At 40.5% G+C, this 461,373-nt stretch carries 393 protein-coding genes, 9 tRNA genes, 1 pseudogene, 2 CRISPR repeat arrays, 1 riboswitch and 1 other annotated feature (2 of these 407 cut by a window edge); of the genes and pseudogenes, 185 read left to right on the forward strand and 218 right to left on the reverse strand.

Annotated features, from left to right (window positions below; all coding sequences use genetic code 11):
- The 3 genes in view from AB6N04_RS08650 to AB6N04_RS08660 are tightly spaced (at most 16 nt apart) and all read right to left on the reverse strand, a layout consistent with a single transcriptional unit that may run on beyond the window.
- Positions 1–1,682 carry the start of an AAA domain-containing protein gene (locus AB6N04_RS08650; protein WP_369311470.1) on the reverse strand. Its footprint begins 4,603 nt before the window's first position, so the window shows 1,682 of its 6,285 coding nt (coding positions 1–1,682); it begins with the start codon at positions 1,680–1,682; its stop codon lies off the left edge, out of view.
- Between the two features lie 16 nt (positions 1,683–1,698).
- On the reverse strand, positions 1,699–2,328 hold the full coding sequence (locus AB6N04_RS08655) for a 4Fe-4S single cluster domain-containing protein (RefSeq protein ID WP_369311471.1): 630 nt from the start codon (positions 2,326–2,328) through the stop codon (positions 1,699–1,701).
- 4 nt (positions 2,329–2,332) lie between these two features.
- Positions 2,333–4,171: an AAA family ATPase gene (locus AB6N04_RS08660; RefSeq protein ID WP_369311472.1), complete on the reverse strand. Its 1,839-nt coding sequence runs from the start codon at positions 4,169–4,171 to the stop codon at positions 2,333–2,335.
- A 269-nt stretch (positions 4,172–4,440) separates the two neighbouring features.
- Here AB6N04_RS08660 and AB6N04_RS08665 point away from each other — a divergent pair, with 269 nt between their 5' ends.
- Positions 4,441–5,307: a fructosamine kinase family protein gene (locus AB6N04_RS08665; protein WP_369311473.1), complete on the forward strand. Its 867-nt coding sequence runs from the start codon at positions 4,441–4,443 to the stop codon at positions 5,305–5,307.
- Positions 5,308–5,627: 320 nt separating this feature from the next.
- Here the strand turns inward: AB6N04_RS08665 and AB6N04_RS08670 are convergent, their stop codons facing one another.
- The gene (locus AB6N04_RS08670) at positions 5,628–6,167 is read right to left on the reverse strand and encodes a YniB family protein (RefSeq protein ID WP_369311474.1); all 540 of its coding nucleotides are present in this window, start codon (positions 6,165–6,167) and stop codon (positions 5,628–5,630) included.
- 363 nt (positions 6,168–6,530) lie between these two features.
- On the opposite strand from AB6N04_RS08670, the gene hxpB reads away from it, so the two are divergent.
- From hxpB to AB6N04_RS08690, 4 genes are all read left to right on the forward strand, one after another.
- Positions 6,531–7,196, forward strand: a complete 666-nt coding sequence (gene hxpB, locus AB6N04_RS08675; protein WP_369311475.1) for a hexitol phosphatase HxpB — start codon at positions 6,531–6,533, stop codon at positions 7,194–7,196.
- A 192-nt stretch (positions 7,197–7,388) separates the two neighbouring features.
- Positions 7,389–7,964 (forward strand): metal-dependent hydrolase, encoded by a 576-nt coding sequence (locus tag AB6N04_RS08680; protein WP_369311476.1) that lies wholly within the window; start codon positions 7,389–7,391, stop codon positions 7,962–7,964.
- Positions 7,965–8,144: 180 nt separating this feature from the next.
- Positions 8,145–9,536, forward strand: coding sequence for an L-cystine transporter (locus AB6N04_RS08685; RefSeq protein WP_369311477.1), 1,392 nt, complete (start codon positions 8,145–8,147; stop codon positions 9,534–9,536).
- Positions 9,537–9,833: 297 nt separating this feature from the next.
- The gene (locus AB6N04_RS08690; RefSeq protein WP_369311478.1) at positions 9,834–10,220 is read left to right on the forward strand and encodes a YkgJ family cysteine cluster protein; all 387 of its coding nucleotides are present in this window, start codon (positions 9,834–9,836) and stop codon (positions 10,218–10,220) included.
- 92 nt (positions 10,221–10,312) lie between these two features.
- Here the strand turns inward: AB6N04_RS08690 and AB6N04_RS08695 are convergent, their stop codons facing one another.
- The gene (locus AB6N04_RS08695) at positions 10,313–11,317 is read right to left on the reverse strand and encodes a luciferase-like monooxygenase (RefSeq protein WP_369311479.1); all 1,005 of its coding nucleotides are present in this window, start codon (positions 11,315–11,317) and stop codon (positions 10,313–10,315) included.
- Positions 11,318–11,591: 274 nt separating this feature from the next.
- Here AB6N04_RS08695 and AB6N04_RS08700 point away from each other — a divergent pair, with 274 nt between their 5' ends.
- Together AB6N04_RS08700 and AB6N04_RS08705 are read left to right on the forward strand one after the other, a co-directional pair.
- The gene (locus AB6N04_RS08700; RefSeq protein WP_369311480.1) at positions 11,592–11,900 is read left to right on the forward strand and encodes a hypothetical protein; all 309 of its coding nucleotides are present in this window, start codon (positions 11,592–11,594) and stop codon (positions 11,898–11,900) included.
- A gap of 287 nt (positions 11,901–12,187) precedes the next feature.
- Positions 12,188–12,376 carry a YegP family protein gene (locus tag AB6N04_RS08705; RefSeq protein WP_206083985.1) on the forward strand — a complete coding sequence of 63 codons (189 nt, stop codon included), beginning with the start codon at positions 12,188–12,190 and terminating at the stop codon, positions 12,374–12,376.
- 29 nt (positions 12,377–12,405) lie between these two features.
- On the opposite strand, the gene AB6N04_RS08710 is transcribed toward AB6N04_RS08705, so the two are convergent.
- Both AB6N04_RS08710 and AB6N04_RS08715 read right to left on the reverse strand, forming a co-directional pair.
- Positions 12,406–12,723 (reverse strand): AzlD domain-containing protein, encoded by a 318-nt coding sequence (locus AB6N04_RS08710; RefSeq protein WP_369311481.1) that lies wholly within the window; start codon positions 12,721–12,723, stop codon positions 12,406–12,408.
- A 2-nt stretch (positions 12,724–12,725) separates the two neighbouring features.
- Positions 12,726–13,394, reverse strand: a complete 669-nt coding sequence (locus tag AB6N04_RS08715) for an AzlC family ABC transporter permease (RefSeq protein WP_369311482.1) — start codon at positions 13,392–13,394, stop codon at positions 12,726–12,728.
- Positions 13,395–13,475: 81 nt separating this feature from the next.
- Here AB6N04_RS08715 and AB6N04_RS08720 point away from each other — a divergent pair, with 81 nt between their 5' ends.
- Entirely contained in the window at positions 13,476–14,036 is a 561-nt protein-coding gene (locus AB6N04_RS08720; RefSeq protein ID WP_369311483.1) for a helix-turn-helix domain-containing protein, read from the forward strand.
- 79 nt (positions 14,037–14,115) lie between these two features.
- A complete protein-coding gene (locus AB6N04_RS08725) occupies positions 14,116–14,292 on the forward strand; it encodes a DUF2526 family protein (RefSeq protein WP_369311484.1) in 177 nt (58 codons plus the stop codon).
- 259 nt (positions 14,293–14,551) lie between these two features.
- On the opposite strand, the gene AB6N04_RS08730 is transcribed toward AB6N04_RS08725, so the two are convergent.
- The 6 genes from AB6N04_RS08730 to dalD all read right to left on the reverse strand — a co-directional run bounded on the left by AB6N04_RS08730 (position 14,552) and on the right by dalD (position 23,127).
- Positions 14,552–15,736 (reverse strand): amidohydrolase, encoded by a 1,185-nt coding sequence (locus AB6N04_RS08730; protein WP_369311485.1) that lies wholly within the window; start codon positions 15,734–15,736, stop codon positions 14,552–14,554.
- A gap of 51 nt (positions 15,737–15,787) precedes the next feature.
- Positions 15,788–17,023: a Zn-dependent hydrolase gene (locus AB6N04_RS08735; protein WP_369311486.1), complete on the reverse strand. Its 1,236-nt coding sequence runs from the start codon at positions 17,021–17,023 to the stop codon at positions 15,788–15,790.
- Positions 17,024–17,029: 6 nt separating this feature from the next.
- A complete protein-coding gene (locus AB6N04_RS08740; protein ID WP_369311487.1) occupies positions 17,030–18,265 on the reverse strand; it encodes a hypothetical protein in 1,236 nt (411 codons plus the stop codon).
- A gap of 614 nt (positions 18,266–18,879) precedes the next feature.
- Positions 18,880–20,169: an MFS transporter gene (locus AB6N04_RS08745; RefSeq protein WP_369311488.1), complete on the reverse strand. Its 1,290-nt coding sequence runs from the start codon at positions 20,167–20,169 to the stop codon at positions 18,880–18,882.
- Positions 20,170–20,257: 88 nt separating this feature from the next.
- Complete coding sequence (xylB, locus tag AB6N04_RS08750) at positions 20,258–21,727, reverse strand: xylulokinase (protein WP_369311489.1); 1,470 nt, start codon at positions 21,725–21,727, stop codon at positions 20,258–20,260.
- A gap of 11 nt (positions 21,728–21,738) precedes the next feature.
- Entirely contained in the window at positions 21,739–23,127 is a 1,389-nt protein-coding gene (dalD, locus tag AB6N04_RS08755; protein WP_369311490.1) for a D-arabinitol 4-dehydrogenase, read from the reverse strand.
- A 175-nt stretch (positions 23,128–23,302) separates the two neighbouring features.
- Here dalD and AB6N04_RS08760 point away from each other — a divergent pair, with 175 nt between their 5' ends.
- Entirely contained in the window at positions 23,303–24,253 is a 951-nt protein-coding gene (locus AB6N04_RS08760; protein WP_369311491.1) for a sugar-binding transcriptional regulator, read from the forward strand.
- A 38-nt stretch (positions 24,254–24,291) separates the two neighbouring features.
- On the opposite strand, the gene AB6N04_RS08765 is transcribed toward AB6N04_RS08760, so the two are convergent.
- The 8 genes from AB6N04_RS08765 to AB6N04_RS08800 form a co-directional block, all read right to left on the reverse strand.
- Positions 24,292–24,759 (reverse strand): hypothetical protein, encoded by a 468-nt coding sequence (locus AB6N04_RS08765; protein WP_369311492.1) that lies wholly within the window; start codon positions 24,757–24,759, stop codon positions 24,292–24,294.
- Positions 24,759–25,901, reverse strand: a complete 1,143-nt coding sequence (locus AB6N04_RS08770) for an AAA family ATPase (RefSeq protein WP_369311494.1) — start codon at positions 25,899–25,901, stop codon at positions 24,759–24,761. The genes AB6N04_RS08765 and AB6N04_RS08770 overlap by 1 nt, the downstream gene beginning before the upstream one ends.
- 100 nt (positions 25,902–26,001) lie before the next feature.
- The gene (gene crcB, locus AB6N04_RS08775; protein ID WP_369311496.1) at positions 26,002–26,382 is read right to left on the reverse strand and encodes a fluoride efflux transporter CrcB; all 381 of its coding nucleotides are present in this window, start codon (positions 26,380–26,382) and stop codon (positions 26,002–26,004) included.
- A 110-nt stretch (positions 26,383–26,492) separates the two neighbouring features.
- Positions 26,493–26,562: riboswitch (Fluoride riboswitch) on the reverse strand.
- Between the two features lie 265 nt (positions 26,563–26,827).
- Entirely contained in the window at positions 26,828–27,790 is a 963-nt protein-coding gene (locus tag AB6N04_RS08780) for a sugar-binding transcriptional regulator (protein WP_369311498.1), read from the reverse strand.
- Positions 27,791–27,947: 157 nt separating this feature from the next.
- On the reverse strand, positions 27,948–28,601 hold the full coding sequence (dhaL, locus tag AB6N04_RS08785; RefSeq protein WP_369311499.1) for a dihydroxyacetone kinase subunit DhaL: 654 nt from the start codon (positions 28,599–28,601) through the stop codon (positions 27,948–27,950).
- 11 nt (positions 28,602–28,612) lie between these two features.
- Positions 28,613–29,614, reverse strand: coding sequence for a dihydroxyacetone kinase subunit DhaK (locus AB6N04_RS08790; RefSeq protein ID WP_369311501.1), 1,002 nt, complete (start codon positions 29,612–29,614; stop codon positions 28,613–28,615).
- A gap of 11 nt (positions 29,615–29,625) precedes the next feature.
- Positions 29,626–30,891, reverse strand: coding sequence for an MFS transporter (locus AB6N04_RS08795; protein WP_369311503.1), 1,266 nt, complete (start codon positions 30,889–30,891; stop codon positions 29,626–29,628).
- 125 nt (positions 30,892–31,016) lie between these two features.
- A complete protein-coding gene (locus AB6N04_RS08800) occupies positions 31,017–32,129 on the reverse strand; it encodes an alcohol dehydrogenase catalytic domain-containing protein (protein ID WP_369311505.1) in 1,113 nt (370 codons plus the stop codon).
- A 324-nt stretch (positions 32,130–32,453) separates the two neighbouring features.
- Here AB6N04_RS08800 and rpiB point away from each other — a divergent pair, with 324 nt between their 5' ends.
- On the forward strand, positions 32,454–32,906 hold the full coding sequence (rpiB, locus tag AB6N04_RS08805) for a ribose 5-phosphate isomerase B (RefSeq protein WP_369311507.1): 453 nt from the start codon (positions 32,454–32,456) through the stop codon (positions 32,904–32,906).
- A gap of 31 nt (positions 32,907–32,937) precedes the next feature.
- On the forward strand, positions 32,938–34,947 hold the full coding sequence (gene tkt, locus AB6N04_RS08810) for a transketolase (RefSeq protein WP_369311509.1): 2,010 nt from the start codon (positions 32,938–32,940) through the stop codon (positions 34,945–34,947).
- A gap of 138 nt (positions 34,948–35,085) precedes the next feature.
- Here the strand turns inward: tkt and AB6N04_RS08815 are convergent, their stop codons facing one another.
- Complete coding sequence (locus tag AB6N04_RS08815) at positions 35,086–35,847, reverse strand: SDR family oxidoreductase (RefSeq protein WP_369311511.1); 762 nt, start codon at positions 35,845–35,847, stop codon at positions 35,086–35,088.
- A 490-nt stretch (positions 35,848–36,337) separates the two neighbouring features.
- On the opposite strand from AB6N04_RS08815, the gene fetA reads away from it, so the two are divergent.
- On the forward strand, positions 36,338–36,988 hold the full coding sequence (gene fetA / locus AB6N04_RS08820; protein ID WP_369311513.1) for an iron ABC transporter ATP-binding protein FetA: 651 nt from the start codon (positions 36,338–36,340) through the stop codon (positions 36,986–36,988).
- 12 nt (positions 36,989–37,000) lie between these two features.
- A complete protein-coding gene (fetB, locus tag AB6N04_RS08825; RefSeq protein ID WP_369311515.1) occupies positions 37,001–37,777 on the forward strand; it encodes an iron export ABC transporter permease subunit FetB in 777 nt (258 codons plus the stop codon).
- 59 nt (positions 37,778–37,836) lie between these two features.
- On the opposite strand, the gene AB6N04_RS08830 is transcribed toward fetB, so the two are convergent.
- Positions 37,837–38,865, reverse strand: coding sequence for a LacI family DNA-binding transcriptional regulator (locus AB6N04_RS08830; protein ID WP_369311517.1), 1,029 nt, complete (start codon positions 38,863–38,865; stop codon positions 37,837–37,839).
- A 234-nt stretch (positions 38,866–39,099) separates the two neighbouring features.
- Between AB6N04_RS08830 and AB6N04_RS08835 the strand changes: the two genes are divergently transcribed.
- The gene (locus AB6N04_RS08835) at positions 39,100–39,828 is read left to right on the forward strand and encodes an SDR family oxidoreductase (protein ID WP_369311519.1); all 729 of its coding nucleotides are present in this window, start codon (positions 39,100–39,102) and stop codon (positions 39,826–39,828) included.
- Between the two features lie 41 nt (positions 39,829–39,869).
- Positions 39,870–41,489, forward strand: a complete 1,620-nt coding sequence (locus AB6N04_RS08840; RefSeq protein ID WP_369311521.1) for an FGGY-family carbohydrate kinase — start codon at positions 39,870–39,872, stop codon at positions 41,487–41,489.
- Between the two features lie 99 nt (positions 41,490–41,588).
- Here the strand turns inward: AB6N04_RS08840 and AB6N04_RS08845 are convergent, their stop codons facing one another.
- Positions 41,589–41,912: a hypothetical protein gene (locus AB6N04_RS08845; RefSeq protein ID WP_369311523.1), complete on the reverse strand. Its 324-nt coding sequence runs from the start codon at positions 41,910–41,912 to the stop codon at positions 41,589–41,591.
- A 1,110-nt stretch (positions 41,913–43,022) separates the two neighbouring features.
- Here AB6N04_RS08845 and AB6N04_RS08850 point away from each other — a divergent pair.
- On the forward strand, positions 43,023–43,331 hold the full coding sequence (locus tag AB6N04_RS08850) for a hypothetical protein (protein WP_369311525.1): 309 nt from the start codon (positions 43,023–43,025) through the stop codon (positions 43,329–43,331).
- Positions 43,332–43,909: 578 nt separating this feature from the next.
- Here AB6N04_RS08850 and AB6N04_RS08855 read toward each other — a convergent pair.
- From AB6N04_RS08855 to AB6N04_RS08870, 4 genes are all read right to left on the reverse strand, one after another.
- Positions 43,910–45,205 carry an arsenic transporter gene (locus AB6N04_RS08855; protein WP_369311527.1) on the reverse strand — a complete coding sequence of 432 codons (1,296 nt, stop codon included), beginning with the start codon at positions 45,203–45,205 and terminating at the stop codon, positions 43,910–43,912.
- Positions 45,206–45,476: 271 nt separating this feature from the next.
- On the reverse strand, positions 45,477–45,812 hold the full coding sequence (locus AB6N04_RS08860; protein ID WP_369311529.1) for a metalloregulator ArsR/SmtB family transcription factor: 336 nt from the start codon (positions 45,810–45,812) through the stop codon (positions 45,477–45,479).
- A 405-nt stretch (positions 45,813–46,217) separates the two neighbouring features.
- Complete coding sequence (locus tag AB6N04_RS08865; RefSeq protein WP_369311531.1) at positions 46,218–47,111, reverse strand: endonuclease/exonuclease/phosphatase family protein; 894 nt, start codon at positions 47,109–47,111, stop codon at positions 46,218–46,220.
- A 248-nt stretch (positions 47,112–47,359) separates the two neighbouring features.
- Positions 47,360–48,394: a LacI family DNA-binding transcriptional regulator gene (locus AB6N04_RS08870; RefSeq protein WP_369311533.1), complete on the reverse strand. Its 1,035-nt coding sequence runs from the start codon at positions 48,392–48,394 to the stop codon at positions 47,360–47,362.
- Positions 48,395–48,623: 229 nt separating this feature from the next.
- Here AB6N04_RS08870 and AB6N04_RS08875 point away from each other — a divergent pair, with 229 nt between their 5' ends.
- From AB6N04_RS08875 to AB6N04_RS08885, 3 genes are read left to right on the forward strand one after another with little or no spacing between them, the layout of a single operon-like run.
- Complete coding sequence (locus AB6N04_RS08875) at positions 48,624–49,070, forward strand: PTS sugar transporter subunit IIA (protein WP_369311536.1); 447 nt, start codon at positions 48,624–48,626, stop codon at positions 49,068–49,070.
- Positions 49,071–49,091: 21 nt separating this feature from the next.
- Positions 49,092–49,379, forward strand: a complete 288-nt coding sequence (locus tag AB6N04_RS08880; protein ID WP_369311538.1) for a PTS sugar transporter subunit IIB — start codon at positions 49,092–49,094, stop codon at positions 49,377–49,379.
- An 11-nt stretch (positions 49,380–49,390) separates the two neighbouring features.
- Positions 49,391–50,647, forward strand: a complete 1,257-nt coding sequence (locus tag AB6N04_RS08885; RefSeq protein WP_369311540.1) for a PTS ascorbate transporter subunit IIC — start codon at positions 49,391–49,393, stop codon at positions 50,645–50,647.
- Between the two features lie 47 nt (positions 50,648–50,694).
- On the opposite strand, the gene AB6N04_RS08890 is transcribed toward AB6N04_RS08885, so the two are convergent.
- The 3 genes from AB6N04_RS08890 to AB6N04_RS08900 form a co-directional block, all read right to left on the reverse strand.
- A complete protein-coding gene (locus tag AB6N04_RS08890; RefSeq protein ID WP_369311542.1) occupies positions 50,695–51,501 on the reverse strand; it encodes a hypothetical protein in 807 nt (268 codons plus the stop codon).
- Between the two features lie 478 nt (positions 51,502–51,979).
- On the reverse strand, positions 51,980–52,924 hold the full coding sequence (locus tag AB6N04_RS08895) for an SPFH domain-containing protein (protein ID WP_369311544.1): 945 nt from the start codon (positions 52,922–52,924) through the stop codon (positions 51,980–51,982).
- A gap of 252 nt (positions 52,925–53,176) precedes the next feature.
- Positions 53,177–53,911, reverse strand: coding sequence for an aspartate/glutamate racemase family protein (locus tag AB6N04_RS08900; RefSeq protein WP_369311546.1), 735 nt, complete (start codon positions 53,909–53,911; stop codon positions 53,177–53,179).
- Between the two features lie 121 nt (positions 53,912–54,032).
- Here AB6N04_RS08900 and AB6N04_RS08905 point away from each other — a divergent pair, with 121 nt between their 5' ends.
- Positions 54,033–54,920, forward strand: coding sequence for a LysR substrate-binding domain-containing protein (locus AB6N04_RS08905; protein WP_369311548.1), 888 nt, complete (start codon positions 54,033–54,035; stop codon positions 54,918–54,920).
- A gap of 86 nt (positions 54,921–55,006) precedes the next feature.
- On the opposite strand, the gene AB6N04_RS08910 is transcribed toward AB6N04_RS08905, so the two are convergent.
- Positions 55,007–56,290: a dicarboxylate/amino acid:cation symporter gene (locus AB6N04_RS08910; RefSeq protein WP_369311550.1), complete on the reverse strand. Its 1,284-nt coding sequence runs from the start codon at positions 56,288–56,290 to the stop codon at positions 55,007–55,009.
- 331 nt (positions 56,291–56,621) lie between these two features.
- Complete coding sequence (locus AB6N04_RS08915; RefSeq protein WP_369311552.1) at positions 56,622–58,085, reverse strand: PLP-dependent aminotransferase family protein; 1,464 nt, start codon at positions 58,083–58,085, stop codon at positions 56,622–56,624.
- A gap of 400 nt (positions 58,086–58,485) precedes the next feature.
- Between AB6N04_RS08915 and AB6N04_RS08920 the strand changes: the two genes are divergently transcribed.
- Complete coding sequence (locus tag AB6N04_RS08920; RefSeq protein ID WP_369311554.1) at positions 58,486–58,917, forward strand: carboxymuconolactone decarboxylase family protein; 432 nt, start codon at positions 58,486–58,488, stop codon at positions 58,915–58,917.
- Between the two features lie 83 nt (positions 58,918–59,000).
- On the opposite strand, the gene map is transcribed toward AB6N04_RS08920, so the two are convergent.
- The gene (gene map, locus AB6N04_RS08925; RefSeq protein ID WP_369311556.1) at positions 59,001–59,771 is read right to left on the reverse strand and encodes a type I methionyl aminopeptidase; all 771 of its coding nucleotides are present in this window, start codon (positions 59,769–59,771) and stop codon (positions 59,001–59,003) included.
- Positions 59,764–59,970, reverse strand: coding sequence for a ParD-like family protein (locus AB6N04_RS08930; RefSeq protein ID WP_369312051.1), 207 nt, complete (start codon positions 59,968–59,970; stop codon positions 59,764–59,766). Before AB6N04_RS08930 ends, map begins: the two co-directional genes overlap by 8 nt.
- Before the next feature lie 321 nt (positions 59,971–60,291).
- On the opposite strand from AB6N04_RS08930, the gene AB6N04_RS08935 reads away from it, so the two are divergent.
- Complete coding sequence (locus AB6N04_RS08935) at positions 60,292–60,717, forward strand: universal stress protein (RefSeq protein WP_369311558.1); 426 nt, start codon at positions 60,292–60,294, stop codon at positions 60,715–60,717.
- 134 nt (positions 60,718–60,851) lie between these two features.
- Complete coding sequence (locus tag AB6N04_RS08940; RefSeq protein WP_369311560.1) at positions 60,852–61,283, forward strand: hypothetical protein; 432 nt, start codon at positions 60,852–60,854, stop codon at positions 61,281–61,283.
- Between the two features lie 4 nt (positions 61,284–61,287).
- Here AB6N04_RS08940 and AB6N04_RS08945 read toward each other — a convergent pair whose 3' ends face one another.
- Both AB6N04_RS08945 and AB6N04_RS08950 read right to left on the reverse strand, forming a co-directional pair.
- Positions 61,288–62,064 (reverse strand): nucleotidyltransferase domain-containing protein, encoded by a 777-nt coding sequence (locus tag AB6N04_RS08945; protein ID WP_369311562.1) that lies wholly within the window; start codon positions 62,062–62,064, stop codon positions 61,288–61,290.
- Between the two features lie 454 nt (positions 62,065–62,518).
- Positions 62,519–63,724, reverse strand: coding sequence for a nicotinamide mononucleotide deamidase-related protein YfaY (locus AB6N04_RS08950; protein ID WP_369311564.1), 1,206 nt, complete (start codon positions 63,722–63,724; stop codon positions 62,519–62,521).
- 375 nt (positions 63,725–64,099) lie between these two features.
- Between AB6N04_RS08950 and AB6N04_RS08955 the strand changes: the two genes are divergently transcribed.
- Entirely contained in the window at positions 64,100–64,621 is a 522-nt protein-coding gene (locus AB6N04_RS08955) for a YcxB family protein (RefSeq protein WP_369311566.1), read from the forward strand.
- A gap of 59 nt (positions 64,622–64,680) precedes the next feature.
- Here AB6N04_RS08955 and fabV read toward each other — a convergent pair whose 3' ends face one another.
- The 16 genes from fabV to AB6N04_RS09035 form a co-directional block, all read right to left on the reverse strand.
- Positions 64,681–65,880, reverse strand: a complete 1,200-nt coding sequence (gene fabV, locus AB6N04_RS08960; RefSeq protein ID WP_369311568.1) for an enoyl-ACP reductase FabV — start codon at positions 65,878–65,880, stop codon at positions 64,681–64,683.
- A 104-nt stretch (positions 65,881–65,984) separates the two neighbouring features.
- Entirely contained in the window at positions 65,985–66,299 is a 315-nt protein-coding gene (locus AB6N04_RS08965) for a DUF1090 family protein (protein ID WP_369311570.1), read from the reverse strand.
- 149 nt (positions 66,300–66,448) lie between these two features.
- A complete protein-coding gene (locus tag AB6N04_RS08970; protein WP_369311572.1) occupies positions 66,449–67,036 on the reverse strand; it encodes a hypothetical protein in 588 nt (195 codons plus the stop codon).
- Between the two features lie 115 nt (positions 67,037–67,151).
- Positions 67,152–67,316, reverse strand: coding sequence for an MbeCy (locus AB6N04_RS08975; protein WP_369311574.1), 165 nt, complete (start codon positions 67,314–67,316; stop codon positions 67,152–67,154).
- Positions 67,317–67,522: 206 nt separating this feature from the next.
- A tRNA-Leu gene (locus AB6N04_RS08980) sits at positions 67,523–67,609 on the reverse strand.
- A 130-nt stretch (positions 67,610–67,739) separates the two neighbouring features.
- Positions 67,740–67,826: transfer RNA gene (locus tag AB6N04_RS08985), tRNA-Leu, on the reverse strand.
- Positions 67,827–67,833: 7 nt separating this feature from the next.
- A tRNA-Cys gene (locus AB6N04_RS08990) sits at positions 67,834–67,907 on the reverse strand.
- Positions 67,908–67,930: 23 nt separating this feature from the next.
- Positions 67,931–68,006, reverse strand: a tRNA-Gly gene (locus AB6N04_RS08995).
- A 164-nt stretch (positions 68,007–68,170) separates the two neighbouring features.
- Positions 68,171–68,719: a CDP-diacylglycerol--glycerol-3-phosphate 3-phosphatidyltransferase gene (gene pgsA, locus AB6N04_RS09000; RefSeq protein WP_369311576.1), complete on the reverse strand. Its 549-nt coding sequence runs from the start codon at positions 68,717–68,719 to the stop codon at positions 68,171–68,173.
- A 57-nt stretch (positions 68,720–68,776) separates the two neighbouring features.
- Positions 68,777–70,609, reverse strand: a complete 1,833-nt coding sequence (uvrC, locus tag AB6N04_RS09005) for an excinuclease ABC subunit UvrC (RefSeq protein ID WP_369311578.1) — start codon at positions 70,607–70,609, stop codon at positions 68,777–68,779.
- Complete coding sequence (locus AB6N04_RS09010) at positions 70,576–71,259, reverse strand: LuxR C-terminal-related transcriptional regulator (protein ID WP_369311580.1); 684 nt, start codon at positions 71,257–71,259, stop codon at positions 70,576–70,578. The genes uvrC and AB6N04_RS09010 overlap by 34 nt, the downstream gene beginning before the upstream one ends.
- A 219-nt stretch (positions 71,260–71,478) precedes the next feature.
- Entirely contained in the window at positions 71,479–71,886 is a 408-nt protein-coding gene (psiE, locus tag AB6N04_RS09015) for a phosphate-starvation-inducible protein PsiE (protein ID WP_369312053.1), read from the reverse strand.
- 190 nt (positions 71,887–72,076) lie between these two features.
- Positions 72,077–72,484, reverse strand: a complete 408-nt coding sequence (locus tag AB6N04_RS09020; protein ID WP_369311582.1) for a GFA family protein — start codon at positions 72,482–72,484, stop codon at positions 72,077–72,079.
- A 65-nt stretch (positions 72,485–72,549) separates the two neighbouring features.
- Complete coding sequence (locus AB6N04_RS09025; protein WP_369311584.1) at positions 72,550–72,828, reverse strand: hypothetical protein; 279 nt, start codon at positions 72,826–72,828, stop codon at positions 72,550–72,552.
- Between the two features lie 177 nt (positions 72,829–73,005).
- Positions 73,006–74,484: a DUF3999 family protein gene (locus AB6N04_RS09030; protein ID WP_369311586.1), complete on the reverse strand. Its 1,479-nt coding sequence runs from the start codon at positions 74,482–74,484 to the stop codon at positions 73,006–73,008.
- The gene (locus AB6N04_RS09035; protein WP_369311588.1) at positions 74,481–77,333 is read right to left on the reverse strand and encodes a DUF2339 domain-containing protein; all 2,853 of its coding nucleotides are present in this window, start codon (positions 77,331–77,333) and stop codon (positions 74,481–74,483) included. The genes AB6N04_RS09030 and AB6N04_RS09035 overlap by 4 nt, the downstream gene beginning before the upstream one ends.
- Positions 77,334–78,197: 864 nt before the next feature.
- Between AB6N04_RS09035 and AB6N04_RS09040 the strand changes: the two genes are divergently transcribed.
- The gene (locus AB6N04_RS09040; protein WP_369311590.1) at positions 78,198–79,121 is read left to right on the forward strand and encodes an AEC family transporter; all 924 of its coding nucleotides are present in this window, start codon (positions 78,198–78,200) and stop codon (positions 79,119–79,121) included.
- Between the two features lie 158 nt (positions 79,122–79,279).
- Positions 79,280–80,257 (forward strand): class II fructose-bisphosphatase, encoded by a 978-nt coding sequence (gene glpX / locus AB6N04_RS09045; protein WP_369312055.1) that lies wholly within the window; start codon positions 79,280–79,282, stop codon positions 80,255–80,257.
- 207 nt (positions 80,258–80,464) lie between these two features.
- Here the strand turns inward: glpX and dtpA are convergent, their stop codons facing one another.
- Positions 80,465–81,937 (reverse strand): dipeptide/tripeptide permease DtpA, encoded by a 1,473-nt coding sequence (gene dtpA / locus AB6N04_RS09050; RefSeq protein ID WP_369311592.1) that lies wholly within the window; start codon positions 81,935–81,937, stop codon positions 80,465–80,467.
- A gap of 946 nt (positions 81,938–82,883) precedes the next feature.
- Between dtpA and AB6N04_RS09055 the strand changes: the two genes are divergently transcribed.
- The gene (locus tag AB6N04_RS09055; protein ID WP_369311594.1) at positions 82,884–83,921 is read left to right on the forward strand and encodes a hypothetical protein; all 1,038 of its coding nucleotides are present in this window, start codon (positions 82,884–82,886) and stop codon (positions 83,919–83,921) included.
- Between the two features lie 134 nt (positions 83,922–84,055).
- On the opposite strand, the gene dpiA is transcribed toward AB6N04_RS09055, so the two are convergent.
- A complete protein-coding gene (gene dpiA, locus AB6N04_RS09060; protein WP_369311596.1) occupies positions 84,056–84,736 on the reverse strand; it encodes a two-component response regulator DpiA in 681 nt (226 codons plus the stop codon).
- Between the two features lies 1 nt (position 84,737).
- Positions 84,738–86,366 carry a sensor histidine kinase DpiB gene (gene dpiB, locus AB6N04_RS09065; protein ID WP_369311598.1) on the reverse strand — a complete coding sequence of 543 codons (1,629 nt, stop codon included), beginning with the start codon at positions 86,364–86,366 and terminating at the stop codon, positions 84,738–84,740.
- Positions 86,367–86,734: 368 nt separating this feature from the next.
- Here dpiB and citC point away from each other — a divergent pair, with 368 nt between their 5' ends.
- From citC to AB6N04_RS09105, 8 genes are all read left to right on the forward strand, one after another.
- The gene (citC, locus tag AB6N04_RS09070) at positions 86,735–87,811 is read left to right on the forward strand and encodes a [citrate (pro-3S)-lyase] ligase (RefSeq protein ID WP_369311600.1); all 1,077 of its coding nucleotides are present in this window, start codon (positions 86,735–86,737) and stop codon (positions 87,809–87,811) included.
- A complete protein-coding gene (citD, locus tag AB6N04_RS09075) occupies positions 87,808–88,104 on the forward strand; it encodes a citrate lyase acyl carrier protein (RefSeq protein WP_369311602.1) in 297 nt (98 codons plus the stop codon). Before citC ends, citD begins: the two co-directional genes overlap by 4 nt.
- A complete protein-coding gene (gene citE / locus AB6N04_RS09080) occupies positions 88,104–89,000 on the forward strand; it encodes a citrate (pro-3S)-lyase subunit beta (protein WP_369311604.1) in 897 nt (298 codons plus the stop codon). The genes citD and citE overlap by 1 nt, the downstream gene beginning before the upstream one ends.
- A 10-nt stretch (positions 89,001–89,010) precedes the next feature.
- Complete coding sequence (gene citF, locus AB6N04_RS09085) at positions 89,011–90,537, forward strand: citrate lyase subunit alpha (protein WP_369311606.1); 1,527 nt, start codon at positions 89,011–89,013, stop codon at positions 90,535–90,537.
- Positions 90,538–90,539: 2 nt separating this feature from the next.
- Positions 90,540–91,079, forward strand: coding sequence for a citrate lyase holo-[acyl-carrier protein] synthase (citX, locus tag AB6N04_RS09090; protein WP_369311608.1), 540 nt, complete (start codon positions 90,540–90,542; stop codon positions 91,077–91,079).
- Positions 91,066–91,950: a triphosphoribosyl-dephospho-CoA synthase CitG gene (gene citG, locus AB6N04_RS09095; protein ID WP_369311610.1), complete on the forward strand. Its 885-nt coding sequence runs from the start codon at positions 91,066–91,068 to the stop codon at positions 91,948–91,950. Before citX ends, citG begins: the two co-directional genes overlap by 14 nt.
- A gap of 255 nt (positions 91,951–92,205) precedes the next feature.
- Positions 92,206–93,639, forward strand: coding sequence for an anion permease (locus AB6N04_RS09100; RefSeq protein ID WP_369311612.1), 1,434 nt, complete (start codon positions 92,206–92,208; stop codon positions 93,637–93,639).
- Between the two features lie 1,223 nt (positions 93,640–94,862).
- Positions 94,863–95,915, forward strand: coding sequence for a 4-oxalomesaconate tautomerase (locus tag AB6N04_RS09105; RefSeq protein WP_369311614.1), 1,053 nt, complete (start codon positions 94,863–94,865; stop codon positions 95,913–95,915).
- 45 nt (positions 95,916–95,960) lie between these two features.
- Here AB6N04_RS09105 and AB6N04_RS09110 read toward each other — a convergent pair whose 3' ends face one another.
- The 4 genes from AB6N04_RS09110 to AB6N04_RS09125 all read right to left on the reverse strand — a co-directional run bounded on the left by AB6N04_RS09110 (position 95,961) and on the right by AB6N04_RS09125 (position 100,634).
- Entirely contained in the window at positions 95,961–97,094 is a 1,134-nt protein-coding gene (locus AB6N04_RS09110) for an AAA family ATPase (RefSeq protein WP_369311616.1), read from the reverse strand.
- On the reverse strand, positions 97,091–97,801 hold the full coding sequence (locus AB6N04_RS09115; RefSeq protein ID WP_369312057.1) for an RNA ligase family protein: 711 nt from the start codon (positions 97,799–97,801) through the stop codon (positions 97,091–97,093). Before AB6N04_RS09115 ends, AB6N04_RS09110 begins: the two co-directional genes overlap by 4 nt.
- A gap of 227 nt (positions 97,802–98,028) precedes the next feature.
- Positions 98,029–98,847 carry a VanW family protein gene (locus AB6N04_RS09120; protein ID WP_369311618.1) on the reverse strand — a complete coding sequence of 273 codons (819 nt, stop codon included), beginning with the start codon at positions 98,845–98,847 and terminating at the stop codon, positions 98,029–98,031.
- Positions 98,848–99,317: 470 nt separating this feature from the next.
- Positions 99,318–100,634, reverse strand: a complete 1,317-nt coding sequence (locus AB6N04_RS09125; protein WP_369311620.1) for a CitMHS family transporter — start codon at positions 100,632–100,634, stop codon at positions 99,318–99,320.
- A gap of 564 nt (positions 100,635–101,198) precedes the next feature.
- On the opposite strand from AB6N04_RS09125, the gene AB6N04_RS09130 reads away from it, so the two are divergent.
- Complete coding sequence (locus AB6N04_RS09130) at positions 101,199–102,290, forward strand: NADH:flavin oxidoreductase/NADH oxidase (RefSeq protein ID WP_369311622.1); 1,092 nt, start codon at positions 101,199–101,201, stop codon at positions 102,288–102,290.
- A gap of 45 nt (positions 102,291–102,335) precedes the next feature.
- On the opposite strand, the gene AB6N04_RS09135 is transcribed toward AB6N04_RS09130, so the two are convergent.
- On the reverse strand, positions 102,336–102,656 hold the full coding sequence (locus AB6N04_RS09135; protein ID WP_369311624.1) for a hypothetical protein: 321 nt from the start codon (positions 102,654–102,656) through the stop codon (positions 102,336–102,338).
- Between the two features lie 236 nt (positions 102,657–102,892).
- Positions 102,893–103,765, reverse strand: coding sequence for a DMT family transporter (locus AB6N04_RS09140; protein WP_369311626.1), 873 nt, complete (start codon positions 103,763–103,765; stop codon positions 102,893–102,895).
- A 359-nt stretch (positions 103,766–104,124) separates the two neighbouring features.
- Between AB6N04_RS09140 and AB6N04_RS09145 the strand changes: the two genes are divergently transcribed.
- Positions 104,125–104,331, forward strand: coding sequence for a 3-oxoacyl-ACP synthase (locus AB6N04_RS09145; protein ID WP_369311630.1), 207 nt, complete (start codon positions 104,125–104,127; stop codon positions 104,329–104,331).
- A 109-nt stretch (positions 104,332–104,440) separates the two neighbouring features.
- Here AB6N04_RS09145 and AB6N04_RS09150 read toward each other — a convergent pair whose 3' ends face one another.
- Positions 104,441–105,913, reverse strand: coding sequence for an anion permease (locus AB6N04_RS09150; protein ID WP_369311632.1), 1,473 nt, complete (start codon positions 105,911–105,913; stop codon positions 104,441–104,443).
- 681 nt (positions 105,914–106,594) lie between these two features.
- On the opposite strand from AB6N04_RS09150, the gene cutA reads away from it, so the two are divergent.
- On the forward strand, positions 106,595–106,942 hold the full coding sequence (cutA, locus tag AB6N04_RS09155; RefSeq protein WP_369311634.1) for a divalent-cation tolerance protein CutA: 348 nt from the start codon (positions 106,595–106,597) through the stop codon (positions 106,940–106,942).
- Between the two features lie 342 nt (positions 106,943–107,284).
- Positions 107,285–107,626, forward strand: a complete 342-nt coding sequence (locus AB6N04_RS09160; RefSeq protein ID WP_369311636.1) for a carboxymuconolactone decarboxylase family protein — start codon at positions 107,285–107,287, stop codon at positions 107,624–107,626.
- Positions 107,627–107,689: 63 nt separating this feature from the next.
- Here AB6N04_RS09160 and AB6N04_RS09165 read toward each other — a convergent pair whose 3' ends face one another.
- From AB6N04_RS09165 to betI, 4 genes are all read right to left on the reverse strand, one after another.
- A complete protein-coding gene (locus tag AB6N04_RS09165) occupies positions 107,690–109,945 on the reverse strand; it encodes a TonB-dependent receptor (RefSeq protein WP_369311638.1) in 2,256 nt (751 codons plus the stop codon).
- A 401-nt stretch (positions 109,946–110,346) separates the two neighbouring features.
- Complete coding sequence (gene betA, locus AB6N04_RS09170) at positions 110,347–112,023, reverse strand: choline dehydrogenase (protein WP_369311640.1); 1,677 nt, start codon at positions 112,021–112,023, stop codon at positions 110,347–110,349.
- Between the two features lie 39 nt (positions 112,024–112,062).
- A complete protein-coding gene (gene betB, locus AB6N04_RS09175) occupies positions 112,063–113,541 on the reverse strand; it encodes a betaine-aldehyde dehydrogenase (RefSeq protein WP_369311642.1) in 1,479 nt (492 codons plus the stop codon).
- 21 nt (positions 113,542–113,562) lie between these two features.
- The gene (gene betI / locus AB6N04_RS09180) at positions 113,563–114,165 is read right to left on the reverse strand and encodes a transcriptional regulator BetI (RefSeq protein ID WP_369311644.1); all 603 of its coding nucleotides are present in this window, start codon (positions 114,163–114,165) and stop codon (positions 113,563–113,565) included.
- 209 nt (positions 114,166–114,374) lie between these two features.
- Between betI and AB6N04_RS09185 the strand changes: the two genes are divergently transcribed.
- On the forward strand, positions 114,375–116,417 hold the full coding sequence (locus AB6N04_RS09185; protein ID WP_369311646.1) for a choline transporter: 2,043 nt from the start codon (positions 114,375–114,377) through the stop codon (positions 116,415–116,417).
- Between the two features lie 217 nt (positions 116,418–116,634).
- Here AB6N04_RS09185 and AB6N04_RS09190 read toward each other — a convergent pair whose 3' ends face one another.
- Positions 116,635–116,994, reverse strand: a complete 360-nt coding sequence (locus AB6N04_RS09190) for a hypothetical protein (RefSeq protein WP_369311648.1) — start codon at positions 116,992–116,994, stop codon at positions 116,635–116,637.
- Between the two features lie 125 nt (positions 116,995–117,119).
- Complete coding sequence (locus AB6N04_RS09195; RefSeq protein ID WP_369312208.1) at positions 117,120–117,341, reverse strand: hypothetical protein; 222 nt, start codon at positions 117,339–117,341, stop codon at positions 117,120–117,122.
- Positions 117,342–117,402: 61 nt separating this feature from the next.
- Here AB6N04_RS09195 and AB6N04_RS09200 point away from each other — a divergent pair, with 61 nt between their 5' ends.
- Positions 117,403–118,323 carry a chitinase gene (locus tag AB6N04_RS09200; protein ID WP_369311650.1) on the forward strand — a complete coding sequence of 307 codons (921 nt, stop codon included), beginning with the start codon at positions 117,403–117,405 and terminating at the stop codon, positions 118,321–118,323.
- Positions 118,324–118,343: 20 nt separating this feature from the next.
- Here the strand turns inward: AB6N04_RS09200 and kdgR are convergent, their stop codons facing one another.
- Positions 118,344–119,123 carry a DNA-binding transcriptional regulator KdgR gene (gene kdgR, locus AB6N04_RS09205; RefSeq protein ID WP_369311652.1) on the reverse strand — a complete coding sequence of 260 codons (780 nt, stop codon included), beginning with the start codon at positions 119,121–119,123 and terminating at the stop codon, positions 118,344–118,346.
- 225 nt (positions 119,124–119,348) lie between these two features.
- Between kdgR and AB6N04_RS09210 the strand changes: the two genes are divergently transcribed.
- Positions 119,349–120,293, forward strand: coding sequence for a sugar kinase (locus tag AB6N04_RS09210; RefSeq protein ID WP_369311654.1), 945 nt, complete (start codon positions 119,349–119,351; stop codon positions 120,291–120,293).
- A 12-nt stretch (positions 120,294–120,305) separates the two neighbouring features.
- Complete coding sequence (locus tag AB6N04_RS09215; RefSeq protein ID WP_369311656.1) at positions 120,306–120,923, forward strand: bifunctional 4-hydroxy-2-oxoglutarate aldolase/2-dehydro-3-deoxy-phosphogluconate aldolase; 618 nt, start codon at positions 120,306–120,308, stop codon at positions 120,921–120,923.
- Positions 120,924–121,129: 206 nt separating this feature from the next.
- Here AB6N04_RS09215 and AB6N04_RS09220 read toward each other — a convergent pair whose 3' ends face one another.
- Together AB6N04_RS09220 and cbpA are read right to left on the reverse strand one after the other, a co-directional pair.
- Positions 121,130–121,423 carry a chaperone modulator CbpM gene (locus tag AB6N04_RS09220; protein ID WP_369311658.1) on the reverse strand — a complete coding sequence of 98 codons (294 nt, stop codon included), beginning with the start codon at positions 121,421–121,423 and terminating at the stop codon, positions 121,130–121,132.
- A complete protein-coding gene (gene cbpA, locus AB6N04_RS09225; protein WP_369311660.1) occupies positions 121,423–122,364 on the reverse strand; it encodes a curved DNA-binding protein in 942 nt (313 codons plus the stop codon). The genes AB6N04_RS09220 and cbpA overlap by 1 nt, the downstream gene beginning before the upstream one ends.
- Before the next feature lie 261 nt (positions 122,365–122,625).
- Here cbpA and AB6N04_RS09230 point away from each other — a divergent pair, with 261 nt between their 5' ends.
- Positions 122,626–123,072: a GNAT family N-acetyltransferase gene (locus AB6N04_RS09230; protein WP_369311662.1), complete on the forward strand. Its 447-nt coding sequence runs from the start codon at positions 122,626–122,628 to the stop codon at positions 123,070–123,072.
- A gap of 1,078 nt (positions 123,073–124,150) precedes the next feature.
- Here the strand turns inward: AB6N04_RS09230 and AB6N04_RS09235 are convergent.
- Together AB6N04_RS09235 and AB6N04_RS09240 are read right to left on the reverse strand one after the other, a co-directional pair.
- Positions 124,151–124,864 (reverse strand): RNA polymerase sigma factor FliA, encoded by a 714-nt coding sequence (locus tag AB6N04_RS09235; RefSeq protein ID WP_369311664.1) that lies wholly within the window; start codon positions 124,862–124,864, stop codon positions 124,151–124,153.
- Between the two features lie 589 nt (positions 124,865–125,453).
- Entirely contained in the window at positions 125,454–126,566 is a 1,113-nt protein-coding gene (locus tag AB6N04_RS09240) for a FliC/FljB family flagellin (RefSeq protein ID WP_369311666.1), read from the reverse strand.
- A gap of 491 nt (positions 126,567–127,057) precedes the next feature.
- Between AB6N04_RS09240 and fliD the strand changes: the two genes are divergently transcribed.
- The 3 genes from fliD to fliT are packed head-to-tail and all read left to right on the forward strand — an operon-like array spanning position 127,058 to position 129,296.
- Complete coding sequence (fliD, locus tag AB6N04_RS09245) at positions 127,058–128,500, forward strand: flagellar filament capping protein FliD (protein WP_369311668.1); 1,443 nt, start codon at positions 127,058–127,060, stop codon at positions 128,498–128,500.
- Positions 128,501–128,518: 18 nt separating this feature from the next.
- Positions 128,519–128,917 carry a flagellar export chaperone FliS gene (fliS, locus tag AB6N04_RS09250; RefSeq protein WP_272573697.1) on the forward strand — a complete coding sequence of 133 codons (399 nt, stop codon included), beginning with the start codon at positions 128,519–128,521 and terminating at the stop codon, positions 128,915–128,917.
- Positions 128,907–129,296 (forward strand): flagellar protein FliT, encoded by a 390-nt coding sequence (fliT, locus tag AB6N04_RS09255; RefSeq protein ID WP_369311670.1) that lies wholly within the window; start codon positions 128,907–128,909, stop codon positions 129,294–129,296. The genes fliS and fliT overlap by 11 nt, the downstream gene beginning before the upstream one ends.
- A gap of 41 nt (positions 129,297–129,337) precedes the next feature.
- Here the strand turns inward: fliT and def are convergent, their stop codons facing one another.
- Positions 129,338–129,847 carry a peptide deformylase gene (gene def / locus AB6N04_RS09260; RefSeq protein ID WP_369311672.1) on the reverse strand — a complete coding sequence of 170 codons (510 nt, stop codon included), beginning with the start codon at positions 129,845–129,847 and terminating at the stop codon, positions 129,338–129,340.
- 593 nt (positions 129,848–130,440) lie between these two features.
- On the opposite strand from def, the gene AB6N04_RS09265 reads away from it, so the two are divergent.
- The 5 genes from AB6N04_RS09265 to AB6N04_RS09285 all read left to right on the forward strand — a co-directional run bounded on the left by AB6N04_RS09265 (position 130,441) and on the right by AB6N04_RS09285 (position 137,003).
- Positions 130,441–131,247 carry a YadA-like family protein gene (locus AB6N04_RS09265; protein WP_369311674.1) on the forward strand — a complete coding sequence of 269 codons (807 nt, stop codon included), beginning with the start codon at positions 130,441–130,443 and terminating at the stop codon, positions 131,245–131,247.
- 554 nt (positions 131,248–131,801) lie between these two features.
- Positions 131,802–132,248 carry a DUF1097 domain-containing protein gene (locus AB6N04_RS09270; RefSeq protein WP_369311676.1) on the forward strand — a complete coding sequence of 149 codons (447 nt, stop codon included), beginning with the start codon at positions 131,802–131,804 and terminating at the stop codon, positions 132,246–132,248.
- A gap of 1,580 nt (positions 132,249–133,828) precedes the next feature.
- Positions 133,829–134,677: an efflux RND transporter periplasmic adaptor subunit gene (locus tag AB6N04_RS09275; RefSeq protein WP_369311678.1), complete on the forward strand. Its 849-nt coding sequence runs from the start codon at positions 133,829–133,831 to the stop codon at positions 134,675–134,677.
- A 14-nt stretch (positions 134,678–134,691) separates the two neighbouring features.
- Positions 134,692–136,326 (forward strand): FUSC family protein, encoded by a 1,635-nt coding sequence (locus AB6N04_RS09280; protein WP_369311680.1) that lies wholly within the window; start codon positions 134,692–134,694, stop codon positions 136,324–136,326.
- 17 nt (positions 136,327–136,343) lie between these two features.
- Entirely contained in the window at positions 136,344–137,003 is a 660-nt protein-coding gene (locus tag AB6N04_RS09285) for a MarC family NAAT transporter (RefSeq protein WP_369311682.1), read from the forward strand.
- A 411-nt stretch (positions 137,004–137,414) separates the two neighbouring features.
- Here AB6N04_RS09285 and fliE read toward each other — a convergent pair whose 3' ends face one another.
- Positions 137,415–137,726 (reverse strand): flagellar hook-basal body complex protein FliE, encoded by a 312-nt coding sequence (gene fliE / locus AB6N04_RS09290; protein WP_369311684.1) that lies wholly within the window; start codon positions 137,724–137,726, stop codon positions 137,415–137,417.
- Between the two features lie 243 nt (positions 137,727–137,969).
- Between fliE and fliF the strand changes: the two genes are divergently transcribed.
- The 13 genes from fliF to fliR all read left to right on the forward strand — a co-directional run bounded on the left by fliF (position 137,970) and on the right by fliR (position 149,188).
- Positions 137,970–139,652 (forward strand): flagellar basal-body MS-ring/collar protein FliF, encoded by a 1,683-nt coding sequence (gene fliF, locus AB6N04_RS09295; RefSeq protein ID WP_369311686.1) that lies wholly within the window; start codon positions 137,970–137,972, stop codon positions 139,650–139,652.
- Complete coding sequence (fliG, locus tag AB6N04_RS09300) at positions 139,652–140,644, forward strand: flagellar motor switch protein FliG (RefSeq protein ID WP_369311688.1); 993 nt, start codon at positions 139,652–139,654, stop codon at positions 140,642–140,644. Before fliF ends, fliG begins: the two co-directional genes overlap by 1 nt.
- On the forward strand, positions 140,637–141,368 hold the full coding sequence (fliH, locus tag AB6N04_RS09305; protein WP_369311690.1) for a flagellar assembly protein FliH: 732 nt from the start codon (positions 140,637–140,639) through the stop codon (positions 141,366–141,368). Before fliG ends, fliH begins: the two co-directional genes overlap by 8 nt.
- Positions 141,365–142,729 (forward strand): flagellar protein export ATPase FliI, encoded by a 1,365-nt coding sequence (fliI, locus tag AB6N04_RS09310; protein ID WP_369311692.1) that lies wholly within the window; start codon positions 141,365–141,367, stop codon positions 142,727–142,729. The genes fliH and fliI overlap by 4 nt, the downstream gene beginning before the upstream one ends.
- An 11-nt stretch (positions 142,730–142,740) precedes the next feature.
- Positions 142,741–143,184 (forward strand): flagellar export protein FliJ, encoded by a 444-nt coding sequence (gene fliJ, locus AB6N04_RS09315; RefSeq protein WP_369311694.1) that lies wholly within the window; start codon positions 142,741–142,743, stop codon positions 143,182–143,184.
- Positions 143,185–144,561: a flagellar hook-length control protein FliK gene (locus AB6N04_RS09320; RefSeq protein WP_369311696.1), complete on the forward strand. Its 1,377-nt coding sequence runs from the start codon at positions 143,185–143,187 to the stop codon at positions 144,559–144,561.
- Positions 144,562–144,724: 163 nt separating this feature from the next.
- On the forward strand, positions 144,725–145,201 hold the full coding sequence (gene fliL, locus AB6N04_RS09325; protein ID WP_369311698.1) for a flagellar basal body-associated protein FliL: 477 nt from the start codon (positions 144,725–144,727) through the stop codon (positions 145,199–145,201).
- A 5-nt stretch (positions 145,202–145,206) separates the two neighbouring features.
- Positions 145,207–146,214: a flagellar motor switch protein FliM gene (gene fliM, locus AB6N04_RS09330; protein WP_369311700.1), complete on the forward strand. Its 1,008-nt coding sequence runs from the start codon at positions 145,207–145,209 to the stop codon at positions 146,212–146,214.
- The gene (fliN, locus tag AB6N04_RS09335; RefSeq protein ID WP_369311702.1) at positions 146,207–146,623 is read left to right on the forward strand and encodes a flagellar motor switch protein FliN; all 417 of its coding nucleotides are present in this window, start codon (positions 146,207–146,209) and stop codon (positions 146,621–146,623) included. Before fliM ends, fliN begins: the two co-directional genes overlap by 8 nt.
- Positions 146,624–146,642: 19 nt before the next feature.
- Complete coding sequence (gene fliO, locus AB6N04_RS09340) at positions 146,643–147,107, forward strand: flagellar biosynthetic protein FliO (RefSeq protein ID WP_369311704.1); 465 nt, start codon at positions 146,643–146,645, stop codon at positions 147,105–147,107.
- A gap of 12 nt (positions 147,108–147,119) precedes the next feature.
- The gene (gene fliP, locus AB6N04_RS09345; protein ID WP_369311706.1) at positions 147,120–147,863 is read left to right on the forward strand and encodes a flagellar type III secretion system pore protein FliP; all 744 of its coding nucleotides are present in this window, start codon (positions 147,120–147,122) and stop codon (positions 147,861–147,863) included.
- A 273-nt stretch (positions 147,864–148,136) separates the two neighbouring features.
- Complete coding sequence (gene fliQ, locus AB6N04_RS09350; RefSeq protein WP_004255630.1) at positions 148,137–148,406, forward strand: flagellar biosynthesis protein FliQ; 270 nt, start codon at positions 148,137–148,139, stop codon at positions 148,404–148,406.
- 2 nt (positions 148,407–148,408) lie between these two features.
- Positions 148,409–149,188 carry a flagellar biosynthetic protein FliR gene (gene fliR / locus AB6N04_RS09355; protein WP_369311708.1) on the forward strand — a complete coding sequence of 260 codons (780 nt, stop codon included), beginning with the start codon at positions 148,409–148,411 and terminating at the stop codon, positions 149,186–149,188.
- Positions 149,189–149,568: 380 nt separating this feature from the next.
- A CRISPR array of direct repeats spans positions 149,569–151,217; the repeat unit is 28 nt; unit sequence TTTCTAAGCCGCCTGTGTGGCGGTGCAC.
- A 130-nt stretch (positions 151,218–151,347) separates the two neighbouring features.
- Here the strand turns inward: fliR and cas6f are convergent.
- The 17 genes from cas6f to flgB all read right to left on the reverse strand — a co-directional run bounded on the left by cas6f (position 151,348) and on the right by flgB (position 172,382).
- Complete coding sequence (gene cas6f, locus AB6N04_RS09360) at positions 151,348–151,983, reverse strand: type I-F CRISPR-associated endoribonuclease Cas6/Csy4 (protein WP_369311710.1); 636 nt, start codon at positions 151,981–151,983, stop codon at positions 151,348–151,350.
- 8 nt (positions 151,984–151,991) lie between these two features.
- Positions 151,992–153,014, reverse strand: a complete 1,023-nt coding sequence (gene csy3 / locus AB6N04_RS09365) for a type I-F CRISPR-associated protein Csy3 (protein ID WP_369311712.1) — start codon at positions 153,012–153,014, stop codon at positions 151,992–151,994.
- Between the two features lie 3 nt (positions 153,015–153,017).
- A complete protein-coding gene (gene csy2 / locus AB6N04_RS09370) occupies positions 153,018–153,944 on the reverse strand; it encodes a type I-F CRISPR-associated protein Csy2 (RefSeq protein WP_369311714.1) in 927 nt (308 codons plus the stop codon).
- Positions 153,941–155,224, reverse strand: a complete 1,284-nt coding sequence (locus AB6N04_RS09375; RefSeq protein ID WP_369311716.1) for a type I-F CRISPR-associated protein Csy1 — start codon at positions 155,222–155,224, stop codon at positions 153,941–153,943. The genes csy2 and AB6N04_RS09375 overlap by 4 nt, the downstream gene beginning before the upstream one ends.
- Positions 155,225–155,615: 391 nt before the next feature.
- On the reverse strand, positions 155,616–159,140 hold the full coding sequence (gene cas3f / locus AB6N04_RS09380; protein ID WP_369311718.1) for a type I-F CRISPR-associated helicase Cas3f: 3,525 nt from the start codon (positions 159,138–159,140) through the stop codon (positions 155,616–155,618).
- Positions 159,137–160,114 carry a type I-F CRISPR-associated endonuclease Cas1f gene (cas1f, locus tag AB6N04_RS09385; RefSeq protein WP_369311720.1) on the reverse strand — a complete coding sequence of 326 codons (978 nt, stop codon included), beginning with the start codon at positions 160,112–160,114 and terminating at the stop codon, positions 159,137–159,139. Before cas1f ends, cas3f begins: the two co-directional genes overlap by 4 nt.
- 218 nt (positions 160,115–160,332) lie before the next feature.
- A CRISPR array of direct repeats spans positions 160,333–161,863; the repeat unit is 28 nt; unit sequence TTTCTAAGCTGCCTATACGGCAGTGAAC.
- A gap of 291 nt (positions 161,864–162,154) precedes the next feature.
- Positions 162,155–163,090 (reverse strand): flagellar hook-associated protein FlgL, encoded by a 936-nt coding sequence (gene flgL / locus AB6N04_RS09390; protein WP_369311722.1) that lies wholly within the window; start codon positions 163,088–163,090, stop codon positions 162,155–162,157.
- Between the two features lie 28 nt (positions 163,091–163,118).
- Complete coding sequence (gene flgK / locus AB6N04_RS09395) at positions 163,119–164,762, reverse strand: flagellar hook-associated protein FlgK (RefSeq protein ID WP_369311724.1); 1,644 nt, start codon at positions 164,760–164,762, stop codon at positions 163,119–163,121.
- A 140-nt stretch (positions 164,763–164,902) separates the two neighbouring features.
- Positions 164,903–165,883 (reverse strand): flagellar assembly peptidoglycan hydrolase FlgJ, encoded by a 981-nt coding sequence (flgJ, locus tag AB6N04_RS09400; RefSeq protein WP_369311726.1) that lies wholly within the window; start codon positions 165,881–165,883, stop codon positions 164,903–164,905.
- Positions 165,883–166,986, reverse strand: a complete 1,104-nt coding sequence (locus tag AB6N04_RS09405) for a flagellar basal body P-ring protein FlgI (protein WP_369311728.1) — start codon at positions 166,984–166,986, stop codon at positions 165,883–165,885. The genes flgJ and AB6N04_RS09405 overlap by 1 nt, the downstream gene beginning before the upstream one ends.
- 34 nt (positions 166,987–167,020) lie before the next feature.
- Entirely contained in the window at positions 167,021–167,719 is a 699-nt protein-coding gene (locus AB6N04_RS09410; protein WP_369312059.1) for a flagellar basal body L-ring protein FlgH, read from the reverse strand.
- Between the two features lie 147 nt (positions 167,720–167,866).
- Positions 167,867–168,649, reverse strand: a complete 783-nt coding sequence (gene flgG / locus AB6N04_RS09415) for a flagellar basal-body rod protein FlgG (RefSeq protein WP_369311730.1) — start codon at positions 168,647–168,649, stop codon at positions 167,867–167,869.
- A gap of 18 nt (positions 168,650–168,667) precedes the next feature.
- Complete coding sequence (locus AB6N04_RS09420) at positions 168,668–169,423, reverse strand: flagellar basal body rod protein FlgF (protein WP_369311732.1); 756 nt, start codon at positions 169,421–169,423, stop codon at positions 168,668–168,670.
- Positions 169,424–169,438: 15 nt separating this feature from the next.
- Positions 169,439–170,659 (reverse strand): flagellar hook protein FlgE, encoded by a 1,221-nt coding sequence (gene flgE, locus AB6N04_RS09425; protein ID WP_369311734.1) that lies wholly within the window; start codon positions 170,657–170,659, stop codon positions 169,439–169,441.
- Between the two features lie 29 nt (positions 170,660–170,688).
- Positions 170,689–171,546, reverse strand: a complete 858-nt coding sequence (locus AB6N04_RS09430; protein ID WP_369311736.1) for a flagellar hook assembly protein FlgD — start codon at positions 171,544–171,546, stop codon at positions 170,689–170,691.
- A 12-nt stretch (positions 171,547–171,558) separates the two neighbouring features.
- A complete protein-coding gene (gene flgC, locus AB6N04_RS09435) occupies positions 171,559–171,963 on the reverse strand; it encodes a flagellar basal body rod protein FlgC (protein ID WP_369311738.1) in 405 nt (134 codons plus the stop codon).
- Between the two features lie 5 nt (positions 171,964–171,968).
- Positions 171,969–172,382, reverse strand: a complete 414-nt coding sequence (gene flgB / locus AB6N04_RS09440) for a flagellar basal body rod protein FlgB (protein WP_369311740.1) — start codon at positions 172,380–172,382, stop codon at positions 171,969–171,971.
- Positions 172,383–172,627: 245 nt separating this feature from the next.
- Between flgB and flgA the strand changes: the two genes are divergently transcribed.
- The 3 genes from flgA (at position 172,628) to AB6N04_RS09455 (ending at position 174,248) form a co-directional block, all read left to right on the forward strand.
- Positions 172,628–173,296 (forward strand): flagellar basal body P-ring formation chaperone FlgA, encoded by a 669-nt coding sequence (gene flgA, locus AB6N04_RS09445; RefSeq protein ID WP_369311742.1) that lies wholly within the window; start codon positions 172,628–172,630, stop codon positions 173,294–173,296.
- A gap of 199 nt (positions 173,297–173,495) precedes the next feature.
- Positions 173,496–173,798 carry a flagellar biosynthesis anti-sigma factor FlgM gene (gene flgM / locus AB6N04_RS09450; RefSeq protein WP_369311744.1) on the forward strand — a complete coding sequence of 101 codons (303 nt, stop codon included), beginning with the start codon at positions 173,496–173,498 and terminating at the stop codon, positions 173,796–173,798.
- 9 nt (positions 173,799–173,807) lie between these two features.
- On the forward strand, positions 173,808–174,248 hold the full coding sequence (locus AB6N04_RS09455; protein ID WP_369311746.1) for a flagella synthesis protein FlgN: 441 nt from the start codon (positions 173,808–173,810) through the stop codon (positions 174,246–174,248).
- A 621-nt stretch (positions 174,249–174,869) separates the two neighbouring features.
- Here the strand turns inward: AB6N04_RS09455 and flhA are convergent.
- Positions 174,870–176,969: a flagellar biosynthesis protein FlhA gene (flhA, locus tag AB6N04_RS09460; RefSeq protein WP_369311748.1), complete on the reverse strand. Its 2,100-nt coding sequence runs from the start codon at positions 176,967–176,969 to the stop codon at positions 174,870–174,872.
- Complete coding sequence (flhB, locus tag AB6N04_RS09465) at positions 176,962–178,113, reverse strand: flagellar biosynthesis protein FlhB (protein WP_369311750.1); 1,152 nt, start codon at positions 178,111–178,113, stop codon at positions 176,962–176,964. Before flhB ends, flhA begins: the two co-directional genes overlap by 8 nt.
- Before the next feature lie 106 nt (positions 178,114–178,219).
- On the opposite strand from flhB, the gene AB6N04_RS09470 reads away from it, so the two are divergent.
- The gene (locus tag AB6N04_RS09470; protein ID WP_369311752.1) at positions 178,220–179,113 is read left to right on the forward strand and encodes a CcdB family protein; all 894 of its coding nucleotides are present in this window, start codon (positions 178,220–178,222) and stop codon (positions 179,111–179,113) included.
- 7 nt (positions 179,114–179,120) lie between these two features.
- Here AB6N04_RS09470 and AB6N04_RS09475 read toward each other — a convergent pair whose 3' ends face one another.
- The 13 genes from AB6N04_RS09475 to flhD form a co-directional block, all read right to left on the reverse strand.
- A complete protein-coding gene (locus AB6N04_RS09475; RefSeq protein ID WP_369311754.1) occupies positions 179,121–179,420 on the reverse strand; it encodes a helix-turn-helix transcriptional regulator in 300 nt (99 codons plus the stop codon).
- Positions 179,421–179,533: 113 nt separating this feature from the next.
- Positions 179,534–180,172: a protein phosphatase CheZ gene (locus tag AB6N04_RS09480; protein WP_369311756.1), complete on the reverse strand. Its 639-nt coding sequence runs from the start codon at positions 180,170–180,172 to the stop codon at positions 179,534–179,536.
- A 24-nt stretch (positions 180,173–180,196) separates the two neighbouring features.
- A complete protein-coding gene (cheY, locus tag AB6N04_RS09485; protein WP_369311758.1) occupies positions 180,197–180,589 on the reverse strand; it encodes a chemotaxis response regulator CheY in 393 nt (130 codons plus the stop codon).
- Between the two features lie 39 nt (positions 180,590–180,628).
- Positions 180,629–181,696 (reverse strand): chemotaxis response regulator protein-glutamate methylesterase, encoded by a 1,068-nt coding sequence (locus AB6N04_RS09490; RefSeq protein ID WP_369311760.1) that lies wholly within the window; start codon positions 181,694–181,696, stop codon positions 180,629–180,631.
- The gene (locus AB6N04_RS09495) at positions 181,696–182,532 is read right to left on the reverse strand and encodes a CheR family methyltransferase (protein ID WP_369311762.1); all 837 of its coding nucleotides are present in this window, start codon (positions 182,530–182,532) and stop codon (positions 181,696–181,698) included. Before AB6N04_RS09495 ends, AB6N04_RS09490 begins: the two co-directional genes overlap by 1 nt.
- A 128-nt stretch (positions 182,533–182,660) precedes the next feature.
- Entirely contained in the window at positions 182,661–184,229 is a 1,569-nt protein-coding gene (locus AB6N04_RS09500; RefSeq protein WP_369311764.1) for a methyl-accepting chemotaxis protein, read from the reverse strand.
- A gap of 116 nt (positions 184,230–184,345) precedes the next feature.
- Positions 184,346–186,031 (reverse strand): methyl-accepting chemotaxis protein, encoded by a 1,686-nt coding sequence (locus tag AB6N04_RS09505; protein ID WP_369311766.1) that lies wholly within the window; start codon positions 186,029–186,031, stop codon positions 184,346–184,348.
- Positions 186,032–186,134: 103 nt separating this feature from the next.
- A complete protein-coding gene (cheW, locus tag AB6N04_RS09510) occupies positions 186,135–186,632 on the reverse strand; it encodes a chemotaxis protein CheW (protein ID WP_369311768.1) in 498 nt (165 codons plus the stop codon).
- Between the two features lie 16 nt (positions 186,633–186,648).
- Complete coding sequence (cheA, locus tag AB6N04_RS09515) at positions 186,649–188,703, reverse strand: chemotaxis protein CheA (RefSeq protein WP_369311770.1); 2,055 nt, start codon at positions 188,701–188,703, stop codon at positions 186,649–186,651.
- Positions 188,704–188,800: 97 nt separating this feature from the next.
- The gene (gene motB / locus AB6N04_RS09520; protein WP_369311772.1) at positions 188,801–189,724 is read right to left on the reverse strand and encodes a flagellar motor protein MotB; all 924 of its coding nucleotides are present in this window, start codon (positions 189,722–189,724) and stop codon (positions 188,801–188,803) included.
- A gap of 7 nt (positions 189,725–189,731) precedes the next feature.
- Complete coding sequence (motA, locus tag AB6N04_RS09525; RefSeq protein ID WP_369311774.1) at positions 189,732–190,619, reverse strand: flagellar motor stator protein MotA; 888 nt, start codon at positions 190,617–190,619, stop codon at positions 189,732–189,734.
- A gap of 95 nt (positions 190,620–190,714) precedes the next feature.
- Positions 190,715–191,305 (reverse strand): flagellar transcriptional regulator FlhC, encoded by a 591-nt coding sequence (gene flhC, locus AB6N04_RS09530; protein WP_369311776.1) that lies wholly within the window; start codon positions 191,303–191,305, stop codon positions 190,715–190,717.
- The gene (flhD, locus tag AB6N04_RS09535; protein ID WP_369311778.1) at positions 191,302–191,652 is read right to left on the reverse strand and encodes a flagellar transcriptional regulator FlhD; all 351 of its coding nucleotides are present in this window, start codon (positions 191,650–191,652) and stop codon (positions 191,302–191,304) included. The genes flhC and flhD overlap by 4 nt, the downstream gene beginning before the upstream one ends.
- 1,680 nt (positions 191,653–193,332) lie before the next feature.
- On the opposite strand from flhD, the gene AB6N04_RS09540 reads away from it, so the two are divergent.
- The gene (locus AB6N04_RS09540; RefSeq protein ID WP_369311780.1) at positions 193,333–193,764 is read left to right on the forward strand and encodes a hypothetical protein; all 432 of its coding nucleotides are present in this window, start codon (positions 193,333–193,335) and stop codon (positions 193,762–193,764) included.
- Between the two features lie 823 nt (positions 193,765–194,587).
- Positions 194,588–194,719 (forward strand): annotated as a pseudogene (locus AB6N04_RS09545) (integrase); the annotation flags it as partial.
- A 14-nt stretch (positions 194,720–194,733) separates the two neighbouring features.
- On the opposite strand, the gene AB6N04_RS09550 reads toward AB6N04_RS09545, so the two are convergent.
- A tRNA-Lys gene (locus tag AB6N04_RS09550) sits at positions 194,734–194,809 on the reverse strand.
- Positions 194,810–195,064: 255 nt separating this feature from the next.
- Between AB6N04_RS09550 and cycA the strand changes: the two genes are divergently transcribed.
- The gene (gene cycA, locus AB6N04_RS09555; protein WP_369311782.1) at positions 195,065–196,465 is read left to right on the forward strand and encodes a D-serine/D-alanine/glycine transporter; all 1,401 of its coding nucleotides are present in this window, start codon (positions 195,065–195,067) and stop codon (positions 196,463–196,465) included.
- An 87-nt stretch (positions 196,466–196,552) separates the two neighbouring features.
- On the opposite strand, the gene putP is transcribed toward cycA, so the two are convergent.
- Complete coding sequence (gene putP / locus AB6N04_RS09560) at positions 196,553–198,037, reverse strand: sodium/proline symporter PutP (protein ID WP_369311784.1); 1,485 nt, start codon at positions 198,035–198,037, stop codon at positions 196,553–196,555.
- 498 nt (positions 198,038–198,535) lie between these two features.
- Between putP and putA the strand changes: the two genes are divergently transcribed.
- Positions 198,536–202,519, forward strand: a complete 3,984-nt coding sequence (putA, locus tag AB6N04_RS09565) for a trifunctional transcriptional regulator/proline dehydrogenase/L-glutamate gamma-semialdehyde dehydrogenase (RefSeq protein ID WP_369311786.1) — start codon at positions 198,536–198,538, stop codon at positions 202,517–202,519.
- A gap of 188 nt (positions 202,520–202,707) precedes the next feature.
- Here the strand turns inward: putA and fliZ are convergent, their stop codons facing one another.
- Positions 202,708–203,226 (reverse strand): flagella biosynthesis regulatory protein FliZ, encoded by a 519-nt coding sequence (gene fliZ, locus AB6N04_RS09570; protein WP_369311788.1) that lies wholly within the window; start codon positions 203,224–203,226, stop codon positions 202,708–202,710.
- Positions 203,227–204,337: 1,111 nt separating this feature from the next.
- Between fliZ and AB6N04_RS09575 the strand changes: the two genes are divergently transcribed.
- Both AB6N04_RS09575 and AB6N04_RS09580 read left to right on the forward strand, forming a co-directional pair.
- Entirely contained in the window at positions 204,338–204,646 is a 309-nt protein-coding gene (locus AB6N04_RS09575) for a DUF5339 domain-containing protein (RefSeq protein WP_369311790.1), read from the forward strand.
- A 208-nt stretch (positions 204,647–204,854) separates the two neighbouring features.
- Positions 204,855–205,568, forward strand: a complete 714-nt coding sequence (locus AB6N04_RS09580) for a hypothetical protein (RefSeq protein WP_369311792.1) — start codon at positions 204,855–204,857, stop codon at positions 205,566–205,568.
- A 51-nt stretch (positions 205,569–205,619) separates the two neighbouring features.
- Here the strand turns inward: AB6N04_RS09580 and mgtA are convergent, their stop codons facing one another.
- The 4 genes from mgtA to cspE all read right to left on the reverse strand — a co-directional run bounded on the left by mgtA (position 205,620) and on the right by cspE (position 210,103).
- The gene (mgtA, locus tag AB6N04_RS09585; protein ID WP_369311794.1) at positions 205,620–208,322 is read right to left on the reverse strand and encodes a magnesium-translocating P-type ATPase; all 2,703 of its coding nucleotides are present in this window, start codon (positions 208,320–208,322) and stop codon (positions 205,620–205,622) included.
- 148 nt (positions 208,323–208,470) lie between these two features.
- Positions 208,471–209,169 (reverse strand): MgtC family protein, encoded by a 699-nt coding sequence (locus AB6N04_RS09590; protein ID WP_369311796.1) that lies wholly within the window; start codon positions 209,167–209,169, stop codon positions 208,471–208,473.
- A gap of 428 nt (positions 209,170–209,597) precedes the next feature.
- Positions 209,598–209,786 (reverse strand): protein DsrB, encoded by a 189-nt coding sequence (gene dsrB, locus AB6N04_RS09595; RefSeq protein ID WP_369311798.1) that lies wholly within the window; start codon positions 209,784–209,786, stop codon positions 209,598–209,600.
- Between the two features lie 104 nt (positions 209,787–209,890).
- Positions 209,891–210,103, reverse strand: a complete 213-nt coding sequence (gene cspE, locus AB6N04_RS09600; RefSeq protein WP_004909801.1) for a transcription antiterminator/RNA stability regulator CspE — start codon at positions 210,101–210,103, stop codon at positions 209,891–209,893.
- Between the two features lie 758 nt (positions 210,104–210,861).
- Here cspE and AB6N04_RS09605 point away from each other — a divergent pair.
- The 7 genes from AB6N04_RS09605 (at position 210,862) to AB6N04_RS09635 (ending at position 215,199) form a co-directional block, all read left to right on the forward strand.
- A complete protein-coding gene (locus AB6N04_RS09605; RefSeq protein ID WP_369311800.1) occupies positions 210,862–211,365 on the forward strand; it encodes a YlaC family protein in 504 nt (167 codons plus the stop codon).
- A 135-nt stretch (positions 211,366–211,500) separates the two neighbouring features.
- Positions 211,501–211,576, forward strand: a tRNA-Asn gene (locus tag AB6N04_RS09610).
- 256 nt (positions 211,577–211,832) lie between these two features.
- Positions 211,833–211,908, forward strand: a tRNA-Asn gene (locus AB6N04_RS09615).
- 680 nt (positions 211,909–212,588) lie between these two features.
- Positions 212,589–212,664, forward strand: a tRNA-Asn gene (locus AB6N04_RS09620).
- Between the two features lie 180 nt (positions 212,665–212,844).
- Positions 212,845–213,894, forward strand: a complete 1,050-nt coding sequence (gene pyrC / locus AB6N04_RS09625; RefSeq protein WP_369311802.1) for a dihydroorotase — start codon at positions 212,845–212,847, stop codon at positions 213,892–213,894.
- 238 nt (positions 213,895–214,132) lie between these two features.
- Complete coding sequence (gene bssS, locus AB6N04_RS09630; protein ID WP_369311804.1) at positions 214,133–214,387, forward strand: biofilm formation regulator BssS; 255 nt, start codon at positions 214,133–214,135, stop codon at positions 214,385–214,387.
- 218 nt (positions 214,388–214,605) lie between these two features.
- On the forward strand, positions 214,606–215,199 hold the full coding sequence (locus AB6N04_RS09635; RefSeq protein WP_369311806.1) for a LuxR C-terminal-related transcriptional regulator: 594 nt from the start codon (positions 214,606–214,608) through the stop codon (positions 215,197–215,199).
- Positions 215,200–215,387: 188 nt separating this feature from the next.
- Here the strand turns inward: AB6N04_RS09635 and AB6N04_RS09640 are convergent, their stop codons facing one another.
- A complete protein-coding gene (locus tag AB6N04_RS09640) occupies positions 215,388–216,434 on the reverse strand; it encodes a rhodanese-related sulfurtransferase (RefSeq protein ID WP_369311808.1) in 1,047 nt (348 codons plus the stop codon).
- A 277-nt stretch (positions 216,435–216,711) separates the two neighbouring features.
- Between AB6N04_RS09640 and AB6N04_RS09645 the strand changes: the two genes are divergently transcribed.
- Complete coding sequence (locus AB6N04_RS09645; RefSeq protein ID WP_369311810.1) at positions 216,712–217,344, forward strand: DUF1007 family protein; 633 nt, start codon at positions 216,712–216,714, stop codon at positions 217,342–217,344.
- Positions 217,335–218,342 carry a nickel/cobalt transporter gene (locus tag AB6N04_RS09650; protein ID WP_369311812.1) on the forward strand — a complete coding sequence of 336 codons (1,008 nt, stop codon included), beginning with the start codon at positions 217,335–217,337 and terminating at the stop codon, positions 218,340–218,342. The genes AB6N04_RS09645 and AB6N04_RS09650 overlap by 10 nt, the downstream gene beginning before the upstream one ends.
- Positions 218,343–218,502: 160 nt before the next feature.
- On the opposite strand, the gene ttrA is transcribed toward AB6N04_RS09650, so the two are convergent.
- Genes ttrA through ttrB form a run of 3 tightly spaced genes read right to left on the reverse strand, consistent with a single transcriptional unit; the run spans position 218,503 to position 223,335 of the window.
- On the reverse strand, positions 218,503–221,577 hold the full coding sequence (gene ttrA / locus AB6N04_RS09655) for a tetrathionate reductase subunit TtrA (RefSeq protein WP_369311814.1): 3,075 nt from the start codon (positions 221,575–221,577) through the stop codon (positions 218,503–218,505).
- Complete coding sequence (gene ttrC / locus AB6N04_RS09660) at positions 221,570–222,616, reverse strand: tetrathionate reductase subunit TtrC (protein WP_369311816.1); 1,047 nt, start codon at positions 222,614–222,616, stop codon at positions 221,570–221,572. The genes ttrA and ttrC overlap by 8 nt, the downstream gene beginning before the upstream one ends.
- A complete protein-coding gene (gene ttrB / locus AB6N04_RS09665; RefSeq protein ID WP_369311818.1) occupies positions 222,598–223,335 on the reverse strand; it encodes a tetrathionate reductase subunit TtrB in 738 nt (245 codons plus the stop codon). The genes ttrC and ttrB overlap by 19 nt, the downstream gene beginning before the upstream one ends.
- Before the next feature lie 254 nt (positions 223,336–223,589).
- Here ttrB and ttrS point away from each other — a divergent pair, with 254 nt between their 5' ends.
- The 11 genes from ttrS to AB6N04_RS09720 all read left to right on the forward strand — a co-directional run bounded on the left by ttrS (position 223,590) and on the right by AB6N04_RS09720 (position 236,064).
- On the forward strand, positions 223,590–225,347 hold the full coding sequence (gene ttrS, locus AB6N04_RS09670; protein WP_369311820.1) for a tetrathionate respiration histidine kinase TtrS: 1,758 nt from the start codon (positions 223,590–223,592) through the stop codon (positions 225,345–225,347).
- Between the two features lie 110 nt (positions 225,348–225,457).
- Positions 225,458–226,054, forward strand: coding sequence for a tetrathionate respiration response regulator TtrR (ttrR, locus tag AB6N04_RS09675; RefSeq protein WP_369311822.1), 597 nt, complete (start codon positions 225,458–225,460; stop codon positions 226,052–226,054).
- A gap of 72 nt (positions 226,055–226,126) precedes the next feature.
- Positions 226,127–227,071, forward strand: a complete 945-nt coding sequence (locus tag AB6N04_RS09680; protein ID WP_369311824.1) for a Kdo(2)-lipid IV(A) acyltransferase — start codon at positions 226,127–226,129, stop codon at positions 227,069–227,071.
- A gap of 165 nt (positions 227,072–227,236) precedes the next feature.
- A complete protein-coding gene (gene mdtG, locus AB6N04_RS09685) occupies positions 227,237–228,460 on the forward strand; it encodes a multidrug efflux MFS transporter MdtG (protein WP_369311826.1) in 1,224 nt (407 codons plus the stop codon).
- 385 nt (positions 228,461–228,845) lie between these two features.
- Positions 228,846–230,375 (forward strand): peptide MFS transporter, encoded by a 1,530-nt coding sequence (locus AB6N04_RS09690; protein WP_369311828.1) that lies wholly within the window; start codon positions 228,846–228,848, stop codon positions 230,373–230,375.
- A gap of 136 nt (positions 230,376–230,511) precedes the next feature.
- Positions 230,512–231,306: a PhzF family phenazine biosynthesis protein gene (locus AB6N04_RS09695; protein ID WP_369311830.1), complete on the forward strand. Its 795-nt coding sequence runs from the start codon at positions 230,512–230,514 to the stop codon at positions 231,304–231,306.
- A gap of 287 nt (positions 231,307–231,593) precedes the next feature.
- Positions 231,594–233,012 carry an NAD(P)/FAD-dependent oxidoreductase gene (locus AB6N04_RS09700; RefSeq protein WP_369311832.1) on the forward strand — a complete coding sequence of 473 codons (1,419 nt, stop codon included), beginning with the start codon at positions 231,594–231,596 and terminating at the stop codon, positions 233,010–233,012.
- Between the two features lie 267 nt (positions 233,013–233,279).
- Positions 233,280–233,636, forward strand: a complete 357-nt coding sequence (locus AB6N04_RS09705; protein ID WP_369311834.1) for a hypothetical protein — start codon at positions 233,280–233,282, stop codon at positions 233,634–233,636.
- 206 nt (positions 233,637–233,842) lie between these two features.
- Positions 233,843–234,250, forward strand: coding sequence for an acyl-CoA thioesterase (locus AB6N04_RS09710; protein WP_042847983.1), 408 nt, complete (start codon positions 233,843–233,845; stop codon positions 234,248–234,250).
- Between the two features lie 594 nt (positions 234,251–234,844).
- Entirely contained in the window at positions 234,845–235,414 is a 570-nt protein-coding gene (locus AB6N04_RS09715) for a tetratricopeptide repeat protein (protein WP_369311836.1), read from the forward strand.
- 212 nt (positions 235,415–235,626) lie between these two features.
- Positions 235,627–236,064, forward strand: a complete 438-nt coding sequence (locus tag AB6N04_RS09720; RefSeq protein ID WP_369311838.1) for a universal stress protein — start codon at positions 235,627–235,629, stop codon at positions 236,062–236,064.
- Positions 236,065–236,260: 196 nt separating this feature from the next.
- On the opposite strand, the gene AB6N04_RS09725 is transcribed toward AB6N04_RS09720, so the two are convergent.
- Both AB6N04_RS09725 and agp read right to left on the reverse strand, forming a co-directional pair.
- Positions 236,261–236,731, reverse strand: coding sequence for a GNAT family N-acetyltransferase (locus tag AB6N04_RS09725; protein ID WP_369311840.1), 471 nt, complete (start codon positions 236,729–236,731; stop codon positions 236,261–236,263).
- A gap of 114 nt (positions 236,732–236,845) precedes the next feature.
- Positions 236,846–238,099 (reverse strand): bifunctional glucose-1-phosphatase/inositol phosphatase, encoded by a 1,254-nt coding sequence (agp, locus tag AB6N04_RS09730; protein ID WP_369311842.1) that lies wholly within the window; start codon positions 238,097–238,099, stop codon positions 236,846–236,848.
- 196 nt (positions 238,100–238,295) lie between these two features.
- Here agp and AB6N04_RS09735 point away from each other — a divergent pair, with 196 nt between their 5' ends.
- Together AB6N04_RS09735 and AB6N04_RS09740 are read left to right on the forward strand one after the other, a co-directional pair.
- Positions 238,296–238,739 carry an acetyltransferase gene (locus AB6N04_RS09735; protein WP_369311844.1) on the forward strand — a complete coding sequence of 148 codons (444 nt, stop codon included), beginning with the start codon at positions 238,296–238,298 and terminating at the stop codon, positions 238,737–238,739.
- 2 nt (positions 238,740–238,741) lie between these two features.
- Positions 238,742–239,293: a GNAT family N-acetyltransferase gene (locus tag AB6N04_RS09740; RefSeq protein ID WP_369311846.1), complete on the forward strand. Its 552-nt coding sequence runs from the start codon at positions 238,742–238,744 to the stop codon at positions 239,291–239,293.
- On the opposite strand, the gene AB6N04_RS09745 is transcribed toward AB6N04_RS09740, so the two are convergent.
- The 3 genes from AB6N04_RS09745 to AB6N04_RS09755 all read right to left on the reverse strand — a co-directional run bounded on the left by AB6N04_RS09745 (position 239,288) and on the right by AB6N04_RS09755 (position 241,672).
- On the reverse strand, positions 239,288–239,746 hold the full coding sequence (locus AB6N04_RS09745) for a YbaK/EbsC family protein (protein WP_369311848.1): 459 nt from the start codon (positions 239,744–239,746) through the stop codon (positions 239,288–239,290). The two genes, AB6N04_RS09740 and AB6N04_RS09745, sit on opposite strands and share 6 nt — an antisense overlap.
- A gap of 717 nt (positions 239,747–240,463) precedes the next feature.
- A complete protein-coding gene (locus AB6N04_RS09750; RefSeq protein WP_369311850.1) occupies positions 240,464–240,640 on the reverse strand; it encodes a PAAR domain-containing protein in 177 nt (58 codons plus the stop codon).
- A 12-nt stretch (positions 240,641–240,652) separates the two neighbouring features.
- Positions 240,653–241,672, reverse strand: a complete 1,020-nt coding sequence (locus tag AB6N04_RS09755) for a hypothetical protein (RefSeq protein ID WP_369311852.1) — start codon at positions 241,670–241,672, stop codon at positions 240,653–240,655.
- Positions 241,673–241,827: 155 nt separating this feature from the next.
- Between AB6N04_RS09755 and AB6N04_RS09760 the strand changes: the two genes are divergently transcribed.
- Positions 241,828–242,301: a type VI secretion system baseplate subunit TssF gene (locus AB6N04_RS09760; RefSeq protein ID WP_369311854.1), complete on the forward strand. Its 474-nt coding sequence runs from the start codon at positions 241,828–241,830 to the stop codon at positions 242,299–242,301.
- 249 nt (positions 242,302–242,550) lie between these two features.
- On the opposite strand, the gene AB6N04_RS09765 is transcribed toward AB6N04_RS09760, so the two are convergent.
- The 6 genes from AB6N04_RS09765 to fdnG form a co-directional block, all read right to left on the reverse strand.
- A complete protein-coding gene (locus tag AB6N04_RS09765) occupies positions 242,551–242,820 on the reverse strand; it encodes a PAAR domain-containing protein (RefSeq protein WP_369311856.1) in 270 nt (89 codons plus the stop codon).
- A 12-nt stretch (positions 242,821–242,832) separates the two neighbouring features.
- A complete protein-coding gene (locus AB6N04_RS09770) occupies positions 242,833–243,831 on the reverse strand; it encodes a hypothetical protein (protein ID WP_369311858.1) in 999 nt (332 codons plus the stop codon).
- 156 nt (positions 243,832–243,987) lie between these two features.
- The gene (locus AB6N04_RS09775; protein WP_369311860.1) at positions 243,988–244,728 is read right to left on the reverse strand and encodes a hypothetical protein; all 741 of its coding nucleotides are present in this window, start codon (positions 244,726–244,728) and stop codon (positions 243,988–243,990) included.
- 246 nt (positions 244,729–244,974) lie between these two features.
- Positions 244,975–245,631 carry a formate dehydrogenase-N subunit gamma gene (gene fdnI / locus AB6N04_RS09780; RefSeq protein ID WP_369311862.1) on the reverse strand — a complete coding sequence of 219 codons (657 nt, stop codon included), beginning with the start codon at positions 245,629–245,631 and terminating at the stop codon, positions 244,975–244,977.
- Positions 245,624–246,511 (reverse strand): formate dehydrogenase subunit beta, encoded by an 888-nt coding sequence (gene fdxH / locus AB6N04_RS09785; protein WP_369311864.1) that lies wholly within the window; start codon positions 246,509–246,511, stop codon positions 245,624–245,626. Before fdxH ends, fdnI begins: the two co-directional genes overlap by 8 nt.
- A gap of 10 nt (positions 246,512–246,521) precedes the next feature.
- Complete coding sequence (fdnG, locus tag AB6N04_RS09790; RefSeq protein ID WP_369311866.1) at positions 246,522–249,569, reverse strand: formate dehydrogenase-N subunit alpha; 3,048 nt, start codon at positions 249,567–249,569, stop codon at positions 246,522–246,524.
- Positions 249,570–250,293: 724 nt separating this feature from the next.
- Between fdnG and AB6N04_RS09795 the strand changes: the two genes are divergently transcribed.
- From AB6N04_RS09795 to AB6N04_RS09805, 3 genes are read left to right on the forward strand one after another with little or no spacing between them, the layout of a single operon-like run.
- Positions 250,294–250,830 carry a dihydrofolate reductase family protein gene (locus AB6N04_RS09795; RefSeq protein WP_369311868.1) on the forward strand — a complete coding sequence of 179 codons (537 nt, stop codon included), beginning with the start codon at positions 250,294–250,296 and terminating at the stop codon, positions 250,828–250,830.
- Positions 250,827–251,408: a TetR/AcrR family transcriptional regulator gene (locus AB6N04_RS09800; protein ID WP_369311870.1), complete on the forward strand. Its 582-nt coding sequence runs from the start codon at positions 250,827–250,829 to the stop codon at positions 251,406–251,408. The genes AB6N04_RS09795 and AB6N04_RS09800 overlap by 4 nt, the downstream gene beginning before the upstream one ends.
- A 53-nt stretch (positions 251,409–251,461) precedes the next feature.
- Entirely contained in the window at positions 251,462–251,917 is a 456-nt protein-coding gene (locus AB6N04_RS09805) for a GNAT family N-acetyltransferase (protein WP_369311872.1), read from the forward strand.
- A 256-nt stretch (positions 251,918–252,173) separates the two neighbouring features.
- On the opposite strand, the gene dkgB is transcribed toward AB6N04_RS09805, so the two are convergent.
- Positions 252,174–252,977, reverse strand: coding sequence for a 2,5-didehydrogluconate reductase DkgB (gene dkgB / locus AB6N04_RS09810; protein WP_369311874.1), 804 nt, complete (start codon positions 252,975–252,977; stop codon positions 252,174–252,176).
- A 313-nt stretch (positions 252,978–253,290) separates the two neighbouring features.
- Here dkgB and AB6N04_RS09815 point away from each other — a divergent pair, with 313 nt between their 5' ends.
- Complete coding sequence (locus AB6N04_RS09815) at positions 253,291–253,962, forward strand: Crp/Fnr family transcriptional regulator (RefSeq protein WP_369311876.1); 672 nt, start codon at positions 253,291–253,293, stop codon at positions 253,960–253,962.
- Positions 253,963–254,012: 50 nt separating this feature from the next.
- Here AB6N04_RS09815 and AB6N04_RS09820 read toward each other — a convergent pair whose 3' ends face one another.
- Positions 254,013–254,441 (reverse strand): molybdopterin-binding protein, encoded by a 429-nt coding sequence (locus tag AB6N04_RS09820; RefSeq protein WP_369311878.1) that lies wholly within the window; start codon positions 254,439–254,441, stop codon positions 254,013–254,015.
- A gap of 263 nt (positions 254,442–254,704) precedes the next feature.
- On the reverse strand, positions 254,705–255,187 hold the full coding sequence (locus AB6N04_RS09825) for a hypothetical protein (protein WP_369311880.1): 483 nt from the start codon (positions 255,185–255,187) through the stop codon (positions 254,705–254,707).
- Between the two features lie 231 nt (positions 255,188–255,418).
- On the opposite strand from AB6N04_RS09825, the gene AB6N04_RS09830 reads away from it, so the two are divergent.
- Complete coding sequence (locus AB6N04_RS09830) at positions 255,419–256,138, forward strand: GNAT family N-acetyltransferase (RefSeq protein ID WP_369311882.1); 720 nt, start codon at positions 255,419–255,421, stop codon at positions 256,136–256,138.
- A 39-nt stretch (positions 256,139–256,177) separates the two neighbouring features.
- On the opposite strand, the gene ugpQ is transcribed toward AB6N04_RS09830, so the two are convergent.
- From ugpQ to AB6N04_RS09860, 6 genes are all read right to left on the reverse strand, one after another.
- On the reverse strand, positions 256,178–256,915 hold the full coding sequence (gene ugpQ, locus AB6N04_RS09835) for a glycerophosphodiester phosphodiesterase (RefSeq protein ID WP_369311884.1): 738 nt from the start codon (positions 256,913–256,915) through the stop codon (positions 256,178–256,180).
- Entirely contained in the window at positions 256,912–257,982 is a 1,071-nt protein-coding gene (locus AB6N04_RS09840) for a sn-glycerol-3-phosphate import ATP-binding protein UgpC (protein ID WP_369311886.1), read from the reverse strand. Before AB6N04_RS09840 ends, ugpQ begins: the two co-directional genes overlap by 4 nt.
- Before the next feature lie 3 nt (positions 257,983–257,985).
- A complete protein-coding gene (gene ugpE / locus AB6N04_RS09845; RefSeq protein WP_369311888.1) occupies positions 257,986–258,831 on the reverse strand; it encodes a sn-glycerol-3-phosphate ABC transporter permease UgpE in 846 nt (281 codons plus the stop codon).
- Positions 258,828–259,715, reverse strand: a complete 888-nt coding sequence (gene ugpA, locus AB6N04_RS09850) for a sn-glycerol-3-phosphate ABC transporter permease UgpA (RefSeq protein WP_369311890.1) — start codon at positions 259,713–259,715, stop codon at positions 258,828–258,830. The genes ugpE and ugpA overlap by 4 nt, the downstream gene beginning before the upstream one ends.
- Before the next feature lie 68 nt (positions 259,716–259,783).
- Complete coding sequence (gene ugpB / locus AB6N04_RS09855) at positions 259,784–261,097, reverse strand: sn-glycerol-3-phosphate ABC transporter substrate-binding protein UgpB (protein ID WP_369311892.1); 1,314 nt, start codon at positions 261,095–261,097, stop codon at positions 259,784–259,786.
- A 700-nt stretch (positions 261,098–261,797) separates the two neighbouring features.
- Positions 261,798–262,556, reverse strand: coding sequence for a YnfC family lipoprotein (locus AB6N04_RS09860; protein WP_369311894.1), 759 nt, complete (start codon positions 262,554–262,556; stop codon positions 261,798–261,800).
- 1,250 nt (positions 262,557–263,806) lie between these two features.
- On the opposite strand from AB6N04_RS09860, the gene AB6N04_RS09865 reads away from it, so the two are divergent.
- The 12 genes from AB6N04_RS09865 to AB6N04_RS09920 all read left to right on the forward strand — a co-directional run bounded on the left by AB6N04_RS09865 (position 263,807) and on the right by AB6N04_RS09920 (position 275,592).
- A complete protein-coding gene (locus AB6N04_RS09865) occupies positions 263,807–264,334 on the forward strand; it encodes a fimbrial protein (protein WP_369311896.1) in 528 nt (175 codons plus the stop codon).
- A 73-nt stretch (positions 264,335–264,407) separates the two neighbouring features.
- Positions 264,408–265,136, forward strand: coding sequence for a molecular chaperone (locus AB6N04_RS09870; protein WP_369311898.1), 729 nt, complete (start codon positions 264,408–264,410; stop codon positions 265,134–265,136).
- Positions 265,114–265,668 (forward strand): fimbrial protein, encoded by a 555-nt coding sequence (locus AB6N04_RS09875; RefSeq protein ID WP_369311900.1) that lies wholly within the window; start codon positions 265,114–265,116, stop codon positions 265,666–265,668. Before AB6N04_RS09870 ends, AB6N04_RS09875 begins: the two co-directional genes overlap by 23 nt.
- A 22-nt stretch (positions 265,669–265,690) precedes the next feature.
- The gene (locus AB6N04_RS09880; RefSeq protein ID WP_369311902.1) at positions 265,691–266,221 is read left to right on the forward strand and encodes a fimbrial protein; all 531 of its coding nucleotides are present in this window, start codon (positions 265,691–265,693) and stop codon (positions 266,219–266,221) included.
- A gap of 26 nt (positions 266,222–266,247) precedes the next feature.
- Complete coding sequence (locus tag AB6N04_RS09885) at positions 266,248–266,997, forward strand: molecular chaperone (protein ID WP_369311904.1); 750 nt, start codon at positions 266,248–266,250, stop codon at positions 266,995–266,997.
- Positions 266,988–267,755 (forward strand): molecular chaperone, encoded by a 768-nt coding sequence (locus tag AB6N04_RS09890; protein WP_369311906.1) that lies wholly within the window; start codon positions 266,988–266,990, stop codon positions 267,753–267,755. The genes AB6N04_RS09885 and AB6N04_RS09890 overlap by 10 nt, the downstream gene beginning before the upstream one ends.
- A complete protein-coding gene (locus tag AB6N04_RS09895) occupies positions 267,752–270,319 on the forward strand; it encodes a fimbria/pilus outer membrane usher protein (protein WP_369311908.1) in 2,568 nt (855 codons plus the stop codon). Before AB6N04_RS09890 ends, AB6N04_RS09895 begins: the two co-directional genes overlap by 4 nt.
- Before the next feature lie 17 nt (positions 270,320–270,336).
- The gene (locus AB6N04_RS09900; RefSeq protein WP_369311910.1) at positions 270,337–271,422 is read left to right on the forward strand and encodes a hypothetical protein; all 1,086 of its coding nucleotides are present in this window, start codon (positions 270,337–270,339) and stop codon (positions 271,420–271,422) included.
- A gap of 1,177 nt (positions 271,423–272,599) precedes the next feature.
- Positions 272,600–273,127, forward strand: a complete 528-nt coding sequence (locus AB6N04_RS09905; protein ID WP_369311912.1) for a fimbrial protein — start codon at positions 272,600–272,602, stop codon at positions 273,125–273,127.
- Positions 273,128–273,200: 73 nt separating this feature from the next.
- Positions 273,201–273,929 (forward strand): molecular chaperone, encoded by a 729-nt coding sequence (locus AB6N04_RS09910; RefSeq protein WP_369311914.1) that lies wholly within the window; start codon positions 273,201–273,203, stop codon positions 273,927–273,929.
- Between the two features lie 441 nt (positions 273,930–274,370).
- A complete protein-coding gene (locus tag AB6N04_RS09915) occupies positions 274,371–274,523 on the forward strand; it encodes a hypothetical protein (protein ID WP_369311916.1) in 153 nt (50 codons plus the stop codon).
- A 259-nt stretch (positions 274,524–274,782) separates the two neighbouring features.
- The gene (locus tag AB6N04_RS09920) at positions 274,783–275,592 is read left to right on the forward strand and encodes a hypothetical protein (RefSeq protein WP_369308136.1); all 810 of its coding nucleotides are present in this window, start codon (positions 274,783–274,785) and stop codon (positions 275,590–275,592) included.
- 94 nt (positions 275,593–275,686) lie between these two features.
- Here AB6N04_RS09920 and AB6N04_RS09925 read toward each other — a convergent pair whose 3' ends face one another.
- Positions 275,687–276,472 carry an SDR family NAD(P)-dependent oxidoreductase gene (locus tag AB6N04_RS09925; RefSeq protein WP_369308137.1) on the reverse strand — a complete coding sequence of 262 codons (786 nt, stop codon included), beginning with the start codon at positions 276,470–276,472 and terminating at the stop codon, positions 275,687–275,689.
- 78 nt (positions 276,473–276,550) lie between these two features.
- Between AB6N04_RS09925 and AB6N04_RS09930 the strand changes: the two genes are divergently transcribed.
- Positions 276,551–276,910, forward strand: coding sequence for a MerR family transcriptional regulator (locus AB6N04_RS09930; RefSeq protein ID WP_369308138.1), 360 nt, complete (start codon positions 276,551–276,553; stop codon positions 276,908–276,910).
- A 400-nt stretch (positions 276,911–277,310) separates the two neighbouring features.
- Here the strand turns inward: AB6N04_RS09930 and AB6N04_RS09935 are convergent, their stop codons facing one another.
- The 4 genes from AB6N04_RS09935 to AB6N04_RS09950 all read right to left on the reverse strand — a co-directional run bounded on the left by AB6N04_RS09935 (position 277,311) and on the right by AB6N04_RS09950 (position 279,290).
- The gene (locus AB6N04_RS09935) at positions 277,311–277,883 is read right to left on the reverse strand and encodes a DUF4225 domain-containing protein (RefSeq protein ID WP_369308139.1); all 573 of its coding nucleotides are present in this window, start codon (positions 277,881–277,883) and stop codon (positions 277,311–277,313) included.
- Positions 277,884–278,249: 366 nt separating this feature from the next.
- Positions 278,250–278,780, reverse strand: a complete 531-nt coding sequence (locus AB6N04_RS09940) for a GNAT family N-acetyltransferase (RefSeq protein WP_369308140.1) — start codon at positions 278,778–278,780, stop codon at positions 278,250–278,252.
- A gap of 2 nt (positions 278,781–278,782) precedes the next feature.
- Positions 278,783–279,121 carry a hypothetical protein gene (locus AB6N04_RS09945; protein ID WP_369308142.1) on the reverse strand — a complete coding sequence of 113 codons (339 nt, stop codon included), beginning with the start codon at positions 279,119–279,121 and terminating at the stop codon, positions 278,783–278,785.
- 4 nt (positions 279,122–279,125) lie between these two features.
- Entirely contained in the window at positions 279,126–279,290 is a 165-nt protein-coding gene (locus tag AB6N04_RS09950; RefSeq protein ID WP_369308143.1) for a hypothetical protein, read from the reverse strand.
- A 375-nt stretch (positions 279,291–279,665) separates the two neighbouring features.
- On the opposite strand from AB6N04_RS09950, the gene AB6N04_RS09955 reads away from it, so the two are divergent.
- Together AB6N04_RS09955 and AB6N04_RS09960 are read left to right on the forward strand one after the other, a co-directional pair.
- A complete protein-coding gene (locus tag AB6N04_RS09955) occupies positions 279,666–280,154 on the forward strand; it encodes an isochorismatase family protein (protein WP_369308144.1) in 489 nt (162 codons plus the stop codon).
- 238 nt (positions 280,155–280,392) lie between these two features.
- A complete protein-coding gene (locus tag AB6N04_RS09960) occupies positions 280,393–280,614 on the forward strand; it encodes a hypothetical protein (protein ID WP_369308145.1) in 222 nt (73 codons plus the stop codon).
- Between the two features lie 282 nt (positions 280,615–280,896).
- Here AB6N04_RS09960 and AB6N04_RS09965 read toward each other — a convergent pair.
- Positions 280,897–280,984 (reverse strand) — tRNA-Ser (locus tag AB6N04_RS09965).
- Positions 280,985–281,164: 180 nt separating this feature from the next.
- Here AB6N04_RS09965 and tusE point away from each other — a divergent pair.
- Entirely contained in the window at positions 281,165–281,494 is a 330-nt protein-coding gene (gene tusE, locus AB6N04_RS09970; protein WP_369308146.1) for a sulfurtransferase TusE, read from the forward strand.
- A gap of 8 nt (positions 281,495–281,502) precedes the next feature.
- Here tusE and AB6N04_RS09975 read toward each other — a convergent pair whose 3' ends face one another.
- A complete protein-coding gene (locus tag AB6N04_RS09975; RefSeq protein ID WP_369308147.1) occupies positions 281,503–281,781 on the reverse strand; it encodes an acylphosphatase in 279 nt (92 codons plus the stop codon).
- A 217-nt stretch (positions 281,782–281,998) separates the two neighbouring features.
- Between AB6N04_RS09975 and hspQ the strand changes: the two genes are divergently transcribed.
- Complete coding sequence (hspQ, locus tag AB6N04_RS09980) at positions 281,999–282,319, forward strand: heat shock protein HspQ (RefSeq protein WP_206086681.1); 321 nt, start codon at positions 281,999–282,001, stop codon at positions 282,317–282,319.
- Positions 282,320–282,392: 73 nt separating this feature from the next.
- On the opposite strand, the gene AB6N04_RS09985 is transcribed toward hspQ, so the two are convergent.
- Entirely contained in the window at positions 282,393–282,806 is a 414-nt protein-coding gene (locus AB6N04_RS09985) for a CoA-binding protein (protein ID WP_369308148.1), read from the reverse strand.
- A gap of 113 nt (positions 282,807–282,919) precedes the next feature.
- Between AB6N04_RS09985 and AB6N04_RS09990 the strand changes: the two genes are divergently transcribed.
- Positions 282,920–283,378, forward strand: coding sequence for a methylglyoxal synthase (locus tag AB6N04_RS09990; protein WP_369308149.1), 459 nt, complete (start codon positions 282,920–282,922; stop codon positions 283,376–283,378).
- A 47-nt stretch (positions 283,379–283,425) separates the two neighbouring features.
- Here AB6N04_RS09990 and helD read toward each other — a convergent pair whose 3' ends face one another.
- On the reverse strand, positions 283,426–285,480 hold the full coding sequence (gene helD, locus AB6N04_RS09995) for a DNA helicase IV (RefSeq protein ID WP_369308150.1): 2,055 nt from the start codon (positions 285,478–285,480) through the stop codon (positions 283,426–283,428).
- A gap of 123 nt (positions 285,481–285,603) precedes the next feature.
- On the opposite strand from helD, the gene yccS reads away from it, so the two are divergent.
- On the forward strand, positions 285,604–287,754 hold the full coding sequence (gene yccS, locus AB6N04_RS10000; protein ID WP_369308151.1) for a YccS family putative transporter: 2,151 nt from the start codon (positions 285,604–285,606) through the stop codon (positions 287,752–287,754).
- Between the two features lie 117 nt (positions 287,755–287,871).
- On the opposite strand, the gene AB6N04_RS10005 is transcribed toward yccS, so the two are convergent.
- Complete coding sequence (locus AB6N04_RS10005) at positions 287,872–288,486, reverse strand: TfoX/Sxy family DNA transformation protein (RefSeq protein ID WP_369308152.1); 615 nt, start codon at positions 288,484–288,486, stop codon at positions 287,872–287,874.
- Between the two features lie 233 nt (positions 288,487–288,719).
- On the opposite strand from AB6N04_RS10005, the gene sulA reads away from it, so the two are divergent.
- On the forward strand, positions 288,720–289,241 hold the full coding sequence (sulA, locus tag AB6N04_RS10010) for an SOS-induced cell division inhibitor SulA (protein WP_369308153.1): 522 nt from the start codon (positions 288,720–288,722) through the stop codon (positions 289,239–289,241).
- Positions 289,242–289,595: 354 nt separating this feature from the next.
- Positions 289,596–290,681, forward strand: coding sequence for a porin OmpA (ompA, locus tag AB6N04_RS10015; protein WP_369308154.1), 1,086 nt, complete (start codon positions 289,596–289,598; stop codon positions 290,679–290,681).
- Positions 290,682–290,849: 168 nt separating this feature from the next.
- Here ompA and matP read toward each other — a convergent pair whose 3' ends face one another.
- A complete protein-coding gene (matP, locus tag AB6N04_RS10020) occupies positions 290,850–291,317 on the reverse strand; it encodes a macrodomain Ter protein MatP (protein ID WP_369308155.1) in 468 nt (155 codons plus the stop codon).
- Between the two features lie 225 nt (positions 291,318–291,542).
- Here matP and AB6N04_RS10025 point away from each other — a divergent pair, with 225 nt between their 5' ends.
- The 3 genes from AB6N04_RS10025 to fabA all read left to right on the forward strand — a co-directional run bounded on the left by AB6N04_RS10025 (position 291,543) and on the right by fabA (position 294,221).
- Positions 291,543–291,665 carry a GhoT/OrtT family toxin gene (locus AB6N04_RS10025; RefSeq protein ID WP_369308156.1) on the forward strand — a complete coding sequence of 41 codons (123 nt, stop codon included), beginning with the start codon at positions 291,543–291,545 and terminating at the stop codon, positions 291,663–291,665.
- 204 nt (positions 291,666–291,869) lie between these two features.
- Entirely contained in the window at positions 291,870–293,606 is a 1,737-nt protein-coding gene (locus AB6N04_RS10030; RefSeq protein ID WP_369308157.1) for an AAA family ATPase, read from the forward strand.
- Positions 293,607–293,702: 96 nt separating this feature from the next.
- Positions 293,703–294,221: a bifunctional 3-hydroxydecanoyl-ACP dehydratase/trans-2-decenoyl-ACP isomerase gene (fabA, locus tag AB6N04_RS10035; RefSeq protein ID WP_369308158.1), complete on the forward strand. Its 519-nt coding sequence runs from the start codon at positions 293,703–293,705 to the stop codon at positions 294,219–294,221.
- Between the two features lie 129 nt (positions 294,222–294,350).
- On the opposite strand, the gene rmf is transcribed toward fabA, so the two are convergent.
- The 6 genes from rmf to rlmKL form a co-directional block, all read right to left on the reverse strand.
- The gene (rmf, locus tag AB6N04_RS10040) at positions 294,351–294,521 is read right to left on the reverse strand and encodes a ribosome modulation factor (protein ID WP_369308159.1); all 171 of its coding nucleotides are present in this window, start codon (positions 294,519–294,521) and stop codon (positions 294,351–294,353) included.
- 632 nt (positions 294,522–295,153) lie between these two features.
- A complete protein-coding gene (gene pqiC, locus AB6N04_RS10045) occupies positions 295,154–295,708 on the reverse strand; it encodes a membrane integrity-associated transporter subunit PqiC (protein WP_369308160.1) in 555 nt (184 codons plus the stop codon).
- A complete protein-coding gene (gene pqiB / locus AB6N04_RS10050; RefSeq protein ID WP_369308161.1) occupies positions 295,708–297,357 on the reverse strand; it encodes an intermembrane transport protein PqiB in 1,650 nt (549 codons plus the stop codon). The genes pqiC and pqiB overlap by 1 nt, the downstream gene beginning before the upstream one ends.
- The gene (gene pqiA, locus AB6N04_RS10055; protein WP_369308162.1) at positions 297,354–298,628 is read right to left on the reverse strand and encodes a membrane integrity-associated transporter subunit PqiA; all 1,275 of its coding nucleotides are present in this window, start codon (positions 298,626–298,628) and stop codon (positions 297,354–297,356) included. Before pqiA ends, pqiB begins: the two co-directional genes overlap by 4 nt.
- A 32-nt stretch (positions 298,629–298,660) precedes the next feature.
- Positions 298,661–300,568, reverse strand: a complete 1,908-nt coding sequence (locus tag AB6N04_RS10060) for an ABC transporter ATP-binding protein (RefSeq protein WP_369308163.1) — start codon at positions 300,566–300,568, stop codon at positions 298,661–298,663.
- Between the two features lie 12 nt (positions 300,569–300,580).
- On the reverse strand, positions 300,581–302,689 hold the full coding sequence (rlmKL, locus tag AB6N04_RS10065; protein WP_369308165.1) for a bifunctional 23S rRNA (guanine(2069)-N(7))-methyltransferase RlmK/23S rRNA (guanine(2445)-N(2))-methyltransferase RlmL: 2,109 nt from the start codon (positions 302,687–302,689) through the stop codon (positions 300,581–300,583).
- A gap of 98 nt (positions 302,690–302,787) precedes the next feature.
- Between rlmKL and AB6N04_RS10070 the strand changes: the two genes are divergently transcribed.
- Entirely contained in the window at positions 302,788–303,903 is a 1,116-nt protein-coding gene (locus AB6N04_RS10070; RefSeq protein ID WP_369308166.1) for a YcbX family protein, read from the forward strand.
- Positions 303,904–304,041: 138 nt separating this feature from the next.
- Here AB6N04_RS10070 and AB6N04_RS10075 read toward each other — a convergent pair whose 3' ends face one another.
- The 3 genes from AB6N04_RS10075 to pepN form a co-directional block, all read right to left on the reverse strand.
- Positions 304,042–304,587, reverse strand: coding sequence for a cell division protein ZapC (locus tag AB6N04_RS10075; RefSeq protein WP_369308167.1), 546 nt, complete (start codon positions 304,585–304,587; stop codon positions 304,042–304,044).
- A gap of 251 nt (positions 304,588–304,838) precedes the next feature.
- The gene (gene pyrD, locus AB6N04_RS10080; protein WP_369308168.1) at positions 304,839–305,849 is read right to left on the reverse strand and encodes a quinone-dependent dihydroorotate dehydrogenase; all 1,011 of its coding nucleotides are present in this window, start codon (positions 305,847–305,849) and stop codon (positions 304,839–304,841) included.
- 471 nt (positions 305,850–306,320) lie between these two features.
- The gene (gene pepN / locus AB6N04_RS10085) at positions 306,321–308,939 is read right to left on the reverse strand and encodes an aminopeptidase N (protein ID WP_369308169.1); all 2,619 of its coding nucleotides are present in this window, start codon (positions 308,937–308,939) and stop codon (positions 306,321–306,323) included.
- 467 nt (positions 308,940–309,406) lie between these two features.
- Here pepN and pncB point away from each other — a divergent pair, with 467 nt between their 5' ends.
- From pncB to AB6N04_RS10105, 4 genes are all read left to right on the forward strand, one after another.
- Positions 309,407–310,621 carry a nicotinate phosphoribosyltransferase gene (gene pncB, locus AB6N04_RS10090; protein WP_369308170.1) on the forward strand — a complete coding sequence of 405 codons (1,215 nt, stop codon included), beginning with the start codon at positions 309,407–309,409 and terminating at the stop codon, positions 310,619–310,621.
- 497 nt (positions 310,622–311,118) lie between these two features.
- Entirely contained in the window at positions 311,119–312,519 is a 1,401-nt protein-coding gene (gene asnS / locus AB6N04_RS10095) for an asparagine--tRNA ligase (RefSeq protein ID WP_369308171.1), read from the forward strand.
- 558 nt (positions 312,520–313,077) lie between these two features.
- Positions 313,078–314,202: a porin gene (locus AB6N04_RS10100; protein ID WP_369308172.1), complete on the forward strand. Its 1,125-nt coding sequence runs from the start codon at positions 313,078–313,080 to the stop codon at positions 314,200–314,202.
- A 433-nt stretch (positions 314,203–314,635) separates the two neighbouring features.
- Positions 314,636–315,826 (forward strand): amino acid aminotransferase, encoded by a 1,191-nt coding sequence (locus AB6N04_RS10105; protein WP_369308173.1) that lies wholly within the window; start codon positions 314,636–314,638, stop codon positions 315,824–315,826.
- Positions 315,827–316,053: 227 nt separating this feature from the next.
- Here the strand turns inward: AB6N04_RS10105 and AB6N04_RS10110 are convergent, their stop codons facing one another.
- The 8 genes from AB6N04_RS10110 to cmoM all read right to left on the reverse strand — a co-directional run bounded on the left by AB6N04_RS10110 (position 316,054) and on the right by cmoM (position 337,716).
- On the reverse strand, positions 316,054–326,280 hold the full coding sequence (locus AB6N04_RS10110) for an anthrax toxin-like adenylyl cyclase domain-containing protein (RefSeq protein ID WP_369308174.1): 10,227 nt from the start codon (positions 326,278–326,280) through the stop codon (positions 316,054–316,056).
- A 186-nt stretch (positions 326,281–326,466) separates the two neighbouring features.
- Positions 326,467–327,102, reverse strand: coding sequence for an MBL fold metallo-hydrolase (locus tag AB6N04_RS10115; RefSeq protein WP_369308175.1), 636 nt, complete (start codon positions 327,100–327,102; stop codon positions 326,467–326,469).
- A gap of 39 nt (positions 327,103–327,141) precedes the next feature.
- The gene (locus tag AB6N04_RS10120; protein WP_369308176.1) at positions 327,142–327,690 is read right to left on the reverse strand and encodes a DUF882 domain-containing protein; all 549 of its coding nucleotides are present in this window, start codon (positions 327,688–327,690) and stop codon (positions 327,142–327,144) included.
- A 531-nt stretch (positions 327,691–328,221) separates the two neighbouring features.
- Positions 328,222–330,006 carry a L,D-transpeptidase gene (ldtD, locus tag AB6N04_RS10125; protein WP_369308177.1) on the reverse strand — a complete coding sequence of 595 codons (1,785 nt, stop codon included), beginning with the start codon at positions 330,004–330,006 and terminating at the stop codon, positions 328,222–328,224.
- A gap of 451 nt (positions 330,007–330,457) precedes the next feature.
- On the reverse strand, positions 330,458–334,900 hold the full coding sequence (gene mukB, locus AB6N04_RS10130) for a chromosome partition protein MukB (RefSeq protein ID WP_369308178.1): 4,443 nt from the start codon (positions 334,898–334,900) through the stop codon (positions 330,458–330,460).
- Complete coding sequence (gene mukE / locus AB6N04_RS10135) at positions 334,900–335,625, reverse strand: chromosome partition protein MukE (RefSeq protein WP_369308179.1); 726 nt, start codon at positions 335,623–335,625, stop codon at positions 334,900–334,902. Before mukE ends, mukB begins: the two co-directional genes overlap by 1 nt.
- A complete protein-coding gene (gene mukF / locus AB6N04_RS10140) occupies positions 335,606–336,931 on the reverse strand; it encodes a chromosome partition protein MukF (protein WP_369308180.1) in 1,326 nt (441 codons plus the stop codon). The genes mukE and mukF overlap by 20 nt, the downstream gene beginning before the upstream one ends.
- Positions 336,928–337,716 carry a tRNA uridine 5-oxyacetic acid(34) methyltransferase CmoM gene (cmoM, locus tag AB6N04_RS10145; RefSeq protein WP_369308181.1) on the reverse strand — a complete coding sequence of 263 codons (789 nt, stop codon included), beginning with the start codon at positions 337,714–337,716 and terminating at the stop codon, positions 336,928–336,930. Before cmoM ends, mukF begins: the two co-directional genes overlap by 4 nt.
- Before the next feature lie 338 nt (positions 337,717–338,054).
- Here cmoM and elyC point away from each other — a divergent pair, with 338 nt between their 5' ends.
- The gene (gene elyC, locus AB6N04_RS10150; RefSeq protein ID WP_369308182.1) at positions 338,055–338,882 is read left to right on the forward strand and encodes an envelope biogenesis factor ElyC; all 828 of its coding nucleotides are present in this window, start codon (positions 338,055–338,057) and stop codon (positions 338,880–338,882) included.
- Positions 338,883–338,948: 66 nt separating this feature from the next.
- On the opposite strand, the gene kdsB is transcribed toward elyC, so the two are convergent.
- The 6 genes from kdsB to AB6N04_RS10180 form a co-directional block, all read right to left on the reverse strand.
- On the reverse strand, positions 338,949–339,695 hold the full coding sequence (gene kdsB, locus AB6N04_RS10155; RefSeq protein WP_369308183.1) for a 3-deoxy-manno-octulosonate cytidylyltransferase: 747 nt from the start codon (positions 339,693–339,695) through the stop codon (positions 338,949–338,951).
- Positions 339,696–339,700: 5 nt separating this feature from the next.
- On the reverse strand, positions 339,701–339,880 hold the full coding sequence (locus tag AB6N04_RS10160; RefSeq protein WP_369308184.1) for a Trm112 family protein: 180 nt from the start codon (positions 339,878–339,880) through the stop codon (positions 339,701–339,703).
- A gap of 135 nt (positions 339,881–340,015) precedes the next feature.
- Complete coding sequence (locus AB6N04_RS10165; RefSeq protein ID WP_206086645.1) at positions 340,016–340,231, reverse strand: cold-shock protein; 216 nt, start codon at positions 340,229–340,231, stop codon at positions 340,016–340,018.
- Positions 340,232–340,630: 399 nt separating this feature from the next.
- A complete protein-coding gene (gene lpxK, locus AB6N04_RS10170; RefSeq protein WP_369308185.1) occupies positions 340,631–341,629 on the reverse strand; it encodes a tetraacyldisaccharide 4'-kinase in 999 nt (332 codons plus the stop codon).
- Positions 341,626–343,371, reverse strand: a complete 1,746-nt coding sequence (msbA, locus tag AB6N04_RS10175; protein WP_369308186.1) for a lipid A ABC transporter ATP-binding protein/permease MsbA — start codon at positions 343,369–343,371, stop codon at positions 341,626–341,628. The genes lpxK and msbA overlap by 4 nt, the downstream gene beginning before the upstream one ends.
- 36 nt (positions 343,372–343,407) lie before the next feature.
- A complete protein-coding gene (locus tag AB6N04_RS10180) occupies positions 343,408–345,762 on the reverse strand; it encodes a DNA internalization-related competence protein ComEC/Rec2 (protein ID WP_369308188.1) in 2,355 nt (784 codons plus the stop codon).
- Between the two features lie 242 nt (positions 345,763–346,004).
- Here AB6N04_RS10180 and AB6N04_RS10185 point away from each other — a divergent pair, with 242 nt between their 5' ends.
- Entirely contained in the window at positions 346,005–346,226 is a 222-nt protein-coding gene (locus tag AB6N04_RS10185) for a hypothetical protein (protein ID WP_369308189.1), read from the forward strand.
- 43 nt (positions 346,227–346,269) lie between these two features.
- Here the strand turns inward: AB6N04_RS10185 and ihfB are convergent, their stop codons facing one another.
- From ihfB to seqA, 7 genes are all read right to left on the reverse strand, one after another.
- Entirely contained in the window at positions 346,270–346,557 is a 288-nt protein-coding gene (gene ihfB, locus AB6N04_RS10190; RefSeq protein ID WP_006813582.1) for an integration host factor subunit beta, read from the reverse strand.
- 54 nt (positions 346,558–346,611) lie between these two features.
- Positions 346,612–348,285, reverse strand: a complete 1,674-nt coding sequence (gene rpsA / locus AB6N04_RS10195) for a 30S ribosomal protein S1 (RefSeq protein ID WP_004909559.1) — start codon at positions 348,283–348,285, stop codon at positions 346,612–346,614.
- Between the two features lie 174 nt (positions 348,286–348,459).
- Positions 348,460–349,143, reverse strand: a complete 684-nt coding sequence (gene cmk / locus AB6N04_RS10200) for a (d)CMP kinase (RefSeq protein WP_369308190.1) — start codon at positions 349,141–349,143, stop codon at positions 348,460–348,462.
- A 190-nt stretch (positions 349,144–349,333) separates the two neighbouring features.
- On the reverse strand, positions 349,334–350,608 hold the full coding sequence (gene aroA, locus AB6N04_RS10205; RefSeq protein ID WP_369308192.1) for a 3-phosphoshikimate 1-carboxyvinyltransferase: 1,275 nt from the start codon (positions 350,606–350,608) through the stop codon (positions 349,334–349,336).
- 119 nt (positions 350,609–350,727) lie between these two features.
- Positions 350,728–351,819 carry a 3-phosphoserine/phosphohydroxythreonine transaminase gene (gene serC / locus AB6N04_RS10210; RefSeq protein ID WP_369308193.1) on the reverse strand — a complete coding sequence of 364 codons (1,092 nt, stop codon included), beginning with the start codon at positions 351,817–351,819 and terminating at the stop codon, positions 350,728–350,730.
- 266 nt (positions 351,820–352,085) lie between these two features.
- Positions 352,086–353,720: a phosphoglucomutase (alpha-D-glucose-1,6-bisphosphate-dependent) gene (gene pgm / locus AB6N04_RS10215; protein WP_369308194.1), complete on the reverse strand. Its 1,635-nt coding sequence runs from the start codon at positions 353,718–353,720 to the stop codon at positions 352,086–352,088.
- A gap of 55 nt (positions 353,721–353,775) precedes the next feature.
- Positions 353,776–354,321 (reverse strand): replication initiation negative regulator SeqA, encoded by a 546-nt coding sequence (gene seqA, locus AB6N04_RS10220; RefSeq protein WP_369308195.1) that lies wholly within the window; start codon positions 354,319–354,321, stop codon positions 353,776–353,778.
- 504 nt (positions 354,322–354,825) lie between these two features.
- On the opposite strand from seqA, the gene ybfF reads away from it, so the two are divergent.
- From ybfF to AB6N04_RS10260, 8 genes are all read left to right on the forward strand, one after another.
- Positions 354,826–355,602 carry an esterase gene (gene ybfF / locus AB6N04_RS10225; RefSeq protein WP_369308196.1) on the forward strand — a complete coding sequence of 259 codons (777 nt, stop codon included), beginning with the start codon at positions 354,826–354,828 and terminating at the stop codon, positions 355,600–355,602.
- A 236-nt stretch (positions 355,603–355,838) separates the two neighbouring features.
- Entirely contained in the window at positions 355,839–357,926 is a 2,088-nt protein-coding gene (locus AB6N04_RS10230; RefSeq protein WP_369308197.1) for a peptidase domain-containing ABC transporter, read from the forward strand.
- Positions 357,927–357,940: 14 nt separating this feature from the next.
- A complete protein-coding gene (locus AB6N04_RS10235; protein ID WP_369308198.1) occupies positions 357,941–359,269 on the forward strand; it encodes an HlyD family type I secretion periplasmic adaptor subunit in 1,329 nt (442 codons plus the stop codon).
- 3 nt (positions 359,270–359,272) lie between these two features.
- On the forward strand, positions 359,273–361,372 hold the full coding sequence (locus tag AB6N04_RS10240; RefSeq protein ID WP_369308199.1) for a type I secretion system permease/ATPase: 2,100 nt from the start codon (positions 359,273–359,275) through the stop codon (positions 361,370–361,372).
- 169 nt (positions 361,373–361,541) lie between these two features.
- Positions 361,542–361,835 (forward strand): LexA regulated protein, encoded by a 294-nt coding sequence (gene ybfE / locus AB6N04_RS10245; protein WP_369308200.1) that lies wholly within the window; start codon positions 361,542–361,544, stop codon positions 361,833–361,835.
- A 155-nt stretch (positions 361,836–361,990) separates the two neighbouring features.
- Complete coding sequence (fldA, locus tag AB6N04_RS10250; RefSeq protein WP_004256261.1) at positions 361,991–362,518, forward strand: flavodoxin FldA; 528 nt, start codon at positions 361,991–361,993, stop codon at positions 362,516–362,518.
- Between the two features lie 266 nt (positions 362,519–362,784).
- Positions 362,785–363,234 (forward strand): ferric iron uptake transcriptional regulator, encoded by a 450-nt coding sequence (gene fur / locus AB6N04_RS10255; RefSeq protein WP_004256285.1) that lies wholly within the window; start codon positions 362,785–362,787, stop codon positions 363,232–363,234.
- 669 nt (positions 363,235–363,903) lie between these two features.
- Positions 363,904–364,437 (forward strand): polymer-forming cytoskeletal protein, encoded by a 534-nt coding sequence (locus AB6N04_RS10260; RefSeq protein WP_369308201.1) that lies wholly within the window; start codon positions 363,904–363,906, stop codon positions 364,435–364,437.
- A gap of 223 nt (positions 364,438–364,660) precedes the next feature.
- Here AB6N04_RS10260 and AB6N04_RS10265 read toward each other — a convergent pair whose 3' ends face one another.
- On the reverse strand, positions 364,661–366,058 hold the full coding sequence (locus AB6N04_RS10265; RefSeq protein ID WP_369308202.1) for an OprD family outer membrane porin: 1,398 nt from the start codon (positions 366,056–366,058) through the stop codon (positions 364,661–364,663).
- Positions 366,059–366,589: 531 nt separating this feature from the next.
- On the reverse strand, positions 366,590–367,633 hold the full coding sequence (gene ansB / locus AB6N04_RS10270) for an L-asparaginase 2 (RefSeq protein WP_369308204.1): 1,044 nt from the start codon (positions 367,631–367,633) through the stop codon (positions 366,590–366,592).
- Between the two features lie 194 nt (positions 367,634–367,827).
- On the opposite strand from ansB, the gene ycaO reads away from it, so the two are divergent.
- On the forward strand, positions 367,828–369,582 hold the full coding sequence (gene ycaO / locus AB6N04_RS10275) for a 30S ribosomal protein S12 methylthiotransferase accessory factor YcaO (RefSeq protein ID WP_369308205.1): 1,755 nt from the start codon (positions 367,828–367,830) through the stop codon (positions 369,580–369,582).
- 66 nt (positions 369,583–369,648) lie between these two features.
- On the opposite strand, the gene AB6N04_RS10280 is transcribed toward ycaO, so the two are convergent.
- Genes AB6N04_RS10280 through AB6N04_RS10290 form a run of 3 tightly spaced genes read right to left on the reverse strand, consistent with a single transcriptional unit; the run spans position 369,649 to position 373,524 of the window.
- The gene (locus AB6N04_RS10280; protein ID WP_369308206.1) at positions 369,649–371,244 is read right to left on the reverse strand and encodes a UxaA family hydrolase; all 1,596 of its coding nucleotides are present in this window, start codon (positions 371,242–371,244) and stop codon (positions 369,649–369,651) included.
- A gap of 22 nt (positions 371,245–371,266) precedes the next feature.
- The gene (locus AB6N04_RS10285; protein ID WP_369308207.1) at positions 371,267–372,580 is read right to left on the reverse strand and encodes an MFS transporter; all 1,314 of its coding nucleotides are present in this window, start codon (positions 372,578–372,580) and stop codon (positions 371,267–371,269) included.
- A gap of 50 nt (positions 372,581–372,630) precedes the next feature.
- Positions 372,631–373,524 (reverse strand): dihydrodipicolinate synthase family protein, encoded by an 894-nt coding sequence (locus AB6N04_RS10290; protein WP_369312061.1) that lies wholly within the window; start codon positions 373,522–373,524, stop codon positions 372,631–372,633.
- A 341-nt stretch (positions 373,525–373,865) separates the two neighbouring features.
- Between AB6N04_RS10290 and AB6N04_RS10295 the strand changes: the two genes are divergently transcribed.
- The 4 genes from AB6N04_RS10295 (at position 373,866) to pflA (ending at position 379,295) form a co-directional block, all read left to right on the forward strand.
- Complete coding sequence (locus tag AB6N04_RS10295) at positions 373,866–374,639, forward strand: IclR family transcriptional regulator (RefSeq protein WP_369308208.1); 774 nt, start codon at positions 373,866–373,868, stop codon at positions 374,637–374,639.
- Between the two features lie 450 nt (positions 374,640–375,089).
- Positions 375,090–375,947 (forward strand): formate transporter FocA, encoded by an 858-nt coding sequence (gene focA, locus AB6N04_RS10300; RefSeq protein ID WP_369308209.1) that lies wholly within the window; start codon positions 375,090–375,092, stop codon positions 375,945–375,947.
- Positions 375,948–376,017: 70 nt separating this feature from the next.
- Positions 376,018–378,300, forward strand: coding sequence for a formate C-acetyltransferase (gene pflB, locus AB6N04_RS10305; protein ID WP_369308210.1), 2,283 nt, complete (start codon positions 376,018–376,020; stop codon positions 378,298–378,300).
- 206 nt (positions 378,301–378,506) lie between these two features.
- Positions 378,507–379,295 (forward strand): pyruvate formate lyase 1-activating protein, encoded by a 789-nt coding sequence (pflA, locus tag AB6N04_RS10310; RefSeq protein ID WP_369308211.1) that lies wholly within the window; start codon positions 378,507–378,509, stop codon positions 379,293–379,295.
- A 46-nt stretch (positions 379,296–379,341) separates the two neighbouring features.
- Here pflA and AB6N04_RS10315 read toward each other — a convergent pair whose 3' ends face one another.
- Positions 379,342–379,764: a DUF2000 domain-containing protein gene (locus AB6N04_RS10315; RefSeq protein ID WP_369308212.1), complete on the reverse strand. Its 423-nt coding sequence runs from the start codon at positions 379,762–379,764 to the stop codon at positions 379,342–379,344.
- Positions 379,765–379,913: 149 nt separating this feature from the next.
- On the opposite strand from AB6N04_RS10315, the gene AB6N04_RS10320 reads away from it, so the two are divergent.
- Positions 379,914–380,384 carry an Lrp/AsnC family transcriptional regulator gene (locus AB6N04_RS10320; RefSeq protein ID WP_369308213.1) on the forward strand — a complete coding sequence of 157 codons (471 nt, stop codon included), beginning with the start codon at positions 379,914–379,916 and terminating at the stop codon, positions 380,382–380,384.
- A gap of 359 nt (positions 380,385–380,743) precedes the next feature.
- The gene (locus tag AB6N04_RS10325; protein ID WP_369308214.1) at positions 380,744–381,550 is read left to right on the forward strand and encodes a BPSS1780 family membrane protein; all 807 of its coding nucleotides are present in this window, start codon (positions 380,744–380,746) and stop codon (positions 381,548–381,550) included.
- Between the two features lie 130 nt (positions 381,551–381,680).
- Here AB6N04_RS10325 and serS read toward each other — a convergent pair whose 3' ends face one another.
- The 5 genes from serS to lrp form a co-directional block, all read right to left on the reverse strand.
- Entirely contained in the window at positions 381,681–382,973 is a 1,293-nt protein-coding gene (gene serS, locus AB6N04_RS10330; protein ID WP_369308215.1) for a serine--tRNA ligase, read from the reverse strand.
- 107 nt (positions 382,974–383,080) lie between these two features.
- A complete protein-coding gene (locus AB6N04_RS10335) occupies positions 383,081–384,424 on the reverse strand; it encodes a replication-associated recombination protein A (RefSeq protein ID WP_369308216.1) in 1,344 nt (447 codons plus the stop codon).
- A 93-nt stretch (positions 384,425–384,517) separates the two neighbouring features.
- On the reverse strand, positions 384,518–385,138 hold the full coding sequence (gene lolA / locus AB6N04_RS10340; RefSeq protein WP_369308217.1) for an outer membrane lipoprotein chaperone LolA: 621 nt from the start codon (positions 385,136–385,138) through the stop codon (positions 384,518–384,520).
- Between the two features lie 106 nt (positions 385,139–385,244).
- Complete coding sequence (locus tag AB6N04_RS10345; protein WP_369308218.1) at positions 385,245–388,973, reverse strand: DNA translocase FtsK 4TM domain-containing protein; 3,729 nt, start codon at positions 388,971–388,973, stop codon at positions 385,245–385,247.
- A gap of 413 nt (positions 388,974–389,386) precedes the next feature.
- Complete coding sequence (gene lrp, locus AB6N04_RS10350; RefSeq protein WP_004918089.1) at positions 389,387–389,881, reverse strand: leucine-responsive transcriptional regulator Lrp; 495 nt, start codon at positions 389,879–389,881, stop codon at positions 389,387–389,389.
- 538 nt (positions 389,882–390,419) lie between these two features.
- On the opposite strand from lrp, the gene trxB reads away from it, so the two are divergent.
- The 6 genes from trxB to infA all read left to right on the forward strand — a co-directional run bounded on the left by trxB (position 390,420) and on the right by infA (position 398,388).
- Positions 390,420–391,379: a thioredoxin-disulfide reductase gene (gene trxB / locus AB6N04_RS10355; RefSeq protein WP_369308219.1), complete on the forward strand. Its 960-nt coding sequence runs from the start codon at positions 390,420–390,422 to the stop codon at positions 391,377–391,379.
- Positions 391,380–391,552: 173 nt separating this feature from the next.
- Complete coding sequence (locus tag AB6N04_RS10360; protein WP_369308220.1) at positions 391,553–393,232, forward strand: DUF4153 domain-containing protein; 1,680 nt, start codon at positions 391,553–391,555, stop codon at positions 393,230–393,232.
- Positions 393,233–393,803: 571 nt separating this feature from the next.
- Complete coding sequence (gene cydD, locus AB6N04_RS10365; protein WP_369308221.1) at positions 393,804–395,573, forward strand: cysteine/glutathione ABC transporter permease/ATP-binding protein CydD; 1,770 nt, start codon at positions 393,804–393,806, stop codon at positions 395,571–395,573.
- Between the two features lie 2 nt (positions 395,574–395,575).
- Entirely contained in the window at positions 395,576–397,318 is a 1,743-nt protein-coding gene (gene cydC, locus AB6N04_RS10370) for a cysteine/glutathione ABC transporter ATP-binding protein/permease CydC (RefSeq protein ID WP_369308222.1), read from the forward strand.
- 8 nt (positions 397,319–397,326) lie between these two features.
- Positions 397,327–398,028, forward strand: coding sequence for a leucyl/phenylalanyl-tRNA--protein transferase (aat, locus tag AB6N04_RS10375; RefSeq protein WP_369308224.1), 702 nt, complete (start codon positions 397,327–397,329; stop codon positions 398,026–398,028).
- A gap of 141 nt (positions 398,029–398,169) precedes the next feature.
- A complete protein-coding gene (gene infA / locus AB6N04_RS10380; RefSeq protein WP_004244560.1) occupies positions 398,170–398,388 on the forward strand; it encodes a translation initiation factor IF-1 in 219 nt (72 codons plus the stop codon).
- A gap of 68 nt (positions 398,389–398,456) precedes the next feature.
- Here infA and clpA read toward each other — a convergent pair whose 3' ends face one another.
- Together clpA and clpS are read right to left on the reverse strand one after the other, a co-directional pair.
- Entirely contained in the window at positions 398,457–400,742 is a 2,286-nt protein-coding gene (clpA, locus tag AB6N04_RS10385) for an ATP-dependent Clp protease ATP-binding subunit ClpA (RefSeq protein WP_369308225.1), read from the reverse strand.
- Positions 400,743–400,773: 31 nt separating this feature from the next.
- Positions 400,774–401,094, reverse strand: a complete 321-nt coding sequence (gene clpS, locus AB6N04_RS10390) for an ATP-dependent Clp protease adapter ClpS (protein ID WP_369308226.1) — start codon at positions 401,092–401,094, stop codon at positions 400,774–400,776.
- A 401-nt stretch (positions 401,095–401,495) separates the two neighbouring features.
- On the opposite strand from clpS, the gene cspD reads away from it, so the two are divergent.
- Positions 401,496–401,765, forward strand: coding sequence for a cold shock domain-containing protein CspD (cspD, locus tag AB6N04_RS10395; RefSeq protein WP_369308227.1), 270 nt, complete (start codon positions 401,496–401,498; stop codon positions 401,763–401,765).
- Positions 401,766–401,845: 80 nt separating this feature from the next.
- Here cspD and AB6N04_RS10400 read toward each other — a convergent pair whose 3' ends face one another.
- The 5 genes from AB6N04_RS10400 to AB6N04_RS10420 all read right to left on the reverse strand — a co-directional run bounded on the left by AB6N04_RS10400 (position 401,846) and on the right by AB6N04_RS10420 (position 407,012).
- Positions 401,846–402,778, reverse strand: coding sequence for a DUF1177 domain-containing protein (locus AB6N04_RS10400; RefSeq protein ID WP_369308229.1), 933 nt, complete (start codon positions 402,776–402,778; stop codon positions 401,846–401,848).
- Positions 402,779–403,008: 230 nt separating this feature from the next.
- Positions 403,009–403,758: an IclR family transcriptional regulator gene (locus AB6N04_RS10405; RefSeq protein WP_369308230.1), complete on the reverse strand. Its 750-nt coding sequence runs from the start codon at positions 403,756–403,758 to the stop codon at positions 403,009–403,011.
- Complete coding sequence (locus AB6N04_RS10410) at positions 403,755–404,588, reverse strand: nitrilase-related carbon-nitrogen hydrolase (protein ID WP_369308231.1); 834 nt, start codon at positions 404,586–404,588, stop codon at positions 403,755–403,757. Before AB6N04_RS10410 ends, AB6N04_RS10405 begins: the two co-directional genes overlap by 4 nt.
- A 10-nt stretch (positions 404,589–404,598) precedes the next feature.
- Positions 404,599–405,945 carry a cytosine permease gene (locus AB6N04_RS10415; RefSeq protein ID WP_369308232.1) on the reverse strand — a complete coding sequence of 449 codons (1,347 nt, stop codon included), beginning with the start codon at positions 405,943–405,945 and terminating at the stop codon, positions 404,599–404,601.
- 599 nt (positions 405,946–406,544) lie between these two features.
- The gene (locus AB6N04_RS10420) at positions 406,545–407,012 is read right to left on the reverse strand and encodes a DmsC/YnfH family molybdoenzyme membrane anchor subunit (protein WP_369308233.1); all 468 of its coding nucleotides are present in this window, start codon (positions 407,010–407,012) and stop codon (positions 406,545–406,547) included.
- Between AB6N04_RS10420 and AB6N04_RS10425 the strand changes: the two genes are divergently transcribed.
- Entirely contained in the window at positions 407,011–407,283 is a 273-nt protein-coding gene (locus AB6N04_RS10425) for a helix-turn-helix domain-containing protein (RefSeq protein ID WP_369308234.1), read from the forward strand. The two genes, AB6N04_RS10420 and AB6N04_RS10425, sit on opposite strands and share 2 nt — an antisense overlap.
- Before the next feature lie 103 nt (positions 407,284–407,386).
- Here the strand turns inward: AB6N04_RS10425 and macB are convergent, their stop codons facing one another.
- From macB to AB6N04_RS10440, 3 genes are all read right to left on the reverse strand, one after another.
- Complete coding sequence (gene macB / locus AB6N04_RS10430) at positions 407,387–409,330, reverse strand: macrolide ABC transporter ATP-binding protein/permease MacB (RefSeq protein WP_369308235.1); 1,944 nt, start codon at positions 409,328–409,330, stop codon at positions 407,387–407,389.
- Position 409,331: 1 nt separating this feature from the next.
- Positions 409,332–410,438: a macrolide transporter subunit MacA gene (gene macA / locus AB6N04_RS10435; RefSeq protein WP_369308236.1), complete on the reverse strand. Its 1,107-nt coding sequence runs from the start codon at positions 410,436–410,438 to the stop codon at positions 409,332–409,334.
- A 148-nt stretch (positions 410,439–410,586) separates the two neighbouring features.
- A complete protein-coding gene (locus AB6N04_RS10440) occupies positions 410,587–412,251 on the reverse strand; it encodes a DUF2813 domain-containing protein (RefSeq protein WP_369308237.1) in 1,665 nt (554 codons plus the stop codon).
- A 373-nt stretch (positions 412,252–412,624) separates the two neighbouring features.
- Here AB6N04_RS10440 and AB6N04_RS10445 point away from each other — a divergent pair, with 373 nt between their 5' ends.
- The 6 genes from AB6N04_RS10445 to artM all read left to right on the forward strand — a co-directional run bounded on the left by AB6N04_RS10445 (position 412,625) and on the right by artM (position 418,064).
- Positions 412,625–413,524, forward strand: a complete 900-nt coding sequence (locus tag AB6N04_RS10445) for a lysine exporter LysO family protein (RefSeq protein WP_369308238.1) — start codon at positions 412,625–412,627, stop codon at positions 413,522–413,524.
- Between the two features lie 51 nt (positions 413,525–413,575).
- Positions 413,576–415,057 (forward strand): DUF2867 domain-containing protein, encoded by a 1,482-nt coding sequence (locus AB6N04_RS10450; RefSeq protein WP_369308239.1) that lies wholly within the window; start codon positions 413,576–413,578, stop codon positions 415,055–415,057.
- Positions 415,058–415,155: 98 nt separating this feature from the next.
- Positions 415,156–415,884, forward strand: coding sequence for an arginine ABC transporter ATP-binding protein ArtP (gene artP / locus AB6N04_RS10455; RefSeq protein WP_369308240.1), 729 nt, complete (start codon positions 415,156–415,158; stop codon positions 415,882–415,884).
- 18 nt (positions 415,885–415,902) lie between these two features.
- Positions 415,903–416,646 carry an arginine ABC transporter substrate-binding protein gene (artJ, locus tag AB6N04_RS10460; protein WP_369308241.1) on the forward strand — a complete coding sequence of 248 codons (744 nt, stop codon included), beginning with the start codon at positions 415,903–415,905 and terminating at the stop codon, positions 416,644–416,646.
- 12 nt (positions 416,647–416,658) lie between these two features.
- Complete coding sequence (gene artQ / locus AB6N04_RS10465) at positions 416,659–417,399, forward strand: arginine ABC transporter permease ArtQ (protein WP_369308242.1); 741 nt, start codon at positions 416,659–416,661, stop codon at positions 417,397–417,399.
- On the forward strand, positions 417,396–418,064 hold the full coding sequence (artM, locus tag AB6N04_RS10470; RefSeq protein ID WP_369308243.1) for an arginine ABC transporter permease ArtM: 669 nt from the start codon (positions 417,396–417,398) through the stop codon (positions 418,062–418,064). Before artQ ends, artM begins: the two co-directional genes overlap by 4 nt.
- 214 nt (positions 418,065–418,278) lie before the next feature.
- Here the strand turns inward: artM and rlmC are convergent, their stop codons facing one another.
- The 3 genes from rlmC to AB6N04_RS10485 form a co-directional block, all read right to left on the reverse strand.
- Complete coding sequence (rlmC, locus tag AB6N04_RS10475; RefSeq protein ID WP_369308244.1) at positions 418,279–419,412, reverse strand: 23S rRNA (uracil(747)-C(5))-methyltransferase RlmC; 1,134 nt, start codon at positions 419,410–419,412, stop codon at positions 418,279–418,281.
- A gap of 9 nt (positions 419,413–419,421) precedes the next feature.
- A complete protein-coding gene (locus tag AB6N04_RS10480; protein WP_369308245.1) occupies positions 419,422–419,934 on the reverse strand; it encodes a YbjN domain-containing protein in 513 nt (170 codons plus the stop codon).
- Between the two features lie 125 nt (positions 419,935–420,059).
- Positions 420,060–420,395, reverse strand: coding sequence for a DUF1418 family protein (locus AB6N04_RS10485; RefSeq protein WP_369308246.1), 336 nt, complete (start codon positions 420,393–420,395; stop codon positions 420,060–420,062).
- A 159-nt stretch (positions 420,396–420,554) separates the two neighbouring features.
- On the opposite strand from AB6N04_RS10485, the gene AB6N04_RS10490 reads away from it, so the two are divergent.
- Positions 420,555–420,818 (forward strand): GrxA family glutaredoxin, encoded by a 264-nt coding sequence (locus AB6N04_RS10490; RefSeq protein ID WP_047756603.1) that lies wholly within the window; start codon positions 420,555–420,557, stop codon positions 420,816–420,818.
- Between the two features lie 240 nt (positions 420,819–421,058).
- Here the strand turns inward: AB6N04_RS10490 and AB6N04_RS10495 are convergent, their stop codons facing one another.
- Entirely contained in the window at positions 421,059–421,496 is a 438-nt protein-coding gene (locus tag AB6N04_RS10495) for a secondary thiamine-phosphate synthase enzyme YjbQ (RefSeq protein WP_369308247.1), read from the reverse strand.
- A 193-nt stretch (positions 421,497–421,689) separates the two neighbouring features.
- Here AB6N04_RS10495 and ybjG point away from each other — a divergent pair, with 193 nt between their 5' ends.
- The 3 genes from ybjG (at position 421,690) to AB6N04_RS10510 (ending at position 425,908) form a co-directional block, all read left to right on the forward strand.
- Positions 421,690–422,298, forward strand: coding sequence for an undecaprenyl-diphosphate phosphatase (gene ybjG, locus AB6N04_RS10500; RefSeq protein ID WP_369308248.1), 609 nt, complete (start codon positions 421,690–421,692; stop codon positions 422,296–422,298).
- Positions 422,299–423,149: 851 nt separating this feature from the next.
- Entirely contained in the window at positions 423,150–424,466 is a 1,317-nt protein-coding gene (locus AB6N04_RS10505; RefSeq protein WP_369308249.1) for a serine/threonine transporter, read from the forward strand.
- A gap of 74 nt (positions 424,467–424,540) precedes the next feature.
- Complete coding sequence (locus tag AB6N04_RS10510; RefSeq protein WP_369308250.1) at positions 424,541–425,908, forward strand: L-serine ammonia-lyase; 1,368 nt, start codon at positions 424,541–424,543, stop codon at positions 425,906–425,908.
- Between the two features lie 156 nt (positions 425,909–426,064).
- On the opposite strand, the gene AB6N04_RS10515 is transcribed toward AB6N04_RS10510, so the two are convergent.
- Together AB6N04_RS10515 and AB6N04_RS10520 are read right to left on the reverse strand one after the other, a co-directional pair.
- Positions 426,065–427,693, reverse strand: coding sequence for a hypothetical protein (locus AB6N04_RS10515; protein ID WP_369308251.1), 1,629 nt, complete (start codon positions 427,691–427,693; stop codon positions 426,065–426,067).
- Between the two features lie 264 nt (positions 427,694–427,957).
- Positions 427,958–429,163, reverse strand: coding sequence for a serine hydrolase (locus AB6N04_RS10520; protein ID WP_369308253.1), 1,206 nt, complete (start codon positions 429,161–429,163; stop codon positions 427,958–427,960).
- 218 nt (positions 429,164–429,381) lie between these two features.
- Between AB6N04_RS10520 and AB6N04_RS10525 the strand changes: the two genes are divergently transcribed.
- Entirely contained in the window at positions 429,382–430,005 is a 624-nt protein-coding gene (locus AB6N04_RS10525) for a glutathione S-transferase family protein (protein ID WP_369308254.1), read from the forward strand.
- Here AB6N04_RS10525 and AB6N04_RS10530 read toward each other — a convergent pair.
- Positions 429,998–430,825, reverse strand: coding sequence for an SDR family oxidoreductase (locus AB6N04_RS10530; protein WP_369308255.1), 828 nt, complete (start codon positions 430,823–430,825; stop codon positions 429,998–430,000). The genes AB6N04_RS10525 and AB6N04_RS10530 overlap by 8 nt on opposite strands.
- 268 nt (positions 430,826–431,093) lie before the next feature.
- Positions 431,094–431,220: a sequence feature (His leader region), on the forward strand.
- Positions 431,221–431,260: 40 nt separating this feature from the next.
- Between AB6N04_RS10530 and hisG the strand changes: the two genes are divergently transcribed.
- The 9 genes from hisG (at position 431,261) to AB6N04_RS10575 (ending at position 439,309) form a co-directional block, all read left to right on the forward strand.
- Positions 431,261–432,160, forward strand: a complete 900-nt coding sequence (gene hisG / locus AB6N04_RS10535; protein WP_369308256.1) for an ATP phosphoribosyltransferase — start codon at positions 431,261–431,263, stop codon at positions 432,158–432,160.
- Positions 432,161–432,166: 6 nt separating this feature from the next.
- Positions 432,167–433,483 carry a histidinol dehydrogenase gene (hisD, locus tag AB6N04_RS10540; RefSeq protein ID WP_369308257.1) on the forward strand — a complete coding sequence of 439 codons (1,317 nt, stop codon included), beginning with the start codon at positions 432,167–432,169 and terminating at the stop codon, positions 433,481–433,483.
- A gap of 3 nt (positions 433,484–433,486) precedes the next feature.
- Positions 433,487–434,557 (forward strand): histidinol-phosphate transaminase, encoded by a 1,071-nt coding sequence (hisC, locus tag AB6N04_RS10545; protein WP_369308258.1) that lies wholly within the window; start codon positions 433,487–433,489, stop codon positions 434,555–434,557.
- Between the two features lie 13 nt (positions 434,558–434,570).
- Entirely contained in the window at positions 434,571–435,638 is a 1,068-nt protein-coding gene (hisB, locus tag AB6N04_RS10550; RefSeq protein WP_369308259.1) for a bifunctional histidinol-phosphatase/imidazoleglycerol-phosphate dehydratase HisB, read from the forward strand.
- Positions 435,638–436,231: an imidazole glycerol phosphate synthase subunit HisH gene (gene hisH, locus AB6N04_RS10555; RefSeq protein ID WP_369308260.1), complete on the forward strand. Its 594-nt coding sequence runs from the start codon at positions 435,638–435,640 to the stop codon at positions 436,229–436,231. The genes hisB and hisH overlap by 1 nt, the downstream gene beginning before the upstream one ends.
- A 5-nt stretch (positions 436,232–436,236) precedes the next feature.
- Positions 436,237–436,974, forward strand: coding sequence for a 1-(5-phosphoribosyl)-5-[(5-phosphoribosylamino)methylideneamino]imidazole-4-carboxamide isomerase (gene hisA, locus AB6N04_RS10560; protein WP_369308261.1), 738 nt, complete (start codon positions 436,237–436,239; stop codon positions 436,972–436,974).
- Complete coding sequence (gene hisF, locus AB6N04_RS10565) at positions 436,956–437,732, forward strand: imidazole glycerol phosphate synthase subunit HisF (RefSeq protein WP_369308262.1); 777 nt, start codon at positions 436,956–436,958, stop codon at positions 437,730–437,732. Before hisA ends, hisF begins: the two co-directional genes overlap by 19 nt.
- Positions 437,726–438,337 (forward strand): bifunctional phosphoribosyl-AMP cyclohydrolase/phosphoribosyl-ATP diphosphatase HisIE, encoded by a 612-nt coding sequence (gene hisIE, locus AB6N04_RS10570; protein ID WP_369308263.1) that lies wholly within the window; start codon positions 437,726–437,728, stop codon positions 438,335–438,337. The genes hisF and hisIE overlap by 7 nt, the downstream gene beginning before the upstream one ends.
- A 450-nt stretch (positions 438,338–438,787) precedes the next feature.
- On the forward strand, positions 438,788–439,309 hold the full coding sequence (locus AB6N04_RS10575; RefSeq protein WP_369308264.1) for a YbaK/prolyl-tRNA synthetase associated domain-containing protein: 522 nt from the start codon (positions 438,788–438,790) through the stop codon (positions 439,307–439,309).
- Between the two features lie 53 nt (positions 439,310–439,362).
- Here AB6N04_RS10575 and AB6N04_RS10580 read toward each other — a convergent pair whose 3' ends face one another.
- Entirely contained in the window at positions 439,363–440,004 is a 642-nt protein-coding gene (locus tag AB6N04_RS10580; RefSeq protein ID WP_369308265.1) for a CatB-related O-acetyltransferase, read from the reverse strand.
- Between the two features lie 322 nt (positions 440,005–440,326).
- Here AB6N04_RS10580 and AB6N04_RS10585 point away from each other — a divergent pair, with 322 nt between their 5' ends.
- Positions 440,327–443,275, forward strand: coding sequence for a M66 family metalloprotease (locus AB6N04_RS10585; protein WP_369308266.1), 2,949 nt, complete (start codon positions 440,327–440,329; stop codon positions 443,273–443,275).
- Between the two features lie 43 nt (positions 443,276–443,318).
- Here AB6N04_RS10585 and AB6N04_RS10590 read toward each other — a convergent pair whose 3' ends face one another.
- Positions 443,319–444,500: a multidrug effflux MFS transporter gene (locus AB6N04_RS10590; protein ID WP_369308267.1), complete on the reverse strand. Its 1,182-nt coding sequence runs from the start codon at positions 444,498–444,500 to the stop codon at positions 443,319–443,321.
- Positions 444,501–444,868: 368 nt separating this feature from the next.
- A complete protein-coding gene (gndA, locus tag AB6N04_RS10595; RefSeq protein ID WP_369308268.1) occupies positions 444,869–446,275 on the reverse strand; it encodes an NADP-dependent phosphogluconate dehydrogenase in 1,407 nt (468 codons plus the stop codon).
- A gap of 366 nt (positions 446,276–446,641) precedes the next feature.
- Here gndA and AB6N04_RS10600 point away from each other — a divergent pair, with 366 nt between their 5' ends.
- Both AB6N04_RS10600 and AB6N04_RS10605 read left to right on the forward strand, forming a co-directional pair.
- Positions 446,642–448,225: a TerC family protein gene (locus AB6N04_RS10600; RefSeq protein ID WP_369308269.1), complete on the forward strand. Its 1,584-nt coding sequence runs from the start codon at positions 446,642–446,644 to the stop codon at positions 448,223–448,225.
- A 183-nt stretch (positions 448,226–448,408) separates the two neighbouring features.
- Positions 448,409–449,014 carry a hypothetical protein gene (locus AB6N04_RS10605; RefSeq protein WP_369308270.1) on the forward strand — a complete coding sequence of 202 codons (606 nt, stop codon included), beginning with the start codon at positions 448,409–448,411 and terminating at the stop codon, positions 449,012–449,014.
- A gap of 74 nt (positions 449,015–449,088) precedes the next feature.
- On the opposite strand, the gene asmA is transcribed toward AB6N04_RS10605, so the two are convergent.
- From asmA to apbC, 6 genes are all read right to left on the reverse strand, one after another.
- Positions 449,089–450,927 carry an outer membrane assembly protein AsmA gene (asmA, locus tag AB6N04_RS10610; RefSeq protein ID WP_369308271.1) on the reverse strand — a complete coding sequence of 613 codons (1,839 nt, stop codon included), beginning with the start codon at positions 450,925–450,927 and terminating at the stop codon, positions 449,089–449,091.
- Positions 450,928–451,058: 131 nt separating this feature from the next.
- Entirely contained in the window at positions 451,059–451,640 is a 582-nt protein-coding gene (gene dcd, locus AB6N04_RS10615) for a dCTP deaminase (protein WP_369312063.1), read from the reverse strand.
- A gap of 38 nt (positions 451,641–451,678) precedes the next feature.
- Positions 451,679–452,323 carry a uridine kinase gene (gene udk / locus AB6N04_RS10620; protein ID WP_369308272.1) on the reverse strand — a complete coding sequence of 215 codons (645 nt, stop codon included), beginning with the start codon at positions 452,321–452,323 and terminating at the stop codon, positions 451,679–451,681.
- A gap of 182 nt (positions 452,324–452,505) precedes the next feature.
- Positions 452,506–453,462 carry a zinc metalloprotease HtpX gene (htpX, locus tag AB6N04_RS10625; RefSeq protein WP_369308273.1) on the reverse strand — a complete coding sequence of 319 codons (957 nt, stop codon included), beginning with the start codon at positions 453,460–453,462 and terminating at the stop codon, positions 452,506–452,508.
- Between the two features lie 85 nt (positions 453,463–453,547).
- Complete coding sequence (locus AB6N04_RS10630) at positions 453,548–454,108, reverse strand: LemA family protein (protein WP_369308274.1); 561 nt, start codon at positions 454,106–454,108, stop codon at positions 453,548–453,550.
- Between the two features lie 369 nt (positions 454,109–454,477).
- Positions 454,478–455,590: an iron-sulfur cluster carrier protein ApbC gene (apbC, locus tag AB6N04_RS10635; RefSeq protein WP_369308275.1), complete on the reverse strand. Its 1,113-nt coding sequence runs from the start codon at positions 455,588–455,590 to the stop codon at positions 454,478–454,480.
- 472 nt (positions 455,591–456,062) lie between these two features.
- Between apbC and metG the strand changes: the two genes are divergently transcribed.
- From metG to cdd, 4 genes are all read left to right on the forward strand, one after another.
- Positions 456,063–458,090, forward strand: coding sequence for a methionine--tRNA ligase (gene metG, locus AB6N04_RS10640; RefSeq protein WP_369308277.1), 2,028 nt, complete (start codon positions 456,063–456,065; stop codon positions 458,088–458,090).
- 306 nt (positions 458,091–458,396) lie between these two features.
- A complete protein-coding gene (locus AB6N04_RS10645) occupies positions 458,397–458,864 on the forward strand; it encodes a CidA/LrgA family protein (RefSeq protein WP_369308278.1) in 468 nt (155 codons plus the stop codon).
- Complete coding sequence (locus tag AB6N04_RS10650) at positions 458,864–459,559, forward strand: CidB/LrgB family autolysis modulator (protein WP_369308279.1); 696 nt, start codon at positions 458,864–458,866, stop codon at positions 459,557–459,559. Before AB6N04_RS10645 ends, AB6N04_RS10650 begins: the two co-directional genes overlap by 1 nt.
- Before the next feature lie 202 nt (positions 459,560–459,761).
- On the forward strand, positions 459,762–460,649 hold the full coding sequence (gene cdd / locus AB6N04_RS10655; RefSeq protein ID WP_369308280.1) for a cytidine deaminase: 888 nt from the start codon (positions 459,762–459,764) through the stop codon (positions 460,647–460,649).
- A 111-nt stretch (positions 460,650–460,760) separates the two neighbouring features.
- Here the strand turns inward: cdd and AB6N04_RS10660 are convergent, their stop codons facing one another.
- Positions 460,761–461,373, reverse strand: the 3' portion of a protein-coding gene (locus AB6N04_RS10660; RefSeq protein WP_369308281.1) for a serine protease. It continues 488 nt past the right edge of the window; 613 of the gene's 1,101 nt are visible here — the last part of the coding sequence; the start codon falls outside the window, past its right edge; the stop codon is at positions 460,761–460,763.

Here is a 461,373-nt window from a genome sequence, read left to right on the forward strand (position 1 = left end):
CTTTCATTATGAGAATCCGGGAATTGCCCATGGAACAATGCCCATCTTGCTGACAATTGATTGATTGACGTAACGAGTAAATATAACCTGAGACTTTCTTCATTGAGGATAATATTGAGTTGATTTGCCCGTTCACGCACTAAGCATTGGCGATGATAAAGCTGTACTAACCAATGCTGTGGATCAATACGTTGAATATATTGGTTGATAGGTTCACTAATTAGCGCAAAGGCTAAATACGGATTTTCCAGCAACCATGCTGGGGTAATAATTTCACCGCGATAAATCAGCGGAATATTGTCATTCAGGATTTTTAAGGCGAGGGTTAGTTTAATATCATCAACGTTTTCTTGTTGAAAATCCCCCTCAAGCAGTGTTTGCAATTTCGCCAATTGCCCTTGGCTATTTTCAAATTGGGCTAACCAAGAACTCACATCGCCACGCAATAAAAGTGGTAGTGCCTCATCCCAATGAGCCGCTTGTGCCGCTATTAGTGCGAAAGCCTCAGGTTGTTGCAATTGCTGCCCAGCAAACGCCAATGTGTGTAAATTGTTTGGGATAAGGGTTACTTGGCGCTGTGGTGCTTGCTGTGGTTTTCCTTGTAGCCACGCACTAACTTGTGGCCATTGCCAACGTAAAAAACGATCGCGACACAATAGCCCACGTAGTAATAATTGAATATTCGGGTGTAACTCTTCAGGCAGCTCAACACCGTTAGTCATCACTTGAATAAGAAACGCATTATCTTGAACATGCGCGAAACACTGCCCTCGCGTCAACTGCTCTAAAAGGATGATCCCTAAACTCCACCAATCTGATGCGGCACTGACACCGCCAGCAAGGATTTCGGGGGCGGAGTAACGAGAAATATCGAGGGGTGTCACAATATCAAGGTCAAACTCGGATAAACAAGCTGAGCCGTATTCAATCACCGCAATATCAAGGGGGTGACGGCTACGAATTAGTAGATTAGCTGGACACAAATTACGGTGACGTAACCCATGCTCCGCAAACGCAGCGATCGCCCGCCCCATTTCTTCCACAAGTTTCGCAATTTCATCTGCCTGCCAAAATTCACCTTGTTGGATAAATTGACTTAATGAACCGCCCTCAAGCATTTCGGTGACATGCCATGCGCGATTTTCAAAGCGGCCAGTGTCATAAAACTCAGGAACATGATCCGTTGGGATGCGTTTAAGCGTTTGGTAGACTGCGGGATCAGGCTCTTCTCCTTTTAGGTACAAGGTCAATACGCCACTTTTTTCTTCTTGATTATGTGTAACAAAATAACGTTCTCGCGGGCTATCAACACTGTTAATCCGCCTTTCGATACGCCAAGGCCCAATATATTGAACAGGTGACGACGAAACAACAGCCGCTGGCTCTACCGCCGCATCGGCCCCGCACTCAAGGCAGATAAAATCATCCTCTGCCATAGGGTGACCATTTTCACAGTAGCGTGCAGGTGCGTTTTCGGTTTCCTTTTCACCACGGGTTGGTACTTCGATGGGACTAACTTGTCTTGTTTCGGGACGCCAACCTTCAGGATGGATAGGCTCAAGGGTAAGATCCCAGCCACAAAGTTGAAATTTTGCCTGTTCGGTTTGAATTTGCCCCGCACAAAATATTTCAGTTAGCGGTCGTTCTGTTAAGCAATGTGGGCAAAAACGTATCATCGTCATCCCTCTATCCCGTGAGTTATTTTTTAATTTGTTTTAGAGTACTGTCTTGTTGTGCAAGCAATTGGCTCAACCGCTGCATATCATCACGTTCGGGGATCCCCGCAATAAATAATCGTCCATGTTCATCAAAAGCCAAATCCAGTTTTTTATCTTCTGGCGTCCTAGTGCGTTGGTATTGTTTAAAAACTTCTTTTCCAAGTGGCGTGAAAAGATGCAGTTGTTGATTATCACTACCTCGCAGCACTAATGTTTGTGGTAGTTCAACTTTAAATGGCTCGCTAATTAATGCATCTATATATGGCGTCATTCGTTCAACACACGCTTTGATGGCTTCCCATTCATAACCGCTATATACCAAGATATCTCCATGAAACTGCTGTTTTATTTCACGAATCAATGTGTATAAGGCATCTGGCTGCTCAAACGGTTCTCCCCCTGAGATAGTGATACCATCCGCGAAGGGAAGCCACTGTTGAATGTGCTCAATCAACTGTGCCACCGTAAAATAACTTTCTTTCTCATGCCACGTATCAGGGGATAAACACCCCTTGCAGCGCAATGAACAGCCTTGAAACCAAATACCGACCCGCTTCCCTGGCCCTAAAGTCGTAATCGGGAAATGGAGCCGTGAGACACGAATATTCATTAGATTAATGACCTAGCTCAGTGAGCGTGAGTTGCGTATTTTCCCCCATTTGTATATGCGTAATTTGGTAAGCACGGGTTGCCGATATATCGTGATCAAAGATTGCCCTTGATAACGGGTTAATTAAATGCATTTCTAATTGATTACGTATGCCACGTCCACCGTTGGATAAATCCGCCAAACAACTCGCTTTTAATGCTTCTCTTACTTCCTGTGATATTGAAATGGTCAATGATTGTTTTTCTAAACCTGACAAGATGTTATTCACCATTTGATCAAAGATTTGCTGTGCAATATCTGGACGAATAAAGTCAAAAACAATAATGTTTTCACCAATGCGATTGAGTAACTCCGGACGGTTAAGAACCAATTTAAAGTGGCGCTCTATTTCATTTTTGACATTGCGCGTAACCGTTTCAAACGGTTCATGAGGTTGCACATTGGCCACTCTCTCCCCATTCGCATCTAAACGGTAAATACCGAGGTTTGAAGTAAAAATAATCAAAGCTTCCGAGAAATAAACCCGATCACCACGTCCTGATGTTAAAACACCATCATCGATAATCTGTAAAAATTTATCCATCAAATGCGGATGCGCTTTTTCAATTTCATCAAACAACACCACACTAAAGGGTTTTTCACGGATCGCGTTGGTTAATTCCCCTCCTGAATCATAGCCAACATAACCTGGAGGCGCGCCAATAAGTCGCTGATCAGCATGTTCAGCACTAAATTCAGACATATCAAAGCGGATATAGGCACTTTCGTCACCAAATAGTAACTGGGTAACTGTTTTAGCCAGTTCCGTTTTCCCTACGCCAGTTGGTCCAGCAAGGAACAACACACCACGGGGTCGCCCACCTTTATTGCTCCCCACCCCTGTCATTGCCCGTTTGATAATATCTAACAAATGTGTGACGGCATGCTGTTGACCTTTCACTCGTCGTGAAATCACCTCGGGGGCATTGTGAATTTTTTGCTTATCAATCTTTTTCCACGGATCTTCAGTGATCCCCACTTTGTATCGGCGAACGGCATCACTGATACAGCTTGCCGGCACCTGTTCAATGCGGGCTAACTGTACAATTGCGGTTAAATCTAATAAAAGTAGCCCTTCAGTTTCATCAACAAAATCATTAAATAGTGAGGCCTTATCAGCCTCTTCAATGCATTTAAAATCCGCGAGGGAGGCTAATAAACTGGGGGCTAACAGACGGCGCATTTGCCCATCCGGTTTAGCAACAGGAATGACTCGAATCCGTGGGTTATTTACCACAAACCAATCGGGTAAATCGGTCTCTTTTTCCACTATCCAAAAAATAGTATTAAAAAAGGGTTGGTTTTGTTCCCCCGCAGGTCTTGCTTTTCCTTGATGGGATGCCACTAGTGCACGGGTAAATAAACTGTGTTCTGCTGGAGTAAGGTTATCACGATGGGAGATCAAACAAGAGGCAAAATCAATACATAATGCCATCGGCTGCTGTTTATCTTGAATAAATTTATCAAGCAGATGGTTAAGCATATCAATACCACCAGCGGCTTTGCCCTGCGAAACATTTAATCCAAGCCGTTGCATCACCGCATCCGTTTCTTGGCAATTTAACGCAGGATCCGCAACACATTGAAAACCGACCAATGGCGTATAAGTTAATACATATGCATAACCCACTTTAAATAAGCTATTCAATAAGGATTGGTTAAATGGTAAAGGCGTTACAATCGAGGGAGCTAGTTCACTGGCTTGTAAATCCCGTACATTACCACATAACACAAACTGACTTTTCAGCGGAATAAATCGCAGTAAGTCCCTTAACCAACGTGGATTTTGAAAATCAGTATGCATGGTTTTCCCTTGTTATTTAACTTTTTTGCAGTTTACCTGAATATCTCATACAACGCGCTGGTATATCACGATAACAAGCAAATATCTGAACATTCTCAATCTGATAAAAAGCCGCTAGCTTTTAATTTACGATCATTTCTTTTTATACATAAAATGCCTAAATAACTATTTCGTGATAGGTGCTTCTTTTTAAACAATTATCACTGTTAATTCCTAAACTGTCGCTATAGTATTATGATAATGAAGACCAAAGCAGAGCGAGGTGAGTCATGTGGCAAGCAATGTGTCGTTTATTAAGTGAACACTTAGGTGAAGCGGAGCTGCGTAACAAAGTCATTCTCTCTGGTGGTGATATTCACCATACGTTAAGAATTGACTATGGTGAACATACCGTGTTTATCAAGCAAAATCGGCGAGAGTTTCTGCCGTTATTTAAGCAAGAAGCTGAACAGCTCGAAATGCTTGCCAAAAGCCAAACCATCACCGTTCCCAAGGTGTATGGTGTTGGCAGTAATAAACATCATAGTTTTCTTCTTCTCGAATATTTCCCGTTAAAGCCATTTGATACCACTAACGCTTGGCACTTTGGTCAGCAACTCGCCCGCTTACATCAATGGGAAGAGCAACCCAGCTATGGCTTTGATTTTGACACCATGCTCAATACCATTGTTCAACCAAATGGCTGGGAAAAACGCTGGAGTTCATTCTTTGCAGAAAAACGCATTGGTTTGCAATTACAGCTAGCGTCTGAAAAGGGTATGGTATTTGGCGATATCCAGCAGCTTGTTGATATTGTCAAAAGTAAATTAGCAGGTCACCAACCTCAACCCTCTTTATTACATGGCGATTTATGGCCCGCAAATTGTGCCATTACCCATCAAATTGATGGCGTTCTTTATGATCCAGCATGTTATTGGGGAGATAGGGAATGTGATATCGCGATGTTGCCTTTATATAAAGAAATTCCTATTCAAATTATTGATGGTTACCAAAGTGTTTGGCCATTACCACAGGGCTTTTTGGATAGACAACCTATTTACCAATTATATTATTTGCTCAACCAAGCTCATATTTTTGGTAATGAGCAGAGCTATTTGCAAGCCCAAAAAATCGTTGATTCGCTATTAAAGGAATAATTAAGCAAGGTACCCCAAGCTACCGAACAAAGCCAATATTAAGACAAGCTATAATATGGCAACACGTTAATTTTCTAAATAATTCGACCTGTAACAAGGCGGCGAATGAGGATAGCTTGGGGAGCATACACCAGTATGTGGCTAGCGTTAGCCAATCAAGATACCCCCCGCATAATGCAAAGTATGACGAAAACTTGTTTTCTAAATAATTCGACCTGTAGCAAGGCGGCGAATGAGGATAGCTTGGGGAGCATACACCAGTATGTGACCCAAGTAGCCGAATGAAGCCAACACCGCTACAGTTCGAAGTATGACGAAAACTACCAATTAAGGAACTTAAGGAGAAAAAACAACCCCACCAACAACACCACAGGCCAGAAATAAAGAATAAAGAACTGGGTAAAAATTGTGTGGCGTGGAATTGTGACATTTGCCTCTAGTTCTGCTTTTGAGAGTTCGATACCTTTGGCTCTTTCCAAAATCACGTGGTCTTCAAGGCTTTCACGAATAAATTTAATTTGTCGGTACATACGTAGCCCTGATGCACTGAGTGCTAATCCTACAAAAATAAAAATAAAAATGATAATAAAACCGAGATTGCTACCTGAAAAACCATTAGCAACTTGCGGCACAGGCGAATTATTCCAGAAGAAATTTAAAAATGGCGTTGTTTGGCGGATCATTTCTGCCATTAATTTAATAAAATCATTGGCAACGGCATTGATCCCCTCACCAGCCAATCCTTTCATCCCAGCGAGTTTAATTAAAGACGCCAACGTCGAAATTAATGCTACCAGAAAAACAACCCAACCCAGAATACGTTTGCCGATTGCGACATAATTAGCATTGTGGTAATTCATTACTGCTCTTCCTCAGAGTTATTATTCTCGATAAATTTTCAGGGTGACTTTTTTGGGATAATAATAGCTGAAATTATTAAATCCCTCCAAATTTACCTTGTAAAATGATGATGGGATATCGACTTTCAGAACTTTAAACATTTTTAAAAACACATCGATAAATAACTTTCACTGTCTGTGCCTATGCGCTTTTGCTTTGAATTGTTACAATCACCTACTTAATTAATACGACTACTTATCCCTTGCTGATATTATAGTCAGTCAGTGAATATTTACTGTCGTCGCTGGGCAAGTTCCCTCAATTCCTACTGCCAGATAGATAACACGCTGCGGCAATAGGGTTTACATGAATGGAGTTTTGACATGTACCATAACCTTCCCATCCAATCAGTTATTTTTGATATGGATGGTTTATTGATCGACTCGGAACCTTTTTGGGCGCAAGCTGAACTTGAGGTTTTTTCACAGTTGGGCGTTGACCTCGCGATCGCTGACACACTGCCTGATACTTTGGGTTTACGTATTGACCATGTGGTTGAACTTTGGTACCAAGCTTCGCCGTGGCATGGATGCAGCCAACAAGAAGCGAAACAACGGATCATTGACCGCGTTGTGGGCTTAGTTGAAGAAACCCGCCCTATTTTACCGGGCGTTCAACACGCAATGGAACTTTGTCGTTCAATGGACTTAAAAATCGCACTGGCATCGGCTTCTCCCCTGTACATGCTTGAGAAAGTACTAAATTTGCTGGATATTCGCGGCTATTTCTCTGCCGTCATTTCTGCCGCTGATTTACCCTTAAGTAAGCCGCATCCTGAAGTTTATCTAAAAGCGGCTTGTGCATTATCAACTCAGCCTATTCACTGCGTATCTTTAGAAGATTCATTTAATGGTATGATTTCAGCAAAAGCCGCCAGAATGCGCTCGATTGTTGTGCCTGATAGCAAACATTTTAATGACCCGCGCTTCGGTTTAGCCGATATTAAATTACGCTCTTTAAATGAATTAGAAGCAAAACATTTACGCTAGTTATCGCTAAATGTGTCATCTGTATTTTCCCCTATCTGACTTAGGTAGGGGAACTACCCCAAAAATATAAAATCCTTTCCTTATTTGCTAATAAATAAGAGTTTTTTTACCTTCCCCCCTCTATCATATTATTTTCAAACACTTTATACTGCCAATTAACTGTATAGATAAACAGATGGTATTTTATCCACCATGACCGCTGAAGGGCATCTGCTTTTTTCCGTCGCCTCTTTGATAATGGCCCATAAACTCCAAGTTACCCCTGAGCTTGCTCAAGGTGATTGGCTGCACTTGGTGCCTGGCGCGTTGTTAGGTGCTTTATTGCCTGATATTGATCATCCGTCTTCGTTGCCCGGTCGGCTGCTACGCATTTTTTCGCTGCCTATTTCTAAGTTATGTGGTCATCGCGGTTTTACCCATAGTTTACTCGCATGGTTACTATTAATGCTGTCATGTTATCAGTGGATACCCCCGCAATGGTCAATTCCGACTGATCTTATTCAGGCGTTTTTATTGGGTTATTTAAGCCATTTAATCGCGGATATGCTAACACCATCCGGTGTGCCTTTTTTATGGCCATTACCTCAACGTTTCTGTTTTCCGGTTATTCGTGGGAAAAATAGCAAACGTGGTGAACGTTTTATTGCGGTCGTTTTGACGGTTTGTGCCTGTCTGTTACCTACCGGGTATCAATTTGATTTTTATACCCAAATAGAAATCACAATAAAATATATTAAAAATCAGCTAGATACACACTTCCCTACATAATCTTCAGTTTTGTAATATAATGTAAGTATGAATAGCACTATCTTATTACTATTTGATATAAGAAATGTGTTTTTTCTATTGATACCATATAACCAGTTGTTAGAAACAGCTAAATCCTTATAACCAATAAGGATTAAAGGGCTAGTTACATACCATATAAAAAACAATTTGGAGTTCGGAATGAATATTCCTCTAATTATTAATGTGCTCGTTTTTGTAGCACTGCTGATACTGTTAGCAAAACTGGGAACGAAAGGCTGGAGCCTGTCAAAAAAAGTGTTAGTCGGTCTAGTCTTCGGTGTCGCTTATGGTGTCGTGCTGCACTTGGTTTATGGTAGTGGTCACCAGACAGTAAAAGACTCCATTCTGTGGTTTAACATTGTTGGTAATGGTTATGTGCAGCTATTACAAATGGTGATCATGCCATTAGTTTTCGCCTCCATTTTAAGTGCGGTTGCAAGACTGCATAAAGCCTCTTCACTCGGTAAAATTAGTTTCTTAACAATTGGCACATTACTGTTAACGACCGCAATTGCCGCTTTAGTCGGTATTTTAATTGCCAACTTATTTGGTCTGACCGCCGAAGGTCTCGTACAAGGTCAGTCGGAAACCGCGCGCTTAAATGCCATCGAAACCAACTACATTGGTAAAGTTTCTGACTTAACCGTGCCACAATTGATCTTATCGTTTATTCCTAAGAATCCATTTGCCGATTTAACGGGAGCAAACCCAACATCAATCATTAGTGTTGTTATTTTTGCCGCTTTCTTAGGAGTAGCTGCATTACAACTGTTTAAAGATGATAAAGAGCGCGGCGAAAAAGCATTAGCCGCAATTGATGTTATGCAAGCTTGGGCTATGAAATTAGTTCGGTTGGTAATGCGTTTAACGCCTTATGGCGTCATGGCGCTAATGATCAAAGTGGTCGCAAGCTCTAATCTTCACGATATTATTAACTTAGGCACATTTGTTATCGCATCTTACGTGGCTCTCGGTATCATGTTTATTGTCCACGGTATTTTTGTCGCAACAACCGGCTTAAACCCGATTAAATTCTTTAAAAAAGCAGGTCCGGTACTGACATTCGCCTTTACCAGCCGTTCAAGCGCTGCAAGTATTCCGCTGAATATTGAAACCCAAACACGCCGTTTCGGTATTCCTGAATCGATTGCCAGTTTCTCAGCATCATTTGGTGCAACTATTGGCCAAAATGGTTGTGCAGGTATTTACCCTGCAATGTTAGCCGTAATGGTGGCACCAACGATGGGAATTAATCCATTCGATCCACTGTGGATTGCAACATTAGTCGGTATTGTCACGGTGAGTTCAGCAGGTGTCGCAGGTGTCGGCGGTGGCGCAACATTTGCCGCGCTAATCGTACTGCCTGCCATGGGCTTACCTGTTACCTTGGTTGCTTTATTGATTTCAGTTGAGCCATTGATTGATATGGGTCGTACTGCCCTGAACGTAAGCGGTTCAATGACCGCAGGTACAGTCACTAGCCAATTGATGGGTGAAACAGATAAAGCTGTGTTTAATCAAGATGATGATGCTGAATTAAAACACGTTTAATCCCTTAAGTTGCCTTTTAGTTGAAAAACCTATCCAACCTGCCGCCAAACATGTTATGTTTGTCAGCAGTCTGAAACCTGCCTACATGGCAGGTTTTTTTATGACTAAAAATTGCCGTTTAATTTTATTTAAATTAGAAATAGAGATTTAAGCCAGTTTTTTCTGCTATAAGCTATTGCAATTCACTGGATTTACATCAGATAATAAAATCTGAGCAACGTTTTCTTGAGCTTCCTGCTTGTGTTGCGTCAACCCGAACTCTACGGGGTATTTCCAACATCAATATCTGGTTTTGTTATGTCAAATATTCATATTCTAAAAACCGATGCTTCCGATAATCCTTGTGTAAGCTGCGGTGCTTGTTGCGCCTATTTTCGTGTCTCCTTTTATTGGGCAGAAGCAGAAAATGGCGGCGGCGTTGTACCTGAGCATTTAACCGAGCAAATCACACCTTTTATGAGTTGTATGCACGGCACCAACCAAAAGCAAAATACGCGCTGTACTGCGCTAAAAGGCACGATAGGGCAATGTGTGTCTTGCTCAATTTACGCTCAAAGACCAACGCCTTGTCGTGAGTTTGAGCAGTCTTGGCAAAATGGTATCTATAATGAAGCCTGCGACCGCGCACGTGCCGCTCATGGATTGCCACCATTAGAACCACATCAACCGCAAATCGCTTGCTAACCCGTCAATGACCCAGAGCTTTTCTGGGTTATCTCTTTACTGTTTTATTAAATCCCCCTTGCTTCCTTGCAATTAGCTTTCTTTAAAATAATTTAGCTTAATTCATTCATAACCTGCATAGCCAGTTCAAATGAATGTAGCCGCGATAGATGATCAAAAATTTGCCCATTAACCATGATTTCATCCGCTTGCGTTTGACGTAAAATCGTTTCTAGTCCGTGACGAATTTTCGACTTATCCCCCACCAGCGACATCCCTAGCGCTTGCTGGACGCCATATTCTTCTGCTGGTGACCAAAGATTAGCCATGCTTTCAACAGGTGGCGGTAGCTGAGATGTTAGACCACGGCGCAACATCACAAACGCTTGTTGCATAGAGGTAAATAAAAACTCAGCTTCACGTTGCGTATCTGCGGCAATAATATTAATGCATACCATTGCATAAGGTTGGGAGAGTCTTTGCGATGGTTGGAAGTTGGTACGATAAACCTCAAGTGCTTGCAATAATAAATCCGGCGCAAAATGTGAGGCAAAAGCAAAAGGTAGGCCTAATTTTGCAGCAAGGGTGGCACTATAAAGGCTTGAGCCAAGTAACCAAACGGGAATTTTTTCACCAAATCCAGGAACCGGACGAACCGCCGGATCAGGGTTGGTTGCATCAAACCAGTTGACTATTTGGGCAACATCTTGTGGAAAATTGTCAATATCTGTGTTCATATGGCGGCGCAGTGCTTGCATGGTTTGTTGATTACTTCCCGGCGCACGCCCTATTCCCAAATCAATACGTTCTGGATAAAGCGTATTGAGTGTTCCAAATTGCTCTGCAATCACTAAAGGGGAATGGTTCGGTAACATCACCCCACCTGAACCAAGTCGCAATGATTGAGTATTCGCGGCCAAGTAGCCAATTAAGACTGATGTCGCCGCACTCGCAATCCCTATCATATTATGGTGCTCTGCAAGCCAATAACGGTGATAGCCTAGCTTTTCTGCCAATTTAGCAAGATCAAGAGAATGCGAAAAAGCCTCTTTTGCTGTTGACCCTTGAGTGATCGGGGCAAGATCAAGCAACGAAAGAGGGATTTTTTTATCTGACATACACGCTCACTTTGTTAGGATTTTGTGGATATACAACCTAATTATCCATCCTAGTCGATCGTGTACTAAGACGCCATAACTGAAATAATCATTAGCACATCTGGAATAAAATGTCAGTTTTCGTTTACTAACTTACTGTTTTACCTAGATTATGAATTAAGCGTGAATAAAAAGTGCAGTAATTATGAAGCTTCAGTCAAGGGAAGTAAAAGCGATTGAGCCGCCAAAAAATTTGATAAATGATAGCTTTATCAACCATACAGAGGAGATGAAAATGAAAAAATTACATGCCGGATTATTCGCTTTAGCGTTAATGTCAGTGGGATTTGCCGCTACCGCAGCCAATGTGGGGAATGGTCCTTTACCACGCCAACATATGGGTAATCATCATAATATGGTGTATAGCGTTGCAGAACAAACCACGACACCGAATGAAACAGTTAAAAAATTGGCGAATAATGCCCCTAAAATTGAAGAGGGTAAACGCTATGTCGTGAAAGTTGTAGTCATGGAAGTACCTGAATTTTCAAATAGTAATAATATGCCAGCACCAAAACCGGTTAATGCACCTGCCGCGCAATAAAAGGTAACACTGATTAGTGTTGGTGATGATATCGGTGAAACCTTTTTGATTGATAAGCAAAATCAAATAGCTTAATCAATTAGATACAGATATGTTGTATGGACAATAAAGAGTTCTATATATCCTACGATTGCCTCTGCTTATCAGAGGCTTTTTTTGTGGTTTCTCCTAAATGCTTTTCCTTCACTAGTCATAATCCCTAAAAGCAGCTAATCTTTATTTAAGTAGAATTTTCTACTGACTTCCTTCACTACTTATTCGGTTTGATTTGAAATCTGGAGCTTACCATGGGCTATTATGAATTGAAAAAATCCACGAAAGATGTGGCTCAGCCTTATTACTTCGTATTAAAAGCTGCAAATCATGAAATTATTGCTACCAGTGAGATGTATGCCTCTAAACAATCCGCACTAAAAGGGATTGCATCTGTGCAAAAAAACGGTTCGTCAGAGACCATTAAAGACTTAACCGTTTAGTTCATTGCCCCTATTGATAGGGGCAATTTTTAAATCAAGCGCAATAATGCCGTCACTACCGCAGCCGATAACACGATTAAGATAAACGGTTTTTTATACCAAGTCAGAATACCCGCAACCAATACACCAACTACCTTAGGCCAATCCGAAAACGTATCCCCTGAAAATAACGTCGATGTGGTCGCAACAGAAAATAAAATCACAATTGCCGCCGCCGAAAATAATGCTTTACTGTTTTCAGTAAGTTCCACCCGCCCTTTCAACAATGCCCCTGAGGCTCGCATAAGATAGGTACCAACCGCTAATATTACGATACCACTGAAAATCAGCCACGGATTATCCATCATGATTATTTCCTTATATAAAAAACTAAGCTCAATAATGCGAGCAAAACAGGGATCCCTGCGGGTAGATACGGTGTGGTTAACACCGCAATAATAGCCCCGATGATCGCGGTGATTCTCAATCGTTTGTCCGTTAACGCAGGTAATGAAAGCGCCAAAATAATAGCGGGGAACATCGCGTCCATACCAAGAATATGCGTGTCGCTGACAAAGCTTCCAAGCACCTCGCCAATTATCACGCCAGTCGGCCAACAAAGCAGGATCCCCACCCCACATAACCAGAATGCCGCACGTTTTTCTTTCTCTGTTTCTTGTGCAAGACCAAAAACGACACTTTCATCATTCATAATATGATAGCCCAGCACTGCTTTCGCTCCTTTGCCCGTCAGATCCCCTACCGCAAAGCTAAATGGGATATGACGGGAATTCACCAACAGCCCGGCAAGAGCAGCAGAAATAGGGCTTCCCCCGGTAAAGATCACACCGATAAATAAAAACTCCGAGGCACCTGCCAGCACTAAAATGGATAATGTTAAAGGCACCCAGAAATCAAAGCCCTGAGAATGCGCTAGCGCACCGTAAGAAATACCCACAATTAAGTCAGCAAGACACACGAGAGCAATATTTTTCACTGTGCTATTATTAAGAGTAGAAAAGATAGTTGAAGTTAGCATCCCTAAACCGTTCGATATATAATACGTTTGTTCATTATGTTGATCGCGATGGCAAAGTGCAATCTAAATAGGATATGAAAATTGAATTTACCCACGCCTCCCATTGAACTTATCTCAAAAGCGCTGGCTCGCGAACGGCAAAAAAGTGGGTTATCACTTTCTGAATTATCGCGTAAAGCAGGCATCGCCAAATCCACGCTTTCCCAATTAGAATCGGGTAGTGGTAACCCAAGTATTGAAACATTGTGGGCGATTTGTGTCGCCTTAGATATACCCTTTGCTCGTTTAATCGAAGAAAAACAAGATACTGTGACTGTTATTCGCCATGGTGAAGCCACCCCCGTCAGTGCCGAACATGCGAATTACTTAGCCTTTTTACTATCGTCCGCCCCTGATGATTCCCGCCGAGACATTTACACTGTGATTGCACAACCGGGACGTGATCGTATTTCCGAGCCTCACATGCGTGGTGTCAGTGAACATATTATTATTACCGCAGGTCGCGCCTTAGTTGGCCCATTGGATAACCCTGTTGAGTTAGCTGTTGGTGATTATATCCACTACCCCGGTGATGAACCCCATGTTATGCGAGCATTAGAGCCTAATACGATGGCAGTCATGATCATCGATAAACAGAACTAATGGCATAACCAGTCAAAGATATTTTGCGTTATGATTAAGCCAAGTAAATATTAAAGTAAAACCATTGGAGGTCGTGCCTATGTCCCACTATGATGAAATTATTAAAAAAGTCGATTTACTACTTGATGAAAATTCAGTTCATAATATGAATGAAATGCTTATGCAGCTTTCCCATGATGAGCAGCTTAATCAAGCGCAACGTTTCGAACAACAACAACGCTTAAGAGACGCTATTTTTACCCATCACAATGTTTAGGGGATGTTGATGGTTCCTGCTGATTATTTATCGCTCCCAAAGGCCAAAAAACAATCCTAAAAAAGGATAAATGTATCCGTCGTGCTGGCTGACGACGATTTGAATCAACTATTGTGCCTAAACGCTGCTCCACGGGTTCGATTAAAACACATCACTTATTTGATGCTACATTGCGTGGCGCTTGCCTAAAACAGTATTGATTAGATAAAAATACAACAAACTCTAGTGACTACAGTGTAGCCACTAGCATGAATTATTATTAAAAATCAGATTGTTGTAAGTAGGCCCATGCATATTGTGCATGTAACTCTGCCCCAGTCACCATGGTATCTTCATCAATGTTAAAGCATCCGTGGTGATGTGCCCACTGTGTGTCTTTTTCTGCATTTCCAGTGCCTAGCAACGCAAAACAACCGGGGATATTTTCAATATAGAAACTGAAATCTTCCCCGCCCGGAGTGGGTCGTTCAGTGATCAATGCTTGCTCACCAAAAGCTTCGGCAATGATGGATTGCGCCAGTAACGCACTTCGCTCTTCATTGATCACCGGCAGCGTACCATAGATATAGTCAACCTGCGCCGTCGCACCATAAATGGCAGCAGTATGCTCAGCATAACGGCGGATCGCAGCTTCAATACGGTCACGGGTCGCGATATCAAAGCAACGAACCGTACCATCCAGCACTGCATTTTCCGCGATCACATTAAAGCGTGTACCGACATCCATTTTACCAATTGTCACAACGGCAGAATCTAATGAAGAGGTTTCGCGGGAAACAATCGCTTGTAAATTCATCACAAAGGCAGACGCAACAACCGCCGCATCAATCGTTGCTTCTGGCATCGAACCATGCCCCCCACGCCCTTTGAAAGAGACTTTTAATAAATCGGCTGAAGCAAAGCTCCCTCCGACATTGCATGAAACTTTCCCTGAAGGTGTTGTCGTCCAAATATGCATGCCAAATACGTTATCAACATTTTCAATTGCCCCTTGCTTGATCATCGCCAATGCACCTTGGGCAATCTCTTCTGCGGGTTGGAAAATCAAGCGCACATTACCTGCCAATTCCTGTTTCACTTCAACCAACGCTTTTGCCGCCGTTAATAACATGGCGGTGTGCGCATCATGACCACAGGCATGCATTTTGCCTTCAACCGTTGACTTATACTCTAAAGAATCATTCAGTTCCAAAACAGGTAATGCGTCAATATCTGCACGTAATGCGACCGTTTTTCCCGGTTTTCCCCCTTTAATTTCAGCAATCACCCCCGTTGGTTCGGTGAGTCGATATTCCACACCGATTTTATCTAACTCTTCGGCAATACGCTGTGTTGTTCGCACTTCTTCAAATGGCAATTCAGGGTGAGCATGTAGATCACGACGAAAAGCAATCATCTCTGGTGTATATTTTTTGATTGCTGCTGTAATTGTTGAATTGATCATTTTTCTACCTTTACCCTTTTCAATACTGTACTTTGGTGTTTTTCTTAATCTTTAACATTCAATGAGTGACTTAACCGTAGCGAACATCACATCAGCTCCCCGAGCAATTTGCGCATAATCTGTCCATTCATCTGGGTGATGACTTAATCCATTACGGCTAGGCACAAAAATCAAGCCAGTCTGTGTGATCCCCGCAAAAATCATGGTGTCATGGCCTGCACCACTAACCATGGTTCTAAATTTTAACTTTTGCTCACTGGCATGTTGTTGCATTAACCCAATGATCTGATTGTCTAACTCTGTCGGCTGAACATAAAGCGGTTGAATAATATCGCTCGCAATCCCTGCGGGTTCACTGGTTTTTTCTGTCAGCTCAATGATTTGTGCGATAACCTTACGTAATGCAGCATCATTTTTTGAACGAATATCGACACTGAATATCACTTCACTCGGAATAACATTCGCGCCATTCGGTAAAACGTTTAGCCGCCCAACTGTTGCAACCGTATTATCCCCCGCCGCGTTCGCCAGCTCTGGAATTTGGCTGATAATATGTGATGCACACACTAAAGCATCTGCACGCATATTCATCGGTGTCGTACCTGCATGTCCCGCTTTGCCTGTTAATTTAATTTCTAACTGACTGATACCTACGATGGTTTCTACGATACCGACATCTTCATTAGCCTGCTCAAGCACTGGGCCTTGTTCAATATGCAACTCAAGGAAAGCTTTGACTTTTTTCGCATCTAAAACGGCATCAGCCGCTTTGTCCGCATTAAAACCAGCCGCCGCCATCCGCTGTGCTGCGCTAATACCTTGTCGGTCTTTAAGCTGATATAGCTCTTTGGTCCCGATCAACCCCGTAATCACACTAGATGCCATTAAACCACGACCAAAACTGGTGCCTTCCTCTTCGACTAACGCAATCACTTCCAGTGGATACTTTGGTGTTAGGTTTTGTTCACGAATACGAGCAACCACATCTAACCCAGTCACTATCCCCGCAGGGCCATCAAATGCTCCACCATGGGGCACTGAGTCAAAATGTGAACCAATAATCACCGCTGGCAAATCCGCTTGCTGGCCTTCTAGTCGACCATAAATATTACCTATCGTGTCTTCGCGAACCTGCAAACCGAGGGCGGTCATTTGCTGTTTTAAATATTGGCGCGCCTGTTTATCTTGTTCGCTATAACTCATACGCGTCGTCCCTTGGCCGGGTGTCGCGGTATATTCTGCCAATTGTTCTAAATGGCGTTGAATTCTTGATGCACTTGTTTCCATAATCATTTACCCTGCAACTGGCACAATATAAGCAACCATAATACCCGCGAGTACAACGGAAACCATGGTGACTGAAATAAAGCCACCGACTAACATTGGTCCTAACATATGGCTGGTTAAAATTTGACGCTCTTTTTCGTCTTTCGTCAGCGCGTTAATCGCTTCGTTAGTAATAATGTAATCTGCTGGAAAGCCATACAATGCGGTTAACGCCACCGCAAACGCCATCTCTTTAGTTACCCCCAACATTTTGCCAACTACCCATGATGCAAGGTACATCCCAAACACTGCCGCACTGATTAAGACCACCATGGGATAGACAAGGCGCAATAACATATCAGGCGTTGCATGATTGAGCGTATCAAAAATAAATAACATTAATGCCATAATCGCAAAACCAAACCCATTGGCTTTCTGTAATGGTTGTCTTTCCAAGAAACCTAACGATGACGCGATCACCCCAAACAATAAGCACAGAACAAACGGACTGATATTAACGTAAGGCGCAGCATAAGATGAGGCTAAGTACGCCAAATATCCCACAGCAGCTAAACGTAAGAATTTGAAATAACTCGTGTTATAATGGTTAGGAATTTTTTTAAACATCCGCGGCATTTCATCTTCTGATACCACTTTTTTCACGTCGACTTCTTTTGCACCTTCTTTTGGGTTGTCAACAGAGAGTGTTTCTTCCCACTGTCCATTGCGATATTTTTCAAGTACGCGACGCCCTTCTTTTTTCAGCATCACTGCCGTTAATGGATAACCCGCAAATCCTTGCATAACATAAATTAAGATGGCGAAAACAGAGAGATCTAGCAGTCCCGCCTCCGCAGCACCTTTTGACATAATTAATGAGGAAACAATACCGCCCACTAATGGAGGAACAGCAACTAATACGGTATTCATATCAAACAATGCAACACCGATAATAAAGGTGAGAAGAATGATGCCTAAAATACCAGCCAATGAAATAAGAATGGTTTTCCATTGGCGTAATAACTCTTTCAGGGATAACAAGGTCCCCATATTGGTAATTAATAAATACATTAAGGCAACGGCAACAACCTGTGGGATACCAGCAATACTGACGATATCTTTCGGGAAGATAGTCCAATACCCTAACAAAAATAATACCGCACACACAAAAACGGACGGGATCCAAGCTTTGGTTCGTACTGCAACGGCATCCCCGATATATAATATTCCGACTATCAAAAACAGAGCTAACATCTGCGACATAACTTTTTCCCCGCGTATATCTTTTTATTTGTTTATTTTTTTAGTATTAGAAGCTTTTAATATTAGTTAATCACTAATTTACAGCTTAATCATGAGTGATAAATCACCAATATAAAGAGTATTTCGCTACCAACATACAAAAGCGCAACAAAATTCATCATAACATTGAAAATACAGATGTATAGATAACTGAACAGGATTAAATCAGATAGGAATAAAGGCAGAGAACTTATTATGAAGTGAATTATTATGGAGTATATCAATTAGGCATAAGTATTCTTTTATTAACAACCCTCACAAACAATATAAAATAGCCTAATAGAGTAAAATAAAAGTTGGATTTACTTTAGCTTATTTTTTAATCTTTGAAATTATATTCTATTGCATAGGAAAACATTTTCAATAATTCACGCGAGCAGACACGAAAATACATGATAAATTTGGTCTATATTTATATTTAAATAAAATATTCTACTTAATTTTATTATTACCCTATTTTCCTACAATTAGAAAGAATAAAGGCAGATAGCCCTTTATTCATGTACAGAATTATTGACAGAAAAGTAAAAACCCATAAATCACGCAGTATTTATGGGTTTAATATAAACATAAGTCTAGTTATTGGTTTGCTGCTCACCAAGCATTTTAGCTGATCTCATTTTGCGGTTATTTTCAAAACCTGGCTGAGGTACTTTAATCAAAAACGTCAGTACCCCCGCAAAAATGTAGAGCCCAGTATACGCCCAAACAACGCCAACAATATCGAAAAACGGCAAGACCAAACTCGCCACCGCAGGGGCGGCGAAGTTACTTAACCCCGCAGATAAGTTATAAATCGAAACAGCGGCACCTTTATGGTGTGGCTCAATACTCGGGAATACCGCTGTCATTGGCACAAAAGCAGCAACAAAGATACCCAGTAAAATGGCAGGGATCAGGGCAATAGCGAAATTGTGGCCAAAATAAACCGGTAAGTAATAAAACAGCAGACTTGAAACAGCCATACCTAAACAACCAAACCATCTGACTTGGCGGATCCAGCCAATATGTTCCCCCACTATTCCCCAAAATATATTGGTAAAAATCGTCACAAAGAAGAACACTGCCCAGATTTGTAGCCACTCAGAAATCGTAAAGCCTAAACGATCAACAAATAACAGAGGCATAATAATCGCAAAACCAAATAATGAAATGGTATTGATAATGCGGATCAGACTTGCCATAAAGATATCTTTATTGGTAAATAAAATCGTCGCTGCACGTGATAGCTCCGCCATTTTATCTTTCATTGGCAAATCGACTTTCGAGCGATCAACTGGGATATGACGTAAGCTAAAGTAAGCTATTATACCGCCAATTGCCACCCAACCAATCGCCATCCAGAGTGTCCCCGTCTCCCCCATCATTGGGATAGAGAAACTCGGTAAATAGCTCCCTATGACGCCAATTCCCACAGAGTACATCGCCCAGAACCAGCCAGTGGCCGCCGCAAGGTGAGCTCTGGGAATAACCTGCACCAGCATCATCATAAAGGAATAAATAAACAGCGGGTAAGCTAAACCTCGGATACCATAAAACAGCAACATCATGCTGTAGCTTTTCATACCTAAGCCGAAAGCCATAAAGAATGTGTGCATCACAATCCATAAAACAAAACCGATCATCATGGCTTTTAATGGTGTAATAATTTCAGCGACAACACCTGAGGCCCAAGCCGCCACTGCGGCCATTAAACCATAAACCGTGAACACCATCGCGGATTGCGCTGGTGTAAAACCTAAATCCGTAATATGTTTCGATAAAAACGCCATTTCAAAGCCATCACCACTCATAAAAATAGCGATAGCAATAAACCCCCAGAACAAATGCTTAGGTAAACCTAGCCAATACTGCTGTTGTTCCATTGCAGTTTCCTCATTTTATATTGTTATTTTGATCGATTACCAAGAGAGAGCGATAAAGGCGGTAGGTAGGGAATACCGCCTTTTCGGCCTATTGCGGCATTAATTCTCTTGCTTGTTTTTGTTGCTGATACAGTAAACGGAATACCTCAAGCCGTTGATTGAGTATCGGTTGATGAGTAGGCTGAGGAAGATAAGTGTTCAGCGTGTCAGGTTTCTGGCACACCATATCCACATTGCCTCCATCAGCTAGCCATGCAAGGCGTGCTGCACCAAGTGCGCCAGAAGAGCTCGCGGGATGGGTTACAATCGGTACATTAATAACATCCGCAATTAATTGTGCCCAAATAGGGCTACGAGCACCGCCACCTGTTAGACTGCAACGTGGCATCTTGGTGCCTGTTTGTTGTAATACTTCCATGCCATCGGCTAAGGCAAAGGTGACGCCTTCAATGACGGCGTAACCCAATTCTGCGCGTGTCGTTTCATTACGCAGGGCAAAAAAAGAACCTGTCGCATATGGGTCATTATGCGGTGTTCTTTCTCCTGAAAGATAGGGTAAAAAAATAGGTGCACGTTTTTTCTGTTCGTCCGTGAGTTGCCCTACTTCATCCATCAGTTGGTTTTCAGTCGTCGACAATAGCTGGCAGACCCAACGCAAACAGTTTGCTGCACTGAGCATCACACTCATTTGATGCCAACGGTTGGGTAAGGCATGTGCAAAAGCATGCACACCATGTTGAGGGTCGGCTTGGAGCTGGTTATTCACCACAAAAATCACCCCAGAAGTACCCAACGAAATCAAAGCATCCCCTTCATAAATTGCCCCAACACCGACGGCTGAAGCCGCATTATCACCACCTCCACCTGCAATAATGACATCCGCACTTAATCCCCAATGTGAGGCTAAGTCTGCCCGTAATACACCACTGATTTCGGCACCTTCAACTAAAGAAGGCATTTGTTCACGCGTTAAATTTGTGGCTGATAACAATTCATCAGACCAATCACGTTTCGCCACATCAAGCCACAATGTCCCCGATGCGTCAGACATCTCACTGACAAACTGCCCCGTCATTTTCCAGCGTAAGTAATCCTTAGGTAACAGTACCTTGCCGATTTCACTAAAAATTTGAGGTTCATGCCTCGCGACCCACAATAACTTTGGTGCGGTGAAACCCGGCATTACCAAGTTAGCGCCAACCGTCAAAAATTCTTGATGCTGTTCCATCAACCATGCGCACTCTTTAGCGCTGCGGGTGTCATTCCACAAAATACAATCGCGCAACACTTGGTTTTGCTTATCCAACAAAACTGCACCATGCATTTGCCCCGATAGACCAATCCCTTTCACGGCAGCCCAAGCTTCAGGCGCTTTGTGCTTTAACGTTGCCACAGCCGCGTTAGTCGCTTCCCACCAGCTATCAGGGGATTGTTCCGCCCACTGAGGATGCGGTCGCTGCACCGTCAATGCCATATGGCTTGAAGCAATAATTTCCCCTTGCCCGTTAATCAAAACAGCTTTGAGCTCAGAGGTGCCAAGGTCAATTCCAAGGTACATTGCCTTTCTCCTTACAGCGATTGCTGCTTCGATTTCAGCCAATTTTCAATGTTGGCGACAGTTTTACACATTAATTGATGGAATTCTGGCGAATGGGCAAGCGAACCAAATAACATCTCGCTTGACACAAATTGTGTTAATGCATCCGATGAATTCAGCATATTTTGGTAATATTCCACATCTAACACACCATCTTGGTACTCATAAGGCAATTCGCCCTTCGCCCAGCGCTGCAAATAAACGAAAAACAGCGCGGGTAATACCGCCGTTGCCTCAGGCGCTTGATTGCGTTGATAGCACTCTTGCAGTGTCGGTGTGATAAATCCAGGGATTTTTGATAAACCATCTGCAGCAACACGTTGGTTCGTATCTTTAATGTAAGGGTTGCTAAAACGTTCGAGTACGACATCCCGATACTGTGCTAAATCCAACGGACTTGGTGACAATGAGGGGATCACATCTTGCGTCACATAATTCCATGCCATCTGTTTGATAGGTAGTTCACGGGTGCTGTCGTCGATATAATTCAAACCAATTAATGTCCCAGCCCAAGCAATACAACTGTGACTTGCATTCAAAATACGAATTTTCGCTTCTTCCCACGGCAGAACAGACTCCACCATTTCCACATCCACATTTTCCAATGCAGGACGCCCATTAATAAAGTCATCTTCAATCACCCACTGAATAAAAGCTTCCCCCATCACGGGCGCTTTATCGTCCCAACCTGTGTGTTGTTTTACCCGTTCTGCAACATCAGGTGTTGGACGAGGTGTGATTCTATCTACCATGGTATTCGGCGAACGCGTGTGTTCTTTCACCCATTGATAGAGTTCATTTTCACCTTTTCGCTGTAAAAAGGATAAAAAACCATGGCGAAAACGTTCACCGTTATGGCGCAAGTTGTCACAGTTTAATAAAGTGACGGCTTCCCCGTGAGCCGTGAGTCGCGCACGTAAGATAGCGGTTAATGCCCCATAAATAGTGGTCATTTTCCCTGATAAATCAGCTTTGATATCCGGTTGTTGGATATCGAGTTCATGCTGTGGCGTTAAGTAATATCCTGCTTCAGTGACCGTAAAAGCTATCACGCGCGTGGCTTTATCACACCCTTGTTCAATAAGTTGACTTAAATTTTCATCCCAATGCAAAATTTTACGCACAGAGGTCATTTTTTCGTATTGACGTTCACCCTCTGGTGAAACGGTTTCAAGGGTATATTCCCCATTTTGTTTCGCTAAGTTATCAAGCAATGCATTCGCATCAGCACGAATATTACCTAACGCAATAGACCAACTGTCATCGCCCTGTGCAATTAAGCGGTGTAAATACCAAGCTTGATGAGCACGATGGAATGATCCTGCACCAATGTGCATCCATACGGATTTCTGCTTTAGCATTGTGACTCCTTAACTTAAAATAAATATTTGCCATTTTTATGGGCATATGCCCGTTTGTTATATTTTAGTTTCAATCTCGCGAAAATTACTGCGATAATGGTCACAGTAATGACTTTTGCCCTTTTAATAAGCAATTGCCCAGAATTACAATGGTGAAAAAAGCAGGAGACCGTCCATGCAGAAAGAATTAAAAAAAATGGAACAAGCCGCGAGAGCGGCGTGGCTTTACTTTGTCGCGGGCAAAACACAGCAAGAAATTGCACAGGAACTGGGGTTATCACGCCAAGTCGCCCAGCGATTGATTTCGTTAGCCAAAGAGCAAGGCATGGTGCATGTACAAATCACCCACCCGATTACGGAATGCTTAAAGCTCGCTAATCAGATCCAACAAAAATACCAGCTCACCCATTGTTATGTTGTTCCTTCTGGGCAACTTGATACCGATGCGACTTTGGATATGATCGCCGTTGCTGGGGCTGAGTTAATGGAACAGTTGATTGAGCCAGAAAAGCCTCAGGTTATTGGTATCGGTTCAGGGAGAACATTACGCAGTATTATTGACACCCTGCCTTATCTTGAAATGCCACAGCACCAATGTGTTTCATTAATTGGGGCTATTGCACGAGATAGCTCTGCAACACGCTATGATATTCCCCTGCGTTTTGCGGAAAAACTGCAATGTCGCCACTATATTCTCCCCGCGCCACTGTATGCAGATAGTCCCGAAGATAAAGCGATGTGGTGCCAACATCGTGTCTATAAAGAAGTCACGGAAAAAGCCTTAAATGCGGATATCACTTTTATTGGCATTGGCGAAGTCGGGAAAGGCTGCCCGTTAAATTCGGAAGGGTTTGTCACTGATGAACAATTGGAAATGCTGCTGGATAAAGGTGTCGCAGGGGAATTGTTAGGTCATTTCATTAAGGCCAATGGGGAGCGTTTGACCACCAGCTTAGATGACACACACACCAGTGTTCCGTTATTTTCCCCACCGAAACACCCTGTCATTGCATTTGCAGGAGGAGCCCATAAAACCCAAGCTATCCAAGCGGTATTAAACGGTGGCTGGGTCACCGGCCTAGTGACCGATGAAGTAACAGCACATCAATTATTAGCAAATAATTAGCGACAATACTCAAGCGATCCAAGGTCGCTTGAGTGATTTTAGATATTAGCAACTAGGGAACAATACTGACTATGTAACTGCTTAATTTTACTAATATCAGTATCATTAGATTCCAGATCTAAGTTATTACAAGTGGCGCAGCAATAATGAAAAACATCGAATTTTCGCTTGTCAATATTCCGAGTACCTTGCCTTACAGAGGCAAGTTGATGGGTATCAAAACGGAATAAATTAGCCGATAACTCGGCAACATTGCGTGTGATATCCAACTCAGGGAAATCATTTAATACTCCACACATGGCAACATAGGACTCGGAGTTATCCCATTTAATACCACGCAAGACTTCATAGCGGATCAGCGGTGTGATAAATAATTTGGTTTCTGGATCAGATAACAGAGCGGTGAGTTTTTTAATTGCTTTATCTTTATCTTCTTTCGCTGCAGTTCCGCTATTATCAAAAGCACAAATTAATAAGTTGGTGTCGAGTAATACATTCCTTGTCATTACTGTCCCTCTTGGTTTCTTAGCAGATTCAGTAAGTTATTTTTCGCGTTTTGTTGCTCATCCACTGTACTGTTTTCTAACTTGATTTTATTCACATCGACCTGAAATACATCCCGTAGAATATCGGCAAAAGCCGCTTTATTCGGAGAAGGGATCAAGCGGCTTTTTACAGTACCATTGTGTTTATCACGCTGAAGTTCATAAGCTTCCCCTTGTTGAAGTTGCGATAACACCACTGATGAATGGGTGGTCACATAAAATGTCGTATTGGGAAATAAACGCTTCAGTAATGGAATGATATTCGCCTGCCAAGACAAATGAAGATGACTTTCAATTTCATCTATAAAAACAATGCCTTTGACATTCTGTAAGTGAGTTTCATTGGTAAAGTACCCGTACCCTGAAACAATTGATTGGATCAATTTGAGTATAGAGGAAAAACCGGAGCTTAATTGGCTGAGCTGAATTTTTTGCCCATCTATTTTTAAACTGACACGGTCATCGCCACTGATTTCTAAAAACTTGGGATTAATTCGTTCATCGATATCATGTAATAAATGCAAAACTGTTTTTATTTCTATCTCACGATTATCTTCTGTGCTTTGATATGCATTTGATGAGCGTGCAATTTGGATAAACCACTCTTGAATATTGGTTGTCATATTCATAGAACCAAATTCAGATTCCATCTGCTTAGATAACAAACTAAAGTAGCTGGCTTTTCGTTCATTAAAGCTCCCGAAAGAACCGATTCGAATATTAGTCGCTTCTTTAATCATGCCTCTAGCTTGAGCACCAAGAAAAATAACAGGTTGGGAATGCGTAAAAGCTGAAAATTGTTGTTTTATTGAATTACTGCTCCAAAACGTGGATTGATCCTTACCTTTTGCAACAACAACGGCTAGATCATCTGAAATGGTTTTTTTTGCTAAATTAAATTTAAGGTACAAATGATAACCATTATTTGCGTTTATAACCGCCTGATTACTAAAAAACATTAGCTGAAATAGTGCTTCCAATGTTTTCGTTTTCCCTACCCCATTGACGCCAATTAGAGTATATACCCGCTGGTTAGGCGCAAAATTAAGCTGAACCTTTCCGACACCAGTTAGCCCTTCAAACTCTAAATGTTTGTCTAACATCCTGTTTATCTCCATTAAAAGCAATGGTTTCAGTATAGCAGTAACCTAACCTTGAACAAGCGCCGCTGTTAGCAATTCAGATAAAATTAGGGTATCGGCTTCACCCTTGTGTCAACCAGTTATGACATAACATACCGAGCAAGGTAAAGATCAATGCGCCAATCACATGGATAGCAATGGTACTGATAGCAAAGCCCAGTTTGCCTTCTTGAATTAAAACGAGCACTTCGAGTGAGAAGGTTGAGAACGTAGTAAATGCACCGCAAAAACCAGTGACAATAAATAATTTATAGGCCGGGCTAATATTGGCACTGGCAAAATAGGAAATCGCAAAACCAATGACAAAGCCACCAATCAAGTTAACCGCAACCGTGCCGAGGGGGATGTTGGGATAAAGGTGATTAAGTTTGAGACTAACAAACCATCTAAGCCAACCACCGAGGACAGAGCCAATCGCAATTGCAAATAAAGAGACGTACATAGAAACTTCCTTTAATGTCTGGTGGGATAAATGAAAGGAACGTCTCCTGTGGGATCACTTATGCCCTAAATTAGGGCACATAATACCTACGTACCCCATCAAATGAAAAGGTTAACGTAGGCATCATCAGCCCTTGACGGGCGGTTTTACATAAGGAGGAATGCCATCTCCCAAAAGTTTACCCAAAAAATCATAAGGCAACTAATTAGGTGATGCAAACCTATTTCATAATAGATGCCATAAATAAGTCGCAAATACATAAGTCTGTGACTAATGCGAATGAACGCAGTCAACAACGCTGCGGCTTGAAGTATGACAAATAAATGCTCTAAATAATTCAAGCTGCAGCTAGGCGACAAGTGAATGAGTCGTTAGGAGCATACATAAGTATGTGACTAATGCGAATGAACGCAGTCAACAACGCTGCGACTTGAAGTATGACGAGCTATTGGGACATTTTTAAAATCGTCCGCACATTACTCGCACTCGTTGCAATAATATCAATCGCCCCAGTACGCAGAGCTCCCATAATCGCCATCGCCTTAGACGACTCTGAGGCGATGGCAATGACACAGGGAATTTTTCTTAGTTCGTCAATGCTCAAGCCAATCACCCGGTCATTCATGACGGTATCAACATGCTGCCCTTGGGCATTGAAGAAATCATACCCTGCGATATCCCCAATGACACCTTGGTTTAAACTGGCATCCACAATTTCACGGGGGGTAAACCAACCCAGTTTGACCATATAGCTATCTTCATTCATGTCGCCTATGCCTATTAAGGCAATATCTGCTTTGCGAGCACGATCAAGGGTTTCTTTTATGGTGCCATTTTTCATAAATGCTTGTTTCAGCTCGTTATTTTCAACGTAAGCTGGCGCATAGAGCGTTTCACTGGTACCGCCAAACTTTTTCGCTAGACGACGACTGATATGATCAGCGTTTATCGAATCTCCAGGGCGATGAGTCCCCCCAATTCCACAAATAAACCGGCAATTCTTTTCAGGCACAGCCCCACCGCTATCTGCAACAACTGCAACATTGCGCCCTTGCCCGACAGTGACAATCATATTGTCCCGCAGTGTCGTCGATAAATAATTGGCAACCAACATTCCCACCTGATTACGCTGTTGCTCTTCATCTGGGTGATCTAAGGCAATTAAAGCACGGGAAATAGGGAAACGAGAGAGTAATTGCTGCTCAAGTTGAGTACTAAAGATGGGGTGATAGCGAACATTAATTTCTACAATCCCCTCTTCTTTTGCGCGTTTCAATAAACGCCCCACCTTAATTCGCGATATTCCAAACTTATTGGCGATCTCTTCCTGCGTAATTTCATCGCGATAGTACGCAATCGCAATTTCAGTCAGTAGCTCGATATCGGAAGATGTTTGTGATCTATCCATAAGGTTGTGATTTCCTCTCAATTGGTGTTAATCGCGGCAAGGATCATAAAGTTTTAGTATAGCGTTTCTAGTGGCTATTAATAAGCGAGTTGTCAAAGACAGTGGATATATGGCGATGTTTTCAGCTATATATCCACAAAAAAATTAAAATAAACGGTTATGCACTGGCTAAAGCACCATGTTTTTCAACACTTTGTGCAAGCTGGCAAAGTAATAAACAGCAAGAGGTTGCTCCTGCATCTAAGACTCCCCGTGAACGTTCACCGAGTCGGCTAGCTCGACCAATTTTTGCCACTAAATCTAAGGTTGAATCGCGCCCAGCGATTGCCGCAGCTTGCATCGCATCCAGCGCTTGCTTGAAATCTTTGCCGGCATGAGTCGCGGTTTCAAAGCCATTAATCGCCGGGATCAGGGTGTCCATTAGGCATTTATCCCCTACCGTTGCGCTACTAATGTCCTGCAATTCTGATAAGCCATTTTGTAGCATCGCCAGAAAATCTTGCTGTGAAAGCTCACTTTTCCCCGAAATGCTGTCTGACATCCCCATAAAGAAGCTACCATAGAGCGGCCCCATCGAACCGCCAATCCCTTCCATTAGCGCATCAGAGATTTCTTCAAAGCCTTCACTTAATGATAATTCGCGGCCTTCAATCGCTTTGGCACACAGGTTGAAACCTTTCGCCATATTTATGCCGTGGTCACCGTCACCGATCGCACCATCAATTTCACTGAGATATTCACGGTTAGATACAATGATATGGACTAAATCCAGTGTGATTTCATTGCCACGTTCCGTAGAGATAACTTGCATCAGGGGCTCCTTTACTTAACCTGTGTTAAACCTAATGAATACGCAGGGACATCCATCAGAGTCTTTAATTCTTCATCCACTTTCATTAGTGTTAGTGTGACCCCCATCATTTCAAGGGAAGTAAAATAGTTGCCCACATAGTTACGCACAATGCGAACGCCTTTCTCTTTCAGTATTTTTTCGACCTCTGCGTAATAGATATACAGCTCCATCACTGGGGTCGCCCCCAAACCAGAAACAAGCACAACAACCTCATCGTCTTGTTTTGCCTGCATATCCGCTAAAATTGGCGTTAACATCGTTTGTGCCATTTGCGCTGCTGATTGAATTGGCATAATTTCAATGCCTGGCTCGCCGTGATGGCCAATGCCGAGTTCCATCATACCATCTTCAATATGGAAATTTGGGTGACCTACAGCGGGAATTGTGCAGGAGGTTAGACCAACACCAATAGAGTGGCAGTTATTAATGGCTTTTTGTGCCGCATTAATGACTCCCTCTAGATCATAACCTTTACTGGCTGCCGCCGAGCCGACTTTCCACATTAGGATTTCACCTGCAACACCGCGGCGATTCTCTTTTTCACTTGCAGGTGCCGAGGCCACATCATCTGTCGCCACGACGGTTTTTACCGTTATGCCCGCTTTTTCGGCTTTTTTTATCGCCATTTTCACGTTCATGTTGTCGCCTGCATAGTTACCATATAAGCATGCAACCCCCGCACCACTATTTGCAGCTTTGAACGCATCTAAAAAAGCGCCTGCGGTTGGCGAGGAGAAAATCTCACCAATTGCCACTGCATCTAGCATGTTTTCCCCTACATAGCCTAAAAATGCAGGCTCATGACCTGATCCCCCTCCGGTAACAATCCCCACTTTCCCTTGGATTGGCGCTTTCGGGTATTTTAAAACACGGGCGTTATCGGTTGGCGCAAAATAGTCAGGATGCGCCTTTAAGTAACCTTGGATAGCGTCTTCAACAACGAGATCAGGTTCATTAATGATTCTGTTCATAATTCCCTCTTTTACTTATTTTCTGGTGTTAGCTGCATTTTTGCTGACTGATCAAGAAGTTCTTGCGGTATCGTGATAAATTTCATCAATATCGCACTGAACAAATAAAGCCCTGAGAAAATCCAAATCACACCAAACGTTCCGACACTGCTAATAAAAAGTCCAACAAGTGCAGGTCCGACGAAAGTACTGAGCCCAGCGCCTAAATTCAGTACGGACATTGCCGCCCCTTTATTTTCAGGTGCAAGTGATGGCATGATGGCAGAGAGCGGTACGTAGCCTGCAAGGCACGCCCCAAATAATCCTGCCGCGATCATCATCAAGGTATAACTATGGCCGAAGTAATACGGCACGTAATAGAACATTAGGGTACAAAGCATACAACCGACACAACCGAACCAAATCACAATATTGCGCCAACCAATACGGTCACTCACAACACCAAAAATCAAGTTAAACGCAATATTCACAGTCCAAAGCGCGGCATAGATATGTAACCATTCCGTGCGGGAAAAGCCAAAGTCAGCAAGGAACATTGGCATAAAGATCACAAAACCGTAAGCCGCTGATGTGTTAATGGTTCTAACAATCCCACCTAAACCAATCTTGGGATTTTCAAATGCGATGGTGATCCCTTTAAATAGGTAGCTGAGTGATACTTTTTGTTTTGGTTGTTCGCCACCCGCGTGATTTCGGTTAAGTGCAATCGCGATAAAAGCCCCGATAGTGACAAAGATCAACCCGGTCCATAAGGTTGCCATCTCACCTAAAATCGGTAATGCATAACTTGAGTACATCACCCCTAATACACCCAGACCGCCACTGTAAACAAACCAGAACACCCCGACGGCAGAACCCAATTTTTTAATCGGTGCCTCATAAGCCACCCATACTAAGAAACCGTATGCAAACATTGGATAACCAAACCCACGCAATGCATAGGTTGGGACCATGATGGATAAGCTGTTACTTGGCAGACCAATCGATAAGAAAATAACAGAGCCAACCACAAACATCACAAACCCAAAAATCATAACGCGACGAGCAGTATAAATTTCTGCTAACACGCCAGACAGCCAGGCCGCAACTGCAGCAAAAAAACCATACACACTGAACAGTAATGAAGACTCCTCAATACTCATTCCGCGGCTAATAATAAAAGGTGAAAGCCACCCTTGTTCGAGCCCTTCCCCCATCATAAAGATAAGGACACCAAAATAGCCAAGGAGCAACTTTGGTGAAAAACCCGTTACTTTAGACAATTTATTGATTATCATATCGTTAACCTCAGTGCTTGTTCGCTGGGTTAGGACCTGAATAACAAGCCTTGGTAGGGTGACGCTCATTCAGGTCCAATTTTTCTCATTATTGTTTTTAATTTGCGTGTGAACCCACTACAGCATTACAGGTTCGGGTCAAGAACCACTTTGATATGCGGGTCGCCCTTCGCCATCATGGAAAAGCCTTCCGCAAATTTATCTAACGGTAAAATATCCGTAACTACACCTTTGGTTGGGAAATCACCATTGCCAATCCCCTCAATTACTAATGGGTAGCAATATGGGCCTAAGTGAGAACCTAATAAATCCAGTTCTTTACGGTCACTAATGATGCTCCAATCAACGGTAACCGGATCTTTAAACACAGAAAATTCAACGAATGTGCCGAGTTTGCGGATCATTTTTAACCCTTGCTCAACAGACTTCGGCGCACCTGTCGCTTCGATATAAATGTCGCACCCATACCCTTCTGTCATCCCTTTGATGATTTTGTCCACATCATCTCGTTTTGGGTTCAGAACCATGTCTGCGCCAAATTCTTTCGCAAGTTCTAAACGCTTATCGAATAAATCCAGAACCACTAATTTACCCGCACCAGATTTTTTGATTGCGCCAATCATCCCTAAACCAAGCGTTCCGGCACCGGAAAGCACCACAACATCACCCAGTTTTATATTTGCACGCTGCACGGCATGTAATGAACAGGCATAGGGTTCAATTAAAATAGCGTCTTCGATCGGCATATCCGCAGGCACGTGGTAGTTAATGGCTTCTTTGGTAAACTTCATATATTGAGCCATACCGCCATTAACGTTGTTTTGGAAACCATATAAGTCATGCTTTTCACACATCCAATACTCACCGCGTTTACAGAAGCGGCATTCCCAACAAGGCACGATTTGCTCAGAAATCACACGATCACCTAATGCAAAACCGTCTACTTTTGAGCCAAATCCAACAACATGACCGATAAATTCATGCCCTGGGATCATGGGAGCTTTAATATAGGCAGGTTGCTCAGCATCTCCCCAAAAGCTTGGAGCCCCCTCAAACGCTTTTACATCACCCGCACAAATTCCGCAGGCTTCAACACGAACTAGAATTTCTTCTTCACCAATTTTTGGAACATCGACAGTTTCTAAACGGTAATCTTTTGGTGCATAAGCCACTACCGCTTTCATTTTTTCTGGAATGCCTTCGCTCATCGTGGCTTTTGGATCACAGTGTTCACACATAGTTCTACCCTCGGCGGTTTGTTAAATGAACATAAGTTCAGTGAATAAACAAATTAACCATACCTTCTTTTAATCACTGATGCACATAGTCAGATCTTCAAATTGTGATTTAGAGCAAACATTCTTATAAAATCGGCATAAAATGGCTAAACCTTGCTTTTTTGGCAAAAATAAAACAAATTTAAGGTGGTAGATCACAAAATATAGCTGATTCAAACTAAAAACATATGTTCAGCTATTGATTATTTGTTCATAAGATCCTATTTTCTAAAAAGTACAATTGAAAAGCTAATGAACTTTTGTTCAACCATAAGGATCTCAATCATGCTATCTATTGCCATTGGTGCAGACGACGCCGCATTTGAAATGAAAGATTTGATCAAAAAACACCTTGAAGCACGCAATGTTGAAGTAACCGATTATTGTTTAAATACCGGAGTTAAAGATGAGATGTACCCAGATGTTGCTCACGCTGTAGCAACCGCTATCGCACAAGGTAAGCATCAGCGTGGCATATTAATTTGCGGAACTGGTATCGGAATGTCTATCGTTGCCAACAAAGTCACTGGCATTCGCGCCGCACTTTGCCACGATACTTACTCAGCAGAGCGCGCGCAAAAAAGCAACGATGCACAAATTATTACCTTTGGTGCTCGCGTCATTGGCCCTGAACTCGCGAAAACTATCGTAGATACTTGGCTAGCTTCACATTATGAGGGGGGACGTTCTGCTCCCAAAGTGGCACGTATCAGTGAGTATGAAAATGGGGAACGTTAGTTTTATATAGACAGTTTTCAGGAGTATTGTCATGTACACACAGACACAAAATCCGTTAGCCAATGCTATCCGTTTTCTTTCTATTGATGCCGTGCAAAAAGCCAATTCAGGCCACCCCGGCGCACCAATGGGGATGGCTGATATCGCCGAAGTACTTTGGCGAGACTATTTAAAGCATAATCCAACAGACCCCACTTGGCCGGATCGTGATCGCTTTGTCCTTTCAAATGGTCACGCCTCTATGTTGTTATATAGCCTATTACATTTAACGGGCTACGATGTTTCTATTGAAGACTTGAAGCAATTTCGACAATTGCATTCAAAAACACCTGGTCATCCGGAATTAAACGACACTCCCGGCGTTGAAACTACGACAGGACCACTTGGCCAAGGCCTTGCTAATGCTGTTGGAATGGCGATTGCAGAAAAAACGCTCGGTGCGACATTTAATCGTTCAGGTTTCCCTGTCGTTGACCATTTCACGTATGTTTTTTTAGGTGATGGTTGTTTAATGGAAGGGATCTCCCACGAAGTGTGCTCCCTTGCAGGCACATTAAAACTCAATAAACTCATCGCGTTTTATGATGATAACCAAATATCCATTGATGGTAACACCAAGGGATGGTTCACCGATAATACCGCGGAACGTTTTGAAGCTTATGGTTGGCATGTTATTCGCCGCATTGATGGGCACTCAAGGGCAGCTATCAAATCAGCCATTGAGCAAGCACGCCAACAGACGGACAAACCGACGCTGATCATTTGCCGTACAACCATCGGTTATGGCTCACCCAACAAAGCGGGAACAGCACATTCACATGGTGCTCCCCTTGGTGCGGAAGAAGTTGCACTAACACGTCAGAAGCTAGGATGGGATTATTCCCCCTTCGAAATTCCTGACGATATTTATCAATCCTGGAATGCGGTTGCACGTGGAGCGGAGCAGCAATTACAGTGGGAACAAGCAATTAGAGAATATGCAAAGCAATATCCAGAGCTTGCTAAACAGTTGTCTGAACGGTTATCCAACCAAACACCGAGCACATTTGCCGCTGCGATGTCAGCTTATATTCAGAAGTTAAATGATAATCCTGAAACAATCGCTACCCGTAAAGCATCACAAAATACGCTCAATGTGATTGGCCCGACTCTGCGTGCACTAATCGGAGGCTCTGCAGATTTAGCACCAAGTAATCTTACTTATTGGTCTGGTTCAGTGCCTATCAATGAGCAACCTGCGGGTAACTATATTCATTATGGTGTCAGAGAATTCGGCATGACCGCCATTGCTAACGGCATTGCATTACACGGTGGTTTTCGCCCTTATACCGCCACTTTTTTGATGTTCTATGAATATGCACAAAATGCTGTACGTATGGCAGCACTAATGAAATTACCACACGTTTTTGTTTATACACATGATTCTATTGGATTAGGGGAAGATGGACCAACGCATCAGCCCGTAGAACAACTCGCTTCTTTACGAGCAACACCCAATTTATCGGTTTGGCGCCCTTGCTGCCAAGTGGAAACCGCAGTGGCTTGGCAACAGGCGATCTTTAATCAGCAAACGCCAACAGCGTTGATCCTTTCACGGCAAAATTTGCAGCAGCATGCCCGCACACCTGAACAATTAGCTAATATCCAACGAGGAGGCTATATACTACGCAGTAATAGCAACACCCCTGAGTTATTGTTGATAGCAACGGGTTCCGAAGTCACTTTGGCTGTTGAAGCTTGGCAGTACCTTACCAATCAAGGCGTTAAAGTGAACGTGATTTCCATGCCATCAACGGATACCTTTGATAAACAATCTGCCGAATATCAAGAGCATGTATTGCCTAACCATGTCCGCAAGCGTATTGCTATCGAAGCTAGCACCAGCGATTACTGGCGAAAATATGTTGGTCTTGATGGATTAGTTATTGGAATAAATAGTTTTGGTCGTTCAGCGCCTGCAGAGCAGTTATTCGATTATTTTGGTTTTACTGTCGAAAAACTTATTCATCAATCTTTATCGTTATTAAAGCCTCAGGTTTAATTAATAACGACATTATCTAAATCTGTTATCCTACTTTGTAATTTATATTACAAGCCAAATAATAATGTTATTATTTGGCTTATTTTTAATTCATTATTAATAAGTAAATTAAATATGCTATTCACTTATTATCGTTAATTATTGGATACTATATCCACCATCAATCACTAAATTATGTCCGGTGATCATATCGGCTGCATCACTGGCTAAAAATAGTGCACATGCGGCAATTTCTGACGGTTCTGCAAAACGCCTTGCTGGGATTTTTCCTTTCATTTCATCACCTTTAGGTCCTTCCCACGCTTTTTTGCCCAATTCAGTTAACACAATAGTTGGTGAAATTGCATTGGTTTGAATACCTTTTGGACTCCACTCTAATGCTAAAACTTGGGTTAAACCAATGATCGCAGCCTTACTCGCACAATAAGCCACGTGCTGATCCAACGCAATGACTCCAGCTTGGGATGCCATGTTGATTATTTTCCCTTTTCCTTGCTTTATCATCACATTACCTGCCGCTTGGCATACTAGAAAAGTCCCTTTGAGATTGACATTCATCGTCAAGTCCCAATCCTGCTCGCTTAAATTTTCAGCAGGCGCCAATGCCACAATTCCGGCACTGTTAACGACAATATCTAATGCGCCAAAATGCTCCACTACCTGCTCAATCATGTGCGATACAGGACCTGATTTTGTGATATCACATTGAATACCAATAGTATTTTTCATATTATTGGCAATATCAATAACTTTATCAGACTTATCAACTAAGGCGACCTTAGCACCTTTTTCAATATAGAGATGGGCTATTGCCAAACCAATACCCGCAGCGCCTCCTGTGATTAATGCAACTTTACCATCAAGTGAAAATTCAGTGTTATAACCATTAAATGTTTTCATTTTCATTCCTTAATATCATGATGTGATATTTAGATTGGGAAATAGCGATTTTGGCGTTCTCTCAAAACCTAATAGACTATGCGTGTTTTATTATTTAATTAAGATAATATATTATTATTTAAATGCCATATCCATACTGTTTATTTAAAATAAAGCTCAACATCTCATTATTAAAAAAAATATAAAGAAAGTGAGAACATATGTTCAAAATAAAGATTAATTTGATTATTTGTTTATACGCATTATCTATTTTTAAATCACACAATAACTTTTAATGCATAGAATAACACCAAATACACATGAAACTGGTATTCCAGCTTAAAATTCCCTCTTCTACATAATGCAGTATAACTTTTACAATAACTGGCGCATAATATTAGTTATATCTAAATTGATATCAAACAAAACCAACGCACGGATATCAGATAACATAGAGTAATAGCTCTCATTCGCATTAGTCACAGGAATTGGTTACATAGGTCATAGAAAAATGGAAAAAAATCGCTCACTGTTGCAACTTAAGGATATTGGCTATTCCATTGAAGGAAAAACGATCCTTGATAACGTGCAGATCACCCTACATGCTGGCGAGTTTAAATTAATTACAGGGCCATCAGGTTGCGGAAAAAGTACATTATTAAAAATTATCGCATCCCTGATTTCTCCAACTCAAGGACGTATTCTCTTTAATGGACAAGACATTACTACAATGTCCCCAGAAATATACCGCCAGCAGGTGTCATATTGCACCCAGACCCCCACTTTATTTGGGACGACCGTTTATGACAACTTAGCTTTTCCTTACCAAATCAGAAAAAAGGCATTTGATAAAACAAAAGTTATCGACGACTTGCAGCATTTCTCATTGCCTGAAACCATCCTAGAAAAAGGAATTAATGAGCTTTCTGGCGGTGAAAAACAACGCATTTCATTAATTCGAAATTTGCAATTTCTTCCCCAAATTCTACTGTTAGATGAAATTACCAGCGCCCTTGATGAAGAAAATAAAGTTAAAGTGAATGAGTTAATTCATCGACTGACCATTGAAAAAAGTATTGCCGTTTTGTGGGTCACTCACGACCAAGATGAGATAGCTCATGCGAATGAAGTTATCACCCTTCCCGTTCATCTGGTCAAATAATAGGATATCATCGTGCATCAACCTACCATTTCTAATGAATCTCTCACCTTTTCTATCATGTTAGTCTTAGTGGCGATTTTTATTAGCCATAAAGAAAAGCTTTCTTTAGAAAAGGATATTATTTGGAGCACCTGCCGCGCCATTATTCAATTATTGATAGCAGGCTATATTTTAAAATATATTTTTAATGTTGATCACGCACTGCTTACTGTTGCTTTGGTGCTGTTTATTTGTGTTAATGCCGCGTGGAATGCCAAAAAACGCAGTAAGTATTTAGATAAAATTTACCTAACCGCTTTTGTGGCGATCACCTCTGGTACGTTTCTCACACTGCTGGTGTTAATTCTCACCAAAGCGATTGCTTTCACGCCGATGCAAGTTATTCCGATCACAGGGATGATTGCCGGAAATGCAATGATTGCGGTGGGGCTATGTTTTAATAACCTCGGTCAGCGCTTTGCCAGCCAACAACAGCAAATTCAAGAAATGTTAAGTCTTGGAGCAACACCAAAGACAGCTTCTGCATCCATCATTCGGGAAAGTATTCGCGCATCATTAATCCCCACCGTTGATTCCGCCAAAACTGTCGGGATTGTCAGCTTACCAGGGATGATGTCGGGGTTAATCTTTGCGGGGGTCGACCCGTTACAGGCTGTAAAATACCAAATTATGGTGACTTTCATGCTCTTAGCCACCGCCAGCCTATCGACGATATTAGCGGGCTATATGACTTATATTAAATTTTATAATCCTCGTCATCAGCTAATGGTTGAAACATTGAATAAATAATCGAGTTATTCTTCGTCGCCTGCGTTATTGCAGGCGACGCTTCGCTTATGTTCCGCACTTTATCTGATCCCCACGGGTAAAACTTCAATTAACTGTGCCTGACTATTTCCTTCATCAATCAATTTAAAAATATGATTGAGCATGGTAGGCACATCTTGTTTTACCATTTCAATATCATTTCCCAGTAAAGTAACAAACGGATCCCAGTCAAAACACCCCAAATTAGGTTGCTTTTCACCTAGATAACCTTGCACGCCTAGCCAGCGTATCACCCCTTCCAATGAAATCGTAGAATTGATAAATAAACCGCCTCGAACTATTTTTTGCAAATTATCACTGTGATTATCAATAAAGTGGGACAAGGCTTTTTCAGCCTTTTCGGGCGCATAACCACACGCTAAGATATTTTCATTTGGAACAGCAATCCCCTTTTCATTGTGCGCATCAATAAAACCACGAATACGTTCACGAGTATTATGGTCATGCTCACGCCCACCAATAAAAATTAAAGGCGTATTTAACGTTCGAAAATGGTCCTTTTTATTTAAAATCCGCTGAGTTAGATTTTTAGCACCAAGGTAGTTATCTGAAATCACTGATGGCGCTAAAGTACCGGGCAAATCTAAATTCAATGTGGGCACACCCGAAGCTTGGCAGGTTTGTGTGATTTTATCTGGGTTCGTTGCCCCTGTCGAAATCAGCCAATCCACTTGATAAGATAACATGGCTTGTGCAGCCTCTATCTCTAATTTCGGATCGCGCCTTGTACAGGTAATAATCGGAAATAGCCCTCTTTCCCGCGCCATTTCCTCAAAATGTTCGACGATAGAACCAAAGTAGCGGTTATCGTATTTTGGCACCAGCATGCCGATAATTTTCGATTTATTACTGCGCAGTAAGCTCGCTTGTTTATTCACTGAATAATTTTGCTCTTGCGCGATACGCATTACTTTTTCCGCTAACTGCGCACTAATACGCCGTTTTTGCCAATTTCCATTGAGGATCGCACTTACCGCACTTGGCGAAACCCCTGCAAGTTCAGCAAGGTCGTAGATCGTTGTTTTCTTATTTTGTCTGATCTTTGTCACAGATTCATATCTCCATTTTTTCCTAGCTTGACACCAAAGTCGAAAAGTCGCAATACTGCTACATCGATTGAGCTATATTGAAATTGATGAAGCATGAGTTGGTATAATGAAAAAAATTATTATCAATCCATCCTATGCAGCCACCTTTACCATTCCCGTGACTCATCGTCATCTCATTGATTTCATTATTTTTCATTTATTTTTTCCGCAAAAATCCGATTGGAGTAAATCATTATGGCTATTTCCATTGAAAACAAAGTCGCCGCAATTACAGGTGCAGCATCCGGTATTGGTCTTGAATGTGCACGTACATTGATCAAAGCAGGTGCTAAAGTTGTCCTGATTGACCGAGCTGAAGATCGGTTAAATCAACTTGTTGCAGAATTAGGCGAAAATGCAATTCCTCTAGTCATTGATTTAATGAATACGCAGCAAGTCGATAGCATGCTAGATGCTATTCTTGCCAAAGCGGGTCGTTTAGATATTTTCCATGCAAACGCCGGGGCTTATATTGGTGGTCCTGTAGCAGAAGGCAATCCCGATGTATGGGATAAGGTGCTCAATCTAAATATTAATGCCGCTTTTCGTAGCGTTCGCGCCGTATTACCTCACTTTATTGCACAAAAGTCGGGGGATGTATTATTCACCAGTTCAATTGCGGGTGTCGTCCCTGTTATTTGGGAGCCTATTTACACCGCCTCTAAATTTGCCGTTCAAGCCTTTGTTCACTCAACTCGTCGCCAAGTTTCTGAGCACGGTGTCCGTGTGGGTGCCGTTTTACCGGGCCCAGTAGTCACCGCATTGTTAGATGACTGGCCAAAAGAAAAAATGGAAGAAGCCCTCGCAAATGGTAGCTTAATGCAACCGATTGAAGTCGCTGAAGCCGTACTCTTTATGTTAACACGTCCAAAACATGTCACTGTTCGTGACCTTGTCATTGTGCCAAATAGTGTTGACTTATAACGCTTTTTTCAATTTTTAATGGTTAATTGTTTGGAGGTAAAATGCATCATTCAACCCCTCAAAATGATAAAGTGGTTATTGGTATCGATGTTGGGACAGGGAGTGCACGTGCGGGTGTGTTTGACATGTCTGGCAAAATGTTAGCTTCTGCTAAACAAGATATTACACTCTATCGTGATAGCGCACACTTTGCTGAGCAATCCAGTCATCAAATCTGGGAGGCGGTTTGCTATTGTGTTAAGCAAGCGGTCGTTTCTTCCCACGTATCTCCCCAACAAGTTGCCGGAATTGGCTTCGATGCGACTTGTTCACTTGTCGTTATCGGACACGATAAACAACCCGTATCTGTTAGCCCAAGTGATGATCCCAACCGCAATATTATCGTATGGATGGATCACCGTGCGACTGAACAAGCAGAGCGCATTAACCAGTTAAAACACCCTGTTTTAAATTATGTCGGTGGCAAAATTTCTCCAGAAATGGAAACCCCCAAAATTTTATGGCTAAAAGAAAACTTGCCTCAAACCTATGAAAAAGCGTGGCAATTCTTTGACCTCGCTGACTTTTTAACTTGGAAGTCAACAGATTCCCTCGCACGCTCAACCTGTACTGTCACCTGTAAATGGACCTATTTGGCCCATGAAAAACGTTGGGATGCCGATTACTTTCATCAAATTGGCTTGTCTGAGCTTGCTGATGAAAATTTTGCCCGCATTGGTCAGTTGATTGTTGAACCTGGCACCCCTTGTGGTTCAGGTTTAACCGAAGAAGCTGCAACACAAATGGGCTTATTAGCCGGTACTCCTGTCGCATCAGGTATGATTGATGCCCATGCCGGAGGGATTGGTACTGTCGGTGTCAATGGCGATGCAACCGCCAATATGGCCTATGTTTTCGGTACTTCATCCTGCACAATGACCACCACCAAAGAGCCTGTTTTCATACCCGGAGTTTGGGGACCGTACTATAGCGCGATGATACCGGGTATGTGGCTAAACGAAGGTGGTCAAAGTGCCGCCGGCGCGGCGATTGATCAACTACTTTCACTTCATCCGGCTTGTGCAGAGGCAAAAATTACCGCAAAAGCGCAAGGCAAACCCCTGCCAGTATATTTAGCTGATCTTGTGTTAGAAAAAGCCGAATCACCATCTCAATCCGTTGAGTTAGCAGAAAAAATTCATGTTGTCCCTGAGTTTTTAGGTAACCGAGCTCCCTTTGCAGATCCCCATGCAAGAGCTGTAATAGCAGGTCTCACTATGGACAATAGTTTAGACAATTTATTGTCCTTCTATATAGCAGGCGTTTGTGGCATTGGCTATGGATTGAGACAGATCATTGAAGCACAAGCAAAATCTGGTGCTGCAATTGAAAATATTGTTGTTAGTGGTGGGGCAGGACAACACCCATTAATTCGGCAATTATTAGCAGATGCCTGTGGTGTGCCAGTAATTTCTACGCAAGCGAGTGAACCTGTTTTACTGGGTTCCGCTATTTTAGGTGCCGTAGCAGGTAAGGTGTGTGAAGATGTTGCTCAAGCCATGGATCAATTGAGTAAAATTGATTTAACTTATCAAGCAAATGAGCACTATAGAACCCGCCACGATATGCGTTTTGCTTCTTTTTTACAGCTTCAACAATGCGCAAGAGAGCTAAAAGGCTAAATGAGTGTTCCTTCCTTTAAAGAAAGCCATAATTGGCTTTCTTTATTAAAATACTTTCCCGCTGATTTTTACAACTAAAAAAATACAAAGAACAACGCCCTAGAAGCAATACTTTTCCCATAATGCATTCATCATTTTCATTGGTAGTAGATCATAATCCCCTTCAACAAGAGGAATAGACATTGTCACTCGACCATCTTTATCATTATAAGCTTTCACGATAAATTTTTTATAACCTTCAAGGCGTGCATTTTTTACACGAAACACCTCACCACAAACATAACCTAAGTCCCCTTTATCCATTGTTTGGCGAATAAAGTTATATTTCACATTACGAAAAGATGCAGACTCTGGATATGACAAATAATCCTCGACACTGACCTGAGCCATTTTGACCAAATCAGGGGTTGGAGAATAATTCATCGTAACCCCCAAAATAAAAGAGCACCCAGTTAACAGTAGGATTGTGAGCAACTTTATTATGTTCATATATTTAAGCTCTCATAAACGCAGTAACACAACCAATTTGACCAAAATTGCTCACCCTATCTTGGCTTGAAAGATATGTAAGTCGATATATTTAGTTAATTGTAAGAAAGTAATAATAATTTTAATAATAGGTTTGACAATCCATATAAGATTAATTTATTAGAATCCTCAAGCTATCTAATGTTTATTTCTTCTGAAATTCTTTATTGGTAAAAATCAGTTTACTCTAACCAACGCGGTCTATTCCGTATTTATACTTTATTTTACCTATTACATGAGTAAGCATACCAGTATTAAACCTTGGATATAAATAGTACCTTAAAGATTAACTGTTGCAATTTGTATTTTTTATACAAAAAAGGTTTCATACTTATCGTAGTAGAAACAATAATTCACCTTAACAGTTCAATACTGTTTAATATTACTTATATTCGATATATTAATAAATAATACAGATTACATATTAATGTTGCTAATTGTAAATAAACGCCGATTATGAGTAAACACACACAATTGATGCGTAAACAAAATAAAAAACAATTTTTCGTTGTTTAAACCTATAAAATAGAAACATCAACAATAAAAAAATAATACAATAAATTCAAATAGATAAATTTAAACATCAGTTAACAATTTTAACTATCAAAATGTTTTTTAGCGCCTATCCTCGCCCCTTTTATTTTACAAAACCTATTAATAAAACAACAAAATCGCAAAAACAAATAACCACACAACACACTGATTATTATAGACAAAAATAAAACCAACGCATATTTTGAGTTATTTAATTTTTATAAAAAAAAAGATATATACAATGTATTAACATATCAAACATAAGATTATTTAACTTAATTTTAATTCAAAATCTATTGCATTTTAGAGATAAGTCATTAACCCTTACGTTGCAATATCATCAAGTTACTAAAAATACAGACTATTCTTATAAAACCTAACGCGTTAACCAAAACATAAAATTATCCGACGGATATTGACAAAATAAGATTGAAAATTCAGGTAACATCTGAGACCTAAAAAGGGGATCCCATGACCAATATCCAACTATTATTACTCGCAACAAACAATCTCATTAATAATACGGAGCTTAGCCATTCGCAAGAATCCTATGTCTACCAGTATTATTACACCCATGTAGCCAACCAATTCACCAGTATTACGGATTTTATGGCTGATTTTATACACAAAACGGCTGGAGCCTTGAATAATGATAGCTTAGCCTCGATATCCCATGATCAAATCTACCTGACTGTTGAACAGTATCTCGTTGTCGCTGAAAAGCGTTATATTGAAAGGCAAAAATTATTACAACAACACAGAGGAAAAAGGAGTGATTAAATTTACAACGATCTAAACAATTCATTTATCCCAAATGGGATATTTATTAGGCGCAATACAGAATAGGCATTTAATTCATTGAAACGAGTAGTTGACGCGTCTTTTCTAAAAAATGCCTTGCTATGTTTACATAGCGCCCTTCTCTATCTCAACTTTATAAACTCCTTTTTGAAAAGGAGTCTATCGTGATACCGCCACTGACTCGTGGCCTTTCCATTGCACTGTGCTGATAACATAACCAATGGAAATATTTTTAAATTATGTTATGTCACAATTTATGATCAAGCATTCTCACCAAAAGAAGCAACAAGCTTTATTTCTCGTGATATAAATGGCATCACCTTATAAGCAGCATCACTTGTACTACAACAATACTTGAACACACATTGATATATCAAAAAAAGACAATAGTTAGCAATTATTCTTGGCTTATAACAACCTGACCATCCTCCTTTATAAACGCACCTAATTGTTTATTTAATAGTCAATGTTTATTCGCATTAAAGCCATTTTAGGCAAGAGTATTACGTGTAGTACTACAGTTCGGATGATGATAAATGGTAACCTTATTCATGTACTCACCACCAATTTAACAGTGAAAGCCGAACTGCTAAAGCAATCAGTGTGACAGTCAGTACAGGGATCGTCATAATGATCCCTGTTTTAAAATAATATCCCCAAGTAATGGTCATATTTTTTTGGGATAAAACATGTAACCATAACAATGTCGCCAAACTCCCTATCGGTGTGATTTTAGGGCCTAAATCGGCACCAATCACATTGGCATAAACCATCGCCTGCTGAATTAAACCAGTCCCTTCACTCCCTTCAATGGATAAAGCACCGATTAATACCGTTGGCATGTTGTTCATTATTGATGATAAAAACGCGGTAATAAATCCCGTTCCGATAGTCGCTACCCATAACCCTTTGCCAGCAATGTAATTGAGCGTTTCAGACAGATAGTCAGTAAGCCCTGCATTTCTTAACCCATAAACAACTAAATACATACCTAAAGAGAAGATGACTATCTGCCATGGTGCGCCACGTAACACTTTTTTTGTATTAATTGTGTGACCTCTGGCCGCGATCCCCCAAAGAATTAAGGCACCAATTGCAGCGATCGCGCTAACGGGAATACCTAATGGCTCTAAAACAAAAAAACCAATGAGCAGCAACACCAAGACAAGCCAGCCCGCCTTAAATGTGGTCATATCCTTAATCGCTAAAGCGGGTTTACTCAGTTTGCTCACATCATATTGTTGAGGAATATCTTTACGGAAAAACCAATGCAGCATGATTAATGTTGCAATAATTGCCGCGATATCCACTGGCACCATAATTGACGCATATTCAGCAAAGCCGATATTGAAAAAATCCGCAGAAACAATATTGACGAGGTTAGAGACAATAAGCGGTAAGCTCGCCGTATCCGCGATAAACCCTGCGGCCATGACAAATGCAAGTGTCGTGCCTTTGTTAAAACCAAGTGCCAACAACATCGCAATCACAATGGGTGTTAATATCAATGCCGCGCCATCATTGGCAAATAGCGCCGCAACTGTCGCCCCTAATAACACAATATAACTAAATAGTAACTTTCCTTTGCCACCGCCCCACTTAGCGACATGCAGTGCTGCCCATTCAAAGAAACCACTTTCATCTAACAGCAAGCTAATAATAATCACAGCAACAAATGTCGCCGTGGCATTCCAAACAATGTTCCAAACAATCGGGATGTCTTGAAAACTGATCACACCAAAAATAAGTGCCAATATGGCCCCTGCCGTTGCACTCCAACCAATCCCTAATCCTTTGGGCTGCCAAATAACAAACGTAATCGTTAGAACAAAAATTAATGCGGCGATAAACATAATTTCCTCGTTTAAAAGGGGCTTTTGCCCTTTTATTTTTCAAAAAACGGATCTTGCGGGCTGACGTAATACGGCTCTCTCCATTGTTCTTTAAGCTAGATTAATACGCGCTATATTCATCCTCTGTATTTAGCTAATCCGCACCCACCGTTAAATCGACTAATATTTAACCGATAGTTTTTTATCAAACACCTGTGCAATAACCGTGGCATAACAGCACGACTTCCCCTCTAATATATATGAAATTTCATATATATTGGTTTAAAAAATTTTATTCCGTACAGTGATTAACTGGCTTTTTCTCCTCTATACGCTTGAGTAAATCCAATATTCTGTTTTTCTCTGTAGCATAGGTTACATCAATGATACTTTTTACCCACGGAAGTAATGCTGGAGATAATCGATAGTGAACCCATTTACCATGCTTTGAATCAAGCAAAAGAGCTGACTCCCTAAGCATTGCTAGATGCCGAGATGTTTTGGGTTGTGATAAATTTAAAGCGGTATAGATATCACAAACACATAACTCGCCGGATGCTTTCAACAACAACAGGATATCGAGCCGTGTTTGGTCACTTAAAATTTTAAACAGTTGCAATGGTGCCATATGTACCTCTTCAATCTTTTCGTTAAACTATACCCAAAAGACATATACGTCAATTCGGATATGAATAATTGACGAGCGAATACAAAACAGACAATAAAAATTGGATATCGCAACTCAAACAGCCATTACCCTACCATTCTAAAGCGACTTTCAGGTGCATAAAACCATTCTATGTCATCGGCACCGAGATGACGGTATGGCGCTAATATCACAACAGGTTTTTCATTGATGACTTATTTATAATGCTTTGTTTATCATGGCCTTAAACCCAGTTTTACCTTCTTTATTGCAAAGTATTTCGTCTTTGTCGTCATCACTGTTCCCCTGTTAATCGGTAGGCTCCTCTCTGACAAGTCCTGAAAGTTGTCAACCTATATCAGGACTCGTCATCCTTCGCAGATAATTTTATTGCTCTTGTAATTCTAACTCAGCAATAACTGGGAGATGATCACTCACACTTGACCATTGAAATTCTTCATTATCTGTTGGGATCTGCATTTTTTTCACATCCCACACTTGGCCTTTAAATGTAAAAATATGGTCAATATCAATGGCTGGGTTTACTGCTGGCCAACTGCGATAGTCGACCCCTTGCTTTTCAACAGGGTTCCACATATAACGGATTTCTTGAATTGGCTGCTCATTCGCCGTGGAGTTAAAATCTCCGGCTAATATTTTTATTGAAGCCGCAATATTGTCAAAACCAGTATCTGTATCACCAATACTTGCATCTAAAATATGACGAACTTGACCAATACGAATGGTTGGATCTTTTTGCCAATCGAGGTGGGTTCCCATCACAATAATGGGTGCATCAAAGCCTGGTTTAGTTATCTGTGAAAGCAAAACAACACGCTGTTCTGCATCACCCGAAGGCAAATTAATAACTTGGGATTTATCTATTTTATATTTTGATAAAATGCCTACACCATATTCACCGCCATCAAAATCTAAGGCTTTACCAAATGCAAAATCCATCTTATTAGCTTTCGCAATTTCCTCTAGTTGGTGAACCTTTTTACTCCGAGCGGTTTTATTGTCAACCTCCGTTAAAACAATAACATCTGCATCTATCTTGGCAATTGCCTTACTTAAATTATCTAAGTTGGCCACATCTTGCGCTAGTTCATTTTTACCAATATTGTAAGTGGCAACTTTAATTGTGGGTTTATTCGCTGTGTACACTTTATTCGGTGTACCACCGTTTTGTACTTTTAACACTTCAGAGCCTGTTGTTGCTGCGCTAACACTGCAAGAGACTAAAATAGCTGTAGAGATGGCCGTTTTAAGAAATTTCATGATGACTCCCCAGTAATGTTTCAATAACACATTGAAAAATATATTTGCTTTAATATACGGGCAATTAACTGCCCTTCTAATACATTAACAGGGAATAAATCGGATGCAGTGACTCAGCCGACACTCTTATTTCGAGATACAAAAAAACAATCCTGTTTTTCTTCAAACAGTGATTTATCACTCCGTTTTTTTGTCGAGTAAGTAATAAATTACACTATAAATGTGAATTTAAGCTGGTCAGTGACATGCTATGCACTTTGTCTTGCTTCAAACTTATAGGGAAAAATGATCTCTTCTTGGATCTCAGAAAAATCCGTTTCGGTATCCGCTAGCCACTTGTGTAATTTTTTGGCGGTTTCTCGCGCCATTTTGCTGTAATCAATACGGACAGATGTTAGTGATGGCTGAATATGATCACAATTTGATGACCCTTCAACACAGGCTAATGCCAGCATTTTGGGGACTTGAATTAACCGCCTTTGACACTCAAAAAGCACGCCAAGAGCTATCATTTCATGGCTACAAATGACAGCTTCTAATTCCGGTTGCCGCGTTAACATTTCACTAATAGCCTGACGCCCGAAGTCCATTGTGGCAACATACGGCGTTGTGATACTTTGATCAGCACTCTGGTTATACGCAAGCATCGCTTTATTCCAACCGCTTAACTGTTGGCTCTGCATTTTGCTGTCCATTTGTGCGCCAATATAACCGATTTTTTTATACCCCTTTTGCAGCAAGAAATGGGTTAAAAAATTAACCGCCTCACCAATATTACTTTTAATATTTAAGGTAACAGGATGGTTGGACTCCCCCGCGACATTAATAACAGGGATATCTATATTTTTAAGGTAATTAAAAACACCTTGTGAATTAACTGCACCAAATATAATCAGTGCGGCAGGATTACTTTGTAATAACGTCGATAAAACCTCTGATTCTTTTTTTTGCTGATAATCGTGGCTACCAATAACCACTTGATAATTATTTTTGTTTAGTACTTCTTGCAATGCTTGCAGAAAAACTGAGCTCGCATTGTCACGCAAAGAAGGAATTAACACTGCGACTGTTCGGCTTTGTCCAGAAGCCAGAATCCCCGCAGCAGAGTTTGGGATATAGCCGAGCTCTTCAACCGCAGCGTTAATTTTTTCACGCAGATTATCTGAAACGAGTTCAGGAGTACGTAAAGCTCGAGAGACCGTCATAGATCCAACGCCAGCGTATTTAGCAACATCCTGTAACGTCACTCGCCCAGTATTTTTTCTTTTTCGTGTTTTTTGCATGTAATACTTTTATTTAGCCTAAACTTATTATTCAACAACGTTAACTTAGCACAGGTTGAATTTGTTAATCAGCTTACAAGTCTATCCATTTAGCCTTTGTTCGCAATATTTATTCAAAATGATAGCGCTATCACGAAAATGAACAAATCAGCTAGATAGCGCTACCATAGATCACTACTATTCACTCAACCACTAAAAAGATAAAAATTTATTCAACCAGGAGCAACCAATGCTTACGACTTTATTGACCGCGAACGTGATTCAGGTCGTCGAAAGTGCCACAGATTGGCAAGATGCGATTAAAATCGCCTGCAACCCATTAATTAATCATAAGTTAATCGAACCGCAATATATTGATGCGATTATAAAATCACACGAAAAAATTGGTCCTTATTATGTCTTAGGTCCCGGTATTGCCATGCCTCACGCCCGTCCTGAAGATGGCGTAAATCAGTTATCCCTTGGTCTCACGGTTATAAAGCAAGGTGTTGAATTTGGTTCAGAGGGCAATGACCCAATCAAATTACTTATCGTCCTTGCCGCTACAGATAGCAATAGCCATATCGGCGCTATCGCAAAACTTGCTGAACTTTTTGATAATCAAGAAGATATTGACAGCATCATGCAATCAGAAAACGTCGATGACATTCTTAAAATCATCGCTAAATATGAATAATTGAATAGTAAGGTAAACATTATGAAAATCACCGTTGTTTGTGGAAATGGCTTAGGCACCAGTTTGATGATGGAAATGAGCATCAAAAATATTTTAAAAGATATGCAAGTGAGTGCTGACGTTGATCATGTTGATTTAGGATCAGCAAAAGGCACTGTCAGCGATATTTTTGTTGGCACAACTGATATCGCAGAGCAACTTATTGCTCAGCAAGTGGGAGGCGAAATCGTCGCGCTGGAAAACATGATTGATAAAGTTGCCATGAAAGAGCGCCTCACCGTTGCATTACAAAAACTGGGTGCGATGTAAGCGGAGGCACTATGTCATTTTTTCGTTTTCTGATGCAGGATGTCTTATCTGAACCTGCGATTTTAGTCGGTCTGATTGCCCTTATTGGTTTGATCGCACAGAAAAAGCCGGCAACTGAATGCATTAAAGGCACCATTAAAACCATTATGGGTTTTGTGATTTTAGGTGCAGGTGCAGGCTTAGTGGTGAGTTCATTAGGTGACTTCTCAGCCATTTTCCAACATGCATTTGGTATCAATGGTGTGGTACCAAACAACGAAGCGATTGTGTCTATTGCACAAAAAAGCTTTGGTCGTGAAATGGCGATGATTATGTTCTTTGCGATGTTAATCAATATATTGATTGCTCGCTTAACACCGTGGAAATTCATTTTCCTAACCGGTCATCACACATTATTTATGTCAATGATGATTGCCGTGATCTTGGCTACAGCTGGAATGGAAGGAACCCTGTTAGTCACTGTAGGCTCGTTAATCGTGGGCTTCTGTATGGTATTTTTCCCTGCCATCGCTCACCCATATATGAAAAAAGTCACAGGTTCTGATGACGTTGCCATTGGTCACTTCTCAACTATCTCTTATGTATTAGCTGGGTTTATTGGTAGCAAATTGGGTAATAAAGAGCATTCAACTGAAGACATGAATGTTCCTAAAAGCTTACTATTCCTACGTGATACCCCTGTCGCCATTTCATTCACTATGTTTATTATTTTTATCATTACCTGTTTATTTGCGGGCAGTGATTTTGTACGTGAAGTGAGTGGCGGCAAAAACTGGTTTATGTTCTCACTAATGCAATCTATCACCTTCGCTGCTGGGGTATACATTATCCTACAAGGTGTGCGTATGGTCATTGCTGAAATTGTCCCGGCATTTAAAGGGATCTCAGATAAATTAGTCCCCAACGCCAAGCCTGCATTAGACTGCCCAGTCGTATTCCCTTATGCCCCCAACGCGGTGTTAGTGGGCTTCTTGAGTAGCTTTGCTGCGGGTGTAATCGGCATGTTCTTATTATATGCCTTAAATATGACCGTCATTATTCCCGGTGTAGTCCCCCACTTCTTTGTCGGTGCCGCAGCAGGCGTATTCGGTAACGCAACTGGTGGTCGTCGTGGTGCTATTTTAGGCGCTTTTGCTCAAGGCTTGTTAATCACCTTCTTACCAGTATTCCTGTTACCTGTACTTGGGGATATTGGTATCGCAAACACCACATTCAGTGATGCAGACTTTGGTGCCATCGGCATTTTATTAGGCATTATTGTTCGCTAATTTAACAACTCCCCAAGTGCCCTTACTTGGGGAGTTTTATTGTTATTCTACTTTCCCAACCATGCACCATCTTTAAATAAAAATTCCTGCAATAAAACTAAGTCATCAGGAACAACATGGATCATCCCTTCCCCCGGTACATCAATTTCGGCAATCATGAATAACGCCAGTGTCGTTAATGATGGCAAAATTAAGATCAGCCAATTTTTTCCCTTAGTGCCACGAATATTGTAGCCAATCAGTACATTAGAGCAGATAGCAAAAAAGATAAGGAGGAACCAAGTTGCATTAGGAATTTGGTGTCGCCAACTTGCCATGGTTTTTTGTTGAGAAAGGTAAAGATCGCTAAATGCACTTAATACCGAGGCAACAATCGGGTTTGGCGATAAACTCGCTTCTTTAACCGCAATTTCCCAAAGCTGGTTTTGTTTCTCCAGTGACACCATACGCCATTGGTTATTTTCATCACTGACCCCTGATTTGAAAAATTCGATACGTGCTTCTAAATACTGTTGGATAAGATAAGAGGCTTTATTTCTATCTTCAGCATTCAGTAATTGTGCCCGTTGGTATGCCGTACCAATAGCAATCGCTTCATTTTCCTCTGTTTGTTGTCGGTTATTATAACCGTTAATGGAAATAGAAAGCACAAAGCCAATCAGCAAACCTAATAGTGATAAAATTGCCCCTAAAATAATTTTGGCTTCATCATCGGCGAGTTCTTCATGAGCTGATTTACGCTTAAAAATATACTTACCAATATAAGCAGCGACAATTAATAAAACAAACGTGATCACAAATAACAAAATGGAATCTATTGGCGAATCATTAATCAACTCGGAGATATTAAACATTATTCTAGCTCATCAGATTTATTTCCCGATGATATAGCACAATTACAAGATAACTATCTAGCAGATAAACATAGATATAGTATTTTTAGATAAAAACACCAAGAATGTATCAGATAATGAGCCTAAGAAAGATAGGTTGAATGAAAACAATTCTTAACTTAGCGTTATAATATGTTTATTTAACTTAGTGATAAAAAGAAAAACAATTTAACCGCTAACAGCGTAAATGCACTCACCATCCACAATCTCGTCCGTAAATTAACACTACTTTCTCTATAAACATGAGGTACAGCTATCACCTTAACCTCAACTTTGCTGTTTTTATTTCAGAACATTTGCATTTAATATCATAAATGGCGTTATTTAAATGCCATTTCATACTCCCCCTTCACGCCGATAATGCTTAATTTAAATAGCAAAAAACCAGCCTTACTTAATGTAAAGCTGGTTTTTATTCAATTTAAGTGTTTAAACTAGCTTATTGATTACTTCTCATATCCATAATCATTTTACCGTCGTAATCAGCGCCAACAACAATATTAGGCACCTCACCTTTATACTTATGTGCTTTAATCTGCTCAATCTCTAACTGTTTCCAATTAATCATTTCACGGGTGATTGTGCGCTGCAATATTGCGTTAGCCTCGGCTTCTTTTTGCGCTGCATACAATTTTGCATCAGCTTCTTGACGCATCGCAAATGAGCTTGCCTGTGCATTACGTTCTCTGGCAATCGCTTGTTGCTCAGCAGACTCACGTTCTGCTTCTGCAATGACAACTTTCTTCTGGGCTAATTCACGTTCTTTTTCGGCTTCTGCTTTCGCTTGGTTAATTTGTTCCTGACGCATTTTGGTATTAACCACTTGTTCTTGAACCACTTCCGGCAAAGTAATATCTTGGATCATAATTTCTTTAATGGTGTAACCGTAAGGTGATGCATAACTTTGAATTGCATCACGAATGGATTCTTGTAATTTTCTTTGCGTATCGGCGGTATACAGATCTTGTGCGTTTGCGACATCTTTACCAAATTCTAAAATTGTCGAAATAAGCTTTTGACGCACATATTTATCCAATGCCTCACTTTCTGTTCCCCCATTAATACGTAATACAGGTGCTTTCGCACCATCAAATTGCAGCATAACGGTAATATCAACAATGGATTTTAATTTATCTTGGGAAGGCACCCGAAGTTCCTTTAATGAAACACGAATATCTTTTGTTGAATATGTGTCGAACGTCATAAATGGGTTAATCGGAAAGTGTAGCCCCGCATCATAAGCTACAGGGTCAACTTTACCTAAAAATGTTCCAACTTTTACTGAACCGTCTTGTACAATGGTATATGAATTAATCCCAACAAGTCCAAGAACAAGCAGTACCACAGCACCAATAACCAATTTAACCATCGATTTAAATTGCATGAGTCAATCCCTATCTAACAATAGCTAATAATTATAATAGATCGTCTATTGTCACTACTTTGCGATTAACTACAAGTTACAAAAGTCCTAATTTTCAATTTAATCGAGAAATTTTATTAATTAATCCCTAATTATCCATAAGAAAATCAATACTTATTTAAATATTAAAAATCATAAAAAGCCTATAATATGCAATAACGAATTTTATAATATAAAAAACCTGGTGTTAGCTTTTCAAAATCACTATGCGCGTTATTGATATATTCCATTTATCATATCTTTTTCAACATAAGCATCACTAATATTATACCAATTTATTGCTTCTTTTATTAATGCCTCTGTAGCATCAATAAAATCCTCTGGCGTATCTTTAACGAGATCTTCTAAAATTAAGGGAATCTCCGTACATCCCATAACAAATTTATTTACTCCATCTAATTTCAGTTTATTAATATATGGGGAAATTAAATCTATTGCCTTTTTTATATCACCCGCCTTGTAGGAAATGATGCTTTGCATGATTTTATATTGATTAACTTCATCAGGGATAATGCATTCCACATGATTAACACTCAGTTTATTCTGATATAGTTTTGTTTGTATTGTTGCTGTGGTCGCCAATAAAGCCACTTTATCTATTTTATTATTAATAATGTTTTTGCATGCTGCATCAATAATACTAATAAAAGGAATTTGAGTTTCCTTTTTTAAGTCTTCGTACCAATAATGTGCTGTATTACAAGGCATTATGATACAAGAAACCCCCGCATTCTCAAGGATCCTCAGTGATTCTATCATTGCTGGCAATGGTGATAAACCATTATAAATGATGTTTTCTGTCCTATCTGGAATATCTGGTAGTGAAACAATGATAATAGGTATATGCTCCTGATCTTTAGATGCCTTTGTGTTATTAATTAATTTCGAAAACGCATCTGCTGTTGCACTTGGTCCCATTCCCCCTAACATACCTAATATTTTTTTCATAACCCCTCCCATAAAATTAATTATATAATCGCATAATAGCTACCTTTCGTAATTGCAGAGTTTCTATAAGTTATGCTAAATTTGCATAGCAAATAAATAACTATAACCATAAGAGGATACAATGATCAGTAATCTAGAAATTAAATGGTTGCACGATATTGTTGTTCTAGAAGAATGTCGTAGTTTTACTTTAGCCGCGGAAAAAAGAAATATATCTCAATCATCTTTTAGTCGCAGAATTCAATCCATCGAATCCTCCATTGGTTTTGAAATATTTGATAGAAATACCAATCCATTACAGCTGACTCCTCAAGGAAAAAGCTTTATTGTTTATGCAAGAAATTTACTTGATGATATCTATTTTCAAATAAATAGAATTAAAGGTGTCGATAACGACAAACAAAAAATTAATATTTCAGCCGCACATTCTCTCTCTGTTTTTCTTCTTCCTGACTTTATTTCTCAATTTTCACAAAATACTGCTCAAATATTCTTTGTAGAATCAATTAATGTTGATGAAGCAGTCCATAAGTTGAAAGAAGGACAAAGCGATTTTATCTTATCCTTTTATAACGAAGAATTGATGTCATCCCCGTTTCTACACACGAAAATTCTTGAAAGTCGTTTACACCTCGTTTCATTGTGCGATAAAAATAAAAAACCAATTTTTACATTAGAGAGTCCAACACTGCCTTTAATGAAATACACCGATGAAAGCTACATGGGAAGGCAAGTCAACCAACTAATGGATAAATCGACCAACTTACCATTTGAGTTATCGTTTGTATCATCCATGAGTGATGTCTTGAAGCGTATGATTTTAAATGGAAGCGGTGTCGGTTGGTTACCTGATTATTCAATAAAAAATGAACTTCAAAACAATGAACTCGCTATTTTAGATAACAAGCTTTCCATTACAATGGGAGTTTATATTTATCGAACAGAAGCAAGGCTCAATATTTCATCGGAACGTTTTTGGCAATTTATGCGTAACCAAACCAGTAAATAATATTTAGTTGTTAATCTGAGCAAACAAAAAACCCTTCGCTAGTGAGTCAACTAAGAAGGGTTTCTATTTTTAAACCAAGTTAAATTTTATGGTGTAGTTGTTATTTTTTTATTCAGCAATACGCCCGACTCCGCTTTTAAGCCACCCTTTCTTTCTTCCAATCTAGAAATAACTGCTGTGGATATACTGTTACCAACCACATTTGTTGCTGTTCTTCCCATATCAAGGAATTGGTCAATGGCGAGTAACAACAGTATTCCTGCTTCGGGTAAACTAAACATCGGTAGAGTTGCAGCAACGACTACAATAGAAGCTCGTGCAACACCCGCCATCCCTTTACTGGTTACCATCAACGTTAACAAAATAAGAATTTGTTCAGTAATACTCAAATCAATGCCATAAGCATTCGCGATAAATAATACCGCAAAAGACTGATACATCATCGAACCATCTAAGTTAAAGGAATATCCCAGTGGTAAAACAAAGCTGGTCACTTTTTTCGGAACACCATATTGGTTCAATGCTTCCATGGTTTTTGGATAAGCAGATTCACTGCTTGCTGTCGCGAATGCAAGGGCTACAGGTTCGCGGATTAATTTACCTAAACCGAATACGGATTTACCTAAGAACACATAACCTGCAAAGAAAAGTACAGCCCACAATACCGCTAAAGCTACATAGAAAAGACCAATTAATTTACCGTAATCATATAATAAGCCCAGCCCTTCAACTGTCACAGCGGATGCAATTGCAGCAAATACCGCAATCGGTGCAAAGCTCATCACATAGTCTGTAATACGGAACATGATACGTGATAAGTCTTCAATTAATGTTACGATTGGGCTTTTTTTATCTTTGCAGATAAACGCAAGGCCAGAACCAAAAAAGATAGAGAAAACTAATATTTGTAGAATTTCATTGTTTGCCATCGCTTCAGCAAAACTTTTTGGGAAAATATGGGTAATAAAGGCTTTCAATGTAAAGCCTGATGTATTTAATCCGCTATCAACAGCAACCGCTGGAACCGTTAAATTTAATCCCACACCTAATTGAAATACATTAACAAAAATCATACCAATTAATAAAGAAATAACAGCGGCTGAAATAAACCACACCATGGCTTTAATTGTGATGCTACCAACAGAAGATGATCCTCCCATTGAAACAATTCCAGACACAATCGTAGCAAAAACAAGTGGTGCAATAATCATTTTTATTAATCGTAAGAATACATCAGTAATAATATTCAGATATGATGCTATATCTTTAGCTTCTTCTACTGAAGCCGCATAATTATGACATCCCCAGCCTAATATAATACCAAGCACAATGGCTATCATAATTTGTTTCATGAGTTTGTGTCTGTTCATGCGTACCCCTATTGTATTTATGTAAATTATAGTCGGTGCTATAACCTTTTATTGGATGCGACTCTTGAGCCTGAATTGGATAGTTACATTTTTTTAACTTAAAGAGAAATGCAAATGGGCTTATTCTTATGCAAAAATTGCATAGCACGGAAAACAAAATCAACAACATGATTTTCTTGATAAAAAAAATAAAAAAACAGCACAAGAATTCAATTTAAAAACTAAAAATTAAATTTATTTTAAAAAAAAGCAGTAAGAAGTCATTTAGCGATATCACCTAAGTTAAATTAAGTCTTTTTAAAACAATAAAATCGCTTATTTTTAACTCATTTTATAGTAATAGTTGCTGGGTAATTATATTTAATTTTTCGCACAGTATTAATGCTTCATGCTTATCTTTTATATTAGTAAAACCTAATAATAAATAATCATTTTCTTTTTTATTAATCGACCAATCACTTAAAGATTCAATTTTAATTCCATTATGTTTTGCTAATTGAATAAATTGACTCGCCGGTATTCCATTTATAATTTTAACGATAATATGCATACCACCAGCCTGTAATTGTACCTCAAAAACCTGATTCAATTTTATTTTAATAGCTTCAATTAAAAAAGCTCGTCTTTGACGATATAGCTGGCGCATTTTACGTAAATGACGGGGAAAATGCCCCTCTTGAATAAATAAACTGGTTATTTCCTGCTGCCAGCTTGGGCATTGATTTCCTATTACCTTTGCCGTTGAATAAAAGTGATCGCAATACGAGGAAGGCACAACAATATAAGATAGTCGCAGTGCAGGATACAATACTTTGCTAAATGTCCCACAGTAAATAACTCGCTCTTGGGTATCTAAGCTTTTCAAGGCAGGTAATGGACGACCTTGGTAATGAAACTCACCATCATAATCGTCTTCTATAATCCAACTACCGCGCTCGTTTGCCCATTCAAGTAACGCTAACCGCCGTGCTAATGTTAATGTGACATTCATTGGGCTTTGGTGTGTTGGTGTCACAAGTGCAAATTTAACCTCTGGTGCGATTTCTATACCCTGTTCAACATTTATCCCCTGCTCATCGACATTTACAGGTATTAACTTTAATCCTATTTGTTGTAAAAAATCACGCGCAAAATGGTAGCCGGGCTCTTCAAACCAACCAACATCCCCTGCTGTAAACAAACTTTGCGCAATTAATTGCAAACTTGCACGATGACCAAAGCAGATAAATATTTGTTCAGGAGTACAATCAATCCCTCGTGATACCACTAGATAACGCGCTAGCCCTTCCCTTAGGGAATACACCCCCTGCGCACTAGGGTAATCTAGCAAATCAAAATGATTATCACGTAATATTTTTGCAGAAAGTCTGGCCCAGAGTTTATGAGGAAATGCATCTAAGGCAGGAATACCTAATTGGAATGGTGAAACAGAATGATCATTGACACGCAGAACTGAACAATCGTGTGTTTGCTGTAACTGCGGTGGAGCTTTCTTATGAATCAAGGTGTTTTTCTGTTCTTGGCACGTTTTAACACCATTTGCAGGATAGTTTTTTATCGTTTCGGCAATAAATGTGCCTTTAGCTCCTTTTGTTTCAAGTACCCCCTCACTCACTAATAGCTGATATGCTAATTCAATAGTACCGCGAGCGACATTTAACTCACTAGCTAACACTCTGACAGAAGGCAGCCGTTGTTCGGCAGTTAATTGCCCGCTTTTAATTCCATCGTGGATACGCTGGTAAATTTGCAGGTAAATTGGTGTGTTAATATTTGTATCAATCTTTAAAAACATACCATCTCCAAAACATTTCTACCTAAGGGCTGTTTATCTTTTCTGCTGATTTTTTACCGCTAAATAAGGTCAAAAAACAATCCCAAAAAATGGATAAATGTGTCTATCGTGCTGACTGACAACTTTTTACATCAAATATTGTCCCTAAACGCTGCTCACGGATTTAATTAAAGCGCGTTTCACTCATTTGATGCTAAGGGGCTCTTACCTTGTTTGAAATAGCTTTAAATCGAATCAACATTCACCATCAAAGGCAAATAGCCCTTAGCCAATTGTCATAGTTAAATCACTCATTCTTGACCCTTTAAGCTAGGACAAGATACGCCTAAAATTAAGCTATAACAAATTATTGTTACATTCTATGCAGTTTATCTGTTGATTTAATATATGAGGAAACACCATGAGCGCACTTAGACTCACGTACAGCACCTTATCACCTGAAGCCTATAAGGGCCTAATTGACTGCAAAAATGCGCTCAATAAAAGCGGACTCGGGAAAGAACTGATTGAACTAGTTAACCTCAGAGTTTCACAAATAAATGGCTGTGCGTTTTGCCTTGATATGCATGCGAGTTCCTTACGTCACTCTGGGGTAAGTAATAAAAAAATTGATACGTTAGCTGGCTGGCGAGTAAGCCACTATTTTAACGCTCAAGAACGCGCTGCATTAGCCTGGACTGAAGCTGTGGTTAATATTGCAGAAAGTGGCACATCTGACGACTTATTTGATGAATTAAAGCACCATTTTAGTGATGTGCAAATTTCTGATTTAACCATTGCTATTGGCTTAATGAGTGCATTTAATCGTATTGCTATTGCATTAAGACAGTAGTTAAGAGTTACTGCAAACAAAAATGAGTTTGTTCCATTTAAGGTAACAAACTCATTTAAATACGCTTAAACGCTTAATAAAAACTATTTTTCTTCATCACGTAAAGTCAGCACTTCATAACCTTCTTTTGTCACTAAAACGGTATGCTCAGATTGTGCTGATAACTTTTTATCCCTTGTAACAACCGTCCAGCCATCTTTTTTGGTTTTAATTTTCATGCCACCTTGGTTAATCATAGGTTCGATAGTAAATGTCATCCCTTCTTTTAGCTCTACACCTTTACCTTTCACGCCATAATGCAATACTTGTGGATCTTCGTGCATTTCACGACCAATACCATGCCCACAATACTCACGAACCACACTGTAGCCTTTAGATTCCGCATAATGTTGGATAGCTGAACCAATATCCCCTAGCGTTGCGCCAGGCTTAACTTGTTTGATCCCCTCCCACATCGCGGCATAGGTATCTTTAACAAGCTTACGTGCAAGTGGTGGCGCATCGGGCATGACATACATTTTACTTGAATCAGCAATAAAGCCATTTTTTTCTAATGTAATATCCACATTAATAATATCTTTACTTTTTAAGATCTCATCTGCTTTAGGTATACCATGGCACACTACTTCATTTAATGAGGTATTTAACACATATTGGTAGCCATATTGCCCTTTGCTCGCAGGGCGTGCTTGTAATTCATCGACAATATAACGTTCAACTTTGTCATTAATTTCCATGGTTGAAATACCTGGCACAATAACAGAATCAAGCATTTTGAATACACGGGCCAATAGCCGCCCTGATTCACGCATCAGTTCAATTTCTTCCGCTGTTTTAATTGTAATATTATTCATGAACCTTTCCTTTTGCCTCAGATAACTCTTTTTCTAACATCTCGTTGATTAACATTGTAAATGTCTTATCTGGGTTCAATTCAGCGTGCATTCCTATTTTTATCCAAAACTCGGCTTGCGAGTTGATAGAGCGCGACATAACTTGGCTTGCATGACGCAGATAATCATGCAGTTCATCTGAAATTTTTACGATACCCAAAACACCCTCGACGATACGAAATGTATATATTTTATAATGGATCATATAACAACGTGGTCATAATGCAAAGCCTAGACGCTCTGAATAGCACAAGCTGCATGAAAAATATCAGGTGTTTTTCTATTAACTTTCTTAAGATGAATCCGCCGTCAAAGTATTTATATTGTTAATCAGCTATGATCAATTTGCGAATTTTTGGTTGATTCGCGTGTTGTTCTTTTACATCCTTTATTTAGCAAAGGGCTAACATTAATTAGCATCTATTTATCATTCTAAATTCGATTACAGCATGGATTCATTAAATAAAAGCTGGAGAAAAACATGTATAATAAAATCTTGGTACCTATTGATATTACAGAGAAAAGCTTAGCACAACTCGTTATGTCGCATATCCAATATTTAGCTGAGTACGAAAATGCGCACATTCATTTTTTAGCCATTATTCCGACTGTTCCTTTTTACACCACAATGGGGTTTGGCTTTGCCGAAAAAGCGGATAGCGAACAAGAAAAAGTAACTAAGCAGCTTGCTGAGATTATCAAAGAATTTAATATTCCAGCCACTAAACATAGTGCTCAAGTTTTAATGGGAACACCAAGAGATGAAATCTTACGTGTCGCTGAAGAAATTTCAGCTGATTTAATCGTAATAGGTTCAAGAAGACCTGGAATGTCCACTTATTTCCTAGGTTCAACCGCTTCGATGGTTATCCAAAACTCAAAAATCTCTGTTTTAACAGTCCGTTAAATAATGACTAATCTTTGCTAATAATAAGGTGACTTACTGATTAGGGTCACCTTATTTTTCACTTTATTCCTAGTTACAAATAGCTGTATTACTATTAGCCTACTTAGCTGTTAATTTTTCAATCAAGGAATGTAATGAAAAAGTATTTTCTCGGGATCAGTATCACCATTAACATTATGCTGGTCATAGCACTTATTATTGCTATGGTCATGTTTTTTAATATGAAAAACAAAGTCTCTACTCTTATTGAACAGGTTAAATCCGGAGAGTACATTGAACTTATTAAACAAAATTCAGATCAACTGATATCAAATACCTTAAAAGACTTACAAGGGATAGAAACGAGTGACAAACCCTGCGAATATTTTTATCAAAAAGTCGATACTGCTGTTGATTATTTAAACAACAACCCTGATATTATCGGCGCGAAGATGTATGTAAACCAATTATCTGCGCTTAAAAGCAGCATTGATAAAACACCTTCCCTTTTAAAAGATAAAGCCTGTAAAAAAGGAATTTCTAGCTTTAATCATATTATTAAAGCAATACAACCTAATGAAGAATAGTCACTTATGATTTTACAGCATCACGTTTTTCTTGTGAGATCCAATTTATCAACTCATCGAGATTAATAATAAATTGCTGACTATCCGCAGAAGGTTCTATTGCTTGCGCTAAAAAATACTGCAATTTCTTTTTCTGTGCAGGATAACGCAGTATTATTTTTTGCACATAATCTTCAAGACTATCAGGCCAGTCGTTATCTTGCTCTTTACGTAATAGATCGGTAGAACGGATTAGCTTTCGAGCAGCAGCCCTTTGCAATAATTTTTGCCTAGCTAGCTCATCACAAGCTTTTATTTGACGAATATAACCATTTAATACATCAGCAAAATCACCGTTGATCGCATCAACAATTTTCTTTGAAGGCTTAAATAACATAAATTTTTTAGCCAAATCATCACCATAAATACAACGGCAATGGTGCTTTATCCAATAGCCCCAGCTATATAAGTTAGCTTCATCTATAACCTCAAAATAAGTACCAATGTCAAAATCAACCTTACTCACGATTTGATAAGCTGAAGCAAGCTCCTCTTGCAGCAGTGCTAAATGGCGTGTTTCTTTTTGGCTCATTGGTTGATTAACGATAATGCATAGATCAAGATCTGATTTATCTATAATCGCATGACCTTTCGCCACACTGCCATAAATATAAATACTGTGGAGATTTTCCTTTAACAGAGTATTGAGACGATTAATTGACGTGGTTATTATTTGCTGAAATTCTAGTTGAAAAGGCGGCTCTGCAAGAGTACGAATATAACCGTTTTTATCTAAAGCCATTAGGCATCCATTATTATTTACCAATATTCTTATAGCATAACCGTCACATGTTTAAATTTATAATTAAACAATCGCTCCACCACACTGGTACTAAATCAACCAATGAAATTCTAATGGCGATTCTAACTGTGTAGCGTTATCGAGAACCCCAGTTAATATTGCGATAATCGGTTAATCATCAATCGCATCATGGGTCTTCGCGTTTTGAATAATCAGGGAAACGGTAAACCGCTGCTTTCAACCTTCACCTTCCCATTCAGCATATTCAGCGGAAAACTAACGTCATATTGTAGTTTGTGCTCCGGCATGCTTCTGGCAAATATCATATGAACATGAGTGATCATTGTCTGGGGATTTTGCCTGAAAAACGAATAGCCCCCCAAAGGCATTCCCCCAGTAAACATTCTTCCATGAGCATTCTTAAGTTATTGGTAGGGTAAGCAAGCCATATAACTTAGCGATCCAAAACTAGCGTTTCAGTCTGCACTAACCATTCATAATACCCGATAACCTCTCGCCCATTTAACCACCGCGAAAGCATATCTAACATCAGCATCACACTAACTTCTTGCTTTTCTCTATTTGAATGGTTACTAGGCAAATAATGCACTCTTTGGGCATAACATTTTTCAGTCGTGCATAGTGCTAAATTTAAAAATTGCCCATCAAATTCACCAATGGCTAATCCAATTGGTGCAAATTGACTTTCAGCGATATTTTTTGCTCGTGATATTAATGTTGCGAGTGTTTGTTCGGGATCTTGTTCAATCACCTGGCTCATACTCTTCAAAGCATCAGCTGAACTCAAAGTCCAACTTAACAACCCCGCACTAAATTGCTCACTAACAGCAACCTTTAGTTGCTTTTCTTGCAATTGTTTGCTGATTTTCTTAATGAAACCTTCAGTACCTTCAAAAATAAGATTATCCCCAACCCCTTGTTTAATACTGTACCAGTGTTTTTCCATAAGGGCTTTTTGAGAAGCTGGCCCTGTCAATTTTAATTCAATGATCGGCATAGAAGAACGATAGCCTAAAACACAATCTTCAGGCAGAGCTATCTGGTCAAACTGCTTTGCTAAGCTGCTTTCGCTGCGACCAAAACTGGTTAAACGTAGGCAAATAGGCGGCTCAGGTAAGGTGTAACGCTCTCGCAGGCGCGGCACTATTTGATCCGTAACCATCACTTTAAATTCAGAGGGTACCCCAGGGGTAAAAAACAATAAGCAATCATTCAGTATCAGTGAAAATCCGCAAGCCGTGCCAACAGGGTTATCAATTAATTCAGCACTTGCAGGCAGTAATGCTTGTTTACGATTCGTTTCAGGCATCACGCGCCCACGACGAATAAAATAACGTTCCATCACTTCAATCCATTGTTTATGCTCAACCAATGGTACATTAGCGGCTTTTGCTGCCGCTAATGCGCTGAGATCGTCACTGGTTGGTCCAAGTCCACCATTGACGATAAGAATATCCGCATGTTGACTACGTTCCAAAAAAGCATTCACTAAACTGTCTAGGTTATCACCTACCGTGGTTCTTGTACTTAAAGGAAGGCCTTGTTGAAAAAAGTAATCTGCCAACCACGCTGCATTAGTATCAATTATTTGTCCATGCAAAACTTCATCGCCTGTACTTAGCATCTCAACAACTAACATCTGTAACTCCCTTTATCACAAAATCATATTCTAACGCTAAGTTACCCTATTATCAGAGCGACTAAAATCAGTATTTTAAAATTAGCCTGACTAGAGATAATACACCCAGTAATTCCCCTCTTATTATTGCTATCTTTAATAATGGTGAACTCATTGGCAAAATGAGTGAATTTTAGGAAAATAGTGAAGCTGCCACATAAGGCTATTTTCATCATGGTGAAATAGAGTTAGATCAATAGTGCCTCTTCCCCCAATTACGTTCGAGGAAACTAAGCTTACTGTTAATCTTATGTTTGGCGATTTACACTGATTACACTAACCGCTATTATTCCAGCACGCCTTATTCATTGATAAAAATAATTAAGATATTCATCTATGATAAATCCAATTTCAGTCACGCTTAACCGTACTGACTACATAAGATTTAGCCGCTACTGTTTTAAAAACCACTATTTCGCTCAAAAGAAATCAAGTAGCTTACCTATTACTCTGTTACTCCTTGTTTTTATTGCCGCTTGTGCCTTCGCATTTCGATATTTTCAAGCAACGTTACCGATTATTTTTATTTCTTTTTTATTAGCGGTGTTGTTGTTTATTACGTTTGCGCTGCGTATGGTACAAAGCTTTAACAAAGCAATCCCTGATGATGATGGTTTTCTATTTATTCAACGTGAATATCAGTTTGATGATGAAGGGATACATGAACGCAGTGCGCTTGGCTCTTCGTCTATAAAATGGAATGCAGTGCAGTTTATCAGAACAGATGGCGACTTATTGTATCTGTTTTTAGATAGAGTTTATGCAGTGATTATTCCAGCTCGTAGCTTTGATTCCGAGCAAGATAGCCAGCAGTTTATTTTATTTGTAAAAAGTAAAATACCCGTGCCGTTAAATTAGCCTAAAAAACCCGCATAATTATGCGGGTTTTCGTGACAACGTGAAGAAGATTAAGCTTATTATACTAATTCAATAACTTCAAAGTTAACTTCACCGCTTAAATCTGCATCATAATCAACGCCATTCAGGCCAAAGCCAAATAAACGTAGGAATTCGGCCTTATAACCTTGATAATCAGTCAACTCATTGATGTTATTGTCATTAAGTTGTTTCCAAATTTCGCGACAAGTGTTCTGTACATCATCGCGTAATTCCCAATCATCTAAACGCAGGCGATGTTTTTCATCTGTTTCTGGCGCAGCACCGCTGAACAGTTTAGTCGCAAATAAACGCTGAATTTGCTCAATACAACCTTCGTGGATCCCTTGCTCTTTCATGATTTTGAACACAATAGAGATGTACAGTGGCATAACTGGGATCGCAGAAGAGGCTTGTGTCACCACAGATTTAAGTACTGCCACGTAAGCAGAGCCACCTTTCGCTTGCAGTTTTTGGTTAATTGCATGGGCAGCACGGTCTAAATCTTCTTTGGCTTTTCCTAAGGTACCGTGCCAATAGATTGGCCATGTTAAATCTGTACCAATGTATGAGTAAGCCACTGACTGCACGTTATCAGCGAGAACACCTGCCTCATCTAACGCATTCATCCACAGTTCCCAATCCTGCCCGCCCATCACTTTAACGGTATCAGCGATTTCTTGTTCGTTCGCAGGTTCAACAACCGCTTCAATCAACACATCTTTGTTAGTGTCTAGCGCAACAGACTTGTACGGTTCGCCAATCGGTTTTAACGCAGAACGTACAATCTCACCCGTTTCAGGCATTTTACGCACTGGGGAAGCTAGTGAGTAGACCACTAAATCGATTTGGCCCAAATCTTGTTTAATTAAATCAATAACTGTTTGACGGCATTCGTCAGAGAAGGCATCACCATTAATACTTTTTGCATACAAGCCTGCTTCTTTAGCCGCTTTGTCAAAACCAGCTGAGTTATACCAACCGGCTGAACCTGTTTTGCTCTCACTACCCGGCTTTTCAAAAAATACGCCGATAGTCGCCGCACCACTGCCAAATGCAGCATTGATACGAGAAGCTAGACCGTAACCGGTGGATGCACCAATAACCAGAACCTTTTTAGGTCCATTTTTTAATTCGCCACGAGATTTAACATAGGCAATTTGCTCACGAACATTGGCTTCACAACCTGCTGGGTGAGCTGTAGTGCAGATAAAACCACGAATTTTAGGTTTGATAATCATAGTCATTCTTTCTTGGTAGCTAACAATCAGAGTCTAATATACCTGATATTCTCCATTTACTTAAGACTGGAGGAAAATAAACATAGTGAACAGACCAGTTTTATCTATTTTAAATCCTTTAATGCTTCAATCACACGCCTTAGTGATTCCAATTCTCTTTCCAATTCACTCGCGTTTCCTCGTGGGTAGTTATTATAAATACGTGTTGCACCTGAGCGACTGTCATAACATTTGTCTTCAATCTCATGGATTTTTTTCTTTATTTTGGCGATCTTATGCCTATTTTCATGATGAGATAAATGACGTAGCTGTTTCTCTAACTTTATGATTTTCTTTTCACAACGATAGTCATTAGCGCTTGCCTGTGACGATAAAGGAATTATCGTTAACAATAAGACTAATATCAGCGGCTTTTTCATATATCTTCCCGATGGTGATAAAAATAATAGTGACTAGTCCACCACTATTTTCTTATCGCAGCTACGAGAATCTTCTTAGTTAAGCCATATTGAAAATCGATTTATCACAAGACAAGAGAAGCAGACATTCTTATTCAAACTAAATAACCTTATTCCTGCGTATGTTGTGTGATAGCGCTTTGAGGTTTATTCGGAATTAAGTTATGAATGGTCATGACTGAGTAAATAATCTCTTTTTTATCATGGATCTTTTTGAAATGTGAATTGCTGACGATCCCCACCATAATTTGCATTCCATTTTGCTCATAGACGCGTTTAAATGGTGTTGTTTCATCATCAGATATCTTGTCTAAGAAGAAGGTATCGCGTTTATATCTTTCGACAGTTTGCTTTGGCAAGCCGTACTTTTCATACATTTTTTGATTAATTTCATCATACTCTGCCAGTATAGCCTCCTGATCTCGACTACTTTTTCCTTGAGCAGAGATAAGCATTAACGTGTTTTCCTCTCGTGAAAACATCAATAAAAACAGCCCGCCTTTCACTGTGGGTGTATTTGGCGTCGAGCACAGTGCCCCACTTTCTTGAAATTCAGTGCACTGTAGCCCAACCAAATTCAGCTGCTTCAAATCAGCCGTTGTCTGCCCCCATTTAAAGCCATAGGGGGCTTCCAGTGTATTTGTGCTACAACCCACAAATAAAAAAGCACATAACGTAATTAAAATTCCTTTTCTCATTACCTAACACATCCCAATTAACTCATCTAATTGGATACTATCAAAAACGGATGATTAATCAAAAAAACAACGACGCTTTTATCAAATTAAATGACCTGACTGAGTGATGTGTTGCTTATTCCACAGTTTCATTTTGTTTTTTTTCTTGCTCTTGCACCTCCGCCATTGCAATTTCTTTTAACCAGTCCGCTAATAACGGTTTTGTTTTTACTGCATCCAATAACGCGCGCTCATGTTTTGTTAAACGAACAACCACAACTTCTGTTTTCATGTGTGACATAGCCAGTTCCTCTTTAAAAACTCAATAATGGCATAAAAAACTGGCAGAACGCTCTGACTTACCGATTTTTACACTATTTTCGTGTTTATTTACATAGAAGATACTTTATTTGAAATCGATTGTTTGAATGCTAATGAGGGAAATGACAGATACAAAAAAACCACCTAGCGGTGGTTAATTGTCAAACTTAACAAAGTTAAGCGTTATGGTGCCCAGGGCGGGACTTGAACCCGCACAGCCTAAAGGCCGAGGGATTTTAAATCCCTTGTGTCTACCGATTTCACCACCTGGGCTAAATTGTATTTTCTCTTTCGAGAGGGATAAGCTAACTCACCCGTTAATCAATATACTGGAGTAGACGCTCGTATAATGACCTTATTTTTACCCAAAGTAAGATAAATTAAAAATTCACTCACTTTAAATTGGTGCCCAGGGCGGGACTTGAACCCGCACAGCCTAAAGGCCGAGGGATTTTAAATCCCTTGTGTCTACCGATTTCACCACCTGGGCTAAATTATGGAGGCGCGTCCCGGAGTCGAACCGAGCTACACGGATTTGCAATCCGGTGCATAACCGCTTTGCTAACGCGCCTTATCCGAATTTCTTACGAAATTTGGAGCGGGAAACGAGACTCGAACTCGCGACCCCGACCTTGGCAAGGTCGTGCTCTACCAACTGAGCTATTCCCGCGTTAAGCTTAACTTTCAGCTTATGCTATCAAACTGGCTGATTTACTTATTTATTTTCATAAACCATGTTGCCGTTCGATGCGTTGCATTCTACTGATTTCACCTATCGAGTCAATACAATTATTGAAATAATTGGATCGTTCGCTGTTTTTTCAATCATTTCGATCACGCTTCGCTCAAATCGCCCCATGCCGCCTTTAAATATTGAAACATTGACCAAAATGTTAAGATAGCAGCAACATACATTAACGCGATTGAAAGGTTTTCAATTAATGGTGTTGGACGCCACAACAACCCGACTAACGACATCATTTGCGCCGTTGTTTTAAACTTACCAATCCAAGAGACTGCGACGCTGCTACGTTTACCAATCTCCGCCATCCATTCACGTAGAGAAGAAATAATAATTTCACGTGCAATCATCGTCGCCGCAGGTAGTGTCACATACCAGACATCATAACTCTCCGTGACCAAAACAAGTGCCGTCGCCACCATGACTTTATCTGCGACAGGATCTAAAAACGCCCCAAACTTTGTGGTCTGTTTCCATAGCCGCGCTAAAAAACCATCAAACCAATCCGTTACCGCCGCAATGACAAAAATCAACGCGCAAACGAAAGGCCCCCAAGTGACAGGAAGGTAAAATGCCAATACAAAAAAAGGTATTAGGATGACGCGAAATAATGTCAGCCACGTTGGTATGTTTAATTTCATCACGCTCACTAACTTTTTGACCAAGTTGGATATTATGAATATGTTGCCCTAAGACTCTTACTGTTTCAATGCATTATAAATCTTTTCTGCCAGCGCGTATGAGATCGAGGGCACTTTTGCGATTTCTTCTATACTCGCATTGCGCAATGGTTGTAACCCCCCCATAAATTTTAATAACATCTGACGACGTTTAGGCCCAACGCCTTCAATCGACTCTAACGCACTGGTATTTTTCACTTTTGCTCTACGTTGACGATGCCCGGTGATCGCATGATTATGAGATTCATCACGAATATGTTGTATAACATGCAATGCAGGCGAATCAGGCGGCAAAGCAAAACCTTCACCTTCAGGTTTTAAAAACAGTGTTTCAAGCCCTGCTTTACGATCACTCCCCTTTGCCACGCCAATTAATAAAGGATGGTTTTTATCCCAATCCACTTCAAGAGAATCAAATACATCCCGTGCTTGCCCTAATTGCCCTTTACCACCATCAATAAAAATAATATCGGGAACTTTACTTGCATCAAGGTGTTTACCGTATCGACGCGTTAGCACTTGATGCATAGCAGCATAATCATCACCGGGGGTAATACCTGAAATGTTATAACGGCGATATTCAGATTTCACAGGACCTGTTTTATCAAACACAACACAAGAAGCGACCGTTTGTTCTCCCATCGTATGAGAAATATCGAAACACTCCATCCGAGAAATATCCTCTAAGTGAACGATTTTTGCCAACGCGGCCATGCGCTGTTGAACTGTTGTGTTCTGCGCCACTTTCGTGGACAGTGCAATTGAGGCATTTGTGCGCGCTAATTTCAAATAGCGAGCTCTCGCCCCACGAGGCTGGCTTTGAATATTAATTTTGCGCCCTGCCAATTCAGATAGTGACTGAGCGAGTAGCTCTTTTTCTGTCAGGGCAAAATCAAGCAGAATTTCGCCGGGTAATGTTCGGTTTTCGCTGCCCTGCAAATAAAATTGCCCTAAAAAGGTCTGAACCACTTCCTCAAGCTGCGTATCTGCTGGAATTTTAGGAAAATAGCTACGACTACCGAGCACTTTACCTTGCCGGATAAACAAAACATGAACACAAGCGAGGCCGGATTCAAAAGAGACGCCAATAACATCAAGATCGTCCCCCTCACCAGAAACGTATTGCTCCTCGGTCACTGTACGCACAGCTTGAATTTGGTCACGAAAACGTGCAGCATCTTCAAAACGAAGCTCTTGGCTAGCTTTCTCCATACGCTCAACCAGCCCTGCTAATACTTGTTTGTCTTTCCCTGTCAAAAATAACCGCACATACTCCACTTGCTGGTCATAATCTTCATCGGAAACTAGGCCTTTAACGCAAGGCCCCAAACAGCGGCCAATTTGATATTGCAAACAAGGCCTTGAGCGATTTCTGTACACACTATCCTCACATTGGCGGATAGGAAATAGCTTTTGCATTAAAATTAAAGTTTCTCTTACGGCATAAGAGCTTGGAAATGGCCCGAAATACTCACCTTTTGCATGTTTAGCACCACGATGCATTGAGATCCGCGGATGAGTTTCCTGACTCAAGAATAGGTATGGGTAGGACTTGTCATCACGCAGCAAAACGTTATAACGGGGCTGATACAATTTAATGTAATTGTGTTCCAGTAATAACGCTTCAGTTTCCGTGTGCGTTACCGTCACATCAATAGCGGCAATGTGCTTAACAAGCTGCTCTGTCTTTCGACTACTGACATTCTCACGAAAATAACTGGAAAGCCGTTTTTTTAGGTCTTTGGCTTTACCAACGTAAATCACTGTTCCGCCCGCATCGTACATTCGATATACACCAGGCTGATTTGTCACTGTTTTTAAGAAAGCTTTTGGTTCGAACTGTTCTGCCACTCGGATAAACCCTGTACTGTAATTAAACCATATCTAATGGCTATATGTGTTAATTCTACATCACTACAGATATTAAGTTTACCAAACATTCGATACCGATAGGTATTTACTGTCTTGGGACTAAGGCAGAGTGTCTGCGCGACCTGTTTAATTGGTATGCCTTGGGTGATCATTAGCATAATTTCCAGTTCACGCCCCGACAACAGTTCGCATAAATCTTGTTGGTTATTATGGATCACTCGCTGTAAAGCGAGCTCTTGGGCAATATCAGGGGAAATAATCCGTCTTTTTACATTGACTACCTTAATCGCCTCGATCAGTTCGTCTTCGGTAATGCGCACACTCAACACCCCAAAAATACCAATATCTAATGCTTTGAGATAAAAAGAATAATTACTTCGAACGTTATAAATAATAATCCCGACATCGGGCTGAGTACGCCGCAGAGTTTGAATGGTTTTTAACGAATCAAAATGGCAATGGTCACTATTGATTAAAATCACACTGGCACTTTGATGTCGGTTCCAAACCACCGCTTGATCAATCGAGGAAAATGAAGCGACCAATTTGCAGCGTGAATGGCGGCTAAATATAAGCTCGAATCCATTCAGAGTAATATTATTGTCATCAATAACGATAATGTTAATCAATTCGCCCCCAAATCATTCAGTTAAAATAATCGCGGACAAAATCATAGATTAAAAAAAGTCTGTTTTATAGCTTATTTTACAATTAGTTACGTGATAGAAACCGAAAAAACATTCACCAACTAAATACAACCAAAGTGAGGTCCAACTCACTTTTTCCCCAAATAAGCGTAAAAAAAAGGAAACAGCCTGTGTTCCCTTTCTTCTATTTAATAAAAATGCCTATTCACGCTTTAATTTTTCTGTGTTTGCAATATACAGCGCAATAACTAGGACTAAAATGGCCCCTGCATGCAATAAAGTTGTCATCGGGTTACTGTGATCAACAATAATTAAACGAATAATTGCTGTAATTCCAATGTAAATAAAGTACCTTAAGGGGAAGTGGTAACCTGACATAAAGTATTTAATAATTAACGCGATAAACTCAAAGTAGAGGAAATAAATAACAATTCCTTCTAAAAGTTCATAAGCCGTTGCCCCTTTTGAGCTATTGAACATTAAAGATGCTATCGTAAAGGTTTCTTTTGCTAAAAAGAACACCAAAACAGCAGCTAAAGAAATTAAACCAATGTTCAGTATCCATTGCAGTACCCATGCAATATTACTCGCATGACGCATTCCTTTCATACTATTCATTTGTTATTCCTCAATGAAAAACAAAACATGATCACAATAACAACTATTACGCATTTTTACCTATATTATTTATCGCATATTGTCTTAATTTTTTGTCTTGAGCATGACAAACAGAAAGGAAATTTACCGCTTAACTTTAGCATGGGCAACCTTGCAAATTGTATCACTCAAATTATGGCGCTCAGAGCCCCCCCATCATCTTCATGATATCTTGCTCAGTCAGCATCGCTGTTTGCTCAACAAAATGATAGTATTTGGGTTTGCTGTCAATATAGATTTGCATCGCTAATTGAGCTTGTTTGCTGTCTTCAAAGAGCGCTGCCGAGACATAATAGGTTGATGGCGTAATTAAACGATAGAAAAGATGCGTACCACATTGTTTGCAAAATGCACGCTCCCCCCACTGTGAAGAAGCAAAAATGGTGATCGAGTCTTGACCTTCTATGTGTAAGTCACTACCACAATCCACACTAAAACCTGGGCCACCATTCCACTTTTGGCACATATTACAATGACAAACACTTAATTTATCAACAGGTTTACTCGTTGACACCTTTACAGCGCCACATAAACATTGGCCTTTATGCATATCATTTTCCTTTACTATGCTGATTAATGCCCCTTATTAATCGCTAATTTGCTGCTGATGACAATCTATTTTTCTTTGGAACGCAGGTTAAATTGGCGACCGGTAAAACGTCGATCATTTGTGGTATCCCTCAACTCAAGAGTATCAAGTTCTTTCGTTTCGCGCTCAGACTCAATATCCGCTTCATCCTGCTGACTTTGATGTAACTGCACATATTTATGTGTAATTACATGAGGGGAGATCTCGGTTAATACCGTATTATCCGTAGCTTGGGCAAATATTGTTGCCCCCGTAAATAACGCAACACCTATAATTAAACGCGTAAATAATGCATTTTTCATCATGTCCTCCTATTGCTAGGAGAAGTTTTAACGCCTATAGGTGTCAAAAAAAACACATATTGCGTAATTGTTTTAATGATTCAGTAAAACCGTGTATATAATTGTTCGAAATGATTTTTTCGATATTTAAAATGAAAGAAAGGTAAGGCGTTGCCTCCCTTTCTTACAAAATAAGCACCTTTATAAGTCACCCTGATTTTGTTTATTACCTGAATTCACTTCTTTGAGTAAATACCAACAAAAGTAGAGTAAAACAACAATCCCAATAAATAATAAACCCCATAGTGAGATTGTCATCCAATTTGAATTTTCCTCAGCAGCATCGGTAGCCGTCAGTCTCTCAATTCCCCCTAAGTTGACTATTTCAGAGTCTAAATATGCGAGAGGATAACTCGACATTAGCTCGGTTGCGGTATAGGGCTTCCCAACTAATTGGCTATATGTGAGGTTTTCCTGAGATGCCTGTTTATCCCCCCACACAAGTAAGTATGGCGCAGCTCCTTGCACGTTAAATATGAGGTTATATGCATCTCGTTTACCCACAATACGTGGAGGAAGATCTTCCCAACTGCCTTTTAATGCAGAAATTCTTAATGCTCGTACCATTTTTCCATGGAGAATAATATTGGCATTACTCACCGTTTCACCATCAGTATGCTGATTATACGCGACTATATTTGCAAGCGGTGACCAACTTTCTCCTCTATCTGGCGAATACTCGATTTTGATAGGGATAACTCGATTAGACTGTTGTAACTGTATTTGTAACTCATCTAAAGGCTGCACAGACGGTAATTGATAAATTACGTGTTCACGAGAAACACCATCATTTGTCATTTCAAAATGGAATGATTCTTGGCGACGAGATGCTTTTGACACATCCGCATCTGCACTGGCTTTTAGTAAGTCAGGAGGAATAACATCAGGCGAACTCGCAATAATGGCCAAAAGGTAAGGTGCGCTCAAAGCTTGTGAGTTTCCATTTAATAACTCAACTTGGTTACTTGCAAGCGTTTGATCAGTTAATGTTAGATTCATGATCGGCTGATTTGTCGCCACATTTACCCAACTTGCTTTATCATCACTGGTAAAAATAAAAACCTTGGCTTGCCAATCTTTCTCATGTTTAGCCCAATCAAGCGTTAAACTTTTTATTGCCGTGTTTTTCTCTTGTTTATCATTTCGAGTCAACAAATAGGCCTGATAAGCCACTTTCTCCTTTGCGTGCATATTTGGTATTTCAAGGCGATTGACCTTACCGGGTATAGTTTCAATCAGAAGGTATTGCCTGTCTCGCCGTATATCCTCATGGGTATTTACATCGTCAATGCGTGCAACTAAATGCTGTGGTGTGAAAGAGACTTGCGTATTTGAGATGGATTTTTCTGCATCATAAAAAAGCGCAGAGGGCACTTCATCTCCCGTACCGTTGAATACACGAACATCTTGCAATGTGTTTGGATAAGCAGAATTAAAATAGGCATTAGTAGGCAGCTCTAACCAATAAAACGGCTCGCTCGTATCTGGAATATTGATTTGTGCTCCCTGATAAAAACTATAAAGGGACTTTTCTTTTACGTCTTCAGCATATATCTGGCTAGAAAATAACAAAGATAATGAGAAGACAGCAAATAGCCCTCTATATTTACTTAGTTTCATGATTGCGTCTCCTGTTCGACTTTCCCTTTCATCTCTTTTGGTGGTAAAGGAGAGAAATACCCCACAATTAATATTACTAATGCCACACCAATAAAGGAGACTGCACGTGTAATTCCACCTTGGCCATCAATATCAATTAAGAATAATTTAGCAATGACACAAGCAAAAATACCTGCGCCAAAGAACCAGCAGATCCGATTTTTCTTGATAGCCGCAATCACTGCACACAGTAACGCTGCAAGAGCCCAGCTAATAGATAGGACAGTTTGTACTAAGCGTGAGTCAAACAGTGTTTCATAGTGCCAATTGAGACCAGCAAAATCAGCCGTCGCACGAATAAGTATGCCATTAAACCAAAGCGCGGTGAGGGCAACAGCGGCAACAAACAATAAGCGGATAATCCACAGATCCCCTTCTGTCACTTTACGTATTTTTTGCATCAACCCTTTACGCATTAAAATAATTGTCGCAATGCTAAACAACCCCGCTTCATCTAATGGATTGATAAGAGGAATATAGTTCCAGAATGTTAATTTTCCGTCTTCTAAATTAGCATAGCCCGATAAAATGACTAACCCAACGATAACAGGCAGTAGGCTATACCAATAGATAAGCCCATTACGTTTCATTGGTGGCATTCTATTTTGTTGTAACCAATACAACACTAAGATCGTTAATGTTATCGCCATTACGGAAATAAAATAACCCATCTCATGTTGCATTCCCCAAGGAAGAATAGATACGAACCAATTAACTTGTGTTGCAATAAAAGCAAGAATTAACCATAGATTTGCTCCATGTAATACTCGCTGCATCCAACGGTTACGCAGCTTATAAGCATGGATGACAAACAATATCGAACTTCCTAACACCACCGGCCAAATTAAAGAGCCTTCCCCTCGCCCCATCGGATTTTCATCATTTAAGAAATCAATACCGAGGTAGTAATAGCCCGCAAGCCATAAAAAGGATTGGCAAATCAGCAATGGAATCCAATTAATACGAATGGCAAATAAGCGCCAGAGCCATACAGAAATAACGACTAATGCCAACGTTATGAAGGCTTCTGATTCACGGCTCCACGAAAGAATATCGGTAAATATTGGCAACCAGCAATACCATGCCACTATTCCCATGACTAAAAAACCATAACTTAATAGTGAATAGTGACTCTCTTCCTGACGGCGTATATGGAACAATCCGCCAGCACTAAAACAAGCGATAAGTAATACTGGCACCATATAAGTACTGCTGCGACTCCAATGTAAGAATGGGTAATCACTTAATAAAGTCACTACACTAACTAAAATCAGTAGAGATCCCACTGCGGCGAGTTTCTTTTGATTTTGTTGTAAACCAAACCAGAGCAACAATAACCCTTCCAATGACCAGACAATGGAAGTCCATTCAAAGGTCAATGCGAGTGGTATGGCTAGCGTTACAAACCCAGCACCAATGATAATATTACCAATGGCCATATTTTTACCAATATCTTTATAACGCTTATGAATTTGTAACCCCGCCATGAGGTACAATAAGCCTATCAATAACGAGATAAATGCAGGTAATAACCCAAGACCTTCAGCGATAAAGAATTGCAGTGCAATACTAATAAACGGTGGCACAAATAAAAGCGTATTATCAACAAGAAGCTGTTTAGTATAGTCAAAACGTAATGAAAATAACTGGGTTAATGCATTAAAGATAATTAGGTTGGCGATGATAAATAATTGGCAAGACCAGTAATAATCATATTGGTAATTATCGAGTCCCCATAAAATAGCCACCCCGTATGTCATTACCATCCCAACAAGGTTTAATGGACGCCATGCCTGCCACACGCTGATAATTAAAATACCGGTTGATAACATCAAATAGTAAGCAAAAAGAACAATGTGGTTACCACCGCCGGTAGATAATAAAATAGGCGCTAAATAACCGCCTAGTGAGGCTAAAATAGCTAAACTGATGGTTCTTTGTAGTAATGCAAGGGCAATGCTAGCTGCGCAAATTAACAACATAAATGCAAATGCCATTCCATATGGCAACATGGTATATAACTTAAAGGCGGCAAAAATAGTGATATATAAACAACCTATTCCCCCACCCTGCAAAATTAGACCAAAGAGCGCTTTTTTATTACGTAGCCACCAGCCCAAAACTAATAGTGCTAAGCAGCCAACTGCACTAAATATTAAACGCATTTCTGGTGAGATAATTTCGTTTTGTACGCTGTAGTTTAATAAATATGCAATGCCTAGAAAAAGTAATAAAACCCCAATTTTCGCAACGGGATTGCCTTTTAATAACCAAGTAAAAAAGTGATCAAATATAGATTTATCATTATTTGCGGTGTTTTGAATCGTCGCCTGATTTGGCGTGTTTTTTTCTTTTGTACTGTTAAACCGATTGGGATCGACTTGTGTACTTTTTACTTGTGTTAATGGCGGGTTTATCGTGAGGGCTGTATCTTTTACTGGCTCAATATTATTTATTACAGATTCAGATTGTTGATAAGCAACTGAACTTTCAATGTCTGTTTTTTGCGTGCTTTCTGTTGAAGATCCTACATTGCGCCATGTTGGCTGCTGTATTTCCTGTGTTATTTCTATTTGTTCTGTGGTCTGTTGTATTTCTTGATGTGTTTGAATGACATCAGGGGTTTCTACTGAGGCAGTTTGAGCCTGTTTTGACTGTGCAATTTGAGTTTCTAATGATAAAACCTTTTGATTTAGCTCAAAAATTTCAGATTGCATTCGCCCTGTACGACTCAGCGCAACTATGGCCAAAATCGGAGCTAGTACAACAAGAATCACTAATATGAACCCTACTAGTATCCATGTATCCACAAATAGGTTTCCTCGTAATAAAATTCACAGTTTTAGATATGTCAAAATAGCGTTTTGTGATTGTTGCTCTGGGCTGTTTATCTTTCCTGCTGATTTTTACCGCTAAATAAGATTAAAAAAACACCCCTAATAATGGATAAAAGTGTCAATCAAGCTAACTGACGATTATTTGGATTAACTAGTATCCTGAAATTATCCTGAAACGCTGTCCTACGGTTAGATTAAAGCATGTTCACTCATTTAATACTACATTGAAAAACGCTTACCAAGTTAACTCGGCGGTGAACCTCTCCCCTTGCCTAAAATGGCTTTAATTCGAATAAAAATCAACCATCAAAGATAAACACCCCTTAGTGTAGATATCATTGATCCTCTTGCCAACCAAATGTAATAAACTGTTACAAAATAATTCATAAGACTTGTTATAAAGGGTAAAAAATAGACTTAATGTAAAATAAGTTACCCACTACTGATACGCTTTTTAAAAAGAAATGTAACTAAGAAAACCCTTAATCATCTTTTAACGATAATCAAAATAAGTCATAAAACTAAATCTATTTATTTTTTCGATAATCTATTTTAGATAATAATTTTAATAATTAAAAAAGATAAATTTAATTAGTGTTTTTTTAATTATTTATGATATTTATATAGGTATATCCAATAATTAATAATCTAAAAAAAAATCATAAAGTTACTATCATTTAATGATGCTTTTAGATTTTTATCATGATGACGATGTGCATTAATAAATAAAGTTTTAAATCTCATCAAAATAAAAATACATTAACGATACAAAAACGCTTCATTAATATATTTGTAATGGTTATCGAAATAAGAAGAATTATATAAGGAGAATCCTTCATGCTACTCCATATCATCCTTGCTGCACTTGGTCCAATCGTTCTTGGTTTAGCTGTTGGTTGGCTTTCTGGGAAATATGGTTTTATTAAACGAGAGTATTCGCAGGCATTTGCAGACTTTGTTGTCAAAATTGCCTTACCATTTGCCTTGTTTCTTGCGGCAGCGCAAGCGCCACCGTCAGTATTACTGAATATCGATTATTTATTAGCCTTAGCCGTTGGGTTAATAGCAACTTATGTCATAGGGTTTATTTTTGGGAAATTTATTTTTCGCCACAATAAAAAAGATGCCGCGATGCAAGCGCTATCGGTATCATTCCCTGATATGGCTTACTGTGGGCCTCCTGTCTTACTGGCGACAGTTGGCTCATCGGGTTTGATTGCTATGGTGTTAGGTAACCTTATTTATACCGTTATTATTATTCCATTCACCTTATTGATGATTAGTGGCTCACAACAAGGTCACAGTGTTTTAAAATCTATTGGTAAAGCTATTGCACAACCTTTGGTATTTTTGCCTATTTTAGGGGCTTTACTGGCTATTTTCGGTGTAAAACTGCCTGAAATTCTACAAAATTCAGTTAATGAATTAGGAAAAACGGCGGGTGGTGTTGCTCTATTTTTCCTTGGTTTGTTACTTTCAGGCATTAAGTTAACCATTAATAAAGAAATTATCTTCAACGTATTTGTGAAGAACTTTGCCCAAGCCGCCTTAATTTTAGGAACGGGGCTCGCATTGGGTTTACAAGACGATCTCTTAAAAGCCGCCTTTATTATTGGCGTATTGCCCACTGCAACCGCCGTTCCCGCTTTAGCAATTAGCAACCAAGCTTATACAGAAACCTCCGCAGGAACTGTGTTACTCAGTACTCTCGCCGCACTAATTTCTATTATTGGTGGTATCACCATTGTAGAAATGCTCTAAACGCCACTGATTAAAGCAGGTCAAGTTTGACCTGCTATATCTTTAATTCTCCTCGCTGGTTTTATCACCTATTATTTGCCAGATAGATCACAAAAAACGTATCATAGGGTTAACTATTTTTTCTTTTTAAGCATCTGGGATATTAATAAATAATGAAAATTAGTGATGAGTTAGCCTCCGCTATCGCTTCCGTCACCGAAGTCGCTGCTATTGCTGCCTTCGACTGGGTAGGTAAACAAGATAAAAATGCAGCCGATAAAGCCGCTGTCGAAGCCATGAGAGATCGCCTCAATGAAATTGATTTTTACGGCAAAATTGTGATTGGTGAAGGTGAGATTGATGAAGCACCGATGCTTTATATCGGTGAGCAAGTGGGTAAAAAATCAGGCGTTCAAGGGCTTGATATTGCCGTTGACCCGATTGATGGTACCCGTATGGTTGCCTGTAATGAGCAAAATGCTATTACGGTTCTGGCTGCCGCACCAACAGGCTCATTACTTCAGGCTCCTGATATGTATATGGAGAAATTGGTTGTCGGTGCAGCCGCTAAAGGTGCCGTTCATTTAAGCCTCCCTCTCGAAAAAAACCTTGAGTTTCTTTCTTCTGCACTGAATAAACCTATTTCTCAGCTTTCTATCGCCGTTTTAGACAAACCGCGCCATCAACATATCATCAAAACGATCCGTAATTTTGGCGCTAATGTCATTACCATTCCTGATGGTGACGTCTTGACATCATTGTTGGCAATACTACCTGAGCATCCGATTGATATGATGTATGGTACAGGTGGGGCCCCCGAAGGCATTATCAGTGCAGCTATCGCACGTGCATTAGGTGGTGATATGCAAGCAAGGTTAATTCCCCGTGACAAAGCCAAAGGGGATAACGAAGAGAATAAGCTGCTTGCCGCACAAGAAGCCATACGTTGCCAACAAATGGGTATTGAGATTGGCGAAATCTTATCGTTAGAACAAATGGTGAATACTGATGATGTGATTTTTGCCGCTACGGCAATTACCCCAACGGCGCTAATGGGCGGAATTTCAACAGATGCTTATAGTCGAACCTCAAATACCCTTTTAATCACGGGTCGTGAGCGCTCATTAAAAATCATTAATAATCGCTTATTTAATTAGTCTTGCAATGATATTAAAAAAGGGCCTTTCGGCCCTTTCAGACTGCTGACAAACATAACATGTTTGGCGGCAGCTTGGATAGATTTTGAAAATAAACAAGGAAAATCAATATATTGATTTTCGCCTGATAACACAAAGTGGGAAAAACCACGCTTTTATCCCACTTTGTCAACAACCTCAAAGGGCCTTTCGGCCCTTTTTTAGTGATTACTCAGCGCGATCTAGCGTCATACGATTTAACAGTGGTGCAGTTAACACCATCACTATCGCGATAGCCCCCGTCACTAAACCAATCTTCAAGAATACATCGCTGTACACCGTGAGTGACTCAATTTTACTGGTCAATTCACCTTCTGGCGCAGCCGCCATAGAGGCCACATACCCTGCAATAAAAGCAGCAGCGGAGTTCGTTAAGAACCATGCCCCCATGATGAATCCCATTAAACGTTGTGGGACTAATTGCGCAACCATCGCTAAGCCCAGACCGGAAATCATCAGCTCACCAATACTTTGGAAGCCGTAACAGATCACCAACCACTGAACTGATACAATCCCCGCTTCGTTAGCAAATTTTGCGCCTAATGGCAGTACCAAAAATGCCGCAGAACACAGGATCATACCAATCGCAAATTTATGTGGCATTGGTAGGTTATCACCCATTTTATTATAGATTGCAGCTAAAATTGGGCTACCAATCATAATCCACAATGGATTGAGTGCTTGGTACTGTGCTGGCTCAATAGAGAAACCGAACACTTCGTGCTCAACATTGTGTAATGCAAAGAAGTTTAATGAGGTCGGCATCTGGCTGTATAAAACGAAAAAGACAATCGCTTCTAGCATCAAGATTAATGCCACAATCATACGACGGCGTGCAGCACCTTTTAGTGCAATGGTTTCTTTAATAAAGATAACCAATATACCGATAGAGATAATTGCTAACGCAGTACGCGCAATACCTAAGTTGTGCAGCAACCAAGTAGAAATGGCAATTAATGCTATCACACCAATCACAGTCGCCACTAAACGCGAGAGAACCACGGGAGAAAAGTCAGGCTTCGAACCGTGTTGAGAGACCCATTTCTTACACATATAGAAATTAATCAATGTAATGATAAGGCCAACCACACTAAGTGAGAATGCAACGTCCCAGCCATAATGTTTAGCTAACCAAGGGGTTGCAATCATAGAGAAGAATGAACCAATGTTGACGGACATATAGTACATGGTAAATGCACCGTCCAAACGTGGATCATCTTTTTCATAACAAGTTGATAATAAAGAGGACGGATTTGCTTTAAATAAACCGTTACCCACTGCGATCGTTGCTAAACCAATATACACCATTGATACATCGTGCCCCGAGAAGGCAACAAATGCATACCCTGCAATTAAGGTTAATGTTCCTAAGACAATAACGCGTTTTGTCCCTAAGATTTTATCCCCTAACCAGCCACCAATAGCGACAAAACCGTAAACTAATGCTGCAAATGCAGAGAATAAGGTGATGGATTCAGCTTCTGACATACCGAGAACTTGGCTAAGGTATATAGGTAAAATACCTTGTAAGCCGTAGTAACCAAAACGTTCCCAGAGTTCGATAGAAAAGATGAGATAGAACGAGCGAGGTTGCTTAAATGCATTAAGACTGACTTCCTCTTTATTATTTGTTGTGGACACAAGTTACCTCTAGTACAACCTGTACATATGCAAAAAAACCACGGAACGCTCTGTGCGCTCTCGCATTGTTATGATCTCAAGAATTAACGTTGGAAAGATTCACTACAGACTGGAAGAGCATCATTCCCTGACCTCAAAACAAACCAATGTACGTGTGTAGAACTGTTTTTAGATCTCAAACATAAAATTCAATGAGTTAAAGCATATTTGATTATTTATTCATCCAAGGCAGGCAGATAACCCGCTAAGAACACAATAATCAATTAAGCCATATACGCTATTTATGCACCAAAATTAAAGAATTAGCTAGTATTAATTACCGTATCAATTAAATTTGATCGTGATTTACTTCAATTTTTTACAAAATCCCAATATTATCATCGACCACTAATTAATCAGTTGTTTCCCTCTTGTTAAGAATATTGTTCCGTTTTGAAATAATGTTTATGAGGTATGTTACCTCAGCACAATCCCATGTCTCTGAGTTGATTTGCACGTGGTATTATTGAAAAAAGAGGATTGATAGCATGGAAAATCACTAGGCCAATATGGGAAAAGGTGTACGACATGAATTTTAGACAAAAAAAAGCCCAGTCTATAAACTGGGCATAATGCATTCTACTCAAGGATCTTTTTGCTAAATTCAAACTATCACTACGTAGGTGCATTATTACATTACTTCGTGTAAAGAAATGAATGATGAGGGTAAATATATGAATGTTTACGCAAGCAAACAGTAATATAGATACTACTAGGACAGGTGTATTTCAAAAAAAGTTCATCTTTTTTTTATTTTTTTGCATTTTTTTTATTTGTTATTCGATAGCAATAATTAACCATTTGATTTAACGATAATAATGTACAATTAGCGAAACAGCCCTCAGGCCATGCTGCAAAATAATTTACCTGCCGTTTTTTTAAAAGGACACTGCCGAAGGAATTCAATGTGAAAAGACAATTTTTATCCTTATTAGTCACGTTCTGTTTATGGACGCCATTCACTTTTGCAGACAAAGCAGCCACGTCACTGGATGAAAAATCACTGATTGAACTCGCTGCTCAGGGTCACGCTGAAGCACAATTTAATTTAGCCATGTTTTACCAATCACGAGGGCAACTTGAGGATGCCTTAAAATCGTATCAACTGTCAGCTAACCAAGGGTTTAGTAAAGCACAAATTAACTTAGCCTTGATGTACCAGCAAGGCTCGGGTGTACCTAAAAATGAAAAATTGATGCTACATTGGATGAAATTGGCCGCCGAAAATGGCGATCCTATAGGCCAAATGAATATGGCGGAATACACACTGCATGGTATTGATAATATATTAGAGAAAAACCCTGCAACAGCTGAACAATGGTTACAAAAAGCAGCGGAGCAACAGTTTCCCGCCGCCATGTTAACCCTTGCTTATTGGTATGAAGAAGGCAAAGCCGTAACAAAAGACCCGAAAAAAGCGCAGAAAATCTATCAGACGCTTGCCAAAGAAAACCATCCACAGGCACTCTATTTGCTGGGTTATCAAGCTGCAACAGGAATGTATGATAAAATCGATTATCCCCTTGCATTTGATTATTTCTCTCGAGCCGCTGAACTTGATTTCTCTCCAGCACAAAACAGCCTCGGCATGTTATACCTTACAGGCCAAGGGACGAAAAAGAATATTCCATTAGCCATCAAGTGGCTGACTCTCGCCGCGAAACAAGGAGAGGTTTCAGCACAATTTAACTTAGCATTAATTTATGCACGGGGTGATGGCATCAAGGCTGACCAAGCAAAAGCGTGTCACTGGTTTATTCAAGCCGCCCAACAAAACAGTGCTGATGCACAATACGCCACAGGAGCCTGCTACCAGTACGGAATGGGCGTTGAACAAGATGACGCCAAGGCTTTACGTTGGTACAAACTCGCAGCAGCAAAAGGCAATGAACGCGCCGAGAAGAAAGTACTGATTTTGGAAAACAATGTGAAGACAAAAAAATAACAATACATACTCTAAAGATATAAAGATATCCTCTAAATCGTTCAAGCTGTATGTCGGCGGCAAATGAGAAGACCTCGGGGAGCATACAAAAGTATGTGAGCCGCAGCCCCCCACCGCTTGAAATATGACAAGGGTTAGCGACGGCCGCGATAGATGCGTTGAGGTCGCCCTACCTTCCCATACTCGATTTCGGCTTCAATCTTATTTTTTGCCAAGCAAAATTCTAAATAGCGTCTTGCCGTTGTACGACTTAGCTTAATTGTCTCTGCGACACTTTCTGCGGTATATTCTGCTTCGAGATCCTCAAACAGCGCTAACACTTTTTCAAGTGTAATCATATCGATACCCGTAGGAAGTTCCTCTTTTGATTCACCTCGGGCATAGGTATTAAACATATCATCGATTTGGCTCTGGTTTGTTTTGCTATGAGTTTGCAACACAGACTTACGTTGGATATACCTGTCGAGTGTTTGCCCCAAGCGTTCATATGCGATTGGCTTAACCAGATAATCAAAAACACCGAGACGAATGGCTTCAGTCACGGTTTCCATATCGCTTGCCGCTGTCGTAAATACAATATCAGCGCTATTACGTTGTTGAATTAATTCATGGACCAGATCGATCCCTTTGCCATCTGGCAAATAGTTATCAAGCAAAATCAAATCTGGCTTCATATATTCAATCATTTTTCTGGCTTCAGCGAGGTTCCCCGCTAACCACACCTTATCACAAGCAGGATAAGCTTTAATGTATTCGCCGTGCATCTCGGCTAAAAGCAGCTCATCTTCCACAATGAGGATTTTTATCTTAATCATTTTATATCTTCACTTTCGGAATAAAAATTGAGAACACTGTACCATGCGGTTGATTTTCTTCAATAATCACCGCGCCATTACATCTATTTACGTATGAAGCAACCAAATAAAGCCCGATCCCGTGCCCATCGGTTGTGTCAGTTTTTGTTGTCACGCCCCGTTCAAACCATTTGTCTTGCATTTGGGGTGGAAAACCACACCCTTGATCGACAACTTCAATGACAATGTCCTGACCTTCATCAGAGAGATACAGTTCAACTTGCATGTTGCCCTGTGGATTTTTTAAGCTCGCTTCAAAGGCGTTATCTAATAAATTGCCTACGATGGCACAAAACTCTGTGCTATTTAGCGATTCAGGTAACGCATGAAGCTGGCTACCCGGTGTAAAAACCAATTGTAAGCCTAGCTCTTTTGCTCGGTGGAACTTACCAAACAATAACCCAGCAACTTGTTTATCGAAAAATTGTTCACGCAAAGAATCGATGAGCTGTTGCTGAGATTCAGATTCGCCTTTAATCAATGCAAGTGCTTGATCATATTCTTTCATTTGCAATAAACCACTTAACGTAGACATCCAATTAAGATGTTCATGCCGTAAAGTTCGCAGATTTTCTACGTATTGTCGCACTTGTGTCAATTGGGAATTTAATGATTCAATATCATTTTGGCTACGGAAACTAATTACCGCACCGATTAAATGATTGTCATCACGGATAGCGATCCGGTTCGCGATAACATTTAATCCATTAAACTCACACAACACATCATGTTGAGCAGTAGCAATATCGACAGTAAAAAAGTCTGCGGGCGAAATATACTCTGAAATCGGTTTGCCAATCAGTTGCCCTGTCGGATTGATCAACGACAACATTTTTCTTGCATTGGAATTAATATTAATAAATTGCCCATAGCGATTAACAGCAATAACACCTTCAAAAACAGCATCAAATATCCCTTTTTGTACTAACACTAGCTGCGCAATTTCATCGGGTTCCATACCCAGCATTTGCCGTTGAATTAACCGCGAAAACGCCCAAGAAAGAAATAATAAAATGACTAAGACCCCAAGAAATGTTGCGCCTGTTTGAACAAATAACTCGCTACGGGATGTATCAATTTTATTGGTTAAATAGCCAATGGAAACAACACCGATAATTTTTCCATCTTCATCAAATATGGGGGTTTTGGCTCGCATGGCATTGCCGATGGACCCTTCTCCACCGATAAAATAACTTTCACCATTTTCGAGTGCTCCTGGCTTATTCCATTGCATTTTATAACCGACTTTTTCACTATTTGGATGATAAAGCCGCATGGAGTTTTCGTCGCCTATCACCACATAGTCATAATCAGAATCTTGGTTCAGTTTATCTGCAATAATTTTCAGTTGATGAATATCTCGATGCTTAACTGATTGAATCACACCATCCATTGATGCAATCAGTTTTGCTTGGCTCATCGCTAACGAGCGAATATTCGCCATCATTCTATTTTCAGCGGTATCGGTAAAATACTTACCCAATCCTAACGTCAAAAATAACGAAACAACCAATAGAAGAAAGAAAACCCGCACAGAAAAAGAAGTAGTGTTTACTTTTGTTAATCTAGAGAATAGAGATTCTTTTTTCATATAGGTTCTCGTTACCAACTGAAAAGTAAAAAACTTGTTACAGTAAAAATCACAGAATAATAGATATTAGAAATATAAGCTAGAGGCATAACACACATATTATTAATTAAACACATTAAAACCAAGCAATAAAGTACATATCGAATAATTAAAAACTTTAAAACCATTAAACAAATACAAACTCATTTTAGAAACATGAAATAGGTCAAACATATTAAACACAAGACCTTTAATATTAATATTGAAAAAGCTAATTAAATAAGAATTTATATTCCCAGTAGAAACAAAAAACAAAAAATGCTTATTTAATTAACTTTAACATTAGCAACATTTTAAAAACATCTCTAAAAGAGATGCAGGATACTATTATGTTCGAAAACATAACGTTTAATCAGGTAAAACGTCATGAGAACAGGAAACTTGCTGAAATTACTCAATTTTTAAAGGAAAACGATTTAGAGCTTGATGCAAGCATTGACGTTTTCATTACTATAACCCGTAATGAAAAATTAATCGCATGCGGTGGGCTAGCAAAAAACGTTATTAAATGTGTCGCAATTAGCGATGATGCACGCGGCGAAGGTCTTGCATTAAAATTAGCAACAGAACTTGTTAATCTTGCTTACGAAAATAATACAACTCATTTATTTATTTATACCAAATTCCAAAATGAAAACTTATTCCAACAATGTGGTTTTCATACTATAGCAACCGTACCTGATGTGATGGTACTGATGGAAAATAGTTGCTGCTATCTAAAACGTTATATTCAAAGCTTAAAAGCACAACGTGTCGATGGTAAAAAAATTGGGGCAATCGTGATGAATGCCAACCCATTTACCCTTGGACATCGTTATTTAATTGAACAAGCAGCTAAAGCCTGTGATTGGCTACACTTATTTGTTGTCAAAGAGGATACTTCGCGCTTCCCTTATAAAGTTAGGCTTAACTTAATTGAAGCGGGTACAAAAGGTATTGAAAATCTCACAATCCATCGTGGTTCCGAATACATTATTTCTCGTGCAACTTTCCCTTGCTACTTTATTAAAGATAAAACAGTAGCCAATAACTGTTATACAGAAATCGATATTAAGATTTTTCGTCAATATATTGCCCCTGCATTGGGGATAACCCATAGATTCGTCGGATCAGAGCCATTTTGCCAAGTTACCAACCAATATAACCAAGACATGCGCTATTGGCTTGAAACAGATGAGATGAATTTCCCACCTATAGAACTCGTTGAATTCCCGCGAACAGTCATTAACGGCACGGCGGTATCCGCCTCACAAGTTAGAAGACTGCTCGCTAAAAAAGATCTTGCGGCTATTAAGGCGATTGTGCCTGACGCGACATTTCAATATTTACAACAGATGCTCGCTCATCAAGCAACATCAACGACAAACCGCATCGAAAGTTCTGAATTAGCTATAGGTGAAATATGAAGATTAAACACGCAGCCGTCGCTGGCACACTTGAATCAAGTGATGTCATGGTTCGCATAGAACCACTCGAAGACACGCAAGAAGTTTCCGTGCAAATAACCAGCAGTGTTGAAAAGCAATTTGGTGATGCCATCGCCAGTATCGTGCAGGAAATGATAACTCAGCATGATATTCAAGGTGCACAAATCATTGTGGATGATAAGGGAGCATTAGAGTGTGTACTCAGAGCGCGCCTTGAGGCACTGCTTGCTCGCGCTTGCGATATCGATTATTTGCCATGGGAGAATAAATAATGACACCCGAACAAAAATCCCGGACACGCAGAAGTATGCTTTTCGTCCCTGGCTCAAATGCGGCGATGTTAAGCAACTCATTTATTTATAAAGCGGATGCGTTGATGTTTGACTTAGAAGACTCGGTTACGCTGCGTGAAAAAGATACCGCTCGCCGCCTAGTTTACCATGCGTTACAGCACCCTTTGTATGCAGATATTGAAACCATTGTTCGTGTGAATGCTTTAGATTCTGCATTTGGTGTGGCCGATCTTGAAGCCGTTGTGCGTGGTGGTGCAAAAATCGTACGTTTACCAAAAACAGATACTGCACAAGATGTCACGGATATCGAAACCGAAATATTACGTATTGAAAAAAGCTGCGGCCGTGAAGAAGGTAGCACAGGCTTACTGGCAGCCATTGAATCACCGATGGGGATCACACAGGCTGTGAATATCGCCCACTCATCACCACGACTTATTGGCATCGCGTTAGGTGCCGAGGACTATGTCCGCAATTTGCGCACCGAGCGGTCTCCCGACGGCGTTGAACTCCTCTATGCACGGTGCGCCATTTTACAAGCCGCAAGATCAGCAGGTATCCAAGCTTTTGATACGGTTTATTCTGATGCGAATAATGAAGAAGGTTTTCTACGTGAAGCCGCTCATATTAAGCAACTCGGCTTTGATGGCAAATCATTAATTAACCCTAGACAAATTGAGTTACTCCATAACTTATACGCGCCAACTCAAAAAGAAGTCGACCATGCTCAACGTGTTGTTGATGCCGCTGATGCCGCAGCCCTTGAAGGTAAAGGTGTAGTGTCATTGAATGGAAAAATGGTTGATGGCCCAGTCATTGACAGAGCCCGCCTAGTATTATCTCGCGCGGCATTATCTGGAATTCGGGAAGAGTGAGGCAAAGAACATGACAACGAATACTCAGCGTCAAGCACGCGTAAGCGCTTATCTACAACCTAATCATAATGAAGCGTTACGTGAATTTAAAGATATTGGAAAAGTCCAACAACAAGTCCAAAAACCAAGAAACCGTAAACTCTGTGATGACTTGCAAGTCGCTATTCGCCGTTCAGGTTTACAAGATGGTATGACCATTTCATTCCACCATGCTTTTCGTGGCGGCGATCTTACCGTCAATATGGTGATGCAAGTAATCGCTGAAATGGGCTTTCGCAATCTGACATTAGCATCAAGCTCACTCAGTGCCTGCCATTCACCGCTGGTTGAACATATTCGCCACGGTGTTATTCGTAAAATTTATACCTCAGGTATTCGAGGCCCATTGGCTGAAGCAATTTCCCGTGGTGAACTTGATGAGCCCGTGCAAATTCATTCCCATGGCGGTCGTGCAAACCTTATACACAGTGGTGAACTGCGTATTGACGTAGCTTTTATCGGTGTACCATCTTGCGACGAATATGGTAATGCCAATGGATATACTGGTAGCGCCAGCTGCGGCTCGTTAGGTTATGCCAAAATTGATGCCGAAACAGCAAAAAAAGTGGTCATGCTAACCGAAGAGCTGCTGGATTATCCTCATAATCCATCCAGTATCAAGCAAGATGAAGTCGATTACATCGTTAAAGTTAAACGTGTTGGTGATGCCGATAAAATCGGTGCTGATGCCACCCGTATGACGTCAAACCCGAGAGAGTTGTTGATTGCCCGCACTGCCGCTGATGTTATTGAGAAATCTGGATTTTTTAAAGAAGGATTTTCATTACAAACCGGTACGGGTGGCGCATCCCTTGCGGTCACTCGCTTTCTAGAAGACAAAATGCGCCGCCACAATATTACCGCAGGCTTTGCCCTCGGTGGTATTACATCAACCATTGTTGATTTACATGAAAAAGGCTTAATTCGCAAATTATTAGATGTGCAAAGCTTTGACAAAGCGGCGGCTGAGTCACTCGCGCGCAATCCAAACCACATCGAAATCAGTGCAAATCAGTATGCTTGTTTTGATTCCAAAGGCGCATCGGTTGACATGTTAGATGTCGTCGTGCTCAGCGCGTTAGAAATCGATACGCGTTTTAATGTCAATGTATTAACAGGCTCAGATGGTGTTATTCGTGGTGCATCCGGTGGTCATAGTGATACTGCGGTAGCCGCAAAATTGTCCATTATTGTTGCACCACTAGTACGTGGTCGTATCCCAACATTAGTCGATGAGGTCCTGACTTGTGTTACACCAGGGTCAAGCGTCGATATTTTAGTGACTGACCATGGTATTGCCGTGAATCCGGCACGACCAGAACTGAAACAGCAATTAGAAAGCCAAGGCATTAAAACGGTTTCAATTGGCTGGTTAAGAGAACGTGCACAATTGCTCACAGGTACCCCTAACCCTATTGAATTTACAGACAAAGTGGTTGCTGTCGTACGCTATCGTGATGGCTCTGTGATTGATGTTGTGCATCAAGTGAAGGAGTAACTATGTTTTGCCCGCTGCCTGATACTCAAGAGCAATTTGAAATTTCCTTACCTGAACTGCTGGCGAGCCGTGATGCCCGTCAAGCACGCCAGCAGCAATGGATTGGTCTCCATCAGGTAACCTTGATTTCATTTACTGTCGTTTTCCCAGGTGCTGTCAAAGACAACACCCTTGTTAGACATGTGTTTAATCAGGGCCTAAATGCGCTTAAGCAAGTTGCTTTATGCAGGCAGTGGGTACTTTTATCTCAACAATCATGGGCATTAAAGACAGGACCTGAATGCTTAGTCGCCGTTGATGCTGATGCTGTTGACGTAAAAAAAGCGTTAATTGAAGCTGAAGAGCGCTCTCCTGTCGGGCGTTTATGGGATTTTGATGTCTTTGATGCGCAAGGAAAACAATATTCACGAGATCGATTAAATCTACCTGCAAGACGCTGTTTAATTTGTGAAAAAGAAGCCAAAGTCTGCGCTCGTCACCGCACACACTCCTTGGCAGATATTCTGGTTCGCATTGAGGAGCTAGCTCATGGAACTTGTTAACTATTCACAAGCCATTAGTGACCAACAAATTTGCTACTACAGTCAGTTAGCTTGGCAGGCCATGTTGGCCGAAGTGAATTTAACCCCAAAACCGGGTTTAGTGGATAAACACAATACAGGCGCTCATAAAGATATGGCGTTGAAGGATTTTCATTTCAGTGCAAATGCCATCGCCAAATTTTTTCCACATTTTTTACACGCAGGCGCACAACATAAAAATCTACCGATTAATCAGGTGTTGCACAAAATTAGAACGATTGGACTGGCATGTGAAACTGCCATGTTTCGTGCGACCCAAGGCGTAAATACTCATAAAGGAAGCATTTTTTCATTAGGTTTAATTTTAACCGCCATTGGTCGTTTAATAGCATTAAAACAAAGCGTTACGCCATCTGCGATTAGCCAATTAGTTGCAGGAATGTGTCAAGGAATTTGTCGTGAACTTATGCAACCAACGGATACCCCCACTGCTGGCCAGCGTTTATATCAACAATTTGGCTTTACGGGTGCTCGGGGAGAAGCCGAAAGTGGTTATTCATTGGTTATTCACCATGCCTTGCCCTTTTATTTGCAACAATTAGCGTCACAACCTAATGCTGAAATAGCGTTAATCAATACGTTAATTCTATTAATGAAAATTAATAATGATACCAATGTTGCAAATCGGGGAGGGTTAAATGGCCTTATCTGGATAAAACAATATGCCGCTAACTTATTGCAAGACGGTATTAATCACACTGATGATTTAATCAAAGTAAAACAGTTTGACCAACAATGTATTGAAAAGAATTTAAGCCCAGGTGGCAGTGCTGACTTATTAATTTTAACGTGGTTTTTTGCCCGTTTGCCTAGCTTAAACTTTGGTGTTTAGCATTGTAAATTAAAACAATTTAAATATTCACCAACACAGGAAATCTTTCAGTAATTTAATTAATAAAGATAAATAAAAATATATTTAATTAAGCAACAGTGATTGATTTAAAGAATTTATAACATATTGGAAATAGCTAAATAAAGATAATGGATATTAAAACCATTATTTCTATTTATGCCTTGCTATACCTCCAATATAACAAAAAACCGAATTCATAATATTCAAGTTTTAATTTCGTTAAGGATTAAGCCTATGCCAAAAGACAAAATCTGGAAACTGCTAATTCTAATAGCAATTCCAATCATTATCGCCTTAATACCGACCCCTGCGGGGTTACCGCATATCGCATGGTTATTATTTGGTCTTTACCTCGCAGCGATTGTCGGATTGGTATTAAAACCTTATTCAGAACCCGTTATTTTATTGGCCACTATCGCCGCCAGTGCCGTGATTATTGGTATGACCGGAACAAAAGATGTGAAAGCCAGTGAAGTATTAAGTGGTTATGCATCAGGAACAACTTGGCTGGTCTTTGCAGCATTTACGCTAAGTGCCGCGTTTGTTATCACCGGCCTCGGTAAACGCCTTTCGTATATTTTGATTGGTAAATTGGGGGGAACGACATTAGGCCTGGGTTATGTGACGGCAATCCTTGACCTCATTATTGCGCCTGCAACGCCATCCAATACGGCTCGCGCTGGGGGGATTGTTTTCCCGATCATTAACAGCGTGGCGGTCGCGTTAGGTTCTGATCCTGAGAAAAGCCCTCGTAAAGCAGGACACTATTTGTTAGTTAACGTGTATATGGTGACCAAAACCACTAGCTATATGTTCTTAACAGCAATGGCACCAAACGCATTAGCGTTAGCTATGATGAGTGACATTATGGGCATTCATTTAAGTTGGGGCGGATGGGCGCTTGCCGCATCCGTACCGGGCTTAATCATGCTGATTTTGACACCACTGATGATTTATAAACTGTATCCACCTGAGCTCAAAAAGGTGAATAACAAAGAGATCGCAGCAAAAGGCTTAGCCGATTTAGGCCCAATGACCATGCGTGAAAAGCTGTTAGCTATTATCTTTGTTATCGCGCTATGTGGTTGGATTTTCTCAGACTTTGTCGGAGTGAGTGCATCTAGTGTTGCTATTGCAGTTATGGCATTGACCTTAATTTTAGGTGTTGTTACATGGGATGACGTTCTGAAGAATAAAGGCGGCTGGAATACCCTGATTTGGTACGGCGGTATTATCAGTATGTCCGGCGTTCTCACTAAAGCAGGCTTCTTCAAATGGTTAGCTGACACCATGAGTCAGTACTTATCTTTCGGTGACCAAGCCATGTTAGCCTTCTTCGTGATCATGTTTATCAGTGTCGCGATCCGCTACCTGTTCGCCTCTGGCGGTGCTTATGTTGCCGCTATGGTACCTGTATTTGCCACTGTCGGTATGGTCGCAGGTGCTCCTCCAATGTTACTCGCACTCGGCTTACTGTTCTCGAACGCATACGGTGGAAGTGTGACCCACTACGGTGGTGCCGCAGCGCCAATCGTCTTCGGTGCTGGCTACAACGACATTCGTTCTTGGTGGATCATTGGTGGATTAGTGGCTTTCGTTAGCTTATTTGTCCACATGACTATCGGCTTAGGTTGGTGGGAGATCTTAATCAGTACTGGATTAATTTAAACACCAGCGAGGGCGTAACATAGGTTATGCCCTCTTTATTTATTCACATTATTTATTTCTCTATGTTCCAGCGTTATTTGCAGTCTTGGCTATAACATGAATTTTATTAGCGCAACCTTAATTTCTTTCTAGGTTTAACGAATAATATTAAGGCGAGTTTACCCTAAATAGTTCGCGTTGTAGCAAGGCGGCAAAACGAAGACATCCCAAGGAGCATACATCAGTATGTGACTTGGGGGGCTGAGTGCAGCCAACACAGCTACAGCGTGAACTATAATGGGTACAATCTCATTATGTTCTTGAGTTTATCTTAATATTCTCGAGTTTATCCTAATATTCTCGAGTTTACCCTAAATAGTTCGCGTTGTAGCAAGGCGGCAAAACGAAGACATCCCAAGGAGCATACATCAGTATGTGACTTGGGGGGCTGAGTGCAGCCAACACAGCTACAGCGTGAACTGTAATGGGTACAATCTCATTATGTTCTTGAGTTTATCTTAATATTCTCGAGTTTATCCTAATATTCTCGAGTTTATCCTAATATTCTCGAGTTTATCCTAATATTCTCGAGTTTACCCTAAATAGTTCGCGTTGTAGCAAGGCGGCAAAACGAAGACATCCCAAGGAGCATACATCAGTATGTGACTTGGGGGGCTGAGTGCAGCCAACACAGCTACAGCGTGAACTGTAATGGGTACAATCTCATTATGTTCTTGAGTTTATCTTAATATTCTCGAGTTTACCCTAAATAGTTCGCGTTGTAGCAAGGCGGCAAAACGAAGACATCCCAAGGAGCATACATCAGCGTGTGACTTGGGGGGCTGAGTGCAGCCAATACAGCTACAGCGTGAACTGTAATGGGTACAATCTCATTATGTTCTTGAGTTTATCTTAATATTCTCGAGTTTACCCTAAATAGTTCGCGTTGTAGCAAGGCGGCAAAACGAAGACATCCCAAGGAGCATACATCAGTATGTGACTTGGGGGGCTGAGTGCAGCCAACACAGCTACAGCGTGAACTGTAATGGGTACAATCTCATTATGTTCTTGAGTTTATCTTAATATTCTCGAGTTTATCCTAATATTCTCGAGTTTACCCTAAATAGTTCGCGTTGTAGCAAGGCGGCAAAACGAAGACATCCCAAGGAGCATACATCAGTATGTGACTTGGGGGGCTGAGTGCAGCCAACACAGCTACAGCGTGAAATATAACGGGTAAACAGATGAAAAAGATTCCTTGTACACTAATGCGTGGCGGCACCTCGAAAGGTGTATTCCTTTTAGCGGACTCCCTTCCTAAAGATATAAAACAACGGGATGAGTTAATCCTTGCCATTATGGGTTCTGGCCACGCGCTGCAAATTGATGGTATTGGTGGCGGTAGCCCTCAGACCAGCAAAGTTGCTATTATTAGTCCTTCGACTCACCCAGATGCTGACGTCGACTATTTATTTGCTCAAGTTTCCATTACCGAGCGTATTGTCGATACTTCACCGAATTGTGGCAATATTCTGTGTGCTGTCGGTTCCTTTGCTATCGAAAAAGGGTTAGTCCCTACGACAGGCGAAACAACGACAGTCAAAATACGCAATGTCAATACCAATACCTTTGTGAATGCAACGGTACAAACACCTAATGGGCAAGTCGAATATGATGGTGACACCACCATTGCCGGTGTTCCTGGGCACGCTGCCCCTGTTGCACTGACATTCTTAAATGCCTGTGGTACCAAAACAGGAAAATTAATGCCGACAGGGCATTCTATCGATACCATTGACGGGATCGATGTCAGTTGTATTGATATGGCAATGCCCGTGGTGTTAATTGATGCTTCTCAACTTAACAAAACAGGCTATGAAACAGCTGAGCAACTCGAAACCGACTCAGCATTTATGCAGAGACTTGAAGCAATTCGCATTAAAGCAGGTGCGGCAATGGGGTTAGGTGACGTTAGCAAAAAAGTGATACCTAAACCGATTTTGATTTCACCCGCTACCCATGGTGGCACGCTTAACGTGCGCTATTTTATGCCACATAAGTGCCATGGTGCACTCGCTGTAACAGGCGCGATCGCTATCGCCACGAGTATTATTCTTCCTAATAATGTGACACAGCGATATGTTCAGTCCGTAGATAAGCATAATATTGCTATTGAGCATTTAAGTGGCAAATTTGAAGTTGCATTAAACCAGAAAGGGGATTCACCCGAAAGTCTACAAGCGTCCATCATTCGAACGGCACGTAAACTGTTTGAAGGGGATGTGTTTGTACTGTAATGACATTAACCTGCCCTATTGATTCGGGCAGGTTATTCGATACTATCAATCGAGTAAATTGACAAATTCGCCATTAATATAATAAGACACTTGAAATGCCTCATCAGGGGTAGGCAACTCTAACTTACTCGCCATTCGTTCCATCACCGACTCTGGCACTGCAAATTTTCGCTGTTGATTTTGTTGTCGCCACTGCTTATAAGGCACTTCTAAATACACCAAATGCACTTTAGCTTGATAACGAGCAAACAAACTCACCATACTTTCTCGCAAAGAAGCACTGAGCGAAGTTGCATTCCAAATAAAGTCTGTTTTTGCACGCAGAAATTGCTTGGCCTGCTCTTTGCCTTGTTGTGCCACCCAACCTTGTGCGTTTCTATCCGCAGGGCTGATTTTATGTTCTCGACGAATTTCATCAAGGCACACCATGTGGGTTTGGGGATAAAACTGCTTCACAAAATGATCTTTTCCCATACCTGGTAAGCCACATAGCATAATCACCTCACTGCCTTCTTCTTCAAACGGTTGATAGTCTGGGGTTCCCCTTTGATGATGAAAGTAATGAAAGCGCCCTGCCAGTGAGGCAAACTGTTTCGGCTTATCCCAGCAACCCTGTTCACGGCAAAATAGCTCAAATAACTCAATGCGAGCTAACAAATCCGTTTTATCTTCACAAATACGACCAATAGCATCTGCCTTTGCTAGCATACACAACAACGACATTTTGACGCGTAATGAAGCCGCAAAGAGCGTACGCTCTGGATCGGGTTTTTCCATCAACCATAAAGGCAAACCATGAAACCGGACAAGTGCCGCAATTTTTTCACGCAGTAAAAATGGCGTATCCACTTGGCGAAATAAAATATTTCGTACGGATAATTCCCCTTTTTTAGCGTGACCAGGTGAATAAATTCGCCCCTGTTCATCTTCACGCGTAGTGCTGCGCTTTTCTACGTCATGCAGTAATGCCGCAGCCCAAACGATATTTTGTTCAAGCTCAGAAAGTTGCTGATACTCAGGCAAACTTTCTAATGCATCCAGTACCATTTGAGTATGGATAGCAACATTACCCTCCGCGTGGTGCAGTGCATCTTGCGGAACCTGTTGCATATCACGAACAAAATCAAACTGTGCTTCAAGTTGTGCCCAATCGCGGTTTTTGGTTAATTGCCAACTCATGACTGTTCCCCTTGTCGCTCAAATGCCAGCTTTGCTCTTTGCCAATGACGCTTCCAATGGATATCAGTTTTTACGTGATTTTTGCGCACATATTTAAATACGTGAGACATAAAATCATCCACATGAAAGCCTTGGCTGTCACGGCTAACAATCCCCTCCATGCTACAAGCTTGGCCTGTATGCGTATCACGGGCGATAAATTGGCTATCTAATGATGCCGCTGCAATTAATGAGCGCGCATATTCTTGTTCACTCATATGCTTATTTACAGGCAATGTGAGTTGTGGCACGGTGGGAAAATCAAATAGCGCGGCATAGAACTGCACTTCTTCCCAACTTAGCCAATACTCACCTTGGCGCACCGCAAACAGATAAAAATAATCCTCGATATGTTGATATTCAATGGAGTGCACCGCATAGAGGTTTTCACCGAATAACTCGATATCCCCTAAATCGTCTTTAATCAGTTGCCAGCGTTGGCGAATTTGCTGGCTCCATGCCGATTGCGTAGGGGCACCGTGAGATCGCGCAAACACGCCATGCCGGTTCAAACAATTGTTTTCACCATCGAGCTTTTCTGTGTGGATCAGGGTATCGATTTTTTGGATATGAGACCACCAATCACTGTTGATACGATCGTCGCTTGTCGTACCAGGTGAGAACGGATAATGATACGTTCTACCATACTTTCTTGATTGCATATTCATCATGCTTTCTCTAAAGAAATAGAAATCCTCACAAATCATTAGCTGATTTGTGTCTTTAAATGTTGAGAAATCAAGAGTTGGTATTACATATCTATTCCGAGTAACGGCCTCATTTATTGAGTACTAATGCACCAACATTAGCCAAGGAGAATTAGATTTAGAGGGATGATAATTTAATAGTCAAGATAAATACCATCAATATATTCCTAAATCGCCCAACATAGGCATTATTGTACCGTTATCTGGCTTTCATCAATAGCATATTTCACCACCACTTTATTGCGATATAAGCAACTATCCTGCAATGTAACGGGCTCTTGGCCTTTAGTGGTGATTTTCTGCCAAATTTCATTGTGACGATAAACGACGTTATTTTCACGGGTAAATTTGTGATTATTTTGGTAGATATGGTATTTCACATCACGAGGATCACTACATAACAACTCCCCTTCCAGTTGGTGCTCCGCAATATTAAATACCAATTGAAAGGCGCTTTGTGTTGGGTTGTAAAATACCAAGTCAATGTAGTTATAAAAGATGGCGGCCCCTGAACCAAACGGCAATACACGCCCTTCATCAGGGAAAGGGTCAAAACTATGATTCGCTCTCTCAATCACCCGTAGTGGCGAATGCAAAACCATCCAATGAATTAAGTTACTCAATTGGCAAATTCCCCCACCAATACCCGCGCGAGCCTCCCCAAAAGACAGTTCCATTCCTTCAACAAATCCGCGTCGAGCCGTCGGTTTTCCAACTAATCGACAAAAAGAAAAATACTCCCCCGGATAAATCGTAATACCATTCATGGCTTGTACCGCAATCCGTAAGTTAATCACTTTGTTATGTTGTAGACGCAAGTCAGAGTTGCCTAATTTACGTATCAGCTTAGAGGTATGTTTAATGTAGCGGTATTCAAGTCGTTCGCTGGATTTGACTTTCGAATAGTATTTAGAGGAAAAAGCCCAATGCATCCTTCGAGCAAGACGTTTTTGGGTGACGCGTAGCCAATAGAGAATAGGATGATAAGAAGAAAGTGGCCGACGCATGACAAACTCTTGTTGATTTCATTAACCAATAAATGATGTCATAGGCATCCGCTTTTAGACATAGTAACTATCTTAAATTAGCAATCAAACTGTTCAATAGATTTTGTGTCTGTCGCTAGGCGGCAAAGAAAGTCAATCCCGAGGAGCATACACCAGTATGTGACTCGGGTTGACTTTCGAAGCCAACAACGGGACACCATTAAGAGTGCGCTTTAACGAATACGCTCGGATTATTCAATAGATTTTGTGTCCCGAGGAGCATACATCAGTATGTGACTCGGGTTGACTTTCGAAGACAACAACGGGACACCATTAAGATCACGCTTTAACGAATACGCTCGGATTATTCAATAGATTTTGTGTCTGTCGCTAGGCGGCAAAGAAAGTCAATCCCGAGGAGCATACATCAGTATGTGACTCGGGTTGACTTTCGAAGCCAACAACGCGACAGACCAAAAGATGAAGAATAATCAGTAGAGACCGAGTACCGCCCCTACAGCAAGTAAAAAGAAACTAAACAACCAAATCCAACCAAATGAGTAACGTAAGTGACGCCCCATATCGATCCCCGCAAGCCCCATCGCTAACCATGCTGCTGGGGAGAATGGGCTAACAAATGTCCCGGCGTTGTTACCAATGGCCATTGAATAGACCACCGCTGATGGGTCAACTCCCACTGTACCCGCAATTTGTTGAATTATCGGCAGTAACGCAAAATAGTATGCGTCTGTACTCGTGAAAATATCCATTGGTACACCAATAATACCAACAAAAATATGGACTTTTGATACCCATTCCATGGGTAATACAGCGGTTAAATCCAGTGCAATGGATTTCAGCATGCCACCTTCGGATAAAATACCTAAGAACGCCCCTGCGGCTAAAATGATCGCTACCATGCCAAGAGCTTGTGGTGCATGTTGTGAAAGCACTTTCATTTGATCTTTCGGGTTTGGGAAGTTAACCATTAATGCAAGCGAAAGGGCAATCATAAAGACATAAGGTGCTGACAATAAACCAAATGCTAAACAGATAACCGATGCGATAATCAACCCGCCATTAATTAGCGGTTTTTTAGGTTGATGAATAGTATCCGTCACATCTGCGGTATCATCACTGACAGGCAACAGTGAATCCATTTCATATGGCGTAGTGCCGTTAAGTTTTGCAGCAGCAATACGACGTTTTTCACGCATACCCATAATAATGGCAAAGACCACTGCTCCGCCCATGCCAATTAATTGAACAGGGATCAAATGCTGCCATAACGTAGAGGCATCAATACCGGTTACTGCGGAAGCCCTGCCTAATGGCCCTCCCCACGGTACCATATTCATGATCCCCATGCTGGCACACATTAATAGCAACATTAAATATGGGCTCATCCCAAGTTGGCGATACAGCGGTAAGAGTGCTGGAATTATGATTAAGAATGTTGCGGCGCCAGAGCCATCTAAGTGTACAATTCCGGCAATAAGTGTTGTCATAATACAGACAACAATAATATTTCCGCGGGTCATTTTGACCATTAATCGAATTAAAGGGTCAAAAATATGTAAATCTTTCATTAGGCTAAAGAACAAAATGGCAAATAAGAACATGGCTGCCACTTTAGAAACTTTATTGATCCCGCTTTCAAAAAAAACAGATATTTCTGCAATTGAATACCCTGCGAGTAGCGCACCAATAAAGGGGATACATGACATTGCGATAATAGGGCTAACCTTCCCCATCATTAATAAAGTGACTATCGATACAATGATTAAAATACCAATAATTGTTAACACATTTCTTTCCTTCTTAGAATTATATTTTTTCAGGTGAATCCGTTTCTAATTTATTAGCTTTATGACATACAATTTTTCATATTAGCCATATCAGATAATGTGCTTATATAAATCCTTCAACATAACAGCAAGCCCCAATTTATATTTTTGCTGCCACAACAACTTATTCACACTTATTAAAATCACTATTTAAAATAAAAAAATAGTCAGACCTACTATTAACACCATTAAAACCATAACAGACCATTAGCTCCAAGAAATATTGGTTATTAATTATTTAATTAATAACTTGTGAAATTATCGATATCTATAATTACCCATTATTTTCCTATTTTATTTTTTACAGTTTTTTTTGAATGAAATTGTTATTTTTTATACAGGGTAAAAAGGAAAATATGCTTTTTGAAGATTTACTCAAATATGAATTAAATTACTTGATTTTTTTCTTTATAGCCTATCTAAAAAACACCATTTTCGAGTCAATACCACACCATCTCACAAAAAATGATTATTGATTTAGGTATAATTCTAAGATAACGAAAGATTACCAATAGGAATTCGCTAATGAGTCGCCTTTTTTCTTCTGCAACAATGGGTCAAGTTTCACTAAAAAACAGAATTATTGTTCCTCCTATGTGCCAATATTCAGCCAATGAAGGTTTACCAACGGCTTGGCATAGATCGCACTATATGAATCTCGCCTTATCTGGTGCGGCATTAGTCATTGTAGAAGCTAGCGCTATCTCCCCTGAAGGGCGGATCACCTATAAAGATCTTGGGTTATGGAATGACGAGCAAACACACGCAATGCAGCAGATGCTGAGTGATATTCGGCAATATTCCGATGCGCGTTTAGGCGTGCAAATAGCCCACGCAGGGAGAAAAGCATCATGTGATCTTCCTTGGTTAGGGGGCAAAAGCCTTCATGTAACCGATGCTCATGGCTGGCAAACTGTCGCCCCTTCTCCATTGGCGTTTGGTGATAATGCCCTTCCGCGGGAATTAACTATCGATGATATTGAGAAAATTAAACAACAATTTATTGATGCCGCTAAACGTGCAGAACAAGCTGGGTTTGATGTTATAGAGATCCACGCTGCCCATGGCTATTTATTGCATGAATTCCTGTCACCGGTGTCAAACCAACGCCAAGATGAGTATGGCGGAAGCTTTGAAAATCGCAGCCGTTTACTCGTTAATGTTTTCCATAAAGTACGTGAAGCTGTCAGCCCTAACATTGCCGTTGGTGTGCGTATTTCAGCAACTGACTGGGTCGACAATGGCTGGGATGTCCCTGAATCTATCGAACTGTGTGAACAATTAGAAGAGCTCGGGTGCGATTATATTCATGTTTCGTCTGGCGGGCTGTCACCAGAACAGCAAATTCCACTGAGTCCTAATTACCAAGTGCCTTTGGCACAAGCTATTCATGAACATAGCATGATGCCAGTTATTGCCGTCGGACTCATTACCGAGCCTCTACAAGCAGAAGCGATTGTTGCTACACATCAAGCAGATTTTGTGGCAATTGGACGCGGTATGTTATTTGAACCACGTTGGCCATGGCGCGCAGCGAGTGAATTAAATGAACAAATTGAGGTTGCACCACAATATTTACGCAGTGCTCCACATCAATTTAAACATTTATTTAAGTAAACAGAACCCGCAGTGTAATACTATTTTACTGCGGGTTATACAGCATTAACGTGCGTCTTGCGAACACTGTTGAACAAATTCAATCATTGTTTTCTGGAACTCAGGCTCAGCGTTGCCTGATTTTTCCAGCTCGCTGTCCATACGTTTAAATTCACTTAAACCATATTTTTCAATGGTTTTATCGTATGCACAGCCGCAAATTGCGCTAATTGCTTTTGCGGTTTCACCTTGTGGATTACCTGAAGCTACCACACAGGTATTCACAAAGTTTTCTTTGTATTCTGCAATTTCTGATTTTTCATCAGAACATGCTGATAACACAGAGACCACACCCACCATACCCAATATTAATGCTAATTTTTTCATTTTTCGCCTATATTCCCATTTTAGCTATAAATCACTAAACAAGTGGCAATGCATGTTCTTGCCCAGTATTTTGCTTTTTTGGGTGGTTATTTTCTATTTTTAACACTATTAATCTTAACTCACAAAATAAGAACTTCTTATTAAGATTAATATCCCCGTCAGTAAATCTTACTATTAATCATAGTCGTTTTCTTTAGAAAAATCCGCAATGATTAATGCTTTTTTATCTATTCATCTTATTTTGACAATGAGTTTGCACAACGCCAGCGATAATAAAATAAAGAAAACAAAATCAATACACAACCAACAATTTGAATAAATGGCATACGTTCGTGATACCAAATAGCGGCAACAAAAACCGTCATTACTGGCTCTAAGATCATAATAATCGCAGCATTCGCTGCTGTGGTATTTTTTTGACCAATAAGTTGCAACACAAAGCGTAAACTGGTGGCAATAACTACACTTGCGACTAACCACATCATGGTTGGCGCTGATAGGCTTGTTGGCCACTCTTCTAAAAACAATGAAAGACTTAATCCAACGATCCCTGTGGTTGCTAACTGTATAGTCGTTAAGGGTAAAAGAGGCACCATTCGGGTATATAAACTGGTATAACAAAAATAAATTGCCTGAACGATAGCCGCCCCTAAAAACCATAGTTGGCTCGCTTTAAACTCAAGTTGTGCTTTAAAAAGGGTTAAACAGGCTAGCCCGATAACCGCCACAGGTAAGGCTTCCCAAAAGTAGCGAGTGGGTCTATTTTTTAAGATAACCCATGCAACTAAGGGAACAAAGAGCATCGCGAGGCTCATAATAAACGCCCCTTCCCCAATAGAATCCGTAATAGAGACGGCATGGATCCACAAAACTAAATTTAACGCCATCCAAGTGCCTGTCATCAATATTTTGGGGAGCTGTTTCAGTGGAATTCTATTCTTTTTTCCTTTACAAAAAGGGAGCAATATAATGGCCGCGAGTAAAAAACGAGTCCCTAGAAAAGCAAAAACAGGCATACCTTGAACGGCTTCTCGGGAAAAAACCCACCCCCAAGCAGCAATCATCGTGGTTAAGACCAAGAAGAGTTCGGCTTTCCTTTGTGAGTACATGTTTCCCTCTGTATAAATTTGACGGTGATCTTATATATCATACTGGCTTTTAGCGCCAAACCAATCACATTTATGGCCTTTCGTTTCCTTCTTTTAAATTAAAAATATCCCGCCAAAAAATGTAAATATGACCTTTAAATTGCCCTGATTTCCTCTTAATTACATTGTTCTTATTCTTATCCATTATTTTAACAAACAAAAATTGTAAAAATAAATCCTGAAACCTCTAAATGGGGAAATAGAAGAAAAAACTCGACAATTTTTTATTCACTTTTTATCTGCGATAATTGAATTATCGTCACGGTATCTTCTATTACTCGGCTTATTGCAACTATTTATTACAACAAAGGTAAATTGCCATGATCATGAAAAATACTGTCTCAACAGATAAGGATATGATCAAAAAAGTTAAACTTGCCATTAAAACGCGAAAATATGCCCATCCAGATGAAATCAGTTTGTTATGGCAACATGCGCTAAATTTCAAATCCTTGATCAGTTGGAATAAAATAATGTTAATTTCTATTCTGGTCAGCGCCGTTATTATAATCATTCGTGTTCTTTGACATCCAATGGAATAAAAAAAGTCGAGCAATAATTGCTCGACTGTGGTTGTTAACAAAGTAGGATAAAAGCATAGCTTCTCCCACTTTGTGTTCATTTAACCCAATATGATTACCAGTAGCCTAAGAATTTCCACCAGATACTACCAATAAAGAACCAAATAGCCAGGTTTACAACACTCATAACAAAACCTGTTTTCCACCATTCTCCAAGTGTTGCATAACCTGATCCGAAGATGATGGGCGCGGTCCCTGTTCCATAATGGGTTAATGACATCATTAACGATGATGAAAATGCCAATGTTAGTGCTAATAGCATTGGAGGTGCTCCCAGCGCTAAACCTGCTGAGAAAAATGCCGCATACATGGCCGTGATATGCGCAGTCGTACTCGCAAAGAAGTAGTGGGAGTAAACATAAATTAAAACGAGAATAAGCATACCCCATACCCAGCTAATCCCCATGCTATCAATCGTACTGCCAACGGTTAAAGACATCCATTTGATCAAGCCTAATTTACCCAAGAAGCTTGCCATCATGACTAAGGCTGAGAACCAAACAACCGTATCCCAAGCTCCTTTATTTTTCAGCACATCATCCCAATTAATTACCCCGGTTGCCAATAGGATGCTGAGTCCAATAAAAGCGGCCGTTGTTGCATTAACACTATAAGCCGAGCCAAAAATCATTGCGGGGACGCCTGCCCACATTAATAACAGTAAAGCAAATACCCCCAAGGTGATTTTTTCTGGTAACGATACAGGACCTAATTGTTGCAAACGCTCTTTTGCAAAATTAGGTGCATCTGGCGTTGAAGTGATTTCTGGTTTGTACATAAAATAAATAACCAGAGGCATTAAAATAAGCGACACAATTGCAGGAACAAATGCCGCAATAGCCCACATTCCCCAAGTCAGTTCATTACTTTGACTGGTTTCGCTAATAATCAAACTGACGATTAATGGATTTGGCGCTGTTGCTGTAATAAACATCGCTGATGTGATCGGATTAATATTATAGTTTACTAAAGAAAGATAGCGCCCTATTTTACCCGCAGTCCCATCTTCTGCTTTTGAACCAAAACTATCTGAGATTGAACGCATAATCGGGTGGATAATTCCCCCACCGCGTGCTGTATTACTTGGTGTTACTGGCGCAAGTATTGTTTCAGCGATCGCAAGGGAATAGGCAATTCCAATGGTTTTTTTACCAAACAACGAAATAACATAATACCCAATTCTGGCGCCTAAGCCTGTTTTATTCAAGCTCATAGAGACCATAATTGAAATACCAATTAACCAAATTAAGTCATTTGAGAAGCCACTTAAGGCATCGGCAATCGCCCCTTTTGTCGATTCTGGATTGGTTACCCCTGTTGCTGCAACTAATGAAATAGCCACAATAGACACACCACCAATTGGTAATGCTTTACCAATAATAGCGGCTATCGTGCCCACAAATAATGCTAAGAGGTGCCACGCATTTGGATTCACCCCTTCAGGAACGGGGATCAAAAACCAGATGGTCAGCGTTATTGCAACTGCGATTAATGTTGGTACAGGTTTTAACGGTGTAAGTTTATTCATAAAGTTATCCATACATGCCTAAAGATGGAAATACTGGGTATATTTAGATAATTGTTCTGATTTACATCATCATGTTAACAATGTAAGACCCAAAAACTTTGATCGTTATCAGTGAGTTACTTTGTTTTATAAAAAAAGTAACTTTTTTTGTAACAATTCGTAATAACCAACTCACTAATGAATCTTGAACCATTATTTAATGCACAAAATCCCAAGTTTATTTTTAATAACAAAAAAACTAATTTACCCTCTGAATTAGTATTTCACACGTTTATAATGTATCTTTGCTCCGTAATATTTAATGCTTCAATTGACTATTTTCTTTTCTCAATATACTTACATTTCAAATTTTTTTATAATTCGACCTTATTTTTTGTAGGCTGAATCGAATTAACAATACAAAAATTAGAAAATATTATTTTTTTTAATATATGTAGATAATATTTCAACTGTATTTTATGGTTAAAAAAAGATAGCCGGATGGACACGTGGCGAAGTAGTACTTAGATGACTTCATTCATCTGGTATGAGGTTACTTATTAAAAAGAGCGGTTACTTGAAAATCATAATTGACATTTTTTGCTACTCGAAATTGTTTTCAAAAATGGATACTCGTTTCTTGTTATTGTCTTAATCACCATTAGCTATCCTACTCTTCTTAACGAGCCTTGAGGAAATAAAATGCTTACCAATCAATCAAACAGTACCAACTCACCACAATCTTGCATTATATTGTGTACAACCAATAGCCATGAAAATGCAATTAACATTGCACAACATCTTTTAGATAATCGCTTAGTCGCTTGCGTCTCGTTATTACCGGAAATAACGTCCTTATACCTTTGGCAAGAGCAGATCACAAAAGACAAGGAAGTATTACTCCTCATTAAAACAACGCAATCTAACCAATTAAATGTCTTTGATGCGATAAAAAAAATACATCCTTATGAAATACCTGAATTAATTAGGCTTGACCCAAGCCAAGTGGAAGATAATTATTTGCAATGGTTAATTAATTCCGTGAAATAACTCCCTATCCAAATGAATTAAAAAGAATTATTGCATCACTAGCCAACTTAAGAGGTGTATTTACAAAATAATTTATCTGGTCGGGTATGGTTTACGTTAAATTAATGGTATACAAATAGACTCGCTTTATATTTATTTTCCTCCTTATTTTTGGGAGGTTTTTTTTTGCTTTTTTACCCCCTCCTCAACCTCGCCAAACAAAATAAAAAATTACACTAACTTGATTTTTTATGTATTTATACTGTTGTTTACCCTCACTATAAATAACAGTTGATAATATACAAAATAACATTATATTAATTCATATATTATATATTCATTAAATAAGATAGAGGGAAAACAATGTCTAAATACCACGAAATTACCCAACACATCAGTAAAAACCTCCCAGAATTAAGTAAACATATCCCGGATGTTATGAAACACTTTTCGGGGCTTGTTAGCACAGGTGTTCAAGATGGTGCCCTTGATAAAAAAACAAAAGAGCTCATTGCGATTGGTATTGCAGTTGCAAACCGCTGTGATGGTTGTATTGGTTTTCATACCAAAACATTGGTGGAATTAGGTGTGACAGAACAAGAACTCGCAGAAGCCCTTGGTGTCGCTATTTTTATGGGTGGAGGCCCTTCCGTCATGTATGCAGCCGAAACAATCAGCGCTTATAAAGCGTTTTCGAACCAATAAACCTGATGACGATGTTTACCTTAGGCTATTCCCTTCAGCCTAAGGTAATGGAGAACTGTTTAATTAAAAGGTGGCTTCTAAGCCAAGCCTAAACGTCCTTCCCGGAATTGGCATATAGATAACAGTGCCAGGATCAAACGCATAGCGGTTAGTTAAGTTATCAATATTAAAATTCACATGAATATTTTTTTGAATTGAATACTTACCTAACAAATCAAATGTCGTCGTTGCATACAGTTTAGTGACTGGCGCCGCTGCGGTTCCTACTAACCATTTTTGCGGGTAATCTTTCCCTGAGTTATAGCGCACCCGTAAGCCTGTTTGTAATTTTTGATCAAACATTTTTGCCCCCACTATCCCTGTGATGACTTTTTTCGGTGGAATACGTGAGGGTGATAACCCCCACGCAAATCCAACGGAGTTACAAGCTGATGGTAGGTTACCTAACGCCATTTCATCTCGTGAACACAGTTCTGAATTATTGTAAAAAGTGGCATCAAAAGAACCAAAAGCATAATTAGAGTCATACTTAGCTTCAATTTCATAGCCTGAAAGTTTGAAACTATCGTAATTTTTCATCACTACATAAGGAGAATACACCCCTGTTGGGTTCACCCCCTGAGAAAGATAGCCTTTAATATTATTGTTAAAGTAAGCTACCCGCAAATGAGTGCTATCTTCAGCAGAAATAAGATTATTTTTCGCTAAGTTCATGCCGACTTCAAATGACTTAGCATGCTCAGGCTTCAATGGAACATCGGGAGTATAAGAATAGGTTTGCCCAGAAACGGTGGTTTCAAATAGGCTGGGCTCTCTATAACTATCTGAATATTTTGTATATACATCTAACTCATCAGTAACATGAAAACGTAGCTCACCCAGCAAATCATTTTTCGGACCATAGCTGATACTCTCACCAAGAACATGGTCTTTTACGTCAAAAGAGTGAATTCGCCACCCCACTAAAGTACTGACCCAGTCCCCCTTATAAGCCATATTAGTAAAGGCTGATGTATTGGTGCCTTTGGCATTACGCGTTACAGGAGTCAGTTCTTCCCCTGGGATCGTGCCTTCTGGTGTCCAGATCGGTTGATAGGTCTTGGTCAACGGTTTTGAGCGTTGCTGCATATATTCCACACCATAAGTGACATCAATCGGATAATCTGCAAATTCAGAGGTATTTTCTAAATTAAAACCCATTCGTTCATCGGTATATCGGTGCTGATACTGATCACCATAATGAGCAGTGACATCATCTGTAGTCCCATTACGTTGTTTAAATTTTCCTTTCGTCCACCACAGCCCTAAATTCATATCGACCCATAATGAGTCAGGCTTATAGGAATAATTCATTGACGCAGTATCAATATTCGCTGAACCTAATGTCCATTGCGGCATTTTTCCATCAGATTGATACCAATAAGCGGCTAATACTTCCCCTGCTTTTTGTTCATGTCGGCGATAATTTAATTCCAGACTGGAATACGGATTAATAAAAATATTCGTCTTCAGTAAAGTGGATTGGCTTTCGTAGCTCGTATTAACCACTTCTTGTCCCGGTTTTATCGGAGCATCAGTATTGGAATATTTATGATAGCCATTTTTCCCCGCAAAAAAGTTACCTTGTTTTCTATCACTATGAGCAATTAACACATCAAACGTGTCATTACGATAAGCAACCCCAGCCGTAACTGAGCCATTATTAAAATGGGTATTTTTAATACCATCAGATAGACGATATTGCGATTCACTCCGTTCTTCTGAAGCAATAGTAGGGCGACGGTTATTGTTATAAATATTCCCCTTAAATAAAAAGCCAAATTGATCCCCTTGAGGAATAATACTGCTTGCTGATAAGGTTTTTAATTTGACTGTGCCACCGATAGCACCGCCCGAGAACTTACTCATCGATGCTCCTTTTTCAATATTAATCGTATCGACTAAATCCATGTCAATATAGGTTCTATCTGTACTACCTTGATAGCCACGCCATGTATTGGTTGATTGCAAACTACCATCAATAATAATAGGCACTCGACCATTACCTTGTAGGCCTCGAATACCAATATCTAGCGCTCCAGCTTCATTTCTCGCATTATTTACTTGCAAAGAAGTTTCATTGGCAAAAATATCTGAATTTGTTGTGCCTCTAACCGTTGAAATATCTTTCGTGTTTATTTGCTTGCTATTTGACTTTATTTTGCTGGCTGTCACGAGGAGCTTATCTTTTTGAGGTGCTGTGTCGGTTCCATCCGCTAACGCTGTGCTTGAAGAGCATATGACAAGCAAGCTGATTATATTTTTATTTTGAAATATCATTTAAGTAACGCCTTCACTCATTAATAAAAAATTTATTAAGACGATGAAATACCGTACAGGCAGTTTTCAATACCACTACTGCTATACTGGAATTCGTGAATTTAATGGTGGGTTTATAGACTACGCCATAAACAAAATCAGCATAAAAACCTTATTTATTGAATGGTTACAAATCCATTCTCCCAACAAATATAAGTAGGTCTTGGAATATACACTAATGATAATAATGATCAAGATCATATTAAATATCATTCGCATTATCATTTAGTGATATTGCATTTATTAATACTTTATTTATTTAGCTCCCAAAAAAAACGACAATACTTAACGTATTGCCGCTTAAGAATAATCAGTAATCAAAGATGAAAATATAAAACGCAGCTAATTTAATTTATAGCGTGTTATTTCAGTGGTGGACGCCGTACTGGTGCCCCATCTGCGACATAATAATTCACTTCACTCCCTTGTAGTGGTGGGCGATTGCGAATTTTATCTGCGATTTTTTCCGCAATCATAATGGTCGTTGCGTTTAAATTTCCCGTAATAATAAGTGGCATAATCGACGCATCCACTACCCTTAAGCCTTTGAGTCCATGCACACGCCCCGCACCATCAACGACAGCCATATCATCATTGCCCATTTTACATGTTCCACATGGGTGGAACGCGGTTTCCGCTTTATCGCGAACAAAGGCATCCAGTTCTTCGTCAGTTTGGATATGCTTACCAGGGCTAATCTCTTCTCCTCGGTAAGGATCAAGTGCTGGCTGCGCCATAATCTCTCGTGTAATACGAATAGCGGCACGGAATTCTTCCCAGTCCTGCTCAGATGACATGTAGTTAAATAAGATACTCGGATGTTGGCGTGGATCCAGCGACGTTAAACGCACTCTGCCACGACTTGGCGAACGCATTGATCCGACATGAGCCTGAAAACCATGCATATTCACCGCATTACTGCCATTGTAATTGATGGCCACGGGCAAGAAATGAAACTGAATATTCGGCCAAGCAAATTTATCACTGGTGCGGATAAATCCCCCCGCTTCGAATTGATTGCTCGCTCCGACGCCTGTGCCTTTAAATAACCACTGTGCGCCAATCATTGGCTGGTTATACCATTTTAATGCCGGGTATAAAGAGACTGGCTGCTTACATTCATATTGTAAATACATCTCAAGGTGGTCTTGCAAATTTTGTCCAACACCTTCCAAAATATGCACTTTTTTAATATTAAATTCATTTAATATGTCTTCAGGACCAACGCCGGAACGTTGCAAAATTTGCGGGGAAGCAATAGCGCCTGCGCATAAGAGCACTTCCTTTTGTGCTTTCACTGTCGTTGCGCTGGTACTAGCACCTTGGTAATATTTGACACCTACCGCTTTTTTCCCCTCAAATTCAATAACATCTGTTATTGCATGCGTCACGATGGTCAGGTTTTTTCGCCCCTTGGCCTGATCTAAATAGCCTCGACCCGTGCTGGCACGTCGCCCTTGCGGTGTAACCGTACGATCCATTGGGCCAAAACCTTCCTGTTGGTAGCCATTGAGATCATCGGTTCTTGGGTAGCCGGCCTGTACGCCTGCATCTACCATCGCCTTAAACAAGATATTGTTATCTGTTTTCGGGGTAGTGACACTCACAGGTCCGTCTCCACCATGATAGTCATTGGGCCCAATATCGCGGCTTTCTGCTTTACGGAAATACGGCAAACAGTCAAGGTAACGCCAATCTTCAAGGCCCGGTGCTTGCGCCCACCCATCAAAATCCATGGCATTTCCACGGATATAACACATCCCATTGATTAGCGATGAACCACCGAGCCCCTTTCCGCGCCCACATTCCATGCGGCGATTGTTCATGTGTGGTTCAGGGTCAGTTTCATACGCCCAGTTATAACGACGCCCTTGCAGCGGATACGCTAATGCGGCTGGCATTTGTGTGCGAAAGTCGAGCCGATAGTCTGGCCCCCCTGCTTCAAGGAGCAGCACAGTAACTTCAGGATCTTCTGTCAGGCGTGTAGCAAGAACGTTACCGGCTGAACCAGCACCGATAATAATATAGTCATAGACCATTGTTATCTCCTCTGTTTCAGTCAAATTTAAATGATGTGATTAAAAAACGGATGTAAACTCCCCGAGTTCCACTTGAATTGATTTGATTTGGGTATAATTTTGCAGCGTAATGATGCCATTTTCACGCCCAATCCCCGAATGCTTATAGCCTCCCACTGGCATCTCTGCTGGGGATTCACCCCATGTGTTGATCCAACAAATGCCGGCTTCTAACTGATGAATAACCCGATGAGCACGCGTTAAGTCCTGCGTCACAATGCCCGCTGCCAGCCCATATATGGAATGGTTTGCACGTGCAATCACTTCATCTTCCGTTTGATAGCTTAAAATGCTCATCACTGGGCCAAAAATTTCTTCCTGCGTGATTTGCATGTCATCGTCGCAATCGGTAAAAACGGTGGGAGCCACATAGGCGCCATTGGCAAAATCTCCCTCAGTGATCCGTTCACCACCACACAATAATCGCGCCCCTTGCTGTTTCCCTAACTCAATGTAACGTAATACATTTTCCATATGGGGGAAGCTGACTAGTGGGCCAAAATTGGTGTCTTCTTCAATGGGGGAACCGATGTTAATCCGTGCCACACGCTCAATAATTTTCGCTTCAAACTGCGCTTTAAGTGATTGAGGAATAAATACCCGAGTTCCATTGGTGCAAACTTGGCCTGAGCTGTAAAAATTGGCCATCATGGCGATATCGGCGGCTTTATCTAAATCCGCATCAGCAAAAATAATTAACGGCGACTTGCCTCCCAGCTCCATAGTGACATCTTTTAGGGAAGAGACTGACGCATTTGCCATCACTGTTTTCCCTGTAGCTATCCCGCCAGTAAATGATACTTTGGCAATTTCAGGATGTTCGGTGAGCCATTGCCCGACTTCACCTCCCTTGCCCGTCACCACATTAAACACCCCTGCCGGGACGCCCGCTTGTGTATAAATTTCAGCAAGTTTAAGTGCGGTTAACGATGTCACTTCACTGGGTTTAAAGACCATAGCATTACCCGCAGCAAGAGCCGGTGCGGATTTCCATAAGGCAATTTGGATGGGGTAATTCCACGCGCCTATCCCCGCCACAACCCCCAAAGGTTCACGGCGGGTATACACAAATGCGCTTTCACGTAAGGGGATTTGTTGCCCTTCAAGGGCAGGAATTAAACCTGCGTAGTATTCGAGCACATCTGCCCCCGTCACAATGTCCACATAACGGGTTTCTGAAAGTGGCTTGCCCGTATCAAGGGTTTCAAGGTAAGCCAACTCATCATTACGTTCACGTAAAATATCCACCGCTCGACGTAAAATCCGAGAGCGTTCCATTGCGGTCATGGCGGCCCACACTTTCTGCCCTTGTTTGGCACTTTCAACCGCCCACTGAATATCTTCTTGACTGGCAGATTGCAGATTGGCAATCACCTCCCCATTGGCGGGATTGATTGCGGGGAATTGGTCACACTGCGGTTGCGAACTATCAACATAACCACCATGAATATAAAGCTGATGTAGTGGTGGGTTCTTCATATTATCTCCTTTTAAACTATTTTAGGTTTGAGATACTTGCGCCTCGCCGAGTTTCATTTCGATATACTCATTGGTTATCTTTAACGCATCTGAAACGGGGAAAACCTCGTTACTTAACGCACTGCGTAGCCACAATCCATCAATTAGCGCTGCAAGGCCTTTTGCCGCCATTCTCGCCTCCTGTTTTGCAAGCACACGACCAAACTCATAGCTTAAATTTGAATATAAACGCCGATCATTAACTTGCTGTAAGCGGTTTAAATTTGGCTGGTGCATACTGCTTGCCCAAAATGCGAGCCATGTTTTCATCGCCGCTTCACTGGTTTGCGTTGGGTCGAAATTTCCCTCTACTATGGCTTGAATGCGCGATTTTGCGTCTGCTCCTGTTAACATTCTCAAACGCATCGCAACGGCAAAGCCCAATTGATATTGAATATGGCGCATAGTGGCTTCGAGCAGGCCATTCTTGTCACGGAAATAATGACTAATAATCCCTGTGGAAACCCCTGCTTTGCGAGCGATTAATACAAAGCTGGCTTCTTGCATGCCAACCTCATTAATCACCGCTAACGTCGCCTGAATTAACTGCTGTTTACGTATCGATTGAATTCCTATTTTCGGCATGAGCTCTCAACCTAAAAACATATTGTCTCCAATTATTAAACGTTTTTTTAATTGAATGTTCAATCAATATTAACTACTATTTATCACAATTCATTTACAATTATGCGAAGAGGAATAGGATAAAACAAGGTTAACTTGCTTTAAATTCAAACAGTTAGCAAGGTTAATAACTTTTCACCTGTTAAATAAATAAAAATGTGGAACTGCCGATGACAACGCTTAATAGTTCAAAAAATCAGCAGAAAGACAAATTAAATTCTGTGGTTTTTTTCACTTCCGCTGGTCTAATTCTAGCGTTTTCTTTTTTCACCATCTTGATGACCGAAACAGCAAATCAATGGATCGTCGCCACCCTTGGCTGGGTATCAAAAACTTTTGGTTGGTATTACTTATTAGCCGCGACCTTATACATTGTCTTTGTGATTTTTGTTGCAACATCTCGCTTCGGTAATATCAAACTCGGGCCAGAGCAATCCAAACCAGAATTTAGCGTGCTAAGTTGGTCAGCCATGCTATTTGCTGCGGGGATTGGCATTGACTTAATGTTTTTCTCGGTAGCGGAACCCGTTACCCAATATATGCTGCCGCCAACGGGTGAAGGCGAAACATTAGAAGCAGCTCGTCAGGCGATGGTGTGGACCCTGTTCCACTATGGCCTGACGGGCTGGTCAATGTACGCGTTAATGGGCATTGCCTTAGGTTATTTTAGCTATCGCTACAATTTGCCTTTAACTATTCGTTCAGCCCTCTACCCTATTTTCGGTAAACGTATTGAAGGACCAATTGGTCATACTGTCGATATCGCTGCGGTGTTGGGGACTATTTTTGGTATTGCCACCACCCTTGGGATCGGTGTCGTGCAACTTAATTATGGGTTAAAAGTTCTGTTCGATTTGCCTCAAGGCTTATCGGTTCAAAGTGGCTTAATTTTCCTTTCTGTGGTGATGGCTGTCATTTCTGCCACGTCAGGCGTGAACAAAGGTATACGCGTCTTATCCGAACTTAATGTCTTGCTCGCCTTGGGGCTGATTTTATTTATCTTATTTATCGGCGATACCGAATTCCTACTCAATGCATTAGTGTTAAATGTGGGTGATTACGTTAACCGTTTTATGGGGATGACACTTAACAGCTTTGCATTTGACCGCCCTACTGAGTGGATGAACAGTTGGACACTGTTTTTCTGGGCGTGGTGGGTTGCATGGTCTCCCTTTGTCGGGTTATTCCTTGCGCGTATTTCACGGGGAAGAACGATCCGTCAGTTTGTCATTGGTACCTTAATTATTCCTTTTGTTTTCACACTATTATGGTTATCTATTTTTGGTAATAGTGCACTGTATGAAATTATTCATGGGAATAATGAGCTCGCAAAAACCGTGTTAGAAGCCCCTGAAAAAGGGTTCTACTCCCTCCTCGAACTCTATCCCGGATTTGGCTTAACCGCTTCGCTTGCCACGATCACAGGGTTACTTTTCTATGTGACGTCCGCCGACTCTGGCTCGCTGGTACTGGGTAATTTCACGTCAAAGTTAAGTGATATCAATAATGATGCCCCAAATTGGTTACGTATTTTTTGGTCTGTCACCATTGGCTTACTGACATTGGGTATGCTGATGACCGATGGCGTCGCTGCGTTACAAAATACGACAGTGATCATGGGACTTCCCTTTAGCTTTGTGATTTTCTTTATTATGGCAGGATTATATAAGTCATTAAAAGTAGAAGACTTTAGGCGAGTCAGTTCATTAAATACCAATGCACCTGCACCACTGTATGGCAATGGAACGCTAAACTGGAAGCAGCGTTTAGGTCGCGTGATGAACTTTCCCGGTACGCGCTATACGCAGCGTATGTTGGACTTAGTCTGCATCCCAGCAATGGAAGAAGTGGCAAAAGAATTAACCATCCGCGGGGCTAATGTCACATTTAATATCTTGCCGCCACAAGCCGATGAACGGCTAGATCACTTAGAGCTCACCGTTGACCTCGGTGAAGAGCAAAGCTTTATTTACCAAGTGTGGCCACAGCGTTATTCTGTTCCCGGCTTTACCTATCGTGCCCGTTCGGGTAAATCCCATTATTTCCGCTTGGAAACCTTCTTATGGGAGGGGTCGCAAGGCAATGATTTAATGGATTACACCAAAGAGCAGGTAATCAGTGACATTCTCGATCAGTACGAAAAACATATGAATTTCATTCATTTGAGTCGAGAATCTCCCGGGGCAACGCTCACCTTCCCTGAAACTGTTTAAGCCAATAAATAAGGGAGCCTAGCTCCCTTGAGGTTGTTGACAAAGTGGGAGAAAAGCGTGGTTTTTCCCACTTTGTGTTATCAGGCGAAAATCAATATATTGATTTTCCTTGTTTATTTTCAATAACCTATCCAACCTGCCGCCAAACATGTTATGTTTGTCAGCAGTCTGAAGGGAGCCTAGCTCCCTTATCATTTAAAAATCAATGATTAAAAAATTAATCATGTCCCCTAGCATACTCCAACATCTTTTTCATTTGCTGGCGATCGTTCATCCATGGCGTTGCTCTTGGGCATCCGGCTCCTGTTGGGTTAACATCACAAACATTAAAACGTCGAAACACGGCATTTTCGTCTGCATCACGCTGCTCAAGTAGAGCTTGATAACTTTGTTCTTCTGGCGGAAGTTTCTTTTGGGGATCAAAGACAAACTTTTGCTCTGACTGTAATTTTTCAATCCCTTGGTAGTTTTGATTAAACTGGCGATCAGCGGGTGATTTCTCTTTAAAGGTAAAGTCGTTGGCAAAGCCATAAGAAGTGAAACAAAAAAAGATAACAAAAATAACTCTATTAAACATATGGATATCCTACAATGTCGATAAGTTTACATTATACCCTCCTAAGTAGTAACACCCAGTAATGATTGAAACTTAATTCATAATATATTTAATATTCAAATAGATAATTAACTTTAGTTATTGAATCAATTGATTGATACATTTTCGACCGTTAATTGAGTGTGCATACTTGTAAGCTGATTAACATCTGCTTTAGTTTTAATTCCTTTTGCAAACTCAGCAGTGAATTCTCTCCGTTTTTTCTCATCCATAATCAGAATAGTGCTGTAACCTATTAGATTACTAACAATTTTTAATCTTGTTCCATCCGCTACTTTTGATAAAAGTAACCTTGCCCTACCAATCATTTGATTCACCTATGGGGTAAAAAACTCACTTTATATCACTTAATCGGCGGGAGGATAGACGATGAGTAAAACATATTTTGGACCTTATATTGATGTCAGTGTCGATGCAACTTGGAACGATTGGCAAAATTACCCGAATGGTCGACCTAATGCGAAATACAGCCAAGCAGCTATCAAATATGGGGTTGATATTCTTTACCTTGGTTTCTTAACCGCAACCCGTGATAAACAAGCGGCATGGGCCGCGCAACCGACGATGCCTATTAGCTGGGCAAAACCCTTAACTGATGAACTTATTGATGGTGGCGTTAAAGTGGCCGTTTCATTTGGCGGGGCGGCAAACCAAGATGTATCGTTAGTACAAACGCAAGAGCAGTTGATTGCAACATACCAAGAGGCCATTAATATACTAGGCGCATCGCATATCGATTTAGATTTTGAAAACGGTCTTTATGATGCAGATAATGCATTTTCTGCATTAAAAGTGATTATCAAAAATAACCCGCAAATCACCCTCAGTTTAACCTTACCCACCCTACCGACGGGGTTGACAAGTACAGGATTAGCATTGGTCAAAAAATCAGTGGATGCGGGTTTAGTGATGAAAGTAAATGGCATGGCGATGGATTATTATGACCCTAATATCAGTAGCCTAGGTGACGCTGCCATTAAAGCAGCGATCAGCATTAAGAACCAATTAAAGCCATTCTACCCAACAGTTGATGATAAACAACTGTATGATTATGTTCAAATTACACCGATGATTGGCTTAAATGATGATCTCGCCATGTTCAGTTTCCATGATGCCGATATTTTAAGTGAATTTGCTAAAAGAATCGGCTTGAACCTTGTTTCAATGTGGAGCCTAACACGCGATCGTCCAGGCAATAAACCTTACCCAGAGGCCACCAGTTCAGGCAACCCCGAGCAAACCCATGAATTTGAATACACGGCGTTATTTACCCAAAAACTGAACAGGTAAATCTCTCGATATCAACCATATTATGGATAATGATGATATCCCATTTTTTCTGAAATACGGCGGCCTGACGCTTTTAGCAGTTGCACATAATGGTCAAGTTGCTGCTCATCAAACCGAATGGTAGGGAACGAAATGGATAGCCCTGCCACAACATGCCCTAAACGGTCGTATACTGGCACCGCGATGCAACGTAAGCCTAACTCTTGTTCTTCTCTATCCTGTGCATAATGGCATTCACGTACCTCAGCTAGCTCCACCAGCAAATCATCAAGGTTTAAAATGGTGGTATCCGTTTTTTGGGTAAACGACTCATCTTTTAACGCCAAACGAATAGCTTCTTCATCTTGCCAAGCCAGTAAAATTTTACCTATCGCAGTGCAATACAACGGGTTACGGCGGCCGACTCGCGAATACATCCGCAAGTTATAGCTAGAATCAATTTTATGGATATAAATAATGGCATCTTCATCTAATGCCCCTAAATGCACCGCCTCATGGGTTATTTGCCCAATATGGCGCATTTCCTTATCCGCAATTTCAATGAGATCCACATATTCAAGGGACTTTGCACCTAGCTCAAAGAGTTTCAAAGTGAGTGAGTACTTATCAGCCTCTCCCTGTTGTTCCACATAGCCCAGTTGTTTCATGGTTTGCAAAAAACGAAAAGTGGTGGCTTTTGACATCAATAAGCGCTGGGATAGCTCGGAAACACCGATCTCTTTTTGTTCCCCTAACGCGCTGAGAATACTAAACACTTTCACCACTGCGGATACGGCATCAGTTTGAGTTGTCTTATCCATCTTGTTGTATTCATCCTAATAGATTGGCCTTGATAATATCACAAAGCCAATTAAAACCATGCGATAGGCCATAGCATAATTGGCGAACCTCACAAAAACAAGAATAGGGATTCATTATTTTTAAAACAGCGTTTCATTTTTATTGAAGTTCTGAATCAAATGCGTTTTAATAACCTTATTAAGTTAGTAATCGATAACTCAGCCCTAATCGTACAGGTGATAAATATGAGTACAGATCCGCAAGTTGCCGTCATTGGCGAATGCATGGTTGAATTGCAAAAGTCGGGGGAGCTGTATAAGCAAACCTTTGGTGGGGATACGCTTAATACCGCGCTATACCTGTCTCGCTTAACAAAAAACCAAGGTGTGACGACCCGTTATATCACCGGTTTAGGGAAAGACCCATTCAGCCAGCAAATGCTAACAAGTTGGCAGCAAGAAGGGATCAATACTGATGACGTGTTTATTTCTGATAAGCACTTACCAGGTATGTATTTAATTGAAACCTCCGCCGATGGCGAACGCCGTTTCTTTTATTGGCGTGATAACGCTGCCGCCAAATTTTGGTTGGATGAAAACAGTCAAGCACGTACACAGCAACTTCTTAATTCACAACAATTTATTTATCTAAGTGGTATCAGCTTAGCCATTTTACCTGACACTGCTCGCCAGCTTTTAATGGGCATTTTGCAACAGGCTAAACAGCATGGGGCGAAAATTGTGTTTGATAATAATTATCGTCCTGCACTTTGGCCGTCAAAAGAAGCCGCAAAACAAGCGTATCAACAAATCTTGCTGTTAACCGATATCGCTTTTCTCACCTTTGATGATGAGCAACAACTGTATGGGGATTGCCATGAAATCGAAGCCATCGCACGTACACAGCTGTATGGAGTGAATGAGATTGTGATCAAGCGCGGTGCTGAACCCTGCTATGTGATCATCAATAATGAACGTTATGAAGTACCAGCGAATAAAGTCAGCCATGTGGTTGATACCACTGCCGCAGGGGATTCGTTCAGTGCGGGTTACCTTGCCTGTCGTATTTTGGGCGGAACACCTTGTGACGCTGCCAAAACTGGCCACTTATTGGCGGGAACCGTTATCCAACACCGGGGAGCGATTATTCCGACCGAGGCCATGCCAACCACCGATTTAGGAAAATGTTAAGGGGCTTTAGCTATGAATCAATTAATTGAAAGAATTAAAAAACTGAACGTTGTTCCCGTGATCACTATCAATAATGCAGAACATGGCGCACCGCTTGCTAAAGCCTTGGTGGAAAATGGTCTGCCGTGTGCTGAAGTCACTTTCCGTACCCCTGCTGCTGTGCAGGCGATTAAAAATATGCGCGCCGCCTACCCTGAGTTATTGATTGCAGCAGGTACCGTGTTAACCACTGAACAAGTCGACCAAGCTATTGAAGCAGGTGTAGACTTTATTGTCAGCCCAGGTTTTAACCCCAAAATCGTCGCCTATTGCCAACAAAAACAGGTGATTATTATTCCGGGAGTGAATAACCCAAGTTTAGTGGAGCAAGCCCTTGAATTTAATCTGACCACCTTAAAATTTTTCCCAGCAGAAGCCTCTGGTGGCGTTGCGATGCTAAAAGCCCTCAGCGCAGTTTACCCCGTGAAATTTATGCCAACGGGCGGTATCGGCGTGAAAAATATTAAAGAATACACCACCTTACCTTCGGTGCTAGTCTGTGGCGGCTCTTGGATGGTACCAAATGAATTAATTGACAGTGAAAACTGGCAAGCGCTTGGCAAGTTAATCGCCGAAGCAGCAACACTTTAATTAACAATAAAAATCTCGTCGTCGTCATTATGCCCTTATCTTTTCGTAAGGGCTTTTTATTGAAGAACTATATAGAATAAATACTCGCTGATCTTATCCTTATCGAATAGTGAATGAATTAGCCTTATATTTTAATTCAACATATAAGGCTAAAACTGAACCAGTTTCTAGATCGGAAACTCAATAGGCATTAAATGATTGGCAAACTAACCAATAAAGCGGGTTAATTGTAACCGCAACATCTCATTTTCACGCCGTAGCATTTCATTTTGATCCATCAGGCTCATGGCCATTGCGATACCCGGCCAATCAATTTCTAGCTCATGGTAAAGACGCACCGCCTTTTTCACGATGATCACCGCTTGGTCGTCGAACAACCATTCGCGTGTTGTTTCAATGGGTTGAACTATTCCTAGCCCAACAATCTCCTGTAATTCGTCTTCGGCGATGCCTGTATGAATACAGAAATCAATAACGGTTAGTGTGGTTAACTGTTCCATTATTTTCCTCCCCAATTCTTGCGCGGGTCAAAGTTCTTCTGAGTTTCCGCTAATTTCTGCCACAGTACTTTCGATTCATCATCACTGCTTTGCGGCATCACAATTTTGATAATTGCGTATAAATCACCTGCAATACCCTTATGTTTCAGCCCCTTACCTTTAAATCGTAATTTTTGCCCTGCTTGGCTATTGGCTGGCACAGTGATCAGGATGGGGTCTTTTAAGGTAGGGATAGTAATTTTAGTCCCCAGTGCCGCTTCCCAAGGTGCTAATGGCACAACCACTTCTAAATCATGGCCTTTAATATCGAACAATGGGTGTGGTGCAATACGGATAGTTATCCATAGGTCACCATTTTCTCCTCCATTTTCCCCTGGGGTTCCTTGTCCTTTTAAGCGAATGCGTTGCCCATCAACTACACCAGCAGGTAGAGTCACATTGAGTGTTTTGGGAATTTCATTTTCGATAAAACCAAAAGCGTTATAGACCGGTAAGTGATAACTGATGGTGCGTTTATGTGACTCTTGGCTCTCTTCTAAAAAAATCGCCAGTTCAACTTCGAGGTCATGGCCACGATGGCGGCGAGCCTGCCTTGTCCCTGCGCCACCTGCACGTTGAGAAAACATTGAGGAAAAAATATCATCAAAATCCCCTGCACCAAAACCTTGCTGGGAGTACGAATAACCTTGCTGGCCTTGGGCTCCTTGGTTGAAATAGGGATCATTTCGATGCTCCCACATTTCATCGTATTCTGCACGCTTTTCCTTGTCACTGAGTACCGCCCACGCTTCTGCGATTTCCTTAAAGCGAGCCTCCGCATCAGGCTCTTTACTGACATCGGGGTGGTATTTACGTGCTAAACGACGATATGCCGTCTTAATCGTCTTCAAATCATCGGTGCGATTTACACCCATGATGCTGTAATAATCCTTTAGTTCCATAGTCATATCTCGTTCACTTGTCTGTTGAATAGAGTGCTTATGGTGTCTAACCGTACTGTTTATATAGGCTAAACATAACGACTTACCTTGGATTTAACTTAAGACATTTATATGCTAATTGGAATAGCATCACCATGATAAATATTAAATATATTGAGGAATCGTGACGAGGCGAATCGATAAAATGCCATAAAAACAGGAAATTTTCGCTATTTAGCGCTAAACCTATAAGAGAGTTCACTACTTACAAGAGAAAAACCTATGGATGCCATCGCCAGTCGCCTGAACTATAAAGTGAATTTTGCCATTTCTGTTGAGGATTTTATTCGGTTAATTCTTCAGTCACCGTTTAAAGAAATCGTATCAACCGATAACATAACTCAATTAGACGCAATGCTTAATAATGCAGATTTATTGATTAGTGTATGGGATGAAGATCAGGTGGTGGGATTTGTCCGCGCGGTCACCGATTTTAGTTCTTGCTGTTATCTCTGCGAACTTGCCATTGATACCAATTATCAAAAGCACGGTATCGACCGTTATTTGATACGCCTTGTCGCTGAAGAGCTCCCTGCCAACTGCCAGATTGTATTTTTTTCGACCGACAGCAACCTTACCGAATACCTAAAACTGGGGTTCACTCAATCTCCTCGAGCTTGGCACACCACCGCAGAGACCTATTTAGCGAAATCCGCCTATGGGGATTGATATTAATGAGTGAATGAAAAAAGCATTTTAAAGATCATTTGCCAATATGGTCTTTAAGGTGCTCATACAATAAATTCACGAAAATTCTTTTAACTCCCATGCGATGCTTTAAGCAATTTATACATAATAAACTCAAAAAAATTCTCTTAGCGCCGATGCGATGCTTTAAGCAATTCACACATAACAAATTCAGAAAAAATCTTTTAGTCCTGCACCAATGCCTAAAGAATAAATTCAAATAAATACCCTTAACTCCGATGCGATGCTCTAAATAATTTACACATAATAAATTCAAGAAAATTCTCTTAGCGCCGATGCGATGTTTTAAGTAATTCACACATAATAAATTCAGAAAAAATCTTTTAGCTCTGCACCGATGACTAAAGAATAAATTCAAATAAATACCCTTAACTCCGATGCGATGCTCTAAATAATTTACACATAATAAATTCAAGAAAATTCTCTTAGCGCCGATGCGATGTTTTAAGTAATTCACACATAATAAATTCAGAAAAAATCTTTTAGCTCTGCACCGATGACTAAAGAATAAATTCAAATAAATACCCTTAACTCCGATGCGATGCTCTAAATAATTTACACATAATAAATTCAAGAAAATTCTCTTAGCGCCGATGCGATGTTTTAAGTAATTCACACATAATAAATTCAGAAAAAATCTTTTAGCTCTGCACCGATGACTAAAGAATAAATTCAAATAAATACCCTTAACTCCGATGCGATGCTCTAAATAATTTACACATAATAAATTCAAGAAAATTCTCTTAGCGCCGATGCGATGTTTTAAGTAATTCACACATAATAAATTCAGAAAAAATCTTTTAGCTCTGCACCGATGACTAAAGAATAAATTCAAATAAATACCCTTAACTCCGATGCGATGCTCTAAATAATTCGTGCTACAGCTAGGCGGCGAATGAGTTTAGCCCTAGGAGCATACATAAGTATGTGACTAGGGTGAACTCATGAAGCCAACAACGCTGTGGTGCGAAGTATGACGAGCATCTTGTTTGAAGCGAAGTATGACGAGCATCTTGTTTGAAGCGAAGTATGACGAGCATCATTTGAGACGGCCACGGAGGCGCTTAATAGCCTGACTATGCAACTGACTCACCCTCGACTCCCCCACCTCCAGCACCGCACCGATCTCCTTCAGATTCAGCTCCTCTTGATAATACAGCGTCAGCACCATCTTCTCGCGCTCTGGCAATTGCTCTATCGCCGCCGCAATCTGGTCGCGTAAACTGGAATCTAACAACAAACTCAGTGGGTTGCCGCCATCGTTCTCATCCATTTGTGGCTCGCAGCTTTCCCCGTGAATTTCGTGCCACTCATCGTAGGAAAACAGTTGGCTATTATTGGTATCAAGCAGCGCTTGGCGATATTCCGCAAGGTCGATATCCAGCGCTTTAGCAATTTCTGGCTCCGTCGCACTGCGCCCTAACGATTGCTCCAGTGCGCCAATAGCTTTGGTCATTTCCCTTGCTTGGCGACGTACACTGCGCGGCACCCAGTCGCGGCTGCGCAATTCATCTAACATCGAACCACGAATTCGCTGTACCGCATAGGTGGCGAACGATGCCCCTTGGGTAATATCGAAACGTTCCAATGCATGCAGTAAACCAATCCCCCCTGCTTGAATTAGGTCATCAATATCAACACTGGCGGGTAGTCTAACTTGCAGTTTCAGGGCTTCGTGGCGTATTAGAGGGTAATAACGCTCCCATAGGCTATTTTTATTAATCACACCTTCGGCAGTATACAAATCACTCACAACCTGAATCACCCTTCAAGCTTTAAAAAGGTATTCATTATCTGTGTTGGTTTTGATTTCAATCCGTAGAGTAAGGCACTAAATATGGCTTTATTTGCCTTATCCTAAATAGATAAAATTTGAATGATTGCAATGTTAATGGTTGTTTTAACTTAATTTTTAGAGAATTTTATAGGTAATACAAGCGGGCGTGGTTGTTTTATTGAGATGCCATTTTTGATTTAAAGGAGATTATCTTTAGGGTTTGATTGTATTTTCCTTTTAGCATTAAAAAAACAAATTGAATCCCTTAAATAATTTAAGTTGTAGGTAGGCGGCAAGTGAAGATATCTCGATGAGCGTACATAAGTACGTGATTCGAGTAGCTGAACGCAGCCAACACCCCTACGGCTTAAAGGATGACAGGGATTTAAATAATTCGAGTTGTAGGAAGGCGGCAAATAAGTTTATACCGATGAGCGTACACAAGTACGTGATTCGGATGAACTTATGAAGCCAACAACGCTATGGTGCGAAATATGACGGATAATATGACGGGCAAAGAAAAGGCCAGCAATGCTGGCCTTTAATCTCAAAAACCAATCACGAATTAACGTAACAGGCTTAAAACACCTTGTGGAACTTGGTTAGCTTGCGCCAACACAGCAGTACCTGCTTGTTGCAGGATCTGGCCACGGCTCATGTTAGACACTTCAGTTGCGAAGTCAGCATCTTCGATACGGCTACGTGCTGCGCTCAGGTTATTAACAGAGTTGTTCAGGTTGTTGATGGTAGATTGTAGACGGTTTTGAATCGCACCTAAGTCTGAACGGAAGTTATCAACTTTAGCTAGAGCCTTGTCTAACGCATCCAAAGGCAAATCATTAATAGTCATTTTTACTTCATTAGTGGTATTTTTTACTTCAGCTTTTGGTGCAGCGCTTAAAGTTCCATCTGTAGTTTCAATCGTTGCTTCTGTATAAGTAGTTTTACCATCCTTAACAGTTTTGACAATATAATTACCTGTATCTTCTGTTCCATTGGAATTCATTTTTTGATAAATTGTTTGACCTTGAGTAAGTCCTTCTAATTCTACGTTTTTCTTAATATCAATTTCAGTTGTTCCATCCTTTGGATCTAACCCTTTACCTGCAACTTCCATTTTAGTGATTTGTTTACCAATTTGACTTCCTTTTGATAAATCAAAATCGCCTAATTCTAATGTATCTTTGTTAATAGCTTGTAAATCAATAGCTATAGTTTCGCTATCATTAGAACCTACTTGAATTTTCATTGAAGTATTTTTGCTCAGAACTTTTACGCCGTTAAATTGCGTTTGTTCAGAGATACGATTGATCTCATCCATACGTTGTTTAACTTCCGCTTGGATAGACTTAGTATCTGATTCTGAATTTGTTCCGTTTTGTGCTTGAACAGTTAATTCACGAATACGTTGTAAGTTATCGTTGATTTCGTTAACCGCGCCTTCCGCCGTTTGTGCGATAGAGATACCGTCGTTAGCATTACGTGCTGCTTGGGTTAACCCTTTTACGTTAGCCGTAAAACGGTTAGCGATGGCTTGGCCTGCGGCATCGTCTTTTGCGCTGTTGATACGTGAACCGGAAGATAAACGTTCAATCGCCGTACCTAATACGCCTTGTGAACGGTTTAAGTTGTTCTGAGTAGTCAGAGACAAAATGTTAGTGTTAATCACTTGTGCCATGGTAATGTCCTTGTTATTCAAATTAATATGTTAAGCCTATGGGCTTAACTGGGTGATTTTCGTCAGCAATATGTTTATCGGCTGTAACTAAATCCCCTTTAGGCTTTTTGCATAAAAATTTCATCAAAAATGGCAAAACCTGCACGGGAACTCGCTTTTAGCTTCACTATTTTGTTTTGAATTATTTTATTTTTATCAATTTTCTTATTATTTAATCCCAATAAGGATAATTACCTCGATTTACTTGGTCTCTTCTTGCCATCGTTGTTTTTCAGAATAGTCTAAAATTTTCCTCCCTTTTGCCGATAAGACTCTAAATAGACTCTATTTCAGAGTTAATGACACAGGCATAGACTCTAAATCATTCGGGTTGCAGGTAGGCGACAAGTGAAGATAGACCGATGAGCATACACAAGTATGTGATTCGGCTATCTGAACGCAGTCAACACCCCTGCAGCTTGAAGGATGACGAGAATAGCGTAGGAGAAAACATGGCAGGAATATCCACACTCGGTATCGGGTCAAACTTAGACTTAAATGTACAAATGGATCAGCTTGAAGCGATGGAGCGCCGTCGTTTGGAGCCATTAACCACCCAAAAAGCCAGTTATGACGCGCAAATTAGCGCCTATGGCAAAATGCAGTCATCCTTAGAGAAACTGAAAAAAGCCGCAGAAGACTTAAAAAAATATGGCGATATCAGCACGACTAAAGTGACTGGCGAATATAAAGCCTTTGATGTGAAAACGGATGGTAAAGCCGTAGCTGGGGTGCATGATGTGTTAGTTACCCAGTTGGCAAAGGCGCAAACTATCGCCACCAAAGGCACCCCAAACAATAGCAATAAAGAGTTGCTGGGCAATGGTGCGCCTGAAAGAACAATCACCATCACCCAACCGTCACAAAAAGAAGATAAAGATAAAATCGTTATCAAATTAGATAACGAGCACACCTCACTGATTGAAATTGCCGATGCCATTAATAAAACCGATAAAGGCGTTTCGGCATCAGTTATTAAAGACAAAGACAATATTTACCACCTTGTCGTGACCTCCAAAAAAGAAGGTACTGAAAACCGTATTAGCATCAATGTGGAAGGGGATGACAAACTTGCCGCTATTCTTAATGTTGAATCTGACGTTGATGCGGATGGTAAAGTTACCTTAAAAAATGCAGACAGCATTGGTATGGTGCAAAAAGTTGCCCCACAAACTGCCTTACTGGAAATTGATGGTTTCAAATTAGAATCACAAACCAATGAAGCCAAGGACTTATTTCCGGGCTTAACCCTCACCCTAAAAAAAGAAAGCGAAGACGGTAAAGCGGACCATTTAATCGTTTCTGAAGATATCGAACCCGCTAAAGCGAAAATTAAAGCGTGGGTGGATGCCTATAATGAATTCCAAACCTTAGCCAAAGAGCTCACCAAATACACCCCAACGGAAAAAGGCACCGCCCCCGATAAAACCAATGGCCCACTGATTGGTGACTCCACGCTGCGCATGATCCAAAGCACTTTGCGCACCCAAGTTCGTTCACCACAAGCTAGCGGTGAAATTGATTTACTGAATAAAATGGGGATCAAGCAAAAACTGGATGGTACTTTAGAAATAGAAGATAAAAAGCTGGATAAAGCGCTCAAAGAGAACCCATCCAGCGTCAAAGTATTTTTTGCCGGTGACGGCAAGGAAACCGGTTTTGCGACTGAAAACTTTAACTACCTAAAAGATACCTTAGACAGCAAAGAAGGCACACTACATAACGCCACTGATGGTATTCAAAAGAAAAAGAAAAGCTTAGACAAACGGATTGAGCAAACCAATAAGCAAATCGAAAACACCATGGATATGTACCGCCGTCAGTTCCAAAACTTGGACAAAATGATGACATCGCTCAACAGCACCAGTAACTCCTTAGGCCGACTTTTAGGTTAATACTTTAGGTTAAAAAATATGTATCAACGTCACGCACAGCAAGCCTATCAGCAAGTCGATTTGGAAAGTGAAATCACCAACGCGACCCCGTATCAGCTGATCCAAATCCTGTTTAAAGGGGCGCTAAGTGCCCTGAAACGCGGGGAGATTTTTATGCAGCAAGGTAAGGTGGCGGAAAAAGGTAAAGAAATCTCAAAAGCTATCGACATCATTGACACTGGGTTAAAGCAGTCGTTAAATTATGACGCTGGCGGCGAACTTGCGGAAAATTTAGCAAGTTTGTATGAGTATATGACAATGCAGCTACTCCGTGCCAACCTCGAAAACAACGTGGCTTATGTCCAAGAAGTTTACCAATTACTCTCCGATATCGCCTCTGCATGGCAACAAATCGGTGCAAATGTGGATGAAAGATAATCAGGTGGACAATAAAAATCCTATCGATTTACATGAAATATACCGTAATGTCTTAGTATTAAGTGAAAATTTAGTTGCCTTGGCGCAATCTGGGGAATGGGAGACGTTGGTCTCCCGCGAGACAGAGTATGTCCTTGCGGTGGAAAACCTCACCGCATTAACGCAAGCGTTCGAAGAACAGCAGCCAATCACTGAGGAATTTATTCAGTTATTGCATAAAATTATTGAAAATGAACGTGTGACTAAAGAATATTTACAGCAGCATTTAAATTTTTTAAGTAAAGAAATTAAGCAGTTAGACCAAAAACGGGTACTCAATAACAGCTATGGGCAATTTGATGAGCCTGATACCCCGTTAGTCATTCGCCCCATGGAATAGCTTTTGTGTGTCAGGCCAACTGACCTGACACGCCTTTCCCGCTACTGTTGCTGTTTTAAACGCTGCTGTTTTTTCAGCTTTTTGAGCAGCATATTACGTTTTAGCGGCGATAAGTGATCGAGGAATACTTTGCCCTGCAAGTGGTCGATTTCATGTTGCATCACAATGGCTAAAAACTCATCGCTATCCACCTCAAATGGCTTACCGTGTCGGTCAAAGGCTTTCACCTTCACACGCAAGAAACGGTCGACATCGGCGTATATCTCCGGCACTGATAAGCACCCTTCTTGGTAGCTGGTTTCCCCTTCGCTTTCCACAATTTCCGGATTGACAAACACCATTGGTGAATCACGATTTTCCGAGATATCAATCACCATTATCGATTTGGTTTCAGCAATTTGCGTTGCAGCAAGGCCAATGCCGTTATCGGTGCTGTACATAGTATCGAGCAGATCGTCGATAAGCGTTTGTACCGCGGCGAAATCCGTCACTGGACTGCATTTGATCCGCAGTCGCTCATCGGGAATTTCAATAATTTCTCTTACTGCCATAATTTAAATCCTATTAATTCAGTCTTTATTCTTAATAATTAAATCTATTGCTCAGCAAAATTAGTTATATAAACAAAGTTGCATAGGCAAGCGCCTCAACACCCCACGTTAAGGGAAAATGGGCTTGCGCACCTTTCTTTCTAATGAATAATCTAATCAACACGTAGGGAAAACATTATCGACTTTTTTATTTGCCAAAAATAGGCAAAAAATGACATTGTGCTTTAACCTTACTCGCACTTCGGTGTTTTTTTCGCCACAAAACCTGACCCTGCAAATTTAAAATTTCGTGTAAAAACAAGCTACAGTGAGACTTGGCAGAAAAATACCATGTTATTTAACAAACTTCATCTAAAATGTGCAAAAAGTGTCATTTAGCAAATTAATTATTTCACAATTATCTATTGCTATATGCTCACTAGCACTGGTGTAAATAACACTGCCGTTAAACTGTCCCACTGCGAATATCCCGAATAAACAGCTTTGTATAAGCGATTTTTCATTCTATAAGAACCCCCTAAAATGCTGGCGTCACGTAAAATATGACGAATAATCAAATGGAAAAACAATTTATTATTGATAAGGAATTCAATATGAAAATAAAACCGCTCATCACTCACTGTACGGTATTGCTACTGGTGAGCATGCCTAGTAGCGCATTTGCCAGCAATGTCGTGACTCCATCGACTGATCACGACAAAATCCATAAAAGTCTGAATGACTTAAATTATCTTTCACAACATCTCGGTGGCAGCATCGATGACCTTCAGTTGCGTGTTGATCATAATCGAGACGCTATTAATACAAATGCAGCGGCTATTGATATTCTCAGTCAATCCGCCCATCACATGGCTATGGATTTGGACGACAACAAAAAACAAATAGAAAATCGGCTGGAAAACGACACTAAAGCTACAGAAATAAAGCTTGAAGATGTGTATAACCGTAGCAAAACCGAAACAATATCCCGTGTTGATACCCTACGTTCACACCACGATGACTCATTAAACACCCTTCGTCACAATCTCTATAAAGAAATAGGCCAAACAAACAGCCAGTTAGACCAAAAAGTTCGCAATTTGCGTGACCAGTTTAGCGATGATATGACCCAACTCGATAACCGCCATAACCATCGTCTGGACCAACTAAAAAATAAAATTGCAGCAAATGCAAAACAAGCTAATTCAGGTATTGCCTCTGTTGCAGCAATGAGCAATATCCCTTATGCATTACATACCCGCTTTAGTGCTGGCGTTGGTATGGGGCATTATAAAAATGGCAAAGCGATTGCCGCTGGCGCACAATATCAAATCAGAAAGAATGTGAATCTGCGCAGTTCCATAGCATGGAACAATAGCAATAGTCCTGTCATTGGTGCTGGTGTTGCCGTTGGCTGGTAAAGCAACACAATTGTAACTGGTCCTTGCTTCTGCCAAGAATACAAAGAACCCTTAAAGTTATAACGGAAAAATAGAGGGGCAAACCTGAGTCAAGTCATTAAACTGACTTGCAGACCCTCTGTTTATTCCACTGGTGATTATATTCTGGCGATTTAGTAGCAAGACTAATACCTCATCGCCCCGTTAAATTTCGACATGCTAAATGGATGTGCTTTTGCCTTTTTCTTGCAAAAACAGAGGGAAACGATTGCCCTTGATCTGTATTGCCAATTCGGGCAAATAACCGCAGATACAAATTGCAACCTAGTGATCAGCTGGATACAATGCTCGCCTTTGTTTGCTCTTACCTTTGTTGCCAAGTGAAATATCAACGGTTTATTAATCGGTTAACGCAAATTTCAGTTAAACCATTCGCGTTATAACCTTTCATTACCGAGAAGCTGAATCGAGACAACAAATGCAAGTTGGTCGCTTGACATAACAAATACAGCGCAGAACCGTCAGCGTCAGCCCAAGGTTCTCCAATTGATTAACCTTTATTTGAAGTCGCTATTGTGAAATTACTTTTTTGTCTTTCGTTAACTACCGCAATTCTCTCAGGCATTTGGGCTTGGGTCGCCGATTTATTGGGCTTAATTGGCTGGGCGGGCTTTCTTGGTTGTACCGCTTACTTCGCCTATCCCAAAGATGGTATCAAAGGCCTTGGCATTACAGCATTAACCGTCAGCAGTGGCGTGCTGTGGGGATTAGTTATCTTACATAGCGGCAGCTATTTGCAAAATTTCCCCAGTTTTATCGGCTATTTTATTACCGCGCTTGTGGCCTTTTTCATGTGCATTCAAGCCAAAAAACAGTGGCTATCCTATATCCCGGGTACCTTTGTGGGAACCTGCACTATTTTTGCAGCCCAAGGCGCATGGCTTGTTACCATTCAATCGTTACTTATCGGCGTGTTATTTGGTTTTGCGATGAAAAAAAGCGGAATGTGGCTAGGGGCCTAGTTGACTAGGCGGCGAACCTTTCCCTTGCCTAACATGGTGTTAATTTGAAAAAAAAATTCACCATTAAAGGTAAACCCCCCGAGTAGACAAACGATAAAAAAAGCCGCCTTTCGGCGGCATAAAAGAATAAATAAAACCAAGGGAATTTCAAACAGGATTGATATTACCTTAAATTCTTATAACAACAATATATAACATAATGATTTAATTGATAATTAATTTGACTAACAACTAAGTAACCCTACATAGACAAGCGTAGAAAATGAAATGAATATTGTTAATGAAATGATAAAAAATTGATATGATATTCCTATTTCGATTAGATAAGATTATCTATCTGGTGAAAATTTAATTACAGATGAAATTATAATGATCATTGTGAGTTAAATTCAGATTTATCTGTACACTCCAGACGGGTTTTAAAAAAATATAGATTAACTTATCTTACTTTAAATAACATTATGTTCCAAAATGGAACGCAATTTATTTGGAGGGAGATCTGTCGCGTATCATCAATAAAAACCACAGCAATAAACAATTAATAAAAATAGCTTATACGCTAGGTATACCCACAACTTGCATTTTCAACCCAACGTGTTGACTGAGTTAATGGAGAGTCAAGATCCTGTTGCTATTGAGCTTATATTGATTCGCCCTACCTGCTGAGAATAATGCCGTATAGTCGAGGATATTCTGTTTATTATTCTATGTATGTTCTCTATTTAATCTATCACATGTTCAGCATAGCTAGATTTCATTGAGAAAATGAAAAATAAGACCATACCAAGAAAATATAACGGCTCTTTGATGATTGTTATTAAACACATCTTAACGCATACTCAACCTGGGTTATACAAATATGAGGTGTGAAAACACATTTAAAAATAAAATTATTTTCAATATTACCCTTTTATAAAGTTACTATTGAAAATATGACAAAATCATAGACAAAAACTATTATTATGTGTTTATTAGGTTGATATAAATTTAATTATCATACAAGCGCAACTAAAACAATCATTAAAAGAGAACTAAGATAGCGACTTAAAATACTAATTTAAATTGTTATTTAGATAGATAACAATTTAAAAATAAATAAAAACATCACCCAACACAGTGTATTAGATATTATCAATAACATATAAAATACAAATCCCTTGTAACCAATACAGTAAAGTCAATGCTAGGTAACCCCATGATATGGTATCTCAATCAATGAACGATTAATGCTATAAAGCTACACATTAGAATAATATAGTGTTATAACTCACCATATTAATTTAGTAAATAACAGATTGAAAACCATTACATATGCTACGTTTATAAATACCCGTAAAACGGAGCATAAAAAACATTATATGGCGGTGTAACCAATGAAAGATGTTATTTTAGGGGGGACGGTTTTTATACCTGGGATGAGCCTCGTCCTTTTCTTAGGTTTTTTTTCATGGTTAATCTGTAGGACCATTTATATACATTTAATGAGTAAATATAAATATGCTGGAAATCTTTTTGATATATCCATACTATTTTTATGTACTTTATGCATACATTTCATTATTAACTCATAGTGGGTAAAAATGAGTATCAAAAAATATTTAATTATTGTTCTATCTTTATTCATCATTATCTCCTCCATTTATTTACTATGGAACCATTATGCATTAAGTCCTTGGACACGTGATGGTAGAGTACGCGCTGAAATCAACCAAGTTACCGCTGAGGTATCAGGTAAAATTGATAACCTTTTAGTCATTGATAACCAAGAAGTTAAAAAAGGAGATTTATTATTAATTATAGACCCAACTGATTATGAAATTAAAGTTCGAGAATCTGAACTCGAACTCAACGAGCTAGTTATTCAGCATAACTTTGCGAAGAACCAGCTAGCTAGACGTACAAAGCTTAATCAAATCGCTATTTCAAAAGAAGAGCTTGAAGATGTTCAGTCGCGACTTGCTAGCCTGACTCAAAAGATCGAGTTAGCAAAAGTAAAGGTAAACAAAGCCAAACTAGATCTTTCAAGAACTCAAATAATTTCTCCCGTAAATGGCTTTATCACTAACTTAAGCCTCAGAGCGGGCAACTATATTAATGCAGGCTCACCTTTATTCGCCATAGTAGATAAAGATTCCTACTATATCATCGCCTATTTAGAAGAAACTAAAATGACAAGCGTTGCTATAGGGAACAATGCCAGAATAAAGCTCTATAGCAATAACAATGAACTAAATGGAAAAGTACAAAGTATCGGACGTGCAATCGATGATGATAATACCTCGACAGGTAACCAATTATTAGAAAATGTGCAACCCAACTACCCGTGGGTTAGACTCGCACAGCGTGTGCCAGTTAAAATATCGCTGCAAAATCTACAAAATATATCGTTGATCCCAGGAACAACTTGTACTGTATTTATTGGCGAGTAAGCGGCGAGTAAGCTATGAATTTAAACTGGTTATTTGCAATCAAATATACATTAGCTATTTTACTTGCTTGGTATCTATCGTCTTATTTCGGTTTTGATAAACCATATTGGTCGATGATGACTGTTGCTATTATCGGCTATCCTGATCCATCATTAAGCTTAGCTAAAATGGCTGCAAGGTTATCTGGCAGTGTTATTGGTGTCATTGCTGTCACTCTTATAGCCAATATCAGTATCAACGACCATTGGCTGTTTACTGCATTGATTATTATTTGGTTATCAATATGCCTTTTTATGACATTAATTTCACGCTATATGATGCCATATCTGTTTTCGTTGTCGGGCTACACCTCTGCAATTATTGCTTTCGGTACTTCAGCATTTCCAATGCCAATGACCATTTTTAATTTATCTCAAGAACGTTTAATAGAAGTGATAATAGGCATTATTGTATATACCTTTATAAGCTACTTATTTCCTAATCATACGAATATACCTCAAACAAAACTAATAGAGAAAAAAATAAAAATAGAAAAAAAACAATTATTATCAAACTTATTTAAGCATCAACATGATAAAGCTGAAAAAAACTTAAAAGACATTTTAGAAAATAGCATTAGTTATGATGAAACAAGCCAATATGAAAGTCATTTCTTATCTTTCAAAACTGCAAGGCATAAAGTAAAACATTTACCATTGCTTATCATATTTTCTATCATCAGTATGGCTGATAAGCAATTCTTAACATATGCCAGTTACAAACAATTTTTAGACTTAAAAAAAAGAGATAATCATTTATCCGATAGCACATTTTATTATTTTTTTGACTGGAAAGATGCCATCTTAAATACACTTAGGCTCGTAATAAGCCTTGTTATTAGCGTATTATTTTGGCTAAATACAGCTTGGGAATATGGTTACATTCTTCCGGTATTAGTAAGTATTTCATTTACGTTTGGAATAACTATTCCTAATGCAAATAAACTTGCCTTTATTATATTAATAGTTGCATTTCTCGTAATTTTAATCAGCTATATATTGAAGTTTTATTTTTTAATTCAAGCCACTAGTTATACACAAGCAGTTATGATCATAGCACCTATCTTTTTAATCCTAGGCGTTTTAAAACCCGTAGGAAAACTTGCCTTTATAATTTCACACATAGCCTGTATTTCATTGATATTTATGATTAATTTCACCAACCCAATGAGCTTTGACTTTTCTTATTTTGCGAACACCTCAATAGCTCTTATTTTTTCAATTATCATTGTGATATTAATGCTATATATTATTCCACTGAGTAGTGCTCAGCAAGTCGAGTCTCGTAAAATACATTTTATTTTACAAAAAATAAGTTGCATAGCACCAAATAATCTTAGCTCGGATAAATTAAAAAACACGATACTATTGAATATCAATGCTATTTCAAACCCAGTTAACATTAATAAGCTCTATATTTTACTGTCCTTAATCAGTCTTTATCAATTAGCTGAGTCTAAGGATACTAAAAATAAAATTTTTCAAATTATACATAGCATATCTTTAAATGATGACAAGACTAAAGTCCTTTCATTAATAAATTTTAATGACAACTCAATCGATGACATTAGTTTAAAATATAGCTATAAAATTATTAGTTTCTTACTCTAATCATATACGAGGTGGACATGTTTGAATTATTAACTGCAATCGGTATTGGACTCGCGGTATTATTACCTTTGTCTAACCCATTAACAACTGTTGCATTATTTCTTGGACTATCAGGTGGCATGACTATTGATGCACGAAAAAAAACCATAAATACAACGCCTATATATGTATTTTTTATTATGCTGGTTTCATGGTATTCAGGCCAAGCTATCATGAATACTTTCGGTGTCAGTATCCCAGGTTTAAGGATCGCTGGGGGTTTTATTGTTGCTTATATTGGCTTTAGAATGTTATTCCCAGTTGTTGAAATAAACAAAGATAATGATGACAAAGAGATTTTAGATAATACATCTAGTATTGCTTTCGTTCCTTTAGCTATGCCAAGTACTGCGGGTCCCGGCACAATTGCTATGATTATCAGCATGGCCTCATCTGTTATTTCTAATGAAAGTGAATATCCTCATTGGGTTATTTTAGTTGCACCACCATTAGTTTTTTGCTTATTTGCCATTATTCTTTGGATCTGTTTGAAGAGCTCAAATATGATTATGAAGTTTTTTGGAACAAGTGGTATTGATGCTATATCAAGAATAATGGGATTCCTATTAGTGTGCATGGGTGTACAATTTATTATTACAGGGATCGGCGAATTAACCCGCTCAGGTTTCTTTTACTAAATGTTCCTATATAATTTTATATAACCTATTATTTAATAAAATAATTAAATTCAACTTGTGGGTGTCGTTTTCTATAAAGATACTTCTATTTGGGATCATTTACCTTTAGGGGGATATTTTTATTCGAGTTAACACATGTTAGGCAAAGCGAGAGGTTCAACGTCTAGTAAAAACTAGGCTAGAACCTCTCAATAAAGCATCAAATGACTTTAATCGACTCCGTAAGCCGCATTTAAGTATAATGTTTCAGTTAAATAATCGTCAGTCCGCTTGATTAACGTACCCATCCATTTTCGGGTTGTATTTCAACCTTTTTTAGCTGTCAAAATGAGCAGAAAAGATATCTGCCCTAATATCCATTAGGGTACGAGTCATGTTAATTAATTCATAATATTCAAATAGATAAACCAATCACACCGGCATTGACATAATTTCTTGATACGCCGCCACCAGCTTGTTGCGGACTTGGATCCCCATTTGGAGGCTCAAGCTGGCTTTTTGCATATCCACCATCACATCATTAAGGGATATATCTTGCTTCCCTAAGGTGAAATCTTCAATTTGCTTCGCTGAATCATTGCGGGTTTTATTAATTTGATTAACGGATGCAACAAGGTGATCCGCAAAGCCTACGGGCTCAATAGCAGGCTTTATTGGGTTTGTGGCTTGTGTTGCCACCGCATTCAATTGTGAAATAACCCCTTCAATAGCTTGAACTGTCATGGTGCTCTCTTCTCTTTATAGTGAATATGTTCCACTAATTTATTCGTCGAGCTTACCCTACCACACCCTTTTCAACTTGAAGCCGATAAATAACACCAAATTTATAGGCTGATTCCGTCATTAGATTGCCCCAAGACAAGAAATAATAGCAGAGTGAAAAAGTGACGTTACAAAGAGGGAAATAACATTGTTTCACCAAAAGCATTTTCATCCGTCTAGTAGTCTGCCAAGCAGGGAATATTTATGAGTGCCGCATCTAAAGACACAGGAGAGGCTAAAAAAGGGTTTGCCTCAATGGTTGAGCGCATTAAAGCCGATCCAAAAATACCGTTAATGATTGCGGCAGCCGCTGCCATCGCAATTATTGTAGCCCTCCTTCTCTGGTTGCGCAGCCCCGACTATCGCGTTCTGCTAAGTAACCTGAGTGCTAAAGATGGTGGGGACATTGTCAGTCAGTTGACCCAGATGAATGTGCCTTATCAAATCGCAGATAACGGTAGCGCCATTTTAGTTCCCGCTGATAAAGTGCATGAATTACGCTTAAAACTTGCACAATCTGGCTTACCCAAAGGGGGGAACACCGGTTTCGAGCTGCTCGATAAAGAACAGTTCGGTATCAGCCAGTTTAGTGAGCAAATTAACTACCAACGTGCATTGGAGGGTGAATTATCTCGCACCATTGAATCATTAAGCCCGGTACAAAGTGCACGGGTGCATTTAGCCATACCTAAACCAACACTATTTGTGCGTGAACAAAAATTGCCAACCGCATCTGTCACCGTAGGGTTATTGCCCGGCAGAATGCTCGATGAAGGGCAAATTAGTGCCATCGTGCATATGGTATCAAGTAGTGTAACAGGGCTGACGGCCAGTAATGTCATTATTGTTGACCAAGCAGGTCGCTTACTCACCAATAACGATAACAGCCAACAATCTGCCAACAGTGCGCAAATTAAAATGACCAAAGAGATGGAATCCCATCTTAAACAGCGCATTGAAGATATTCTTTCACCATTAGTGGGTCGGGCAAATATTCATGCACAAGTTACCGCACAAATGGATTTCTCCAAGGTTGAACAAACCTCTGAAGAATATAAGCCGAATCAAACTCCAAACAGTGCTGCTATTCGTTCCCGCCAAAATAGCCAAAGTATGCAAAACAATAATGGCGGAACAGGTGGCGTGCCTGGGGCGTTATCAAATCAACCCGTTAGCGCACCGAATGCACCAATTGAAACGAATAAAGATAATAAAGATGCACAGCAAACAAATAACAACCGTAACAACACGACTAACACGCAAAGTGATGAAACCACGAATTACGAGGTAGATCGCAAAATTAGTCACACCCAACGGCAAATTGGCGTTGTAGATAGGCTCTCGGTCGCAGTTATCGTCAATTATCATTCACAAGAAGGTGAAAATGGCCCAGAAATGAAGCCGCTACCACCTGAAATGATGCAGCAAATTGAAGCATTAACCCGTGAAGCGATGGGCTATTCTGCGGCGCGTGGTGACTCGTTAAATATCACTAACTCTTTATTTACGGATGATACCCCTATTGAGGTTGAACCGTCGTTACTGGAAAGCCCGCAGTTTATTGCCCAGTTACTGGATTACGGCAAAATTCTGCTTATTGCGCTAATTGCCTGGTTTATGTGGCGTTTTGGTATCAAACCACAATGGGTTAAATACCGTAAAGCGCAGCAAGCCCAAGCCGATGCAGAAGTGTTTGTGGCAACTCAAATGAAAACGCCACTTGTGGTGGATGAAGAAATTAATGAAGACATGGATGAGCAAACTCGCCGCCGTCTGACTCGCCAGCGTGTTAGCGCTGAAATTCAAAGTCAACGCATTCGCGAAATGGCCGAAAAAGACCCACAAATCGTGGCAATGGTTATCCGTCAGTGGTTAGGAAAAGCGTAATGAGTTTAAGTGGAACAGAAAAAAGTGCCGTGATGTTGATGACACTCGGCGAAGATCAGGCCGCGGAAGTATTTAAGCACCTGAATCCAAAAGAAGTTCAGCAACTGAGTATGGCGGTGTCTAACATGCGTCAAATCTCCAACAACGAACTGGCGGAAGTGCTCACCGAGTTTGAAGAATCGGCAATCCAATTCGCTGCGCTGAATATTAATACCAATGACTACCTGCGCTCGGTGTTGATCAAAGCGCTGGGTGAAGAGCGTGCGGCAAGCCTACTTGAGGATATCTTTGAAAAACAAGAAACGACCTCAGGTATCGAAAGCCTCAACTATATGGAGCCACAAACTGTGGCTGATATTATCCGTGATGAGCATCCACAGATTATCGCCACCATTTTAGTTCACTTAAAACGCAACCTTGCAGCCGATGTATTGGAACTGTTCGAAGAGCGCCAACGCAACGACATTATGCTACGTATCGCCACTTTCGGTGGCGTACAACCTGCGGCACTCGCGGAACTCACCGAAGTGTTAAACAATTTGCTGGATGGCCAAAACCTCAAACGCAGCAAAATGGGTGGCATAAGAACGGCGGCAGAAATTATCAACCTAATGAAGAGCCAGCAAGAAGAAAGCGTTATCGATGCAATGCGTGATTACGACAGTGAACTGGCGCAACGTATCATTGATGAAATGTTCCTGTTCGAGAACCTTATCGAAGTGGATAACCGCAGCATTCAACGTATTTTGCAAGAAGTGTCTACCGACTCGCTGGTTATTGCCCTCAAAGGCAGCAATCAAGCTTTACGCGACCACTTCCTCAACAATATGGCAGTACGTGCAGCAGAAATCGTTCGCGACGACTTGGAATCTCGTTCTCCAGTTCGGATGTCCCAAGTGGAAAACGAACAGAAAGCCATTCTGCTTATCGTTCGCCGCTTAGTCGAGAAAGGCGAAATCGCCATCGGTGGTGGAGACGATGTATATGTCTAAAACAAAACCAACGCATGACCAATGGCAACCATGGAAATTACGTGAACTTAATCAATGGGATCTAAATTCATCAGCTATCCCATCATTAAGTGACGTTCCAGAACCAGATACGCCCAAAGTGCCGTGCCTTGAACCTAAAGAAGTGTTAGAGCAAATTAATTTGCTCGATAATATTAAAGAAGACGCCCAACGTACTGGGTATCAACAAGGTCATGAAAAAGGTCAAAAAGAGGGTTACCAAGCTGGGTTCGAACAGGGTTTGCGAGCGGGTGAAGAGCAAGGACGTGAGCAAGCACTCGCTATGCAACAACCGATTATTGAGACTTGGCAAAAACTCCTGTCGGAGTTTAATTACTCTCTTGATACCTTTGATACAGTGGTAACCACTAAATTATTGCAGATTGCCTTAACCGCTGCGAAGCAAGTGCTTGGGCAATCTACGGTTTGTGATGGTACCGCCCTCCTCGAAGAGATCAGCCATCTATTGCAGCAAAAACCCGTTTTTGCAGGGCAACCTGAGTTGCACGTCAACCCAAATCACGTTGAACTTATTGAACAGCACCTCGGTTCACTGTTAAACCTGCACGGTTGGCGCTTAGTGGCTGATCCAAAACTGCACATGGGGGGTTGCCGCGTTGTCGCAGAAGACGGAGAGATAGATATGACCGTTGCGACTCGTTGGCAAGAACTGTGCCGTTTATATGCACCGGAGAACGTTTCATGACCGCACGTTTGGGACGCTGGATTGCCTCGCTTGACGATTTAGAATCGCGGATGAAAGGGATCCCGATGGTGCGCCGCTATGGCCGTTTAACCAAAATCACTGGGCTGGTTATGGAGGCCGAGGGCATAAAAATGCCACTCGGTGCCACCTGTTTTATTGAACGTTCTATTAACGGTGGCTGTGATGAAGTGGTTTGTGAAGTGGTCGGGTTTAATGGTTCACGCATGCTACTAATGCCACTGGCTGATCTTGAAGGGATCGCCCCCGGCGCTCGCGTGTATGCACAATCAACAGGTGAGGATGGGCAAACCAGCCGTTTACTGCCTATTGGTAATGAATTGCTAGGTCGCGTATTGGATGCCCAAGGTACTCCCCTTGATGGTAAAGGCCCTTTGGAAGTAAAAACCCGAGCCCCACTCATCACACCACCTATCAACCCGTTAGAACGAACGCCCATTAGTAGCGTACTGGATGTTGGCGTTCGCGCAATTAATGCCTTATTGACCGTTGGCCGTGGGCAACGTATGGGGTTATTTGCGGGTTCTGGTGTAGGTAAAAGTGTACTGTTAGGCATGATGGCGCGGTTTACTCAGGCCGATATTATCGTTGTTGGCTTAATTGGTGAACGAGGACGTGAGGTCAAAGACTTTATCGAAAATATTTTAGGGGCTGAAGGTTTAAAACGTGCCGTTGTGGTTGCCGCCCCTGCCGATGTTTCACCGCTTTTACGCATGCAAGGTGCTTCTTACGCCACACGTATTGCTGAATATTTTCGCGATCAGGGCCTTAGCGTGCTGCTGATTATGGACTCGCTCACCCGTTATAGCATGGCACAGCGCGAAATTGCGCTTGCCGTGGGTGAGCCACCGGCAACGAAAGGCTACCCACCCTCTGTTTTTGCTAAATTGCCAGCGCTGGTTGAACGGGCAGGTAACGGCAAAAATGGCGGTTCAATCACCGCGTTCTACACGGTATTGACTGAAGGGGATGATCAGCAAGACCCTATTGCCGACTCTGCCCGCGCTATTCTGGATGGGCACATTGTACTTTCCCGTTCTTTAGCCGAATCAGGGCATTACCCTGCTATCGATATCGAAGCCTCGATTAGCCGTGCGATGACCGAATTAATCCCTAAAGAACACTATCGGAAAATTCAGCGTTTTAAACAGCTAACGTCTAGCTATCAGCGTAACCGCGATTTAATCAACGTGGGAGCGTATGCCGTGGGGAGCGATCCCATGTTGGATACCGCTATTCAGTATTACCCACGAATGTCGACATTTTTACAACAAGATATCGACGAGCGTTGTGACTACCAAACTGCTTGCGAACAGCTAATGCAAGTTGTGCCCAATGAGTAATGAGGGGATAAATGGCCAAAAACAATGCGTTGACAACTTTACTCAGCTTAGCTGAGGAAGCCTCTGAAGAGGCCGCAAAAGTGTTAGCTCAGGTGCGCCAAACACACACACAAATGGCGCAACAACTGAGCATGTTGGAGAACTACCAATCTGAATATCGACAAAAGCTAAACCAAACACTACACAGCGGAATGGCATCGGATAAGTGGCAAAATTATCAACAGTTTTTGGTCACTTTAGAACTGACCATTGAACAACAACAGCAGCAACTTAATTTATGGGAACAACGCGTTAACGATGCAAATCGCCATTGGCAAGAAAAACAACAACGGGTCAATGCATTCGATACCTTAATACAACGCGCTGAACAAACTGAATACCAACGTCAAAATCGCTTAGAGCAAAAACAAATGGATGAATTTGCTCAGCGCGCGACTTTACGGAGACCACAATAGATGGATATCAACGCCAACAGCGTGCCAACGCTGGCACCTGTTAAAAACAGCAATGTGCAACAAAATGGCTCACATACTGATGAAAACCAAGCGCCAGCCCTGCCTTTTCAGGCAGTGTTGGATAACCAACCACCAGCCCCTAGGGATGGCACGGTCACGCCATCTCTGGATGAAAACACTATCAATAAAGAGCTAGTTGACAGCAAATTGGTTGTGGCAGGTGAAAAAGCCGCTGAACCCGTCAGTGAGTTACAAAAAAATGCTGAAAATACCATCGAACAACTGAATTTCAGCCGTAATTTGCGCACAGATAGCGTACAAACCGCATTGAATGCCGATTTATTAACCAACCCAGCAGTGAATGAGCAATCTTGGCTCAATCACTTAAAGCAATCATTAAGCAATCAAGCTCAATTAACCACAAAGCCTTTATCCGCGCCAGAACCGCACCCTATCCTTGGCGCATTTAGCCAACGAATGCAACAGCTTAATCAAGGTACCCATGATGGAATAGCTGATGAGGGTAATGATCTTGAAGGCTCACAATTGCAATTAGCGGGCGAAGATGACGCCCCAGCGTTAGGGGCTTTTCTTAACAACGAAAAAGAAGAGCGCCGCGACCAACCCTTGTTTGCGCTTAATCAGCAGCGGGATGTCCGCGGGAAAAACCTGACTGAAGACTTTATGCCTTTAAATAAAAAAGTCAGCGATAAAGCTCCCCAGACGGATGTGCAAACACTAACAACACAACCCGTAAGCCAAACAGCGAAAGGCGCATTTACTCTGCAAACAGAAACGGGGGCGTTTACTACCAATGCTCCCTTACACACAAGCACGCAGCCAATCAGTATGATGCCAACGGCTTCAACAGCTCAAGCGGCGGCGATGGCGACCCCAAGTGCAACACCAACCATGCACTTAACCAGCCAACTAGGCAGTGAAGTATGGCAACAACAATTAAGCCAGCACATGTTGTTTTTCTCACGCCAAGGGGTTTCCCAAGCACAAATTCGTTTACACCCTGAAGAGTTGGGTTCATTAAACGTGCATTTACGCATTGAAGATAACCAAGCGGTGATGCACTTTGTATCCCCCCATAGCCATGTTCGCGCGGCGATGGAATCCATGATGCCAGTGCTGCGTAGTGCGTTACAAGAAAGTGGTATTCATCTTGCACAAGGCTCGGTTGGTCAGGAAAATTTAAACCACCAATCTGATGGCTCGCAACATGGTTCACAGCAAGGCTTGCAACAGCATGATGGACACATTCAAGTAACCCATCCTTCCGTCGGGGTGGTTGGCATCAGTGAAGCCAATGCCACTGTTTCCACAAAAACCCCCCAAGTTCGCCAAGGTGGTATCAGTACCTTTGCATAATTAATAAACAAAATGCGGTGATTTCACAACTAAAGCGCCGAGTTACCGCCTTTTTGTTTCGTTTTTCACTCCTTTAACTCTCAACAAGCAAGCCATAATGCTAGAGATCATAAAGTAAGAACCCATTTGGGTTTAGCATCCAAGAAACAGGAATTTAGCTAACATGTCGTCACGCAAAGAGTCTAAACGTTCAAATAAAGGGTTACTCGTTCTGTTCGCCCTTGTTGCCCTCGCGGGTGCTGGTTTTGGTGGGTATACCTGGTGGACGACACAGCAAAACGCTCAAACGGTAAGTGAGGAAGAAAAGCGTCCGAACATGCCTCAACCCATCTTTATGGAACTCGAGCCATTTACGGTGAATTTAGCCGGCGTTGAAGGCCCTGATCGCGTGCTTTATATCCACGTGACACTGCGCCTTGCGAATGAAAAATCTCGTAAGCAACTTCATGAATACCTTCCTGAGGTTCGTAGCCGCTTACTGCTACTTTTATCTGAGCAAAAATCCAAAAACATCGAAACCCATGATGGGAAGTTGCAGCTAATGAAAGAGATTAAGCAAACACTCACCCCCACCCTGATCCCAGGTGATACCGATCAGGATATTTCAGATGTGTTATTTACCACTTTTATTCTGCGGTAATATTCATGAGCGATAATATTTTATCTCAGGCTGAAATTGATGCGCTTCTTAATGATGATGCGCCATCAAGCAACACGCCAGTACCTGAACAGCAAGGGAAAGACAATGTTCGCCCTTATGACCCGAATACCCAACGTCGGGTTATTCGTGAGCGCATGCAATCCCTTGAAATTATTAATGAGCGTTTCGCTCGGCAGTTCCGTATGGGGCTGTTTAATATGTTGCGCCGTAGCCCCGACATCACTGTCGGCGGGATTAAAATCGAGCCCTACCACGAGTTTGCTCGCAACTTACCGGTACCAACAAACTTAAACCTTATCCATATGCCGCCATTGCGAGGTACCGCCCTATTTACCTTCGAACCTGCGTTAGTGTATATCGCAGTTGATAACCTATTTGGGGGAGATGGTCGTTTCCCAGTTCGCCAAGAAGGTAAAGAGTTCACCAATACCGAACAGCGCATTATTAACCGTATGTTGAAATTGGCACTCGCGGCTTACCGTGATGCATGGAAACCAATTGCTGATATCGAAGTGGAATATGTGCGCTCCGAAGTGCAAGTCAAATTTACCAATATCACCACGTCACCCAATGATATCGTCGTGACCACCCCATTTTTAGTGGAGATTGGCAATACAATTGGTGAATTCAGCATTTGTATCCCTATTGCCATGATTGAACCATTACGCGAACGTTTGATTAACCCGCCAATGGAACAAGGGCATCAGGAAAATGAAGCTTGGGTCTCTAACCTTGTCACTCAAGTTAAACGTTCTGAACTTGAGTTGGTTGCCAACTTTGTTGACATTCCAATGCGAATTTCTCGCTTACTGCAACTGCAAAAAGGGGATGTTATCCCGATTGAGAAGCCAGACCGCCTGATAGTAAATGTGGATGGCGTGCCAGTATTGACCAGTCAATATGGCACCCAAAATGGTCAATATGCGTTGCGAGTAGAACATTTGATTAACCCTGTTTTAAACACTCTAGATGAGGAAAGTACCAATGAGTGAGGCGAAGAACTCTCCTGATGCATCAACCAATCACGACAGTGAAGACCTGTGGGCTGAAGCGCTGGAACAGCAAAAAAAAGCGGGATCTGCCTCTGCTGGTGCACAGGCCTTTGAAAACTTTGATGGACAAAACCCATTAAACCAATTATCCGATATCGACATGATCATGGATATCCCGGTTCGCCTGTCGGTGGAACTGGGTCGCACAAAAATGACCATTAAAAAACTGCTGAGTTTATCCCAAGGTTCCGTGGTCTCTTTAGATGGTTTAGCGGGTGAGCCACTGGATATTTTAATCAACGGCTATTTAATTGCGCAGGGTGAAGTCGTCGTGGTTTCAGATAATTACGGTATTCGTATTACTGACATCATTACACCGTCAGAACGTATGCGCCGCTTGAGTCGCTAAAATATAAGGGCAATTGCCAATGACGATGTTATCGCAAATCGAGCCAGTGACGCCGCCACAAACGGCACCATTTTTATCCAATACGGTTTCGCACAGTGAGCCGAATGCACCCGCTATCAACCCAAACGATAGTTTAGTGCAAATTTCAGGTTCACTTGGCGGCATTATTTTACTGATCCTTGCCGGTGCTTGGTTGGTGAAAAAGCTCGGATTTGCGCCGAAGAAATTTGGTAAAGACACATTAGTCAAAGTCAAAAGCAGTTGCTCATTAGGGAATAAAGAGCGGGTTGTTGTGGTTGAAGTCAATAATGAATGTTTGGTTCTTGGCGTCACAACGCAGAGTATCAACGTGCTGCATCAATACCCTGCACAGACTGAACATTTGCCAGTTTCAACCAATGAGCCGCTGACTTTCCAGTCCATTTTCAAGAAAAAACAAGATGCGGCGAAACAAGCCGCGTCAATGACTCCTTTGTATAAGTAGCCGGAAGCTCGCATGTTATCTGTAAAAAACACGTTGTTGATTGCTGTGCTTTCGTTTGCGTTACCCAATTCAGCTTTTGCGGCGTTACCTGCGGTCGTCAGCCACAGCCTAGCAGATGGTGGGCAAACTTGGTCGCTGCCTGTCCAAACGTTACTGTTTTTAACGCTATTAGGCTTTATCCCTGCCTTGCTATTAATGATGACCAGTTTTACACGCATCATTATTGTGCTGGGATTATTGCGAAATGCCTTAGGTACGCCATCGGCTCCCCCTAACCAAGTCTTACTTGGCTTAGCCCTGTTTCTCACCTTTTTCGTTATGTCTCCTGTCGCTGACCAAGTCTATCGTGAAGCCTATCAACCCTTTAGCGAAGACAAAATCAGCCTTGAGACAGCATTAGAAAAAGGCTCTGCCCCGTTACGCACCTTTATGTTAGGGCAAACACGCGAGTCGGATCTTGCGTTATTTGCACGTATCGCCAAGGTCGGGGAGATCCAAGAAGCCAAAGATGTCCCTCTGCGCATTTTAGTCCCCGCGTTTATTACCAGTGAGCTAAAAACGGCGTTTCAGATTGGTTTTACGATTTTTATTCCATTTTTGATCATCGACTTAGTCGTCGCTAGCGTATTAATGGCCTTGGGGATGATGATGGTTCCTCCCGCGACCGTGTCATTGCCATTTAAGTTGATGTTGTTTGTTCTTGTTGATGGTTGGCAATTATTACTTGGCTCATTATCGCAAAGCTTTTTTAACTAAGGGGCTGTTTATCTTGGGTGGTGAATATTTAGTCACTTTTGGCACGTTGAGAGGTTCGCCACCGAGTGAACTCGACAAGCAACCCTCAACGTAGCATCAAATGCGTGAAAGGCGCTTTAATCGACCCCATAGGGCAGCGTTTAAGCATAATAGTTTGATGCAAATGCTAGCCAGTGAGCTTAATTGGCACATTTATTAATTTTTCCGGTTGTTTATTAACCTTTTTTCACTAAGAAAATCAGCAACAAAGATAAACAGACCTAAGGAGCAACGATGACACCTGAATCCGTAATGGCGATGGGAACAGAAGCGATGAAAATTGCGTTGATGCTAGCAGCGCCATTATTACTTGCTGCCCTTGCTGCGGGGTTAATTATCAGCTTATTGCAGGCTGCAACCCAAGTTAACGAAATGACACTGTCTTTTATTCCTAAAATTTTATCCGTAATTTCGGTGATTATTATTGCGGGTCCCTGGATGCTCAACTTACTGACGGATTATATGCGCAGCTTGCTCAGTAATTTACCTTTTATAATTGGCTAACAATGTTAACCATAACCAGTGAAACCCTGACCCTTTGGCTCAGTCAAGGCTTTTACCCCTTTATACGCCTCTTAGCGCTGCTGGGTACAGCGCCTTTTTTTAATGAAAAACAGGCAATTACCAAAGTTCGTGTTGTCCTCGCCTTTTTTGTCGTCTTAATTGTTTCCCCGCAACTTCCTGTGGTGAATATTCCGCTATTTTCTGCAATGGGTTTATGGGTGATCGTCCAGCAAATGGTGATTGGCGTGGCGATGGGTTTAACGATGCAAATGGCCTTTGCCGCAGTTCGCCATGCAGGGGAAGTGATTGGTTTACAAATGGGGTTATCGTTCGCCACCTTTTTTGACCCAACCGGTGGCCCGAATATGCCTATTTTAGGGCGTATTTTCAACGTAATAACGATTTTGTTATTTCTCGCTTTTGATGGTCATTTATGGCTGATTTATATTGTGGTGAATTCGTTTGAGCTGCTCCCTATTCACACTAATCCCCTTAACCGCGACGGTTTTTGGGTCTTCGCTCAATTTGCCAATACCGTCTTTATTAACGGGTTAATGCTAGCCCTGCCCTTTATTACACTGTTTTTAATTCTTAACCTCGCACTGGGGATCCTCAACCGCATGACCCCACAATTATCGGTTTTTGTGGTTGGTTTTCCACTCACACTGACTATCGGTATCAGCATGTTAGGATTGATTATTTCCATCCTTCCCCGCTATACCGAGCGCCTTATCCACCAAGCGTTCGAGCAACTTTCGCTGATGTTTAATTTATTCATTTAATCATCAATACTTGTGTAATTAATGCTTAGCTTTCAATTAAAACCATTTTTTAAATCGGATAATTAACGTAAACCAAAAAAAATTGATGATGATTTCCATATTTCCCTCTTTTGTTTAATCTATTACTTTATATCGGTGATATAACTTATGCATAGAACTACCTTTGTGGTAGTGAAATTATCTATTACTTAATATCTTTCTAAGCTATCTAATGATAGTTACACGTAAGTTAACAATAAATTTAACTTAAATTAAATTAAATTAAATTCAGGGAAATACGTAATTGGCTTGATATAGTCGTCAAAATTTAACCTCGGTTCTAGCCTTCTTCCAATATACTCGTTCTACACCATTCGCCGTTAATCCCCCTATATTGATGGGGTCTAAGCAGGCTATATGGCGGTGGACATTGTCGTCCCACTCTTTGCAATACGCCTCAATTTCTAAGCCGCCTATGTGGCGGTGCACGAGTTCTGTCAATAACTGTACGCAGGCACGGATTTCTAAGCCGCCTGTGTGGCGGTGCACATATTATGCGTAAGCGTGCTCTGAAAGAAGATTTTCTAAGCCGCCTGTGTGGCGGTGCACATATTGAGTATCAACACGATGATAGCAATCTTTTTCTAAGCCGCCTGTGTGGCGGTGCACTTACGCTTCAACTCAGTGTAAAAAACGTTATTTTTCTAAGCCGCCTGTGTGGCGGTGCACGGATAGTTCAACCATCTCATCGGTGATGTGGTTTTCTAAGCCGCCTGTGTGGCGGTGCACATATTATGCGTAAGCGTGCTCTGAAAGAAGATTTTCTAAGCCGCCTGTGTGGCGGTGCACATTTTGTTGTTCTTCGTCAGCATGCTTGCGCTTTTCTAAGCCGCCTGTGTGGCGGTGCACGTTTAGCGGGTTCGGCTACTCCCTCTTTATCATTTCTAAGCCGCCTGTGTGGCGGTGCACAGTAATTATCAATATCCATTCGACGCTTTGACTTTCTAAGCCGCCTGTGTGGCGGTGCACCGAATTCTCTTGTTGATACATTAACAATCTCTTTTCTAAGCCGCCTGTGTGGCGGTGCACAATCAATATTACCTTTTTCTAGCAATCCTACTTTTCTAAGCCGCCTATGTGGCGGTGCACGGTCAGTTGCGATTAAATCGATACAGTTGTCTTTTCTAAGCCGCCTATGTGGCGGTGCACAAATAGTTTCTGCTAATAAAAGCGAACTCGAATTTCTAAGCCGCCTATGTGGCGGTGCACAGTTATTTTAAGGAGGCTTCTTATGTGGTGGACTTTCTAAGCCGCCTGTGTGGCGGTGCACCTACAGCAAGCAAGACCGGATTCTTTAAAGCGTTTCTAAGCCGCCTGTGTGGCGGTGCACGTCCAAGGGTGGGGTTGATGTCACTTGCACTATTTCTAAGCCGCCTGTGTGGCGGTGCACGTTTGATAATAGCCATGTCACTAGCGCTTACCTTTCTAAGCCGCCTGTGTGGCGGTGCACGATTTAACAAAGAAATATCGCTTTACTCATATTTTCTAAGCCGCCTGTGTGGCGGTGCACTCTTGAACCAACATCAAAGCTATCTTTCAATCTTTCTAAGCCGCCTGTGTGGCGGTGCACTTTCTGGTCTATTTTCCGTTGGACTTCTGCGATTTCTAAGCCGCCTGTGTGGCGGTGCACTGGTGCCGGCTACTTTTTGAATTTCAACTATCTTTCTAAGCCGCCTGTGTGGCGGTGCACTAATCAGTCCTTTTATTTCTCTAAGCCTAGGATTTCTAAGCCGCCTGTGTGGCGGTGCACACCGATATTTAGCCACTCGGTTACAGTCTTGATTTCTAAGCCGCCTGTGTGGCGGTGCACAGAAACTGCTGAAACATGGCTACGGGCTGGTCTTTCTAAGCCGCCTGTGTGGCGGTGCACTTAAAGACATCAAAGAAGACTATGAGCTGAAATTTCTAAGCCGCCTGTGTGGCGGTGCACAAAGACCTTGGACAAGTGATCTTTTATGATAATTTCTAAGCCGCCTGTGTGGCGGTGCACTATAAAATTTATATTAAAAAATAAGTTACAACAAGTGGTTAGGGGTATTTTTGCAAAAATACCCTTTATTTTTCCACTTATCGTAACCTATTGATTTTTCATTCCATTATTAAAGAGCCAAAAAAGAAGGTTAAAAATGTGGCACAGTGGCGATTAATTGAGTATCTACCGAACCTTCACTAAGTCCATAACAATTAAAATCGCCAGCCTGTATTAATTTACCTTGTATACATTTAATAAATAATGGAAAGGGTCGATGTTGTTTACCACTTTCCTTACTGTGTAAACTTTCCATCCAAACAAAGGGGAGTCGACTGTGTTTGTCTGGCTTCGTTTTTTGCAAATCAGCCAGACACTGTTCAACTGATGCCCCTGATTTTCTCGCCCATAATTCAGCTTTTTGCTGCATATCCTTTAACACCCGTTTTTCCCCTTTAACATGCTGCCGTATATAACTTACCGGCACTGTATTTTCAGGGACTGCCTGGATTGATTTAATATGAACATAATCGGCAAGCCTGACTAACCAATTCGTTATATTCAATTGTTCAAGCTGAGATTTTTGTTCTGCAACCAATCGCAGTTTTTTACCTAACCGAAAACCTGCGCTGCCATATTCGGGGAAGGCAATCGCCACATAGCTCGTTCCTTTTGCGGATTTATTGTCCACCAGCGCAATATGAATTTGCTGATAAACCTTGTGCCACAAAAAATCGAGCGAAACCTCGGCGTCAGGCAGTAAGGTGACTTCCTGATAAAAATTCATAGTCCACCTTATTTATCACTTTCACCAAAGACACCGCCACGCACTAAAACTGCCATTACATAGTGTTCATCTTCAATACGTGCCAGTTTTTCGCCTCGCGCCCACTTATCAAAGTGCGTATAAAAGTCCTGATTTTCTTTTGGTGTTCGATAAGCCGTGCCTAGATTAGTCACTGCGCCATAGGGCTCAATGGCAATCGCCCCTGCGCCACTTTCGCTACCGTAAGCAGGATACCACGTGTCGATAGCGCGTAATGCATTACCAATTTTTTGTGAATGCATCGCAGCATGCCCATTGACGTGGTAAAGAATTTTACTTTTATCCCCTTTACCTTTATCCATCACCAGTTCTTCACTTGGATAGACTTCTTGCGCTTTACCTAATTGTGAAAATGTGGTTATTTCCAATAATAAAGCAGGCATTTTACCGGATAAGGCCGCTGCAATCCGCTCACCCAGTTTACTGATATTTTCATCTCGTTTATCGAAACTATGAATACTGTGTTGTGTCGCATCAAACACCCATTGCTCTTGATCTCCTGCATTTAACGCTTTCACAATAACTTCAATATTTTCTGCACCAACGCGGTTACGCCACAAAAAACGCCCATTAGCGATATTGTGTGCATACCGATAGCCTAATTCTTTAAAGCCTTCATTTTCAATATAATCCGTGGCAGCTTTGGCGTAACTTTGCTTAAAAAGCGCATTATTGCAAGCCGAGGGAGTTTCGACGCCGCCAAGCACTTTTAACGTAAACTGGTGCATTAAGGTATCTTGATCAATCCCCAAAGCGCAGGCATCCACCGTTTGTAAATTCGCTTTTTCAACCTCTGAATTTAATTTTAACGGGTCATTTTTTACCGTACCTTTTAAGCGGTTTGAAATCGTACCTCGCACTGATTTTTCTTGTAACGATAATGGCGCAAATTGCGATTTATTATCCCAACATGTTCCATAAAAATACCCATCGGATGGGACGAGTTTTTTTTCAAATGCTAAAACCGATGCAACATCATTATTCTTCGCCATTAGTTACTCTCCACTAGTAAAATGTTTAGGTTGGACTTGTTCGCATAAATAGAGGTTTTTTTCTAAATCCTGTGCATAACACCAAAGCATTTCATCAGGGGAATCTATTTTATTTACCATTAAAAATTGTCCTAATGTAACAATGCTTTCTGCAAATCGATGCGGGTATTGAATGTCTCGTTGATTTTTTGCTTCTCCAAGTGGAGATATTCCTTGAAACCCTGTAGCTATAGGAACAATCCAGCCTGATGTTTTACGCTGTGTTTTCCATTCAAACTTTTTGTTTTTTGATTCATCATTAGTTTCTATTTCAACACACTGGTTATTTACCGAAACATAATCTAATAGTGCATCCATAGCATCTTGCCCTTCTTGCATCGCCTCAATCATTAAATCACGACGTTCAATCAAAGCATAACCGGGCATTAGGCTATTAAATAATTTTATTTTTTCAGTATTATTATATCCATCGGGCAAAATATACCGCTGTGGCATCTCAACCGATAAAATATCTCCACCAGCAAGTTTCATGGTGGGAATGATTTCATAGATTTTATTTAATACTGAAATATCTATTAGTGAGTCTTCTTTATATTCTATTAGCAATGACACATCCAAATGGCATCTTGCTTCTTCAATAAATGAAGAACGCTTACCGTCTTTATCAAGAGGATTACCTGTACCAACAATTGAATTAACAAAATCACTGGGTCCTCGATAAGTTTGCAAATTACATTCATGGCTAATTACCGCAAGTGCATCAAACTGGATATTTAATTGACAGTTGTTATTCAATTTACGCTCTAAAGCATGCATAAATCCAAGCCATGCGGTCATCGCAGGAAAACCAATAGTCATCGGACTAGATAATGCGTTCGCATTTAGGACCTTAAGATGTGCTAACTTAATAAGATTGATTGGTTTACTCATCTTAGCAACTCCTTATTTTTAGCTACAACTTCAGCAATAGCGTTAAATTCTTCATTACCAAATGACAACGCCTTTTTGCCATTGACCTTGTTATAGTTCACAATAAATTGACGAGTAATTTCTGAGATTAACACTAATAGCCAGTCATCTAGGTCATCACGCTGTTGCTGTGAGTTTGGAAATAACCATGTCTGTTGGTACTTGGAAAGATTAGTTGGCAAACTAGCATCACTTTGTTCATATACACGACGAATTTTCCACATCATGATAATGATGTAATCCACATATTCTTGAATTCGATTATCACGATATTCAGAGAAACGACTTCCCCGTTTATCTTTCGGTAATGAAATTAACCCATGAAAAGCTTCAAACGTTTCTTTTATATGCCAAGGATTAATACAATCTGCAAAGAAATTTTTTGATGGAAGACGTGTTTCCCGCATATTTAATGCAGGAGGAAGTGAAGATAATAAATGTGCCTTGCCCGCATTTTGGCTATTTAATACAGATATATTTTGTGGTTGTGTACCACCGAAGCCGATAGTGGTAATACCATAAATTTCTTTAAAACCAATTTCGCTATATTCACCTTTTCGTTTTAAGTCACGTAATATTTTGGTTTGTTCCGAAAAGCGGATCTTGTCAATACGTCGACGCATTTCAAACAGTAATCCAGAAGGCGTTAATAATGAAAGCAAATGATAGTCTTCATTATCACTCCATACAGGGAAATAGACTTGTTTTATTCTTGTATTTGTTATTACTTCATTATGAGGCGTTTTGATAGATAAAAACTGACTTTTTAATTCGGCATAATTTAAATTCAAAAATAATAACTTTGCTTGTTCTGTTTCTTTCTCAATGTGCTCAAGTATTGTTTGCCCATCTGAAAGCACTATTCTCAAGAATTTATCAATCCCTAACTCAGCAGCATTTCCAATTGAATCTATTTCCTCTGTATGAACATTACCTGTACACAAAAAACCATTATTCTTTTTTGGACTTGTAAATAAAATAGGAGTTACAAATGTACCCTCCCTTTTATTTTTCATACCGATACCTGTGCTAGGGTGCGTAAATGTACTCGGATGTGATGTAAATGCTCTACTTTTAACGCGGGAAGCTGCATCAGGTAACCATTGTGATAATGCAAACATCTCCTCACATTTTTGTTTTAATTCATTTATCTCGTTTTCAGTCATTGATGCTTTTAATTTAGATTTCAGCCAATCTTCCTTACGCTCAGTAAAAAAGGCTTCTATTGCTGGATCAAGCATATTTAGAGGTCCTTGTGACTTAAGTTAGATGCTAATTTAGCTGACAATACAAACATGATCAACCATTATACTCTACAAAACTAAATTTAATTTATGCCTGAATGATGACGGCTATGTATCAACTTGATAAACTTCTAGCACTACTCTATAGGTAGCTTAGAAAATTATTCTCTATAACTACGTTCACTGCCACATAGGCAGCAGATAACAGACCTAATGCTGGTTATCTCAGGCTGCTGACAAACCAATTAGGTTTGCCCGCAAGCTGGGTAAGTTTTTTAAATAAACTTGGAAAATCAACTTGTTGATTTTCGTCTGATAACACAAAGTGGGAAAACTACGCTTTTATCCCACTTCGTCAACAACCTCCAGATAACTGGCCTAGCGCCAGTTATCTTTTCACCTTACGAATCCCCAGTTGGTCATCATAATGATAATCAACATCTTCACCATCAAACTTCAAGAAGCTAATTTCACCATACAGCCGTGAAATTGACGTTAGTTGACCTTCGTCTTGACTATGTTGATAAATCGATTGCGGATAATCTCTCACTAGCCATAGTCTTTTTTTCAACGATTCAGGAAAATCAACACACTGAATATTTGAGATATTATCTTTTTTGACCCATCCGCTAACTTTGTCATACTCCAAAAACTCGGGTTTACCTCTATCTGAAATCACTAATGAAAGTCGAATAGCTTGAGAGTTTTTACGAAAAGGCGCTAATTGCACTGGTATTGCAGTCATCCACCAGCAACCGTGAGTATATCCCCATAAATTAGCAGCCGTATTAATTCGAACACTAACAGGTGAAGCTGTGCGTGAATGCCTTCTTTGACTAGTTCTAATCATTTTTTCATCTTGTTCAGTTGAAAAAAGACATTTTGTTTTTAAGGTATAACTAATCGATGCATGCTCTAGGCTGGCGAAATCACTGTCTTTAGTAATATCAATGTCCGCTGTTTTTTTTATTCGAGGCAGAGCATTAACAGATGTTAGTAATTGTTGCTCATTAACAAGCTCACTTAAATTATGCGTCTTAAGCTTTATTACCCTATTTTCATAACCTGGATGAGAGAAAATTGTTCCTTTTATTTCCTGAAAACCTTTCAAATTGTATTGTAGTAATGCCACATTAGGTTGTTCAATTTCCCCTTCGCGATGTCGGCGTACCCGCCCCGCCATCTGAATAATAGAACGATATGATGAGGGTTCAATAACAGCCCAATCAAAGTCATGGTCACGCCCCACTTCTTCAACTGGTGTTGCTATAAGTATAAAAATCAGTTGATTAGCCTTATCTTGAACTTCAGTTAAATGTTGGCGAATGATAGGATCAGCAAGTGCTACGGGTTCTTCCCCAATTTTTTCTTTACGTTTAAGCACCTTATCTAAATGCTGTTCTTGTTCATGGCGTAGTAATAAAACCTGCTGACTATGATAAGCCATCGTGCGAATTTCAATATTTTCAGGCCATTCACATTCAAGTAAAAAGCTCGTTAACTCAACACAAGGCGAAATATTAGCTACCCGAACTACACCGAATGACACTTGAATGCCCGTTTGTTGGTCGACAAAATGATGATATGCATGTTGCGCCAAAATGGAACTTTGAATATGTTCAAAAAAACGTTGACGACTATTTTTACCTTTTTCAATTGGCATCGGTACAATTAATGCTTTACGGCGAGCAGGTAGTGACTGTAATACCTCAGCACGTTTATCAACAAATTGGTCATGATATTGTTGATATAAATAAATTGAGTTCACATCATTTGCCGTGATTGTTGCGATTTGTGTCGTCGACTGACACTGATCTTTCACTGGGTGATATTTGCCCTCATCCATCCATATACAACCAATTTGTAATGGCTGTTGACGGCTTTTGGCATGAATATACCAACCTGACTGATAAGCTTGGAAATAAGCTAACGCGATATCAGGAGGAATGGTTGCCGAAGATATCATGACTTTTCGCCCAAGCAAGCCGGCGAAGTGGATCAAGCGGCCTATTGCGATTAAATCATCATCACTAAAATCATCCACTTCATCTATAACGAGATCAGATGACATCAAACGTAAACTTGGCAAAATATAGCGGCCACCGCGAATGGTTTCTGTGGCACCCATGATATGGTCAATGGTGCAAGCCAGCACAGGTGCATAAAGTAATGCTCTATCTTTCGCCCTCGTTAATACTGTGGAAAGTGTTTCTTCAGGGAGACAACCTTGCCATTTATCTTCTTGCCATAAGAGTTCTTCTTCCTCATCAAATAGTGTTTCTTGTGATTCAGAGCCGCTATATTGTCTCTTTTCTCTACCTTTAGTATTGATATCGTCTTTGACGTAATTGTCAGATTGCGTCGCATGATCATGTAATTGAGTGACAGCTTTAGAACCAACTAAAACAGCTAACTCATATTCTTCCAGCCCTATGCTCTTTTTATATTCATCTCCTGTTTGTAATGTTAGTGTTCTCAGCCCCAATGCAAGTATAAAGCGTAAACTTTGCTTATCTTCTGATAATGCCTGCATAACTTTTGCATTAGCACGCGTTTTACCACAACCCGTACTGGCCATATTGACAATAAAATAGCCTTTTATATCATCTTGTTCTTCACGATATTTATGGATTGTGCTGACTACATCTTCCTGCCAACTAAATGGCCCACTGCTGTTTTTATGATGAATTAATGCTTTAACATCACCAGCTGTAGGCGGTTCATCTTCAAAGAATGGCAGTAGTTCCACCACCTCACAGGCAATTTCAGCTACATTAACCAAGTGCTCATCCAGTTTTTGTTTGAATTGAAACTGGTTATTGACTTTATGCGTATTAGCATAAAGTGGAATATCACTTTTCCATTGTGAGTCATTTTCTTTTGAAGAGTAATTATGATCCGCTAACATGAGGCAAAGACGTGCATAGTGAGCAATAATTTTCCAGCTACCATCCACCATAGCTTGTTGAAATAGAGGTAATTGTTGTTTTAGATGAATAGCAGCCTGTTTAATTGCTTGCGTCCATGTTGATGATGCACTTAATAAACCATTAGGGAATTCAAAACACTGTGCTAATCGCTGATTAAACTCTTGCTCATCGTGTTTGTTTTCATAGCCCCAATACTGTTCAATTAATTGCATCATATCTGCAAGTGAATTGGCCTCTCTATGTCCTATCTGGCTAAGAAGTATACGGTCGCCATTATTGGGATTGCCTTGCTGCTGTTTAGCATCTAGAAAAGGCAAACGATGATGAGATACGATTAACCATGTTAATAAGGATGCTGCATCGGGTAATCCTGATAATGGCAATAAGGCTTGTTGGTTTTGTTTAGCCCACTGTTGTAGCTGTAACTCATCCCATTGTTGTGTCACCAACGCATTAAGCCAACTTTCATCCCGTTGTGGATCAGTTTGGCTTTTTACAAGTGCGCTAAATAGCAATGAAGACACCCATTCATGGCGCAGCGGATCCCCTTTTAAACGCGTTTTAGTGTGTGGATTTAATTTGTCTTGAAAAAGTTGGGATGCCTTTCCCCAATCATGAAATAATGCAGCTAAGCGAACCAACCCATTAATAAGCGGAAGGTATTTCCAATCATTTTCTTGTTCACTGCCTAATAACGATTTTTCTGTTCGATTGACGGGAACAAAACCTTGTTGATTAAATTTATTTTTTTGCCCGACAACCCATAACAGTTGACTGCGTGAACGAGAACGGATCCAATGACAGCTTACCGCAGTGTTGCGACTAGCACTTTGTCGCAACATTTTCTGCACGGTTTTCAACCCGTCCTCAGTGATCAGGGTTTGCCATGTATTGTCGCCAATTCGGTTTGCAAATGCGTCCAATACTCGTCGAGTTCGTTTTAATGCATGTTTTTCGCACTGTGAAACAAAGGTCACCATCATAACGATATACCTTGCGAAAGTTGCTCTGTATGATCTTGTATAGCTATCGATTTGACCGTATCAAATAAAAAATCCAAGGCGTGATGTTCAACAAAAGACTGCAAAATTTGTTGACGAAATTCTTGCTCTGTCGCCTCTTCCTTGCCACAAATAAACGCCCACGGCAAAACAATGGCATCTTTAATTAAGTCCGCCACATCAAAAACTAGCGCCCCGCGCCGCGTTTTTCCATGCATCAGCGCAAAACCATGGGGAATACCTAATACCCATAAGCAACTGGCAGCCAAGCCATATGCCAAGTAGTTACCATGATTAAGAAAAGCATTCGCTTTATCCATCGCTTGATGTTGGCGTTTAAAGTTTTTTTGTCCCGTATTATTCGCCGCGTATTTATATAGCGCTTTGGTTAATTGCGCTTCGGTCAATAGTAATGCTTGAGTGTGTTCCGCAGACTCGGTGCGTTGATGAAAGGTTTCAAAGGCAGGTTGCAGCGTATTATCTTGATAAATAAAACCTTCATTTTGTAAATCACGTGAACTTTGCCAGACTTGGTGTAAATACCGAATTCGAGATTGTTGAAGTTTTTTTGCCGCAACTAAGCGTTTTTCATCATCAAACCAAAAACTTAACCAGCCCTGTAAGTATTCTGTTGGCCGGTATTCACCTTGTGGCGTCATCCACTCCACTTCGCTGGACATATATAGCGGAGTTCCGCCACCGCCACAAAACCCAACTAAAACGCCCGCTTGAGACAACATCCGCATTGCTGCTTGTGTAATGGATGTTCCCGTTCCGAGTAAGATAACGGTGGTATTCGCAATCGGGATATTAAAGTAAAGGTTTTCATTTTTCGCTTCAGTGAAATACAGCACTCTGCCGTCTTTTTGCATTACTCGGCAATGTTCCAAGTAATACATATTGGCGCGTTTCGAATGCAAAATGGTTTTTAAGTCACTTGGTGAGAAATCATCCATAAGAGCTGAGTTTCGTCCTTAAATAATAAATTTTTTGAATCAATTAATCCTATTAGAATAAGCTTTAGTTAACGAAACAAGCTTTAACCCATGACTAAAGTCCAATTTGCGAAGGGTTTCACAAAATGGTGAGCAAAAATACCTCTTTGATAACCTTTTTATTTTATGCTGTTTGCGAGGCTATAAACGTTTTAAATTATCTCGCTGTGCGTTTTTCATTTTCTAAGCTGCCTATACGGCAGTGAACCAGTGGATAGAGCAATAGCCTTCTAAGCTATTTTTCTAAGCTGCCTATACGGCAGTGTACTTATTACTGAAAGAACAGCATTTTCGCTAATTTTTCTAAGCTGCCTATACGGCAGTGAACAATTGAATATGAAATGTAAGGAATTTTACGATTTTCTAAGCTGCCTATACGGCAGTGAACATGTCGCAAGAAGACGCTGCAGCATGGATTATTTTCTAAGCTGCCTATACGGCAGTGAACTGGCGGGTGTTCAACCAATGAGTTTACCTACTTTTCTAAGCTGCCTATACGGCAGTGAACGAACGGAGAAATCTGGTTTGCGATACGTTTGGTTTCTAAGCTGCCTATACGGCAGTGAACGATTAAATGACGGGCGATATATTTACATGTCATTTTCTAAGCTGCCTATACGGCAGTGAACCAGTGCATACGGGCAGGCACGGCCATAGGTCATTTCTAAGCTGCCTATACGGCAGTGAACGAGTTTAGCCCCTATTTAAGAGGTGATATCATTTTCTAAGCTGCCTATACGGCAGTGAACGCACCAATCTTAAATAATTCTACTCGTTTGGTTTTCTAAGCTGCCTATACGGCAGTGAACATAAAGGTCACCAATATCGTGTAAGTTATAGATTTCTAAGCTGCCTATACGGCAGTGAACTAATCATCGATGGTAATGCATTTCATAGTCGCTTTCTAAGCTGCCTATACGGCAGTGAACACTCTCGGATCAGAAACATGTCCATCGAGATATTTCTAAGCTGCCTATACGGCAGTGAACTGGCTCAAGTTCAATATTCCATGTGGGTTACATTTCTAAGCTGCCTATACGGCAGTGAACCACTTGAAATAGAGCAGTTACGCTCGACTTATTTTCTAAGCTGCCTATACGGCAGTGAACCATCTGTTGCGGCAGTACTCAAGAAAATTGAATTTCTAAGCTGCCTATACGGCAGTGAACTTTACGTCAAATATTTTTTGGTTGGTTTCGTTTTTCTAAGCTGCCTATACGGCAGTGAACCGAGCGTCACCTGAAAAAGCTGGCGACATTGATTTCTAAGCTGCCTATACGGCAGTGAACGCAGTGGAAGAATGTCTTTGTGTCTGGTCACTTTTCTAAGCTGCCTATACGGCAGTGAACGAGATGCTTAAAAAGTTGCACCAAGACGATTTTTTCTAAGCTGCCTATACGGCAGTGAACGTTAGAGCATTTATATAATCACTTGATTGCTCTTTTCTAAGCTGCCTATACGGCAGTGAACTCTCGCCCTGGTCGCCGTAATGCACAATTTTGTTTCTAAGCTGCCTATACGGCAGTGAACCTGCTGATTCGGTAGTTTAGCTTTTGCATAAATTTCTAAGCTGCCTATACGGCAGTGAACATTCAGAATATCGCCAATAACGCCCTTTGGTTTTTCTAAGCTGCCTATACGGCAGTGAACGATTACCCTCGCGGTATGCCATTGCCGATTAGTTTCTAAGCTGCCTATACGGCAGTGAACTATAAACATAATCGAGTAAAGCCAATAAATACAATAAATTAATCAAAAAAACAGCAAAATACCTTTATTTTTAGATGAATCTATAACCTATTGTTTAGTCAATGGATTTTTAAAGAGCAAAAATAAAAGGTCAAATAAGGGTAAAACAAATACAAATTTATGCAATATAAAATCAGCAGAATAATGGCCGAAAATACCTTTAATTATTGTCTAAATCATCCCCATAAAAACAAAAAAACCGCGCGCCAATAATGGCAATGCGCGGTTGAGTAAAACTCAAGTATTCGATGATTAACGGTTGCCAAATAACGACATACTATTTAAATCTTTAAAAATACTTTGTGATGCTTCAAACATCGCTTTTTCTTTATAGTAATCCGAGGTGGTGCCTGTCCAGTTGGTTTCCAGTAACTCACTTTTACGGGCCGCATTTTGAATAGAACGAGTGTCCGCTAGAAAATCCAATTTATCGATTTCTTGCAATTGCAACCCTTGCTTCGCTTCAATATTGGAAATTTGGTCGAGTGCCGCTTTAATTGCACGATTCGCTTCATCCATTCCGGCTTGTGCTCGGTCTAAATCAGCTTGAGGGGCATCTTGCTGTGGGATTTTTAGTGCTTCAATGCCTGCATTCAGTGCTTTGAATACATTAACAACATTATTGCTGTCTGTATCAAATACCTGAGCCCCTGTAAAATACGTGGTCATTTCACGATCACTGGAAACATTTTGCATAACAGCTTTATCGCCACCGTGGTATAGCACATCACCGTCTGCATTAATTTCAAATGGAGGTTTATCCGATTTAAATCCCGCAAAAATATAACGCCCATTACCGTCGGTGGAGTTACCGAGTGCCACTAATTGTTCTTTTAAGCCTGTTAATTGCTCAGCCAATGTATTGCGATCTTTATCGCTTAAACTGCCTTGGTTAGAGGCTTGAATAATCGTGGTATCGATTTGCGTGGTGACATCAGTCATTTGAGTCAAAATGCTCATTTGTAATGTCATCCCCGTTTTGGCAAATCCACGGCTGGTAACATATTGCTGATTACGAGTTTCAGATTGGTTAATTCGCACCGCTTGCGATGACGCTTGCGGATCATCAGACGGTTTGCTCACGCGCTTACCTGATGCCAATTGGCTACCTGCTTGCATCCAACGCGCTTGGGAATTATTCATGTCTTGTAAGCGTTGGTGATAAATCATATTTGTGCTTAAACGCATCGCTAAATCCTTATTATGTCGCTAAAACTTAGAACGCACGCATCAGCGCATTAAACAGATCATCCACGGTTTTTAACACTTGCGCATTAGCGTTGAAAAACTGTTGGATCTTCTGCATTTGAATACTTTCTTCGTTCATATTGACACCAGAGATGGCTTGTTCTTGTGCATAGAAGCTCTCTGTCATTTTGTTCTGTGTTTCAGCGTCAATTTGCGCTTGTTTGGTTTTGCTACCCACATCATTGACTAATGTGGCGTAAAAATCAGAGAAGGTAGAACCGCCATCAATCAGTTTTTGGTCTTGTAATTTAACCAATTCTTTGATGTTTTCGTTATCACCAGGACCACTGTCTTTGCTACCCGCCCCCGCAAATTTTGCTGCATCGCTGATCAACGTTTGCATACCATTAATGACACCACTCACAGGCTTCGCAAGGAATGAGTCCCCTTTTTGTACGCTGCTGTTGCTAATATTGATTTCAATCCCATCAAATTTCAGTGTTGTTGCGGTTGAGTCGTTATCTAAAGCGACGTTGGTACCCTCAGGTAAACGCGTCACACTCCACCCATTATCACCAAAACGAATTTCATAGTTGCTGCCAGTGATCTTAGAGACATCGCTGTATTGCAGGTCAAAATCGGCTTTACCCGTGTTGTGGGTATTACTCACCACACTGCCTTTGCCGATTTCAAAGAAGTTTTCTCCAGTATTACCGCTGGCATCATAGCCTTTGCTATGCACTTCGTTGAATTTGGTGGCAAAAACTAACGCAAGCTTATTCAATTTTTGATAAGCCGGGTCAATCACTTCTTGGCGTGAACGCAAAATACCGCTAAGCTCACCACCACGGAATGACTCATCAGGGATTTCACGTGCTTGGCCATTTGCCCCTACAAAACCAATGCTAAAGCGGCTATCGTCTTTCGATGAGGGAACCGCTTCTAAACGGTTAGCTTTTTCACCTGTCACTAGCGGTAAGCCATTGGCAAACGTGACGTTATAGTTGCCGTTTTGCTCAATCACTTTGACGCCAATTAATGAATTGATTTCATTGACTAAACGATCACGCACATCCAGTAAATCATTAGGTTCAGAGCCACTTACAGAACGCACTCGGGAGATTTGTTGGTTTAAACCCGCAATTTTCTCAGCGTAGATATTGATGTCTTTTACCTTGTTTTCAATTTGCCGGTTAACATCACGTTCCATTTCTTGCAGGCGGCGATCCGCCTCTTTAAATTGGCTGACGAGTGCATTCGCGTTGCCAAGGAAAACATCAATCAGTGTTTTATCGCTGGCATCGCTGGTTGCAGCATCTAATGATGTAAAGAAGCTACCAATGTTGCTGGAGATATCTTCGATATCATTGGTGAGCAAGTCATCAACTTTATTACAGTTTTTAACGTACGCTTCGTAGTCGCCACTGCGTGCGCGAGCTTGGCTGTATTGTGCATTGATAAATTCATCAAACTCACGGCGAACATGGCTGAAATAAGTGCCGTTACCAAAATAGCCACTCGATGTCATCGTACCGGGATTCTCCCCGAAAACAGCACTTTGGCGGTGATAGTAACCCACACCTGCGTTAGCTAAGTTGTTAGAAATCACACTTAACCCGCCTTGTGCAGCGTTCACACCACTGAGCGCATTATTCATTACATTGTTCAGCATAAGCTTTCCTGTTCTGGGTGCTTATCGCCTTCATTGGCTGACACAATGTCGGCGATAGCAACTCAAATTATTTAGAGCATGTTTAGTTATCGGAAAATCGGCGTATTTATTTAGTCCTAACTCGTATAAATTCCGTGTTTTTAGAAAATATCGTTTAAGTCGATGGTATAGGCTTGCACGGCCCGTGATGCGGAAGTATTCACCACCGGTTGATGACCTCGGATCTGGTTAATTAACGTGATGAGTTTATCGGAATAGCCTGGGTCAGTGGCGTATCCGGCTTGATGTAAACGCCGTGCCGCAATTTCAGGGGTTGGTGCTTTTTTGACATCTTTATAGCGCGGGTTTTGTGTCAATAAGTTGATGTAATCCGCGATCGCCTCTTCATAAGAGCCGTAAACGCGAAAGTCATCACGCATTTTAACCGTTTGGCCGTTAATCACTTCCGTCGTCATAATGTTGGTCACGGGCCCCTGCCAACTTTTTCCTGCTTTGATACCAAATAAGTTATGGCTAGTTTTCCCATCCATTTTTAAAATTTCCCTTTGCCCCCAACCGCTTTCCAGTGCCGCTTGCGCTAATACCAGAAAATGGGAGATACCACTACCTTTAGTCGCTGCCTTGGCAGGTTCAAGCAAACGGCTGATAAAATTACTGCTGTTGAGTGATAAGGCTTTGATTTTTTGCAATGGCGCAGACAGGGCATCCCCCATCGGCGCAAAGTGACGCATCATCTGTTCCAAGTTAAATGGCGGCAGTGATTGCGCAGTTTTTTCATCAAATGGCAATAAGCGATGAGAATTTTCTACACTTGATGAGTGCTGGTCGCGGGTCAATTGCTGGTACATCATCTCCCCAAAACCTAACCCTTTTTGGGAAAGATCTTGGGCGATTTGCTGATCGTACATGCTGGTTAACATGCGAGTTTGGTCGTTAGAAAACAAACCATCCTGCGGAAGCGCATCACGCATGCTTTTTAGCATCATTTGCACGAATGTTGCTTCCAGTTGCTGCGTGACTTGGCGCAGCCCTTGCTCCGTGTTGTTATTCAACTCGCCCTTTAACTGGCTTAGTGACTGTAAATCGAACGCCGCACCTTGCAATAGCTGCATATCCCCCATTAGATAATCTCCAATTTCGCACGTAGGCAACCTGCGCTTTCCATCGCCTGTAAAATCGACATTAAGTCATTAGGTGTGGCCCCTAAGGTATTTAACGCTTGAATAACTTGGTTGAGCTGCACGCTAGCATTCACTTTTTGTAATGCACCGCCGCGATCTTGTATTCCCACATTGGTGTTGCGCGTTACCACGGTTTGACCGCCCGCAAATGGCGTGTCAGGTTGGCTGACTTGGGTTTGTCTTTCTACGGTGACCGCCAAGCTACCATGAGCCACAGCACAGCTTTCCAATGTTACGCTACGGTTGATCACCACCGATCCGGTTCGTGAGTTTAAAATGACTTTGGCCTGCGCCATTGGCGTGCGCACGTTGAGTTCTTGAACCCGCGCTAAAAAACGGACTTGGTCACGATTATTGGCTGGCACTAATAGTTGCACCGTGCGGGAATCTAACGCACTCGCGGTTCCCATTCCTCCCATGCGATTGACTGCATCAGCAATATCTTGCGCCAATGTGAAGCTATCTTCGTTTAATTGCAGGTTAATTGCGCCACTTTGGCCAAAACTGCTTGGTAATTCGCGCTCAATAGTCGCCCCACCAGTAATACGCCCACCATTGAGTTGGTTCACTTTGATGCTACTGCCACCACCGCTTGCTCCGGTTCCTCCGACTAAGATGTTACCTTGCGCCATGGCATAAATTTGCCCATCAACCCCTTTTAAGGGGGTCATCAATAATGTGCCGCCTCGTAAGCTTTTTGCGTTACCCATAGAAGACACCACGATATCTACCGATTGCCCTGTGCGAGCAAAAGGGGGTAATTTTGCCGTCACCATGACCGCAGCCACGTTCTTTAACTGCATATTGGTACCTGGAGGAACGGTGATCCCCATTTGAGATAGCATGTTATTTAAACTTTGTGTGGTAAACGGTGTTTGCATCGTTTGGTCACCTGTGCCATCCAAGCCGACGACTAAACCGTAACCAATCAAGGCGTTATCACGCACACCTTGAACCGTGGTTAAATCTTTAATACGTTCACTGTGTGCCGAAAAAGTAAAAAAGCAAAACAGTGATAGCAAAATTAATACGTTGTTTTTCATTGAATTCTCTCGGCCGTTACTCGCTAATGTTTAATTAATAAGGCGAAACATTTAAGAAAAAGCGTTGTAGCCAGCCCATATTTTGCGATTCGTTGATATAACCATCGCCAACATATTCAATGCGAGCATCTGCCACTTGTGTGGAGCTCACATGGTTATCTGATCCAATGGTTCTCGGGTTAACAACCCCCGAAAAACGAATGGATTCCGTGCCTTGGTTAATTGCGATGCGTTTTTCCCCCACCACATGCAAATTGCCGTTTGCCAATAGTTGGTCAACAGTGACGGTAATCGTTCCCTTAAAGGTGTTATTCGCATTTGCGCCGCCTTTACCGCTAAAGTCACTGTTCCCTTTGATATCCAGTTCGGTGTTATTACCGCCTATCCACCCTTGCATAAAGCCGGGTAATATCGCCGCAAGGAAACCTGTTTTACCGCTACGATTTGCGTTGGCAGACGAATTTTTGCTAGCACTGACGTTCTCTTGTAGGTTGATCGTCAAAATATCGCCAACGTTACGTGGTCGCCTGTCTTCAAAAAGGGGTTGATAACCGTAATAAGCTGGCTGCGCACTTTGGAATATTGAGCCGTTCGGTGAAGGCGCTGTGGGAGCAGAAGGAATAGCCGTCGTCTGTGTATCGACTAACGGACGTGATGGAATGTGAGCACAACCGCTGGTGGCTAAAACCAAAACGGCAACTAACCATACCTGTTTAGGTGCAGTCAAACGCATCTGCAACGCTGTTTTTTGCTGTTGGGAAATAAGGCCGCTTTCAATCATTATGCTACTCTTTTGCTGCTGTGTACGTTGTTTCATCCCAAGGAGATGTCTTTTATAACGCGCTCACAGGAACCCCAATGAGCGCCTATACAAAACCAATTACAGTTGCGTTAACCGCTGAAGCATTTGGTCAGATGCAGAAACCGCCTTACTGTTAATTTCGTAAGCACGCTGAGTTTGGATCATATTGACCAACTCTTCGGCCACGTTCACGTTGGAGGTTTCGAGCATATGTTGATAGAGCAGACCGGCACCGTTGGTTCCCGGCGCACTTTCATTCGGGGCACCTGAGCTGGCGGTTTCCATATAGAGGTTTTCGCCCATGCTTTCCAAGCCTGCATCGTTGATAAAGGTGGTCAGCGTGATTTGGCCGATTTGCTGGGGTTGGCTATCACCATAAACGGTGACAGACACCGTGCCATCACGTCCAATCGTTAAGCTGTTGGCATTATCTGGGATGGTGATCGCCGGGACGATTTGATAACCGCTGGATGTCACTAATTGGCCATCTTGGTTAGGTTGTAATGCGCCATCACGGGTGTATGCATCGGTGCCGTCAGGCATTTGCACATGCAAAAAACCTTGGCCTTTAATCGCAATATCCGTTGTGGTGCCCGTTTTATTTAACGCCCCTTGGGCATGGATGCGCATAGTCGCGACTGGGCGTGCCCCTGTTCCTAACTGTAGTCCTGATGGCAAAGAAGTTTGTTCCGAGCTCATTGCGCCCGGTTGGCGGATATTTTGGTACATTAAATCTTCAAAAACGGCACGTTGGCGTTTAAAACCATTGGTACTAACGTTAGCCAAGTTATTGGAAATAACGTCTAAGTTAGTTTGTTGAGCATCAAGCCCGGTTTTAGCAATCCATAATGAACGGATCATAATTATTCCTTACTCAATTTAGCTGACAGCAAGCAATTGGTTAGCACGTTGTGCATTTTCATCCGCACTGCGCACCACCTTCATTTGCATTTCAAAATGCCTTGCATTGGCTATCATCGAAACCATCGCTTCTGCGGCATTGACATTACTTCCCTCAATCACCCCTGAGGTGACAATCGCACGCTCACTTAGCGGTAATACGTTGCCATTTGCCGCTTGCCCTTGAGGGGATAAATGGAATAAGCCATCTTCCCCACGGATCAAGTCTTGTGGTTGTGCTTCAACCACTTTCAAACGACCAATTTGCCCCAGCATGGTTGGTGGATCCGTCGCCAGCAATGCCGTGATAGTGCCATCTGCACCGATGGTAATTTCCGCATTTTGTGGTACGTTGATTGGCCCACCATCACCTTGTAAGCGACGTTCACCAATGACCAGTTCGCCTTCGCTAGATATCTGAATGTTGCCGTTACGGGTATACGCTTCCGTACCATCTGCTAATTCAACAGCCAAAAAGTGCTTATCGTTTAACGCAACATCCGTGGGCTTGCCTGTGTAGTTCAGCGGTCCTTGGCTCATATCTGCACCGGGGGTTGAAGAAACCACCAAGGTTCTGGTTTGTACGCTATCACCGTTCACAGGTACCGCGCGCATGGCGGATAGTTGCGCTTTAAACCCTGCGGTCGACACATTGGCAATGTTGTTGGAAACCACCGCTTGGTTTTCAAGCGCATGGCGTGCCCCACCCATTGCGGTATAAATGACGTGATCCATGGCCACCCTCTAGGCTTATCGTAAGTTAACTAATGTTTGCAGCATTTGATCTTGCGTTTTGATGGTTTGCGCGTTTGACTGGTAATTACGCTGCATAACAATCATGCTGATAAGCTCTTGGCTCATATCCACGTTAGAAGATTCCAGAGCACCACTGGTTAATTTGCCGAATTGCCCGACACCCGGAACACCATCCATCGGATTACCCGATGCGTTAGAAGATGCCCAAACGTTGCCCCCTTGAGAAACCAAGCCATTAGGGTTAGCAAATGCCGAAAGCGCCACTTGCCCAACCACACGTTTTTGTTGGTTTGAGTAGTTCGCGACAATCAAGCCGTTATCTTCAATTTTGAAACTGGTGTATTCCCCAGCAGGGAAACCATCGACATCAATGGCACTGACGGAAGATTCACTGACTTTCTGTTGGCGGGTTTTCGATAAATCCACGTTTAGAACGCCGTTATCTGCGCCGTTTAAGCCGTTATAATTGAAGGCAAAAGTGGCTTTATCTGCCTCTTTTAGTTTTCCGTTGCCATCAAACTCTAATTTGCCAAGCTCTGTCGCAGATGCATCCCCCGCATCTTTCGCATAAGCAGTCCACTTGTTGTCCTCTGTTTTGACAAAATAAACCGAGATTTCATGGGTATTACCTTGGCTGTCGTAAGCCGTCATCGTAGTACTAAAGTTGTACGTTGATGAATCATCGGGGTTATTTACATCAAAGGCTTTATCTTTGATTTTGTCTTCAGAGTTCAAGTTAATGGTTAACTTAGCTAATTCCGATCTTTTCGCATCCATCATATCTGTTGGGATATTTAACCCTTCAGGCACGCCACCACTTTGAATAGTGACATTCCCTTTTTCATCAACACTTGCTGGGTAACCTGTGACCACCATGCCCTGGTTATTCACCAAATTACCGCTTTTATCCCGTAAGAATTGACCATCACGGCTGTAATAGATATCACCATTTTTATCTTGTACGCGGAAAAAGCCGCTGCCTGAAATCGCCACATCTGTCGGTCTGTCTGTTCGAGTGATCGGACCGTCTTTAAAATTTTGAGTGACGGCAGCCACGTTAACACCGAGGCCGACACCCGATCCTGCGAACATATCCGCAAATGATGTCGTCGCTCCTTTAAAGCCGTTTGTTGCGGAGTTGGCAATATTATTACCAATTGAATCGAGCCCCGCGGATGCTGCATTTAAGCCACTGACTGCTTGTGAAAAAGACATATTTTCTCCATGAGTATTGGGGGTAAAAATTAAGAAGAAGGGTAAACTTTGAAGATGCTGCTTAGGGGCACACTTTGCCCGATGCCTACATCTAATAATGGCGCGTCAGAACCAGGTGTAACACCGTTGACGCGGGTATAGCCCAGTTTCGTGACTTCAACTTCAGCCCCGTTTCTGATGGCTCTCACATCAAAGTAATATTTCCCTTGCGTATCGGTGACTAAGTTGCCGTTGTTGTCTAAACCATCCCATGCCATATCATAAATATCGGGTTTGACTTCAGAGTCATAGGTGATGGTGCGTACAACCATTTTGTTTTTGTCGCGAATGGTAATTTCAACGCTATCGGCCAATTTCGGTAAAAAGAAACCAAATGGCGATGAAATAAACTCAGATTTCGGCTCTTCGCTCCCCTCTTCCCCTTCAGATAGGTTTTGATTACTCAACGCTGCGTTAGACGGACTGTTCGGGCTAATGCCATCATCCGGTAACGGGTTCGATGGTTTGGTGATTGTGCTATTTTCCCCCGAACTCTCTTTTTTGAGCGGCGCTAAAATAATTTCATTGCGAGGAATAAGCACGCCTTTACCCACCAGCGCTGTCGCTTGGAGTGATTGCCCTGAGCCGATTTGTTGGGAAATACCACTCACGTTATCGCTGAGTTTGTTCATACTTTCCAGCGTGGCAATTTGTGCCAATTGGCTGGTTAAATCGGTATTTTCCATCGGCTTAGTTGGGTCTTGATTTTGCATTTGCGTGACAATCATTTTTAAGAAGGTGTCACGCATGTCGTCACTTTGACTTTTCTTTGGCACATTACTCGTCGCAGGTGCTGGCCCGGCAGTGGTGTTGTCCAATGAATCGTACATCGTGGCTGCAATCCCCATTTCGTCCCTCCGTTACTGGCCGATTGTCAGTGTTTTTTGCAGCAATGTTTTTGCTGTGTTCATCACTTCTAAGTTGGCTTGGTAGCTACGAGAAGCCGAGATGGTGTTGATCATTTCGCCAACCATATCCACGTTAGGCATCTGCACATACCCTTTTTCATCCGCTAAAGGATGACCGGGTTTGTATTCCATTCGTGGTGGCGCAGGATCTTCAATCAGTTCACTGACTTTTACGCCTCCGACTTGATGGCGACCTTGTGGTGCCATCTGGAAAACCACTTGTTTGGCACGATACGGCTGACCATCGGGGCCTGCGATACTTTCTGCATTAGCCATATTGCTGGCACTCACGTTTAAACGCTGAGACTGAGCCGTTAGCGCAGAAGCTGAAATGTCAAAAATACTCAGTAAGGCCATAATGATCACCCTTGCTGTAAAACAGCCAACATGCTTTTAACGCGGCTATTAATAAATGTAAGATCTGCCTGATATTTCAGGGTATTATCGGCGAATTGACTACGTTCAATATCCATATCTACCGTGTTACCATCCATTGACGTTTGGTAAGGAATACGGTATTTCAAATCCATATTAGGGGCTTTGACGCCTCGACCCTCAATATGACCTTTAGCGGTCACGGCCAGTGCGACTCCCTTACCATTTACCGCGCCTCTATCCATCGCTTGTTGGAGTTGACGATTAAAATCAATATCCCGCGCTTGATAACCCGGTGTATCCGCATTAGCAATATTGGAAGCCAGAACGGTTTGTCTAGCTTCACGTATTGACAACGCTTGCTGCTGGAAGGCAAACGTGGCATTTAATTTATCAATCATGATGATCCTTAATGGATGTAAAGCAATTTCTGAATACAAACGTTCGTTATATCCGTCACTCAAATGGAAAAGCTCACCAAGAAAGTGCGAAAATTAAAATTCGACGTGCATATCTTAGCGGTCTACTAAAAAATCTAATGGCGGGATAAAAGCAAAATAATTGACCTATTTGGCCCATTCATTATGAAAGAAGTGGGTAAACTGCCAGCGTGAAAAAGTGTGTTGAGAAAGGAGGAAGTCGCCAAATGGCTAATCTTAGAAAATTAATCTATTGTATGATAATCAGTGGATTAAGCTTAACTTCTGCCATATCGCAAGCGTCTTTACCGCAAGATATCAACCACTATTTTCGCCAAGTGCACGGTAAAAATAACCAGGTGTCTATTGAAATCAAAACCCCCATTGAAAAATGGCCAAACTGTGAAAAACCGCAAATTAGCCCGCCGATTGGTGGGCGCAATATGGGAAATGTGTCCGTCCCCGTGCAATGTGGGAAGAAAAAGCAGTTTCTGCAACTCACGGTGAATGTCACGGGGCAATATTATGTGGCAACACGTCACTTAAACCCCGGTGAAACGATTGAATTTGTTGATATAGGAACTAAAAAAGGCCTGTTACATAAATTACCTGCGGGAGCGAGCACCGATAAAATGGTATTACGGGGAGCCATCGTACTGCGCACAATTACTGCCGGTCAAACATTCACCAAATCAATGGTTAGGCAGCCTTGGGCCATTAAAGCTGGGCAAACCGTCTTGGTATTTGCCAACGGGGATAATTTCTCGGTGAAATATGAGGGACGTGCCATTAATAATGCCACCGTTGGGCAAAATATTCGTGTAAGATTGCTCAACGGTCAAGTGGTCAATGGGTTAGCACAAGAAAATGGTAGTGTTAATATCGCGTTAAAATAAACACCATCAAGACCGTGAATATTTATTCTAATTAATTCAAGCCCCATCAAGGCGATAAGCGAATGAGTGCAGTTAACACAGAGGCGACTTGAAGTATGACGAATAAAGGCAATATTTTGTAACACTATCGTGACTAAAGATCCCACAAAATACGCCGATAACTCACATAAGATAAAAATCGGGAATAGGAAAACACATTATGGCTATTGAGCAAACCCCTGCAATTTCTGCGCTGACTCAGGTAACAACCCGCGATCCTCAAGATGCGGCAGCCCCGATGCGTGATAAAAAAGTGTCTGCGGATGTCAGCGTCAAAGAGAGTACGTTTGTACCTAGCGAATTACAAAAAAAATTATTGCAGCCACAAGCCTCTGATATTGACATCGCAAAAGTTGAAAAAATTAAGCAAGCTATCAAAGATGGCACCCTCACCATGGACACTGAAAAAATTGCTGATGGCATTTTACGCGATGCCCATGAATGCATGTTATCAATGAAATAAATAACCGCTATGATTGATGAATTACTGATATTGTTAGAGCAGCAGCTTGCTCATTTGCAATCACTGCAAATTGTGATGAAAAATGAAGAAATTTTGTTAGGTTATCACCGTGTGCCGCCTTCACCTTTCCAAGAAACGACTGAACAAAAACGTTTTCTCGTTGCGGCGATAAGCCACGGTGAAACCAACCGCTTACAGCTCGAGGCACAGGCCGAAGTGACTGCCCCCTATGAAGGTAATGCGGCCTTAGCAGATTTATGGGAAGCGATAAAAACATTAACCACCGACCTAAAAGAGCTGAACTATCGTAATCATCAAATGCTGCAATTGCATATTGAGCTCAACGCCCAGCGCCTCAATTTCGTTAAAAAGCACAATAACCAGACTACCTATGGCGCTGATGGTTTAGAGTCTAAACGCCCTGTTTTAGGTAAGAAAATTTCGATTTAGTGTGCGAAGAGGTTTAGCTAAAACCGCTTAATCAGATAATAAACACACTCTCATCTATCGTGGCGAGACGCCTTAATGGCGCGCCATTCGGCTAAATCTCCCTGTGCTGCCTTTAGCTTAAGGTGCATGATACAAACGTTATTTAACATTTATCACGTTTGTTTAGGGAAGGCCGCCATTAAGCAAAAAAGCTAATATCAGATGAAATACAAAAAATGAAGCCACTATAATATAAGGGATCAAAATAACTAAAGCTAAACAAAACAATAAAATACGATATTTACGCAATTCAAGTTGTATCGCAATCCACAAAAAGGACGCGCTAAATAGTAAAGCAAAATACCAGTCTAATTTCCTGACAAGGTAAAATGATCCCCGTATTAACGTTAGCATATCCAAATTTAACGCTCCGTTTCGCCCCAACACTTCCCCTTATCCTTACATAATAAGAAGTCATTATTCCCTTAACCATTAGATAGTTCGTAATATCGTCTATGTTGGATATGACAAAACAATAAATGTAGCTAACGAATACTCTCTACTTACGCATAAAGTTTATAAATCATTCGATTGGGCACCCTATCGCATAAGAACCAGTACCCAATATACCTAAAAATATAATCAGCTACCGCTAATCATTGACGTCATTCTAATCTTGCGATGATCTGTCATTTCTAGATTGGACATAACTACCAACTGTGGCAAGCTGCGGCGCAAAAAGCGTGACAGAATTAGCCGTAACGCATGGTTCACTAATAAAACGTTAGGCGCGCCCATCGCTTCTTGGTGAGAAATGGCCTGCTCTGCTTGTGTTTGAATAAACTGCGCAAGGTTTGGCTCCAATCCACCACCATTTTTCGCAGCTTGCAGCAGAATTTGTTCCAGCCCTGCATCTAACCCAATTACTTGGATTTCTTCTGCATTACCAAACCATTGCTGAGTGATGGCACGCCCTAGCGCGATACGGACTTGTGAGGTGAGATAGTCTGTGTCTTTTTGCTCACCGTTTTCCCCTGCCATTTCCGCTAGCGTCTCAATGATGGTGCGCATATCGCGGATCACCACATCTTCCATTAATAAATTTTGCAAAACACGATGCAAAATAGTTAATGAAATGGTGTCTGGGATCAAGTCATCCGCCAGCTTCGGCATCTCTTTTTTCACGCGGTCATACAACATTTGCGCTTCTTGGCGACCAAACAGTGTGCTTGCGTTTTGCAGTAAGATTTGGTTGAAGTGCGTTGCGACTGCCGTACTCGCTGACACCACAGTATAACCTTGAATTTGCGCCTCTTCGCGTAAATCGTCATCAATCCAAACGGCGGGCAGACCAAAAGCAGGCTCTTTTGTCGCGTCACCTTGTAATGTTCCTACCGCATTACCCGGATCGATGGCTAAACTGCGCCCAGGCTGTGCTTCGCCACGTCCTACCTCTGCCCCTTTAATTAAAATTCGATACTCACAAGGGGAAAGGGCCAAGTTGTCACATATGTGGACAACCGGAGGTAAATAACCTATTTCTTGAGCAAATTTTTTACGTAAGCCACGTAAGCGACCTAATAATTCCCCTTGCTGGTCGTTATCCACCAGAGGGATCAATCGATACCCCACCTCCATGGCTAATAAATCTTCTAATTGCACATCATCCCATGTAGCTTCCACCACTTTATTGGCTTCTTGGAAATGTTGTGCTTGGCTACTATCCCCTTTCGCACTTTCAGGTTGTTGGGATTTACGTACTAAATACCAACCCAGTCCCGCCAGTGCCGCCGTAAATAATAGGAAGACAAAGTTTGGCATGCCAGGGATCAGACCAATCAACCCAAGGACACCGGCACTAAGCCACATTACACGCGGATTATTGAATAGTTGGTTGACCATCTGCTCACCAACGTCTTCATCGGTCGCAACACGGGTAACAATAACCCCCGCCGCAGTGGAGATAATCAATGCAGGAATTTGGGCAACCAAACCATCACCAATTGTCAGCAAGGTATAGGCGCTGGTGGCATCCCCCAGCGACATATTATGTTGACCGACACCGACAATTAAACCGCCTACCACGTTGATCACCATTATCATGATCCCCGCGATGGCATCTCCGCGCACAAATTTACTCGCACCATCCATCGAACCATAAAAGTCGGCTTCTTGAGTCACTTCGGCACGACGTTTTTTGGCTTCGTCATCATTGATGATCCCAGCGTTAAGATCCGCATCGATAGCCATTTGCTTACCTGGCATACCATCTAACACAAAGCGAGCACCCACTTCGGCGATACGTCCTGCCCCTTTGGTGATCACCATAAAGTTAATTAAAACAAGGATAATAAACACCACAATACCGATGGCAAAGTTACCACCGACTAAAAAGTGACCGAATGCCTCAACAACTCGCCCTGCCGCATCGGGTCCAGTATGTCCATCTAACAAAATAATTCGCGTCGATGCGATATTTAACGACAGACGCAATAACGTGGCGAACAGCAAAATAGTTGGAAATGCGGCAAAATCCAGTGTGCGCTTGGTGAACATGGCCACCAATAACACCATGATAGAAAGAGCAATATTAAAGGTAAAAAGTAAATCTAATAAAAATGCCGGTAATGGCAATACCATCATCGACAAAATCAATAAAATAAGCACTGGACCCGCGAGTATTTGCCACTGCGTTCCTTGTAAGTTTTTCGGCAATTTTAAAAGTGCAGCCAAATTAGCCATCGCGATTGTTCTCTCCAGCAAAGTCCAGCGTCGGTGGCACTGGTAAATTTTTCGGTTTTTTCGGTCTGAGCCCACCTTCACGCCGCCAACGACGTAATTGGTAAACCCATGCTAAAACTTCCGCAACCGCCGCATATAAGGCGACAGGAATACTTTGTCCTATCTCTGCATGACGATATAACGCCCTTGCAAGCGGCGGCGCTTCTAATTGTAATATTCGGTGCTCTTCACCAATTTCCTTTATGCGTTGCGCAATAACACCGGCACCTTTTGCTAACACTTTTGGTGCCCCCATTCGCTTATCATCATATTTCAAGGCTACTGCATAGTGAGTTGGGTTGGTGACTATCACATCCGCCAGTGGCACATCAGCCATCATCCGATTACGCGCTATCGCCCGTTGTTGTTGGCGAATTTTGGCTTTGATATGTGGGTCACCCTCTTGCTGTTTAAATTCATCTTTAATTTCTTGGCGACTCATACGCAATTTCTTTAAATGGGAACGAAATTGGTAAAACACATCAAACGCCACCATCGGGATCAGCAAGAACACAATCAAGTACCCCGCAAAAATCACCTTATGCAGCGCATTACTGAGTGCGGTGATGGGGGATTCCATCACTAGATGCAGTAATGAAGGCCAGCTTTGCCATAAAAAAATGAAGGCCCCTAGCCCAACAAACAGTGATTTTAAAATCGCCTTAAATAATTCCGATAACGCATTCATCGAAAAAATACGTTTTAACCCTTTAATTGGATTGAGTTTTTTTAAATCGAACTTAATCAGCTTACTGTTAAACACTAACCCGCCCACGAGTGATGATGCAGAGATCCCCACCAAAGCCAACCCGCCAATAACCGGCAGTAATGCAAATAATGCTTCACTAACCACTCGCCCTAAATAGCTGATCATTAAGCCGGTATTTTGCAAATAGTGGCCATCAAAAATAAAACCTTGGCGAGCGATTTGGCGAAGTTGTGTCGCAAGGTGTCCACCGCTTAGCCAAAGCAAGCTAATCCCCGCCAACATCATCATTAGCGAGCTCAGTTCTTTTGAACGAACGATTTGCCCATCATCCTTGGCTTTCTGCTTTTTATGGGGGGTGGGCTCTTCTGTTTTTTCTACATCACTCTCGTCGGACACCGTGGTTCCAATATTTAGCGAAAATACGAGTTATCGCTATAGCATGACAGAGTGTAAAAAAATCAATGGTGGAAAATAGACGCAGTTCGAGGGGGTTATTTGCCTATTGAGCAATAAGTCAGCAATCTTGCGAAGGGGTTCGCAAACCTGTGCACCTGCTGAAGGTAATCCTATAGTTAGCATTAATAATAGTATTGATATACTGAATACTCGCTTAGTTATCCCGTTATTCGATAGCAGGCTAGTTAAGAAGCCATTACCTGTTCACTTAAATGTAAAATTGTTGATCAACGGGCAGTTTTTTATTTTAATGACTCACCAAATGGCTTGCGACCCTTATTCATTATTAGGGAAAGAAATCGTTGACATGAACGGTCAACGAGACACCATTAAACACACGATCAACTTACTGATTGCTGGCTTTTCACAACACAAGGTTAGTATGGATATTTGTCATCTTGTTGCGCCTGATGTTTCCTTAGAAGATGCCCCTAAGGAGGCCTTACGTATGCTTAATTGGCTAAAACAACAAGGCATTATTGATCCTCTATTTCAACGCATTGAATATGGAGAAGTGATTTATCGCCCGATGCCTGCGTATAAAGAGCCAATTTTGTATGTTATCAATGATGAGATAGTGCCAACCCAATTACCCGAAGATACCTTGAAAAATTATTTATCGATCGTCACGGAACACACCGTATTCCATGCAGGCGGCAATGGTATTGGTATTTACTGCCCGCAATGCGGCGCAGAACAAACGGAACACAGCCATGCATGGAGCGATGCCATTTCCGATTGGTATGAGGGGAAAACCGAAAACTTAGCGTGTTTTCGATGCGATTTTCATTCACCCCTTTCTCATTGGCAATTTAACCCACAGTGGGCTTTTGGTAACTTAGGTTTTAGCTTTCATAATTGGGATATACGCGATGATTTTATTAGCCAATTTGAACTCACACTCGGCAGTAAAATTATTGCAGTCTACCAACATGACTAACAAAAAATCATTCGGAAGTCGGGTTTAAGGTAATTCGCATACCAACAGCTTGTGCATATTTAAGCAATGTGCCAAGTTTCGGATCAAATTGCCCTTTTTCTAAACGGGAAATATTTTGTTTTTGCGTTTGCATTTTCTCTGCAATCTCAAGTTGTGTGAAATTATTCGCAAGGCGAGCCTTTCGCAATTGATTGATTAACGCTTTACGCATTTCCAGTTCAAGACTTGCCGTTTCTTGCTCAGTAACCTCTTGCCTTTGCTGTTTTTCATCATTTACCAAAGTGGAAATCAAATCATTATTTATCATGTGAATACACTCAGATACAGTAAGCTAATTAATTGAAAATAGCGGATTTGAAGCTACGCTAACAAGAGTGAATTAGGTAGCCCCATGAAAAGCTTTCACGTTATCGTAATAAATTAAAAGCCCAGTTCATCAAGCAGATCATCCACTTGAGATTGTGATGCCATCACATTGACACCTTCTTTATTAATTTGCGGCCCATTGAGCAGACTTTCGCTTTGCGTTTTTACACGCATTTCAGGAGGTGTATTTTCCATAAGCAATGCGAGCAGTTGTTTCTCAGCTTCTTCAACCACTTCCATCATTTTTTTGATGACTTGCCCCGTTAAGTCCTGAAAATCTTGTGCCATCATGATCTCCAGCAACTCCGCTTTCGTGGTTTCACTGTTTTCGATCACTTGCCCTAAAAAGGCTTCGGTTGACTCACGTAATTGCTCAGGAACCCCATCACTCGTTGTTGCTTGCCATTGTTGTTGCAGCGCCTGTGCATTTTTATTCATATCCACTTGCAGTGGTTTAATGATATCAATCCCATTTAAGGTTTTTTCTGCCGCTTGTGCCGTCATTTGTGCGATATAACGCAGCCTGTCTTTGCCATCTGGAATGCTGGCGACCGCTTGTTGAACGCTCTTTTCTAGGCCCAATTCGCGCATACTTTCACGCAGGGTTCTCATTAGTGTACCAATGCGCGTAATGACTTGTTTTAAATCATCATTACCATTGCGAACACCTTCCATACCCACTTGTTCAGTCATGAAAATCTCCTTTGGTACGCACTGTTATTGCAGACCCATTTTTTCAAATACTTTGTTTAATTTTTCTTCTAAAATAGCGGCAGTGAACGGCTTAACCACATAACCACTCGCCCCTGCTTGCGCAGCAGCAATAATGTTTTCTTTTTTCGCTTCTGCCGTCACCATCAAAACAGGAATGTGCTTGAGTGCATCATCGCCGCGAATGGTTTTAAGCAGCTCTAAACCGTCCATATTTGGCATATTCCAGTCTGCAACCACAAAATCAATATTGCCCGCACGGATTTTTTCCAATGCATCAACACCATCTTCTGCTTCTTCTATTTTGATAAACCCGAGCTCTTTTAATAAGTTACGAACGATGCGACGCATGGTAGAAAAATCATCAACAACCAGAAAACTAAGATCTTTAGCGGCCATAACCACTCCTTCAAATACAATTGTGAATTTCCATCTCTGTTACACAGTGATGGAAGAAAGTCTTGCTAAAACACTTGGGGCCATTTTTCGAATATCTTGCACTTCGTCCACCGCATCCATTTCAATCGCGGCCCGTGGCATGCCAAACACAACGCAACTGCTTTCGTTCTGTGCGTAGGTGAAAGCCCCTTGCTTACGTAAATTCAATAGCCCTTTAGCGCCATCCATCCCCATGCCGGTCAATAACACACCAATACATTTACGTCCGACACATTGGGCAACTGAATCAAATAACACATCCACTGATGGACGATGACGATTTACTGGTTCGCTTTGCTGTAAAATCACTTGGAAACCTTTGCCTTTATCTGCGATCAACATGTGTGAATCGCCGGGGGCAATATAGGCATGGCCTTTTTGCAATAACTCGTTGTTTTCAGCTTCTTTTACCGTCAATACACATATTTTATTCAGTCTGTCAGCAAATGAACGTGTAAATCCTGCTGGCATGTGCTGCGTGATCACCACCGGTGGGCACTCACGTGGCAACATTTCTAAAAATTGTCGGATGGCTTCGGTGCCCCCTGTGGATGCCCCTACCGCAATCACTCGGCTGTTACACACATAAGGAGATAAGGCTTTTCCTTGGGAAATCGGTTCAGCGACCTTTTTCTCCGAACGGGCAAAACGACTACGCTGAGTCATTTTTGACATTGCCGCCGCACGGATTTTTTCACCAATAATATCGCGATAGCTCATCATGGTTTCGCGAATACCAATCTGCGGTTTAGTCACAAAATCTACCGCCCCAAGCTCCAACGCTTTTAGGGTCACTTCGGAACCTTTTGATGTTAATGTGGATACCATCACCACAGGCATGGGATGCAAACGCATTAATTTTTCTAAAAAATCGATACCATCCATGCGAGGCATTTCAACATCTAACGTGACTACATCAGGTTCCAACTGTTTTATTAAATCACGTGCAACGTAAGGATCAGGCGCGGTATCAACGACCTCCATGTCATCATGGCTATTAATGATTTCACGCATTAATTGACGCATCAGTGCTGAGTCATCCACACATAGCACTTTAATTTTTTTCATTACCCCCTCCTTTCAGCTTGTACGCTGTAGACGGTTTGTCCTTTAATCACAAAGCGTTGCGTTAATTGTGATAGGTTTTCTGAATGCCCAATAAATAACAAGCCATCTGGCTTAAGTAGCGGAGCAAAACGCTCAAGCATTTTTATTTGCATGTCTTTATCAAAGTAAATCATTACATTCCGGCAAAAAATCGCATCAAAGCGGTACTGGAGCTGCCAGTCATTGTCACTTAAGTTTAAGTAACGAAATTCAATCATCTGCCTTAACGCGGGTTTAACTCGTGCATAGCCTTCAAATTCCCCCACCCCTTTCATAAAGTAACGTTGGCGCTGAAGTGCACTCAGTGATTTCAATTCCTCTATGCGATAAACCCCTTGCTTTGCTTTTTCAAGCACTTCCGTATCAATATCACTGGCAATCACTTTGGCATTAACGGCATTCGGACCCAATACGTCACTTAAGGTCATCGCAATAGAATAAGGCTCTTCCCCCGTTGACGATGCAGCACACCAAATGGTGATTGGGCTATTTTTACGTGTGCGAATAAAATCCGTTAACGTGACAAAATGGTGCGGCTCACGAAAAAATGCCGTTAAGTTTGTCGTCAATGCATTCACAAAAGCTTGCCATTCCTCATGATGTGGCTCGCGTTCAAGCATTCGCAGGTAGTCTGAAAAATTGTCGAAATTACAGTCACGTAACCGTTTTAATAATCGGTTATAGACCATATTTTTTTTATTCATGGTTAGGACTATGCCTGATTTTTTATGAATAAATCGACAAACCCGACCAAACTCATCATCAGTCAGTGGTTCTATCTGTGGTACAAAAAGCATCGTACTTGTCGTCCTATTCAATAAAAATCCAGAAGCAGCCACCTAATGTGCTGCCTTTATTGGCAAAGGAAATGCCAGAAACTGCACATTTCCCTCGACCGAAAACGCCTAATAGGTTTCGTCAACGCTTAATATCGACTACGGCTTATGACGTTTTCAGGTAATTCAAAAAATGCCACGGTATCCACTAAATTATTCGCTTGGTCTTCAAGTGCTGCCGTTGCGCTGGTTGATTGCTCAACTAATGCGGCGTTTTGCTGCGTGACGAGATCCATTTGGCTAACGGCGGTGGCGACCTGTTCAATCCCGCGACTTTGCTCATTCGATGCAGATGCAATATTGCCCATTAATTCAGTTACTTGATTTACCGCTGCCACCAGTTCGTTCATGGTTGCCCCCGCTTCATTGACCAACTGGGAACCTTGACTAACACGACCTACGGATTCATCAATTAACGTTTTAATTTCTTTTGCAGCTTCAGCACTACGCTGTGCCAATGCTCTAACTTCCCCTGCAACCACAGAGAATCCACGACCTTGTTCTCCAGCACGGGCTGCTTCAACGGCGGCATTTAAGGCTAAGATGTTGGTTTGGAAGGCTATACCGTCAATGACACTGATAATCGCACTGATTTTTTGTGAGCTGTTAGAAATGGATGTCATGGTATCAATAACATCTTCCGTGATTTCGCCACCTTTCGTGGCTGTCTTTGATGCGCTCACTGCAAGCTCACTGGCTTGACGTGCGTTATCCGCATTTTGTTTAACGGTCGCAGTTAACTCTTCCATACTGGCTGCCGTTTCTTCAAGGGATGCTGCTTGTTGTTCAGTACGAGAAGATAAATTGTTATTACCTAAGGCAATTTCACGGATACCGGTATACATTTGATCCGTATTTGAACGCAATGCGGCGACAGAAGTTGCTAACGATCCTTGCATTTGTTTGAGTTTGCCAAACACTTCGCCAATTTCATCACGCGTGGTAATTTCAATAGGTTGGTTCAGTTTTCCATCTGCCACTAAAGCAAAGTGTTCTCCCATACTTTTCAGTGGGTTAATCACTTTACGTTTCATCCAATAATGAGCAAAAGCAACCACGAGGATAATGATCACTATCACTGAACAGAATGAGCTCCAGGCAAATGTGTTATACATGCGTGCCGCAGCGAGGGACTCATCGTTTTCAACATTCAACAATTCAAGATATTCATCAATAACTTGCGCTAGTTGGTCTTGATTTTCTTGTGCTGGCAGCTCAATATAAGCCGCGATATCTTTGTTATCTAAGTGTATTTTCAATGCTTTTAGCGTCGCGACAAATGCTTGATATTTCGCGTCAAGGGCTGCAAGATTTTCTTTTTCACTTAAAATCGGCTGGTTTTTAAAGGCAACGTAATCTTTTTGCGCTTCTTCTAATAATTTACCGAACGTCGCTTGTGTCTCTTCAATGAGCTGCTCGTGACCGCCCACTTTATTCAGTAATGCAATTTGCGTTAAGCTATTACGCGCTTGCATTAAATGTTTATTGGTTTCTTCAAGCAGTGCTCGTTTATCCGAACCTAAATCAATACGTTCTAATGCATTTAATTCGCTAACAACAATCCCAACAGAAACCCCGCTCGACACAATCTGCATTCCACAAAATAAAAACAAAAGCAGATATAAACTCACCGAAATTCGGATATTTTTACCAAACATAGATAATCCCCATTTGTGCCAGCTAAGAGAGCTGTTCGCTTAAAACATTGCTTGTTTTCTCATGCACAGAAACGCTGCAAAGCCAAAGCCTTGCAGCGTGAAACCATGCTTAATATTTAGAAAGTTTCCCAGTTATCATCATCTTTGTGTTCCTTCGATGATAATTTTTTCAAATCCGGTGTTTTCACGATATTGGATACCGTTCTTGCTGCTGGTTTGCTATTGCGCATTTCACTTTGTTTTAACGGTGGTAAACGGAAAATAGAGATAAGCTGCGACAATTTTGCCACTTGCTCTTCTAACACATTCGCCGCAACAGCCGATTGCTCCACTAATGACGCATTTTGCTGTGTCACTTTATCCATTTCTGCCACTGCAATACTGACCTGCGAAATACCTTTGCTTTGCTCATCAGAAGCCGTTGCGATATGAGTCATGATGTCAGTAACGCGTGTCACCGATTCCACAATTTTCGTCATTGTTTCGCCTGCGTCTTCTGCTTGGCGCGCGCCAGTTCCCGTACGAGAAACGGAATCTTCAATCAGCGTTTTGATCTCTTTAGCTGCATCCGCGCTGCGTTGTGCTAAGTTACGCACTTCATCTGCCACAACCGCAAAACCACGACCATGCTCACCTGCGCGGGCCGCTTCCACAGCCGCATTTAGTGCTAAGATATTGGTTTGGAAGGCAATGCTGTCAATCACTGCGGTAATATCAGAGATTTTTTGTGAGCTATCTGCAATGTTCAACATGGTACTGACCACATTAGAGACTACTTTCCCGCCCTCTTTTGCAATAGCAGAAGCTTGGTTTGCGTACTCACTGGCTTGATGGGCGTAATCGGTGTTTTGCTTAACCGTTGCAGTTAGTTCACTCATGCTGGCAGATGTTTCTTCCAAACACGCAACTTGTTGTTCTGTACGTGAAGAAAGATCGTTATTGCCTGCGGCAATTTCAGTAGTACCTTGGTATATAGTTTCACTGCCATCTAATACACCTCGAACGGTGTTAATCAGCTCTTGTTGCATATGCTGAACACCATTGGCTAATTCGCCAATTTCGTTATTCGCTGTTGTCGCAATTGAAGGCGTTAAATCACCGGAGGCAAAAACTTTAATTCGCTCGTTTAATAACCCTAACGGCTCAATAATCCCTTTACGCACATAGCGATAACTAAAGAAACCAATAAAGGCGAGTAAAATAGATAACGCCACCAACATATATAACGATTGGCGATAGTTATTATCTGCATTAACCACTTCCCCTTGGAAATCCGCAGAAATATCGGCGAAGTAGGCGTTAAATTGTTCCTCGAACTTTATTTGATGACCTGAGGTTCTGTGAGCGTAGAAGCCTTCTAAGTCCCCTTTTTCTGCATAATCACCGAGCTTAATTAATGCATTACGGTAAGTCTCATAAGTGCTAAACAGTTTTTCAAACTTGGCTTTATCATACTCCGAACTTTGCATCAGCTTGGTGTAACGACTGTAGGCATCGTCCGCCGCTTTAAAGTTACGTTTTGCCGCTTTAATCAGTTCTTCCTGTGTCGCGTCATCTTGAATTTTGCGACCATCTAAAAGATAGGCGTTGATTGACCGGTTTAAATTGGCACGAGCTTGTAAAAGATTCACCCAGCTTTCTGTTAATACTTGTCTTTGGCGTTGTAGTGAATTTAAATAATTAATACTGTCGCTGTTATCGCCAAGTTTGGTGAACATCAACCCACTGGATACCAGTTGCAGTAAAATAAAGATAAAAATGACGGACAAAAGCCCTGATACGATTTTAATTCGACTGTACATGACGTTTTACTAACATTATTTGTTGTATTTTGGATATCGGTCATCCAACCAAAAACTTTAGTTAATGACTTATTATTATTTGAGCAATTATTTAGGCTAAGAATTACTCAGCCATACTGTCAATAAGCGCCATTTCTTCACTGGTTAGTAACTTTTCGATGTCGACTAAAATCAACATACGATCATTGAGCGTCCCTAACCCCGTGAGATATTGGGTCGATAATGTCACTGCAAAATCCGGTGGTGGTGCAATTTGCTCTTCATTTAACACCAGTACATCAGAAACGCCGTCTACGACAATTCCCACTACACGATCTTTTAAATTCACCACAATGACGACGGTATTGTCGTTATACACCACGTTTTCATGGGAGAACTTCACGCGCAAATCGATGATTGGAATAATGACACCACGTAAGTTCGTGACACCCTTAATAAAATCAGGTGTGTTTGCAATACGTGTGACTTGTTCGTAACCCCGGATTTCTTGCACCTTTAAGATTTCAATACCGTACTCTTCTTCACCTAGGGTAAAAATAAGGTAACCTTCGCCGTTTTTTTCTTCTTCGTGTTTATTTAAATCATCATCTAACATAGACATGGTGTATGGCCTCTATTTAGTGCACGACAGGTTGGGAAACCTGCTGTTTCTTTTTGATCAAAATGCTGTTATTCATTTTTTGCAGTTCAGCCACATCTAAAATCAATGCAACAGAACCATCTCCCATAATCGTGGCGGCAGAAATCCCCGGGATTTTGCGGTAATTACTTTCGATATTTTTCACTACCACTTGTTGCTGCCCGACAAGTTTGTCTACCAGCAAGGCAAATCGATGCCCTGCATTTTGAATAATCAGCACGATACTGTTATCCAAATTAGGCTCTGCCCCTTCAATGGAAAATACCTGATGTAGTTCGACCAGTGGCAAGTACTCGCCACGAACTAAAAGCATTTTTTCTTCCCCCGCTAAGCGATAAATATCATCTTGGCGTGGTTGCAACGTACTGATAATGGCACTCAGAGGCACAATAAAGACGTCTTCTGCCACTTTAACTGACATGCCATCAAGGATGGCAAGGGTCAGCGGAAGCAAAATACGGATAATAGTACCTTTACCTTCGGTAAATCCGATTTGAATACGACCGCCCATATCCTGAATATTTCGCTTCACCACATCCATGCCCACACCGCGTCCCGACACATCAGTGACAACTTCTGCCGTAGAGAAGCCCGGTGCCATGATCAGCATCGCCACTTCATCGTTACTCATCCCATCGTGCACATTCATTCCTTGAGAACGCGCTTTGGCCAAAATACGCTCACGGTTTAGCCCTGCCCCATCATCGCGCACTTCAATACAAATATTGCCACTTTGATGTGCCGCCGCTAATGTCAAAGTTCCTGCCTCAGGTTTTCCGTTGGCCACACGAACATCTGGCTTTTCAATACCATGATCTAAACTGTTACGAACAAGGTGATTTAACGGATCGACAATGCGTTCAATCAGACTCTTATCAAGCTCCGTCGAACTTCCTTCCACTTTTAGCTCAATTTTTTTGCCGAGTTTAGAGGCAATATCTCGTACCATGCGAGGGAATCGGCTGAAAACATAGTCCATTGGCATCATACGAATAGACATAACAGACTCTTGCAGTGCCCGCGAATTACGTTCCAACTGAACAATGGAGCTGAGCAAGTCACTGTATTCATTTTGGTCAACGTGCTGGCTATGCTGTGTCAACATAGACTGGATAATCACGAGCTCACCCACAAGGTTGATAAGCTGATCGACCTTTTCCACTGCAACACGAATACTGCTGGAATCTCCTTTGGGTTTTGTCACCCCGGTTTTTTTCGCAGGGCTGGTGGTCGCGGCCGGCTTAACCACTTCTTTTGCTAATACCGTTGCCGTTTCCTTCTTCGTTTCTATTGTGTTTGTTTGTTCAGTTTGTTCCGTAAAGGCTTGGCAATCGGCAAAAGAGACAGCTTGCTGCGCGATTTGTGACTCATCCACCACAAAGCACAGCACCCCGCAGATATCCTCAATATCCGTATTTGTGCCTAACCATGCTTGAAGGCTGTTCGCTGTTTTTTCTACGTGATATAAATGACCAAACAGCGCTAGCTCGTCAGCAAGTAAGCCCACCTCTGTTTCTTTAAGTTCAGTTAATGTGATCTTAAAGTAATGTGAAAACTCGCCCTGAACGCCAGCCGCTTGCGAATTGGTTGTTGTTTCCTGTGGCTGTTCAACCGCTTCTACAACAGGCTTATTTTCAACGATTTCTTCTGCATGGCTCTCTACACGCCCAAGCACTTCACAAATTCGTTTAAATGACGCTTCATCAGGTAAAGCGTCATTTTTATACGCATCAAGCTGAGCAGCCATGACATCTTTGGTATCCAAAAATACATCAATGATGTCAGGTGTAAGCGTTAACTCATCGTGGCGCGCCTTATCGAGCAAGTTTTCCAAGGTGTGCGTGGTGTTTTGCAACTGTGTGAAACCAAAGGTTGCAGCACCTCCTTTTATTGAGTGCGCACTGCGGAAAATGGCATTTAGCTGCTCGCTATCCGGGTCAAAAGGATCAAGCTCAAGTAAGTGTTGTTCCATATCCCTGAGCAATTCGTCAGCTTCATCGAAAAATGTTTGATAAAACTCGGTAATATCCATGGTTTTTATCCAGTTTCGCTTAGATTTCACTTAACGCTGACTGCCGGAAAAACCGGCAGACAATAAAAAATCGCAATATTTTCATTCATCAACACCGCTATTGATCGGCATTTTTCTGTGTTTTTGCCGTCACAACATTTTCAGCCTTCGTTTGTGTTGACGGCTTATTTAATACGTCTGATATGGGTTTCGCTCCATCGTATTCCCGTAGAATTTGTTTGGTTTCTTCATCATTTAGCACGATGATGCTGATCCGTCGGTTAATTGGAGCAAGACCATTGTTTTTATCTAAATGGATCGCCGATGCCATCCCCACCACACGCAGCACTTTATTTTCATCCATTCCGCCACGGATCAACTCCCGTCGGGACGCGTTTGCACGATCAGAAGACAGCTCCCAGTTGCTATAATTGGCACCATTGGCATAAGGTAGGTCATCGGTATGCCCCGAAATACTGATGCGGTTGGGAACGTCATTAAGTAAAGGCGCAATAGCACGTAAAATATCGCGCATATAAGGCTCAACCATCGCTGAGCCCACTTTGAACATGGGTCGATTTTCACTGTCCACAATTTGAATACGCAATCCGTCATTGATCATGTCGATCAGTAAGTGCGGTTTTAATTCATTCAAACGTGGATCTTTTAAAATGGCCTGCTCAAGGGATCTTTTTAACTTTTCGAACCGATAGCTTGCATTCCCATCAATGATATTATTCGGTTCAGGCATCACATCACCTTCCCGGAAAATCGGATCTTTGCCCCCACCAGGGATTGGATTGGTTGCATCTCCACTCTTTGCTCCAGGATTGATTGCTGTACTTAGGGGGGTGCGAAAATACTCCGCAATTTGCGTCAGTTCTTGAGGACTTGAAATTGAAATCAGCCACATCACCAAAAAGAATGCCATCATCGCCGTCATAAAATCAGCATAAGCGATTTTCCACGAACCGCTATGACCACCACGATGATGAGAATTGCGTTTTTTGACTCGAATAACATGAGGGGTATTGGCTGCCATCTAAGTATTACTCCTCAGTGGTTTCTTGTGAACGGGCACCCACTTTCACCTCGCGAACGCGGTCTTCCAGTTCAACGAATGACGGCCTATCCGCACTGAATAACACTTTACGGCCAAATTCCACGGCTATTTGCGGTGCGTAGCCCTGCAACGCAGACAAGAATGTCACTTTGATGCATTCCATCATTTTTAATTGCTCACTACTGCGCAATCTAATCAGCGCAGCTAATGGCAAAATAAATCCATAAGCGACTAAAATCCCTAAAAATGTCCCGACCATCGCGTGGGCAATTAACGCACCGAGTTCACCCGCAGGTCTGTCCGCCGATCCCAGTGCATTTACGACACCTAGTACGGCCGCCACAATACCAAATGCGGGCATAGAATCGCCGACCATATTTAAACCCGAAGCAGGTACTTCATTTTCTTGACGAAAAGTTTCGAGTTCTTCATCCATTAAGGCTTCAATTTCATGGCTTTGTAAATTACTGCTCACCATTAAGCGTAGGTAATCCACAATAAACATCATGGTAGGCACATCTTTGAGAATACGGGGGTATTGAGAGAAAATTTCACTTTCTTTCGGATTCTCAATGTCTTTCTCTAACGCAAGTAGCCCTTGCTGACGAGATTTATTGAGTAGCTGAAATAACAATGCCATCAAATCCATTGACATTGCTTTATTGTATGAAGAACGGCGGAAAAGTTTCGGTAATACTTTACATAGGGCGATAATGGATTTACCGCTGTTACCAACGACAAAAGCCCCTAGACCAGCCCCTAATATAATGACGAATTCAGCGGGTTGATATAGCGCACCTAAATGGCCCCCGACCATGATATAACCGCCAATAACCGCTACTGTAACAATGAGATACCCGATGAGTATTAACACAATATTCCCTTTCACTCCGTTGGTTAACAGATGGCAGTCAAAGGGAATATTAGGAATAACAGGCAAAACCTTGCCTGCTGACCAAATCAATCCAATTACATTACCGCTTTAGTAATGCCATCCTGTCGATATAGCGTAATATCGGCGAGATGCTCGGAAAGTTTACGTTTTTTTATTGCTCTTGATGGTGGTTGGCACAAACTACAGGTAAAACTGTTTTCAGGAATGTGCGCATAAGTGATAAACGAACCTTGGCAGCAACTGCATTTTGAACTTTGCAACATGCCACTTTCAACAAAACGGACAAGTGTCCAAGCGCGCGTTAATGCTAATAAAGGTTCATCACCGGGCTCTGGAATACATTGTTCTAGATACAAACGGTAAGCTTTTAAGATGGCATCAACGCCTTGGCAATGGCCACTTTGCAGTAAAAACTGATAGGCATTATAAAACATGGATGAATGAATATTCTGCTCCCATGTCATAAACCAATCTGTCGAAAATGGCAGCATACCTTTTGGTGGTGGACAGCCTCTCAGTTCCTTATATAACCGAACTAAACGACCACGGCTAATTTGGGTTTCACTTTCTAACATTTGCAGGCGAGCGCCTAAAGAAATTAATTCCATGGCTAAGCGAATATCATTCGCTTCTTGGACAATACTTTTTTCAGCTACGGTACTCATCTTTTTCTCGCTATATCAGTGTCGTCTTGATTATGCGCTTGCAATAATCGGGTCGAAAGGAGGATACCTGTATGAATTTGTTGTAATTCATCAACCCTAGAATCACGGGTTAGCTTTTTAATTGTTTCGCTGTTCTCAAATCTAAACTGGCAGATTAGCTGGTTTGTTTCTGCCAATTTAACCAATTGAGGAAGCGTAAGGTCTGCTAAAGTTGTCGCCATTGCATCAGAGATACCTAAACGGAACATCGCAGAGGCTTTCTCTTGAGAGATGAGTTTTTGGGCTAATAGCAAATATGAGAGGTTAATATCGTATATATGCTTCAGAAAATCTGTCGTCGAGCTCATTTTTTTTCCTTTCCGAATATTTATCAACTTCTGTGTGCAAAAAGAACAAATATGAATTTGAAAATTTTGTGTGACTAAACATTTTTATTCGTAAAATTAATTAAGCTGGGTAAATGTATTCCATTACTTCCCATGTTATCCGTGGATGAATACCCAGTTTGGAGTATAAAAACACAAATTTTCAAACTTAAATTAAATACATTTCCTGAATACTTACAAACAATAAAGAATGACTAAAAAGTTAGCACTTTCAGTAAAAGTCAGAATTTGCCGATGTCATTATTAGTCGCCGATTATTATGCACCACTAAATTAACTATTCAAGGTACTTATGTTTCTTTTTGTACTGTTGGGATAATGATCCATTCATTCATAAAATAATCTTTATTATTTCCTTATCTTCTCTCTCCCTATCCCAAATATCCGCAATACTTTAATTCATCTTATGTCAAATGACAGGATTTTAATCAATACAATAACTCTTTACATGTGATTTGAAAGCAAAAAAGACCAATCACAACATCAAAATCAATACATTGATCCACGTCAACATTTAGTATTAAGAAACTCCCTTAGCTATTATCAGCATCCTGTGATATCGGCAATTTAGGAATAAAATTTAATCATTAATTTTCAATAAGTTTAATCACATCTTTCTCATCATTCAAAATTATTCAATCCTATTTTCCGTATCTAAGGTTATTATTTTGTCATACATATTATAGTTACCCTTATAGATTTCATTAGAATAATTAAACTATGGTTATAATACATGCAAATTACAATATTAATAAAATTAATAAACCTAATAAAACTTAATAGTAAAAAAGTAAATATTTAGCTTAAATATATGTGTTATATATTGTTGCTCATTTTATATTTTCAGTAATTTTCTTGTTATTATTTTTTTACGGAAGGCGTTTTCATTTAATTAATTTTTATTTTTTTCATTCAAACAACTAAAAAATAATTTTTTTAATAAAATGATCAACCTACAGTACCGTGCTACTCTAGAAAACCATTTGAAAAGTGAAAGTTTCAATTGAGAACATTCTGTTTTTTTTTACCATTTCAATTCGTTTTATAATGTCCAAAATATGAATAAAATAGCTTCTCAGCCTTATATTATAATTTGTATTTTTACTGGAATTTTTTAATCTCTGTAACGCTTACGTTAAGAATAATATAACCTAGTGTTATTATAACTAATGTTTACTATATACTTTTATTTTAACAAATCTTGCGATCCGCACATTTAACTTAAGTAATTTTGCTTATTCACCCGTATTAACGCTTAGAAATGAATTGAGTTTATTTAAAATAATTCAGTGTGCGTTTTGCGTCCAAATTCAGCAAAATAAACTGGTGTGAGGGCTACAAAAAAACGTACAAGAATTGGGAGGTTGTTCACATTTATTTTCTCGGTTTCCGAATAATTTCCGAAAAAACTGCTATCACTTTGGCTATTTTTATGAGTATGAGGTGATAAAATGTCCATTTCGCTCATTCAAGGGATCATTGCACTATCTCCCAAATTAACATCATTCCTATCATGTAAGGGCAAGAGGTAACAGGCATATCGGTCAAAACCCCTTAGCTTTTCGCCTTATGGTTAAACCTGAAACTTTTTTGCCTTTGTTTTATACTGCCAGATTGCCATACTATTTGCGGAGAGAGGACGATGTTTACTTATTTTGCCAATGTTGAATTTATCGAAGAAGAAGGCGTGTATGAAATTGGTTTTTACGATTTCCCAAACATTCAAGGTGTTACTTTTTGCAAAGAAGATGTTGAGCTGGAAGCCGAAGAGGTTTTATCGGCAACATTAGCTGACTTTATCACTATAAGAAAACCGATCCCTTTACCCCAGAAAAATAGTAAAAACGCATTTCCCGTTTATTTACCGATTACAACCTGTCTGAAAATCGCCCTGCATAATGCCATTTTAGAAACGAAAACCTTACGTGTTGATTTAGCAAGAAAAATGAACATTAATGCACAACAAATAGAACGATTGCTTGATATACACCACGCATCAAAAGTTGAGGTATTAGAGCAAGCATTATACTTACTGGGATATGATGCACACGTGACTGTTCAAAAAAGACCCTAGTTTTAGGTCGACCCGCGAATAAAAGCCATTTTTTGCGATTGTCATAGCATAAATATTCAGTTTTCTATTGCTATTAATCACTTTAATTTATCTTATATCTTGGTTTAATCGCTTATTTATAACTTTTTTATTTATTTACTTAAAATAAATAGTTATTCACTTACAAAAATAGGACTTAATTGATTTATCAATTCAATTTTATAATTTCAATTAATTTTCTTTTTATTTCTTAGTGATGTATTTGTTGAGCAAATAGCACGGTTACACAGGTTACATATACTCAGAATTACCTCGTTGATGTGCTCATTGACATACGGAATGAAGACTATATTGACATCGCACTATCTTAAGTCCGTTAGTTTGCAAAATAGAGGGTATTGTTTGATAGGAAAATTGGCGTTAACTGCACAGCATGATAGTGATAGCAAAACGACTCGATATCGAAGCGACGAGTCTGCTATCTTTGCATTGCTGTTAGTGGCTAGTTATATTTACTGATGATGTAGATATATCTAATAGCGCAGAATATGAAAAAATAGGGTCAACAGGCATAAAAACAACCAACGTTAACCATCTCATATGCAAAATTAATATACATAGAATCTCGTTGTGTTTAATCACTACATATCACTGCATTGAAGAAAATAAATCAATAAGAAACCACTTACTCATTCATATCGCTATTAATAGTGAGGAATACGCACATCCAGAGGTAAGCATGAATATTGGTAAAATACAGGATGTATTGAAAGAAAGGCTAATTCAATGAAAGAAGGAATTTATTACGATATTTCAAATGATGACTAGCGCACCCGATAGCTAAATGGTTCTTCGCTATGCTCATTTAGCACCCGACCATTTAGCTGAACACGCCAAACAAATTGATGCTGTTTTCAATGGCTGCGTCCCAAATACGTCCCATACAGTCAGTATAGGTTCCGCAGCACACTCATAACCCATTGAAAATATTGGTGGGTTGTGGGGGGCTCGAACCCCCGACCTAATGATTAAGAGTCACCTACTCTGCCAACTGAGCTAACAACCCAATACAAAATATTTAACGCCGATCAATTGCTATAGTCAATGCTATTCTGCTATTTTTATTGTGTAGGTTAATTTTTAGTAATAAATGTTAAATTGACGATAATAATAGATTGAATAAGCAGCACTTCGATTCTATCAAAGTAAGTTTTTCTTAATCTAATTGAGATTTATGTCACAATATTTCACGCAAACATAACCACACAAATAAAAAAATACTGTGGTCAATTATAACAAACTACTACGGACACTTTACAGTATGGAAGATCATGCAATTTCAAACCGGACTCAGCCCCGCGCTGATCGCAATCAGTTAAAACGAAGCCTTAGTAACCGCCACATTCAATTAATTGCAATTGGCGGCGCAATTGGAACAGGCCTATTTATGGGATCAGGGAAAACAATTTCCCTTGCAGGCCCCTCAATTATCTTCGTCTATATGATAATTGGTTTTGTGCTCTTTTTTGTTATGCGCGCAATGGGGGAGCTCCTACTTTCTAACCTCAACTATAAATCCTTCAGTGATTTTTCTGCTGATCTTATCGGACCATGGGCCGGTTTTTTTGTCGGTTGGACATACTGGTTCTGTTGGGTGATCACTGGGATCGCTGATATCATTGCGATTACCTCCTATGTCAGCTTCTGGGTACCCGATTTTCCTGAATGGGTTACTTCGTTTATTTGTGTCATTACCTTGCTTACCTTGAATTTAGTCTCAGTTAGGCTATTTGGTGAACTTGAGTTTTGGTTCGCGATGATTAAGATCGTTGCTATCATTGCCTTAATTGCCGTAGGCGGTACGCTGATTGCTATGAATTTTCAATCACCAGCGGGTCACACAGCCTCTTTAAGCAATATTTGGAATGATGGTGGAATGTTCCCGATGGGGATTAGCGGTTTCTTTGCTGGCTTTCAAATAGCTATCTTCGCATTTGTGGGAATTGAACTGGTCGGGACGGCTGCTGCTGAGACCCGTGATCCTGAAAAATCACTACCAAAAGCCATTAATGCCATCCCAATTCGTATTATTGCTTTTTATGTTTTATCGCTCATTGTAATTATGGCCGTAACACCTTGGCGTACTATTTTAGCGGATAAAAGCCCATTCGTAGAAATGTTTGTGCTCATCAGTTTACCCGCCGCTGCTAGTATCGTTAATTTCGTGGTACTGACTTCAGCAGCTTCATCCGCCAATAGCGGTGTGTTTTCCACCAGCCGAATGTTATTTGGCTTGTCTAAAGAAGGTGATGCACCAAAACAATTTAGCCAGCTATCGAAAAAAGCGGTGCCTGCAACAGGGTTAATCTTCACCTGTATCTGTCTGAGCTTTGGTATTGTGCTTATCTATTTTATCCCTGATATTATGCATGCCTTCACCTTAGTGACCACTGTATCCGCTATCTTATTCATGTTTATTTGGAGCATGATTTTATATAGTTACCTAAATTTTCGTCGTAAACGCCCTGAAATGCACAAGGCATCCCGTTATAAAATGCCCGCGGGTATTATTATGTCTTGGGTAAGTTTGGCATTCTTTGCCTTTATGATTGTATTACTTGCATTCCAACACGATACAAGACAAGCGCTAATCGCGACACCCGTCTGGTTTATCATGCTATTTATTGGCTATCAAATCGTTAAACGTCGTAAAGTCAATTAAACGCCAGAGGCATTAAGGTATAGAAAAGGCCGAACAGATTGAACTGTTCGGCCTTTTTTAGGGTGAATACTTAACAAGATACTCAGATTAATTTGCTTTATATTCCGCTTCCGCTTGTTCAAAGCGTTCTTGAGCTTGCGCACTCGGTGCTTTAGTGATTAAACTCACCAGCACAATCGCGATGGTTGCAAAGATAAAGCCTGGAATAATTTCATACAGCGCAAACCATTTATATTGCATCCAAACTAATACCGTTACCGCACCAACCAACATCCCCGCTAAAGCACCTGTTCGTGTCATACGTTTCCAAAGAACAGACATCAATACTACGGGACCAAATGCGGCACCAAAACCAGCCCATGCGTTACTCACTAAACCTAATACTTTGTTATTCGGGTCACGAGCAATATAGATTGCAATGGCAGCAACAAGTAACACCATCAAACGCCCTACCCAGACTAACTCTTTTTGACTGGCTTTTTTACGAATAAATGGCTTGTAGAGGTCTTCCGTCAATGCACTTGCGCACACTAATAATTGGCAACTTAACGTACTCATTACCGCCGCTAAAATCGCCGAAAGCAGCACGCCAGCTATCCATGGATTAAATAATATTGCAGCTAATTCCATGAAAATACGTTCATTGTTTTGTGTGACAGCCCCGGCTAAATCAGGGTTTGTTTCGAAATAACCGATCCCAAAGAAACCAACCGCTATCGTGCCACCTAAACACAAAATCATCCACGTCATACTAATACGTCTTGCTGAGTGGATAGTTTGGTGTGAATCTGCGGCCATAAAACGCGCTAAAATATGTGGTTGCCCAAAATAACCTAATCCCCAGCCAAGTAAAGATAAGATCGCGATAAAGTTCATGCCTTTAAACATATCAAGATATTCTGGGTTTTTCGCTTTAATCACTTCAACAGAAACATCTACACCACCCATTGAAAAAATGACAACAACTGGCGTCAAGATCAGGGCAAAAATCATTAACGATGCTTGAACGGTATCTGTCCAACTCACCGCTAAAAAGCCCCCTAAGAACGTATATGCAATCGTTGCTAACGCCCCTAACCACATCGCTTTTTCGTAGCTAATATGGAATGTACTTTCGAACAACAAACCGCCAGCAACAACCCCTGACGCACAATAAATAGTGAAGAAAACTAAAATAACAATTGCAGAAATAATACGTAAAATCTTACTACTATCTTCAAAACGGCTTGTGAAATAGTCTGGTAACGTCAATGCATTGTTATTTTTTTCTGTTTGCAAACGTAAACGCCCGGCCACAAACAACCAGTTAAAATATGCTCCTAACGTTAGTCCGATTGCAATCCAGCTTTCCGAAATACCCGCGATAAAAATCGCGCCCGGCAGCCCCATCAATAACCAACCGCTCATGTCTGATGCTCCCGCAGATAATGCGGTCACCACACTGCCTAAACTTCGCCCGCCAAGAATATAATCATCAAAGTTTTTTGTTGAGCGATAGGCTAAGTAGCCGATTAGTAGCATGCCTATAATGTATACGATGAACGTGATGATCATCGGTGTGCTTACAGTCATCTATATTCTCCATTGAGTAGCTTATTTATTTCGTTATCTTTATATAAATTACTGTTGATAACTTGTAACTCCATAGTGTTGCACTTTATTGCACATCTTGAATTTATCTTCGTGCACACCAGATAGGTTGTGATTGTTTATGTTGCACTAACTTAACATCTTTGCGATACCATCCTAGTCAGACTCAGATTAAATTAACAAGAAATTAACTATTTTTTATTCAATAAATAGAATCCATATCACAAATGTTAAATTTATAAGTCAAATAACCAAATAATTGATTAACTATTCCCTCGATAACAAAGTTTATGTAATTACATGATAAATATGAAATATTAATAATCATCACTTTTGCAAATACGATTCCCTTGGTAAAAGTTCGACATATTTCACATTTTGCCCAGAAATTTCGGTTAACAATGTTGCACAAAGTTGCAACATTAAGCTAATGTTGTTTAACTTTTCGATTATGACGACCTGTCAACTAGAGGAATTAAGATGAGTAGCACAACAACTATGGGTGTGAGACTTGATGAAGTAACTCGTGAACGCATTAAAAATGCCGCTCAACGTCTAGACCGCACATCACATTGGCTTATCAAACAAGCTATTTATAATTACCTAGAACAACTCGACAATAACCAAATCATTCCTGAGTTATCCGTCGGTATTGATGCAAAAGAAAACCAAGTTGCTGAAGAAGACACCACAGTTGAATGCAACTACCAGCCTTTCTTAGATTTTGCTGAGCACATTTTACCACAATCTGTAAAACGCTCTGCAATTACTTCCGCTTATCGAATTCCCGAAACACAAGCCGTGCCAATGTTATTACAACAGGCGCAACTACCTGCCGACCAAGCTGAAGCGGCGCATAAACTGGCCTACTCCATTGCAGAAAAATTACGTAACCAAAAAAATGGCATCGGACGTTCCGGGTTAGTCCAAGGGCTTTTGCAGGAGTTTTCACTTTCTTCCCAAGAAGGTGTCGCACTCATGTGTTTAGCAGAAGCATTATTGCGCATTCCAGATAAAGCCACACGCGACGCATTAATCCGTGACAAAATCAGTAATGGAAATTGGCAATCTCACCTCGGGCAAAGTAGCTCTATGTTTGTCAATGCAGCCACTTGGGGCTTATTATTTACTGGCAAATTGGTGTCTACACATAATGAAGCCAAACTGTCGACCTCGTTGAACCGTATCATCAGTAAAAGTGGTGAACCACTGGTACGTAAAGGGGTGGATATGGCAATGCGCCTAATGGGCGAGCAATTTGTCACTGGCGAAACAATTTCCCAAGCTTTAGCGAATGCGCGTAAGTTAGAAGATAAAGGCTTCCGCTATTCTTACGATATGCTTGGCGAAGCTGCGTTAACAGAAAAAGATGCCCAAGATTACATGGTGTCTTACCAGCAAGCGATCCATGCCATTGGTAAAGCCTCAAATGGCAGAGGGATTTATGAAGGTCCCGGCATTTCAATTAAATTATCCGCCCTGCATCCTCGCTACAGCCGAGCACAATATTCCCGTGTTATGGATGAGCTATACCCACGCTTGTTATCTCTTGTTTTACAAGCTCATCAATATGATATAGGTATTAACATTGATGCGGAAGAAGCTGATCGATTAGAAATTTCATTAGATTTACTGGAAAAACTGTGTTTCGAACCACAGCTTGCTGGGTGGAATGGTATTGGCTTTGTTATCCAAGCCTACCAAAAGCGCTGTCCATTTGTCATTGACTCAATTATCAATTTAGCCGAACGCAGCCAGCGCCGCTTAATGATCCGTTTGGTTAAAGGCGCTTATTGGGATAGCGAAATTAAACGCGCACAAATTGATGGCTTAGAGGGTTACCCAGTCTACACCCGTAAGGTATATACCGACGTTTCTTATATTGCATGTGCTCGCAAATTGTTGTCTGTTCCCAATTTAATTTATCCGCAATTTGCAACGCATAACGCTCATACACTTTCTGCTATCTACCACATTGCAGGTAAAAACTACTACCCGGGTCAGTATGAGTTCCAGTGCTTACACGGTATGGGTGAACCCTTATATGAACAAGTCGTCGGGAAAGTGGCGGATGGCAAACTGAACCGTCCATGCCGTATCTATGCCCCTGTCGGCACACATGAAACCTTATTGGCCTATTTAGTCCGTCGTTTATTAGAAAATGGCGCAAATACATCGTTTGTTAACCGCATTGCAGATGCCACTATCCCATTAGATGAATTAGTAGCTGATCCCGTTAAAGATGTACTTGAATTATCTAAAGCAGAAGGACAAATCGGTTTACCACATCCGAAGATCCCTCTTCCACGTGATTTATACGGTAATGAACGCGTTAATTCTATGGGTCTCGACCTGTCGAATGAACACCGTTTAGCCTCTTTATCAAGTGCGCTGCTCAGTGCGGCTATTCTGCCTAAACTTGCAGAGCCAATGTTAGGCGGCGAGTTTATTGCAAAAGATAAGCTTCCAGAAGCGCAAGCCATATTGAACCCTGCTTGCCATAAAGATATTGTTGGTCATGTTCGTGAAACAACGGAGCAAGAAGCTGATCACGCATTAAACGTTGCTAATGATGCTGGCACAATTTGGTTTGCAACCCCACCCTCTGAACGTGCCGCTATTTTATTACGCGCAGCCGATCTTATGGAACAACAACTGCAACCACTGCTTGATGTGTTAGTCCGCGAGGCAGGAAAAACCTATGCCAATGCCATTGCAGAAGTTCGTGAAGCTGTCGATTTCTTAAATTATTATGCAACACTGGTCAAAAATGACTTTGACAATAATACCCACCGTCCATTGGGACCTGTAGTTTGTATTAGCCCATGGAACTTTCCTCTCGCTATTTTTTCTGGACAGATTGCAGCTGCATTAGCCGCTGGGAATACTGTGATTGCAAAACCTGCGGAGCAAACCCCACTCGTAGGTGCTATCGCAGTCTCTATCCTCCATCAAGCCGGGATCCCTCGTGAGGTATTGCAGTTTTTACCGGGGAAAGGGGAAACTATCGGTGCCCAACTTGTCGCAGATAAACGCGTCCGTGGTGTGATGTTTACGGGTTCAACGGAAGTGGCTGGTTTATTACAGCGTAATATTGCTGGTCGCTTAGATGCACAAGGTCGCCCAACACCATTAATAGCCGAAACCGGCGGACTCAACGCGATGATCGTCGACTCTTCTGCATTAACGGAACAAGTGGTTACTGATGTCGTGGCGTCTGCTTTTGATAGTGCTGGCCAACGCTGCTCCGCCTTACGCATTCTCTGTATTCAAGAAGATGTTGCCGATAGAACCATTCGCATGTTAAAAGGCGCCATGGAAGAGTGCCGTATGGGTGATCCTCAGCACCTTTCCACTGACATTGGTCCAGTAATTGACCGTGAAGCGAAAGACAATATTGACCAGCATATTCAGCAGATGCGTAGCAAAGGTAAAACGATATTCCAAGCCGCATTTGATAACAGTGATGATATTAATGAGCAACATGAAGGAACTTATGTTAAGCCGACATTAATTGAATTAGATAATATCAACGAGCTGAAAAAAGAGATCTTTGGTCCTGTTCTTCATGTGGTGCGTTTCAAACGTGATGAACTTGATACACTGGTTGAGCAAATCAATGCAGCGGGTTATGGTCTAACGTTAGGTGTTCATACCCGTATTGATGAAACCATCAATCAAGTTGTCAGCAAAGCCAAAGTCGGAAACTTATATGTCAATCGTAATATGGTAGGTGCTGTTGTTGGTGTACAACCATTTGGTGGTGAGGGGCTATCAGGAACGGGACCAAAAGCGGGTGGACCTTTATACCTCTACCGTTTACTCAGTGAACGCCCAGCAAATGCAGTAACTAATACACTTGCTCGTCAAGATGAAAACTTACCAATGGATGCCAGCGCACGAGCCGAATTACTTGCGCCTCTTGACGCCTTTACCGCCTGGGTCGAAAAGCAACAAGCCCCCATTGCGCAATCCGTCATTGAACAATTTACTCGTTATACTCAAGTGGGCACGACGCGACTTTTACCCGGCCCTACAGGAGAGAAAAACACCTATACATTGTGCCCTCGCGGGTTAGTTTTATGTATTAGTGACAATGAGGAAGATTGTTTAATTCAGCTCGCAGGGGTTCTTGCTGCTGGTTGCCAATCCCTTTGGCCAGATAGTGAAATTCATCAGAAGCTATTTAAACAGCTTCCGGAGAAAGTACGAAAAACTATCTCAATAACCAAACAATGGCAAGAATCAAAAGAGCCTATTGAAAGTGTAATTTACCATGGTGATAGCGATCAGCTAAAAGAAGTTTGTGCAATTATCGCTGAACGTAAAGGACCGATTATTTCTGTTCAAGGGTTTGAGCGTGGTGAAACCAACTTATTGATAGAACGTCTTGTTCATGAACGTTCATTGAGTATCAATACGGCAGCCGCTGGTGGTAACGCAAGCTTGATGACAATCGGTTAAAATAGGATAAAAGACCTGGCTTTATTCCTTATTAAGTCAGGTCTTCCTAGCATTCTCTTCCATATTTAATCTAAACATTCCCACTAAACCCATTACCACCTATTTTAGAAACGATAAAAATGAAAAAGGTGCCCTAGGGCACCAATTATTAATAGATATAAAGTAACTAAAAAAGAAGTTACCTATTCTTATTGTTGCGCTTTTTCTGATTCCCAGAATAAATACTGTTCATATTTACGCAGTGCAATATTGTAATTGCTAAATGCTGAGTCAGTCATTTTTTCACTTAATTGTTCTTGAACTTTACTTGCAGTAAAATCTTTCATTGAAAAATTAGAGGAAGATAACAACTCATCTAAACGGCGTAAGCGAACAACATACTCACGGACGGTACTGTGGCTCATCTCTGTCTGTAAGAACAAATACTGTTTAAATGACATGATATCAAAATAATCAGTATTACTATTGCAGTAAATTTCACTACAAAAACGACAAAGTGCAGTAAATTTACCTTGCAGCTCTTCCCAAGTTTGCTCATCAACCAATTCAGTCATATCAGCGATAGCTTCTTTATTTAAGATGTCATCGTTGAAAACCAAAGAGATACGATCAAGCGTTTTGTGACAATGCGCACAATGAGTTTGGCTGTGTTTAAAATCTTTGATGTAACGACTCAGAGGCCGTTTCTTTACAATAGAAGCAGACATAATGGTAAAGCCCTGTGTGTAAGTCTAAAAATAAAATTGTAACAAGATCAACCGAGTTACATACTTGTTATGCCCATAGCATTAATAGAATGTCTGCTATGTTGCATTTGAATACGGGTAAACCCGTATGACATCTTCTTACTTTCCCTTTAGGAGAATAATCCTCCTGAGAATGTAGTGTAAGAAAAGTTATTGCCCTTTACAAAAAATATTTTAACTCGTCTATCGCTCTTTGGCGAATTTCTAAAGTGAGTCAATTTTGGTACGAATTTGATTTAGCGTCAACCTAATTAACTTAAATTTCGTTAACTCCATACACATACCGTTAACGAACATGATAAAGGAAACTACTCACTCAATCCGCCTAAGGGCACAAACTTTACCTGATTATCTCACCTACGTACAAAGAAAATTTGATTTAAAAATCAATCTTATAGCTATTCAAAGATTTAATTGGCAAATTTGTGAAGCATCTCACTTTTTTCATCTATTATTGCATCTTAAATGTACAGATATTAATACTTAAAATATCTCATAGTTTAGCAACTTTTCGCTTTTGTAAACTTTTCATTACAATTTGTGTGCATTTTTAAACACTAGACCCTATATACAAAAAAGTTATAAACACCATTAAAAGTGTTATATGGGTTTTAATTGATTTTATTACGTTCTAGTTCACACTTTTCAGGTCAAGTTATTTTTAAATGGAGAATAACTTGACCTTATTTGCCGATCCCAATTTAGCCCTTTCCCTCCTTGTTGTTCAGTTTGATTTCGCGATAAACTCAAGGGGAGTACAACCATAGGGGCGAGCCTCTTCCCTTGCCTAAAATGGCTGTAATTCGAATAAAAATTGACCATCAAAGATAAACAGCCCCTAGTAAACACATTCTTTTACGACCATAGTTAATCCTGTGATTTTTCATGAATTTTCTATAGAGAATAAATCATCCCGCTACTAGTAATTGATAGTGCAATATCATTCACTAATATAGTGAGTTTTATAATTACTAATTGAAACATTATTTTAGGATTAGTTACGTTTGATATTAAAAACTTCTCTTATATACTCCATTTGCTATATAAATAAATAATTTTAATAAGGTTGATTATGAAAAAGTTAATTTTAGCTTGTGGTATGGGGTTATTGGCACTGACTATCACTGCTTGCTCAGAAGAAGAGAAAAAAGGTGAAATTGCTGGCGCAACTGAAACTTGTAACGCTTATTTCGCTGAAGTTGATAGCTTAATTGCTAAAGCATCAGAAAACCCACAAGCCAAAGCTCAGTTAGATGCTATGAAAGGTCAACTGGAAGAAGGTAAAAAACAAGTTGCCGCATTACCTAAAGATCAGCAAGATAAAGCTTGCCAACAAGGTATTGATGCAATGAAACAAATGAAAACGGCTTTAGGTCTGTAATCTCTCCGATTATTTCAGATTGATGCAATTTTCTAAAAAGAGCCCATATTGTGGCTCTTTTTTTTATTCAGTTGACCCATCTTAAATAAGGTTGACACTTTTCCAATCGAAAATTGATTAATCTTATCTATCTTGCAATAGCTTTTTGCAAGCTCAATATTCCTCTCACTTATAGAATTAAAGCATTCTATATATTAAGGAGTAAATAATGAGCTTATATGTCACCCCTATTGTCAAAAAGAATTTACCATTTAGCCATATTATAAAAATATACAGTAAATTTAGCGAATCAATCAAAAGTACTAAAAATAACAATAGTAACTATATTGAACTTAGTTTTAACCGCAAACACGTAAAATTAAATAAAACAAAGTTAATCAATGATTTAACAAAAGAGATTTCAACGATCTGTGATAAGAAAACGTTTAAACAAAGTGAAAGAGAAATACAAATATCAAGCACAATTAATGCAACAATTGATGAAATTCAAGCCGCTTATTTCGCTTGTCCAAAGAAAAAACACATTGTTATAAACTCAAATAATAGAGATGCTATTTTTGAACACGTAAAAAAAGATTGTTCGCTCCAAGCATCGGATGTGAAAACTAATGCATCCCAACGATTTATTAAGCAACTTCTTCAGAATAATGCAAAAGTAAAAGACGCTATTCAAAATTTAAAAGCAACGACGAATAACCTTGATATCGAAAAAAATAATGCAGATAGCAAGGCAACCACAAAATATGTCATAGACACTCTTAACGATGCCGTGTGCAGCGATTTTTTTCCTGATATTAACTTTGATAAAATTAGAGAAAGTGCAACACAAAAAACCCGTGCAGAATTAAAAAATAAACACTACCGTGCCCTTTGCCAATCCATTGATTCCTACCGCATCATGGCAGAAGGCACCGCAGTTTAATACATAAAAGGAGAACCAGCAGGGTTCTCCTTTTCGCTTGTTAACAATACACTATAACCATGTACCAAAGCGTTTGATATAAAACTGTTTCATCAGTTGTGCCACAATACAATAGCTCACCAATGTCAGCACCAACCAAGGGAAATACTCAACAGGTAATGGCTGTAAACCAATCATATTCCCAAAGGGTGAAAAGGGGATATACAATCCTAACGCCATAATGAATCCCGTGGTTAACATCACTGGTAATGCCGCAGTACTTTGAATAAAGGGAATTTTTTGAGTTCTAAGCATATGAACTACCAAAGTTTGTGATAGCAACCCTTCCACAAACCAACCTGATTGGAACAACGCTTCATGAGCCACACTATTTGCTTGGAATATATACCACATTAAAGCAAACGTTGTGATATCAAAGATAGATGATGTTGGCCCAATCCAAATCATAAAGCGACCAATATTTTTTGCATCCCACTTACGAGGGCGTTTTAAAAACTCTTTATCCATTTTGTCCCAAGGTAATGCTAATTGGGAAATATCGTACAGCAAATTTTGTACTAGCAGGTGGATCGCTAACATAGGTAAGAATGGAATAAAGGCGCTAGCAATTAGTACAGAAAATACATTACCAAAGTTAGAACTCGCCGTCATATTCAGGTATTTGATGATATTACCAAACGTTTCTCTCCCTTTAATCACCCCTTGCTCTAACACCATTAGGTCTTTTTCAAGTAATATAATATCTGCGGACTCTTTTGCAATGTCAGTCCCTGTATCTACAGAGATCCCGACATCTGCATCACGAAGGGCTGGTGCATCATTGATCCCATCCCCTAAAAAGCCAACAGTATGCCCATTTGCTTGCAACCTTTTTAAAATGCGGGATTTTTGCAGCGGAGTTAGCTTACAAAAAACAGAAACTTGCTCGACTTTTTGGCTCAGTTCTTCATCCGAAAGCGCTTCTACTTCTAAGCCAGTCATGATTTCACTTATATTTAGCCCAACATCATGGCAGATTTTTTCTGTAATAATGGCATTATCCCCTGTCAATACTTTGACGGTGACACCATTTTCACGTAGTGCCGCTATTGCAGAAATTGCGCTCTCTTTTGCTGGATCAAGGAAAGTTAAAATACCTTGTAATTCAAGTTGTTGTTCTGCTTGAGCTGATAACGGTAGGCTGGCTTCTGAGCTATTCAATGCTCGAGTCGCTAATAGCAGTACACGAAATCCCTGGCGGTTATAATCACTGACTAACGCTGTGATTTTTGCTCTTGCTTGCTCATCCAAAATCAGTGACTCACCATTTTGATGATAGCGGTGACAAACGGCGAGCATTTCCTCTGCGGCACCTTTACAGATAAGTAGGGCCTCTCCCTCAGGTGTTCTTACCGTCACAGACAATTTACGGCGGATAAAATCGAACGGCAACTCATCGATTTTTTGGAACGCTTTTAGTTGCTCAACCTGATTATTTCCCCTTCCTCGGCGAATAATGGCCTGATCCATCATATTTTTTCCGCCACTTTGGTGAAAACTGTTTAACCAAGCAAGTTGGAGTATTTTGCCATTTTTCTCACCATTACTATCAAGATAGTGCTCTAAAATGATCCTATCTTGCGTCAACGTTCCCGTTTTATCCGTACAAAGGACATCCATAGCACCAAAATTTTGGATAGCGTTCAGCCTTTTAACAATCACTTTGTGCTTAGACATTGCAATTGCGCCTTTCGCCAAGTTTGAACTGACAATCATAGGAAGCATTTCTGGGGTTAACCCAACTGCCACTGCTAAAGAAAATAGTGTTGCTTCGAACCAATCGCCCTTTGTAAATCCATTAATTAACAAAACAATTGGAACCATGACTAACATAAAACGGATCAATAGCCAGCTAACGCTATTTACACCTCGATCAAAAGACGTTTGCGCCCGGCTACCGACAATGGATTTTGCCAATGAGCCTAAGTAAGTTTTCCCTCCTGTTGCCACCACAATACCACGAGCCGTGCCACTCGTCACATTGGTTCCCATTAAACAAATATTTGATATTTCTAATAATTCATTTTCTGTCGGTGAAACAGGATCAAGACTTTTCGCAGAAACATCCCCCAAAGTGTCATATTTTTCCACAGGGATGGACTCACCGGTTAAGATTGCTTGGCTGATAAATAAATCTCTCGACTCAACCAATTTTAAATCCGCAGGAACCATATCCCCCGCTGATAAAAGAACAATATCACCAGGAACGAGGCATTTGATTGGCACTTCTTTGCGAGTAGATCGCCCTGTTTTATTATCACGACGAAAGACAGTCGCCGTCGTACGCACTAAAGATTTCAGCGCTTCTGCGGCTTTGTTAGTGCGGTATTCCTGCCAAAATCGCAGTAAACCACTTAACAAAACCATCGTAATAATAATGATAACCCCAGTTAAATCAGTCTCTTCACCTTGACGTTCAGGGATCAGATAATCCGTAAAAAAACTGACCGCTGCCAAAACAATCAGAACAAAAATAAACGGGTTTTTAAATGATGAGAGTAACTGTTTCCAAGCGGGGGGCGCTTTTTCATGAGCAACTTCATTTTCGCCTTCAATCACTAAGCGATCCATCGCTTCATTTTCTGCTAGGCCTAATAAGTTAGTTTGATACTCATTTAATACTTGCTCAATATTTTTGCTCGCTTGCTCGCCAACAATAAATTTTTGGCGTGTCGGCGCTTTCACGCTTTTGCGTTGATGTCTTATTTCAGTCATAACGTTGTCTCTAATACAGCACTTGTGTATTTTTACGCTATCCAACTGAAAATAAGGCTATTATATCAGTTGGATAGCTCCAATTTTCGGCTCCATGACGGAGGGTGATCGTCCATTTTGGCTCCTATAGTGAGTTAATTTTTGGCATTCAAGCGGGGAGCTCTGATGCCACTTTCCAATTGATAGCACTTACGCTTTGCTCAAGGCTAATTCTGCAAACTAATGCTTCAATCTCTTTTTGTTCGGCGGGCGTTGCCAAAAATTCCGCACAAACCTCAAGTTGTTCGGTTTTCAATGTGTCAGCACTGCTTAGCGATTGCAGTCGAATATGTAGCCCATTAATGGCTTGTAAAATCAGAGTTCTAACTAAAATCTCATCTTCTTGGTGGCACATAACTCGGATTTTATAGCGTTGTTCAACATCCAAAGCTTGAGCCTGAGGTTGCCGATTAATGCGCGAAGCCGCTTCGCGTAATAAAATATTTGCGCATAAAATCAATAAGGTAGCCATCAATGCCAGTGAATATTGCCCTAAGCCACATAACACGCCAATGCCAGCTGAGCACCATAAGGTTGCTGCGGTATTCAGGCCTCGAATGTTCATGCCTTCACGCATAATGACGCCAGCACCAAGAAAACCGATCCCCGAAACGACTTGCGCTGCAATACGTCCGGGGCTATCAGGTGAGGTCGTGACTGAACTTAAAATAAAAACAGCCGCACCAGTTGCAACTAATGCATTCGTTCTCAGTCCTGCCATACGCTGACGCCATTGGCGCTCGGCACCAATTAAGGCACCAAGGCACATTGCCGAAACCAGATTTAAAATATCGGGAGTAAAAAGCATAATGATCCCTCCAAAAATAAAAATTTGGATAACCTTTTATATGCTTAATAAAAAGCACATAGCCATATTTTGAATCAATAAAGATCCAACAATAATTAGCTATTGCCCGGAGGAAATAGAGAATAAAAATAGAAAAGCATGATACACACTCAATACAATAGTAATAAGCTATTAATTAATATATAGAATACTACTTTGTTTATAAAATAAGGGTGTATGTATGATGAGGTACATCAGACACCGCCCGCCTTAGTGGCAAGCAGTGAAAAGAAAAGACGATTACTGGCTTGCCATTACATTAAGTTTTTATACCAACTCTGACTGTCCAAGTAATAATCTCCTAAATAATTGATGGGTGGAGTATAAGTGGGCTAATTGATGAAGTAAAGAACAAATTTTTAATAAATCCGAAATTAATTAAAAAACTATTATTCAATTAATGTGACAAACGTTCCTTCATCGCCTTCTTTTTCATTAAAAAACCAAATCCCTTCTGGATAATCAGGTAAGGCAATTAAGTACATAACACCTTCATTAAACGGTTCAATAAGTAAAATCGTCCCTTCTCTTCTTTCCTGTCCATCGGTCTTTACATAAACACGATCATTAATATTCATGACATCAATTTTCCAACCAAGTAATATTAATTATAAATGTAACGCATACGAAAAAGCCCGTCATTAAACATGACGGGCTTTAGAAAATCAGTTAAGCAATTAGCTTAGATAGCAGTTACGTTAGCAGCTGCTGGGCCTTTTGCACCGTTTTCAATGGTGAATTCAACTTGCTGGCCTTCTGCCAGAGTTTTGAAACCATTGCCCTGAATGGCAGAGAAGTGGACGAAAACGTCTTTGCTACCATCAGCTGGAGTGATGAAACCGAAGCCTTTAGACTCGTTGAACCACTTAACTTGACCTTTCATTTTGTCGGACATTTGACTTTTCCTATATAACATCAAAAAAACTTGCCTTTTTGGCATATACGGGCCAGAGTCAACTATTTAATCAGGGAAACACCAAGATGAAGCGTCACGGTCAAAGGCTATCTGTGATAACTTTCTTCTTTAGAACACACTAACTCAGTAATCATACATCAAATAGGACTGCTAAACAGGCCGATACTCATTAACTCATGACTTAAAGATAATAGCAACTATTTTATACATCTAATCTATAAAAAGATGCGGTTTTTTTCGAATACGTCACTTTTATCCGTCATAATGTTAATAAAAACACTGCATTTGGTTGATAGTTTAAAGAAAAGTTTAATTATAAAGACAACAAACCTGTTCATTGTCAGTCAGAATTATCTGATACGATGACAATCTGCAGCAATATTTTTTTTAACTGATATATAACAATCTCGCAGCCTCATGGTACTCTCCTAGAGGCTGTTTATCTTTGATGTTGAACTTTTATTCGAATTAATGCCATTTTGGGCAAAGGGAGAGGTTCGCCGTCTACTGAACTCGGTAAGTGCCTTTGAACGTCGCATCAAATGAGTGAAAAGCGCTTTAATCGAACCGTAAGGCAGCGTTTAAGCAGAATGCTTTATTCATATAACCGCCAGTCAACTTGATTGACACATTGATCCATTTTTCGGGTTGTTTTTTTAGCCTTTTCTAGCAATAAAACTCAGCAGAAAAGATAAACAGCCTTAGTATAGATTCAATATCTGACAGAGAGTTACCACATGGATATTATCAAACAAATACTTGTCGAAGATTTAGACGCCATCAATAAACGTGAAAAACGTGATGGAAAACCGTATTTCAACAGTCAGTTCCTCGCGAACCATCCTTACTTATGTATCGGTATGGTTGCCGCTTATATTCCGCTGGCTGTTATTCTTTGGTATGCGCCCTATTTTGGTCCCTATTGGACTCTAGGTATTACCCTGTTATTTATTATTTTAGCTAGCGTATTACTTTTTGATATTAAACCAGTCTATCACTTTGGTGATATTGGCGTATTAGATTTACGGGTTTGTTATAACGGAGAATGGTTTGTCACTGAGCCTGTATCAGAAAATGCCATTCGCAAGATCCTTGATTCCAATGACGTCAGCCAAGCAATTAAACAAGAAATAACCCGTTTAATTACATTAAAAGGGATGATTTCGTTTTACGATATTTATCATGTGGCTTATCCAGAAATTTCTCAGCCATTGCAAGGTAAATTCGCTACTCAAAATTGATGTAATATCAACTGGCTAGCATGAAATTCAACCACAATGAACAGCGAGTGAGCAGTTAGCAATTTTTTCTATTTTTATCGTTGACAGTCCGAGGGGATGTCGTTAATATTCGCCTCGTTCTCAGGAACAAGCAATTCCTCCATAGTTCAGTCGGTAGAACGGCGGACTGTTAATCCGTATGTCGCTGGTTCAAGTCCAGCTGGAGGAGCCAAATTTTAAAACCCGCCTAGTGCGGGTTTTTGCTTTTATGCCCCCACATTTTAACATCAATTCATTTTACCTTATCACTCCCTTTACTCCCCTTTAAAGCGCTTTTGTCTTTCTTCAGTTGTTTAACATCCGCTTTTAGGAACAGATAACCACCAATTTGTCTATTTAACACCCACTTGATTGTTTTTTTTATTTTTATGCTTTACAACAGGAAACAGGATCGGTAATATGCGCCTCGTTCTCAGGAACAAAGCAATTCCTCCATAGTTCAGTCGGTAGAACGGCGGACTGTTAATCCGTATGTCGCTGGTTCAAGTCCAGCTGGAGGAGCCAAATTTTAAAAGTCCGCCTAGTGCGGGCTTTTTGCTTTTTGACATTTCGCATAACCATCGATGCACCACGTTTCTGCCCAAACGACAATGCCACACCTGCCCCTCTGTATCGTACAATCATTGACGAAAAAATGCGGCGAATGCCTTTAACTCGCACTGATACCAACAATTTTTCAGATAATTTAATTGATTACACAACCATAGATTGAACCAAGGCGTTTTTCCTTTAAAAGCGCGCTAAGTGAGGATAAGTGTTAACAAAGGAATCATTAACTAGGTTTTCAAACATAAGAGCGTCTTACTGCGAGAATGCCTATCCTGCAAACTGAGGGTAAATCATCACTGCGGCTTACTTATTATTTCTTAACACCGCCTTTCTTCCTTTATTTAACCTCAGGCGGAATACTTGGTTCACTCGCAACCTGCTGAATAATAAATCATAGCTCTCTAAAAATTTTTATGCTCCACGTTACTCACTGGGAATAATCTATTTTGATGGACAAAAATCCCTCTATCTTTGATGCTTCCTTGCAATATTGACACCTCAGTTTCTCGTCAGCACACCATTTTCGATCAAACTTCCCGCAGTTCGCACAGATAACAGGCAAACGAACGTTTTTTCGATATTCTCCTTTGACAATCGCTTTAGAGGAAGCTAATATCCTCTGCGTACCAAGGAGTTCCTCCATAGTTCAGTCGGTAGAACGGCGGACTGTTAATCCGTATGTCGCTGGTTCAAGTCCAGCTGGAGGAGCCAATTATTTAGAAAAGCCTGCTTAAACAAATTTAAGCAGGCTTTTTGCTTTCTGGGCAGTTATCTTTTTACAAAAAATATTTAATCGCCAATTCCCGTAGCTATTTTCTCCCTTTCCCTTTATCATTCTTTCCCGGCCTGAGCATTCGCTCATCACTCACCTTCCCTTATGGAGCCGGTTTAATGACTACTGTAACTACCCTAACAATTCGCCGCCCTGATGATTGGCATGTTCATTTTCGCGATGATGATATGTTAAAAACGGTCGTTCCGTTCACCAGTGAGTTTTTTGGCCGCGCAATTGTGATGCCGAATTTAGTTCCGCCTGTCACCACCATTGAAGCCGCAAAAGCGTACCGTGACCGTATTATTCAAGCAGTTCCACAAGGTCATCAATTTACCCCATTAATGACTTGCTATCTAACCGATGGCACAGATCCTGTTGAGCTTATTCGTGGTTTTGAAGAAGGGGTTTTTACTGCCTGTAAATTATATCCAGCCAATGCAACCACAAACTCAAGCCATGGGGTTTCTGATGTTAAGAAAATCTACCCCGTTTTAGCCGCAATGGAAAAAGCAGGTATGCCTCTATTGATTCACGGTGAGGTCACCGCTAGCCATATTGATATTTTTGACCGTGAAGCGCTATTTATCGAACAGGTTATGCAGCCACTGCGCGCGCAATTTCCAAACTTAAAAGTGGTATTTGAACACATTACAACTAAAGAAGCCGCACAGTATGTTCTCGAGGCCAATCAATTTACCGCAGCGACGCTTACACCTCAGCATTTGATGTTTAACCGTAACCACATGTTAGTCGGTGGCGTAAGACCTCACCTATTCTGCTTGCCAATTTTAAAACGTAATATTCACCAAGAAGCTCTGCGCTCTGCTGTTGCATCTGGGTGTGATCGTTTCTTCCTTGGCACAGATACCGCACCTCATGTGCAGTCACGTAAAGAATCCTCTTGTGGTTGTGCAGGGGTATTTAATGCACCAACAGCGCTCGCTGCTTATGCAACCGTATTTGAAGAGTTGGGGGCTTTAGCACACTTTGAAGCATTTTGCTCATTGAATGGCCCTAAGTTTTATAATTTACCTGTTAATGAAAGCTATATCACCCTGACTAAGGCACAAAATGTCACTTGTGAATCGATCGATTGTTGCAATGATAAGTTGATCCCTTTCTTAGCGGGTGAAGATTCTGGTTGGACAATCACTATTGCAAAATAAGCACGAATAAACCGACTGTTAACACCATAAGGGAAGTGTGTATCACTTCCCTCTGGCGTTCAGGCTAGTCATATCCACTTCATTTATGCATTTATTGCCATTTATACAAAAAAAATTTTTATTTGCTTCCCTATTAGCAAAATCTCCTTATACTAAAAGAGGATTCAATCCAAGAACTTTGCTCTTAGTCAGTTATAGATATTTATTATTTATCACGCTGTTTGATTAGGAGGTTTTTATGAATAGAAAAGATGATGTTATTCAGACTCACCCAGTAGTTGGCTGGGACATCAGCACCGTAGATGCCTATGATGCCATGATGCTGCGTTTGCACTACCTCCCCGAACAAGATAAAAACTCCGGTGATGCTGTTGTGGATAAAACCATGTGGCTGACAACAGATGTCGCAAAACAATTGATTGATATTCTTCAAGCTGGCGTGGACAAAATAGAGTCTGGGGAATATATTGAATTTAATTTTAAAACACATTAATGTTTTATGTGGATAGTTAAACCATCAATATCCATTGTTTAAAGTTATAGTTCTCTGGTGAGGTAGTTATATTTTATATAACTACTTCTCCCCTACATTATTTTTATATCTCCATTAATTTAAAATAACGCCAACATTTTTCATTTTTATTATTCCTCAGTTGACTTCTCTAGCTATTCCACCTTATTGTAATACTCTTTCGAACAAGGATGTTCCCGATGAGAATATTAGTTATTGATGAGTGTTATTACACAAGACTTGGTATTACTGAATATTTATCAAAGAATAAAAAGTTAAATTTTATTAGTACAGGCTGTTTAAATGATGCAATTAAATCTATAAATAAAAACTCTCCAAGCATTGTTCTTGTTAATTTAACCTATTATTGCCACTATTCAAATTATTGCCCAACATTGCAGGGGTTATTAAGCTTATCGAAAAACATACGCTTTTACATCTATATAGATGCCCCCTACCCACAAACCGATAATCCGCTATTATTGAAAAATAATTTCTTTATTTTATCCAAAAAGATTATTATCAAAACATTAGATAAAGTCATTAATGATTATGAACAAATTGAAAAAGTAACTAAACTAACCAATAATACGGATTCATCTATTTTTACAGCAAAAGAACAAAATATAATTAATAATTGGATGAATGAGATACCTAATCATATTATCTCTAAAAAACTGGGGATCAGTAATAGCACGGTATATTCACAAAAACGTCATATCGCCAGTAAAGTTTTCGTTAAAAATAGAATAGAGTTGTTCTTTATTTACAATGTATTTAAATATTTATATTAAGTAAAACCACCAAAAAGGGCTTTAGACGCTGGCAAACATGTTATATTTGTCAGCGTCTGAATAGGTATTGACAACAGACTAAGAAAATCAACAAGGTGATCCTCACCTAATTACATAAAGTGGGCGAAACCCGCTTTTTATCTTACTTTGTCAACAACCTATAGCCCTAATTTTAATACCAGCCTAAATTAGTTATCGCTATTTAATAAGCCATCTGATAAGCGGTGGCGAGATTTATTAAATATTTTATTACTGACTTCACGACCCGCACGGCGAGCACGTTGCTCTTGCTCTGGCAATTTCATTTCTTCATTGCAAGCTGTACTGCAACAGCCTTCATATTTTTCAGCACAAGTTGGGCACTGGATAAATAATAGATGGCAGCCATCATTACGGCAGTTTGTATGTGAATCGCAAGATGCTCCACATTGGTGACAATGGGCTAATACGTCATCAGTAATACGTTCACCCATACGATTATCGAAAACAAAGTTTTTCCCTTTAAAGCGTAAAGGTAAACCTTGCTCTTTCGCTTTGCGCGCATACTCGATAATACCGCCTTCCACATGGTAGACGTTTTTAAAGCCGTTATGCAGCATGTAAGCACTCGCTTTTTCACAACGAATACCACCAGTACAGTACATTACAACATTCTTATCTTTTTGTTCTTGTAGCATTTCCACTGCCATCGGTAGTTGTTCCCTGAAGGTATCTGATGGAATTTCTACCGCATTTTCAAAGTGGCCAACCTCATATTCATAATGATTGCGCATATCTACAAACACAGTATTCGGGTCATCAATCATTGCGTTGACCTGTTCGGCTTTAAGATATTGCCCTGTATTAGCAGGATTAAATGTCTCATCATCAATACCATCAGCAACAACACGATCACGCACTTTCATGCGCAGAACCCAGAACGATTTCCCATCATCATCAATCGCAATATTTAGGCGTAAATTATCTAATGCAGGATCTGTGCGATAAATCAGTTCACGTAACGCATCAACATTGGATGCAGGCACGCTGATTTGTGCGTTAATGCCCTCTTTGGCAATATACACTCGACCAAATACGCTCAATGCTTTGAATTGCTGGTACCATTCATTGCGAAAAGCCGTTGGATCTTGAATATTAAAATATTTATAAAAAGAAATGGTGGTGCGCGGCTCAGTTTCAGCCAACATGCGCTGTTTGAGTATTTTATTTGAAACTTGGTTATGTAACACTGGCATGGTGTTCTCTTTCCCTTTGTAACTTGTTAATAATTAAAGCTTAAAATCGTATAGTGTCACGAAGTGTCCACACTCGACTATTATTAAATATTATCGCTGTTATTGTGTTAATAAAAAACCCTTTATTTTAAGTGGTTTTGTTATCGAAATATGATTAAAAGGTTTCCCTTTCTATTGTTCTATTTTAACAACGGGATGTTAATCACTTTTGAATATTCACGATTGCCACTCGTTATGTTATAACATTTGCACTTAAACTTGTTAAACAGTATAAATAATGCGATTACTACCATTCTTTTTTATTATGTTATCTATTGTCGCTCCGCAGGTAGTGGCTCACCCTCATAGTTTCATTGAGATGAAAATGGCCCTTGAGACTAAACAAAATGACTACTCAGGGATAAGCTATGCTTGGAAGATGGATCCGATGACCTCTGCTGATATTTTGTATGAACTCAAAGGCATAAAGCCAGATGATCCACGTTGGAAGCAACAAGAAGCGACCATAATGGCGAATGTATTAATGCAGGATTATTTTACTGATTTCTATTACCAAGGGGAGAAGGTACGTTTTAAGCGCATACCGGACAATTACCATCTTGAAAAAGACGGGTTTTCTTTAGTGTTTTACTTCACCACATCATTTATGCATCCACTCCCCATTAAACACGCCCATATTACTATTCAGACTTATGATCCTTCCTTTTATGTCAGCATGACCTATCAAAACCAACAGCAAATTACGCTACCTTTGGAAGTCGCGGCAACATGTCAATTGACATTAGAAGAAGCCAACATCACCGATTCTATGCGTGCCTATGCTTTTTCATTAGATAAAAGTGATACACCTGATGAAGACTTGGCACTGGGAAAACAATTTGCTCAGCGAGTTGATATCCAATGTCCATAACCTCATTACGTCTTAGAAAATGGCTCGTTACAGTCATTGTATTAGCGCTAATTAGCTATGTTACTTTACAGGTTTATTTCCATTGGGGATCATGGCTACAGATGAGTGTTAATTGGCAAAAGCAGCTAAACCAAGGACTCGCTGACCTACTACAAGAAACCGCGACTCGACCATTTTATGCCGGTGGATTGTTGGTCGTTGCCAGTTTCACCTATGGTTTTTTGCATGCGCTTGGGCCAGGTCATGGTAAATTAATCATGACAACGTATATCGCAACTCAGGCAACCCACTTAAAACAAAGTGTTCTACTGAGCTTATTTGCCGCTTTATTGCAGGGATTAGTCGCCATTTTGTTGGTTTCTTTCGTGTTAATTGTATTGCAACTCTCAACCAAGCACCTAAACCAAGTCAGTATCTATGCAGAGCAAATCAGCTATCTCTTTGTGATACTGCTGGGCGCATTTTTGTCTACCAATGCAATGCGTCGCCTTTGGCTAATCAATAAGTCAAAAAAGCCAATGCCTTTGACCTTACGGCGCATTCAACCACTGACTCAATCGCAATCAAAAAGTGTATACCGTGTGGTGCAAGCTCATTCGGCTAACTGCTATTGTGGTCATCAGCATGTCGTTCAATCCGATCGGTTACAGACTGGTTTCAAGGGAAAGCTTCTTATTATTCTTTCGATGGGGAGCCGCCCATGTTCAGGTGCCCTCTTGGTCTTGTTATTTTCGTATGTGATTGATATGTATTTATGGGGAATAATCGCTGCGTTGATGATGGCGCTCGGCACTGCACTGACGATCAGCTTGATTGCGGTGTTCGTTCATCTCATGCGTGATAATGCGCTACGTATTTCTCGCCTCAAAGGCATTCAGTTATCACCTTATTGGGGCATTTCACTGAGCCTTATTGCAGGTGTACTGTTTATATTGATAGGCGTTTTGCTATACCAAAGTGGTGCAACCGAGCAAGCGCTTTCGCCATTATTACATTAAAAAAGGGAGGGCTCCCCCTCCCTGGCACTTGCCGAAGTCACAGTGCGATAAACACACTGTTGATGCGCAATGTCAACTGCTTAAAAACAAAGACACTAACTTGCAAGGCTATGCAGAACCCTGCAAGCTAGCGATCCTTTACTACATTGTTAAAACCTAGCTAGCTGATTAACTCAATTTTCGCCGGTAAACCTTGACGAACAGAAGCACCGGATACCCAGTCAAGCCAAGTATTTGCTACTTCACGTGTTGGGTCAGCAAACCCGAGGTCGTTTAAATTAATACCTGAACCATTTGCCGCATTCATTGGCATAGGTTGACCATCCAAATAGTGCTGTTTAGCCCCCATTTCGCTATGACCATAACCATGCTCAATCGCTAATACACCTGGCATTACCCCAGCCAATACACTAACTTGCGTTTCTGCGCTGCCACCCGGTGTGGTAATGCGGATCCAATCACCGTGTTTTATTCCCATTTTCGCGGCATCATCAGGGTGAATCGCCACAAGGTTGGTAGGTTTCACATGGCGTAAGCGTTCAATAACCGTGGTTGAACTGCTCATCACGTGGGATTTAAATGACATCAGTTTGAGTGGCCACTCTTTTTCAGGGAACACTTTATTGACGTCTTCGCCATTCGCCATACGAGGTGGGTAGTAGGTTGGACAACCGCTGTAACGCTCACCGGTGATCGCATGGCGGTTAATCGCAACGGTTGGGTTCCAAATCTGTAACCCTTTTTTCCATTGTGGCCCTGTTGCTTCACCATCCCACGCTTTTTCATACGGTGCAAAGCGACCGCCCCGCGTGAAGATGTAAGCCACACGGCGCACTTCTTCGGGTTTCAGCGTGCGGGTGATCGCAGGTAAAATACGCTCGACACCACTGATTTGGATATCTTCAGTTGCCGCTTCTGGGACAGGTTTTTCCCCTAACCAAGCCATATTCGCAGCGACACGAAGGTAATAATCTTCCGCCGTATTGAGTGAATGCATATTGCCATCCATATCTTCAATCACATTGTCACCAAAGCCCGGTAGTTTCAGTTCTTTTGCCACGGCGATGCAGAAGCTTTCCATTGATATTGGCTGCCCGTCCGCCGTTTTTGCCGTACGTGGCTCAACAATCGGCCAACGTGCGGTACTGGCTTTAACTTGAACACCAGACCACGGCGCGCTGAATCCCCAACTTTCAAAGTTATGCGTATCTGGCACAATGTAGTCGGCCAACGCAGTGGTTTCGTTCATAAAGGCATCAATACCAATAATCAATGGAAGATGTTTCGGATCTTTCAGTTTTTCTTCCATCACTTGGCGAATACCGGCGATACCATATACCGGATTTGTCATATTGGTGATCCACGCTTTAAGAGCATATGGATAGCCCATTAACGCAGAGGCCAATTGCTCCGTTAATTGCCCTTTAGCAAACGGATACCAAGGGGCTTTGGCGGGATACGGTTTTTCGCCTGCGGCTAATCTCGCTTTAAATTCATCTGATTTTTCATAGACTTCATTACTGCGCGATAATACGACACCTTTTGGCTTCACTTTGCCTTTATAGCTCGCCATATTGTAACGAGGGCCATCGTTCTCCCCGTTAAATTTACCGCCGCCAACAGACACACCGCCTTTTAAGTTTAAATTACCTATCAATGCGTTAAGCATTATGACTGACCATGCTGTGTAGAAGCCGTTGCCTCCCATCATACCGCCATGGGAAATGACTGCCGCTTTTCTACCATAAGATGTTAAAGCTTTGCCCAGTGATTCAATTGTTTTCACTGGAACATGGCAGCGTTCGCTATATTCTTCAAGGGTCATGCGATTTGCTGCTTCTTTTAAGCATTGGAAGCTCGATTTAACTGTCACTTCGCTGCCATCATGTAATGTCACTGTGCGGGTCACAAAGAGTTCCGCAGCAGGCACTTCATCTGCCAATTTCAGCTCGCCAGAGGCATCTTGAACTAAGTAGGCTTTTTCATCCTCCCCTTCACCTGTAAGATAGGAGGAAATTAATAATTTGCCCGCTAACGGGTGCGAATCATCGGTAATAACCAGATGAGTTGCGTTAGTCCAACTCTTCTCTCCCATGCTTTCCATCGATTTTTCGCTTGGCACGCTAAGGTATTTGGCATTGTAGCGCTCATTTTCGATAATCCAGCGGATCATCCCCATCACTAACGCTGCATCCGTACCTGGTTGCACGGGTACCCAGTGACCATGGTCATTAGCTAAGGTTGTTGTAAGCGGTAATGCTGGTGACACAACCACATAGTTAAAGGAATCACGTAAACGCGCTGTCGCTAACTGGCGACCTTGGCGTTTAAATGGGTTTCCTGATTGCGCAGGCGAAGTCCCTAGGAATAATGCAAAACGCACATTATCCCAATCCGGTTTGACGTGGGCGTTTTTGTCCAAGTCATCCATTAAAGCCCCTGAACCTGCACGATAAGCGAGACCACAGTATGAGCCGTGAGCGCCGAAGTTTTTGCTACCAAAAGCATTTTGGGCAAATCGACGAATAAAACCATCACGACCATCGTCCCCTGCGTTAGTGACTAAAAGCTGGTTCGCTTTTGGGCCTAATTTAGGTTGTGATGGATCTAACGGCGTCTCAAGATCACGAATGGCTCTTAAACCATCAACATGACCTTCACCGAATAAATCGCCGCCTTCTACCACTTCTTTAATCAACTGTTCAAAACTGATGCGTTTCCACTTGCCTTCCCCACGCTTACCAACACGTTTCATCGGCTCCAAAATACGCAGTGGACTGGTTAACCCTTCCATTAAGGTAGCACCACGAGCGCAAGCGGTTGAACGATGTTCTAAACCTGATTCGCCGCTCATTTTATTAAAGGCCGTTTTTAATGGCATTCCATAAGGGAAATGCTCTTCATGAGATAACGGGTGGTAAGGGTTCCCAGCGATACGCAACACTTCATTTTTGGCTGTATCAACCCGAGCACGGATCCCACACTGAGTCCAGCAACCGAAACATTGGGTCATCGCAACCACTTGTTCGGGATTCTCCTGCCAACCTTTGAGTGCTTGTCCTTCAGGGCGCAGTGAGTTGCCATTAAGGCGGTCCAATGTCACTTTTCCAGAAGTTCCATTCACCAGACCATCGACTGCACGTTTGGCGACATCACGGTAGCTTGCCCCGAATAATGCAATACCGCCGACAACCAAACCACCTTTAAGCCATTGACGTCTTGAGAATTTAGCCATGTTGCACTCTCCCCGCAAACCAGCGAACACCTTCACGAACAATAATTGTTAATGCAATCCACAAACCGAATGTGCCTACAATAGCCATCAGGCCGTCAGTTCCCAGTGGGAAGTGGTATGGATTCACGATAATGTTATATTTTGGTACCGCTTGAACTTCCATCAGGAAAATCCAACGTAATGTCCAAGCAAAAGCCATTGAAACTAAGGCTAAAACAGTAATGTATGGCACCGAACGAATTGCTTTTACGTTACGCACGGACATCACAAATGTGATTAACCACAGCGCGCAAACTCCCATCAGCATCCACCAACCTGCACTTGCTGTATCTAATTGCTGACGTACCGCAATACCCGATGTGGTATCACCTGACAGCCACAGTGCGAAACATACCGCAAATAACAGCAAGGTAATCACTTGGAAGCGAGCTAAACGGGTTTGATATTGCGGCTCTTTGCGGGCACCTAGACCGATCAATGCAGGCAGAACTTGTAGCGCACTCAAGAACAGGAGTACCGGCATCCACCAGCTATACCAGATAGGACGGGCGTTTAAGATAGACGCTTCACGACCGGTATACAGTAATAAGCCCATCGCTGATAATGCAGCCAGCAAGGCAACCCAACGTGTTGCTTTAAACTCTTTTTTCCAAATCATTTTCACGATCAGGGCAACAAAATATAAACCGATAAAAGTCGTAAATAAGGGTAATAAAACAGAGCCCCACCACATCCAAGACCACAATGTTGGGTGTGCGTAGAAATGCCAAACCCTAGCGGTTTGGTGTAAATCTGCGGTTAACGCTAATGGCGCGGTGATCCCCATCGTGATCGCAATAAACACCGAAATCATTTCTAATCGGCCATTTTCGCTGTTATTTTGCCAATGCAAATAACAGGCATAGAGCACGGCACAAGAAGCAATTCCGATAAAGAAAAAGTACTGTACAGCCCAAGGTAACCAGAAAAATTCTTGTGGCTGAGCCATAATTTCAGAAATATATGTCACTTGACCGTCCATCAGAACACCTCCTGCCATAATGCGGGTTGCCCTTTGTCTTGTAGCGGCTCTACAAATGCATCATCCAAACCGAGATAGAAAACTTGCGGTAACGTGCCACTTTCAGGTTTTAGCACTTTGATTTCGGCTTCATGTTCAGTCAGCATTTTACGAATAGTGCTATTTGGATCTTTTAAGTCGCCAATGATACGCGCACCGCCAACACAGGACTCAACACAAGCAGGTAATAGACCGACTTCTAAGCGGTGTGCACAGAAAGTGCATTTATCTGCTGTTTGTGTGGAATGATTAATAAAACGGGCATCATACGGGCATGCTTGTACACAATATGCGCAGCCTACACAGCGTTCGTTATCAACCACGACAATACCGTCTTCCCGTTGAAAGGTCGCTTGAACGGGGCATACTGGCACGCAAGGTGGTGAATCACAGTGGTTACATAAGCGAGGAAGCAGCACGTTGGTAAAGCCTTCCTCCCCCTTGACGGTCACTTGATATTGGTTAACGGTGGTTCGGAATTGACCTTGTGGTGTTTGGTTTTCAACCGAGCAGCTCACAGTGCAAGATTGGCAACCAATACAACGACGTAAATCTATTAGCATCCCATAACGCTTTTCAGGGTTGCCTTCACGGCGTGTTGGAGAGAGGTTTAAGCCAGCTTCCGATATTGGAATTAACGACGCACCTGCCGTTACTGCCCCAATTTGTTGTAGAAATTTTCGTTTACTCAGATCCATAATTGGCTCCAGTATTGACATTGCTAATGCGAAAATAAAAGTTATTAATCAATATGTTATTTGTTCTACGAGCTTTATTGACAATTCAGTCTGTCCGGTTAAGATAACCGCAGAAATTCTTGTTTCTCTTTAAAACTGGTGTGTTATCTTGGTAAAGCTTGTAGCGCCATTGTAGGAAGAGAGGAGCCAGCCCCCTATTGTGGTTTACCACATACCCGAAGCTAAATTGATCTAACGCAACGAATAACTCAAATATGTTAAAAAAATCGTCTATACCGTTGTATCACATACTATTAACCATGATTTTGACATGGTCATTTCCTGCGATTTCCGCACAATGGACGATCGGTGTTTTAGCCTTGCGTGGCCCAAGCTCTACCCAATCTCACTGGCAACCCTTAGTCGATACCTTAAATGATTCCATACCTGGAGAACGTTTCACTCTTCACCCCCTAAACCTTGATGAAATGCGTGACGCCGTTTCGACTCAAAAGATCGATTTTTTACTCACCAATCCAGCGCAATTTATTCAGCTTGATAGCCGCTATCACCTACGCTGGTTACTTTCACTGCGCTCGGATGTTGAGCCCAATAGCACCACACGCAATGTCATCGGTAGCCTGATATTAGTGCGCAACGAAAGCCAGATTACTGAACCACAAAATTTGATTGGTAAAAAAGTTGGGGCAATTTCCCCGGATGCGTTTGGTGGGTATTTATTAGGCTATAAAGTACTGCGTGATTTAGGCTTTGACGCAGAAAAAGACTTTCAGATGCAATTTTTAGGCTTCCCGGCAGATGCCTTGTTATACGCATTGCGCGATGATTCGCTATCAGCAGTAATTGTTCCTGTCTGTTTGTTGGAAAACATGCACAGTGAAGGACTTATTGATAAAAACCAATTTCGCCCACTTATTCAACATCCTAGCTCATTATCCTGCCTTACTAGTACAGAACTCTATCCAAATTGGTCCTTTGCCGCATTGAGTGACGTACCGGATAACCTTGTCGATAAAGTGACCAAAACATTACTTTCGACAGATAAAAGCACCATGCGCTGGGGGGCTCCCGCCTCGGTTACCCAAGTGGAAACGCTGTTGCGGGATGTGAACCAACATCCGCAGCAACGACAAATTTGGCAAGATATTGTCAGTTGGACTATCCAAAACCAGCTTACCCTCGGTATTGTCGCGCTGTTTTTTATCTTGCTAGGGGTGAACCACGTCTGGATAGCCTTTTTAGTGAGGCGTCGTAGTCGTCAGTTAGAAGAGGCTCATAATCGGTTGCGCCAACAAGAAGCCAACCTACAAAAAGCTCAGCGACTGAATATTTTAGGGGAGATGGCATCTGGATTTGCTCATGAGCTCAACCAACCGTTATCCGCTATCCGCCACTATGCTCAAGGGTGTATTTTGCGGCTAAATAAAGAGTCGGAAAAGCATCCGCTCATTAATGCCTTAACAAAGATTGATGACCAAGCCCAACGGGGGGCTGATATTATACGTAATTTGCGCTTGTGGGCAGGCAAACCGGGGCAAGATCCAGCACTTAATTTAAGCCAACAGTCGGTTAAGCAAGCCATTAACCACATTTGGCAACTTTTACGGGTTGAACACCATTACCCTAATGCTAAATTGCTGCTGCCTGACACCCATGATGTGTCGTTGATGCTGCCTGAGACTTTATTGGAACAATTATTATCCAATTTAGTGAGCAATAGCCTACAAGCAGGTGCCACCAGATTAAGTTTTGGTTTTCATTTTGCACAAGGCCGGTTTCTTTTGGTATTACAAGATGATGCGGGGGGGATGCCAACAGAACAACTTGAACAAGGGATCACTCCATTTGCCACAACCAAAAAAGAAGGCTTGGGGCTAGGTCTTGTGATTTGCCAGCGCTTAATTCAAAGCCAAGGTGGGGATATTCGTGTTGAAAATAATCTCAGTGATGATGGGTTAAATGGCCTCAGAGTGACGTTAATTTTTAATTACCCCGACAATTTGCATGACTAAGCACAGTTTGCCACACAATTGATAACATTCAGATTAATTATATGTGACAATGCTTTAGTTATGCTAACTTAAGCTTTTTTGTCACCTTCTACACGACGAGGTATATATTTATGCCAGTTATTCATCTAGTGGATGATGACACCGATGTGACTGACGCTTGCCAGTTCTTACTTGAAACGCTGGGCTATACCGTCACTGTTTGGAATGACAGTGAACAGTTTATTCAACATGCTCCCCTTCACCAAGAAGGCGTAGTTTTACTTGATATGCGGATGCCAAAGCTAGATGGCAGGCAAGTCCACCAATTTTTACGCGAACAACATAGCACTTTAGCCGTGATCTTTTTATCCGGTCACGGTGATATCCCTATGGCGGTTGAGCAAGTGAAGCTCGGTGCGGTTGATTTTCTACAAAAACCCATAGATAGCCAGCAATTGGCGAAAACACTTGAACAAGCCCAATTACATACGACTAAAGCGACCAAAAACTATTTACATAAGCAGCGTTATGACACGCTGACGCCTCGAGAAAAAGAGATTTGTCACTATGTACTCCAAGGCCTGATTAACCGAGAAATCGCAGAAGCTGCCTGTGTTTCCGTGCGTACTGTTGAAGTACATCGCTCCCGCGTGATGGAGAAAATGGCAGTGAGAAACATCGCTGAGTTGATGAGCATTATGCAGTCAGTGAATTCATTAAAAGAATAATTTGATATAATTAGCTTCAATTAAGCCTAATTAATAAAGTTAACCATACAAACTAAAAATAATCGGAAACTAATGATACCAACTCCCACTTTTGAAAAACGCCTACTTCATCCACGTTACTGGTTAACATGGATGGGTATTTTCTTCCTTTATCTCCTTGTTTTATTACCTTATCCCGTTATTTATTGGCTAGGGACTCGCCTAGGATTATTTTCTAAGCGTTTTTTAAAAAAACGGGTACAAATTGCAGATCGCAATCTGCAACTGTGCTTTCCACAAATGAGCCAACAAGAAAGGCAGCGCTATATTGATAAAAACTTCGAATCTGTCGGGATGGGGTTATTTGAAACGGGTATAGCATGGTTTTGGCCTGATTGGCGGATTAAGCGTTGGGTCAAAGTTGAAGGTCGTGAAAATATGTTAGCGGCCCAAAAAACAGGGCGCGGTATCATTGTGCTTGGCGTACATTTTCTCACCTTGGAAGTGGGTGCCCGTGCATTTGGTATGTTAAACCCGGGTATTGGCGTGTACCGAGCTAATGATAATAAACTCATTGATTGGTTACAAACACGAGGTCGCCTGCGTTCTAACAAATATATGCTAGATCGTAAGGATGTCAAAGGGATGGTTAAAGCCCTCAAAGAAGGCGAGATTTTATGGTATGCCCCTGATCACGATTATGGTCCACGTAATAGCACCTTTGCACCGTTATTTGCCGTTGAAAAAGCGGCAACAACTAATGGTTCTCACATTTTACTTCGCTTAGCAAACCCCCTCGTCGTGCCATTTACCCCTCGCCGTTTGCCAAATGGTAAGGGGTATGAATTGGTTATTCAGCCTGCGGTAGATAGCTTTCCAGTTGAAGATAATGTGGCGACCGCAACGATGATGAACCAAGTGATTGAAAAGGAAATTTTACGCGCTCCTGAGCAATATATGTGGCTACATCGCCGTTTTAAAACACGCCCTGAAGGCGAAGTGTCGTTATATGGTGATTTAGATAAAATTCACCATTGATGTTTATATGATGGAAAATACACCTCAATCCCGCCTCATTTTCCCTAAATAGTCAGCACTACAGCTAGGCGGCGAAATGAGGCCATCCCAAGGAGCGTACATAAGTACGTAACTTGGGTGATGAATTGCAGCCAACGCTGTAGAGTTGAATATGACGGGAAAACCATGACAACAAAAACAGAGTATTGGAAAAAAAACCTATACATCGTCTGGTTCGGCTGTTTCTTAACGGGCGCAGCCTTTAGCTTGATCATGCCTTTTCTCCCACTGTATATTGAAGAACTCGGTGTTAAAGACCACGCTTCCTTGAACTTATGGACTGGGGCGGTTTTTAGCATTACTTTCCTATTTTCTGCTATTGCCGCCCCATTTTGGGGACGATTATCCGACCGTAAGGGTCGTAAATTAATGTTGCTTCGCTCCGCCCTCGGCATGGCGATAGTGATGGTTTTGATTGGCTTTGCACAAAATATCTGGCAGTTACTGATACTCAGAGCCTTACTCGGCTTGCTTGGTGGCTTTGTTCCCAATGCCAATGCATTAATCGCTACACAAGTCCCCGTGAAAAAAAGCGGCTGGGCGATGGGGGTTTTAGCGACAGGCGCTGTCAGCGGCGCACTGATTGGCCCGTTAATCGGTGGTTTTCTGGCAGATCAATATGGGTTACGCCCCGTATTTTTTATTACGGCAACCGTCCTATTTATTTGCTTTTTCGTCACACTCTTATATGTTCGCGAGCGCTTTACTCCGGTTTCCCGCAAAGATGCCTTATCGAGTAAAGAAGTTTTTTCTTCCTTACGTAATAAAAATTTGGTGATCAGTCTGTTTTTCACCACCATGATTATTCAAGCGGCAATGGGCTCCATTAATCCGGTGATCACCCTTTACGTTCGAGAATTATCAGATTCCTTAGAAAATTTAGCATTTGTCAGTGGTGTTATTGCGTCGATTCCTGGTATTGCCGCTTTAATTAGTGCACCAATGCTGGGTAAATTGAGTGATCGTATTGGTCCTGATAAAGTGTTATTGGCTGTGTTAGGCACTTCAATATTTGTGTTATTTCCGATGGGGCTCGTCAGTAGCTACTGGGAATTGGGCTTTCTACGCTTTTTATTAGGAGCACTGAATTCTGCTTTACTACCTGCGGTTCAAACGCTGATTATTTATAATATTTCACACCAAGTGACAGGACGTATTTTCAGTTATAACCAAGCCCTTCGTGATGTAGGTAATGTGACAGGACCATTAATGGGATCGTTTGTGGCGGCAACCTATGGATTTAGGGCGGTATTTTTCTTTACCGCTGCCCTTGTCCTTTTTAACCTTATCTATTCTTGGCTTATCATTCGACGTCAGTCTGATGGTTTGCGGGCATCTCCCTCTGAATAATAATTAACCTGATAGTTTTTAACCAAAAACCTGATGCTTTATAAGCTTTATTGTTTTTTTAACGAAAAAACAAAATTTAAAATGTATAACTAACTGTTTAATAACAATTTAATCGATTCAAAATTCTTTCTTTTATTGTCAATCAAAATCCTGTATCTTCCCCTACCTTATCGTGAAAAGTGAGAGTTATATCGACTTTTCACCTTAAAACAGCGCCTTTTACAATAAATTCATTCTGTTTATAGGCGATTCTATAATAATGTATGTTAAAAATATGTTTCCGAACTGAAGTTAACATATCAAATAATAATTGACACTCAGGCGCTCGGCTTGGTGTTTTATATCATGCACAACCTCTCAAGAGATGATTTATGGGAGTTCACAGATGAATAATTCTGCGACTAAAACAAAAACTTTTTTCGGGCATCCATACCCGCTAAGTTCACTTTTTCTCACTGAAATGTGGGAAAGGTTCTCTTTCTATGGCGTTCGCCCCCTGCTTATCCTATTTATGAGTGCCGCATTGCTACAAGGTGGCATGGAACTGCCTATTGAACAAGCTTCTGCTATCGTTGGGATCTTTGCTGGTGGCGTTTATATCACTTCGCTACCGGGTGGTTGGTTAGCCGATAACTGGTTGGGGCAACGTAGAGCAGTTTGGTACGGTTCATTGATCATTGCATTTGGCCACTTATCCATTGCCATGTCTGCATTCTTATCTAATACTTTCTTTTTTGTCGGTCTATTACTGATCGTACTGGGAACAGGCTTGTTTAAAACCTGTATCACAGTGATGGTCGGTACGCTGTATAAGAAAGAAGACACTCGTCGTGATGGAGGGTTCTCGTTATTTTATATGGGGATCAACATGGGCTCATTTATTGCTCCCTTAATCATTGGCCCATTACACGAAAAATACGGCTGGCATTTAGGCTTTGGCCTCGGTGGTTTAGGAATGTTAGTGGCTCTGTTAATCTTCCGCTTTTATGCTATTCCGCAAATGCGCCGTTATGACAAAGAAGTTGGCTTAGATTCCACATGGAATCACCCGACAGTTCAGCGTAAAAATGTCGGTAAATGGGTCACTTTTGCGATGGTATTGCTAGCGCTATTGGTTATCTTAATTGATAACGGCATAATCCCATTCAATGCATCAATGATTGCTAAGAGCTCCGCCTATGTCATTTCAAGCTGTGTGGGCATCTACTTCCTGTTTATGTTCTTTTTTGCAGGATTAAATCGCAGTGAGCGCTCACGTTTACTCGCCTGTTTGATTTTACTGGTTGCCGCCGCTTTCTTCTGGTCTGCTTTTGAACAGAAACCAACCTCGTTTAACATTTTCGCTCGTGATTACACCGATCGCCAAATGGGGAGTTTTGAAATCCCAACCATCTGGTTCCAATCGATTAATGCCCTATTCATTATTCTGTTAGCACCTGTGTTCAGTTGGTTCTGGCCATCCCTTGCGAAACGCAACATGAACCCAAGCAGCATGACAAAATTTGTGATTGGTATTTTATTTGCTGCTGGCGGTTTCGCGATCATGATGGTTGCAGCTAACCAAGTATTAGCGACTCAAAGTGGCGTATCACCGTTCTGGCTAGTTGGCAGTATTTTACTATTAACCTTAGGTGAACTGTGCTTAAGCCCGATTGGTTTAGCGACAATGACCTTGTTAGCACCACAAAAAATGCGTGGTCAAGTCATGGGGCTGTGGTTCTGTGCAAGTGCGCTAGGTAATCTAGCTGCGGGTATAATGGGAGGGAACATCCGTAAAGATCAATTGGATTCCATGCCTGAATTATTCTCGCACGTCTCAATCGCGTTAGTTATCTGCGCAGTGGTATTGGCTGCGCTGATTATTCCTGTAAGAAATATGCTGAAAAATGCGGATAAAAACGAAGCAAAAGCGTAATTATCCTCACTAACTTTAACGGCTCAATAGCCTATTTTTATTGAGCCGTTTTTCTTTTCTGCCCCTCATTTTCATTTTTTGTTTTTTTAAATCGAATTATACTGCCCCCTTACTCCCCTATGCCGGAATGTTAAATATGCCTCTTTCTTTGCCCATTTATTATGTGGATGCCTTTACAGAAACCGTATTTCAAGGTAACCCTGCTGCCATAGTATTATTGGATGATTGGCTGCCAGACGACTTGCTGATTGCCATCGCCGCTGAGATTAATTTATCAGAAACGGCGTTTTTAGTGGGGCACCATATCCGTTGGTTTACCCCTAAAATGGAAGTCGCCTTATGCGGTCATGCTACCTTAGCCACAGCACATGTGCTTCACAATGTGTTACAGCAATCCGATCAACTCTTCACCTTTCAATCACTTTCAGGAGAATTAGTCGTGACCTGCCATAAGCACGGGTTAACTCTGGATTTTCCAATTCTTGACGCCATTCTCAGTTCACCAAACCAATACCCTGAACTCGCGGGAATTTTGGGCGTGGATATTACTGAGATTTGGATCGCCAAAGACCGCTACCTGTGTTTTTTAGACAATCAACAACAAATCGAAAATTGCCAACCAGATATGCAACGCCTTGCACAGCTTCCACTACCAGGCCTCACAATTACAGCACAAAGTGCTGAAGGTGATTGTGACTTCGTCTCACGCTATTTTGCCCCCGCTAAAGGTGTGAATGAAGATCCTGTTACGGGTACCTCACACTGTGCCATTGCCCCAATTTGGGCAAAACGATTACAAAAAACAGCATTAGTCGGAAAACAGCTCTCGAAACGTGGCGGTATGATCCACTGTGAACTCGATGGCAACAGAATTAAGCTAACTGGTAAAGCAACCTTATTTCTTACGGGAAGCATTCTCATTAATCAATAAGATATATAACTTCATCCATAGAGTTCATATTTCAATCAATACCCACAATATCATTAATGACATTAAATGATATTCGGAATGTGATAAGTATGACTCTTCCCTCCCTTTTGTGTTCCTTATCTCAGTTCAAGCAATAACCCTCTTAACATCTACCTAAAAAATTTAAATTAACATTAAAATAATTTACAATTATAATTATATCTAAAAATATAATTACAATTATAAGCATTACTTATTAACGCTTTGATTAACTGTTAAAAACTCATTCAATATAAGGAACTCTATACATGGCTATTACTAGAAGAAAATTTCTTATTGGCGGTGCCGTTGTCGCTGTGGCCGCCGGTGCTGGAATTTTAACGCCAATGCTAACGCGTGAAGGTCGCTTTGTCCCTGGTAAGCCAAGACATGGCTTCGTTGCTGGGACTGAAGGAGCTCTTCCACAACAAGCGGACGTCGTTGTTATTGGTGCTGGAATTTTAGGGATTATGACTGCCATCGAACTAGTTGGTCGTGGCTTAGACGTTGTCATCGTAGAAAAAGGGAATATTGCTGGTGAACAATCTTCCCGATTCTACGGCCAAGTGATCACCTACAAAATGCCAGAGGAAACCTTCTTACTGCACCACCTTGGAAAACACCGCTGGAGAGAAATGAACGCCAAAGTAGGCGCTGACACTAGCTACCGTACACAAGGTCGCGTGGAAGTTCCGCTGGATGAAGAAGATTTAGTCAACGTAAGAGAGTGGATTGCCACCACCAGCAAAAATGTGGGTTCCGATATCCCATTCAAAACCCGTATCATTGAAGGAGAAGAGTTAAATCAACGCCTAAAAGGTGCGCAATCTAAATGGACTATCGCTGGTTTCGAAGAAGATTCTGGCAGTTTAGATGCTGAAATTGCCACTTTCGTGATGGCAGAGTACGCCAAAAAACTGGGTATCAAAATTTATACCAACTGCGCAGCTAGAGGGTTAGAAACACAAGGTGGCGCTATTTCCGATGTTGTCACTGAAAAAGGGGCTATCAAAACCTCTCGCGTGGTTGTTGCTGGGGGCGTTTGGTCTCGCCTATTTATGCAGAATTTAGGGGTAGATGTGCCAACATTACCCGCTTACCAGTCCCAACAGTTGATCACAGGTTCGCCAACTGCACCTGGGGGTAATGTGGCATTACCGGGTAATATTTTCTTCCGTGAACAAGCCGATGGGACATATGCGACTTCACCACGTGTTATTGTTGCGCCAGTGGTAAAAGATTCCTTTGTTTACGGTTATAAATATATCCCATTACTCTCTATGCCTGACTTTCCCGTACATATTTCATTAAATGAGCAGCTAATTAACTCATTCACTGAGCCAACCAGTTGGAAACTGGATGAAGTTTCACCATTTGAAAAATACCGAAATATGACCGCATTACCTGATCTGCCAGAGCTAAATGCATCATTTGAGAAATTAAAAACCGAATTCCCTGCGTTTAAAGACTCAAAACTGATTGATCAATGGAGTGGTGCAATGGCCATCGCACCGGATGAGCACCCAATTATTTCTCAAGTTAATGAATACCCTGGTCTGGTTATTAATACCGCTACGGGTTGGGGCATGACAGAAAGCCCAGTATCGTCTGAATTAACGGCCGATTTGCTCTTAGGCAAAGAACCACTGCTGAATGTCAAACCATTTAGCCTGTATAGATTCAGCTGATTTTTCTATCCACTGCGCTCACAAAAACCCTCCAATCAGGAGGGTTGAGGTTGTTGACAAAGCGGGAAAAAGCGTGGTTTTTCCCACTTTGTGTTATCGGGCGAAAATCAACATATTGATTTTCCTTGTTTATTTTCAATAACCTATCCAACCTGCCACCAAACATGTTAGTTTGTCAGCAGTCTGAACCCTCCAATCAGGAGGGTTTTCCTTGCTTGTTATTCATCAATCCTTTAGCATTCACGACTTAAATCAAATGGAGTGATTATGAAAAAATTATTATTAGGAATGATGATTTCGTTAGTGAGTTTCGGCGTAATGGCCCAGAAACAATACACGATAGAACAAGTTGAAAATATGATTGCTTCTGGGAAAAAACCTCAAATTGCAACGCCGATATTAGATGGTACGATAGCGAAAGAGGATTTTGATACCTGTAAATCTGGCTTAAAGGAATGGTTAGATGGCGTTGAAAATTACCCGATTACTATCGAACAAGACGTTGATGGGAAAGATTTTTCTGCCACTATTTGGGCGGAATCCAAAGCCTTTTTGGTATCTTGTGTAAAAAGTGGTGATAATGCAAAAGCCATTCGCATGAGTGCTGAGTATTTAGACAACTAACTCTCTAATTTTATTCATATTAATCCACATTTTATCAATGTGGATTAATACCATTTTGTCATCACCATAGCAAAATGTGCGCTATTACCAATAACCATCCCGACTGGAACGATTCACTTCTCATTTATTGCTGTAATTATTTATGATGAGTATTACACTTAGCTTTAACATTATTAATACACAAGTAATAACTGTAAGGCCAAACCATGAGTTCCATCGCTGATGATGTCATCGCACAAAAAATTGAACAATCCATTTCGCGCGTTTCTAAAGTCGTCTTCCCTACTACAACTAACCACCATAGCACCTTATTTGGTGGTACTGCTTTAGCATGGATGGATGAGGTCTCTTTTATCACTGCAACGCGCTTTAGCCGAAAACGTTTAGTGACCGTATCCACAGAAAAAATTAATTTTACCCACCCAATCCCGTCAGGCACGATTGTCGAACTCGTGGGGAAAGTGATCAGAGTGGGTCGAACAAGCTTAACGGTCAATGTCTCCATTTTTTTAGAGGATATGTATTCAGAAGGTCGCGAAGAAGTTATCCATGGGCAGTTTAACTTTGTAGCAATCGATGATAACGGAAAACCAACACCATTATTTGGCGAGTAGTATTTAAAAAATTTTAAAACAACCACCTTTTTGGTGTAAATAAAGTGTGGAGCGCTTTTTTATTCACACTTTATTTTATCTAAACAGCTTTCATTACTTATTTCTTTATTGTGTAAGCCCCCAAACCTTAGCAATAAATCTATTTTTCATTTGAATTTTGCGTATTTTTGGCATAATTCACCAAACGTGATTATAACAATAAACCAATTTTCATATGTTATTTATAAAATACATATAAATACAACCATCATAATTAGAAACACTTGATAAGAAAAATAAAAAAACATTAATACCTTGTTACAACAATCACATAGGAAATTTCACTTTCAGACTAAACCTCCTCACCAAAAAGGGGAATTACGAATAAATATTGTAATTTATTAATTATGGACGTACAGTATTTCACTGTACCAATTACCCTAAAGAGGTGTAAAGCCTTAGCAAAAATAGTTATTAATTCAAACGCTAAATCACCGTAATGGCATTATACCTATGCTTAAAGCCGTTAGGCAGGTACAATACTTAATGTGCAAAAATTAATTTTATGGCCTATAAATAATAGTAATAAACATTGATAACATAAGAAATACAACCATGCTTAGAATTCTTTCACTTATTTTTGTCTTTATTTTTTCTATCAACCTCAGTATTGCTGCGGTTCCCAAAGAAACTATCAAACGCATTGAGCAAGAAGCGCAAAAAGGCGATATTAAAGCTCAAGTGATGCTTGGAATAGGCTATTATCTGGGCAATGAGCTGAAACAAGACTATGGTAAAGCCAAAAAATGGCTTACGATGGCCGCCAACAAAGGTAACTCTGATGCTCAACTATTTTTAGGGGATATGTACCTAAATGGTAACGGTGTGGAGCAAAACCTCGAAACTGCCATGGAGTTATTTGAAAAATCAGCGAATAAAGGAAATGTTGAGGCGCAAAATTATATGGGGCAGTTTTATTACCAAGGCATTGGTGTGAAACAAAACTATATTACTGCGTTTGAATGGTTCAAAAAATCCGCAGATAAAAAATTTCCTCCCGCGCAATACCAGCTTGGAAAAATGCTTGAAAGCGGTGAAGGAACAGAAATCGATGATAAAGCCGCAGCGGATTACTTCGCGCAAGCCTGTAAAGCAGGCATCAAAGAAGCTTGTCCAAAGAAATAATATTCCCTCCCCCTACTCCATTGTTGATATGACGGGTATTTTCAAAACTGAAAAATGCCCGTCTAGTCATTTATTCTTTACTAAATATCCGATTGCGACTATCTGCTGATAACCTATTCCTAACCCATCGGCAGCTATCTAATATTAACAATCAATATCAAAATGTATGATAATGTTCTAAACTTATAATATAAAAGAAAAAAGGAGAAATTATGTACAATACAATTTTAGTTCCGATCGACGTAACCGAAGATGCACTAACCAATATGTTAGTTCCACATGTTAATTCTTTGCAAAAATTGAATAATGCAAATGTTCATTTCCTTGCTGTCGCCGCACCTATTTCTAATTACCTACGTTATGGTGGCACCATCCTACCAGGCGATTTTCCTGACAATGAAAAACAGGCGGAAATTATTCTTGAAGAGCTAAAAGAGAAAATTAAATTGTTCTCTATCCCTGCCGATAAAATTCATGTGAAAGCGAGTGTCGGTTCGGTTAAAGATGAAATTTTAGCCTCTGCTGAGGACATTAATGCCGATATAATCTTACTGGGTTCACGTCGCCCGAGTATGACAACCTATTTATTAGGTTCAAATGCGGCCTCCGTTGTACGTTATGCGAAAACCAGTGTATTAGTTGTGAGATAAGCTAACCTATTTGCAATTAGTAGTGGTCTTATCTTATTTTACTAATGAAACGTTTGAGCTTAATGATTGTTACAAAAAACAATAAAGCCATACACATTATAAGACTATTTCATACAGAATTGCGGTAGATTAGATACTCATAAACATTTTCGTGACTTTCACGCCCTGCTTTTATCGCAGGGTTTTTTTCATCTTTTTACTGGCTATTTTTTAGCCTAAAGCGTTTAAACAACACACCATCAAAATCGACTATCGCTTCTTCAACAAATCCATAGCGTCGTAATGCTGCCAACTTGCTCCTAGTTAATGGTAAATGAATGGTAAGGGAATCCACGTTCAATGTCTTAAATGCTTCTTGGATCATTTGTTTCGCAATCCGCTGACCTTTTCCCCAAAAATCTGGATGCAGAACAAGCGCTAAATCAGCATCCCCCTTTTCGTTTTGTACCCCTCCCCAACCGGCAAAGCTTCCGTCAATAACAAACGCCCAAACACCATAGCCGTATTGTTGCCAGTGCTGTTCTTTACCCGCAATCCAATTTTTGCAATAAACTTCATCAAATTGTGTATCACCAAGGGGCATATGTTTCAAAACCAACGGGTGAGTATTCAGGGCGATAATGTCTGTGGTCGATATTTGATATAATCTTAAAAATTGAATAGGCATATTAAAACTCAATAAAATATGATGAAGGAATTGTAGGTAGATGCTGTTAAATTTCAACAAAAAAAGCCCATTTAACGTTACCGTCAATGGGCCTGAAAAATGGCAATTAAATACTTATTGTTGTAGCGCTTTTTCCATCACTTTTTGGAAATCTTCCCATGAGCAATAGCCGTTTTTATCAATTGGGCAACCTTTTAGCTCTAAAGTGACATGTTTGGGTGGTGTCTCAAGGGATAAGTAGGCATTATCCCTTAGTTGATCTGCCGTTTGATAAACATATTCCACTTTCATGAAATCTTTCTTTGCCTGTTTGTCTGTCCAACGCTGGAATACCAGTTTTCCACCAATCGGTGTGTGCTCATACTGTTGCGCTAACTGATATGGTTTAAAATCCATCGCTGACATTAATGAGGCAATATTGGAATCATGCCCCACTAAAAAAATAAATTTGGCGCTCTCTCCTTTATCTACTGAAACAAAACCTTTATCAATATAATTGAGAATTGGATGAGCCACGTTTTTAGCGATAATTTTTGGTGTAAATAAAGTTTCTTGATACGCATTTTTTAGCGTATTTAATTTCTGCCATTTTTCTGGGGAATCCACCAGCCCCCATGCAACTTGATCAGCGGGAAAACCTTCATAATATTGCAGGTCGATAGCATCTACTGCGGAGTTGGCGATTTTTAATGGGCCACTGACACCCGGCTCCTTATTCGCTTCAATAATAAAGCTGTTTTTTTCGCTATCTAAATTACACAATTTATCTGTTTTGCATTTTTGAGAATCTTTAATATTCAACACCGTATCAAGCTCTTCATACCCCGCTTTTAGTGATAAACCATTAAGATACTCATCCATTGCCGCGAGGGCTTTTTGTTTAAACTCAGGGGAATCGTTGGTAATAATGGGGTTAAATACGGGATCCATTTTACCAATTTCAGGCTGATGATGAATATTCACTTTACAGCCAGGGAATGCCCCCGCCGCAAAAAATTGAGCAGTCGCGATCGTTCTTTGTAAGCTATTGGTATACAAATATATATCTTCATTGCTGGTTGGACACAACTCATCAGCAAGTAACTTATTTTGATCAATCCATTCTCTAAAATAATGCCCCATATACACTTCTAGCGCCCCACCTTTCGTCGTGAGATAACCGCTTTTTGCATCCCATGCAGGCCATTTTTTATCAGTCACTTCGGTCAGAATACCGGTATTAACAATCGGTGTTCGTAAATTGTGGCGGCTAAGGACTAAAACTTGGTCTAAGACCATATCACCTTGAGTGTCTGTACTTGCCATGGTTGGTGCGATCGGTGCGAACAATGCCGCAGATAAACATAGTGTTAACACTTTATATTTCATTAAGATACCCCTACCGAAAATGGAAAAGTGAAAAGACGTATACCGCCTCAATATTTGACTTATCTAATAATGACGAAGCTGACTTTTTTTTCTGAGATTAATATCTCAAAACTAACCTTAACTAAAACTAAAAACATCGATTGACATTACAAGGTGGCAATTTAAGATTGCAGCACTGTTTTTAGGAGACAATATAATGATAGTTCAAACCGCCACTCGTGCACATGACGATGAAATAATTCGCGTTTGGGAAGCATCTGTAAGAGCTACCCACGATTTTTTATCTGATGAAAAAATTGACGAACTTAAAGTGGCCATCAAGCAACTTTATTTGCCAAATTTAGCAGTTTTTGTCGCCTTTGATGACACAGGGAAAATGGTGGGTTTCCTTGGTTGTGCTGAAAATCGCCTTGAAATGCTATTTATCGCCCCAGAAAACCGCGGACAAGGTACAGGGAAAAAACTCCTCCAATATGCCATTGAGCAATTGGGTGTCACTGAACTTGATGTCAATGAACAAAACCCACAAGCCGTAGGTTTTTATCAACATATGGGTTTTGTTCAATACGGACGTTCTGAATTGGATGGTGAAGGAAACCCATTCCCTCTCTTGCATATGCGTTTAAGCACAGAACAATAACCGTGAACATTATTGAGATAGAAACCCCGCGATTGCGCCTTCGTGGGTGGCAAGCAGAAGATAACGACGCTTTTTATGCGCTAAATAGTGCTCCTAACGTGATGCGCTATTTTCCTGCCACATTGGATCAACAGCAAAGCCAACAATTTTTAGATACCATCATCAATAAATTTACCCAACAAGGTGGTTGGGGCTTATGGGCTGTAGATTTAAAAGATACCAAAGCATTCATTGGCTTTATTGGTTTAAATATCCCTGCCACTAACCTACCTTTTTCCCCTTGCGTTGAAATTGGCTGGCGCTTGCTTCCTGACTATTGGCACCAAGGCTTTGCCTCTGAAGGAGCTAACGCCGTTATCCAGTTGGCTTTTACACAATTAAAACTGAAAGAGATAGTCGCATTTACTGCCGTGCCCAATATTCCATCGGAATCAGTGATGAAGCGCATTGGAATGATAAAACAACCTAATACCTTTTATCACCCTGCACTCCCTGACGGTCATTGGTTACAAGAGCATGTGCTATATCGCATTAAAGCGAGTGACTATTTATAAACAAATATCAATCCACTGTGCATTTGTCAGTTCAGCCATACGGTTTGGTGAAATACGCACTGCACTATTTACTGATCCTGCTGCGGGAAGCACCTCCGTATATTGTTGCAACGATACATCACAATAAACCCTAAGCTCATGCGGTATACCAAATGGGCATACACCGCCAACGGGATGGCTTGTCCACGCCACCACTTCATCAGCACGTAGCATTCTTGCCTTAGAGCCTAATGCTTGTTTGACCTTTTGGTTATCGAGTCGCGCTTCCCCAGCGCAAACCACCAGAACAACCTCATTTTTCACTTTTAGTGACAATGTCTTGGCAATTTGATTGGGTTCAACATTATGGACAATCGCTGCCTGTTCAACGGTTGCCGTCGGACTATCGGTTTCAATAATTTGAATATCAGGGGCATGTTGTAAAAAATACGCTCTAACAGATTCAATACTCATTTTTTTCTCGTTATCGTTGTTTGCAAGTTAATTTTATTGCGTCATCTTTACCATTATATAGTTTGTAGGTGATGGCATTACATTTTCCTATCAACTAAAAATTTTATACGTGTTCACCCACAAAACGTTCGCTAATCATACGTAACTTTAGTATAAGCTGCATTAAGCACGGACGCTCACACTTATTCGAGTGATATATTCCTCTAACTACAACCCCTATCTCCAGAGTCTTATCCAACTAATCAGTACACTTAGTTCTATCATTTTTTGCATTAAGTAGGGATTAACCAACAAAAAATAATCATAATTTCACCATAACCTGTTAATAAGAAAGAAGGTTGCAATGATAGCAAAATAATAGGTGTTATTTGCATATTTGAACCTTTCCTATTCGTGATTCAACGGCGCAAATTAGCCAATATTTACTGTATGCTTTAATTATTTCTCTTAATAAGCCAACTAAATTAAAGCATACCAAAACCTAAACAAATAACTCGGCACGTAATCGCGTCTCTTGCTGATTACGTGGTACGTTTTAGTTGATCACTTGTATCTTGACGTTTTGGATGATTAACTATCACCAAGCTCTAAAATCAATGAAGATGTTTGACCACATAATGTTTAACATTGATATGTGGATTATCCCCTGATTTTACTTTCTCTAATACTACCTGGTATCCGTGCACTTAGTTATTCTGCATCAGAACATCGTATTTTCTAACCAATCTTTACCGATGAATTACCAATTAACACGCCACCACAGCTGACAGCATTCCCCGTTCGAGCTGCGGCCTTACCATCGACTTTTACTGTTGATAAACCTGTAATCACTTGGGTTGGGCCATGTTTTCCATGGCCTGTATCAGAGTCACCAATAAGAATAATTGTTGGCATAATGGTACCTGACTATATGACTGGAATGAATTTTCCATTTACTAAGGAAAAAATTGGGGAATGAACTCCAATAATTTTTCTATTTGCATCGTTAAAATAGCTATATGAAATAGGTGAGTAATCAAAATCTTCTTTATAAACCAACTTTACCATTTTCCCATCATTCATCACTAAAGGAACAAAATTATCCCAAGTAATTGGGATCATTGCGAATGCCTTCTGATTAAAATCAGTTGCTATTTCACGTGATTCGAATTGTTCGTCAATCGTTCCTCCTGTTGTTTCCGCCCAAGTTTTTAGTGAAGGAGCCAATATGTGTTTTATTTTCGATAAATCTTTTTGATTAAATGCAGTCCAGAGTTCTAAATATGCGGCTTGTAACAGTTTGCGTTGTTCTGGGGTATCTTGGTACCTTTCAGCGTTCACCCATTCCCATTCTGGTAATCCCGTTACACTTATCTTTTTATTAAATTGGAATACAGTCATATCATGAGGATATTCATTTGTTCGAATATTCTGGCGTATTCTATTCTGATGCACTTTTTCTGTATTGGGGGCTTTAATCACTTTTTTTTCTACTTGCCTATCCAGAGCATCACCTTGATACGCTTCTGGCTCACCTTTTTCATTAATTTTAACCAGTAGCGTTGTTAATGGAATAATCTCACCATTATCTGTTATTTTATTGATCGTAATTTCACATTTTGCATTCGGATTAAATTGATTGAGTTTATCTTTTGGTACCTCTTTAGTTGAAAACCAATTTGGTGATGCCATCTCAATGCTAATAGTATTCTCACCATTACGCATCATTATCATCGAGTTTGTGCTCGTCGTACCAAAGCCTAATCCGCCACTCACAAGCCCTGAACGATTATTCGTTCCACTTACCCCATTGGTTTTAACATCACAAAATGCGTATTTCATATCGACAGAAGTGCGAATAAGAAAGTCATTATCATCGGCATAACTTATAGGGATATTTCCTAACATTAAGATTGTCGTCATACACAGTAAGTTGCTTAGTTTCATTATTAACCTTTTTCAAAAGTATTTTTTATAGCCGCGCCTGCTATGGATGTCGGTACCGCATTGACTGCTGAAGTAAGTTTGGCTAGTTCCGGTCGTTGTCTTTCAGGTACTTTTCTAACTTGCCCCGCTAAATTAAAACAGGAAATATCACATTATTGTCACCTTGCTACCCTCCCATCGTTGATAACCACCGTTTTTGGCAATTACTATCCCATTACAGTGCTAATGCCCCAATGGTAATGTCGTTAAAAAGCGTAAAACACTTAATTGCTGATTATATTCTCTATCGAAATACTGATAGGCAAATGACACGAAGATGTGAGCGATTATTGTCAGGACTCATTGAGCTAAAAACATATTTATATGACCATAGATTAAAAGGGAAACCCTACCGATGTTTATCTCTATCTCTACTACTTGATAATGCTCAATATAAAAGTGAAGGTGAAACCTTTGTATTTACCACTCACCTCTATCACTTTTTTCCATTTTGCCTATCCGAAAATATGTTATTAGAGATAACTGTGACACTGAATGACGAGAAAAAACAATGTGGCATTTATCCCCTGCCCCTTAAAAGGACACAAATCGATGTTTTAATTATTCCTCTTAATAAGCCAACTAATTAAAGCATACCAAAACCTAAACAAATAACTCGGCACGCAATCGCGTCTCTTGCTGATTACGTGGTACGTTTTAGTTGATCACTTGTATCTTGACGTTTTGGATGATTAACTATCACCAAGCTCTAAAATCAATGAAGATGCTTGACCACATAATGTTTAACATTGATATGTGGATTATCTCCTGATTTTACTTTCTCTAATACTAGATGGTATCCGTGCGCTTAGTTATTCTGCATCAGAACATCGTATTTCCTAACCAATCTTTACCGATGAATTACCAATTAACACGCCACCACAGCTGACAGCATCCCCCATTCGAGCTGCGGCCTTACCATCAATAAATACACGACTTGAACCACCAACGATGGTTCTTGGATGTCCGCCGTGAGGCGCTAAAGCATCCCCTTGCCGAGCAACTGCCTTACCATCGACTTTTACCGTTGATGAACCTGTAATCACTTGGGTTGGGCCATGTCTTCCATGGCCTGTATCGGAATCACCAATAAGAATAATTGTTGGCATAATGGTACCTGACTATATGACTGGAATGAATTTTCCATTTACTAAGGAAAATATAGGAGAATAAAATCCGACAAACGTTCTATTGGTAGTACTATTAATATGACTATATGATATAGGTGAGTAATCAAAATCTTCTTTATAAACTAACCTCACCATTTTTCCATCATTCATAATTAAAGGCTCAAAGTTATCCCAATTAAGCGGGATCATTGTAAATTCTTTTTGCTTAAATTTTTCTGCGAATTCACGAGATTCAAATTGTTCATGAATTGTCCCTCCCGTTGTTTCTGCCCAAGTTTTTAGTGAAGGAGCCAATATGTGTTTTATTTTTGATAAATCTTTTTGATTAAATGCAGTCCAGAGTTCTAAATATGCGGCTTGTAACAGTTTGCGTTGTTCTGGGGTATCTTGGTACCTTTCAGCGTTCACCCATTCCCATTCTGGTAACCCCGCCATACTTATTTTTTTATTAAATTGGAATACAGTCATATCGCGTGGGTATTTATTTGGCCGAATATTTTGTCGTATTTTATTCTGATGCACTTTTTCTGTATTCGGGGCTTTAATCACTTTTTTTTCTACTTGCCTGTCCAGAGCATCACCTTGATACGCTTCTGGCTCACCTTTTTCATTAATTTTAACTAGTAAGGTTGTTAATGGAATAATCTCGCCATTATCCGTTATTTTATTGACCGTAATCTCACATTTTGCATTCGGATTAAATTGATTGATCTTATCTTTTGGTACCTCTTTAGTTGAAAACCAATTTGGTGATGCCATCTCAATGCTAATAGTATTCTCACCATTACGCATCATTATCATCGAGTTTGTGCTCGTCGTACCAAAGCCTAATCCGCCACTCACAAGCCCTGAGCGATTATTCGTTCCACTTACCCCATTGGTTTTAACATCACAAAATGCGTATTTCATATCGACAGAAGTGCGAATAAGAAAGTCATTATCATCGGCATAACTTATAGGGATATTTCCTAACATTAAGATTGTCGTCATACACAGTAAGTTGCTTAGTTTCATCATTAACCTTTTTCAAAAGTATTTTTTATAGCCGCGCCTGCTATGGATGTCGGTACGGCATTGACTGCTGAAGTAAGCGTGGCTAGTTCTGGCCGTTGTCTTTCAGGTACTTTTCTAGCTTGCCCTGTTAAATTAAAACGAATATCCGACTCGGTAAGTACTAGGGGGATCTGCAAACTGATAAATAGTCCATTCAGCTTCAAGAGGTGCACCTTCATAAACGGCATCATCATCTCCTCCTAAAATAGAAACATCCGCCGTAAATTGAAATTTCAGCACAATGCCATCATGGCAAAGTACTAAGTCTATTCCATCATCATGGGCATCTAAAGCAAGCGCGCCTTTTGTTTCGAATCGTAGATGAAATTCAAAACACGCCTCTAAAAAAAGGACATTGGCTTTGATATAAGCACCCGCATCTGCTTCAAAGCCTACCTCAAACTTATTATCGCCATCAATTGCAAACTCTTGTTGCTTGTCGGGAGTTTGAGCCATCCCCACAAAACAGTGAACAGCAAAAGAAAAAGTAATATCAATACCCGCACTGAATTTATCTTTACCTTTTTTCCTTTCTTCTAGCGCTTCACGTAACTTACTTATACCACTGCTTAAGGCTTTCCCGCCATAAAGCGCAAGTACCTGCAAAACATTAATTTTAAATGACCCGCCCCAAAAAGGCTTCCCTTCTAATGCGCAAACTAATCGAGCTGAATCACGCTGAGTCACATTTTCCATAAAGAAGGTTAATCCAATCTCGATATCTGAAAAATCAAAAGAGAAAATAGGATATTTATCGGCGAATGGGGTCAACTTGCCTTTTTGCTGATATAACAATTTTGTTTCGATATCATTAATAATTTGACTGACTTTCAATATGCCCGACAAGTCATCAAATGAGTGAAAGGTACTTTAATCGAACCCGGAGGACAGCGTTTAAAGACAATATTTGATTCAAATCGTCGTCAGTCAGTACGATGGATACATTTATCCATTTTGAGGATTATTTTTTGACCTTTTTTAGCTGTAAAAATCAGTTGCAAAGATAAACAGAATAAAAAAGCCACCACATATTCAATTCCCTATGTGGTGGCTTGATATTATTCGTTTATTCAGGAAAAGTTATTCTTTACTTTCCGCTTCCCCTTTGGCTTCTTTCGCTTCTACCTCACGATACCAACGCGGGTGATGTTTCTTCGCCCAGCGACGGCTGACTTTGCCTTCGATCATGCCTTTAATCGAGCCTTTAACCCAAAATGCCATGTACATATGGATTAAGATTGCATGAATTAAAATAATTGCAGCGGTTGCATGGATCAGCAGACTCCAGCGGATCATCCACATTGGGAACATATCAGCAAAGTAAGGACGCCAAATGATAATCCCAGTCACTAAGAGTACAAAAATCATACTCATAATGCTCCAGAACATCATTTTTTGACCTGCATTATATTTGCCCACATCCGCCACTTCGTGCTCGTTGCCTTTAAGGACTTCCACAATATTTTTGATCCAAGGTAAATCTTTTTTATCTGGAATATTATGTTTCACAAAGCGAACAAACATGAACATCAGCACGACGAAAATCAACACGCCAAAGAACGGGTGAAGAATACGTCCCATTTGTGGCGTACCAAAAGTTTCCGTCAACCATTTCAGTGTTGGGAAAAACAGTGCAATACCTGACAACGCTACCAAGAAGAAGCTGATGACCACAGTCCAGTGGCAAGCACGGTCAATAAATTTTGTCCGTACAATCATTTTGCTTTTTTTACTCATGGTTATCGCCCTCCTCCTCATCACTCACTTCTTTGTTCGGTCCAATTCCCACATAATGGAAAATTAACCCCGCAAAGGTTGCAATAAAGCCAATTGCAGAAAGTGGTTTCAGGACGCCTTTCCATAAACTAATTGGGGTATCAATTTGTGGATCTTTAGGTAGCCCGTGATAAAGCTGAGGTTTGTCAGCATGATGAAGCACATAAACCACGTGTGTTCCACCCACACCTTCAGGGTCGTAAATACCAGCTTGAGCATAACCGCGATTTTTCAGTTTCGTCACGCGCTCAGCACCGTACTCCAACATCTCTTTTTTAGTACCAAAACGAATTGCGCCTGTTGGGCAAGTTTTCACGCAGGCAGGTTCTTGACCGACACTGACCCTATCAACACATAGCGTACATTTATACACACGATTATCTTTCGGATTTAATCGAGGAATATTAAATGGGCACCCGGCAATACAGTAACCACAACCAATACAGTGCTCTGATTGAAAATCCACAATACCATTAGCGTACTGAATGATCGCACCCGCAGATGGGCAGGATTTTAAACAGCCCGGATCGGTACAGTGCATACAACCATCTTTACGGATCAGCCACTCTAGCTTACCCATTTCAGTAGTTTCGCTAAAACGCATCACCGTCCACGATTTTGCGCTTAAGTCCGTTGGGTTATCATAAACCCCAACGCAATGCCCGGCTTCGTCACGGATATCATTCCACTCAGAACACGCCACCTGACAAGCTTTACAGCCGATACAAGATGACACATCAATAAGCTTACACACTTCCAGCTTATCATCACGCACTTGCGGCGGAGGCGTAATGCTATTGGTCGCGGAACGTTTAATAATGTCTTGAGATTGCATGGACATGTTCCCTCCCTTACGCCTTCTCAATGTTAACTAAGAATGCCTTATACTCAGGAGTCTGAGAGTTAGCATCGCCCACCGATGGCGTTAACGTATTGGTAATGAAACCTTTTTGCGTTGCGCCTTCAAAGCCCCAGTGAATTGGTAGTCCTACCGTTTCAATCGGCTTACCATCAACCATCAGGGTTTGTAATCGTGGTGTTACCACTGCAACCGCTTTGATAAAGCCACGTTTACTACTGACTTTGACTTTATCTCCCAGCGCAATGCCCTTGGCTTTTGCTAAGGTTTCGCTGATTTCCACAAATTGCTCTGGCTGAGCAATGGCGTTTAAACGCGCGTGTTTTGTCCACGTATGGAAGTGCTCCGTTAAACGGTAAGTCGTTCCTACATAAGGGAAATCTTTATGATCGCCAAGACGTTTTTTGTCTTCATCAAAAATTCGCGCAGCAGGGTTAGATACCACATTTGGATGTAATGGGTTGGTGCCTAATGGTGTTTCAAACGGTTCATAATGCTCAGGGAATGGCCCTTCTGCCATCTTATCGATAGCAAATAAACGACCTAAACCTTCAGGTTGCATAATAAATGGACCTGTTCCTACTTCTGGCGCGGAGGCGTTAAAGTCAGGAATGTCATTACCGACCCATTTTTTACCGTTCCATTCGATCAGTACACGGTCTTTGTTCCAAGGTTTACCCTTGGTATCACAGGATGCTCGGTTATAAATCACTCGGCGGTTCAAAGGCCATGCCCATGCCCAACCTAATGTATTCCCGATACCGGATGGATCGCTGTTATCGCGGTTCGCCATCTGGTTACCTTTTTCAGTCCAGCAACCCGTATAAATCCAGCAAGACGAAGCCGTTGTACCATCATCACGCAGCAACGCAAAAGAGCTGAGTAATTCACCTTTTTTCGCTTGAAGATTACCATCCGCATCGTAGAGATCGGCCAGTGCGATACCGTTATTCTCTTTCGCCACTTCTTCAGATTCAGGGTGGAATTGCTGTTTGTAATTCCATTTCATCTGCATCAGTGGTTCTTGGCCTTGACCGCCTTCTTTTTCATACAGTTCGCGGATTTTATATAAAATACCCGTTAATATTTGACCGTCATTTCGCGCCTCACCGGGTGCATCAGCGGCTTGCCAGTGCCATTGCAACCAACGACCTGAATTAGCGATTGAACCGTCTTCTTCAGCAAAACACGTAGATGGGAGCCGGAATACTTCGGTTTGAATCGAAGCGGTATCCACATCATTCATCTCACCGTGATTTTGCCAAAAATTCGCGGTTTCTGTGACCAGTGGGTCAACAACCACTAAATATTTCAGCTTGCTCAAGCAGCTAACCACTTTATTTTTGTCTGGGAAAGAGGCTACGGGGTTAAAACCTTGGCAGATATAACCGGTTACTTCGTTACGGCTCATCATGTCAAAGTACTTCATCACATCATAAGCTTGATCCCACTTAGGTAACCAATCGAAACCCCACTGATTTTCTGCTTGCGCAGAATCACCGTAGAACGATTTCATCAAACTGACGAAAAATTTCGGGTAATTACTCCAATAGTTTACCTGATTTGGCAATGTCGCTTTTGGCGTATTCGCCGCCAGATAATTATCTATTGTGACGTGTTTTTCTGACGGTAGAGTCAGGTAACCAGGCAAGCTCGTGGATAACAGACCTAAGTCCGTCAAACCTTGTATATTGGAGTGACCACGTAATGCGTTAACACCACCACCGGCCACGCCCATATTACCAAGCAGTAATTGGATCATCGCCATGGTACGAATGTTTTGCGCACCAACCGTATGTTGTGTCCAGCCTAATGCATACAGGAATGTCCCTGCTTTATCCGAGGCACTGGTGGTTGCGAGGATCTCACACACTTTTAGGAAATCGGCTTGAGATGTACCACAAATTTTTTCAACCATCTCAGGCGTATAGCGTGAAACATGTTTACGCAGTAAATTCCACACACAACGAGGGTTTTGTAATGTGTCATCCCGCAATGCATGGCCATTTTCATCAAATTTATAGTTCCAGCTGGTTTTGTCGTAACTACGTTTATCAGCGTTATAACCACTAAATAGGCCATCTTCAAAGTCAAAATCATCTCTGACAATTAATGCCGCATTGGTGTAGTTCTGAACATATTCCGCATTGATTTTATTGTTTTCAATCAGATACAGTAAAACGCCCGATAAGAAAGTAATATCGGTACCCGAACGAATTGGCACATAATGATCTGCGACTGATGCGGTACGCGTAAAGCGAGGATCGATAACAATCAGTGTTGCATCATTATTATTTTTTGCTTCAAGCGCCCAGCGGAACCCAACAGGGTGAGCTTCCGCAGCGTTACCCCCCATTACGACGATAACATCCGCATTTTTAATATCAACCCAGTGGTTGGTCATCGCACCGCGACCAAATGTTGGAGCAAGACTTGCTACCGTTGGTCCGTGTCAGACACGCGCTTGGTTATCAACCGCCAGCATACCTAGCGATCGTGCGAATTTTTGAGTCAACATTCCCGTTTCGTTACTAGCAGCGGATGCACATAACATCCCTGTTGATAACCAACGGTTTACCGTCGTTCCTTGTTCATTTTTTTCAATGAAGTTTGCATCGCGGTCATCTTTCATTAATCGCGCAATACGCGTGAAAGCATCGTCCCAACTAATGCGTTCCCACTTATCGGAGCCTGGTGCTCTGTATTCAGGGTAACGTAAACGATTTTCACTGTGGATGTAATCCAGTAGGCCAGCCCCTTTTGGACATAACGCCCCACGGTTCACAGGATGGTCGGAGTCTCCTTCAACATGGAAGATCGCCGATTTGGCGTTCATAGCGCCATCGCCCATACTATATATTAATAATCCACAACCGACAGAACAGTAAGTACAAGTATTACGCGTCTCTTTGGAGCGTAGTAATTTATATTCACGTACATTAGCTATTGCCATTCCAGGCATAAAACCTAACGCAGCTACAGTTGTACCTGCCATCCCGCCAGCACAGATTTTAAAAAACTTTCTGCGACTAACGTTCATTGCTACCTCTTTATATTTTTTGTATAAATCGGTGAGAGAATAGCAGCCTAATATGATTAGATATTGCCTAAAATCAATTAAAGTGAAAATAAAAGTTTAATTAATATTAACTGAGTAGTTAAACAACAATTAAATTTACCCCCTATAGAGTATTTATTGTTAAATTGATTTGAATCAATTGTTACATTCTGAAAAATCAGCAATTTTTGACGTTTAAAAAAATAACAATTTAAGATAAAAATATAAAAATTTAACATTTAAGATAGGGTGAAATATATTTATTATCTAAAAAACAGCTCTCAAATATCACCAAAAACAATATACCCATAAACTTTTTTTACATTCTAAAAAATAAGATAATTAAGCAAAATACTCTTATCTTTTACTTTCATATTTTAGTTTAATTTACCGTAACCAACATTAATGATATTCATCTGGAAATGGGTAAAACAAATGAGGAAAATCACCGCTTAGACAGCAAAAATTAGGCGTAGCTAACATCGCGATATCACATAAAAACGTCTAAACACACACAAAAATATATAACTGTTTCTATAACCTACCATAAACGCTGATGAACCTTCTGCCCCATTCACGATAGTGGTATCGCATAAGAAAAGACCACCATTAACCTAATAAAACCATAACAACTTCACTATATTACCTTGCATTCTTTTACTTTTAAATTATTATACACTGTATAATTAAATGCAGAGGTATTACAGTGATCACGGGACACGTATTTATCGCAACCAGCTTAGACGGCTATATTGCACGCAAAAATGGCGATATTGAATGGCTTTTACAGCTAGATCTGCCTGATGAAAATCATGGCTATGATAGCTTCATCAATAATATTGATGTGATCATCATGGGACGAGGGACATTTGAAACGGTTTGTGACTTTACACCTTGGCCCTATCAACGACCCGTAGTCGTCCTTTCATCAACCCTCGCCGCACATACTGTTCCCGAACATCTCGTTGGCAAGGTGCGCTTTTCCAATCATGAACCCGAAAAAGTGATGGCGATGTTGGCAGCGCAGGGATATAAACGTGTTTACATTGATGGCGGGCAAGTCATTCAGTCCTTTTTAAAACGCGGGCTGATCCATGATCTTATCATTACACAAATTCCTATTTTATTAGGTGAAGGTCGCCCACTATTTGGTCCTGTGCCACAGGATATTTCACTCAAGCATTTGAATACAAAAAGTTTTCAATCCGGATTCATCCAATCTCATTACGAGATCATAAAATGATAAAGCGCAAACCTGGAAGACCTAAAGCACAGCAAAACAGCATTTCACCTGAAAATATTATTGCAAAAGCGATAGCAATATTAGATGAAAAAGGTATTGAGCAATTATCTATGCGGTTAATTGCGAAGGAAATGGCCATCACACCGATGGCTCTTTACCATTATTTTGCCGATAAAAATGCACTAATTAAAGCCATTGGTAATACCCTTTATCACGATATTCATGTATCTGATATAACGGGCATCCAGCCCAAAATAGAAAACCTTTTACTTCGCTATCGTGAAAAGGTGATCTATTACCCACAAATCACCTTAGCTATTTTTAGTGCTCCCTCATTGTTTCCCGAGCACGCCACTCGTATAACCGAAGAGTTAATCCATTTATTAAATAAGCTAGGGCTAACCAAAAACCAAGCAACTCAGTGGGCTCATATTTTGGTTGACTACACCCATGGTGAAGCTTTAGCGTCATCAAACTTACATCATAATGAGAGAAATATTGATAAGCCATCCAGCGAAAATTATATCAACGCATTAAAAATGCTCTTAAACAATGCAGTAAGTAGCCTTCAACCATAATTCTCGCTAACATTCTGAGGCTAAATTTAATCTACTCATAAACTATATTTATTATGCAAAAACATATTGAAGTAACAGCACTGACTCCTGCAATGGTAGAAGCTTGTGCACAACTCTACTGCACAACATATCGCTCAGCACCTTGGTATGAAACATGGGACTCCTCGATCTCCATTATTGCATTTCTAGAGAATCATTTAGCCAATAATTATTTTTTGGGCTATGTCATTAAATTGAATAACACCATTGTCGGTGCTTGCATAGGCTTTCAAAAGCCGTGGAACCAAGGGGTCGAATATTATATCGATGAATTTTTTATCCACCCTGATCACCAAGGTCAAGGTTTAGGCTCGACATTAATGCGCTATGCTCAAGAAGAATGCATAAAACGTAATTTGAATGCAATTATTCTGAATACCGAACGTGGCTTTCCATCAGAGAATTTCTATAAGCGGAATAATTTTACTGTGCATGAAGGGTTAATTATTATGTCGAAAAGTGTCAGTTAATAACATTTATACACTCTACGGCTAAAGGACATTTTGTGTCTTACCCCTTTTTTCTTTTAATTCTGCGACGATAATAGCCACCTTGACGATTATTTTGTTAACTGAAAAACATTATGAAAGCAACTTCTGAAGAAACCCGCATAATTGATTGAAGTGGCAGTACAGAAAAGTTTTAGTAAAACCGCTGATAAACACAATACCTAGCAGATATTCAGAAGCCATAACGAATATGGCTTCTACAAACAGGGTAAATCAATTAATCCCAGTTTGGTGCCAAACCTTCAGGGTTAACTAAACGGTCATTACAATCTAATTTTGCAATCGCGGTTTTATCGTCATTATCCAACTGTAATTGAGTTGCTTGTAGGTTACTTAATAAATTCTCACGTTTTGTGGAAGATGGAATAACTGAATACCCTTCCCCAATTGCCCACGCTAAAATAATCTGAGCAGGTGTTGCATTGTGTTTTTGAGCAATACGTGCAATGGTTTCATCTTTTAACGCTTTACCATAAGCTAAGGTCATATAAGATGTGATATGGATATTGTGTTGTTTTGCCCACTCAACCACTTTTTGATTTTGTAGGTAAGGTGATAATTCGATTTGGTTTGTCGCAATATTTTCTGCGCCGACTGCCGCAATCGCCTTTTCCATTAATGGGATCGTGAAATTAGAAACACCGATTTCACGTGTTAGCCCTTGTTCTTTTGCTTCTAATAACCCTTGCATAAATTCTTCAACGGCAACAGCATCATTTGGTGATGGCCAGTGGATCAGTGTTAAATCCACATAATCTGTTTGCAGATCGTTTAAACTTTTTTTCAAACTTGGAATGAGTTTATCTTTGCTTAAGTTATCAATCCAAATTTTTGTTGTGATATAAAGCTCATCGCGGGCAACACCACTTTGCGCAATAGCCTGCCCAATAGCAGCTTCATTTTCATAAATTTGTGCTGTATCGATGGCACGGTAACCGACATCTAACGCATTTTTAACGGAACCTATTACCACATCATCTTTTAAACGAAATGTACCAACACCAATCACAGGAATAGCCATTATCTTTCCCCTCTTTAATTTGATCACATTAAACTTCATTAATCATTATTGGGTTAACTTATATTCATTTACTGTAAACGAACCAATAATCACGTGATAGCATGAATACATAAGAGAATACTCGGTAATAATACTGAGAAAAACAGCAATAAGCTCAATAGACTTTTGCTAAAAAAACAATAATCCCTGCGGACATGATAAACCACATAAACTCGCTACGACACCACCATCTTAAAAAGGACATATGTCCTTTTTAAGATGGCATAATCTGAGTATGATTCAATCATTCTTTAAAGTACTCACGGTGATTGGAATGAAAATAATAAACTCTACTTCAAAACGGTCAGAATTTATTACCTATCATCAACTTGATGAAATTATTTCTGATGAAACTCTCGAAGACACAAAGCTTATCCATATAAAAGCGAAAGAATACTTAATCTTCCAAGATAGCAAAATCAGCTACCTTTATTTTCTGGTAAAAGGGAAAATACAAGCTGAACGCTATGAAACTAACGGTAACAAAGTCATTTTTTCATTTGAAAATGCATTTTCTATTATTGGTGATTTAGAGCTATTTCAAAGTAACGATGAACGTGACCGCATTTATAATAGCATCCAAGCTGTAACAGATGCGACTCTGCTGGCACTGCCTTTATCAATGATCCGGAAAAAAGAAATTCACTCTCCGATTTTTTTGCAATTTATCTGCCAGCACCTTAGTAAGAAGCTTTATAATGCATCGCAATTACATTCCAGTGCAGCCTATACCGTTGAATATAAATTAAGGCGCTATCTTGCCTTTGTTGAAAAACAAAACGGAGGAAGTTTTAAACTAGAAAACCGCGATGCTTTAGCTGCAATGTTAGGGGTATCTGTACGGCAGTTGAACAGAACATTATCTAAATTAGTCAGTGATAGATTGATTGAGCGAAAAGGTAAACAAATTAACATCATTAATGTTGAGCAGCTCTTAACCCCATGATAAACGTAAAAAAGGCCACCCATGGCAGCCTTGGCGAAGTAAGGGTTCAATTACTTTTTGGTAGCTAAAATAACCGCTGAGGCTTTGATAATTGCAGTGACTTTACTGTTTACGGCTAGCCCCATTTCAACAGTACTGTTATTTGTTACTACTGCTGATAACCGTGTTCCCCCATCCGTTTTTAAATTAACGACTGAGTTTACACTGCCTTTCTCGATAGATTCAATTTTACCACTGAATTGGTTACGAGCCGAAAACTGGTACTCTTGCGCATCAGATACAAGAACCACCCAAGGTGCTTTAATCACAGCTACAGCTTGTTTACCTTTTTCTAACCCCAGCTGTTTAGTACTATTTTTAGTAATAATCGCCGCAATGCTTTCGCCATTGCCCAAATCTAAAATAATCTCATCATTAACTGAGCCGACAACAATGGACTCAACAACCCCCATCAGTTGGTTTCTTGCAGAAATCGTCATATTACGCCCTTTTTGGTTATTAATTACTCATTATTTAAATCATCAGCTATAGCGCTATCTGTATCTGTTTCAGTCAGCACGTTAAAAGCTTACAATTAAAATACAGTCAATCATGAAAACACTTCTATGATATTAATACATTATTATAGATAATTAACTGAACAGTATGTCGAAATTCACTATTTTTATGCTAGTTAAAATCATTAGCTAATTTATCATTAATCATACGCTTTTAATCGCAGATAAGCATTTTTATTATCCTGTTAGTGACTATTATCAGAGTGCGAACTTCGATATTCAGGCAAAACAATATATTTTTTTTCACATTGAGTTAAAAACTGTACTGACTTCGTCATCCCTGTTTTATAGTTAAGCCAAAATAGCGTAATCGTTTTTCGCGAAGGGGAAACTATCTCAACAATCCGTGGGTCTTCATGGAAAAAATCACCTTTATTTAAAGTCACATCAAAATCTTTTATCGTTAATATTTTGCGTGTTACTTCGCTTTTTTCTAATTCATAACCTTTGTATTCACCATATTCAAAGTCAAAAATATTAATTGAATTATCAATCATGTAGACTCTTGCCTTTGGTGCTGCCGTTTCAAACGTTAAATAACCATTTCTATCTCTTGATATTTGATTAATTGACTGATCTATATTGCAGTCATACACTAATGTTGAGTTCGGTGCTTGGCACCCCACTAAAACCATTACTGCCGCTAATAATATTCCTGTTTTTTTCATTTCATTCCCTGATTTTAATAAGATATAAAATTTAACTTAGTATAAATATTGCCACATAAAATCCGAAATGTTAAGCGTAAGAAAATGTTATAATATGACTAAATTGTTAACCTTCCACATTATACTTTCGCTTTATAACTGGTACTTGCATATTCACAGAAAGTGGTACTTTTCGTAAACCATAGTTCACTTATACTTCTGTTATTGTGTTTTTATAAAGGTATCCCGTTTATGCAAATAGAAAATGAATTTGGTCAGCCTGTAGGTCGACTCGTTCCCAATTGGTCTCCTCGTCAATTTCCTCAAAAGATTCATTTGGCTGGCAAACACTGCCGAATCGAACCACTTTCCCTATCACATGCTGAAAGCTTGTATCAATCATTTTCTCAATCCCCTGACCTACGTAGTTGGACTTGGCTATCCGAGGATGCACCTCAAAATTTCGAACAATATCAAAATTGGGTTAAGGGTGTTTTACAAAAAAATGATCCATTATTTTTTACTATTTTTGATAAGCAAAATGACACCGCAATTGGTGTATTTTCATTAATGAGAATAGATGTAAATAATGGTGTTATAGAAGTCGGTCATGTGCATTTTTCCGCGCTACTTAGTGGAACAATCATGTCAACTGAAGCACATTGGCTACTCATGCAATATGTATTTAATACATTAGGCTACAGACGATATGAATGGAAGTGCAATAGTCTGAATAGCCCCTCTCATCGAGCGGCTTTGCGCTTAGGATTCCATTATGAGGGGCGGTTTAGAAATGCATTAGTTACAAAAGGCAGAAACCGAGACACAGATTGGTTTTCAATTATTGATAGTGAATGGCCACTGGTAGACAAGGCATTACAAGCTTGGCTATCAGACACAAACCATATCAATGGCCAGCAAGTTAAATCCCTTGCAACGATACGAAAAAGTTTATTATTGGTTGAAAATTAAATTTGATAGCCCCAAATTCGGGGCTATTTGATAATAGAATTACGCGAAATTTGGCCCAATCACATCAATGCAATCAGTGCAAATAGCGTCGACTCCCCATAGCAAAAGTTCTCGAGCTCGGGCAGGTTTATTGACAGTGTAAACGAGTATACGTAACCCAGCCTGTTTGAGCATTTTGACGCGTGCTTTATCTAAAAGTTGATGATTTAAATGAATAGAAATACAGTCTAGCTGTGTTGTTAACTGTTGCCAATCCTCCCGCCAATCGTCGAGTAACAAGCCCCTTGGTAGCTCAGGAACCGTTTTTTGTGCAGCTTCCAATGCCTCAATCGAAAATGACGATAATAAGGGAGCCACTTGCCCGTTCCACAGTTCCCGCGCAGCCAATGAAATCAATGTGCCTGTTTCAATCTCCAGCCCAGTTGTCGGTTTAATTTCAATATTGGCCATCATGGCATATTGTCGACAGCGCTCAGCAACTTGTTCAAGGGAAGGTAAGTGCTCACCCGCAAATTCTGTGCTGTACCAACTGCCCGCATCAAGGGTAAGCAGCGTTTCCCAACTTAGTTTCCCAGCAACTCCCACCCCGTTACTCGTTCTTTCTAACGTATCGTCATGCAACAGAAAAATTTGCCCATCAGCAGACAATTTTGCGTCAAACTCTATCATTGTGTGCCCAAAACGAGCGCCAACATCAATTGCCGCTAAGGTATTTTCTGGTGCAAGTTTGCCACCACCTCGGTGCGCAACAATATGTGGGTAAGGCCAATCACTCATAAACGGTATCCTTGTTTGCTGTCAAAAAAATGCAGGTAGTCGTTTGGAAAATGAATACCTAGAACCGTACCCACCTGTGGACGAAATTCATGGTTAATCCGAACAACTACTTTTTGCTCCCCCAAACGTCCATGTACTAAATTATCGGCGCCGAGTATTTCAAGATTTTCGACCACCAACGATGTTTGCCCGACAGTTTCTGATACCACTTGGACATGTTCAGGGCGTATGCCTAACGTTATCTCACTCCCTGCCCACTGTAAATATTGGTGCCCTAAAGGTATTTCTCCCCCTGAAGCGAAGAGAAAAGACGAGCCATTCTCACTGATTTTCCCTTCAAATAAGTTCATCGCCGGTGAGCCAATAAAACTGGCAACAAAGCGACTTGCAGGCTTTTCATACACCTCAACAGGGGTACCAATTTGCTCGACAATACCTTTATTCATCACCATTACTCGCTGAGCCAACGTCATCGCTTCAACTTGGTCATGTGTAACATACAAACTGGTTGTTTTCAGCCTTTGATGAAGATGTTGAAGCTCGAGACGCATTTGTACACGTAATTTAGCATCCAAGTTAGACAGCGGCTCATCGAACAAAAATACCGCAGGTGAGCGTACAATAGCACGCCCCATGGCTACACGCTGGCGCTGCCCACCCGATAATTCACGGGGGCGGCGTTGCAACAACCCATCCAACTCAAGGATATGAGCCACCTCTTCAACTTTTTTACGAATTTGCTGTTTACCTAATCCTCGGATCTTTAATCCCCAAGCCATATTTTCTTCAACAGTCATGTGTGGATACAATGCATAATTTTGAAAAACCATCGCAATCCCACGTTCTTTAGGCTCAAGATTTGTTACTCGTTGATGATCAATCCAAATGTCACCACTAGTGACTTGCTCTAACCCTGCCACCATACGCAATAATGTTGATTTTCCACAGCCTGACGGCCCAACCATCACAATAAATTCACCATCGGCAACATCGACAGTTAGCGGTTTTATCACTTGTGTTTTACCGTCCCAACTTTTGCTAACTGCTTGTAATTTTAACTCTGCCATAGATTATTTCTCACTATCGACTAAGCCACGCACAAACGCTCTTTGCATGACTAAAACAACAATTACAGGTGGAATGAGTGTCAATAACATTGCAGCCATGACTTGGTTCCATTGTGTCGAGCCTTCTCCCGAAGCAATCATGCCTTTAATACCCGCGACTGCCGTTCCTAAATCAAGATCAGTAATAATCAATAAAGGCCACAGATATTGGTTCCAACCATAAATAAAGGTGATCACAAATAAAGCGGCTAAATTTGTTTTTGACAGTGGTAACACAATATCGAAAAAAAAGCGCATCGGAGATGCACCATCAATACGAGCGGCTTCTATAAGTTCATTTGGTAGTGTCATAAAAAACTGGCGAAATAAAAACGTGGCTGTCGCCGATGCCATTAAAGGTAGTGTTAGACCTGAATAACTATTAAACATATCCAGGTTAGAAATCACTTCAATGGTCGGGAATATACGCACCTCAACAGGCAGCATTAAGGTAATAAAAATCATCCAAAAAAATAGATTCCGTAATGGAAAGCGAAACCAAACAATGGCAAAAGCAGACAATATTGAAACAGTGATTTTCCCAATAGTGATCACCAAAGCCATCAATGTGCTATTTGCTAATAGTTGCCAAAACGGTGCACTGTTTGCCCCCACTCCCTTTTCCCAGATATAACTTAGATTTTCCCATAAATGATGGCTAGGCATGAGGGGGATCGGCGTTTCAAATACCCCTTGATTATCCAAAGTTGCGGCAACAAAGGCCACATAAAGTGGAAATAAGATTACGATTGCCCCTAAAATAAGCATTGTATGGCTAAATATGATTAATCCTCTACGCTGTTCAATCATTGGTAGCGCACCTTACGTTCAATAAAACGGAATTGAATAATGGTCAAAATCACAACTAAGAACATTAAAATGACAGATTGCGCGGCAGAAGATGATAAATCTAAGCCTGCAAATCCCTCTCGATATATCTTATAAATTAATGTCGTTGTGGCTTGAATTGGTCCGCCACCTGTTGCGGCATCAATAATCGGAAACGTATCAAAAAAGGCATATACCAAATTCACCACAAATAGAAAGAAGCTTACTGGTGTAATTAAAGGCAATGAAATACGGAAAAAACGACGAATTGGCCCTGCACCATCAATAGCGGCGGCTTCCATTAAAGAACGAGGTATAGATTGTAAAGCGGCAAAGAAAAATAAAAAGTTATAGCTAATTTGCTTCCAGACAGATGCAAGAACGACCAAAAACATGGCTTGCCCACTGTTCTGTGCATGGTTCCATTCATACCCTATGGACTCTAGAGCATAAGTGATTAACCCTCGCCCCGGACTAAATAAAAACAGCCATAAAACTGCGGCAATTGCTGGTGCAACCGCATAGGGTAATAGCATTAATGTTTGGTAAAACCGACTCCCTCGTATAACATAATCAACCAACGCGGCAAAAAATAACGAAACCAGTAACCCACATCCGGTCACTAATCCACTAAACACCATCGTGGTATAAAAAGCATCAAGATAATAACTATTTTGAAATAATTGAATAAAGTTATCGACCCCAACAAATTCACTCGAAAGACCAAATGGGTCTATGCTTTGTAATGAATACCAGAGTGCTTGAGTCGCTGGCCAAATAAAGAAAACAATAGTGATCAATAACTGAGGAAAAACAAGGAAATAAGGCAACCATTTTGAACTAAAAACAGGACGTGAAAAAGACATAAACACACTCGGTTAAATTGTAAAATTGCCTCCCTTGTTTAAGAAAGAGGCAATAGCGTCAGAGGGGATTACTGCGTTGACTTTTCAAAACGGCGTAATAACTGATTACCACGATCAACAGCGGCATCTAAAGCTTGTTGAGCTGTTTTATTACCTGACCAAACCGATTCTAATTCCTCATCCACAATGGTACGAATTTGTGGCATATTTCCTAAACGCAAGCCTTTGGTATACGCTAAAGGTGGCTTATTTAACATCTGGCGAGTAGCAATATCTGCCCCTGGGTTTTTATCATAATAACCGGAGCCACGGCTTAAATTATAAGCAGCAGTTGTAATCGGTAAATAACCTGTTTTTTGGTGCCACTGGGCTGCATTTTCAGGTTTTGCTAAAAATTGCATAAATTCAGCGACCCCTCGATAAGTCGCTGGATCTTTTCCTGCCATCACCCATAAACTTGCCCCGCCGATAATGGCATTTTGTGGTGCGCCTTCAACTTCAGCATCATACGGCATCATGCCAACACCAAAATCAAATTTAGCGTGTTTACGAATAATCGCGAGTGACCCCGAAGAGGCTGTGATAATGGCACAATCCCCGTTATAAAACTTTTCAGTCGATTCATCTTTACGACCTAAGTAGCTAAAATCCCCTCTTTTATTCATTTCTTGCAATAAGGCGATATGTTTAACTTGTATTGGCTGATTGAATTCTAAAACGGCGTCTGTCCCATCAAATCCATTATTTTTTGAAGCGATAGGTTTACCATGCCATGCGCTAAAATTTTCAATTTGGATCCACCCTTGCCAGCCGCTAGCATAACCACATTTCATGCCTGACTGACGTAACTTAGCCGTGTAGGCAGCCATGTCTTGCCAAGTTTTCGGGGGTTCATCTGGGTTTAGACCCGCTTTTTTGAATGCGTCTTTGTTGTAGTACAAAACAGGGGTTGAGCTATTAAATGGTTGAGATAAAAGATGCCCGGTTTTCGCATCGCTATAATACCCCGCAACAGTTGGAACAAACTGGGACTCATCAAATGCGATACCTGAATCTTGGAACACTTGATAAACTGGCTTAATCGCCTTAGATGCCATCATTGTTGCTGTGCCAACTTCGTAAACTTGTAAAATTGCAGGGGCATTACCTGAACGAAAAGCCGCAATCCCCGCAGCAAGACTTTGCTCATAATTACCTTTATATACTGGCAAAATTGTATAATCTGGGTGTGTCTTATTAAACTCGGTCGCTAATATATTAACTTCTTCACCAAGCTCCCCTTCCATGGAATGCCAGAACGGAATTTCAGTAGAGCCAATGGCCTGGCTGGCGAATAATAAACCGAATACTGTTGCTAGAGTTGAATGTTGTAACGATGTCATTCTACTTATCTCACTTTCTAGTTAATTGCGCGAAGATGTACAGTAAATGTGCGAAGTCACGCAGTTTATAGTTGAGATAGAATGCTACCTGTAGGAAATGACAGAAATATAACTCGCGGATGACAAAATTATGACGGCAATATCACTTAGGCGTGATATATAAATCACAATCTATTGAACAATAAAAAACAGCCTATCTTCTATTACACTGCTTTAATCAATTGCATGGGGTTGTTTATCTTTGATGGTGAAATTTGATTTGAATTAAAACCATTTTAAGCAAGGCGTGAAGCTCGCACCTAATAAACCTAGGGCTATCAACACAGTATCAAATGAGTGAGAAGTGCTTTTTTCGAACCCGTAGGCTGCGTTTAAACATAATCGTTCATTCATATTAGCGTCAGTCAGATTGGTTCATCTATCAATTTTAGGGTGTTTTTATGCCATTTTAGCTATAAAAATCAGTAGGTAACCTCAATACCCCCTAAAAAGATTTGCATAAAGTGATCCATCATAATCTGTAATAACCCTATTGCTAACACTCACCTTAGTAGCGAATTGTAAGTTTAATATTATATACATTGACAAAATGACGCCGAACAAGAATACCCCCCGTAAAAACACTTATTTTTTATCAGCGACAATATGTTATAGAACCTTCTATTAACCGCTAGCCTATAGAGATAGGTTTATTTTTAGTTCAATAGAATGTGACATCTGTCTGACTATTTTTAGGCAGCTTGATCGTTTTGCCATTAGAATTCAAGGTAAGTACAAAATTACACTGGTAAGCAATGTTGCGCTTATCATAATCACATTTGGAGTCAACCAATAAAATAGTCTGCCCTAAAGCTCTTATATCCATAATATGGTCAAATGCTTTGGTTGGGTCCTTACCATACGTCAATCGAGTTTCCGAAATAACCGTATCGCCTTTATAGTACTTAATTTCAGTGGGTAACTTAAACTCATTGTAATTATTTTCACCGAATTTTTCTTTTGTATCTGCCAGCACTGACCCTGTAATAAACCCATCTTTGTTATATTTGTAGATTAATTCACCATTAGTATCTTTCCTTGAAATTATTGTACAATCTTTACCGATTGACATCTCTACGGGTCCATTAGCATCCACACCAATAAGTTTATTTTTAATCCGCTTAACAGAAAGGTAATTATGAACACTGCTTAGGTATTCATCTTTTTTCTGATTTAACTGAAAACTTTCAACACAACCATCGCGCCCCATTTTCAATAGGGATTCATAATTGATAGTTTTATCTTCGTTATAGACGATCGTCTTGAGCTCCTTAACATTGCCTCTTACAGGATTAAAGTCATAGAGCTGCGCCATGTTGAACACAACTGGATTATATTGCTGTTCGTCAAATGCCAATGACTCAAAAGAAACAGATAAAACAACAAGTTGAGTCATTAATAATACATATTTATGCTTCATTTTTATCTTATAACCTTAACACAAGTATTATGAATACTTGCTTTAGTGATTATTAGTTTTACTTAGTAGTTATACTATCAGATTTTTAATAAATGTCAGGTTTTGACGCCAATAAACTGACATAAAACGTGTTAATTTAGCTTTGCTATGAAGAGATAAACCAATACGCAGAACAGTACTAACATATTACTTATTAGAGAACAGAACTTCCCCTTAAAAATCACATCAATTTTTGAATATCCAAAAATGTCATTTTAATGACTTGCCTCTATATTTTTACTTTATTTCAACATTCAACCTATTTGTTAGAAATACACACTCGACACCTTGTAGTTTGACAATATTTTATTACGCATAGTTTTATTACGGAGGTTTATTAATGAATAACCTTATATGGGGATCAATAAATAAGACACATCTTATTTACTTACAACATTAAAAAACGTGTTTATGCTTATTATTGTTTATTCATAAATAATCACTTACTTGGAAGCCAACTAACAGACACATTATTCAATAATCGCTAGCGATAAGATCATTAATCCGATGATAATTAAATAGAGTGATATTTTAAGCCATACCACAAAAATGACTTAATCATTGAGTATTAGTAACTATTTGTGAATTTATATTTCATGGGTGAGAACTCAATAAAAATACGCAAAAACACACTTTTAATTTAATATTACAAATTTCTAGAGTTGTTCAAAAAAAACAAACAAACTGATAACTTATACACCACACCACAAAACAAAATTTTAATCCAAAAAAAATGCATTTATTGAAGTTTAATAAACTCAAATCTCATATACATGACATTTATCATCAATATGATTGAATTGGTAACCTTCAACGTTTATAAAAAAAATAAAACTCTTAATCACGTATTTATTTTTAGTTGTAAATTTAACTTCCATTAATTATTAGGAATATTCCTAATGAAATTAAAGTACTAGTTACATTTAGTTACTCACTACATGAGTTTTTATATGGAATTTATTTTTTTCTTAGCTAAGATTTACTCATTCCGCTAGTGAGACCATCCAAGTAAACAAAGCTAGCAAGATAAACAAGATAAATCTGACTATTTATCAAAGTTAAGTTTTATATTTTTATTTTTTTAAATAAAAATCGAAAGCATTTAATAATGAATTCACATTATTAAATACCTATTCTGCTACCAAGGTTTTATTTGGTTAGTAGGCAAATATTAAATGTCACACTCTATAACTTACTAATAAGGTTCTATTATGATCAGTCAAAAAAATCTTATCGCTTTATGTATCGCTGCCGGTTTAGGTTTCACTGGTGCGGCATCTGCTGCAACAAACGCACAAGTTACTGTATCGGGTCAAATCGCTTCTGCAACTTGTGATTTAAGCGTTAGCAACCCTAACATTGATTTAGGTACTTATATTTCTGCAGACATTCAAGCGGCTGGCGATATCACAAATAGCGCAAAAGATTTCTCTCTGCTATTAACTAACTGTAGCAAAGACCAATCAGCTGGTTCAGTGCAGCTATTTGCTAAAGGTACTGCGTTAGATGCAAATGGTGATTACTTCAACAATACGGCAAAAGCCACTGTTGGTGTGAAACTGAGTGCTGACGCTAAACCGGTTAAACCAAATACAAGCATTGATTTAAGCGGTGTCTCTGGCTTAAAGCAAGGTGGTTCAGCGTCGGTACCAATGAAAGTCGCATTATACTCAACTGTAGCAACACCTGATTCACAGCGTATTGATGCGCCAATCACATTCTCTGTAAGCTACGAATAATCACTACCTAGATGAAATAGCAACATATTGCTATTTCATCTTTACTAATAGTAATCACGATTGGAGATAAATAATGCGTTTGATGACAATCACAAAATATTCATTAATGAGTATGATGCTTTTTGTATCTGAAATAACCAGCTCCTCCGCAGCTGGCGTCGGTCTTAACAGCACTCGCGTTATTTTCCCACAAAATAGCCAATCTGTTCCTGTGACTATTCGTAATAGTACAGAGAAGGAAGAGTACCTCGTACAAGTCTATATCACGAAAACGGCAAGTGACTCTGCTCAAGAAACCGTATTTGATGTGCTTCCTCCTATGTTCTATTTAAAATCAGCAGAACAACGCGATGTCCGTATTGCAGAAACGACCAAATCATCTGCACTCCCGAAAGATCGTGAATCCGTTTACTATTTACACGCCCGCTCGATCCCACGCAGTGAGAAAGACGCTGAACTGGGGGCGAACAAAATGAAAGGTGATGTAAAAATAGCCCTAGAAAGTATCATTAAAGTGTTTTATCGACCAACGGGATTAACACAATCATCCGACCAAGCACAATCAGGGCTAACATTTTCACCCGTTCAAGGTGGGTTAAAAGTCACCAATAATTCACCGTATTTCGTTACATTGAGTTCATTAAAAATCGGCAATCAACAGATTGAAATTTCATCAGAAAAAAATAATACCATGCTGGCACCTTTTAGCGATATGACTTATCCAACATCCCTAAATAAAGGCAAAATTTCATGGTCAACTATTAATGATTTAGGAGGATATGTTGAACACTCAACGCAATAAGTTTCACTTATTCTTGGCCAGTTTGTTATTAACATCAACAATGCAGTCCTTCGCAGGAAATAAATTAGAAATTTTTGCGGATATAACAAGCGTTGGAGAATGTGAGATTACAGTTTCACCTTCTAACATTGAATTTACCCGCAAACCAGCCATTGCTGAGTTTAAACCAAATGATGCTGTTGATCTTACGCCTATAGAATTTGAATACCAATGCCGGGATTATGAAACAACAGTCATGCCAGAAATTAAGGTGACGGGTTCTGTATCTTCTGATCCAAATGTATTTTTAACACCTGACCCAACGGGCGCTAAAGGTGTCGGCTTTATGCTAAAAAATGGCAATTTGCCAAACAAATTAGGATTTTATACAGCGGGAACAACATTACGTAATAATGAAAGTTTTTATTTACCCGCAGGCAGTACATCTGGTTCGCAACCAATGACAATTGGGTTTGTGCGCCAATCAGGAAATAATGCTGTAACGGCAGGTTCCGTAAAAGCATCTATTTTATTCACGGTTGTCATGCCATAACTCAAGGAGAGAGGATATCAACATGTTTCGACTAATTCTATCTTTTGTCTTTATTGCATGGTGCAATCAGGCATTGGCAGCATCAAATAGCATTCGAGTTGAATTTGAAGCTACTTTCTACAAAAAAACATGCGATATTGATGTTTCTGAAGCTGTTATTAATTATAACAAAGTCTCCCCTTCAGACATCATAAACAGTGATGCAGGTCTTACAGACAAATTAAATCGTGATATCACATTAAAACTGGTCAACTGCACAAATGTTGGCAATTTAAGTAAAAGTAAGATTTATGTTTCAGGAAGAACCGAAACGATAAATGGTAAACGTTTATTTATAGAAAGCGGAACATCCCAAGGTGTCGGCGTTAAGTTACTTGCCAATAATATTGCAAAAACAGATGGTGATATTATATTTGATCTTAATGCAGGTACGACTGTAAATGACACATTTACAGTCACGACCGCATTATCCTGTGGTGATTGCAAAAAAACAGAAGAGATCAAAAAAGGCACTCTTAGAGCAGCATTATTATTTACAGTATTAACACATTAATAATTAAATAAAGGGGAATTTTTAATATGCGTAAAAACATATTTTCAGCATTTTATTTAACAAGTGCTTTTGCGCTATTAATGAGCATTCACCCTAAGGCTGAAGCTGGACTGATCTTAGAACAAACAAGAATTATTTGGGATAGTCGTTCAAAACAAGAAGACATTTCTCTAAAAAATAACAGTAACGATATTTATTTAATACAAACTGGGGTATTTGAATCTCCAACAGGACAGATTCAGTCAGATTATTTTATCGTGACTCCCCCACTGTATCGTTTAAATCCAAATAGCCAACAAACGATGAAAATTATTCCTCAAAATAAAATAGAGCAGTTACCTAAAGATCAAGAATCACTATTTTATTTTAGTGCCATCGGGATCCCAGGTGTTTCATCTGATGAGAATGAAAATTCAACAGCAAGACTTTCTATTGGAACACGTTTAGTGATCAAATTATTCTATCGTCCTGAAGGCCTACAACAATCAAGCGATGAGGCGATTAAAAGCCTGCGTTTTAATACACAAAATAAAAACTTGTGTATTGAAAATCCATCAGAATATTTTGTTACCTTGAGTTCAATTAATATTAATAACCAACAATATGACCAAGCCGCAGGAGTAATGATCGCCCCTAAAAGTAAATATTCATTAGCAGTACCTACCCAATTAGCTCAATCAACTAAAGTTAGTTGGACAGCGATTAATGATTATGGCGGCGACAGTGAAGCCTATTCTGCCGTTTTAGCATCTGGTAAGGATACTTTATGTCAATAACAAAAAAACTTAATTTTTTACTTTTTTTACTTTTTTCTTCTATTAATTTATCTTTTGCAAATACTGACCTAATGAGTGGTTTACTTTTTTCTCCTGAACGGATTGTTTATTTAGAGTCTGAAAATAAAGGAGCCATGACAACATTAGAGAATGCAAATAAAGAAGTGGCATTAGTGCAGGCAAGTGTAATTACTGCTGATAAGAAAACATTAAAACCTTCTTTTAATAAAGATAATAATAGTGCTTCAGAGATATTTTTGATTACCCCCCCACTACATCGTTTGGATAGTGGTGTTCGCCATAGTTGGCGAATTCAACGAATATCTGATGGCAATTTACCAAATGATAGGGAAAGTGTTTTTTTTGTTGTACTAAAAATCATTCCAGAGGGTTCAAGTAAAGATAAACCTGGCTCTGAGTTTATTGTGGCCCCTACACTTTATTTTAAAATGCTTTACCGACCTAAAGCCATTGAAAAGCTCTCGATAGATAAAGAGGTTGAGAACATTCGATTTTCAAAAAATAAAAATAAATTAATTATTAAAAATCCATCGGCTCTTTCAATGACTTTAACATCATTAAGTATCGGTGATTATAAAGTGCCTAGCGAATTAATAGATGACAGTATTTTGCCTTTTGGTGAAATGCATATTGATATACCTCAATCCGCATCAGGGCAAGTTACATGGCAAGTTCTAAATGAATACGGATTAATTACAAGACTGAGCATTGGCGTTTTAGATGAGAATATATCATGAAAAATAAAACATTTACCTTAAAGCCTCTCTCATTAGCACTGATGTTTTCTCTATTTGGTGGTGCGATCCAGGCTGAACCTTATTTTGACCCTGCATTATTAAATTTACCCGCAGGAACAGATATCAATAATATTGATTTATCCGCTTTTGCTCATTCTGATTCAGTGACGCCAGGGCGTTATATGGTCACGATGAAAATTAATAAAGAAGATATTGGTCAAAAAGAAATTTACTTTTCACAAAATAATCAAGGCACTATTGAGCCAGAACTAACCCCTGCAATGCTTGACGATTTTGGTGTCAATGTGCAAGGTATTCCAGCGCTAAAAAGTATGCCTGCAACTCAAAAAATTGAATCATTGTCTTCAATAATTCCTAATGCTCAAGTTCAATTTGATGTGGCCAAGTTGACTCTAAACCTTAACATTCCACAAATTGCGATGAAGCAAGCAAGACGGGGAGCTGTCCCCCTTGAGCTATTAGATCAGGGTATTCCAGGTCTGTTGCTAAATTATCAACTTAATGGTAGCCGACAAGAATTTACCGGGGGGATTGGTGGAAAAACCAAGAATAATTCTTTTTTTGCCAACCTCACTGGGGGACTCAATTTAGGTCCATGGCGCTTACGCACCCAATACTTTTACCTCGAAAACGAAAGTAAATTCGATGGTACATCGGCGCGTAACCGTCAAAATGAGTTTAACAATACCACTGTTTCACGTGACATTCAGCGTTTAGACTCTGAAATTGTTATGGGTGAAACAAGCTCACTGAATGACGTTTTAGATAGCGTTCCATTAAAAGGGGTGCGCTTATTATCTAACGAGCAAATGTTAGCCCGTGGCGATAGAGGCTTCGCACCACAAATTAGAGGGATAGCCAATTCCAACGCCCGTGTTTCAATCAGCCAAAATGGTAATACAATCTACCAAACCTATGTTGCACCCGGTCCGTTCGTCATTAATGACCTCTACCCAACAGGTACTGCGGGTGACTTGGAAGTCTCCATTCATGAAGAAAATGGTACTGTTCGCGTATTTACTCAAGCCTTCTCCTCATTACCGGTTATGCAGCGTGCTGGAACATTTAAATATGAAGTCGCGGCAGGGCAATATAACGGAGGTATTACTGAAGGAAATAAACGCAGTAATTTCTTGATGGGAACTTTAATTTATGGTTTGCCTAAAGCGATCACACTCTATTCCGGTTTTTTGGGTGCTGAACATTATTGGACTGGGATAGTGGGAACTGGTTTTTCATTAGGAACATTTGGTGCCATGTCCCTTGATGCGACACATGCGTCAGCCACAATAAATGGTGACAAAAAATATGGCCAATCTTTCCGTGTTCGTTATTCTAAAAACTTATCCGATTTTGGTACATCCATTGACTTAACTGCCCTGCGGTATTCAACAAAAGACTACTATAGCTTCGCCGACTTCAACCAAGCAGGCTATCGCTTGAAAGATAATGTTGCTCCTTGGTTAGGGGGACGTGAGCGCAGCAGTTTCCAGTCCTATATTAATCAGTCAATCGGGAAATGGGGCTCTATCTATTTTCGCGGTATGCGTAGTGATTATTGGGGTCGAAAAGATACGGTCACAACCTTGGGTGTGGGCTACAGTGGTTTATATAAAGGCGTATCTTATGGCCTTGACTACAGTATTAGTCGTACTCAAGGGGATGGAAACTGGCCTGAAAATCGACAAGTTAGCGTCAATATTGGTATTCCATTTAGCTTATTTTCAAATAAAAAAGATATTGAAAATATCAACAGTAACTTCCAGATAAGTCATGATAACCATGGACGAACATACCAACAAGTTGGGGTAAACGGACAACTGCTTGATAACAAATTCACGTATCAATTAAATGAAAGTGGCGATAATCGTGACCAAAAAACATCCAGCTCACTTAATGTTGGCTACCAAGGCAGTAAAGGTTACTTAGGTGGTGGCTACAGCTACAGCAGTGAAAGCCAATTAACTCATATTGGGGCATATGGCGGTGTTGTTATACACCCAGGTGGGGTGTCTTTTGGCCAATATATCGGTAATTCTGCTGCGGTTATTTATGCCCCTGATGCGGCTGGAACAAGTATTAATAATGGTTCCGCCATCGTCGACTCTCGTGGCTATGCTATTTTACCAAACATTATGGAGTACAGCCAAAATATAGTCAGCCTAGATGTCAACACGCTACCAGAAAACGTAGAAAGTAAAGAAACATCAACGAACTTATACCCAACTAAAGGTGCGTTAGTTAAGGCAAACTTTAAAACGTTAAAAGGGTATCAAGCAATGATCACACTGAACAGCATACAAACCATTCCGATGGGGTCAGTGGCCTCATTAAAACAGGATGATCAAGATGCATATAATGCGATCTCGGGCATTGTTGGTGACAATGGACGCGTTTATTTAAGTGGATTACCTGAAAAAGGTATCTTGACAGTTGTATGGGGCAAAGCAAGCGCTGAACAGTGTCAAGCGCCATTTGATATGACGCAGTCAAGCGAAAATACGTATTCATCATTACGTAATTTAACTATTACATGCCAATAAACCACGTGGATAACTTCATGAAAAAGTTTTTATTCAGCGTCATTGTATTCGCAATATCAAGCAGTGCATTCTCGGCAGATGTAAAAGTATTAGGTGGTCGAGGATTAGTGGGGGTTTATAATAACTATATTTACAAGGAAAATAGTGCGGTTACCTGGTCTGGTGCATTAATTGGCGGCAGATATGATCCCTATCCATACGTAACACTAACAAACTATATGAGCGGCTATCATGTATGTTCTAAACAATACACAATGGAAATCGATGGCGTTTGGGGAATTCCTATTAGCTCGGATCTAATGTTGGTACCTGATCTTACCTTTAGAGATAGAAGAACACTTAATCGCTATCTTCCTGAGTTAAATACTCCAATTGATGTCATTACAGGTTATTTTAATGGTTCAGGCTCTGGAACAAATGAGTACACAGGTAATCCTGAGCGAGACCTTTGTCCTTGGAGACCACAGCAATCAAGCCCAGTAAATGAAATGTTACACAATGTAACCGTACAAGGTCGTTTCTTAATATATGGAACAGGCAACCAAAAAAGTGGTCGATACAACTTACAATATAGTATTGGATTTGGCATTAAAGATCATCGATTTGAATCTGACTACAAAACATGGACTCCATTAATCAGTAGTGGTCCCATCAATGTTGTTGTTTCAGGGCTCACTTGTAGCCTACAAACAGATAGTAAAGTCAACTTTGAAACTCAAGATGGAAACGCTACTGCTAATACCAAATTAGCCACCATCAAAAAACCGATGTCAATTTACTGTAGCCAGTTAAAAAATGAAACAAACGCATCTATCGGGATTGCTGCTGAGGTCCCTACTCAGTATAAAGCAGGTTCGAACTATGATGTCAATTTACTTGACAGTTCAAATAGAGCAGCCGCCTATGTAAAAGTTTTTCTCCTTAATAATGGTAACAAACAAGCTATACCCCTAAATGGTAGCATGATTTCCCTCGCCTCTATTACGACTAGTCAAAAAGAACTGTATGTCAATACAACTCTTGAATATGAACTTTATTCAAGAGGCATTGGCTCCTCCGGTAAAGTTCGTGGTGCATACCAGCTTTCTGCTGTTATGCGCTAATTATCCCTAACAGCTAGCCTTAAATAGGGCTGGCTGTTAATTTCAACGTTCAATAACATCTCCCCCCTTTTCCATTAATTTCAACACATCAACCTAACATGTTTTAACATGCTTCCCCCCAACTCTCCCATTAATTGATATATATTAAATTACCGTTTTCAACCATGTTGGAATAGGTAGTGATTTAAATCCCTATAAGTCAAATTTTAATTATCATCCTGTTATTAAAAACACACTATTACTCATCCTTAAATTAGTGATTCAATCTATTTATTAAAAGACCGCTCGGCACTTTACCATTTACCCTTGCTAGATATAACATTATCAATGAGTTTATTAATAAAATTAACTATCAGAACACATAAAAAAAACATTAAATAAGACATGTCTTATTTTTCTGGTTTTTTAAGACATGTTAATGGTTTTTTATTGGCTATACCTATGAGTAACTACTCACTTAAAAATCAATTTCAGATATGTTATTGAATAAACCAGTCGAATAGTATGCCAAACTATACCTCGACAAATATCGGGATATTGAATATCAGTAACTATTTGTGAGTTTATATTTCACACATAAACCCCCAAAAAAGCACATAAAATCACTCTTTTAATCTAACACAACAACATTAAAGGGTTATGACAACAAATAAATAAAATGGCAATGTATATACCCCCTCCTTTAACCCAACATAAAAACCCAAAAATATAAATCAGATAGAAATTAAATATAGATAAAACGAATATTTTTGATAATTGTGATGCGATGGAAAAGTTTACAACATCTATGTTTCGAAAAACCATAAGGCTCATTAATCGCATATCTATTCTTATATATGAGTTTTAATCTCTATCAACAGTTAAAAAGACGCTTAATTCAATAAAAATGATGGTTACATTTGGTTACTCACCATAGGCGTTTTAATGTGGAAATTATTTTTTTCTGAGCTAGAATTTACCTATTCCGTTAGTGTGTCCACTTAAAAAACACAGTCAGCAAGATAAAACTATCGTTTTATCAAAGTTAATTTCTATATTTTTATTTTATAAATAAAAACCGAAAGTAATTTAATAATGAAAGCACATTATTAAATTTCTATTCTGCTGCCAAAAATCTATTAGGTTTGCAGACAAATATTAAACGTTACACTTTATAACTTACTAATAAGGTTCCATTATGATCAATCAAAAAAATCTTATCGCTTTATGTATCGCTGCCGGTTTAGGTTTCACTGGTGCGGCATCTGCTGCAACAAACGCACAAGTTACTGTATCGGGTCAAATCGCTTCTGCAACTTGTGATTTAAGCGTTAGCAACCCTAACATTGATTTAGGTACTTATATTTCTGCAGACATTCAAGCGGCTGGCGATATCACAAATAGCGCAAAAGATTTCTCTCTGCTATTAACTAACTGTAGCAAAGACCAATCAGCTGGTTCAGTGCAGCTATTTGCTAAAGGTACTGCGTTAGATGCAAATGGTGATTACTTCAACAATACGGCAAAAGCCACTGTTGGTGTGAAGCTGACTGCTGACGCTAAACCAGTTAAACCAAATACAAGCATTGATTTAAGCGGTGTCTCTGGCTTAACGCAAGGTGGTTCAGCGTCGGTACCAATGAAAGTCGCATTATACTCAACTGTAGCAACACCTGATTCACAGCGTATTGATGCGCCAATCACATTCTCTGTAAGCTACGAATAATCACTACCTAGATGAAATAGCAACATATTGCTATTTCATCTTTACTAATAGTAATCACGATTGGAGATAAATAATGCGTTTGATGACAATCACAAAATATTCATTAATGAGTATGATGCTTTTTGTATCTGAAATAACCAGCTCCTCCGCAGCTGGCGTTGGTCTTAACAGCACTCGCGTTATTTTCCCACAAAATAGCCAATCTGTTCCTGTGACTATTCGTAATAGTACAGAGAAGGAAGAGTATCTCGTACAAGTCTATATCACGAAAACGGCAAGTAACTCTGCTCAAGAAACCGTATTTGATGTGCTTCCTCCTATGTTCTATTTAAAATCAGCAGAACAACGCGATGTCCGTATTGCAGAAACGACCAAATCATCTGCACTCCCGAAAGATCGTGAATCCGTTTACTATTTACACGCCCGCTCGATCCCACGCAGTGAGAAAGACGCTGAACTGGGGGCGAACAAAATGAAAGGTGATGTAAAAATAGCCCTAGAAAGTATCATTAAAGTGTTTTATCGACCAACGGGATTAACACAATCATCCGACCAAGCACAATCAGGGCTAACATTTTCACCCGTTCAAGGTGGGTTAAAAGTCACCAATAATTCACCGTATTTCGTTACATTGAGTTCATTAAAAATCGGCAATCAACAGATTGAAATTTCATCAGAAAAAAATAATACCATGCTGGCACCTTTTAGCGATATGACTTATCCAACATCCCTAAATAAAGGCAAAATTTCATGGTCAACTATTAATGATTTAGGAGGATATGTTGAACACTCAACGCAATAAGTTTCACTTATTCTTGGCCAGTTTGTTATCCCTAGGGGAGCATAAACGTGACAGTTTCCAATCCGATATTAACCAGTCAATCGGAAAATAAGCTTCTAGCTATTTTCTGCGTTATGCGCAGTAACTGTTTGGAGTGAAAAGATGTTGTTACAACCTTGAGTACAAACTACAGTGGTATACATAGGTTATTCACGAAGTGGCTATGCCGTTTTATCAAACAGGATAGTTTATAGCCAACATAGTGTGCCCCTTGATACTCACACTCTCCCCCGAGAATGTAGAATACAAAGAAAAATCAACTGATTAATCCCCATAAAAGGGGCATTAATTAAGCTGAACTTTAAAATGCTAAAAACATACTGAGCTATAATAGTACAGAACTATGCACAAACTATTCTAATGAAGTTAGCTTTATCGAATTTGAAAAGTGGCAATGATTGCATGTATTTAACTGAATTACCTGAAAAAGAGATCCTGACTGACGTCTGGGGTATCGCCAATTCAGAACTGTACCCAGTGCCATTTGATATGACTCAGTCAACCGAAAACGCTTATTCATCATTAGGCAATTTAACCATTACAGCCAACAACTGACGTGGATAACATCATGAAAAAGTTTTTATTAGGGGTCATCTTATTCGCAATAGCAGCTTCTTCATTCTCAGCAGAGAATGTGAAGGTGTTTAATGGGCGAGGATTAGTGGGAGTATTTGGTAATTATTACAAAACAAACACAGGGAGGACATTGTCTGCCCGACTTGACTCTACTCCATACGTCTCATTAACCAACTATAAGACCACATATAGTGTGTGTACTCATCATGGCCTAGGTGAGATAGATGGCGTTACCGGGATGAGAATTAGCAATGATCTCATTTTAGTGCCCGAATTTACCTTCGTTGATAAGCGAAGCACCGACTACGCTGGTAATCATGTAATAGATTATGTGACTGGCCATTTTAATGGTTGGGGTTCGGCAACAAATCAGTTTCCAAATGCAAAATTATTTTGCATGTGGGCACCACTTCAAACCAGCCCAAAAACTGAAATGATACACCATGTTACCATGACAGGTCGTCTGTTAGTGTATGGAACAGGCAATCAAAAGAGTGGTCAATATAAGCTAAATTATGATATTGGCTTCTCCATTCATGATTTCCGAACTGAAAATGAGGGCGCTTGGGTGCAACTAGTTGCTCAATCGAACCCTATCAATGTTGTTGTATCTGGGCTTACTTGTAGTTTACAAACAGACTCTAAGGTCAACTTTGGTATCCAAGATGCAAACGCCGCCGCTAATACAAAATTGCTCACCGTTCAGAGGCCCGTGTCGATTTACTGTAGTCAGTTAGCAGATCAAACAAACGCATCTATCGGTATTGCTGCGGGGATCCCTCCGCAATATTATGCTGGTACGGAGTATGACGTCAATTTACTTGACAGCTCGAACCAAGCTGCCGCTTACGTTAAGGTCTTTGTCAACCATAATGGTAATAGACAACCTTTAGCATTAAACCGCGTTATGCACCCTCTTGAGTCTATTAAAGCCAACCAAAAAGAGATATACGTAAACAGCACTCTCGACTATGAACTTTATTCAAGAGGAGTTGGTGCCACGGGTAAAGTTACTGGTGCATACGAACTTTCTGTTGTTATGCGCTAATTAGCTTAACAGCCAGCCTTATTTAAGGTTGGCTGTTAGTTTTAACACGTAATAACGACCCTATAGTCTCCCTTTCCTATTGCCTTTAGATACACTACATTGGCACTTTTTGATTAAACTTATTATTATTCGCATATGGCATTTTGTTATCCATCAATTTGAAGCTGAAACTTTCCCTATCAACATAGCCAATCACACTCTCAGAATCATATAACTGCATAAAAAAATCGGCTAGCTCGTCACTAGAATGATAAGTCCCAAAAACTTTATCATAATCATACTCGTCCACCCCATTAGCAATTCGACCAAAATTTGTTTTCGTTGCTGCTGGTGCTAATAATTTGACCTTCACTTTAGCATCCGACCTCAATAATTCATGCGCTAAGCCTTCAGTAAAAGAACTCACAAAAAATTTTGATCCACAATAGGTAATTGCGGTAGGCACTATCGTATATCCCCCTGCGGAGCTCACATTAATTAACTGTGAATTATCAGAAAATTGATGATCACGAATATACATTAAAGAAAGCACAGCTAACGTATTGATATTTAAGTTTAATAGAGTCTTAACCTCTTTTATTGGTTGCTTGAATGCATCACCGTAATAGCCAATTCCAGCATTATTTACCCATACGCGAATATCAAAAGATTTAAGTTCCTCGTAGAGAGAAATGGCATTCTCCGTATTAGATAGGTCACATGATTTTGTGACGACTTCAATATTTGAATTTAGCTCCTCTAACACTTTTTTTAATTCATCCAATAATGAGTGTTGTCTTGCTATCGCTATAATATTGAACCCTCGTTCAGCTAACTTAATAGATATAGCACGTCCAATACCTGAACTTGCTCCTGTTACGACTGCATAATAATTATTCATGGTAATCCCTCTTTGACAAATGTTTGAAAAGGGTAAAAGATAGAGCTTACTCTAGGTCAAGACATTTATTGGAATTATATGAATTATTCAATCAGTCAATTTTCGAAATTAACGGGATTTACCCTATACACTCTCAGATATTATGAAAAAGAAGGATTGCTTAAACCATCAAGGCAAAGCAACAATCACAGGTTCTATTCAGATACTGATGTAGAATGGATACAATTTATCTCTCGCCTTAAAGATACGGGAATGCCATTAAAAAAAATAAAAGAATACGCAACATTGAGAGAAAGAGGAGAATCCACGGTATTTAATCGAATGAATATTCTTACAGAACATTCTACTAATCTTGAAAAGCAGATATCATCTTTAAATGAACACCTAAACCGTCTAAACTTGAAAATTCTTTATTATAAAGAACAGATAAAAAAATAATGAGTCATAAACGCCCTGAATGACGAAGACCAAAACAGCAGGATAATGGAGAACTACATTGGCATATTGCCGCCAATAATCCACCAGCGGCAGTATATGCACTAACGTTTGAATTTTTTCGGTGTCTCAAGAGCCCAGATAATAAAAAGGTATAGAAAAAAAATAATGATAGAAGAAATATAGATAATCCATCCTTGAACATCGTCTTCCTCCGAATTTACCGCTATATATAAACTCATAGTGCCGATGCAATAAAAATATATAATGGAAAAAATCCTTTTCCGATTTAGCTTTTTGTCTCGATTAAAACAAGACATTGTTTTATTTCGAAGATAGAAATAAAAAAACAACCCTATTATTACTAAGCAATAATAAACAAAATAAATCATATTCTTAACCTTTATTTATCCAAAGGATTTCCATCTAAGTCAGTTGTATATCTATTCCCATCCTGATCTGTACATATTTTTATGGTTGATGGACTATCCGAATTTGAACTACCATCAATCAATATTGCTAAATAACAATCCTCAACAATCTCTTTCACATTGGTGATTTCTTCTGGATCACTGATAATCATCGTTACATCGTTATTCTTTTGATCTAATACGAAAAGCTTTTTAACCTCTACAATAATTTTTGACAAAGCTACTGCGTCACTAAACAATTCGATAGCAAGTAACTTACTTGTCATTTGTTTATAGGCGCGTTCCAAATCTTGCCTACCGTATTTTTTCAAAAAAAGATTTTTTTCAGCTTCGCCAAAGTCATTCAGCTTAGGAACCAATTTTAATTTTCCATGTAAAGATAAACCAAAATCAACCAGATCATATGCCAAACTCCCGACAGACTCACTAAACCCCAACTCTTTCGCAGCTAATTTGTATCCACTCCTAAGAGGGCCATCCACGTTACTATTTCCCTCATAGAATCCAACTCCAGCTTCATATATTCCATTCGCTCCATGTGCCATCAGTGGAGCACCAAGCAAGCAACCTACACCAGTGGAACAGAGAGCTATTAGACGTTGGAATAATGGGATTTAGTTAGAATGCTTGATTTACTTGGAGGAAGAGAGAACCATACATAGCACCTATTATACTGATAAGAAATGATTATTTAAATTCTAACTTTCATTCTATACAAATTTCTATACAACCACGATCATCGCTAGGCTGTTTTTGATACCTGTTTTTTCTTCCCTCAGTGAAATATCTCAGTTGCATAAATATCATCGATTGGTAATTTTATTGCAGATAATGAAACTCCAACCAGAAATAACCCTCCCCGTATTTTTCTCGACTCCGTTTCAAACAGAATCGCTATTAATCATTCATGGTTATACTACGCTTTCTGGTTTAAGCTTGAACATGATAGTCGTTGACTCAAGAGCGCCATTAACCGATTGAGCGAACTCTGGGATTTCACCGCTAACCAGCCATCCAAGAGAACGATATAAGCTAACAGTTATACCCTTGGTGTTTGTATCTAATGTTAAAAGTGTTAACCCTAAGCTCCATGCTACTTGTTCAACCTCTGACATTAGTCTCCTCGCAATCCCTTTTCCCCTGTAATTAGGTAATACTAATAATTTACAGATTTCTGCTCGGTGCTGAGCATTTGGTTTAGTACATAGTTCAAGTCCGACAACACCAACAATTTTGTTATCTATTTCGACAGTAACAAGTTTAAAACTATTTCTTGATAATGAATAATTAACACTAGCCCAATAACTTCTCATGTCATCAATTTGTGTCTCTGCGTTAGTATACCCAACACTCGCACCACCGAGGACGCATTTATGAAGTAAACTAACAAGCTCATCTATTTTAATTTCGCTTATTTTGTCGCTATGGCAACGAATAATCATATTTACACCTCATATTGAATTAATATTTTCTGTGTCCAATCATCCCAGCATTCACAATCTAGATGCGATTCAATTGTTTTAGGATGTAATTCGCACCACCATTTTTTAACTATGTCATACTCTTGCATTGTGAGAATAAAAGGTTTCCATTCTCCCATTCTATAATCTTGGTCACAGGGATCGCTTCCATGAAATAAAAACTCATTCAAAAAATCACAAGGGGGAAAATAGCCTGAACTATCAATCATTCCAAAGATCCCATAAAGAACTTTAGAATTTTCATCAAGGATATTTATTGCTTTAACAATATTAGATTCGCACTCCATTTGTTCCACTTTCATTTGATTATATTGCCCCTGTTAGCTGATAGCCATTAAACCATTCATAGCGACCTGTAGCCGTGACTTTGTTTCCTTTCTGGCAGGCCATAAGCTCCAGCGCGTTAATATCGAATGCCACTAACTTTAATGGATATGGGCTACGTTTGTCATTCTCAGCCTGAATAATCATCTTGGCCACACGTTCATGACGTGATGACCTTGATTAAATTTACTTTTCTCATTTTAGTTTATTCATCTTGATACCATCACAATACATGCCATCAGTTAAAGTATAATGCTAAAAGGATTGTGGACACACAGACAATCAATCTAATTTCCTGAGGTGATCGAAACGTTAGTTTACCCATGATGATACGGGATTAATCCATATGTAAATCTTATAGTAACCTTATGGTTAATACCTAAGTATAATCTTAGCGTTATCAGCTTAATCCTCACCACAATCTCACCGATTATAATTAATTATATAACACTAAAAAATATTGTAATTTTTGTCGTCTTATTTCATATTCAAATAGAACTTAACCAAAATTAACGAGGCATTATGAGCAAGGCATTAATTGTCATAGACGCACAAAATGACTATCTTTCTGATGGTCGGTTTCCTTTATGGAATATTGATACTACTTTGGAGCATATATCCAATAAAATTTCAGAGTATGAAAAAAATGGCGGTATTGTGATTTTCATTCAGCATTTATCACCACAGGGAGCCGCTTTTTTTGACGAAACAACAGACGGTTGTGAACTGATCTCTAAACTTACTAGCTTATCTCCAAACCATTTTATTGTGACTAAAAAGCACGGCAATTCTTTTGATGAAACAAATCTTAATGACTTGCTTATAGCCCATGATATTAAACATATCGAATTATGTGGCATGATGACTCAGAACTGTGTCCTATTTACGGCTATTTCTGAACAAGCAAAAAAATATAAACTAACCGTATTAGGTAACTGCTGTACAAGCGTCTCACCTGTAATCCATGGGGTAGCACTGAGAGGCTTATCTAGAATAACGAATGTTATTTAAATTACTATAAGTACTCACCAAGGCTATGTACTCATAGCTTTTTTTATATTCTTTGCGGTTACTTATTGATATTTATTCTTAGGACAAATTTGTATCGTGGGCATCACAATGTTTATTTGCATTATGGTGACTTTTATCTCATGCCCATTACTAGAATATTGCCAGCCAGTGACGAGCCTCCGATCTCAGAGTCTCTAAATGCTACAATAACTCATACTCAATTTATTTGGATTATTTTATGTCTCACAATAGTTCTAGGGCGAAAGTGCTTAATACTGAATTACCTTTAAACCAAAGAGCTTCAAATGCTAGAAGCTGTGCTAATCATGTCGCCTTAAGACTAGGAATAACCAGAGTAGAACTGTTTGCCCTTATTAAAAACTCTACAAACGTCGATATGAATCAGCCCAAAAGTGAAGAAGAACTGATGAGAGCATTTCACTACTTTGAGCAACTATAATCTATCGTTTTAGTACTGGCTTAGTCCATAGGTTGCTCGGGGCTGTCATTCTCCGTCTGTGACGCTCTTTAGTCTGTATCGTTTGGGCTACACCAGTTCTAATTGCTAACCTATCGCGTCCATTGAGGGATTTCACTTACTGATGGGTTATCTCCATCATAAATCAACAACATTAGCTATAGGTGTAGAGAATTAGACAGACGTTAGAATAATGGAATTTAGTTGAAATGCTTGATTTACTTGGGATTGGAAGACTTTGGAAGACGTTGCTAGAAGTGAAGATGGCGGAGGAGGAGAGATTCGAACTCTCGGATGGTTTCCCATCGGCGGTTTTCAAGACCGCTGCCTTCAGCCGCTCGGCCACCCCTCCGCAATGACCAGCACTATAAACATCCTCTCTTTGGATGTAAACCCCTAATTTGTTCGTTCGTCTTAAAAATATACGCATTTCAGCCTGTTGGGTGAAAATATCAACATTTTAATTCAATCGCTTGGGTTATGTGCTGATTTTTGCTAAATTTGTGCTCTGTTTTTTTGGGATTTAAAAAGTATGTTGCTGTTTAACAATCAAGAAATTGAAACGGACCCACAAGGCTATCTACTTGATAGCCAACAATGGTCAGAAGAACTCATCCCTTTGCTTGCACAAGAAGAAGGTATTGAGCTGACCAATGAACACTTAGAAATTATTCGTTTCGTTCGTAATTTTTACTTAGAATTTAATACGTCCCCAGCTATCCGCATGTTAGTCAAAGCCGTTTCACAACAATTTGGGGAAGAAAAAGGCAATAGCCGTTATTTATACCGCCTCTTTCCGAAAGGACCAGCCAAGCAAGCGACTAAACTTGCTGGCTTACCTAAGCCTGTGAAATGCATTTAATTTTGTTCCTAATAGCGGACGCTAAAATCCGCTATTGGCGCTGTTTGCCAATTTTCACTAAAAAAGTGATCAATTTTAGCGCCTGGTGGTCCACCCGCTTTCAACCATTCATCGACAAATTCGATATCTTGCTCAGAACCATAAATCGCCAGCTTTACACTACCATCATCACGGTTACTCACGAAGCCTTTTAGGCCATTTTGATTCGCCCAGTGGTAGGTTTGGTAACGAAAACCAACCCCTTGAACTCGCCCATAAATATAAAAGTAACGGCCAGATGTTGTCATGTTTGCCCCCTTTTAAAACATAATCGAGTGTTCCTCTATTTTAGCTGTTGTTTTTTGTGCATTGAACAGATAATCTGCTATTGAGGCACTGCTTTTTCAACGTTGCGTATAAAGACAGTGTATTGCGTTATTGCTAATTGTCCATATATTAACTTGAAAACGCGCAACACTGCCCACATATAGATTGAAGTACAAGCAAGGCTTTTAGGAGGTCGCTATGATGATCACCAGTAAATATGGGATCGGGCAACAAGTCAGACACAAACTTCTTGGCTATTTAGGGGTCGTTGTTGATGTGGACGCTGAATATTCGCTCGAGCAACCACATGATGATGATATTGCCTCAAACAGTACGCTACGCGATCTGCCTTGGTATCATGTTGTTATGGAAGATGACAACGGGGATGCTGTTCATACTTATTTGGCTGAAGCACAAATTACTTATGAATCTGCGGATGACCATCCAGAACAACCTTCAATGGATGAGCTTGCAGAGTCAATAAGGTCTCAATTGCAGGCACCGCGTCTGCGTAACTAATTTTTGTCATTCATGAACGCAACCGTAAAGCAGCATCTTAGCTGCTTTACTTTTTACTGATTAGATAAAACCATTACTTTTCAAGCCCCAAAGCTGGAATTTCTTGTTTTGGGCACTTGTCCATTACAAATTTCAATCCCGCTTCTAACGCAATTTTTTGTGCTTCTTCGCTAATCACGCCTTTTTGTAGCCACAAAACTTTTGCTTTGGCGGCAACCGCCTCTTGTGCAATACCAACAGCAGCTTCAGCATGACGAAATACATCTACCATATCTATTGGTGTGCTGATATCACTCAGCTTTTCATATACCAACTGACCTAACAGCGTTTGTCCTGCCAATTTTGGACTGACAGGAATAACCTGATATCCCTGATGCAACAAATATTCCATGACCTCGTAACTGGGCCTATTGGCTTTATCACTCGCACCAACTAACGCAATAGTCTTCACGCTTTTTAAAATTTCAGCAATTTCTTGATCTTTCATCAAAATATCTCCCAAAACCAGTAAACTATTCCCTAGCATTATGATATATCTGGTACATCTTTACCCAATTAATTTTAACAATATTTAAAGTCCGTCAGACTTAAGGGATAGCCATGGAATTAACAACCCGTATCATAGGTACCTCAAAAAATATTGCTTTGGTTGCCCATGACCACTGTAAGCCGTCTTTGCTTTCTTGGTCTAAGAAAAACATGCAACGCCTACAAGGTCATAAATTGTATGCGACTGGGACAACGGGTAATTTGATTAACCAACACACCGGCCTACCTGTTACGAGCATGCTAAGTGGGCCAATGGGGGGCGACCAACAAATTGGTGCTATGATTGCTGAGCAAAAAATCGATTTGTTGATTTTCTTTTGGGATCCACTCAACGCAGTCCCTCATGATCCTGATGTCAAAGCTCTACTGCGCTTAGCAACAGTCTGGAATATCCCTGTTGCCACTAACCCCGCAACAGCCGATTTTCTTATCACTTCGCCATTTTTTGATGGGACAATTGATATTGTCATCCCTGATTACCAAAGCTACTTAACTAAACGCACCAAATAATGGGTGAATAGCCCTGTACCTAATAGCCTCGGTACAGGGTTATATTCTTACGGTTTTTTCTGCCTTGGCACACCTAATTGTTTGAGTTCTTCAACAAACTCAGATGGGTTTTCAGGGTTATACAGTAGCCAAACTTGCTGCCTTGCACGTGTTATCGCGACGTACAATAAACGCCGTTCTTCTGCATGTTCAAACGCTTCAGGTTGTGGCAGTAACGTTCGTTCAATAATTGACTCTCTTGCTGGCGCAGGGAAACCATCTTTTCCCCCATTTAGCCCACAAATAATCACATGATCAGCTTGTTGCCCTTTTGACGAATGGATCGTCATAAATTGAATATTTAGCTTCGGCCAGCGTGTTTGTGCTTTATTCAAAATTTCAGGTTTTAAATAATGATAACGTGCCAAAACTAATATTGTTTCATTATCAAGTACATAGCCACTCATTTTATCTAACAAACGTTCTAGTGCTTCTTCATACAAAAGGATAACTGATTTTTTATTACCTTTAACTAGACTATTCAATGGCTTATTTAGCTGGATAGGGTTCTGCAAAATAAACTGGTTAGCAATATCACCAATACGTTCATTAAACCGATACGTGGTGTCCAGCGCACAAATCTCCCCTTCACCAAAATTACGTTCAAATGACGTTGTCAAATCCAACTCTGCACCACTAAAGCGGTATATTGCTTGCCAATCATCACCCACCGCAAATAAGGTTGTTTGTTTATTTTGTTGGCGTAACGCTTGTAAAAGCTTGGCCCTTAACGGCGAAATATCTTGAAATTCATCCACTAAAATATGTTTCCACGGGCTAATAAAACGCCCTTTCTCAAGAATATTTACCGCTTGATGGATCAACCCAGAAAAATCGATAGCCCCCTCTTCTTTTAGCGCACTCTTCCAGGCTTTTAGCAATGGTGCCATTAATTTAATACGCTTTTGAAATAACTCTCGACACTCTTCTGGCGCATTATCAACCATCTCTTTTTGGCTGCCACCATGCATTCGCATCAAACTTAGCCAGCGTTCTAACCGAGCAATCACTCTATGGGTTATTTTTTCATTTTGCCAAAACTCACCCTCTGGAATGTCCCACGCCAGCTCATCACTCAACCACTCTCGCCATCCTTTCGCTTGCGCTTTTTTACTCGCACACTGTTCACGCCACTCTTTTAACAATAAGGCTTGGCGTTTTTTCGTATCTGTTTCTAGTTCACTCACTACTGGCGATTTTTTGCTGCCTTCGCGAATAATATGCAGCGCTAAGGCATGAAAGGTTTTTGCTTGAATATCGTCTTGCTGCAAACGCATCTGAATACGCTCATTCATTTCATCCGCAGCTTTGCGACCAAATGCCAACAATAAAATTTGCTCAGGCTTTGCCAAGCCTCGTAAAACTAACCACCCAGCACGAGCCACTAAAACTGACGTTTTACCGCTTCCCGCGCCCGCAAGCACCAGTACGTTGTCTTCACCATTAATAACCGATAAAGACTGCGAATGATTCAAAGGAGAGGATTCCACTTGCTGAAAGAAATCGTGGTAGCGGTTCAAGATAGATCCACACCATTTCTCATTGATTTGCTGGCGACACTGTTGGCTATGTTCCAGCCACTTTAGGCACAATTGATATTGCGGTGCGCAATTTTCAAATTGTGAAATTCTGGCTAATGGTAATGGCAATGATGAAAATTGTTGCTTGATATTATCTTTAATTGCTGTCAATTGGCGCAAGCTCAGCCATGTATCTTGCTGTGATATTTGCTCGATTTTATTTACCAACTGAGTAAGCACTTCGGCACTCACTTGGCTCATTTCACGGCTCCATTGCTGCCATTTTTCATTTAAATAGTGGAAAAAACGCTGAGTTTGCTTCCACTCTGTACCGTGCAAGCGAACCACTTGTTCGTTTAAAATTTCAAACTCCAACTCCCCCCAAACAATGCCCCGTTTGCAACGAAGGTCAACCAGTTCATTAAAAGGGATAAGATATTGGTGATTTTCACCGCTAACTTCAATACCGGCGTTGAGTAAGCGAACCCGATTGTAGGGATGCTGAGCCAGACGCTGTCCAATCTGTGTTGATTTCAGTTCCATACGTCCTGCACCTGAAAATATCAATGACTAAAATACGGTTGGCTGGATCCCAAACGGTTTTTTATTCCGACTAAACACGCTATCCTATAAGGAATAGGGATTTTCTGACCTTTGAGGTACTTTGTGCTAACGCTGATTACCAGTTATCGTCGTGTGCTATATAACAGCCATATTCTATATTATATCCGAATCTTTATAGCCCTGACAGGCACAACCTTATTGCCATGGATCTTAGGGCAAGAACCAAAGGTCACTATTCCTCTCACATTAGGTGTCGTTGCCGCCGCGTTAACTGACTTAGATGATAGGCTAACGGGCAGAATAAAAAACCTTATTATCACCCTTTTTTGCTTTTTTATTGCTTCCGTTTCTATTGAGCTTTTATTCCCTTATCCGCTGCTTTTCTTTTTTGGCTTGGCCTTTTCTACCTGCGGTTTTATTCTTTTAGGGGCACTCGGTCAACGTTACGCTACCATTGCCTTTGGTGCATTATTAATTGCAATCTACACCATGTTAGGCGTCCCAATTTTCGATACATGGTACCAGCAACCTGCGCTTCTCTTAACTGGAGCAATTTGGTATAATCTTTTAACGTTAATTGGTCATATTTTATTCCCTGTTCGACCATTACAAGATGCCATTACTCAGTGCTACCAACAGCTATCCGCTTATTTAGATGCAAAGGCGAGTTTATTTGACCCCGATCTCGAAGATGATTACCAGCAATCTGTCTATGATTTAGCGCTAGTTAACAGTAGCTTAGTTAATACAATGAACCAAGCAAAAAGCGCATTACTCAGTCGTTTAAAAGGTGATCGAGGGCAAAAAGGAACACGAAATACGCTGCATTATTATTTTGTTGCCCAAGATATTCATGAGCGCGCCAGTTCCTCTCACATTCAATATCAGCAGCTTAGTCGTACACTTCGCCATTATGATATTTTATTTCGTTTTCAACGTTTATTAACTATGCAGGCTCGCGCCTGCCAACAAGTCGCTCAGTCCGTGTTATGGCGAAAACCATACCAACACAACCCACGCTTCGAACGCACATTTACCTACCTTGAGAACTCCTTGCAATTGCTCAAGGAACAATCGCCAGCACTGCATGAAATCAAAGCATTACATAATTTGCTGAAGAATTTAAAAGGCATTGATGTTCAGCTTAAAGGATTGAGTCTTGAACAAAGCTCATGGCAACAAAATAATAAGCAAATTGAACAATTATCGGATGAGTCCCTTTCAGGGTTTAGCGATATTGTTTCACGCGTTAAACACCATTTAACACCAAAATCCTCTCTCTTTCGCCATGCTGTACGGATGTCGATTTTACTTTGCACAGGCTATGGTATTATTCAGCTGTTTGACATGGAAAGGGGTTACTGGATTTTACTGACCAGCTTGTTCGTCTGCCAACCTAACTACAGTGCAACCAAGCGGCGTCTAGCACTACGTATCATTGGCACCATTGTCGGTATTCTTATCGGTCTGCCACTGCTTAACCTGATCCCTTCAATCGAAGGGCAACTGACGCTTATCGTTATTTCAGGCTTGTTGTTCTTTATGTTTCGCAACAGCCAATATGCCCAAGCCACACTGTTTATTACCTTATTGGTTTTATTTTGCTTTAACTTACTGGGCGAAGGCTTTGATGTTGCGCTTCCACGTATTATCGACACATTGATCGGCTGTTTTATTGCCTTACTCGCAGTGAGTTTTATTTGGCCGGATTGGAAATTTCGCCAACTCCCTCAAGTGGTACAGAAAACCATGGATAGCAATTGCCGATATTTGGATGCTATTTTATTGCAGTACTCCCAAGGAAAAGACAACGGCCTAGAGTATCGTGTAGCACGGCGTGAGGCACATAATAATGATGCCGAATTCGCCTCGATTGTTTCAAATATGGCATCAGATCCTAAGTCATACCGGATCACTCAGGAACAGGCTTTCCGTTTATTGTGTTTGAACCACACGCTACTGAGTTATATTTCAGCCCTTGGAGCTCATCGTGAGCAAATACAAAATGAGGAAAATTTAGCGTTATTAAGCGATGCTATTTGTTATGTGGAGTCATCATTGCAAATTACCGCGCTCGACCCACATGTCATTGATGAAAAATCAGAAAAATTGCGTGATAGCCTTTTACGCCGCATTGATAGTATTTCAGCAAGTGATGATGAAAAAACGTTGTTAATCATGGAACAAACAAAACTATTACTTGAGCTTATTCCTGAAATTAAAAAAATGATCCGACAAATCAGTTCAGCATAAAAATAGTGATTAGCGGGTATTAGAATCTCAAATAAATTGTTAATACCCGCTTAACCTTCTGTTTTATACAATGTAATAGATTGAATAGATTAACTAAAAACGTTTATTGCAACACTATCACACTGCCGTTAATTCAAAGCTGTTATACCACGCAATAAGTTCCTGCTTAATTGTTTTTGGTAATACCGCACTGTGGCAACCTTCAATCGCAGCCGCTAACCCAATTAATAACTTAATACTTGGTTTATGCCTTCCATGGAGTTTTAGCTTCATAAAACAAGCTTTAGCGCCAACCATACGTAAATCATCAGCATGTAAGATCCCAATCTTCCCTAACGCCCTTTCAACGGACATATTCATATTTGGTAAATCTTTTATTCGGCGAGTAATAACCTGCTTTTGTTGCAGTTCCTCAATGGCAGAGCGGTAAGCTAATTCAATAAACTGAAGCAGTGTCTGCTCGTCATGCCACATTTGCTCAGGTAATTGGTAATAGCGCATTTCCAATGGGATCCCTTTCTTAGTATAAACTAATCTATCAAGCCCCGAGGCTTCAAAGTGGCTTCTGGCCAGCAAACACCCTCGAAGATAGAAATGCCCATCAAGTAATAACCCCACAATTGCGTCATTCACTAACAAACAGTACCCGCCAAAATGGTTTTTACGTTTAAGCTCACCCAACTGGCCTAATAAACGGTACAAATAAAAAATTTTTTCTTCCGATAATAGCATTTGCCTTAACTCCTTTTTGGGTCTGGTTAATTTTCATCCTTGATAAAATTAATTTTATTATCTCTTTCATTACAAGTAATTACCCATAACCAATTCTGAGAGTTTCAATAATAAATGCCAAGAAGAATGCACAGAAAAACAACAAAGTTGCGAAGCGCTTTGAAAAAATAGACTTGATATTGGATGGATATACAGTTACTGTATGTTCATACAGCATTGTAACGAGGTGAATTATGAGCATCTATTCTTGGAACAACACAACAGAACATTCTCTTAATAATTACGCGCAATCTTTCCAATCCGCAGGAGCAACTAATAGCTCTATGCAGCAAGGTATGGTGAGTGAACTTGTCTACGATGAAAAGCACCCTATTATGGATCTCATCTTGTTACCAATGCTCCGCCAGTTTGGCGTTCAATCACGTTGGTTATTATGGCTAAGCCCAAATAAAAAGCTCAGTAAACACTGGTTAGAACAAGCTGGCATTCCAACAGATAAAGTGATGCAGTTAAACCACATGGCGCCCATAACAACTATCGATGCTATGGAAAAAGCGTTAAAAAGTGGAAATTACAGTGTTGTTTTAGGCTGGCTCCCCGAATTAAATGAACAAGATTTTGTCCGTTTACAAGAGGCTGCACAAGTAGGTCATTCTATTGGCTTTATCATGCGCCCACAAAAAACATATAATATTGTAAGTATGCAATCTGGACAGCTAAACAACCTAAAAATTCATTCAACTCACTATCACTAGCCAAGATTAAGAATTTTCTTACTAAATTTAACCTTTGGATATATTTATCCCCAAAGTGAAATGAAAAGCATTGCAGATCAATCAGATAGATAAAAAAAAATCTTAATAACAAATATGCATATCTCTCTGATTTATACACTAAAAAAATACTTTTTTTAACGTTTATTGCTTACTCTACTTGTATCTTTTTAAGTTCGTTGTAGACTTTAGCTTGTTAAGCTTATGGCATTATTTTTTACTTTTATTAATTTTTTGTAGATAATGTCAGCGAAACCTAGCAAGTAAATTGAACCAATGGCGTATAATAAGGCTCATTGAAGCCATGCCAATATTGGATGATAACGAGGCGTAAAAATGAAAAAAACAGCTATCGCAGTAGCAGTGGCAGTAGCCGCTTTTGCAACCGTTGCACAAGCAGCTCCAAAAGATAACACTTGGTATACCGGTGCTAAATTAGGCTGGTCTCACTATGAAGATACTAGCTTCAACCCAGCTAAAGCAGGTGAAGACGGTTGGAATACAGTTGGTAAGACAACTGACCGTGACACATTCGGTGCTGGTGCTTACGCTGGTTACCAATATAACCAATACCTAGGCTTTGAACTGGGCTATGACTGGTTTGGTAAAATGAAATACAAAGGCGCTGGCAACAGCGGTGACCTGAAATCTATGGGTGTTTCATTAACAACCAAATTAAGCTATCCAATCATGGATGACTTAGACGTTTATACTCGTCTGGGTGGTATGGTTTACCGTACAGATGTTAAAGCTAAACAAGATGGTGAGCGTTACAAAGAAAACGACAGTGGCGTTGCACCTGTATACGCACTGGGTCTTGAGTACGCAATCACACCAGAGTGGGCTACTCGTTTAGATTACCAATGGGTTAGCAACTTAGGTGATAAAGACAATATCGGTACTCGTCCAGACAACGGCATGCTGAGTGTTGGTGTTGCTTACCGCTTTGGTCAAGAAGAAGCGCCAGTAGTTGCTCCAGCACCAGTTGTTGAGCCAGCTGCGCCAGTTGTTGAAAACAAACGTTTCACACTGCGTTCAGACGTTCTGTTTAACTTCAACAAAGCGTCTCTGAAACCAGAAGGTCAGCAAGCTCTGAATGAACTGTATAACGAACTGAGCAGCATCGACCCAACTCAAGGTCGCGTACTGGTAGTTGGTTTCACAGACCGTATCGGTTCACAAAACTACAACCTGCCACTGTCACAAAAACGTGCTCAGTCAGTTGTTGATTACTTAGTTGCTAAAGGCGTTCCAGCATCTGCTATCTCAGCAGAAGGTCGCGGTAAAGAAGATCCAGTAACTGGCAACAAATGTGACGCTGTTAAAGGCCGTGCTGCTCTGATCGAGTGCTTAGCGCCAGACCGTCGCGTTGAAATCGAAATTCAAGGTACAACTGAAGTTGTTACTCAACCAGGCGCTTAATTCTAAGTCCTAGTTTGAATTTTGAACTAAATACAAAAAACCCCAATTGATTACAATTGGGGTTTTTTTAACTTAATGCGATGAGTATTATTAGTTAACTCTGGCTCTAATGAGTGACTAGCTGTTCGATTTTCTTGACTCGCTAGGAACGCCCCCTAACATTCCCCACTACTCATCTCGACTTTTCGTCACCCCAAGTATTGCTTGCAGGTCGTGTTTCAGCGTACTCATTTGACTTTCATATTTATCTTTATGCTCAGCATCTTCAATCAGTTGAATAATCGTTTCAGATAATGTTTTATTCCGTTTTACCGCTAAATTGGATAAACGCTGCCAAACTGAAAAATTCAAGTCTATTGATTTTTTTCGCGTGTGTGGATGCTCGGCATTAAAATGACGTTTACGCCTAGCACGGATACTCTGCTTCATTCGGTTATCAAGATCAGGATTCATATGAGATGCAATCCATTTAAGCACCTCACTAGGCCTATTTTCTGTTTTTAACAGCAATTCGATCGCTTCTTTTTCTGCGCTTCTTTCGATATAACGGGTTATCGCCTCGCCAGCACGTGCTTTATTCACGAGATATTCCCATTTCCAGCCACATTCAAGATTTTCAAGCTGCTGATATTTCATAATTTTTCCTGAAGAAAATCGAACCTATCTTTATATTAGCAATATTATAAACAAAATGCTCAGACAGACATTCGATTTAATTAAATATTCGTTTTTCACTAAAGAAATTAACCGTTCCTTGCCTAAATAGTGTAGAATTCGCAGCCACCTGTTAACAAATTCATCATTAGCATGTCCACTTTTGAAAACATACTCGTCATCTATGGGGTTGTTGGCGTATGCGCAATGTTATTCACCCTATTCGTCACAAAAGATCCGAGCTGTATTATGCGCTTACTTAGCGCCTTATTAATTGGTGTTACTTGGCCAATGACACTGCCAATTGTGCTGATGTTTTCGTTATTCTAATCGATATTTCAACAATTATTGCTGCAAGATTGCCTATCAAAGGCTAATATAACTATCTTGCCCATTGGGTAATTTACTGGTGAAAATCGTTTATAAAACAAACAATGCGAACGGGTCATTTGACCAAATAAACACGCCAGTCACATGCGCCCAGCTAATAGGCAGGCATTTTATGTATAACTCCATTAATAGCAGATAATCATAGTGATCAGTCAAGAACTAACATGGCAAGGCCTAATTCCTAATTTATCGTCATTTCAGACACATTTTGTTTCTTCAAGCTCTCTGAACTGTGCAATATTTTCCGATATTCAACCGCGGTTGTTTGCTGGAATGCAGCATTTTGTTAAAGAACCAGCTTATACGCGTTTTATGTTTATAAAGTCTGATGATAATGAGGAATACCTTCGCACTTATGCAAGCGCAATTAACTCATTACTAGAAAACATATCAGCCATTGATGGTGATTATCAATTATCTGATGACAAACACGCATTTCAGTGGAAAGAAGGCAGTAAAAGCCGTTTTTCCTCGCAGCAACCCATTGCTTATCGTCATTGGATTGAGCCAGAACAATTATTCGGTTATGTTACCCCGTCCATGCACTTGGTACCGGGCTTAATTCACCAAATTAATGGTGGCGTACTGGTGATAGCGGCAAATGCATTAATTAGCCAGCCACTTATGTGGAATCGCCTTAAAAATATGGTTAACCGCCGTCAATTAGAGTGGCTACCCTACTCTGAAAATCAGCCCTTGCCGATTGATATTGAACCTCAACCACTTGAGTTAAAGGTTGTGATTGTTGGTGATAGGCTAGCGCTAGAAGAACTTGAATATAGCGCCCCTGAAATATTCGCTAGCGCCATTTATGGTGAATATGAACCGATTATGTTCTTTGAAAATGAAGAACAACTGTCACTTTGGATGCGTTATATAAAATCGATCATTAACGAAAATGCATTACCCAATATTGCCGCAGATGGCTGGGTTCCATTCATTCAGCAAGCAACCCGTTATTGTGAAGATAAATTCAATCTGCCGTTGGATACTCCTTGGTTAACACGCAGCTTGCTGGATGCATCCCATTACGCAATAGACGGTCAGCTAACACAACAGTCTTTTATCAAAGCACTGGAAAACCGCCTATGGCGTCATAGCTTTCTGGCTGAACGTGCACAAGACGATATTTTGCAAGAGCAAATCTTTGTTAAAACGCAAGGGGAAGTTATTGGTCAAATCAATGGATTGTCCGTCTTGCAATATCCTGGGTATCCAGAAGCAATTGGTGAACCGTCCCGGATTACCTGTGTTGCACACCTTGGCGATGGTGAATTTACTGATGTTGAGCGCAAAGCAGAACTTGGTGGCAATATTCATGCTAAAGGCATGATGATCATGCAAGCCTATTTAAACTATGAGCTAAAATTAGAGCAACCACAGCCATTCTCAGCATCGATTGTATTTGAACAATCCTACGGTGAGGTTGATGGCGATAGCGCTTCTCTGGCTGAGTTATGTGCGTTAATTAGCGCCTTGGCCTTACAACCTATCGATCAGCAAATTGCAGTAACTGGTGCTGTTGACCAGTTTGGTTATGTGCAGCCCATCGGTGGCATCAATGAGAAAATTGAAGGGTTCTTCGATATCTGCGAAAAACGTGGCTTAACAGGGGAACAAGGCGTAATTTTACCTATGGCCAACGTGCGCCATTTATCCACTAAAGCCGAGGTCGTTGAAGCGGTTAAAGCAGGTAAATTCCATATATGGCCTGTCGAACATGTTGCTCAAGCAATTACACTATTAACAAAGCAGCCTTACTTTGAGCAGCAAGCAGAGGGGGATAACGTACACTTGTTAGCTTTAATTCAAGAACGTATCAACCAAGCAAATGCCCCTGATAAAGCAAGACTTCCTTGGTTCTTAAAGTGGATAAGTTAAGTAAAGATTGCGTAAAAAATAGCAGATCGGAGTTGTTCAGCGTACAAGTGTAAGCTATCCTGTACCCCTACACATAATAAAGGCTATCTGAAGAACATGGTTGATAAACGCGAGTCCTACACAAAAGATGATTTAATTGCTTCTGGAAAAGGCGAGTTATTTGGGGAAAATGGCCCTCCACTGCCATCAGGAAACATGTTGATGATGGATCGCATCGTCAAGATGAGTGAAAATGGTGGTACCTTTGATAAAGGCTATGTCGAAGCTGAGCTCGATATTAATCCTGAACTTTGGTTCTTTGGCTGTCATTTTACCAATGACCCTGTTATGCCAGGTTGTTTAGGTCTCGATGCTATGTGGCAATTAGTCGGCTTCTACCTCGGTTGGCTTGGTGGTGAAGGCAAAGGCCGTGCTTTAGGTGTGGGCGAAGTCAAATTCACAGGTCAAGTTCTGCCTACAGCCAAAAAAGTCACCTACCGTATCAGTTTTAAACGAGTGATTAACCGTAAACTGATTATGGGCTTAGCGGATGGCGAAGTGTTAGTTGACGGTAAATTAATTTATACTGCGACTGACTTAAAAGTGGGTCTATTCAAAGATACCAGTGCCTTCTAAGCTATTGAAATGCAAACCTCCGCAATTGCGGAGGTTCTTAAACTGAGTGATTTCTTTAATTTAAAAACCCGCAAAAAGTTCACCAAAACAGGCAGGTTATTTAACCTAAAGGATCAGATAATCGTGGGATTAAACGATGGCTATAGTTCGATCCTCCATCGCTTTACGCCAACCACCTAGCCAGTGCGAACGAGCATCTACAGCCTGATACGGGCACAGTTCTTTGGAGCGCCCTGCTAAACCTGCTTGATAACCTCTTGATAAAGCTCTTTCTAAACGGTCTCGCTTCTGTCTTTTCATGCCTTACTTCCCTCATCATTTAAATGGAAAAGAAAACAGCACCTACCATTTCTTAATAGGTACACTATACAAATAACGCCCACAGAGCAGAAAATCAAGTAAAGATTTTCATATATTTGTCATAATTGGCATAATTGTGACTTGTGTAAACCATTTAACATAACCATTTGAATTTACTGCAATTTAACAATAATTCTTTAATAATCATCATTTTATAATGATTAAAAATAGCCACTTTTAATCCAACTCGAAAAGCGTGTTTAAACAATATTTCTAATGACTAAAAAAATGCACCTTAGGTCGCGGCAATCTTTACGCGGACCTAAAGTGCATTGAGCGAACTAGGGACTGTTTATCTTTGATGGTCAATTTTTATTCGAATTAAAGCCATTTCAGGCTAGGCGAGAGGTTCGCCGCCGAGTGTACTCGGCAACAGCCTCTCAACGCAGCATTAAATGAATGAAACGTGCTTTAATCGAACCCATAGGGCTGCGTAGGGACAATAGTGGATTCAAATCGTCGTCAGTCAGCCACAATGGATACATTTTTCACTTTTGGGATTGTTTTTTGACCTTTTTTAGCGGTAAAAATCATCAGTAAAGATAAACAGCCCCGAGTTAAATTATGATCACTTAGTATTTATTGATTTCGTCAGCAATTCCTTTTGCAACCTGCTGCCACCCTGTTGCTAATGTACGGACTAATTCAGGATAACCGTCTTCTTGTTGATCCAGTTGTACATCAAAGTTACGGCGGATCAGATTCTTACCCTGTGAGTACGTCCAGAAACCTTGAATAAGTACCTTACCATCATAACGACCATTAAATGCCGTCAAGGTGATATCTAAAGTATCTGGTGAATTTTGCAGTGGTTGTAAAGAAACCAACTTTTCAGGCAATGCTGCGGATAATTCACTCACCATTGATTGACCCAGTTGCTGCTCTAACGGACTTGCCCATAGATGCGTACTTGCATTGGTGTAGCTTACATCACTTGTTTGATAAGTGATGCCATTCGACGTTAATACATCCGATAGCATAATGCGTTGCAGCCAAATCTGGCCTTTATCCATCACCGCCGCAGATTGCGTTTCAGAAGCTTTGATTGGCAATTGGTAGTACATCTTTTCAGGTTTACTACTGCATGCTGCCAACAACAAAACAAATATCGATATCAGATATCTCATTATTTTCTAACTCCTTTCGGCTGTACATCCTTAGTCGGTTCGGCTTCAAAGACTAATGCATTGCTCTTATTGTTTAACGTTCTTAACAACGGCTGCACTTCTCTCAAGACTTGATCTAACCGCTGCATATTATCCACCATCTTATTGTAAGCAGGTGAACCAGGCTGGAAGCCTTGCATTGCACGATTCATTTCTTGTAATGTTTTTTGTAAATCATGTGGCAGGTTTTGGAACTCTTTACTCGCCATCACTTTATTCAGTTCAACCAACATTGCATTGGCTTCTTTCACCACTTTTTGCCCTTCCGCCAATGTTTGTGTGGTTTGGTTCAACATAGGTTCAATTGGCATATTGTTGATTTTATCCAGCACCGCAATCACTTTTTGCTGAATTTGGGCTAATCCACCGCTGGTTGTTGGGATGATTTTATACCCTGCAACCACAGTTGGGCCTTTATACGGCTCAGCATTTGGTACAAAGTCTAAATCCACAAATAGTGCACCCGTCAGTAAATTACCTGATTTCAATGACGCCCTTAGCCCATCTTTCATCGCTAATTTTAATTCATTTTTTAAATTAAAATTCGCCCCGACATCTTTAGAAAAACGTTCTGGTTCGATATGAATAAGAACAGGTATTCTAAAGTCATTGTCCAGTGATTGATCTAAGCCTGCGGTATAGAACGGAACCTGTGCAACTGTTCCTAAACGAATACCCCGGAACTCCACAGGGGCACCTGGCTGCAAACCACGCACGGAATCAGAGAAAAAGAGAACAAAATCTTGATACTCGGTATACAACGAATTTTGAATACTGCTTTGATTATCGAATAGCTCGAATTCCGTATTCTCCTTCACGCTAGTTCCCGGTACCCATCCTGTAGGAACATCAAAACTCACCCCGCCCGTCAATAATGTGGCAATCGACCCCATTTCAACGTGCACACCTTGGGATGACATATCAAACGCAATACCGCTGTCTTTCCAGAAACGAACGTTTGAGCTAATCAGTTTGTCATAAGGGGCATTGATAAACAGTTGATAACGCATATCGCGTTTATCCATGTCGAAATTACTGGTTTCAACAGAGCCCACACGGTAGCCTCGGAATAACACCGGATCGCCCGGGTTGAGCTGCCCCGCTTTATCACTCACTAGAATAACACGGATCCCCTTAGCATCTGGAGACGCTAAAGGCGGTGTATCTAACAAGGTAAATTCAAAATGTTCTTTTGCCGCCAGTCCCGGCTGGAGCTCAATATAAGCTCCTGAAAGTAACGTCCCTAGACCAGTAACGCCATCGCGCCCTATTGTCGGTTTTACAATCCAAAATGCCGAGTCAGTGCGAAGTAACTCTTTCATTTCATTATTTAAACGCGCTTTAATAATGACACGACTAAAATTGTCATCCAAGGTCACGCTTTCCACAACGCCGATATCGACACTGCGACTTTTAATTTTTGTTTTACCCGCTTCTATCCCTTCAGCATTATAAGTGATCAACGTCACTTCAGGGCCTTGGTTACTAAAGTGGTAAAATAAGATCCAAGCACCAAGTAAAACAGTGACTATTGGGATCACCCATACAGGTGACCAACTTTTTAGTTTACTGACTTTAGCATTGGCCTGTGGTGTTTCTTGTGAGGTCACCCGATGGCTCCTTCTTGTTCAGCAGTATTCACTGCATTTTTCGCATCACAACGATCCCAAGTCAATCGAGGGTCAAATGTCATCGCCGCAAACATCGTTAAAATGACGACAATACCAAAGAAAATAATCCCCATCGCAGGAACGATGCTCATTAACTGCCCCATTTGGACTAAAGAGGCCAAAATCGTAATCACAAATACATCAATCATTGACCAACGACCGACATATTCAACCAGTTCATAAATAAAATGCATACGATGTGGGTCGCGGTTGCCATATCCTTTTGAATCAAGACACAACCAAGCAATACCAATCATCTTCAACGTCGGAACCATAATACTGGCAATAAAGATAACCATAGCGACAGGATATGAACCATCCTCCCACAACAAAATAACCCCATCAATAATGGTGGAGTTTAAGTCGCTTCCGAGTGTATTAGTCGTCATCATCGGCAACACATTCGCAGGAATATACAACATAACGGATGTCACAAGCAGCGCCATTGTCCACTGCAGGCTTTGGTGTTTACGCACACTGCCATGGGAGTGGCAACGTGGACATTTGGATTGTTCCGCGGGTAAAATAGCAGTACAAACCAAACACAAGCGTACATTTTGGCTTATGCCTGTTTGCCCTACTTTTAGCGGATGCGCTAGTTTTGGCGGCTCCTCAATACGCCCCCATAACCAATGTCTGTCTAAACATTGGAATGCCCTCACTTGTAACATACAAAATGCACAATAAGGTAAAAAACTCAGCCCAATGCCAATATCCCCATAAGCAATTAATTTTACAAAGCTGACCAAAACACCCGCTAAGAAAATTTCTGCCATGCACCACGCTTTCATTTGAAATAAAATCCGCGTGATCACGACCTTAATCCCTTTAGGAACATGCACTTGTAACCCAAAGAGGATAATGGTGACCATACAAAAAGCAGGTATAATTAAAGAGAAAAACAGGAAAAAAAGTGCTAAGCCGCTATAACGTGTAGTTGCGATAATCTCGATAATTTGAAAAAGCGAAATTTCGTTTTCAATCCCCGCTGCACTCATTTTCACAAAAGGAAATAAGCAGGCAATGAATAGCATGATCAATGCACTAAACGCATAGGCAGCAGGCTGCCTATACGGATATCGCCATTTAGAAACCAATGTGGTCTCACAGCGCGGGCAAGTTGCTTTGCTACCTTGCTCCAACTCAGGAACCGCAACCAACATATCGCACTGAGGACAAAGCACATGTTCATGAGACTCATGAGTACACAAAGAATATTCGCTCCTCTGATTAATCAATCTACTCAACCGTTCTTAAGCAATTCAAGCTCTTGCCAGCGGTCAAATGCGTGTTCAAGTTCAGCTTCTTTTTCTGCTAACAGACTTAATGTTTTTTCTGTAACATCATGAGGTTGGCTAAAGAAATCCGCATCGCTAACTTTCGCTTGTAACGCTTCAATTTCCGTTTCCAGTTGCTCAAGTTTCGCAGGCAATTGTTCTAGCTCACGCAATAAATTATAACTGAGTTTATTTGGTCGCTTTGCCGCTTCTTTCGGTTTTGCCGCTTTTTCTTGTGCTGCTACTTTACTCGTTTGTTCGGCTCTCAAACTCACGGTTTGTGCTCTTTGTTTTTGCGCATCAAAATAGCCCCCAACAAAGCGGTTGATAACGCCATTACCTTCAAAGATCCAGCATTCAGTCACACTATTATCGACAAATTCACGGTCATGGCTTACCAGCAACACGGTTCCTTGGTAGCCATCCACTAATTCTTCAAGTAATTCTAACGTTTCGACATCAAGGTCGTTGGTCGGTTCATCAAGGATCAACAGATTACTTGGTTTTAAGAATAATCGAGCTAGCAATAGCCGGTTGCGCTCACCACCAGATAAAGCCCTAACGGGGGTCATAGCACGTTTGGGTGGGAACATGAAGTCTTGTAAATAGCCTAATACATGGCGTGGCTTGCCATTCACCATCACCTCTTGCTTACCTTCCGCTAAATTATCCATAACGGTTTTATCAGGGTCTAACGCTGCACGGTGCTGGTCAAAGTAAGCGACTTCAAGTTTTGTACCACAGTGCACGCGGCCGCTATCGGCTTGTAACTCTCCAAGCATCAAGCGCAATAATGTGGTTTTACCACAACCATTTGGCCCAACTAATGCGATTTTGTCCCCCCGCATTACCTGTGCAGAAAAATCCTTTACCAACACTTTATTATCGATTTGGTAATTCACATTTTCCATTTCAAACACAATTTTACCGGAGCGTGCCGCTTCCCCCACTTGCATTTTCGCCGTTCCCATCACTTCACGGCGCATTGAGCGTTCAACACGTAGTGCTTTCAGGGCACGAACACGTCCTTCATTACGAGTACGACGTGCTTTGATACCTTGGCGGATCCACGCTTCTTCTTGAGCCAGTTTTTTGTCGAATTCCGCATTCTGCATCTCTTCAACGCGTAACGCCTCTTCTTTGCTGACTAAATAATCATCATAAGTCCCCGGCCATGACGCGAGTTGTCCACGGTCTAAATCGACAATACGGGTTGCCATATTGCGAATAAATGAACGGTCATGGGAAATAAACACAATACTGCCTTGGAAATCTTTGAGGAAATTTTCCAACCACAAGATAGTTTCAATATCCAAGTGGTTCGTTGGCTCATCTAAAAATAACACCCGTGGATTACTGACTAATGCACGCCCTAGCGCAGCTTTACGTAACCATCCCCCAGAAAGAGAAGAAAGCTCAGCATCCGCCGGGAGGTCCAATTTTTTTAACACATCGCTAATACGAGAATCCAATAACCATAAATTGCGATTATCAAGTACTTCTTGTAATTCAGCCATTTTATTTAAGTTTTTCTCACTCGGATCTTCTTCCACCAATTTTGCGATGTGATGGTAATCCTTCAGGTATTGCGCTTGCTCCTCAACGCCTTCTGCCACAAAATCAAAAATAGTCCCTTCCACATTACGTGGAGGATCTTGCTGCAAGCGCGCAACCACTAAACCCTGTTCGTAAATAAGCTGACCATCATCCAACGGCTGTTCTTTCGTCAATACACGCATCAGGGTTGATTTACCCGCACCATTTCTACCGACTAAACAGACCCGTTCGTTATCTTCAATATGTATTTCAGTATTATCGAGTAATGGTGCATCACTGAAGGAAAGGTACGCACCTGATAAATTAATTAAAGCCATTGATTGTATCCTTTACTCTGCGTGGCGAATTAACCAGCAGTTATGAATTTGACGATTACGTGCAAAATCTTCAGAAAGCGTTTTCGCAGTGATTTCTTGTGCTTGTAGTCCTAGCGCTGCGATTGCGTCCATATCCATTTTGAAACCGCGTTTGTTGTTTGAGAACATAACTGTTCCGCCGCGGCGTAATAATCGTTTTAAATGTGTAATCAATTGCACATGGTCACGTTGCACATCAAATGTGCCATCCATGCGCTTAGAATTGGAAAATGTTGGCGGATCAATAAAGATCAGATCAAATTGCTCATTGCTGTTTGCCAACCAACTTAAACAATCGGCCTGAATTAAGCGATGTTGACGCCCTGTTAACCCATTCGCTTGTAAGTTTTTCTCAGCCCATTCAAGGTACGTTCGAGACATATCGACGGATGTCGTGCTTTTCGCCCCGCCTAAGCCTGCATGCACCGTTGCCGTACCGGTATAACAAAATAAGTTTAAAAAATCAGCACCTTTGCTCATTTCGCCTAACATGCGACGCGCGATGCGGTGATCTAAAAATAGCCCCGTATCGAGGTAGTCTGTTAGGTTTACCAACATTTTGGCATTGTATTCTTGCACTAAGAAAAAGTCGTTTTTTTGTGCCAACTTTTCGTATTGCTGTTTGCCTTTTTGGCGCTGACGTGTTTTTAACACTAACTGATTTGACGTCAGTTCTAACACATTCATGGTTGCGGTGATCACATCAAATAAACGCTGACGTGCTTTACGTTCATCCACAGTTTTTGGTGGTGCATATTCTTGGATCACCACCTTGTCGCCATAAATATCGACTGCAACATTATACTCAGGTAGATCAGCGTCATAAACACGATAGCTTTCAATACCCTGCTGCTTTGCCCACTTAGTTAGTTTTTTCAAGTTCTTACGTAAGCGGTTAGCAAAGTCTGGGGAAATTTCTGCAACAGTTTCAGAAGGGGTAGCGGCTAATTGGTAATTTTTTTGTACGCAATCTAATGGGCCGTTTTTCGCTTTAAACTCACGCTCTGAACGTAATTGTAAGCAGCTCAATAATTCAGGTGACGCGCTGAAAATCGACAAACGCCAGCCTGGAAAGCGCGTTTTAACCACGCGCCCTAATTGGCTATGCAGCGCAATTAATGCCGGTTCACTCTCTAAACGTTCACCATATGGCGGGTTACTGATAATAGTCCCTACCGTATCTGTTTTAACTGGGTTTTCCAACGCAGCCGCGTCACCTTGGCTAAATGTAATCACATCTTGTAGGCCTGCGCGACGCGCATTGGCACGAGCCATTTCCAACACACGTTTATCGATATCGAAACCATAAAACCGTGATGTGTTCTCTTTTAAGCCTTGGCGAAAACGCACTTGTGCCTCAGTGGTTAACTCTCGCCATAATTCAGCATTAAATTTCGACCATGCATAAAAGCCCCAATGGTTGCGATGTAACCCTGGCGCTTTATCTGTTGCCATCATAGCGGCTTCAATTAATAACGTCCCCGAACCACACATTGGGTCAACTAATGGGGTTCCTTGCTGCCAACCTGAACGGTTAATAATTGCAGCGGCTAACGTTTCTTTTAATGGCGCTTGCCCCGCTAAATCACGGTAGCCACGAATATGCAGCGGATCGCCACTTAAATCTAACGCAACACTGACTTTTTCTTTATTTAGGTACACATTGATGCGAATATCCGCCTGTTGACGTGCAACATTTGGGCGCTGATCTAATTTGCGCACAAAGCTGTCGACAATCGCGTCTTTCACTTTTAAGGCACCGTATTGGCTGTTACGAATTTCGTCATTGGTGCCTGTAAAATGCACAACAAACGTATCATTAACAGAAAAAATTTCAGACCAGTCAATTGCCTGTACACCAAGGTATAAGTCTAGGTCGCTGTACACATCAAAATCATTCAATGGCAATAAAATACGCGACGCCAGCCGACTCCACAGTAAACTTTGGTACATGACCCGTTCATCGGCCTGAAAATAGACGCCCCCTTGGGTCACTTTACACTGACTAGCACCAAGTGCTTCCAGTTCCGTTTTCAGTAGTTCTTCTAGGCCACGAGCTGTGCTGGCAAACAGAAAATTCATAGTATTTATTACCGATTTCGATGAAAAATTGTTGCGCATTATAGCTAATCTTATGCAGTTGTCATAAAGTTGCTGCGCACAATTATAAGGATTAAAAAATGATCACGCTTTCGCGCCTTTATACACACCCAGTAAAATCCATGAGAGGGGTGCGTTTATCTCATGCCTTCGCTGACATTAGCGGTTTGACTTTTGATCGTAATTTTATGGTAACCACGCTGGAAGGTAAATTTATTACGGCGAGAAAATACCCACAAATGTTATTATTTACACCGGTTATGCTCAATAACGGTCTTTACCTCAGAGCGCCCAATGGTGAAAGTGCAACAGTATTGTATCAGGACTTTGACGATAAGCAGAGCCCTACTGAAGTTTGGGGTAATCATTTTCATGCACTTATTGCACCAGATGCAATAAACCGTTGGTTAAGTACCTTTTTTGATGAGCCAGTTCAATTACGTTGGTTGAGTCCACAACTTTCTCGCCGCGTTAAAGGGCACCAGGATGTGCCGATGTCTTTCGCTGATGGTTACCCTTTTCTCTTAATTAATGAAGCTTCCGTTCAAGAACTGCAACGCCGTTGCCCTGCTGGTATTAAATTAGAGCAATTTCGTGGAAACTTAATTATTACGGGTGCAAAACCCTTTGAAGAAGACACATGGAAAACCATTCAAATTGGTGAGGTGATTTTTACTTTAGATAAGCCTTGTAGCCGCTGTATTCTTACAACGGTGAGCCCAGAAAAAGGCATTAAACATCCGAATAGCGAACCCTTAGCGACACTACAAACTTTTCGTTCAGATGAAAAAGGCGATGTCGATTTTGGGCAAAATATGATCATCCAAAACACGGGGATCGTTCGTGTTGGTGACATATTAACCGTGTTAGAAACGAAACCAGCCAAGCAATATTTAACTCAAGAAAGAGACAATGATCTTTCAGGGCAAAATGTACAATCTCAAATTAATAAAGTCAGCTTAGTTTTCGACGAAATCGAATACGAAGGCGATAACCAGAATGTGATCTTAGAGCAACTGGAATTACACGGTTTAAATATTCCCTATTCGTGTCGAGCAGGAATTTGTGGCCGATGTAAAATTAAATTAGTGTCTGGTGAAGTGACGCCATTAAAACAAAGTGCGGTTAGCGAAAATGGCTATATATTAGCTTGTAGCTGCATCCCTAAAACGGCGCTAAAATTGGCATTTAAGTAAAATTTAATTTTTGAACATTTAACACCATCAACAATGTTTTAATGATGATGGTGTTAACATTCTAATAACCGAATTAATCATTATACTGAGAAAGATAATTTTATTTATTCGTTTTTAGATATGATCATTGATGATCAATCAAACCACATTTCCATATAACTGCCGTTTGGCTTTAGATGAATATTCAAGCATACGATCATTCATGATCTTAATTGGATCGCAAAATCTTAAAATACGATCTGGTAATTCCAATACAGGTTCTGCCAATAAACACAAACTGGCACATGAACCCGCTTCTGCAATAATAAACGTAAAATAGTGATGACTATTCTCTAAACAAACTTGAATAATCTGCCCTTGTTTTGGCGTATTAATCGCATGGAATGTAGTGAAATACCAACTTTTAGGCATCTGCGGTTTTAAAAAACGATGAGCAACAAGGCAATTAAGCACTAATTCAGCCCTTTCCTCTTGCGTTATATTTAATCGTTTAGCTTGCTCATCAAATAAATAAAATTCCCCAGCATCCTCGATACTAAATGGCATTTCATTACGGGCAAATACCGTCAGCATTTTAGCTGGAAAACATGAACGAAATATCATGCCGTTGGCGAGATCTAGCATCACTCTGTCATGGTCATGATCAAAATACCAACGCCAATGATCATCTGGTTTAATATTCATAAACGGATCCTTCAGCGATTTACCGGTAAATATATATAAGAACGATCATCTATATGATCCTTCCTAAATTTACTCTAAAGCTGACTTTTATACCCCCAATTATTCGCCTTACAGATAACCGAATAATGCCATTATCAAATAACAAATTCGCTGAAGATTGAAATAAAATTGATATAAAAATAGCCACTATTAGCAATATAGTTTAAAAGGGGGCATAAAGAAACCCCCTTGTTAAGTAAATTTACAATTTACTAGATATGATTGACAATATCTTTAATTAATTTTGGGCCATGATAAATAAAACCAGAGTAAATTTGAATTAATGAAGCACCTGCTTGCATTTTTTCACGCGCTGCTGTTAATGAATCAATTCCACCCACACCAATAATCGGAAGCTTACCATTTAATTCGCGAGAAATAAGTTTAATCACTTGAGTACTTTTTAATTGAACAGGACGTCCACTGAGTCCGCCCATTTCATTGCAGTGATCTAACCCTTGAACCAGAGAGCGATCTAGTGTGGTATTCGTTGCGATAACACCATCGATATTATGTCTCACTAGGCTATCTGTCACTTGAATAATTTCTTCTTCAGATAAATCGGGCGCAACTTTAACAGCCACTGGAACATATTTATTGTGTAACGATTGTAGTTCTAATTGCTTTGCTTTTATACCACTTAATAAATCATCCAGTGCTTCACCATATTGCAATGAACGCAAACCCGGTGTATTTGGTGATGAGATATTAATGGCAATATAGCCTGCATGTGCATACACCTTATCCATGCAAATAAGGTAATCATCTTTACCATGCTCTACAGGGGTATCTTTATTTTTACCAATATTAATTCCAATGATACCGCCATAATTGGATTTTTTGACATTCTCAACAAGGTTATCGACACCCTTATTATTAAAACCCATGCGGTTAATGATCCCTTCCGCTGCAACTAAGCGAAAAAGTCTTGGCTTATCATTTCCTGGCTGAGGACGTGGTGTTACAGTACCAATTTCAACAAACCCAAACCCCATTGCACCAAACGCATCAATACATTCACCGTCTTTATCCAATCCCGCAGCTAACCCAAGTGGATTTTTAAAAGAAAGTCCCATACATTGGGTTGGTTTAATGGCGATAGATTGGCGAATAAGACATTGAAAAGGTGAATGGTTTAAACGTTGAAGCTGGCGAAAAGTGATTTCATGCGCTTTTTCGGGGTCGAACTGGAATAGTGCCTTGCGGGCAAGGTGATATAACATATCCAATAACCTATATTCTGCTAGTGCGTTTCAATAAAATAGACATTATGTCGCACGCCAAAACCCTCGCCAAAGACTGATTATCGAGTTTTCACGGTGCGGACTATTTTTCGTCGGATAAAACGCGCTATAGATTACCCTAATTAGGGGCAACTTTACTATGAAAAAAATCAAAAAATTAAAGGGGGAAGATAGTTAATCTTCCCCCTCAGACTGCTGACAAACATAACATGTTTGACAGCAAGTTGGATAGGTTTTGAAAATAAACAAGGAAAATCAATATATTGATTTTCGCCTGATAACACAAAGTGGGAAAAACCACGCTTTTTCCCACTTTGTCAACAACCTCAGGGGGAAGATAGTTAATCTTACCCCTTTAGATCTAAACTAAAATCGCTATTTTTACTTTCCTAAGAACTTTTGAGCGTTGTTGATTATCTCATCATATAAAAATAGCGTATGTCTTAGCGATTAGCTTTCTAATGCTTTAGTGATTTTTTCAAATAAATCACCCGAAAGGTTGTCTAACGCTTTCAATTGTTCAAGCACCTTACGCATCTGGGCTTGACGCTTTTCATCATAACGTTTTAAACGGATGAGTGGTTCAATTAAGCGAGAAGCGACCTGTGGATTGCGTGTATTCAGATCCACCAGAATTTCATACAGGAACTGATAACCGCTGCTGTCCTCTGCGTGGAAGTTAACTGGGTTGCCTGCGGTAAATGCTCCAACTAACGAGCGAACACGGTTCGGGTTACTCATACTGAATGAACGGTGATTTAACAACTGACGCACTTTCGATAACGTGCCTTTTGCAGGGCTTGAACCTTGCAATGTAAACCACTTATCCATCACCAAGCCATCATGGTGCCAACGTTCGTCAAAATCAGCCATCAATTGAGCATGGCAAGGTAATTGGGCCTCATTAGCTGCCGTTAATGCCGCCAGCGAATCGGTCATATTGTCTGCATTTTTATACTGCTCTTCGACCAGTTTATTCGCCATCGCAACATCATCATTCGACGCTAAATATTGCAAACAGACGTTACGTAACGACCGTTTCGCAATGTCTTGATGATCGACACGGTAACCGTCAATATTAATCGAACGGTATACAGCCAAGAATTCATCAGACATTTCATTGGCTAATCGATGATGAATAAAATTAACCACTTCATGGATGGCAACAGGATCGATTACTGTAAATAGTTCAGCAATTTCATTTTCTGATGGAAGCGTTAAGATCAATGCCGCTAACGCAGGATCGACTGACTCACTCAATAAAACTGCACGAAAAGCATCAATCACAGACTCGGGTAAAATAAGTGCTTCACCTTTTTGGTACTTAGTCACATTGATTTTTGCGTAGTTATTAATCAGTTGTTGCGCCGCATCCCAACGTGAAAATTCATTACTCGCATGCTGCATCAAGAACGCTAATTGTTCATCGGTATAGTGATAATCTAATTTAACCGGTGCTGAAAACTCGCGTAATAATGAGGGCACTGGCTGGCTTGGGACTTCATCAAATACAAAGGATTGCGTTTCTTGGGTAACATTAAGCACAGAATTCACTGCACTACCATCACGTTTTAATGGAATGACCGCCCCTTCCTCATCATATAGCTCAATATCCAGTGGAATATGCAGAGCATGTTTTTCGGTTTGATCTAACGTTGGGGGCGTCATTTGGCTAACATGCAGTGTATATTGCTGTTTCTCAGGCGAATATTCATCACGAACGGTTAATACTGGCGTCCCCGATTGGCTATACCAGCGACGGAATAAAGACAGATCGACATTTGAGGCATCTTCCATTGCTTGTACAAAATCATCACAAGTCGCTGCACTACCATCATGGCGATGAATATACAGTTGCATACCCGCTTGGAACATTTCTTCGCCCAGTAACGTGTGGATCATGCGAATAACTTCAGATCCTTTTTCGTAGACTGTTAATGTATAGAAATTGTTCATTTCTATCACTTTTTCAGGGCGGATTGGGTGCGCCATTGGGCTTGCATCTTCAGCAAACTGTGCCGCACGCATGACTTTAACGTTATTAATGCGGTTCACTGAACGGGAGCCTAAATCGGAGCTAAATTCTTGATCTCGGAAAACGGTTAGCCCCTCTTTTAAGCTTAATTGGAACCAGTCACGACAAGTAATACGGTTACCTGTCCAGTTATGGAAATATTCATGACCAATCACAGATTCGATATTTAGGTAGTCTTTATCTGTTGCCGTTTCACTTTTCGCTAAAACATACTTGGAGTTAAAAACGTTCAAACCTTTATTTTCCATTGCGCCCATATTAAAGAAATCAACGGCGACAATCATATATATATCAAGGTCATACTCTAAACCAAAGCGATCTTCATCCCATTTCATGGCGTTTTTAAGCGATTGCATCGCCCATGGGGCACGGTCTAAATTACCTTTATCAACAAACAGTTCTAATGCGACTTCACGACCACTGCGGGTGACAAAAGTATCTTTTAATACATCAAAATCACCTGCGACTAATGCAAATAAATAACTGGGTTTTGGGAATGGGTCTTCCCACTTAACCCAATGGCGACCATTTTCTAATTCGCCTTCTGCAATACGGTTACCATTTGATAAAAGATAAGGATAACGTGTTTTATCTGCTGTAATAGTTGTCGTATAACGTGCTAATACATCTGGGCGGTCTTGATAAAAGGTAATATGACGAAAGCCTTCAGCCTCACATTGCGTACATAACGCCTCTCCCGATACATACAAGCCTTCTAACGCGGTATTTTTTTCAGGGCTAATTTCATTCACAATACGCAGCGTAAAAGCTTCAGGTAATGATTTGATAATCAATTTACCTTCAGATTGTTGATAATCGCTCCACGCCTTACCCTCAATTTCAATACTCACCAATGATAAATCTTCACCATGCAGTTCAAGAGTGGAAGATTGTGGGTTAATACGCTTTACCTTACTCACTGCGGTTACCACTGTCTTAACAGGATCAAGGTTAAAATCGAGGTCAATCTCTGTAATCGTATAATCAGGTGCTTGATAATCCTGACGATATTTCGCTTGTCTTAACTGGGTCATAAGTAACCTTTTAATTCGTTATATTCGATATCGCACTACTTTGCTGCTTTATACAATACTATAAGACACCGTAATGTGAACGGATTTGAGAAACATTTTCATCAGAAGAAGTTATCTATTTCTTAGTCAATGTTACTTTCTTAAAGTTAATAGTGGCTATTTTGTTACAAAATCGTTTGTTTGTTGGTGCTATAGTACTATCAAATATTTCACGACATGTTAGTATCATTTCGTGATTAATCGTTTTGTATCTAAAACATTAGTCATTCTAGCTTCAAAATGGGTTTTCTTGGTATAACAGCTTTACGCAAAAGCAAATGAGCACATTAAGCTGAATATATCCCACCAATACAAACTGGTAGAATAACGCTTCTATCTTTCGTCAAAGTGGGTATACTTTTGCAACTTTAACGATTTAGCAAATTAGCTAATTAAGTAGATAAGCTCCGCGAGGATGTCTGCGCGCCATGAATTTAGACGCTACACCGATTATTACATCACTGCTCGATACCGATGCTTACAAGCTTCATATGCAGCAGGCAGTTTTCCACCGATACTACCAAGTACCGGTTGTTGCTGAGTTCCGCTGTCGTAGCAGTGAACTCCTAGGCGTCTACGCCGATAAAATTAGGCAACAAGTTCAGTTGATGGAACATTTGTCCCTCACCGACGATGAATTTACATTTCTACGCCGCTTGCCTTTTTTCCAAGAAGACTACCTCTCTTGGCTAAAAACATTCCGTTTTAAACCTGAACAAGTCACTGTTTCTTCTAATGAGGATGGACAACTTGCCATTCGCATTAGTGGCCCGTGGCGCGAAGTGATCATGTGGGAAGTCCCACTCCTCGCCCTTGTCAGTGAAATTGTCCAACGAGATAGACACCCCGAAATCACGCCAGATGACGCGGTTAGCCAACTCAAAAAACTGTTAACTATTTTCTATGCTCAAGCCAACGAGAACCAATTAGACTTGTCTGGCTTTAAATTAATGGATTTTGGTACTCGCCGCCGCTTCTCTTACACGGTGCAATCAGCCATTGTTTCCATGTTGAAAAAAGAGTTTCCTTATCTTATTGGCACCAGTAACTACAAACTGGCCCATGAGCTTGATTTAATCCCTGTAGGTACACAAGCACACGAATGGTTCCAAGCGCACCAACAAATTAGCCCTGAGTTAGCCAATAGCCAACGGGAGGCTCTGCAAAGCTGGTTAGATGAATATCCAAATCATCTGGGTATTGCGTTAACGGACTGTATCACCATGGATGCCTTCTTGCGCGACTTTGATATTGATTTTGCGAAGCGCTACCAAGGATTGCGCCACGATTCGGGCGATCCGATCGAATGGGGTGAAAAAGCCATTGCTCACTACCAAAAATTAGGTATTGATCCAATGAGCAAAACACTGGTGTTTTCCGATAGCTTAGACCTACAAAAAGCGCTCGACTTATACCGCTATTTCCATCAACGGATCAACCTTGTGTTTGGCATTGGCACACGGCTAACCTGCAATATTCCTCATGTTACGCCGCTGAATATTGTGATCAAACTGGTCGAATGCAACGGCAAACCTGTCGCTAAGCTCTCTGATAGCCCAGGCAAAACCATTTGTGAGGACGATGAGTTCGTTAACCAACTCAGAAAAGCCTTTGACCTCCCTAAAATGGAAAAAGCCAGCTAATCCCCACCCGATTTCCATCGCTCTGCAGAAGAATATGCACTTTTTTTGTGCAGAGCTTTAAAACCCTCTTTTTCTTTTATTCACTTACTATTACTATAGTTTTTAAGCTCTAGGATCATCGTTCGATTCCACTGAAATTATTTATCGCGATTTTTTACTTGTTTCCTAACAAATGGCAAGTAACATAGAGCGTTGGCCCCTGAAATATGGGATTTCGTAAGTATATCCCTACTTAACTATTTTTACCGTCATACACGCCTTGTTTTGCACCTCAATAATAAAGAAAGCTGCAATACAATGAACGAAATGGTTTTAATACAATTTGAATGGCATCCTAAATAATTCGAGTTTAGGAAGGCGGCAAGCAATTGAGCCCTAGGAGCATACACAAGTATGTGACTAGGGTCGGTTTGTGAAGCCAACGCATCTTCGGCTCGAAGTATGACGGATTGAGATAGTCAAAGTAGATATTGTTAAATTTGAAGAGAGTGAATTATATGATAGTAGCGCCTGTAGTCGACGTACTGCAAGGCCGTGTGGCGGTAGGCTCTGAAGTCACCGTTCAAGGCTGGGTACGTACAAGGAGAGATTCAAATGCGGGTTTTTCTTTCCTCGCCGTATATGACGGCTCATGCTTTAATCCGTTACAGGCTATCATTAATAATAATTTACAAAATTATAATGACGAAGTCCTGCATCTCACTACGGGTTGTTCCGTTGAAGTCACCGGGACGGTAAAAGAGTCTCCAGGTCAAGGTCAATCATTTGAATTAGAAGCCAGCGCAGTCAAAGTCGTTGGTTGGGTTGAAGATCCTGACACCTACCCAATGGCGGCAAAACGCCATAGCGTTGAATTTTTACGTGAAGCGGCCCACTTGCGCCCACGCACTAACTTAATTGGTGCTGTTGCCCGTGTTCGCCACACCTTAGCACAATCTATCCATCGCTTCTTTGATGAGCAAGGTTACTTCTGGGTTTCAACGCCAATCATTACTGCTTCCGATACCGAAGGCGCCGGAGAAATGTTCCGTGTCTCCACTCTGGATTACAACAACTTACCGCGTAATGATAAAGGGGAAGTGGATTTCAGCGAGGATTTCTTTGGTCGCGAAGCATTTTTAACCGTTTCAGGGCAGCTAAATGGTGAAGCCTACGCAACGGCACTGAGCAAAGTGTATACCTTTGGGCCAACATTCCGCGCTGAAAACTCTAACACCAGCCGTCACTTGGCGGAATTCTGGATGGTTGAGCCTGAAGTGGCGTTTGCAAACTTAGATGATGTGGCAGGCCTTGCCGAAAAAATGCTGAAATTTGCATTTAAAGCAGCACTGACGGAACGCCGTGATGATTTAGAGTTCTTTGCACAACGGGTTGATAAAGACGTTATCACCCGCTTAGAAAGCTTTATTAACTCTGATTTCGCGCAAGTTGACTATACGGATGCCATTAAAATCCTTGAAACTTGTGGTCAGAAATTCGAAAACCCGGTTTACTGGGGAGTCGATATGTCATCTGAACATGAGCGTTATTTAGCAGAGCAACACTTTAAAGCACCGGTCGTGGTGAAAAACTACCCGAAAGATATCAAAGCCTTCTATATGCGCCTCAATGAGGACGGTAAAACGGTTGCTGCAATGGATGTTCTCGCACCGGGTATTGGTGAAATCATCGGGGGCTCACAGCGTGAAGAGCGTCTGGATATGCTAGATGCTCGCCTTGAAGAAATGGGAATGAATAAAGAAGATTACTGGTGGTACCGTGATCTGCGCCGTTACGGCACTGTGCCTCACTCAGGTTTCGGCCTTGGTTTTGAGCGCCTAGTTGCCTATGTAACAGGTGTTAGTAACGTGCGTGAAGTGATACCATTCCCTCGTACACCAAGAAACGCAGCCTTCTAATTTCTGCGTGTTTATATTTATTCACGAGCCTGCGAATGTTGGCTCGTGATTTTTAGCCCTGAAATACTTTCACTTTATAACTATCCCATTTCGTTACATTAATTGCAGACATTTGATAAACAGATCACACTTTTTTACGTTATTGCCTTATAATTTCCCGTTATATTGCATCTACATTGATATTGTTAAGAATAATCTGCTTTTTTGCTTCGTTTTTGTTTTTTGCCATCCCAAAATCGTCAAACAAATTGATCTAAGTTGCTCAAAAAAAGCTCAAATTGCCTCTCAAAAAAGTTCCCTAAATTTTGTAATATTTTTTAAACTGGTACGATGAGTGTTTATTTTTTACTCTATTTTTTACATTTTGAAACATCTAGTTACCATTTGTTTCAGAATCTTTGATTTTGTAGCACTTTGAGGGTAGATAAATTTATTTAGCAATGGAACACTGGTCGCCGACATAGACGACACTAATCTCTCATAAATAGTTCCAATTATTTTTGCGAATTATTTTTGGCAGTGGCAGGTGTCCGAATAACACCAATGAGGGTAATAATAATGATGAAACGCAATATTCTTGCAATGGTTATCCCAGCTCTGTTAGCTGCTGGTGCAGCAAACGCAGCTGAAGTCTACAACAAAGACGGCAACAAGTTAGACGTTTACGGTAAAGTTGACGTTCGTCACTACTTTGCAGATGGCAAAGGTAGCAATGGTACTAAAAGTGAAGATGGCGACGATTCACGCGTTCGTTTAGGTCTGAAAGGTGATACGCAAATCACTGATCAACTGACTGGTTTTGGTCGTTTCGAGTGGGAAACAAAAACCAACAAAGGTGAAGACAACAACACCAATAAAAACCGTTTAGCATACGCGGGACTGAAATTTGCTGATTTCGGTTCAATCGACTACGGCCGTAACTACGGTGTGGTATATGATACGGCTGCGTGGACAGACGTTCTGCCTTTATGGGGCGGCGATTCTATGGCGCAGACTGATACATTTATGACTGGTCGTAACCGCAACCTGTTAACTTACCGTAACAACAACGCGTTCGGTTATGTTGATGGTCTGAGTTTTGCTCTGCAATATCAAGGTAAAAACACTGAAACTAACAAATCAGGTGTTAGTGATGTTTATAAAAACAACGGTGACGGTTACGGTTTCTCAGCAGCTTACGACTTAGGTTGGGGCGTAACTTTGGGTGGTGGTTATTCTAATTCTGCTCGTACTGAAAACCAAAAAACTAGCCAAGCTCGTGGTGACCGCGCTCAAGCGTGGAACGTGGGTGGTAAATTCGACGCTAACAACGTTTACTTAGCAGCGATGTATGGTGAGACTCTGAACATGACTCACTACGGTAGCAAAGATTTTATCGCTAACAAAACTCAAAACGTTGAGTTAGTGGCTCAGTACCTGTTCGATTTCGGTCTGAAACCATCTGTTGCTTACGTTCAGTCTAAAGGTAAAGACCTGCCAGGCTACGGTAACAAAGATATCCTGAAATATGTATCTGTTGGTTCTTACTACTACTTCAACAAAAACATGTCTGCAGTTGTTGATTACAAAATTAACCTGTTAAAAGACAATGACTTTACTAAAAACACAGCTAACGGTATCAACACTGATAACGGTATCAACACTGATAACGTAGTTGGTTTAGGTCTGATTTACCAATTCTAATTATCAGTTAACTGATAAACTAGAAAACGGTAACATGTTTTTGCAAGCAGCGCCTCGGCGCTGCTTTTTTATTGCCCCATTATGCCAATCTTTGTTTTACCTACCTTAAAACCCGTTCACCTTCCTATTTATCAACCCAAATCATCAATAAGACAGGTAAATACGCTGGCCTTATACATATTTCTGGTTGGATTACATGCAATTTCTACCTAGCTCACAAGATCTCGCCAATTTTTCGTAAAACGGTTGGCAAAAGCCCTTTCACACGTTAACCTGAGAACTCGACTCGTTCGACTAAACCCGTTTTCAGCTATACCCTGCATTAACCCGCTGTCAAGGCACCTGACAGGTAAGGTTGTCACAAGCTACCTTGCTTTGCCTTTACAACTCAGGTTTATGTTCGGTACCACAACAGAGCTTTGGAATCGACAACATGTTTGAGAAAATTATTTCTGCCCCCGCTGACCCCATTTTAGGTCTTGCTGATAGTTTCCGTGCTGATCCCCGCGAAAATAAAATTAACTTAGGTATTGGCGTCTACAAAGATGAATCAGGGAAAACCCCTGTACTTGATACCGTCAAAAAAGCAGAGAAATTCCTGCTAGATAACGAAAATACCAAAAACTATCTTGCGATTAGCGGAATGCCAGAATTTGGCCGTGTAACACAAGAATTGTTATTCGGTGCACAACATGAAATTGTCACCTCAAAACGTGCACGCACAGCACAAGCACCGGGCGGTACGGGCGCACTGCGTATCGCGGCGGATTTTATTGCTAAACAAACCAATGCAAAACGCGTTTGGATCAGCAACCCTACTTGGCCTAATCACAAAAATATTTTTGAAGCAGCAGGCTTAGACGTTTTAACGTATAACTACTATGATGCCGCCAATCACGGTATGGATTTTGACGGTATGCTCAATAGCCTGTCATCCGCCGTTGCCGGTGATGTGATTGTACTGCACGGTTGCTGCCATAACCCAACGGGTATTGACCCAACCGTAGAGCAATGGACAAAACTGGCCGCACTCTGTGCAGATAAAGGCTTATTACCTGTTTTTGACTTTGCTTACCAAGGCTTTGCAAAAGGCTTAGATGAAGACGCTGAAGGTCTGCGGATCTTCACCAAAAACAATCCTGAAATGATTGTGGCAAGTTCGTTCTCAAAAAACTTCGGTTTATATAACGAACGTGTTGGGGCCTGTACGATTATCGCAAAAGATAGCGATAACGCAGAGCGCGCATTTAGCCAAGCTAAAGCGGTTATCCGTGCAAACTACTCAAACCCACCTGCGCACGGTGCAGCAGTAGTGACCACCATCCTTTCTGATAATGCGTTAAAAGCAGAATGGATCCAAGAACTGACTGCAATGCGTGAACGTATTAAACGTATGCGTCAGCTATTAGTCAAAACATTGGAAGAAAAAGGCGCTAAACAGGACTTCAGCTTCATTATCAACCAAAATGGTATGTTCTCCTTCAGTGGGCTGACAAAAGAGCAGGTAGAGCGTCTACGTAGCGAATTTGGCATCTATGCAGTGAGTTCTGGGCGTATTAACGTAGCAGGCTTAACACTGGAAAACATGGTTCCACTGTGCGACGCCATTGTTAAAGTTTTATAAGCGTTAGAATCATTTCTCTGACCGTCAAAAGGCACTGTAAAGTGCCTTTTTTGGTTGTTGACAAAGTGGGATAAAAGCGTGGTTTTTCCCACTTTGTGTTATTAGGCGAAAATCACTATAGTGATTTTCCTAGTTTATTTTCAAAACCTATCCAACCTGCAGCCAAACATGTTATGTTTGGCTGCAGTCTGAAAAGGCACTGTAAAGTGCCTTTTGTTGTTTTAGCATCACAATGTATTCGTTAAAAATTGTTCAACATGCATCACTGGGTTCCATACCGTTTTATGAGTGTTAGGGCTATTAATCATACTTAATTCATCATCAACCCGTTGCTCAACAAGCGATTGAATTAACCTATCCACTGTTTGTTCCTGCTGCGCATTCCACGTCGCTTTGTCGCTTTGCTCAAATTGCATATCAATAACATTTGCCATGGAGGATAATTTTGTATCGTAGCGGATAGTGACTGTGCGCCCTGCATCAGACTGATAAACCGTTTCTCTAATACCTTCGGCATTTACGCTATCTTTTATCCAAGAACGTTGAAAATTGACTAATACAGCGCGGTTACGGCCATAACTGTCATCAATAGTCACATGGCCTTTCCCATAACCATTGACAAGGTAGTAATCGTTGCCTTGCCCACCCATAAGCAGATCATTACCATCCAATGAAATCATCACATCACGGGCATAGCCCCCAAATATTCTGTCATCCCCCTCCCCTGAATAGACGACATTATCTACTTCAGAGTCACCCAATGTGACTGCCAAAATGATATGATCATTGCCTTTTCCCCCCTTAATAATGCGGCCATGATGGCTATTATCGATGATTAAGTCATCACCATTCTTACCATCAATTAGCCAATGGGTTCGAGAGTGATTAGAACCAATGATGATCTTGTCTACTTTTTCTGTTGTTAGAATAGTCGAAGTAGGCAGCGCCCCTCGTAATTCACTCGAAATTTCATCAACAGGCTGCCAAATATCTTTTAGACCCTGCTTTTGTGCATGAGATAACTTACGTGCTAATTCATCAGTAAGCGCTCCCATCCCGTTTTGTGTTGTGGTTTGTAAATTAACTGGAAATTCATCATAGAGGTGTATCATGGGGGCAATTCCCATTTTCTCAGAGGATTGTTTTATTTTAACTATCTTTCCAGCTTCTGAAATATAATAAGAGAATACCGTGCCATCTGCTTGTTCTTCAATAATTGGCTTACCTTTAAAATGAAATAAATCAACCGTATTGGTACCTTCCCAGTCATCAATATACGCCATTCCTGAATGACGCCCATCGACAATATAATGATCATCACCTGCCCCGCCCATTAATGTATCAATACCTTTACTCGAAAGTAATACATCATTGCCGTTCCCCCCAGAAAGGTGATTTTTACCTTCTCCTCCGTATAAAACATTATTTCCATGGAATGTTTTAATTGTGTCATCACCTTCACCACCAATTAATATACGGCTATCGCGACTTTTATCTAATATTAAGTCATTGCCCGATTTACTATTTATCAGGTTGTTTTCAACATAATATCCGTCGGGCAAAATAATAGTATCATTTTTATCTGTACTTTCATTTGGCCTATTGACTAATGAAAGCGTGCATTCATCTCTTATTAAATTCACTGAAAACACATTGCTATCTTTATCTTGAATAACCACTGACTGACTCATGCTTTCATCATAGTTTTCAAAACGAATAGCAAACCGTTTATTATAGAACCTATCTTTAATAAATAATGTTTGGTTATCTTGTTGTAAATCGAAACCATTCAATGTGGGTAATAATAGAATAACTTTATCTTCATCTGTATATAATCCCCTCACCGTTGAAAAATCAAAAATGATTGCCGTAGGATCATCTTTTACCTGTTCAATACGATAAATATCTTTCCCTGTACTAATCTTGATATGATTACCTGAAGACACCTCCGTAATAATATCATTCCCACGAGTCCCTTCATAAGTTAAATTTTCTGCGAGCCCGGTCCATTTAAATTCTCCCCAGCTAGGGGAAACATAAACACGATTTCCATCTATGACAATGGCATTACTAGCGGATTCGATATACACTGATTTATCATTTTCCCTAACTGATTGATCTAATGTTTCGATGTAACTAATAGAAAAAATTTTATCCCTGAATATGCTTGGGGTGTCTTTATCCAAACTGGTTAATTTACTACTGAGTATAAAACCATCATGTGTTTTTAAAATATAATTGTGGTTAAGTTCTCTACCAGAATCAGTGTTTCTATAGAAATTATTTAGCTTAATTATCGGTTTACTTGAAACATTGGAAAATGAAATACCATCTATTATTTCTTCATTCAGTTTTATCTGCAAAAATAGGTCATTACCCTCTATATAGACATCTTCAATTTCCCTTAATGTATATTCTAAATTAACCATACTTGTTGATTGGCTATCTTCATCAATAATTACTTTTGGTTGATACACTAAACTCGTATTTTTATAGAATTTATTTATTACTTTTTTAATTTCTACTTTTTTATTAGTTTGGTTATATTTTTTTACATGTAAATATAAATTATCCACTTGATGATGCCATACGTAACGCCTAATCTGATAACTATCATTCCCTTTTCCACCTTTAGCATAGCCTTGCACTAAAATAAGTTTATCATTACCACTGTCACCATACAGCCAATCGTCTCCACTACCACCATCAAGAATATTATCTTTTTCGTCACCGAGAACTCGGTCATTTGTTTTATTACGCAAAACAATATTTTCTATGTTTTTTATATATGCAACATTAATAAACCCTCCAGATTGATTATTTTTATAAGATACATTATTTTTCGCCAGTTCAATATCAGCATAGTATTTATCCGGCATACTATCAATTATCAATGTATCTTGCCCTGATAAGCCATCTAAAAACTTAGTAATTTTCCCAATACCATATGGTTTCAAAGAATCTATACTGTTATCTCTTAAATAGAAATAATCACTTTTCTTTCCCCCCGCAAAATATTTTTCACCAGAGAGAATAAGAAATGCATTCATTTTGTTTTGATGACCAATAATAACATCATTACCACTTGCCGTATTGAAACTACTACCAGTGCTATCATTCGTATTTAAATACCAACTTATCCGTTTTCTATCATTTATAATATGTTCACTGAACCGTTGATAGGAGCCATGCAGTGTTTGACCAAATACACCAAATCTGGTTTTTAATGAAAAGAAACTCAGTTGCTCAGGTATTGAAAAAGCTAATTGTTCTTCAACTGATAACTTAAAATCACTCTCGTTGATATGATGACGCGATTTAAACTCCGTAAATAAGCTATCAGAGTATTCGGGATTAAAATTATAGCGTTCATGTGAAGGCTCTTTACCCGTTTGTTGTAAATCAAATAGTTCTTTCGCTTCTTTACTAAATTCATTGACAAAAGTGCCCCCATTGTTCCTTCGAGATGGCTTACCGACGCGACCATCTAACAGCATAATATAATTATTTAGCAAAAAATCTGCGTCATCTTCGGTGAAATAAGGAGCACCTTTCTTACTATAAACCTCTTTATAACTACCTGGCCCATATGAGATTTTCCCTAATGTTCCACCAAAATAGTTATTTTTATTATCCACTAAATAATAATATTGTTTTTTCTGGTAAATAGGTTTCTCTATGATACTTAAATGATGATCAAAACCTGATTTTGCGAGTGTTTGCTCATAATGAGCAAGATCACTTGCCCAAGCGTCATTTTTAAATGCATCAATATAACGTTTAATTGTCATTTCTTGCTGACTACGTAGTGTTGGCTCTAGCCCCACAGCCCCGCGTATGCCTTCTTCAAGTTCACGGCTCCAGCTAATATCAATCTCTGCTTTAATATTTTCAACAGCACGCCTTCCGTTATATACCCATCCACCGACAATCAACAATCCCCCGACAACTAAGCCAAGTACAGGAATAGTAGAAGAAGCAGCCAACACGCCAATCACGGTGACACCATTAACAACAAAGCTGGCAATTGAAAATGATGCATTAACAATCAAGTCTTGGCGCTGTTTAGGATCTGATACATGCTCTAATTTAGCTAAATTATCGTAAGCTTGGTAGGCATCTAAGCCCATCCCTACCAAATTAAAGACAATAACCGTTCCCGCAGCGAGTCGGCTACAAGCTAATGAAGAAGCCCCTGCTTTACTGGCAAAATTTAATAAAATAGGTTGCAATACCATATCGCCATAGTTAAAAAATGCAGTACCACAAGCAAGATAATACTGCTTTTCTAATTCGGCATATTCCGCTTCTGTTAAATCAGGATCATCCAGTTTTTTAAGAATAGCATAAATGCTAATCACCGTTTGTGTGATACCAGCCCCACCCATTCCTTGACCAAAACGATTTCCAATACGTTGAAAGCGTGGCAGTTTTAAACCTACTTTATGCAGCTTATTAATTAATTTCGCTTTAATCTCCGGGCTATCTATATCCATATCTTGAGATAAATATTTTAATTGTTTCCTTAATACTCCACTTTCCTTAAAATTAGCATTGTCATAGCCAATTGTTGTTATTTCCGGGTCATTGAGTTGTTGACGGATGATTTTTAACAGTGCTAAATCGCTATCATTGCCTTCTAACATAGCTAACTCAGCAGCTAATTTTTCGCTATGAAAACGTATTTTTTTATGCCAATTAAATTTTGTTGTGTCTGAAATTGCCAGTGGCTTCCCATCAATTTCGGCACCTAAATTCTGCAATTTAAAGAAAGGAATTTTTTCCCCATGTAAAACAACCCAACTATTTTTTTCATCACCATAGACTGGATGGTTGATGATTTTGGCTCTTTGTGTTTTCTGTTCTAGCGCAATATCACGGATCTCTTGGTCATCAAAATTAATCCATTGGATATCGCCTCTTATCCGCCCAAAATTATCGATATCAAAACCAGCCTGTTTTGCTCGAATAATCTGTTCACCATCTATATTCGTAATTTCCTCTGTTAAATAGTTTTTCACCAGCAAATGAAATTCATGCTTTGCTAATTGCTCATTTTTATTTGTGACACTTAGTTGTATTCCTATAGGGTCAAGTAAACTATATTGATATATCCCTTCATGATACGTATGGCTAATGGTAAAGGTTGCTAATTTTCCTTTAATAAGTAAAACACTATGTCTTTGGTGATGGTAATCAATATTCGATGCTGATAATGTATCTAATATTGATTGGTCAGCAATATGAATCCCTTTACGTTGTAGTGCAGTTTCAGCACCCGCAATATACTTTGATATTTTATTTAAAAGGTCATTTTGCTGTTCACTCAATTTACCTTGCAGTTGTATTTTTTCTAGCTCAACCTTACGTTCGATTAGCTTTCTCGCTGACTCAGCGTTACCTAACTGTGTCTCAAAACCATAAATAAGACCAATTTTATTGTCGATATCATTATGTTTACCTTGTTGGCGAATGATACCGTGGTTAAATAAAGTAACTTGGCTATCGAGTGTTCTATTTTGAGCTTGATTAAGTAATTGGTTAAACTGCTGTTGCCTATATTGGTAATTGGATTGATAATGTTGCAACACGTCATTCAGTGCTAAACCTTTATATGGCGCATTTTCGCCAATAAAATTATCATCATTTAGCTGACTGATTGCCATTAATTGGTCACATTTTAATATATAAGCATTGGGATCTGAAACTAATGCTAATACTTTACCACGATCAAAATCATTTATTGATGGGAATGCGGCTTTCAATTGATTAATCGATGAATCACTGAGATGATTAAGAATATCCGGATTATGATGAATCCCTTGCAAAATTGTCAGAAGATCTGCGGATTGTTGCTGTATTGAAGATGGTATTTTTAACTCAAACAATGTATTCCATTGGTTTATATCTTCAAGGTTCCCCCCCATAAGATATTTATTGATTTTACGGCTTAATAGCGGATCGTAAATGGCACTATTTAGCTTTTTACTATCTATATTCCCCGTCTTATCAGTAAAATATCTCAATAAATAATTATGTTCGACTTCATTTATATCTGATATTAAAATATTTTTTAATGCCAACTTTTCTAACAGGGTGCGTATTTTTGCATGATCTGAGTTCCCCATCGTACTATGGCTTTCTAGGGTTATCAGATTTTTCACATGGTATATATTCGCTGAAGAAGTGTAAGTCGTAGTCAATTTAGCCTCTATACCATGATCTTTTAGGCTATTAGCTAAGTTTTGATTGAATCGCATCAGTTCATGATTAGTAGAGGCACTCTCAGCACTGGTACTATGGTACCTAATGTTTTCAGGTTTCAAGTATGGGTATTGTTTTTTAACAGCAATAAACCCAGCAACAAGGTCGTTTGCTGGCCTTTTTGCTAGCTGCTCATCACCGATAACAACCCAATTAACTGATTTTTCAGATGGTAATACAGATGGAACTTCTGTTTTTCCGTATTCTATCCTCCACGTTTTAGCATCAACGTCCATCTGTAAAACAATCGTATTTTTTGGCGAAGTTGCCACTAATCTTTCAGCGATATTTTTTCCATTTTCATTACCAACCATTCGAATAACCACAGTGAATGATTTTTCATCATTCACTCGGCTTAAACCAGATTGTCCCTGAATAGTTTTACTATCTATCATTTTCCATATTGGAACCTCGATAAAACCTTGATCATTTATTTTTTTCGTGAAAACTGAATAAAAATCATCAGGTAAAATATTATTAAAATATCTTAGCTCCTCGGTAAATTGTTTATAAACAGCTGGGTTATAAGCTATCTTTTTTATTAACCCAATATCCAATTGCTTAGTCTCAGGATGTTTAAATACGGAGAAAGGATCTGGTGTATTTTTCGCAATCAGCTGTTCTATTGTCAGATTTTCTTTACTAAGTTCATCAATAAAATACAGTATGCTAGGATTATTATTTATTTTTATCGTTGAGGTTTTTAGATCATACTGATAGATATTTTTAAGATTTTTCTCTTGTGAAACAAATCTATTCTTTCTATCCACCGTAACAAATTTATTCCCACCTATATTTGCACCCACCAAGTATTTATAGCTACTCACTGGCATATACATTTTATTTTTCGCAAATTCATTTACTGCTAAATAGGTAAAATTCTCGTTAATTCCTCCTCTAGATAATTCACATCCAAATAAAACTATCTTATCGGGACTTTGACTTCTTAGGATTTTTTCTCTTAAATAGCAAATTGAGTCAACAAACTTAGCAGCTTTTTCTTTGGAAAACACTGTTTGTAAGTTATTACCATAATAATCTCCATGACCAACAATGATCCACCTGACTTTACCCGAATGAATTTTATTCAAGTCACCATGTAATATCTTGTATTGCCAATCCTGTAAATTATATTGAATTACCATGGATTTTTCAGGATGCTTTGAAAATACCCTAGCGACTGTTCCGCTGGTTGTTTCATCACCTTCTATTTGTATAATCACATTGTAATCATATTCACTTGGTAGCGTCTCTGAGGGATTTTTTGTTTTTTGTTTGTACAAGTTATTATATTTTTCAATTGCATTCCCCCATTGATCTATTATTGATGTATTACGTGAGTGCTCCCCACCTTGAGTATTTTTATGTACATGATAAATATCCCCCAAATCACTATCTAGCTGTGCAATTGGCTGACCAAGTTCTTTAATTAAATAATCATTTTTTAATTCTTTAGTACTTTTATAGTTTGTGTTACTCTCATTTTCTGATGAACTTATTTTCCGTTTTATCTCCTCAGCATTTTTTATATAACTATCAGATATCTTCCGTTTTGGGTTAAAATATTCACTTCCTTCACCCGTATTCCAGTTTTGATTAAATGGAACACGGTAATCTTGATTAATTAATAACTGTTGAAAATCAGATAACTGCTTAATATTATCAATTACAATTGCCCCATCACTATTCATTGGGAAGTAAGTATTAATGGGATGTTCTACTCCATATAGTGCACCTTTAGCTTTTAATTTCTCTGGCAAAAAAAATGTAATTGGGAAATTATCTTTCATGACGCTAGCTGGATTGGCATCATCAGCACCATGATGAATTAATTCATAACCAGCAACACACCCTAATTGACGATTAATTTCTTTTTTTATCTCCTTAATTCTTTTATTTATAATACCATTTTCTTTACCTTCCTGTTTATTATATTCTATTTCACTATTATAAAGTTTTTTTTGTTCAGCGTTTAGCTCTTCATATATAACCGTTTGCTTCCAATCCTCCCAACTTGGCATTTCACTAACTTTTACATAGTGTTCTAGTTCTGATATAGGGAAAATAATGCTAAAAATATCATAATCCGCTGTCATTCCTTTATTTGTTTTTTTATCACCCAGTATTTCAAAAGGTACTATTTCATCGCCTTCATCAAGATGAAATACCTGCCAGATAATGTTTTCATTCCGATGTGTTTTTTTTAATAAAAATATTTTTTCTTTGCCATCATATGTCGCTATCGTCGCACTATATTGCGTTTCACCCAATGCTTCTAGTGGAGTAATCGTTTTATAGCTCATTAATTCATCTACACGTTCCTGTGTAATTTCAAGCTGTACTGCAATTGCCTGTGTTTGATCAATGGATTGCTGTATATAACGATTATATTTTTCAAATTCATCTCTAGCTGACTTTTTGGCGAACTGTTGATGAATAGGGATAAAACCACTATGAGGCCCCCAATCTGAACTTTTACCTTTTATATTTAATCCTTTGCTACTATAAATTCCAGAGTTGATTAAGCTCATCGATTTAGGATCGACTGGGCGAATGCCGATTACGACATTATATTTTTCTGCAACCTTCGTAATCGCATGTTGATGACTTTCAGATATACCAATTGCGGGTGTAACTGTATTTTTTGCTAATGCTTTAATATGTAAATTAATGCTTTTATAATCTTTATCTTCAACACTTTTTTTGAAATTAGTTAAATCAAGAGTTCTGATGATTTCTTCATTGACAGGATAAATTTTATCATTCCCATCAGAAATGAATATATTGTCTTTTATATCGCCTAATATCCTTTGATTATCTTCAATTAGATCATATAGACTTAAATAGTCTAGAATATCTGTATATATATATTTCTCATTATTTTCGATCGTCAATTTTATTTTAGCAATATTATTTATTGTATTGAATTCCTCATGAACAACTTCTATATTATTATTTGTGTAGGCTATTTTTCGTTCGGAAAGAAGAACGTTCTCGGTTATTTTTACATCATTATTATTTAACCATTTTATTTCATTATAATTGTCATGGTTAATTTGTTTATCATTATAGACAAAAAGCAAAGAAACATCATAGCCACCTCGTTTATTTTTTATAAACTCTTGTTTTTTGCCATATTCATTTAAAAATTTAAAAAACCTTACTTTGTCATTCACTTGATATAACTTATGATTAGAATCGAAAAATCGATACCACCATTGATTTGTGGTTGGCTCGTAAATAGCAGATACCGCCATCTGATGATATTCAGAGCCAAACAGAAAATATGCAGACTGCTTTTCACTTTGCGTTATTTTAGAAAGTAGTTTATTGAATTGCTTTATGCTTAATGTAAACTCCATTCCACGTTCGTAATGAGTATAATTATGGTCAAGGTTACCGATAGTTAAAGAATTTAGCTTATAATATGATTCTAGTTTTAAATACTCTTCTCTTCTTAAATTCTGATAGACATAATGCATCACTATTCTAGCATCTTCTGTATTAAATTTATCATTAATATTATTCGCTCTACTTGAAAGTTCACTTTTAAGCTTTTTTAATAATGGATCTGAATTGATTCTTTTTCCTTCTTCTGTTAGAAAAAATTGTTCATCAGCTATCAGTGCGGAAATATATTCATTTAACACTATCTTTTGTTTTTCTATAATTGATTGAATGTAATCCGTATGATTTACATGCATTTCAGTCGAAACATTATTTAACTCTACTGCATTTTCTAAGTAATTAATTAATTTTGTATTTTCATTTACCTTGGGATAATAAAAATTATCTTTATATTTATAAAGTACATAGGATCTTTCTGTTATCATTTGAATACGAATAACTTCAAGCATATACTCATTGAGTAATGATCTTGCATGAATTTTAAGTGCATCATATCTTATCCTTTCTATTGGACTCAAATCCTCTATATCTTTATTTATGATATACAATAAATTATATAACTTATTAATATAATCTTTCCCTTGACCAAGGCTATCATATTTTAAAAATGCATTTGAGAAGCCATAACATAAGCCTCCAGCTTCATCACCATTGCCTACAACAGTATTTGAATAATCCCATCCATACTCTGTCATGAGTTTAGAAAAAAATGCTGTATTTTCAGGTAATTTAATATATTCAATAAAATCATTCTGGTTAAATTTAATTTCCATATAATTCATTTAACAATCCTTATTAATATATATATTTTCATATTAAAAATATCAGAATAAATCTTTTTATCAAAATTAAAAAAGAAAAATTAAGACAATCTTTTAGTGCGAATTTAAAAACACAAAACAATACGCCCCATAAATGGGGCGTAAATTAAAATAACAACTATAAATTATTAAAAGTTTATAACGTGATCAATCATTTTGTAAAAAAGGATTGGTCTTACGTTCAAAACCTAAATTTGACATAGGTCCGTGACCCGGAATGAACTGATAGTCATCACCTAATGGCAACACTTTATTTTTAATCGATGCGATTAGCTCCTGATGGTTACCCCGTGGGAAATCACTACGCCCGACTCCCCCTTTAAATAACACATCCCCCATTGAAATCAATTTATCATCATGATTGACGAAAATGATATGTCCAGGCGTATGCCCTGGGCAATGCAATACATCAAAGCTAATGCCACCACAAGTTACTTTATCCCCTTCTTCTAACCAATAGTCAGGCGTGAAATCAGGGCAATCTCCGATATAGAACATCGCATTTTGTTCAGCAAGGTTTTCAATCCAGAAAGCATCTTCTTTCTGAGGACCATAAATGGGGACTGAAAAATGTTTGGCAAGGGTAGCTGATGCACCAATATGATCTGAATGACCGTGGGTAAGCAGAATTTTCGTGAGGGTTAATCCACGGCTTTCGATAGCTGAAATCAGTTTTTCTGCTTCACCGCCGGGATCAACCACTACTGCATCTAATGTATTTTCATCCCAAATAACCTGACAGTTTTGCATAAACGGCGTTACTGGGATAATAGTGTATTTCATCGAACAATTACTCCGTAATCTGTGTCACCTATGCACAGATTACCACGTTCTTGCCGGTCCTGTATCGATATGTATAAAATTGCTGCGAGGATAATAACCAACACCACCCGCATTCATTTTGATTGCCGCTTTACGAATATGACTTAATTGTACACCTTCAATATGAAAATCCATCGCTTGTCCACGTGTGTGGTAGCTTTTTTTCGCAACCCCAGAGCTTTTACTGCGTAGTTTATTATTGGTTTCTAACGAACGATAACCCGAGATCAGTTGGACTGGCTTATTGGTTCCCATCATCATTTGTAATAAATATATTTGATCAAAGAGTTTTGGATCGATAGTTTTCACTTTGTCACAACGGTAATCACGGAAAAAGTGATTCAAACGTGCAAGTTCCGATTTATTGTAACGGTGACCATCAAAAAATTCTGTTTTTAAAAATTCGCCAGTATTAATATTTTGAAAACGTAAAATGCGAGGACGCGGTGTCGTCATTGCGGCAAATACATGACTTGGCAACAAACTGAGACCGACTGCTGCTGCGCCAATTCCCAGCCATTTTCTGCGGGTTTGATCAATAATATCCATAGGTGATAGCTCAGACTCTAATAATATAAATAAAAATTCAATGAATTTTAGACAACTTGTTGAGTCTAGCAAATCATTCTCAATTTTAATGTATAATTATGTAAAGATATGCATAATTTAAGGCAAATTTATTGCAATAATCGTCAAAAATCGCGTCATATCACTAAATTCTGTGCCTTGATAACATTATTACAGTAAATCTGTTATTGAGTCATCTTTGGAAATACATAACCCCAACAATGTAAGCTAAAGAATAATCATCCCTTGTGAGTTAACAACAGAATTGTTCTGAATTAAATGGAAATGAGCAAAAAGCAATAACAACCGAGAGGTTTTCTCCGCTGTTTGTGATTGTTGACAAAGTGAGATAACAATATGTGTTTTCCCACTTTATGCTATGGGACGAAAATCAGCACATTGATTTTTCTTGTTGATTTTTAAAACTTATCCAACTACCGCTAACCATTTCACGGTTTCGGCCACCTGAAATAGAGGGTCTTCTCCCTCTATTTCCTGATTAGTCAAAAAAGATCACAGCATAATTTTCTTTAACATCGGCAAATAGTCACCTACATTATCAATGCTATTATCATATTGATAAATATCGGCACGGTATTGAGGTTGCTGGTCTTTATCTACCCAAGCGGTTTGGTAATAAAGATAAACAGGAATTCTGTCAGGAATATTGACATAACGTGTTGAACCTTCTTTCAATGCCCCATCAATACGTTTTTGTTCCCACCCTGCATCACCAAGCAAAATACTGGCAAGCTCACTGGCTTTATTCACGCGTACACACCCTGAGCTTATCGCACGTGCATTACGGTTAAATAAGTTATGGTTTGGTGTGTCATGCAAATAAATCGCATCAGAACTTGGCATATTGAATTTATAGCGCCCTAACGAATTCGTTGGACCTGGTGCCTGCCTAATACGATATGGGAAGTTTGCTGGGGTAATATTATCCCAATCAATTGAATAAGGATTGATTTCATAAGCATCTGGCCCCCAACCCGAATAAACCGTGTAACCTTTGCGGCTAAAATAGCTAGGATCTTGCTTTCCTTTTGGGGCAATATCTTTACGTGCCATACTGGTTGGTACGCTCCAAGGCGGGTTAATTACCACATTATTTAATGCGCTGCTCATTATTGGCGTTTTACGATCCGCACGACCAACGATAACTTTTGAATCAAGAATAACTTCATCATTCAGATAAAAGTCTAATGAATAACCGGGGATATTAACCAAAATCCCGGTGCCACTACTTGCAGGAATAATACGTAAACGCTGAATATTCAGCGCCATCAAACCTGCTTTTTGTGCTGGCTTCATATTAAGCCAAACCCGAGTCCCTTTACCAATTACCCCATCAGCCTCTAAGCCGTACTGTAACTGGAATTTTTTGACTGCATCAACCAGTTTTTGGTCATAAATTTTTGACGCTGCATTAACGGGTTTCGCAGGTTCTGCAACAGCCGCTTCGTTCGCCTGCTCGCTGGCTTGTTCTGCCACTTGCGCTAACGTTTCTGGCACCTCAGTTTCAACCACGTCTTCAGTAGCACCTTCACTTAATAAACCTTCACGCTGTAAAATTTTACGTAACACAAGGACATCGTCACTGGATTGCCCCGGTTTTAATGTCTTTGTGCCTGTCAGTTCTAACGTATCTTCAGGTAGCGCCAACAATTTAAGCATTTCTTTGCGCATTGGCTGGTACATTGGATGATTAGGCGCTTGTTCTTTAATCCATTCAGTCAAGCGCTGTGCTTCCATAGCCTCTAACCAAGGTTTCATCTGCGCAGTGGTTGGTGCGATAATTTTGTATGGACGGTTAGTGTACAGCCAATATTGCCCACTCGCTTCTATGGAAGACAAATACTGAAGGTATCCAAGCATTGCATCAGATAAAATAACATCACGCCCCAGTTCACTGAGCTGGTTATTTTCCAATATAGACAGCCATTCACTAAATTGAGGTTGAATCCCAGAAAGTGATAGTTCTGCTAATTGTTGTTGGAATTGACTCACCGCCGTTTCATCTTGCCACAACAGTGCCATTTGCTTATCGGCATATAACTTGGCAAGTTGCGTTGCAAAAATAGGTTTCACATCCGAGGGAAGTGACGCCGTGATCTTTGCCATACTTTCTGTTGGTGTTACCGTCACTGTTTCTTTAACTTCAACAACTTGTGGTTGTTGCGCTTCGGTGACACTTTGCTGCGTATTTTCATCATTAGAAAAAGCGGGAAACTGGAATGCCATTAACCCACATATTACTGAGACTTGCAGAGCTTTCACTCTTCTCTTTGCCATACATCCACCTTAAGTTACTACATGGATAACAATAGTTTTTTTATTATAGTTGCTATTTTATTGTATTTTATTTTAACAATAATGTTATAGGAATAGACTAATTTTCGCTATTTTGAATGTTCAATCATCTGAAATAGTTAGAATTCAAATATACATTTGAGAAATAGAATTATTCCCATCTTTAACATTTTAGTGTTTTTTACCCGTTACTCCTTGTATTAAACAATGTCACAATACACATAGTTGAGTTTTATTTTTATGAAAAGTATTTACCCAACTTATTTAATTACTCAATAACCTTATTCTTAGTAATGAATTTACGATTAAAAAATAAAATCCAAACTAATCTAATAACAATATATTGATGACAATTGAAACTCTATAACTACTCAATATAAAAACGCCGACATTTATGACTAAATATCGGCGCTTAATTAAATGACATTACTCACTATTGTTGTAATGACTCTCCTGTAACAGGACTTTCTTGCCCAAAACCTTTCAGACCAACGACATGTACGTGTTCATTATTACCAAATACTTTACGTACCAATTTATAAGTTGTTCCTTTTTCTGGGCTGATATTTTCAGGCGCAGCAATAATTAACTGCATTTCTAACCTATCACACAGCTCAAATAATGTGGCGATCGATTTTGCATCCAACCGCGCAGCTTCATCTAAAAATAGTAATCGGCAAGGAATAATATCTTTTGCACGTAAACGACGCGACTCTTCTTCCCAGCTTTGAACAACCATGACTAAGATGGACATCCCCGTACCAATTGCTTCTCCGGTGGATAACGCGCCACTTTCTGCTTTTAACCAACCATCAGAGCCACGATTAACCTCTACATCTAACTCTAAATAGTTACGGTAATCTAATAACTCTTCCCCGATAGTTTGCGGTAAGCGTTGCCCAACATCCACTTGAGGATTCAAACGCTGATACAGTTTTGCCATCGCTTCAGAGAACGTTAAACGTTGGCTAGTAAACAAGTCTTGGTGCATTTCGCTTTCTTCGGATAGCACACTGAGTAACAACGCGTGGCTTTCACGAATATTCACGTTTAGACGTACCCCTTTAACCTGACCAAATGCCACCGCTTGTAACCCTTGGTTAAGCATACGGATGCGGTTTTGCTCACGTTGGATCGTTTTGCGAATAATATTTGCCACACTTTTCGAGCTAATCGCCAATTTTTGCTCACGCGCAGTTAATTCTTCTGTTAAACGCGCTAACTCGATTTCCATTTGCTCAATCGCATCAATAGGGTCATCAGTACGAATGATATCTTGGCGAATACGTTCACGTAGATGCTGATAAACGGCAATAAAGAACTGGATCTTACGCTCAGGGTGTTTTGGATCTTCCGATAAACGTAATACATCGCGTAAATGTTCGTTATCTGACACGGCCAGACGTAGTGCTCCCAAGGCCTTATCCGACATGGAACGCAGACTATCACCATCGGTGTATGCGAGTTCACGGCGATGTAAGCGGCGTTCAACACCGTTATCTTTCACCAAACGCATCACTGCACACCAACCTGCTTTCGCAGAAACCACTTGTTCACGTAACAAGTAGTAATCTTTCTCAAGTTTACGTAGACGTTTTTGTAAGTTATCCATTTCTGCTTCACATAAGGTGAGCTGTTTTTCTAACTGATTAATACGACTACGGTTTTCCATTACACGTTGGTGCAACTCATCACGACGAATACGAGCTCGTTCTTGGGCATCAGGATCCGCTTTAACCCCAATCTCCTGCATTTCGGCTTCTAACTCTTTTAGCATTTCTTGCTTCGTGTCAAAAGAACTGCGTAATGAAGCGAAAACTTGGTGATATTGCGCTGATTGAGATTGATGCTGACGTAATTGCTCGCGAGCATGGGTACGTTCCGCTTCCGCTTGCTCTAAACGTTGACGTAACTTCTCGTTGAGATCCGCATTTTCATTGACCATGCCCGTCGAATCACTGTAACTAAAGTGCGCACGGCGTTGAACAACCTCAACAATTGCAAAAGCTTGCTGCTTAGCATTTTGCTGTGCATGTTTTGCTATATCGTAATCTTTACGTAATTGGTCGTACTGCTCAGGATCGCTGAGTAAAACCGTCACTATTGGCTCTAGTTTTTCTAACGCATGACCATGTTTATTTAGAAAGTGTGCGGCTTCTTCTGCTTCAATCAACTCTTCGCTAATTTCTTCTGCTCTATCCGCTAAAGTTTCATCAAGCAATAACCCCATTTGAGGCAAAAGTCGATTAAGCGCGGCTAAGCTTTCTTTACCTTGCGCAAACTGCTGGCGTTGCTGTGAGGTTTGTTCTTCAAATTGACTTAATGAACGTTCCAGCTCGGTACGTTTTTGATTTAATACCCGAATTTCAGCTTCAGGATCATCCTCAAACGCCACAGAAATGTGCTGGCCAATAAAGCGGCTGAATGCTTGGTGTGCACGCTGAATTTTTTGTACATCAAAAGATAGTGTCGCATAACGTTCGGCAAGCTCATCACGTTCCGCTGTAAGCGATTCCAAATGGCTTTCACGTGCTGCACGACCAAACAATGGTAATTCCGGATAGCGCGAATAGCGCCACTGACGATCAGATGAACGTACTAATACTGCATTTTCGAACTCTTGCGCATCAAAAACGCTATCATCAAAAGAAGACGGATCCCCTTCGATAAAATACACATCATCAGGGCAGTCTTGTAATGAATCTAGCTGGTTACGAACCGCATCAAGGTCTTGTACCACAATACCGTGACGAGCTGGACCATACAGCGCTGAGAAATATGCAGCGTCTTCAATCGTGATATCATCATAAATTTCAGACAACAAAACACCATTAAAACGTTCAGCCAACGCTAACATGCGGCTATCTTCTGCACCACTTGGTTGACTTAAACGCTCAATTTGCTTTTCAAGGTCACGACGCTGAGCTGCAACATCATCACGCTCAACGGTAATTTCACGCTCTTGTTCTAGCAATTGCTGCATAAATTCCGTCACAGCAGTACTCGAATCGAATGTTTCGTTAGATTGCTCGTTCAGTTGCGTTAATGCTTCTTGGGCCACAATCCATGCTGGCGCTTTCGCTGAAAGTTGGCCGATACGCTGGCGAATTTGTTCTAGCTCTTGACGCATTTGCATGCGTCTCTCACCACTTTCATTCACCTCGATGCTTAATTCTTCTTGTTGAGCTTCAAGCTCTGCCATTAATGCATCGAGTTCATCCGGCTCATAACTTTGGCCTTGGCGTTTACAAAATTCTGCAAGTAGCCTTTCTGCATTTTGTTGACTACTTAAACGCTGTTGTAATTCAGAAAGTTGCATACGCAAAGGTTGAACACGCTCTGCCAAATGTTGCTGGGATGACCAATCGCGCAATAATGCACGCGCTTGTTGGTATGCATCACTACGGCTAACCTCACCAATTATGTTCTTAACCAGTTGATAAGCTTGTTCAAATTGGCTATGAGCTGCATCCGCCACACTCATTTTTTGTTCAAGTGCTAATAATGCTTCCGTAGCTTGCTGCTCCCGTGCTTCAAATGTATCTAGCCATTCATCTGCATTATCAATAGTTAATTCAGGCAGTTGGCACATCTCACGGGCACGGTTCAGTGCATGTAGCGCTTGTTGGTATTGGATTGCGCGAGTTTGTTGCACATCAAGAGCTTGCTGGTAGTCTGCTAATTGATTTTTTAATTCATCAACTTCAATTTCTGCCGCTTCTGCACGTGCTTCAAACTCTTCTTGTGACTCTGTTGCCTGTGCAACAACTTCACTTTGTTCTTCAAGGCGGTAGGTTAATTCTTCAATATCCGCTTGATAACGATCGATTTTTTCTTGTTGGCGCAGTGCCGCTTGCACTAAATTTAAGTGGTCACTTGCCGCTTGGTAATCCGCTTCTAATTCCGTCGATGAGCCATTTTGCTCATTCAATTCGCGTGCCATTTCAATGCTGCGAACTTGCTCCACACGTAATTGCTTACGGCTTGCATATAGCTCATTACGTGCCGCTAGTGCCGCATCAAGGTGGATACGCCGTTCATTTGAGTGACGCATATAATCCGCAGAAACATAGTCTGTGGCTTGGCTAATCAAATGTTTAAATAGATCACGATCTGATTGGGTAACTCGAATCGCTTCTAGTGTTAAACGATTTTCTCGTAGCGCAGCTTCCATATCTTGGAACGCTTTACGCACCCCACTGTTTTCTGGCAGTAAATAATCACGTAGTGAACGGGTGATTGCACTTGAGATCCCACCATACAGTGAGGCTTCAATAAGGCGATAATATTTGCTGCGATCTCCCGCAGAACGTAAGCGCTTCGGTAATACCCCTAATTCAAACAGAACTGAATGGTAGTCAGTAATGGAATTAAACTGTTTGAATAAAACTCCTTCTTGCTCTTCGAGTCTCTCTTTTAATTCGTTTAATGGAATGACTTTTGCCTGACGACCATCAATCACTTCCGTCAAAATTTCTGTCGGTACTGTGGCAAGTGGTACGCCTTGCACCATAAATGGCTTAATGTCGACTTTTTTATCACGCCCTGCCACTTGTTGCAGACGCACGCCCACCATGACACGTTGGTGTTTTGAGTTGAGTATATCCAAGATGGCATAACAGACGCCAGGGCGTAACTTACCGTGTAAACCTTTATCTCGGGAGCCAGACGTCGCCCCGGCTTCTGTGGTATTACGAAAGTGCAGCAAGGTTAAATCAGGGATCATGGCAGTAATAAAAGCCGCCATGGTGGTGGATTTACCCGCACCGTTACCCCCAGAGAGCGTGGTCACCAACTCATCAAGGTCAAAAGTACGCGCAAAAAAACCGTTCCAGTTCACCAGCGTTAGTGAGCGAAATTTACCGCGTTCAATCATTATTCTTCATCCTCATCACTTTCTGCTGGATCTTGGCTATCTTCAACGTCTTCTTCATCACTGTCTTTCAGTGAAAGTTCTCCGTCTAAGGAAATAGCTTCACCATCACGGATCATGCGTAATTGAGCCTCTTGCGGATTATCACCGCTACGTACATCTGCCCCAAAACGGAAAACCGATTCGCTAATAATGAATTTGCTCGGATCATTTTGCAGAAACTGTACCATACCTAAACGGCGTAAGCGGTTTAGGGAGGTTCTTAATTTTTCCTGCAATTTTTGTTTATCAAGATCAGACCCTGTCGAGCGTTGATTGACAAATTTCAATAATTTGCTTTCATCCGCCAGCGATAACAATTCCTCAAATAACTCTTGAGAGGTAAAAATACCTTGGTTGCTTAAGCGTTCTGGACTCAGGTAGAGGTAGCAAAGGATTTTCCCAACCATCATATCCAGTTCAGATAATACAGAACGAGGAATTAATGTGGTTGAACGCGGGCGTAAGTAGAAAAAGCCTTCCGGGGCACGAATTAGCTCGACGTTATAACGTGCGTAAAATTGTTCTAACGCTTCCTGAAAATCCATCAAAAATGCGTGATTATCAAGGTCATCAACACTAATGTGGCGACCTGAACGCAATTGGCTATCTAGCTCTGGAAAAATAGGATTAGCTAATGCTTGAGCCAGCTTTACTGGTATAAATTGTTCAATATTTGTCGATGACATGTGCCTGTACCTTGGCTCCGTGATCATTAATAGCTTGCCATTCTGCCGGTAATCCCGCCAAATCAGCCTCTGCGATACCTAATTTTACAGCTTGATCAATAATAATTCGCGCTACATCAAAATGACGTTTTTGCGGATACTGCTGCAAGTAATCATGCAATACACGACCAACATCTAATGGACGTTGCTCTGCTTTATAGAATGCGAGCTCGGCCTCCATCAATTCTGCAAGCCTATCATTTAATTCGCTAAATTCTTCAAACTCAAGTTCTGGTGGCAACTCCCCCGTCACCTCTTCGTCGTGCAAGGCCAGTTCTTCATCCCGCATATCAAATAATCTTTCAGCATTGGCATAAGTAAGTGCCCAAGGACTGTCGAAATAATGTTGAACAGAATGGCGCAAGCGCTGAGAAAATATGCGGTTTTTATCCATATCAATGGCGGTACGGATAAATTTATGCACATGACGATCGTAACCAATCCAAAGGTCGATGGATTGCTGCCCCCAGCTAACAATACGGTCTAATTTGTTTTGTAAATCAAATACCAACCTGTCAACCATATCTGAAAACGCAGGGGCATTCATGTTGGCTTCTTGGATGCGCAACAAGTTTGCTTGCAGTTTATCCCCCGCCGCTTCTAACGTGTCTTGTAATTCCCTTAGCGTTCCTGAGGTTTCAGAAAGTAATTGTTCACAGTTAGCAATAGCCGCTTGCCAGTCTTGATTTAATAGCGCAGCAATATCTTCTTTTACCGAATTTTGTTGTTCATCCATAATCCGTTGTGATAAATCGATGCTATCAAAAATTTCAGCTACAGAATATTTTAGGGGCGCGAAAACATAACGGTGCCAATAAAAGTCATCACCGCCCTCTTCAGCCGCTTCCGCAGCGCGTTGCAATTCGCCCGCGACAATAGACAATTGCATAGAAAGCCGTAATGTTGAAAATTCACGTTGGCGAATATAGTAATCGCTGATACCAATGCCTAACGGGGTTAAACGATAAATTGCATTGCCTTCAACAAGATCACTCGCAAAGCGGTTAAATATTTTTTGGCGCACCATATCATTAATGGCGTTATTTGCGCGTACTGCCAGTGATTCTGTGGTCTGTTCAAACCCTTTGCAAACTTCACGAAAGGCATCGACCAATTCCCCTTCACTCATTTCACCATTTACCCGTTCACTGTTGAGCACAGCAACGGCAAGCAAAAACGCTAAACGTTCAGCGGGAAGTGAAATCGCAAAGTCATTTTTTCGTGCCCAAGACACAAGTTCGGGGACGGTCTGGGAAAAATCACTCATAAATCGTCCTTTTGTATTTGTTTGCGTGCCATGACATGAATATAACGCCCCATGCTGATATACGGTTCTTCGCGACAATATTGTTGTTCTAATGCCAATAATGCAGGAAAATCTTTTTGCTGTAACTGCCGACTTTGCAAATAATCATGGAAAACCCGAACACCGCTTTTTCCTAAAATATCCATCTTACACTCAGCTAACCATTCATCAACTTGTTGAGGAAATAACGGTTTTTGCGGCGACAACGAGCGTTTACGACGACGCTGGATATGGGGCGTTGCGAGATGGAAATTCCCTAAAATCGCATTACGCATGACCAAGCCATTTGCATTATAGAACATGACAGAAAATACGCCTTCTGGTCTGATTATATCTGCCAGTTGCTCAATTGCATATTTTTGATCGCTAATCCATTCAAGTACCGCATGAAAAAGAACAAGATCAACAGGTTCATCCACATATTGTGCAATATCCTGTACCGCACAATGGATAAATTGCATGTTATCGCTAATACCTTCTTGTTGGGCTAGTTCGCGAGCTCGTTCAAGCATCTCTTCGGATAAATCGCAAAGTATGATTTGATGACCTAATGCCGCTAATTTGCGCGAAAAATGACCTTCCCCACCACCAGCATCAAGGATCCGCAGAGTTTTCCCCTTAAATTGATGATCTAATAGTTGAGTTAAGTCTTGCCAAACCACCGCTTCGCGTATTTTCCCTTTGGTGGTTCCGTAGATATTTTTTGCAAATTTATCAACAATATCATCAAAGTTGCGGTCTGCCATGTGCTATCCAGTTGCTTATCATTCGTTATTTACAGCATATTTATAGGTCAATTTGTCGCAAAAACATCCAAAATCAATCAATTTCATCCAGATATTGATGAAAATTTATCTGATCATGAATATTATCACTGAGTATTGTGCTTAACACACAAGATGTTGGCGACAACTGAAACGTAAATTATAACAGATAATAGCTATATTTTTGCATAGTAGTTTATTTTGCTCAGTGAATTTCATTTTGGCATTATTCGTGTGAATTTTCGTTGTTTTATGTAGCAAATTTGCCAAACTCATCAACAGTATTGGCTATCTGCCTCTCCCTGAATATAGGCTTGATTATGTTATTTTTCTTAAAGAAGTACATTGGTTCACTTTTAATGCCATTGCCATTATTGCTCATTATCGGGGCTATTGGGCTACTTTTACTATGGTTTACTCGCTGGCAAAAATGGGGAAAAAGCTTAACAACCATTAGCTTAATATTGATAGCACTACTTGGGCTGCAACCCGTTGCAGATAGTTTACTTGCGCCTATTGAGGGTAAATATAATAAACGCTATGAATTAATCACGCAGAACCCACCAAAAGATATCAAATATATCGTGGTATTAGGTGGTGGTTTTACCTATAACCCAGACTGGAGTCCGAGTGCTAACTTATTAAGCAATAGCTTACCAAGAGTCACCGAAGGTGTTCGGTTATATCTTAGTCACCCCGGCAGTAAGCTAATTTTTACCGGTGGAAAAGCGAGTAGCACGATAAGCAGTGCAGAGGTTGCCGCCAAAGTTGCACAATCATTAGGTGTTCCTGCAACCGATACCCTCCCTTTGACAGAGCCCAAAGATACGCAAGAAGAGGCTTACGAAGTTGAAAAAATCATTGGTAAAGCCCCTTTTTTACTCGTGACATCGGCGAATCATTTACCAAGAGCGATTACAATGTTTACAGATAGAGGCATGCAACCTTATCCTGCCCCAGCAAATCAACTCGCCATTAGCAGCGGTATTAATCCATGGGAAAAATACATCCCATCAGCCTATTACTTCGGTCATAGTGAGCGCGCTTGGTATGAGTTTATTGGCACAGTTTGGTGGCATATAAAGCCTGACAATACCCAAGCATTGGAAACGCCATTAACCCCACCTGAAATAACCGTTTCTGAATAAAAACAAAAAAGGCGTAACCTCGATATGTTACGCCTGTTTTATCGGTCATAAGTTGCGAATGAATATCTATGATAAGAATTGTTTTCTCACCAATGCTAAATCTTCTGGTGTGTCGACACCTGCCCCGGGGGTAGCTTTAGCAACATCCACATGGATTTTTTCACCATACCAGAGCACCCTAAGTTGCTCGAGCATTTCGATTTTCTCTAGAGGACTGGCTTCCCAGTGGATATAACGGCGAATAAAGCCGGCACGGTAAGCATAGATACCAATATGGCGTAAGAAAAAGTCGCCAATAGAATCATGGCTTTTGGCAAAATTGTCTCTATCCCACGGAATGGTTGCACGGGAAAAATACAATGCGTACCCTTCATGATCGGTAACCACTTTCACCGCATTTGGGTTGAATGCCTCATGTGCATCATGGATTGGCACAGCCAGTGTGCCCATATTTGCTTTGCTACCTTGCAGATTATGAGCGACTTGGCTAATAATTTCAGGTGGAATTAAAGGCTCATCGCCCTGCACATTAACAATGATTTCATCGTCAGAAAAGCCGTATATATCGATAACCTCAGCCAATCTTTCTGTACCAGATTGATGTTCTGGATCCGTCATACAAGCTTCACCGCCCGCGGCAATAACCGCATTCGCAACGTCTTGATGATCTGTCGCAACAATAACTCGGTTCGCCCCTGACTTAATGGCTTGCTCCATCACTCGGACAACCATTGGTTTGCCATGAATATCCGCCAGTGGCTTGCCTGGTAAACGCGTTGATGCATAACGAGCAGGAATAATAACCGTGAACATGGCGATTATTGTCCTTCATCTAATGAGACTTGGCGTGCTTCGTTTTCGAGTAAAACGGGAATGCCATCACGAATGGGATAGGCTAAATGGTCAAACTTACAAATAAGTTCGAGATTTTCTTTGTTGTAGCTTAATTTGCCATGACAAACAGGGCAGGCAATGATTTCAAGTAAACGGTGATCCATGTTTTCTCCCGAATGGATTTAACTCACTTGGAGTCAGGATATCACATGCAGATATCACCGTTAACTTTAATCTTTCTAAATAAGATCTCCTACCAAGATGAGAGGATGGAAGTAGGAGAAATTGTGCTGTTTTTTCTAGTAAGCAATAACGTCAGCAGCCGTTATGCCATCTGAACTACGAGTTAAAGAAAACTCGACGTTTTGACCTTCGAATAATGATTTGATTTTTTTATTAGCAATTGATTTTGTTGTCACAAATACATCATCTCCACCATTGAATGGTGAAATAAAACCGTAACCTTCTTTTGCGTCAAACCATTTAACTCGACCCATATGTAATTGAAAATTCATATTAAAACTCCTTTTGTTCTAAGAACAATATTTTTATTTTTGTATCATTACTCTTTCTTGCTTCCCATTTATAAATTGCCGATCTATTAATACATTAAAAGAGTAATTAAACTTTTACCAATTCATGCGCTAAATTGTTATGCATGTTTTATAACGCTCGCGAATGTAGATTTAAGGCACCACGCATCTGCTGTAAAATTAACAGTCTATTTTGACATTATGATGACAAAACTAAGTTACAACGATTTAACAACGTTGATGTGCGAGGATATGAAGACTAACTAAAGAACGGAGCGTGAAATTTAAGCTAGTATAAAATCCAATTATTACTGTATTGCATCTAGATACATAATAATTAGAACTATATCACAGTGACGATATTATTATCATAGTGAAGTGCTAATGGCAAGTTTTTTTGTTATTTGCGATAAGTTTTTTTATTTCACTTAGGATTTTTTGCTCGCCTGTGTGTGCCAATTGTGCTTTTACCGGTAGAAACCACCAGTTTGGCTGTGCGAATAAACGACATTTAACCGCATCTTTTTCTGTCATCAATAGGCTTTGGTTAGACTTAACAAGGGCTGAAAGTTGGTGTTGTTGATAATCTTGATGATCTGCAAAAGCATAGGTACTCACCAGATTAACTCCTTTTGTTTCTAAAGAGGCAAAAAAGCGTGGTGGATGCCCAATGCCTGCCATCGCAATCACAGATGGCAGTTGAGTAACAGGTTGCTCTTTTGAGGTCACAATATTGACAGCGGTATCCCCCTCAAGGGTCATTAATACTTCCCTTCCCTCAGGCTGCCCACCATTGACAATCAATGCATTTACGCTTTTTAAACGACTTGCTCGCTCACGCATAGGACCTGCGGGTAGCCACCATCCATTACCAAAACGACGTTGACCATCAATAACAACAATTTCATAGTCACGTTGTAAAGCGTAATGCTGTAAGCCATCATCAGTAATAATCACATCCAACTCATGTAAAGCGAGTAAAGCTTGAACTGCCTCACTACGTTTTGGTGCGACGGCAACCGGCGCTTTGGTACGGTGGTAAATCAGTACAGGTTCATCTCCAGCCGCTGTTGCGGTTGTCTTTTCATCAAGTACCAACGGGTAACTATGCGCTTTTCCACCATAACCTCGTGAAACAACACCAACTCGATAGCCTTGTTTTGCAAGTGATTCTAGTAACCAGATGACAACGGGGGTTTTACCATTCCCCCCAGCGGTCAAATTCCCCACCACAACAACAGGTATTGGTGATTTCCAAGAACGCTTTAACCCGACTTTATAAGCAGCACGACGTATTATCGCTATCAATCCATAAAGAAAAGATAACGGTAGTAGCAATATATAAAGCCACGATTTGCCAGACCAAATACGCTCTATCATTGTTTAAATTGAATACTATGAAGTTGGGAATAGGCACCATTTTGCGCTAATAATGACGTATGTGTTCCACGCTCAATGATACGGCCATCTTGCACCACTAAAATTTCATCCGCATTTTCAATTGTGGATAACCGATGAGCTATCACTAATGATGTTCTATTTTTCTGTAGCTCATCCAAAGCCGCTTGAATTGCTCGTTCAGACTCAGTATCAAGGGCAGATGTAGCCTCATCGAGGATCAGAATTGGCGCATCACGTAATAAAGCTCGTGCAATTGCAATACGCTGACGTTGGCCACCTGAAAGCATGACACCATTCTCACCAATAACGGTATCTAACCCTTTATCTAACTTAGCGATAAAGTCCATCGCGTAGGCCATTTCAGCCGCTTTTTCAATTTGTTCACGGCTATAACTACCGTCGGTCGCATAGGCAATGTTATTCGCGATCGTATCGTTAAACAGATAAACGTGTTGCGATACCAGTGCAACTTGGCTACGCAATGATGAAAGGGTGTAATCACGGATATCATTACCATCAATCTGAATAGAGCCTTTATCAATATCATAAAAACGTGTGATAAGATTCGCAATGGTCGATTTACCCGATCCTGACCGTCCAACTAGTGCAACTGATTTACCTGCCGGTAAGGTAAAAGAAACATCTTCTAATGCAGGGTGTTCTTTTGTCGCATAGGTGAAAGTGACATTTTCAAATTTGATATCACCTTTAACGTCTTTAAGTACTTTCGTACCGTCATCTTTTTCTTGGTCGGAATCTAAGATGGCAAATAATGTTTGGCAAGCCGCCATACCACGTTGGAATTGAGCATTAACGTTTGTCAATGATTTCAGAGGACGCATTAGCGCAAACATCGATGAGAAAACAACCGCAATAGTACCTGAAGTGAGTTCATCGCGAATATCAGGAAAACTTGCAGCATACAACACAAATGCGAGGGCGAATGAGGCGATTAATTGGATGATTGGGTCAGATATTGCCGATGCCGTCACCATTTTCATATTTTGACGACGCATATTGTTGCTGACTTTATAAAAACGTTCAGTTTCTACTTTTTGCCCACCAAAAATTAAGACTTCTTTATGACCTTTTAACATTTGCTCCGCACTTGCAGTAACATGCCCCATTCCTGTTTGCATATTTTTACTGATTTTACGAAAACGCTTCGAAACAATGCGGATAGTCACAGATACGATCGGCGCGATAACGATCAAAATAAGTGATAATTGCCAACTGTAATAAAACATCATCGTAAATAAACCGATGATATAAGCACCCTCACGAATAATTGTAATCAATGCCCCTGAAGATGAAGACGCAACTTGCTCTGAATCATAGGTAATTCGAGATAAAAGTGTACCTGTTGATTGTTGGTCAAAAAAACTGACAGGCATTCCCATCATATGACCAAAAAGCTTACGGCGCATATCCATCACGACCTTCCCTGCAACCCATGACACACAATAAGTTGAGACAAAGCTGGAGCCACCACGAACAACCATTAGACCTAATACCGCGAGGGGAAGCCATTTCAATACATCGTTATCGGCTTTATCGAAACCTTCGTCTAATAACGGTTTCAATAACGAAATCATAAACGCATCACCAGCAGCGTTTATAATAAGTGCTATTGCTGCAACAATTAAACCCGCTTTAAAAGGTGCAATAATCGGCCACAAGCGGCGAAAAGTTTGTTTTGTCGAAAGGTCTTTATCATTCATACTTTTAATTACCAGACTTAATGTAAGCGCACTATTCTACTCGGGAAATAGCGGTAAGCCAAACCACAGATGATACCAACGTGGGTAAATTTCATCACGATAGCTCTGAACATTGATATTTTCTTTGTTAAACCATAATGTTAACTGCCCTTTCTCCGCAGTATTTAACCATTGAATTTTGTTTTTTTTATACCTTTTATACACTTTTTCAGACGGAATTTTCCATGCGCTGTATCTCGCTGAGGAAACTAATACCATAGATGGTTGAACGTTTCTTAATAATAAGTTTGTTGAGGATGTTTGACTTCCGTGATGCGGTGCAAACAAAATCGCAGAACGGAGATTTTGTTTGTACATTTCAACGAGTTTTTCTTCACCTTTTTTTTCGATATCGCCCGTTAATAAAATTTTATGGTGTCCATCCGTAAACTGTATAACACATGAATCATTATTATGTGAAACTGCGGATAATTTCTCTGGCCATAAAACTTCAAATTTCAGTTTGTTCCACTGCCATTTTTGCCCTTTAACACAAGGAAGATGCATCATTCGCTTAAAATTATTAGACCTTTTTTTCTTAGATTTGGCCAAATGATTTCCAAAGCTACTACGAATATTCAACCAAGGATATTCTTTAATTAAATCACCAACCCCTCCTGTGTGATCCAAATGGTTGTGACTTAAGATGACTCCAATAGGTGTTATCTCTTTGTGTTTTAAAAAAGGGATAATTTGTCTTTTAGCGTTACTGTGCCCTTTCCAAGAGTTTCCTGTATCATATAAGTAAGCTAAATTATTTTGTTCAATAATTACAGCCAAGCCGTGCCCAACATCGAGTAGCGTCATACTCCAATCACTCTCTTGTTTTTTATCACCATTTCGCTCTATAAATAGCAAAATAACAATACATCCTATCAGGGAAAAATAGGTTTTATACCACTTAAATAAGAAAACCAATGCCATTAGCCAGCAAAGACATAATAGATAATAGGGAATATTAAAAAGATCTATCCAGTAACGACTTAAAAAGGGCAGCGGCTGTAACCCAAAATCAATAACTTTATCGATAAAACGAAAAATTAAATTTTGCATCTCAATACTGGGGACTAAAAAGATGCATAGTATTGCTGGTACCACCCCCCAAGATATTAATGGAACAAACCATAAATTTGCTATTAAGCTCATTATATTGATGCCATTAAATACAATTACCTGCATTGGTATTAATAACATCAACAATCCTATTTGCAAATGGAACAAAGCAATAACTTTACCAATAATTTTTCGTTGTATTAGATTTGTGGATAATGGAAAGACCATCAGCCAATACAAAATTGCTAAAACAGCAAAGCTCGATAGCCAAAAGCTATCGGATAAAATAGCAAGTGGATCGAACAATAAAATCCCGGCAATACTCCATAACGCCCACTGCCAAGAAAAATATAATGCGTGTCGACTTCGAATATAAACCCACAGAAGTAAGGCAAATAGTGCCCGTGTCGCTGGAATTGCAAAACCAGAGATCCATGCATACAAAAATGCTAATGTTACCCCCAACAGGATGGGAATAGCCTGATCCATAAAGCGAATGGGAAGCACATATTGTACCCCTCTGGCGATAATAACCCCTAAGCAATAGGCTAAGCCGATATGTAAGCCTGAAATCGCCATGAGGTGGGTTAACCCCGTTTGCTGCAATAGCAACGAGTGCTTTTCAGATAATAGTGTGCGTTCTCCAAACATTAACCCATAGATAATTCCTACATTTTTTAACTCACTCATTGCCCCCACAAAGTGATTAATTATGTTTTGTCTTTTAGCGCATTCTGGTTTCAATAGCGTATTTTGTTTACTTTTTAGTGAACCAATGATCCTTTGTGATAGTTGATACCGTTGTTGATTAAAACTTCCTTCATTCAAAGAAGCATGTAAGGGTTTTAATTTACTGTGAATTCGCCATGTTTGCCCAGCACATATGCTTTCTTTACTTTTCCAAATTGCATAAAGAGGTGGAAAAATATTTTTATTATTGACCTTATCGATTCGGACTTTCAGCTTTTGCTCTTTTTCTTCAACGGGTATGCTTACGACCGTTATATCTAGATAATGGTGCCTTTCTGATAACAAATTCATATTGTTAGTTATATTATTTCCGTGCCAATTACCCCATAAAAAAATAATTATTAGTAAAATAATAAATTTATTTATTTTATTACAAATACTCATAAACAAAATAAGGGTAGAAAAAAGCAGAGCAAATATAGCATTTTCAAGATATAAAAGTTTAGGCATAAATAATAAAGGTAATGTCCCACCAATGACAGCAAGTGATAACCAAGTCAGTGACAGTGGCTGTCCTTTATATTCCAATATCCTGCGTTTTAATTTCATTATTCCCATTTCAAAATTAACTTATTTATTCAACTTTTCCCTTGTAGCTAATTTACCCCCTATCGATTTAATTTTTAATTTATGAATATTGCTTTGGATAGCGCTTCCCAATTATTTTTCTAAAATAATACTCATTACACTTTTTTTGCGAAGCGCTTCGCACTGATAACCAAACTTAACTAAATGCTATTTTGTTTTAGTATTTTTAGTATATTCTGCAAATAGTGCTGATACTGGTGCTGATGCTGATGCTGATGCTGATGCTGATGCTGGTGCTGGTGCTGGTGCTGGTGCTGGTGCTGGTGCTGGTGCTGGTGCTGGTGCTGGTGCTGGTGCTGGTGCTGGTGCTGGTGCTGGTGCTGGTGCTGGTGCTGGTGCTGGTGCTGGTGCTGGTGCTGGTGCTGGTGCTGGTGCTGGTGCTGGTGCTGGTGCTGGTCAGGATATATAAAAACAGCGCTATGTGAAACACAAGCGCTGTTTGATGTAATAATTAAGATTTACAGCCTATTATTGACCGTAGATATTTACACGATCACGTAACTCTTTACCTGGTTTAAAGTGAGGAACGTATTTACCTTCCAGTTCCACTTTATCACCTGTTTTTGGGTTACGGCCAACGCGTGGTGCACGGTAGTGAAGAGAAAAACTGCCGAAACCACGGACTTCAATACGCTCACCGCTAGCTAGCGTATCAGCCATATGCTCAAGAATTTCCTTTACAGCTTCCTCAACGGTTTTTGCTGAAAGATGAGATTGCTGGCTAGCCAGTCTTTCAATTAATTCAGACTTGGTCATAGTACCTCCCTAAACTACCGCTACAAAGGGGCAACCTTCGTTGCCCCCACTTAATTATTCGCCTTTAGCTGCTTTGAAAGCTTCAGCCATAGCATTGTTGCCGAATGCTGTATCTTCTTGTTTGTTCACAGCTGCGACAGCGTCTTTCTCATCAGCTTCGTCTTTAGCGCGAACAGACAGGTTGATTACACGGTTTTTACGATCAACACCAGTGTATTTAGCTTCAACATCATCGCCAACGTTCAGAACCAGAGTTGCATCTTCAACACGGTCACGTGAAGCTTCTGATGCACGCAGGTAACCTTCAACGCCCAGTGTCAGCTCAACAGTTGCACCTTTTGCATCAACTGCGATTACTTTACCAGTTACGATTGCGCCTTTCTTAGTTGCTGCTAAGTAGTTATTGAATGGATCTTCAGCTAACTGTTTAACACCTAAAGAAATACGCTCACGCTCTGCGTCGACTTGCAGAACAACAGCTGCGATTTCGTCACCTTTTTTGTATTCACGAACTGCTTCTTCGCCTGCAACGTTCCAGGAGATGTCAGACAAGTGAACCAGGCCATCGATGCCGCCGTCCAGTCCGATGAAGATACCGAAGTCAGTGATTGACTTGATTTTACCTTCAACACGGTCGCCTTTGTTGTGAGTTTCTGCAAATTGCTGCCATGGGTTAGATTTGCATTGTTTCAGGCCCAGTGAGATACGACGACGTTCTTCATCGATATCCAGAACCATAACTTCAACAACATCACCAACGTTAACAACTTTAGATGGGTGGATGTTTTTGTTTGTCCAATCCATTTCTGAAACGTGAACCAGACCTTCAACGCCTTCTTCGATTTCAACGAAGCAACCATAGTCAGTCAGGTTAGTCACGCGACCAGTCAGTTTAGTACCTTCTGGGTAACGTTTAGCGATTGCGACCCAAGGATCTTCGCCCAGTTGTTTCAGACCCAGAGAAACACGCGTGCGCTCACGGTCGAATTTCAGAACTTTAACATTGATTTCATCACCAACGTTGACGATTTCGCTTGGGTGTTTAACACGTTTCCAAGCCATGTCAGTGATGTGCAGCAGGCCGTCAACACCGCCCAGATCAACGAATGCACCGTAGTCAGTAAGGTTCTTAACGATACCTTTAACTTCCATGCCTTCTTGCAGGTTTTCCAGCAGTTGATCGCGCTCAGCGCTGCTTTCAGATTCAATTACAGCACGACGAGAAACAACAACGTTGTTGCGTTTCTGATCCAGCTTGATTACTTTGAACTCAAGCTCTTTGCCTTCCAAGTGAGTCGTATCACGAACTGGGCGTACATCTACCAGAGAACCTGGTAAGAACGCACGAATACCGTTCAGCTCAACAGTGAAACCGCCTTTAACTTTACCGTTGATAACACCAGTTACAGTTTCAGCTTCTTCGTAAGCTTTTTCCAGCATCAGCCATGCTTCATGGCGTTTAGCTTTCTCACGAGACAGGATAGTTTCACCGAAACCATCTTCTACTGCATCCAGAGCTACATCGATTTCGTCGCCAACTTGGATTTCTAGCTCACCCTGAGCATTTTTGAACTGTTCTACTGGGATAGCAGATTCTGATTTAAGACCTGCGTCAACCAGGACTACGTCTTTATCGATGGCAACAACAGTACCACGAACAATAGAACCAGGACGAGTTTCAATATTCTGCAGGGATTCTTCAAAGAGTTGAGCAAAAGATTCAGTCATATTAATGATCTTCAAGAGTTTTAAATTAACGTCCACTTAGCTTCCCGCCAAATGGGGTTGTTTCACATACCCGACAACATTCCATGTCGCAAGGTTGATGTTATGCTAATAAAATAACCAACATAACAGTAAGTGCGTATATTATCTAATTATAAGCTAAAATAAAGCCTATTATCACGATAATTGTAGAATTTTTTTTGCGTAGGTGCGTGCTTTTTCAATAACTTCGTCAATAGACATACTTGTTGAATCCAGCACTAACGCGTCTTTTGCAGCAACAAGAGGGGCAACGGAACGGTTACGGTCTCGAAAATCACGCTCTTCAATTTCGCTCAAAAGACGTTCAAAATTAACATCAAAGCCCTTTTCTTGCAACTGCTTCATACGCCGATGTGCACGTTCTTCCGCTGAAGCATCAAGGAAAATTTTGACTGGCGCATCTGGAAATACCACCGTTCCCATATCACGACCGTCGGCAATTAACCCGGGCATTGTGCGAAATGCCCGCTGACGTCTTAATAGAGCTTCTCTGACACGTGGAAAAGTCGCAGTTTGGGAAGCGGTATTACCGACTGTTTCCGTTCTTATCTGATTGGAAACATCTTCCCCTTCTAAAATAACTTTTAATACATTATCTTCAGGGACAAAACGCACATCTAAATTCGCTGCCAGTGGCACTAATGCATCTTCTGATTGGATATCAACATGGTGATGCAATGCCGCTAATGCCAGCACTCGATATATTGCACCTGAGTCTAAAAGTTGCCATCCAAAATCATTTGCTAATGCTTGGCAAAGCGTACCTTTACCGGCTCCGCTAGGTCCATCCACCGTGATTACAGGGGCGATTGCCACCATAAAAAAATCTCCTTTCCTGCAAGTAACCTTAGCTACCTGCAATTGAATTCAGTGAAGCTATTATACCAACTCATCGATTTTGTGAAATAAGCAGGTTCTGATGTTCACCAGAAAATAGGAGATAATTTCTGTTTAGCAAGGTGAAAGGGTTGATATTACCCTCTTAATATCAACCCTTTTAATCGCATGATTAACTTAATCGAGCCAACTGCTCAAAGTAATCAGGGAAGGTTTTGGCAGTACAACCTGGGTCTAAAATAGTGACGGGCGTATCCGATAATGCAACTAACGAAAAGCACATAGCGATACGGTGATCATTATAGGTTTCAATTTCTGCATGTTTTAATTTTTTCGGTGGTACCACTCGAATATAATCATGCCCTTCTTCTACCTCTGCACCCACTTTACGTAGTTCAGTCGCCATCGCATATAACCGATCAGTTTCTTTTACTCGCCAGTTATAAATGTTACGAATTACGGTTTCGCCCTCTGCAAATAATGCAACAGTACCAATGGTCATCGCAGCATCAGGAATTGCATTCATATCCATATCAATCCCGTTGAGTGTTCCGCGCTCGCACTCCACAAAATCATCACCCCAGCGAATGGTTGCCCCCATTTTTTCTAGCACATTGGCAAACTTAGTATCACCTTGCAAACTGTTGCGACCAATGCCTGTGACTCGTACAGTCCCCCCTTTAATCGCCGCAGCAGCAAGGAAATAGGAGGCAGAAGAAGCATCCCCTTCAACTAAATATTCACCCGGTGATTGGTATTGCTGTTGCCCTTTAATGATAAAGGTCTGATATTGGTGGTTTTCCACCTCAACGCCAAAGGTTTTCATTAAGGCTAATGTGATATCAATGTACGGTTTAGAGACTAGCTCACCGATAATTGAAATAGTCGTATCTTGTTTGGCACGCGGTGCTGCCATTAATAATGCGGTTAAAAATTGGCTTGACACCGAGCCATCGACTGAAATTTGACCACCGATAAAGCCGCCTCTGAGGCGGATTGGTGGGTAATTTTCTTGCTCTAAGTAGTCAATGACTGCACCACCTTCTCTTAGTGCATCCACTAAGTGCCCAATTGGCCGCTCTTTCATACGAGGTTCACCTGTCAGTACAATGTCATTGTCACTCAATGACAAAGCCGCAGCCAGCGGACGCATTGCGGTTCCCGCATTGCCTAGAAATAATTCTAACGTATCTGGATGAGATAAATTCCCGCCCAAACCTTCGACACAACAACGTGTTTTATCTTCAGAGAGTTGGTAACTAACGCCTAACTGGCTTAATGCATTCAGCATATGGCGAATATCATCACTGTCTAATAAGTTAGTGAGTGTGGTCGTTCCTTTTGCCATCGCAGCTAATAACAGTGCGCGGTTTGAGACACTTTTTGACCCTGGCAAATTAATTGTGCCGTGAATTGAAGAGATAGGTTGTAATGTCAGGGATTGCATAAAAAGCTGTTTCTCCAGTGAAGTTTGCAAATAAATAAAATTTGGCTCTGGTTTCTTTTTGTCGAATATGCAGAGCGCAAATAACCGACTGAACATCCTATTTCAGTCGGTAAATCTGATTATTGAGCGTTATGACGTTCGAAATCAGCCATAAAATCAACCAATGCCTGTACACCTGCTAGCGGCATCGCATTGTAGATAGATGCACGCATTCCACCTGAGACTTTATGCCCTTTTAGTGAAAGCAAACCTTGCTCTTTCGCTTCTTCAATGAATTTAGCGTCTAGTGCAGGGTTTTGCATTTGAAATGGCACATTCATCCAAGAGCGGTTTTCCACGGCAACACGGTTAATATAAAATTGACTATCATCAATGGCATTGTAGAGTAATTGTGATTTTTCATAGTTGCGTTTTGCCATTTCTTGCAAACCACCCTGCTCTTTTAACCATTTGAAAACCATACCCGCTAAATACCATGCAAATGTTGGCGGGGTATTAAACATGGAATCATGTTTTGCTAACACGTTGTAATCAAACACGGAAGGAGTCTGTGGTGACGCTTTACCTAATAAATCTTCACGAATAATAACAATCGTTAACCCTGCTGGCCCGATATTCTTTTGAGCGCCCGCGTAAATTACGCCATAACGGCTGACATCGATAGGTTTAGACAAGATGGAAGAAGAGTAGTCAGCAACAATAATTTTATCTTCTGGGAAATCGGGGTCTTCGTGGATCGCTAAACCGCCAATAGTTTCATTAGGGCAGTAATGTACATAAGCCGCATCATCACTTAAAGGCCATTCGCTCATGGGTTTTAAACTCACAACACCATCTTTTTCTTCGGCAATTTGAATCACATTTGGCGTGCAATATTTTGCAGCTTCTTTCGCCGCAGATTCCGACCAATAGCCACTTACGATATAATCTGCGGTGGTTTTGTCCCCTAATAAATTCATTGGCAAAGTGGCAAAATGAGCGCGGGCACCACCGTGACAGAATAATACTTTATAGTTATCTGGAATATTTAATAAGTCACGTAAGTTCTGCTCTGCTTCCGACGCCACTTCAATAAAGTCTTTTCCGCGATGGCTAACTTCCATCACTGAAACACCTAAACCCTTCCAATTACAAAATTCTTGTTCAGCACGACGCATCACTTCAACAGGTAGCATTGCTGGACCTGCACTGAAATTATAAACCTGACTCATTGACCTCACCCTACCTTCAATTATTGTTAGCAAAATTCACTCAGAGACTTAGAGTTGTACCATTGTGAGCTTTTAGCTGCAACGGTTATTGTCGCTCAATAATGAAATGGGATAGGGGAATTTTGGGCAGAATAAAGAAAAGAATTTTGTTAATCTCGTCACACTCTCAACAACCCTAATTTTATGAAGAAATTAACGATAAAAAACAGATAATATCCCGAATTGCCCCGAGCGTTGCAATACGGGATATTCAAACGAAGGTAGGATTAGCTAATGACTTTGCTGACTATTTCGATCGCTTCCTTTTCGATTAAACGCAGATGCGCCTCACCGCGGAAGCTTTCGCAATAAATTTTATATGCCTCTTCTGTTCCTGAAGGCCTAGCCGCAAACCATCCATAATCGGTCATGATTTTGAGCCCGCCAATTGACGCACCGTTCCCCGGCGCTGCCGTTAGACGCTGGGTAATTTTATCTCCTGCGAGTGTATCGGCAGCGACCATTTCAGGCGATAGCTTGCTGAGTTTGGCTTTTTCTTCATGGGTCGCTTTAGCTTGGATCCGGTTATAAACTGGCGCACCAAATTTTTTAGCTAATTTGTTATAACGTTGCTGCGGGTTTTCTCCTGTAACTGCGGTAATTTCTGCTGCTAACAGACACAAAATAATACCATCTTTATCTGTAGACCAAGGTGTACCATCGAATTTAAGGAATGATGCACCAGCACTTTCTTCTCCGCCGAACCCCAGTTTTCCGCTAAACAAACCATCAACAAACCATTTAAACCCAACGGGTACTTCAATGAGTTCACGACCAATATCACTAACAACACGATCAATCATCGCGCTGGAAACCAATGTTTTACCCACAGCAACGTCTTTTCCCCATTGCGGGCGATGTTGAAATAGATAATCAATTGCAACAGCAAGATAATGGTTAGGGTTCATCAGGCCATCAGGTGTCACGACGCCATGTCTGTCATAGTCTGGGTCATTCGCAAAGGCTAAATCGAACTTTTCTTTCATGCCCAATAAGCCTGCCATCGCCCAACTTGATGAACAATCCATGCGGATCACGCCATCGTGATCAAGTGGCATAAAACGAAATGTTTGGTCTAATTGGTCATTAACAATTTCGATATCTAATTGATAATATTCTGCAATTTTCTTCCAGTATTCGATACCCGAGCCGCCGAGAGGGTCAACACCTATTTTTAACCCTGACTGTGCAATCGCAGCCATATCCACAACTTCGCCAAGCGCCGCCACATATGGCATGACCAGATCTTGGGCGATGACATATTCACTTGCCATCGCCTCATCAAAGTTGACACGTTTAACCCCCTCAAGGTTGTTTGCGAGTAATTGATTTGCATGCTTTTCAATCACTGAGGTCAGATCCGTATCCGCAGGACCACCGTTAGCAGGATTATATTTTATCCCACCATCTTCTGGTGGATTATGAGAGGGCGTAATAACAATACCATCTGCAATATCAGTATGGGATTGGTTATAGCTTAAAATGGCATGGGAGACCGCAGGTGTTGGAGTAAAGCCATTATTTTCCTGAACAATCACATGAACTTGATTAGCCGCGAGTACCTCAACCACAGTAATAAACGCTGCTTCAGATAATGCGTGCGTATCTTTACCTACGTAGCAAGGACCTGTTACGCCTTGCTGTTTACGTAAATCGGCAATGGCTTGTGCAATTGCTAATATATGGTTTTCATTGAAATTCTTACGTAACGAGCTACCTCGGTGACCCGAGGTACCGAATTTAACGGCGTGTGAAGCATTACCGGGCTGAGGCTGTTGCGTATAATATTGAGCGGTTAATTGAGCGACGTTGATCAAGTCACTTTGAAACGGAAGCTGCCCTGCACGTTCATGTATTGTCACTTGTTTTCTCCCAAAGCACTGATGCTTGGTTACCAACATCAGTGAAATATAGTTGTTAAATTGTATTACTCACTTTTTCAATCACATTCGCGGGGAATTGCATTTCCTGCATAATGGCATCAACCATACTACGTTTGCGATTAGTATTCGTGTTAGTAATCACCCAGTAAGGCGTACCAGGGATATGACGAGGCTTAGATTGCTTACCCGCAGCGAGGAGTGTTTGTTCATCACCGGCAAAATAAACACGTGTACGACCATGCATAAGTTCAGTTGCACTGGCGAAGCGTTTTGCATCTAAACTATACAGTGTCGACAAAATTAACATAAAACGATCGATGGCTTTGCTTTTTTCCGCATAAGCATCTGACAGTAATAATTCTCTAACCACTCTTACAGGGTTTTGTGCAGCCGCAGGTGTACTCACTGGGGCTTCTGCTTTAATTGCCGGTTGTGCCTGACTCATTTCTTTAACTGGTACTGGCTGCCCGGATTTGAAATTTAACATACGGCGCAAGATATCCGATGCACTTTCACCGATATGCTGTGTGTGACTCGCAATATAGCGGTAAAGCTCTTCATCAACTTCTATCGTTTTCATTTTTTCCCAGTACTTATTTAACTAAAATTTGCGGTGTGATTATAAGACAGTTTTAAAAAAAACAAAACAATTAAAATTTCAATAACTTAAAGTAAACATTCTTCTAAGTTCGATGATATTTCAGTATGTTATCGTCCTGTCGCTTTAACTGTTTTCGTTCTAAACTCTGTTTATCTTTGGTGGTCATTGTTTATTCAAATTAAAGCCATTTTAAGCAATGGCCTGTTAACGCAGCATCAAATAGCTGAAACGAACTTTAATCGACCTCGTAGGGCAGCGTTTAGGGACAATATTGCATTCAAGTCGTCGTCAGTCAGCATGACGGATACACTGATAAACAGCCCCTAGGTTAACACACAATTTTCTGGAACCCTGTTATAACGTATTTTCTTCACATTGCCCCAGCTAATTCAGCTTACTATTGCAGTTCAAATCCGAATATTTGGATTTTTTCGATAGCCATGACATGATAAGTGACTCACTTCTATAATTAATAAGATAAATATGACTCTATTACTCAACCATACTATCCATAAAGCAGAAAATCCACTGAGCAATAGCCCTGTCGTGCTTATTCATGGGTTATTTGGTGATCTCAATAATTTGGGCGTACTGGGTCGCGATCTCCAGCACTATTTTGATACTATTCAAATTGATGTTCGCAACCATGGTGAGTCTTTTCGTGATGAACAAATGACATACCGACAAATGGCACAAGATGTTATTACACTTATCAAATCATTAGGTTATGAAAGTGCGATTTTAATTGGCCATTCTATGGGCGGTAAAATTGCGATGGCAGCAACTGAAATTGCCCCTACTTTTATCGAAAAAATTGTCGCGATTGATATTGCCCCTGTCGCATACCATGTTCGTCGTCACGATAAAATTTTTGCAGCTCTAGATGCCGTTACCGCGGGGCAAGCGACCAACCGCCAAGATGCTGCGGTTATTATGCGAAATGACATTAACGAGGAAGGCGTTATTCAATTTTTGCTTAAATCGTTTAAGTCCGGTGAATGGAAATTTAACATCCCTGCGCTTAAAGCCAATTATGAAAATATCATCGGTTGGGAAACCGTTCCTACTTGGGATAAACCTGTATTATTGATCCCTGGCGGTAATTCACCTTACGTGCAGGCAGAATATAAAGATGAAATTGCGGCTCAATTTCCAAATGCAAAAGCATGGGTTGTCGCTGATACCGGGCACTGGGTACATGCAGAAAAACCGGATCATGTATTAAGAGCCATTCATCGCTTTTTATCTATACCTAATTAATTGGGGTTTACTAATAAGATATTGAGAAGATATTACTCTTTTCAATATCTATATTATTTCAATTCATCATATTAATTTCATTTCAAATTAAAGAATAGGATGAACTTCAATACACAGCGAATATTAAAGCCTGTATCATCCAAACTTTAAAGAAACCTAATTGAATATAGATTAAATTAATCATCTAATTCTATTTATACTTCATTATGTATTCAAAGGAATGATTAATACTAAACATGGAACAAACACAAGAAATTTCGACGTTATATTTTATTAATATTATTGCTAAATTATCAGGGCAAACCAATAATAATGAACTTGAGAAGTTAATAAACCAAACAATAAGTTATCATGAGAAAATTAAGCTAATCAAAAAAAAGCACGGCATTAGTTGCAAAAATAAACATCAAAAATCAAACGATATTTCGAAGCTCTCTTGCCCTGTTATTTTATATGATAAACAAGGTGAAGCATTTTTATTGGCCAATAAAAATGATCAACAAGTTCTAGTTCAAAAATTCGGTAATTCTCCACCCGAGATCTGGGATATAGCACAATTGCAACAGCATTGGTGTGGTGACTGGTTACATGTCAGCCTTAAACAAGGTCAATTTGATATAACATGGTTTCAAGTTGAGTTTATGAAATATAAATCCATTATTCTTTGGGTTTTATTTTTCTCATTTATTCTGCAAATATTAGCATTAGTCTCCCCGATTGTGATGCAAGTTATTATGGATAAGGTTTTGATCCATAATAGCTTAGTGACACTAGATGTGTTAATTTTTGGGTTAATTATTGCAGCGTTTATTGAAGTTATATTAAAAGGATTACGTGAGTATATTTATCATCATACCGTGAATCGTATCGATATGACTCTTGGACTAAGATTAGTTAACCATTTATTACATCTCCCTATTCCATTTTTTAAAAACCGGCAAATTGGTGCTATTGTTACACGAGTTAAAGAGTTAGAAACAATACGTGAGTTTTTAACTAGCAGCTTTTTCACATTATGTGTGGATGTACTATTTTTATTTGTATTTATTTATGTGATGAATTTAATCTCTACAACACTCACATTAATATTTTTGTGCTCTATCCCCCTCTACCTTTTATTAGCTTGGTGGCTAACCCCTAAAATTGAATCTGCTGCCCAGCAACAATTTACCAATATTGCCATTAATACCTCCTTCCTTACCGAAAGCATCAATGGTGTTGAAACGGCAAAAAGCTTATCGGTCGAACCTAATTTTGTCCGTCGTTGGGATAGCCAAACATCGGATATGAGTCAAACTAACTTTGTCTCTGGGCAAATTAGCTCCCGCTCTGAACATTTAGTCATGGTAATTGAGAAAGTCACAAGTGCCGTTGTTTTATGGGTTGGGGCTTCTGAAGTATTGGCTTTGCAAATGACAATTGGTCAGTTTATCGCTTTTCATATGATGGTCAGTCACGCTAATCAACCACTGGTAAAATTAGTGAAATTATGGGGAGACTACATTCGTACCAATGTTGCCATCGAAAAACTATCTCAAATCATAAACTTACCAATTGAACAAAATAAAGCAGAAAACATACAGTCCATCAAAGGGGATCTAACACTTAAGGATATCTCATTTCGTTACCAACCGAACATGCCTTATATCCTTCAAAACTTTAACTTAAATATTAAAGCAGGAGAAACCATCGGGATTGTAGGTACATCTGGCTCCGGAAAAAGTACCCTTGCTCGGCTACTATTAAGGCTTTATACACCAGAAAGTGGCACTATCTATATTGATAACACGCCTTTATCTGCCATCAATTTACATTCACTCAGGCAACAGATAGGCATTGTATTACAAGAAAACTTCCTATTTAGCCAATCTGTTTTTCACAACATTGCGCAAACCGTTCCGAACGCTTCAATGGATGAGGTGGTCCATGCAGCTAAAATGGCCGGGGCTCATGATTTCATTCTTAAGTTACCAATGGGCTACGATACGGTGCTATCCGAAGGCGGAACATCATTATCAGGAGGGCAAAGGCAGCGTATCGCAATTGCTCGCACCTTGCTTGCTAACCCGAAAGTCATCATTTTTGATGAAGCGACCAGTGCTTTAGATGATGAGTCCCAAGCTATTATTCAAGAAAACATGCATGTAATAGCCAAAGGAAGAACCGTGATTACCATCGCGCACCGTTTATCAACCATTCGTCATCACCAACGGATCATTGTCATGCAAGATGGGAAAATTATTGAGCAAGGTAACCACCAGCAGCTTATTGAGCAAGGTTCTTTTTATAACCATTTATGGACACTACAGCAGTCTCTAAAATAAGACATGGACGTAACATGAAACATCGATTAGAACGAAACCGTTATAACAGTTTTTTACCATCACATTTGGCTATTTTAAAAACCCCACCTTCTTACTTAGCTATGTATGTCGCAATATCAATTAGTATTGGTATTTTTATTGCCGTCGCTTGGTCATATTTCGGTAAGTTAGACATTCAAGCAACGACGCAGGGGAAATTAATCGTTTCTGGCCGGACACAATTGATTCAAGCGTTTGAATTAAGCCGTTTACAACAGATCCATGTCGAAGATGGTCAGAGTGTAAAACAAGGTGATCCGTTACTAACCGTCAATGTACTTGGTGTTGATCAAGATATTCTAAGCCTCAACTATCAGCATAATTTTCACGTGGCTGAAACGTTAATTTATCAGGCTTTGCTGTCTCAACAATCTATTGCTCAGTTACCTCGGTTTAAACAGTTAACAGATGCTGAACAAAAAAGTGCTTTGGCAAGTTATCAAACGCAACAAGCGGAATTTGAGTCACTTCTCAATGAAATTAGCAATGAAGTACAGCTTAATGTTGTTAGTCAGCAAGCAAGAAAAAACGAATTAAATTCAATTAACTCATTAATTAGTAATATTAAAAAACGTCTTGATGCACACCACTCATTGACACAAAAACAGCTGATCAGCCAAAAAGAATTTCTAGAGCAAGAACGGGAACTCTTAATCGCTAAAAAAGAGAAAACCGCAAAACAATCAGAGCTATCGACATTGGTTACCCAGCATCATGCATTAATTAAAAGGCAAGAAAGGATCAAGGCCCAAAAAAAACAAGAATGGGATGAAAAATATAAACAAGCGGCATTTAAACAAGTTTCTCTCGAACAAGAACTGTTAAAGAACCAAGAAAGAAATCAATTAGAAGTTATTCGTGCGCCTGTTGATGGCACGGTACAACAACTTACCACTTATACCCTAGGTGCCGTACTTCAACCTGCTCAGCAATTAATGGTGATTGTGCCAAACAGCCATGTCCAACTGGCTGAAATTAAAATTTTAAACAAAGATATCGGCTTTATTCATGAAGGATTAAAAGCCGATGTGAAAATAGATGCCTTCCCTTATACCCGTTATGGCACCATTGAAGGTGAAGTGATCTCTGTTTCACGTGATAGCATCCAAGACGAAAACCTTGGTCTGGTTTTCTTGGGTCAGATAGGGCTTAACAAAAAGCAACTCTTGGTTGATGGTGAAAACATCGAACTCACTCCAGGGCTTTCCATCGTAGCTGAAATAAAAACCGATAAGCGCCGAATTATCGATTACCTGCTTAGCCCAATTAATGAATATACCTCTAATGCAATGAGAGAGAAGTAATCGATGGAACAAATCAATAACCATGGCTTGGATGCTATCGTGTGGATGGCTAATTATTACCATAAAAATGTCACTTCAGACCAACTTAGGCATGCGATTGGTATGCAAACCCTTTCCCCTACAGATTGGGAGATGAGGGAATGCGCGCACATTTTAGGGTATGAAACAGAACTGATTGCTTTGTCATATTCCAAACTCGAGCAGATCCCCCTTCCTGCATTGGTGTATATAAATGGGATTTGGCAAGTTTTACATCAAGAAAAAGACCTTATTTTGATTAACCCCGTTACTCTTGAACAGCATTCGGCGCTAGAAGATGGGGTTGATCATCACACTGAGCTCGACATCTTGTTATTCAAAGAACAATTAGAGCCTGAGCAAAAAAAAGCGTTCGGCTTTAGCTGGTTCGTTCCGTCAATCATCAGGCAGTTGGCAAAATTACGAAATATTTTTATCCTTTCTGCTGTTATTCAGTTTTTTGCGTTAGTGAGCCCGCTATTATTCCAAAATCTCATCGACAAGGTTTTAGTGGGCCGAAGTCTCTCTAACCTACATATCATTGCATTAGCTATCTTTGCTATTGCGATTGCTGAGCCAATATATGGTTTTATCCGTAATAAAATTTTTAGCCATACGAGCAGCCAAATCAGTGCGGAACTCTCAGGAAAGATTTATCGACATTTAATGGCGCTACCACTCAATTATTTTAAATTGCGACCTACAGGGAAAATTATTGCCCGAGTGCGTGAACTCTCACATATCAGGCAATTTTTGACTGGCTCGACTTTAATGCTGTTTATCGATTTTATCTTTGTGATCTTATTTATCACCGTGTTATTTTCCTATAGCAGCTTAATGTCGTGGATTTTACTCGGCTCAATGGGCGTCTTTTTTATTTTATGGATGGCTTTAGGTCCTATGATCCGCCAGCAAACTGAAAAATCCTATCAAGCTGACGAAAATGGGCTGACGTTTCTCACCGAAAGTATTACGGGCATTGAAACCATTAAAACAACCGCCACCGAAAAATATTTTAATCAGCGCTGGGAAAAGGTATTCAGTAAGCAATTACAGCAAAACTTCAAAGTCTGTATGCGAAGTGAAATTGCGACACAGTTAATGACCCTTGTGAGTAAAATCACCACAGCAATCTTATTGTGGGTCGGGGTTAAAGAGGTTTTAAACGGTGGGATAACCCCCGGTGAGTTAGTGGCATTTAATATGTTAAGTGCACATGTTACTCAACCAGTCCTCAGGTTTGCACAAGTTTGGCAAGATTTTCAACATACGCTTATTTCCCTTCGTCGTGTTGGGGATATTCTTGATAAACCAGTCGAAAATGAACGAAAAGGTATTTCAAGCTCTTCTGCCATTCAGGGGCAGATTGAATTTCAAAATATTCGATTTCGTTATCAACCTGATACCCCTGAAGTTCTGAATAATCTTTCGCTCTCGGTGAAAGCGGGTGAGTTTATTGGTATAACGGGGCCTTCCGGTTCTGGAAAAAGTACATTAACGAAATTATTGCAGCGGCTTTATGTTCCACAGCATGGGCAAGTTATTGTTGACGGAATGGATTTAGCGGTAGCAGATACTGTATCACTACGCCGAAAAATGAGTGTGGTTTTACAAGAAAGTACGCTGTTTGTTGGAAGTATTGCGGATAATATTCGTTTAAGTGCGCCTCAAGCATCTGATGAAAAAGTTATCCAAGCAGCCAAGCTGGCTGGTGCCTACGATTTTATTATGTCTTTACCGGATAACTTCAATTCTCCATTAGCTGAAAAAGGGTTAAATCTTTCGGGGGGACAACGACAACGAATCGCCTTAGCACGTGCTTTACTGACTGAACCGGATATTTTAATTCTTGATGAGGCCACCTCGGCGCTCGATTACGAATCAGAAGCTGCAATTATGGCAAATATGCCTTTAATTACGAAAGGGAGAACGGTGATTAGTATCGCACACCGGCTAAACACCATTATGCATGCGGATAGAATATGTGTTATTCGCCAAGGGGAAGTGATTGAAATGGATACCCATAAAAACCTCCTTGCACTAAACGGGCTTTATGCCAGTTTATGGCATCAGCAAACGCAATAAAATGTCTAAAAAAGCATCACCCTTATAGCAAGTGGTGCTTTTTTTCTAAAAGCGCGCTTTTTTTAACCTATCAGGCTTATTCCCTTGCCTCCAAGCTATAGCACTGCGTGATTAGCTAGGGTATCATGGCGCGCTGAATTATTGGCACACCCTTTTAGCAATTATAGACATGGCAAAAGAACAAACTGATCGTACTACTCTGGATTTGTTCGCTGAGGAACGAAGGCCTGGGCGACCGAAGACAAGCCCGCTATCACGGGATGAACAATTGAGGATCAACAAACGCAATCAATTAAAACGCGATAAAGTGAAAGGGTTGCGCCGAGTTGAACTTAAACTAAATGAAGAAGCTGTTGCTGTACTCAATCAGTTAGCTGAAGAAAAAAATATAAGCCGTAGTGAATTGATAGAAGAAATTTTGATGTCTCAACTACAACAGGTGGATGAGACGTTATGCAAATAGTGTTCTCTTAATAAATCACACAAATTTGACAGACTTATAAAGGTTTTTTCGCCAGAATAAGGCGTAAAATTCTATTTTATTTTCGTTCTAAATGAGTTCTAGAAGTTGAGAAATTCCTTCTTTCTCTCTTAGAAAAACAAGAGGTTAATCAGTTTATGGCAGTCATCGGTATTTTCTTCGGAAGTGATACAGGTAACACAGAAAATATTGCCAAAATGATCCAAGAAAGATTAGGCAAAGACGTAGCAGAAGTTCATGATATTGCTAAGTGCAGTAAAGAAGATATTGAAGCTTTTGATATTCTACTTCTTGGTATTCCAACTTGGTATTACGGCGAAGCACAATGTGATTGGGATGACTTTTTCCCAACGTTAGAAGAAATTGATTTTGAAGGTAAGCTTGTCGCCCTATTTGGTTGCGGAGACCAAGAAGACTACGCAGAATATTTCTGTGATGCGATGGGCACCATTCGCGATATCATCGAACCTCGTGGTGCGGTGATTGTGGGTCACTGGCCAACTGAAGGCTACCACTTTGAAGTTTCAAAAGGTATGGCAGATGATAACCACTTTATCGGCTTAGCGATCGATGAAGACCGTCAACCCGAATTGACTGATGAACGTGTTGATGCATGGGTCAAACAAATCTCTGAAGAAATGTCATTAGCTGAAATTCTTGGTTAACCGATTAAAAACAGACTTGGCTCTTAAGCTGGGAGCTTTCCCAGGCAAAATGCATCCTAAAGGGGCATGAGGCAGTCTAGAATAATCGATTAACTATCCTAATTGGATAGACTTATAAGAGATTATCAAAATAATGAGACAATGCATGGTTTCTATTTTTATTTTCCATGCCTATAATTGTAAATCAGTTTAGAAGACAACTGGATCTATGTTAAAAATGTTTCGTTATTGTTAAATTTATGATTTAAGATACAGGACAAACCCGCATGACAGACAACAATAAAGCATTGAAAAATGCTGGACTCAAAGTCACTCTTCCAAGACTCAAGATTTTGGAAGTACTTCAGGAGCCTGAGTGCCACCACGTCAGTGCGGAAGATCTCTATAAAAAGCTGATTGATATGGGCGAAGAGATCGGGCTAGCGACTGTATACCGTGTATTGAACCAATTTGATGATGCAGGTATCGTTACGCGCCATAATTTCGAGGGTGGAAAATCCGTATTTGAATTAACTCAGCAGCATCACCATGACCACTTAATCTGCTTAGATTGTGGTAAAGTGATTGAGTTTACTGATGAATCGATTGAAACTCGCCAAAAAAATATCGCTGCTCGCCACGGTATTAAGTTGTCTAACCACAGCTTATACTTGTATGGTCACTGTGCTGATGGTGATTGCCGCGATAACGCTGACGCACACGAAGCAAAAGAGTAATGAATTAATCACCATCATATCGTCATGGTGAACTATTTTGCAAAAGCCTGATAGCAACTGTTATCAGGCTTTTTTATTATATTCAATCCACGGATAATCAATTTTTTCGTGATACTCAGCACATTTTTCTTATTCATTTTCTGTTTATCACTAAAATATGTTATTAATGTGAAACATTGAAGTGTTCCATAATAAGTTGCAATTCACTTCAAATCCTTTATATTATCGATTGATAAATATACCTTCTTAATTTGAGAACATTTACTGTGATATCATAGCAATACATAAAGTTAACGGAATATACTTTGTATCTATTTTTCATATAAATGCCATATAATTTATCTTATAGCGTCTAAAATAAGCTCAGTATACTAGTATCAAAATTTTTTATTTTTGAATCTAATAAACAAGAAAAGTGTAATAAAAAAGTAAAAATACATTTTTATTGTGTAATTACTGTATTTTTAACTAGACTTACTTGGTTCGCTCTCGTGTTTCGTAAGAGATTAACTGATGAAAAAAACATACTTCTTTATTAATACGAGTTTTTTCTTCTGGTTTCTTACTTTAATAGGATGGTTCTTTAGTCATACTGCCATCACCTTATTTTCATTTGTATTATCAATACTGTTTTTGATCTTATACTTCAATCAAAAAAAGGTAAGTAAAATGTTCACCAAAAGACAAAACAAACAAACCATTGAAGAAACCCCTGCAATTCCTGAACCTGAAGTTGTTTCTAAGGTAGAAGAACACGTTATGATATCAACACCAACCCTTAGTGAAGAAAAATCGAATACGATTATCTCAAGAGATGTGATATTTGAAGGTAATATTACATCCAATGAGCAAGTACATATTTATGGCAAGGTGATTGGTAATATCACTGGAAAAGAGAATACTGTGAAAGTCATGCTTAATGGACAAGTTACAGGTAACATTAGTTGTAAGGAATTGATTATTAATGGTCGAGTCGAAGGTGAGTGTGTTTCTGATTCCATTAGCATTGAAAATAATGGCGAAATCCATGGCACAATTCACTACAGCAGCTTATCGATTAAAAAAGGCGGTATTCTTTCAGGACAAGCGAATGTGAAAAATAGTGCCTCTCATACTGAGAAAATCACTCAATTAAAAGATAAAGCAAAGCTTGATGCCCCTTTCATCAAAAATAATGACGATAAAGGAATCGCTTCTTTATAAAAGCCCATCCATTTTCCTCTAAGAAACTCGAAGAAAGTTATTATGAAAATAAAAATAAGGTGAATACAATCCACCTTATTTTTAATTTTCAATCCTTTAATATACGTATATTTCCTTATTTTATTTAACGTTTGATATTATGTTTATATGCTATGTGTATTTGAGTTGGCTACCCTCGTAGTTATTACAAAGGTAACCACTACCTAGTTAACTATTCTATTAATTAAAAAACAGTAAATGGCATCATAACCATAAACTTGATATCTTTTTCATCTTGGAAGATATTGCCATAACCACCGCCATAGCTAGGAATATCGGTATGGTTATCATACTTGGTGAAATGTAATTTAAACAGTGTGTCTTTTGCTCGACCTGTTTGTACCGTATATAAAATATCAAAGTTCCACGCACTTTCTTTTAAACGCACATCTTGAGCATATTGGGAATTTGTACTTGGCTTAGCATCCCAACCATAAATATAGGATGTGCCCACTTTCCAACCAGCAAGATCCCAGTTTTTTAAGTCGTACATTACCCCTGCATACACTGCTTTTTCATTATTAGCATTCCAATCTGAGCGGCCATCCCACCAAATATCCATACGCCCATTCGATGTTGCCCAACCGGGTGTCATACGCTGCAAGAAATAACCTTGGTTACCTTCTGCTTTTACATAAGTTCCTTCAACTTTAAAATCAAACTCTTCATAGGTATAGCCAAATGTCATCGCTTGCAACCAAGCTAAGCCGTCATAAACATCATTGACTCCACCATCTGAAACTTTATCTTTTGCCCCATAGAATTGGTATGACAGGCGCAAATCCCGTTCTGCTACAGGTACCGCGTATGAAACCTTAGCAAAATACTGATCCATATAGTCTTTCGCTTGACCATAAGCCCCTTCTAACACCAAATTGTTTTTAAAATCGTATTTAAACCCAATGGAGTGCAAATAACTGATCCCTGTTTTGCCATCCGCTTCACGAAAATCATACATTGAACGGTACCACGGTGCTTTATAGCGATCTGTCCACATATAGGACATACTCAACTCACCGTTACGCTCAAAATCAAATACCCCACCAACTTCTAAACCGCGATAAGTCCCCGGCATATAGCTCCAATGTGAAGCTAACAAAGTCTGACCCGTTGGCTGAATATATCCCCCTCTTCCCCAGAAAGGGCCGTATTTCAGTTTCGCGGCAGCTTTGTAAAACGTCACACCACTGCGGTCACCCGTCCATTTTTCATCCCAACGGGATTTCGCATCACTAAAACCAATTTCATTGGGGGCCGCAGGGCCGCTATTTGATAATTCGATTGCGGTAAAACCCGCTAAATCTAGACCAACGACATCTTGAAAATAACCAGATGAAAAGTCTAGGCTAGCATTGAATGTAGAGTGTTTCAGATTGTCTGCATACTTTTTATATTTATCGCTATTAGGATCTAAATCCTTACGGGAACGATCCCTTTGCCAATAATAAAGCCCTCCCGTAAGTTTTGAATCTTCAAGGAATTGTTCAGCATATGTAATCGGCTGATATGCGATAGGCAACAACGCAATTGCGATTTTTAAGACGAGCAACTTCCTGCCAGTATTGACATATTTATTAACCATTCTTGTATTCCTCTAATATTTTTTATGTTTTATTATTCGGCCGAAATACGATTTAACGATCCATTTAAATCTAAATATTCACAGCAACTTATGTTACTTGTGATGCAATTAGCCTATTTTTTGCGACGCGAATTATCAACACAGATACTGGCTTTGTTGCCAAAATATGATCGGTGGCACATTAATTTTAATTAACTGTCACTGTCATAGATGATGACTTTGGAAGGGTGGCTGTTAACCAATTGATTTAATGCGAAAATAAAAACGAAATAACAGAATTTTCCATTCAGATTAAATTAAATAAATTGCTAACTAATGAGTAATTTTTTCGAATACGGCCATTTTTGAGGGAAGCCTATCACCACATTGACATTAAAAATTGAGTTCGCCCCGAAAATTCCCACTGACTTTCACAGACTCACTTCAATTTGTCTTTAAATATGTTTGTTTCTTATTTAGCCTCATTTGCCATAAAACTAACGGGGTACAGAAACCTGTACCCCGCGATCTAACTATCCATACTCATTGTATTTAATACTTCTCAAATAGGGCTTGGATTTTTTGTGGATCTTTAGTCTCAGTCAACGCTAACTGTAATAATACACGCGCTTTTTGCGGATTTAACCTTTCAGATGCCACAAAGCCATATAGGTTATCATCAACCTCGGCATTACGTGTGGTGTAGCCCGTTGGCACGCGGCTTGCACGTACTACCACCACATCTTCTTTGGCAGCTTTCGCTAGTGCATCAAATACCGTTTTATACATGTTGCCATTACCCACACCTGCACTGACAATCCCCTCTACCCCTTCCTCTCTTAACGCTTTAACAGGGGCGGCTGATGCATTGGCATAGTTATATACGATACCAACTGCTGGTAATTTATCTAATTGACTCACATCGAACACCGCTTTATCACCCCGGGGTTGAGGTGCTTGGAAATATGTCACTTTACCATCATGAATAAAGCCTTCTGCGCCTGCGTTAACCGCATCAAATGCCTGCACTTCTGTGGTACTCATCTTCATAACATTACGACCTTGAATGACTTTATCATTCATCGCCATTAGCACGCCGCGATCACCCGCTGATTTATCTGTGGCTAGCACCACTGCATTATACAAATTAAGCGGACCATCTGCCCCCAGTGCAGTGGATGGACGCATTGCGCCAACTAATACAATCGGCTTCTTACAATAGGTCGTTAAATCAAGGAAATAGGCAGTCTCTTCTAGCGTATCTGTTCCGTGGGTGATCACAAATCCATCCGTTTTATCGCAATTTTGGTTAATTTTTTTCGCTAACGTCAACCAAACTTGGTCATTCATATCTTGCGAACCGATATTCACTAATTGCTCACCAGTTAAGTTGGCGATTTTTTTGGTTTCTGGCACGGCATTAATCAAAGCATCAATACCCACTTTACCGGATTGGTAACTGGAAGAAGTCGCAGAGTCTCCGCCTCCAGCGATCGTTCCTCCCGTCGCGAGTACCGTAATATTTGGCTGAGCAATCGCTGATACGGCAAACAGTGAAACCAGTGTCGCGAGCAGCGCTTTATTTCTGTTTTTCATCTTATTTTCCTTTCATTAATAAACTTCAGTTATTATGTGTATTTATGCTGACTTTTGTGTGATCTATATAATTATTTTAGGATAAATAATGGATTTTAAGATGATTTATCTATGAGTGAATAAAAAGCGTGAGGCTTTTGGCAAAAATCCGTATTATAGCCCGTTTGAAACACGCTATTCACAAGTGACTGACAATGAGCCAAACATTTATTCCCGGCAAAGATGCCGCTCTTGAAGATTCCATCGAAGCATTCCAAACCAAATTAAAAAAATTGGGGTTTGATATTGAAGAAGCGTCATGGTTAAACCCTGTACCAAACGTTTGGTCAGTACATATTCGCGATAAAGAGTGCCCTCTTTGTTTTACCAATGGTAAAGGGGCGAGCAAAAAAGCAGCTTTAGCCTCTGCCCTTGGTGAATATTTTGAACGTTTATCAACTAACTACTTCTTTGCTGACTTCTACTTGGGTAAATCCATTTCACAGGGTGATTTTGTTCATTATCCAAATGAAAAATGGTTCCCACTGACAGAGGATGACAGCTTACCTGAAGGTTTGCTAGACAGTCGTTTGATTAAATTTTATGACCCTGATAATGCCTTGGCAGCAAGCCAACTGATCGATCTGCAATCAGGCAACGAAGAACGCGGTATTTGCGCACTACCATTTACCCGCCAATCCGATGGCAAAACAGTATATATTCCAATGAATATTGTTGGGAACTTATACGTTTCTAACGGAATGTCTGCGGGTAACACAGCAAATGAAGCTCGGGTACAAGGGCTTTCTGAAGTGTTCGAACGCTTTGTAAAAAATAAAATCATTGCACAAAGCATTAGCTTGCCAACCATCCCTGTTGAGGTGATGGCACGTTATCCAAGCGTTGTTGAAGCGATTGATACCCTTGAAAAAGAAGGTTTTCCAATTTTCTGCTACGATGCCTCATTAGGTGGGAAATACCCAGTGATTTGCGTGGTGTTATTTAACCCACAAAATGGAACCTGTTTCGCCTCATTTGGTGCACATCCTGACTTTGGCGTAGCACTGGAGCGAACCGTCACAGAATTATTGCAAGGACGCGGCTTAAAAGACTTAGACGTGTTTAACGCACCGACATTCGATGATGAAGAAGTGGCTGAGCATACCAACCTTGAAACACATTTTATTGATTCAAGTGGTTTAATTAGCTGGGATCTGTTCAAAGACGATGCTGACTATGCCTTTGCAGATTGGAGCTTCAAGGGGACGACACAAGAAGAGTTTGCAACGCTTATCCAGATCTTCAATACGTTGGATGCCGAAGTTTATATTGCGGATTACAATCATTTAGGTGTGTACGCATGTCGTATTTTAGTGCCTGGCATGTCAGATATCTATCCTGTTGAAGATTTGCATATTGCCAATAACGCAATGGGGGCTTACTTACGCGATACCATTATCGGTTTACCTGATAGTCAATGGGAAAAACAGGACTATCTTGCTCTGATCGAGCAGTTCGATGATGACGGTTTAGACGATTTCACTCGTGTGCGTGAGCTACTCGGCTTAGCGGTCGGCAAAGATAATGGTTGGAGCAACTTGCGTATTGGTGAACTAAAATCGATGTTAGCCCTTGCAGGGGGGGATCTTGAACAAGCTCTTGCATGGGTTGAATGGACACAGGACTTTAACAGTTCGGTCTTCACTCCAGAACGTGCAAACTATTACCGCTGCTTACAAACGCTACTGTTATTATCGCAAGAAGAAGAAAGAGATCCTGCGCAATACTACAATGCTTTTGTCCGTATGTATGGGCAAGAAGCGGTGGATGCAGCCTCTGCGGCAATTGCTGGTGAGTCATGCTTCTATGGTTTATGGTCCATTGATGATGAACTCAAAGCATTACCTGCCCACCAAGCACTGCTTGCAGCTTACGAAAAACTGCAAAAAGCCAAACGCGCTAGCGTGTAATTGAGTAACACGGTTGACGGGAAGTCTTTCCCGTCAACATTTATAAACTTATCTGGTCATAAAAAATCAGAGATCCAATGACCGCTTCCACAATAAGAAATCAAATTGTTCTAAGCGATCTGCTTTTACTTGATACTCCCCACTTGCTGTCTCAATCACGCGTTCAAAAAGCCCTTGACTGATTGTGGGTAGAGGCACACCATCAATAATTGGGCCGCAATCATAGTCAATCATGTCAGACAAACGTTCCGCAATTGCACTGTTGGTGGAAATTTTTAATACGGGGACGATCGGATTTCCTGTTGGGGTACCTAACCCAGTAGAGAAAATAACCACATTACAGCCTGCTGCAACAAGACCTGTCACAGCATCCACATCATTACCCGGTGTGCAAACAAGGGATAACCCACTATCAGGCATCGGTTCTGCATAATCACATACTGCACTAATTGGTGAAGTACCGCCTTTTTTCGCTGCGCCCGTAGATTTAATCGCATCGGTAATTAAACCATCAGCAATATTACCGGGACTCGGGTTATCCGCGATGGTAGTGTTAAAAAAATTCGCCGTTTTTTCATAGCGCTCCATCAATTCGAGGAATTTCTTTTTGTCATCGAAAGACACACAGCGTTTTACCATGTCACCTTCTGCACCACACAACTCAGGAAATTCAGCCAAACCCGATGCGCCCCCTAATGTAACCAACCAATCGGAAACAAGCCCCATAGCAGGATTACCAGAGATGCCTGAAAATCCATCAGATGCACCACATTTCACACCGAGCTTTAAATGAGATAACGGAACATCGACTCGCGATTGAGGCTTAACCGCTTTCATACACTCATAAGTTTGTCTGAGTGCCGTTTGCATCATTTCTTCTTCATTACTCCACTCTTGCTGGCGAAAATACAGGGCTGGTTTATCAAAATTAGGGTTACGGGCTGCTAATGACTCTTTAAACATTTTACGCTGCGCTTTTTCACAGCCTAAGCTAAACACAGTAATACCAATTACATTGGGGTGATCGGCATAAGCCGCCAGCACATCACACATGGTTTTGCTGTCTGAGGTTGCTCCGCCGCAACCACTGGTTACGGTAATACACCGCACTCCCTCTATATGTGGTAATAATTTCGCTTTTGCTACTGGTGCTGATGTTCCTGTGGTTAAATCTAATGCAAAGCTTTTTAAACTGTTGTTGGTATAACCCAGGGCATCATTTAAAGCATCCGTTAATTTCGTCACATTGCGGTTTTCGCAAAAAACCAAAGGAAAAATTAACCAGTAATTAGCCGTCCCCACCCGCCCGTCATCACGCACATACCCTTGAAAAGTCCGCGTTTCATAAGCGGAAACATCTGGCGGAGTCCATTGATACGGTGCATCACTTTCTAATGAAACAGGAGCCGCATAATGGCGAATATTGTCCACTGTAATGGCTTCACCTTTGGCAATGGGTTGCGTCGCTTTACCCACTGCGGTGCCATACATCGACACGACACCATCGACGGGAACAGCTTCTAGTGCAAATTTGTGCTTGGCTTTCACATCGGTAACTAAGGTGATTTCTTCACTTCCCCAATGGTAAACCTCTCCAGCATGCAAATCTTTCAAGGCAACAATTAGATTGTCACTTTCATCAATTCGTAAAATCTTTTGCATAACTCACCTTCCAATTGTTGCATTAGTTTGATGACAAAACTTTATGGCCATTTTTATGAGAGTTCTTTTTAAGTAGCGCAATTAATACGGCACAACCTACTGTTATTAAAGATAATGTTACGATCCCCGCCGTATTACTGTTCATGACTTTATCAACTTCAACACGAATGATTGGGGCAAGGAATGAACAAAATGCTCCCATGGTGGTACAAAAGCCGATCCCTGCCGCTAATGCAGGACCGCTGAGTAATTGGGGTGGGAACGTCCAAAAAACAGGTTGAACCGATAAGAATCCCACAGCACTCAAGCATAATGCCGCGATCGCAAACACTGGGCTGGTAAATGCAGATAATGCTAAGCCCAGTGCGGCTGCTAACATACATATCACAGAGATTTCAACTCGGCGCGTTGGATGACGGTCAGCAAAACGCGGAATATAATAAACCCCAAAGGCTGAGCAAGCCCACGGAATAGCTGCCACTAACGATTGTTTGAATCCTAGACTCTCCCCCATGAGTGAGGCCACTTGGGAAGGTAAAAAGAACATTAAGCCATAGACTGAAATTTGGATGGTGCCGTAAATCAACGCTAGATGCCACACTTTGGCGTTTTTGAGTGCAGAAAGTACTGAGGTCGTTTCTGTTTTTGCGTTTTCTTTCGTAAGTTGTTCCGTTAAGGCTTTTTTCTCTTCCTCGGTTAAAAAACGTGCTTTTTCAGGGCTATCATCCAGATAAAAGAAGGCAAAAATACCAATAACCACAGCGGGGAGGCCCTCGATAACAAACATCCAGAACCAACCTGGACGACCTAACCAACCGTGTAACTCTAATAATGCGCCTGAAAGTGGGGAGCCTAATGTCAAGGCCAATGGTACTCCTAAAACAAAGATACCAATCACGGAGCCGCGGACATTATTTGGAAAATAAATTGAAGCTAATAATAAAATTCCTGGATAGAACCCCGCTTCCCCTAAGCCCAGTAAGAAACGCAAAATAATAAATTGCGTTTCATTGGTGACAAGTCCTGTCATTGCAGACAGTACCCCCCAAATAATTGTCGTAATACTCAACCACTTTTGGGCACCAATTTTATTTAAGATTAGGTTTGCTGGAATGCCAAATAATGCATATGCGGCAAAGAAAATCCCTGCTCCAAATGCAAATGCGGAGTCAGATAACCCAATGTCTAACTGCATAGCATCTTTGGCAAAGCCAACATTCACTCGGTCAATAAATGCAACGAAATACAAAATAAACATCAGGGGTACTAAACGCTTCCACGACTTTTTAATCGCCGAGTTTAAAACAGGATTGTTATAAGCTTGTGTTGTCGCCATGATATTTTTCCCTGTCGGTAAGATGTTCTATTGTGTTGTTCTAGGAAAGATCAGAGCGGTAACTCAGCCAACGCTAATAATTGCTGAAGTTGCTCTGTCTGTATACTGTTCAATCCAATAAATGGTGCGGTACAGCAGTCTGAATGAATCACTTTTTTCAATTGCAATGCTTTTTTAAAGGTTGGAATAAACGGCGAATGAATACCGTAAATCGCCATCAGTTGGTCAACACGCTGTTGGTGTTTAGCGACTAGCGCTAAATCGCCTTTTGCAAAGGCTTGCATCCATGAAGTAAAAAATTGAGGAATGATATTAGAAAGCCCACCAATACAACCATTTCCACCCGATAGCACCACATGGGCAAAGTTGTTGTCATAACCGGCATAAACTTCGAAGTGAGGAATACGGGATTTCACCACATTAATCACTTGTGCTGTATGAGTTGTATCTGGAATGGTATCTTTCAACCCAATGATATGAGGGTATTTATCCGCCAAGCGCAAGCACACTTCAGGGGATACGGAATAACCTGTACGCTCAGGGAAGTTATAAATAAAAATATTTGCTGAGGTTTTTTCCGCTATAGTGCTATAAAAACGAAATACATCCTCATCATTTAACGGGAAATAGTATGGGCTTATAATCATCACACCATCTACCCCTTGTTCATATGCGTAATTAGCAAGTTCAATAGATTCATTGACATCTAACCGACTCGCTCCGGCATACACCTTCATATTCCCTTTAGAGTAATTACCGCAAAGGTTAATCAAGGCTTTTGAACGGTTCATATCTAGTGCAAAAAATTCCCCCGTACTGCCCATAGTGACGAAGCCAGATACTTTTTCTTTTATTGAATCATATACCTGCAAATTTTGTTCAGTATCAATTCGACCTTTATCATCAAAAATAGTCACAACAGGAGTGATGTAACGACTTTCCATGCCTGATGCCTCTTCCACCTTATTGTTCATATATACAAACCTTATTAATAAATAAAAACAATAATAACTAACCATGAAACTCCCATTGAGTCAAATTTAAACAACTATAAAATAAAAAATCATAACAAATTGATTTGAAGGGATTTAATTTCAATTTCTCGCATTTACTAAAATAATGGGACTATTTTTTTATTGATAAATTTTGAACACGGTCACGACTTTTCCATCCAATGGCTTTATGCATCAGATAGATTTAGAAAAAGAATGGGTTTTTAGCAGTGATTTACATAGTGCAATTTTGCACCTAGAATAGCGGCACTATTAATCAGGGAGATGGTTCAATGTCTACGGGGCACATGCCGACAATTCGTGTTTTAGAGGTACTTCAAGTATTAGCAGCTGAAAATACGGGCCTGTCCTTGACACAACTTTCTGATAAAACAGGCATTCTAAAGGGGACTATTTACCCTATTCTAAAAACGTTGGTTGAACATCGTTATATTAATTACGATGATAACAGCCAGCTATACTACCTTGGTATCGCCTGCTCGATTCTTTCTCGCGTTTTCTTTGAAAAATCTTATTGGCTGAAAATGATCCACCGCGAGATGAGGCTGATTGTCGAGCAGTGTAATGAAGTGTGCCAAATGGGCATTTTAGATGGTGCCGATGTACTGTATATCGATAAAGTACAATCTGCGCAAAAAGTCCAATTAGTGTCTAGTATCGGCACTCGCCTGCCTGCTATTTATTCTGCATTAGGTAAGGCAATGATTTCTAACTACAGTGATGAACGAATTTCCCAGCTTTACCCCTCTGGTTTCACACCACTGACGCAATATAGCGTGCAAACCTTGTCACAGTTACGTAAGCAATTAAATGCCGTAAAAGAAAATGGCTATGCCGTTGATAATAAAGAAATCAATGAAGAAACCATTTGTTATGCTGTTGCACTGCGGCAACGAAATAAAATTATTGCTGCTATTAGTGTGTCTATTCCAACCTTCCGTGGCAATGATGAAAAAATTGCTCAAGTCATCGAAACCTTGTTAACCAGCCGCGAACGCATTGAACAAGAACTCAACACACTCGATAATATTGAATTTTATAAATAATAAAATTCAATATTAAAAAATATAGTCTAAAATGATCTAGAACAATGGTTTCTGTATACTGTGTTGTTTTGTTGATTGTTAGCAAAATATGACAATTTAGCGTGGGTGTTACAGCAGGTTTCTTCGGTTTATATCAAGAAAGCCAGTACTAAATTTAAACATAAGTTAAATACCGTAGCAAAGGGATCATATTGCACTTAAATAATTAACATTTATATGCATATTTTCACTTTTTATGTCGCTAAAAATGCTCTTTATAAAAATTTTTAATAAACTTTAAAAAATATTTATTTCTTATTTTTCAAATTGTTATATTAACTTTTAACAATTTATTAACCTTTTTAGCAGTGTTCTTGTGAGTGTTCATGATCCATATCAAATTTCTCACTTATCCCCTTTGTTACTATTATTGCGTGCTATAATTAATCAACTTTGTAAGAGAGTGTTGGTATGAAAGCTGACAACCCTTTTAATTTATTGCCACCTGCTGTAATGGCGCAAGTCGCAGATGATGCTGGCTTTTATAAAGCGAACAAACATCCTGCAATTACTTACTTGTCAGCATTCACTGCCGGTATTTTTATCTCTATTGCTTTTGTTTTCTATATTACTGCAACAACTGGGGCTGTTGACGCACCGTATGGCTTTACTAAACTGATTGGCGGGATCTGTTTTTCACTCGGTTTAATGTTAGTCGTTGTTTGTGGTGCAGACCTTTTCACTTCCACTGTCTTAACTATTGTTTCTAAAGCCACAGGTAAAATTACTTGGGGACAAATGTTCCGCAACTGGTTCAATGTTTATATTGGCAACTTAATTGGTGCACTGTTCTTTGTCGCTATCATTTGGTTTGCTGGGCAATACACTGCCGCTAATGGCCAATGGGGCTTAAATGTTTTACAAACAACCAGTCATAAATTGCACCATACATTTGTTGAAGCGGTTGCACTCGGAATTTTAGCAAACTTAATGGTTTGTCTGGCCGTTTGGATGAGCTACGCAGGTCGCAGTTTAACCGATAAACTGGTTGTTTTAATTCTGCCTGTTGCGATGTTTGTTGCTAGTGGGTTTGAGCATAGCATCGCAAACATGTTTATGATCCCACTAGGAATTATGATTAAAGAATTCGCTCCAGCTGAATATTGGGCACAAATCAATATGGCACCTGAGCAGTTTTCACACTTAACGATTGGAAATTTTATGACAGATAACTTAATTCCAGTCACTATCGGAAATATTATTGGCGGCGCTCTTTTAGTCGGCCTCGTCTATTGGTTTATGCATTTACGCAGTGGCAAAACACACTAGTCGCCACTGATACACACGAAAAGATTTATTAAGATCCCTAAAAGATCCACTGTTAAAAGGTAAAAGTATCATGTCCGAATTAAATGAAAAATTCGCTTTAGCATGGCAAGGTTTTAACCAAGGAGACTGGCAGAAAAACGTCAACGTACGTGACTTCATCCAGAAAAACTACACTCCATATGAAGGTGATGAATCTTTCTTAGCAGGCTCTACTCCAGCAACTGATAAGCTGTGGGAAAAAGTCATGGAAGGGATCAAAATCGAAAACCGCACTCACGCGCCAGTTGATTTTGATACAGACGTTGCGTCAACAATCACTTCCCATGATGCTGGCTACATTAACAAAGAATTAGAAACTATCGTTGGTTTACAAACTGACGCACCTCTGAAACGTGGTCTTATCCCGTTCGGTGGTATCAAAATGGTTGAAGGTTCATGTAAAGCTTACGATCGTACTTTAGATCCAAGCCTGAAAAAAATCTTCACAGACTACCGTAAAACTCACAACCAAGGTGTTTTCGATGTTTATACTCCAGACATCTTAAAATGCCGTAAATCAGGTATCTTAACCGGTTTACCAGATGCTTATGGTCGTGGTCGTATCATCGGTGACTACCGTCGCGTTGCGCTGTACGGTATTGATTTCCTGATGAAAGATAAATTCAACCAATTCACCTCTCTGCAAGAAAGATTAGAGAAAGGTGAAGACTTGCAAATGACTATCCAACTGCGCGAAGAAATTGCTGAACAGCACCGTGCACTGGGTCAAATGAAAGAGATGGCAGCTAAATATGGCTACGACATCTCTGGTCCTGCAACTAACGCGCAAGAAGCTGTTCAATGGACTTACTTCGGTTACTTAGCCGCAGTTAAATCTCAAAACGGTGCAGCGATGTCATTTGGTCGTGTATCTACGTTCTTAGACGTGTACATCCAACGTGACTTAGACGCAGGTAAAATCACAGAAGAACAAGCGCAAGAACTGATTGACCACTTAGTCATGAAACTGCGTATGGTTCGTTTCTTACGTACGCCTGAATACGATGAGCTGTTCTCTGGTGACCCAATCTGGGCAACAGAATCACTGGCAGGTATGGGTCTTGATGGCCGTACTATGGTGACTAAAAACACCTTCCGTTTCCTGAACACACTGTATACCATGGGCCCATCTCCAGAGCCTAACATGACTATCCTGTGGTCAGAAAAACTGCCAATGAATTTCAAAAAATTCGCAGCGAAAGTCTCTATCGATACTTCATCAGTTCAGTATGAAAATGACGACTTGATGCGTCCTGACTTCAACAATGATGACTATGCAATCGCTTGTTGCGTTAGCCCAATGATTGTTGGTAAACAAATGCAGTTCTTCGGTGCTCGTGCTAACTTAGCGAAAACGATGCTGTATACCATCAACGGTGGTGTAGACGAAAAACTGAAAATGCAAGTCGGTCCTAAACACGCGCCAATCATGGACGAAGTGCTTGATTTCGATACCGTGATGGAGAAAATGGACCACTTTATGGATTGGTTAGCGACTCAATATGTCACTGCGCTGAACATCATCCACTATATGCACGACAAATACAGCTATGAAGCATCGCTGATGGCTCTGCATGACCGTGATGTTTACCGTACAATGGCATGTGGTATTGCAGGTCTATCTGTTGCTGCTGACTCACTGTCTGCTATCAAATATGCAAAAGTTAAACCTATCCGTGACGAAGATGGCATTGCTATCGACTTCGAAATCGAAGGTGAATACCCACAATTTGGTAACAACGACTCCCGTGTTGATGACATCGCTTGCGACTTAGTTGAACGTTTTATGAAGAAAATTCAGAAACTGCACACTTACCGTAACGCGGTGCCAACACAGTCAATTCTGACCATCACATCAAACGTAGTGTATGGTAAGAAAACAGGTAACACACCAGATGGTCGTCGTGCTGGTGCACCATTCGGACCAGGTGCAAACCCAATGCATGGTCGTGACCAAAAAGGTGCCGTGGCATCTCTGACATCTGTTGCTAAACTGCCATTTGCTTACGCAAAAGACGGTATTTCTTATACCTTCTCTATCGTACCAAATGCATTAGGTAAAGATGATGATGTCCGTAAAACGAACTTAGCGGGTCTGATGGATGGTTACTTCCACCATGAAGCATCTATCGAAGGCGGTCAGCACTTGAACGTTAACGTTATGAACCGTGAAATGCTGTTAGATGCGATGGAAAACCCAGAAAAATATCCACAGCTGACTATCCGTGTATCTGGTTATGCAGTGCGTTTCAACTCACTGACTAAAGAACAGCAGCAAGACGTTATTACTCGTACTTTCACAAGTTCAATGTAATAATAAGCTGATTAAAATAAAGTAAATCTAAGACCCCGTTTTATGGGGTCTTTTTATCTATACTAAGAGCAAAAAACAACAATTTTTTATTTAAAAAATATACGTTGCAGATAAGTGGGCAGCAAATGAGTGCAGTATATGACTAAAGCGAAAGAATGAAGCCCCCTTACAGCTTGAAGTATGACGGATATTTTGGAGTACCTGCTATGTCTGCCAATATAATCACAACAACTGAAATCACGAAAACGGACACTCCTGCGACCCTTGGTCGTATTCATTCATTTGAATCTTGCGGCACCGTAGATGGACCGGGAATTCGCTTTATCGTTTTTTTCCAAGGCTGCTTAATGCGTTGCCTGTATTGCCACAATCGCGATACTTGGGATACCCATGGTGGCAATATTGTTACCGTCGATGAATTAATGAAAGAGGCGGTCACCTATCGCCACTTTATGAATGCAACTGGCGGTGGTGTCACTGCTTCCGGTGGTGAGGCCATTTTACAAGCAGAGTTCGTACGGGATTGGTTCCGAGCCTGTAAAAAAGAGAATATTCACACATGTTTAGACACTAATGGCTTTGTTCGTCGTTATGATCCTGTTATTGATGAATTAATGGATGTCACTGATCTGGTGATGTTAGATTTAAAACAAATCAACGATGAAATTCACCAAAAATTAGTCGGTGTCTCTAATCAGCGCACATTGGAATTTGCTCAATATTTGGCAAAACGTAATCAAAAGACATGGGTGCGTTATGTGGTTGTGCCAGGTTGGAGTGATGATGATCATTCCGTTCATCTACTCGGTGAGTTTACTAAAGATATGGATAATATCGAAAAAATTGAATTATTACCCTACCATGAACTCGGCAAACATAAATGGGAAACCATGGGTGAAGAATACAAACTGGATGGTGTTAAACCGCCATCAAAAGAGGTGATGGAACGCGTCAAAAATATTCTTGAAAGCTATGGTCACAAAGTCATGTACTAACCTGTTGAGGCTCTTAATTGAGCCTCTTCTCTATTCACAATTGTTTTTATTTAAATAAGGGCAAATGGCCAATAAGCTGAGTTACCGCCTTTTTATTTCCCACCAACCCAATACCTGCTAGCTGAATATTTCTATATTCCTGCTCTGATAACTTTTGCTGATACTCATCATAAGTCCGACACGATTGTGCCAATAAACTAAATGGAATGATATAAAGCCCATCTTCCTTTAATGCAGCCGCTTCGATATCTTTAATATATTGCTCTGGTGATTTTAAAATCGGTAAGGGTGCATAAATCACCCCTGGATAATTGATATTATCCGCACTATTCAGATCTTCCCCTACCATATTGTTAACTTTATTTCCTAAGCTCACACCAATCACACTGGCCGCGTTCATAGCAAGCCCGTTAGATAAATCCTGATTGACTACGATAGCACAGCGGTGCTCTGCTGGATTAAATATCATTTATTACCTCTGCTATTTTCAAATGTGTTCATTTCCCAGCAATTATGACATTTAAAGAAAGAAATAGGCTTTCTAACTCAACTATGGCAATCTAGTTATTAGGTAAATTATTTCTCTACAACACAACAATAAGGTAGGAATATTCATTTATGGCAATTGATAAGACAGAAACAAAAATTCTTGCCCTACTACAAGAAGACGCTCGCATCACCAACCATGAATTAGCAGAAAAAGTGGGCATGTCAGCCTCACCTTGCTGGCGAAGAGTTAAAAAACTTGAAGAGGATAATGTGATCCAAGGTTATCGAGCGATCCTTAACCGTAAAAAGATTGGCTTAGGTGTTATGGTGTTTGTGCGTGTGATTATTGATAGTGATAGCGAAGCTGAAGCGCAAAAATTCGAGCAAGAAGTCAGTGAACTTGAGAATGTTGTTGCCTGTTATAGTATTGGTGGTGATACTGACTTTTTGTTGCAAGTAGTATCCCACGATTTAGATTCTTATGCTGATTTCGCTATGTCCGTCATTCGCAGGTTGCCGGGTATTAAAGAAATGCAAAGTATGTTTGTATTAAAAGAAATTAAGCCACTAGATGCATACCCTATCTCAATTTTCGAATAATTAGCCAATTTCGCCCTATTATTTACCACGGTTATTCGTTGTTATTTATCCCGTACAATAAACTTTTTTATCAATAGCCCCGCTATCTAAGGTAGAAAAATCAATATATTTAACCACCAAATAACCGTTTGTATAACCTATAAATTTACTATTCAATGGACAATTATCTTATTACGATAAAAAATACTTTATGAATAAAATAGTTAATCAAAAATACCTTACCAGAATAGTCTGCTTTATAATGCATTAACTTATCTGCATACTACTGCTGATAAAGTAAGAGAGTGCATATAAACTCAACAAACTTTTCTATAATAAATATTGCTAATTCACTACGACAAATAGGTTTCTATTTTATCATGAATAATGAAAACTTCAGTGCAGACAACAACCCTGCGCCTACAATTAACGCTCAAACTCAAGTGGACACTTTTGTTTTTCACGCAGAACCCCGCGCCGTTGATGCAGGTGAAGGTGTAAGCTGGATCAGCCAATCTTGGGCTTTAGTTAAAGAACAATTAGGTATGTGGATCCTGATCAATATCGTGCTATTTGCATTAATGATTGTGATTTCAATGATCCCATTCTTAAACCTGCTCTTGACTTTTATTAGTCCTATTTTTATCGCGGGTATTATTGCTATTTGTGAAAACCAACGTAAAACAGGTAAGGCTGAAATTGGATTACTGTTCGCTGGTTTCCAACAAAAATTCGGTCCATTGTTTGCCGTAGGTGCAATTAACTTTGCAGCTAACTTAGTCGGAGTCATCATCGCATTTATTATTGGCGGATCCGCTATCTTTGGATTAGCACTGCAAAGCAACCAATATGGTGCGCCATCTGATGCAGCGCTTCTGGCATCTTCTGGCTCATTTTTCTTAGTCATTATTGTAATAGCAGTCGCTAGTTTAGTCGGCACTGCATTAACCTGGTTTGCCCCTGCACTGATCATAAATCACAATGCAACTGTCGGCGCTGCAATTTCTGCAAGCCTACAAGCCGTTAAGAAAAATATTTTACCTGGTATTCTGTTCTTTATTGTATTAAGTATTCTGGTGATTATTTCTGCAATTCCTTTAGGTTTAGGTCTCTTAGTCTCTATGCCTATTCTGTATGTTAGTTATTACAGCACATACCGCAGCCTGTTTTTCTCAGAAGTGAAATAAGCTGTAAAACAACATTGATTTTGTTTTTAAAAAGGAAAGCTTGGCTTTCCTTTTTTATGGTTAAAGCCATAAAAAAAACCGCCGAGGTTATCCTCAGCGGTTTATTGTTTATAAATAGCATGGCGATAAATTAGCCGATGTATTCTAACCCTTTCATGTATGGACGTAATACTTCAGGAACTTCAATGCGACCATCTGCTAATTGGTAGTTTTCTAAGATAGCAACCAACGTACGACCCACCGCTAAGCCTGAACCATTCAATGTATGAACGAGTTGAGTTTTCTTATCACCCTTACCACGGAAACGTGCCTGCATACGACGCGCTTGGAAATCCCACATGTTTGAACAAGAAGAGATTTCACGGTATGTATTTTGTGCAGGCAACCACACTTCTAAATCGTAAGTTTTACGTGAACCGAAACCGATATCACCTGTGCATAAAATCACTTTACGATATGGCAAGTTAAGCAGCTGTAAAACCTTTTCAGCATGACCTGTCAACTCTTCCAGTGCATCCATGGATTTTTCTGGATGAACAATTTGCACTAACTCGACTTTGTCAAACTGGTGCATACGGATAAGGCCCCGTGTATCACGACCATAAGAACCCGCTTCTGAACGGAAGCATGGTGTGTGAGCGGTCATTTTTAGAGGAAGAGCATCTTCATCTAAAATTTCATCACGAACCAAGTTAGTGACAGGGACTTCAGCCGTTGGGATCAATGCATAAGTACTACTATCTGCTTCTTCTTCCAACGGTTTAGTGTGGAATAAATCTTCACCAAATTTAGGTAGTTGACCAGTACCATACAGAGTGTCATGGTTAACTAAATACGGAACATAGAGTTCTTGGTAGCCATGCTGTTCTGTATGTAAGTCCAACATAAACTGCGCTAATGCACGATGCATACGCGCAATTTGCCCTTTCATAACAACAAAGCGAGCACCCGTTAATTTAACCGCAGCAGGGAAATCCAAACCGCCAGTTAATTCGCCTAGGCTAACGTGATCTCGAACTTCAAAGTCATACTGGCGAGGTTCACCCCAACGTGCAACTTCGACGTTATCCGAGTCATCTCGACCATCTGGTACTTGATCATCTGGAATATTCGGGATGCTTAAGGCAATATCACGGATCTCTTGTTGCAGCTTGTCTAGCTCTGCCTTTGCAGAGTCCAATTTTTCGCCTAATTGGTTAACTTCCTGACGTAATGGCTCAATGTCTTCACCACGCGCTTTAGCCGCACCGATGGTTTTCGATCGCGAATTGCGGTCTGCTTGCAGGGTTTCAGTTTCAACTTGTAAAACTTTGCGGCGTTCTTCTAATTCACGCAGCTTTTCCACATCAAGGGTAAAACCCCTGCGAGCCAGTTTTTCAGCAACCGCGTCTAGCTCCGTACGCAGTAAATTGGGATCGAGCATGCTTATCCTGTGATTATTATGAGTAATTAATAATACTTTTGATAGCGCATTCCAGCGTCATCATAAAGTAAAGTTTTTCGCTATATAACCTTACCGCATTGCCTTGTTTAGCGGTAGCGTTTTGTGGTACTAATTTGATCCTGCTGGGCTAACCAGTCTAATTTTTCAGCAAACTTACTTTCTAAACCACGTTTTGTTGGGTAATAATAACGTGTTGTTCGCATAGGTTCAGGAAAATAGTTCTCACCCGCTGCGTAGGCATTGGGTTCATCATGGGCGTAGCGGTATTCACTACCGGCCCCCATTTCTTTTAGCAGTTTTGTTGGTGCATTACGTAAGTGGTCAGGGACATCATAATCAGGCTGCATTTGTGCGTCTTTAATCGCAGCTTTGTATGCAGTATAAACTGCATTACTTTTAGGCGCACAGGCCAAATAAACAATTGCTTGAGCAATAGCGCGTTCTCCCTCCGCAGGTCCTACTCGCGTAAAACAGTCCCATGCCGAAACGGCCACTTGCATTGCACGAGGGTCCGCATTTCCCACATCTTCAGAAGCAATGGCTAATAAACGACGAGCAACATATAATGGATCGCCACCTGCGGTGATGATCCTCGCATACCAATACAGTGCTGCATCGGGTGCCGATCCTCGAACTGACTTATGCAATGCGGAAATCAAATCGTAAAAACGATCACCTTTATTATCAAACCGTGCCGTACGTTCGCCACTCACTTCTTTAAGTAACTCAGCGGTTAAAATGCGCTGACCTTGGCTGTTTGCTTCGGCCATATCTGCCATCATTTCAAGTAAATTTAGCGAGCGCCTTGCATCCCCGTTGACAAGTTGCGCTATCATTTTGCGAGTACTATCTGGCAAGATAATATTTTGCCCACCAAGTCCACGAGAAGTATCCGCCAGTGCTTGTAATAGTACTTGCTCAATATCATCCTCTTCCAAGGATTTAAGCAAATAGACTCTGGCACGGGATAACAGTGCTGAATTTAATTCAAATGACGGGTTTTCCGTGGTTGCGCCAATAAATGTGATTGTGCCATCTTCAATATGCGGTAAAAAGGCATCTTGCTGGCTTTTATTAAAGCGATGAACTTCATCCACAAACAGGATTGTTCTACGCCCTGCACTGCGGTTTTGACGGGCTTTTTCGATGGACTCACGGATTTCTTTGATACCTGAGGTTACCGCAGAAATGCGTTCAATATCCGCTTGAGCATAATGACCAATAATTTCTGCTAATGTCGTTTTCCCTGTGCCCGGCGGCCCCCATAAAATCATGGAATGCAGATGCCCCGCTTTGATAGCTCGCGGCAATGGTTTTCCGTCCGCTAGCAAATGCCGTTGACCAATATATTGCTCAAGGGTTTCAGGCCGCATACGGGCTGCTAAAGGCTGAAATTCATTCTGCGAAAAGTCGAGAGACAGGTTACCCACAATATCCTCTTTATTACCGCTTAAAACTAATGACTTATTTGCTAGCCATCAGCAGAAAATACCGGTGGCTAGCGATAATAACTGATTTAAGGCCTATTTTGTCGTAGAACGTTGATCGTCCAACGTCACACCTTTTGGCACTGTAAACTTAAACTTACTGGCATCGACACGACCATTTTTTTGCTGTTTTAATTGATAAGCGCTGGTTTGCCCATCTTGCTCCACAGCGGAAAATTTCTCAATCGTGCCTTCTGGTGAAACCGTAATTGAGAATTTTTTCAACGTACCATTGGTTTGTTTAGGTTTAAGATCAAAGGTATTTCCTTGCTGTACGATCGAATATTGTTTCCAGTCTTTCGGATCATTACGTGTAATTAACAAAAAGGGAGTATCTTGTGTCGCATCGGCTAAATTGGTGACAGTCACTTGCTCAACAAATGGATTATAAAACCACAAATTTTTACCATCAGACACCAACACGCTTTCATCAGGTGAAGTCATGTTCCAGTTAAACAAGTTAGGGCGCTCTAACCACAAATCCCCAACCCCTTCTTGAACAAGATCCCCTTCAGGACTCGTCACTTTTTGTGAAAAACTGGCTTGAAAGCTATTGACCTTGTTCAGGCGTTCCTGAAGGTCTTGACTCGCATCTGCCACTACTTGGCCCATATGTAAACTAAAGGCTAATGCACCTAACAACATCATTTTTTTCATCAAAGAAAGACCTTAATATGAATACCTTAAGCGGCGTGGTGACGTTATACACCCCTTAAATTAAACCCGCAATTAGCACATTAACTTATTAAGTTGCTACCCACTTTTAGTGCCCCATCGATGGCGGCGCAAGCACTTCTCGGTTTCCATTGTGACCTTGCTCGCTGACAATGCCTTGGAGTTCCATCTGCTCGACAATTCGCGCAGCGCGGTTATACCCGATGCGGAACTGACGCTGAACCCCGGAAATAGAAACTCTTTGTTTATCAATCACAAATTCAACAGCTTGGTCGAATAATGGGTCAAGTTCTTCACCACCACCCTCATAACCACCACCTTCGCTGTCATCACTGCATGTTGTGATATTATCAATATATTGCGGTTTACCACGTGCTTTCCAATCATTCACTACCGCATGGACTTCTTGGTCACGAACAAAAGCACCGTGTACACGCATTGGAATTGATGAGTTAGGCGGTAAATAAAGCATGTCCCCCATCCCCAGTAGCGACTCTGCGCCGCCTTGGTCGAGAATGGTGCGTGAGTCAATTTTGCTTGATACCGTAAAGGCAATTCGAGTTGGAATGTTTGCTTTAATTAACCCAGTAATGATATCGACTGACGGACGCTGAGTCGCAAGCACTAAGTGAATACCCGCAGCACGCGCTTTTTGCGCTAACCTTGCGATTAACTCCTCCACTTTCTTCCCTGCTGTCATCATTAAGTCTGCAAATTCATCCACCATCACAACGATATAAGGCTCTTTTTTCAGCATTGGATGCTCTGTTTCCATGCTATCACCCGGTTTCCAGAATGGATCAGGGATCGGTCGCTGCATCTCTGCCGCTGCTTTAATTTTATCGTTATAACCTGCTAAGTTACGAACACCCAATGCAGACATCAACTTATAACGGCGTTCCATCTCATTAACACACCAACGCAGCGCATTCGCAGCGTCTTTCATGTCGGTAACAACTTCCGTCAATAAGTGCGGGATCCCTTCATAAATAGAAAGTTCCAACATTTTCGGGTCGATCATAATAAAGCGCACGTCTTCAGGCTTCGCTTTGTATAAGATACTGAGGATCATCGCATTGACCCCCACAGACTTACCTGAGCCTGTTGTACCTGCTACCAATAAGTGTGGCATTTTAGCTAGGTCAGCAACAACAGGGTCGCCTTCAATGTCTTTACCAAGCACAATGGTCAATGGCGATGGATTTTTTCTGAAATCATCGCAGTCTAACACTTCGCTTAGATAAACGGTTTGGCGTTTTTCATTTGGCAACTCCAATCCAACATACGGTTTACCCGGTATCACCTCGACGACACGCACCGCAACTGTTGATAATGAACGTGCAAGGTCTCGGGATAATGTCGAAATACGTGCAGCTTTGACGCCCGGTGCTAAATCAAGCTCAAAACGAGTGATAACCGGACCGGGAGAGAAGCCAACAACTTCTGCTTTCACACGGTAATCATTTAACCGAGCTTCGATCAGCCTTGCTGTTTGCTCCAGTTTAAACATATCTACTGGCTCTTCTTGCGCCGGTGGGCTTGCCAATAGATCAAGGGAAGGCATTGGCGTTGTCGGTTTTGGTAATGGTTGGTCATTACGCACCAAGAACGGGTGGAATAAGCTATCTTGCTGTGGCTGCTGTGGCTGCTGTGGCTGCTGTGGCTGCTGTGGCTGCTGTGGCTGCTGTGGCTGCTGTGGCTGCTGTGGCTGCTGTGGCTGCTGTGGCTGCTGTGGCTGCTGTGGCTGCTGTGGCTGCTGTGGCTGCTGTGGCTGCTGTGGCTGCTGTGGCTGCTGTGGCTGCTGTGGCTGCTGTGGCTGCTGTGGCTGCTGTGGCTGCTGTGGCTGCGCCAAAGTGTGTGTGGCGAATTCCTTATTGCCAAGCTCTGAATGCGGATTATTTTGTGGCGTAACTGTTGGCTCAACCGCAGTAAATGAAGGCATAAAAAGTGGATCAGCGGGTGTTTCATCAATTAAATCATCCACTGGAGAAAAACTATCCAATACTGAAAATTCTCTTCGTAAGTCAATCTTCGGCTCAAAGCTGTCTTGCTCATCATCAACTGGACTCACGGAAGAATCACTCGGCACGATAGCAGGAACTTCTGATTCCGCGAATTTATGTGTATTCACCGATAAATCAGAAGAAGAAGCCCAACGATGCTCTATAGTAGGTTGAGTCCATGAATGAGCTGATGGTTGTTCTTTGTGCTCAACCTGCTGATTTTCTGCTAAATTAACTGAGTTTTCCTCAGGGATAAGTGGTTCATCATCAGTGTTATCCACTTCCCCATAGCGCTCACGTTGCTGTTCTAGGAACTGAGCACGTAATAACGCATTTTGTTCGACATCGTCACTATTTTGCTCGTCTTCTACTTCAGTTGTAGACCACTGCTGATAGATTTCTTCACGCTTTAATGCCTCTTCTTGGCGACGTTGCAACTCTGCATCTCGCTGGGATGGAATTCGAATACCATACAATTCACGGCGCGTTGGTATACGAACTGGGTTTGGCCTTGGCAGCTCTGGCTCCATATTCTGTTTAACCTGCGCATGACGCTCAAGCGCTGCAATAGAAATACCTGCTGCGGCTAACGCAGCTTTATCGGCAACTCGGTCGCTAACAGAAGAATTAGCAGGAATATCCGCAATGGGTGATGCAGGCGTAAATAACGCAGGAGGAACCTGAGGTGAAAGCGTATTTTGTGGCGCAGGTGCTACTGGCATTGACGGTGTATTAACGTCTTCAATAAATGCCTGATTTTCTTGATGTTGCGGCTGAGCGTTATCGGCAGAACTAAACGCCGATGGGGTGGCAGAGGCATGATTCGAATGAGGAACATCAGGCTCTGCTTGCTTTTCAACGTGCTCACCAAATTGTGGCTGGTAATCATCAGGAACTTCAAAGTGGTAAGTTTTGGGTTCATCAACCGCAGAGAAAGATGGCAATATTTCTTGCGCTGTCTCCGAGGAGGTTTCTGGCACAGTTGTGGCTTGTGCTTGAGCCATAGAACTTTGCGTTTCAACCACATCCCCTTGAGGTGTATTACCTGTAACAAGTTCAACTACAGTTGGCGCTGAAAACAGCACATCATCTGCATCAAAGTGCTGCTGATTATCATTCGCTAAGTGTTCCGCTTCTTGCGCACGCTGTAATGCATCTTCCGTTTCCTCGACATCATAATCGTTGATATCGTCGCCTCTGGCGCGATTTGTTAATAGTGTAATAGGAAGAAGAATGGCCGCACCGATTTTTTCCGCAATGGTCAACCATGACCACCCGGTAAATAAGGTGAAACTAATTGCCCATAAGAACAAGAGCGCCAGTGTAGCACCTAAGGAGTTGAACCACGGCATAATGGCATTACTAAACACACTACCTATCACACCACCTGAGGCAAAATTGGGTAAATCATCAAAATTTAGCGCGGCTAAACCGCAAGATGAAAGGATCAGTGCTAAACCGCCAATAAGGCGTAAAGAAAGCGAGAAGAAGTCAATATAACGGCGCTGGCTTTCATAATGATAGATAGCCCAGCACCCCAGTAGTAACAGAGGAGGAATAGCAAAGGCAAGAATACCAAAAGCTGAAAACAGAATATCAGCACTCCATGCCCCTACACTGCCGCCTAAATTTTTTACAGGGGCATTCCACGTGGTTTGTGACCAACTCGGGTCCGAAGGGCTAAAGCTTAATAACGCAACCATAAGAAAGACTGCGATTAGGCAAATCGCGAGCAAAATTACCTCGAGCAGCCGTCTTCCGCTACTGAGTTTTTTAAACTTAATGTATTTATCTTCTGTGTATTCGTGGCTCATTATTGTTTCTTTACTGACTGATGTTCTTTACTGACTCTATTTATTCTAACATTAATCGCCTTGAGATGCCTGTTTTGCTGGCTCTAAGGTAAATAATTATGTGATCCATACATAGTCGCCCAGTATTTCATCTAATGTATTAGGATTCAATTTCTATTTATCGTCAAAACTCCTAATTATTTATAGCTTTAAAATCAATAAATTGATAATAAAACTTATCGAGAATTAAGGTTTTTTTCGTAAAACTACGTAAGAAAGGTAGAGCTTACGGTCAACTAGCCGATTTTAAAAGGAAATTTTCAGAAATTATTCAGCTCTAAAACGGAACAACGCTGAGTAAACTCAGCGTTGAAACTGCAGTGCGACAACAAAGCGGATAATGCTGTGCTGAAGTGAGGTTAAAAAAGCGTAAATTAGCGAGTTTTAATCACTAAGCGGTTACTTTGTTTAACTTCTTCCATAACTACGTAGGTACGAGTGTCGTTTACACCTGGTAAACGTAACAGCGTCTCACCTAGCAGCTTACGATATGCGGACATATCTGGCACACGCGTTTTCAACAAGTAGTCAAAATCACCAGAAACCAAGTGACACTCTTGAATTTCTTCTAGTTTTTGCACTGCTGTATTAAACTGTTCGAACACATCTGGCGCACCACGGTTCAGTGTGATTTCAACAAACACTAACAAGGACGCATCTAAGTAATGTGGGTTCAGTAAGGCGGTATAGCCCGAAATAAAACCTTGTCTTTCAAGACGACGAACACGCTCTAAACAAGGCGTTGGAGATAAACCAACACGCTTGGATAATTCTACGTTGGAAATACGCCCGTCTTTCTGTAGTTCGTTTAATATATTCCTGTCGATACGGTCAAGGTCTTTGCCAGGACGCTTTTTATTGTCAATCATCTCTTTATCTCTCTTTCTCTAATTGTTATTTTCTACATCTATAAAATAAACCCCTTGCCAACCACCTTTTTTATTAGGAATTCGTGTTCAGGGCAAATTCTATCTATAGTGCTGAAGTTCGTGTGAATGTAATGATCATTCACAAACATGATCCATTTTTTTAGTTTGTAAGTAGTGTAAAGATAACTTTCCAGCAGGAACAAAAATGCGCCATTTTTATTGACTCACTAGATAATTAACTCTTACATAGATGTTTTCGCAAATGCGCAGCCGATTGTCAAAGCAAATGAATAAAAATCAGTACAAGATTTCGCTTTTTTTTCCAGTAAAACGTTTCGCAGCCTTAATTCAAGATTATTCCTAAAAATTGTGAAGCGTGACGCCCCCAACTTTTTGTCACATTTTCTTACATTTGGTTAGCCTTGCCTATCAGAGAAATTAGTCCCATAAAACAAACTCGCACTTAAATCCCTTTTGTTAACTTTCTATTTCTCCTACAATCCTAAGAATGCTTTTTTTTAGATTAAAAGAGGAATTCATGAGCACAACCACACATCGCAAGTTAATCATTTTAGGTTCAGGTCCCGCTGGTTATACCGCGGCAGTCTATGCTGCTCGCGCAAATTTAAGCCCTGCACTGATTACTGGGGTGGAAAAAGGCGGTCAATTAACGACAACAACTGAAGTCGAAAACTGGCCGGGTGACCCTGAAGGCCTAACCGGTCCGAGTCTGATGGAACGTATGCATGAGCACGCGGCGAAATTTGAAACCGAAATTATCGCTGATCACATCAATAAAGTGGATTTACAACAACGTCCATTTCGTTTATTTGGTGATGAAAACGAATATACCTGTGATGCACTCATTATTGCAACAGGCGCCTCTGCTCGTTATATCGGCTTACCTTCTGAAGAAGCATTTAAAGGTCGTGGCGTCTCTGCCTGTGCGACCTGTGACGGGTTCTTCTATCGTAATCAAAAGGTGGCTGTGGTAGGTGGCGGAAATACTGCCGTTGAAGAAGCGCTATATTTATCGAATATCGCATCTGAAGTCCATTTGATCCATCGCCGTGATAGCTTCCGTGCCGAGAAAATTCTAATTAATCGTTTAATGGATAAAGTCGAAAACGGCAATATTATTTTGCATACTGATCGCACCTTAAACGAAGTATTAGGTGATGAGATGGGCGTAACAGGCGTACGCCTTGAATGCACGAAAACACACGTGACTGAAGATATCCCAGTGATGGGGGCGTTTATCGCGATTGGTCACAGCCCAAATACGGCTATCTTTGACGGCCAACTCGATTTAGAGAATGGCTATATCAAAGTGCAATCGGGTACACAAGGCAACGCAACACAGACCTCTGTAGAAGGTGTGTTTGCTGCGGGTGATGTAATGGATCATATTTATCGCCAAGCTATCACCTCAGCAGGGACAGGCTGCATGGCAGCATTAGATGCAGAGCGTTACCTTGACGGTTTAGCGTCAAAATAGTTGCCATCATTCTTGTGAAAAAAGCGGTGCCCTGTTAAGGTCTCCGCTTTTTTTAAAATAACTTCATGTTAATGCTTCACTTACCCCATATTTTTAAGAGCAAGTTTATATTTTCTCTCCCCCGCCTTTATCTATACTGTTTGCTACATGATATTAACTTTATAGGTATTGCTATGGCTCAACCGTTTGGGCGTGATGTTGTTCGTGGCTATTCATATTTAATTATTATCCTTCTTTCTATCGTGCAGGGTATCGTTATTGCTGCAACTGCGGATTACACGGTTCGTTCTAGTAGCCTTTTAGATGGAACCACAGTGTATCTCCCCTTGTTATTAGCGATATTTGTGCCATCTGTGGTGAGCTATTTAATTACCAATGCCAAATCAATTATTTTTTATCTCAGCATTGCTCTGACTATCGCGCTCACTTGTTGGGTTAACTTCTGGCATAGTCAAGATTTTGAAAACGCAGCGGATGCTAACCCCATTGTCGCGTTTATAACTCTGACAGTCTTGTTATTTTTCATGCTACCTTGGATGCAATTGCTACAAACTACATCGTCATGGAAAATAAATTACGGTTGTTTAATGGGGCTGTACATCAAAAATACCTTTTTAGGTATGTTAGCTGCGGCAATAGGTGGGCTCCTGACGCTAATCGTGAAATTAGCTAGCTTTTTGTTTCATATTGTTAATTTGCATTTTTTAAGTGACTCTCTAAATAACGACATTGTTTATTGGATCTGTTTCACCCTCGGTTTTAATATTGGTTTAGTATTTTTACGTGCGAGCATTGAAATTCAACTCAGTAACTTCGCAAGCTTTATTGCCCGCTTTTTCCTACCATTACTGAATGTCGTTGCGGTCATTTTCTTAGGTGGCTTTATTATTTCTTCTTTTTCGGGGCTGACTTCTGCGGGCTTGGGTTCAGCGGTGATGCTGTGGTTTGTGATCCTTAACCTGATTTTTATTAATTTTGTTTATGGCGATGGCAGTACACTGTATCAATTTCGCAAAGGATTAAACGCCTTTGTGTTAATTAATATTTTGTTGCTCAATGCTTTTTCAGGTCTTTCATTGTACGGTATTCTTGTGCGGGTTAACCAATATAGCTGGAGCGTTGAGCGTTTATATGCCTTCACAATCGCCCTCTTTTTGGCATTCGTTGTTCTGGCTTATAGCCTCGCCATTATCCGAAAAAGAACCTCGTGGATGACCTCACTCGGTACAATTAATAAAGTAGGCATTCTTTCCCTTATTACCCTTATTTTAGTAATCAATAGTCCTATCGCCAATTTCAAAACGATTACTATCAATAGCATTATTGCGGGAGTGAATAACGGTAAAATCAACGTTAATAGCTCGCTCGCTTATGATTTAAAACAATTGGGTGATGAAGGTAAACGTGCATTTGAACAACTCAATAGCAACCCTGAATATCAAAAGCTGTTCCAAACAAGTTCATATAGTGAAGAACAAAAAAGACAACTAAAAGAAGTCCTTATACCAGTGAAAAATAGCCCTACTTTGCCGGATAGCTGGTTTGATTTAGGTGATAGCCTGAACAGTTCATGGTATTGCACATCAAAATATGACCCTTATTCATGTTTAGGGTTTATGGCTGATGTAAATCAAGATGGTCAAGATGATATGGTTATGTGTTATTCCTACCCCACGAGTACCACCATTGATTGCAATATTTGGCAGCAAACAGAACAAACTTGGGAAGTTGTCGATACACAAAGCCATTCATACAATACGGTGCAAAATAAAGACGCTGCTTGGGATAATTTGCTCAATGGGCAATTTACCTTAAAAACTAAAGAGTGGTTAAACATTACCCCTGCCCCATAATCCACACTAACAATTTGAACGGCTTAACATAAGTTGTTAAGCCTGAGGTTGTTGACAAAGTGGGAGAAAAGCGTGGTTTTTCCCACTTTGTGTTATCAGGCGAAAATCAATATATTGATTTTCCTTATTTTTTCAAAACCTATCCAACCTGCTGACAAACCTAATCGGTTTGTCAGCAGTCTGCGGCTTAACATAAGTTGTTAAGCCTTCTTTCCATTACGTAAAAATACAGTAGTATTCTATAACTTTTGTATTTCGCCCTAACCCTAGTTTGAAATATTCAATTTACCTTTACTGAACAATTTGATAACAAAGCACTTTCCACATTAAATAACCCTTTTTTATTATGTAACATCTGCCAGTTAAGCTGCTATGATGTAGCGTAAATAACCGAATTACAGGCCGAGATCAAAAATACCGTTTTCACTGTTTTCATTAAATATGTTACTTGATCATTATTTCACCGCCCTGATGTTATTTGGCTCTATAGCGAACGATAAAAACGATGTTAGGCTTTCACAACCTAACTATACTCAATGATATTAAAATGACACCTGCTAACTAAATCATTATGGATAAATCAAGACAGACTGAATTGGTACGTTGGTTAAAACAGCACAGTGCGCCCGCGAAGCGCTGGTTGCGGATCTCTATGCTATTAGGCATGGTGAGTGGATTACTGATTATTGCTCAGGCTTGGTTCTTAGCGGTCATCCTACAAGCACTGATCATGGATAGCACCCCTCGAGAACAACTATTGACCCCATTTTGCCTTCTGATTGGCGTGTTTATTTTTCGTGCTATAGTCACCTATGTTCGAGAGCGCGTTGGTTTTCGTTGCGGTCAAGTTGTTCGACAAGAAATTCGTACTCGCGTATTAGATAAACTGCAAGAACTCGGCCCTGTTTGGGTGAAAGGTAAACCCGCGGGAAGCTGGGCGACTATTATTCTTGAACAAATTGAAGATATGCAAGACTACTATTCGCGCTATCTTCCTCAAATGTATCTTGCCGCAATAGTGCCCATTATGATCCTTATCGCTATCTTCCCATTTAACTGGGCTGCGGCGATGATCCTGTTTGTTACTGCCCCTTTGATCCCCATTTTTATGGCTTTAGTGGGCTTAGGCGCTGCTGATGCAAACCGCCGCAACTTTATTGCACTTGGACGCTTAAGTGGTAGCTTCTTAGATAGACTCAGAGGACTGGATACCCTTCGTTTATTTTTCCGTGAAAAAGCAGAAATCCAGCAAATTCGCGAATCTACTGAAGATTTTCGCTCCAGAACCATGGAAGTACTGCGTATGGCGTTTTTGTCTTCTGGCGTTTTAGAGTTTTTTGCTTCAATTTCCATTGCTGTGGTTGCAGTATATTTCGGATTCTCCTATTTAGGTGAAATGAATTTTGGTAGCTACGGCTTGCCTGTCACGCTATTTGCGGGTTTCCTTGCGCTGATCCTTTCTCCTGAGTTTTTCCAGCCACTGCGTGACTTAGGTACTTATTACCATGCTAAGGCTCAGGCCTTAGGGGCTGCCGAAACGTTACAAACACTGCTTAATAGCGAAGGGGAAGAAAAGCCCCAACAAGGTACGAAAACACTGGCCGCCAATGAAGCTATTCGGATCCAAGCGAGTCAACTCGAAATTTTATCTCACGATGGTATCCGCCTTGCAGGTCCCCTCAATTTCACCATTGAGCCTCAACAACGCATTGCATTAGTTGGGCAAAGTGGGGCAGGGAAAAGTTCATTACTCAATTTACTCCTTGGGTTTTTACCTTACCAAGGCTCAATCACCGTTAATGGCATTGAATTGCGTGAGCTGAACCCTGAAAAATGGCGTGAATTACTCGGCTGGGTTGGTCAAAACCCGCATTTGCCTGAACAAACGTTAATTGAAAATATCTGCTTAGGCAAACCAAATGCTTCCGCGGAAGAGATTCAGCAAGCCATTGATAAAGCATATGTTTCTGAGTTTTTACCACATTTACCTGATGGCTTAAATACGCGCCTTGGTGACTACGCGGCACGCCTCTCTGTTGGGCAAGCGCAGCGTGTTGCTGTTGCACGGGTTTTATTAAAATCATCGCGGTTATTATTATTAGATGAACCCGCAGCAAGCCTTGATTCACATAGTGAACAACGCGTTATGCAGACGTTGAACCAGCTATCAGAGCAACAAACAACCTTACTTGTTACGCACTTACTGGAAGAAACAGTAGATTACGACCAAATTTGGGTAATGGCTAACGGCCAAATCATTCAGCAAGGGAATTACCAGCAACTCAGCCAGTCTGAAGGGGCGTTTTCCCAGTTATTAGCCCATCGTAGTGAGGAGCTTTGATAATGAAAATTTTATATCCTTTCTTAGCCCTCTACCGCCGTCATTGGTTTTTAATCACGCTTGGGATCATTTTGGCGATTGTCACATTACTTGCTAGTATTGGGCTATTAACACTCTCTGGCTGGTTTTTAGCAGGTACCGCCATCGCAGGCTTTCCAGGGCTGTACTATTTTAACTATATGCTACCCGCAGCTGGTGTACGGGGTGCGGCAATTTTCCGTACTGCCGGCCGTTATGGTGAGCGGTTAGTCAGTCACGATGCAACATTCAAAGTCCTTGCTCACTTACGCGTTTTTGCTTTTAGCAAAATACTCCCACTTTCGCCGGGGGGAATTAGCCGCTTCCGCCAAGGGGAGCTGTTAAACCGTTTAGTCGCTGATGTCGAAACCCTCGATCACCTCTATTTACGAGTGTTATCACCGATTATCACTGCATTTTTTGTCACGTTCGTCTTGATTTTTGGTTTGAGCTACCTCGATCCTCGCCTCGCATGGACACTCGGTGGCGTGATGTTATTCTTGCTGTTCACCATGCCATTTGTTTTTTACCGCGCAGGTAAGCCAATTGGTCGTGAACTCACTGAGCTTCGCGGCGACTACCGAACCATTTTAACCTCAGCGCTGCAAGGTCAAGCAGAGCTAACTTTATTTGGCGCGACTGCACGTTTTCGTCACAATCTTTGGCAGATTGAAAATAACTGGCAAACACGCCAGCAACAGCAAGCGGCTTTAACAGGGTTATCTCAAGCGATCATTTTATTTGCATCAGGTGTGACGGCAACATTGTTATTGTGGATGGCTGCAGACCATGTTGGTGGAGATACTCAACCTGGTGCCCTGATCGCACTGTTTGTTTTTTGTTCGCTAGCTGCCTTTGAAGCATTAGGTCCCGTTGCTGTCGCTTTCCAACATATGGGGCAAGTGATTGCTTCGGCAACCCGCGTTTCACAACTGATGACTGCAAAACCAGAGGTCACTTTCCCAGCGGAAAGTCCTTCCATTACAACATTGGAAAACCTGACTGTTGATAATATCTCGTTCACCTACCCCGATCAGCCCTTTGCTGTGCTTAATAACGTATCATTGAGCTTAAATAAAGGACAACACCTCGCTTTACTTGGGAAAACAGGGTGCGGCAAATCAACGCTCCTGCAACTGTTAACCCGTGCATGGGATGTCGACAGCGGTACAATTACATTAAATGGCCAGCCGATTAACACGTTTAGTGAAAAATCACTGCGTAGCATTATGTCAGTGGTGCCACAGCGAGTACATGTGTTCAGCGACACTCTGCGTAATAACCTGCTATTGGCCAATGACCAAGCCACAGATGCAGAATTAAATGCGGTGTTACAACAAGTTGGCTTAGGTAATCTGCTTGAGAATGAATTGAAGCTCAACGCATGGATGGGGGAAGGTGGTCGCCAGTTATCGGGGGGCGAACAGCGCCGTTTAGGCATTGCTCGTGCCTTATTGCATAATACGCCACTTGTGCTAATGGATGAGCCAACGGAAGGATTAGACGCTCAAACAGAACAGCAAATTTTAACGCTCTTAAAAGAAAAGTGTGCGGATAAAACGTTAATTGTGATCACCCATCGCATGCAAGGTCTAGAAGAAATGGATAACATTTGTGTGATGGATAGTGGTAAAATTGTCGAACAAGGCTCCCATCAAGCGCTATTAGACATGCAAGGTCGCTATTATCAATTCCGCCAGCGCCATTGGGCTCAGAAAACATACTGAGGCGCAGCATGTACCAACTCGATGATGACTCATATGTGTTCCCTCCCGTATCTGAAGCGATGCGGGAACCCAATGGTTTATTAGCTATCGGTGGCGATCTTTCATCAAAAAGGCTGCAAGCGGCGTATTATGATGGTATCTTCCCATGGTTCAATCCAAGTGAGATGCCTTTATGGTGGTCACCGGATCCAAGGGCGGTGTTAATGATAGGGGATTTGCACATCAGCCGCTCAATGAAAAAAGTGCTAAAAAAACAGCTTTACCGCATTACCATCAATCATGCTTTTAAAGATGTGATTGAAGCGTGTTCTGTGCGTGAAGAAGGAACCTGGATCCTGCCTGAAGTTCAAGCCGGCTACCTTGAATTACACCATGAGGGGCTCGCCCATTCTGTTGAAGCTTGGTACGGTGACAAACTGGTTGGTGGCCTGTACGGAGTTAATGTGGGGCACCTATTTTGTGGGGAATCCATGTTCAGTAGAATGAATGATGCATCCAAATTTGCTTTTATTACATTCTATTTTCATTTTTTGCGCTATAATGGGCAGCTTTTTGATTGTCAGGTACTTAACCACCACACCGCCTCATTGGGCGCAAAAGAAATATCCCGAAGGGATTTTTTACATATTCTTTATCGGTGGCGTGACAAAGGGATAGATCCCGCCTGCTGGATACCGCAATCGATTGATTTACCGCCAATATTCGATTAGTGAACGTTGGTTTATTATTAATTTTATTCCTTCACATAAGCATAAAGATCGCGTTAAAATGCGACACTTCTTTACTTAGTGCGGGTTTTTGGGCATTATCTTGCCCGTTAAAAATCACGGTTATTAAACTTAGAGGATTAGATGGCCAAAGAAGACAATATTGAAATGCAGGGCACAGTTTTAGATACCTTGCCAAATACAATGTTTCGTGTTGAACTGGAAAACGGTCACGTAGTGACTGCTCATATCTCTGGTAAAATGCGTAAAAACTATATCCGCATCCTGACAGGCGACAAGGTAACTGTAGAGTTAACCCCTTATGACCTGAGCAAAGGCCGAATCATTTTCCGTAGCCGTTGATTACCTCTTCAGGCAAGGCCTGACATTACCACAGGTGCATGATACACCTGTGGTTAATATTATTAATGTCAGAATACCGCATCCTCCGGAGAGGCCTTGTGCACGCTACTGAAGCTGTATGTCAGTGTGTTACTCTTTTCATCAAGCCCGATACTTACCGAGCCGCCGTTAGTGAGTGAGCCAAACAGCAATTCGTTCGCTAATGGTTTTTTCAGGTTATCCTGAATTGTGCGTGCCATAGGTCGGGCACCCATTGCTTTATCATAGCCTTTTTCACACAACCAGCGACGTGCCGCAGCGCTCACCTCGATGGATACGCCCTTCTCATCCAACTGTGCTTGTAACTCAACAATAAATTTATCAACAACTTGTGTGATAATTTCTGGTGTCAGTGAGTTGAACCAAATAATGCCATCAAGACGGTTACGGAACTCAGGCGAGAAAGCACGCTTAATTTCAGACATTGCATCAGTGCTGTTATCCTGCTCTGCAAAACCAATGGAACGGCGCTGAGTTTCTTGAACCCCTGCGTTTGTTGTCATAACAACAATCACATTGCGGAAATCTGCTTTACGACCGTTATTATCGGTCAGTGTACCGTGATCCATTACTTGCAGTAAGATATTAAACACATCAGGGTGCGCTTTTTCAATTTCATCCAATAGTACCACTGAGTGTGGATGCTTAATTACCGCATCGGTTAATAAGCCACCTTGATCAAAACCGACGTAGCCCGGAGGTGCACCAATTAAACGGCTGACGGTATGGCGCTCCATGTACTCAGACATATCAAAACGCAATAGTTTAATATCCAACGCTTTGGCTAATTGAACGGTGACTTCCGTTTTCCCCACCCCTGTCGGGCCAGCAAACAAGAATGAGCCGACGGGTTTGTTTTCTAACCCTAACCCTGCACGATTCATTTTGATCGCTTCAGACAGCGCCTCAATAGCTTTATCTTGACCAAACACTAACATCTTCAAGCGTGAATCAAGGGATCTGAGTTTATCTTTATCACTTGATGATACCGTTTTTTCTGGGATACGTGCGATACGCGCCACCACGGTTTCAATTTCAGGCACACCGATAGTTTTTTTACGTTTGCTTGGAGCGACTAAACGAGTGCGCGCGCCAGCTTCATCAATTACATCAATCGCTTTGTCAGGCAAGTGCCTATCAGTAATGTATTTAATGGATAAATCCACCGCAGCTTGAATGGCTTTTGCGGTATAGCGCACATCGTGATGTGCTTCATATTTAGGTTTTAACCCATTAATGATACGGATAGTTTCTTCGGGTGTCGGCTCAACAATATCAATTTTTTGGAAACGACGAGCCAACGCTCTGTCTTTTTCAAAGACACTAGCGAATTCTTGGTAGGTTGTTGAACCAATCACACGGATCCGCCCACCTGACAGTAACGGTTTAATTAAGTTTGCCGCATCAACTTGCCCACCGGATGCCGCCCCCGCACCAATAATGGTATGGATTTCATCGATGAATAAAATACTTTTCGGGTCTTTTTCTAACATTTTTAGTAGGGCTTTGAAGCGTTTTTCAAAATCCCCACGGTATTTAGTGCCCGCTAACAATGAGCCGATATCTAAAGAATAAATGGTGCAGCCTTTCATAACATCAGGCACATCGCCCTGTTCGATACGCCATGCAAGACCTTCGGCAATTGCGGTTTTACCGACACCAGATTCTCCCACTAATAGCGGATTATTTTTACGGCGACGGCATAAGACTTGGATAGTGCGCTCTAATTCGGCCTGACGCCCTACCAGTGGGTCGATATTCCCTTTTTTAGCCTGTTGGTTCAGGTTAGTTGTGAAGTTGTCCATATGGTCTTCTGAGAGGGGTTGCTCTTCATTCGACGTGTTGTTATTGGACATGTCGTTATCCGAAGACGATGACTCTTCACCTTTTACTGTACCGTGGGAGATATAATTGACCACATCTAAGCGGCTAACATCGTGCTTACGCAATAAATACGCAGCTTGGGATTCTTGTTCACTAAAAATCGCGACAAGGACATTTGCCCCGCTCACCTCACTGCGCCCTGATGACTGTACATGGAATACCGCCCTTTGCAACACTCGCTGAAAACTGAGTGTCGGTTGGGTGTCTCTGTTATCATTTTCGGGTAACAAAGGTGTAGTTTGCGCGATAAAGTGTTCCAGTTCTTGACGTAAAGCGACAAGATCAACCTTACAAGCCTCTAAAGCTTCGCGTGCCGAGAGGTTACTCAGTAACGCCAGCAATAGGTGCTCTACAGTCATAAACTCATGGCGACTGTCTTTCGCTTTCGTAAAAGCTACGTTTAAACTAAGCTCCAGTTCTTGATTGAGCATAAGCACCTCCCAAAATTGATATTAAGCCGGATCAGACTTTCTCTATAGTGCAAAGCAAAGGGTACTCATGCTCGCGGGCAAATGCATTGACCTGCGCCGCTTTTGTTTCTGCAACCTCTGCTGTAAAAATCCCACAAACTCCCTTTCCTTGAATATGCACATCTAACATTATCTGTGTAGCGCGTTCTTCATCAAAAGAAAAGTATTTTTGTAACACCTCGACAACAAAATCCATCGGAGTGTAGTCATCATTATTCAATAATACCTTATACATAGACGGTGGTTGTAAGGTTTGTTCCACTTCGTCTTTGAAAATGACATCTGTTTTAAATGTGCCTAGAAAATCGCTCATTACTTTCTTGCTCAGTCTTGCTCGGTGTTTAACTTCAAATTAAGCATAGTCTTTGTTATCAACGATTTCTATCATTCCTCTTGATAGTGTCACAAAACTATACCATTAAATTCTTGTGCCGCTTTTCACAAATAAGCTTTTCATTTGCAGTGTATCATGCTATTAGCCTCAACGCTTCTCTTTAGCAATCTGTGAGCTATCTCAAATATTATAGAAAATCACATTTAGCGCTTATCGAATTCTTAACACTTTACCATAATTCCTGAAGCTCCCCTCTTGACCTGAGAATGCAATTTACTACAGTATGTTTTACGAACAATTTATAGCGTATTTTTACTTAGTTTTTGTATACATTTTATACATAGCTGTAAAACACGACTAGCAAACCTAAAGGATGAAATATGGAGACGGGTATCGTTAAATGGTTCAATAACGCAAAAGGCTTTGGTTTTATTTGTTCGGCTGATGGAGGCGAAGATATTTTTGCTCACTATTCCTGCATACAAATGGAAGGTTACAGGACACTAAAAGCAGGTCAAAAAGTACAGTTTAGTGTAACAATTGGCCCGAAAGGCAACCACGCGGATGTTATCATCCCAATGGTAGCTGAAGAAAACGCAGAAAATGCAGAAAACGTAGAAAACGTAGAAAACAAGCCAGAAGCAAATTAGTCTTTTGCGCAATAGAGCACAGTTAATTATATCAATTATATTGATGCTGTTAATAATTAACTGTGGCTATTTTTATAGTATCAATGCCCTGAGGTTTGCAAATGCGACATATCGCCGTACAGTGATGTCAATAATGCATATTGTTCTACATCGTAAAACGCACATTGTTTATCCGTAAAGGCTTTCGCCACTTCAATCATAAATTTCACGGCAGCAGCAATATCAATCTCGTGACTCGCCCCTGTAGAACACCCCGGAACAACGGTTTCTGAACAAATCGCCACACCAACTACAGGTGTAGATGTTGATACCGCAGGTTGCATAATACTATTGATATGATGAAGACCATTGCCATATGGAGTAATATCCTGAATAGACAATGGAAATGTCACCGCACGTTGCCCACTGCACCACTCCATCAAACGGATCAAATCATCAGAAACAGGTAAAATATACCCCTCTTTAACCGTTGGTGATAAAGCATAACCTTTATGGTTTAGTAAACTATTGCCTTTGGTAGTATCTACTGACAAAATCGCATCCGCTTCCGGAATGGCCTCATGTTGATTCATCGTCACGTCTTCTAAAGGTGAATCCATAAAATCAACGGGAGTATGAGGTCGAGTTGGTGCATTAGGGCAAATATGGGTAATGATCACCACATCCCCAACGAGTTTGTCACCTTTGTCATGCATTTGAGCCAATTTCAGTGCCGTTGCAATCGCTGCAATCGCCCCATCAGCATCTGAGACCACACCAATACGTGAAGGTCTTGCACCAATCCCCCCTAAACGCCCTATGATGCCGAGCGTTGGAGCTTGATGACCTTGCGATTTACCTTGGGTGCCTGGAATAAGAATACGAACAAAGTCACTTTGACCTTTCGAATCTGTGACCGTTTTAGAAGAAACTTCAATTGCTGGGAAAGTCTTGAACAGTGTAACAACATCTTCCCCCTTAACATTTGCGCAATCGATAAGCTCATACGCACAAAGGGTTTGCTTTAGACTCATTGTACTTCCTTGAATTCTAATAATTTTTTATTGAATTGTAGGGCTACTTTGAAATTAGCTCACCTAAAAATATAAGCTCACTTCATTTCACCCGAGTTAAGGCTTGATGGTAAAAAAGCCTTATTTTTCCTGATGAAGGCGTATTCACGCACTTAAAAATAAAATACTTATAATATAAATTAAAATTAACTACTTACTTTCACTACTTACTTTTGCAACATGATGTATCCTTACTTCTTGGTGCTTCTTTGTAGCCAGTAAGGATCACCTACCATACAACCAAGGTAAGATGCCTTATGGCATAGGTTAGTGGATAGCTGCTCCATAACCTGTTCATTCATTTGAGTTTCTGGCAAACTTAAACATAATGCGTATAAGGTATTCTGCGTGGGATCAAACACAGTACTGGAAACCGAAGCAACGCCTGCAACAGACTCATTGATAGAAGACTCCCAGCCACGTTCATTAATCAGATCCATTTGTTCTGTTAATGTCACTTGCAACGCTTTGTCTTCGCGACCAATAATTTTGGCCCTTTCTTGCAATGGTAACCGCGCTAGCAAAGCACGTCCCGTTGAGGTGCCTAAGATTGGCAAACGTGTTCCAGGTTGTGTGATCACCTGTAGCATACTATTACCAAAGCGTGCATGAACCACCCGCACCATGTCGTTATCAAGGGCCGAAACATAGCTGGTAAACCCAGTATCTTTCGTCAACTCATCCAATGCCTCTAATGTCATATCAATCAGTGGATTCATCCCTCGAGCACGATGGGCTAACTCCATGATCAATAAGCCTGGCCGATAAATTGGGGCATGCATTTTCTTTTCTAATAATCCCAGTTCTGACATTTGCTTAAGTAAACGAGACGCAGAACTTTTCGGCATACCTAATTCATTGACTAACGCCGTAACGGTAAGCTCATTACCTGAACGCAGAAATAACTGATAAACATCAACGACGCTATTTAAAATACTCATGTATCAAAACCTTGAGTGAGAATACCGTAATCTTGCGGTTTTCTATCACGTAAATACGGAATGGTTAAGCGCGTATGGGCTTGCAGAACAAAGTCAATTTCACCCATTAACAATGCTTCACCATCACAGGTTGCTTCGCAAAGCACTTGCCCACGAGGGCCTAAAACTTTGCTGCCACCAAATAAGTGTAAGTCCCCTTCATGACCCCAGCGGTTAACCGCGAGTAAATGTGCGCCATTTTCCAAAGCACGCGACGCGGTATTGATGTCCCACATGTCTTTGTCTTGCACACACCACGCAGAAGGGGCAATTAACAACTCTGCACCTTGAAGCGTAAGAATACGCGCAACTTCAGGGAACCCCATGTCATAACAAATCATGATGCCAATTTTGCCAATGGGTGTATCGAACACAGGGAAACTATCACCGCGACTAAACCATTGTTTTTCTATCCCAAAAGCATGCACTTTACGAAACACACCGCTGATGCTTTCACATCCCGGGTTCCATACGCCAACCGCATTATAGATATCACCAAGGTAGTCACCACGTTCCACAAAACCGCTAACGATAGTGATATTTAAACGTGTTGCGAGTTCACTGAATAAGCGATACGTCTCGCTCCCTATGGTATCGCTGAGATCCCATAATTGCGTATTCAGTAAATCACCTCGATAACCGGTTGTGGCGAGCTCGGGAAAACAAATCAATTTAGCCCCGGACTCTGCTGCTTGTTCACATAACTGCGCCATGCGCTGCAAGTTACCTTGCTTATTCCCCAGCTCAGACTCAAACTGAGCAAGGGCAACTTTGACCTTGCTACCTGACATTGTGCGTTCCTTAATCTAAGTGAGACACTTTACGAAAATACACAGTATCGACACCTTGTACTTTGGCTCGCCAACGCATACCAATCCAGTAAGCTATCCCCCCGGTAATTAAAGAGTTTAGCGCTGGAATACCATAATCTGCATGGAGTGGCCCCAATTCTGAAGTCCCCCAGCCAACAATAACGGCTAACAGCCATACCACAAGAGTGACAGGGTTATAAGCTTCACAACTAGAAGGCAGTGAGCCTTGTTCACGGGTGATATCAAGCTCTTTTCGGTCACGTTTTAAAATATAATAGTCGACAACCATGATCCCAGCGACAGGTGGAATCGCAATGCCTAAGTAAATCAAAAAACTAATAAAGTTATCTAAAATACCTAACATGGATGCGATTGTGCCGAAAACACCAATAACCCATGTTAAATAACGGCGGTCAAAACGCTTATTAAAAATAGCGTTAAGCAATGTTGAAAACCCTAATGATGATGAATACAGGTTGATGTCGTTCATTTTTATGGTGGCAAAAATAACAATTGATGCACCTAATAAACCAGTCAATGCCATCATCAAATCAAATACTTGGCTAGTACGTAATGCTAATGCCATTAGTACCGCTATCATATTGACTAAAAGCTCACCAAAAAATGTACCAATTAAGGTCATCCAAAATACATCCTTTGGTTTTTTCATAAAGCGGCTAATATCGGGTGTCGTCACCGCTGAAATAATAAAACCACCTGCAACCATGGTAATTGCCGCAGGCATTGTCATTAAAGACCCGGCAGGGGCAGTATCATTGATAAGCGAACCAAGATCCTGACCTGATAATAAATTATACGTTGCCCAGCCTAACGCGAATAAAAATAGCGGCGTTGAAATATTGGCGGTAATAGATAAAAATCGATATCCATATACCGTAATAATCGTCACCGCAATACCTGTAATAAGTGACCAAGTCCCTGGTGTTAGCACATTAGTCGCTTTATACATTCCATCCGCAAAGAAACCATTTTGGACGCCAAACCAGCCCATCAAGGAGATGGCAATCGCGCCACCAATAAGGGCTGAACCTAACTTTCCAAAACCAGACCACCTTGACAGTAGACTGATTGACATTCCTTCACGGCATGCTGCTGCTCCAAGCCCCCAACTGACAACCTGTAAAATTACAGAGCCAAGGATGGTCGCCCAAAACGCTTGCCAAAAAGTTAACCCATAACCGAGGGCTGCACCTAACATCACTTGTGAAACACAAGCGAGTGCGCCAATTCGTAGAATTAACACTTCATAGAACGGTCTACGAGCACTTTGGGGTACCCGAGCCAAAGAATAATCTTCACCTGCTTTATTCGCCATTTTGCACCTGCTGTGTGGTTGTCTTTGCTTAGTTTTTACTGGCTTTATTGTTGTTCCATTATATGGAACTAGGTTTCATTTATTCTACATGCAGATAATATCCGTGATCGATATCGAATCGCAAGCAGAATTTATCTTTTCAGATAATTTTTTTATTATGAAATATTTCACGAAGTGGGGAAATAGCGTATTAGTAAAAAAATTAATTGATAAATGAATGGGTTAAAAATTGCATATTTAATTAGCAGAATTTGAGTGAGGAACCACGTTCCATAAAATAGGACTATTCTAGAGTAAACATTTACCACAAGACGGCATTAATCACTATCTTACACCCTCACCCATACTCAATAAGGGTGAATGTTACTAATACAAAGAAGCTAGCTTTGACCTAAATAAATGCGCCTCTGACTGATGACTTAGAAAGAGTCACAAATTCGCGAAAGCTATTCATCCTTCTATACAAAAAGGAAGTAAGCTGGCTCGCAATGCATAATCAAACGAAACGTGCCAGCTTAAGGTACTTAAATAGTGCGAAATGTTGTATATCTGCAATAGTGATTATACCTATCCGTTAATCTACCTATTTCAGGTAAATTTTATGCCGTTAGGGAAAAAAAGCTGTAGCGCCCAACCAGTTCGGCAAACACAACAAGCACGCATGCCACCGTAATAGCGGGCGACGTTATCTTTTTATTTATTTGATTCTTAATAAAAAACATAATGATAAGACTAAAGAAAAGCAGTACCGCTTTTATTGATGTCAATGTCATCAGTGCTTCACTGTCCACATATTTTGCTGAGATGGCACGTGTCGCATTATCTAACATATTATTTTGCAAAAAGAGATAAGCACTGACATCAAGCACCACGGCTATAAAGGCAAAAATAAAAAATAGCCTGATTATTTTCTTCATTGAATCAGCCTGAGTCTCTTTATTCAAGCTTATATTAAACGCCAGACAAGCGGCTAAACCACCAGCGATCAATGTTGTTGCCCAGAACGAGCTGTAGGTCACCCACCCCGCCCATAATACAAATAGAGAGCTTATATAGATATTTGACATGACAAAAACGGCACATACCCCTGAGCAATGTGCTCAAAAGTTAAACATATCGACAAGTACATTTGTCCGTCGTTTCAAAAAAGAAACGGGGCTGACTTACCAGAAATGGCGTCTGAGAATGCGTTTACTTCAATCCATATCGAGGATCAAGAAAAATGAGAATATTTTAAATATTGCGTTGGATATCGGCTACTCCTCTGCATCCGCGTACATTTACGCGTTCAAAAAAGTGTTTGGTATCTCCCCCACAAAGTATAACCCCGATAAATAGCAAGCCAACGGTATTTCGCTGGCTTAGCAAAAAACCAATCACAACCGACTCTTGTCTGGGATCGTTTATTACTGCTCAACCGTGCTGTTAAGCTAGGGGCTGTTTATTCCCTCGCTAAAGCATCAATAGGGTTTAAGCGTGCCGCACTGCGCGCAGGTAAAAAACCAAAAATTATCCCAATTGCTGTTGAACAGGCAAACGCGCTAATTAGGGCTACAGGGTCGAAAGTAAAAGTCCAACCTGGCAATGCCATTTGAGCCAATAGACTGATCCCATAAGAAAGCGCAATCCCCATCAGGCCCCCCATCAAACACACTAATACTGCTTCAATCAAAAATTGCTGCATCACATCGCTGGTTCTAGCACCAACGGCCATACGAATACCTATTTCTCGGGTTCTTTCTGTCACGGAAACGAGCATAATATTCATCACACCAATTCCCCCGACCACTAACGAAATAACGGCCACTAAAGTCAAAAACAGTTGCATTGTTTGAGTGGTTTTTTCCGCCGTTTTCACAAATGTATCAAGGTTATAGGTGAAAATATCTTTTTTACCATGGCGTAACGTCAATAAACGCGTCAATTGCTGCTCCACGTTTTTAGCGTCATACCCATCCTTAACACGCACCGTGATACTGTCATAATACGGTCGATTTAAGATTTTACTGTTCATGGTAGTATCCGGTAACCAAACCGATAACGATTTACTGGAACCAAATACCGATTTTTGGTCTTCTAATACACCAATGACAGTCGCTGGCATATTACTTATAAGCAAGGTTTCCCCTACCACCTTGGTCTGTTTTGGGAAAAAACGTCGTTTCGTGTTCTCATCAATAATCACAACCTGAGCACGCCTATCCGCCATATCTTGCGTAAAATTCATCCCTTGCGAAAATTTCGAGCCATACACATTAAAATAATCACGCCCTACCCCCGTTAATTGCGCAGAAGCATCCAAATTACCTTTTCTTAAGCGGGCTGAGCCATTGAGCTGACCTGAAATAGCGTGAACATAAGGTTGTTTGGCGAGAGCATTAATATCTGAAGCTTTTAAAGATTGTCGATTTTGTGCATCATCACTACCGAAATCAGTACCTGGGTAAATCGAAATCGTATTGGTGCCTATCGATTTAATATCATTAAGCACCATACCTTGGGCTGCATCCCCAATCACCATAATAGAAACGACTGAAGCAATCCCAATGATAATGCCCAACATGGTTAATAACGTGCGCATTTTATTCACGACCATAGCACGCCAAGCCATCAACAATGCTTCACTAAAACGCCCATAAACTTGCCCAATGGAGAACTTTCTTGCTGGTGCTTTCGCCAACGGCTTTGCGCTCTTCATCATTTTTGAACCCGAATCACTGATGATTTCACCATCTTTGATTTCGATAATGCGCTCCGCTTGTTGGGCGACGGTTGGGTCGTGGGTGACGATAATCACGGTATGACCTTGGGCGCAAAGATCTTTAAGGATTTTCATCACTTCTTCCCCTGAACGGCTATCCAATGCCCCTGTTGGCTCATCGGCTAGGATAACTTGTCCCCCATTCATCAATGCACGTGAGATGCTCACCCGCTGTTGTTGTCCACCAGATAACTGACTCGGTCGATAATTAGCCCTTTCACCTAGCCCTAAACGTTGAAGCAGTTGCGACGCACGCTCACGCCGCTGAGTTTTTCCAGCTCCAGCATATACCGCAGGAATTTCAACGTTTTGTTCGGCACTTAAATGACTCAATAGGTGGTAACGTTGAAAAATAAAACCAAAATGTTCGCGACGAAGTTCTGCAAGTTGGTCGTTATCCAGTAGTGCGATATTTTGCCCATCAATATGGTATTCACCTAATGACGGTTTATCGAGACAACCAATAATGTTCATTAAGGTGGATTTACCTGAACCGGAGGCACCGATTATCGCCACCATTTCCCCCGCATTAATTTGCAAAGAAATGTTTTTTAGAACAGTAACTTGGTTTTCCCCTTCACCATAGCGGCGAGTGATCCCTTGAAGTTCAATGAGTGCGGTCATTTTAACTCTCCGAACCGCTGTGCCCAACAATCACTTTATCACCTTCATTCAAGCCTTTAGTGACTTCCACTGACACATCATTACGACTGCCTACTTCGATCTGTTTTTTTTCTGCCGTTTGCCCTTGCAGCACCTCCACCTCATAAACTTGCGGGGAAATTTCATTACCTAACGCAGAAAGTGGCAATATCAGAACATTTTTACGTGAATCAAGTTCAATAGTGACCTGTGCTGTCATCTGTAACTTTAAGAGATGCTGTGGGTTTGGCACTTCAAAGCGCGCATAATAGAAGATAGCATCGTTGATTTTTTCAGGGGTTGGCAAGATATCTTTTAATCTACCAGCGAATTTTTTATCTGGTGCCCCTAGCACCGTAAACGAAGCCTCTTGCCCGGGTTCAAGATAAATCACATCCGCTTCAGACACTTCGGCCTTAACCAACATAGTGTCTAAATCGGCTAATGTTAAGATGGTTGGCGCTTCCTGCGCGGCAATCACCGTTTGTCCTTGTAGGGTTTTAATAAATGTCACAATACCGTCCATTGGCGCGGTAATTTGCGTATATTTTAAATTGGTTTTTGCCGTATCTAACGTTGCTTGATTGCGTTTGATCTGTGCTTGATAAGTGGCGACTTGTGCTTTTTTAACATCGACATCGGTTTTAGCTTTATCCAGTTCTTGCTGAGCAACAGCCTGCACTTTAGCAAGGCTTAAATAGCGCTGATAAGTAAGCTGTGCAAGTTTCAATTCAGCTTGTGCTAACGATAAGTTAGCCTCAAGTTCACCAGTGGTCGCCTCTGATTCGGTGACATCATTCTGCGCTTTTTTCGGATCGATAACCGCCAGTAAATCCCCTTTTTTAACGTAGTCACCTTCTTTAACATATAAGGTTTGTAACTGCCCGCTAACCTGTGCACCTACGTCAACTTTACGTACAGCATCTAACTTACCTGTGGCTAAGACTTGCTTATCTAAGTCGCCTCGCGTCACATCAACGGTTTGGAAAACCTCTTCTTTCTCACCTTTAAAGAAAATCACAGCGGCACTAACGGCAACAATGAGTATCACCAAGTAAATCGGCCACTTATTCTTCGGTTTTACCTTCATCGTTCTTCACTTCCTATAATTAAAAAGAGGGCGACGCCCTCTCTGAAATAGTCATGCTATATCACTTAAGTTATCGTTTCACTAAACGTATTCTTTATAAACCCCACCATTTATAAATGGTGGCTCAACACTATATTTGTTTACATTATTAATATGCTTTTCCCCTCGCCAACCATGCCACCCGTGAAAACATACTTTTTAACTGTAATGGAATGCTATCAGGCCCCAACTCTGCGGAACGGTTTACTGTGGCTAGTGCTAAGTCAGGTTTCGAGGTTCGAGAAATCGCTTTGAGGATCACGCGGCGCGTTGACACTCGGGCATTTTCAGGAATATCGGCAATTTCATGATAAAGGCTTTTGAAGCCCTCGCGATATAGGAAATGTTCCATATCTGGCGCGGTGAGCATAGTTAATCGGTCTCTATCTGGTGAATTAATTTTATTCGCATAATGGGTCGCCGTTGCGGCATATTTACGCCCTGCTTCGTCCCCATCGGTTAGAACATGCCATTCAATCCCCATCTTATTCGCAAATTTTAACAACGGTTTTAAGCCACTTTGCGCAAAAGCAATAACTTTAATGCCTTCTGTTTCAAAATAATAATTGCACTGGCGAGCAAATTCGCTCATTAACCAAATTTCTGTTTCTCCCTCAACCAATAACCAGCAGCGAGCGAATAGTGAGGACGGTCGGTTAAAGCGAATATGGAATGAGATTTTTCGCAGCTCTTCAGCACTTAAATCACTGTCAGTCAAACGGTAAGCCGAAACTTTATTGGTATCACGGACTAAACGGCATAAGTCTTCAAGGGGCGCTTGAGACAGCAGTTCCCCTGAATTTGTGGTGGTGATCCGTTGCAGTGCGAACAAACTCAATAGCCCCCATGCAATCGACAACATAATTGGGTGTAAACGTGTTTCGGGATCTTCAACAATGATCAATGGGCGGGCATGTTTATCTAAATGAATATCCCCCTTGGATTGTAATAAAGAAGAAAACATCCCTAAGATAATCAAACGAATATTGCGCTGGTTGGGTTTTGCGATCAAACGACTGATATTATCCAGCGCTTTCCAACCTTGCTTACGTGGCTCAATATTTATCATATTGTCACTGAGTTTGATCATATGGGTGCTTTGCCCTGAAAAATAGTGACTTAATAGCTGCTGCATGGCATCTACCCCGTCGCTTAAATCTTCATTACTTAAACGCTCTGGATTGTTGACTAAAGCACTGGTTAATTCTTTGATACGTACATTAAAAGCGTCACGGAACTCTTTTTGTCCCTCCACAATGGTTTCAGGATTAAGGGAGTGTAAAAAACGCGCATCACGCAAGCGGATCACCGGATATAACCGGACAATTTCTTTGATATATTTTCCTACGTTATCCAGAGAGAGTTTATTTCCCCCTGAATTTAAAAAGCTTTTATCTACCACAATCGTATCGTCATCACGCAGCTCTGCACTCACCCGATAAAAGATGTGTTTTAAGCCATCACCATTATCGACCCAAACTGAGCTAAGATTATGAAAACGATAAGATTTATGGCGTCCTTTATGCCTTTCACAAAATTTTAAAACAATTTGCAGTGAGCGATATCGAGTGGCATTATCCCCCGTAGGATGATGAAAATCGTGCAAATTAAATTGGTGATCTCGATGTTGTGGGGAGAGAAGCAAATCGAGCGCATCAAGGAGGCTGGATTTTCCCCATGAGTTTTCTCCGATCAAAACAGTGCTGTTACTGAGTTCTAAAGAAAGACGGTTGATCCCTCTAAATCCGTATATTTCAACACGTTCCAGATACATATCTCACTCCTTGTCATATTTTCTTTAATATACTCTAAACACAGCAGTTTGCATTCAAGTTATCAATATTTATGCGGATAAACCTGTATTAGAGCTTATCGATTAACCCATCCCTTTACTATACATATGTATGCAAAATAAAAAATCTTTACAACAAAATAGCTAACTGAGTTGAGTGCGCCATGGCAGTGTTATAAAATAGTAAAACTTTCTTTTTTAGTATTTTTGACCTATTTTTCATTCAGTCACCAATAATAAAGTTTTAGCGTAAAAAGCCGTTAGCACGGCGAGTTAAATTCTAAATAACGAAAACAAAAATATAACTCATTGTTTATATTAACCATTTAATGGGATAACCTCTAAGGATGCGGCGATGTATTCAGGGCTCTTAATTATTCTTTTACCGTTGACACTCGGTTATCTTATATCGATTAAAAATAAGCAAATTCTCCATCGTGTTCACCAATCACTAAACGCGATGGTGTACGTTATTTTATTTTTAATGGGGATCACGCTCGCACTACTTGAAAACTTAAGTGAACACCTCTTTGCCATCTTAATTTACGCCATTACCTTCTTTGGCTGTATTTTTTCACTAAATGTTATCGCATTGCTATTACTCGATAAGCTAGATCCATGGAAACTTCCGCAGCATAAACAAGAAAAACCGCCATCACGCATCAAAATGGTGTTTGAATCCTTGCAATTGTGTGGCGTGCTGCTTTTTGGCTTTGTGGTAGGCTTAACTGGCTTTGATTTTCTACACTATGCGGATAAGGGCAGCCAAATCGCTCTGATGCTATTGTTATTACTGGTCGGTATTCAATTACGTAACAGTGGAATGAGCATTAAGCAAATTTTAATAAACCGCCGTGGAACAACCATTGCCTTTGTCATGGGAATCAGTGCATTAGCCGGTGGGGCTCTCGCCGCTTTTTTACTTGGTTTACCCGTTAAAATGGGACTAGCACTTGCGTCTGGATTTGGTTGGTACTCACTCACTGGGATTGTGTTAACGGATGCCTACGGCCCTGTGATGGGGAGCGCAGCCTTTTTTAATGACTTAGCCCGCGAGCTGGCTGCGATTATGCTGATCCCAATTATTATTAATCGCTATCGTTCAACGGCATTAGGTATTTGCGGCTCCACTTCCATGGACTTTACCCTCCCCGTTTTACAACGCAGTGGTGGGGTTTCTATTGTGCCTGCGGCTATTGTTCATGGCTTTGTTCTGAGTCTTATTACGCCAATTCTTATGGCCTTCTTTACATAGGTAAAATTTCAGTCACAATAGCCGTTAATTTGCGTGAAACAGGAAATTAACATGACAGAAAAGCAACGTGTTTTAGTGTTGGGCGCTAGCGGCTATATTGGGCAAAATCTGATCCCCCAACTGATTGAACAAGGTTATGACGTTACTGCGGCTGCACGTCGTGTTGATTGGATGCTTTCTCAAGGCTGGCAAGATACCCGCTGTATCTTTGTCGACTTACATGACCCTGAGACATTAAAAGATGTGATGAAGGAGATTGATATTGTCTATTTCCTTGTACACAGTATGGCTGACCAAGCGAATTTGATTGAACGGGAGCGTACAGCGGCACGTAACGTTCAACACGCCCTTGAAGGTTCAAATGTTAAACAGGTTATTTATCTTAGTGCACTCCAACATGGTCATACTTATTCTCCGCACCTAATTGCTAGGCGTTTAACGGGGGACATCCTGCGCGAGAGCAATATCCCTGTAACAGAAATCCGCTCCTCGATTATTGTAGGATCAGGCTCCGCTGCCTTCGAAATCATGCGTGATATGGTGTACAACTTAGCTATTTTAACCCCACCACGCTGGGTTCGCTCTAAATCATCGCCTATTGCCCTGTCGAATATCCTGTATTATTTAACGCAGCTTGCTAAAATTCCATCCCATGAAAATCGCATCTTTGATGCCGGTGGCCCTGAATTTATTAGTTACCAAGAGCTATTCAAGCGTTTTATCAAAGTCAGTGGCAAGCGTCGCCTACTGATCCCTATTCCTATCCCAATTAGCCTAATTTCAGTACACTTTATTAGCTTAATTACCTCGGTTCCGCCCTCTATTGCAAAAGAGCTGATCCAAGGGCTACAGCATGACCTTCCCGCTGACGATAAAGCGCTGCGTGCGCTTATCCCACAAAGGTTAATTTCGTTTGATGATGCTGTAAAAGCTACTTTAGCCGAAGAAGCGGATGCTGTAGATAATGCTGATTGGGGTTATGATCCAGAAGTGAGAAAACGCTGGCGTCCCGGCTACGGATATTATCCAAAACAAGCAGGCTCAACCCTTGGCACAACCGCTAGCTCAGAATCGTTATGGCATACCGTGCAACAAATTGGTGGCAAACATGGTTATTTTTACGCCAATGGCCTGTGGAAAACCCGCGCCATCATGGATGACATGATGTTGAATAAAGTGAAATATGGTCGCCCCGACAGAGAAGAACTACAACTTGGCGATGAAATCGACGGCTGGCGAGTGATCAATCTTGAACCTAACAAGCAACTCAGTTTATTGTTTGGCATGAAAGCTCCAGGGCTTGGTCGTTTAACCTTTACTATCCATGACAGCGGCAGCCGCCGTTCGATTGATGTGCGCGCATGGTGGCACCCAGCGGGTTTTTGCGGTCTACTCTATTGGTTCGCCATGATGCCAGCACACCTATTTATCTTCAAAGGCATGGCAAAACGAATAAGTGAACTCGCATTTGAACGGGATAAACAACTCGCTAAGCAGCAGCAAACAGATCATCCAACGGAAAAAGGTGACTAAATCTAGCGTAAAAACCAAATTTTTATGCATAAATTATTGCATAAATATGCTTACAGGATTAATATCGCTGGTAGTTAAAAAGGATATTATTGGTAAGCATGAGCATTCAATTAAAAAACATCAACTGTTTCTATGGTTCCCATCAAGCACTCTTTGATATCAATCTAGAGTGCTCTGCGGGGGAAACGATGGTATTACTTGGGCCAAGTGGTGCAGGTAAAAGTTCTCTATTACGTGTTCTCAATTTATTAGAGATGCCGCGTTCAGGCCGTTTAGATATCGCTGGACAACAATTTGATTTTTCATCGACACCAGATGCAAAATCGATTCGCGAATTACGCCAAAATGTTGGGATGGTGTTTCAACAATATAATTTGTGGCCGCACCTTAGTGTGATGGACAATTTAATTGAAGCCCCTTGCCGTGTATTAAAATTATCCAAACAAGAAGCCTATGCAAAAGCCGCTAAGCTTTTAGAGCGTTTACGTTTATCCCAATTTGCAGACCGCTATCCTCTGCACTTATCAGGGGGACAACAACAACGTGTGGCGATTGCACGGGCGCTGATGATGGAACCCAAAGTGCTGTTATTTGATGAGCCAACCGCAGCGCTTGACCCTGAAATTACCGCGCAAGTTGTCGATATCATTCGTGAATTATCAGCAACAGGCATTACGCAAGTTATTGTCACTCACGAAGTGGAGATTGCTCGCAAAACCGCTAGCCGTGTGGTGTATATGGAAAACGGTCATATCGTAGAACAAGGGGATGCTAGCCATTTCACAGCACCTCAAACTGACGCATTTGCAAATTATCTGTCACATTAATAGATATAGGATTAAGCAATGAAAAAAATAATATTAGCTGCACTGTTGGGCGCTGTAACCCTATCGGCAACTGCTGCGGAAAAAGAAACCATTCGTTTTGCGACTGAAGCCACTTACGCACCATTTGAAATGTTTGATAAAAACAATCAAATCGTTGGTTTTGATGTTGATTTAGCCAACGCGATGTGTGAAAAAATGAATGCTACTTGTACATTTACTCACCAATCTTTCGACAGCTTAATCCCAAGCCTGAAATTCCGTCGCTTTGAAGCCTTAATGGCGGGTATCGATATTACCCCTGAGCGTCAACAACAAGTGGATTTCACCGATACCTACTACCCTAACTCTGCGGAATTTATCGCAGTAAAAGATAAAATCACGTCTATTGACCAACTGAAAGACAAACGGATTGGTGTCCAAAACGGCACTACGCACCAAAAATACATCATGGAACAACACAAAGGCATGACGACTGTTCCTTATGATAACTACCAATCTGCAATTTTAGACCTGCAAAATGGTCGAATTGATGCTGTGTTCGGTGACACCGCAGTGGCTGACGAATGGTTAAAAACCAAAGGTAACGAAAACTTAGCCCCTGTAGGTGAGAAAGTCACTGATCCGCAATACTTCGGCATCGGTTTAGGTATCGCGGTCCGTAAAGGGAATAAAGAGTTATTGGATAAAATGAATAAAGCCTTAGCAGAAGTTAAAGCTGACGGCACTTATGATGCTATCCACAAAAAATGGTTTCAACAGTAATCGACATAATTAATGAGCAACTTTCTATTTTTAACAAGTGCCGCCGGGATCACCGTCGGCCTTGCTGTTTCTGCCCTGATCTTGGGTTTAGTTCTTGCCATGCTGTTTACCGCATGGGAGTCTGTTCGCTTTAAGCCTATTGCCTTTTTAGGCACCTGTTGGGTGACGCTGATCCGTGGTTTACCTGAATTGCTGGTCGTCCTATTTGTCTATTTTGGGACACTGCAACTCATTAATCTCCTTGGTGATGGCTTCGATATCAATCTCGGTTTCTGGCAAACCACAATACAAATTGACCCAAGTATTTTCTTTGCCGATAGTGGTGAATTTGATTATACCCCGTTCATCTGTGGTGTGATTGCCCTTGCTCTCCTGTATGCCTCCTATGCATCGCAAACCTTAAGAGGGGCGCTCAAAGCGGTGCCTTATGGCCAGTGGGAAGCGGGTTTGGCACTCGGTCTAAACAAACGCACGATTTTCTTTCGTTTCATTATGCCGCAAATGTGGCGTCATGCCCTGCCAGGGCTAGGAAACCAATGGTTAGTTCTGCTAAAAGATACCGCTTTAGTCTCTTTAATCAGTGTGAACGATTTGATGTTACAGACAAAAACCATCGTTAACCGTACGCACGAACCGTTTACTTGGTATATTATCGTCGGTCTGATTTACCTTGCTATTACGCTAATCAGTCAATTGGTGTTAAAGCGTATTGAATTGCGCACTACGCGCTTTGAGAGAGGTGAATCCAAATGATTGATATGATACTAAAAATTCTACCGGGGTTACCAACCAGTTTATCACTGACGTTCAGTGCATTAATTGTGGCTTTTCTCTTAGCGGGATTATTTACCTTAATTTTATCGCTTAAAACCAAAGTCTTGTCGCAAATTGTGAAGGTGTATATCACCATCTTCACGGGTACGCCGTTATTAGTCCAGTTTTTCCTAATCTATAATGGCCCGAACCAATTTAAGTCGTTGCAAAACTACCCAATGCTTTGGGAGCTAATTTCGACGCCTTGGTTCTGTGCCATGATTGCATTGGCATTAAACAGTGCCGCCTATTCGACGTTACTGTTCCACGGTGCCGTTAAAGCCATTCCATCAGGACAATGGCAATCTTGCCAAGCTCTGGGGATGAGCAAAGGGCAAACTATGCGTATTATCCTGCCTTATGCCTTTAAACGTTCATTATCCTCTTATTCCAATGAGGTGGTCTTGGTGTTTAAAAGTACCTCCTTGGCCAGTACGATCACTATGTTAGATGTCATGGGGTACAGTAGCCAAGTATTTGGTCAAACATGGGATGTGATGGCGTTTGTTGCAGCCGGGATTATTTATTTAGTGGTTAATGCAATCTTAACCATTTTGATGCGTTTAATCGAACGCAAGGCGCTTGCTTTCGAACACCGAGATTAACACTTACTGTTTCAATAGGTTAAACAAAAAAGCTTGGGTTTTATCCAAGCTTCAGACTGCTGACAAACATAACATGTTTGGCGGCAGGTTAGATAGGTTTTGAAAACAAACAAGGAAAATCAATATATTGATTTTCGCCTGATAACACAAAGTGGGAAAAACCACGCTTTTTCCCGCTTTGTCAACAACCTCAAGCTTGGGTTTATCCAAGCTTTTAATGGTTCTTCTGCTTTAATAAGGTCAACACTTCGAAATGTGCCGTATGAGGAAACAAATCAAACAACTGTACCTGACAAACCTCATAACCAGATAATAACTGTAAATCTTGCACCATCGTGTGTGCATTGCAACTCGAATAGAGAATATATTCAGGTCGCATATGAGAAAGATAATCACACAGTACTTTACCAATTCCCCTTCTTGGTGGGTTGACTAAAATAAGCTGTGGAAGCTCCTGTGTTGCCGTTGCAAAATGAGTGGAATCCAGAGCTTTAAATTCAACATATTGTAGACCAAGTTCATTCGCTGATTGTTGTGCACTGGCAATCGCGGGGGCACTGATTTCAATACCGGTTAAGCGAGTCTCTTTGGTAGCACAGTGCAAGCCAAACCCGCCCACACCACAAAACAGATCCCATAAGCTATTAATCTTTAATCCATTAACCCATTCCCTCGCCGTTTGATATAACTTCGCTGCAACGATAGGGTTAGTTTGGAAAAAGCCTTGTGGGCGAATAAATAAAGGGACTTGGTTAAACTCTTCACGCAACGTGTGCTGTTCCGTTAAAAAAATTTCCTCTTCACCTTCAAGTATCGCCATATGCACTGGTTGAATATTGGCAGTGATCACTTCCAGTTGTGGTAACTGCTCTTGTAACCAAGGCAATGCATTTTTCAACTGAGTCAGTTTTTTTTCTGAGCGCAGCACAAAACGCAACATAAATCGACCAGTGTGCCAGCTCTGTGTTAGCAGGAGATATTTCAGTTCGCCACGCTTGCGTTCAATGTTATAAGGGGTAAGCCCTGCTCTTGCAATAAATGGGGTGAGCACACTGAAGATAGCCGAAAAAGAAGCTGGATATAATGGGCAGTCGGTTAAGTCTACGCCTACGCCATCTTTGCCGATGATCCCTAAAATTGGCCGTTCAACACTCCCACTTACGACCATTTTGGCTTTATTGCGAAAACCAGTTTGAGGCCCCGTCACTGGCGCTGAAAAAATAGCGGGGTCAATCGTAGGCAATAACGCCTGTAGTTGCTGCTGTTTTTGGGTAATTTGTTGCTCTGGAGTGAGTGCTAACCATTGGCAAGAACGGCATTTACCCGCAATATATTTTTCACAATGCATCGCTGAAACTTAATGAATAATAATGGCTGGTTTATCATCTGACAGAAGCTCTGACTCATCTTCGTCATTATTCTCTTCATTAAATGCATCTTGAGTTGCATACAGTAAATTATTACTGAAGATCTCAAAAACAATCGCTGAGATTTGCTCTTCCGCTTGCTGAATAAAATGACAAAACTGGCGATAGCTCATTCCAGCTTCGAGTGAAAAGGATTGACTTACCACTAGCTTTGGTAGGTTTTCATCATTAATTTCGAGAAAAACCTTTGCGGTCAGTGAGCTGGCATTAATTTGGCTAATATTGGCAACTAATGTGATAATCGCGGTGGGCTTTAGCTCAGCAAGCGCAGATAACACCAGCACATTGCTGATAATGTCGAGCTTCGCATCAAAAATCCCCTCAATATTTTGCATATGAGGTAAATGCAGTGCAGCACAAGAGTCACACTCGAAATAGGACGTTTTGAGTTGAGCTAACCATTCACGTAATTGTGCAATGTCAGGGTAACGAATAGAATCCATGGGCAATAACCTTCTTCAACTCAAAATAATAAAGCAAAAACAGTTTGTGAGAGAATGACAATATTCCCTAATGCAAAGCGGATAATTTTCACACATTGTAAGAGAAAATGCCAGTAAAACCGGGGTTACTCGGGCTTTTCATCCTGTTTATCATCTTGAGGGTTATTTTTTTTATATCTCGGATTTTCTGACTGCTTATTATCTATCCCTAAAAAAGTTAACCCGTGAATCGCCCGCCAGACAATATTAATCATTGCCGGGATCAAACAACCAATTGCAACCATAATAATCGTCACTATCACCCCTTGGTGCATTAATGGCTCAGGCAATGAAATATAGCCATTAAGGGCCAGTAAAATGATAATTAACAGAATTATCCCAATACCTTCTAAGATCAAAATGGGTTTTGGCATATCCGCCAACGAACGCATGGCTCTCTTCGATTGTGGTTTGTTATTCATTCAAAACCCTTTTTTACTGTGACCGAACGTTTTACTCCACGAATTATATGACATACCTATAGGTATAAAAGGAAAATTCAACTTTTATTTCATAATTTATATAGGCATAGTATTGAGCATTGTCGTCCAAAACCGAGTTTGAGATAAAAAGGAGATACTATGTATACTGTTATTTTTGGTCGCCCTGGCTGCCCATACTGTGTTCGTGCAAAAGAACTGGCAGAAAAACTGAAAAACGAGCGTGAAGATTTTGACTACCGCTATGTCGATATCCAAGCTGAAGGTATTTCAAAAGAAGATTTATCTAAAACAGTAGGCAAACCAGTAGAAACCGTTCCACAAATTTTCATTGATGAAAAACACATTGGCGGTTGCACGGATTTTGAAGCTTACGCAAAAGAAAATTTGAATCTTTACAAATAATTAGCGTGTCTAATTTCAATTATCAGCAAGCAAAGCACCTCACCTTTCAGGCTGGATAAATGCTTTGCTTGTTCTTTTTGTGCTATTTAAATTAAATTTCACAAAAAATTGCACTTTTTTTCATCAACAAGCGAACTTTCCTTTTTAGATAGAGTCTTAATTTATGCCACTGCTTTTCTTTGATGTCCCCATATTGAGGAGCCCGATAGCCAACTCTCTGTTTTAATGCTATCGGGTTTTTTATTGCCCATTACTGACGACCTCACCTTGTAATGTAATGACTAATTTACGTTTCCCACCATAGTTTCGGTGCTCACACAAATAAATCCCCTGCCAGGTTCCCATATTCAAACGACCGTTTGTCACTGGTATCGTTAAGCTCGCCCCCAGTAAACTGCTTTTCAAATGCGCAGGCATGTCATCACTCCCCTCGTAATCATGCTTATAATAGGGTTCATTTTCAGGCACTGCGTGATTAAAGAAACGTTCAAAGTCTTCCCGCACGGTATAGTCAGCATTTTCATTAATCGTTAATGAAGCAGAAGTGTGTTGAATGAATATATTCATCATTCCAATACGTACCGAACTGAGTTCAGGAATTTGCCTTAAAATCTCTTCAGTCACTAAATGAAACCCTCTCTCTCGCCCATTAAGGTGTATCTGTTTTTGCCACCACATCGGTTTTTTCCTTCTTTTGCTGAGTACAACATCATATAAGTTAAATAATTATTGCGTCATTCTTAAACCACACGTAAATTTGTCGCGTAATGCTATCAATAATAAGACAAAGGGACTTTACCTGTGAAGCTTGAGCCTTTAAGCTCTGCTGTTCTTTGTCTTACTGACCCATTTTCTGTCTGAGGTACAAACTGTGCTGGAACAACTCAATCTTGATCTGTTTAACCTGATCAATGCCGCACCAGAAACTGCAAGCGGAACGATTGCGATGGCTAATGTGATTGCTAAACGCTTAGTACTTATCTTCCCACTATTTACGGTTGCTTGTTGGTTCTGGGGAGCCCAGCCAAACATGACTCGCCAGCGAGCCTTTGCCTGTAAAGCGGCGATTGCTATTGTGGTAGGTCTCACTATCTCATGGGTGATTGGTTATTTTGCACCTCACGACCGTCCGTTTGTCATGGGGATTGGTACTAACTTCTCCGATCATGACGCAACGCCCTCATTCCCAAGTAACCACGGTACCATCGTGTTTACCTTTGCATTTGCCTTCTTGTTCTGGCTGAGAACTTGGGTTGGCCTTGTGATGATGATCCCTGCCATTGTTATTGCATGGTCACGAATTTACCTTGGTGTTCACTGGCCTTTAGATATGGCGGGGGCCTTTATCCTTGCTATCATTGCTTGTGGTTTAGCACAAATACTGTGGTCGTTTGGCGCCAATAAAATTCAAGCCCCCATCACTCAACTCTATCAGTCAATTTTTGGTTCGCTTATTCGTAAGGGTTGGTTCCAACCTTAATCATTTCTGTTTAAGTACTGGTGGCAAAAAACGCCAGTACTTTTTCCTTTATTAAAGTTTGCGCTAAATCAACTTTTCTTTTTATTTTTTATCTGCAAATAAAATAAATTTTTATTTATCAAATAATTTTATAAACAAAAATTTAACAAATATTTTGTTACCCTTTTTAATTATTTTTTTCGACGCAAAAAAAGTGCTCTAAACACCACCTGAAAAAATAAAAATTAATTAATATATACTCCTAACCCCATGACCTAATTGTAGAGTTAATCACTCACTAAATCATTATTATAAACTTATAATAGTCTTTATTTATCAAATAGTTAAATCATAATAGTTATATTTACAATACCCTAGTATCACGGTGAAGCTCAATAATGAGATTAATAGAGATTACAAAGCAAACAGCACAATAATATTCATTAATATAATAATATTTTTCTAACAGAATATTATTCTGTCTTTATTTGTCTTAATAAATTGGATTTTTCTAACTTAAAAAAAACGACAAAAAATAAACTTAAGTTAAATTCCATTAACATTTTTATAAAATCTGATGTTTTCATGCAATCTAAGGGGATATTTCTCTTTTGAGATGATGATCACGGCATTTTGTTCTGGTAAAATATAAATTCACACCCTCAAAATCCAAGCTTAAAAATTACTGATAAAATTACAAAACTGATTGAAAATGAATTTAATCTAAATTTTAGTTTTATTTCCAATCAGATTGTTACGTAAAAGAAAGCTCTTTTTATTAAGTGATTAACCGTACCAAAAGATTAAAACTCAGTAACAGCTTTCGCTATTACTTTAAATAAATTTTTTGACTTTTATTTTTGGAGACTATTATGGACGCAACTAAAGTTGGTTCCATCGACAAAACAGCCTCGCAAACAGGGAGCAGTAAAGCTTGGCGTAAAACAGATACAGTATGGATGCTGGGTTTATATGGTACAGCTATCGGTGCTGGTGTTCTGTTTTTGCCTATTAATGCCGGTATGAGCGGGTTACTTCCTGTTCTATTAATGCTTGTTCTAGCCTTCCCAATGACCTTTTTTGCTCACCGTGGCTTAACACGTTTCGTTCTTTCTGGCTCCAAAAAAGAAGGTGACATCACTGAAGTTGTTGAAGAGCATTTTGGACGTACCGCAGGTAACTGGATCACTCTGCTGTATTTCTTTGCTATTTATCCTATTCTGCTCGTTTATGGTGTATCCATCACCAATAACGTCAATAAATTCTTAACCGAGTTATTAGGCGTTGGTGCTCCACCACGCTGGCTATTGGCGCTGATTCTAGTCGGCGGCGTTATGGCTATCGTTGCATTTGGTGAAAAGTACATCGTTAAAGTCATGAGTATGCTGGTGTTCCCATTCATTGCGGTACTGGTGGCTTTCTCTTTATACATGATCCCACATTGGTCTACGGATGTATTAAGCACCCTCACTTGGGATGGTATTGCTCAAGCCACGGCACATTCTGGAGGACAAAGTATTTGGGTCACCATCTGGTTAACAATCCCTGTAATGGTGTTCGCATTTAACCACTCCCCGATCATCTCTGCATTTTCTGTCGCAAAACGCGAAGAATATGGCGATGATGCAGAACAAAAATGTTCACGCATTTTAGCATCAGCACACATCCTGATGGTTCTGACAGTGATGTTCTTCGTCATCAGTTGTGTATTTACTTTATCTTCCGCTGATCTTGCACAAGCAAAAGCACAAAATATCAGTATTCTTGACTATCTGTCTGGTTACTTTGATCAGCCATTCATCAAATACGCAGCCGCAATCATTGCATTCATTGCAATTATCAAATCATTCTTAGGTCACTATTTAGGTGCTCGTGAAGGTTTCAATGGCTTAGTTGAACGAGCATACCGTGCAAAAGGCAAAACCGTTGATATTCGTAAATTAAACCGTGGTACAGCTGTCTTTATGCTAGTGACCACTTGGTTAGTGGCTACATTAAACCCAGGCGTTCTAGACATCATCGAAAGCCTTGGTGGCCCTGTTATTGCTATCTTACTGTTCTTGATGCCAATGTATGCAATCAGCAAAGTACCAGCTATGCGTCAATACTCAGGTAAGATCAGCAATGTATTTATCGTTATTATGGGTCTGGTCGCTATCTCTGCGGCAACATATAAGTTATTCTTCTAATTGAAGCCCTAGGTAGCTATTAAGAATGATAGCTACCTAATTTCAATGACTTTCTACAAAAGGAAGCACTGAATATGATTAGTGTATTTGATATCTTCAAAATCGGCATCGGCCCTTCAAGTTCCCACACCGTCGGTCCAATGAAAGCGGGCAAACAATTCGTTGACGACCTTATCGCGCAAAATTTACTGACTAGTACAACTCGTATTGCCGTTGATGTATACGGCTCATTGTCTCTGACGGGTAAAGGTCATGCTACCGATATGGCGATCATCATGGGGCTGGCAGGAAATTTACCCGATACCATTGATATTGACGCTATTCCTGCATTTATGCGCAACGTCGAACAAACAGGTAAGCTTTTACTGGCTCAAGGACAACATGAAGTCGATTTCCCTGTCGATGGTGGCATGAATTTTCACAGCACAAATTTACCACTCCATGAAAATGGGATGACAATCACCGCGTTTGCGAATAATGACATCCTGTACAGCAAAAATTATTACTCTATTGGCGGTGGTTTTATCGTTGACGAAGAACATTTTGGTCAAGCCGATGAAAGTGCCGTTCAAGTTCCATACCCTTTTAAATATGCCGCTGATTTACAAAAGCATTGTAAAGAAACGGGTTTATCACTTTCTGCCCTCGTTATGCAAAATGAATTAGCATTGCGCAGCAAAGATGAGATCCAACAGTATTTGTCCTCCGTTTGGGATGTGATGAAAGCGGGTATTGAACGTGGAGTCACCACGGAAGGTTTATTACCGGGTCCACTGCGGGTACCTCGCCGTGCAGCGGCTTTACGCCGTCAATTAGTCACCACTGACAGTACCAATATGGATCCAATGGCGGTTATTGATTGGATCAATATGTATGCTCTTGCAGTCAATGAAGAAAATGCAGCGGGTGGTCGGGTGGTGACCGCGCCAACTAATGGTGCCTGTGGTATTATTCCAGCGGTATTAGCCTATTATGATAAATTTATTCGCCCTGTGAATGAAAACTCCTATACCCGTTATTTCCTTGTTTCAGGGGTAATTGGTGCGCTGTATAAAATGAATGCCTCCATTTCAGGGGCTGAAGTTGGCTGCCAAGGGGAAGTCGGCGTTGCCTGTTCAATGGCCGCTGCTGGGCTTGCGGAATTGATGGGAGGTAGTCCTGAACAGGTCTGTATCGCCGCTGAAATTGCAATGGAGCATAATTTAGGGCTTACCTGTGACCCTGTTGGCGGTCAAGTTCAAGTACCCTGCATCGAACGTAATGCAATCGCTTCAGTTAAAGCCGTTAACGCCGCTCGTATGGCATTACGTCGTGTCAGTGATCCACGAGTTTGCCTCGATAAAGTTATCGAAACCATGTACGAAACGGGTAAAGATATCAATGCAAAATATCGTGAAACTTCACAAGGTGGACTCGCCATAAAGCTGGCGCACTGTGAGTAGTTTTATTTATTCCGCGACAAAAATGCCTGCAATACGCAGGCATTTTTCAGACTGCTGACAAACATACAAGGTTTGGCGGCAGATTGGATAGGTTTTGTGAATAAAGCGGGATAACATCCTTTTTATTCCCGCTTTATATTACTGCCTAAGAATCAATTAAAATAATGAAGGGAAAGATTGATCTTGTACCGTCGAAAATACTGTTTCTACTGATTTTTTAGTGTCTTGAGCTACATTATTAATGGTTGTTTCAACAGTTTGTTTAAACTCGCTAATACTTGCTGCTAAAGAGGCAATACGCGAATCATCGGCAACCACAGTGCCATTAATAACAAGAGACTGACTAAAACTATCTCCCCCACGGATCAAGCCTGCATTCATACCTAAATTTTGAGCTGAACCACCTAAAACGGAGGATTTTCCTTGTTCCTTAGCGTCTTGTTTCGTTGTTTCTGTTTTTGATGAAAACTCAATCACTTTCGTCGTTCTAGTATGACTACTTGCAGGTTGGTCTAATACTTCCTCTCCTTCTTTCGCAATTTTACTAACTTCAGAGAACATTTGTTTGAGTCGTTGGTTACTATCTTTTTTTTCTTTCTCAACTAATAACTCGAACTTAGCGTATTTTTCTTGTGAAATTTTTAACTCACTTTCTAGGCTGGTGATTTTTTCTGATAACTCAGTTTCTTTTTTCGATAACGCGTCAACGCGTTTTTGTAGTGCTTGGGCTTTAGATCGCGTTGTGCTTTCAACTTGTTTTAATTTTTCTAGTTTAGTATTTAATTCTGCCACCTCTTTTTTTAATTTATCTATTTTGCCTTCTAATTTATCATTATTCTGATTGTTTTCATTCAGCTGTTTATCTAAATTATGAATCAATTCATTTTTTATATTGATTTTTGACTCAAGACCAGTAATTTTATTTTCTTGCTCCTTGTTTTTGTCACTCTGTTTTATTAGTCTTTTTTCAATATCATTTTTCTTTTTATTAACATCATCAAACTTTACTTTCAATTCTTCACTTTCTAACTTAGCATTTTCTAATTTCACTTTTAACGATTCAATTTCTTTACGTTGAGATGCCATACCTTCTTCTAAGCTAGTTATTTGCTTTTTATTTTTGGTGATTTCATTATTTAATGAAACAACTTCTTTTTCCTTAATCTCTAATGACTGGGTTAATTTATCTAATTTATTCAAAGTCTCTCGATTACTGTCATTTTGCATTTCCAATTCTTTATTTTTATTTTTTAATTCCTCTTTTTGAGCATCGAGTTGTTGTTTAGCCATTTCTAATTCTTTATTTTTTTTGATTAAATCAACATTAGCATCAGCGAGTTGCTTTTGTAGTCCTTCATATTTTTCAATACCATTTTGTAAAGCCCTAAGCGCATTACCCCCTTTGATAAAAGAGTTTTTATCGTTGGTTTTTCCAATATCATTCTGAGCCGTACCACCAACTAACTCATTATTATTTAGCCCTTTATTGGTGCTATTACCGCCTTCAACTTGACCATTATTTGTACCGTTATTACGCGCCTTCGCCCCCTTCATGACATGATTATTCGTATGTTCATTGACGGTATCTCCCCCTTTAACAATTCCACGACCATTCCCTGAATCAATGCCATCGCCAGATTGCATTACACCGCTATTTATCCCTTGATTTACTGCCTTTCCACCATAAACGGTATTGTGACCTACATTATTATCGCCTGTTTGTTTGTTGCCCATTGCTAATAACTCTTGAAGTCTAGCATCGATAGTTTTAGAGGATGTATTCATAGATATAACTCCATTTAATTTTATATTTAAAATCCATATTGAAACAAAAATTATTTTATTAATCATTAAAAGGCAAATGATTGGGTTTATTATTAAATACCCCTAAATATATTTCAATTGAAGTTTATCTGTAAAATCGCCGAGTGCTACCAATAAAATGATAACTTGGCTGAATGTTATTTTTAATTTAATTTCTATAATTACAGGCCTAATACATTAAAAAGACCTCAAATGAGGCCTTTTTATATTTAAACGCAGTTTTAATTAACCAAAAATTGCGCTCCACCAACCACTAATTGTTTTCATAATGTAATCCCAAATACGCCCAAAAAAGCCTGCTTCTTCAACTGCGTTTTTTGCAACGAGTGGATGCTGCTCAATCACTTCATCATTAAGAATAAAGTTAATTGTCCCAACGGCTTGGTTTTTCGCTAATGGTGCTTCTAACGAATCGTTCGTTAGTTGAATATCGACTTTCAAATTTTTCAATTGGCCTTTAGGGATTGTCACAGAAACATCGTCTGCTACCCCTAACGCCACTTCAGAAGTATCACCAAACCAAACTCGCTGTTTTTTCAATGTTGCATCGGCTTTAATTGGTGTCACCGTTTCGAAAAAACGGAACCCCCAAGTAAGCAGTTTTTCACTTTCCGTAAAACGCACGCGATCACTTGGCGCACCTAACACAACCGAGATCAACCGCATATCCCCTTCCGTTGCCGAAGCCACTAAGTTATGGCCCGCACCACTCGTGTGCCCAGTTTTCACGCCATCAACTTTTAAGTTTTGATTCCATAACAAACGGTTTCGATTAGGTTGGCGGATTTTATTGAACGTAAATTCTTTCTCTTTATGCAGAACATATTCATCAGGGACATCGCGGATCATCGCTTGTGTTAATAATGCCATATCCCGTGCTGTACTGTATTGCCCTTCAGAATCTAGACCATGAACAGTTTTAAAATGTGTATTTTTCAAACCTATCTGTTGAACATATTGATTCATCAAACTCACAAATGAATCTTGGCTCCCTGCGACATAATCCGCAAGGGCAATGCTGGCATCATTACCTGATTGAATCACAACACCTTTATTGAGATCCAGCACCGAAACACGGTCTTTTGGCTTCAAAAACATCAATGATGAGCCTTTTAGTACAGGGTTACCTGTCGCCCATGCATCTTCCCCGACGGTTACCATGTCCTGCGGTGTAATTTTCCCCGCTTTTACCGCTTGGCCAACCACATAACTTGTCATGATTTTGGTTAAGCTAGCAGGATCTAAACGCTCATCAGGATTACCTGACGCTAAAATCTTCCCACTATTGTAGTCCATCAAGACATACGCTTTTGCATCGATTTGAGGAGCAACCGGTGTCTCTGCCGCGTAAACACTGGTGCTAACGGCTATCAAAAGACTCAACCCAATACCTGCTCGACGGGTTTTTAGGGGCAACATATTTTTACTCATCGGTTATTCCTTCACTTAATGCTAACTATTTAAAATAACTATCCGATTACTCACATCACTAAACGATGAACCCTTCGCTGTGACAAAAATTGCTAACTCATCATAATATAAGGCTTTATTTCCACTAAGACCACCAATAGGAAATAAAGATTTGCCTGAAAGCGAATTTAATCTATCTTAACGCTGGCTAATGACAAAAAATCAATTAGGAGACTGCAATGTTAACTGTCTGGGGACGTGCCAATTCTTCCAATGTCAAAAAAGTACTTTGGTGCTTAGAAGAATTAAATGTGCCTTATAATCAAAAAGATGTAGGAGGTCCATTTGGTGGACTTGATACACCTGAATATCAAAAACTCAATCCAAACAGCACAATCCCAACTCTACAGGATGATGACTTTGCGCTGTGGGAATCAAACTCGATTTTACGTTACCTTACGGAAAAGTTTGATCATTCTCACTTATTGCTTGCAAAGGATGTACAAGAAAAAGCAGCAGCCGATAAATGGATGGATTGGAGCAACGCCAATTTATTCGATCATATCAAACAGATGATGAACAAAATTGTTCGTGTCCCCGAAGCCGATAGAGATCCAGAACAAGCAAAAGGGATTTACGCTAACATCAACAGACTGCTGAAAATTGCCGATGACGCATTAGCCCATCAAGCTTATTTCAGCGGTGACAAATTTGGTATTGCCGATATCGCGATTGCGCCACTATTTTACCCATGGCACGAAATTGCGACCGAACGCCCTGAATTTAACCACTTAGAGCGCTGGTACCAACAACTCACCACACGCCCTGCATTCCAAAAAGTTGTGATGACGCCAATTAAATAGTCATCAACATATTATTCGGGTTTGGATATTGATATTCGAACCCGAGTTCTTGGCAAATCCGATTTCCGTTTATGACCTTACCGTCAGCGTTATTCTCTGAATCGATAAATTCAGGGGGAATCAACCCCAGTGAATTCGCGGCTTGGGTATAGAATTCGGCTCGTGTTGGATGAATTGGTGCACACAAATTATAAAGATGCCCACCTTCTGTTTGGTTAAGTAATGTCAAAATGGCTGCTATCACATCATCTTGATGTACCATATTGACAGGTTGCATTGCACCTTTAACCCCCGTTTTACCTGCTAAAAAACGCCCTGCATGGCGCTTTTCCCCCACCAGCCCTGCTAAACGCAACACATCCACAGAAATATTTGGCAGTTGATGCAACCAATTTTCAGTATCAATCAGCGCCTGTGCAGAAGCTGTCGCCCCTTCAAGTGGAGAATCTTCGGTCATCTCGCCACTTTGTTCCCCATATACCGCAGTTGAAGACGTAAAAATAACTTTAGGTATTTGAAACGCCATTGCACTATTGACCAACTCCTCAATAGCGAACACATAATGTTCCACATTCACTTTAGAAGGTGGCAACAAAATGACTAATGCATCACTCGATCCCATTAATTGTATTAAGTCATCTTCTTCGCATTCTAATTTGGGCGTCAGTTTCAACGGATAGCACTCAATACCGACACCACGAGCCGCATCGATACCATCCGTGGTTGTTTTCGTCCCTACCACTTGAATGCCTCTGGCGAGTAGTGCTTGTGCTAATGGCAATCCCACCCAACCTAGCCCAATAATTGTGACTTTTTTCATGTTTTGACTCCAACTCGGCTAACTGGCTGATATTTTTCTTAGATTAGCTGAAAACCATAAAACTTCCGAATAGATTTTCTGGGGAATTAATCACTATAAAACTCGCTCAACTAATTATTATTGGTTATTTTTTAAAAAAAGGTTGCATTCATAGGGGGAAATCGGATAGGTTGAATACCAATGAGTATTTAGTTAGCACAATGAATGTTTAGTCATTCAGTTATATTAAGAGAACGGAAGACATTATGAATTGTATTTCACGCAACCATCATCATCACCATCATCCTGATTAGTCTTTCGGGCGATGTGTGCTGGAAGACGATCAACGAATCTTCCGGTGGCTGAAATGCAAATGAGAGAACCCTCGGAAGATTATCTTCCGAGGGTTTTTTTATATTAAAACAAAAAGTTATTAAAGGAATATGGGGTAAGGTTATGTTGGATAAATCACGTTTACGTATTGCAATTCAAAAGTCAGGTCGTTTAAGCGAAGAATCAAGAGAGTTACTGGCTCGCTGCGGGATCAAAATCAATTTACAACAACAACGCTTGATTGCTTATGCAGAAAATATGCCTATTGATTTACTTCGCGTTCGCGATGACGATATTCCGGGTCTGGTTATGGACGGTGTCGTGGACTTAGGGATCATCGGTGAAAATGTTCTTGAAGAAGAGTTATTAAACCGTCGTGCGCAAGGCGAAGATCCGCAATACAAAACATTGCGTCGCTTGGATTTCGGCGGGTGTCGTCTATCTTTAGCCGCACCATTAGATTTTAACTATACGGGCGCAGAATGTTTAAATGGGGCGCGCGTTGCAACCTCTTATCCTCATTTGTTAAAACGCTACTTCGACCAAAAAGGCATTCAATTTAAATCTTGCTTACTGAATGGTTCCGTTGAAGTGGCACCACGTGCGGGGTTAGCGGATGCCATCTGCGATCTCGTTTCTACTGGCGCGACCCTAGAAGCCAATGGTCTGAAAGAGGTGGAGGTCATCTACCGTTCTAAAGCCTGTTTAATTCAGCGCGATGGTGAAATGTCTGCCGATAAACAACAACTTATCGACCGTATGATGACCCGTATTCAAGGTGTTATCCAAGCTCGTGAATCCAAATACATCATGCTACACGCGCCAAGTGAAACACTGGACGAAATCATTGCCCTACTGCCAGGTGCTGAACGCCCAACTATTCTTCCATTAGCAGGTGATAATAACCGCGTAGCCATGCACATGGTTAGCTCAGAAACTTTGTTCTGGGAAACCATGGAAAAACTAAAAGCATTAGGTGCAAGTTCAATTCTTGTTCTGCCAATCGAAAAAATGATGGAGTAAGTCGTCATGGAAATGGGATTTAACCAGCCAATTCGCTGGGCAGATTGCAACGAAAAACAACAAAATGCATTACTGATGCGCCCTGCTATTGCTGCCTCTGGCAGCATTAGTACCGCGGTCAGTGACATTATCGACCAAGTCCGTCGTGAGGGCGATATTGCCCTCCAAGCCTTGAGCCGCCGTTTCGATAAAACCGAAATCGACTCAGTAAAAGTTACGGCAAACGCCATTAATGAGGCAGAAGCACGCTTAGGGGATGAGATTAAAATAGCGATGGAAACCGCGATCCGTAATATTCGCCGTTTCCACGAAGCACAGATCCCCGCACCAATTACGGTAGAAACCCAAGCAGGTGTTGTTTGCCAGCAAATCACTCGTCCCATTGATGCGGTTGGTTTGTATATTCCGGGTGGCTCAGCACCGTTATTATCGACAGTCATGATGTTAGGAACCCCGGCCAATATCGCCGGTTGCCGAAAAATTATTTTGTGTTCACCACCCCCTATTGCGGATGAAATTCTGTATGCGGCAAAGCTGTGTGGCATTACAGAGATTTTCCAAGTTGGCGGTGCGCAAGCGATTGCTGCGATGGCTTTCGGAACGCAAAGCATCCCTGCGGTAGATAAAATTTTCGGCCCAGGCAATGCTTACGTAACGGAAGCGAAACGCCAAGTGAGCCAAAGCCACGAAGGCGCAGCCATTGATATGCCAGCGGGTCCGTCTGAAGTGTTAGTGATTGCCGATAGCCAAGCAAATCCCGCGTTTACCGCATCTGACTTACTATCCCAAGCAGAGCATGGTCCTGATTCCCAAGTTATTTTATTAACTGATAATGAAAATTTTGCCCAACGTGTAATAGCGGAAACAGAAAAACAGCTTGCCCTGCTATCTCGTGCAGATATTGCCAGAGAAGCCCTGAGTGCCAGTCGCGTCATTATTGCTGATTCCATAGCACAATGTGTGGAAATCAGTAACCGCTACGGGCCAGAGCACTTGATTTTGCAAACCCGTGATGCCGATGATTTAGTGGCGGCCATCACCAGTGCTGGGTCGGTGTTTGTCGGTGATTGGTCACCTGAATCCGCTGGGGACTATGCATCGGGTACCAACCACGTTTTACCCACCTATGGTTATACAGCAACATATTCAAGCCTCGGTCTTGCGGATTTTATGAAACGCATGACCGTGCAAAAGCTGTCTAAACAAGGGTTATTAGGCTTAGCCAACACCATTGAAACGTTAGCGCAGGCGGAACAACTGACTGCCCACAAAAATGCGGTGACTTTACGTGTCGCAGAACTTAAAAAACAAAATCAGGAGTAAGTCATGAGCCAAAAATTTAATGCCGCTAGCCTTGCACGTGAAAATGTGAAAACCATGACCCCTTACATGTCTGCACGCCGTTTAGGGGGAAATGGAGACGTCTGGCTTAACGCTAACGAATACCCCATCGCCCCTGATTACCAATTCAGTGAACGCAACCTAAACCGCTATCCAGAATGCCAACCTGCGGCGGTGATCAACAATTATGCAGCCTACGCGGGTATTGAGCCTGAACAAGTCTTAGTGTGTCGTGGTGCAGACGAATCCATTGAACTGCTGATCCGCGCATTTTGTGAACCCGGCAAAGATGCAGTGATGTTCTGTCCCCCCACTTACGGCATGTACAGCGTCAGTGCGGAAACCTTCGGTGTCGAACAGAAAAAAATAATGGCGCTGCCAGATTGGTCATTAAATGTGGCCGCTATTCGTGAAAATTTCACCAATACCAAATTAATTTATATTTGCAGCCCAAATAACCCAACTGGCAATATTATCGATAACAACGCATTGCAGGAAGTTTTAGATATGGCCGCAGGCCGTGCGCTGGTCGTTGTCGATGAGGCCTATATTGAGTTTTGTCCACAATACAGTGTCGCAAATTGGTTAGCAAACTACCCAAATTTGGTGATTTTAAGAACCTTATCCAAAGCTTTTGCTTTAGCAGGATTGCGCTGCGGTTTCACATTAGCATCCTCGGACATCATTGAGGTTTTATTAAAAGTTATTGCCCCTTACCCGTTATCAACACCGGTTGCGATGATTGCTGCACAAGCTCTGGATACACAAGGTATCGCCACCATGAAAAGTCGTGTGGCAACCGTAACAGAAAATCGTATTGCCCTGTCTGAAGCATTGCGGAGCTTATCGGTTGTTGAAAAAGTCTATCCCAGTGAGACCAACTACATTTTAGTGCGCTTTACCGATGGCAATAAGGTATTTAAGGCCCTGTGGGATCAAGGCATTATCCTGCGTGATCAGAGCAAGCAGCCGGGGCTTGAAAATTGCTTGCGTATCACGATTGGGACCGAAATTGAAAATGTCCGTGTTATTGAAGCTATTAAAGCACTTTGCTAATTAGGAATGACTCATGAGCCAGAAAATTTTATTTATCGACCGTGATGGAACATTAATTACCGAGCCCCCCACTGATTTTCAAGTGGATAGCTTAAGCAAACTCGCCTTTGAAAAGGCGGTCATTCCAAGCTTACTTGCATTGCAAAAAGCCAATTATCGTTTAGTGATGATCACTAACCAAGACGGTCTTGGTACCGATAGCTTCCCGACTGCGGATTTTGAACCACCACACAACTTAATGATGCAAGTTTTTGAATCACAAGGGATAAAATTTGATGAGGTGCTGATCTGCCCGCATAAACCTGAGGATAATTGCGCCTGTCGCAAACCCAAACTGCAATTAGTCGAGCGCTACTTAGACAGCAATGTGCTCGACAGTGACAACAGTTACGTGATTGGCGACCGTGAAACTGATATTCAATTGGCAAAAAATATGGGGATCAAAGGGTTACGCTACAATGCAACGGATCTCGATTGGGAAACCATCACGGCACAATTAACCAAACGCGACCGTCATGCACGGGTGGAGCGCGTCACCAAAGAAACCCATATTCTCGTGGAAGTTTGGTTAGACAAAGAAGGTGGCAGCAAAATTAACACGGGTGTGGGCTTCTTCGACCACATGCTAGACCAAATTGCGACACACGGCGGCTTCCGTCTAAATATTGAAGTCAAAGGAGATCTGTTTATCGATGATCACCACACTGTTGAAGACACGGGTCTAGCTTTAGGTGAAGCGTTGAAAGTCGCACTGGGTGATAAACGAGGTATCGCACGCTTTGGTTTTGTACTGCCAATGGATGAATGCCAAGCACGCTGTGCGCTGGATATTTCAGGTCGTCCTCACCTTGAATATAAAGCAGAATTTAAATACCAGCGTGTAGGAGATTTAAGCACTGAAATGATTGAGCACTTCTTTAGCTCACTATCTTACGCCATGGGTTGTACCTTGCACCTGAAAACCAAAGGGAAAAACGATCACCACAAAGCGGAAAGCTTATTTAAAGTGTTTGGTCGCACCCTGCGCCAAGCCATCCGCGTTGAAGGAGATACATTACCAAGCTCAAAAGGGGTTCTTTGATGAACGTTGTTATCCTTGATACTGGTTGTGCTAATTTAGCCTCGGTAACCTATGCGGTAAAACGCCTTGGTTATCGCCCCGTTGTTAGCCGTGATACCAACACCATTTTACAAGCGGATAAAGTGTTTTTACCGGGGGTTGGAACCGCGAGTGCAGCGATGGAAAAGCTGATAGAGCGTGAATTAGTGCCTTTAATTAAAGCCCTGACTCAACCCGTTTTAGGGATTTGTTTGGGTATGCAATTACTGGGTAGTATCAGTGAAGAAGGCCAAACAGAAATTCCATTACTTGGTCTGATTGATAGCCCTGTACGCAAAATGGATGCCAATGGCTTACCGGTTCCCCATAGTGGTTGGAACCAAGTTAAAGCCCTCGCAGGGAACCCATTATTTAAAGGAATTGGTGATGACGCCTATTTTTATTTTGTGCACAGCTATTCAATGCCAATTTCAGAAAATACCATTGCGCAAACCCAATATGGCAACCCCTTTAGCAGTGCAGTGAATCGCGATAACTTTTACGGCGTGCAATTTCACCCTGAACGATCAGGTGCCGCTGGCGCTCGCTTGATTCAAAACTTTTTGGAGATGTAAAAACCATGATCATTCCTGCATTAGATTTAATTGATGGCACCGTAGTGCGCTTACATCAGGGGGATTACGCTAAGCAAACAGATTACGGCACTGACCCACTTCCTCGCTTACAACAATATGAAAAAGAAGGGGCAAAACTCCTACATCTGGTGGATTTAACCGGGGCGAAAGACCCACAAAAACGCCAAATTCCATTATTAAAAAAATTATTGGCAGGTGTCAGCGTACCAGTGCAAGTTGGCGGAGGTATTCGTACCGAAGATGATGTCAAAGCGTTACTTGAAGCTGGGGCAACTCGTGTGGTGATTGGTTCAACCGCAGTCACCCAACCTGAATTAGTGAAAACTTGGTTTGAAACCTATGGCGGGGAAGCCATTGTTCTGGCATTAGACGTGCGCATTAATGCACAAGGGGTGAAAGAAATTGCTATCAGTGGCTGGCAAGAAAATTCCAATTTAACCTTGGAGCAAGCCATTGAAATCTATCGTCCTTACGGGCTAAAACATGTGCTTTGTACTGATATTTCAAAAGATGGCACCTTGGCAGGTTCTAATGTCAATCTATACCAAGAAATCAGCCAAAAATTCCCTGATATTGCCTTTCAAGCCTCGGGGGGGATTGGTAATTTAGATGATATCGCAGCCATTCCTGCTTCAGGTGCCGCAGGGGTTATCGTGGGCAGAGCATTACTCGAAGGTAAATTTACCGTTGCGGAGGCAATCGAATGTTGGCAAAACGCATAATTCCTTGTTTGGACGTTCGCGACGGACAAGTCGTTAAAGGTGTCCAATTTCGTAACCACGAGATCATCGGCGACATTGTGCCGTTAGCACAGCGCTACGCACAAGAAGGCGCTGACGAGCTGGTCTTTTATGATATTACCGCATCGTCTGATGGCCGGGTTGTTGATAAAAGTTGGGTCGCTAAAGTTGCAGAAGTGATTGATATCCCGTTTTGCGTTGCGGGCGGGATCAAAAGCGTGGAAGATGCATCGCAAATTTTATCTTTTGGTGCAGATAAAATTTCAATTAACTCTCCGGCACTGTCTGATCCGACCTTGATCACCCGTTTAGCCGACCGCTTTGGCGTACAATGTATCGTTGTGGGCATTGATACTTGGTTCGATGAGAGTACCAATGAGTATCAGGTGTACCAATTTACGGGGGATGAAAAACGCACGACGCAAACACGCTGGAGAACCCTTGATTGGGTAAAAGAAGTCCAACAACGCGGTGCGGGTGAAATCGTATTAAATATGATGAACCAAGACGGTGTACGCCAAGGGTATGATCTGGTACAGCTGAGAAAAGTACGTGAAATATGCCAAGTGCCATTGATTGCCTCTGGTGGCGCGGGCGAAAAAGTGCATTTTCTTGATGCCTTTGCTGATGCTGGTGTCGATGGTGCCTTAGCCGCTTCCGTCTTCCACAAACAAATTATTAATATCGGTGACTTAAAACAATACCTAGCCGAAAATGGAGTTCAAATTAGAGTATGTTAACCTCAGAACAATGCAGCCAACTGGCATGGCAAAAAGTCGACAATCTGATGCCTGTTATCGTGCAACACGCGGTTTCAGGAGATGTGCTAATGCTGGGATATATGAACCCAGAAGCATTACAAGTCACCTTAGACAGCCGTAAAGTGACCTTTTATTCAAGAACCAAGCAACGTTTGTGGACAAAAGGTGAAACCTCTAATCACTTTCTAAACTTAGTCGATATCTACCCTGATTGCGATAGCGATACGCTATTAGCGCTCGCCCTACCCGATGGCCCAACCTGCCATAACGGGACGCAAAGCTGTTTTGCCCCGGCACAAAGCGATTGGGGCTTTTTATTTGAGCTAGAAACACTGTTAAAAGAGCGTAAAACCGCTTCACCAGAAAGCTCTTATACTGCTCGCCTATATGCAAGTGGCACCAAACGTATTGCACAAAAAGTGGGGGAAGAAGGCGTCGAAACCGCACTCGCCGCTACCGTCAATGATCGTGCCGAATTAACCAACGAAGCCGCGGATTTGATGTACCATTTAATGGTTTTACTGCAAGACCAAGACCTTGATTTAAGTGCGATTATCAAACGGCTAAAAGAGCGCCATCAGTAATGCTTAAGCTGCCTGCAAGGCTGGCAGCTTAGGTTGTTGACAAAGTGGGAGAAAAGCGTGTTTTTTCCCACTTTGTGTTATCAGGCGAAAATCAACATATTGATTTTCCTTGTTTATTTTCAAAACCTATCCAACCTGCCGCCAAACATGTTATGTTTGGCGGCAGTCTGAGCTGCCAGCGAGGCTGGCAGCTTTACTATCTAATACTGCATCAGTATGTCTGAGTGAATTTTCCATTGATGCTGCGTTGAGAGGCTCTTGCCTAAAATGGCTTTAATTCGAATAAAAATTGACCATCAAAGATAAACAGCCCCTAGAACCGTATCTCGATTAACTGGTCTCTTTATTTTTTGATAAAATATAATCAATTGCTAGATTTGGGGATAATCACTTTCTGATTTTTATTCTGTTGTATCTCAATCTAATCTTGCTATCATCTCCCTGATATAGATGTGGTTTTTAAAGGAAAAAACGGTGTCAGAAAACGTAATTTTTAGGCAATTAACCGAATTATTGGATAATAATGGTGCCAAATACCGTGTGATGGAACACGCTAGCGCGGGGAAGTCAGAAGAGGTAGCAAAAATTCGTGGAACGCAACTTGGCCAAGGTGCTAAGGGGCTAGTATGCCATGTAAAAGGTAATGGGGTTCGCCAACATGTCCTAGCCATCTTACCCGCTGATAAACAAGCCGATTTAAGCAAGATTGCGTTAGCAATAGGTGGCACTCGTGCTTCCTTAGCGAGTCCAAAAGAAGTGGACGAACTGACTCAGTGTGTCTTCGGTGCTATTCCCCCATTTAGCTTTCACCCTAATTTAAAATTAATTGCAGATCCGCTGTTATTTAAACGCTTTGAGGAGCTTGCCTTTAATGCGGGTACATTAGAACGCTCTATTATTTTAAATACGGAAGATTACCAAAGAATAGCCGCTCCCACTTTGGTCGAATTTATTCGTACAGAAGAAAGCTAACCACCTAATCGTAAAAAGGGTTATTCCGCAGAATAACCCCAAACTCGATAAAACTAGCTTATTAGCCGTCGATCATACTCTTGGCTAGCTTTTTTTAATGCCACAAAATCCGAACCACAAATAAGCCGTTTTAATGCGTTAAACTTCTGTTCTGGCCACTCATAGATTTTCAGAGCCAATAATTCACTGATAATATCTGGCGAAAAACGGTAACTAATTGGCTTTGCTGGGTTACCCCCCACGATACAGTAAGGCTCAACATCTTTAACCACCATGCTATTCGCCGCTACCACCGCACCCTCACCAATTTTAACACCCGGCATGATAAAAGCCCGCATGCCAATCCATGCTCCATCCCCAATCACTGTATCCCCTTTCCCAACATAAGCTTCTTCAATATATTCAAGGAAGGGATACAAGCAGAACCAGTCTATTCGATGAGTATGATTTCCCCCCATCAAAATTACGGCTTCACTGCCAATACAAACATAATCGCCGATATACAGTTGGTCAACATCCCATGAAAGCAGCCAATCACGACTTTGCTCGTCCCCTTGTAAATAACGTACAACGGAATTTTCAAAACCGTCATCCCAACAATCACTATAATAACTATGGTGGCCTTTAATATGGATATTGGGGTTTTGCACAACTTCATGTAATAACTGGTATTTTGACCAATGTTTCTCACTCATGGTAATAAACCTATTTAATTTGTTTATGATTACCATAGAACGCTTTCTATGGTGATGTATTCGCGCTCAAAATACATCACACTTAGCCACTCGAGGCTGCTTTAATAAAGGACTTGCCATCTTATTCTCTTAAAGTCATTTTCAACACTGCTTATCAATAATATCATAAAAAGTTACACAACCAAAAATTCCATTAATTTTAATAGGTTAGTTATTTTTAGTTTCAGACTAACTTCAGCAAATAAGGCTTATCATTTTAATTTGCTTTATATAAATTAACTTTAAAATAATTATCAACCACAAACAAATAAAAAGGGACTTAATGAGTAAATATACCACTATTCCATTTCAAGTTATCAATAAAACTCCTGTTGATTTTACAAATTATTATTCAACTTTAAATAGCAACTCACTTTTTGATAATCTCAATTTTCTCATCGATGAAAAAAAACAAGAAATGGATTTAAATATAGAAAATATATTTAAACCAAATAAATTAAAAGAATTTATTGATATTATACCTCTTAGCTTACTGACTCCCCCCCATAATGCTAATACGCATTTTTTTAATCAAAATAAATTTATTAACCCCTTAACTCATCAAGAAGTCAGTGATACATCCGGCGATTTAAAAGGGGTCGTCTATTTTGCTCAAAATTCAATTATCCCTGCAATAAATAGAATTGAAGGAGATAGACAATCAACTTTAGTCCCTCATCGAAAAACGTTAGTTATGTTTAAACCGCAACACGCTATTTCATCAAAAGAGAATGTTTATGTGAAAGTTATCGACCCACAAGGCAATGAAATACATACACAAAAACTATTACCACCATCAATGCTCCCGAAAGTATCCTATCGCAATGTGTATAAAACAAATTTAGAAGCAACTCAATTTCACAATCCAGGATCTTTTGATGTTGAAATCGACAATGCTGAGCAATTAACTCAAATACTTACAAACCCCAATTATTTTAATAAACTGGTAGAACAACAGAATATTATTAAAATTGACTTTAACAATATCATTTTAAATGATTGGGTTAAACCCCTTCACATTAACTCAGACCCTAAATATCAAGGGAAAAACATTGTATTACAAAACCATACTAATTCTGATATATCAATTAGATACAGCAACAAAAATTATACACTGAAACAGCAAGATACTGTTCAGTTTATCTGTGATGTAAATGGAAGATGGCTAACTGAATCTGATACAAAACAGCTAAAAAAACGCGCTGCTGAAAAAAGTGCCCCTAATAAACTTGATTATAAATCAACGGATATATCAATAAGCAACTTCAATGAAAACTTTAAATATGATGAAGTCATAAATGAAAAAGAAAACTTAATCAAAATGAAACATAGTACTCAGTTTATGAAGGATTTATTAGCGCATAACCAACGGGAGATCAGAGTTGATATTGATGATAATAACTGGGTTGACTCAATAAAACTCCCAGATGGTAATCATTACTGTTACATTACCTTTAATACCACCGCCAGCAAACCCACTAATATTTATTTTGATAACAAGCAGATAGAGTTAAAAAAAGGAGCCCCCATTAACCTTGACTTCATTATGCAAGACAAAAAGTGGCGAAGCAATCCGTTGGTTGTTCTCCCTGAACAGATAAATAACCTCGAATATATGGAGGAAACTTGGTCTACATCTATTTCAAAAGAGTATATTCAACCCAATCTGAAGCTTGAGTTTATCCATAATGATAAGACAGGAACCCTATCTGATATCACTATTGGTGCACCTACAAAATTAACCTTACATCTCCTTGATATCGGTGTCTTTACACCGCCACGTGATAACTTCGATTTTATGGATACGGCTGAATTAAATCGCCAATTTTATCAAAATATTCCCGTTTCAACATTACAGGTTAATCGCTATGACCCAACTTATGTAGATAGTGTCGTTTTTGGTGATGGAACAATTTTACAGAATGTCATTCCTGAAAATGGTGGCTGGCATGAACGGTCAATTGCCAACATTACGCGACAAATATATGGGGAAGGCATCCATATGGCCACCTCAGGAATTAATAGCTCACCAGATAACGGGCCAACATTCGTTCCAACTCCCCAAATGGTTATCTACAATGCCATTGGTCGATATCAAAATGGTCTGGTTGTTCATGGTGGAACAGGAAGCTATGTTGGTGGCCTTGCTTCTGTAGAAGATTCTGTCGGTAATGAATTTAGTCATGAACTGGGTCATAATTTTGACCTTATCGATTTTTATGGAGGCGGTCGCGAACTGGGTATCCACCGCAGATCTCATGAGAGAAATTCAACGTGGGGTTGGGATGCGGATAATAATATGTTTCTCCCAAACTTTGATAGATCTGGAAGGGCGAGTCGTGATGCGATGAATGGGGGGAGTCCAAATGACAACGATAATAATGCATATACCCTTTATACGCCGAATACATTAGCAGCAATCCAAAAACGCCTCGAAAAACTTTATACTTTTGCCCCTGAGGCTTCTACTGGCTATCAAAAATGGGATCCTGCCACCCAACGCATGGAAAATACCCATTTAGCATTACCTCACTTTCTGCAATTTAATGTCCCTGTTACGAATGGAAAGGATATTTCTCAATGTGACCTTTATAAAATGCTGGAAAAATATGATAGTTTAAAAATCCAGCTAGGGAATGGCTATCATAGCCCAAATATCTATTTACCTAGAGCAGAGCCGCGAAATGAAGGTAATACAATAACCATTAAAACTTTTGCAGAATGGAGCAGTCACATTGTTCTCAATGGGATACAAGAAGAAATTAAGCAAAATGAAACAATTACCTATGTCTCTGATGGTAAAACATGGAATAAAACAGAGGATGTAGGGTTTTATCGTCCCCCCATAAAACAAGATGTCCCTGTCATTACGGTCCTTGGTTATTACGATCCTGAAAACCAGATTTTAGTCACTGATCCAAGCAAACAAAAATCAAATCACATACAGGATATTTTATATGGATCATCAGGAATGGTTTACAAAGCGAATGACGGGCTAGATGCATGCTCTTCTTATATTGAATTTGATCTTGAAGATGGGACAACACGGCAATATAAACTTTATGGAACTAATTTCAATAAATCACGTATGAATCGATTTCATATTAATATTGAGAGAGAGTTAAACCCGACTAAAGTAAAAATCTTTATTAACGGAGAACTTAAAGATTCTGTAGATATTGAAAGAAGAAGCCTAACATTGCCCACTACAATTAATGGCCTAACCGTTTAAATGACTTGGTAAGAGCAGGCTTATCGTACCTGCTCTTAAAAAACTAATGAGAACCCACTAATTTTAAGCTAGCTTTTCTCGCCACTAATCCAAAAATACACCCAATCAGCATCACTATTGCCAGAGATAACTTAGGTGCGATAGGTAATGTAATAGCGATAAGGCCTAAGGCGGCTCCCCCTGCCATTTGCACAAATCCCACCAATGCAGATGCCGTTCCTGCTTCATTACCAAAAGGCTCTAAAGCGTAACTCGTTGCAGTACCCATCATAAAAGCCAGCCCAGTACAGGCACAAGCGACAGGTAACATATAAACCAGCCAATGGCTTTGGATCACTTCTGGCAATACAACAAAGCTAAATACCAATCCCAAACAGCCAATTGCCATCATTGAACTTCCCACTAATAAACATGCAGGACGACCAATTTTATGAATAAAATAGTTTGCAATATAACTGGCAAACATGATCCAAAAACCATTAATACCAAAGACAATGGAAAACGCGAGTGGGCTCAGTTTGGCATCCCCCATCAACACTGTTGGGGCAAGGGAAACATAAGTTAGCGCCATTCCCATAGTACCTGCATTCACTAGCGCAAAAATAATAAATTGCCGATTGCCTAAAATTCGGCAATACGTTTTCAACGGAATAATGTTAACTTTTGGTAAGTTTGTTGGCCGTGTCTCGGGCAAAAATAGCCCGATTAACCCCAGTATAATAACCGCATATAATGCTAAGAACCAAAACGGTGCGCGCCAGCCCCAAGCTTCAGCCAACAAGCCACCCAATAGTGGTGCAAGTGCAGGGACAATATTGAGTGTGCCATTGAGAAAGCCGAATGCGCGAGCCGCTTCAGTACCGTTCATACGATCGCGCACGCAACTAAATGCCACAACAGAAGTACAACACACCGCAACGCCTTGTAGCAAACGCGAAGCGATAAACACTGTTGGTGTAGTCGCTGCAATAGCAACACCCGATCCGATAATATAGAGTACCATGCCAACTATCGCGACAGGCTTACGCCCATATCGGTCCACCAGCGGTCCAGAAATCAGTTGTCCCAAACCTAATACTAAAATAAAAAGCGCGATGGTCGATTGAATAATCGATTCGCTGCTACCTAAATCCTTCGCAATATCTGGGATTGTCGGCAGGTATAAATCAATGCCCAATGGGCCAAGTAGGACTAATAAAAGTAATAAAAGCAAAAAGTTACGCATAAAACTATGCCCAGATACCGTGATAAAAAGTGATATAACCCAAAGTTAGATAAATAATTTAGCAGAACGCATTTATCTGTTAACAAAAAAGCACACAAAAATGAATAAACTCATCATTTATCTCTGCTATTTTTAGCGACCTGTAAAAGGCAAAAAAAGCGCTAAATATAGCGCTTTCATGCTGCTGACAAACATAACATGTTTGGCGGCAGGTTGGATAGGTTTTGAAAAAATAAGGAAAATCAATATATTGATTTCCGCCTGATAACACAAAGTGGGAAAAACCACGCTTTTATCCCACTTTGTCAACAACCTCAAGGCGCTAAATATAGCGCCTTCTTGCATCATCGGTAAGGATGAGGTTGGAATTACTCCATCCATTCGGTGTGGAAAACACCGTCTTTATCGGTACGTTTATAGGTGTGAGCACCGAAGTAGTCACGCTGCGCTTGGATCAAGTTTGCAGGTAATACTGCTGAACGGTAGCTATCATAATAAGAAATAGCCGCAGAGAAGGTTGGTGTTGGAATACCATTTTGTACGCCATAGCACACAACATCACGCAGTGCTTGCTGATATTCATCCGCAATTTGCTTGAAATATGGCGCTAACAGTAAGTTGGCAATTTTCGCATCTTGGTTGTAAGCATCGGTGATTTTTTGCAGGAATTGCGCACGAATAATACAGCCTGCACGGAAGATTTTAGCAATTTCACCGTAGTTCAGATCCCAATTGTATTCATCTGACGCGGCTTTTAACTGCTGGAAGCCTTGCGCATAAGAAACAATTTTACCTAAATACAGTGCACGGCGAATTTTCTCAATAAACGCTTTTTTATCGCCTTCAACCGCTTTCAATACTGGCCCCGTTAACACTTTAGAAGCTGCAACACGCTGATCTTTTAAGAAAGAAATATAACGAGCAAAGACAGATTCGGTGATCAGAGTCAGCGGAATGCCTAGATCCAGCGCACTCTGACTTGTCCATTTACCTGTCCCTTTGTTTGCCGCTTCATCTAAAATCACGTCAACCAAGTATTGACCGTCTTCATCTTTTTTCTTGAAGATATCTGCTGTGATTTCAATCAGGTAGCTGCTCAACTCACCTTTGTTCCACTCTGCAAAGGTGTCTGCCAGCTCTTCATTGCTTAGGTTTAATGAACCTTTTAACAGCGAATAAGCTTCAGCAATCAATTGCATATCACCGTATTCGATACCATTGTGCACCATTTTCACATAATGGCCTGCACCATCTGCACCAATATAGGTTACACAAGGCTCACCTTCTGCCTTCGCTGCAATTTCTTTTAAAATTGGCGCAACCAGTTCATAAGCTTCTTTTTGACCACCAGGCATAATGGAAGGACCTTTTAATGCCCCTTCTTCACCACCGGAAACACCGGTTCCAATGAAGTTAAAACCTTGCGCAGATAATTCACGGTTACGGCGGATAGTATCCGTAAATAACGTGTTACCACCGTCAATAAGGATATCACCCTTGTCAAGATGAGGCGTCAGGGAGGCAATTGTTTTGTCCGTTGCTTCACCCGCCTTGACCATCAATAAGATACGACGTGGTTTTTCCAGAGAGTCTACAAATTCTTCAATTGTATAGTTAGGAACGAGGTTTTTCCCTGGATTTTCGGCAATGACTTCATCTGTTTTATCTTTAGAACGGTTAAAGATAGATACTGAGTAACCGCGGCTTTCAATATTGAGCGCAAGGTTACGCCCCATGACCGCCATTCCGACAACACCAATCTGCTGCTTTGACATGAACAACTCCTGTCTGATTAGGACCAAGTCAGCCTTAAAGCGCTGACATTCTGTTAACGGGATCACATATTAACCTAGGATTGTGCAGCATGGTAGTTATTGATGCAATCGATAACGTACACAACACCATTTTTGTCAAGAATTGTCCAACTATCCCCCAAATAATTCGAGTTGCAGGTAGACGACAAGCCAAGATAGACGGCGAGTATAGATAAACGAGGTGACTCGGTGAGCGTTGCGTAATCAACAGCGCTGCAACTTGAAGGATTTCGAGTATAAAGTGAATTTTTATTGATATTTCTTTCAACAAACCGCATTATTCACCAGTCGGTATAAGCCGTCATATCAGAAGGTAAAACAAACTGTATGGAATGGATCGCAGATCCTTCGATTTGGGCGGGCCTCGCTACCCTAATCGTTCTAGAAATCGTTCTTGGTATTGATAACCTCGTCTTCATCGCCATTCTGGCAGATAAGCTCCCGCCAAAGCTGCGTGATAGAGCCCGTGTAACTGGACTTTTATTAGCCTTAGTTATGCGTGTAGTGCTGCTATTTAGCCTGTCATGGCTTATTACCCTAACAAAGCCAATATTAACGCTTTTTGAGCATCCTTTTAGTGCCAGAGACTTAATCATGTTGGTTGGGGGGCTGTTCCTCTTGTTCAAAGCCACTATGGAATTGAATGAGCGGCTAGAAGGTAAAGACGAACACACGAATACTCAGCGAAAGACATCGAATTTCTGGGCTGTTGTTGCACAAATTATTGTGCTTGATGCAGTATTCTCTCTAGACTCTGTCATAACAGCAGTCGGTATGGTTGACCATATCGGTGTGATGATTGCGGCAGTCACGATTGCTATGCTGCTGATGATCTGGGCAAGCAAACCACTGACCAGCTTTGTCAACAACCACCCAACCATTGTCATACTCTGTTTAAGCTTCTTGTTAATGATTGGTTTCAGCTTAGTCGCCGAAGGTTTTGGTTACGCCATTCCTAAGGGCTATCTGTACGCTGCAATTGGCTTCTCGATTATGATTGAAGTCTTGAACCAATTCGCCCAATTTAACCGCCGTAAATTCCTTAAAGGTTCGCGCCCATTGCGTGAACGGACGGCAGAAGCCGTCTTACGTATTTTAAGTGGTAATACCGAAAGAGGGGAACTAGACCCACGGACGTCTGATCTTATCGCAGATAACAAGCCCGTCTTTGATCCGCAAGAGCGTTTGATGATAGCTCGTGTGCTCGGCATGGCACAACGCAACGTTGAAAGCATCATGACTTCACGCCACGATGTGGACTATCTCGATATCAATAAGTCCTCTAGCGATTTATTGCAATTGATGGAGAAAAACCCACACTCGCGCCTTGTGGTTATTGATGAAACGATCAGCGATGAGCCTGTTGGTGTTGTACATGTAATGGACTTAGTGAAGCAGCAACTGCGCGGTAACCCTCTGGACTTACGTGCGTTAATCACTCAACCGCTGATCTTCCCTGAGGGTTTATCACTGTTAAAAGCCCTTGAACAGTTCCGTAAAGCTCATACCCATTTCGCCTTTGTGGTGGATGAATTTGGTTCCATTGAAGGTATCGTTACCTTAACCGACGTGATGGAAACTATCGCAGGTAACCTGCCTGTCGGTGAAGAAGAAAACGACTCACGTCATGATATTCAAAAGCTGGATGACGGGACTTGGATCGCCAATGGCTTTATGCCGTTGGAAGACCTGATCATGTTTGTGCCGATGGAATTGGATGAAAAACGTGAATACGAAACCATCGCTGGCCTCTTAATGGAGCATTTACAACGTGTTCCCGAGGTTGGAGAACAGGTCACCATTAATGGCTGTGTATTCCAACCCCTTGAAGTCAATAGCCATCGCGTAAATAAAGTCCTGATCACCCCTCCATCCGGTGAAGGAGAGGGTTATGAGTATGAAGATGACTAACCACTAATTGCTATTTAATACCGGTCTATCAGGCCGGTATTTTTTTACATACAACTCCATTAAGAAGTAAATAAATCAAACTGATAAAGACAAAAGTGGCATCGTTTTTTAAAAGAAACAAACATTGTAATAATGAATAATTTGACACATTAAATATATCTAACTTTAATAAAAGGTCATGTTATGTCGTTAAAAGTTCAACAATCAAATATCAATACATTTCAAAAAACGAATATTAATCAGAGCGCAAATAAATCACCAAGTAGTGTCGCTAATAAAGCAAGTCACCTGCAAAACAATGCTGAACTCCGCCCTGTAATTGCTGAAAAAGAAATTAGAAATCCAGAGCTTAGACAAATGTCCTCCATGACTAAAGCTCCTTCCATTAAAATTACAACGGAAAAAACAGTTCATAAAAAAGACATCAACGGTCTGAAATCTAGGTTAGCAAACATTGAATCAAAGATTAATCGCATCATAACAAACGATCGTTCAGCTTGGGTACTATCCCCTAATGAAGTGAAAGCAGACTTAGATAAATTAAAAAACTCAATCACACGGTACCAAAAGCTGCTAGATAGTTCTTCATACAACCATGCTAGTTTCAAACAAAAAGAGCTCACGAAACTACAAGATAATGCTAAAAAAACCACCAAGCATCTTGAACTAGCGGATACAGCTTTTAAAACAAAAATAGAACGAAGCAGCAGAGCATATCTTGATAATAAACAAGCCCACATTGATTTTATTAATGGAAACAAGAAGCCATCTAAATTTGATATCCAATAATATTAGTTACTAAGTTAGTTTATACCCAACCATAATGATAGAACCGCCAATTTTCGGCGGTTCTATCATTAAGTCTAAAGCGCATTCAATAACTCATTAAGCCCTTTATTTTCTTCTTTTCTCAAGAAGTTACCAATCGCCTCTTTAGCTTGTGTACGCAGCTCATTGCGCAGTAATTTTTCCACATCAAGTTGATATTGCAAACTATGCCAATTTCCATAAATACGCAGTGGAATATTCATGCCTTGCAGTTGCTGAACAAGGCGTGAATCCCCTGCCCAGCCACCAAAAATATTGACCCCCAAATTCACATCAATAGTTTCATTTGGAATATTTACACGGCCTTGACCTTGAATATTCACCACGTTGGATTTCCCATTCATTGATGAAATATTCATATTGCCTTTATTTAAGTATCCCTTGACGGTAAATAATTCAACTTCTGTATAATTTCCGGTATTTATAGGGGCGTTAATTTTATTGGTCACACGGGAAATAGACTGCTGAATTAATTGAGGAATATTCAAACCATGCAATTTAGCATTTCTAAGTTCAAAATTAATAGGGCCTTGCCATTGGTTTTTCACCGCATAATCGTCATACCCCACCCCCGACAATGCGCCGTTGAGGGAGATAATACCACTTAATTTTTGCGGCATATTGAATGCTTTTAATAACGGTGTTAAGTCAATGTTTTTAAAGTTAGGTTTTGCCGAAACTGTCACGGGTGTCGCACTGTAATTTAGGGTAACAGGTAATGAAAAGTCCCCTCCAAATGCTTTTCCTTCTAATTTAGACACCGTTAAACGCGGTGTTTGATTTTGAGCGCTGATCACCACATCATTGACCGACATACCACGGTAAATTAAATTGCCTACCGTTAACTCTACATCCGCAGTAAATGATTTTAAAACGGACAAGTCATATCGTTGTGTACTCGCTCCAGAAATAACAGGTTTAACACCAACTCGGTTATTATTCGTTTGCGCATCAGAAGTTGACGTTGCAGGTAACGTACCTAACAAATTATCTAAATCGAGTTTTTCAGATGCAAATTTAACTGCCAGTTGAGGAATTTCGCTTAATTTAACGTTGATATCCCCGGTTAGTAGACTTTCATTGGCTTTAATTGATAGATGAGTTAAATTTGCGCTAGGCTCTTGCCCTTTGGTATACAGAAAATCCGTGGTGATTTGCCCTGCGATACCACTTTCGGGTAAGTCTACGCCACTAAAGGTATAGTCAAACTGGGTTAATCGGCCGCTAATCTTTTGGTTAATCGAGGATAAGTCCACATCTGCACGAGTATCAAACACAAACTCCTGCTGATTTTTGTTTAAATTCCCACTGAATTTTACCGCCACTTGTTGATGATTATTTTTTTTCAATGACAGATTAATATTGCGCAAGTTAAACTCATCTTTCGCTGTTTGCCAAATCACTAAACTGTTAGAAATATCAATTTTTTCTATATCTAACAGCCAATGACTCTTATCAACTGACGCTGTTTGAGGCGTTGTTCCCCCGGGCGCAATCGGTGCGCTGCTGTGTGTTTGTGGCTCACTTTCTGGTGTTTTGCGGATCACTGCACCATCAATAACAATTTGTTCAACAGATAAACGATGGGAAATTAAAGGCCAGAGTTCAACATCTAAGCGCATGTTTTCAGCACTTAAAACTGGTTTGGAAGCATTCGGGGCAGTTAAGGAAACAGGGCCTGTGATAATACTTAAGGTCGGCCAAACATGCCAACGCATATCCCCATTAAATTCAAGCTGATAGCCACTTTTTTTCTCTACTTGTTCGACAATATAATGGCGAAAATCATTCGGATTTACCAACATCACCAATGCTGTCAACCCCGCAACGATGACGACAAGTAAAATAATCAGTGTCGTTAAAAAACGTTTCATGCTTCCCTCTCTTAAACTTTGTCTGCGACCATCACCACCGTGAACTCACACCATTGCTTTCCCTAAAAATGGGCAAAAATCACGCTATTAAAATCCATTAATAACGCAATTTTCGCAAAGTTTAGCGAGTATCAGTCTTCACTGATACGGCTACCAACAGCTCCTTGTTGATTTTTATATTTTGCATCTTGGCGACTATTGTAAGGACGGTCCGCACTGCCTGATAACGGCTCAAAACTCAGCGCGCCAATCACCATGCCAGGACGTAATGCTAAGGGTAATTTACCTGAATTATAAAATTCTAATACTATCTGCCCCTTCCAGCCAGGATCAATACGATGCGCTGTAACATGCACCATTAAACCTAATCTCGCGAGTGAAGAGCGACCATCCAGCCAACCGACAAGGTTATCAGGGAGCGTAACAGACTCAAGCGTGACCGCAAGTGCTAATTCCCCCGGATGTAAGAAAAAGGGTTCATCTTCACTTAGCACGATCTCATCACTCATCACACGATCCAGTGCGGCATTCACTTCATCTTTTGGGCCACTTAAATCAATATACGCCGCTGTATGTCCTCGGAAAACACGAAATTGATTTCCCAAACGGACATCTGCGGTCGCACCATTGATCCTTTCAATAGGTGGGCGTGGGCTAATCTCTAATTTACCATCATCCATCCATTGAATAATATCGCGGTCACAAAGACGCATGGCTGTTTCCCCCATCATAATGTTAGTCTCTGCCTTGATTAATCTTGGCAAAATTCCCCGATCTTCGCCTTCAAAATATCAATGGCCACACGGTTTTTACCTCCGCGAGGGACAATGATGTCCGCATACTGCTTTGACGGCTCAATAAACTGTAAAAACATTGGACGAACCGTTTTATTATATTGGTCAATCACGGAATCCAATGTTCTGCCTCGTTCATTTACATCACGTTTAATGCGGCGCATCAAGCAAATATCGAGTGGTGTATCAACAAAAATCGAAAAATCCATCTCACTACGTAGGCGTTTATCGGTTAACAATAAAATACCTTCGATAATAATGACTTTTTTAGGTTTGAATGTAATGGTTTTTTCTTTGCGAGTGTGAGCGACATAGTCGTATTGTGGGATTTCTACTGCTTGACCACTTTTTAGTGATCTTAGGTGTTCATAAAGTAAGCTGTGATCCATTGAATTAGGATGATCATAGTTCACTTTAAGGCGTTCTTCCATTGGCACATCTGCTTGGTCTTTATAATAACAGTCCTCTGGAATAACACCGATATTATGATCACCGACCTTTTCTCTTAATTCACGATATAGCGTGCTGGCAATTAAGCTTTTGCCAGATGCAGAGGCTCCCGATATACCTACAATGGTACAGTGATGCGCTATGTCAGTCATAAAATGATAACCTGGTTAAATATTTTAGAAATGAAAAAGGCATAACATCTAAATGTTACGTTGGCGGGATTATAGGGGGTAATGGCGTGTTGTTCCAGCGTCCCACAACAAAGTTAGCTAAAAAAACGCCATTATTCGATGAAAAACCATCAATCGCCGATCAACGCTTTAGTTTAGTGGGGCTAAAAGGGCTTCTTACCTTCTAATGCAGCAATGCGATTCTCAATAGAAGGATGGGTGGAAAAAATAGAATCCCCTTTATTAAAAATATAGGCCGCTTTACGGTAAGCTTGCCCTGTACTGCTCTCATCATATTCATGGGTTTCATGTTGCCCTGAAATTTTTTTCAGCGCACTGATCATCGCTTGGTTATCAGATGTCAAATCAACTGCCGCCGCATCCGCCATATATTCCCGGGTACGGGATAAATAAAAATACAGAATTTGCGTGATCCATGGCAAAACAAAATTCAATACTAACAAAATCATTTGGGCTTTATTGGCGGCATTATTACGGCTTCGCCCTGCGGTACGGATAAAAATTTGACTAAATAAATTGGTTACAGTCAAAATTACGTTGGCTAAGATCCCCACATACAGAGTCAGTTTCGAATCTCCATGAATAATGTGTCCCACTTCATGTGCCAGAACGGCTTGGACTTCTTGACGGTTTAGTGTTTGTAACAATCCTCGCGTCACCCCAACTAACGCATTACGACTGTTCCAGCCCGCAGCAAATGCATTTGGCTCGTCACTTTCTAAAATATATAAACGAGGAATATAGCCTAAGCTTGCACTTAAACTGAGTTCTTCAATAATATTAACTAACTGTTTTTCTTCTGAGCTAATAGCATTTTCTTGGTTAATTTCTTTTGCATTCATGCCAGCCAACATCATTTTATGACCACGGAAATGAATATAAATCAACCCAAGAAACGTCAAGCCTAACACGATCAAGGTTGCAATTGGCATTTCTTTTAACGTCACAAACGCTATCGCGTTCTGAAGTAAATCTAATTGTTCATTTGGATGAGTAGCAATATCCGCTAATAACCCAATAATAAGCATAATAAAAACATAGCTCATTACCACAAAGCGTGTCCGAATATTATTTTTACGTATGACGTTACGAAAATCCATAAAGTACCCTGTTTTCTATCACAGATAATTATCGGAACGTCCTAAGCTGTTCCGATAATTTTTTCAAATAACAATGAACCAATAACTAGTCGAAATTAATACGGCGAGACTCTTCAGACTTAATGGTATCTTCGTCAAGACGCCAGTATTCTTTCGAAATTTTTAAGCTCGGAATAATGCCAACAATTAGCGCGGCTGGCATAGAAGCAATATAAGCATTATAGGTTTCTAATGAACGGTTATAACCACGTTTTGCAAAAGAAAGTTTATTTTCTGAAGAAACGATTTCTTCTTGTAGATTAGCCATTATTGCATCGGATTTCAGCTCTGGATAGGCTTCAACGGCGACGTTAATCGCACCACTACTCACCATTTTGGATAACGCATCTTCCGCTTCACGTGCTTTATCCCCTGTTGCATTTTGCGCCTGAGTACGTAGTTCAGTAATTTTACTGAATACTTCCGTTTCATGGCTTAAATATTTTTTTACTGTCGCAAGCAAGCTATCAAACACTTTTCCGCGACGATCTAATTGAACGGAAATTTCCGTTTCACTAGAAACTACAGCTTCACGTAATGCCACGATGCGGTTATAAAAATAAATAACGATCAGCACTACTACGACAATAAAAATTAAAAATTTCATAATCACCTTTTAGGGCTTACCCATAGGAAGAAAATTCATCAACACAGATATTCCCCTATTCTACGCGATCATCGTGCAATATAAAAACAATCCACACATAAATCAGAAAAAGAGAAAGTTGATAACCAGTAACTCATACAAATAAAAAGGCTATTTAGTGTTAAACACTAAATAGCCTCAGACTGCTGACAAACATAACATGTTTGGCGGCAGGTTGGATAGGTTTTGAAAATAAACAAGGAAAATCAATATATTGATTTTCGCCTGATAACACAAAGTGGGAAAAACCACGCTTTTATCCCACTTTGTCAACAACCTCAGGCTATTTAGCGTTAATCACTAAATAGCCTACATTTGAATTACTGTAAATTACACAGCACGGAATGAAATTTCCGTTGGGATTTTCTCCCCTTCCCAATACATTAGCGCAGAAATACCAGAAGCGATTTCACGGTAAATATCCGCAAACTCCCCTTCAGGATCACGCATAACAGTAGGTTGACCACGGTCGAGATCTTCACGCAAAGAAATATGCAGCGGTACTTGACCTAACAGTTTCGTGTTATATTTCTCTGCTAATTTTTCTGCACCACCCGTGCCGAAAATAGGTTCGACATGACCACAGTTACTGCAAATGTGTGCGCTCATATTTTCAACTACGCCTAAAACTGGCACATTCACTTTCTTAAACATCACAATACCTTTCATCGCATCAACCAAGGCAATATCTTGTGGCGTTGTGACGACAATTGCCCCTGTTACAGGGATATTTTGTGACAGTGTTAATTGGATATCCCCGGTTCCCGGTGGCATATCGATAACTAAATAGTCCAAATCAGGCCATAAGGTATCTTGCAGCATTTGCATTAGTGCCTTACTGGCCATTGGGCCACGCCATACCATCGCGTTATCGTCAGTGACTAAATAACCGATTGAGTTAGTTGCTAAGCCATACGCCATAATAGGTGCCATATGCTGACCATCTGGGGACGTTGGACGCTCTAACGTTGTACCTAACATATTTGGGATAGACGGGCCATAAATATCCGCATCAAGGATACCGACTTTCGCCCCTTCTTGTGCCAGTGCTAATGCTAAGTTTACAGATGTACTGGATTTACCTACCCCACCTTTACCCGAGCTCACTGCAAGAATATTGCGCACCCCATTAATGCCCGGTAAATCGTTCGCACGTTTTAGTGTCGTTACATTATGACGTAGCTTCCACTCGACAGCGTGAGCGCCTGTGAGTTGTTTTAACTCTGCTGTTTTTTCACTAATCAACGTTTGGAAAGGCCCTTTCCAAACAAATGGCATAACTAATTCGATGTGCAGCACATTATCCAACATAGCACAATGATGTAACGCTTTGATAGAAATCAGATTACGTTGCAGTGTTGGGTGTGTAAATGAAGCCAAAACTTTGGAGACTTGTTCAGTCAGCAGTTCTGGTTTGTTCTGCTCGGGGGATTTATCGTTCATCCCGGCTCCTTTATTTATATTTTTGAACTATAGATATCCTATATCACTCGATAAGCTACCTGAGATTAAATGGATATACTTTGACTGAGGTTAATCATAACAGAGAACACAAAAAATAGTGACGATATCGAAGCGTTATTCTTCATGACTGATTTTTACAGCACAGATAGATCAAAAATAGCGTATTAATACAATTCACTAGATTCAATTTATTGAAATAATTTAAAATATTGCAATACGACAGCCCTTTGGTTTCGATTAATACACATAAAAACTCACCATCAAAAAAATCAGCTCCTAGCCGTAAAAATCAGCAGCAAAGATAAACAGCCCTAGCACGCAAAAGCCTCGAACAGGCAAAAATTTCTTTTTCCAACAAATTTCCAATTAATCCTTTATACCCCTAGCAGCGATGGTTTTGATCGGTTAACATCAAAGACCCTTTTCAAATAATGGAAGTCAGAAAGTTACTATGTCTCAAGTCGCGAATAAATTACTGGTAACCTGTGCGTTACCCTATGCTAACGGTTCAATCCATCTTGGTCATATCCTGGAACACATTCAGGCTGATATTTGGGTCCGTTATCAGCGAATGCGCGGCAAAGAGGTTCATTTTATCTGTGCCGATGACGCGCACGGAACGCCTATCATGCTTAAAGCACAGCAACTCGGTGTGACACCTGAAGCCATGATTGCCGAAGTGAACCAAGAGCATCAGAACGATTTTGCTGGTTTTGCTATTAGTTATGATAATTATCACTCTACACACAGTGAAGAAAATAAAGAGTTATCAGAACTGATTTATGGAAAACTGAAAAATAACGGTTTTATTAAAAATCGCACAATTTCTCAGCTTTTCGACCCAGAAAAAGGCATGTTCTTACCAGATCGCTTCGTTAAAGGCACCTGCCCGAAATGTAAAGCAGAAGACCAATACGGTGATAACTGTGAAGTGTGTAGCGCAACCTACAGCCCAACAGAGTTAATCAATCCACGATCGGTCATCTCTGGTGCAACGCCTGTGATGCGTGATTCAGAACACTTTTTCTTTGATTTACCTGCATTTAGCGACATGTTACAAGCATGGACTCGCTCGGGTGCGCTACAAGAACAAGTTGCCAACAAAATGCAAGAATGGTTCGAATCAGGTTTACAACAGTGGGATATTACCCGCGATGCACCGTATTTCGGTTTTGAAATTCCTGATGCGCCGGGCAAATATTTCTACGTTTGGTTGGATGCCCCAATTGGTTACATGGGGTCATTTAAAAACTTGTGTAGCAAACGTGATGATCTGAATTTTGATGAATTCTGGAATAAGGACTCAAAAACAGACCTTTACCACTTTATCGGTAAAGATATCGTCTATTTTCACAGCCTGTTCTGGCCTGCCATGTTAGAAGGTAGCCAATACCGTAAACCAACTAATCTGTTTGTTCACGGTTATGTTACGGTTAATGGTGCAAAAATGTCTAAATCTCGCGGCACATTTATTACTGCACGTTCGTATTTAGACCATTTGGATGCAGACTGCTTACGTTATTATTATGCGGCGAAATTATCTTCCCGTATTGATGATATTGATTTGAACCTTGAAGACTTTGTTCAGCGCGTAAATAGCGACATCGTGAATAAAGTGGTTAACTTAGCGTCACGTAACGCAGGTTTTATCGCTAAACGCTTTGGCGGTAAATTGTCGGCAAACTTAGCTGAGCCTGACTTATATCAACAGTTTATCGATGCTGCCAAAGTGATCGGTGAAGACTATAACAATCGAGAGTACAATAAAGCTATCCGTGAAATCATGGCATTAGCTGATATTGCTAACCGCTACGTTGATGAGAAAGCCCCTTGGGTCGTGGCTAAGCAGGAAGGTAAAGACCAAGAGTTGCAAGATATTTGCTCAATGGGTATCAACCTATTCCGCATACTGATGACGTACCTGAAACCTGTTTTGCCGGGCCTAACCAAACGCGCCGAAACCTTTTTAAATACTGAACTGTCTTGGGATGAGATTAACACACCATTACTTGACCACAGTGTTGCACCGTTCAAGGCTCTGTTTAACCGCATTGAAATGGCGAAAGTCGATGCGATGGTTGAAGCATCAAAAGAAAGCATCAAGCCAATCCAGCAAGTGACTGGTCCTCTTGCTGACGACCCAATTCAAGATACAATCACCTTTGATGATTTTGCAAAAATTGATCTGCGAATTGCATTAATCAAACAGGCTGACTTTGTCGAGGGTTCCGATAAGCTTCTGAAATTGCAATTGGATATTGGTGGAGAGACTCGCCAAGTGTTTTCTGGCATTCGCTCTGCATACCCGGATCCAAAAGCTTTAGAAGGTCGTTTAACGGTGATGGTGGCTAATCTCGCACCACGTAAAATGCGTTTCGGCGTATCCGAAGGCATGGTGATGGCTGCGGGCCCTGGTGGTAAAGATATTTATCTGCTTAGCCCTGATAGTGGGGCACAGCCAGGTATGCAAGTTAAGTAACACTGATTTGTTATAGAGCCTTTTTAGCCTGTGAAAGTGGAGAGCAAAACTCTCCACTGAGGTTCTTAACTAAGTGGGATAAAAGCGTGGCTTTTCCCACTTTGTGTTATCAGCCGAAAATCAATATATTGATTTTCCTTATTTTTTTAAAACCTATCCAACCTGCTGGCAAACCTAATCGGTTTGCCAGCAGTCTGAGTGGAGAGCAAAGCTCTCCACTTTTTTATTGCCTTTTTATTGTGATCGGTAGCACAATAAAAGCGTTAATTGTATGATGAATAGATGTTAAGCTACGAGGCAACGCTCATGTCATTTAAACAGGTGCTGATAACGGGGTGGCAGTACTTGCGAGCTTTCGCAATACTTTACTTCTGCCTGATAGTCGGAAACCTTATCTCTACCCTACTTCCTTTTGCCATTCCTGGCAGTATTGTCGGCATGTTAATTTTATTTGCATTGCTAGCGCTGCAAATTATCCCTGCTCACTGGGCACAACCCGGATGCAGTATTTTACTGAAAAATATGACCATTCTGTTTGTGCCTATCGGTGTAGGTATCATGAATTATTATGACTTACTGAGTCAGCAGTTGATCCCAATTGTGGTTTCCTGCGTTGTCAGTACCTTAATTGTGATGATTGTTGTCGCCATCAGCTCCAACTATATTCACAAAGAACGCCCTGTCGTGGGGGCTAAACCTGATGAAGTTTCCCTTCCTCCTGAGGATCCTCTTTCTTCGGTGATTAATAATGATAAAACTAAGGGGAAAGATTAATGTTAACGCATATTTGGTGGTCATTACCGCTAACCATTGTGGTTTTTTACCTTGCTCGCAAATTATCTGTAAAATTTAAGCTGCCAATATTAAACCCCTTATTAATGACTATTGCTGTGCTTATTGCCATATTGGTGATGACTAATACACCCTATGAACATTACTTCGCAGGAAGTAAAATTCTGAACGATTTACTGCAACCCGCAGTTGTGGCATTGGCCTTCCCACTGTATGAACAAATGCACCAAATCCGAGCCCAATGGAAGTCCCTATTTAGTATCTGCTTTGCAGGTAGCATAGTCGCCATGTTCAGCGGCGCAGCAATGGCATTCTGGTTAGGGGCAACACCCGATATCGCCGCCTCTGTATTGCCGAAATCCGTCACAACACCGATAGCGATGGCAGTGGCTGATTCAATTGGAGGGATCCCTGCGATTAGCGCTGCTTGCGTCTTGTTTGTGGGTATTTTAGGTGCCATGTTTGGGCACAGTTTATTTGATGTTTTACGTGTTCGTACCCATGCTTCTCGTGGTCTTGCAATGGGAACAGCTTCCCACGCATTAGGCACCGCGCGTTGTGCTGAAGTGAACTATATTGAAGGCGCATATAGCTCGCTCGCATTAATGACCTGTGGAGTGATCACCTCGTTAAGTGCCCCATTTATATTTCCTATCATTTTACATCTTTTTAGCTAATCTTATTAGTTAACTATCCGATTAAATCTGATAAGTAAGAGTGCGCAATTTCTCTTACTTATCACTCGACGGAAAAACATGAGATATATCTCTCATTTAAAGAATTTGTTTCACATGTTTCATTTGATTTAGTGATGTGAATCACATATTGATATATGCTTTATTGAATAGAATAAAAACAATTAAATAGGGAGGGTAACTCATGCATTCACGATTTAAGGCCGCTTGGGCCGAGCTTCCAGAGAAGCTACAATCTGTACTTAGACCTATCATTGATAAATCTGATTTCCCGGGAATGCTAACGGCAGAGCAAGTGCAACATATTAAAGCACAAAGTGGCGTTAGCGACTCTGAACTCGCCTTCTCATTACTCCCTTTTGCAGCAGCCTATGCCGTTACGCCCATTTCCCATTTCCATGTCGGTGCAATCGCTTGCGGTGCGAGTGGTAATTTATATTTCGGCGCCAATATGGAGTTTAGCCATGTCTCAATGGGGCAAGTGATCCACGCTGAGCAATGTGCGATTACCCATTCTTGGATGAAGGGTGAAAAACAAATTATCTCAATCACTGTGAATTACACACCCTGTGGTCACTGCCGCCAATTTATGAATGAATTACGTGAAGGCGGAAAGATTATGGTGCATTTGCCGGGTCGTCAGCCCGCGGTATTACACCACTATTTACCTGATTCATTTGGCCCTGCCGATTTAAACATTGAGACGCTATTACTTGATTCTGTTCAGCATGGTTATAACAACCAAAGTCGTGATCGGTTGTTAAGTGCGGCTATTGACGCAGCTAATCAATCCCATGCCCCTTATAGCGAATCGCATTCAGGTATTGCTGTGCAGCTCAAAGATGGTTCATTGTTTACGGGTCGCTACGCTGAAAATGCCGCATTTAACCCAAGTTTGCCGCCACTGCAAGCTGCGTTAATTATGATCAACCTTGCTGGTAAAGATATTCATGCGATTGAGCAAGCTAAGTTGGTAGAAAAGCAAGATGCAATAGTGAAACAGTGGTGTACTACTGAAAATACATTACGGGCATTGGGTTGCCAGAATATTGAATTAGCTTATTTGGATTAATTTTATATTATTTAAAAATAACGGTTATTACTAATAATATGAATATAAGGCAATAACCGTTTATTGTAACAAGTTATCATAGTACATATTTATCTTTTATTATTATCAATTTTAGTTAAAACTAAAAGATGCCCCAGAAGAATAACCACTATAACTAAACTCCGGTACACTCGGCATTGAAGGCATTGAATATCTATCATCAAATGAACTCATTGAATTATCCATTGATGACATACTATCTCTTAGATTATCAATCATACAATCGTACTGTTCCACATCAGGCTTATAATTAATCGATGGCGAATCAAATAGTCCCGTTTCAGGCAATATATAATCTGGTTTTTCAAGATAATACTCTGAAAGAGGATTTTTATGTTCAAATTCAGTTTGCCCTCGCCAATCAGTTTGTACAGAAAATCGGCTATTATCGCCAGATGGAAAATCCCAGAATGAGAACCTGTTAGTTCCCCTATCGATTAGTGGGTTACCGGTTTCATATGTTAACCCTTTAATGTAGTCTATATCCGCATACACTTTAGGTGAGTCAAAAAAATCATAGGTATTTTTTAAGCTAATGATTCCACTGTCATAGACATTGTCTATATCTGCAACCCTTCGTAGCCAACGGTGTATTTGAGGCTGCTTACTAGCAGGTGCATCATACATACTCTCAACCATCGTATTTAAGATCCCCAAACTTAATTCAGCTTCTTTTTCTGTATTT

Source organism: Providencia rettgeri (assembly GCF_041075285.1).
In the GTDB taxonomy this organism is placed as follows: Bacteria; Pseudomonadota; Gammaproteobacteria; order Enterobacterales; family Enterobacteriaceae; genus Providencia; species Providencia rettgeri_G.

Excerpts from the sequence above, each read along its gene's own strand:
- AB6N04_RS08655 (WP_369311471.1), bottom strand. The coding sequence starts at position 2,328 with ATGAATATTCGTGTCTCACGGCTCCATTTCCCGATTACGACTTTAGGG.
- AB6N04_RS08660 (WP_369311472.1), bottom strand. The coding sequence starts at position 4,171 with ATGCATACTGATTTTCAAAATCCACGTTGGTTAAGGGACTTACTGCGA.
- AB6N04_RS08665 (WP_369311473.1), top strand. The coding sequence starts at position 4,441 with ATGTGGCAAGCAATGTGTCGTTTATTAAGTGAACACTTAGGTGAAGCG.
- AB6N04_RS08670 (WP_369311474.1), bottom strand. The coding sequence starts at position 6,167 with ATGAATTACCACAATGCTAATTATGTCGCAATCGGCAAACGTATTCTG.
- hxpB (WP_369311475.1), top strand. The coding sequence starts at position 6,531 with ATGTACCATAACCTTCCCATCCAATCAGTTATTTTTGATATGGATGGT.
- AB6N04_RS08680 (WP_369311476.1), top strand. The coding sequence starts at position 7,389 with ATGACCGCTGAAGGGCATCTGCTTTTTTCCGTCGCCTCTTTGATAATG.
- AB6N04_RS08685 (WP_369311477.1), top strand. The coding sequence starts at position 8,145 with ATGAATATTCCTCTAATTATTAATGTGCTCGTTTTTGTAGCACTGCTG.
- AB6N04_RS08690 (WP_369311478.1), top strand. The coding sequence starts at position 9,834 with ATGTCAAATATTCATATTCTAAAAACCGATGCTTCCGATAATCCTTGT.
- AB6N04_RS08695 (WP_369311479.1), bottom strand. The coding sequence starts at position 11,317 with ATGTCAGATAAAAAAATCCCTCTTTCGTTGCTTGATCTTGCCCCGATC.
- AB6N04_RS08700 (WP_369311480.1), top strand. The coding sequence starts at position 11,592 with ATGAAAAAATTACATGCCGGATTATTCGCTTTAGCGTTAATGTCAGTG.
- AB6N04_RS08705 (WP_206083985.1), top strand. The coding sequence starts at position 12,188 with ATGGGCTATTATGAATTGAAAAAATCCACGAAAGATGTGGCTCAGCCT.
- AB6N04_RS08710 (WP_369311481.1), bottom strand. The coding sequence starts at position 12,723 with ATGATGGATAATCCGTGGCTGATTTTCAGTGGTATCGTAATATTAGCG.
- AB6N04_RS08715 (WP_369311482.1), bottom strand. The coding sequence starts at position 13,394 with ATGCTAACTTCAACTATCTTTTCTACTCTTAATAATAGCACAGTGAAA.
- AB6N04_RS08725 (WP_369311484.1), top strand. The coding sequence starts at position 14,116 with ATGTCCCACTATGATGAAATTATTAAAAAAGTCGATTTACTACTTGAT.
- AB6N04_RS08730 (WP_369311485.1), bottom strand. The coding sequence starts at position 15,736 with ATGATCAATTCAACAATTACAGCAGCAATCAAAAAATATACACCAGAG.
- AB6N04_RS08735 (WP_369311486.1), bottom strand. The coding sequence starts at position 17,023 with ATGGAAACAAGTGCATCAAGAATTCAACGCCATTTAGAACAATTGGCA.
- AB6N04_RS08740 (WP_369311487.1), bottom strand. The coding sequence starts at position 18,265 with ATGTCGCAGATGTTAGCTCTGTTTTTGATAGTCGGAATATTATATATC.
- AB6N04_RS08745 (WP_369311488.1), bottom strand. The coding sequence starts at position 20,169 with ATGGAACAACAGCAGTATTGGCTAGGTTTACCTAAGCATTTGTTCTGG.
- xylB (WP_369311489.1), bottom strand. The coding sequence starts at position 21,727 with ATGTACCTTGGAATTGACCTTGGCACCTCTGAGCTCAAAGCTGTTTTG.
- dalD (WP_369311490.1), bottom strand. The coding sequence starts at position 23,127 with ATGCTAAAGCAGAAATCCGTATGGATGCACATTGGTGCAGGATCATTC.
- AB6N04_RS08760 (WP_369311491.1), top strand. The coding sequence starts at position 23,303 with ATGCAGAAAGAATTAAAAAAAATGGAACAAGCCGCGAGAGCGGCGTGG.
- AB6N04_RS08765 (WP_369311492.1), bottom strand. The coding sequence starts at position 24,759 with ATGACAAGGAATGTATTACTCGACACCAACTTATTAATTTGTGCTTTT.
- AB6N04_RS08770 (WP_369311494.1), bottom strand. The coding sequence starts at position 25,901 with ATGTTAGACAAACATTTAGAGTTTGAAGGGCTAACTGGTGTCGGAAAG.
- crcB (WP_369311496.1), bottom strand. The coding sequence starts at position 26,382 with ATGTACGTCTCTTTATTTGCAATTGCGATTGGCTCTGTCCTCGGTGGT.
- AB6N04_RS08780 (WP_369311498.1), bottom strand. The coding sequence starts at position 27,790 with ATGGATAGATCACAAACATCTTCCGATATCGAGCTACTGACTGAAATT.
- dhaL (WP_369311499.1), bottom strand. The coding sequence starts at position 28,601 with ATGCAAGTTATCTCTACGGAACGTGGCAATGAAATCACACTGGATTTA.
- AB6N04_RS08790 (WP_369311501.1), bottom strand. The coding sequence starts at position 29,614 with ATGAACAGAATCATTAATGAACCTGATCTCGTTGTTGAAGACGCTATC.
- AB6N04_RS08795 (WP_369311503.1), bottom strand. The coding sequence starts at position 30,891 with ATGATAATCAATAAATTGTCTAAAGTAACGGGTTTTTCACCAAAGTTG.
- AB6N04_RS08800 (WP_369311505.1), bottom strand. The coding sequence starts at position 32,129 with ATGTGTGAACACTGTGATCCAAAAGCCACGATGAGCGAAGGCATTCCA.
- rpiB (WP_369311507.1), top strand. The coding sequence starts at position 32,454 with ATGCTATCTATTGCCATTGGTGCAGACGACGCCGCATTTGAAATGAAA.
- tkt (WP_369311509.1), top strand. The coding sequence starts at position 32,938 with ATGTACACACAGACACAAAATCCGTTAGCCAATGCTATCCGTTTTCTT.
- AB6N04_RS08815 (WP_369311511.1), bottom strand. The coding sequence starts at position 35,847 with ATGAAAACATTTAATGGTTATAACACTGAATTTTCACTTGATGGTAAA.
- fetA (WP_369311513.1), top strand. The coding sequence starts at position 36,338 with ATGGAAAAAAATCGCTCACTGTTGCAACTTAAGGATATTGGCTATTCC.
- AB6N04_RS08835 (WP_369311519.1), top strand. The coding sequence starts at position 39,100 with ATGGCTATTTCCATTGAAAACAAAGTCGCCGCAATTACAGGTGCAGCA.
- AB6N04_RS08840 (WP_369311521.1), top strand. The coding sequence starts at position 39,870 with ATGCATCATTCAACCCCTCAAAATGATAAAGTGGTTATTGGTATCGAT.
- AB6N04_RS08845 (WP_369311523.1), bottom strand. The coding sequence starts at position 41,912 with ATGAATTATTCTCCAACCCCTGATTTGGTCAAAATGGCTCAGGTCAGT.
- AB6N04_RS08850 (WP_369311525.1), top strand. The coding sequence starts at position 43,023 with ATGACCAATATCCAACTATTATTACTCGCAACAAACAATCTCATTAAT.
- AB6N04_RS08855 (WP_369311527.1), bottom strand. The coding sequence starts at position 45,205 with ATGTTTATCGCCGCATTAATTTTTGTTCTAACGATTACGTTTGTTATT.
- AB6N04_RS08860 (WP_369311529.1), bottom strand. The coding sequence starts at position 45,812 with ATGGCACCATTGCAACTGTTTAAAATTTTAAGTGACCAAACACGGCTC.
- AB6N04_RS08865 (WP_369311531.1), bottom strand. The coding sequence starts at position 47,111 with ATGAAATTTCTTAAAACGGCCATCTCTACAGCTATTTTAGTCTCTTGC.
- AB6N04_RS08870 (WP_369311533.1), bottom strand. The coding sequence starts at position 48,394 with ATGCAAAAAACACGAAAAAGAAAAAATACTGGGCGAGTGACGTTACAG.
- AB6N04_RS08875 (WP_369311536.1), top strand. The coding sequence starts at position 48,624 with ATGCTTACGACTTTATTGACCGCGAACGTGATTCAGGTCGTCGAAAGT.
- AB6N04_RS08880 (WP_369311538.1), top strand. The coding sequence starts at position 49,092 with ATGAAAATCACCGTTGTTTGTGGAAATGGCTTAGGCACCAGTTTGATG.
- AB6N04_RS08885 (WP_369311540.1), top strand. The coding sequence starts at position 49,391 with ATGTCATTTTTTCGTTTTCTGATGCAGGATGTCTTATCTGAACCTGCG.
- AB6N04_RS08890 (WP_369311542.1), bottom strand. The coding sequence starts at position 51,501 with ATGTTTAATATCTCCGAGTTGATTAATGATTCGCCAATAGATTCCATT.
- AB6N04_RS08895 (WP_369311544.1), bottom strand. The coding sequence starts at position 52,924 with ATGCAATTTAAATCGATGGTTAAATTGGTTATTGGTGCTGTGGTACTG.
- AB6N04_RS08900 (WP_369311546.1), bottom strand. The coding sequence starts at position 53,911 with ATGAAAAAAATATTAGGTATGTTAGGGGGAATGGGACCAAGTGCAACA.
- AB6N04_RS08905 (WP_369311548.1), top strand. The coding sequence starts at position 54,033 with ATGATCAGTAATCTAGAAATTAAATGGTTGCACGATATTGTTGTTCTA.
- AB6N04_RS08910 (WP_369311550.1), bottom strand. The coding sequence starts at position 56,290 with ATGAACAGACACAAACTCATGAAACAAATTATGATAGCCATTGTGCTT.
- AB6N04_RS08915 (WP_369311552.1), bottom strand. The coding sequence starts at position 58,085 with ATGTTTTTAAAGATTGATACAAATATTAACACACCAATTTACCTGCAA.
- AB6N04_RS08920 (WP_369311554.1), top strand. The coding sequence starts at position 58,486 with ATGAGCGCACTTAGACTCACGTACAGCACCTTATCACCTGAAGCCTAT.
- map (WP_369311556.1), bottom strand. The coding sequence starts at position 59,771 with ATGAATAATATTACAATTAAAACAGCGGAAGAAATTGAACTGATGCGT.
- AB6N04_RS08935 (WP_369311558.1), top strand. The coding sequence starts at position 60,292 with ATGTATAATAAAATCTTGGTACCTATTGATATTACAGAGAAAAGCTTA.
- AB6N04_RS08940 (WP_369311560.1), top strand. The coding sequence starts at position 60,852 with ATGAAAAAGTATTTTCTCGGGATCAGTATCACCATTAACATTATGCTG.
- AB6N04_RS08945 (WP_369311562.1), bottom strand. The coding sequence starts at position 62,064 with ATGGCTTTAGATAAAAACGGTTATATTCGTACTCTTGCAGAGCCGCCT.
- AB6N04_RS08950 (WP_369311564.1), bottom strand. The coding sequence starts at position 63,724 with ATGTTAGTTGTTGAGATGCTAAGTACAGGCGATGAAGTTTTGCATGGA.
- AB6N04_RS08955 (WP_369311566.1), top strand. The coding sequence starts at position 64,100 with ATGATAAATCCAATTTCAGTCACGCTTAACCGTACTGACTACATAAGA.
- fabV (WP_369311568.1), bottom strand. The coding sequence starts at position 65,880 with ATGATTATCAAACCTAAAATTCGTGGTTTTATCTGCACTACAGCTCAC.
- AB6N04_RS08965 (WP_369311570.1), bottom strand. The coding sequence starts at position 66,299 with ATGAAAAAGCCGCTGATATTAGTCTTATTGTTAACGATAATTCCTTTA.
- AB6N04_RS08970 (WP_369311572.1), bottom strand. The coding sequence starts at position 67,036 with ATGAGAAAAGGAATTTTAATTACGTTATGTGCTTTTTTATTTGTGGGT.
- AB6N04_RS08975 (WP_369311574.1), bottom strand. The coding sequence starts at position 67,316 with ATGTCACACATGAAAACAGAAGTTGTGGTTGTTCGTTTAACAAAACAT.
- pgsA (WP_369311576.1), bottom strand. The coding sequence starts at position 68,719 with ATGAAATTAAACATACCAACGTGGCTGACATTATTTCGCGTCATCCTA.
- psiE (WP_369312053.1), bottom strand. The coding sequence starts at position 71,886 with ATGAAAGGAATGCGTCATGCGAGTAATATTGCATGGGTACTGCAATGG.
- AB6N04_RS09020 (WP_369311582.1), bottom strand. The coding sequence starts at position 72,484 with ATGCATAAAGGCCAATGTTTATGTGGCGCTGTAAAGGTGTCAACGAGT.
- AB6N04_RS09025 (WP_369311584.1), bottom strand. The coding sequence starts at position 72,828 with ATGATGAAAAATGCATTATTTACGCGTTTAATTATAGGTGTTGCGTTA.
- AB6N04_RS09030 (WP_369311586.1), bottom strand. The coding sequence starts at position 74,484 with ATGAAACTAAGTAAATATAGAGGGCTATTTGCTGTCTTCTCATTATCT.
- AB6N04_RS09040 (WP_369311590.1), top strand. The coding sequence starts at position 78,198 with ATGCTACTCCATATCATCCTTGCTGCACTTGGTCCAATCGTTCTTGGT.
- dpiA (WP_369311596.1), bottom strand. The coding sequence starts at position 84,736 with ATGATTAAGATAAAAATCCTCATTGTGGAAGATGAGCTGCTTTTAGCC.
- dpiB (WP_369311598.1), bottom strand. The coding sequence starts at position 86,366 with ATGAAAAAAGAATCTCTATTCTCTAGATTAACAAAAGTAAACACTACT.
- citC (WP_369311600.1), top strand. The coding sequence starts at position 86,735 with ATGTTCGAAAACATAACGTTTAATCAGGTAAAACGTCATGAGAACAGG.
- citD (WP_369311602.1), top strand. The coding sequence starts at position 87,808 with ATGAAGATTAAACACGCAGCCGTCGCTGGCACACTTGAATCAAGTGAT.
- citE (WP_369311604.1), top strand. The coding sequence starts at position 88,104 with ATGACACCCGAACAAAAATCCCGGACACGCAGAAGTATGCTTTTCGTC.
- citF (WP_369311606.1), top strand. The coding sequence starts at position 89,011 with ATGACAACGAATACTCAGCGTCAAGCACGCGTAAGCGCTTATCTACAA.
- citX (WP_369311608.1), top strand. The coding sequence starts at position 90,540 with ATGTTTTGCCCGCTGCCTGATACTCAAGAGCAATTTGAAATTTCCTTA.
- citG (WP_369311610.1), top strand. The coding sequence starts at position 91,066 with ATGGAACTTGTTAACTATTCACAAGCCATTAGTGACCAACAAATTTGC.
- AB6N04_RS09100 (WP_369311612.1), top strand. The coding sequence starts at position 92,206 with ATGCCAAAAGACAAAATCTGGAAACTGCTAATTCTAATAGCAATTCCA.
- AB6N04_RS09105 (WP_369311614.1), top strand. The coding sequence starts at position 94,863 with ATGAAAAAGATTCCTTGTACACTAATGCGTGGCGGCACCTCGAAAGGT.
- AB6N04_RS09110 (WP_369311616.1), bottom strand. The coding sequence starts at position 97,094 with ATGAGTTGGCAATTAACCAAAAACCGCGATTGGGCACAACTTGAAGCA.
- AB6N04_RS09115 (WP_369312057.1), bottom strand. The coding sequence starts at position 97,801 with ATGAATATGCAATCAAGAAAGTATGGTAGAACGTATCATTATCCGTTC.
- AB6N04_RS09120 (WP_369311618.1), bottom strand. The coding sequence starts at position 98,847 with ATGCGTCGGCCACTTTCTTCTTATCATCCTATTCTCTATTGGCTACGC.
- AB6N04_RS09130 (WP_369311622.1), top strand. The coding sequence starts at position 101,199 with ATGAGTCGCCTTTTTTCTTCTGCAACAATGGGTCAAGTTTCACTAAAA.
- AB6N04_RS09135 (WP_369311624.1), bottom strand. The coding sequence starts at position 102,656 with ATGAAAAAATTAGCATTAATATTGGGTATGGTGGGTGTGGTCTCTGTG.
- AB6N04_RS09140 (WP_369311626.1), bottom strand. The coding sequence starts at position 103,765 with ATGTACTCACAAAGGAAAGCCGAACTCTTCTTGGTCTTAACCACGATG.
- AB6N04_RS09145 (WP_369311630.1), top strand. The coding sequence starts at position 104,125 with ATGATCATGAAAAATACTGTCTCAACAGATAAGGATATGATCAAAAAA.
- AB6N04_RS09150 (WP_369311632.1), bottom strand. The coding sequence starts at position 105,913 with ATGAATAAACTTACACCGTTAAAACCTGTACCAACATTAATCGCAGTT.
- cutA (WP_369311634.1), top strand. The coding sequence starts at position 106,595 with ATGCTTACCAATCAATCAAACAGTACCAACTCACCACAATCTTGCATT.
- AB6N04_RS09160 (WP_369311636.1), top strand. The coding sequence starts at position 107,285 with ATGTCTAAATACCACGAAATTACCCAACACATCAGTAAAAACCTCCCA.
- AB6N04_RS09165 (WP_369311638.1), bottom strand. The coding sequence starts at position 109,945 with ATGATATTTCAAAATAAAAATATAATCAGCTTGCTTGTCATATGCTCT.
- betA (WP_369311640.1), bottom strand. The coding sequence starts at position 112,023 with ATGGTCTATGACTATATTATTATCGGTGCTGGTTCAGCCGGTAACGTT.
- betB (WP_369311642.1), bottom strand. The coding sequence starts at position 113,541 with ATGAAGAACCCACCACTACATCAGCTTTATATTCATGGTGGTTATGTT.
- betI (WP_369311644.1), bottom strand. The coding sequence starts at position 114,165 with ATGCCGAAAATAGGAATTCAATCGATACGTAAACAGCAGTTAATTCAG.
- AB6N04_RS09185 (WP_369311646.1), top strand. The coding sequence starts at position 114,375 with ATGACAACGCTTAATAGTTCAAAAAATCAGCAGAAAGACAAATTAAAT.
- AB6N04_RS09190 (WP_369311648.1), bottom strand. The coding sequence starts at position 116,994 with ATGTTTAATAGAGTTATTTTTGTTATCTTTTTTTGTTTCACTTCTTAT.
- AB6N04_RS09195 (WP_369312208.1), bottom strand. The coding sequence starts at position 117,341 with ATGATTGGTAGGGCAAGGTTACTTTTATCAAAAGTAGCGGATGGAACA.
- AB6N04_RS09200 (WP_369311650.1), top strand. The coding sequence starts at position 117,403 with ATGAGTAAAACATATTTTGGACCTTATATTGATGTCAGTGTCGATGCA.
- kdgR (WP_369311652.1), bottom strand. The coding sequence starts at position 119,123 with ATGGATAAGACAACTCAAACTGATGCCGTATCCGCAGTGGTGAAAGTG.
- AB6N04_RS09210 (WP_369311654.1), top strand. The coding sequence starts at position 119,349 with ATGAGTACAGATCCGCAAGTTGCCGTCATTGGCGAATGCATGGTTGAA.
- AB6N04_RS09215 (WP_369311656.1), top strand. The coding sequence starts at position 120,306 with ATGAATCAATTAATTGAAAGAATTAAAAAACTGAACGTTGTTCCCGTG.
- AB6N04_RS09220 (WP_369311658.1), bottom strand. The coding sequence starts at position 121,423 with ATGGAACAGTTAACCACACTAACCGTTATTGATTTCTGTATTCATACA.
- cbpA (WP_369311660.1), bottom strand. The coding sequence starts at position 122,364 with ATGGAACTAAAGGATTATTACAGCATCATGGGTGTAAATCGCACCGAT.
- AB6N04_RS09230 (WP_369311662.1), top strand. The coding sequence starts at position 122,626 with ATGGATGCCATCGCCAGTCGCCTGAACTATAAAGTGAATTTTGCCATT.
- AB6N04_RS09240 (WP_369311666.1), bottom strand. The coding sequence starts at position 126,566 with ATGGCACAAGTGATTAACACTAACATTTTGTCTCTGACTACTCAGAAC.
- fliD (WP_369311668.1), top strand. The coding sequence starts at position 127,058 with ATGGCAGGAATATCCACACTCGGTATCGGGTCAAACTTAGACTTAAAT.
- fliS (WP_272573697.1), top strand. The coding sequence starts at position 128,519 with ATGTATCAACGTCACGCACAGCAAGCCTATCAGCAAGTCGATTTGGAA.
- fliT (WP_369311670.1), top strand. The coding sequence starts at position 128,907 with ATGAAAGATAATCAGGTGGACAATAAAAATCCTATCGATTTACATGAA.
- def (WP_369311672.1), bottom strand. The coding sequence starts at position 129,847 with ATGGCAGTAAGAGAAATTATTGAAATTCCCGATGAGCGACTGCGGATC.
- AB6N04_RS09265 (WP_369311674.1), top strand. The coding sequence starts at position 130,441 with ATGAAAATAAAACCGCTCATCACTCACTGTACGGTATTGCTACTGGTG.
- AB6N04_RS09275 (WP_369311678.1), top strand. The coding sequence starts at position 133,829 with ATGAGTATCAAAAAATATTTAATTATTGTTCTATCTTTATTCATCATT.
- AB6N04_RS09280 (WP_369311680.1), top strand. The coding sequence starts at position 134,692 with ATGAATTTAAACTGGTTATTTGCAATCAAATATACATTAGCTATTTTA.
- AB6N04_RS09285 (WP_369311682.1), top strand. The coding sequence starts at position 136,344 with ATGTTTGAATTATTAACTGCAATCGGTATTGGACTCGCGGTATTATTA.
- fliE (WP_369311684.1), bottom strand. The coding sequence starts at position 137,726 with ATGACAGTTCAAGCTATTGAAGGGGTTATTTCACAATTGAATGCGGTG.
- fliF (WP_369311686.1), top strand. The coding sequence starts at position 137,970 with ATGAGTGCCGCATCTAAAGACACAGGAGAGGCTAAAAAAGGGTTTGCC.
- fliG (WP_369311688.1), top strand. The coding sequence starts at position 139,652 with ATGAGTTTAAGTGGAACAGAAAAAAGTGCCGTGATGTTGATGACACTC.
- fliH (WP_369311690.1), top strand. The coding sequence starts at position 140,637 with ATGTCTAAAACAAAACCAACGCATGACCAATGGCAACCATGGAAATTA.
- fliI (WP_369311692.1), top strand. The coding sequence starts at position 141,365 with ATGACCGCACGTTTGGGACGCTGGATTGCCTCGCTTGACGATTTAGAA.
- fliJ (WP_369311694.1), top strand. The coding sequence starts at position 142,741 with ATGGCCAAAAACAATGCGTTGACAACTTTACTCAGCTTAGCTGAGGAA.
- AB6N04_RS09320 (WP_369311696.1), top strand. The coding sequence starts at position 143,185 with ATGGATATCAACGCCAACAGCGTGCCAACGCTGGCACCTGTTAAAAAC.
- fliL (WP_369311698.1), top strand. The coding sequence starts at position 144,725 with ATGTCGTCACGCAAAGAGTCTAAACGTTCAAATAAAGGGTTACTCGTT.
- fliM (WP_369311700.1), top strand. The coding sequence starts at position 145,207 with ATGAGCGATAATATTTTATCTCAGGCTGAAATTGATGCGCTTCTTAAT.
- fliN (WP_369311702.1), top strand. The coding sequence starts at position 146,207 with ATGAGTGAGGCGAAGAACTCTCCTGATGCATCAACCAATCACGACAGT.
- fliO (WP_369311704.1), top strand. The coding sequence starts at position 146,643 with ATGACGATGTTATCGCAAATCGAGCCAGTGACGCCGCCACAAACGGCA.
- fliP (WP_369311706.1), top strand. The coding sequence starts at position 147,120 with ATGTTATCTGTAAAAAACACGTTGTTGATTGCTGTGCTTTCGTTTGCG.
- fliQ (WP_004255630.1), top strand. The coding sequence starts at position 148,137 with ATGACACCTGAATCCGTAATGGCGATGGGAACAGAAGCGATGAAAATT.
- fliR (WP_369311708.1), top strand. The coding sequence starts at position 148,409 with ATGTTAACCATAACCAGTGAAACCCTGACCCTTTGGCTCAGTCAAGGC.
- cas6f (WP_369311710.1), bottom strand. The coding sequence starts at position 151,983 with ATGAATTTTTATCAGGAAGTCACCTTACTGCCTGACGCCGAGGTTTCG.
- csy3 (WP_369311712.1), bottom strand. The coding sequence starts at position 153,014 with ATGGCGAAGAATAATGATGTTGCATCGGTTTTAGCATTTGAAAAAAAA.
- csy2 (WP_369311714.1), bottom strand. The coding sequence starts at position 153,944 with ATGAGTAAACCAATCAATCTTATTAAGTTAGCACATCTTAAGGTCCTA.
- AB6N04_RS09375 (WP_369311716.1), bottom strand. The coding sequence starts at position 155,224 with ATGCTTGATCCAGCAATAGAAGCCTTTTTTACTGAGCGTAAGGAAGAT.
- cas3f (WP_369311718.1), bottom strand. The coding sequence starts at position 159,140 with ATGATGGTGACCTTTGTTTCACAGTGCGAAAAACATGCATTAAAACGA.
- cas1f (WP_369311720.1), bottom strand. The coding sequence starts at position 160,114 with ATGGATGATTTCTCACCAAGTGACTTAAAAACCATTTTGCATTCGAAA.
- flgL (WP_369311722.1), bottom strand. The coding sequence starts at position 163,090 with ATGCGTTTAAGCACAAATATGATTTATCACCAACGCTTACAAGACATG.
- flgK (WP_369311724.1), bottom strand. The coding sequence starts at position 164,762 with ATGCTGAACAATGTAATGAATAATGCGCTCAGTGGTGTGAACGCTGCA.
- flgJ (WP_369311726.1), bottom strand. The coding sequence starts at position 165,883 with ATGGGGGATATGCAGCTATTGCAAGGTGCGGCGTTCGATTTACAGTCA.
- AB6N04_RS09405 (WP_369311728.1), bottom strand. The coding sequence starts at position 166,986 with ATGAAAAACAACGTATTAATTTTGCTATCACTGTTTTGCTTTTTTACT.
- AB6N04_RS09410 (WP_369312059.1), bottom strand. The coding sequence starts at position 167,719 with ATGCGTTTGACTGCACCTAAACAGGTATGGTTAGTTGCCGTTTTGGTT.
- flgG (WP_369311730.1), bottom strand. The coding sequence starts at position 168,649 with ATGATCCGTTCATTATGGATTGCTAAAACCGGGCTTGATGCTCAACAA.
- AB6N04_RS09420 (WP_369311732.1), bottom strand. The coding sequence starts at position 169,423 with ATGGATCACGTCATTTATACCGCAATGGGTGGGGCACGCCATGCGCTT.
- flgE (WP_369311734.1), bottom strand. The coding sequence starts at position 170,659 with ATGTCTTTTTCACAAGCAGTCAGTGGCTTAAATGCAGCATCCGCGGGG.
- AB6N04_RS09430 (WP_369311736.1), bottom strand. The coding sequence starts at position 171,546 with ATGGGGATTGCAGCCACGATGTACGATTCATTGGACAACACCACTGCC.
- flgC (WP_369311738.1), bottom strand. The coding sequence starts at position 171,963 with ATGGCCTTACTGAGTATTTTTGACATTTCAGCTTCTGCGCTAACGGCT.
- flgB (WP_369311740.1), bottom strand. The coding sequence starts at position 172,382 with ATGATTGATAAATTAAATGCCACGTTTGCCTTCCAGCAGCAAGCGTTG.
- flgA (WP_369311742.1), top strand. The coding sequence starts at position 172,628 with ATGGCTAATCTTAGAAAATTAATCTATTGTATGATAATCAGTGGATTA.
- flgM (WP_369311744.1), top strand. The coding sequence starts at position 173,496 with ATGGCTATTGAGCAAACCCCTGCAATTTCTGCGCTGACTCAGGTAACA.
- AB6N04_RS09455 (WP_369311746.1), top strand. The coding sequence starts at position 173,808 with ATGATTGATGAATTACTGATATTGTTAGAGCAGCAGCTTGCTCATTTG.
- flhA (WP_369311748.1), bottom strand. The coding sequence starts at position 176,969 with ATGGCTAATTTGGCTGCACTTTTAAAATTGCCGAAAAACTTACAAGGA.
- AB6N04_RS09475 (WP_369311754.1), bottom strand. The coding sequence starts at position 179,420 with ATGATAAATAATGATTTGATTTCCACTTTGGTAAATGATGAAAAACAG.
- AB6N04_RS09480 (WP_369311756.1), bottom strand. The coding sequence starts at position 180,172 with ATGACTGAACAAGTGGGTATGGAAGGTGTTCGCAATGGTAATGATGAT.
- cheY (WP_369311758.1), bottom strand. The coding sequence starts at position 180,589 with ATGGCCGCTAAAGATCTTAGTTTTCTGGTTGTTGATGATTTTTCTACC.
- AB6N04_RS09490 (WP_369311760.1), bottom strand. The coding sequence starts at position 181,696 with ATGAAAAAAATTAAAGTGCTATGTGTGGATGACTCAGCACTGATGCGT.
- AB6N04_RS09495 (WP_369311762.1), bottom strand. The coding sequence starts at position 182,532 with ATGCTTTTTGTACCACAGATAGAACCACTGACTGATGATGAGTTTGGT.
- AB6N04_RS09500 (WP_369311764.1), bottom strand. The coding sequence starts at position 184,229 with ATGTTTGGTAAAAATATCCGAATTTCGGTGAGTTTATATCTGCTTTTG.
- AB6N04_RS09505 (WP_369311766.1), bottom strand. The coding sequence starts at position 186,031 with ATGTACAGTCGAATTAAAATCGTATCAGGGCTTTTGTCCGTCATTTTT.
- cheW (WP_369311768.1), bottom strand. The coding sequence starts at position 186,632 with ATGTCTATGTTAGATGATGATTTAAATAAACACGAAGAAGAAAAAAAC.
- cheA (WP_369311770.1), bottom strand. The coding sequence starts at position 188,703 with ATGGATATTACCGAGTTTTATCAAACATTTTTCGATGAAGCTGACGAA.
- motB (WP_369311772.1), bottom strand. The coding sequence starts at position 189,724 with ATGGCAGCCAATACCCCTCATGTTATTCGAGTCAAAAAACGCAATTCT.
- flhC (WP_369311776.1), bottom strand. The coding sequence starts at position 191,305 with ATGAGTACCGTAGCTGAAAAAAGTATTGTCCAAGAAGCGAATGATATT.
- flhD (WP_369311778.1), bottom strand. The coding sequence starts at position 191,652 with ATGAGCTCGACGACAGATTTTCTGAAGCATATATACGATATTAACCTC.
- AB6N04_RS09540 (WP_369311780.1), top strand. The coding sequence starts at position 193,333 with ATGTTTACTTATTTTGCCAATGTTGAATTTATCGAAGAAGAAGGCGTG.
- cycA (WP_369311782.1), top strand. The coding sequence starts at position 195,065 with ATGGAAGATCATGCAATTTCAAACCGGACTCAGCCCCGCGCTGATCGC.
- putP (WP_369311784.1), bottom strand. The coding sequence starts at position 198,037 with ATGACTGTAAGCACACCGATGATCATCACGTTCATCGTATACATTATA.
- putA (WP_369311786.1), top strand. The coding sequence starts at position 198,536 with ATGAGTAGCACAACAACTATGGGTGTGAGACTTGATGAAGTAACTCGT.
- fliZ (WP_369311788.1), bottom strand. The coding sequence starts at position 203,226 with ATGTCTGCTTCTATTGTAAAGAAACGGCCTCTGAGTCGTTACATCAAA.
- AB6N04_RS09575 (WP_369311790.1), top strand. The coding sequence starts at position 204,338 with ATGAAAAAGTTAATTTTAGCTTGTGGTATGGGGTTATTGGCACTGACT.
- AB6N04_RS09580 (WP_369311792.1), top strand. The coding sequence starts at position 204,855 with ATGAGCTTATATGTCACCCCTATTGTCAAAAAGAATTTACCATTTAGC.
- mgtA (WP_369311794.1), bottom strand. The coding sequence starts at position 208,322 with ATGACTGAAATAAGACATCAACGCAAAAGCGTGAAAGCGCCGACACGC.
- AB6N04_RS09590 (WP_369311796.1), bottom strand. The coding sequence starts at position 209,169 with ATGCTTTTTACTCCCGATATTTTAAATCTGGTTTCGGCAATGTGCCTT.
- dsrB (WP_369311798.1), bottom strand. The coding sequence starts at position 209,786 with ATGAATATTAATGATCGTGTTTATGTAAAGACCGATGGACAGGAAAGA.
- cspE (WP_004909801.1), bottom strand. The coding sequence starts at position 210,103 with ATGTCCGACAAAATGAAAGGTCAAGTTAAGTGGTTCAACGAGTCTAAA.
- AB6N04_RS09605 (WP_369311800.1), top strand. The coding sequence starts at position 210,862 with ATGGATATTATCAAACAAATACTTGTCGAAGATTTAGACGCCATCAAT.
- pyrC (WP_369311802.1), top strand. The coding sequence starts at position 212,845 with ATGACTACTGTAACTACCCTAACAATTCGCCGCCCTGATGATTGGCAT.
- bssS (WP_369311804.1), top strand. The coding sequence starts at position 214,133 with ATGAATAGAAAAGATGATGTTATTCAGACTCACCCAGTAGTTGGCTGG.
- AB6N04_RS09635 (WP_369311806.1), top strand. The coding sequence starts at position 214,606 with ATGAGAATATTAGTTATTGATGAGTGTTATTACACAAGACTTGGTATT.
- AB6N04_RS09640 (WP_369311808.1), bottom strand. The coding sequence starts at position 216,434 with ATGCCAGTGTTACATAACCAAGTTTCAAATAAAATACTCAAACAGCGC.
- AB6N04_RS09645 (WP_369311810.1), top strand. The coding sequence starts at position 216,712 with ATGCGATTACTACCATTCTTTTTTATTATGTTATCTATTGTCGCTCCG.
- AB6N04_RS09650 (WP_369311812.1), top strand. The coding sequence starts at position 217,335 with ATGTCCATAACCTCATTACGTCTTAGAAAATGGCTCGTTACAGTCATT.
- ttrA (WP_369311814.1), bottom strand. The coding sequence starts at position 221,577 with ATGGCTAAATTCTCAAGACGTCAATGGCTTAAAGGTGGTTTGGTTGTC.
- ttrC (WP_369311816.1), bottom strand. The coding sequence starts at position 222,616 with ATGGCAGGAGGTGTTCTGATGGACGGTCAAGTGACATATATTTCTGAA.
- ttrB (WP_369311818.1), bottom strand. The coding sequence starts at position 223,335 with ATGGATCTGAGTAAACGAAAATTTCTACAACAAATTGGGGCAGTAACG.
- ttrS (WP_369311820.1), top strand. The coding sequence starts at position 223,590 with ATGTTAAAAAAATCGTCTATACCGTTGTATCACATACTATTAACCATG.
- ttrR (WP_369311822.1), top strand. The coding sequence starts at position 225,458 with ATGCCAGTTATTCATCTAGTGGATGATGACACCGATGTGACTGACGCT.
- AB6N04_RS09680 (WP_369311824.1), top strand. The coding sequence starts at position 226,127 with ATGATACCAACTCCCACTTTTGAAAAACGCCTACTTCATCCACGTTAC.
- mdtG (WP_369311826.1), top strand. The coding sequence starts at position 227,237 with ATGACAACAAAAACAGAGTATTGGAAAAAAAACCTATACATCGTCTGG.
- AB6N04_RS09690 (WP_369311828.1), top strand. The coding sequence starts at position 228,846 with ATGAATAATTCTGCGACTAAAACAAAAACTTTTTTCGGGCATCCATAC.
- AB6N04_RS09695 (WP_369311830.1), top strand. The coding sequence starts at position 230,512 with ATGCCTCTTTCTTTGCCCATTTATTATGTGGATGCCTTTACAGAAACC.
- AB6N04_RS09700 (WP_369311832.1), top strand. The coding sequence starts at position 231,594 with ATGGCTATTACTAGAAGAAAATTTCTTATTGGCGGTGCCGTTGTCGCT.
- AB6N04_RS09705 (WP_369311834.1), top strand. The coding sequence starts at position 233,280 with ATGAAAAAATTATTATTAGGAATGATGATTTCGTTAGTGAGTTTCGGC.
- AB6N04_RS09710 (WP_042847983.1), top strand. The coding sequence starts at position 233,843 with ATGAGTTCCATCGCTGATGATGTCATCGCACAAAAAATTGAACAATCC.
- AB6N04_RS09715 (WP_369311836.1), top strand. The coding sequence starts at position 234,845 with ATGCTTAGAATTCTTTCACTTATTTTTGTCTTTATTTTTTCTATCAAC.
- AB6N04_RS09720 (WP_369311838.1), top strand. The coding sequence starts at position 235,627 with ATGTACAATACAATTTTAGTTCCGATCGACGTAACCGAAGATGCACTA.
- AB6N04_RS09725 (WP_369311840.1), bottom strand. The coding sequence starts at position 236,731 with ATGCCTATTCAATTTTTAAGATTATATCAAATATCGACCACAGACATT.
- agp (WP_369311842.1), bottom strand. The coding sequence starts at position 238,099 with ATGAAATATAAAGTGTTAACACTATGTTTATCTGCGGCATTGTTCGCA.
- AB6N04_RS09735 (WP_369311844.1), top strand. The coding sequence starts at position 238,296 with ATGATAGTTCAAACCGCCACTCGTGCACATGACGATGAAATAATTCGC.
- AB6N04_RS09745 (WP_369311848.1), bottom strand. The coding sequence starts at position 239,746 with ATGAGTATTGAATCTGTTAGAGCGTATTTTTTACAACATGCCCCTGAT.
- AB6N04_RS09750 (WP_369311850.1), bottom strand. The coding sequence starts at position 240,640 with ATGCCAACAATTATTCTTATTGGTGACTCTGATACAGGCCATGGAAAA.
- AB6N04_RS09755 (WP_369311852.1), bottom strand. The coding sequence starts at position 241,672 with ATGAAACTAAGCAACTTACTGTGTATGACGACAATCTTAATGTTAGGA.
- AB6N04_RS09765 (WP_369311856.1), bottom strand. The coding sequence starts at position 242,820 with ATGCCAACAATTATTCTTATTGGTGATTCCGATACAGGCCATGGAAGA.
- AB6N04_RS09770 (WP_369311858.1), bottom strand. The coding sequence starts at position 243,831 with ATGACGACAATCTTAATGTTAGGAAATATCCCTATAAGTTATGCCGAT.
- fdnI (WP_369311862.1), bottom strand. The coding sequence starts at position 245,631 with ATGAGTAAAAAAAGCAAAATGATTGTACGGACAAAATTTATTGACCGT.
- fdxH (WP_369311864.1), bottom strand. The coding sequence starts at position 246,511 with ATGTCCATGCAATCTCAAGACATTATTAAACGTTCCGCGACCAATAGC.
- AB6N04_RS09800 (WP_369311870.1), top strand. The coding sequence starts at position 250,827 with ATGATAAAGCGCAAACCTGGAAGACCTAAAGCACAGCAAAACAGCATT.
- AB6N04_RS09805 (WP_369311872.1), top strand. The coding sequence starts at position 251,462 with ATGCAAAAACATATTGAAGTAACAGCACTGACTCCTGCAATGGTAGAA.
- dkgB (WP_369311874.1), bottom strand. The coding sequence starts at position 252,977 with ATGGCTATTCCTGTGATTGGTGTTGGTACATTTCGTTTAAAAGATGAT.
- AB6N04_RS09815 (WP_369311876.1), top strand. The coding sequence starts at position 253,291 with ATGAAAATAATAAACTCTACTTCAAAACGGTCAGAATTTATTACCTAT.
- AB6N04_RS09820 (WP_369311878.1), bottom strand. The coding sequence starts at position 254,441 with ATGACGATTTCTGCAAGAAACCAACTGATGGGGGTTGTTGAGTCCATT.
- AB6N04_RS09825 (WP_369311880.1), bottom strand. The coding sequence starts at position 255,187 with ATGAAAAAAACAGGAATATTATTAGCGGCAGTAATGGTTTTAGTGGGG.
- AB6N04_RS09830 (WP_369311882.1), top strand. The coding sequence starts at position 255,419 with ATGCAAATAGAAAATGAATTTGGTCAGCCTGTAGGTCGACTCGTTCCC.
- ugpQ (WP_369311884.1), bottom strand. The coding sequence starts at position 256,915 with ATGAGTGATTGGCCTTACCCACATATTGTTGCGCACCGAGGTGGTGGC.
- AB6N04_RS09840 (WP_369311886.1), bottom strand. The coding sequence starts at position 257,982 with ATGGCAGAGTTAAAATTACAAGCAGTTAGCAAAAGTTGGGACGGTAAA.
- ugpE (WP_369311888.1), bottom strand. The coding sequence starts at position 258,831 with ATGATTGAACAGCGTAGAGGATTAATCATATTTAGCCATACAATGCTT.
- ugpA (WP_369311890.1), bottom strand. The coding sequence starts at position 259,715 with ATGTCTTTTTCACGTCCTGTTTTTAGTTCAAAATGGTTGCCTTATTTC.
- ugpB (WP_369311892.1), bottom strand. The coding sequence starts at position 261,097 with ATGACATCGTTACAACATTCAACTCTAGCAACAGTATTCGGTTTATTA.
- AB6N04_RS09860 (WP_369311894.1), bottom strand. The coding sequence starts at position 262,556 with ATGAAGCATAAATATGTATTATTAATGACTCAACTTGTTGTTTTATCT.
- AB6N04_RS09865 (WP_369311896.1), top strand. The coding sequence starts at position 263,807 with ATGATCAGTCAAAAAAATCTTATCGCTTTATGTATCGCTGCCGGTTTA.
- AB6N04_RS09870 (WP_369311898.1), top strand. The coding sequence starts at position 264,408 with ATGCGTTTGATGACAATCACAAAATATTCATTAATGAGTATGATGCTT.
- AB6N04_RS09875 (WP_369311900.1), top strand. The coding sequence starts at position 265,114 with ATGTTGAACACTCAACGCAATAAGTTTCACTTATTCTTGGCCAGTTTG.
- AB6N04_RS09880 (WP_369311902.1), top strand. The coding sequence starts at position 265,691 with ATGTTTCGACTAATTCTATCTTTTGTCTTTATTGCATGGTGCAATCAG.
- AB6N04_RS09885 (WP_369311904.1), top strand. The coding sequence starts at position 266,248 with ATGCGTAAAAACATATTTTCAGCATTTTATTTAACAAGTGCTTTTGCG.
- AB6N04_RS09890 (WP_369311906.1), top strand. The coding sequence starts at position 266,988 with ATGTCAATAACAAAAAAACTTAATTTTTTACTTTTTTTACTTTTTTCT.
- AB6N04_RS09895 (WP_369311908.1), top strand. The coding sequence starts at position 267,752 with ATGAAAAATAAAACATTTACCTTAAAGCCTCTCTCATTAGCACTGATG.
- AB6N04_RS09900 (WP_369311910.1), top strand. The coding sequence starts at position 270,337 with ATGAAAAAGTTTTTATTCAGCGTCATTGTATTCGCAATATCAAGCAGT.
- AB6N04_RS09905 (WP_369311912.1), top strand. The coding sequence starts at position 272,600 with ATGATCAATCAAAAAAATCTTATCGCTTTATGTATCGCTGCCGGTTTA.
- AB6N04_RS09910 (WP_369311914.1), top strand. The coding sequence starts at position 273,201 with ATGCGTTTGATGACAATCACAAAATATTCATTAATGAGTATGATGCTT.
- AB6N04_RS09915 (WP_369311916.1), top strand. The coding sequence starts at position 274,371 with ATGTATTTAACTGAATTACCTGAAAAAGAGATCCTGACTGACGTCTGG.
- AB6N04_RS09920 (WP_369308136.1), top strand. The coding sequence starts at position 274,783 with ATGAGAATTAGCAATGATCTCATTTTAGTGCCCGAATTTACCTTCGTT.
- AB6N04_RS09925 (WP_369308137.1), bottom strand. The coding sequence starts at position 276,472 with ATGAATAATTATTATGCAGTCGTAACAGGAGCAAGTTCAGGTATTGGA.
- AB6N04_RS09930 (WP_369308138.1), top strand. The coding sequence starts at position 276,551 with ATGAATTATTCAATCAGTCAATTTTCGAAATTAACGGGATTTACCCTA.
- AB6N04_RS09935 (WP_369308139.1), bottom strand. The coding sequence starts at position 277,883 with ATGGCACATGGAGCGAATGGAATATATGAAGCTGGAGTTGGATTCTAT.
- AB6N04_RS09940 (WP_369308140.1), bottom strand. The coding sequence starts at position 278,780 with ATGATTATTCGTTGCCATAGCGACAAAATAAGCGAAATTAAAATAGAT.
- AB6N04_RS09945 (WP_369308142.1), bottom strand. The coding sequence starts at position 279,121 with ATGAAAGTGGAACAAATGGAGTGCGAATCTAATATTGTTAAAGCAATA.
- AB6N04_RS09950 (WP_369308143.1), bottom strand. The coding sequence starts at position 279,290 with ATGATTATTCAGGCTGAGAATGACAAACGTAGCCCATATCCATTAAAG.
- AB6N04_RS09955 (WP_369308144.1), top strand. The coding sequence starts at position 279,666 with ATGAGCAAGGCATTAATTGTCATAGACGCACAAAATGACTATCTTTCT.
- AB6N04_RS09960 (WP_369308145.1), top strand. The coding sequence starts at position 280,393 with ATGTCTCACAATAGTTCTAGGGCGAAAGTGCTTAATACTGAATTACCT.
- tusE (WP_369308146.1), top strand. The coding sequence starts at position 281,165 with ATGTTGCTGTTTAACAATCAAGAAATTGAAACGGACCCACAAGGCTAT.
- AB6N04_RS09975 (WP_369308147.1), bottom strand. The coding sequence starts at position 281,781 with ATGACAACATCTGGCCGTTACTTTTATATTTATGGGCGAGTTCAAGGG.
- hspQ (WP_206086681.1), top strand. The coding sequence starts at position 281,999 with ATGATGATCACCAGTAAATATGGGATCGGGCAACAAGTCAGACACAAA.
- AB6N04_RS09985 (WP_369308148.1), bottom strand. The coding sequence starts at position 282,806 with ATGAAAGATCAAGAAATTGCTGAAATTTTAAAAAGCGTGAAGACTATT.
- AB6N04_RS09990 (WP_369308149.1), top strand. The coding sequence starts at position 282,920 with ATGGAATTAACAACCCGTATCATAGGTACCTCAAAAAATATTGCTTTG.
- helD (WP_369308150.1), bottom strand. The coding sequence starts at position 285,480 with ATGGAACTGAAATCAACACAGATTGGACAGCGTCTGGCTCAGCATCCC.
- AB6N04_RS10005 (WP_369308152.1), bottom strand. The coding sequence starts at position 288,486 with ATGCTATTATCGGAAGAAAAAATTTTTTATTTGTACCGTTTATTAGGC.
- sulA (WP_369308153.1), top strand. The coding sequence starts at position 288,720 with ATGAGCATCTATTCTTGGAACAACACAACAGAACATTCTCTTAATAAT.
- ompA (WP_369308154.1), top strand. The coding sequence starts at position 289,596 with ATGAAAAAAACAGCTATCGCAGTAGCAGTGGCAGTAGCCGCTTTTGCA.
- matP (WP_369308155.1), bottom strand. The coding sequence starts at position 291,317 with ATGAAATATCAGCAGCTTGAAAATCTTGAATGTGGCTGGAAATGGGAA.
- AB6N04_RS10025 (WP_369308156.1), top strand. The coding sequence starts at position 291,543 with ATGTTATTCACCCTATTCGTCACAAAAGATCCGAGCTGTATTATGCGC.
- fabA (WP_369308158.1), top strand. The coding sequence starts at position 293,703 with ATGGTTGATAAACGCGAGTCCTACACAAAAGATGATTTAATTGCTTCT.
- rmf (WP_369308159.1), bottom strand. The coding sequence starts at position 294,521 with ATGAAAAGACAGAAGCGAGACCGTTTAGAAAGAGCTTTATCAAGAGGT.
- pqiC (WP_369308160.1), bottom strand. The coding sequence starts at position 295,708 with ATGAGATATCTGATATCGATATTTGTTTTGTTGTTGGCAGCATGCAGT.
- AB6N04_RS10060 (WP_369308163.1), bottom strand. The coding sequence starts at position 300,568 with ATGGCTTTAATTAATTTATCAGGTGCGTACCTTTCCTTCAGTGATGCA.
- rlmKL (WP_369308165.1), bottom strand. The coding sequence starts at position 302,689 with ATGAATTTTCTGTTTGCCAGCACAGCTCGTGGCCTAGAAGAACTACTG.
- AB6N04_RS10070 (WP_369308166.1), top strand. The coding sequence starts at position 302,788 with ATGATCACGCTTTCGCGCCTTTATACACACCCAGTAAAATCCATGAGA.
- AB6N04_RS10075 (WP_369308167.1), bottom strand. The coding sequence starts at position 304,587 with ATGAATATTAAACCAGATGATCATTGGCGTTGGTATTTTGATCATGAC.
- pyrD (WP_369308168.1), bottom strand. The coding sequence starts at position 305,849 with ATGTTATATCACCTTGCCCGCAAGGCACTATTCCAGTTCGACCCCGAA.
- pepN (WP_369308169.1), bottom strand. The coding sequence starts at position 308,939 with ATGACCCAGTTAAGACAAGCGAAATATCGTCAGGATTATCAAGCACCT.
- pncB (WP_369308170.1), top strand. The coding sequence starts at position 309,407 with ATGAATTTAGACGCTACACCGATTATTACATCACTGCTCGATACCGAT.
- asnS (WP_369308171.1), top strand. The coding sequence starts at position 311,119 with ATGATAGTAGCGCCTGTAGTCGACGTACTGCAAGGCCGTGTGGCGGTA.
- AB6N04_RS10100 (WP_369308172.1), top strand. The coding sequence starts at position 313,078 with ATGATGAAACGCAATATTCTTGCAATGGTTATCCCAGCTCTGTTAGCT.
- AB6N04_RS10105 (WP_369308173.1), top strand. The coding sequence starts at position 314,636 with ATGTTTGAGAAAATTATTTCTGCCCCCGCTGACCCCATTTTAGGTCTT.
- AB6N04_RS10110 (WP_369308174.1), bottom strand. The coding sequence starts at position 326,280 with ATGAATTATATGGAAATTAAATTTAACCAGAATGATTTTATTGAATAT.
- AB6N04_RS10115 (WP_369308175.1), bottom strand. The coding sequence starts at position 327,102 with ATGAAATACACTATTATCCCAGTAACGCCGTTTATGCAAAACTGTCAG.
- AB6N04_RS10120 (WP_369308176.1), bottom strand. The coding sequence starts at position 327,690 with ATGGATATTATTGATCAAACCCGCAGAAAATGGCTGGGAATTGGCGCA.
- ldtD (WP_369308177.1), bottom strand. The coding sequence starts at position 330,006 with ATGGCAAAGAGAAGAGTGAAAGCTCTGCAAGTCTCAGTAATATGTGGG.
- mukB (WP_369308178.1), bottom strand. The coding sequence starts at position 334,900 with ATGATTGAACGCGGTAAATTTCGCTCACTAACGCTGGTGAACTGGAAC.
- mukE (WP_369308179.1), bottom strand. The coding sequence starts at position 335,625 with ATGTCATCGACAAATATTGAACAATTTATACCAGTAAAGCTGGCTCAA.
- mukF (WP_369308180.1), bottom strand. The coding sequence starts at position 336,931 with ATGAGTGATTTTTCCCAGACCGTCCCCGAACTTGTGTCTTGGGCACGA.
- cmoM (WP_369308181.1), bottom strand. The coding sequence starts at position 337,716 with ATGGCAGACCGCAACTTTGATGATATTGTTGATAAATTTGCAAAAAAT.
- elyC (WP_369308182.1), top strand. The coding sequence starts at position 338,055 with ATGTTATTTTTCTTAAAGAAGTACATTGGTTCACTTTTAATGCCATTG.
- kdsB (WP_369308183.1), bottom strand. The coding sequence starts at position 339,695 with ATGTTCACGGTTATTATTCCTGCTCGTTATGCATCAACGCGTTTACCA.
- AB6N04_RS10160 (WP_369308184.1), bottom strand. The coding sequence starts at position 339,880 with ATGGATCACCGTTTACTTGAAATCATTGCCTGCCCTGTTTGTCATGGC.
- AB6N04_RS10165 (WP_206086645.1), bottom strand. The coding sequence starts at position 340,231 with ATGAATTTTCAATTACATATGGGTCGAGTTAAATGGTTTGACGCAAAA.
- lpxK (WP_369308185.1), bottom strand. The coding sequence starts at position 341,629 with ATGATAGAGCGTATTTGGTCTGGCAAATCGTGGCTTTATATATTGCTA.
- msbA (WP_369308186.1), bottom strand. The coding sequence starts at position 343,371 with ATGAATGATAAAGACCTTTCGACAAAACAAACTTTTCGCCGCTTGTGG.
- AB6N04_RS10180 (WP_369308188.1), bottom strand. The coding sequence starts at position 345,762 with ATGAAATTAAAACGCAGGATATTGGAATATAAAGGACAGCCACTGTCA.
- AB6N04_RS10185 (WP_369308189.1), top strand. The coding sequence starts at position 346,005 with ATGCTGATGCTGATGCTGATGCTGATGCTGGTGCTGGTGCTGGTGCTG.
- ihfB (WP_006813582.1), bottom strand. The coding sequence starts at position 346,557 with ATGACCAAGTCTGAATTAATTGAAAGACTGGCTAGCCAGCAATCTCAT.
- rpsA (WP_004909559.1), bottom strand. The coding sequence starts at position 348,285 with ATGACTGAATCTTTTGCTCAACTCTTTGAAGAATCCCTGCAGAATATT.
- cmk (WP_369308190.1), bottom strand. The coding sequence starts at position 349,143 with ATGGTGGCAATCGCCCCTGTAATCACGGTGGATGGACCTAGCGGAGCC.
- aroA (WP_369308192.1), bottom strand. The coding sequence starts at position 350,608 with ATGCAATCCCTGACATTACAACCTATCTCTTCAATTCACGGCACAATT.
- serC (WP_369308193.1), bottom strand. The coding sequence starts at position 351,819 with ATGAGTCAGGTTTATAATTTCAGTGCAGGTCCAGCAATGCTACCTGTT.
- seqA (WP_369308195.1), bottom strand. The coding sequence starts at position 354,321 with ATGAAAACGATAGAAGTTGATGAAGAGCTTTACCGCTATATTGCGAGT.
- ybfF (WP_369308196.1), top strand. The coding sequence starts at position 354,826 with ATGACTCTATTACTCAACCATACTATCCATAAAGCAGAAAATCCACTG.
- AB6N04_RS10230 (WP_369308197.1), top strand. The coding sequence starts at position 355,839 with ATGGAACAAACACAAGAAATTTCGACGTTATATTTTATTAATATTATT.
- AB6N04_RS10235 (WP_369308198.1), top strand. The coding sequence starts at position 357,941 with ATGAAACATCGATTAGAACGAAACCGTTATAACAGTTTTTTACCATCA.
- AB6N04_RS10240 (WP_369308199.1), top strand. The coding sequence starts at position 359,273 with ATGGAACAAATCAATAACCATGGCTTGGATGCTATCGTGTGGATGGCT.
- ybfE (WP_369308200.1), top strand. The coding sequence starts at position 361,542 with ATGGCAAAAGAACAAACTGATCGTACTACTCTGGATTTGTTCGCTGAG.
- fldA (WP_004256261.1), top strand. The coding sequence starts at position 361,991 with ATGGCAGTCATCGGTATTTTCTTCGGAAGTGATACAGGTAACACAGAA.
- fur (WP_004256285.1), top strand. The coding sequence starts at position 362,785 with ATGACAGACAACAATAAAGCATTGAAAAATGCTGGACTCAAAGTCACT.
- AB6N04_RS10260 (WP_369308201.1), top strand. The coding sequence starts at position 363,904 with ATGTTCACCAAAAGACAAAACAAACAAACCATTGAAGAAACCCCTGCA.
- AB6N04_RS10265 (WP_369308202.1), bottom strand. The coding sequence starts at position 366,058 with ATGGTTAATAAATATGTCAATACTGGCAGGAAGTTGCTCGTCTTAAAA.
- ansB (WP_369308204.1), bottom strand. The coding sequence starts at position 367,633 with ATGAAAAACAGAAATAAAGCGCTGCTCGCGACACTGGTTTCACTGTTT.
- ycaO (WP_369308205.1), top strand. The coding sequence starts at position 367,828 with ATGAGCCAAACATTTATTCCCGGCAAAGATGCCGCTCTTGAAGATTCC.
- AB6N04_RS10280 (WP_369308206.1), bottom strand. The coding sequence starts at position 371,244 with ATGCAAAAGATTTTACGAATTGATGAAAGTGACAATCTAATTGTTGCC.
- AB6N04_RS10285 (WP_369308207.1), bottom strand. The coding sequence starts at position 372,580 with ATGGCGACAACACAAGCTTATAACAATCCTGTTTTAAACTCGGCGATT.
- AB6N04_RS10290 (WP_369312061.1), bottom strand. The coding sequence starts at position 373,524 with ATGGAAAGTCGTTACATCACTCCTGTTGTGACTATTTTTGATGATAAA.
- AB6N04_RS10295 (WP_369308208.1), top strand. The coding sequence starts at position 373,866 with ATGTCTACGGGGCACATGCCGACAATTCGTGTTTTAGAGGTACTTCAA.
- focA (WP_369308209.1), top strand. The coding sequence starts at position 375,090 with ATGAAAGCTGACAACCCTTTTAATTTATTGCCACCTGCTGTAATGGCG.
- pflB (WP_369308210.1), top strand. The coding sequence starts at position 376,018 with ATGTCCGAATTAAATGAAAAATTCGCTTTAGCATGGCAAGGTTTTAAC.
- pflA (WP_369308211.1), top strand. The coding sequence starts at position 378,507 with ATGTCTGCCAATATAATCACAACAACTGAAATCACGAAAACGGACACT.
- AB6N04_RS10315 (WP_369308212.1), bottom strand. The coding sequence starts at position 379,764 with ATGATATTTAATCCAGCAGAGCACCGCTGTGCTATCGTAGTCAATCAG.
- AB6N04_RS10320 (WP_369308213.1), top strand. The coding sequence starts at position 379,914 with ATGGCAATTGATAAGACAGAAACAAAAATTCTTGCCCTACTACAAGAA.
- AB6N04_RS10325 (WP_369308214.1), top strand. The coding sequence starts at position 380,744 with ATGAATAATGAAAACTTCAGTGCAGACAACAACCCTGCGCCTACAATT.
- serS (WP_369308215.1), bottom strand. The coding sequence starts at position 382,973 with ATGCTCGATCCCAATTTACTGCGTACGGAGCTAGACGCGGTTGCTGAA.
- lolA (WP_369308217.1), bottom strand. The coding sequence starts at position 385,138 with ATGAAAAAAATGATGTTGTTAGGTGCATTAGCCTTTAGTTTACATATG.
- AB6N04_RS10345 (WP_369308218.1), bottom strand. The coding sequence starts at position 388,973 with ATGAGCCACGAATACACAGAAGATAAATACATTAAGTTTAAAAAACTC.
- lrp (WP_004918089.1), bottom strand. The coding sequence starts at position 389,881 with ATGATTGACAATAAAAAGCGTCCTGGCAAAGACCTTGACCGTATCGAC.
- trxB (WP_369308219.1), top strand. The coding sequence starts at position 390,420 with ATGAGCACAACCACACATCGCAAGTTAATCATTTTAGGTTCAGGTCCC.
- AB6N04_RS10360 (WP_369308220.1), top strand. The coding sequence starts at position 391,553 with ATGGCTCAACCGTTTGGGCGTGATGTTGTTCGTGGCTATTCATATTTA.
- cydD (WP_369308221.1), top strand. The coding sequence starts at position 393,804 with ATGGATAAATCAAGACAGACTGAATTGGTACGTTGGTTAAAACAGCAC.
- cydC (WP_369308222.1), top strand. The coding sequence starts at position 395,576 with ATGAAAATTTTATATCCTTTCTTAGCCCTCTACCGCCGTCATTGGTTT.
- aat (WP_369308224.1), top strand. The coding sequence starts at position 397,327 with ATGTACCAACTCGATGATGACTCATATGTGTTCCCTCCCGTATCTGAA.
- infA (WP_004244560.1), top strand. The coding sequence starts at position 398,170 with ATGGCCAAAGAAGACAATATTGAAATGCAGGGCACAGTTTTAGATACC.
- clpA (WP_369308225.1), bottom strand. The coding sequence starts at position 400,742 with ATGCTCAATCAAGAACTGGAGCTTAGTTTAAACGTAGCTTTTACGAAA.
- clpS (WP_369308226.1), bottom strand. The coding sequence starts at position 401,094 with ATGAGCGATTTTCTAGGCACATTTAAAACAGATGTCATTTTCAAAGAC.
- cspD (WP_369308227.1), top strand. The coding sequence starts at position 401,496 with ATGGAGACGGGTATCGTTAAATGGTTCAATAACGCAAAAGGCTTTGGT.
- AB6N04_RS10400 (WP_369308229.1), bottom strand. The coding sequence starts at position 402,778 with ATGAGTCTAAAGCAAACCCTTTGTGCGTATGAGCTTATCGATTGCGCA.
- AB6N04_RS10405 (WP_369308230.1), bottom strand. The coding sequence starts at position 403,758 with ATGAGTATTTTAAATAGCGTCGTTGATGTTTATCAGTTATTTCTGCGT.
- AB6N04_RS10410 (WP_369308231.1), bottom strand. The coding sequence starts at position 404,588 with ATGTCAGGTAGCAAGGTCAAAGTTGCCCTTGCTCAGTTTGAGTCTGAG.
- AB6N04_RS10415 (WP_369308232.1), bottom strand. The coding sequence starts at position 405,945 with ATGGCGAATAAAGCAGGTGAAGATTATTCTTTGGCTCGGGTACCCCAA.
- AB6N04_RS10425 (WP_369308234.1), top strand. The coding sequence starts at position 407,011 with ATGACAAAAACGGCACATACCCCTGAGCAATGTGCTCAAAAGTTAAAC.
- AB6N04_RS10420 (WP_369308233.1), bottom strand. The coding sequence starts at position 407,012 with ATGTCAAATATCTATATAAGCTCTCTATTTGTATTATGGGCGGGGTGG.
- macB (WP_369308235.1), bottom strand. The coding sequence starts at position 409,330 with ATGACCGCACTCATTGAACTTCAAGGGATCACTCGCCGCTATGGTGAA.
- macA (WP_369308236.1), bottom strand. The coding sequence starts at position 410,438 with ATGAAGGTAAAACCGAAGAATAAGTGGCCGATTTACTTGGTGATACTC.
- AB6N04_RS10440 (WP_369308237.1), bottom strand. The coding sequence starts at position 412,251 with ATGTATCTGGAACGTGTTGAAATATACGGATTTAGAGGGATCAACCGT.
- AB6N04_RS10445 (WP_369308238.1), top strand. The coding sequence starts at position 412,625 with ATGTATTCAGGGCTCTTAATTATTCTTTTACCGTTGACACTCGGTTAT.
- AB6N04_RS10450 (WP_369308239.1), top strand. The coding sequence starts at position 413,576 with ATGACAGAAAAGCAACGTGTTTTAGTGTTGGGCGCTAGCGGCTATATT.
- artP (WP_369308240.1), top strand. The coding sequence starts at position 415,156 with ATGAGCATTCAATTAAAAAACATCAACTGTTTCTATGGTTCCCATCAA.
- artJ (WP_369308241.1), top strand. The coding sequence starts at position 415,903 with ATGAAAAAAATAATATTAGCTGCACTGTTGGGCGCTGTAACCCTATCG.
- artQ (WP_369308242.1), top strand. The coding sequence starts at position 416,659 with ATGAGCAACTTTCTATTTTTAACAAGTGCCGCCGGGATCACCGTCGGC.
- artM (WP_369308243.1), top strand. The coding sequence starts at position 417,396 with ATGATTGATATGATACTAAAAATTCTACCGGGGTTACCAACCAGTTTA.
- rlmC (WP_369308244.1), bottom strand. The coding sequence starts at position 419,412 with ATGCATTGTGAAAAATATATTGCGGGTAAATGCCGTTCTTGCCAATGG.
- AB6N04_RS10480 (WP_369308245.1), bottom strand. The coding sequence starts at position 419,934 with ATGGATTCTATTCGTTACCCTGACATTGCACAATTACGTGAATGGTTA.
- AB6N04_RS10485 (WP_369308246.1), bottom strand. The coding sequence starts at position 420,395 with ATGAATAACAAACCACAATCGAAGAGAGCCATGCGTTCGTTGGCGGAT.
- AB6N04_RS10490 (WP_047756603.1), top strand. The coding sequence starts at position 420,555 with ATGTATACTGTTATTTTTGGTCGCCCTGGCTGCCCATACTGTGTTCGT.
- AB6N04_RS10495 (WP_369308247.1), bottom strand. The coding sequence starts at position 421,496 with ATGTGGTGGCAAAAACAGATACACCTTAATGGGCGAGAGAGAGGGTTT.
- AB6N04_RS10505 (WP_369308249.1), top strand. The coding sequence starts at position 423,150 with ATGGACGCAACTAAAGTTGGTTCCATCGACAAAACAGCCTCGCAAACA.
- AB6N04_RS10510 (WP_369308250.1), top strand. The coding sequence starts at position 424,541 with ATGATTAGTGTATTTGATATCTTCAAAATCGGCATCGGCCCTTCAAGT.
- AB6N04_RS10515 (WP_369308251.1), bottom strand. The coding sequence starts at position 427,693 with ATGAATACATCCTCTAAAACTATCGATGCTAGACTTCAAGAGTTATTA.
- AB6N04_RS10520 (WP_369308253.1), bottom strand. The coding sequence starts at position 429,163 with ATGAGTAAAAATATGTTGCCCCTAAAAACCCGTCGAGCAGGTATTGGG.
- AB6N04_RS10525 (WP_369308254.1), top strand. The coding sequence starts at position 429,382 with ATGTTAACTGTCTGGGGACGTGCCAATTCTTCCAATGTCAAAAAAGTA.
- AB6N04_RS10530 (WP_369308255.1), bottom strand. The coding sequence starts at position 430,825 with ATGAAAAAAGTCACAATTATTGGGCTAGGTTGGGTGGGATTGCCATTA.
- hisG (WP_369308256.1), top strand. The coding sequence starts at position 431,261 with ATGTTGGATAAATCACGTTTACGTATTGCAATTCAAAAGTCAGGTCGT.
- hisD (WP_369308257.1), top strand. The coding sequence starts at position 432,167 with ATGGAAATGGGATTTAACCAGCCAATTCGCTGGGCAGATTGCAACGAA.
- hisC (WP_369308258.1), top strand. The coding sequence starts at position 433,487 with ATGAGCCAAAAATTTAATGCCGCTAGCCTTGCACGTGAAAATGTGAAA.
- hisB (WP_369308259.1), top strand. The coding sequence starts at position 434,571 with ATGAGCCAGAAAATTTTATTTATCGACCGTGATGGAACATTAATTACC.
- hisH (WP_369308260.1), top strand. The coding sequence starts at position 435,638 with ATGAACGTTGTTATCCTTGATACTGGTTGTGCTAATTTAGCCTCGGTA.
- hisA (WP_369308261.1), top strand. The coding sequence starts at position 436,237 with ATGATCATTCCTGCATTAGATTTAATTGATGGCACCGTAGTGCGCTTA.
- hisF (WP_369308262.1), top strand. The coding sequence starts at position 436,956 with ATGTTGGCAAAACGCATAATTCCTTGTTTGGACGTTCGCGACGGACAA.
- hisIE (WP_369308263.1), top strand. The coding sequence starts at position 437,726 with ATGTTAACCTCAGAACAATGCAGCCAACTGGCATGGCAAAAAGTCGAC.
- AB6N04_RS10575 (WP_369308264.1), top strand. The coding sequence starts at position 438,788 with ATGTGGTTTTTAAAGGAAAAAACGGTGTCAGAAAACGTAATTTTTAGG.
- AB6N04_RS10580 (WP_369308265.1), bottom strand. The coding sequence starts at position 440,004 with ATGAGTGAGAAACATTGGTCAAAATACCAGTTATTACATGAAGTTGTG.
- AB6N04_RS10585 (WP_369308266.1), top strand. The coding sequence starts at position 440,327 with ATGAGTAAATATACCACTATTCCATTTCAAGTTATCAATAAAACTCCT.
- AB6N04_RS10590 (WP_369308267.1), bottom strand. The coding sequence starts at position 444,500 with ATGCGTAACTTTTTGCTTTTATTACTTTTATTAGTCCTACTTGGCCCA.
- gndA (WP_369308268.1), bottom strand. The coding sequence starts at position 446,275 with ATGTCAAAGCAGCAGATTGGTGTTGTCGGAATGGCGGTCATGGGGCGT.
- AB6N04_RS10600 (WP_369308269.1), top strand. The coding sequence starts at position 446,642 with ATGGAATGGATCGCAGATCCTTCGATTTGGGCGGGCCTCGCTACCCTA.
- AB6N04_RS10605 (WP_369308270.1), top strand. The coding sequence starts at position 448,409 with ATGTCGTTAAAAGTTCAACAATCAAATATCAATACATTTCAAAAAACG.
- asmA (WP_369308271.1), bottom strand. The coding sequence starts at position 450,927 with ATGAAACGTTTTTTAACGACACTGATTATTTTACTTGTCGTCATCGTT.
- dcd (WP_369312063.1), bottom strand. The coding sequence starts at position 451,640 with ATGCGTCTTTGTGACCGCGATATTATTCAATGGATGGATGATGGTAAA.
- udk (WP_369308272.1), bottom strand. The coding sequence starts at position 452,323 with ATGACTGACATAGCGCATCACTGTACCATTGTAGGTATATCGGGAGCC.
- htpX (WP_369308273.1), bottom strand. The coding sequence starts at position 453,462 with ATGGATTTTCGTAACGTCATACGTAAAAATAATATTCGGACACGCTTT.
- AB6N04_RS10630 (WP_369308274.1), bottom strand. The coding sequence starts at position 454,108 with ATGAAATTTTTAATTTTTATTGTCGTAGTAGTGCTGATCGTTATTTAT.
- apbC (WP_369308275.1), bottom strand. The coding sequence starts at position 455,590 with ATGAACGATAAATCCCCCGAGCAGAACAAACCAGAACTGCTGACTGAA.
- metG (WP_369308277.1), top strand. The coding sequence starts at position 456,063 with ATGTCTCAAGTCGCGAATAAATTACTGGTAACCTGTGCGTTACCCTAT.
- AB6N04_RS10645 (WP_369308278.1), top strand. The coding sequence starts at position 458,397 with ATGTCATTTAAACAGGTGCTGATAACGGGGTGGCAGTACTTGCGAGCT.
- AB6N04_RS10650 (WP_369308279.1), top strand. The coding sequence starts at position 458,864 with ATGTTAACGCATATTTGGTGGTCATTACCGCTAACCATTGTGGTTTTT.
- cdd (WP_369308280.1), top strand. The coding sequence starts at position 459,762 with ATGCATTCACGATTTAAGGCCGCTTGGGCCGAGCTTCCAGAGAAGCTA.